The sequence below is a fragment of the Paenibacillus sp. FSL K6-1566 genome, assembly GCF_038050475.1.
GTDB lineage: Bacteria > Bacillota > Bacilli > Paenibacillales > Paenibacillaceae > Paenibacillus_AQ > Paenibacillus_AQ lactis.
Genome location: NZ_JBBOSR010000001.1, coordinates 1 through 461,373, shown reverse-complemented (window position 1 = coordinate 461,373; position 461,373 = coordinate 1). Strand labels below are relative to the sequence as shown.

The window sequence follows — 461,373 nt, the reverse complement described above, 5'->3', positions numbered from 1 at the left end:
CCCCAGCAGTTTCAGCAACAGAACGGCAGATGGCCAGCCAATCCACACTCCCGGAGGCTCTGGGGCGGTCGCTGCGGCGACATGTATCCTCAACACATGCGATTATGTCAAAACGCACTCACCATTCCCCTCCCCCAGCTCCCTCTTATGCAAGCAAACCAATCAAGCTCTCGGTCCCCTCATCCCTACGGCCTGTACTGCCGGCGATATTCCCTTGGCGACATGCCGACGATCCGCTTGAACACTTTCCCGAAATGCGAGAAATTGCCGAATCCGGCATGCAAGGCGACATCCGTTACGGAATCGCCGGATTCGCGCAGCAGACGCTGTGCTTCTTTGATCCGCAGCAGATTCACGTAATCGCTGAAGGTAAAGCCTGTCATCTGTTTAAACAACCGGCTGAGGTAATACGGGCTGATCCGGAAGTCTTCGGCGACACCGGTCAAGGTGACGGGGCTTTGGTAGTGCCGGTTCAAATACTGCACGATCGCCTGGGCTTTCGGATGAAGAGCCGGCTCGGTGTCCGCCGGGCGGACCTGGCCCAGATGCCGGCCCCGGTAAGCTTGGAGCAGCAGCTCCAAAGCGCGATGTCGCAGCAGCTGGCCGCTCCCCGCTTGAGGGCGGACCATCTCGCCCACCATCTCGTCCACGATGCGCCGGATCGCTTCTCCTTCGGCGGTTGGAAGCCGCAGCAAAGGAACCTCCCAGCGGAAGGGCTCCAGCAAGCTCTCCTCGAGCTCGGACGAAACCGATAAATCGCCGAATAAGCCTGGGCTTATATACAGGACGACCCGGTCGTGGTCGGGCCGGCCGCTGTCCAGCGTCTTATGCACCGCATTCCGGTCGACGAATACGAGGTCCCCCGCCATCACTCTGTACGAGCGGTCCTTAATAAAGTAAATACGCTCCCCGGACAAGAGATAATACAGCTCATAATGGTCATGAAGATGATCGGTCGCCATCGAGAAATACCCGATCCGGCGATCATATTCAATATCCAGGTATCCGCCCGGATCGCGGTACTCCGCTTTGAACGGTCTCACCATGCGCTCGCCCCCTCTTGTTCTGAATTATAGCAAAATATGCGGTGTTTGAAAGCGATTACGCATAAAATGCGGAGAAAGAAGTGTTCCCTTGTTATAGGCTTGAGCTATATTCAAGGAGGCGATTTAAGATGAGCAGCAAAAAACGCTATGTCCTGGTCGGAACCGGGGGCCGGGCCGAATTTTTCTACGGTGCGCTGGCGGAGCATTTCCGCGATCAATCCGAGCTTGCGGCCTTTTGCGATATCAACCATACCCGCATGAACTATGCCAACCGGCTGCTTCGCGAGAAATATAACCACCCCGAGGTGCCAACCTACGGCGCCGATCAATTCGACCGGATGATCGAAACGGAGAAGCCGGACTACGTCATCGTGACAAGCATTGACAGGACGCATCACAAGTACATTATCCGCGCCATGGAGCTCGGCTGCGACGTCGTAACGGAGAAGCCGATGACCGTCGACGAAGAGAAATGCCAAGCCATTCTGGATGCCGCCAAAAGGACGGGCCGAAACATCCGGGTCACCTTCAACTATCGCTATGCGCCCCATCATACCAAGGTGCGGGAGTTGATCATGAACGACACCATCGGACAAGTGACGTCGGTCCATTTCGAGTGGCTGCTCAATACGCGCCACGGCGCAGACTACTTCCGCCGCTGGCATCGGGATAAGCGCAATAGCGGCGGGCTTCTCGTTCATAAATCCACCCATCATTTTGATCTGGTCAATTTCTGGATCGGGTCTCAGCCGGAAACCGTGTTTGCTTTTGGCGATCTCATGTTTTATGGAAGGGAAAATGCGGAAGCCCGCGGAGTAACGCAGTTCTACAACCGGGCGACCGGAAATCCGGTCGCCAAGGACGATCCCTTCGCGCTCCATTTGGATTCCAATGACCATCTGAAGGCGATGTATTTGGATGCGGAGCAAGAGGACGGCTACCAGCGGGATCAGAGCGTGTTCGGGGACGGCATTAATATCGAGGATACGATGGGCGTCCTCGTCCGTTACCGCAACAAAGCCATCCTGACCTATTCCTTGGTCGCCTACCAGCCATGGGAGGGATACCGCCTTGCCATCAACGGGACCAAGGGCCGGATCGAGATGTCGGTCATCGAGCAGTCCTACGTCAACTCGGGAGGAGATAAGAAGCTGGAAGGCGCGTTGAAAGGAAAAAGCCTCCGCGTACTTCCGATGTTCGGGGCTCCGTATGAAGTTGAGGTTGAAGAAAAGGCAGGCGGCCACGGCGGCGGCGATCCGGTTCTGCTGAACGATCTGTTCGGAGAGGCCGCGGAGGATCCATTCCACCGCGCGGCCAATCATATCGATGGGGCCCGATCGATCCTCACGGGAATTGCAGCCAACCGCGCCATCGCAACCGGTATGCCGGTTCATATTCATAGCCTGGTCCGCTTCTAGGAGCGCATAGGACGGCTTCCCGCCGGCATACACACATCCATAAGGCTGCGTGCTTCACGCAGCCTTTTTTGCTGCTTGAACAACAAACAAGTGGCAAACACAAGGAGGGGTTTCATGTTTTTCTCACTAAAAAGCCGACTCATCGGATTGATCGTGGTGCTCTTCGTACTCTCGTTCGGCACGCTGTCCTTTCTGCTCTTCAGCGAGGCCCGCACCGTCATCCGTTCTTATATCGAGTCCTCCGCCTTGGAAAAGATGGAGGAGTATGGCTCGTATGTCGATATGGTGCAGATGCAGATTTACGATGCCGCTTCGCTTGTGTTCAACAGCGACACGACCAAGAACTGGGACAGCGCCTTGAATGACAAATCGATGACCGAAGGCGAGAAGATGCTGGCCAATCTGGCAATGAGCCGCTTCCTTACTCAGGCAACCAACAGCTATACCAGCATTTCCGATATTTCGGTATACCGCGAGGACGGCCTGCGAGTCGGTGGTGAGAATCAAGTCGCCTTCGAACCGGCATTCCTGCAGGAGAGGTGGTATCGCAGCTTCTTCGACTTGGGAGAGCGCTGGCTTCCTGCCCACATCGATGCTCACGAACGAGTTCGGGACCATGGAAATCCGGTCATCAGCCTGTTGATGCCGATCGGCACATTCCACCATCAAGCGGCTCAAACGGTCATGAAGGTAAATGTGAGCGAATCCTATTTTCTGGAGCCGCTGAACAGGATTCACTTGGCCAAGAACAGTACGATCTTCCTTTTGAATGAAAAGGGCGGGCCGATTCTTTCCCAACAAGCGCATGAGCTCGGCGCCGAGGCCGCGCACGAAATAGACCGCATCCGGAGCGGGCCGATGAAATCAGGGGTTGTTTATCTGGACAACGCCGAAGGAAAGCGCGACATCCTGGTCTACAAGAAGCTCGGGCGAACCGGATGGATGCTCGCCGGATTGGCGCCGGAGCAAGAGCTGTATGCCTCGCTTCATAGACTTCAGAGCACGATCATAGCCGTCACGGCCATCCTAGTCCTCGTCTCGCTGTTCGCGGCGGCCTGGCTCTCCTATGGCGTAACCAAGCCCCTTACCCGTCTCGTGCTGGCGATGAGGCAGGTGCAGCGCGGCGCTTTCGATCAGGCCGAGACGATGTTGCCTCCTGATAAAAACGTAAAAAGCGAAGTCAGCTACGTTATCTCCACCTTCCGTTATATGATCAGCCGTCTCCGGCAGCATATCCAGAACGAATTCGAGCTCAAGCTGCTTCGCCAGCAGGCGGAATACAAAGCATTGCTTATGCAGATCAATCCGCATTTCATGTTTAACACGCTTGAGCTCATCAGCAGTCTCGCAATGCAGCGCCGAACCGACGATACGGTTCAGGTCATCGAGGATCTCGGCAAAATGATGCGCTTTTCGATGAACACGAGCGATGACCGGGTTGCCCTAGCGGAAGAATTGGGTTATGTCCGGCACTATATTTCCATTCTTCAAACCCGCTTCGGCGATAAGCTTCGCATCGATATCGCCGAGGAAGGACGACTGGAAGCACTGATGGTCATTAAGTTTATCCTTCAGCCGCTCATCGAGAATGCGGTCAAGTACAGCTTCCGGCACCAGCCCATCGCCATCGTGGAAATCCGGGTTACCCGGGAGGCCGACCGGCTCCGCCTGCGCATTTCCGATAACGGACCCGGCATGCCGAAAGGCATCTTGCGGAAGCTGCGAGATCAGGATGCCACCCCGCAGCTGGACCCGATTCTGGACAGCCGGAGCTGGCATATCGGACTAGGGAACGTCATCGCCCGCTGCCACCTGCACTATGGTTCATTGTTCACGGTTAACATCCATGCCGAAGAAGGAACCGGCACTTGCATCGAGCTGATATTACCGGCACAGGAGGAACGTTATGTACAACGTATTGATTGCGGATGATGAAATTGAGGTACGCGAAGGGCTAAAGCTCAAAGTCGACTGGCAAGCCTCCGGGTTTCAGATCACCGGCGAAGCGGCCAACGGCTTGGAAGCGGAGTCCCTGCTGAAAGCCGGCCATTATGACCTGCTGATTACCGATATGAGCATGCCCGTTATGGACGGGGTGAAGCTGCTTGACGTGTGCCGGAGCTATATTCCCGACATTCGGATCATGATCATTACCGGCTACGAGGATTTTCAATACGCAAGAGCGGGCGTCCGCAGCCAAGCCGCAGACTATTTGCTTAAGCCCGTAACACGGGACGATCTGAAGTCGGCACTGGAGCGCATCAAGGCCAGCCTCGATAAGGAGCGGAAAGTGCGGGATGAGTCGGAGATGATGCAGTGGCGACTATCCCAATACTATCAGGAAATGAAAGGGCGATTCCTAATGGACTTGGTGAGGGGAGACCGGATTCCCCCCTCCTCGTTATCGGAACGCCTCCGCTTGTTTCATCTGGATGCTTGGCAGGAATCCGAAGTCTGCTTCATCACGGCGGGCATCAGATCAACGCGTTCACGGATGGAGGCTGGCGGCCGGGATCTGGAACAGCTCCGCCTTCCGTTTCATATGCTCTGCCATGAACTGGCACAGCTTCATTCGGAGAATATCCAGATGTTCCGTGATCATGCCAACGCGGCTACGGTGCATTGCGTTATCGCAAGGGGACTTCAACAGGAGTTCGCCCGCAGGCTGACGGAACAAGCCGATGCGCTACTGGACGTTGACGTTCTCATCGGAATAGGCCGGCCCGTAACGGGCTTGGCGCGTTGGAAGGAGGGCTATCTCCATTCCCTCCTCGCTTGGAACATGGCTTGGCGTCAGGGCGGACCTACCCCTGCCCCGGTAACGGATCACAGCCCGTTATTGCCTGAGGAAACGAGCAGGACGGGACATCATTCGGAAGGAACTCCGGGACGCTTTTGCTATTTCCTCTCCCCGGTTCTACCGCTGCATTTTTCAAATTTCGCTTCTCATGGAATCAATCTTGGCCGACGTACCGCGGGATCTTCCCGAACGCGAGCCGATCGGTCTCTCCCCGGATTGGGTCCTGCTGATGGAGTCGCCCGAGCAAGCCGAGCGCCTGCTGATGGAGTGGGCGCAGCAGTATGCCTTCGGAGAACGGGAAACACACGCCGAGCAGACGGTGATCGAATCGGCCAAGCGGTATATTGAGGAACATTACATGCAGGACCTTACACTGACAAATCTGGCCGAGCAATACAACTACCATCCTACGTATTTTTCGGAGATGTTCAAGGAAGCGGCAGGTGTCACCTTCATTCAGTACGTCACGGAGATGCGCATGAGGCAAGCGGTTCGCCTTCTGACGGAGACGGGACTCACCGTTTGGGACATCGCGGAGCTGGTCGGATTCTCCTCCCCCGGCTACTTCAGTTCCAAATTCAAAAAGATGTTTCACATGAGCCCGTCGGACTTCCGCTTGGCAGCCACCCGAAAAAAACAACAATCATGATCCGAAGAAATGAGATTCCGCCTTCCGGACTCCCCCGTTATGATGAATGCAACGGATCGTGCACCGCGCCATTTGTAAGCGGTCACAATGCGCTGATCGAACTACCGGTCAGGCTACCACTGCATCATACCCGAAGGGAGGCTCATGATGAGAAATTCGTCCAAACCCTTGTATGGACAGCAGAACAAAACGGCATACCTCTTTTTGCTTCCTTGGCTCATCGGTTTTTTCTGTCTGACGCTCGGGCCGATGATTGCTTCATTGTACTTATCCATGACCAAATTCAACCTGTTGTCATCGGCAACATGGACCGGACTGAGCAACTATGTCCAAATTTTTAGCGAAGATGATACCTTCCGGCGATCGCTATGGCTGACGTTCTATTACGTCTTCTTATCCGTGCCGCTCCGGCTCGCCTTCGCACTCTTGGTCGCCATGGCGCTGAACAAGGGCATCCGCGGTCTCGGCATCTATAGAACCGTGTATTACATTCCTTCGCTGTTAGGGGGGAGCGTGGCCATTGCGATCGTATGGCGCCAGATCTTTGATGGCAGCGGACTTGTCAACCAGTTCTTAAGCTGGTTCGGAATTACCGGACCTTCCTGGATCGCGCATCCAGATTATGTGATCTATACGATCGTGACCTTGTCCATCTGGCAGTTCGGATCGGCGATGGTCATCTTCCTTGCCGGCCTCAAACAGATCCCGGCAGACCTCTATGAAGCTTCGGGGGTCGATGGTGCCGGGAAACTGCGGCAATTTTTCAGTATTACGCTGCCGATGCTGTCACCCGTCATCTTTTTCAACCTGATCATGAGCATGATCAATTCCTTTCAAGCCTTCACGCCGGCTTATGTCATCGGCGACGGGCGTGGAGGACCGCTGGACGCCACCATGTTCTACACTCTGTACCTCTATCTCAAAGGGTTCTCGTACTTCGATATGGGATATGCGTCGGCGCTGGCATGGATCATGCTGGGGATTATCGGCATCTTTACGGCAGTCGTCTTTCTGACATCGAAGTTCTGGGTTTTCTATGGCGACAACCAGGAAGGGAGGTAACGATATGCCATTGGAGCGCCGCCTTATTCAAGCTGGAAGGCATGCGGTTATCATTCTGCTGGGCATCGCCATGCTATACCCGGTCTTATGGCTCGTCTTGAGCTCGTTCAAACCGAACCATCTAATATTCAACAGTTCCGGCCTCATTCCCGAGGTGTTTACTCTGGATCATTACGTAAACGGGTGGAAAGGCCTGCAGGGCGTGTCCTTCGGCCGGTTCTTCAGCAACTCGCTGGTCATCTCAATCCTCAGCGTCATCGGAAACGTCGTGTCCTGCTCGCTTGCAGCCTATGCATTCTCACGGTTGAAGTTCCGGCTCAAGGGCCTGTGGTTCAGCATCATGCTCGTGACCATCATGCTTCCGTACCACGTGACGCTGGTGCCCCAGTACATTATGTATAATGAGCTGCATTGGATCAATACGTACTTTCCGCTGATTCTCCCGAAATGGCTTGCCCATGACTCGTTCTTCATCCTGCTGATGGTGCAGTTCATACGCGGTATTCCGCGCGAGTTGGACGAGAGCGCAACGATCGACGGGTGTGGTCAGGCGCAGATCTTTTTCCGAATCGTGGTTCCGCTTCTCGTACCCGCCCTGATCACCACCTCGATCTTCACCTTCATCTGGAGCTGGGACGACTTCTTCAGTCAGATGATTTATTTAAGCAAAATCGACCTATTCACGGTTCAGCTCGGCATTCGATCCTTATTCGACCCTTCCGGACAATCCGATTGGGGCGCCTTGCTGGCCATGTCCACGCTGTCGCTGCTGCCCGTGACGATCATCTTTCTGTTATTTCAGCGGTATTTTCTCGAGGGCATCGCCACGACAGGCTTGAAGTAAAGTTCCCTGCAGAAAAGCATCGTAATTGATGGCTTGTATAGCACGAATCACGAATTTTTGGGAGGAATAACGATGTTAAAGCGAATCATGGTTGGCATGTTGGCTTCTCTTCTCTTGTTCATCACAGCCTGCTCCGGAACGGATCATACGGGTAAGAGCGGAAGCACTGGTTCAGCGGGCGAAGCCGAAGGCCAAATCGAGCTGCGGATGATGTGGTGGGGAGACCAGAAACGCGCGGATATTACGAACGAAGCTCTTAAGATATTTATGGAAAAACATCCAAACATCAAAATCGTAGGCGAGTTCTCGCCCTCGTCGGGATACTTCGACAAGCTGAACACGCAGCTTGCCTCCGGCACCGCTCCCGACATCTTCTTCCTGGGCGGGAACGTCGTCGACTATGCCAAGAAGGACGTCCTGTTGAACCTCGATCCTTACGTCGGCAACGAGCTGAAATTGGATGGCATGGATCCGGCAATGGTGGAATACGGGCGCATCGACGGCAAGCTGCAGCATATATCCGCCGGTGCGAATGCAAGAGGAATTGTCATCAACAAGGCGTTGTTCGAAAAGGCAGGAATGCCAATGCCTAACCAGGATTGGGACTGGGAAGAGTACGCTGCAGTCAGCCGGGAGCTGTCCGAGAAGCTTGGGAATGGCGTATACGGAACGTATAACTTCACCGTGGACGGTATGGACATCTACTTGAAGCAGCGCGGAAAGCAGCTGTACGACATGGAGAACGGTACGCTCGGCTTTGCCCAAGAGGATATTCTGGGATGGTTTGAATATTGGGAGAGGGCATCGAAAGCCGGCGGCGTGGTGACGCCGGAGCTCCAAGTCTCCAATCCGCATGACGACACGAGCAAATCGCTGTTAATTACCGGCAAGGCGGCTATGAGCCTCCTTCCTTCGAATCAGCTGGCCGCTTTTCAGAGCCTAACGGAAGACCCGCTCGTGCTGTATCCGGTCCCGCGAGGTCCTAAGGGAACCGGCGTCGTGTTCGAATCGAGCCAAGGATTGTCCGGTTATGCCAATACGAAGCATCCGAAAGAAGTCGCCTTATTAATGGATTTCTGGATTAATGATCCGGAAGCCGCCAAAATCCTCGGCAATGACCGCGGGGTGCCCGTCACGGAGGCGAACCGGGAGCTGCTGCAGAAGGAAGCCGGACCCGTCGAGGAGATCGTCTACGCTTATACGAGCCTGGTATCCGAGGCGACCAAAAAAGAGCCGTTCGACGTCAGCTATAACCCGCCGGGGTTCGCGGAATTCTCCAAGCTGGCCCAGACGACAACCCAGGAGATCGGCTTCGGGCGTAAAGACGTCAAACAGGCTGTGGCAGACTTTTATAACGGCACGGTCCGCATTTTCGAATCCAATCAATAACCTAACTTCTACCGTCATGTGACGCCGAGCACCGCGCTGGAAGCTTCGCGAGGAGCTCGGGGAAAAGGAGGTGGCTTTAGAGCATGAACGAAAATGCAATGGAGAAGCTGCGCCGGATGTCGATTGAGGATCGGGTGCGGCCGGTCAAGCAGGAGGATCCGCTGCTCTTAGCCGAGTGGCAGGAATCGGGCGTCCGGTTCGCCGCTTCCGGCGGTAATCTGGAAGATGCTTACTATGCCGCGCTGCAGAAGCTTCTTTGCTGCATCGTCCCCATAAGGGGCCGCAATCCCATTCTCCAGGAGGGCGGCATCTATCTCGGGTGCTGGCTGGAAAGCACGGGGACAATCAATGCCGAGCTGTTGTCCCGCTTTCTTCCCTCTGTGGCCGAGTCGACTTATTTGGCCTTTGCCGACTTCCAGCGGGACGACGGCTTAATTCCATACAAGCTGACCGAGAACGGGCCGGCCTTCCGCCAGATCCAGCTGGTCACTCCGCTTGCACGCTGCATTTGGAATCATTACCGTCTGCATGGCCGGGACCGGTCCTTCCTGGACATGATGTATCAGGCCATGGCCCGGTACGACGAGTGGATTGCGCTTAACCGCAACACCCGGGGCACAGGCTGCGTCGAAGCCTTCAGCACCTTCGATACCGGTCATGACTTATCACCAAGGTTCTGGCATGTACCCGATACACCTTACGGGAGCGATGCGGCGGCCTTCCACCCGGATTCGCCGATCCTCCCCTTCCTGGCACCGGATTTAACGGCCAACATCTACTGCCAGCGGCTGTATTTGTCCCGGATCGCCGAGGAGCTCGGGCAATCCGGAGAAGGCTGGAGGGCGAAGGCCGTGGCCAGCCTGGACAGTCTCTTCCGCTATTGCTACGACGAAGAGGATATGTTCTTCTATGACCTGGACCGAAACGGCCGTTTCGTACGGGTCCAGTCCGACGTTCTGCTGCGGGTCATGGCCTGCGAAGTCGGCGACCGGTCCTTGTTTGATACCATGCTGGAGCGTTATCTCCTTAATACGAGCAAATTTTTTGCCAAGTACCCTTTCACCTCCTTGGCCATGGACGATCCACGTTTTGATCCGTTCTCTACTTATAACAGCTGGGGCGGACCATCCAACTTCCTGAGCCTGATCCGCGCGCCGCATGCGTTCGAAGCGCATCACCGTTATGTCGAGCTGACTTGGGTCATGCAGCCGATCCTGTCCGCCCTCGCCAGAGCCGAACGCTTCCCGCAGGCTTTGAGTCCGTGGACCGGTCAGGAGGGTTTTACGGAGACTTACTCGCCCGCCATCCTCTGCCTAATGGATTACGTGGAGCGGCTATGCGGAATCCTGCCTAAAGACGGAGAACGTCTATGGTTCACCGGCCTTCTGCCGGCAGCCATGGATCATGGAGAGGAAATCGCAGGCAGTACAGCTTATACCCGGATAGTGAACGGCATGCGTTTCGAGCTGACGAATGGTTCGGATACCATGACGATCCTCCGAGACGGAGCGGTTCACATTCAGGCTCCGTCCGGGATCCGGCTTATCACCGACACCGCCGGAAAACTGGAAGGGATTGTAGGCATGAGTGTACGAACCGTAACGGGAATGTTGCATTACGACGGCCGGTCAATAGCCGTCGAGATCAAGGGTAATGAACAGCAGCGCTACCAGGATGGAATCCTGACGACCGAGCGGGATATCGGCATTATTTATCCGACGTACCGCTGATAGTTTCCGGTTATCTACCGAATGATAAGGAAGCATCACCTCCAATTTATCCGTTCTAAAATGTAATTAGGGGAGCCGTATGATACGGCTCCCCTCTCTTATGAACTTATTACAGCTTCACGATTTTGCCGGTAGCCTGGGATTCGAACGCGCCCAGAATTACGTTGAGCGAACGGAGACCTTCTTCGCCGGAAATCCGCGGAGGCGTATTGGTCAGGATGCACTCCACGAACTCGTCGATAACGCCGCTCGGCACCTGCTTCTCGTTCGTTGCCATCGCACCGACTTTATATGTCTCAACCGTGCCGTCGGTCAGCTCGACGATCACTTCGTCGCCATGAACCGTACCGATCTTCATGGCACCCTTCTCGCACCAGAGCACGGTGCCGTTGTCGCCGGCCCGGTAATGCGTCCAGCTCGCCATCAAGGTGCCTACGGCCCCGCTCTTCATGCGCACGATACAAGTCGCATTGTCGTCCACGTCGGTGCCTTCTTTATGAACTGTGCCGATGAAGCCGGCAACTTCCACGATTTCATCGTTCAGCAAGTAACGGATGAAGTCGGATTTGTGCACGCCGAGGTCGCCCATGGCGCCCATAACCGCTTCCTCCTTGCGGAAGAACCAGCTGTCGCGTCCGTCCAAGCTCCATCCCTCCGGACCGCCATGACCGAAGGATGTACGGAAGGTCAGCACTTTACCGAGCTTGCCGGAGTCCAGAATTTCCTTCGCCTTCACATGCGGAGGCATCAGGCGCTGGTTGTGTCCGACCATCAGATAAACGCCGTTCTTGCGGGCAGCCTCGATCATCTGCTCCCCTTCTTCGGCATTGGAAGCCATCGGCTTCTCGACCAGCACATGCAGGCCGGCATTAGCTGCCGCGATCGTCATTGGCGCATGCAGGTAGTTTGGTGTACATACGCTTACGGCATCCAGCTTTTCATTCTTCAGCAACTCCTGGTAGTCCGTGTACGCCGTACCGCCGTACTGGGCCGCCATTTCTTCGGCACGCTCCTTCACCGGATCGGCGAAGGCTACCAGCTCCACGTTCTCATTGTTGGCATACTCAGGAATATGTCTGCGCTGGGCGATCGCGCCGCAGCCGAATACAGCTACTCTAATTTTGCTCATGAACAATTCTCCTTTTCCTCGTTCTCAGGTACGAATTAATTAAAATTGGTTCAAATAGTTCTGCTTCAGCCAGTTCATGCTGTTCTCCACGCTTTGGAGCGGCGGATTCTGGCATACGTCCTGCTCAACGATCAGCCATTCCGTGCCTGCATCGGATGCAGCCTGAATGACGCCCGGCAGGTTTACGTCGCCCTGGCTAAGCTCCAGCGTCTTCATGTTCCCCTCGGCATCCTTGCTGAAGTCCTTCAGATGGAGAAGCGGCAGACGGCCAGCATATTTCGGAATATAGGCAAGCGGGTCCTGACCGGCAAATTGTACCCAGCATACGTCCATTTCCACTTGCACAGCTTCAGGTGAGGTTGCCGCATACATGGCATCAAATACGAACGCTCCATCCACTTTATCTTCAAATTCAAATGCATGGTTGTGATAACCGAAGATAAGACCCTGCTTGCGGGCTTCAGCCCCTACCTCTTCCAAGAACGCGAACAGCTTCTTCCAATCCTCGGCATTCTCGCGGTCCTCCGGAGCAACGTATGGACACATCATATATTTCGCGCCGATCGTCTTCAGGTAATCGATCTCCTTCTGCAGATCCTCGCGCAGCAGATGCAGACCGACGTGGCTGCCGATCGCTTTCAGTCCGAGCTCTTGAAGAAGCGTTTTCATTTCTTCGGCGGGAATGTCTCCGTAGCCTGCAAATTCAACACCCTCATAACCCAATTCCGCCACCTTGCGGAGCGTACCGCGGAAATCCTGTGCCGTCTCGTCGCGCAGCGTGTACATTTGCAAACCGATATTCATTCTTCTCATGTTTGGCGCACCTCGATTCAAAATTTGGGTTAATGCTCAATCTGCTACTATCATACAAGGAAATGGGCTAAAATGAACATAAACAATATGGCTGCAACATGAACTATCTGCTTATATTTTTCACTGGAGGTTTTGGCCATTATGGATGCAAGACTGCTGATCTGCGACTATTCGTACCACTTCCAGCAATTCAGCAACAGCCATCGGGGCGGCTTGACGAACTATTTGTTTCGTCTGCAGACGGAAGGATCCTGTGAGGTGTACTGCAACGGAATCGTGCACCATGTGCAGGGGGGAGATCTGCTGCTGCTGAAGCCCGGCGACGAGTACGAGCTGCGTGTCAAGGACGGCGGCGGGGAAGGCCGCGTGTCCAGCGGGGATTATTTCATATTTTGCGATGGGGCATGGATCGATGAATGGTGGGGCCGGATACAGCGCCCGGTCGTCAGCCGGATCGGGCTGGACGATCATCTGCTTGGACTATGGAGACATCTCCTCTTGGAGAAACGGCGCGGAATGGACGGGGAAAACGATGAAATGACAGGCTACCTGCTGCGCGGGCTGTGCCTCAGCCTGGATCGCGCCATTACCGAGACGAAGCCGGCCGACCGCCTCGCCTTTACAGCCCTCCGGCTGAAGCGGTTTGTGGAGGAGCATGCCACGGTTACCTTTAAGCTGGAGGATGCGGCAAAGCACGTCGGCCTGAGCCTGTCGCGGGCAGTCAAGCTGTTCAAGGAGTATTACGGCAAGACGATGATTCAATATGCTTTGGAAATCCGCCTCAACGCGGCCGTTGAGCGGATCAAATACAGCACGATGACGCTGGAGGAAATCGCGGAAACCTCGGGGTTCGCCAGCTATTCCTACTTCCACCGCGTCTTCCGCGCCAACTACGGCATGTCGCCGGTTAAATTCCGGGAAGCTGCCACCGTCCCGGCGAGTCCTGAGCGCCTCATTTGAGTGTATTCTTCAACGAATACGCGGCCTATGAGCATTCTTCAACCAATGGCGGCAGCCCATGAGTATTCTTCAACTTACTGACGGCAGCCCATGAGTATTCTTCAACCAACTGGCGGCGGCCTATGGGATTTCGCTTCTATGAAAAGAGGCATCATTATTCCTTCCATATATCCACCCCGAGCTGCCGGAGAACATTAACCGCCTCTTCTACCGGCAGCTTGGGGAGTTTGAATTCTTGATTGATGACTTCACGTAATTCTCCAAGATCCGACAATACCCGCTTCTCGACCGTTCCATCGATATACCGGATGCTCAAACCATTGTTGACCAAGGACAGCGAACGCTGCTGATCCAGCTGCCAAAGCTGGCAGCGCAAGGTCGAAGTAAACATATCATCCGGCTTGAAATATTGCCGTATCGCAGGCTGGAAATCATCAAATTGATAGGTTTTTCTCGTATCGAAGGTCCACAAGAGATCCGTTTGCAGCTTGCCGTCGACATACCGGTAATACGCATAGGTTCCCGGTTCGCCGGCTGGGCGTAATCTTACTTCAATACCGGCATACGCAGACACGTAATCGGGCTCGCTCATCAATCGAACCGGCTGAAAGAATGGTGCTGCATTCCCGCAATCCACATAGACCTCTTCCTCCTCATCAGGAAGCTGAACGAGCAATCCGACATGCCCGCCTCCAAGCAACGTGTAGCGGCTGCGGAAACCAAGCTGTGTCAACAACTGTTGAAGGCTGCTGTTGATCATGTAGCAGGTCCCCCCCATATTGAACTGCAGCAGCTGATCCACGAACCGCTTTGCATCTTCCTGGAGGCTTCCTGTTTGATGATACTCATGGAATCGAAGGAGTGTACTGATATTCTCAAACGGAATCCGGTTATGATGCGCCGTGCAGATTTCAGTTAAATACGCATAGGAAGGCTCCTTTAACGGAACTTGAATATAGTTCAGATAATTGGTGACCCATTGGGGTAATCGCTCTTGATCCATCACGATGATCAGTCTCCCTTCTCCGATAGTGGAAGCTATGCTCTTTATTTTAAAGACCTTCCATCTGAATACATCATACGAACGACTACTTAATCGATACAAAAAAAGTCCGGCCCGAGCTAAGACCATTCCCTACGACTTAAGTCTAATTATCAGCTCCGGCCCCCATCGCCCTCTCATGGTTTAACAGCCACTGCTTGCGCGACAATCCCCCGCCGTACCCGCCCAATTCACCATTCGCATTGATCACGCGATGACAGGGTATGACAATCGCGAGCTGATTCGCCCCATTCGCCTGAGCAACAGCACGGTACGCGGTTGGCTTTCCCATCGTTGCCGCGATTTCGCCATACGAAGACGTTTGACCGGTAGGAATCTGTAATAACCGACTCCAGACTTCGGTTTGAAACGGAGATCCCAACATGCGCAGAGGGGTTTGAAACACCGTTAATTTCCCGTCAAAATACTCGCCCAACTCACGCTCAATCGAACGGAGGGGGGCGGTGCAACCCGGAATGATTGCCGAACGGGTTCTCCGCCGAAGTCGTTCAACCTCGCGCTCCAGCCCTCTGCGATCAACGAATTCAAGCAAATATAACGCTTCCTCGTCCGCAATCGCGATCATCGGCCCGAGGCGCGTGTCCAGCCAGGAAGCTCTTAGAACACGGTGATGGCCTGACCGGGTAGGCGCTGCGCCCATAATCCGGGAAAAGGCATCCCGAAACCCGCTGCTGGACTCGTAACCGATCGTCAGCTGGGCATCGATGACGGCATGTCCCTCCCGAATCTGCTTCAAGGCAAGCCCCATCCGCCGTGCCCTTGCATATTCGACAAAGGTCATCCCGAACCGCTTTTTGAATTGGCGCCTCGCCGTTGAGGCATCCACCGACAGCTCCTGAAAGTCCTGGTTGGTCCATCTCTTCTCCGGGTTTGCCTCCACCGCGTCTACAAGCAGCCGAACCAGGTCGGACACCTGATTGGGATGCGAAAGCGGCCGGCATCGTTTGCAGGGCCTGTAGGAAGCAAGCAGCGCTTCTTCGGCCGTCCCAAAAAATTCGCAGTTCTCGATTTTCGGCTTCCTTGCCGGGCATGTCGGGCGGCAGAATACGCCGGTTGTCTTAACGCCTACATAAAAGACGCCCTCGTATTCCGACTTCTTCTCCAGCAGCGCCTGGTAATATTCCTGTTGATTCGAGGCTGATATCATGCAAAATTCCTCCCGTATCCTTTGTTGGCACGCCATGTGCGACCGTGGTTCATGTTGTGAGCTGCTTTGGGGTAATCCAGGCACCGCCATTTGTTCTCATTATATTTCTTCTGCAAGCATGACATCGCCGAAAATCGTGCATGAATTTTTTTAAAATTAACACGTTGAATCCACCGCCATCAACAAAAACCCTCTTCCGAATGAATCGGTAGAGGGTTTTCAAGATGCATATGAAGTGGAACTTCCTGAATCCATCGACTGTATTCCCGCTATACGGTACAGTTTGTTAATTTCCCTTGCAGCTGACTTAACCTTTAATCGAGCCGGCCACCATGCCCTTCATGATCTGCTCCTGCAGGATCAGGTAAGCGACAATGGTCGGAATGACCGCGATGGCCATAGCTCCCATCGTCAACGCATAATCCGTACCGAAGCCGTCCGAGAAGAGCGACAGACTGAGAGGCAGCGTCTTCAGCGCTTGGGTATTGATAAAGACGAGCGCGAAGGAGAAATCGTTCCAGAACCGCAGGAACGCCAGAATCGAAATGGTTGCCACGATCGGCATACAGAGCGGAAGAATCATTCTGCCGAAGATTCCCCACCAGCCGCTGCCGTCGATCATGGCCGCTTCCTCGATCTCCCTTGGAATCGATGACATATAAGCCATCGACAGGAAGATTGCGATCGGCAGCTCGAACGCCGTGTAGGGAAGAATGAGCGCCCCGTACGTATCGAGCAGGCCGATGTTCTTCATCATAATGAACAGCGGTACAAGCGTGCTGTGAATCGGGATCAGCAGGCCTGTCGTGAACAGAACCACGACGGCCTTTTTGAACGGGAACTGGAATCTGGACAGCACATAGGCAGCAAGAACGCTGAGCAGAATCGTCAGGGCGACGGATATAATGGTCACCACGGTCGAATTCAGCATCGCGCGGCCCATATTTCCAAGCTCCCACGCCCGGAATATGTTCTCTGACATCCATTCCTTCGGCAGGCCGTAAGGATTGGTAAAGAAATCCTGATTGGATTTAAACGCGCTCGTAAAAAGCCAGTACAGGGGGTAGAGCGTAAGAATGGCGTAACCAAGCAGCAGCAGTTTGACGAACCCGGATAATCCCTTCATGATCGTTCTTTTTCCCGAAGCGCTTCCGATACCGGTTGTCTGTAAATTCATGTCGCTCACTCCTTCCTGTTAACTTGACTTTCTGCGCGTTGCAAAATAGTTGATGGCGATCAGGATCGCGCTGACAATCATGATCATGGTGGATACGGCCGAGCCGTAACCGTAACGATAGACGCTGAACGTGCTGTTGTACATGTAGGTGGCAAGCAGCTCCGTCGATTGCGCCGGTCCGCCGCCCGTCATGACGATAACGTGGTCGAACGCCTTCAAGCTTCCCGAGATGCAGAGCACGATGGTAACGACGACCGTGCTCCAGATCATCGGCAGCGTAATGTTTCTCAGCTTGTTCCAGCCCGAGGATCCGTCGATTTTGGCTGCGTCATGAATCTCCGGGGAGATGTTTTGCAGCGCTGCGATAAAGATGACCAGATACGGGCCGACGTTGGCCCAGTTGATCGGAATCGAAATCGCCAGCATATTCACCTTCGGATCCGACAGCCAGGCCCGGGTCCACGATTCCAATCCGAGCATTTCCAGCACGTGGTTTGCAATTCCGAACTGCGGGTGGTAGATGTACCCCCAGATGAGGCCGACAACCACCGTGGAAAGAACCATCGGCATAAATACGGCCGAACGGATGAACCGGCTGAAGAGCGAATTTTTAAACAGGACGATCGCCAGAACCAACGCGATGGGCACCTGACCGATAATCGAGGACACGACCAGGATCAAGTTGTTGCGAAGAGCGCGCCAGAAGATCGGATCCTTGAACATCTCTTTATAATTATCAAGTCCGATAAACGTGGCTTCACCAAACCCTTTCCAGCTGAAAAATCCGTAATAGGCCGACCAGAACACCGGGATGATGACAAATATCAGAAACAACAGAAGCGCAGGAAGAAGCGCTATGGCTATAAATCCTTTGCTTCTCATCGCTGTAGGCATGGCAGCCTCCTCCTCCTATCCTTATCCTTAAGCATGTTCAGGGCTGACAATTTACGGAGTAGCGGATCTGGCTTGCGCATCCTGCAGCTTCTTAGCCACATCTTCAACGGAGCCGCCCATCATAATTTCTTGCAGACCGTTGTTGATGACTTCAGCTGCTTCTGCAGACAGATAAGCATCGTATACCGGCGTGATTCCCGTCGATTTCACAAGGTTGTACGCCTTGTAGTAAAGGGAAGTTACTTTGGATTGGTCGATCTCGGCATCGTACATAACCATGGAATTGCTCTCGGCAATGGATTTCTGGGCTTCCGGTCCGCTCACGGTGTAGATCAGCTCCAGTGCGAGCTCCTTCGCTTTGCCCTCGGTTCTGCTGCTGAGCGCAAGTCCGCCGCCGGCGCCGCCGGAAATGGTGTTCGCTTCGCCTTTGCCGCCTGAAATCGCCGGCAATGTGGTTACTTCAATGTCCTTCATTTGCTCTTCCGTAGAAGATGCCGCAAGATTCGTCAAGGTCCAAGCACCGCTGATCATCATCGCTGCATTGCCTTGAATGAAGTACTGCTCGGCTTGCGTGTTATCAATGCTGTTCGCGCCTTCTTGGAACGCCTTGTTATCCACGAGCTGCTTGAAATAGCCAAGCGCCTCGATGAATTCCGGATCGGTGAATTTCGCTCCCTGCTGGGCAGCGGCATTCTTGAACCATTCCGTACCCGTTACCCGGTCCGCAAGCGAGCCGAGAATCGTCGACTGGGCTACCCACGGCGCCTTGTTGCCAAGCGCAATCGGCGTGATTCCGTTGTCGTTGAACGTCTTGATCGCGGTCATCATTTCATCCCACGTCGTTGGCACCTTCACGTTGTGCTTCTCAAAGAGCGCCTTGTTGTAATACAGGATCGATGTCGCCGACATTCCGAGCGGAGCGGAATATATCTGGCCTTCTTCAAATTCGAATGGATCGAATGCGCCAGGGAGGAACTTCTCTTTCCATTCCGGATGCGCATCCAGCACTTCCGTAATCGGCTGGAGCAGCTTCGCTTGATGCAGCTCGGACGATTGGCTTCCGGCATAGACGAAGAATACGTCCGGCATTTCGTTGGCGGCAGCCACCGTGCTCAAGCGCTGGCGATAGCCGTCCGGCGGGATCGCCTGTGCGTCCAGCGTAACCTCCGGATGATCCTGTGCGAACTGATCGATATAGCTGCGAACGGCCTTCGCCCGCAGGTCGTCACCGGCAAAGTTGTGCCAGATCGTCAGCTTTACCTTCTCCGAGCCGTTCGTGCTCTCGCCGGCCTTCTCACTGCTCTTTCCGCCGCCGCAAGCGGCCAGGAGCAGAGACATGGCCAGCAGGACTAGACCTATTTTTCTTCCTGGTCTCATAGTTAAATCCCCCTTTTATAATCGTTCGGATGGGTTAATCTCTTGATGATCGTCTTTAGTATAAAAGAGGATATAGCGCTTACATAGGGGATATACTTCAGTCCATAGAGGGACAAAATTCAGGATTTGCCCGATATTCCGACGGGGTCTGTCCGGTCCATTTCTTAAACAGCCGGTTAAAGTACTTGATGTCCTCATAGCCGATTTCATTGGCAATTTCGCTGATTTTGGCCGGTGTCTCCCGAAGCAGCACCATGGCCTTCCGCAGCTTCGCCTGGGTGACGAATTCAATATAATTTTGACCGGTTTCCTTCTTGAACATCTCGCTGAAATAGTTCGGATTCATGTGCACATGGCGGGCAACCTGCTGGAGCGACAGGCTTTGGCCCAAATGCTCGTGAATATAGGCGATCGCCCGTTGAACCGGTGTCGTCGCCGATACCATTTCACCGTACTGCTTCATGATCAGCCCGAGATAACGGGTCAGCACGCTCTCCGGCGAAATCTTCAACTCCCCGAAATGGATCGGCTCCTCCGAAGCCAGCGGGCTGGAATACCCGATCGAGTCCGCCGCGCGTTCAAGCCAGCGCTGCGCATAGATGAGCAGGGAATGCAGATATGCCTGCACCGATCCCGGGGTTGCGTCCGGATCGCTTGAAATCCGCTCGAGCAAACGCCCGATCCAGGCATACAGAGCCGGCTCCTGGCCGGAACGAAGCAGCGAAGCGAGCTCCGCTTCCTCGTCCTGCGTGCATACGGTCCGGATCCCTTTACGGCCGGAGATGTCCTCAAAGCGGATGCTCCGCTCATGCCCCAGCAGCCATGCATAGGAGGCAGCCTCCTCCGCCGAAGCCACGGCAATATGCAGCTCCGAGGCCTCATGAACGGGCCGGCCGCTTGCGGCTAAGACCCGGCAGCCGTGCCGGGTCTCCCACGCTCGGACGGCGGCGTTCACCCGGTCCGGGAAGCCTGGCTCGGTTCTAGCAAGCACAAGCAGCGCGCCGTTCCATTCAATCCACGCGCAGGGCAGCTCTTCGGCGAGGACGGAGCCTAGGGATGCGTTGCATTCGGTTGGCCGGGATGCTTCGTCCCCTTGCTCCATCGCCTGAATGGACAGCAGCCAAATTTGAAGCGACTTGCCCGCTTCGATGCGAAGCTGGGGATATCGGTTCCACAACTCAGCTATGCTCGCTTCATCGGGCGAAGAGCCCGTTGCAAGCACCCTTCGCAGAAAGCTGCGGTTAACGGCGGCTTCCTGCTCCATGCCCTTGGCGTGATGCTGCCTGCGCGCTTCAATCCGTGCCCTCGCCTGATTGGCAGCCTCGATGATTTCGGTCGGCCTGCTCGTCTTGAGCAAATAATCGCTGACCCCCTCCCGCATCGCCTGCTGGGCATAAACGAACTCGTCATAGCCGGAGATGATAATGATCTCGATCTCGGGAAAATGCTGCCGTACCTCATGAGCCAGATCGAGCCCGCTTGCGCCCGTCATCCGAATGTCGGTAAATATAATATCCGGCATCTCGAGCGGAAGCCGCTGAAGGGCTTCCTCAGCCGAAGCCGCGGGGGGAAGCACAGTATAGCCATGCTCCGCCCATTGAATCACCGTGCTCAGGCCATTGCGAATGATCACTTCATCATCAACGATCAATACCTTCAAGGTTTGTCATCCCCTTTGTTATTTCCTTCATGGCCGGTGTCATCCATCGTATCCGGTATCGTAAACAGGACCCGGGTTCCGGCACCTTCGGTGCTTTCGATCTCCAAGCCGGCATCCCGCCCGTAATGGAGAAGAAGCCGTTTATGCACATTGCGCAGCCCGTAGCTCCCGCGCTCGGCTTTCTCCCGTTCTTGCTGCTGCGGATGCTCCGTCAATTGCTCCTGCAGCCATCTGAGGCGATCCGGGGACATCCCGATTCCGTCATCCTCCACGGTGAAGCGAATACCGCCCGGTACGCGCTCCCCGTAAATCGTAATCATCCCTAGGCCGTCCCGGCTCAAAATACCATGCAGCATGGAGTTTTCCACGAGGGGCTGCAGCAGCAGCTTCAGCATCGTCTGGTTATACAAGCTCTCCTCCACGCGGACGTCAAACTCGAACTTGTCCGGGTACCTGATCTTCTGAATATTCACATAATGGCGGACATGCATGATCTCTTGCTGAATCGTGCAGTATTCCTGGCCGTTGTTCAGGCTGAACCGCAAAAAGTCGCTGAGCGAGCCCACCATCTCGGCAATCTTTACATCCTGGTTCATCAGGGCCAGCCAGTGGATGGAGGATAGCGTATTGTAAAGGAAATGCGGATTGATCTGTACCTGCAGCGCGTGCATGTCCGCTTCCTTCTTCAGCGACTCGCTCAGCTTTACCTCATCGGTCAGCTTCACAATCCGCGAGCTCAGACGGTTATAACTGATGATCAGCTGGCCGACCTCGTCAACCGTTTTGACCGGGAGGGCCGGCAGCGGCTCCTCGGGACTGGAGTTTTTCAGGAACTTCGCGAGCACGGACAGCGGGTTCGTAATTTTCTGGATCAGAAACAAGACGAGCACGATCACGAACACGACGGCCACGGTGACCGCCACCGCCGTTAGCTTCAAGAAGTATTGGTTCTGCGAGCGGTATTCCTGCGACGGGATGATGCCGACGAGCTTCCAGTTCACGCTGGACATTTTTTTATATAGGATGGTCTTCTTGTCTTCATCCTTGCCGTAATCCATGCTGCCGCTGACGCCTTCAAATTCGCCGATGGAAGGGTAGTAATCCGAAAGCGTCAGATTGGTCTCCATATCCGGCGGGCCGACGATGATCCGGTTCTGCTCGTCCAGAAGCAGCACGAAGCCGCTCTTCTCCAGCACCGCCTGCCGGAATTGGTTCGCGATGACCGCTTGATCGAGGTTGATCTGCAAATTGCCGATCGGCTTGTACTTGTCCGTGCTGCGGATCGGCCTCGCCAGGGTGATCACCTTCCTGACTCCTTCAAAAGTCCACTGCCGGTGGACGAAAGACCACCATTTCGGATGCTGCGCGTAATAATCCGGAATCTCCTCCGTAATGTCCTTGAACTCGGATCGCACCAGCGATTTATGGGAGATCGGATCCTTATTGCCGAGCGGCTCCACGATAATGTTGGCGATGTAGTCTTTGGAAAACGCCAGATTGGTCAAAAAGTTGATGACGGTCGTCTGCTGAACGTAATTGCTCTCGGACGACTTCAGATAGGACTGCACTCCGTTATGGCCGATCAAAAACAGCGACATGTTCTCAACATCCTTCACCATCGTATCGAGATACGCTTCAAGCTGGCGCAAGGTGTTCATGCCCGTAATTTTGGCCTTCTCCTCCGTCAGGCTTTCCGCCATGTTAAAAGAGAAAAAGCCGAGAAACAGCAAAGGAACCATCGTCGTAATAATGATAAGCAGCGATAATTTATGCTTTAATGATTTCCCAAGCCATTGCTGCAATGCGTTCACCTCATTTATACCCTAGGGAATGGGTCCGTAAGGCTAGTTAGCTTTGTATGCGGTTACTACAAAATTGGACAACGGTCGACATCCACCAAGTTTATTACCTATCTTAGAGGATACTTAAGACTCAAGTAAATGGTATTAAAGGCTTAGGGAGGAAAATATACGTTCCCTTCATCCCGCTCACCAGAAATCCAGGAAGCAGCTTATGGGAAGCGCCTTTTGCAGCCTTACATATTACCTTCTGCAGCTTGTCTTAAAACCGGAAGATCTCTTGGCCCAATGGGCCTTGAAGCCATTAGTAAGCTTAGAAGACTCCAATTAAAAAAGCCTCTGCAAATGGTCAGCGGCAGCAGGCCGGGTGAGCTTTGCATGCCTGCGATACCAATGCTTTGAGCTGCATTCTATAATCTATCACAAGCCGTTTAGATTTGCAGAAATATGCAATACAGCTTTAAAGAGCACAGTATGTCCCGATATGAACCAAACTTTATGGGATAACTTGTGTTTTTATAATTAGATACTTAAAAAATCTTATTAGGAGGAGAAGCATGCAGGAAAAAAGCAAATTAACTATTATGATTGGAATCTTAATTTGTCTTATAATTATTGCTCTTAAGCCAGTCCCCCAAAATAATGCTCCTGATTTTCCATCATACGTCAGCGAGTCAGTTGTACAACTAGCTGAGAACAGAATAGCTATAGTTGAAACAGAAACTAATTCTGGACTGAGTGGAGAAGTAATTGTTTTGGAGTTCAATGAGGACAGGAAGACCTTTGATCCTATTGGAAGATATAACTATCTTGACTTTTTTAAAAACCCTGAAAAATACAATTTCTAAAACTCGATTTTTATTTTTAGCTTTATTTTGCTAAACGAAGACGGATAAAAATGTCCAAGGCAAAAAGGGCGCAAGATATAGCAAAGGATACATCCTCTTCTCCTAATTGATGTAAGATGTCCATTTTCTTTGCCTGAAATGGATTTCGTATGCTTTCGCTCTAAATCGGGGTGTTGATTCTGTGGGAGGAGGTGATGCACTGTGAGCATGGGTTTTTCCGCATTTGCATTCTTGCCGCTTATCGCATTAATCGTTCAGGGGCTATTCGCACTGCTTGGCCTTTATGCGCTGTTTCTTCTGATCAAGCTATTGATCCGGCTCATCACGGCGGTCGAGCTGTACATTGATGATAAGAAGAACCGTCGTCTATAAAAGGATGCCTGACGTCAAATAACATGCAGGTTTCTTTTGGAAGACTTGCCTAAAACCTAGGGGGCTCCCTACCGCTGCTTGTCACGCACATCTGCTGCTTGCTGAGGGTATGGAGCTCCCTTTGGCGCGTACGTCTCTCTTCTCCCCTTGGCTTCTAGCCCCCTTCTCTCTTTAGCCCCCTGTTTCATGCATGCTAGGGAATTTTTCCGCTGTTTCGGCCTCTTGGCCTTGTTTCGCCAATTCTGTGAATATGATAGATTAAATGGATACATGGATATAAATTCTCTTAGGAGACTATGCGAACATGAATTCATACTTGACCTTAGACGATATGCAGTGGCAGGAACTCATTCAGCGAACGACCCAGACCTTCAGCGACCTCACGATCAAGAGGGGCTTTCAATATTTCAAGCAAGGCCGCGTCCGCTCAAGCGAGCTGTCCGACCCTTCCTCCGGGGTGATCGATGCCCTCGTACAAGGCTCGGTTGCGGAACCCTATCAGGTCCGGCTTCGCGTCAATTCCCTGAGCGACAGCGAATGCTCATGCCCTGTTGAAGGGGCATGCAAGCATATGGCGGCCGTTCTGCTGGATTACGCCCAGCAGCAAGGGCGGTCCATTCACGCCCTCGTGAATGCACATTCGATGTCCTGGGCCAGCTCCCCCATTACTCCCAACTCTCTACGGCCCAGGACTGCAGCAGGGCAGGCTGCTCCGAGCCCCCCGAAATGGAGAGATAAAGCGGAGCAGCTGCCGACGCTGCCTATTACGGCATGGCATGAGCTGTTCGATATTTGCACGGCTTCGCTCGGAACGAACACCCAAAATTCGTTTTACGCCAAAAACGCCTTGGCCGCCCTTCATCATATCAAGCCGTCTCTGCCTGCCGATCTGGAACCGCTATACGGGCTGCATGCCCATCTCTTTGTACTGGAGAAGCTGGTAAAGCAGCCGGCGAGCGCCTGGAATTCCTCCGGCTCCTATATCGGCTACCATACCCAAGTGGCAGCTGACCACGTCCAAGACCAAATCGGGAGAATCTTAAAAGACGGACTTGAAGACATTGAACCGGGAGAGGCGTTTCGGGAACGCCTGGACGAAACCAAGGCGTATATCCGCAGGAGCATGCTGGTCGAGCCGAGGAACCGGAAGTTTTTTGCCAAGGTCTATATGCAGCTGTGGATCTACTGGATCAGCCCGGTTTACGGGGAGAATCAGCAGACATATGCGGATGAGCTTAAGGAGCTGCAAGCGGCCGAAGGCGATTTCGGCGCATCGCTCTCCCGTGCGGCATGGTTGACGTCACAGAGCCTGATGCACTTCTATATGAGGCAAGACGAGGCGGCCTGGGAGCTGCTCCGGGAAGCGGACAAGCTCAGCACCCTTTCGGCCGAATTCGTGTTGGGCTTCTTCCATATGCTGTATTCGGCTTCCGAGTGGGAACGACTCGCCCGCTGGCTTCCGGAGATCGGCCCGCTGCTTGGCAGCCATCGAAACGAACATCTCAGCCGTTACCAGGACTACTGGGATGCGGTGATCGAGCATGTTCCGGAGGCGGCCGAGCGCATGTGGAATTGCCTTGCCTCCCTGCTTCCATACTCCAAGCACATTTACCAAAATGCGCTCATGACCCACGGCCGCTGGCGGGAGTGGATCGATTATCAGCTGAGCACGGGCAGAGAACCGCTGGAGCTGAGGGTAAGCGAACTTGCGCCTGTTGAGAAGCATGCGCCGGAGCTTCTGCTGCCGTTTTACCACCAGGCGGTCGAACGCTACATTCTCCATAAGAACCGGGACGGCTACAAAGCTGCCGTCAAGCTGCTGAAGCGGTTGGCCAAGCTGTATAAGAAGCTCAAGCAGCAGGAACGCTGGGATTTGTTTATCACGTCCCTGTCCGTCCGCAACAGCAGGCTGCGCGCATTTCAAGAAGAGCTGCGGAGAGGAAAGCTGATATCATGAGCAAATACACGGAAACCATCACGATTCATATGGCTATAAGCGAATTCGGGGACGCGGTGATTTACGGCTCGACCCTGATGCAGGGCTATGCACCCGGAACGTATTTAAAGCATCGCTTATTTGCTTGGCATGAGGACTCCTTCTACGGCACGGAGCTCACGGTCCAATCCGTCTCCGATATCGAGGTCGTCATACTGCCGGCTGAACAGGCCATTCCGTTCTTCGCGGACCTGCAGCTGCTGGAACATATCGAATGGCTGTGGGACGAAGCCTGTATTCCCTTTATCGAATTGGCCCCTGCCCTCGCTGCATGCGCGAGGGACCGCCGCTTCGCCCCCGATTTCGGCGCCTACAAGGCCGGAAAGCTGCAGTGGGTGTGGGATGAGCAGGCTTTAACCCATGAGGGGCAGGAGAAGCTCGCCCTGCTGTGCGCGGACGAAACATGGAATGAGGGACTGCGCGCTTCCTTCTCGGCCTATGTTCACCGCCTATATTATGGAACGGAAGAAGCGGCAGCCGATCTGCGCAGAGAATATCCTTTGCTCTTCACGCCGCAACGGGCGGCGGCTGCCGCCATGGACGCGGCGGCTTGGCTCATCTCCATCGGATGGCGTCCAGATACCGCTCCCTTCCGTCCGCTGCTGCAGCTGCTGGAGCCCGATGAAGAAGAGACGAGTTGGCGTCTTGCGCTTGTGCTGCAGGACAAGCAGGACGCGGCGGCTCTTACCGACGTACGGCTGGCGGAAGACGGAACGGCGCAGGGTGCTTGGCCGGACACATGGGCTGCCCATATCGCCGAGCGCTCTCCCGGCTGGCTCCGAAGCTTGAGAGCGGCCCTGCCGGACCGCTTCTTTGACGGCCATGGTGAACATGTGCTCGGCAAGCCCCTCTCCGATGAGGCCGCCTGGCAGTTTCTGACGGCCGACAGCGCTCGGCTGCTGGAGGCCGGCTGGCAGGTGCTGCTTCCCGCCTGGTGGGAAGCGGCGCGCCGGAAGAAGCCGAAGCTGCGGGCCAAGGTGCGCGCTGGGGAAGGCGAAGCCGCCGGAGGAAGCAGCGGCGGCTCCTTGTTCGGCTTGGATTCGCTGGTCAACTTCGACTGGCGTATCGCGATCGGCGAATCCACGCTGACTGAGGCCGAATTCGCCGACCTTGTCGCCCGGAACGAACGGCTTGTCCGCTTCCGAGGGGAGTGGATTCCGCTCGATCCGGCTCTCGTCGCGCAGATCCGTCAGATGATGGCGGGCATGAACCGCGAAGAGGGGCTGTCCTTCCAAGACATTCTTCAGCTGCATTTACTGGGCAGCAGCGACGAAGCGGAGACGTCCGAAGCCGCCGGGGAATCTCCATCAGACGCAGATCGGGTGAAGCTGGAGGTAGAGCTTAACGAGCATTTCGTGAAGCTGATCGGGCGGCTCGGCCGGCAGGAAGAATGGCCGGAGCTTCCCGTGCCGCCAGACCTTAAGGCCGAGCTTCGAACCTATCAGCGGGACGGCTTTGCATGGCTTGCTTACCTGCGGCATTACGGCCTCGGAGCCTGCCTTGCCGACGACATGGGCCTTGGTAAAACCGTGCAGTTCATCGCATACCTCCTGCATGTGAAGGACACGGTGCGGCAGCGCGGCGAAGAGCCGCTTCCATCGCTGCTGATCTGCCCGACCTCGGTTCTGGGCAATTGGCAGAAGGAGCTGGAGCGCTTTGCACCGACGCTGCGGGTCATGCTTCATTACGGAGGCAAGCGAAGCGGCGGCGAAGCATTTTATCGGATGGCCTATGATGCCGACATCGTGCTGACCTCCTATGCGACCGCCACGCTCGACCAGGAGCTGTTAAGGGACGTCAAGTGGGAGTCCATCGGCATCGACGAGGCCCAGAACATCAAAAACGCAGATACCAAGCAATCCGCCGCTGTCCGCAGCTTTCCCGCAAGGCACCGCGTCGCCTTGACCGGTACGCCGATCGAGAACCGCCTCTCGGAGCTGTGGTCGATCTACGATTTCATCAATCCGGGATATCTCGGCAGTCTCCGCGGATTTACCGTGCGGTTCATTCAACCGATCGAGAAGGACAAGAACGAGCAGCGCACGGCGGAGCTGCAGAAGCTGATCAAGCCGTTCATGCTCCGGCGCAAGAAGAAGGATCCGGCCATTCAGCTCGACCTGCCGGAGAAGAACGAGATGAAGACCTATATTCATCTGACCGCCGAGCAGGGCGCCCTGTACGATCAGACGGTAAGCGGACTGCTGGAGCGGATGCAAAAGCTCGAAGGCATCGAGCGCAAAGGCGCGATCTTGGCCGCCTTGACGCAGTTCAAGCAGCTCTGCGACCATCCTGCCCTGCTGACGAAGGAGCCGCTTCCCGAATTGCCGGGAACGGGCGGGCTTCTCGACACCGAAGCGATCGTGAGCAGATCTGCGAAGCTGGAGCGGCTGCTGTCCATGGTGAAGGAGCTGCGGGAAGAAGACGAGCGCTGCCTGATCTTCACCCAATATATCGGCATGGGCGATATGATGCGCCAGGTGCTGGAGCAAGAGCTTGGCGAGCCGGTGCTCTACCTGAACGGAAGCACGACCAAGCGGGCCCGAGACAGCATGATCGAGCGGTTCCAATCCCGGTCGCTGCCCCCAAATGAACAGCCGAATGTGATGATCCTGTCAATTAAGGCGGGCGGCGTCGGTCTCAACCTGACCGCCGCCAACCACGTGTTCCATTTCGACCGCTGGTGGAACCCGGCCGTTGAGAATCAGGCAACGGACCGGGCCTACCGGATGGGCCAGACCAAGGATGTCCAGGTGTACAAGTTCATCTCTATGGGAACGCTCGAGGAACGGATCGATGAGATGCTGGAGAGCAAGCAGATGCTCAGCGATCAGGTCATCTCAAGCAGCGAAGGCTGGATTACCGAGCTCTCCACCGATGAATTGAAGGAGCTGTTCACGCTGCGGCGGGACTGGGTGTAGGCGAGCAGGAAGCCCTGTATCTAGGTATAGGAAAAGTGAATGGATAGCCGAGGCATCGCACCACGGAATCTGTACCGTTGGTTCCGTCGGAGCCAAACAAGCGAAAACCCACCGCATAGGTTGGAGGCCTTCGGTGGGTTTCCCTGCTAGATATCAAGTTTAACTGCGACGCCGTGGTGTTCACACAGCCTTTGGTTCTTGGAAACTGGACTACCAAACTTGTCTCTTTAACAAGAAAAGCATAAGGGTACAGGCGATCAGAAGATCGGATATATCATTGTAAGCAGCAGTGGGGTCAGGCAACGTCTGAACCGGCTGCTGCTCTTTGATTTGGGAAACATTGTTGCGAATTTTCTCTGCGGAGTAGTATCTTAATTGATTTTTTCAATGCTCTTAACGAATCTAATGGGTGGAAATGATTCTAGTTGGTCAAATCCAGAAGTGATTTTTACTTTTTGTCCTACTTCAATTGATTCGTAAGTCTCTTTTTCAACCAAATAGTACGAAGCTTCAGGTTGGTCTTGTGCTAATTTTACAAAATACTCAAGATTACCTTTTTTCAAATCTTCCTCACTAATATTTTGAAGAACAAAAAGTTTGTACAGGTCATTTTGATCTGTTTTATATACTACAGTACCTTCGTAAACTGGATACTCTTCTTTCTCATCCTTGTTTGAACAGCCAGCTAGTATAAAGATACTAATTAAAATAAACAGAATTATTTTTTTCATAATAAACCTCCTCACAGATGTGAAATAGAATTAGTGCCTTGTCTAAAACTATACCCCATTTTCAAATGAAAAAAGTACTTTATGCAGTTCTATCCGCTTTTAGTTTTGCTTTTTTTATGTTCTTTTATAACCAGCAAGTCTTTGCAGAAGTTGACTTAAAAGAATTAGAAAAAGAAGTATCACAAGAACAAATATCGTCAGAGATGGACGACATCATTGTAATGCAAAATGAAGTAGCTAGTATATTAGGTAGTTATGAAGAAATCCAGAATTATGGAACCGTTTATATTGATCGAGCTAATGGTTTTAAAATTGTTATCGGTTTTAAAAATGAGGACCTTATTACAAACAGAATTAAGAATGTACTGTCTGAGAAACTTGGTGAAAAGGTTGAATTTGCCGTTACAGACATTACTTATAATGAATTAAGCAAAATTAAGGACGATATCTTCGATAACCGCGAAAGTTTGGAGTCTAGTGGTGTTTACGCTGAAGCATAATGCCCGAAAGCTGACGGTGTTGCCTGTCCGGGGATTGACGAATATAATGTCCGTATCACAGAAAAGGAAAAGGATGCCTCCATATAGCGTGAGCCTGTTCGCGCAAGCTCACTGGAGACATCCCCTCACAAAACGTATGATCATTGTATCAAATTACGAGCTGGTTGAGAAGATCCCCGGCGTTTTTTGTTAGGTGTGCAGAAATTGTTCCTAGTCCTTGTTGCATTGCGAGTTTGACGGTGATCGGGAGCCGAAAACGGAAGCTTGTACATGCTACGGGAGAAAAGAGCGTCTTGGTCATCCGAAGACTACGTTGTACGGCTTGCCGGAAGATTCATCATGAGTTACCGGACTGCATTGTGCCTTACAAGCGTTACGAATCAGAATGTGTGGAGAATGTCATTGCGTCTGAACCCACGGAAGTAGATGTTGCCGCAGACAACTCCACACTGTACCGTTGGCGGACTTGGCTTTGCTCAATGGCTACCTACTGGTTAGGGTGCCTAGAGTCCATCGCCATTCGCTTTCATCTAGATGTTGTGAAGGAACCGTCCGCACCTTCACAAACTGCACACCATAGATTCGGACGTTATGTCGGAGATGCCGATGGATGGCTAGCAAGAGTTGTCCGACCTGTTGTGAATTCAAAATTGTGGGTACATACCCGTTCTGCATTCTTGTCCGAAGCCCTCTGAGATAGACTCGTAAACGAATCTACCAAAAGAGGTGTAAACGGATGAAAGATCAGAAGAAAGCGGAACAGATCGCTGCGGATCGTGTGCAGCTCCTTGCCCCGTTGCTTACGGAAGGGCTCGACCCGGCAAAGGCGAGGGAAATCAAGCAAAGAATTTGCGAGCAAATCGGAATATCGGAGAGAACGCTGCGGCGGTATTTAGCAGCCTACCGGCAAGATGGCTTTGGCGGATTAAAGCCGAAGAGCAAAGGAAAACAACCCACAGCCCCCGCCATTCCACCGGAGGTCTTGGAGCAAGCGATCTTGCTGCGGCGGGAAGTGCCAAGTCGCAGTGTTGCCCAGATCATTCAGATCTTGGAATGGGAAGGCCGCGTTAAGCCAGGTCAAATCAAACGGAGCACGCTTCAAGAGAAGCTCACTGAACGTGGTTATAGCACAAGGCATATGCGAATGTATGCAAACTCAGGTGTAGCGGCTCGACGATTCCAACAGCCACACCGCAATCGTCTATGGCACTCGGACATAAAGTACGGTCCGTATCTGCCCATTGGACCGGACGGAGCGATGAAACAAGTGTTTCTCGTTACCTTTATCGACGACGCGACGAGGTTTGTCCTGCACGGTGAGTTTTACCCGGTCATGGACAAGACGATCATTGAAGACAGCTTCCGAAAGGCCATTCAGAAGTACGGTGTTCCGGAAGCCGTGTACTTCGACAACGGGAAGCAGTATCGAACTAAGTGGATGACGCGAACGTGCTCCAAGCTCGGCATTCGCCTTCTGTTTGCTAGGCCATACTCGCCCGAATCAACCGGGAAAGTTGAACGCTTCAACCGGGTGGTAGATTCTTTCCTTAGCGAAGCAGCACTTGAAAAACCAAAGACGCTTGACCGCCTGAATGAATTGTTCGAAGTTTGGCTTTCGGAATGCTACCAGAACAAGCCGCATTCAGCACTTGACAAACGAAGCCCTGAAACCGCCTTTCGAAGTGACAAGAAGGCGCTTCGGTTTGTGGAACTAGAGATACTCGCCAATGCATTCCTTCATTGCGAAACCCGCAAAGTCGACAAAACCGGGTGCATCAGCTTCTTGGAGCGTAAATATGAAGTGGGGCTTCCGTTCATCGGATGTACCGTGGATGTCGTGTATGACCCGGCGGACATCACCGAGCTCGTGATCGAGTACGAAGGTCACGAACCATGGAAGGTAAAGGAACTCGTAATCGGGGAACGTGTCGGGAAACGTCCTCCACTGCCGGATCAACTTCAGCCGCTGCCGGCAGATTCATCGCGGCTGTTAAGCGTTGCTGAAGTACAAAGTCGCGGGCGCCGCGCTGAGCAAGTGCCGGCCATCAGCTTCCGTAAGAAAGGCAAGGTGAATGGCAATGTTTGAGGCATTCTATGAGCTTAGCCGTTCACCGTTCTCCAGGGACATTCTGCCTAGTGAGTTATATGAGTCGGAAATTTTGGAGGAGACGCTGGGGCGGCTAGAATATGCGGCAGAACGGCAATGGTTTGCGGTCGTGACCGGTGACTGCGGAACCGGAAAGACAACAACGATTCGGCGGTTTGCCGAAGAACTGGATCCTGCGAAGTTCAAGGTGCTCTATCTGTCGGATTCAAAACTGACACCGCGGCACTTCTACAAGGGGCTGCTGGAACAACTCGGTTGTGAATCGAAGTTTTATCGCGGGGATGCGAAACGTCAGCTGCATCGAGAGATCGAGCTCATGCGGGGAATTCATGGACTGCAGCCCGTCGTGGTCGTGGATGAAAGTCATCTTTTGGACCGAGAGATGCTGGAGGAAGTTCGCTTTCTACTAAATTTCAAGATGGATGCTCAAAGCCCAATGGCCCTCATCCTCGTCGGGCAAAGTGAATTGTGGGATCGCATTAACCTACAAGCCTACGCTGCGATTCGTCAACGCATCGATCTTCAATGCAAACTTCCGCATTATGACCGGGCCCAAACAGGAGCCTACATCGAGAGACACATGACTTATGCCGGTGCGGAACGAGACATCTTCACTGACGGAGCTATTGACGACATCTATCGTTACTCTGGCGGAGCAGCTAGGCTAATTAACAAAGTATGTACTCATTGCATGCTCTACGGCGCACAGAACAAACACCGCATTATCGACGATCATATGGTTAAGCGCGTCATTCAGGGAGAATTATCATAATTCTCCCTCTCGTATATCCGGATGCGGTCAGATTAACCGTCAATAGCAGGATAACTTACACCATCAATCTCCGGACATTATGCGTTAGCAATAACACTAGTGGTATTCACATTACTTCTGTTGGTGTAGATGAAGAAAACAACAAAGTCAATGTAATTGCTAATAAGGTAGATAATCTATCAATTGCCTCTCAATTATTCGAGGAAAAATACGGTGGGACAGATGATATTATAAATTTTGTTTTTGACCCTGAAGCAAAAAACTACATGGAATTTTCCAGAAGGGATAATCATAGTATTTTAGGTGGTGGAATCGGGTTACAGCTTCCCGATGGCGGTACTTGTTCAACAGCATTCACTGCTACGCAAGGGAATACTAAATTTTTGGCTACAGCTGGGCACTGTCTTAATGGTGATGGATCGATAATAAGACAGTGGAGTAATAATGTAGGTACTGACCATGTGAGTTACTTTCAGTCCCGCGGTTTCGACATAGGATTAATCAATGTAACTAATTCAGGTAGAAAGATATCGAATTATATATTTGCTAATGCTGTAACTTACTATGATGCGAAATATACCAACTCAGGTTCTTTCTTAATGAATCAATACGTGTGTAAGGCAGGAATTACGACTAATTATACTTGTGGACAGGTACAGGAAACGAGTACAAGTTATAAAGATGACGTAACAGGAGTTACAGTTAAGGACGTTGTAAAAATATATGCGACTGGTAATACTACAGAATTCTAGACCCGGTGACAGCGGCGCAACTACTTGGGCTGGAGAAGTATTATTAGGGGTTCATAGTGGTGGTGGAGATACTAGTACACTCTCTTGGGGATATGCTGCAAAAACAAGTAAGGTAGCAGAACATTTTGGATCAGACTTTACAATTTATAAGTCATCTAACCCACTTTAAAAGTAATTTAACGCTAATGAAAAACGAGGTGCGATAAATATATGCACCTCGTTATTATGCAAAAAAGTCTTGATAAGTTGGCCGCCTTCGGTGGGTTCTCCTGCTAGATATCAAGTTTAACTGCGACGCCGTGGTGTTCGCACAGCCTTTGTTCCTTAGAGCCTTCACCGTTCGCAGCGGTGAGGGTTCTTTTTTATTATAGTTTCATTATTACCCTGATTATGCGTTTCAAGCTATATACGCACTGTGTATACGACATGATCGCTACTCCTCCATCAGCTGCCGCAGCTTCGCTTCCGTATTCGTGTCCGGTGCAGGCGTGTAGATGCTGCAGCGCAGGTCGGCATTCCCGTACACCTTCAGCGAGGTGAGCTCGTACACCATTTTTCCGGCCTTCGCATGCCTGAATTCCAGATGCACCTCCGGCGCGTAGCTGACCTGGCTCTCCTCCCACATCCGGGTAAAATCCGGATTCTTCCGTTTCATTTCTTCCAGAAATCGGTCATACCATTCATCTCCGACATATTGTCCGTAGTAGGACCGGAACATCGCCAGATAACCGCTGGCGAACTGCTCCCAGTTCACGGCCAGCCGCCGGAATTCGCGGCGTGTGAACAGCAGGCGGATCATATTCCGTTCCTCCGGCGGAATCCGGTCGAAATCCAGGAATACGAAGGCTGCGGCCCGGTTCCACCCGACGATGTTGCACATCCGGTCGGAGATCACGACAGGGCACAGCTTGAGCTCTGTCATGATCTTCTGCAGCGAAGGACTGATCTGAACGGCTTCCTGCTGAACGGGGTACACTTCCCCGCCCCCCTCAAATGCCAAGGAGTACAAATACCGCCGCTCATCCGCATTCAGCTGCAGCGCATTCGCAACGCAATCCAGCACGGACGAGGACACCTGAATGTCCCGTCCCTGCTCCAGCCATGTATACCAGGTGGTGCTGACGCCGGCCAGCTGCGCCACTTCTTCCCGGCGCAATCCCGGCGTTCTTCTGCGCGTGCCTGGCGGCAAGCCGACGGATTCCGGCGATATTTTGGCCCGCTGGCCTTTCAGGAACGCCGACAGCGCCTGCAGCCTGATTTGAGAGTTCATACCAGTCCCCCCTCGCTATCCAGCTCAGGATAGCAGTAATTATACTAGGATAAACGCTATCTTGTAATAGGATATAACTAATGACATTATAGCCTTAAGCAAGACAAGATATAAAGTCTTAGAGGAGGCTGGAATCTTATGGAAAGAGTCGTAATTACGGGCATGGGCGTCATTTCGCCGCTCGGCAATGACACCGAAACCTTCTGGTCGAGATTGTCACGGGGAGAGTCCGGCATATCGCCTATTGATACATTTGATACCTTAAAGCATAAAGTGAAAATAGCAGGCACCGTCAAAGGATTTGATCCAAACGAACGATTCGGCGCGAAGGAAGCCCGCCGTATGGACCGCTTCTGCCAGTTCGCCTTGGCAGCGGCCGATCAGGCCGTGTCCAGCTCCGGGCTGGACCTGACCCAGGTCAACCGGGAGCGCATGGGCGTCTACGTCGGCTCCGGCATCGGCGGCATCCAGACGCTCATGAATCAAAGCGAAACATTGGCCACGCGGGGGCCGGAGCGAATAAGTCCTACGCTCGTGCCGATGATGATCCCCAACATGGCTGCCGCCATGATCAGCATTCGGTACGGGACGTTAGGGCCGACGCTCGCTCCGGTGACCGCCTGCTCGATCGGGAACACCGCCATCGGCGAGGCCTTTTATCACATCCAGGCTGGCCGCTCGGATGTCATCATTGCAGGTGGTACGGAAGCGGCTCTGACCGGCATATCCGTCGCCAGCTTCGCGAACGCAACCGCCCTCTCTACCCGGGAAGGCGATCCCGCCCGCGCCAGCCGTCCGTTCGACGCGGATCGCGACGGCTTCGTCATGGCGGAGGGCGCCGGCATCCTGATTCTGGAGTCGCTTACGCATGCCAAACGCAGAGGCGCTCCCATCCTTGGCGAAGTGATCGGCTACGGCGCCAGCTCGGACGCCTATCATATGGTCGCTACTCCTGCGGATGGTGAAGGAGCTGCCCGGGCGATGAGAGCTGCGCTCGCCGAAGCACGACTGTCGCCGGCCGATATCGATGTTATCAGCGCCCATGCTACGAGCACCGTCATTGGCGACCGTTCGGAAACGGCGGCCATCAAGCAGGTATTCGGGGAGCATGCGTACCGGATTCCGGTGACGGCCAACAAATCGATGACCGGCCATATGCTTGGCGCCTCGGGCGGCATCGAAGCGATCGCGCTCGTCAAATCACTGCAAGAGGGCGTCATTCCGCCCACCATCAATCTGGAAACGCCAGACCCCGAGTGCGATCTCGATTATGTACCGAACCGGGCCAGACGCTCCGATGGTCTGCGGATCGGCATCTCCAATTCGTTCGGCTTCGGCGGGCATAATTCCGCGATTATTATCCAAAAATATGAAGGTGAATAGAAGTTAGCGTCAGGACCCCGGTGAAGCTGGGGTCTTTTGCTTGTTGCGCGGCTTTCTCTGCCTGCTAAATCGTGGACGGTCGCAGCAGACCAAAATTTTTTTTAAGCTAATCAAACTTTTCAAACCACTCGCACGTCTTGCTTCCGTAAGGCAATTGCAATTGATGGTTACCCGCGCGGGCCCAAAGGAGTGTCTGATTACATGAGAGGCGGCCGGAAGCTGGAGAAGCTTCTAATCCAATGCATCACCGAAAACCAGGAAAGGGCATATCGACTGGCTTACAGCTATGTCCGCAACAAAGAGGATGCCCTCGACATCGTACAGGACGCCATCCACAAAGCGTTCATGTCCATGGAAAACCTAAAGCATACGGGTTCATTAAAAAGCTGGTTTTTCCGGATCGTTGTGACAACATCCCTGGATTTCATACGAAAACAGAAAAAAGTCCAAATCATGGACGATGAAAAACTGGAGGTCGTGCTGCCAAGCAGCCAAGACCATTATCCGAATCTGGACCTGGCAAGATCACTGGATGAACTGCCGGACAAATACCGGATCGTGATTATCCTCCGCTTTTTTGAAGATATGAAGATCGAAGAAATTGCCGAAGTGCTCCATGAGAATCTCAGTACCGTGAAAACAAGGCTCTATCAAGGACTGCAGAAGCTTCGGGTGAACATGAGCGAGGAAGACCAAGAGGAGGAGCGACGATAATGCATGACAAGCTGAATAGGATGAAGCAGGAGTATGAGTCCATTCCTATTCCCGATGAATTAAACGAGATGGTGAACAGAACGATCGCCTCCCGGCGAAAAAAAATAAAGGCCATGCCCTGGCTCGCCAGCGCCGCGGCTGCATGCATCCTGCTGTTTGCCGGCGTAAACGCCAGCCCGGCCTTCGCCCAGGCGCTGTCTGAAGTGCCGGTGCTCGGGAAGATCGTCAAGGTGATCACCATCCGGGAATATGCCGAGCAGAACGAAAACACCGATGTGCATCTTAAAACGCCCGGCATTGCCGGCACCGGCGATCCTGAGCTGGAGCAGTCCCTAAATACCAAGTATTTGGAGGAAAACAGGAGGCTGTACGAGGACTTTAAGGATGAAGTGGCTCAGCTGGAAAAAGGCGGGGGCGGACATCTCGGGCTGGAAAGCGGCTATGAAGTTGTCACCGATACGGATCGGCTGCTGACCCTCTCCCGTTATGTCGTCGAATCGGCCGGATCATCCGCCGAATCCCGCAAATACGATACGATCGATAAAATCAATCACATCGTCATCACGCTGCCGAGCCTCTTCAGCGACGACCGCTATATCCAAGCGATCAGCGACAATATTAAAGAGCAAATGCGTCAGCAGATGAAGGACGACCCTAACAAGGTCTACTGGGTTCAGCAGCCGGGCATCGAACCCGATATGCCGGAAGAGGAGATGTTCCGAAGCATCGCGAAGGATCAGAACTTCTACATTAATCAGGACGGCAAGCTGGTCATCAGCTTCGATGAATATGACGTAGCGCCGGGCTACATGGGCGTTGTGGAATTCACGATTCCGACGGAGGCGATCCAGGACTTGCTCGTCAGCAACGAGTATATCAAATAACTAATAAGAAGCCGTTTTGTACCGCGCAATAGCTCCACAGTGTACGGTGTGGCGTCACATGTCGGGAAATCAACCACATGAATGGCGCCGCGTAAGGGAGCAGGAAATCGCCTCGGGCGAGCCCCGGCTGGGCATGATTCCAATGTAACAACTAACAACTACTGTACGACTATATCCTTTTTTAACACCAGGAGGTAATTACGATGAAAACGATGCAGCATACAACAAAATGGACCAAAACCTTGGTTGCGGCCGGCTTGGCAGGCATTCTGATGGTTTCCGCTTCCGGGCTTCCTTCCGCTCATGTCCATGCACAGGCCAAGGCCGCTTCCGGCAACGGACGGATCACGGCTCCCGCGCTTGCCGCGCCGCTGGTTACCAGCAAGACGCTCCAATCCACCGAGAAATGGCTCGAGGCCGATATCACCATTCCCGTATTCCAAGGGCTCGCCGACACCAAATATCAGGATCAGCTGAACGATATCATTGAATCCCATGCCTTCAAGGATCTCGCAATATGGGAACAGGAGGCCGCGGCATCCGCAGCTCTGGCCCAAAAGAACGGCTACGCCATGCATCCCTACCAGCTGCTGATTCAATATGAGCTGACATCAGACGGCTCGGACAACGGTCTGTTCTCCCTGAAAATCACGACGGAGGGGGCCGGCATGAACAATCCGGATACCCGTATCGATACGTACAACTTCACGAATGAGGCCGAAGCGAAGCGCGTAACGCTTGCGGACCTGTTCGGCAGTAAGTACCCATCCATTCTGGATGCGCATATTAAATCCGCGATCGCTGCAGACCAAGAGCGCTATTTTGATGGGGAGGACGGCTTTCAGGGTGTAGATCCCGAGCAGAGCTTTTACGTGAAGGGCGGCAAAGCGTACATCGTGTTCCAAGAATACAGCATCGCCCCGGGATCGACCGGCACGCCCGAATTTGCCGTGAAGCTTCCGGACCGTAAGGAGGAAGTGCACGGAGCTGTCCAATCGATCATTCCTTCCGGCAAGCATTACATCGGCAAAGACGGCAAGATCATGGTGCCGTTGGCAAGCGCCCTGCGCCAGCTGCAGTTCGACGTTGCATGGAACGGCAAGCGCAAAGCCGCCGACATTTCCAAAGGAGCCCTCCGGAGCTCCATCAGCTTGAACAAGGACAGCTACTTTCTTGGAAAAAAAGCTCCCCGCAAGCTCGGTGCAGCACCGGAGATGAGAAACGGACACGTATACGTGCCGCTTGAGTTCCTGTCCGACATTCTGAACTTGAAGGTCATCCAAGACAAGCACGGTCAGATCACGATCTCCCTCGCAGGAAAATAAAAAAACGCGCTTCAGTCCTTCTACACGCCCTCATATTACAGTACATTAAGAGACCGCCCGCATTCATTTGCGCGAGCGGTCTCTTTTTCACGGCCAAAACGCCTATTCTCTCGTCGAAGCGACGATGTTTAAGGCACCTTCCGAACCGTCATCATTATAAACATACAGATGGTATTCGCCCCATGACTGCTTCCCCTACGCCCTTTTCAAATACTCCCGATAACCCCACAGGGCTTCATCCAGCTGGCCTTCGCCTTCCAGCAGCACCATGACCGCATAAGAGATCATGTCAATCCATTCCTCGATTGTTTCCTCTTGGTCGGCCGTCAAGAGCCCATTCCTCCGCAGCATCCCCTCCGGATACACCGCCCAGGCCGTTGCCAGTTGGCAGATGCTCCAGAAGCAAGCGATGATCTCCCGATCCAGCGCCGGTTGGCCAAGGTCATCAGCCAGCACCTCGATGATCTGCATCAACTCGTGAAAGTTCTCCTCCACCAGCTCGCCGTTGAACGGGCGCAGCATGCCGAGAAACCCGCGCTGCATCTTCGGATGCTCGAGGTCTTCATGCACGAAAGCGTGACATTTCAGAAGGAATACGGCATGCTCTCGATCCATTTTGTTTCACCCCATGTTGTTTATGTATAAAGGAGAGCCTTTTATCCGCTGAACCATTTAAGCCTCTATTCCTCAAATACGAGCTTGCCGAACCGGGACGGAATATGGTAATTCACCTCTCCCGTCGGGCTCCACGCCTGAAATTCCTGCAAGCCCTGGGGATCCTCGTCTATACGGTAAAAGTTGACGTTCCAGCTCCCGCCCGCACGAGGCGGATTCCCGAAATTGACGGCCGGGATCGCGATGTCGTATATTCTTTGCCCTTCATCATCCTGCGTTACGGTAGTTTCAAGTCCGGCCAAATCCCACGCCACATCACTGGCGGTAATCGACTTCATGCCGTCGTTTTGGATCCGGGCGTCAAAAACAACATTATGCGGGCTGACCTCGAGCTCGATATATTCGCGCCCCGCTCCCGTCTCATCAATGAACAGCTCGACCACATCCTGCTCGTACAGCGGATCATCCTTGTGCCGATATCGGGATACAACATGAGAGTCTTTGCAGATAAACCGGACATGAAACCATTCCGGGCTCCAACAGGCCTGGACGCTTGTCTGTTCCTTCACAGGCTTTCCCGTCACGGTATCGGTCAGCTCCACCGCTTCACAGCGCTCCCAATCGATTGCGGCGCCGTCCTCTCCTGCCCCCCTGTAAACCGCGCGCTTGCAAGGATAAATCGGTACTGATGCCATCCTTCATCTCTCCTGTCCATATGAGCATTTAGCTTTATGATAATCGATCCAGATTCTGTTAACCATTCCTTGGTTAGAATAATGATGAGAAAAATTCGAAAATCCCAGCTTTTACTCTGCGTCCTCATAGTGAAAAAAGGCGCATGCTGTGCTACAATAATGAAATTGTAAACTTCTAGGGAGGGTTATGGATTCGCCATGCTCATTATAGGTATCGCCGGCGGCACGGGGTCGGGCAAAACAACGGTTGCCCGCTCAGTCATCGACCGACTCGGCTCAGATAAAGTGACGTTCATTTCTCAAGATAATTATTACAAGGATCACCCGGAGCTCAGCTTCGAGGAGCGCGAAGCGATCAATTACGATCATCCGTTTGCCTTCGATAACGACCTGCTCATCGAGCATCTGGGCATCCTCAAGCAGGGCTTGCCGGCACAGGCGCCCGTGTATGACTTTACCAAGCATGCCCGCTTCAAGGATCAGACCGTAGAGCTTAAGCCCAACAACATTGTCATCATCGAGGGACTGCATGTGCTGTCCGATGAGAACCTTCGCAAGCTGCTGCACATTAAAGTATTCGTGGACACCGATCCCGATGTGCGTCTCCTCCGCCGGGTCGTCCGGGATATCGAGGACCGCGGCCGGACGATTCAGTCCATCCATAATCAATACCTGTCGACCGTAAAACCGATGCACGAAGCGTTTATCGAGCCTTCGAAAAAATACGCCGACCTGATTATTCCGGAAGGCGGACAGAATGAAGTCGGCATCCAGCTGCTATCCACCCTGACGGAAAAATATTTGACCGGCGACCGCTCGCTGTCCGGCGAGTAGAAGCCTATACAAATTAAAATTCGCAATTAAAGCCGGCTACGCCGGTACCACTAGAAGCGCCCGCGTCCTCTAATCAGGATGCGGGCGTTTTTTTTCACAAATCCATACTGCCGTGCATCAGATCAGGGACGGCGTCGAATCCATCTCGATATCATGGCGGCACGATTTCTTATGCTTTAAGGCTATGATTGTCCTCGTCCCCGTTCGACATCGTCGGCGGGTTTTCACTTCCCAATCACTTGAACATATTCCTCAGCACCATCATCAGATTGGCAGGCTTCTCTGCAATGCGGCGGGTAAAATACGGGTACCACATCGTGCCGTACGGCATGTAGCATCGAATTCGGTAACCGTCCTGCGCAAGCCGGGCTTGGTCCTTCATACGCAGCCCGTACAGCATTTGAAACTCGAACGCTTCCTTCTTGATCCGGTTCTGCTCTGCAAATACCTTCACCCAATCGATGATGTTGTTATCATGGGTCGCGACAGCGGTATAGGCTCCTTGGTCCAGTTGAAGCTTGATTAAATTTTTATAATTGCCGATGATCTCCTGCTTCTTCTGATACGCAATCGTTCCCGGCTCCTTATAAGCTCCCTTGACTAGGCGAAGTTTCACCCCTTCCTTCATTAGCATCCGGACGTCCTCCTCCGACCGGTACAAATAGGCCTGGATGACCGTTCCCACATTGGTTAGCCCCTCCTTATGAAGCCGCAGCGTCATATCGATCGTGGCCTGCGTGAACGGCGAGTCCTCCATATCCAGCCGAACGAAGTTGCCATGCTTTTGGGCTGCCTGGACCACCGCTCTAATGTTCTCGTATGCCGCCTGCGGATCGAGCGCCAAGCCCATCTGCGTCGGCTTCAGGGATACGTTCGATTGTACTCCCCGGTTGGCGATGCCCTCCACAAGCCGAATATATTCCTCCCGGTAGGCCGAAGCCTCCGTCAGCGAAGTAATGCCCTCTCCCAGATGGTCCAGCGTTACCAGGATTCCCTTCTCGTTCAGCCTTTCGATCTCATCGAGTGCCTCTTCCAGCGTATCTCCCGCAATGAATCTGCCTGCTAATTTTTTGCCGTAACGTATCGAAAGCCATTTTACCAGCCGGTTCACCGACACCGTCAACATGACTTTCCGGTAAAGCTCGGTCCCGTCCATGCATGCCTCACCCTCTTCTCGGAGTAAAATGCGCTCTACCTTAACTCATATGCAAAAAAGGTCGCATCATGCGAAGAGGACATTCCTTCGGCTTGGTGGGAAATTACCGTTAAATAACAAGCGAGTTCAAAGAGGGAGTTGAAGATTAGTGATATAGTGTCGCCAAGTTGGTAATTAGTGGTATATTGGACCCGAAGGTGATCGTATGAGCGGAAAAAGAATTGTGCGAACGATCTTACTTATTTGTGTGCTGGGCATCGTAGGCTATTTTGCATTTATGTATTTGTTTGTATGGATCATGTTTAATTTGTAATCGTACATACCGCCTTCATCGAGTGTTCGTTAAGCTCGATTCATTATAGTACACAGAATAACCCGACCTATAGTAGTTATGTTTTCTGTAGTTAGGTAAAGAAGAAGGACGTCAGTAAGGTCAAATGAGAATAAAGAGTGTATATATGATGTATGGCACTAAATTAATTCCTGTGGTGTCAAGGAATCCTACAACTTTTATGAAATAAGTGCTTTAAAGTGTTTTAATAGAACTCCATCATGTTATTGTCAGAGAACAAGAACTTGTACCCTTTTCCGTAACTTGTCCTTTTTGCCTTTTAGATTTTTTCCGTAATCATTTTAACAAAAATAATAACCCGTTGGACTTAGCCACTTATAGGTTGGATATTCTCATCATTTGGTTTGGTGCATGACGTCATTGCAATTTACTTAGGTGTAAACAAAAAAGATTGGATTGCTTTTTTTGCTTAGTTCATCTTAATACCGAAAATTGCATTGAATAACTGAATATTCTAAAGCTAAATGATAAAAATTCAATAGAATTTGATGAGCTATTCCTTCTGGACGTAGTCAATAGCTATTTTCGGAAAACACAAATCAGTCATTTTTTCGATTCGTCTCAGCAAGGAACACTAGTCTCTTGACTTCTCTTTTCCTACTTACTCAACCATGCACTAATGATATGCCTATGTTCTTTCAACAAAAGGAACGCAGGGTATCTTTCATTGCGTTCTTTAATTTTGTTGTAATCAAATCAAATTGGTATTAATTAAGTTTATAGTGTAATTTTCCTGTGGTTACATCCTGAGAATTTTTCGATGTAATTTCATAATAGATCACAAAGGACTCATTCGCCTTGACTAATAAATACGAAGGGAAGGCAATATTCTCTTTAGGATTCAACTCATCAAAACGATACTCCAATACTAATCCATCTGCTTCATTGTGAATTTCAAAATTAAGCAACGTCTGCAAATACCACTTAAAATCTGAATAATCACGTTTAATACGGTCTTCTATATCATAAAAATTTCGATGCAGCGTATACGGAATGAAAGATTTATTTATATTATCCTCTACCTTGCTGTCCTTCTGATGACGTAAGCATAGGTCCAATATGCTGTTGTATCCTGTGAACTGTTCTAGCACAATATATTCAGGTAGCTGATATTTTTCTGGAGTCAGAACCTCAACATTCTTAGGTAGTTTAATTAAGACCTTTATTTTTTCATCATATTGCTTTCCCTCGTTCTTTAAAACGAGAGGTATAGCTAAAAAGCCTTCAAGAAACTCAAATTGCTGTACATATGAATTCAGTTTTTCAAGTTCATAATCAAATTCCTCTAGCTTTTCAAACTTTTGTCTTTCAAACTCATCACCAATTCGTTGTACAGGACTTGAAGAGAATAGTGTATGAAGTCGTACCTTTTGCTCCTTCAAGTTACCCACGTAAAAGAAATCATCATTTAATAGAATACCCAAAAGCCGTTGTGTTTTGTCACGGACTTCTTGCTGTTTCTTTGTTGAGTATTCCGATGAAATAAGAAGTTCTAATGCAAACTGCTTTATACCTACTTCTGCTTTCTTTTCCATTTCTTTTTCTATTTGTGGGATATGAATACTTTTGATTTCTTCAATTACCATCTTCAATTGTTCCTTACGTTCTTCAATGCACTTCGTATTAAGCAATTGAAGATTAAACGACTGCATTGTATTTGAGAAAGGCACTTTCGTTGAATGATAAAACTCAACAATCAGCTTATTTGACGGCAAATCACCCTTAATCTCTGGATAATTGAAATATACCCACTCCAACAGTTGCTTTTCAAAATCTACTTTTGAAACCCTGCTTCCATTAGTCGAAAATTTTATAAATTGATAAACGATTGCGCCAGTCATCATTTCTAACAAATGATGACCAACCGTAAGCCCCTTATACGACAAAAATTTATTTAGTGACGTATAAATTTTTGATTCCATTGAATCCAAATTAAAATTTTCTAACTGTACGGTCAATTTATCAAGATATGGGCTGATTGTGGTTAATCCTTTCAGCTCGTCAACGTCAAAATTATTTTTGTTCAATTTATTTATAAATTTGGTCGTTGGATCACTACAAGTACCAATTAGAATTAACTTAAACGCTTTTGCATTTGGCACATCCTTAAACAGCGTTTCAAACCAACTAATGATGTTTGGCTTCGTAAAGTTATTTATTGAAGACTTGACTTGCGTGACTTCTTGCTCATCATTTTCGTAAAGCCACGAAATATCAACCTTATCGTTTGCTGTATCAGGTTCGATTTGAACAAACAGCCAATCCTCTGCAACCAATGAATTAAGAACCGACACAACAGACTGATACAGATACCCTCTTGCCCCTTCTTTACCACCCATTTTCTTCACCCGTTCTATATAAATAGCAAGAAAAATTGTTCATTTTTCCCATCTTTTTATTATAACATATCAAAGTTTTAAGAGTCTGATATATTAGGACTTTATTGTTAATGTATTACGGGCTAGGCGTTTTCAAATCACAACGACCGGTAATTAATAATGATGGAATAATGGGGGAGCTATGCCAGATTGCAGAGTCTGGCAACATAATAAAACATGATAAAAGGCTGAGTTTCCTGAATACTGTAACGACTAAGGATAGCCTTCCCGTAAACTTCAAACTTTTCGAGAAAAGGTTAGTAAATTATGAATTTTCCATTTTCTCTTACCATACATGGAGCATTCCAACTACGAAGATTTAGAGCACCCTCTTGCCTAGTATTTGGTCATATATCAATAGAATTTGTGTTAATTTAGAATTAAAGAGCTTGGTTGGTATGAGTTTAAAATCAGAGAAGGGGATTTGTATTTTTCACTAGAATTACTACTAGAGGTATGAATATTTGAGAGTACATACTATATTATAGATATGGTTGATGAAAATTCAATTAAAGGGAGATTCAGACAATGGAAAAAGCATTCTATGCTTATTCAAGCCAGAAGCCAGACTTATTAGAAGATATCAGAACTGCTGTAAAAGAAATAAACAAAACCACTCCTGAAATTTCTATAAGCACCTGGGAAGATTACTCCATAAGCGGCAGATACATAATTGAGGGAATTTTAAAGGGTATTGAATCATGCGATCTATTTATGTGTGATCTTACTTATCTTAATTATAACGTTCTGTACGAATTAGGATATGCTATCGGTTTGGGTAAAAAAGTATGGATTACCTTAAATAGTACCCATGTAAGAGCTGCTGTTAATTACAAAAGTTTATCTTTACTTTCAACCATAGGTTATACGGGGTACCAAAATTCCAAAGAACTACAAAATAAATTTTTTAGTGAGTTACCCTATTTAAATACCGAACCCAACATTCCCATTCCAGATGGAAATTTGGAAAGACACCTCCTTTATTTAAAGTGTGAGGCTGCTACTAGTGCATCTGCGGAATTAAATGAACGGATTAGTAAAACTCAGATACCCACAAAAATCGATGATACTTCTGAAGAGAGACGACCATTAAGTTGGTATTTGGAAGTTTTACCAAATGCATTTGGTGTGATCATACACTTTCACACTTTGGGAAGCGAAAAAGAAACCCCTCATGATGTAGCAAGAAAAGCTTTGATAGCTGGACTAGCAAAAGGGATGGGAAAAAAAACATTGCTTCTCTGCCATTCACCATTTGAGCGGCCCCTGGATTACCACGATGAATTAAGAGAACATAAAAACAGCAACATTTGTGCAAAAATAGCAAGAGAATGGTTGGAGCCTGTTATAGCCGAATACCGTGATATGCTTGAAAAGCATAGGGAATATAAAACAGAGCGTAAAGCCGCTAACAAACTGTCGAGTTTTATGCTTGGTGATTATGTTGCCGAAAATGAAAATCAAGATTTAATTGACTATTTTATTGAAACTGCGGAATTTCGAGAAGCATTGATCGCCCAGCAAATACTTTTTGTTGGACGAAAAGGAACAGGGAAAACAGCAAATTTAATAAACCTGAGAAGCAAAATGTTGGAAGATAAGAGGAATTTCGTGGTTGTTATTCAACCACAAGGTCATGAGTTTGAAGGCGTACTATCAATCATGGATCAAATGTCATATAGTTCAGAACAAGGACACTTTATTGAAAGTATATGGAAGTTCCTCATCTATACTGAAATAGCTCGTCAATATTATGATTATCTGAATAAACAACCTCTCCATATTGAGAAGACCGAGGACGAAAAGCAATTAATACAATTTGTTATTAATCATCAACGGGTTATTGACGCTGATTTCACCTTGAGATTAGAAAATATCGTAAGTGATCTCAAAGCTATAGATACTTATGATAGTGTAGAACAACAACGAACAAAAATTAGTGAATACTTACATAAAAGTATGCTCGGAAATTTAAGGACCCATTTAGGGAAAGTTCTTCGCAAAAGACAAAATGTGAAGATACTGATTGACAATTTAGATAAAGGCTGGAATGATAGCGCCAATTTAAGTAGTTTAGGCGATCTTCTATTTGGTTTGTTGAGCGTTGTCCATAAAATCACCGGTGAATTTCAACGAAATGATTACAGACATGTCGGCGTCAATTTGACTCTAGTTGTTTTCCTAAGGAGCGATATCTTCTCTAGAATTATGAGTCACGCACCTGAAAGAGATAAGATAGCTACAAAACATCTAAATTGGTCAGATCCAACATTATTATTTCAGGTTATTGAAAAAAGAATAAGTTTCAGTAGTAATGGAATCACAAGTCCTAGCACTTTTTGGCGAGACTATTTCACCGAAACTGTAGACGGTCTTCCTCTTAAGGCATATGTAAAAAACTTGATTATTCCTCGACCACGCGATATTATACTTTTGTTTAAGCTCGCTCTTGAAGAAGCAGTGAATAACGGTCATGGAATTGTAGAGGAAAGTGATTTCAAGAAAGCAGAATATAAATACTCAGAATATGCTCTACAGTCCCTTTTCCCTGAGAATGGAAAAAGGGTGCCTGACTTAGAAGCAATATTATATGAATTTGTTGGTAGAAACGCTATTCTAAGTAAACCTGAGGTTGAAGAGTGTATTAAACTTAATACATCAGAGGACACTGATTTCGTTATCCAAGTTTTATGTGAAATGACATTTCTTGGACTAGAAATTAGTAATGATACCTTTGAATACTACAACGAAAGACGCCCTGAAAAAATAACTAATAAGTTGGCTATTAGACACTCAGAACGCACGGGTCAACCTATTAGGTATAAAATAAATCCTGCTTTCTATAAATACCTGGATATAATTCAAACGGACTAATAATATCAACAAGGTCGCTTGCCCCCGGCAAGTGCCTTTCTTTTTATAAGCCATGATGTTGCCATGCAAATTTTCCAGCGTAAAGTGTCTGCCTTTCTCATATCCGACAAAGAACTTTTAGAGTCATATTAGCATCTCTCGTACCTCAACCAAGAATTAGTTATCGATTTTTCAACGGTGTTTACTTAATTATGTGATAATAAAAGAAAAGCTAGGCGGATTAATTATGTTATGTTCAATCTTAAATTTATTTAAAACTGATATGTGACCGTGACCGGTATTAAACAATTTAGCATTTCCTGTGAAGCAAGACTTCCCTCACCGTTCTAACCCAAGAGTATACGACAAAAGACGCCCGGAAATTTTCCCGAGCGTCTTTTATCTGCTAAACGAACTACTGTTCAAGCTATTATTGGTCCTTGATGGTTCATGCGCGCATCCGACCGTTTGCACAAGGTCTTGCCCTATTGCTGCCCATTACTGCTATTAATCCCCTAATTACCGCTCTATTATTGCTCTCTCATTACTGCCCTTCCCTTGCCTGACCCGTAATCGGCTTCAGCCTCGGGTCTCCAAAGGATACGTTGACCGATTGGGCCAAATGAAGCCCGTCTTCTGTAAAGTCAGCCTCCACGGTCAGGCAGAACGGCGTCTCGACCGCTCGAAGCGTGATCACGAGATTGCCGTTGTCATTCCATGTCATGGAGGAGCATACCTTGCCCTCCTCCATCCGGAACAGTCTCGTCGTGCCTTCCGCCCATGCGTTCCGGCCAAGCGTGAGCGATTCGAGGCCGTAGTGCGCTTCGATCTCCAGCAAGGCTTCTTCCTCCGAGAAACGAACGCAGAAGGTACGAAGCTTCTGCTCATTCTCCTCGAGCTCGAACACGATTCCGGAAACATCCTGCTCCCGCGTGGAAGAGGCCGCGAGTTTCGGCGGCTGCACGTTCAGCGCTCCAAGCGTTTCGGTGAGCGAGACCGCCGCCCCTTCATTCTCCGGTAAAGCCTCCGGCTCAAAGGCCGGCAACAGATGCTCCCATACGCTGTTCAGGACGGCCTGCATATCATTCAAGCCCGAGGTGATGGCGATAACCGCCTCCAGCTCGGGGTGAACGATGCAGTATTGGCCGAATGCGCCATCGCCGCGATAGGCACCGTGCCGGCATCTCCAGAACTGGTAGCCGTATCCTTCCGTCCAATCGGAGGAGCCGTCTGCCGGCCCGTTCGAAATCTGCTTCGACGTCGCTTCGAGGACCCACGCCTCCGGAATGAGGCGCTTGTCTCCCCAAACGCCCTTCTGCAGATACAGCTGACCGAATTTCGCAATATCCTCCGTCTTCAGCTTGAGTCCCCAGCCGCCGGCATTGATGCCCCGCGGACAACTCTCCCATGTGGCTCCGTGAATGGCGAGCGGTTCGAAGAGCCGGGGCTCCAAATACTCCAGCAGCGTCTTGCCGGTAATCTTCTGCAGGATCGCCGAGAGCATATACGTCGCCGCGCTGTTGTACACGAAGTGGGTTCCCGGCTCATGCTCTACGGGCTGCTTGAAGAAGTCGGCTACCCAGTCCTCGGATTCCAGCGCCGGTTCCGCCGCATGGCCGGTCCCCATCACGAGCAAATCCCGCACAGTCATCGCCGCCAGATTTTCAGATGGAGCCTCCGGCGCATATTCCGGAAAGAAGCCGATCACTGGATCCGTCAAGGCGATGCGGCCTTCCTCTGCGAGGAGTCCGATCGCAGTCGAGGTAAAGCTCTTGCTTAACGAGAACAGCATGTGCGGAAGCTCGGGCCCGTACGGATCCCACCAGCCTTCCGCAATGACATGGCCGCGGCGAAGCAGCATAAAGCTGTGCAGCTCTAGCCCTTGATCCTGGACCGAACCGATAAAGCGCTCGATCGCCCGCGAGGAAATGCCTTGGCGTTCGGGGGTGCTTCTTGACAATGATTGAACCGTGTCCATACTCATAAGAATCCGCCTCTCCCTGTATATTGCAAGTAATCGATCATCCTGTCAGAACCATTATACACCAGATCCTGAAACCGCTTCATCATATCGAACCGGTCGAAAGCCATGGCGCTCGCTGATCTCGATCAAGTTCTCCTGCATCAGAAAGGCAGCCTCGGCATTACGCCCGCGCGCAAGCTCTTCGCCGTCGACCCGGGCGTTGCCGCATTGCGTCATCTCCTCCGAATAAAGTGCCGGATGGGACAGAAAGAAATATTGCTCGTCTGTGAGCCTGCTGAGCACAGCCTCGAATTGCGGGATGGAAGATGGAACGCCGTCAGGGAAAAAGTTATAGTAATACCGGTGATTGATCAGTCCTTTGCTTGCGATCCAGCGGTCCAGCTCTTCCTGAAGCCCGGGGACGAAGCGCTCCGGCATCATATGCGAATCCGCATACGTTATGCGAAAGCCTAGCGCCGTCAGCTTATCCAGCTGCGCGCTGCACTCGGCCACAATCTCCTCCAAGGCCGGAGGAGATTGCTGGAACATCGACGGATCCTGATAGAAATATCCGCTTGGGTCCACAAGCGAAGGAACCTGTTCCTTCGCCGAAACAGGTCCCCATCTGATGCGGTCCCACTCCGCATTCAGCGTCATGTGGAATCCGAAGCATATGTCATCGCGGCGGGCCAGCAGCTCGGCAGCTTCCGCCACATACGGCCCCGGCGCCATAACGGATACGTTTTTGATAAATCCGGCGTTTACGGTTCTTGCAATCGCCAGATTGGCCGAACGGCTCGAGCCCAGATCATCCGCTCTGGTAATGATCCGCCTCATTTTACCGCACCTGCAGCAATCCCTTTGATGATATACTTTTGCGCAAAAATATAGAAGATGACCACCGGGATAATCGTTAAGGTCAGGCCGGCCATCGCCTGGTTCCATACGATCGTGAATTCCCCGAAGAAGTAGAACGTCGAAAGCGGAATCGTCCGCAGCCCTTTATCCGACAGCGTCAGGGACGGCAGCAGATAGTCATTCCACAGGGAGATCACGTTCAAAATCGCTACCGTTACGGTGATGTTCTTCAGCAGCGGAAATACGATTCTCCAGAATACGCCCAGCTTGGAGCAGCCGTCCAGCGTCGCGGCCTCTTCCAGAGCGACCGGTACCGACTTGATAAAGCCATGGTATAGGAAGACCGCCATGCTCGAGGTAAAACCGACATTCATATAGATCAAGCCCTCATGCGTGTTCAGCATCGGAATATGCAGATTGCTGCGAATCCAGTCCATGACCTGCATGAGCGGCATCATCAGCGTCTGGAACGGAATGAGCATCGTCGCCACGAACGTGAAGAAAATGATTTTGCTCAGCTTGTTATCCGTCCGCACCAGCATCCATGCCGTCATGGAAGCCAGCACGATGACAAGAATCACTGAGACGACCGTCACGTAGAGCGAGTTGCCAAGCGCCGTAAAGAAATTCATCTTCTCCATCGCCGACTTGTAATACTCGAAGCTGAAGGATGACGGAAACGCAAGCGCGTTCTCATACAGCTCCGCACGGTCCTTGAACGAGTTGATCAGCATGATGAAGACAGGAGACAGGAAGACGATCGCGAAGAGAAGCAGCACAATATCGAGCAGCCATTTGCCTGTTTTCCTCATCACATCTGCACCTCTCTTCTCTTCGTAATGATCACTTGGGTCAAGGTAAGTCCGGCTACGATCAGGAAGAAGATGATCGCTTTCGCCTGGCCTATGCCGTAATTGCCGTAAGCGAATATTTCATTGAAAATATTCATCGCAAACATCTCGGTCGCGTTATTCGGACCGCCCTTGGTCAGGGACAGGTTCACGTCGTAGATTTTGAATGCGCCCGACAGGGTCAGGAACAGACAGATCGTGAACGATGGCATCAGGAGCGGGAAGACGATGTTCTTCAGCCGCTGCCACAGGCTCGCGCCGTCGACTTTGGCCGCTTCCATCAATTCATCCGGGATCCCCTGGATGCCGGCAATGTAGATGATCATGGTATAGCCGGCCAGCTGCCAGGTAAATACGACAACGATCGCATACAGCGAGAACTGCGGATGCAGGAGCCAGTTGAAGAAGATGCTGCCGAGCCCGGTTTTCTCCCCAAGGAAGCTAAAGGCATCGGTGAAAATGAACTGCCAAATATAACCGAGAATAAGGCCGCCGATCAGGTTCGGCATAAAGAACATCGTCCGTGCGGCATTACGCGAGCGAAGCTTGGTCGTCACTAGCAGCGCGAATCCCAGGCCCAGGATATTGACGCATACCAGCGCCAGCAGCGTAAACTGCACGGTGTGCCAAGCCGATGACAGGAAGCGTTCGTCCTGGAAGATCTGGACATAATTGTCCATGCCCACAAATACTTTCGGATTGGCCGGAATTCCGTCCCACTGGACGAAGGAGTAATAAATCCCGATGATGAACGGGATGATGACCACGGTCGTGAAAATAAACAAAAGCGGTACCGTGAACAGGGCAAACCAGGCTTTGTCCTTTCCTTTGCTCATAATCCATACCTTCTTTCTGTCCCGGATGATCCCCGTGGTAAGGCATCACCTTGATACTTGCAATTGCTGTGTTTTTCGTTTAAACGAGCCCGGTCGGGGACGTTTCTGGCCCCCTCCGATGCCGCTATGCTAAGAATGCTGGTGGGATTAGATGATGTTCGTTACCCGCTACTTCGATCTTGAAAAAACAAAAGCCTAACGCTCAGAGTCAATTCGGAACGTCAGAGGCTAGGCTTTCGTTATGATGAAATTGTTTAGATCACCGCTCGTTCACGAGCGCTTGCTGTATCCCTTATTTCGAGGCTTTCGCCCACACCTCATCCAGCTTCTGCAGGAATTGCTCGCCTGTCATATCCTTGTTCATGAAGAATTCCTGAGTAGCCGGCGCCAAGTCGTTCGTAATGATGCCGGACGGGAAGTAGTTCAGCGCCCAAGGGATCGTCTGGCCGCTGTTCGTCGCTTCATGCACGGCCTGGGACAACGGGTCCAGGTTGCCTGCCTCGATGTTGGTCAGCGCCGGAATGAACTTGAAGTCGTCGACGATCGCTTTTTTACCGGTATCGCTGGTGAAGAGCCAGTTCAAGAATGCGTTGGCTGCTTTCACTTCGTCCGCATCGGCCTGGTTGTTGATCACCCAGTAGCTCGCAACCCCGACCGCAAGTTTGTCGTTGCCTGCCAGCGGGAACGGCATCATGCCGATCTTCGAATCCATATCCCCGAAATCGGCGAGCATGGAATAGCTCCAGTTGCCTTGGTGAACCATCGCCGTTTTGCCTGTTGCAAAGTCACCCATTTGGCTGTCGTACTTCACTTCCATCGGGTTTTTGGCATTGGCTTTGATCGCGTCCATGAATTTCGCCCATTCCTGGAATTCCTTCGTATCCGCCATCTTCACTTCGCCTTTGTTCAGCTGGTCGATAAAGGCCAGCGGATCGGACTGAAGCGCGAACGGCGTATTCAGGATATGCCCGATCAGAAAGTAAGCTTCCTGCGACAGGCTCAGCCCGTTCTTGCCTTCTGCCTTCATCTGCTCCAGCAGCTTCGTGAACGAATCCAGGTCCTTCACGTTTGCCGGATCGACGAGATCCTTGTTGTACACGAGGCCGAAGCCTTCAACGCCGTAAGGAACGCCAACCGTCTTGTCTTCCACCTTCAGCTCCATGTCAGGCGCGATATTTTTGACGTATTCCTCACCGCTCAAGTCCGTAAAGTAAGATTTCAATTTCTCCGATTCAGGTCCCGGCGCTACGCTGAAAATCGTAGGGCCTTGATTGCTGCCAAGCTTCGCTACCAGCTGCTGCGAATAAGCATCGCCGGCTGCTCCCCATACTTCAACCTCATTGCCGGTTTCTTCTTTATAGGTCTTAACCAGTGCTTCAAGAGGCTCCGTAATTTCAACCTTCGATTGGAAGAGTGTAATTTTCTTTAGTTTGTCTCCTCCGGATGCTGCTCCCGAATCTTTGTCGGCTGTACCGGAAGTGCCGCCGCAGGCCGCCAATGAGGCCACCAAAGCCGTTGCAGTCAGTACGCTTAATACTTTTTTTACTTTTTTCAAGTGACACGCCTCCCCCGTAAGGACTCAATAAAGTAAAACGTTTACAACCCAATCATAGGCCTGTTATGCGCTCATGTCAATAAAAAATGTACACGTTTTCATAAAATATTAAGTAAAATATTTAGTAAAATATATCACTTTTTACTAGAATAGTTCGTAAAACTTTATTTAACGGTCTTTCTCCACTGAATGGTGGCACTTAATTTAAAAGGCTCCTTGCCAGTCGTCCCCTTAATCATGCCGAGCAGCTCCTTGGCGGCCAAATAACCGCTCTCATAACGCGGGATCGCAATCGTCGTCAGGCCTGCCATGGCCGCCGCGTCCGAGTTGTCAAAGCCGGTAACGGAAATATCCTCCGGCACGCGGAGCCCGTTCTCCTCGAAAGCCTTGATCGCCCCAAGCGCCATATTATCATTCGCGCATACCAGCACTTCCGGAAGCGAGTTCCCGAGAATCAGAATTTTGGCTGCCTGATATCCGCTCTCTTCGCTGTAGTCCCCATGGAAGTAGTTGCGGCGGTCAAAGAGGATCCCATTCTTCTCCAGCGTATCGACGAATCCGGCGTACCTCTCTTTATGGTCAAGCGTAAACTCGAGACCGCCCATAAACCCGAAGCTGCGGAACCCCTTATCCACCAACGCCTGCACCATATCGCACATCACCGGATAATTGTCGACAAGGACGCTTTTGGTATTGGCAAATGCATTATCGATAATCCGGTCCATGAGCACGACAGGGAATTGAGGGGTCGCCACGGAGATTAAATAATCGTCCGTCATATGCCGATCCAGGCTTATGGTACCGCTTGCAAATTTGCTGCGCATGAAGTTCGCGCTCGATTTGCTGGTGCAGATGATCAGATCATAGCCGTTCTCCGTCAGGCAGTGGCTTATGCCCTTAATAATTTTCAAATAATAGTCGCGGTCGAAATCGCTGAATACAAAGATGATCGTGTTGCTGTGATCGGATTTGGCCGCCTTGTTCGGAAAATAACCTTGCTCCGAGCAGATCCGAAGCACCCGTTCCCGGGTGTCCTTGCCAACGTTCTTCCGTCCGTTGAGCACATTGGATACCGTCGAAACCGAGACCTCCGCGAGCTTGGCAATTTCCTTTAAACTACTCATGATTCCAGTCCCCCTCCAAACGCTATGTAATTTTAATATAACATGGTTTTATTTTTAATAAAATTTACTTGTTTTGGGTGGACGAATTTTTTTGCTGAAACCTTCCCCCCAGTCATAATATTTTCCCAGACCGAAAACCCCTTTTCATCAAGTAAAAAGGAGGCCGCCCATGATGGAGCTAGGAAGCTGTTTTTTTAGAAGCTCGAATGAAGATTTCAATCGGAAACTACATCAAAAAACCGCGGCCTGTAAGCCACGGTTCTTTTAAACGACAAGCCCTTTATCTCGATATGTGGTCCGCCGAAGGCTGCAGATAACCCACGATCTCGGAAGCCAGCACGTCCGGTGCCATGACCACAGCCGAATGGTCTTGTCCCGGAAGCATGCGATGCTCGCATTGCGGGAGCAAGTCGGCCAAAGCGCTGGCAGCATTATGGAATAAAGCCCCGCTGTTCTCGCCCGTCATCACCATAACCGGTGCATTGACCTCCCACCGATCCTTCGGCAGCGGTTGACCGGATTGCGTATTTCCCATAATCATACCGTCATAGGCCAGCGTATGCGCCAAACCTTCCATCGCCTTCCAGGATGGATCTGCTTTCATAAATTCCAGGTATTCCCCGGGAATCCCCAGCGCTGCAGTCATGTAATATTCTACCGCTTCGCTACGCTGGTTGCCGGCCATCAATGTATTTAGATGCTGCACGTATTCCGTCGGTACGGGTACGCGGCTGTCGTCAACGATAAAAGGCGGCTCGTATAGAAACAGCTTGCTAACTTTACCGCTGCCGAGGCTGCTGGCTGCATCCAGAGCCAGAACGGCCCCCGATGAGCTCCCGAATAAATAGGCGCTGCCGCCCGCCTCCTGAATAAGGGCTTCCAGGTCTTCGATCTCGCGTTCAACTGCATATGGAGCCGTATCCGCGCTGTCGCCGCGCCCTCTCCGGTCATAATTATAGACGGTGAAATGCTCGGACAACAGCTCACCAAGGCGCGATCCATCGTTGTGATCCGCAGCGGCGGAGGACACAAGCACGATTGCCGGTCCCGTACCCTTTTTCTCATAATAAATCCGTGTTCCGTCTTTCGAAATCACATGGCTCATCCCAATTCCTCCTTGTTATGGTTGATTCAATATGTACTGCATTTGATGCTCGAATCTTTCCAGCGTCTCCTGGTATCCTTCCACCATGCCCATGGGCTCTGCCTGATCCAGGTCCTCTGCGCTTGCAAACTGAGTGATAATGCTCAGCCTTGTCCCACCCCTTGCCTCGTCGAATGTGACGGACGTCAGCATATCGCTTCCCTCGACGGATTTCCACTGCGAGTCTGTAAATGTATCATTGTAAACAAGCCTCGACCATTCCACCACTTCGGTATAAATCGCCTTGCAGAATGCCGTATCTCCCTCACCGGCCGTATCGGGCGCAATCCGGTAGCGCCAAGCGCCGCCCGGTCTTACATCCATTTCGTACACCGTGGCGGTCCAGTTCCTCGGCCCCCACCAGCGTTCGATGTGCTCAGGCTTGGTCCAGCCTTCCCAGGACAGCTTCAGGGGGATGGAAACGATGCGTTCCACCGTCAGCTTTCGCTGTTCTCTGTCTTTCGTAATGGTTGTCTTCCTGCCCATGTGAATCCCTCCCGTCTATTCGGCTCTGCCCCGGCAGAGTCTTTCCTGTAGATCTAGCAAAAAAATCAATTAACTCTCCTTTCCGTTCAAGTCGCTCATATAGTCTTCGAAATTGTCGAGTCTCTCTTCCCACAGGCGGCTGAAGGAGTTGAGCCACTCGTCCAGTTCCTGGAACGGACGGGCTTCAAGACTATAGATGCGCTGCTGCGCGTTCTTGCGGACCTTCACCAATCCCGCTTCGTTCAGGATCCGCAAATGCCGGGATACTTGCGGCTGACCGATGTTAAGCAGCTCTACGAGGTCACTTACCGAACGCGGTCCTTGCTTTAATAGCTCGATAATGTTAAAACGGTTCGGTTCCGAGATCGTAGACAGGGTTAATTGCATTGCTGAAGTGTTCATGATTGAAATATACACCAATGTGTATATACGTGTCAACAAATATATTGGCGTAAACATTATTTTTCTTTCAAATGCTCCCGTCAGCCTCTTCTTCTCAGCATCGTTAACCGGGCGGATCTTCCCTGGTGAGTGCTCAGTGCTCTATCCTATATCAAAGAGAGAAAGACAGCCCGATCGGGCTGCCTCCCCCTAAAATGAACTGCTTACGAGAAATTGAAATCCCGTCGCGCCATTACCCTTTTATGCCTGCACATTAGGGCTGAATGGACACATCGTGCAGCTGCATTATGCCATTCGGGTGTCTCCAGAATCCTTGCACCTTGCTGCTAACGCCGTTCAAATACTCCTGGTGGTGAATGTAGAGCATCGGTGCGAGCTCGACCAGCTTCTCCTGGGCCTGCTTATAGATCGCCTTGCGTTTCTCCGGATCGTTCTCCTTGCGTCCGGCATCGAGCAGCTGATCCAATTCAGGGTCATTGGTAAAGGTTCGGTTGCCCGGCTCTCCGGCGTTCTTCGAGTGGAACAGCTCATACATTCCGTAGTCGGCATCGGCCGTGACCGTGGACCAACCGAGCACGAACATATCATGCTTGCCCTCTGCCGTTTGGGCGAGGTAAGACCCCCACTCCACCACTTCGATTTTGACGTCGATGTTCAATTCCTTCAGCTTGGACTGGACGTACTCCGCGATCTTGATCCGTTCCGGATTGTCGTTCGTCCAGATGGACGTCGAGAAGCCTTGTTCATAGCCGGCCTCCTTCAGGAGCTCCTTCGCTTTATCCATATTGTATTCAATCGGCTTCACGCTCGGATCATAGCCGTTCACGTCCGGGGCCAGCGGGCCGACGGCCGGAATTCCCGTTCCTTCGTAAATGCCCTGCATAATTTCGTCTTTATTGATGGCCATCGTCAAGGCTTGCCGCACGCGAATATCGTTAAACGGCTTCTTATTGTTGTTGAACCCGATATAAGACAAGCTTAACGACGATTGCCGATTCAGCGACATTCCGTCATTGCTCTCAATCCGGCTGATGCTGCTTGGCGATACCGGATCGATGATATGGGCATATCCGGTCTCCAGCTCCGCAATCCGCGTCCCCTCTTCGCTGACGACCTTGAACGTCACCCGGTCCACCTTCGCCTTGGTTCCCCAGTGGTCCGGGTTGGCCGCAAGCTTCACCTCTGAGCCCGGATTCCAGCTCTCCAGCTTAAAGGTCCCCGTGCCGACCGGATTTTGGGCGAGATAAGCACCGGCCTTTTCGCCGGCATTGACCTTCTCATAATCCAGCTTGATCGCCTCCGCGCTGATCATGCCGACCGCCGGATGGGCGAGATGGGCGAGCAGCGGCGAGTAAGGATACTCGGTTATAAGCTGAACCGTGTGTTCATCCACGACCTTGACCTCTTTAATCATAGCGACGAGCGAAGCCCGCGGCGATGCGACCTTCGGATCCTGCATACGATCCAGATTGGCCTTCACCACTTCGGCATTAAAAGGCGATCCGTCCGTAAATTTCACGCCTTGTCTCAGCTTGAACTCCCACGTTAATTCATCGACAGCCTCCCAGCTCTCGGCAAGCCCCGGCTGGAAGTTCAGGTCTTTATCATGCACCAGCAGCGTGTTATAGATATGCGATGTCACGATGCTGCTTTGCTGGTCTGTGGACATGTGGGGATCCATCGATGCCGGATCCGAAAGCCAGGCTATCACAAGCTCATTAGCTGCAGCCTCCCCGGTATCCTTGCCGGTGTCCGTGCCGGGGTCCTTGTTGTCCGTCCCGGATGGCGTTGTCGTTCCGCCGCTTGGCGGCGTCTCCGGGTTAGCGCTCTTGCCGCCGCCTGCGCAGGCCGACAGCAGCAACGTAAAGATGACCAGCATGCAGATCAGCCACCATTTTGTCCTCTTGTTACCTGTCATAGTAAACATCCTCCCCCTTCTTGCGATAAATAGGAAAATATTTCATGCACAGTTAACATATATTTTACTATTTGATATTTATACGAGGATTTTGCAAAAATCCAAAGATCGACTTTCCATCAGCTATATTGCATATTCCTGTTACCAGCTAGATATTAATCCAACATCCGCATGCGCATGTTAGCAGCAATTCTCAAATTCATATTTTGGAGAAAGGATGATTCCCCATGGATAACCTGACCGCTGATGCTAGAACAACACAGCAACCCGGCCTGCATGAGGCTCACAGGACTAGATGGAAATCTTTCTATTATCGGTTGAGGAAGAATAAAGCGGCATTATTCGGAGGCTACTTTCTCCTATTCGTCATCCTCGTTGCGATTATCGGTCCGCTATTGACCCAATACGACCCGAGCAAAATCGACTATACCGCCAAATTCCTGAAGCCGTCGGCCGATCATTGGTTCGGCACGGACCATAATGGACGAGATATCTTCACCCGCATCATTCACGGCATGCGTCTGACGCTGTCGGTCGGCTTCGTCTCCGTCATCATCGGCGCCGCGTTCGGAATCGTGCTCGGGATTGTTTCGGGGTATTACGGGGGCAAATGGGATACGTTCATCATGCGGATCACCGACGTGATGCTCGCATTCCCCGGCATACTGCTGGCCCTGGCGATCGTAAGCGTTCTTGGCAAAAATCTGTTCAATGTCATCATCGCCGTCAGCATTTTCTCCATCCCCATGTTCGCCAGGGTGGTGCGCGGCTCCACCCTGGCCGTACGCCGGCTGGAGTACATTGATGCCATGCGCTCGCTCGGCGCCAGCGACCGGCGGATTATTTTCGGCCACATACTGCCGAATATCCTGTCGCCGATCATCGTACAGGCTACGCTCCGGATTGCCGTTGCTATTCTGACGGCTAGCGGGCTCTCCTTCCTCGGGCTCGGGGCCCAGCCGCCCACGCCGGAATGGGGGGCCATGCTGAACGACGGCCGCAACTATATTACCGACCATCCGCATGTCGCTTTGTTCCCCGGCTTGTCGATCGTGCTTGTCGTCATTGCCTTCAATCTGCTGGGCGACGGACTGCGGGACGTCCTTGACCCGAAATTAAAAAAATTATGAAGGGAGCTGCCGGGCCATGCTCAAGTATTCCGTTCGGAGACTGATTCAGACGATTCCCGTGATCATCGGCGTCACGATTGTCGTCTTCCTGCTCATGCATCTCATTCCCGGGGACGCGGCACAGGTCATCATCGGGGAAGGCGCGCCGAGAGAGCAAGTCGAACAGATCCGGGAAAATCTCGGACTCAACGATCCGCTGCCGCTTCAGTATTGGAACTATGTCAGCGGGCTGCTTCAGGGGGATCTGGGCGACTCGATCCGCAGCAGCCGGCCGATTGCCGATGAGATTTTCACCAGCCGGTTCTGGATTACGTTAGAGCTCGCCGTGTATAGTACGATTCTGGCCGTGTTTCTCGGCATCCTCGCCGGCATCATCTCCGCCGTCAAGAAAAGCTCCCCCGCCGACATCGGGGTCATGTTCATCGCCCTGTTCGGGCTGTCGATGCCGAATTTCTGGCTCGGTCTGATGCTGATCCAATATTTTGCAGTGGATCTCGGCTGGTTCCGTCCCTCCGGCTGGGGCACCTGGTCGCAGACCGTCCTGCCCGTCATTACCCTTGGGACCGGCGGTGCCGCGATCATTGCGCGGATGACCCGCTCCAGCATGCTGGAGGTGATCAGCCAGGACTATATCCGCACAGCGCGGGCGAAGGGCGTTCGGGAACGCGTCATCATCTACCGGCACGCGCTGAAAAATGCAATGATTCCGGTCATCACCGTCATCGGGCTCGAATTCGGCGGACTGCTTGGCGGCGCCGTGCTAACCGAATCCGTATTCGCGGTCAATGGCATGGGCCGTTATGTGGTCGATTCCATCAGGGGCAGGGATTTCCCGGTCGTGCAGGCTACGGTGCTGGTGCTCTCGGTCATGTTCGTGCTCGTCAACCTGCTCGTGGACATCTCCTATCGGTATTTCAACAAACGCATTGATTTCGATTGATCGACGAATTCGAAGAGAAGGGAGCGAGGGTAGATGAAGTCAGCATCAACGCTGCTGGACATTAAGGATTTGCGGACTTCTTTTTTCACGGAGCAGGGGGAGGGCAAGGCCGTGGACGGGGTCAGCCTGCATGTCCGCAAAGGAGCGACGCTTGGGATCGTAGGCGAATCAGGCTCGGGGAAGAGCATTCTGTCCTTGTCGATTCTCCGTCTCATCTTGAGTCCGGGCCGGATTGTAGGCGGTCAAATTCTATATAACGGCGAGAATCTGCTGGATAAAACGGACCGGCAGATGCGCAAGCTGCGGGGCAATCAAATTTCGATGATCTTTCAGGAGCCGATGACATCGCTGAACCCGGTCTTTACGATCGGTGATCAAATCGCCGAGGTTTATCGCATTCACGAGCAGCTGGGCAACAAACAAGCGCTGGAGAAAGCCGTGCACATGCTGCGGCTTGTCGGCATCCCCTCCCCGGAGAAGCGGATTTCGCAGTACCCGTTCCAGCTGTCCGGCGGGATGCGGCAGCGCGTCATGATTGCGATGGCGCTCGCCTGCAATCCCGACCTCCTGATCGCGGATGAGCCCACGACCGCGCTCGACGTGACGATTCAGGCGCAAATTCTGGAGCTGATGAAAGAGCTGCAGCAGAAGCTGCATATGTCGATTATTTTCATCACGCATGATTTGGGGATTGTCGCCGAAACCTGTGATGATGTGGCGGTGATGTACTGCGGCAAGGTCGTGGAATATGCCGATGTCCGGTCCCTATTCAAGCATCCGAAGCATCCCTACACCATCGGATTGATGAATTCGCTGCCGCGCCATGACGTCGACCAAGAAGCGCTGGAGCCGATCCGGGGCTCGGTGCCGAGCCCATTCGACCTGCAGAAAGGCTGCCGGTTTGCCCCGCGCTGCCCGGATGCCCGGAAGCTCTGCTATGATCAGCAGCCGGAGCTGTCGGCGCTGACGAACCGCCAGCAGGTCAGCTGCTGGAAGTATACCGATCAATGGGATGCCGTAAGCGAGGTGAATGATAACGATGAGCGATAATAGAACCGCAAAGGAATTATTGTCCGTTAAGCATCTGAAGCAGTATTTTCCGATCAAGGGCGGCATCTTTGGACGTACCGTCAATGTCGTGAAGGCCGTAGACGACATTTCCTTCTCCGTTAACGAGGGGGAGACCGTCAGCCTCGTCGGCGAATCGGGATGCGGCAAATCGACGACCGGACGGGCAATTCTGCGCCTGGATGAGCCCACCTCCGGTGAAGTCATGTTCGAGGGCACGAATCTTCTTGCCCTAAGCAAATCGCAGATGAATCGGAAGCGCAAGGACCTGCAGATGATTTTCCAGGACCCGTACGCTTCGTTGAACCCTCGCAAAACCGCGGTTCAAGTGCTGGAGGAAGCGATGGAAATCCAGAACATCGTCCCGAAAAAGGAACGCCGGTCAAGGGCCATCGAGCTGCTCGAAACCGTTGGCCTCTCCGCCTATCAGGCCGATCGCTATCCCCACGAGTTCAGCGGCGGACAGCGGCAGCGGATCGGCATCGCCCGCGCGCTGTCGGTCAATCCCAAGCTCATTATCAGCGACGAGGCCGTGTCTGCCCTTGACGTCTCGATCCAGGCTCAAGTGCTGAACCTGATGAAATCGCTCCAGAAGGAATTCAAGCTGACGTATCTGTTCATCTCCCATGATCTTGGCGTCGTCCGCCACATCTCCGACCGGATCATCGTCATGTACCTTGGCACGATCGTTGAGATTGCGGACAAACAATCGCTGTTCCGGCGGCCGCAGCATCCCTACACCCGAGCGCTGCTGTCTGCGATCCCCACCCTCGATCCCGACCGCAAGAAGGAGCGGATTCTGCTGAAAGGGGACGTCCCTTCCCCGCTCAACCCGCCGTCCGGCTGCCGCTTCCATACCCGCTGTATGTACGCCACGGACCGCTGCAAATCCGAAGCCCCAGTCCTTCGGGAAGCAGGCATGGGCGGCGGCCATCAGGCAGCGTGCCATTACATCGAGGAAATTGCGGAAGGTGCGCTTTATTCTAGGCGGGAGTAATATACCGCAGGCCGGTAATACATCGCTATGCGGAGGAAAGAACCGGGTGCGAAATTATACGGGTGTGAGTGGACGCAGGTGCGGATAGAAACAGGTGCGTAAGAAACAGGTGTGATAGAAATGGTGCGGGTAGAAATGGTGCGGGTAGAAATGGTGCGGATAGAAATGGTGCGGATAGAAGTGATGCAATAGAAAGACCGAGCGGCTGTGCCGCTCGGTCTTAATCATGGGCTAGAGCAGAATCAACCGCTACGTGGTAGCTTGTTTTCGCTCACTTCACTCTAACCGCTTCGATTCCTCCGAGGTCGCTCGGAATCATATTTTTCCGCCGGTAAATCGACAGGATCAGGCCGACGACAGCCAAATCTATGAGCTGGTTCGTTCCGCCGTAGGAGATGAAGGGCGGGTCCAGAGAGACGAGCGGGGCAATCCCTATTCCCATAAGTAACGGCCATAACAGCCGGATTCCAAAGACGACCATGATCATCGCTGCCATATGTCTGGCATAAAGATCCCGATGCGTTTTGGAAACTTTCCAGATTCTAATCAGGAATAATATCGTCAAGACTACAACGGCAATACCAAAAATCCAACCGAAGCAATATACGAGATAAGGAAATACGCTATCATTCAAGATATAAGGCAATTTGGGGGATTCTGCTCCGAATCCTTGCCCAAACCACCCGGCATTCTTAATCGCACTTATGCTGTTGCCAACATGCCAGTTATAGCCGGAAAGCGGGTTTAACATATCCCTCCACCGAATAAGCAAAAGTTCCATATGCGTAAAAAGAGAAATCGTTAAGCTCGCAAGTGGAAGCGTCATGATTAGGACAAATTGCCGCGGTTTTTTCTTCGTTCTCCAGGTCAAGACAAGGAATCCGGCCGCGTAAATAAGAGAATACATAACCGAGTTGCTCATGCTGTAAAGCACGATTGGCAGAACGCCCCGATACAGCAGATTCAGCACCATCTCCCATCGCCCCCACTCGAATGCAGGTTTCATTCCAGCCTGTGCAACAAGGAGCGGGAGCAAGGAAAAGGTAATCATATTGACCCCAATAAAGCCCATACCCAAATATCCTGTATTGTATCCATGCAGCTTACCGTAGACTAAAACATATCCAAGTAAGAATAAGACAGAGAAAAATACGATTCCCGCGAATCTTCTTAATTTTCGATAATCCGTAAAATAAAGAACGATAAGCAGGAAAATCCCTATTCCAAAAAACAGTATCTTCCTATCAGGGATTTGCATAAAACGAATAACATCGGAATAGTAAACGCTCATTGTCCCAAACATTCCGATTACCGAGAACAATCCTACAATGACAAGCAGCTTCCAATCCAGCTGCGGCCGATGGGCCATATGCAGACTTCGCCCGATCTCCTCCGGCTCGCCCATCTGCCGAACCGCCTCCAGCACGGCCGGCTCCTCGGCATTCCCCTCCAGCATCAGCAGCTCTGCCCGCTCCTCGATATGGCTTAGCAGCTCTTCCCGGATCTCCGCATGCATGGGCTTTGCCCGAACCTGCTTGCATACGCGGTCCAGAAAATCCTGTACCGTCCTGTACTCTTCAATATACCGCACGGTTAGCTTCCCTCCCCGATGACGGTATCTACAGCGGTGCGGAACGTGATCCACTCTTTGGTCTTCTCATGTAGCTGATCCTTCCCCCGCTCCGTGATCCGATAATACTTCCGCTTGCGTCCATCAACCTGACTCCAATAGGATTCAAGCCACCCTTCCGCCTCAAGCGTATGCAGGATCGGATACAGCGTGCCTTCCTTCATAACGAATACGCCGTCCGAGCTTTGCTCGATCTCCTTGATCAGCTCATACCCGTACATCTCCCGCTTGTTCAAAACGGTCAGCAGTAAAATGACGGTGCTGCCCTTCAGCAGCTCTTTGTTGATGCCCATCTTGCCCTCACCCCTATACCTAGTAAATCTATGTATCGTAATCCTAGGTATGGGTATAAATCATCCTTCCCTGATTCGCAATCCTAAACAGGCTAAATTATCGCATGAAAACAACGCTAATTATGCGTGTATGAAGCGGCCGCGGTCCACGATATGATAGAGTTGATTTCAATTCGGCTGCAACGATGGGAATTGCTCGGCTGTTACTGACAGCGTTTCCATTTCACAATCATGCTAAGAAATGAGGTTATATTATGAATTATCCATTCCAAAATCCCGATCTTCCCTTGGAAGAACGGGTTAACGACCTGGTCTCAAGATTCACGCTGGAGGAGAAAATCGAGCTCATGTGCCAATACCAGGCAGAGATTCCCCGTCTTGGCGTGCAAAAATACAAACACGGCACCGAAGGTGCCCACGGCGTTGCATGGCTTGGCGAAGCGACGGTCTTTCCCCAAAATACCGGGCTTGCCTGCACCTGGAATCCCGAACTGATGCGTCAGATCGGATCGGTTATCGCCGATGAGGCCCGCGTCTACTACCAGCGCGACAAGGCCGTCAACGGCCTGACAATCTGGGCGCCGACCGTCGATATGGAGCGCGATCCCCGCTGGGGACGCACCGAGGAAGCCTACGGCGAGGACCCCCATCTGACCGGCGAGCTGTCCACCGGACTCGTTCAAGGCATGCAAGGCGACCATCCTTTCTACTACAAAACGGTCGCGACCCTTAAGCATTTCTACGGCAACAACAACGAGGTTGACCGCGGCTGCGCTTCGGTAAGCATCGACCCGCGCAACAAGCGGGAGTACTATTTGAAGGCCTTCGAGCCGGCTTTCCGTAAAGGCGGCGCCAAGTCGATGATGACCGCTTATAACGGCATTAACGGTACGCCGTGCAATCTGAACGATGAGGTAAACCGGATCGTCAAACAGGAATGGGGCATGGACGGATTTGTCGTCGGCGATGCCGGGGACGTGCTCGGCACCGTCATGGACCATCATTACGTCGATTCCTACGCCGAGGCTGTAGCCCGTTCCGTAAAGGCCGGAATCGACAGCATTACCGATGACCAGGAGATCTCCTTCCGCGCCCTCCGCGATGCGCTGGAGCAGGGCCTGCTTACAGAGCAGGATCTCGATCACGCGCTCCGCAACACGTTTCGCGTGCGCTTCCGCCTCGGCGAATTCGATCCGGAGGACCGCAATCCATACAGCCATGTCCCGGAATCGAAGCTGTGCGCACCCGAGCATGCCGAGCTGTCCTTACGGGCAGCTCGTGAATCCGTAGTCCTGTTGAAGAACGACGGCCTGCTGCCGCTGAACAACAATATGCCGTCGGCAGCGGTGATCGGCCCGCTTGCGGATGAAGCCTTTACCGACTGGTACAGCGGCACGCCGCCATACCGGATCACGCCGCTCCAAGGCATTACGGAGAAAATGAACGGCCTCAAGGTGAACTTCCATACCGGGCTGGATCAAGTGCGCCTGCGCAGCGCGGCCAGCGGTCAGTACGTGACGTTGGCGGATGATAACAGGCTTCTCTTCGGAACGAACGAGTCTTCGGAGGCTGCCCTCTTTGAACGCAACGATTGGGGTTGGGGATCCGTTACGCTCCGCCTTGTGAGCAGCGGCAAATTCGTGACGGAGACCGAGAACGGTCTTCAGGCGATCGCTGACGAAGCCCGCGGCTGGTTCGTGAAGGAAGCCTTTGGTCTCGAGACGCTTCCGGACGGTACAACGGTCATGACTTCATGGGAAGGCAAGCCGGTCATTCTGGATGAACAAGGCCGGTTAACCATCGGTGCTGACGGTGCAGAGGCCGCACCGTTTATGGTGGAGACCGTTCAGGATGGCATCGAAGCAGCGGCTGCCGCGGCGAAAGCGGCCGAAACGGCCATCGTTTTTGTGGGCAACAGCCCGTTCATTAACGGCAAGGAAACCATCGACCGTCCTGACATCGTGCTCCCGCCATCCCAGCAGCAGCTGATTCAAGCAGTACATGCAGCGAATCCAAACACGGTTGTTGTCATTGTGGGCAGCTATCCATTCACCGTGAACTGGGAGCAGGAGCACGTGCCTTCCATCGTCTTCACGTCGCATGCCGGCCAGGAGCTCGGCCGTGCCGTAGCGGATGTCCTATACGGAGACTACAATCCGGGCGGCCGATTGAACATGACCTGGTATAAATCCGTTGATCAGCTTCCGGACCTGATGGACTACGATATCATTAAAGGGAAGCGTACGTATCAATATTTTGACGGGGATGTGCTTTACCCGTTCGGACATGGTCTTAGCTATACCCGCTTCGCTTACGGCCGGCTGTCCATCAGCGAACCCGTTATGAAAGCGGACGGTCAGGTTACGGTCTCCGTTCAGGTGCGCAATGAAGGCGATCGCGCCGGCGACGAGGTCGTCCAGTTGTACGTCAGCGCGAACAACTCCCGCGTCGTGCGTCCGCTCAAAACGTTAAAGGGCTTCCGCCGGATTCACCTGGACCCGGGCGCCTCGGAAACGGTAAGCTTCGAGCTAGCCGCGGAGGAGCTGGCGTTCTGGGACGTCACGCGCGAGCGTTACTGCATCGAGAGCGGTGAATACTGCGTTATGGTCGGACCTTCCTCTTCACAGGCTGCCGAAACGGCTATCCTGCAAGTGGAAGGAGAAGTCATTCCGCCGCGTTCCTTATCCGGGCGTGTCCGTGCCGTCAATTACGACGATTACAGCGGGGTGTTCATCGACGAATGCCGCGAAGGCGGCGAAAGCATCCGTGTCGCCACGGAAAGCGGATGGATCGCCTTCCATGACGTTGAGTTCAGCGAACCTGTCTCTACGTTCGAGGCCAGAGTGTCCGGCCATATCCGGGGCGGCGAGTTAGTTCTCGCAACAGGCAGCCCAGATGGCCCGATCATCGGAAGCTGCAAGGTGATCCCGACCGGCGGACGCCAAGCCTGGACGACCGTCAAGGCGTCCGTAGAGGCCATATGCGGACGGCATGATGTGTTCCTTATCTTAAAAGGCGAAGTTCAAGTAAGCTGGCTGCGGATGGTTTAATCGGCGAAACTGCTTATATTTTCGGCAATGCCTTCTCCCTATCAATTCCGAGAACATCTGCCCCTCTTTTTTAGAGCGGGACAGATGTTCTTTTGCTATCTTAGAGTCATAGCTTTAACGGATTGTTCTACCATACTTGGGGCTGTTTCGGAAAATGAACCTTTTCCAAGGGTCATTTGTTTATATAGCATAACGCGAAGAAAGGAGTGCCGTAATTGACCGAACGTGAGCTGTTTGATTCGTACAACAAGGAAGTGTACCGGACTTGTTATTACATGCTCCGAAACGCGCAGGATGCGGAGGATGTATGCCATGACGTATTCGTCACCGTATTTCGGCAGGACTGGAAGCGTATCGAGAATATCCGGGCATGGATTATGCGCATCACGATGAATCACTGCCTGAATCTGCTTAGGAAAAACCAGACGAAACGCGAGAAGCAGCCCCAGGTTCAGTGGCTCCATGAACACAAGGCCGCATCGATCAAATCGGTCGACGCTGTCGTGCTCGAGAGAGAGACCTCGGCCGAATGGGAGAAACTGCTGAAGCAGCTTCCCGATAAGCTGCTTGCGGTGGTAACCCTCCGCTTTATCGGCGAGCTGTCGGTGGCGGAAATCGCCGATACCTTGCATATTCCGCAAGGAACCGTGAAGTCAAGGCTCCATAAAGCATTGAAGCTGATGCGCAAGAAGCTGGAACAAAATCATTCCGTATGGTTGAAGGGAGAGGAACGACTTGGAACGTCTTGAGAATCAAATGAAAGACCAAATGAAACACTCGAACACGGTGCCTTATCCGGATTTCGACCGGATGTGGAGCAGCATCCAGCAGGGCGAGCTGCGGACAGCCGCCGGAGGAGAATTAGCAGCCCCCCGTTCGCGCAGCCGAAAGCGGACCGCAATTGCAGTCTCGTTGTCTGTCGCCCTTATGGCAACGCCCGTATACGCAGCAGTGACCTATGATTGGTCCAATCTTCTGTCCTTCAGAGCCGGTATTGAGACTGCCCTGGAGCAGGGGCTCGGCCAAACGATCGAGCAATCGGTCACCCGGGACGGCATCACGTTGACGCTGCATACCGCCTTTACGGATGAGAACCGGACCTTTCTTTTATACAGTCTCGATCCTGGAGCGTCCGCGAAAGGGAAATCTGTCAGCTTCGAAAACATCGGGCTTAAAGATGCCAACGGCAAGCTGATTAAAGGCCGCTACTATCACCAATGGAATGAGGAGCTTCAGGTCTTCCAGGGATATTTCGAAACCGATTGGGTGCTGAATGAGCGCCAAGCCGAGATGGAGTTTGTCGTGGAAAACATCCGCTTTATCGGAGACGGCAGCCAAACGATCGCTTTCCGCCCCGACCATCCGGAGACGCAAACATTCGAGATCCAGAAGGACGGGATCGGCACGGTTACGCTGCAATCCTTCGATCAGCCCGGAGACAAGGTTCTGCTGAATTCCGTCATTACCTTTACCGATCCGGCCGTTCAGTCTAACAGCTGGGTTCGGATCGAAGCAACGGATAAGGAAGGGGCAGGCATAAAGGAGACGGAAACTCCGGTATTCGGCGCACCAGGTGCATCCGGCAACTATACGAGCCAACAGGTGTTTTCCGCAGCCTCCTTAAGCGCCGAAGGAACGACGTTCCAGCTCAAATATGATCGCACGATCGGAAGGGCCGATGGAACTTGGAGCCTGGGCACCTCCCTTTCGAAGAAGCAGCTGGAGGACAGCTCGTTTAAGGAAGAGTTGAATATTCCATTCACCGAGGTACCAGGGGGAACGAAAATCACAGAAATGATCGTCACGCCAACTCAGGTTCGGCTCGTCTTGACCCATGAAGAGAAATTTACAAGGGCCCACTATATGAACTACAAGCTGGATGTGGGCGGCAAACTTCTCAATGGCAACGTGTGGACTGTGCCGAATCAATCAAACAAAACGGAGCTTCGGTTCGAAATGGCCGGCCTTACGCCTGAAAGCTTGGCCCAACAACCATTAACGCTGATTGCTAACCATCGGGTCGATGAGCACAAGGGCGATGATAATCCGGTGGTCCGGCTAACCGGGATCTCCACAGAGCGGCAAACGGTAAGCTCCAGCATTGGGGGTTATCCGGTCACCTGGACCTACTACATGAAGGACGGCAATCTGTACGTAGAATCCAGCAGCACGGATTCTGCGTTCGGCGGAGTGAATCAAACCTATTATCTGGACGGCAAGGATCGGGAATACGGAAGACCTGCCATCCTCGGGGTATTCGGAGACGGAAATAATCAGCATATGGACGTTTATGAGAACTATACCGGAACCGAGCAAGAGCTGTATATCTATAACTATACGACCACCCAGCCTGATGACGAGCTTCGCGTTCCAATTAGACAGGGAAAATAAGTCATGATGACACCACCGGTGCGTTGCTTAGCGTCCACGCTGGTACGACAAGCCATTAACGCACGTCGCAGCCAATTCGTGTGCAGCCAACCATTTAGCAGCTGAGCGAAGCCCACAATCCGGCCGCTCCCTCATTTTTCACGGCTGACAGCCTAAGCGGGCTCTCTCGCCCACAAAAACAGCAGCCCTTCCGGCAGAATCTCTGCCCAGGAGGGGCTGCTGTTTTTTCACTGCCGATAATCCGGTTCTGTCGGAGGGGTTCTCCGAGCTGGCACAGTCATGCCGCTGATAATTATCCCTTAAACTGCCTTAGATAGGGTATCGTCAGCCAAGGCCCACAGCTCTAAGATCCACTGGAAATTACTAGAGTTGCTTGGTCCAAACTTTTTTCGGATGGACGTCACAATTCCATGGACCCGGTTGTCATAAGGGTGAACACAAAATAAAACAACCGCAAAGGAGACCCTCCCATGACCCTTAGAATGAATCACAGATCCGTCAATCCAAATGCCTTTAAGTCGCTGCTCGCCTTAGAGCAGTCCGCCAAAAACAGCGGCCTTGACCACAAGCTGTACGAACTGATCAAGCTTCGGGCATCCCAAGTCAACGGCTGCTCGTATTGCGTCGATATGCACGCCAAGGACTTGCTGTCCATGGGGGAAAGCACCGATCGGCTGCTTCTCCTCCCAATGTGGCGGGAAGTACCGATCTATTCCGAGGCTGAGCGCGCCGTTCTGGAGCTGACCGAATGCGTGACGAAGCTCCATGAGGCCGGCGTTCCCGATGACGTCTATGCGCGCGTGCGGGAGCATTTCGACGAGAAGGAATACGTCGATCTTATCCTGGCCATCAGCACGATCAATGCCTGGAACCGGATCGGCGTGTCTACAGGTATGTTCCCCGGCTGCTTTGATTAAATCGGAGCAGTTTATCGGGATTTACCATAAGAAAGATCCGTTTGATGCGGGAGCCGTCAGGCTCCCACTCTACGGTCAGCACCAGCGTAACCCGGCCGTTCTGTTTCAGCTGAAGCCCGGGCTCCCCATTCACCGCAACCGGCTCAAAGCCTTCACGAAATCTACCCTTTGCCGAAAGCCCCTCGAAAAAGGCGCGTACCCGATCGACCCCCAGAATGGGCTTAAGCGCAGCTCTTGCCTTGCCCCCTCCATCCGAGATGAGCGTTACCTCATCCGTCAAAAATGCCAGCAGAGGTTTAAAATTGCCCTCATCGGAAGCTTTCAAGAATGCCTCGACAAAACGCTCCTGCGCTTCTATCCGGTGCTGCCGCGTGTCCGTATTCCATGAGATTCGGCCAATCTTCTGCTTGGCCCTGCTGAAGATTTTCCGGCAGCCGGGCTCCGTCTTGCCAAGCATCTCCGCCAGATCCTTGTATTCCAGCCCTAGCGTTTCCTTGCATACGTACACTGCACGTTCCAGCGGCGTCAGCTGCTGAAGGAGCACCAGGTAAGCATAGCCTATATTTTCACGGCGCTCGGCGGGATCAGCCGGCATCACCGGCCCGTCAATCGGCAGCGGCTCCGGGAGCCAGGGCCCTGTATAAGTCTCGCGCTGACGGCGGGACGAGCGCAGGAGATTGATGCAGCGGTTCGTGGTCATTTTCGCCAAGTACGCCTTTACATTCGATACCTCACCTTGGTCCATCGCAACAAATTGGGAAAAGACGTCCTGTACAATATCCTCCGCATCGGCGGCACTTCCCAGCATTCGGTATGCGAGGCTGAACAGAAGCGGTCGATAGGCGGTATAAATTTGTTCCAGCAGCATAAGCTCCCTCCTCGTCACTTCTGCATTTCTCTATCCTTACCTCATAATGAAGACAATTCAGCTGCCGCATTTGTGACGTCACCTGCTGGACTGTCATGATTAGGGTGTCCCGAAACTGCGAAAATTGCGAAGCTGTGACCAGCTATCACAACTTTGGGGCCTCCCCGTCTTCAGGGGCGGCTATAAAATCTGTGCCCTTCTTCCGTGCAAGCCAACCCGTGTGACGCTTTCTCCAAAACGCCGCAACGGCGACGACGGCAAGCGGATAGACGGCCGGCCATCCCAGGAATGGATAAAGAGCCACCGTCACGACAAGCGATACCCCGGAAGCCAGCCTTCCTATGCGATCGTCCCGCAGCAGCTTGAATCCGGCAAGGCAGCCGCCGACATACGTTGCTATAAATGTCGCATTGGGCAGCGCAATCAATTCGTTTAACGTTACCGCACCGCTCCCCAAGACGCACAAAGCGAGAATTCCGCCGGCTGCGATAAAACCAAGTCCGCCGACAGGCGTCCCGTATTTGCCGTTCAACGTACCCATCCACCGCGGTGCGGCCCCTTCCCGAGCCAGCGTTAACGCAATGCGGGAGGCTGCGCTTGAATACGCATTATGTGCAGCGAAGCAAATAAAGAGCGCGGCCGCGGCAACAATCCACCCGCCTGCCGGGCCAAGCGTCAGCTGCACCATGGCGCTCAGGGAAGTTGCCGAGCCCTCCTCTTGGCCGTAGCTTCGGGTTGCCACGTTCATGAATGCCACGGCAAAATATATGATCGCTACGATGCCGGCGCTCCATATCACACCGCGAAGAGCATTCCGCTTCGGGTCAACGAACTCGGCCGACAGGTGGGTCACCGCCTCCCAGCCGATAAAGCACCAGAACATTAAAGCAGCTGCCTGAAACACGCTCAGCCCGCCGTGCGGAAGAAAAGGCGTGAAATGAGCGGCGTCATAATGCGGAACCGACGTGCAGATTGCCAGCAGCAGGATGCCGAGGATTAAGGCTACGACGATCATTTGCACCCTCCCGGCTAATTTTAGCCCAAACCCGTTCATAACCAAAGGCAGGATGAATATGAGCAGGGCAAGGATATACGTCTCCATACTGCCCCACCCAAGCAAAACAGCCACGTACTGTGCTCCGGTTACCGCAAGGACCGGTCCCCCGATCGGCACCGACAATAGGAACAGCCAACCGACCAGATTGCCGTAATGGCGGCCAAAGGCCAGCCTGACAAAATGGGATACGCCGCCGGAACTCGGGTGCCTTGACGCCAACAGCCCCATTGTTACGGCCATCGGAACAACCAGGATGGACATGGCCAGCCAGGCTATGAGCGATGCAGGACCTGCCAGCTCTGCCGTTAAGCCGGGGATGAGCAGAATGCCGGACCCGATCACCGAACCGACGTATAACGCAATAATATGCGGAAGCCGAAGCACCTGGCGCAGCTCTTTTCTATCCATTTTGCACCTTCCTTTCGTTCAGTGTGTTTTGTCTCCCCAAATTATCTCCTACTCTAGCTGAGGGCTCATCGCTTTTAAAGGGTCAGTTTTCAATGATTTTTAGCGGATAGTCTTGTAGGGCAATGGCCTGCTTGAAGACTTTAGCCGCTCCAAAACCAATAAATCTATCGACAATCAGGCAAATATTCAATAAGATATGGGTTGGCAGGCATGGAACAGGCGACGCACATAGTACAAAACAAAGCTGTTTCGGGTAACGCGGAGTTGTGACGAAACTCCCAATTTAGCGGCCGTGGCCTGCGCACTCGGACGTATTAGGAAAATTTACTTATGCCTTATAAGCAAACTTGAAATATAATAGAGAAACTTAAATAAAAATTCTACTGGGGGAACATCTATGAAAAAACAGCTAAACGACCCAGCTGCATCCGGAAAACAGGATCGTTTTTCTTCAGCGGGTTTCATACTGGCGGCCATCGGAAGCTCCGTCGGACTCGGCAACATGTGGAAGTTTCCGTATATTACGGGTGAGCATGGCGGCGCCGCCTTCTTCTTGCTCTTTATCATCTGTCTCATCCTGATCGGTTTGCCGGTCCTGCTCGCTGAACTCGCCATTGGACGAGCCGGCCGCGGCAGTGCGGCCACTTCCTTCGTGAAAGCTGGAGGAGCCAAAATATTCGGCCATCTCGGATTGCTGCAGGTCATCGCTCCATTCCTGATTCTGACGTTCTATGTCATTGTGGCGGGCTGGACGCTCCATTATGCGGTCATGTCCTTTAGCGGTGCACTGTATGAGAGCACCGATTTTACCGGACAGTTCGGCTCCTTCACGGCAGGCTATATGCCGATTGTATGGCAGGTCGTTGCGATTGCACTCACCGGATGGGTTGTCGCCAAAGGCGTCTCCGGCGGAATTGAGAAATTCAATAAAATTCTGATTCCGGGTCTCGTCATCCTGCTGATCGTATTGATGATACGGGCGGTCACGCTTCCTGGATCCGGCGCGGGGGTATCCTTCTTCCTGAACCCGGACTTCTCGAAGCTGAGTGCAGAGGCTGCACTGGTCGCTCTCGGCCATGCCTTTTTCTCCTTGTCGCTTGGAATGGGGATATTGCTGACTTATGGGGCCTATGTGGACAAGCGGCAGTCGCTTGGACAAGCTACCCTTGCCATTGGCGCCGGGGACCTGATCTATGCGTTTATCGCCGGCCTGATTATTTTTCCAACGACCGCGTCCTTCGGAATCGCACCGGATGCCGGTCCGTCGCTCGTATTTATCGCACTGCCGGCTGCCTTCTCGGCAATGCCGCTCGGCGCATTCTTCGGCGGATTGTTCTTCATCCTTCTTGCTATCGCCGCATTGACCTCGGCCGTCTCCTTGCTCGAGGTGCCCGTGTCGTATGTCATGGACCGCTGGCATTGGGGGCGGACGAAAGCCGTTGCTATCGTAGGCTCGCTGGTGCTGCTGCTGGGCCTTCCATCCGCATTGTCCTTCGGGATCGTACCCGGCCTTGAAGACATCGGCGGCAAAAATTTCTTTGACTGGCTTGATTTCATTACGTCCAATATCCTGCTTCCGGTAGGCGGCTTGATTACAACCTTGTTTGCAGGCTACTTCTGGAAAAAAGCAGCCGATGCCGCCGGCCTCAAAGCAAGATGGTTCCGCGTGTGGCTGTTCATGCTCAGATACATTGCACCGATTCTGGTTGTCCTCGTTCTGCTGCATACGACAGGCGTAATTAAAGTCTAATAAGAAGACTTAAAGCAAGACAACTTAAGGCAACCTGACCCGTCACCGGGGTTAGGTTGCCTTTTTCATGGATTGGGACTAAGCAAGAATTTCCGCGCTATTGCTACGCTCGACAAGCTGAGCATACGAAACCAAGCGCCTTGCCACTCAAAACATGCATGATCGATGATTTTAATGCTCATATATAAGGCCGAAACGGTTGCGGAGTTCCAGCAGTTATTCGATGGGCCGATATCGCCTATTTTGTATGACGAATAGAAACGGACACCCCAAAGGGTGCCCGTTGTTCGTTATTCGCCAGTCTTATTATTACGTCCCCGTGGTCATCGCCAACGCTCCCCTGCATGAGCAGGATTGCTTGAATTCCCCAATTCCAATTCTGCTTATTGCCGTTTGCTCAGCAGGTTCAAGATCGCCTGAGCGCTCTCCGCCCGGGTCGTTGCATCCTTCGGTGCGAAGCTGCCGTCCGTGCGGCCCTTCATCAGGCCGTGCGCCAGCGCCTCTTCCACCATCTCTGCTGCCCACGCCGAGATTTGCTCCTGATCCTTAGGAGCCGGCGCTTTAGGAGCTGTTCCGTTCGCTTCGTAAGCACGCAGGAGCATGGCCGCCATTTCTTGACGGGTCACCGCCGCGTGAGGCGCAAACATCCCGCTGCCCTTGCCATTCACCAGTCCATGCTGGCTCGCGGCGGCGACGGCGGAAGCATACCACGCCGAGCTGTCGACGTCACGGAAGACAGCCTCGGTTTGATCGGCTTCCAAATGCAATGCACGTACGAGCATAGCCGCGAATTCCGCCCGTGTCAGCTGCTGCTGCGGGCTGAATGTCGATTCGCTGGTGCCGTTCACGATATGCTTGGCCGCCAGCTCCTTAACCGCCTGCTCCGCCCAGTGGCCGGCAAGGTCGGCAAACGACTTATCGTACTCCCAAGCGGCAAATATGCCAGGTTGATTAAGCTGCGCGGTCAAATAGCCATCACCCGACTTGCCGCCGATATACGTCAAACCTCCATCGGTTGCAATACGGTAGATTCCTGCCCACTTGGCATTGATCCCCGCTTCCAGGGCCGACCCGAACGTAATCGGCGAAGCGAACGCTTCCGGCTTGTATTCCGTGCCGTCGGACAGCTTAACGGCAAGCTGAACGTCGTACATCTTGCCGCCGCGCTTGATCTTGGCCTTCACGGACGATGCCGCCTTAGTCGTCATTGCATCCGCGTTCTGCTGCGCGATCTCCTCCAGCGTGAAGGAGATCACGGCATTCTTCCCCTGGCCTGCCGGTACCAGCTTCTGCAGCGAACTTAGCAGTGAGGCAGGAAGTCGTACCACCAAGCCTTCCCGTTTGAGCTCCAGTGCCTTCGTGCCCAGCAAATCGCCTGCCTGAAGCGGCAGCAGGATCTCCTTGTCCCCTGCTTGCAGTCCGATCGTTACGCTGCCCTGTCCGCTCTTCAGCATGTCCTCGGTAAGGATTCGCTGACCGGTCTCCGGTTGCTGCGGCTTCGCCGGATTCGTCGGCGGAGCAATGCCACCGGCACCTCCATCTCCGTTGCCTGAACCGCCGCCGGAGCCTGCGCCAGGGCTGCCGCCGTCGTTGCCTCCTGGGTTCGTGCCAGGGTTCATCTTAATAACGACCGCGGTCAACGGCTCCAGCGCAATGGAGCCGGATGTCAGCGTGAAGCCCGACTTCGTTGTGACCCCGCTCGTGCCGGCTTCATCGTCGTCCACGAGCACTTGCCCGGAGGTCAAGTCCTCGCTCAGCGTCAGCGAACGCTCCCGATTGTCGGCATTCACGAACACATAATAGGATCCGGTGCCGTCCGTTGCCTTATTTTTGTACGCGATCACCAAGTCCTGCGCCTTTACTTCCGGAATCTGCAGCAGCGTCACATTGGAATCCACCAAGCCGCGATCGCCGAGCCGGAATGCGTCGGTTGATTTCCGAAGCTCAATCAGGCCTGTGGTATACTCCCGCGTCTTGTTGTTCTCCGGAAACTGGACTTCATCCGTCGCCTTCGCCCAGTCGAACATATTGATCGCATCCGAGGAATCGTAGGAGTCATGAATAAAATAGCCGAAGCTCTTGCCGTTCTCATCAAACAATTCGTGATATTTCTGCTCCGGAACCCCCTGCCCCTTCCATTGCTTGGTGCGGCCGTATTCCTGCCCGGCATGGAGGAACGCCGTTCCCTGGGATGTTAACGTGATCAGGTTGCCAAGCCGGATCCGCTTATGGATCTCCAGATCATTCGACGGATCGGAAGGATCCTTCCTGATAGACTGCGCGATGATGTCATATAACGGCAGATTATCATGAGCTTCGATATACTGCACGATATCGCCCGGATCGTCTTCTTTCGTATTGCTTGGCTGTGCCTTGATATTTTTAAAAATCGTCTGAATGTCGCGTGCCCCGCCGGTAATGAATCTAGGCTCCCCTTCATGGCCGAAGCCCGATTTCAGCTCATTGCGGAACTCATCGGAAAATACGCCGACATCATCCGTTTTATCCATCCAGTTCTGGTCTGCGCCTTTGCCTGCCAGAGATGGATCGGATAAATGCCCGCCGAATGTCACCCAGCCTTCGCCGATGAACAGCGCGTTCGGATTGATTGCAGCTGCAGCGTCATACGCATTCTGGACAGCCTCATATGTGGCATCACCCATCATGTCCCAGCGCATGCCGTCGATTTTGTATTCCTTAAACCAGTATTTCACCGAATCCACCATCAGCTTCTCGGCCATTTTGCGGTTGGTGGCCAGGTTATTGCCGAACCCGCCGATGAAATTGCCGTTGGCATCCTGGAAGGCATAATAATTCGGCACGATATCGTTCAGGAAATCGGCCTTGGCCATATGCGTGTACACGACGTCGAGAACGACGCCCATGTCCGCTTCATGGATCGCATGAATCATCGCTTTCAGCTCTTTGATCCGAAGCTCCGGATCGGCCGGATTCTCCGAGTAAGCGCCGTCCGGCGAGAAATAGCTGTGCGGGTCATAGCCCCAGTTGTATTCGTTGTCCTTCGCGGAGTATTCCAGCTCCCGGTTCTTCATGGCGGCCTCGTCGCCGTAATACCATGCCATGACGGGCAGAAGCTGAACATGCGTCACGCCGAGGGATTTAATGTACTCAAGCTTCTCTTTGAAGGCATCATAGGATCCCCATGTCGCATGGTTCAGATCGTGCTCGATCGAAGGATCGGACGTGAAATCCCGGACATGGATTTCCCAAATAATCGCATCTTCGCGCTGCTGATACCCCGGGATATTCGCGAAGTCGAAGCCGGCCGGGTCTGTCCCGCTCAAGTCCACTATCGCAGCCTTGCCGACGGTGTCGCCGTCCGGTCCTGCTTCGCCCTTCGTGTTGACCCGAAACTCCGCCATCGATTTGGCGTAAGGATCCAGCACCTTCTTCGTAACGCTTTGGTTGGTCACTTCATACTGGTAGTAATAGCCTCTAAAGTCGGCAATCCCGAGGTCTCCCGGCTTCAGCTCCACCGACCATACGCCGCGATCGCCCTTATGCAGCGGGACGTTTCCAATCAACTTTGTCGCGTCGCCTTTATCGTACACATTCACCGTCACATTGTCTGCCGTCGGCGCCCACAGCTTCAGTACAGCACCTCCGCCTTGATAGGTCGCGCCGAGATCATCGCCGTCGTAGGCGTACATCTCGTCCAGCATGCGCCAGCCGGTGGAGGCCGATACGGTCTTCCCGGCATAGGTGACCTGAAGCGGGACCTGGTCCAGCGTAAAATCAGCCTCTACTTCCACCGTCGTGCCATCAAGGATGCTCACCTTGCCGACATTGACCGTGCTGCCGTCTTTGTCGCGGATCTGCAGCTCGGTTTGGACAGCGCCGGCTTCCAGCCCGTCCGTCATTGTAAAGCCAAGACGCAGCTTGCCTGGAGCCAGCACTTCGGCCGAGACCAGCCCGGTTGCAACCTCTCCGTAAGGAGATACATACACCGTATTGTCTCCCTCTTTCAAGAACAGATGCTGGTAACGGTCGACTAAAGCAAAGCCGCGATCGCCTCCGTCCTTGCCTGCATCCCCCTTCGACGGATCCAGCACGATCAAGTTAATCTTCTGCGCATCGGCCTTCATCGGAATGTCGACGTAAGCCCCGTAACGGTCTGTCTGACCCGCAGGGAACATGGTTGCGCCGGTAGGCCAGTTCTCCGAAGGCGCGGCCACATCTCCCCACAGCCATAGGCCGTATGAAGAATAGTTACCGTCCTGTCTTTGATAATGAACCCGTACGGTGTCCGCCGGCAGATCCACCGGTCCGAAGAGGTATACCGTATCGGAGCCTTCCTTGAGCCATACCTCGTTCATCTCCGGAGACGTAACGGCGAAGTTTTTGTCGCCGCCGTCCTTGTTGCCGCTGACCCGGTCAACGACCACGATGCCGGCCTTCTTGGCGTCCGCTTTCAGCGGAATGTCCACGAAGGCGCCGTATTCGTCGACTTGCCCGTCAGGAAATGGTGTCGCACCTGCCGGCCAATTTGCAGACGGTGACGCGACATCGCCAAAAATCCACAGCCCCATATTGCGGTAATTGCCGTCCATCCGTTGGTAATGAACCCGAACATGATCGACCGGGATCGGATCCGCCGGGTTGGCCGGCTGCTGCGGAATTTGATAGGTTGCGGATACACTGTGATCCAGCGCGTTGTAAGCAAAGGTGACCGCAGCGTCCTCTGGCAGCTTGAGCGTTTCTTTGCTTGCCGGATAGACCTCGGCGGCTGAATCCGCCCCGAGCGCGATCTGGTATTCATGATCGCCGCCGTAAACGTCTGCCGTCACGGTATAAACATCGTCATAATCCGTATCCTGCAGCAAGAGCCGCGCATCTGAAGCAGACCAATCGGCGGCTTCACCAATGCCGGTCTGGAAGCTGCCAATGACCCGCGGAAGCTTGTCCGCGGCAAGCGGCTTGTAATATGTAGAATCGGCAATCCGATGTGTACCGTGATGATAGTAGAAGGTTACCTCGGTCTCCTTATCGAGTGTAATCTCAATGTTATCGTCCTTCTTGACACCATTGCGGTTCGAGTAATTGTCGAATCCGTAGCTTTCGTTCCAATCGCCATTAATCGCGATTTTGTACTCATACGTTCCTGCCGGCAGTACCCCTGTCAGACGGTATTCGCCGTCAGCGGTAGCGGTCATTTCGGTAACCGTTGCCGCAGGGTCCCAATCCTTGTCATGGCCCAGCTTGGTTTGCAGGCTGCCGACGAGGACAACCTTGCTTGGCGCCTGGTTCGCATGTACCGTTGCAGGAGAGATGCCTAGCATGGACAGCACCAAGGATAGAATCACCAGGATGGACCATGCTCGCTTCATTGCCGGATTCATTACGGCCCTACTCATCATCAAAAGCCTCCTTTTTTCGTTAAATGTACAATACTGATTGAGTGCTATCGTTTGCGCAAACGCTTGCATAAATGGGTAAGGGCTTTCAATTCTTCGAAACTGACGACATTCCCCGACAAAGTCTGGTGAAAGATGCTGAACCTTCAGATGCGTTGTCATAGGCTAATTAACCGAAAGCGATTACAATGTAAACGTTTGCATTCTCTATTGTAGTATCGCTCCAAGTTAACGTCAACCACCCTTTTTCCTTCATTTCTCCCTTCTCTTGACTTCATCAACAAAATGTGAGGAGTGCTGGTTTCGTTGGCAGCCTATAACACTTCATAAAAAAGGGAGATCCCGCGACGATAGCGGACCTCTCCCTTCAATTTCCCGTTCCATTCCAGTGTTTAGCCGCTACACCATTTCTGCCGTATTCCAGCGTTTCATGATTTCTCGGTTACCTTATGTCCGAAATCCTACTTTCCGCTTCACCGTCCAGAGCGTACTCTCTTGGAAAATCGCCAAAAATCGCTACAAGCCCTCACCGGCATATCGAATCATCAGCTCATAGTCCCCCGACAGAAGCTCCAATTCCAGCCGCGTTCCGTAAAGCCGGCACCCCGCGATCCCCGGAACGTCCCGAAGGACGGCCCCATCCTCCCAGACCGGCTCATCCCGGTCCGCTATGCTTGCTATGGGACGATCAGGCCGCGAATCAAGGACAACAAGCCCCTTCATCGTGCAGGGCAGTGTAACTCGCAGCCGAATCCCGCCGCGCAGAACCCGCTCCCAGCGCACATTGATGCTTCCCCTCACAGTTGGCACCGCAGCCTCGGCGAACTCAAGCTCATCCGGGAAAAAGGGACGGATTCGAGCCTCCGCAAATCCCGGCTTGCCGCTCTGGATACCGCATATATATTCTTGCAGCAGTCTGGCGGGATACCCGTTCCACGCATGGCAGTGGGACTCGATGTCGTCCCAGCCCTCCCACAGCGTCTCTGCGCCTTGGGCAATCATATACCCCCAACCTGGGTAATCGGATTTACTAAGCAGCTGATAAGCCAATTCAGACCGTCCTTCCTCAAACAACAAGCGCACCAGCGGCAGCGAAAGCACGGTTCTGCTCTCCCATGGCATACCCGCAACGGCTTCCACCGCAGCTTCCCGGTCCTCCTCCGGCAGCAGTCCGGCATAGATCGCCAACGCATTCACGCCTTGGTGGAAGGCCTGCGAGCCGGAGCTGTCGCGAAGCAGCTTTCGGAACGGATCGTATAGGAAAGTCAGGATACCTGAGCGCAATGCCGCAGCCTGTCGTTCATACATTTCCTGGTCCTCCGCCTTGCCCAGCACATCCGCCGCTTCCGCCGCAATCCGGAGCGCCTGCCAAGCTTTAATCTGCTGCACCGTCAGGAACTCGCCCTCATGCTCAACCGTTGGATATGGCCAATCGCTGATATGCCAGCCATCTCCGACCGGTATTAAGCGGGTCTCCGGCGACGCCCCGGAGATGTAGGCGTCAATCATTTGCCGCATCGGCCCGTAATGGCGGAGAAGCAGCTGCCGATCCCCGGTAAAACGGTACAGCTTCCAGAGCAGCGTCGCATAATGCAAATCCCACTCCGGAATACGAAGATTGAAGTCCGGATGCAAGTAGTTCGACGGGAACACGAACGGAAAGGTGCCATCCGGAAGCTGCCCGTCCGCGAAATCCCCCAGCGTTTTGTCCAGCACCGGAACCGCTTCGAAATTATACAGCAAGGCCTCGGCCTGCAGATCGGTATCGGCCAAATACTGCGCCTGCTCGCGATGCGGGCAGTCCACGACCTGGCCCAGCACGTTGTTGCGCTGGGTTTGCATGCAAACGTCATACAGCTTGTTGATGAAAGCGGAGGAACAGCGGAAATGTCCCGTTCGCTCCATGTCTGTTCCCGCTGCGCAGATGGTCAGCTGCCCCTTCTCCAGAGGAGCTGGATATCCGCTCACCTCGACATAGCGAAAGGCCTTGTAGCTGAAATCCGGCTGCCAGCACTCGGGACCTCCCCGGCCGTGCATCGTATAACGGTCGAAATAGCTATGCGAGATTTCATTGCAGACCTGATGCGGCACCCGGCCGTCCGGGTCCAGCGATTCGGCGTAACGCAGCTGCACCGTCACCCCGGCCTTGCCGGGAAGCGTGATCCGCGGCCAACCGGAGACGATTTTCCCCGCATCGAACACCTGAACCCAGCCTTCTGCCCCCTTCCTCGGCTGCCCCGCGGTGGTCGGCTGGATTAGCTCCAGCTCCGCGCCTTCCGGAAGCCGCTGCCACATCAGCGGCCACGCTCGGCAATCCGGGCTGGCCGCCACGGCAGGATCGCATAATGAATCGTCGTAAGCCGGAGTAAGCCACCTCGGATCCAGCTGGCCCCCGTCGTAATCCTCCACGGCGGACAGACGGCGGTTCTGTTGATAAGAAGTCCCGATCCGATGCGGGATGCGCCGAAGCGTCCGCCAGCTCCGATCGGAGGCGACGAGCGACTCGCTGCCGTCCGCATGCTCCGCATGAAGCTGCAGCAGAAGTCCCGGGGAGCCGTCGACATAGTTCTGGCCGCTGCCCCCCAGATAATGGACGCATGCCCCGATACAATTGGCGCCATGGGACAACAAGGAGGTGACGTCATACGCCAGGTAAAACTTGCGGCGGGGAACTCCCGTCGGCGCAGGCGACCCGAAGCCGCTTACCCGCTGCCCATTTACATACAACTGCACAATATGATGAGCCGAGACGAATAATTTTGCGCGAACGACCGGTGCGCCAAGCTCGAAGGTTTTGCGGAAATAGACGAAATCATTGATCACAATGTCGCCTGCTCGCCAGATCCACTCCGCCTGCCAGTCGCCAGAGAATAGTCCCGTCTCCCACCAGGCAGGTTCCATGGCATAACGGCTCCCGTCGCAGTCCCACACCTCGGCCTGCCACCAATAGCGCCGGTTTCCGCGAAGCGCAGGTCCTTCATAAGACAGGGACAGCTCATGACCGCAGCGCTTCCCGCTATCCCATAAGACTTCCCCATCCTCGCTGCGAAGACCCGCCTTCGTTGAGGCTACCTTCACCCGGCAGGCAGTCGGCTCCTCTCCCCGCCTAGTGCCGGTCAACTGCCAGGAGAATACAGGAACCCGCTCATCCAGCCCTGGCGGCGCATTGAGCCCGTTGACCCTTGGATTTTGTATCCTAAGCATGTCGTCCATCCCCTATTCATTCGACCTCTGCCAAACCACTCTCTTTCATCTCTGACCCGTCATGCGGTACCTGTACTTCAGCCGTAACAACCGTCTCATTGCCTGCCTGATCGGTAACGGTATACGTTATCGTGTAGATTCGGCCGGAGCCCTGGCCTGACCTTGCTGCCCGCAGCAGGAAGGCGGTATCGGGCGTGCCGTAGTCCGCATCCTGAATATCCTCAGGCTGCAGTTCTTCATTGCTCGTAATCGACGTGAGAACGACCGAGTCGATATCCGAAGCTTCGTCGCTTGCTTCCACGACCGCATTCACCTGCACGAGCTTCTGATTCGGCGGCCACAACACCGCTTGATCAAGCGTAACATTCACGCTCGGCGCAGTCCGGTCGATCGGAATGGCCAGCGATGTGGACTTTCCAGTTTCACCCGATGTATGGACGGCGCGGTATTCGACCGTATTGACACCGTCCGTATCGATCGTAAATGCGGCGTCGTAAGCCTGCCACTCTCCGCCGTTGACGCGATATTGAATGCTCCAGCCTTCAGGTACGCCGCCTTCCGCCTCGATGGACACGTTCACCGGCTGAAGGTACCAATCCCCGCGTCCATCCGGCTGCTCGGGCGATACAGCTGCGGCAAGCTTCACCCGTTCGATGCTGTCCGCAAGACCGATGCCGTCGACATGGAAGGAACCGCCAGACCAAGGAATCCGGTTCTCCGGGGCAATCCAGATTTTAATTTTCGTTATGCGGTCCTTATGCGCCCATTCTCCAAGATCGACTGCCACTTGGGTCCACTGCTTCGCCGGGACATTCTCTTCCGCTTCAAGTATATGCTGATCGCTGTAGATCTTCACCCGTACAGTATAAGCTTCGGCCGACGCCGGACCCTGCGAAGGATAAATGCCGAAGAACAGGTACCGCTTGCCTTCGGCGCTCCATGGCTGATCGAACGTCTTGGCAATCCCTTTGCTGTCGCCCAGCTGTGCTCTCCCCATCACGGATGCCTTCAGTGACCGGCTGCCGCTGGCGGCGATGGAATCATCCATTCCGACCTGGGAGACGTATTCCGCTTTGGTCCAGCCTTGATCGTCTTGTTCGAAATCAAACCTGACCTCGGCCCCTTCCAGCTGGCCGGCCTGAATCGCCTCGGCCTGGGCTGCATCCGGCATTTCCCGCCGCGCGAGCTTGCTGGCATCAAAAGCCGGCGCGATCTCCGTCCAATCGCCGATGCCGATGATCGGTTTTGCGAATTCCGTCACCTCGAGCGAGCGCTCGGTATCGATATATTTGAACACATCGTATACGAGCTTGTGCTCGTCAGGGATGTTTAAGCCTTTGCTCGTGTCTGGATCATGCGTCCACAGACCGAGGTTCAAGCCGTATTCTCCGGCATGATCCACATGCCTGTGCAAGATGAAGGAGTCAATCCCGTCCAGAAAATCGGTAATGTAATAGGCATACGCATAAGCGGCCGCCTGCACCCGCTGGCTCTCCGGCGAATTGTCGCCGCTATGAAAGCCCTGTTCCGAAAGGATGATCCGGCGCGCCTTATCACCGTAGAGGAACTTCGGCTGGTTCATGTATTCTACAAGGATGTGCAGGTTCTTGAACGTGATTTTTGGCGTATCGAATCGCTCCAGCGACTGTGGTGCAATCCATGCCCGCGGATCGAACAGGTTCTCCGGGTATGGGTGATAAGCGATATGCCATGGAATATCGCCTTCCGCAGCAATCTCCGCCTGCAGCGTGTCGATAATCGAGCGGCCGTCAAACGAGCCGATCTGTGTCGGCGGCAGCTGCTGGTCCCAGTTATGCGTGAGCGAGATGTATACTCTGGCGTTGCTGTAGTAGCTTTTTACGATCGTATTCGTCAGACGCACCGTCCGGGCATAGTCCGATACGAACTCTCGCACCGTCTTATCATTGCCCATGTTGTACCATGTCTCCCCGGCGTCCACCTCGTTGCCGACGATGTAGTTCACGGCCCTTCCGTATTTCTCGTCCTCGCGCGTGTAGCGTTCCGCCAGGAAGGCGGTAATCGCTTTATAGTACTTCATGCCGAGCTCATCCGTTGTATTGAAGGCATACACAATGCCGTCGGTCGCATCCGGATGGAGGAGATACCGGTTTGGCGTTGTGGCGTCCATCCCGGTCTTATACATCAACAGGATCAGGGATACCGTCACCCCGTTATCCGACAAGCTCTTAATGGAATTATCCCTCTCTTCGATCCAATCCTTCTTGAAGTAAAAGGTCTCTCCCTCATGCACGTATTCGAACGTATTGGCCGGGTTAACCGTGCCATCGATATATAAGGCGTTATTGTAGTCCACGTTCAGCGCCGCGTGACTGATGCCCAAATCCTCCGCATCGCCCACCATTTGCACCTGGAGCCCCTTTTTGCTCTTCGCAACCGGGAACGGATAAGTTCCGAGCGCGAGCGCATCCGGATTGCTCACATACTTGGCTCGGTCTACAAGGTCGATTGTCCCGTCCTGCCGGACGATGGCAACGGCGAATTTGGAATATATCCGGGTATGGCCCACGTCGTCCGCCAAGCCGATGTCGAACGTGAATCTTTCGGACAAATCCTGCTCGGCTAACGGCGCCCGATTCTGCAGGTCTCGATCCGATTCGTAAGGCTGGAGCTCAAACAATTGAAGCTTTGCGCTCTCATAGGAATCGACCGTTTCCGGGTCGAGCACTCCTTCGATGATGATCCGGTCGAGAGAGGAGGCGATTTCATGCCTGGTCAGCTCTCCCGGGAAACGCTCGATCGGCGCCAGCTGCTTGAACCGGATCTGATCGATGCCGATCTGTCCTCCGCTTGCTCCGTCCTCGCTTAAGAACGACAGCCTGAACTGTTTTAAGGTACCGGTCCAGTCGGGACTCAGCGACAGATTGAACTCATACTCGGCGGACGAGGCGTGATTAGCCGCAATATCGAATTCCTCCGATTTGGCGGTGTCCCAGGCCGGGCTCTCCTCCGTCACCCATTCGACCCTTACTTTATGGAACGAAGCATCATTCCGAAGCTTTACGCTGAGCGTATTGTAATGCTCGATGTCCTGAATGATCATGGGAGACTGCAGCACCGGAGCAGCATCCGACACATCCAGCAGCAGCTCGCCGCCGGCCGCGCTCACGGCCGCCCCCTGCGCGGTAAATCCTTCCGTTTCACCGTCGATGTTGAAGTCCATGCCGATCGCGTTCGACCCGCTGAGATAATCGATTTGATAATTGCCTCCCCAATATTCATAGCCGGGATCTCCTGGCTTCAAGCCGCCGTGGTCAAAATTGAGCATGAACGCGAATTCGATCTTCGTGATCGCATCCCGATGCGCCCAATCCTCGATGGATACCGCGATTTTGTTCCAGCTGTTCGGGTTGATCTTGGCAATGCTCTCGTAGGCTTCGTCTCCGTTAAACAACGTCGCCTTAATGAGATAATCCTCCGTCTGCCAGCCATAGCTGTTTGCCGCAAACGTTAAATAGTTTACTCCCGATAAGTCAATGGGCTGATCAAACTCCTTGGATACGGTTCTCCATTCATAGGCTTTGACTTGGTCCGACCAAATCTCCAGCGTATGGCTTCCCTCATAAGGCGTATTCGGGCCGTTCGCATACCGGTCGGCATAGGTAACATTCTCCGCACCGGCTCCCGCGCTCCATTTCCCCGGCTGGTTCACCTCGTCAGGCTGATTAAAATCATCGATGATGATGGACGGCGTGTAACCCGAGACGCTTCTGACATGGGCAGATGCTGTCAGGTCAGGGTCATACGTACCTGCAAGGGCAATCCCCGCAGGGAATGATTGCAGGGCAATCGCCGCCATGGCGGCAACGAGCAGCGGTTTCATGAACCTCTTCAGCTTATTCACGTTCAATCCTCCTCGCATGGCTATGAATATGTTCACACACGGATATTACTGCTGCTTCACCATTCACCCCCTTTCCGCTCTCCTCCGCATTGTTCCGGATCCGTTACACAATCATCCCTTCTCGTGTGCTCACAACAAGCTCCGTTCCTTGCTCAGCCTTCACCGTCAGGCATTGCGGAATCGTCAGCTCATAGCGCAAACCTCCCCCTTCCTTTCGATTCCAGCGGGCTTCAATCAGCCCGTAACGGGTTGGCACTGCTCCTTCCGCCTCGGACAAATCACCCGGATCGAATTCAATTCGCACCTCCCGATCGCCAAGCCGTCTCAAATCCAATCCCAGCACATATTGGGTCAAAATATAGCTGGGCGACGCCCCCCAACCATGGCTGAAGCTCACAGGGATATGATCGATCAGATAGGTCGGCGTGTGTCCCTGATACGGACTCGGCACCGTGCTGAACGGCAGGGCTGGATCGAACGTCTCCCACCAGGTCGTCGCTCCGCGGTCCAGCATTCCGCCCCAGTATTCGCGAATAAGGTCCAGCGCGCGCCGGGTTCTCCCTTTGCCGATTAGCGTTTCAAGGACCACATGATAGAAGAAAGCGCCCTTTAAAGGAGGAAGCTTCCCGGCCTCATACCATTCATCCAGAAACCGATCGGCTTCCTGCGGATCCATAACGCCCGACCAGACGGCAGCAAAATTGGTCTGAGCCGTGATCTGAGCCGACAACCCTTCCGGACCGATGCAATCAGCGAATACGATATCGCCGGGCTTCCGCATCTGCCCCCGGATCGCCGTCCTCAGCCGGGCCGCATGCTCCCGCCACTGCCTTGCCAAATCGTGGAGATCCATCTCGGCAGCCAGATCCGCCGCCAATCCCAGCGCCTTGTAATAGAAGCAGGAAACGGCCGTCACCCGGTCCCGCCGATCGATGTAATCGGCCCAGTCGATAAAGCACCACCAGCCTGGCCTGTCGGCCCGTGCAAACAAGCCGCTGGAATCCTCCTGGTCCCGGAACCACGCCATGAGCCGCTCGACCGCTGGCCAGATTTCGCCGAGAAACCCGCGGTCCTTCGTGTAGAGCCAATGGGCGTGCACGCCGAACAGCCAGTGCGCGCAGAAATCCGGCAGCAGGAACGAATTTCGCTCCGGCCCCGTACCCGGAATGGAGCCGTCCGGATTCTGAATGCGCGCTCCTTGCAGCAAGCATTTACGAAGCAGCCGTTCGTCGCCGAAAGCATGGTAAATCACTTTGCCCATTACCACGGCATCCGCTACCCATAGCGCCTCCTCCCGAAGCGGGCAATCCTCCAGATGATCCTGGCTGTTGACGAGGGTCGTGTAGACGCCGACCTCCCAGATCCGGTTGAGCCGCTCATCACTGCTTCGGAAATAACCGGACCGGTCAAACGGATAATGCACGGATTCGACGGCAAAATGCGCCACCTTCAACGGAACCGGCGTCGCCTGGCACGACACCTGCAGAAACCGGAATGCCCGCCGACCGAACGGCTTAAGCCGGTTCATCCCTGGACGCAGAATAAACGTATCGTACAGCTGCAGCTCCAGCGATTCCCCATACGACAGCTGGATGACGCCGCCTTCCGGTGCATGAACCTCCAGCTCGGGGTACCCTACCGTTTCCTTGCCGAAGTCGAACACCACCCCGGGGAGCGATCCGGGGGCGCTTGCATCCAGCGTCCAGCTATCCCAGCCGCTGCCGCCGGCTCCGGCCGATGCTTGCGCTGCTTCGGCCAGCATTCGGCATTCTCCGGCGCTGACCCCGAAATTGGAGTCCGTCCGGACGATCGCAGCCGGCTTCGCCAATACCCGTTCCAGCGGCGGAATCTCCCGGGGAAGCAGCCGCGGCCAAGGGGAGTCCGGATCCAGCGCAGCTGCGACTACGGATGCTCCGGCCCATGAAGCATCGTCATAATCGGGCTCCTCCCAGCCATCCTCTTTCTCCGCCAAGTAAATTTCGCGGAAACCGTTCCACAAATGCTGCCTGGAGACCTGGGCCATCCACCTTGGCGAACGGCGGACCTTCCAGTCGGTATCCGTTGCAATAACAGCCAGTGTCCCGTCGCCCATCTCTATTTCCAGCTCAGCGATGAGGCCGCCCGGACCCTGCATCTGTCCTGTCACGATATCGGAGGTTCCGAAGTTGTAAGCGACGATCGCGAGCGCATTCCTTCCTGAGCGGATCAGGCCAGTTACGTCGATTTCGTCGTAATATTTCCACTGAAGGTCAGCGGGAGACGGGCCTCCTCCCGCAAAGCTTCCGTTGAGGTACACCTGATATTTTTGATTCGCCGACACGAACAGCCGGGCTCGGGAAGCTGGTTTTTCAAGATCAAAGCTCTTTCGAGCCTCCAGGTAAACATTCGGCGTATTGGGGGGAATGTCTCCCCAGATCCAGCTCGCCTGCCATGACGCCTTCTTTTTGTGCAATTCAGCTTTCATCCCAGCCTCCCTGCCAGCTCCGCCCCTCGGATGCGGGCCGATTTGATCATACGACCGTCCTCCTCCAATCTCCACTCCACCGAAATGGGTCCCCGCGGGCTCGGGATCACGCCGCTTGCCGCCGTCAGCCCTCCGATGGCATGAGGTTCAAACGCAATGCGTTCATATCCGGGAGAAAGCGCCCGAATGCCGAGCACATACTTGGCGATCCACACGACCGGCGTACTGGACCAGCTATGGCACAGACTCATCCTGTAGGAGCTGTACGCGGTATATGTGGTCAGCGCGTGGTGAATATCGCTGCTCGGCGTCAGCCTCACGCCTTCCCAAAAGGTCGTTGCTCCCGCATCCAGCATCGTCCCCCACACGGTGGCAATCACTTCCCACGCCCGCTCATGCATGCCATGCTCCGAATAGCACTCGGCCAGCCAATAAGCCGAAAGCGGGGTGAGCGGGTCCCTCAGCCGATAGCCAAGCAGAAACCGGCGTGCATGCTCTTCACCGACATACCCGCTCTTAATGCCGATGACCGAAGTCAGCAACGCGTAGGAGGAGCCGATGAATCGGCTCTCGTCAAGCTCCGCGCGCGGCTCACCCCACTGAATGCCAAGCTCCGGTATATCCCCTGCCAACTGCTGCATTTGGCTCTTCGTCATGCTATAAATCGCATTTAAGCACGCCCAGGACTCGGACTCGGCCATCGGCGACCATTCGATGAAGGAGTAAGTCCCCTCGGCCTCCGGCATGAATACCCCGGTGCCGGCATCCGCATTCGCCCTTACCCAGGCGATATGCCGCAGCAGCTCCTCCCGGAGCTCCAGCACAAACGCACGGTCGCCCGTCTCAAAGTAGTAATCCCAAATGCTGCTGAGCCACCACAGCGTATAGGAGGGCAGATTGTTCATCCAATAGCCGTAAGGCGTCCGGCCCAGCTCGCGAAGCGACCGTTTCAGGACGGAGTAATCGTCCCACAGCGAATATTCGGTTTTGGCTGCCAAATAAATATCGTACGCCCAATTCAGACGGTCCCGCTTGATGCCATCCCACAGCCCGATTTGGTGGCATACCCGGCTTGTATGGACCGATACATCATAGATTCGCCGCATCAACGGCTGATCGACCTGCAATTGCCCGACCTGGTTCAGTGCAACGCCGGCAGCCTCCAGCCGAATCTCGGCTTGGAAGGGCGCTCCGCAATCCCCGCTCACGTACATCCTGACGTAGCGCATGCCTTGGGGATTGGTTGCGACGGCGCTCCCCGCAGGCACGGTCAGCCATTCGGTCATACATCCGTCGTAATGCAGCAGCTCTTGCAAAGATTCCGCGCCGTTCCACAACAGACCGATCTCCGTATCCCCCCTGTTCTCGACCCAGAACCGCACGTTCAGCTCCTGAGGCAGTTCAAGCAGCAGCTGCGGCACCCGGCTTAAATCCAGCTGGCGCTGCTGCGTCCGGCGTTCCTTCCACTCGCCCTGCTTCAGGAGGTGGTAGAAAATATGCCGCTCGTTCCGGGCCTTTACCTCCCCCAGGAGGATCGGTCCGGTTGTAGTCCCTTGTAGAAGAAAGGCGCCATCCTGATCAGAGTCCGCCACCATGCCGTTAACCGACATAACGTTCACGCCATGGATCGGCTCGGTAGCGATATCGCCGTAACCGCCGGCAATGAACCAGCCGGGAGCCCCGTCCAGATCACCGAAGGGCTCCTCGCCCCATACGCACACCACTTCGGCGGGGGAATCGCCAGCGCTCCAGGTCTCGTCCGTGGCCAGCCACAATCCTTCACTTCCGCTTATATACGCGATACAGCCGACCGAGCGGTCGTGCAGATGCATGTTGATCGGATGCATGGGCATCGATACCGTGTTGCGGATTTCCAAACGAATCGTGTACGCCCCCGGCTCCAGCCGGTCCGGCAATCCTTCTACCTTGAAGAATGCCGACGTATGCCTGGCGTGCTCCGCAACGCGACCAACGGGCGCTCCGTTCAGCATGATTTCCACTTCTCCCGTGCAGGCAAGCTTCATCTCTATCCGCTCCGCCTCTTGCAGAACAAAGGATCTCTCCAGCACGATCCGTCGTCTGCCTTCCCGTTCCGGGTGCCAGATCCAGCTGGGAATCTTCTCCGCTTGTCTGTGTATATTCATCCATCTCTCTCCATTTGGTCCGTCGTTTATATTTTCAAGGCACCCTGCGTAACCCCTTGAATGTAGTACTTCATCCCGAAGCTGAACAGCAGCACGAGCGGAATCGCCGAAATGATATAAGCTGCGAATTCCACGCCCATGTTGGATATGCCGAACTGGTTCGTAAACTGCGTAAGACCGACGCCAATCATCTGAATGCTGTTCGATTTGATCGTGAGCAGCGGCCAAATATAGTCGTTGTAAATACCGACCGATTGCATGATCATCAGGGTCATGAGAACCGGAACCGACAACGGCAGCACCATTCTCGTAAAAACGACGAATTCGCCTGCGCCGTCGATTTTGGCCGCATCAAACAGCTCATTGGAAATCCCCGCCATGAAGCTTCTGCACAGAAACGTGCCGAAGATTTGTCCTCCAGCCGCGGCGCTGATAATAATAACCCAGGGCGTATTGACCAGGCCCAGGTTCGCATACAGCACGTACGACGGGATAAGGGTCATCACGCCCGGGATCATCATGATCGCGAGCATCATCATGAAGAGCAACTCCTTGCCGAGGAATTCCTTCTTGGCAAAGGTGTAGCCCGCCACAGCGGACAAGGCCACCACGAGCGTGCCTCCCACCGCCGCATACAGCACGGTGTTCAAGGTGTAGCGCCAAATGGCCGCGAACGCTTCCGCATAATTGCCGATTTGCGCCGGGACGGGCAGCGTCCAGATGCCTCCTAGAATCTGGGCGTTATTTTTGAAGGATGAGATCAGCGTAAAGACGATCGGGGCGAGGGTTAATCCTACAAAAACCGTAAGCAGCACATAAAGCGCCGACTGCTGAACAAGCCTTGCCTTGGTATTCATGCCGCTCCCCTCCTAGTCCGTATTCGTTTTGATAAATTTCATATTGATGACCGTAATGATCATTATGATGGCAAACATGCTGACGCCGAGCGCCGAGGCATACCCCAGATCATTGAATTTCGTAGCGGCAAAATACATCTGCAGCGCCGGTACGTAGGTTGAATCCGCCGGCCCGCCCCCCGTTACGATCAGAATCGAGCCGAAGTCCTGGATGATGCCGATCAGCCCGAGCACGATCAGCAGCTTGAATTGCCCGGCCAGCAGCGGCAGATGGATGGTGCGGATAATCCGGAAGGATTTGGCCCCGTCGATCCTGGCCGCTTCAATGACCTCGTCCGGAATGGCGATCAGCCCCGAGTAGAGCACCAGCAGCTGAAGAATGCCGACGAACGGGAAGCCCATCATGATGATAGCCCACAGCGCGGTATTCGGGTCTCCCAGCCATGCATGGCTAAGCGATCCGAGCCCGATCATCCGCAGAACCTGATTCACGAGACCGATGTTCGGATCATACATATCCTGCCAGACCAGCAGCATGCCGACGGATGGAATGACCATGGAAATAACAAAGAACGTACGGAATACGTATTGTGATCTCTTGCTTCTCAGATGGTAGATCAGCTCCGCTACAATCAGCGGAGGGATGAGAGCCTTAATCAGCCCGGTCACGATCAGGATCAGAAGATTGCCCACGCCTTTAGTGACGTACGGATCATTCAGCATGCGCCTGAAATTGTCCAGGCCGATGAATTCGCTCCTGGCCCCCGGATTCCAGTCATATAAGGAATGAATCAAGCCGGAGAAAGCCGGGATATACAGGAATATGATCAGAAGCGTGAAGCTCGGCAGAAGCATGGCATAGGCCAGCTTGCTCCTCCACAATCGCTGAAGGATGTGGGGCTTCTTGCGCCAAAGCCACAGGAACAACAGTGCGATCAGCACGATGGAGACCACGACCGCCCCGATTTGAAGCATCTTCTGAGTCATCGCCGCTTGTTTGCCTTGCGCAAGCACGGCTCCGACTTCATATTGGAAAACGGCTCCTTGATCCGATCCTGCAAAGAGCCTCGTGCCGTCAGCGCTGAATCGGATTTGCTGGCCGGCACCAACCTCCTTCGTGCTCCACAGCAGAGAGCCGCCCTCGTCCGCCACGTAATAATTGCCGGAATAATCAGCGACCGCAACAAATGCTCCGTCATTGGTGATATGGACAGATGTGACCTTGTCCTTGGTCACCAGTTCGCCAAGGCTGTCGCCTTCGGACGAGTAGATGACCGCCTTGTTGTTGGACGATCCTACGACCAGCGTGCCATTGTCGCCGACGGCCACATGCTGGATATCACCGTCTAGGGGGATCTGAAATAGCTGCTCTCCGGAAGGGCCGAACATATAAGCATACTGATTGGCCGCACCCGCTGCCAGCCATTGCCCATTCGGCGATAAGGCTGCTGTCTTCACGGCGATGCCCACAGGGATCTCTTGCAGCACCTCTCCCTGTTCGTCCAGCAAACGAATCACGCTTTCGTTGTGGAGCGTTATGATCACTCGTTTGCCGTCCGGTGTTGCCGATAAATTCTTGATCATTTTTCGGAAATCCCGGCTCCAGATCTCCTCGCCCTTCGCATCAAGCTTATACAGATGCCGGTCGTCGGAGGAGACCAGCATCTGTCCGTCATTCAGAAGCGCGACACCGGTAACGACGTTTTTTGCCGCAAATTCGAACTGCTGCGTGCCATCTTGCTGAAGCAATATTGCGGTTGCATTCTGCGTGCCGACCGCCACCTGCTCGCCGTCTTCGGAGATGGACATCGCTTTGATCGTCAGCCCCTGCTCCATGGTCCAGATCGGCACGGAGGCATAAATCGGCGGGATCCACAGACATAGCAGCAGCAGTACTAATAGGATGGATTTGATTGCCCGCATAACCTTATGTTCACACTCCCTTCCATGCCAAGTGGAAACGCAGGACCGTTCGATACGAGTACCCCTTTTTGTTTAAAACGGTACCCTGCGCTTCACGATTTCGCATGCTACTGCCTAACCGGCGGCTGCCGCTCCGGATGCTCAAGGTCGGAGAGCTCCTTCTTGCGTTCCTTCAGCATAGCCTCAAACTTGGCATCAATGTCGGCCTGGTACTGCTTCAGCAATTGGTCCACATCGATTTCATCGTTGAAATATTTGGAGATGAGGCCGATGTAGCTCTGCACGGACGGCTGATAGTCGTGGAGACCGCGCGCCAGCACATTGCCCGGGCTGTTCAGTCCTTCCGTGTTTCCGATCGCGTCGAACGACTCGAATGTCTTCTTCATTTCCTCCGGCAGCTCGATATCGTTTAACAGCGGAGCGCCGCTTAAGGAAGCATCCTTGGAGTTTTGAACAGCCTCAAGGTATACCTTGTATCCTTCCGGACTGGTCAGATACATCATGAAATCAATGTTCAGTGCGGTCTGCTCCGCATTCTTTTTGACAAAGCCGTAAAAACCGGTATAGATATGGATCGTTCTAGCAGGCGCCTGCACCAGCTCCCCTTCCATGGAAGGCATGTTGAAGAATCCGAAATCGAATGATTTTACGCCTCCGCTCTCGCCCGTCTTCTCCGCATCGGCAAAATCCTTCGGAAGCTGCCAATAAGAGGACGGCAGCGCAACCATGGTTGCGGCCTTGCCGGTTAGGAACAGCTTGTAGGCCTGCTCCTCCGACATGCCCATGAATCCCTCGGGTGCGTAGCTGAACAAGGTCTTCAGATTGGTCAACACCTCGCGCCAAGCAGGATTGCCCTCGACTTTGTATGGACCGACCTTGTCTTTGATTGCCTTATACATCCGCAGCTCATTCGTCGACACATTGGAACGGGAATCGTTGTACGGATCGTTTAGATCGAACTTCCAGTTATCGTCGATGCTCGGCATATAGGTATAATCTTCCGGCTTGGACCGGATCAGCTCCACATAGTCGCGGAAATACTGGTCCGGATAAATGCGCATCAGCCAACCTGCCTGACCGCTCCATAAGGAGAGCGCATTGCCGCCGATCGTAAACGGGATGTACCCTGCTGCCTTCAGCTTGTCAAAAGCCGCGGTCAGCTCGTTAAAGGTTTTCGGGGTGTCTGTGATGCCGGCCTTCTCAAACATCTCTTTGTTGTACATCCACAAAATTTGCACCGATTCGAAGTTCAGCGCTTGCAGCGTTTGCAGGTTAGGATCATCCAAATTGACGCCCATGCCGTCAAGATTGAAGCTTTCCTTCCAGAGCTTCCCCGTATAGGGGTTCTCCGTCTCCAGCCAAGGCTTGAAATCGACGAATTTCTGGTCTTCATTCAGATCGCTGTTCTCATTCGTGTTCACAAAATCGGCCTCCGGTTCCCCGGCGGCAAACTGGGCCTGCAACCAATCCCGGTACCCCTCGGCCGGCTTGATATCCACGACGACTTTAACGTCAGGATGCTTCGCCATATAGGCTTCGGCTACCTTGCCCCATACTTCAGCGGAGGCTCCGCGCAAGGAGATCTGGATGGTGCCGCTTTTTGATGGTGCTGCCGGCTGGCCGGTAGCAGGTTCTGCGGGTGTCGTATTGTCGTTATTGTCGTTACTAACGGGAGTCGGTGCCGGTTCGGCACGGTTGGCGCTGCCGCCGGAACAAGCGGCGAGCAGCGTAATGAGCGAGGTGATCAGGATGAGGCTAACGAATCTTCGAAATGGAAACATGACTTTCACTCCCCCTAAGCGTTCAATGTATTCGCTTACATTTATGTGAAGTCTAAGCTGATCAAGTTGACCTGCATCACTCCCTTCAATGACGATGGGGTACAAAAACGTTTTTGTATGGCTTAAAAAAAGAACCGTCCAACGAAATCTATTCGTTATCAGGTCGATTCTCTTTCGCACACGGTGCAAGGCAGTACAATGGTCTGGATATCATCAAAGCCGATCTCGCCGTCGATCAGCTTCATCAGCAGCTTCGCCGCTTCGAGTCCCATCTGTCGCATCGGCAGCTCGATCGAGGTGATGGACGGACGGGCCAGCTGGGATACGACGGTATTGTCGAAGCCGATGACCGCTACGTCGTCCGGCACTGCATAGCCGAGCTCCTGCGCCCGCTCCACAACGCGGGAGGCAATGACGTCCCGGCCTGCGATAATAGCGGTTGGGCGGTCCTTCAGGCTCAGCAGCTTCTCGGTTTCCGCATATCCGCTGTCCTGCTCGAACGAACCGATGGCAACCAGCTGCTCGTCGAACCGGCCCACGAATTCCTCCATCGCCAGACGATACCCGTTATACCGGTCAAGCGAGGCATCCACCTCCAGCGTGCATGGCGTAATAAGCGCAATGCGGCGGTGGCCCTTGCCGACTAAATACTTCACCGCTTCGTATGCCCCTTGTTCGTTATCCGCGTTAACGCTGTGGCATAGACCCGGGATGGCGGGCCTTCCAAGCAGCACGAACGGGAAGCGGTTCTTGATCAATTCATCGAATGGCTGATTGATGGCTGCCCCCATCAAAATCAGGCCGTCGGCCGACTGCTTCCGGTACACGTCGAGCAGATGATCCGCAAGCTTGCTTGTGCTGGGCTTCTGGAAGGAGAGCAGCAGATCGTAATTATTATCTCCCGTCGCCTGCCCGAGACCCTTGATCACGTCAAGAAGAATGCTGTTCTCCAGCCCGTCTACGGTGTCCTCGACGACCAAGCCGATGTTGTTCGTCTTCTTGGTCACTAATCCGCGCGCCGATTGATTCGGCCGGTAATTCAGCTTCTCGATTGCTTCAAAAATGCGTTTCTTCGTCGCTTCGGCCACATGGGCCGATCCATTCATCGCGAAGGATACGGTACATACTGCCACTCCCGCTTCGCGGGCGACGTCTCTAATGGTTGCTGCCATGGTTATCTCCTTATCTCGAATGAAATCATATGTAATCCGTGTAAGCGATATCATAATAACATAAACGATCGATTGGGGTAGTAGCTTGGTATGCAAAACGTTTTTGCAAAAACGATTTGTATCTAAAATACACCCGTAATTTACCAGTGTCAACAGAATTTTTTCCTCGATTCGATACCGCGGATTTGGAATGAGTTACAGATTGCTGTTAAGAAACCGGTTCAGCCCGGCTTGATAAAATCCTTATTGCTTTCCGCCCACGATTGCAATACCATTAAACATTATAATGATATAATGTTGTGACGTAAAAATCGTGAAACAGGGGGATTATCTCGATGAAATTACGTTTCGAGGGCCTAACCGCGGATATTGAATCCGGTGCCCGGATATTGTTGCATGAGCTTGGCGTGGAGATGAGTGAGGACGGATTTCCTGTCCGCATCGGACAGTCGGAGGGCGAACTCGTGGTCGGCCGCGAAGCGGACCATGCCTACATCCGCTATGGGGCGAAGCATCAATTCTTCCGTGGATTGGGCCTGCTCGTTCAGCACAGCCGCCAGCGCGAAGCCTTCCATATTCGGGAACAACAACAATTCGACCAGATCGGGCCTATGCTCGACCTGTCCCGCAATGCAGTGCTCACGGTAGAGAGCTTCAAGCTGATGCTGAATAAACTCGCCTTAATGGGCATGAATACCGTCATGCTGTATATGGAGGATACGTACGAGATCGATGATGAGCCCTATTTTGGATATATGCGGGGCCGCTATACGCAGGAGGAGCTGCGGGAAATCGACGACTATGCCGATCAATTCGGCATTGAGGCGTTCCCGAGCATCCAGACCTTGGCACATCTGGAGGAATTCCTGAAGTGGGAGCCGATCAAGCATTACCGCGATACGAAGGGAGCGCTGCTCGTTGGCAGCGAGCGAACCGATTCCCTTATTGAACGGATGATCGAAGCAGCCACCGCCCCGTTCCGCAGCAAGAAAATCCACATCGGCATGGACGAGGCGGAGGAGCTCGGCCGCGGCAAATATTTGGACCTGAACGGATATGAGAGCCGCTTCGACATCATGCTCGCGCACCTGGACAAAGTGCTGGCTGCCGTCCGCAAGCGCGGACTCAAGCCGATGATGTGGAGCGACATGTTCCTCAAGCTCGCTTCAGGCGGAGGCGGCGATGCGGCATATTACGCTAAGGACACCTCGATCCCGGAAGAGATGGCCCGCCGCATCCCGAAGGACGTGGACATGGTGTACTGGGACTATACCCACATGGAGCCGGGGGACTATGAGAAGTTGATCGCAAATCACCGTCCTCTCGGCTGCAACCTCGTCTTTGCCGGCGCGGTTTGGATTTTCAATACGTTCGGCGTCAATTACGGGCTCTCCCTTAACGCATCCGATGTCGCATTGCAGATGTGTAAGCAGGAGGGCATCCGCGAGGTATACGCAACCATGTGGGGAGACGACGGAAATGAGGGCAATCCGTTCGCGGCCCTGCTGGGCCTTCAGTTATACGCAGAGCATGCCTACTCGGAGCAAAAACCCTCCTGGGCCCACTTGGCCGAACGGGTAAAATTCTGCACGGGCATCGAGATGGACACCTTTCTGCTGCTCAAAGATCTGGACGAAATTCCGGGCCAGGAGCCGAACAATGCGAAGCAAAGTAATCCATCTAAATTTCTGCTGTACCAGGATGTGCTTCTCGGTTTATTCGACAAGCAGATTGAGGGCTTGGACCTCGCGAACCATTACGCGGAGCTGGAGCAGCGCATTCGCGACAAGCGCTGCCCGGATGCCGGGCTGGATTATCTGTTCGACATGCCGGAAAAGCTGAGCGCCGTATTGAAGCGCAAAAGCGAAATCGGCATTACGTTGAAGCATGCCTATGATGCCAAGGATCACGAGTCGCTGCGGCAAATCGCCAAAAGCGTGCTTCCTGCCATCGCGGATGCCGTCCGTGACCTGCGCGCCTCGCACCGCATCCAGTGGCACCGGATGTTCAAGCCTTTCGGCTGGGAGGTCATCGATATCCGCTACGGCGGCGTCCTCACCCGCCTGGACACCGCATCGCTCCGCATTCTTGATTATGTGGACGGACGAATCCCGCGGCTCGAGGAGCTGGAGCAGGAGCGGCTCGTGTTCAGCACCACCAACCGCTTCAACCACAAAGGCGTCGGCTGGTGCAGCCACTATTACCGGATGGCGTCGCCAAACGTATTCTATCATGTGCTGAATCCGTTCTGATCCGGCAAACTCCGAATGGACCCGAAGGCCGAAGGCCCTCGGGTTACCAGGTCGTACCTCTCGTCCATGTCGCAGCAATGAGCCAACATCATCGAACAAACAATGGGCCAACCACCAAGCCAACATGGAATCGACATTGGATCAACATTGAACCAACATTGGACCAACATTGGACCAACATGGAATCACCTCGAATCAAAGTTAAACCGGCTTCATCCGTTGAACCCAGCGTCTCATCCGCGGTAACTCAACCCATTTGCATCAGCTCGGCTGGCTCATCCAACGAGTGACCCAAAAAAAGAGCGGCCCCAAGGGTCGCTCTTTTTTCATAAAGTCAACGTTTCCTATAATCAAAGGCACTCCATTTATGCTACTCCATGCGATCCCATAGCGCGCCGAAGGCCTCGGCATCCATTTCGAAAAACACCTGCGCATGGCTGTATTTTGCATAAGGCCCGCTTTTGAACAGCCGCAGCTCTACCTTGGTTCCATCCTCCAGATTCAGATATAAGAATTTCTGTTCACCCGAACCGGCATCGTATATTCCGGCTTCCATCAGCTGGTTCTCCGCAACCGGCTTTGCCTCATATAACGCCTTGATGAAAGCGTCCAGTGAAGCATCCGCGGGCAGCTCCTCGAGACGGGTCTCCCCCATATTCCAGCTGTCAAAGTCCTGCCACTGCGCTGAGGCGATCCGGCCGTCAAGCTTAAGCTTGCCCGCGATATCCTCACCCCGCATAACGGTAATGCCATTCAAATGCTCATATAACTCGGCAAAGACCTGACCGTCGTGCTCTTCATAGGACATGATCCGAAACGTCTCATCGTACCCCTGTACCGCGTAAATATCCGCCTCGCCGATGGTGGAGGCAAGCTCCGTATAATCCGCCTGCGTGCTCCATTCCGTAATGCCCGCCGTCGTCCTGCCGAGCTTCTCTCCGCGCAGCTCCTTGGCCGTCTCGGCCGTGATCTGCGTCCCTGTCTGGGTGTAAATGTTGCCTTTATAGACGACCAGGCCGATCATATCCATCATGACGCCGTCGTCTTTCGGAAGCTCGATCGCAGGAAGCTCCACCTTCTCGTGCCCGGCTTCGGCCGGATCCCGAGGACCCTCCATCCCGGGCAGTGCGTCCTGGCCATCGCTCACGGTCGGCGTCACAGCAGGCGCTTCCGCTATAGGCGTATTCTCTGTCTGCCAGATGATCGATATCACCAGCACCACGCCTAGCATAACGGCAGCGCCAACGCCAGCCATGCCGATCCGGCTTCTCCTTATCGGCGGATGTTTCTCTTGCTCTTTTTCTCGGATTCCATTCATGAGACGTTCCTCCAATCCTTGATCAGGTTCTATACGATTTATCAATTTCTTGTAATCATTCCGGTTCATGGGCGCTCCTCCCCTTCCAGGTCCATTCGCAGCAGCTTTCTGCCGCGCTGAAGACGCATCTTGACGGCAGATTCGCTGATCTGGAGAATGCCGGCGATTTGCCGCACCGAATAATCCTCGTAATAAAACAGATGAATAACCGACTTGTATTTAAAAGGCAGGCCCATCACATGATCCATAAGCAGACGTTCCGACGGCTCCTCGAAGTAATCGTCCATATGCTCCATTCGGGTCACCCGTTTGCGCCACAAACTGGACAGCATGTTTTTGCACTGGTTTGTAATCACCCGGATCAGCCAGGCTTTCTCGTGCTCCCTGTCTGTGAACACAGGTGCTTTGTTCATCAGCTTGATGAACGTTTCCTGCATGGCTTCCTCGGCATCCTGCTTGTTTCCAAGGTATACCATCGCAATTTTGAACAGCATGCCGCCGTAAAGTTCATAGGCTTCCGCAATATCCCCGCCCGGCCGGAGCGAATATGTCTGCATGGTGTTTCAGACCTCCTTTTACCCTTAACACAGTTATGGACGCAGATGGGTCACATTTGGGTACAAAAAAAAAAGAGCCGTTCCCACAGGGAACAGCTCTTTTGCGGTCAATCCTCACAGCAGCGCGACACGCTGCCGTACATTTCGCACGATGATGTGCGCCCATGTTACTTCGCAAAGGTCAGCTTGCCCAGCATCCGGTTCAGCACCGCGGCGCTCTCGCCTCGCGTTGCATGGGACTTCGGCGCAAACCGCTGTCGGTTATCGCCGTTCAGAATATCAAGCTCGCCTAAAACTTGCACCGCTTCCTCGGCCCAAGCACCGATATGAGCCTCATCAGCGAAGCGGATTGGCACATCGCCGCCTTGCTCGTACCCGGCGTATTCCAGCGCCTTATGCGCCATAGCCGCCATCTCTTCGCGCGTAATCGTCCGGTCCGGCCGGAATGTGCCGTCCGAATAACCATTGACGATGCCCGCTTCCACAGCCGCCCGGATCGAACCGGCATGCCAATCGTATACCGATATATCCTCGAAGGAACCCGGTCCCGCAGCAGCACTCAGACCGAGTGCCCTTACAATCAGCGCTGCAAACTCCGCCCGCGTGATCGGAGCATCCGGCACGAAGGCTTGCTCCGAACGTCCGGTTACGATCATCTTGGCAGCGAGTGATTCAACGTCCCCCTTCGACCAGTGGGAACCGATGTCTGGGAACGTGGCCGTATTCCGGAGAACAAGATAAGTCCCGCTCTCCCGGCTGTAGATATCGACCTGCTGCCCATTCACTTTGAACGGCACCGGTGTGTAGCGTCCCTCGTTCAGACGCACCACCGCCAGCGAATTGGCCGGCCCGGTCTGATCCACCGCGACCGAGCGTTTCACGTAAGAGGCATACTCATTCAACTGCGCGGTTTTGCCGCTGGAAGCATGCGCCTCTACAGCGTAGTTCACCGCTTGCAGCGGGCGATAGCCCTGGGCTGCAGCTGCCTTCAGCGCGTCGGTATCCTTGGCCACCCGGACAACCAGGCGAATCCCGGCGGTATCCGTCCCAATCTGCTTCGCCAATTCCTGAAGGTTAATCTCCTTCTTCGGCAGTTCGAAGCTTCCGTAAGGCGTTACGACGCTCAGCACCTGGACGCCTGCTTGGGCAAGCCAAGCCTGCAACGCTTCGTTATCCACCGTAATCGAAGTGGATTGGAAAGGCTGCGCGCTAACGGCCTCGACCGTTACTTTTCCGCCAGCCGGCTGCTTCAACGCATCCTTCAAGGCAGACCCGGTCACCGTGCCGGAAGCTTCTCCATCCTTCACTTGAACCTGCACCTTGACTTTGCCCGGCTCTGCAGGCGATGGCGTGCCGGTACCCGGCGGGTTCACCGGAGGGGTTGCCGGTCCAGGGGAACCCGGTGTGCCTGGATTTCCCGGCTGGCCAGGCTGCCCTGGCTGTCCTGGCTGCCCTGGATCCGGTCCTCCAGGAAGCGGTGCTCCCTTCAAGTCAACGATCCGGCCTTCGACTGCCGAGGTTTTGTCCGTAATCGTGCCTACCTTTTTCACGTAACCCGAGAAAACCTCATAGTCCGGAAGATAAAGCAGCTTTACGCGCCCTTCCTGATAGGCCTTCTCTAGCGATGCGTAGAAATCGCCGCCCTTGGCGGTAAACGCGTTCGTAGCAACCTCGTACGATTGCTTCGGATCGATCAGCTCATAGCCGTTCTTGCCCTTCACTTCCATGCGGAGCACACGCTCACCGGCCGGTTTCGTGGAATCATAGTAGAACCTCATGCCGGCAATATGCGGGAACCGTCCGTCCTGGGCAGGGATTTTGGACACTCCGTTTTCCAGCGCCTCTTTAATTTCCTGACCGGTCAGGGTGATGGTAACCAGATCGTTGTTGAACGGCAGGACCGTCATGATGTCGCCCATCGTAACCTTGCCGGCTTCGATCGACTCCCGGATGCCTCCGCCGTTCTGCAGCGCGATCACCGCATTCGTTCCCGCTGCCCGCGCCGCATCCAGCATGCCGTCGGCAATCAGGTTTCCAAGATTGGTCTCCTTCGTCCGCACATCGGCCCGGACACCGTTTAATTTAACCTCCGTATAGCCGACCTCCGTCTGCTTCAGTTCCTCTACGCCCGGCTTATATTTCGTATTCAGAAGGTTGAGCGCCTCGGCATCCGGCTGGATCACGTACTGGCCGCTGCTATCTTTTTCATCAACCGAGATCAAGCGGCTGTTCCAATCCTGCAGAGCACCCTCGTCGTCGAACACGACTTCCAGCCTGCCTAGGAATTGACCCTTCTCGCCGGTCTGTACGATCAGCTTCGGCTCGCTGTCCGTACGATCCACGACGGCTTGATCCAGCTTGGTGTGGCTGTGCCCGCCCACGATAATATCGATGCCTTCCACGGCCTTGGCCAGGTTTACGTCGACGTCGTAGCCCAAGTGCGACAGCACGACGATTTTGTTAATGCCTTCCTGCTGAAGCATCGCGACGGTATCCTTAGCCTTCTGTACGGCATCGTCAAACGTGACCGGCCCCGGAGAGGCAATGTTCGCCGTGTCTTCGGTGGTCAGGCCGATCAGGCCGACCTCCTGGCCGTCCACTTCCATGATGACCGCCGGATAAATGTTGGCGGCTTTGGCATCCCGCGTGACGCCATCGTTGAATTTCTCCCGAAGCACAGGATCTGCCGAGAAGTTCACATTCGAAGACACAAACGGGAATTTTGCGTTCTCGATGAATGCGTTCAACACCTCGGATCCTTTGTCGAATTCATGGTTTCCGAAGGTCATCGCATCGTATTGAACCAGATTCATGAACGCCAGATCGGCTTGTCCTTCATATTGATTAAAATAGAGCGTCCCGGAGAATACATCCCCCGCATCCACAAGCAGCGGATTCACCGCTGAAGCCTTCGCTTCTTTAATGGCCGTCACCCGGCGCGCGATGTTGTCGGGCGAGCTGACGGTATCCAGATTCGCGTGCGTATCGTTCGTATGCAGAATCGTCAGCGGGAAGCCCGAAGCGGCCTCGCCCGTCAGGTCCAGCTGCGCGACCACCGGATCATGGTCGGACACGCGGCCTTTGGAGGCCGGGAAATCGGCGTTAAGATGGACAACGTCAACCTCAGCCGACTTCGTCAGATTCTTGCTGACCAGAATATGGTCAAGCACCTGCGAGTTGCCATCGTACGTATACGTATACCGCTCTCCCGGCGGCAGAATGTCGATCAGATTGTCGAGCTCATTGCCTTTCAGAATCGTTCCGGTCTGCGTGAACTGGAAATCATTCAAATCGCCCAGAACGATGATATTCGCGTCAGGATTGCCCTGCAGCACATCCTTGACGAAGCCGTTCACGACAGCCGCAATCTGATGGCGCTGAGCCTCACTGGATAGCAGTGGCGGCTGCGTGCTGCCGAAAGGCCCTTGGTCTCCGGATTTCGAATTGAAGTGATTCGCTACGACGATCACTTTTTCGCCGCGGAATTCGAACTGGGCGGCCAGCGGCTTGCGGGATGCATGGAACGCGCTGTTCTCCGGTTCGATCCGGCCCGGATTGTAGGTAAGCTGATCCGTGGCCGCATCATAGGCAACCGCATCCGTCGAGGAGCCTTTCTTGCCGTTCACGCTCTCCGACAGCTTGACGCGGTCGGCGTTATAGAGGAAGCCAACCCGGATATTCGCACCCGGTGCACCGCCATCTTTGTTGTTGACCGGATCGATGTCCGTGAAGTTGTACTCCGGTCCGCCGGCCGCTTTGATCGCTTCGATCAGCGCCCGATAGCTTTGATCCGCCGCGGTCGTGCCGTCATTCTTCTCCCCGTTGTTGTCCTGAACTTCGACCAGTCCAATGATGTCCGGGGATTTCAAATGACTCACGATGGAATCCGCAAGCTTGTTGATCTTGGCGGAGCCCACGCCAGGGTAAAAGTTCTCGATATTATAGGTCGCCACGCGCAGCTGGTCATCCTTCACGTCGATCGTGGATACCTCTTGTTCAAAGGAACCGCCTTCGATCGCAGGCAGCCCGTCTTTTGGAGGAATGACCTTGAAATTGCCGCTGTTGTATCCGATCACGCCGATGACATCCTCGGCAAACGTATCGCCCGTGCTCACTTCCTGCCCCGGATTCCCGTAAGCGATGATCAGGCGCTGCGGGTTGAAGTTGCCTTGCTCCTTCAGCACCAGACCGCCTGCCGGCGTAATGACGTCCGGAACGTTATTTTCGACACGGGTCGGAATGTTGTAGGTGCCGCTGCTCGTCCAATACGGACTAATAATCGTCGGCTCCGGCAGTCTGACCCGCATCCCTTCAAGCGATTCGTAGAAATCGATAGCGTCTTCTTCCGGATCGAACACCTGGAATCCGTCATTATCGATGATCGATGCCGGGATCGGCCGCCCGCCCTTGCCCAGCGTAACCGGCTCCGGCAGCGGCTGATTTTCCGAGATTACGGTGAGCGATTGCAGCTCGATCTGGGTTGAGGTCAGATTGGACGAGCTTCCTTCGTTATATTCCGCCACTTTGCCGGTAACGGACACAAGGTCGCCTACATCCGGCAGGTTAGTACTGCCCGTCCCAAACACGAAAATCGCATCGGAGGTGTTCGGATTATTATCCGGCTCTGCATCCTGGATATAGAAGCCCTTGATGCTGCCATTGGAGAAGGTATAGCCGTATTGCGTAACGATACCCTCAATGCCCTTTACGGTTTGCCCATTATACGGCGAGGCGTGTCCTTCGCCTTGAATGTCCGCAATGCGCGGCTGCTGTGTCGCCTTGTAAGCAAACTCATACACTTTGCTCACATTCGTGCCAGAGACCACGATGGCCTTGATGGTCATGTCGCGGTCCACTTGAATCGGCTTGGTGTACAGCGTGCTTGCCGTCGTCGGAGTCGTTCCGTCCACCGTATAATAGATGCTGGCTCCAGTCGTCGGACTCGACAGCTCTACCGTGCTTCCGATCATGATCGGGCCTGGCCCCGGGCTTGCGATCACGGAGAACAAGTCTTCAATCAAGGCATCATTGCTTAGCGGGATCAGCTCGTAGATATTGTCGTACTGCTTCACCACGCCCGTTACCCGGCTGAAGGTTTTACCCGGAGCAAGCTTCGACAGACCGGAATAAATGATGAATTCGTGCCCGCCTTGCTCGGCCGTAAACTCGCCCGCCCGATTCTCGGACTTAATGGACACATCCTCCAAATAAACCAGCCTTGCCTCGTAAGCTTCCCCTTTGTCTGCAGCAAGATCCGCTCCGCTAATCCGTACCGCCTGCGGCGGTCCGACGTTGCTGTCCGTCACGTTATACGGCAGCAGCGCATGCGGCTTGATCTCTTGCAAATTGTTGTAGATTTCCATCACGCCGGCCACGCTGACCCGATCACCCACTCCTGCGCCAATCGGATAATCGTAGAGCACGATGCCGGCCGTATCGTCCTGGATATAAGTTTCTCTGCCTTCGATATGCGTGATGATGCCTTCCGTCCAGACGTGTTCGCCTTTAGACTTGGTTCTCGCTTCCGCAACCGATGTTTGCTTCAAAATATCATATTGGAACGACGTTACCGGCCCATCCGGAACGCCTTCCATAGCGGCAAACGCATCGATTCGGGTCGGCTCATTGATGACGATCGGACCGTCTACGAGCTCAAACCCTCTGCCGGCGTTACCCGAAACGTACACATCCGCATAGACCGAGGCGCCTACCGTAGGCGGGGCCAGCTTAATCTCTGTCCCTGCCGGCCAGGCATTCGGTTCCGGGGAGGCCGTTACCCTGCCTAAGCCGCTGCCGGGATTTCCGGGCGTAGCCTGATATGATTTGTTTCGAGGGTCCGGTGAACCAACGTAGAAATCTTCTGCATTGTTGTCCGTATCCAAACCGCGATTCCCTGGCTGACCTGCGGTCAATTCTTTCCGAATCGCCGCCGTGCCGGCGGATAACGCAGCCGTCGGCTTGGTTTCCGAATCGCTTGCGGAGCCGTAGCCGATCAGATCGACGCGCTCCCCTGCTGCGTTCACCAGGTCTACCTTGCCGTTACTGGCGGCTAGGGCCAAGTTCCCTGTCAGATCGGGTGTTGGAAGAGGCAGACCTGTGTTGCCCCCGCTTTGCTGAATTAATAGATATTGGTAAGGCTCGATGCTACCTGTTAAAGAGGTTGTGTTATTAAAATCACCTGCTGCACTTGCATAACGTACCTTCCAGCCTGTAAGGTCCACGGCCTGTCCCGTAGGGTTGAACAACTCGATGAAATCGTTGGCATAGACCGCCCCGTTGCCCCCGCCGCCCCCATAAACCTGGCTGATGACCACTTGATCATTCCGAGGCGAAGCTTCCGCTACCTGCACGGATCCGAAAGGAACAAGAATACTTACCAGCATTGCAATAGCAAGAAGTACACTGAGCTGTTGTCGGCCCTTCTGGAATCGAATGCGCATTCAGGTATTCACTCCTCAACTCTATTAGATTTTCAGCCTTATTTACTATATATACCAGAATTGTTTTGGCCGATCTAATAGAAAGTGAATCCTATGTAAAAAAACCTCCGTTAGACCCAGCCTTCCAGGCGGAGGTCCTATCGGAGGTTTCTTTTTTCGTCAAAATCCTATCTCTTGCCTGAGTCGAACGGCTCCCCAACGGCCTTAGGCGCATTGGAGGACTTCGAGAAGATGACCAGCGCGATCAAGGTGACCACGTATGGGAAAATCTTTAGAATCACCGGCGGGATTACGGCCAGCTGCGGAATAACCTGCGAGACGTTCGCCACGGTGCTCGCGAATCCGAAGAAGAACGTTGCCGCCAGGATGCCGAACGGCTTCCATTGGCCAAAGATGAGCGAGGCCAGGGCGAGGAAGCCCAAACCTGCGACGTTTCCGGTAAACTCGCCTGAATAGGTCATCAGGATAACGGCACCGCCAAGCCCGGCGAAAGCGCCGGAAATCATGACGCCGACATACCGCATGGCGCGTACCCGAATTCCGGCCGCCTCCGCCGCATGCGGATGCTCGCCGCAAGCTCTTAGGCGCAGACCGAACGGCGTCTTGTACAGGATAAACGCGCTCACCAATAGCAGGATCAGCACGAGCCACGTCGTGATGTAAGTGTTCGTAAAGAACAGATCTCCGATGATCGGAATATCCGACAAAATCGGAAAATCAAACGGTCTAAAGCCGCTCGTGATGCGGATGTTGCCGCTCCCCGTAATGTTCCGGGCCAGGAAGATCGTCAGCGCGCCCGCAATCATATTGATTGCCGTACCGCTGATGATCTGGTTGGCGCTAAGATTAATGCTCGCAAAGGCGTGAAGGAGCGAGAACAGGGCGCTCGCCGCCGCTGCGGCCAGAAGTCCGACCCACAGCACCCACCAGCTTCCCCCGAACTGCGCCTGCATTTTGGATACGACAAAGGCTCCAATAAAGGAACCGACGATCATCAGTCCATCGAGGCCGATATTCACGACCCCGCTTCGTTCACTGAACAGCGCGCCCAAGGCGGTTATCAACAGCGGGATGGTGAAGACGATGGCATACGGAAAAATCTGTTCAAGCGTTGTCCACATGTTCTCGTTCCCCCTGCTTTTTATTTGCCGCGCTGTGCGGTGCTCGTGACTTGCGCACTTTCCACTTGCGGAACAGGCGCTCGATCAGAATGCTTGTCGCCGCAAAGTAGATGATGATGGCAATAATCGAATCGGCGATCTCCGGCGGAATTTCCGTCATCGCATTCATGAATCCCCGGCCCGAGTACAGCACGCCGAAGAAGAGCGCGGAGACCATCACGCCAAGCGGCGCGTTCGCCCCGAGCAGCGCAACGGCAATGCCGTCAAAGCCCTGGCTCGGCAAGACGCCGATCTGAAGGCTCGACGCATTCCCGGCGTACTGCGCCACGCCCGCAAGGCCGGCAATGCCGCCGGCGATGAACATCGACAGCACGATGCTGCGCTTCACCGCAATCCCTGCGTATTCGGCCGAGTGGCGGTTGAATCCGACCGCCTTCAGCTCATAGCCGAGCGTCGTTTTATTGATCAGGAAGGCGACGACCAGAACGGCCACCACCCCGATAAAAAAGCCCAGATTGATGTACGAGCCCTGGAACATATCGCTCAGCCAGGACGCGTGAAGCATCGCCTCCGGCGGGAGCTGACGGGATTCCGTCTCCAGGCTTTCCCCTTTAAAATATCCCGGAATGACGTAATACACGGTCCAATACGATGTCCAGTTCATCATGATGGTCGATACGACCTCATGCACGTTGTAACGGGCCTTCAAAATGCCGGGGATCAGCGCCCACAAAGCGCCGCCGATGAATCCGGCCAGCACCATCAGCGCCAGCAGCAAGGCCCGCGGCAGATCCACCGACAGGCCGACTGCCGTCGCGCAGAAGCCGCCGAACAGCATCTGGCCTGCGGCCCCGATGTTGAACAGCCCCGTCCGGAAGGCAAAAGCAACCGACAAGCCCGTCAAGATGAGCGGGGTTGCCGTCGCCAGCGTGTTGCCGATCCGCTCCGGGCTCTTCAGCCCGCCCTGGATCAGGAATTTGTAGCCTTCCACCGGATTGTGGCCGGTCACCGCCATCAGCAGCGCCCCTGCCAGGAGGCCGAAGAGGACGGCCAGCAGTGATTTTATGCTGTTATTCATGCGCTGCCCTCCTCTTTATGATACCCGGCCATCATAAGGCCCAGCTCTTGTTCGTTCGTTTCGGAAGCGTTGACCACGCCGACCAGCTCGCCGTTGTTGATGACCGCGATGCGGTCGGACAGGTTCAGCACCTCATCGAGCTCCAAGGATACGAGCAACACCGCTTTTCCTTTGTCCCGCTGCTCCACAAGACGTCTGTGAATATATTCGATCGAGCCGACATCCAAACCGCGCGTCGGCTGAACTGCGATCAGCAGATCCGGATCCCGCTCGACCTCGCGGCCGATGATCGCCTTCTGCTGGTTCCCCCCGGACATGGAGCGGACGATGGAGCGGCCGGCCTCCCCGGAACGGACATCGAAGCTCTGAATGATATGCTCCGCATGCTTGCGGATGGCCGCTCGCTGCAATAGCCCGTTCTTGGAGTACGGGGGCCGCTTGTAGACTTCCAGAATCAAATTCTCTTCCAGCGTATAGTCCAGTACAAGCCCGCGCTTCTGACGGTCCTCGGGGATATGCCCGATGCCGCTCTCATTGCGCTGGCGCACGGACAGCCCGGTAATATCCTTTCCATTCAGGATCACGCTGCCGCTCTCTGCCTGCCGCAGACCCGTGATAGCCTCTATCAGCTCGGTTTGCCCGTTACCGTCCACCCCGGCAATGCCGACGATCTCGCCGGCACGCAGCTCAAGCGAGAAGGCTTTAAGCGCATCGACCTTCTTGCTGTTCTTCACGGTCAGCGAGCGAATATCGAGCACCGTCTCTCCCGGTCGACTCTCCTGCTTGTCGACCTTAAAGGAAACGCTGCGGCCGACCATCATCTCGGCCATCGTCTCCCGGCTCGTATCAGCCACGTCGACGGTGCCGATCGTCCGGCCGCGCCGGATGACGGTGCAGCGGTCAGCCACCGCCTTGATCTCCTTCAGCTTATGGGTGATCAGGATGATCGATTTGCCCTCTTGAACCAAATTTTTCATAATGCCCTGCAAATCCTCGATTTCCTGCGGCGTCAGCACCGCGGTCGGTTCGTCGAAGATCAGCACCTCCGCATCGCGGTACAGCATTTTGAGAATTTCCACGCGCTGCTGCATGCCAACCGAGATGTCCTCGATTTTGGCGTGCGGGTCCACGTTCAGACCGTACTGCTTGGACAACGCCTCCACTCGGTTGGCAGCGGTCCTGATATCTAGCATCCCCACTCGACGCGTCTCGCTGCCCAGTATAATGTTCTCCGTCACGGTGAACGCCTCAACAAGCTTAAAGTGCTGGTGCACCATCCCGATGCCGAGCCTGTTCGCCACGTTCGGATTCGAAATCCGCACTTCCCGGCCGTTGACCTTAATGACTCCGCGGTCGGGCTGGTACATGCCGAACAGAATGCTCATCAGGGTTGATTTCCCCGCGCCGTTCTCGCCGAGCAGCGCATGGATCTCCCCTCTCTTCAACTGAAGCGTGATGTCGTCATTGGCCACGATGCCCGGAAATTCCTTGCGGATGCCCACCATCTCGACAACATAGTCCATGGTTTAGCGTCCTCTCCTTCATATTTGGTAGATGCCGTCTGTTGTTCCAATCCTATTCCCACTTACCTTAAAAAAAGACGGAGGGAAGTCCGTCTTTTTCTAACGCATTGCGGTTATCCATTCAAATGTGCCCGGTAACCCCGAGCAGGGCGCTCCCTTGACTATTCGATCAGGTCGCCTTGCTCTGCCGCCACCGTAATTTCGCCGGCTTTGATCTTATTGAACACTTCATCCACTTGCTTGAGAATGTCCTCGCTCAAGTTTGGATTTTCAGCCGGAAGGCCGACGCCGTCATTCTTCGCATCCAGCGTGATCGTCTGACCTCCAGGGAACTTGCCTTCGGTTTCGGCTTTGATCATGTCGTAAGCCGCTTGGTCGATCTTCTTCACTGCGGAAGTCAGGATCACGGATTTGTCGCCTTCATACACGCCGTCTTGATACTGGTCGACGTCTACGCCGACAACCCATACGTCATTGCCGTTCTGCACACGCGTCTTGGCTTCGTTGATCGCCCCAACGCCAACGCCGCCTGCGGCAGCGAAGATGACATTCACGCCGCGGTCGTACATTTGGGCGGCCAGCTGGCTGCCTGCGGCAACATCATCAAAGGTACCCTGATACACGACATTTTCCTTGTTGATCGTCACTTTCGTCCCCAGGCTCTCATTCGCGTATTTCACGCCCTGCTGGAAGCCCCAGTTGAATTTCTGCACCGGAGGAATTTTCATGCCGCCGATAAAGCCGGCCTGTCCGTCCTTCACGTGAAGGGCTGTTGCAACGCCCGCCAGGAAGCCGGACTCCTGCTCGGCGAAGTAGATGGCTACGGTGTTCTCTTTAAGTTCTGGATCCGCATCCGGATTAGGACGAGGAGATCCGTCGATCAGGACGAATTTTGCGTCCTTATATTTCTCTTGTGCCTTATGCACAGCCGTCTCGAACTTGAAGCCCGGCGTTACGATGAATTTGAATCCGGCATCGTACAGGTTGACGATCTCATTGGTATATTGGGCCTCCGTTGTTCCGGCCGGCTTCAGGTATTTATACTCGATTTTAAAGTCCTTGTTCGCCTTGAGAATACCTTCATACGTCCCTTGGTTGAACGACTTGTCGTCAATGGTGCCTGCGTCGGTAACCATTCCGACCTTGAAGTTTGCCTTCGGTGCGTCCGAGCCTGCACCTCCGGTTGGCTCAGATGCTGGCTTGCCGCCGCAGCCCGCGAGCATGGTGACCGATAACGCCAAACTGATTAATGATAAGACCCCTTTTTTCATTAAGGTTGACCCTCCTAGGTTTATATGCCCGAATGGTAGATTCGCGCTATTTACAATATATTAATAATATAGACCGTTTTCAACAAAAATTTGGGTGTTTTTGCCAAAGTACATCTGTAAAGCGGTGAATGGCTTAAGCCTTGGTATATAGCCATTTCATGCGCATTTTAGAGCACCTGAACAGAAAGAAGGCAATAGATCCGCATTTATAGATAACATAGGGTTTACAGGAGGTGTGATGCAGTGGTTGAAGCAACGAATTTTATAGAGAAAGAAAAAAATAGAGTTGATCCTCTCATTCCAGTAGCATGCGCCTATTCCGTTCATTTGAAAGCATAAAAGAGCACCCCTCCCGAGGTGCTCATTCAGTATATATAATGATGCATTCTGTATATGTACGTTTACGGCTCACAGCTGAACCTTCTTACTTCCTACGCTGATGCTTCATCATTCGGCTGTATGTGATGAACGCGGCAGCGATCATCGCGATGAACCCCAAATTGCTCGCCGACTCCGGCGTCATGCCAAACAAAACGCATAAATTGGTTACCAAGCTTCTAGTCAGCAGCGCCGCCGCAATCAAGATCAACGGCCGCCACACATTATATCCTCTCATTCCCGCAACACTCCTGCCCCCAAGGTCTATTGACGCATCCTGCTCCCAGCATTATCATCTTTCATAAAAACATTATACCATGAATAAGTATGCGCATACATTTTATAAAATGGTTAGAAAGCAGCTCCAATGTAGAATCTACAATGAGATTCAAGCAACTATATTAGATAGCGGTATCCTGATAAAAACAGCCATAAGTTGGCCGCTTATCAAAAGCCCCCAGCTTATGGCTGTACTTTACGCCAGGCTCTGCCTGAATCTATCCCAGCTTATGTCCGCAGTTCGGACAAAAGTTGGAGCCCTCGTTCTTCGCGCCGCAATTCGGGCAGAAGTTCGGTTTGCCCTTGCCTTCCGAGGAAGAAGACGCCGGCGACGATGACTGGGATTCTCCGCCTGCATGCTGCTTGTCGTTCCGGGCTTGGTCTTGGCCCTCCGCCCCCTCGGGGCCACGCTGGCCCGGATTTGAGCTCGCATTCATGTTTCGCATCATCTCATTGGCCATATTCATCCCCATCATCATGCCGGCCATATCCGAAGCAGCGCCTCCGCCCTTTATTTTACCTGAAGCGATGCCGTCCGTTATGCTGACCTGCTGGTATTTCTGCAGGTTGCCGATCATTTCATGGGATGCCGTCTTCGTGATCATCTCTTGGATTTCCGCCGGATAATTGAAGCTCATGACCTGAAAGCCGGTGATAGAGATTCCGTTGTCCATCACTTCCATATCCAGGTCCTCCCGGATGCCTTTGGCGATCTCGGAGGCATTCGCCTGTAGATTGAACATGTTCTTGCTTTCACGACTGATCCATTTCATCAGGAGCTGATCCAAAACGGACGTAATGCGAATTTTGACATCCTCCACCAGGTAGCTCTCCCGCATGCCCGCAATCTTGTCGATCAACGTCACATAATCGGTGACTTTGAAATTGAAGGTGCCGTTAGCCCGGATCGGCATGCCGCCCGGAAGCTGGGGCGTCGGAATCAGAATCGGATTTTGCGTTCCCCACCGGACGGTAAACTCCTTCGTGTTGACGAATAGAACCTCTACCCGCATACCGCTGTTGAACCCGAACCGAAAGCCCTTCAGCGTGGACAGAAACGGAATGATATCCGAATCGATACTGTACTCGCCCTCATCTTCAAAGATCCCTTCAATCTTGCCGTTGTTCACAAATACGGCGTCTTGGCCGGCGCGAATGATCAGTCTGCTGCCTTTCTTGATCTCCCGGTTGCTCCACTTCCAAAAAATCATATCATCTCTAAATTCTTCCCATTCCACCACGTTGGAGAATTGATTTCTGAAAAATCCCATGCTACGATTCCATCCCTTCCTTTAGAATTTCCCACGGCTGCTGCTATGCGAATGGCCGCCGCTCGTTACGCCTCCGCCGGAGCTGCCTCCATCATTTTTGGGTATCTCCCGTCTTGTTGTCGTCGTTCGAATGTACCGATCTTCCTGATCAATAATGCCCGAGGTGCTCGCATCCTCATAAGTCCGGCGATTGACCGTCACCCGGCCGCCGGCGCGGTACGTCATCAGGCCGACGGCCAGCCCGCCGATCAGGACAGCACCGCCGAGCTGAACCCATATATTGAACAGCGGATTATCGGGATTGAATCCCGGCTCATAGCCCATATATTCATGCGCGGATATAATGTAGGCTTCGAATGCCTTCTTATACTCCCCATCCGATAAGTCGCCCGTGATCTTGCGGTGGATTTTATCCAGCCGGTTATCGTCGAGGTATTCCTCGGCTTTGTAATATCCTTGCAATTCCACATCGCGGTTGCGCATATCCAGCGCCAAAATTACGGCGTTGCCGTGAGGTCTGTCATACCCGGGCGCATACGTATCATAAAAATCCTCAATCAATATCTCGATATCCACATTGTCCGGATTGTCTGTAGTAATAATGATAAAGTCCGTCTCCCGTTCGGCTCCGTACTCGCGGGCCAAGGCGCTGAGCTCCTCATACTCCTGCGAACTCAAAAGCCCGGCGTCATCAAAGATGAGCGGCTTGGCCTCGGCAGCAGCGGCTGCCGTTCGAAGCGGCATCATAAGGAATACCGCCAGCATCATAATCCATCCTAACCTTAGCAACGACCGTCGTCTTCTCACCAGAACCCACCTCCCATCATCCAGGCGATCAGCTTCAAGGACAAGAACGACACGCCGGATATCCCGGCGAACCACGCGGCGATCTTCGCCTTGCTGAGCGGCGGCCTGCCCACCACCTTGCCCGTTTGACCGTTCATGGCGAACGTGTACACGGTTTTGTTGTAGTCGTAATGCACCATCCATACCGGAAGAAGGACGTAATCCGCTTTTTTCATCATTGTATCAATCTGTTTATTAGTGTAATTAACCGTTGTATATCCGGCGACTGCAGACGAAATAGCCGCATCGATGTAGCTGCGAACCTTCTCTTTCGCCCGAGGGAGAAGCTCCTGGTCGTTGTAGCTGTATTTTTCCGCCAAATATCCGGCAAGATACGGGGTTTTGAATTCCTTCAGCTGCTCGTAAGGAAAAGGCTCCAGCTTATCCATCAGCTCATCGTCCATTTTCGCCGATGCATCAAGCGGAAGCTTCGTGTAATTCAAGCGCATCTTACGGTAGATCTCGTAGTGCTGCGTTTCGGTATATTCGTAGTCACCTTGCGTGTATGTTCTTACCTTCGTTGCGTGACCGTGTACCTCCACCCGGTTATGCAGCTCATATAACCAGAACGGCACATACATGCCGGTTAAGCTCTTGATCCGGTTGGCGTTCATGAACCCCCGCGGCGTGAGAAGGCCGTTTCTGCACCATTTTCGAAAAGCCTTGATCGCTTCCTCCTTGCTAATGGAAAAAGGAATGACCATCGCCGGAGCAAGCTCTCCGGTCAGCCGATCAGCGAGCACTACCGCGGAACCGCAATAACTGCAGCTCGTTGCGCTGGTCTCCGCATCCGTCATGATCACGGCCCCGCAGCTGCCGCAGTGGTATTCCTTGACTTCACCCTCCGTAAACACCTGCTGCTTCATCGGATCGGGGAGCTGATCAATATGTTCTTGGTTTCCGCAGCCCGGGCAAGACAGCGTTCCCGTCGCCGCATCAAAGCTCATCCCGCTGCCGCAGTACGGACATTTGTATTCAATTACCGGCATCGGATCACCTCAATTCCCATCAGACCATTACTCCTTCTGTTTCGATTCGCCGCTGCGATCATCCGGGACTGCTTCCGGACTTGCTGCCGGATGGCTATCATCGCTGCGTTGCTTCATCTGTTCCTCAAGCTCCGCCATCAGCACGTCCAAATCGTCTTCCTTCGATCCGGCCCGTAGCTCCGCGAGCGCCAGCGCTTCGTCCAGGGTCCGGTTCGCCTTCTCCTCCATCGATTGGAACGCCCCAGCAACGTCGCCACGGGAGGAGCCGCTCTCATTTAAGCGCTGCTGATGCCTCGCCTCGGCCATTTTCCCTTTGAGCTCCAACCGTCTTGCTTCGAGCCGCTCCATATCCGCGACTAGCTTATCCTGCATCTGCTTCATGCTCGCCGCATCGGAAGCGGCCTGCTCATATGCCTGCTGCAAGTCATCGAGCTTCACGGCCGTCTCCGCCTTACGCTCCAGGAATTTGCGGGCATCGACTTCATTTCCTGCTTCCGCCGCCTTCTCGGCATACCGCTGCAGCTTGGCGACCTCCGTAATGCACTCATCCAGCGTCCGTTTGGCCCGCCGCTCCTCCGCAAGCAGTGAGGCCGTCTCCGCCTTCACCTGGCCCAAGTCGCTGTGCAGGCTGCGCATATATTCATCAATCGTCTTCTCCGGATCATCCGACCGATCCAGCAAAGCGTTCACATTCGCTCGCATTATATCGGTAAATCTCGACAGCATTCCCATGGACATGTTCCTCCTTGGCAACTTTGTTTATCTAATAATACCGGAATTCATCCGGAGGGGTTTCATTTCTCGATATTTCATGGCATGTTTTCCTAAAATTTACATTGGGTAGCGAGAGGTAGTTAGGCGGGGCTTCATTAGTGGTTGATCGTAACGGGGAAACCATTGTCTATCCTGGTCGAATGTTGAGTATTTCTGGGAAATATGACGAGGAATTGTTGTTAAGGCAAATTGGACAAAAGGTTATCAAAGCGTCTAGCTTTAAGGATTTTTACTGGTTGAAGGAGGAGTTTTAGGCCTTGTGCGTAGATTCTTCATTCAGGTTTCCCCATTAAAAATAAGTCTATATTGAATTCGTTCGCTCCTCATCCCTTGATATTCTTCACTGCCTATTCGACTTATTTCTTTGAACCCTAAGTTCTCAAGCATTTTTCTTGAACGAGCGTTGGCCTCGTGAGTTTCAGCGTTAAAAATTGAAATTCCTAACTTCTTCGATGCATATTCCATCATACACTTTGCCGAAGCAGATCCGATCCCCTGCCCCCACAGCCTGCTCTCACCAATTGCAATGCCCAGTTCAGCCGTATTACCTTTCATGCAGGCCATATCTGCATATCCAATTAATTTCCCGTTCAACGTAATTCCCATTCGAATAAAATCTTCGGCAGGATGATTTACGCAATTGCGCCACCATTTATATAATTCTTCAGAGCTTCTGTTGATTTCCCATCCATTCGCTTCACAGAAGGAGTCATCCTTGCTCCATGCCAAGACATTTTCAAAATCATCCAGGGTAATCGGCCGTATGTGAATCCACTGTGAAAGGTTGCTTTGGCCATCCATTCACTTTCCCCCTCTGCATATAAAGATTGAACATTGGCCGATAAACAACGGCCATCGTTAGTACAAATGATAATAGGAATTCGGGTGAGCGCCAACACCGCAAACTAAAAACAAAAAAACAGCCGCCCCTCAACGAGGGACGGCTGTTGAACACTGTTTACATCTGGGCGCCTGTTTGGTAACTGAGAAGCTGCCGGAAGGTGCCCTTCTGATCCTGAGACAGCTGCTGATAGCCTCCTTGCTGGATAATCCGCCCTTGCTCCATCACGATGACCTGATCGGCATGGCGGATCGTGGACAGCCGATGGGCGATCACGATAATGGTCATGCTTCCCTTCAGCTGCTCCAGCGCCTCCTGGATCTGCCGCTCATTCTCGCTGTCCAGCGCGCTTGTCGCTTCATCCAGCACAAGAATCGAGGGCCGCTTCAAGATGGCTCTTGCCAGGACGATCCGCTGTCGCTCACCGCCGGACAAGCGCACGCCGCGGTCGCCAATGACCGTGTCAAGACCCTGCGGCAAGCTTCGCACGAATTCGTCCGACGCCGAAAACCTCAACGCTTCCCACAGCTCATCATCCGATGTCTCGGGAGCGGCCAGCTTCAGGTTATCCCGGATGCTCTCATTGAAGAGAAAAGGGTCCTGCGCCACATAACCGATGCTCCCCCGGAGCGACAGAAGCTGACGTTCATCCTGGATAGACACGCCGTCCGCCAGAACCTGCCCGCTCTCCGGCTGGATCAGTCCCATGAGCAGATCGATCAGGGTGCTCTTGCCCGCGCCGGATTTGCCGACGATGGCCGTCATGCGGCGGGCCGGAATATGTAAGTTAATGCCCCGCAAAGCGTAGGTCGGAGAAGAAGCGTCATATCGGTAGTCCACATCACTGCAAGTAATACCCTGCTGCAGATGCAGTCGCTCGCCATCCGGGACTCCAGCCGTTCCGGCAAGCTCCCGGTCTGCCTCGTATTCCGCTTGCAGCTCGCGTATTGCCCGAAACGCCGGGAAATTCGAAGCAAGCTGCTCGGTACTGGTTTGAATACTGATAAATCTTGGCCATAACCGTGAGAAAATAAGCACAATCATCAGCAGCTGCTCAGCCGGGGTGCGAAGCACCTCAAGAGCAAGGTATACGAACCCGGCAACGAGGATGACGGACGAGAGCCGGTAAATGAGCTGGGACAGGGAGTTCACTTTATTGAATTGGATGAAGTTCCGCTCCATTTTTCGCGACAGCCTGTCAAACCAATCCATATGGGACGGCTCCAGCCGGTTGCTCTTGATGTCCTTGATGCCGCTGAAATGCTCGCTGATGCCGGCAAAATAATATTTTGAAAGCTCGGTCGTCTGCTCGCCGATCCGCTTCGAGCTGCGGATGAACTTGCGCCCGAACAAGGCGAGGACCCCTCCGCTGACCAGCACGATGAGGGTTAACAACGGAGCCAGCCATAAGGCAAGGCCAATCTGAATGATCGTGAACAACAACGACGAGATCATTTGGAAGAACAGAAAGGTGCCTTGGTTCACGCGCCCAAGCTCATTGGTCATGACATGATTGAAATCCGATTTGCGGTGGCGGAGAAAAAACTCCCATTTCGCATGCAGTAATCCCTGGTACGTCTCCATGCGCAGCTTGCGGATAAATCGCTGCAGGATCTTGGCGTTTAGCAAGGTCTGGCTTCGCTGCAGCAGGGCCTGCCCGCCCACAATCACGACATAGATGGCCAGCACCACCGGCAAATTGAGCTGCAGGGACCACGAATCCGCAAGATCCATCAAGGTCGAGACGAGCGGGACTCCGCTCAGATCGGTCTGAAATACGCCGATCACGCCGAGAAGCGGGACGATCAGGTAGATGCCGATACCGTCCAGGATGCTGATGACCAGGATCATGCACATATTAAGGTAGAGCTTGAACCCGGCCATCCCGTGCATTTTTCGGATAAAATAAATGAGATCCTTCAACGTAAAAACTCCTTACCGGATGACCGATTAAAGTTCAGCTCCTCCGCCCGCATATCCTTGCCGAATATTCCGACGATCGCATATTTCTCATGCCCTTCCTTGCCCGTAACAATGTAAGAACCGCTGCGGAGCCAGGCGTGAGCCACCATTTGTCCTTGGTCATCCCGCCCGCTTCCTAAATACAGTGTATAGGGAATGCTTCTTCGCTCCAGCATTTTCTTGGCGGCAACGGCTTTGACCAGGCACTGGCTTTCCCACCAGGTAACTCGGCTCATCGCATGTACGGCTCTGGAGATTTGGCGAAGCTGCTTCAGCTCCTCCTCCGAGCAGGTATACGGCGTTTCCTTCATAAAATCGCCCAAGGAGGGCGCCACCTTCGCGAAAGGCAGCTGCTTGAACACTCTCCCCCAAGCCAAGTAAACATAAGCTTCGATGAACATCAGCTTCATCGCAACGGGAAAAGACATATACGTCCTTGCTTTCCGGTATAGACTCATTAGGCCTTCTTCACCTGCACAAGCCCTTCATCGGCAAGCTGCCGCAGGAACCGCTGTACCTGCTGCTCGCACGCATCCGGTTCGATATCGTATTCCTCAACGAGCCTCTCCACCATACCGCCGACCGTAATCGGCGTAGACGCCAGCTCCCAGATCCGGCCGCCAATCCGGCCCAGATTGTAATACTTTCCATTATCGATACTCAGCATAACCTTCTCGCCGTCCATATCACTGACCAGAAAGCCTTCGGACTGCATGATCAGTACCTCATCCGTAATGAATTCCGTGCTCATGGGCTCATCCTCCGTTCGTTTTACATCGTAACCGTTACTCCCGTCACACCGACGGCTGCTTCATCCGCCTCCAAAACCAAAGGAAGGGCCGAAGCGGAACATATAAAAAATAAAGCGGTTTAGGCAAAGGCAGCTGAAGGGCATCCCGCGAGCTTGGAAGCAGCTTATTAAACACGTAGGCGATTCTCTGTTTGCCGGACATCAGCGAAAAAAGATAACGGTTATAATGACGGGCTACGCTTTTTTCCGGTACCGGATTCAGCTGCACGATTCTTTGGATGTAATAAAGAGACTTCTCCGCCAGTCGGTACGATTTAGCGCCAACTGTTGCCGCCTCCAAGTCATGAGGAACCTTAGCCGAAAGGAGCAGCGACGATAAAATAAAGGCCTGCCCTGCATACATCTCGCCTCCGTACCGCTCCAGATGCTGGTTTAATCGGCTGTTGTCAAGCAGAGGCAGCAAACGGACAATATCCGCTAACCAACGTAATCGGAACCAGCCATGCCTGGCTCCATGGTCCGTCAGGTAACACAGCAGATCCTCGTTACCAAGGCAGAAATAGGTCTGGCTGGACAGCCTGACCTCTCTTCGCCGCTGCCACAGCTGCTCAAACGAGAAGGACCTGCTATAATGGGGATTTAATCGCCAATGAATCTCCACCTGAGCGAAATGCTCCCGATGCTCGAACGAGCGATGATGGCTTTTCTTCTTCCAATTGCCCAGCACGATCTCTTCCTCGGCCTCATATCCGAGCTGTGTCAGCACTTGCTCCGCCTTCTCCACATCTTCTGCATCGACTAGGATATCCAGATCCTTCGACGTTCGGTGAGCCACGTCCCCGTATAGGTGCAGGGCCAGAAGCGGCCCCTTCAGCCAAAGACTCCTAATCCTAGCCTCTGCGAATACGTCGCATATTCGGCTCATCTCTCTGCTTAAGTGAAGCATCTTGATCGTGTTGTTATGATAATGCCGCTGCAGCGACTGCATGACATAAGCCGGGATCAGCGAGGTATCGCTCCCTTTCAAAGCCAAGTAAACCAGCGGATAGACTCGGTGATGCACAGCCAGCTTCATGAACAGATTCCAATCCATGTCGGCGGCCTCCTGCGGAAGAATGGCCTGATCCTGATCCCGATTCCGTAAAATCGACAGCAGGAACGACAGCTCCTTCGGCGCATCGCGCATTTCAAGCGTCAAGGCGTCCTCCATAATCAATCCAACCACCCCAAATGTTTGCTTTGTCATAGCAAAATATACGGTGCAGGTTCCTTCACACCCCGATTCATCCCCGGACGGCCTACGGAATAGTACACTAGCTGCGTATTGGCCAGCTGCTCTTCCTTATAGATATTGCGGCCATCGATCAAATACGGGGACTTCAGCCAACTCTCGATCTCGGAAAGCGGAATGTGCTGAAACTCCTTCCATTCCGTGAGGACACATAGCGCATCCGCCTGCCAAGCGGCTTCGCGGGCAGTGTCGCAGTAGATTAGACTGTCGACATCACAATTTCTTCTGAAGTTCTCGGCAGCAATTGGGTCGTAAGCCTTCACCTTGGCCCCCATCTCGGTTAAAGCTGCAATGATTTCGAAAGCAGGGGAATCGCGCACGTCGTCCGTCTCCGGCTTAAACGCCAGACCCCATATGCCAATCGTCTTCCCGGCGAGATGGCCCATCAAGAATTCCAGCTTGCGGATCACATTAAACCGCTGCTCCCGGTTCACCTCGACGACCGATTTCAACAGCTTGAAATCATAATCCATCTGTCCGGCGATTTGGATCAGGGCTTGGGTATCCTTTGGAAAGCAGGAGCCGCCGTATCCAATGCCGGCCTTTAAGAACGATGCGCCGATGCGCTGGTCAAATCCCATTCCATAGGCGACCTTCGTTACATCCGCTCCTACCTTCTCGCAAATATTCGCAATCTCGTTGATAAATGAAATTTTGGTTGCCAGGAATGCATTGGAGGCATATTTGATCATCTCGGCGCTGCGGATATCCGTAACGATAATGTTGGAGGTCAGGCTCCGATGGAGTTCGGTTAGCCGCTCCCGCGCCACTTCGCTGTCCGTACCGATAATGATACGGTCAGGGTTCATCGTGTCCGAAACCGCCGTTCCCTCTCGCAGAAACTCCGGCACAGAAGCAATATCGAAAGGCTCCTTCGAATGCTGCGCGATAATGTCCCGGATACGCTCGTTCGTCCCTACCGGCACGGTGCTCTTGGTGACAATGATTTTATAGCCGTTCATGGCCTGACTGATCTCGCTCGCCGCTTGTTCAATGAAGCTCAGATTAGCCTGACCGTTCGGCAGCGAGGGCGTCCCTACCGCAATGATGATGACCTCGGCATGCTTTACGGACGCTCTCAAGTCGGTCGAAAAGCGCAGCCGCCCCCTCTCACGGTTGTTTGCGATCAACGTTTGCAGTCCCGGTTCATAAATCGGTACCTCTCCCCGATTCAGCATTTCAATCTTGGCCTCGATCTGATCAACGCATATAACCTCATTGCCAAGCTCGGAAAAGCACACGCCGGATACCAGCCCGACGTAACCTGTACCGATCACCGTAATTTTCATGGTTCTCACCTCACCTTTATAATGGTTCTTGCACAACGGTCAGCCCTATTAATTCAAAACGCTAATCTTGATTTCATCCCAGTCCATGGCCAACCGGACAATGTCGTCCTCAATCAGCTCGCTGCCCGTCTGAACCTCTATAATTTCAATATCCGTAATGGCCCGCAGGCTGTGCTTGGCTTCCGCCGAAATGATGACGACATCGCCCTTGCCGATCATGCGAACGGCGCCTTCCAATATCATTTCGCCTTGCCCGGATACGACGGTCCACACTTCGCTGCGCAGCAAGTGGTATTGATAGCTCAAATTTTTGCCTTGAAGGACGCAAATGCGCTTCGTCAACACCTCATGACCGTTCGGATACTTGATATAATCCAGCACGCGATAACGTCCCCATCGACGCTCTTCATACATTGGTCGTTGGTCTCCGAATTGGAGCACCTCCTTGATCCGCATGCTGGCATTCTTCTCGGATACCAGAATCCCGTCCGGGCTGGCGGCCACGATCAAATTCGGCGCACCGATTACCGTAATCGGGATATCCAATTCATTGATGACATGCGTATTAACGGAGTCGTCGGTCAGTGTCCCCTTTCCGACTAGTGGTGTATGAATCTCCTCCGTGAGCGCATCCCAAGTCCCGAGGTCCTTCCATAGCCCCTGATAAGGCAGTGCAACGATATTCTTCGCCTGCTCGACAACCGCGTAATCAAAGCTGGTTTTCTCGACTTGCCCGTATTGCCGAAGCAGCTCATCGTACTGGATTGGAAGGGAGCGCTCCAACAAGTGCTCAAGAACATATTCCAGCCGGAACGCGAAGACGCCGCAGTTCCACAGAGCCTTATGCTCGATTAAGCTGCGTGCGGCCTCTTCTTCCGGCTTCTCGACGAAGTGGCTTACGTTCAAATATTCCGTGCCGTTCTCGAGTCTCGATACTGACTCCGGGACGATATAACCGAACTTCGAGGAAGGATGATCCGGCGAGACGCCGATCAACCCGATATCTGCCCCGGTTTCCTGCATCAGCGTCTCCAGCTCCTGCACCTTTCGAAAGAAATGCGTGTCCACATACGGATCCACCGGGAGAACGATCACGATATCCCGGGGACTGACGCCTTTAACGGAGTACAGGTAGCAGACCGATAAGGCGATGGCCGGGAAGGTATCCCGGCGCTCCGGCTCGACGACCAGCTCCACTTCATAGCCCAGCTGATTCTGCAGCAACTCCACCTGTGACTTTCCGGTAGCGATTACGGCGGATGGCTGGAGATTCATCAGCCCCAGCTGGCTCCACACCCGCTGCACCATGGACTCCCGCTTTCCGGAAGCGCTATTTAATATTTTCAGAAACTGTTTGGATCTGGTTTCATTCGATAGCGGCCATAACCGGTTACCGCTTCCTCCAGATAACAGTATGATTTGCATAGTTAATAGCTCCCTTCCACTTGCGCGATCTTGGCGCCTCTTTCCCTGGCGCCCATCAGTCCGTCAATACTCGATTGCAGAAGTTCGATGAATACATGCTCGCCGAAAGCCTCTGCATGCTCCCGAATCCGGGCCGGGTCCCATTCATATTGGTCGAAACGCTCGATCGTCTCCGCCAAGGATTCCACCGATTGCTCTTCAAAGAACAGACCTGTCCGCTCGGCTACAACCGTGTCCAATGCTCCGCCTCCGCGAAATGCGACAATCGGTCTGCCGCAAGCATTCACCTCGAGCGGCGTTATCCCGAAATCCTCGATTCCCGGAAAGATCAGTGCCTTGCAGCGCTGCATATGACTGACCACTTCCTCGTCGCTTCTTCTCCCAAGGAACGTAACCGTATTACCTGCAAGCTGCTCCAGCCGAGGCCGATCGGGCCCATCCCCAATCACGATGAGCTTTCGGCCAAGCCGGGAACAGGCTTCAACCGCAAGATCGATCCTTTTGTACGACACAAGTCTGGAGACAACCAGGAAGTAATCCTCCGGATCGCCTTCTCCAACACTGAACCGGCTGATGTCTACCGGAGGAAAAATAATCGTTGCGTTCATTCCGTACGTATGTCCGATCCTCTCTTTAACAATGGTCGAGTTGGCAATCAAACGATCCACCCGCTTGGAGTTGCGGCAATCCCATGCCTGAAGCGGATATGTCAGCCATTTTGCAATCCGTTTTACGTTCTTTGGCACCGGAACACCTTCCATATAGGCCTCGAAATTCCAGGCGAATCGCATCGGCGTATGGCAGTAGCAGATATGTACACTGTCACGGCCCTTCCTTGCCCCTTTCGCATAAGCGCTGCTGGAGCTCAGGATGAGGTCATAGCCTTTCAACTTCATGGATGATACGGCGAAGGGATAGAGCCAGAAGAACAGCTTGAATCTGCGCAAAATCCCCGGTATCCCCTGCATCCAGGTTGTATGGATGTCCGCATCCTTCAATTCCGGAAGCAGTTTGTCCCGGTCGACAATCGTCGTATAAATCGGCGCCTCCGGGAACATTTTGTGGAATACGGCCACCACCCGTTCCGCGCCGCCCATTTGGTTGAGATAATCATGGACAATGGCAACCTTCACTTTTCGCATTTACATGAACTCCTTTGCCTGTTGGCGTCGGGACCGTTCCCGGCCGGATTTCGTCAGCAGCTGCTGATAGATCAGCTCCACGCGGTGCGATGTCTGCATGATGGAGAACCGTTCCTCCGCCCGCTCCTGTCCGCCACGGCTCAGCATAGCCCGGATTTGCGGATCATCCAGAAGGAGACGGATGCAATGATTCAACTCGTCAATGTTTCCAGTCTCGTACATCAATCCGCTCTTGCCGTGCTCAATAATTTCGGGGACGCCTCCGCCCCGGGTTCCCACGACTGGGGTGCCTTGAGACATCGCTTCGATCACGACCCGGCCGAAGGGCTCGCGATCCGAGCATAATAAAAGGAGATCTGCTCCGCAGCAGATCTCCAGTACATCTTCTCTAAATCCCGTAAATATGACGTGTTGTTCAAGCCCTAACGATCGTACCTTTTCCCTCAAGCTAGTGAGGTAATCCTCATTCTCCTGGCGGAACTTCGCTTCACCAACGATCCACAGATACGCCTGCCTTCCCTCGCGGAATAAACGGGAAAGCGCCTCAATGGCGTCCTCTTGTCTCTTCCAAGGGGCGATCTGGCCTATGATTGCCATGACCTCCGCATCCTGCGGCGTTCCCAGCTCCCTCCGGGTCCGTTCACGTATCGATTGCCGCTCTTCAGCTCGGAATGGCTTAATCTCGACTCCATTATGTACAAGATGGCATTTCCCGGTTAGGGACCGATGGTCCATCGCTTGAATGACTGGCTCGGAAATGCCGATCAGCGCCCCGGCGGTGCTGCCTGCAAACCTCCGGATCAAGCGGCCTATTATTCCTTCCGGAGGCATATCCCTCACATGCCAGATGACCGGTATCCGATGGTACCACCGGAACAGCCCTGCCATGATGCCGGCGCGTATGGAGTTGGCATGGATGAGATCCACCCCGCTTTTCTTCATTAGAAGCGCCAGCCTCCAGCCTGCCAAGAGCATCCCCATAACATATATCAGCAGGAGAAACGGATTGCGGGTCATTCTCGCACGGTAGCTAGGGAGGGCTACTACCTCAAGCCCTTGATCGCGAGCCTTCTGCAGCAGCTCCCCCTCGGGAGCGAATAGAATCGGCTCGGCTCTCGTCAGATGCTTGGCGGTCAGCAGAAGGCTGATCTCCGCGCCGCTGATCGCGCTCGTATGGTTATAAAAGGCGATCTTCATTTCCGAAACACCCTTCTCTTATCGATTTCCTCCGCGAACACCTCGGTCACGGCTTCTGCAACCCGGTTCCATGTGTATCGATTCAATACATGTTCTCTGCATGCTTCACGTGACGGGAGAAACGATTGCCCATTGAGCACGTCAATGATCTTGCGGCTCATCGCCTCAGACGTCCCGTCCTCAAACATCAAGTCGTCGGAGATGCGATGCAAAATTTCCTTCGTTCCTCCATACGGGGTGCCGAGCACAGGTGTTCCGCAAGCTAGCGATTCCACGGTGATCAGGCCAAAGCCTTCGAGCGTCAATGTCGGAACGATGCTGATATCGGCAGCCTGATAGTATTGCACAAGCTCCTCGTTCGTAATCCGGCCGAGCAGTCGAACATTGGCAGTAAGCCCGAGCTCCCGAATAAGCGCTTCATACGGTTCGCGCATCGGCCCGTCTCCCCCGATATAGAGGCGGACATCCGGGTGCTCGCGAACGACAGCCACCATGGCATGAATGAGGCGATCGATTCCCATCCGGCGTACCAGCCTCCGAATACAGAACAACACAGGCTGGTCCGGAAGGATCCCCATTTGCAATCGGAGCCCTTCCCGATCCGGGTTAGGCAGGAACAGATGATGGTCAACCGCACCCGGTATAATATGGATTTTTCGTTCATCTACGCCGTAGGTGTTCCTTAAAATGTCCCGGAAATACTCACTAAGCACGATGAAGCTATCCGACCGGCGATAGGTCAGCAGCTCCACTTGTTTTTTGAGCCAAAACTTCGCGCCTTGGATCATGCCGATATTGCCCTTCTCCTCTACCCTGGACTCCATCGCCCACGGTCCGTGAAAATGGGTAACGATCGGGATATGGGGAGGGATATGGCTTCTTGTAACCATCGTCGCATAAAAAGCAAAATGCGGATTAAAGACATCCGGCCGAAAGCTTCGGACCGCATGGACCGCATGCTTCTGCACCGATTTCATGCGCGGCAGGAAATGGTTGAGACGAAGCTCTTTGGTTGCATTGCTGATGTTCCGGTCGGGAGGCAGCTCCGCTCCTTGCGGGGCTACCACAACACCCAGCCCGGTATGCCCGTAATCCTTCATAGCCTTGGTGTAGTCCGCAAAATAGCGGTTCAGTCCTCCATGCTGGATATCAATCCATCCCATTCCCGTCGAAAGCACATTCATGGCCATCTCTCTTTTCTTAATTCTGATATGAGAATATTGAATAAATCAAACATTTAATCTCAGGATACTCCTAGCACCAACAAGAATTACGATTCCTGCGCATAACCCCTCTTCATCTCACGGATTGCCTGCTCATAACATGCCAATCGATTTTTTGCCGCATTGTCCCAAGTGAACTTCTGAGCCGTGCGATAAGCGTTGAAACGAAGCTGCTTCAGCAAGCTCGGATCGTGTATCAGCTTCTCTATCGCGACAACCATTTGATCAATGTTTCGCTTGGGTATGACAAGAGCATCGACCCCATCCGTTACAATATCGGCCGGTCCTGCCGTATCTGTCGTAATTGGCGCCAAGCCGCATGCCATACACTCGATTAGCGTTTTACCGAATCCTTCGGATAATGTCGGGAATAGTTTAATATGATAGCCTCTTAGCAGGTGCGGCAGCTCACTGTGTTTATACGTTGGAATGGTCGTGACCCTATCCCTGACCTCGGGATCGAAGTCGGCCAATACCTTCTCATCTTCACAGCCCGTACCCATAAAGGCAACTTCCACATGGGCATATTTTGCAAGGATGGTATTCAGGGCCTGTGCACTATAAGATATCCCCTTCCTGTGGATGTAGCTCCCAACCTGGGCTATCTGGATGACTTCATTGTTCGCTGTTTCCATATCATTTACCGGAAGATTCAAGAAATAACTTGGGATCCCATTAAAAATGGCGCTAATTTTATACGAATCTTTGCCAATCTGATCCTGTACGAAGTGTTTGTCCTCGGAGTTGAGGACTATTGAGAAGTCGGCTCGCTTAAAGGATTTGGATACCTCCCAAATCCGATAACCTCCCCAGTAAATAAAGTACTTCTTGCTGAGAGGCAGATTGCCTAAACGATGTTCCTCCAAAATTTCCCTATGGGCCAGATGTTCAAGTCCATGACTGCTTGATACAATTACTGGACGTTTTCTGAAGTATGACAAAACCCAGCTATCTCCAGAAGCAATATCCAACAAATCATATTCCTTCCATTTCGACAGTCTTGAGGCCAGCTTCCATGGAAAAATAATTTTGTCCATGATCCCGCCATCGAATACTTTAAAGTCGTCCATGAAATATGTATCGACTTGTACGCCAAGCTGTCGTAACGATTCAGCAATCGCGATCCTTGTTCCTGACACGCCTGAGTTCACATTATGATTAGAGTTTGCTATCATGGCTACTTTCAAGGAAACTCACTCCAATTATTCATATCTTCATCTCCTGCCCTGCTGCAGTATGCATAAATAGCGCACTCCCAGTTCTAACTAATCAGAATCTCCTCATAAATTCGTAATGTTTCTTTCGCGACGCGTTCCACCTTATAGAAGTCCAGACCTTGCTGAGCGGAGTGTTTGTACTCCTGGCGAAGCTTCTGATCGCACAGCATGTTGAGCATCGCTGCAGCCAACTTCTCCGGTGCCTTTGGCGGAACCAGCATGCCTGATCGCCCGAAATCCAGCGCCTCCGGTATACCGTCCACCTCGGTAGCGATGATCGCGCATCCCGACTCCCGCGCCTCAAGAAGAACGAGCGGGAATGGATCTTTATGTGATGCTAGAACAAATACATCGCACGAGCACATGTATCGTCTTGGATCTGTCTGAAAGCCTTCAAAATGAATTTTATGAGAATGAGCCGATTGGGAAGCCATCTCTTTAAATCGTTCCCTCTCCGGTCCGTCTCCAACGATATACAATTCCGAATCAGGGCATTGCTCAGAGACGATACTAAACGCCATAATGAGATCTGCAATGCCCTTCCGTTCATTAAGCCCTGCAACGGTAACGATGGAACGTCCTTTGAGCTGTACTTCTTCCATGCCCGTATTCCTTCTGCTGCCTATCGTTCCGTTAAGGACAACGCGGAGTTTCTCTTCATGAACTCCGCGTTTGGCCATCGATTGGGCTACAGCATGGCTGACGGCGATTACCGTGTCACCAACCTTCATGTAATCGGCACTCTTCTGGAATTCGTTATGGACATGCGTGACGATCTTGTATTTGCTTAAACCTTTCAAATAACGAGACAGTAACGCACCTGTCATCATATGTGCATGGATGATGTCCGGCTGGAATCGTTTGACGATGCTTCTAAAATCAAAAAAAGCCTGAAGCATCTGCATCGGCTTTCTCGTTTGGTCCAACTTGTAATGATCGATATGATGTTGTTTCAGCAGTTCCAGGTACTCCCCTCCTTGGGAAGCTACCGCCACTCTATGTCCCAGAATCGCTTGTTCACAAGCCAAGTCAACCATGACATTAACAATACCGTTTCCCGACTGTTTTACATGGTTTGCTATGTGCAAAATATTCAAGGGATCACCCCGTCTTATTGTTCTTCTGTGCCTTTGACCTTCCTCACATGGCTTCAGTATTGCTCCGTCCCTTTTGCCTGCGTATACGCTCAAGAAGCCATACGATATCGCTTTTTGAAATCATCCAATGACGCACTGCAACTCGATGCTTCAACGTATAAACCAGAAAAATGACCGACAATTCTATCAAAGCCGTAGCCAACAAGGAGATAGCTGCCCCTTTGATACCCAGCAGCGGTATGAACAAATTCATAAACACGACGTTCAGTCCAAGCGTGGTCATCCGAATAATGGTCACTGCTCCGGGCTTGCCGATGGACATAAAACCTTGTGCCAAAATCCACGAAATACTGGTAATCGCGGTTTGGAAGATCAAAATCCGAAATACAGAGACCGCTTCCGCAAACGAGGGGCCGTATAAAAGAATCAGAAAATAGGGCGCAATTACAAATACCGCTGCCCCCACCATGAAGGTTATAACCGAACTGATGCGCGTTACTTTAAACGTTAGTCGCAAAGCTTCATCCTGCTGAAGGCCCGAAGCCTTGGGAAACAATACCGAGGTTATGGACCCCTGAATTGTGTTCAACATTTTGGCTAAGTTAAGTGACACCACATAAAGACCCAGGCTGCTTGGAGATAGCAGCCCTACCACTAAAATCTGGTCGATGTACCCGGAGAAGGTTCCGGCCACGTCCGTTCCGTAGGAACGGATGCCGTAGCCTAGCAGCTTTTTCCCGGACTTCGCCTTGTTTTTTTGCTTCAACCTGTAACGGGAGACGAGTTTAAATGTCGTCCAGACGGCGATCGGAATAGCCGGAAAGAGATATGCGACGGACGTAAGGAAAGGCGTAACGTGCCCGGTTGCAACAAGCGCACATAATAATATCAACGTTCCGAGCACCGGAATATATCGCATAAAATTATAAAGACCGTACTCTCCCCTGGACTGTAAAGCTGCCGTATTGATGGTTCCGATCATGGCTACTGGAGACATGATCAAGGCCCACACGGCAAAATCAACGACTTCGCCGGAGTACCCCTTCATCCAGACAGGGATGATCACGGCTCCAACCGCCATGGCCACAAAACCAAGCAGCACACTCATGTACAATGCCGTTACATAGAGGGAGCCCTGATCCTCATTTTTTTTCTTCATGTAATAAACAAGCGCCGCTGGAATCCCTAATGTCAAGGAATACGCCAGAAATCTAGGCCACATAATCATGGCCGCTTGCTCGCCTCGTCCCTCTGGCCCCAAGAACCTTGCAATTATTATGCCTGTCAGCACATTTAATCCAAGAATAAAGACATTGGATGCAAAGATTTGGACAACATTCCCAAGACTGCCTCTTTGTTTTACTGAATTCGTAAGTGCCATTTATACGTATCCCTTCAGGCCTGATTAACGGTCTCAAATTTAGGATGCATCGCATAATGAAACAATCGTAAATATTTGCCGGACATATGCTCCCAAGAATGGCTCTCCGCATCCTCCCTCGCCTTGACCGCCATCATTTCCAAACGCTCTTTATTAGAGGACAGTTCCCGAAGCGCCCGTACCAACGCAGAAGTATCGTCCGGATCTTCAATTACAACGGCGGATTGATCGGACAGCAGTTCCACAACTCCACAACGGTTGCTTGTGATCACGGGCAGTCCAGAAGCCATCGCCTCCAGGATAACAAGAGAGAAGGGCTCGTACCTGGAAGGAAAAATAAATAAATCGGCGAGCGACATCATGTCTGCGATATCCCGCCGGTACCCCAGGAAGTGAACACGGTCGCTAATTCCAAGCTGCTCGGCTAACTGGGGATACGGGCTTCTCTCGGTATATCCGAGTACAATAAGCTCAATATCCTTGACCTCGGCCAGCGCTGCCAGGACTGTATCTAGGTTTTTTCTCCTCGATCTCAAATCACCGGCGAACAGCGCATAGGTTCGATCATCGGCCAAATAATAATCGGCCCGGTTTACAGTTCGGGGATAAAATTCATTCAGGTCAACTCCATTGGGAATGACCGCAATCCGTTGAGCCTCTACCCGTGCATCCTGTACCAGCTCTTGCTTGACCTGCTGCGACACCGCTATAATTTGCCTCGTCCTTCTTAGGGCATACCGTTCCAGGAATGCATTCAATCCGTTATAAATCAATTGATAGAAGCTTCTAGCATTTTTATGTTCCCGGAATGGATGATACCAGGACTTTATCCATGCGCTATGAACGAAGTGAATACAGTTAATGTCGGAGCGGGCATACGTGATGAAACCGTTCACCACGACAAGATCTATCTTGCTTCGGTTCATCCAAATCCAAATTGCTGAAATCAAGGCGAACCACTGGTATTGAAGCAGAAGCGTCGGGATCCTTCTCGTTCCTCTCTTAAGCCAAGTCACTTGGGGATGTCCTTGGAGCTCCTCTGCCAATTCGGAGCATATAATGCTTACTTCGTGCCCCTCCGTTATTGCTTTCACGATGACCTCGTAGTTGACTCTTCCTTGACCGTCTCCCTTCTTCACCTTGTGCGTAACGAAACAGATCTTCATCCGCTTACCTCTCTCATTACATGCATACGTTCATCATCTATTAGCGAGTACTTCACGATTGTGTCCATGAGAGCCTCGGCAATTTTGTTATGCCCTCCCTCATTCGGGTGGAAGCGATCCTCGAAATAATCATCCCATCGATGTAACTTGGTTGACGAATCGCACATGAACACCCGGTTTGTCGATTTGCTGTTTTCATAAATGTCCCGAAGTGCATCGCGGTACTTCTGCATGGAAGCCGGAGATCCGGGGAAATACCTTTCTTCGATATCGCCTGGGGTAAGAAGGATTATTTTCGTTTTTTGATTATGACCCAGCACGTTAAGAATGAAGTCCGTGGTGTGTTGCTTAAATTCATCGACACTCATCCATGGCCTGCCTCCCAAGGTTTTAATGAGGATTACCTTCACCCTCCACCGGAGACTCGACTCCAATTTCTCTAGCCACACTTTAGGCTTTCGTCTTGAGAAATAAGGCCTTGGATCCATCCAGCCCGGCTTCCTCCATCGTTTCGGTAAAAATCTAAGATGCTTTTTCTGTTCCCTGACTACAGACTCCGTAATTCCATGCGCGAATATAATAATCTCGGGCTGCATTTCCATCAGTTTTTTTTCATATTTCATTCTGGATTCATGAACCTGCATGGCACTCCCTGCAAGATTCATGAGTTGAACGGATTGGGCATATAGCGATTGGAGCTTACTTTGCAATAAATTCCCGTAAGACCTGCCATATTTACTAACACCTAGCCCTTGTGTAACGGAATCGCCCAAACAAACGATTAACACGCTATATTCCCTCCTCTCCTGGCCTTGGCAAGTAGACAAGCGAAATAACCAACAAAAGAATAAATCCGCTAAAACCACTTAAAACGTTGCTCCCCATAAGCAGCAACAATGTAGCTGTAATAGCTGCGAAGGATATCGGAGAATACATCCTTTCAGTCCGACTCGATTTATATAGATAAATTAGAAGGTAAATGAGTACGCTAACGACCCCTAACCCCAAAGGCAAACCAAAGGTATAAAATACATTCAAATAGCCGTTATCGAATACCGTCAGCGTATCCGAATTCTGGGTTAATTTCGCCCCTAACCCGGAGCTGCCAAGCCCCATGCCAACCGGATTTGCTAGAACTGCTGAGAAGATGTGCGTAGAAAAATGAAGCCGCTCATTGAAGGAATGGTCCTCTTCAAGGGACCCGAACGTATCGATGCGAGAAGCCACCTGGCTTGCCCCCGGCAGAACAGGCAGCAGGAATTGATAGGCGAGCACGATGACAATCCCGAGCATAAGCAGCTGCAATTTGCTCTTTAACTGAGAACGAAGAAAGTAGGCTAATATCATCAAAACATAAGCAATCCAACCAATGCGGACAAGGGTTAGCAGTAGAGCGAAGGCTACGAGCAAGAGCCCGACTACTCCGAACGCCCTCCACCTCTTTTGAACCGTCATAATGGCCAGTGCCAGGGCAAGAAATACCCCGGTAGGCCCTGGGGAATTTAGCAACGAAAATACCCTGAATTTTTGAGGCTCCGCAGGACCGATGGATTTCATCTCGGAACTGGTCATCCAGAAGTGATCCCATGGAGGAAGGACCATGTACTGATAGATTCCGTATGCTGCAACGATTACGGCAAGATATCCGAAGCTGCGAAGCCATTGATCTCGTACATCCCGGCCAAAGCGGCTTACGCTTACATAAGCCAGGACAAGAAACGGCACAACGTAATTCAATAGGTCAAATACGGATGAAAATCCGTATTTTAGAAAGCCGACGCCAAAACCATAAATCAAGGCAGCCCCTAAAATTTTTAAGAGGATGCCCACTTTACGGTCCAATTGTTTCATGTTTTTGATAATTGGAATTAACATGGTCAAGCTCACGCAATAAGGAATGAGCGAGATTAATGATGTATCGGTATATGAGCGAAAGGACCAATCGAGCAGTCGCCTCAGTTCCGGGCTTACGACCCACATCAACAACGCATATGGAACTAACGCATGAGGGCGTTTAAAGTGTATGCGCAGGGCCGCCATCATACTGAGGATGAGAAGCGTAAATTCCAAGAGCCTCATATGAAGCGAGCCCGTCGCCCCAGCAACGCCGACCATCCCCCCAAGAGCGATTACACACGCCAGTAGGATCAAGCGCCTAAGGCCCGCTGGCAGTGCCGATGCGCTTATTCCAAAGATCCTCTCCATGTTCTCCAACCATCCCATCTGCCTTTATAGGCCAGCCATACTTTTTTTAACGCTGCCGTTCGTTCTCGGGGAAGCAACCGCAGGAACTGAATGATTCCTGGCGAAGCCTTACTCCCGACTATAAGCACCCACAAGACGTACAGCGCTCGATGGCACGTGCCGAAATGCTTCAATACGGCATACGTTTCGTTATGCACCGCATTCAAAAAGGCGGTCTCGTTAAAGCTGTTCCGTTGATCCTCGTCGAAACGTTCGGCCGGAAAATGATCCACGCATACCGTAGGGTCGTAAATCAGCTTCCACCCCTTCTTTTTCACAGCCAGGCTAAATTCCAGCTCGTTATGTACCTGTGCGCCCGTCCCCTTCATCCGCTCGTCAAAGGCTAAGCCACAGATGGCCTCTCTTCGGAAGCTCATATTCGCACCTTTCAGAATATCCACTTCCCGGGCGCTGCCAATGCCTACATGATGATTGCCGATGATTCTGCCATAGGGTTTGATGATACCAACCTGCTGTTTTCCCGCTGGAATCTCATGTCCGCGTAAAAACACGATATCTCTGCCCCCTACGCCTCCGATTTCCGAGTTCGACGCATAATGCCGCTCAAGTTGTTCAAGCCAATTCGTATGAGGAACGGTATCATCATCGGTTAGTACGATAATCGAGCCCGTACTCTGCCTGATCCCGGCATTCAGTGCGGCAATCACGCCGCTTCCCTCAATCAGCGCAATTTTTGTGTTTCGGATGTTCAAGGATCGAAGGTAATTCAATGTCCGTTCATCTGTATTTCTAACGACCAGCATAATCTCGTCCGGATATCTCGTTTGCCTTTGAATCCCTTCGAGGCAGTGTTGAAGAGCTTCCACACGCTTGTACGTTGGAATGATGACGCTAATTGTCATGTTCATTCTATATCCCCCCGCGATCTAATAGGCGGAATTCGGAAAAACCATAATCTTGACCGTTCGAAGCATGACCTTCACATCCAGCCATATTCCTCGGCGTTCGATATATTCCAAATCTAATGCCAGCATTTCCTGAAAACTTAAATTGTTGCGTCCGCTCACCTGCCATAGACCCGTACAGCCGGGACTTACTCTCAATCGCAGTTTGTCATAGCTGCTGTACTGCATCACTTCTCTTGGCAAGGCCGGGCGAGGTCCTACCAACGACATCTCTCCACGAACGACATTCCACAGCTGCGGCAATTCGTCAATGCTGGTCTTCCGAATGAATTTACCGATTTTCGTAATTCGGGGATCTTCTTTCATCTTAAACATGGCGCCGCTGATTTCATTCTGTTCCAGCAGCTTATCGAGCAGTTCCTCGGCATTGGATACCATTGAGCGGAACTTGTACATCCGAAACGGCTTTTCGTCCTTACCGACACGGGTTTGATAAAAAAAAACGGACCCCTTCGGGTCCTCAAGCTTAATGAGTATCGATACGATCAGGAAGAGCGGAGAAAGCAGAACAAGCCCAATAAGCGCGAACACGAAGTCCATCCCTCGCTTAATCAGCAAATACAGGACCTTGGATTTCTGGTCATCAAATGCGTAGTTCGCATAGTCCGAAGCTCCTTCAAAAACTGCGTCTGCTTCGTTCCGTTGCGGATTGGGGTACATCTGTCGTTCACCTCATTAGCGATTTATTTTGATGAGCTTCTCTCTCGAGAATCGTCTCCATCCCCTGCAGCAGAGGTGTTCGGAGCTCCTCGTTTTTCAACGCAAAATCAAGCGTCGTCATAATGAAGCCTAGCTTCTCTCCTACGTCATATCGGGTTCCTTCGAAATCATAAGCGTACACGCCTTGGGTTTCGTTCAGCTTTTGAATAGCATCTGTCAGTTGAATTTCGCCGCCGGCGCCTTCTTCCTGATGCTCCAAAAACTCGAAAATTTCCGGTGTCAATATGTATCTGCCCATGATGGCCAGTCGTGATGGTGCCTGCCCAACAGGCGGCTTCTCGACAAAATAATCCACTTGGTACAATCGATCGATTCGCTCTAGCGGTGCGACGATGCCGTAACGATGCGTCTGATCCTGGGAAACCGTCTGAACTCCGATCATGGATTTCTGCGTCACTTCGAATTGCTGTGCAAGCTGCTGGATGCAAGGCGTCTGAGATTGTACAATATCATCGCCGAGCAGCACGGCAAACGGCTCGTCGCCGATGAAATTGCGGGCGCACCACACAGCGTGCCCAAGTCCACGGGCTTCCTTCTGACGTATGTAGTGAATTTCAACATTCGAAGATCGGCGGACTTCGTCAAGCAAGTCGAATTTCCCCTTGCTGAACAAATTATGTTCAAGTTCGAACGCATGGTCAAAATGATCTTCGATAGCACGCTTGCCTTTGCCGGTCACAATGATAATGTCTTCAATCCCGGATGCCACCGCTTCTTCAACGATATATTGAATGGTCGGCTTATCCACGATTGGGAGCATCTCTTTCGGCATCGCCTTCGTGGCAGGCAAGAACCTTGTTCCCAGCCCAGCTGCGGGAATAATGGCTTTCTTTACTTTCTTCATCCTTCATTCACTCTCCAACTCTTTATATGGTATTTGTGCGATAATCCCATAACCCATGATCAGTGCTTCTATAGCAGAAGGGCTTAGCTATGTACTCTTCGAGTGAAAAGGACATAGCTAATACTTCTTGAAAAGGGCATTGAACCCACCCTCACATCACACCCTCGACAATCATGTCTAAGGTCCTTTAGGACCCACAGTGTGACCGAGTGCCTACAGTGATAAAGGTGCAGTAGACATTACCTGTATTGTTGTAAGGGTTACAGCCTTTCTCTTTGATGAGCTAGTGCCCATTTGTGGAAGAGGAGTTTAAACCACCCGATTGAGGACAATACCGAGCATGCGGGCATTCACATGGTCCAGTTGTTCCTTCGCCTTCTTGAGATGATCTTTCTTTACCTTGCCGGCCGCGGCGACCATAATGACGCCGTCACATAAAGCACTGACGATGACGCTATCCGACACGGATAAGACAGATGGCGTATCGACGAGAATGACGTCGTATTGATCTTTTATCTGATGAAGCAGCTCGCGCATTCCCGAAGAATCGATTAATTCCGAGGGATTGGCAGGAACCGGGCCTGAAGGAAGGAGCCAAAGGTTGTCGATCGATGTCTTTTGAACGGATTCCTGAATGCTCGAATGACCAGTCAGTAGCGAACTTAAGCCCTGATGATTTATCTGGGAAAACACGCGATGCAGTGAGGGCTTGCGCAAATCCGCGTCGATTAGAAGCACCTTTTTGCCTTCCTGAGCGTAGGTAACGGCCAGATTACTTATGGTTGTGGTTTTTCCTTCCCCTGGCTGAGAAGAAGTTACCATTACCGTCTTAAGTTCCTGGTCCTTGGAGAAAAACGGGATTTTGGTACGAAGAAGACGATATACCTCTGAAATGGATGATTTAGGGTTGTGTGATACGATCAAGCTGCCCTCACTGATTGAGCGTCGCATATTGGCTCTCACCTGCCTTTTGTTTTTGGACGGCTTTCCCTCTGGCTGATTTTTTCAGATCGCCTTTGCCGATTTTGCCTACGACGGCTAGAACAGGAACATCCATAATTTCAATAATTTCGGCTTCCGTCTTGAGCGTATCGTCCAGATAATCCAGAAGGAATACGAACCCTATGGCCAGTACGAGGGAAACAACGAAGCTGATTAGCAAATTCATAAAAGGATTGAAGTTAATCGGGGCAGGAGCAGCTGACGTGTCGGCCTCGCTAAGTATTGTGATATTATCGATGTTCATAATGTTCGGAATTTCCTCTTTGAATACGGTGGAGACAGCATTGACGACCTTGGCGGCCTTGGCGTAGGACGTGTCCTGGTAAACCAAATTCATGACCTGCGAATTACTTGCTGAAGTAACGGATATTTTAGCGGCCAGCACCCCAGGACTCTCGCCAAGGCCCGGATATTGCTGGACAACTTTATTCATGACAGCTGACGACTTAATAATCTCCTTATAGGAATTAATGAGAAAAATGCTGGTTTGGATCGTACTTGCATTGAGTGGTCCATCACCCGATGATTGGTTGACGATCAGCTTTGCGTTTGCCGCATAGATCGGTGTCGTAAAGTAGAAGCTTTTGACACTTGCCGCGGCCATCGCTACGAGGACGATTACAGCGATCAACCACCATTTTTTCTGGATAATTCGAAAATACTGCTTGAGTTCCATCTCCTTAGCAGCCCCCCGTTGAAATCTGAATTGGATATTACGCTGGCCTTGAGGCCTTTCGACGCATAACCGGGATGAGGACTAAGCCTGCAGCCCCTCTTTTGCTACATTTCGTATACATTTATATCCCATAATTTACGATACACTTTGTATCATGTCAAGGCTAATTTTCATGAATTTTCATTTACAGGAGACAAAATGTATCGCTGTTAGCGCTTTCGATTTCTGAGGAGTTCGGAGATGATTCCTTTTCTTACAAGCCTTTCGAAAGCAACAAAATAAGCCCCGCCGATGCAGGGATCGACGGGACTGACTGTATAAAATGATTTTTTATTCATCAGGCCTGCGTAATTTGCAAGCTGCCATTGGCCATCGAAAGGCGATACCTTTTATTCGTTACGGAATCCGTAAGAATCAATCCGTTGCCTGGTCCGCCGATTTCAAGCGAATCGGCCATATAGCTATGGGGGTAGGGGGAATATGATCCGATATGGTCCCACGTGACCATAACGCCCGCAATGTAGGTGTCACCGGTCTTCGGAATAAACCCGATGTTGAATTCATGCAACAATCCGGACTTGCTTGCAAGCTCTCTGCCTCGCAGATGCTTCCATCCCTTCGTTTTCCACGTGACGGCGTCGTTAAAAATAAACTCTGCGTTTTGGGCCGAGATCCGTCCAATCGACTTGTAGGAAGTTCCGCTTTCGTATTCCGTTTCCAGAATAAAGTACTGCATGGCCAAGTTTCTCCCCGCATCTCCCTGAAACGGCAGCGGCTGTGCATTGAATTTGATTCGGAGGCTGGGCGAAAACACCCCATTCGGTGTTACCTTTAAAATAACCGGCCGGCTGCCGATAACCTGTTTCATCTCGTTCGTGATGGGAACGGGTACTTCATCCACTGTGACAAGACTGATCATTCCGCCATTAGTCACGGTCCAATTGGATAAAACCTCCGGATTGGAGAGTAGATTAGGAGCTGACACCGGCATAAGAGTTCGATGTTCCCGTTCCTTCATCCGCTCCTGCAAGTCAACCGTTTTATACAAGGGGGTAACCTTTCTCCTGATGACCGTATCATCGATGCCAAGTCCAGACAGATCGGATTCCTTGTCTCCTGTTAAAATATCAATATAGGCCGAACCAGCTGCTCCGGGAGCGGTAGACTTTCTTAAAACCCCCAAGTCATCGTTGAATGTGACGGGAGCCGTTACCGTTCCGAACCAAGCTGCATACTGCTGTTTCTCTTCGAGCGGTTTCAGTTCATCCGGCAGAGGAAACTCCCAGACCCCTGAGTTTCCGGAATAGGCTGGTACCGACCAGGAAAAGCCGAAGCCGAACATCCGTAAATTTGAAGTGGCGGATTTCTCCAGGAGCCGGATGGCCGCTTCTCCACATTGCTCAAACTGGGCACCTGTGAACATCCCGCTTAATCCTCTGACGGAGGAAGACCTGTTATATTCATCCAGCGAACTGTCAATGCATTGGTAGATGCCGTATGGCGAGAATCCTAAATGTACCCGATGCAAATGGCCGTCAAATCCTCCCCGATGGCCTGCATTCAATATAGTTCCAAGCAATAACCCACAGAATGCTCCCGATATGCCACCACCCTGATAAAAATAATCGCCGGAGTTCACCCGGCAATAAACACCAACCAGTCCGTTCCAGCTGCAATCATATGAATATACGTGACCGTTGGTGCTGTTTAGCAGCTGACCCACCTTAACGCCGGACGTCCTAATATTCCTGAAGATCGGAGTCGATTTGGCTGCAATTTCAATGGCAACGGCTCCAACCGAAAACATGTCATATCGATTTTGCTGGAATAGATTCCTATCGATCCAAGCTGCTAGATTTCTAGAGTTATATTCGGAAATTCCCGTAATGGAAAAGTTCTCGAACACGGCTTTATCCCCCGAGCTTCGAATTCGTAGACAAGGAAGCAAATCAGTGGCGATATCAACTGGATCCCAGATGATTCGCGAGCCCATTTGACCGCTGTCCACATAGGGGGCAATTCCAAAAATCCCGCGGCTGTTATTCTCAATAGTTTGCCTGACCCGATAGTTTCCAGCAGGAATAAACAATCTATACCGCTTGTCGCACACGGCCATAGCAGCCTGAAACGCAGCCGTATCATCAGTCCGGCCGTCTCCCTTAGCTCCGAACCACTTGACGTTGATCCCGCGTTCCATCAATTCCTCATCGAGCATATTGAAATTGGAGCTTAAATCCTCTGGATTGATCGGGTCTGTGGATGACCATGTATCCATCTTCATGAAATCCGTTTCCTTGGCCATGCTGATCCCCTCCTTGCTACCATAGTAGTGGTTCCTTTGCGGATGTGCTTGATGAAGATGCCTATTTGGGACGCATGCCTCTCACCCAATTTATGACTTGCAATGGCCCCGATCCTCCTATAATATACATATCTAAAGATACATTTTGTATCATCATACTTAAGGCTAACAACATACATTTTTATAATAGAAGCGTTTTCATTAAAGGAGCTTTCTCATGCGCACCATTCTAACCGTCCTATGGGGCTTGATTCTCTTCATCTTCACCTGCTCACTGAACTTTCAGCTTCTTATCCGGTATCACATCATCAATTTTCAACTAAACCCCTCCCCGGATTGGTCGGAGCTCTTTAAAATGGATTTTCAATGGTACAGCACGGATTGGGTCATGCGAAAAATAGGTCATTTCCTAGGCTTCTTTATTCTTGCCCAGCTTGCCTCCGGCTTCGGCAAAAGCAAGATGGCCTTCTATGTATGCGTGGGATATGCGGCATTAACCGAGATCTTGCAATTGTTTTTCTTCAGGGGCGGGCGGATCTATGATGTAATCAACGACGCCTTCGGAATCGGTCTCGCTTACCTGATTTGTCTCATATTCCGTAGGAATGAACACAGAGCAATACATCTAAAAAAATGATTGGGATTAAGTTATTGCATAATACGGGTGAAAATGTATTGATACAAAACGTATACATGATATATAATGTCAATGATACGAAATGTATCCAAATATAATCGTGAAGATAAAGCCGGGATAGGCCATAACGGAGGAATATATAAATGGGCGCAATTGCCGGTATTTATCGTTTTTATGGGCAACCGGTTCACTTGGGGGACGGCGAGCTCATCATGTCAGCGATGGACGCTTATCCTGCAGATCGAAGAGCTCTATGGCACAAAAGCCACGTTATAATGGGTTGTCTTGCCCAATGGATTACGGAGGAAGCAGTCGACGAGACGCTGCCTTATTACGATCCGCAGCGCGGGCTTGCCATTACGGCTGACGCCATCCTAGACAACCGGGACGATCTCATGGATCAGCTGCAGGTTCCGCATCCGGTAAGAGCAATCATGACGGATAGCGAAGTGATGCTGTTGGCTTACGAGAAATGGTCAGAGGCGATGGCGGAGCGTTTGACCGGAGATTTTGCCTTTGTCATTTGGGATGAACGCAAGCAGCTGTTATATGGGGCAAGGGATTTTTCCGGGGCTCGTACCCTGTATTATCACCAGAATGAACAGCAGTTTTCCTTCTGCACGCTTATGAATCCGTTGCTCTCCTTGCCTTATGTACATAAAAAGCTTAATGAACGGTGGCTGGCCGAATTTCTGGCGATCCGCGGCGTATTCGAACCACCTGATGCTTCAACCACCGTGTATCACCAAATTCATCAGATCCCACCTTCCCACTTCTTTGTCATCCAGCGCGACCGGCTGCGCATCAGCCGATACGACTGCCTGGGACATGAAGAGCCGCTGCGACTGAACTCGTCTGAAGAGTATGAAGAAGCCTTCCAGAACGTATTCCAGCAGGCCGTCACATCCAGACTTCGCCGAACCCGGCGTCATGTCGGCGCCCATCTGAGCGGCGGTTTGGACTCAGGCTCAGTAGTCAGCTTCGCTGCCAGGGCACTTCAACAAGAGCAGCGTCCTCTCCATACATTCAGCTACGTCCCTGAGAGCGACTTCGTTGATTGGACACCGAAGCACAGGCTCGCGGACGAGAGGCCTCTTATCAAGCAGACGGTGCAATTCGCAGGTAATATCGAAGATCATTATTTGGATTTCCAGGGGCGCAGTCCCTTTACCGAAATTGACGATTGGCTCGACATCCTGGAAGCTCCTTATAAATTTTTCGATAACTCCTTCTGGCTCCGAGGCATCTATGAACAGGCCCAGCAGCGCGGTATCGGTATTCTGCTTAATGGCGCCCGAGGGAATTACAGCATCTCTTGGGGCCCGGCGATCGAGCACTATGCCCAGCTTATGAAGAGGTTTCACTGGATTCGGCTAACACGGGAGGTCAATCAGTACAGTCGGAATGTCGGTGTCGGTCGTAAGCGGCTATACTCCATCCTGGGCCGCAAAGCCTTTCCTTCCCTACAGAAGCTGGCACCGCTCGGATCCTCCACCGATGATCTCCCGCAGCTTGTACATTCCGATTTTGCCAGACGGACTGGAATTTACGATAAGCTGGAGGACCGCGCATTTATCGGGATCGGATCGACGGACGATCTGCCGAGTGATCCTCTGGAGGCAAGAGTGCAGCATTTCAAACGAATCTATATGTGGACCACCACGGGAACGAGCGGATGCAAAATGTCTCTTCGATATGCTGTCTGGAGCCACGATCCGACCAACGATCTGCGGGTCATCCGTTTCTGCCTGGCGACACCCATGGAACAATTCGTTCACAACGGGATGGACCGTGCCTTAATCAGACGCTCAACCAAGGGCTGGCTTCCCGACGCGATCCGGCTCAATCAGCGAACCAAAGGCATTCAGGCTGCAGACTCCATCCATCGGATGCAGAGAGACTGGCCTCAATTTATCGATGAGTTGGATCGGCTCACCCGTGATTCCAGAATGCAGGACATCATGAATATGCCCGTTCTCCAAGATGCGCTTGCAACGGCGCGTCACGGAATGGACACGAATCAAGCCTACGGCCCTTCCATTAAGCTGCTCATGCGGAGCTTGATTCTATATCGATTTCTTCAGAAAAACTTATGAAAGGAGGTGAACCAAATGAAAAAGCAATGGAGTGAGCCTGCTTTGGAGGTACTGGACATGAAGATGACGATGGCTGGTCCTGGTAACGCAATTCCGGACGGTGTACAACCGGATCCCGATGAATTGGTCCATACTAGCTAATAGCAAGCTGGAATTTTTCCGAGTGAGCCCCTATACGCCTGAACGGGTATAAGGGCTTATCTTCTTTTATTGGAATATGAATCTTTGGAGTGAGGACCTTGCTTCACACAATAAAATCAACTGCTTATAAGGCCTTCGGGCTCACCATACATAGTGACATTCCCCTTCCGGAGCTGCAGTCCGCCCCCAACCTCGGAGCTTCCGCTGATATTAACGTGGGCTATGCCGATTTGGCTGAGGCATGGCTGGGAGAATCGAGCGCGGCAGGAGCCACATTCGTATGTACGCAGAACAGGGTGATGTTCAGGGTACCAGAGCTCGCCATCTTTGCCATTGAAAATGGTACTCGCATTTCGGTTTCTCCTGAAAAGAATGGGGAGGAGGATCGGATTCGGCTGTACGTGCTCGGATCCTGCATGGGGGCGATCTTGCTGCAGCGCAGAATCCTCCCGCTTCACGGCAGCGCGATTGTCGTCAACCATAAGGCATACGCCTTCGTCGGTCACTCCGGACATGGCAAATCAACATTGGCATCAGCCCTGCTGCAGCGTGGCTATCGGCTATTGACCGATGACGTGATCGCCGTCACGCTGGATGAGCAGAACACGCCCTTTGTTACACCGGCTTACCCGCAGCAGAAGCTGTGGCAGGAAAGCCTGGACGTCTTCCGAATGAATTCGGTTGAGTATCGCCCCCTGGCTGACCGCGAAACCAAATATGCCATTCCTGTAGTAGAGCAATTCTCCAATGCCAAGGTACCGCTGGCTGGTGTTTTTGAACTGGTGAAATCCGATTGTGACAAGGTTCGGATTCAACCGATCGACAGATTGGGGCGGCTTCCGCTTCTATATCTTCATACATATCGCAATCTGCTGCTCTCGGGCAGCGGATTAACCCAGTGGCATTTTGACTTTACCGCACGGTTATCCGGATGTATAGACATGTACCGTTTGGAACGACCGCTGTATGAATCGACGGTTCATGAGCTGGCTGAGCTGGTTCTTTCGACGATCGGTGCAGACGACAATAGGTGAGACTAGGCATGGTTATGGATGGCTCCAACGCAGCAAAAGCTGCCCCCTGGTGATATCACCCTGGAGGCAGCCCTTTATATAAACGCGGCTTAAGGCCGCGTAATTGGATTACATGTCATCCCGGATTTGGATCCGTTTAGCACGAGTGTCCGGCTGTTTCGGGATTTCCAGCTTCAGCACCCCGTTCTTCAACGATGCGGTGATGCCGTCTTCGTCAATATGCTGAACATGGAAGCGGCGTACGTATTCGCCGTAGCTGCGTTCTCTCCGGATGATATTTTGATCGGAATCCTCCACGCTGCTAGCTTCCTTGCGCACGGCTTTAATCGTCAGGTAAGGCTCCTCGTAGCGAATTTCAATGTCGTCTTTATGAAAACCGGGCAATTCCGCTTCAACCAGATAAGCGTTCTCCGTCTCACGGATGTCGGTCTTAAAGGACATCGCCGCCGAACCCTTGAACGGTGCAAAAAAGTCGTTGCTAAACACATCATTGAATGACTTCATCAGCTGGCTGATGGAGTCCTCTCTGCGTTTTCCAAAAGGAATCATATCAAACATGATGCATTCCCCTTTCTTTGACCTTGTTTGACCTTACATGTTCATTATATGCCCGTCGAAGGGTTATGACAAAGCCGAATAAACCCGATATGGCCCTGAATCCGCTTGTTTTGGCCGGAAATGGCCATGTTTTAGCATTCGATTTTTGATTTTGACTATCTTTGACCTTTTTCGTTCTGTTGAGACTAAGCACTCGCGGAAGATATACATCAACCATTCATCATCGAAAATAGACTTCGACGAAATTGTACCCGTTGATCGACGATTACGTTACTTACGAAATAGCTTGTCATCATTCTAAGATATGTGTACTATGAGAGTGAATATTGGAAATTGAAGCGGGCAGAGAATATGAGAAGCCCTTTGCATCATCAGAGCCTTTATCGATTAAAGGTTTATTGGTGCAAAGGGCTTTTTCTTATTACCCCTCGCAGATCTGCTGTACTTTTACGAAATTCATACCGGTCTTGAAAAAAACGTCCACAGGAGTGAGTCCATGAACGTCATTGCCATGAATGAAGCTTTGTTTCACGGTGCCGTCAGTGTCGAGATCACGGAGGCTGGGGCCCGGCCCTGGCGCATTCCCTATCTTGAAGCCGCATTATTTCCGCCGGACGGAATCGGCGGGGAAGCCGAGGTCCCCGCAGGCGTGCGCATATCCTTTTGGAGTGATTCGACCTCTGTTCAAGTAGGCTTTTCAGAAACCGAGAATACGCTAAGCTTCGATTGCTTGATAGACGGGCAGTTCCATTCGACCTGTACCGCCGAGCCGGGGGATTCCGTTGTTACGTGGAACGCATTGCCCGGCACGAACAAGCTTATCGAAATCTATTTATCTCCGAAGCACCCAGTCTGTGTTCAGCGCATCCTGCTCGATCAGGACTCCAGCTTCACCTATTACCAAGATACCCGGCCCCGCTGGATCGCTTACGGGAGCTCGATCACGCAGTGCAAGGCGGCTGCCAGCCCATCGCAAACCTGGCCGGCGCTTGTCGCGCAAAGCTCGGAGCTTCAGCTGACCTGTCTCGGCTATTCGGCCAATTGCCACCTCGAGCCTATGGTCGCAAAGATGATCCGGAACCTCCCGGCCGATTTCATTTCCTTATGCCTTGGTATTAACGTGATGGGACAATCCAGCCTGAATGCGAGAACCTTTAAATCCAGCGTCATCGGGCTCATTCAGATTATCCGGGAACGGCATCATCGTGTCCCCATCCTGCTCATGTCGCCGATCTTCGCGCCGGAGCGTGAAACCGCGGATAACCCGGTCGGTCTGAATCTGGTGAAAATCCGGCAGGAGCTGCGCGAGGCTTACGAGATATTGCGGGAGCATGGCGATCGCCACCTGTTCTATGTTGAAGGTCTCGACATATTCGGGGAATCGGATCAAGAACGCTTGTCCGACAAGCTTCACCCGGATGCGGAAGGCTATAAATTGATCGCCCGGCGCATGCACCGCCTTTTCCATGATGAGCTCAAGCTCCACAGCCTAATAAGCGAAGGGAACGATCGGATATGAGATCAAGGCTGCCCCATCTGTTGTTCAATAGACTGCTCGCGCTGGCGCTTGTTATACTTCTGGTCCTGGCTGGATGCTCTCCCGTCAAAGAGACCGGAGCTTCACATCCCTCGAACCTGCAGAACGGCAGTGCTTCAGCCGATGCATCTGCTAAGCCGCGGTCCGAATCTGCGATTGTCCACCGGACTGGTGACGTATTCTATACGAAGTCATACCAGGATCAGCTCACGGTACGTTATTTTTTCCTGGACTCGGAGGAGAAATCCGGCGACTCTATTTTTCTGCAAACGCCCGACGGGCTCAACATCATGATCGACGCAGGCATTCCCGCAACAAGCTCCCAATTGGAGGAGTATATGGAACGGCTGGGTGTAACCCGAATCGATTACGCCATAAATACACATCCTCATTATGACCATATGGGCGGATATACATCGCTGCTAAGGACGAAAGAAATTGGCGGATTTTATATGCCGAATATTGAACACACGACTGGCACATACCGCACGGTGATGGATTTGATTGAGCAGCATGATATCCCGCTGCATTATTTGGAGGACGGCGACCGCCTTCAGATCGGCGAGCATGTGGAGGTTGAGCTGCTAAATCCGGAAAAAGGCACATCCCCGGATATATTTGAGGATTGGTCGACAGAGAATATCAATAATCAGTCGCTCGTTATGAAGCTGCACTATGGGGACAACACCTTCTTATTTGCCGGTGACTTGTACAAGTCTGGAGAATATGATCTTGCAGAACGGCATGCTGATCAGCTTAAAGCCGATATGGTGCATGCTCCCCACCACGGAGACAAAACATCCTCCTCTCCGCAATTCGTTAAAGCGGCTTCGCCTGATATCGCGGTTCTAAGTGCCAATATTTTTCAAAATCTCGACATCAAGCAGCGTTATGAAAAAAATGGAGCCCTTGTAGCGTCCACTGCCCTTCACGGCAATATTATGCTCGTATCGGATGGCAAAACCATTGAGCTCATTACGGAGAAGGAAGTTAGATAACAGTCCTTATGAAACACTCATACAAAGCCCCGGAAAAACCGGGGTTTTGTCATGTTAGGGACTTCGTTTTTTTTAGCCGTTTCAACCCTACGGAGCGTCGAACACGGAATTTTGCTTTCCCTTCAGCTATTCGAATCAATCCGGAGCATCCTAACAGCATGGCACAGCCAATATGCTTGAATACCCGCTTTGCTTCCCGCACATAATAAATATCACAATCGATTCCAGCATAAGGAGGGCCATACATTTGAGTACGAACCAACCGGATAAGAACCTGATCAATACGGTCGAGAGACTGGATGAGACGCCCGTGAACAGCTTGGACGCCCAACAGCAGCAGCAAGCCCGGAATGATCGCCGGAAGCAAGCACTGCATGACAGCGATGGCAAATACAAGGAAAACGAGTCGAAGAACTATCATTAAGGGGTGCCCCCTACTCCCTTCTAGCTGTTTTTCACTACCCTGTTCTAAACCAAACGCCATAAGAAGCGGCCGAGCACCGGTCGCTTTTCATATGGTCAAATGTATACATATTTATGGGTACGATCGGTCGGGACGTCCTCCGCATGAACATACCTTTTTATACCCCCCTTAAGTCAGCCGCTCCTCCACTTTCTTCTGCTTCTAACCAACAAATGTATGTAAAAATCTAAGTATCTCCTTTAATTTGCAAAAAGACACTGGATCTAACCGGATGTTACAATTTCTGGAGAAAGGAGGCTGCTTGTAAAGTAATGAAAGCGCTTAATATTCTTTAGGGTAGGGGGAGTACAGTGAATGAGTAAATGGATCAAACAAGGCATCTCGATTCTGATCGCGGCAGCTTTACTTCTTCCGACGGGCTGGAGAGCCTCGGATGTTCGGGCTGACGCACAGGAACCGGAAGCCACCGAAACCGTTTATCATGAAACCTTTGAGACAGGCGTAGGAAAAGCCGTGCAATCCGGCAGTGCCAGCATATCGCATGTATCCAATAAAGCGTTTGCCGGCAATGAGGACGGAGGCGCTCTGTATGTAAGCAACCGAGCCAATAACTGGGACGCGGCCGATTTCAAATATGTCGACTTGGGCTTGGAGAACGGCATAACGTATACGGTGACCGTCTCTGTATATGTAGACGCCAATGAGCCTGTGCCAACAGGCGCTCAGGCTTTTCTTCAAACGGTAGACAGCTATGGTTGGCTGGCCGGTGCGGATTTTGCCGCAGGCACGCCTGTACAGCTAAGTAAAGAATTCACCGTTAATACCGAAGTCGATTCGGCCCTCCGGGTTCAATCCAACGAGGACGGGAAGACGGTTCCCTTCTACATCGGGGATATACGGATCACCAAGAAGGCGGCTTCCGGCGGTGATGGTGAGGAAGAGCCTCCTAGGGAACCCGCTTTACCCTTCACTCCCATCGATTTTGAAGACCAAACGGCTGGCGGATTTGAAGGCAGATCCGGTAATGAAACGTTGACCGTCACCCAGGAAGCCAACCATACCCCCGGCGGCTCTTACGCTTTGAAGGTAGAAGGCCGTACAGCCACATGGCACGGGCCATCATTGCGAATCGAGAAATACGTTGATCAAGGCAGCGAATATAAAGTAACGGCATGGATCAAATTGATCGAGCCCGCAAGCTCGCAGCTCCAGCTGTCCTCCCAAATCGGCTCCGGAAGCAGCGCGAATTATGTGGCCCTTTCCCCCAAAACGATCAGCACCAGCGACGGATGGGTCCAGTTCGAGGGAACCTATCGGTACAACAGTGTGGGGAATGAATACTTAACCATCTATGTAGAAAGCTCGAATAACGCGACGGCATCCTTTTATATCGATGACATCAGCTTCGAGAAAACAAGCGCCGGCCCCGTCGAAATCGAGAAAGACTTGATTCCGGTCAAACAAGCGTATCAAAATGATTTCCTCATCGGCAACGCCATTACAGCGGAGGATCTTGAAGGCGTGCGGCTTGAGCTGCTATCGATGCATCATAATGCCGCCACCGCCGGAAACGCGATGAAGCCGGATGCGCTGCAGCCGACAAAGGGTAATTTTACATTCACGGCCGCGGATGCCATGGTGTATAAAGTTCTGGCTGAGGGCATGCAGATGCACGGGCATGTGCTGGTATGGCACCAGCAGTCCCCGGCATGGATGAACACGGTACAGGATGGGCAAGGGAATACGGTCCCTTTAAGCCGGGAGGAAGCCCTTGAGAATCTGCGCACGCATATCCGCACCGTAATGGAGCACTTCGGCGACAAAGTTATCTCCTGGGATGTCGTCAATGAGGCGATGAGCGATAATCCGCCGAATCCGTCCGATTGGGAAGCCTCGCTGCGTCAGTCCCCTTGGTATCAGGCCATCGGTCCGGATTATGTCGAGCAGGCATTTCTCGCGGCAAGGGAAGTACTTGACGATCATCCGGAATGGGATATCAAGCTTCATTACAATGACTATAACGAAGACAATCAGAATAAGGCCCAGGCCATTTACAATATGGTGAAAGCAATCAATGACAAGTATGCGCTGGACCATCCGGGCAAGCTGCTCATCGACGGCATCGGCATGCAGGGACATTACAATATCAACACGAATCCGGAAAACGTGAAGCGCTCCCTGGAGAAATTTATCTCCTTGGGCGTGGAAATCACCATCAGCGAGCTTGACATCCAGGCCGGAAGCAACCACCAGCTCTCCGAGCAGTTAGCCAATGCACAAGGCTATTTGTATGCCCAGCTCATGAAAATTTTCAAGGAGCATGCGGCTCATATCAGCCGCGTTACCTTCTGGGGCCTTGAAGACAGCTCAAGCTGGCGGGCCGCCTCCAACCCGCTGCTGTTTGATAAGAACTTGCGGGCCAAACCGGCCTATTACGGTGTCATTGATCCTGATACATTTATTCAGGAGCACCAGCCTGATTCGAAGGATGCCAACCAGTCCACTGCCATGTATGGCACACCTGGCGTAGACGGCACAGTCGACCCGATCTGGTGCCAAGCTCCCGAGATGTCGATCCATCAATACCAGACGGCATGGCAGGGTGCGACCGGTGTGGCCAGAACGCTCTGGGATGACCACAATCTATATGTATTGATCCAGGTTAGCGACGCCCAGCTTGATAAAGCGAGCGTGAATGTGTGGGAGCAGGACTCCGTTGAAATTTTCCTGGACGAAAACAATGCCAAAACAACGTTCTATCAAGCGGATGACGGGCAGTACAGAATCAACTTTGATAATGAAACCTCATTTAATCCTCCAGCGATCGCAGAAGGCTTTGTGTCCGCAACCAAAATTTCCGGAACGAACTACACGGTGGAAGCAAAGATCCCTTTCAAATCCATCAAACCTGCAAATCAGGTTAAAATAGGCTTCGACGCCCAGATCAATGACGCGAAAGACGGCGCTCGCCAAAGCGTTGCCGCGTGGAATGATACGACCGGCAACGGCTATCAGGATCCTTCCGTGTTCGGCGTCGTTACCTTAGACGGCAAACCCGCAAGCCCTGGGAACGGCGGCGGCTCTGACAATGGCAGCGGCGGCGGTGGAGGTAACAACAATGGAAGCAGCCCAAGCAGCAGCAATGGCAGCAATCCCGGCTCCGGCAATGGAAGCACCCCGCAAGCCGGAAGCATTAGGAACGAAAACGGCGTGATTACCATCAAGCCCGCAGTGAAGGTCGCTAATCGACATGCAGTAGGCGCCATTGCTAGCGATGATCTCGCAAAAGCGCTTGGGCTAGCCACTCCTAACCCCAACGGCAAGAAACAAATCGTAATTGAAGTGGCCCCTCAAAATGCCGTAGATGCATATGAAGTACAGCTGCCGGGCCATAGCCTGAACGCCCAACCAGCCTTTGAGTTTGTGTTGAAAACGGACAACGCGACCCTTCATATCCCAAGCAGCGGGTTGTCGCAAGCGGCAAAAGCCGCAAAACAGGTGTCGATCCGCGTAGGCACAGCTTCAACGGCTCATCTGGCTGCAGCGGACCTCGAACGGATCAGCGGCCGACCAGCCATCGATCTGAGTCTTTCGGCAGACGGGAAAGCCATAGACTGGGATCATCCTGAGGTTCCTGTAACGGTCAAAATTCCATATACCCCAACCGCCAAAGAACTGCTTAATCCGGAGCGCCTGGTGGTTTGGTACATGGACGGCAAAGGAAAGGTTGCGGTCATTCCAAATGGCCGACATGATGCTTCGGCGGGCGCGGTTGTTTTTCAAACGACCCGTTTCGGTACCTACGCTATAGCTTACGAGGCCAAGTCCTTCGAAGATTTGCAAAAGGTTCCTTGGGCTGAGCAAGCCATTCACCATATGGCTGCGCGGGATGTCATCAAAGGGACGTCCGAGGGCAGCTTCTCTCCCGAAGCATTTATGACGAGAGGCGACTTCGTCGCACTTCTTGTCAGAGTGCTCGAGTTGAAGGGATCCGGCGGCCAAGGGACAGCGACTCTGCAAGCAGGCTTCAGCGATGCCGAGTCTGCCGGTTACGATCACAGCGAGCTGGACATCGCCTATGCACTCGGAATCGTAAAAGGTTTTCAAGATCAGACCTTCCAGCCGAATGAGCCGATCTCAAGACAAGACATGATGGCGCTGACCGTGCGGGCATTATCGGCAGCCGGCAAATCCCTCGAGGGTACCGGAAGCTTGGACGGTTACCGCGATGCGGCAAGCGTCTCCGGTTATGCATTGGAAAGTGCGGCCCGACTGGTCAAGTCCGGGATTGTAAACGGCAAGAACGGCCGCATTGCACCGCACGATCCCCTCACCCGCGCCGAAGCAGCGGTGATTCTGTACCGTATTTGGAAGCTGTAGTACAGCAATAGAACAGGATGAAAAAACAGACGCCGGTTAAAAATCGGCGTCTGCTTTTGATGATGGGGGATATTGGCCAAAGAAGCGGCTTACTACGATCAAAATTCTTCGTAAGTGCTCGGATCCTGTCCCCACAACCGTCCATCCTCGCGGCTGAAGGATGAAATGACATCCATCTCCTCCGCAGTCAGCTCGAAATCGAAAATATCGAGATTTTCCGTCTGATGCTGAAGGGAGCCCGACTTAGGAATCGGAATGGCCCCAAGCTGGGTGTGCCAGCGCAAAATCACCTGCGCTCCCGTTTTTCCATGAGCCTCGGCTATTCGGACGATTTGTTCATCCTGCACGATATCATTGCCGCGCCCAAGTGGGCTCCACGATTCCGTAACGATGCCATGCTCCGCATCCTTCTTCCGCTGATATGCCTGGTCAAAGAAAGGATGAAGCTCCACCTGATTCAAACTAGGCGCTGCCCCGGTCTCTTTAATTAGACGGTCAATATGTTCGGGAAGGAAATTGCTAACCCCGATGGACCGGATGTATCCGCGTTTTTTGGCTTCAATCATCGCCTGCCAGGCTTCCACGTACACATCCTGCTTGGGATTCGGCCAGTGGATCAGATAAAGATCATAATAATCAAGATCCGCTCGGTACAGCGACTCTTCGATGGTTACGAGCGCCTCTTTGTAGGCATGGCGGCGGCCCGGCAGCTTGGAGCAAATCAACAGCTCTTCCCTGGCAACGGAGCTCCGCTTGATGGCTTTGCCGACGGCACCTTCATTTTCATAGTTAAAAGCCGTATCGATCAACCGATACCCTGCATCCATCGCGGCAGCCATGGCTTTAACGCCTTCTTCGCCTTTCAGGCTATAAGTACCGAGTCCGATTGCGGGCACCTTCAAGCCGTCATTTAGCGTAAGCTCCGGAACATTCTGATTCATTGGAAAGCCTCCTTACATAAATTTGAGTCCTCGCTAGTCCTATTATAAACCTCATTCAGGGGACATGACCCATTCATGATTCAGCTAGCTCGCATCTTTTATTTACTCTTTATAACACGAAAAAAATCCACAACCAGTAAGGCTGTGGATTTTGCAGAAAGGCGAGGGGATCTGAGCCTATGTTACAGACCCTTGCACCCTATTTCCATGAAAACTCGAACTCTCGTGATCGAAGGATGGCTAATTATATTATTTTTTATGGATCACAGGCCGAACTACCCGTGTCGTTAATACATTCAGCGTATCCCGGGTATCTCTTGCGAAGTCGAGCGGTTGATCCAGCCTTTCAAAGTGAATATACCAGAGATTCGGATTCGTAAATAACCAATGGTTATGAAGCGCGGTTACCTTGATTCCATGCTTGCGCAGCCGGGAAATAAAGGGGGTGATTTCCTTTGTCAGAATAACCGTCTCTCCCAAACATAGAGCTCAACCGTCTGGCCCAAGGCGGATTATTTTGAATTAAGAAATCCAAATTACCCCGCTTTGTAAGGAATCGGGAGATGAAATTAAAAAAAAGCGACCAGGTCCGGTCGCCTTCTAATGAATATTTTCTATCCCTGCCTCAATATCCCCGCGAAAATTCCGGGCTTTGCTTGAGTTGGACGATATCATGGCCGCTTGGATTTTGGAAGGCACGAAGCCCGAATGTCGGCGCGACTGCGAAAATATGGTCAAAAATATCCGCTTGAATCGATTCATACACTGCCCAGGTGGTATCATTGCTGAATGCATAGATTTCTAATGGCAGCCCGTTATCTCCCGGCTCTAACTGCCTGACGATCAGCGTCATTTCTTGATGAATTCTCGGATGATGCCTCAGATATTGTTGGATATATGCCCGGAACACGCCGATATTCGTAAGTTGTCTGCCGTTCACTTTGCTTTCCGTATTAATCTGGTGTTCAAGGTTGTACGCGTTGATCTCGCTTAATTTTGTCGTGATATAGTCGGTAAGGTAGTGAATTTTCTGAAACTCCTCAATCATTTCCTTGGTACAAAAGCAGATGCTGGTCGTATCGACATAGAAGCTGCGCTTGATCCTTCTGCCGCCGGATACCTGCATGCCCCTCCAATTCTTGAACGAGTCGGAGATGAGTGCATAGCTTGGAATCATGGTGATCGTCTTATCGAAATTCATCACCTTCACCGTGTTTAAGGTAATGTCGATGACGTCGCCGTTCGCATCGTATTTCGGCATTTCAATCCAGTCGCCGACACGCACCATATCATTTGACGATAACTGTACGCCTGCCACCAGGCCTAAGATGGAGTCCTTGAAGATTAGCATCAGCACAGCCGATAAGGCACCCAGCCCGCTGAGGATAATCAAGGGATTCTGACCGATGAGGTTCGAGATGACCACAATGCCGCCGACGATGTAAAGAACGATCTTCGCTACCTGAATGTATCCCTTAATCGGCCGGATCTTGGAAACCTCGAACGAACGATAAATGGCATCAAACGCATTGAGCAGCGCATTAAATACCATGATCGTTACGATAATCATATAAGTCATGGCTGCCTTTTCAATCAAAGTTTGATAGGACGGAAAGATCGACGCCGAATAATAGATGATGATTGCCGGCACCAGGTGCGAGAGCTTATGAAACACTTTTTTCTCCACAATGATATTGTCCCACGTATATCGATTGTTATTGACAATGTGAATGATGATCTTCAGCACAATCTTTTTGGTTATAAAATTGGCCAGTATGGAGACCACAGCTATAAACACGATCATGATCAGATTCGAAAGATACCCTACCGTTAGTTCGCTCATGCCATATCCGTCTAGTTGATTTCTGATAAAATCCATTGTTGCCTCCTAAAGCCTTGTTTACTATATGAGTATGAACTTGATGCACTGCCTAGTACGTAAAATATTCGTGCTGTCCACACCTCATTTCGTTCAACTTATATAGCCTACTATTATAAAGTAGATTGAGACCCGAGGTAAAGGACACGGATTTGATGGTTATATGTACCATATCTCTTTTAGCTATCGCCTTCTTATGGCATAGATGGAACAAGACGATCACGAATTTCTAGCTGACCCCGATGCCCCGTCACCGCTTCTCCATGGTCAACCTGATTGTCTTCTTCAGTTAGCTTCAGGCGAAGACTAGCCAGCGTATTCCACTAAAGTTGAATCCTCATTACAGCTCTTAAACGATGGAGAGTGAGAGAACGTAGTTAGTTGAAATTCAAATTCATAATTGTATAATTGTTATAACGATTGAATATGCTGATAAGGAGAGAATCTTTATGAATAGGATGGTTGTGATGGAACGAAAAGTGACCAAATTCGGCAACAGTTTAGGTATAACCATGACTGACGCTTTGAAGCAAATCGGATTGGATCAAGGTGATACAGTCAGCATTGATGTTAGCCCGGAAACAGGAGAAATTATAATCAAGAAGTCAACAAGAGTCTCATTACCTGAAGGAATTAGCGCAGACTTCATGGATACTTTAACAAATGTTATTGAGGAATACGATCAAACACTGCAAGGACTCAAAGATAGATGACTTCAACTCGTTATTTATCCGTCCAAGAAGTCATTGCTATTAATGTATCGATGATTCAACGCTACAGTCCTGGTGAACAAATCGGGGTAAAGGAACCCGGGTTGCTCGAATCCGCTGTACTACGCCCTCAGTCCTCCGCTTTTGGGGAGGAGGCTTATCAGATCGTGTTCGAAAAGGCTGCGGCTTTGTTTGAGTCATTAGGGCAAAATCATCCTTTCTACAATGCTAATAAACGCACCGCTTTTACAGCACTTGTCATATTCCTGCGTTATAATGGCTGGTATTTTAGGATGAACCCAAAGAAAGCCGAGGATTTTACGGTAGATATGGTTAATCATAAGCATCAGTTTCCCGACTTAGCAGCTACCATTCGGAAGCATTGTGTCCCAGTAGCCAAACCAACAGGGGAAGTATAAAAGCGACCGAACCACGGTCGCTTTTATATTCGTAAGAGGAGGCGAGGGGAGCCTAACCCTGTCTGAAGACAACACCACATAAGCTTCCACGGATGGGGTCGCCCTTTAATGTCACCCGAAAGCATTGCAGTTGAGGTAGTCATGCCCCGTGCATCCCTTTTTTGACCGACGTCCGCTCTACTCCAACTCCATATAAAAGAGATTCGCCGTGTTATCTTTTGTAATCGTATGCGCTCCTGGGGGAAGTGACACCCTGACAACACCATTCGTCATTGGATAACTCATTCCATCAATCTTGATCTTGGTTCCGTCTGCCGAATTAAACACTAATGTTAATGTGGCCGTTTCCGTAGAGGTAAAAGTAACACGGGTGGAACTCTCGATTTTCAAACATTGGGTTAGCGTCAAGCCTTTATACACCACGGTTCCCTTCGTTGTGGAAAGATTCCCTACAATATCAAAGAAATCACTTTCCAATCCGGACGTTGTAAAGTTATGAGCCCGTTCCCCTGTGGATGGCTCGGGCTCTGGCTGGGGCTCGGGATCCGGATCTACCCCGCTTGAATTCCCGCCTACGGATACGAGCCCGCTGGTGTAGCTGCGTATTTTAGCCATAAGAGCGGTGTTAAGGGCATACGACGTGTCGTCAACGGAATCATCGAATTGCCACGTGAAGTCTCCGTTATTCAGGCGTCCGGCTTGTGCGGTAACAATTTTCTCCACATCGCTGACGTTATCAATATCGGCGTTATTCACTCCCGTATCGACGGTTGTATCAAAGTTATTATAAGCCGTTCCTCCCACTAACGCTCTGTAAGAGCTTGGTACGGTTTCATTTCTTGACGAAGCCAAGTATGCATCGAATGAGGTTGCATGTGCCGGAGCTGTCCCTGTATTGGAGTTTGCATAAATCAGACTGTCCGCATCTACGATCCTATTGTTATAGGCCTTAATCACGCCTCCGTCTTCGCCCGAAAATGTCCCTTCCCCTAAAGCATCCGTACCTTGCAAGGAGCTCAGCATCGGGTATTTGGCATGTCTAAAGTAATTGGATTCCACAAAGGCCGAAGCTCCCGTTGTCACACCGACCCCATATTTTGATACTCCGTCATAGAAGTTATTATAGATGTGAACCGATGCCAATCGAATTCGTGGATGGCGGGAGTCCGAGTGATCAAACCAATTATGATGGAAGGTGACAAAGAATTCCTCCGATTCACTCAACCCGACAAGAGCCGCTTTTCCCGAATCCCAGTAGTGATTGTAAGAGATGGTAATATAGGTCGATCCTTTCTTCAGATCCGTTGAACCATCGCCCTTGGCCTGGTCGGCATCTCCTCCAGCAGTTCCATAAAATAGATCATTATTATGAACCCACACGTTGACATTTCCAGTATCCATGGAAATCCCGTCATCAGGGAACAACATGAGTCCGAGGTTTCTTACTTCCACATTCCCTACATATCTAAGGAGCAATCCCCACCCATAAGCATAAGCGTCGTCTCCGATCCCTTCGATCGTCGTATTCATTTCCGAGTAATTGTTTTTGCCTTTTACCTGAAGGTAGCCGCTGCTATTCAGCTGTCCGCTCATGTCGTCATCGGTAACCTTTCCAATAACCCGGATAGCAAGAGGGGTTGTATCATAGCCTTTTTGTCTTAGCGTCAAAATCTCGCCGATCCCCACGCCCGTTTGAACCCCGCCTGAGCTATTGATTTTCACATCAAGAGTCACGGTTCGTGCCGTCTCGGAGGTCACATAAATAACTTGTGCACCGTCTTTAAGCGTACCGTCATCATTGTAGGCACCCGAGCCTGTCCCGTATGGCGAGTCTGAGGAAAAAGCAAATCCGGATCGATCATGCGGCGCTACGGATAGGTTATTCGAAACGACACTTACCGTTGAACCGTCCGACAGCCTGGCTTCAACCTTCATCACATAATTTCCTGCTGCGAGTCCAACGGCATCTGCTCTCCAATAGGAAGGGTATTGCCGGATCAGCTCATTATCGATTTGTTGATAGCTGGAATCCGGCGCGACTGCGTTTTTAACATATACATTGTATCCCTCCGCATTACTTAGGGGTGACCATTCGATATACGCCGTTTCATTCCAGCCCCCACCGCCGATGATCGAAAGACCGGCTGCATGGACCGTTGTCTTATTCGTCCACCCTCCCGCTATGAGAGACAGTGCCAGAGAAAACAACAACACCATGCCGGTTGCCTTTGCAACGCTGTTCTTCATTTTATCTCCTCCTTTTTTACTCATCCGATGTTTGTAACCGCTTGCAATAAATTGAGCTTTCTTATCGACCTCCTCGCTTATGGACCAGGTTTTTCAAGGTCCTTATTGGAAATCAACAAATTTTGGAATTTCACCCACAGCATATCAGCTGCGAAAGCAGTTCCGAAATAATCATTTTCTCATACTTTTCACTTTCCGCGATATTCTGAGTTAATGATTACTCGTCTGGGAAATGACACTTACGCTTGAAGAACATCCTTGCCGGTAAGTCGTGAACTGCAGAAAGCAACAAATTCAAGGTGCAGATTAGGATAGTTCAGGCTTAACCGGGCGCAAACGAAAAAGCGACCGGTTAAGGTCGCTTTAGGGAGAGCTTTTAAAGCTCTCTATAGGCTGGCTGCATCATCCCTTGAGCGGGCTGATCCTCCAGGTACTCATCATATTGCGGCTGAAAAGGCTCATGGCTTGGGGGTTCCATGGACACGGACGGACGTTGATAGGGTTCATCCACGTACATGATTCTGCGCTGAATTTGCATGAGCCCATTCACGACGCGCAGCGCGACCCAGAACAGGACAAGACCAACGCCTACGTACAGCAGGTATTGCTGATTATAAGTCCAATCGATATGGAAATAACTGAACAAGCTATTCTCCAAAATATCAAGCTTCAATTCATTCATCAAAATGATATGCACGACGGGAAGAGCAATCAATCCGAGTCCCAGTGAAATCACCGTTACCATAATAACAAAGAATACGATGCCAGTAACAAACCTTAGGAATACGAGCAGCAGATTTCGAATAAATAGCGCTCCGTCAAAACCGCTCACCATTCGTTTCAACCAGTTCTGCCCAGCTACAGGCTGTTGATGGTAGGAATATGAAACGGATGGGGCAGGAAGGCCCAAAATTTGCCTAATCATGCTTTGTTCAAAGAGCACAATCCCGTTCAACAGCTTCGCTACGCCAAAGAACAGCGGTATTCCGATAAATATGGGAGTTAGACCGATTGATAATACTAGTCCTGTTATCGCTACTGTAAAATAAATAATCCCTAACGGGAGGGATAGCAATAAATAGAGGATCGTCGCGTAGGTTTTTGGTAAAAAGCACCCATTTCACCTTACCTGCCCGCGCCGTGTTCGTCGCTTCGATTGCTTTCAAATTCAAACACCCCTTTTGGCTTCATATATCACGTATCAGCGAGTTATATAAATTCATTATAACCGCCTCATTTACCTGAAATAACCGTCTTAAGGGGTATCTGAACCTAGACCTTAGACTAGGAATGGACCTGGCTCTGGTGAACTTATTTTACGGCTATTCTCAATCGGAGCTTCTGTAAAGGGTCCAATTCGAATCGTTGCTCTTTGATATATATGTAGGCGAAGGGATTGTACACCCATTCACTGAACTATCCGGGGGACCTTCATTAATGCTGATCCTTGAGGACTAAAACCGGGTATGATAAGATAAGAATAGAAATAAGGACGGATGGCAGTCCGTCCTCAGCACAACCTCTTGAGTGGGGATTCCCTCCAGGGTAATGCTTGTCCAGAGAAGTAACCCACGGTTTGCCAACCTTAAGAGTGGGTTACTTCTTTTTTCGGTCGATATAGGTCAGTAACGCAACGATAAACCCTGCGAATACGATCACATCGGAAAAAGAGAAGTTCATATGGACTCACCTCCTTTCCGGAGGAAGCCCCACCCACTCAAGGTGTGTTGTACATTCCAAATTATAGCATACAAGCTCCGTTGTTCGGGGCTTTTTTCTTTCGCCTTTACATCAGTAAAATCCTATTAAAATTGACCCGCTTTTTCAGAATTTCTCGGAGTTCTCCTCAATCCAACCATCCCTTGCTACGTGCGATATCGATTGCCTCGATCCGTGTATTCGCCCCGAGCTTCCCAATCGCCTCTGACATATAGTTCCGTACCGTTCCATAGGATAGAAACAGCTGTGCTCCAATATCTTGAAGAACTAAGCCTTGGGCAGCCAACTTCATGACTTCACGCTCCCTGGGTGATAATGGACATGGATCATCCCATACCGCGAGCGACAATTCTGAATTGATGACGCGTTTCCCATCATAGACCCGACGAATCGCATCAGCCAGTTCATCGCTGCCTGTATCTTTAAGAAGATAACCATAAACTCCTGCCTGCATGGCCCGCTGGAAATATCCGGGACGCGCGAACGTCGTCAAGATGATGACACGACAACCCAACTTATTTTTTTGAACCCATTCCGCAATATCTAACCCCGTTTTCAGTGGCATCTCAATATCCAGAACGGCTACATCGGGTTCATTCTCCTGAATCATGGACATCACTTCTTCCCCATTTTCAGCTTGACCGACGACTTCGATATCATCTTCTAACGAGAGTAACGTTGCCAATGCTCCCCTTAATAACTTTTGATCTTCTGCCAAAACAATACGAATCATCTAAGCGCTACCTACCTTTTCATTTCGTAATACCCTAGGTATATGTAAGGTGACCTCCGTCCCCTTGCCTGGGGACGAAGACAGCGACATACGACCATCGATCATAACCAACCGCTGCCGTAAACCGGCGAGGCCATTACTGCTAGTATAGAATTGATCCATATCTGCCCCAATACCGTCATCACTTACGGATACACGAACTTCCCCTTCCTGAATGTCGAGAAGAACGCTGCAACTTGTTGCTCGGCTATGACGAACCACATTTGTAATCGTCTCGCGAAAACACAGCGCCAAAATCGTCTCCTGCAAGGGTGTTAACGGAAGCGGATTGTTCACTAAGGCGTCTTGCGTCCCTCCATTAGAAGGTCTGGGATCTGAAATCGATTGATATTGGAAAAAAAGCTGTATGCCCGCTGCTGAACATAACGATATAGCATGCTTATATTCGTCAGCGAGATATGTAACTTTCATCTCCGTAACCAATTCTCGCATTTGTTTCAAGGCTGCGCGTGCCGTTTCTCGTATTTCACGAGCCTCTGTTATCGCTCTCTCGGGTTGACGATGGACCAATTTCTCAACGACCTCACCTTTTAGTGCGATTAATGACAGCGTATGTCCCAATGTATCATGTAATTCACGTGCGATCCGCTGGCGCTCCTCCTGCTGTGCCATTCGTTCAGCCGTTTCTGCCCGCAGCCGCGCAGACTTCTGTTGAAATCGGGTCGAAGTTCGAATAATATACGGCAGAATACAGATGCCAAACATAGGCACCAGCCCTATCCATACTAGGCTGCCCATCAGGTCCAAGTAAGGAACAGCGATAAATCCCATAGCTACAGTGAAAACGATCGTTATAGAGAGTAACATCGGCAGCTTTTGTTTGCTCAGCGGAGCAGCGATCATAAAACCCATAAACGTATACATAGGGTGAAATACAGCTGCTAAAATCAAAAGTATACCCACCTGAACGATCAATATTGGCGTGGCCCACTTTAAATAAAAGTAGGATTGTCGAAACAATAGAACGAATATGCCTAACAGAACAAAGCCAAGCCACTGTATACTTGACGGCTCATAGAGTAGAAAGTACATGGGTATCATTAAATTTGTTAACAAAATATAAGGAGCGACTCCTTCCGATTTTGGAAAGAGACGCCACTTTTCTCTATTCAATTAGACCGCATCCCGTCGATTATAGATATAGATTGATAGTAGCATAAAGAGGAGACCGCATCCTGTCAAAATTATGAAATCGATGCTTGCTGGATTTTTTCCAGCGATCATATTCCACGCCCCATTGGCGTAACGGTGAGATGGAAGCCATTCCCCGACCGATCCCATCCAGCTCGGCAAAGTACTAAGCGGCATCCAAAGCCCCCCCACAATGGCAAGTCCCATCTGTAATACATTTCCTATGGCAACGGAGGTATTCGCATTTTTAAGCGTTCCTAACAAGGCACCAAGCGCCAGAAAAGATATGCTCCCAATCCATAACCATAATCCGCATAAGATCCATTGCCCTGCTGTCAATTGTATATCATGAACAAGGCCGGCAGATAAAAAGATAACTACGATGACGATCAAGTGAACAACCATTTGCGATACAATTTTGCTGCCAATCCAGACTGCAGGGGATAGGGGAGTCAGCTTCAACAAGCGTACCCACCCGTCTTGATGCTCGAACGATAGACGGATACCGAATTGAGATACGGCTGTACCGATCAAACTGAATGCCGTCATCGACATCAATGAAAAGACACCCCAAGTTGTTGATTGAATCGATTGATCTACCCCATTCATACTCGCAAATAAAAAGTAGAAAGCAAGCGGCATCGCAATGGAGAAGAGTAAGAAAAATGGACTGCGGATAATTCGTATACTTTCTGCTTTCGTCTGAGCAACAAACATATGGAACATGGCTATTTTCCTCCTAAAAATGTTTATTATCGTATAATCGTTTATTTATTTGAGCCTGTAAGACTTCGGAATGTATCTTCTAAACTGGCGGATTGTATATCAATATCGGAAATTCCCCATTCAGACTGCATCAGTGTAAATAACAATACATCGGTCTCTTGGGCATGCAGACGAATTCGCTCGCCGTTGCACTCTGCCTTTTCTACACCAGGCAATGTGAGCCACTCCTGCTCAGCTGGCGCGTTCACCGCTCGAAATGAAACGGTTCTAAGCGCTGTTTGAGCCTTTAAACGTTCTGGAGTCCCTTCCGCAACAACCTGTCCTCTAGCGATGACTGCGATGTGATCTGCGACAGCATCCGCTTCCTCCAAATGATGTGTAGTTAAGAGCACCGTACGTCCGTCATTTGCCAGCGCTTGGATGGTGTCCCAAAAGCGGCCACGAGCCTCGATATCCATTCCGACGGTTGGTTCATCCAGCAGGAGAAGCTCCGGATTTCCCGCCAAACTCTGGGCGAAAGCTAATCTACGGCGTTGTCCTCCAGAGAGGGAGGATGCGCGCCGTTTCTGATCCGCATGGAGACCCGAAATGTCTAACAATCGCTCCAGCGACATCGGATTACGATAATAACTGCGGAACAATTGAAGCACTTCTTTCACCGTAAGTCCATCTGCTGCTTTCACATCCTGCAAAAGAGCTCCGACGCGCTGCCGCAATTCTTTTGTGCCGGACGGGACCCCCAAGACCCTGACTTCTCCTGATGTCGGCTTGATCATTCCGAGGATCATGGAAATGGTTGTTGTCTTGCCTGCACCGTTCGGTCCGAGCAATGCTGATATTTGACCTTTCTCAAAAGATAGATTCATATGATCAACGGCACAGTAATCGCCGAATTTCTTCACTAGATTGATACATTCAATCGCCTTTGTCATTTTTCCTAACCTCCGCTAATTTCTTCTTTCGTTCCTTGATGTCCTTATTATATTGAAAAAGCGCGAGAACCAATTAGTGTGGGTTGTCACAAGCCGGTTATGACAAATGTCAGAAAAAGGGGGGGCAAAAAAAGAAGGACCTCTAAAGGCCCTTCTTCAGCATTACGTGCATATGACACTCTTTGAGTGAGGTGTCTTGCTTTGCAAACTTATAGCTAAGGATTTTACACTTTTAATCGAACACAGCAAGATTATTTCGGGAAGTGCCTTAGGGCTGTTGATTATTCCTAGGACTTACGTTTTCTCCTGAAAGCTGCGCAGCTTCAATGTTTGATGATACCGTGTTTTTTTGATCGACTTCGAAAATATCGAGCAGGAACATAAAGATCGGAATCCCGAGAATTAACCCCCAGATCCCCATGAAGTGCTGGGAGAAAATAAGAACAATAAAGGTGTAGAACATCGGCAGCTTCGTTTTATGAGCATACAGCTTCGGATTTAAGAAGTATGTCTCAACTGCATGGATGATCAAAATCATGACAATCGCCCAAATGACGGTTGAGATACCGCCAATCTGGTAACCGATAATACTGATCGGAATGAAGGAAAGAACAACACCGGCTACCGGCACAAGACTTAGTAGAAAAACCATAATCGCTAGAGCGAACAAGTAAGGATAGCCCAAAATCGACAACCCGATCGTCGTTAGAATCGTGTTCAACAAGGCGATCATTAATTGAACCTCGATCACTTTACCAAAGGAGGAGGTGAATTTTTGGCCAAAATATTTAAACTCATTGTAAGCCCAGCTTATTTTGCTTTTGCTCAACTTATCTGTAAAGTCATTGACGGTTTTCTTCTGGATTAAGTAGAAGTAGCTCAATACAATAACAAAAATGATAACCTCCGCCCACTTGCCTAGCTTCAGAATATAATTTAGTGCCTGGCTTCCGTATTGCTCTAATTCCAGCTTACTAAGTGCGGAGGAGACAAGCGCAGCAATTTCATCTGACTGAGGTGTATTTAGAAATCGGATAATGGAAAAATACAAATCAGAAATTTGACTAATGAGCTTCGGAACATAATGGAGAATTCCGTAGACAAGCCCAAATATTAAAGCCGCATACAATACCGTATTAACGACAATAGGCGATATAGGAAACAGCTTAGATATTTTCTTCGTAATATATTGCTCGAGGCGTCCCATGACGAAGGTAACAAGAAACAGCAATAACAGCAAATTGAGCATATCTCTCAAGCTATACAGCAATAAAACGACTAGTAGGAGGAATAGAATTCTTCTTACTATATTGTTAGCAAAAAACTCCCGCAAAAAATTCATTCGCTTCCCTCATTTAACTATATTTTAGTTATCTAATCATTTACGGAGTTCAACTTAGACAGTTCAATTATATATGAAGATTGTTACATTATGAAATGTCGGCACTTAAGCAATAAAACACATGCCATTTCTACTGCCCAAGACACATACAATGACGGCAAATGAATAGGTGGATTTGCATTTGGGTAGAGGTGGCTGCCCCCTCCCCAAGTAATAAGAAAGCAAACCCTTCTACAAAGAACATGTTGAATTCAGACTGAAGCTACAGTAAAAAAGCGACCAATTAGGGTCGCTTTTTTACTGTATGTATGGAGGCGAGGGAGGTCGAACCTCTGTCCGAAGATAACGACAACACAAGTTTCTACAGATGTAGTCACAGTTTTAATGTCGGCAAAATTAAGGAGCGTGTCACGATTCCTGCAAAGACTTCGGTCGGTCGAAACAACAATTCTAGACCTTTACTCAAGTGTCCCCTTTTTTCATGGGGCGATGTCTGTAATTAGCGATAAAGATACGCCAGCACAGCTTTATAAGATTCGGAACAGCGCGTGCGTTTTCTTTGAGATAGGACCATGCCGGACGGTTTCCACGTTTCGTATTGCATTCGCTGCATGAAGCGATCAGGTTGTGGGGAAGATCCGAGCCGCCTTTGCTTGAGGGGATAATATGGTCTACTGTCGTAGCGTGCCCCCCGCACCACAAACAAGTGTGATGATCTCGTTTCAGTGCAGCTTTTCGATAGCCCCGGAATAAGAAAGGATTATAAAGCAATTGGATGGTCTGCTCATCAATCCAGACAGCTCGCGATCGCTCAACTTCCCGCCAAGCCCGATGGAGCAAACACGGGGTTAGCTGTTGACCATCCATATTGAGCACCGTTATCAATCGATCCTCTCCTTCATGACTATGATTCATCGATTTCACTCCATCTGTAAGACATGCTCTAGCCTATAGTATTAATATAAAACAAAAACACCATCCTCATGCGGATGGTGTGTTTCATGATGGAGGCGAGGGGAGTCGAACCCCTGTCCGAAGATAACGACAACACAAGTTTCTTCGGGTGTAGTTACGGTTTTGATGTCACCCTAGAGACTCCATTCGAAGTTTGATTCGATAATGCTGCTAATACATCCAGCTCATTCTATGAAGTTACGTGCAAGTTAAATCACTGATACCCCCCAAGTTCTGAATGCCCCAAAACAAAGTATCTGCAGCACTAATCCCATTACTTCCTTCCCAATGGGGAAGCCATATGCAAGTTACGTGCAAGTTACCGTCAAGTAAGCTCCTAAGCCCAATAAGGCACATACTTCATATGTTTTGGAGCAGTATCAGGATCTTTTGCCTTAACTTTTGATGTTTCTACTGCATCTTTAATTATCCTGGAGGCAATAGAGATTTGCCTACTATCCATTCCAAAACGCTGACGCAAAGTTGCATTTGTCATAAAGTCTCTAGTTACATATTTCAAACAGGCATGCATGTAACACGCCCTGACCCGTTCTTCTCGATCCATTTCTGCAAATGGCTTATGCGAAAATAAAATTACTCGAGTGTGTTCTTCAGTAACCTCAATTATTGGAGCTGGTAACTGATAAAACTCTGTTTGCGACACAACTTTATCAAAGCCACTACCTCGTTCTTCACAGACTCCAACACGACGTAGGAATGAGGCGATCGCTTCATTTCGTGACCTAGGAGGACTGTCGATAAATCGTTCCACTTGGACGAGCGGTATTCCTGGATTCGTTATTTCCATACGATCCGAGAAAATTTCAATCATTGGCCCTGTACCACGTAATGAAAAGTCCTGATGTATTATAGCATTAGCGACCAATTCCCTAACGGCTAACTCGGGGTACATTGAAACATCTTTTCTTAAGGCTTTTCCGATTATCTCGTTCCTCGGTAAAAGATTGTCTATGAATCCAATAAGTCCTTCGAATCCAGCAGCATAACCTTTAACGCCCTCTTGTTCCCGCTCAGTTTGAGTGCGGTCTTTGCCGCTATATATAATAACTCGTACTGATTTTCTTTTTAGATGATTAAAGCTTGACAACCTCTTGGCAAATAAGATTGCACCTAGATTTGTAATATTCCACCCACCGGCATCACACTTCTTTATCATGTTGTCGTTTGATAAACGTTCCAAAATCCGTTTTCTATCCTCTGGCAGTTCTAGATCCAATAGCTCAAAGTAAGTTGGATAATCAAGAAGCTTAAGCACCTCAGAGTCTTTTACATTTTCAGCAGCAATCATTTCTTCAAAAGGTGTTTTATCAAAAGCTCTCCATAGAGCACGTTCTTTATCAGGGTAATCCTTTAGATTCTTTTTGTAAGACCCTATACGTATATACTCTATTCCTTTAAATTGTACAGGTTTATCTGTAGCCCTTTCGATCTCTAATATGATGATTTTCCCAGAATCCGTAACTAATTCATAGAATTTAAAATAAATACGAGGTGATAATTGCCTTAATAACCAACTCTCCAATTCTTCATTTCCGACTTTGCTTAAGTGAGGGCTAAAGTTTGTGCCAAGTATGTCATGCGTCTCATCTTTGACTCCCCAAATCATAAAAGCATGACTTTTTCCGTCCAAAGTAGCAGAATTACTCAAGGCAGATATATACTCTCCAATACTCTCAAAATCCTTATTATTATGTTTAAATTCTACCCAACCAGTTTCGCTCGGCAAACTACATAATTCTTTCAGTAAACTTCTCAAGTATTCTTCTGTCCGACTCAAGGCTATCACCTCACTCTGCACTTAAATTATTATCATTATACAATATTCTTCCCTAAAAATATCCAAAGTACACAAAGTAAGGAGCGATCATCCATAGGAACGTTTGTTCTAGTTATTAAGATCGATTTCTGATACTATAATAATAAATTTATATCTAAAAATAAGGGAGGAAGAACATTGGCAAAATTCTACTACTATAATAAGAATATTGATAGCAAGGGTAATCATGAGGTTCATACAGAAAACTGCTCTTACAAACCTGATGTATTAAATAGTGTATTGATCGGTTACGAAAACAATTGTCAATCTGCTATTCAACGGGTCAAAAAGGAAACGGGCAAAAATAATTTTGACGGCTGCTATTTCTGCTGTAATGATTGTCATAGCGGGTAAACTTTCTTCCACTCAATTTAAAGAAATCTACTTAAAAAGCGACCTACTAAGGTCGCTTTTTAAGCATATGTATGGAGGCAAGGGGTAGGGGATCGAACCCCTGTCCGAAGATAATGACAACATAAGTTTCTACGGTCTAGTTACAGTTTTAATGTCGGCAAAGCAAACGCCTCAGCCTGATTGTCTTCTTCAGCACACCCCAGGTGGAGATGTGACAGCGTATCCCACTAAAGTTGAGCCCTCATCCCGGTACATGGGCGATACAGAGCGAGAGCACGCGTGCAGGTTATTAAGCAGTAATATCTCCCCTAGAATACCTCATCAACTATGGTCCCTAGTAACAATAGCAGACCAAACAGGTATATGATCTATGCAATATATCAGCTTGCTTTCTGCGATTTCAGCAACAATCATGGTTTTTTTGCACATCTTGAAGTCCAATATAGTACATGACGATGTCATAACCGCTTTCTTTAGCAACTTGCATATGCTTTAAAACAAATGTACCTGATAGGGTAGTTTCAATGGCAAAATGCTCCTGTCTTTTTATAACGATCTGATTCTTTTGACCGCTTCTCTTCCCGCCGAAAGATCGACACTTCTTGGATCATCTGGTTTTAGTTCACGCGCAATCTGATCAGGATCAACCAACTCGCCTAACCATGCCCTCATCTGCATACTGAGCGTGCTTTTTCCGGCCCCATTTGTTCCGGCAAAAACCGTCATAACTGGTTTTTGCTTATTCATGATATTCGAACTCATGTCGTTTTCCGGTTGCATCATAAATGATTTCGAACTTATTTCCGTTAGCATCCTCACGAACTCGTTTATTATCCTTGATATAGTAAATGGATGCCCCTGACTCCTTGGCTTGCTTGCATGCATGTTGATTTGCTTTTTTCAGAATTTCTTGGAGCTGCTCTCGATTGGCAACCATCCTGAGTCCCCTCCAGTTTTCTAATTACTTATCATAAACAGAAGAGCCACCAACCAGATCACTGGCTGATGGCTCTATCATTGTTATGTATGGAGGCGAGGGGAGTCGAACCCCTGTCCGAAGATAACGACAACACAAGTTTCTACGGGTGTAGTTACAGTTTTAATGTCGGCAAAGCAAACGCCCCGTAACCGGCTTTCGCTATGCCCAGCCTGATTGTCTTCTTCAGCACACCCCAGGCGGAGATGTGACAGCGTATCCCACTAAAGTTGAGCCCTCATCCCGGTACATGGGCGATACAGAGCGAGAGCACGCGTGCAGGTTATTAAGCTGCTACAGCGTAAGAAGTTTGTTGTTTGCCAGTTATTATGGCTTTAGCGTTGATGAAGTGGACGCGTCCCCACTACCCGCTACTCATGCCCGAACTATCCCCGTCGAATCCAAAGAACGCCCCCTTATGTGGAGAAATGCCGATGCGCGAAGCACCTGACGTTTCCGCCAAAAAGGGTACCTGGATTAGATCTAAAGATGATTCAGCCACAGTAGTCAATCAAACGTTCGCATTCCTTCCCTCCAAAGAAAGAATGCCGTCTACTGCATGCTGTTGTCAAAGAATCGATCTTGCCTTACATCAAATAGTATATCACAAACTGCATCAAAATGATATATATAATGCAGGCAACACAGCTAAAACATGCCACTCAAAAGCCGATATGCTCATCAACGCACAATCTTCTGCTTCTCCCGCAGTGCCCGCTGGATATCGCGCTGCGCGTCCTTCTTGGCAGCATCCGCACGTTTGTCATACTGCTTCTTACCTTTACCGAGGCCCAGCAGCAGCTTGGCATAACCGTTGCGGATATAGATTTTAAGCGGAACGATCGTATATCCCTCCTGCTTGGATTGCCCTAGCAGCTTGCGGATCTGTTCCTTGTGCAGCAGCAGCTTCCGCGCACGCGTCGGGTCGGACGGATTGCTCCGGTTCCCTTGCTCGAACGGGCTGATGTGCATGTTGTGAATGTGGATCTCGCCATTGCGAATTGTCGCAAACGCGTCGCCAATATTGGCACGGCCGTTACGGATCGACTTGATCTCGGTCCCGGTCAGAACCATCCCCGCTTCGTACGTATCTTCTATGAAGTAATCATGGGAAGCTTTCTTGTTCTGGGCCAGAACCTTCCCGTCACTCTTCTTACCCATGGTCTCACTCCTTGTCATGAGCAGTAAATGGAAAAAGGACTCCCGGCAGACCGCCGAAAAAATGCAATCTCACCAGAAGTCCATTGTATCAAACGTTGGCCTGCTTACGCAAGGCGGGGCAAGCGTTCCGCTCTGAATATCGAATGGCAAAATCGGCAGCCATGATTCTAAGGCCATGAGCACCGAAGAGGGAATTCAAGATTAAACGAGTATCCCCTTCCCCTTCATAACTGTGTTCACAGTTCTGGTCCTAGGGATGCCAAAGCGCTTGCCGTCCGCCCCAGCCCTACTTTTTCTTCTTCCTCACAAAAGCGGCTGTGCCGTTCCCGCCTTTGCTCTTCCGCTTGCGCCGTCCGCCGCCGCCTGCGGCATCGCCATCAGGGCCGGCTGGCCCACTGCCCGGCGTCGGTCCTTCGCCGATGAAGATGCCGCTGCGCGACGTCTTCTTCCGGCGGCCCTTGCCGCCTCCGCCGCCCGAGCGGGCGTTGCGGTCAAAGCCAAGGGCCCCGCCGCCGGCGGAGCTGTAGCCGCCCTTGCCGGAGCCGAACGCGAAGCTGCGCGTCTCCGTGCCTTCGGCGGCCTCTCCGCCGCCGCGCTTCCCGCCGGCACGGCCGCCCTGGCCGCCGGCGCTGTCCTCGCGGCGCCCTGCCGGCGCGCCGCCTTCTGCCGCGGCGCTGCGCTTGCCGCGGCCCTTGCCCCCGCGGGCTGCGCCATCGCGGGCGCCAAACCCGCGGCCACCGGCTCCGCCGCGGTCGCCGCCGCCAGCACCGCCGCCGCGGCCTTGCCGGCGCGGCTTCATGTCCACCATCTCAAAATCGATGGTGTGCTCATCCATATTCACCTTCGCCACGCGCACCTTGACGTCATCGCCGATGCGGAACACCTTCGATGTCCGCTCCCCGATCAGCGCCATGTGGCCTTCGTCGAAGTGGTAATAATCGTCGGTCAGCGCGCTGAGCCGAATCAGGCCTTCTACCGTGTTCTCCAGCTCGATGAACATACCGAAGCTGGTCACGCTGCTGATAATGCCCTCGAATTCCTCGCCGACCTTATCCAGCATGAACTCGGCCTTCTTCAGGGCCTCGGTGTCACGTTCGGCATCAACGGCGACGCGCTCGCGCTCCGAGGATTGCTGAGCAATGTCCGCCATGCGGGCCGCGAGCTGCTCATGCCGCTGCTCGCTCAGCGTTCCGCCGCTCTCCAGCACCTCCCGGATCACCCGGTGAATGACCAGGTCCGGGTAACGGCGAATCGGTGACGTGAAGTGGGAATAGTACTCGGCCGCCAGACCAAAATGACCTGTGCTCTCCGCATCGTACTTCGCCTGCTTCATCGAACGGAGCATCATCGTGCTGAGCACCGTCTGCTCTTTCGTGCCGTGGATGTCGTCCAGCAGGCTTTGCAGGGCACGCGGATGAATCTGATTGCCGCGCCCTTTCACATGGTGGCCGAAATTCGCGGCAAACGCCATGAAGTTCTGCAGCTTCTCCGGATCCGGATCCTCGTGGATTCGGTAGATGAATGGCACCTTCAGCCAGTGGAAATGCTCAGCCACCGTTTCGTTGGCGGCCAGCATGAATTCCTCGATGATCTGCTCCGCGATGGAACGCTCCCGTTTGACGATATCGATCGGCTTGCCGTTTTCATCGACAATGACCTTCGACTCCACAAAATCAAAATCGACCGCGCCCCGCCGCATCCGGCGGTTCCGCAGCTTCAGTGCCAGCTCCTGCATCAGGCGGAAATCCTCCACCAGATCGCTGTAACGCTCGATCAGCTCCGGATCCTCGTCGACCAGAATTTTGCGCACATTGTTGTACGTCATCCGTTCCTTCGTCCGAATCACGCTTGTGAAAATATCGTGCTTCACGACCTTCATCTGCTCATTGAATTCCATGACGCAGGACATCGTGAGACGGTCCACCTGCGGATTCAAGCTGCAAATGCCGTTGGATAAGCGGTGCGGCAGCATTGGAATAACGCGGTCTACCAGGTAGACACTGCACCCGCGGTTGTACGCTTCCTTATCCAGCTCGGAATGCTCGCGCACGTAATAGCTCACGTCGGCAATATGCACGCCCAGACGGTAATGGCCATTCGGCAGGCGCTCCACGTTGACCGCGTCGTCCAAGTCCTTGGCATCCTCACCGTCAATCGTGACGATATTTAAGCCGCGAAGATCCCGCCGGCCCTGCTGGACGATCTCTTCTTCCGTAATGGAATCCGGCGCAGCATCCGCCTCGGCCAGCACCTCTTCCGGAAAGCCTTCCGGCAGCTGATGCTTCCGGATAATCGACAGGATGTCGACGCCCGGATCGTCCTTGTGGCCCAAAATCTCCACAACCTCGCCCTCGGCCGCCGCCCGTCCCTCCGGATAGCTCACCAGCTTGACGACGACCTTCACGCCGTCCACGGCGCCGTTCATCGCATGCTTCGGTATAAAAATATCCCGGTTAATCCGCTTATCATCCGGCAGTACGAAGCCGTACGCCTCGTGATTTTGGAAGACGCCCACCACTTGGGTGACGGCGCGGGTGACGATGCGGACAACCTCGCCTTCCATTTTGCCGCCCTCGCTATGCTGCGAGCTAATGCGAACCAGCACCGTATCGCCGTTCATGGCGCTCTTCAGGTCGTTCGCATGAATGTACACATCGGGATGCTCCCGGTCATCCGGAATCAGAAAAGCAAAACCCTTCGGATGCGCCTGGAGGCGCCCGCGCAGCAAAGACATCCGCTCCGGCACGCCGTAACGCTGGGTGCTGGTCAGAATGATTTTTCCGGACTGCTCCAGATCGTTCAACAGCTTTAAAAACTCCCTGAAATCATGAGCATCCTCAATCGCAAAATGCTGCTCCAATTCCTGGTACGTCATCGGTTTGTATGCAGTTTCCCGCATAAAATCGAGTAAAATTTGTTCCGTTATCATGATTATCACCTCGGGGAACCTGCGAATTCATTCGTTCCTCTATCCATTCTTTACCTACATATACACATACCCTAGTATACACGAATTTAATCCGCGGTATCCTTCGAAATCCCCCCAAAGATCACCATTCGCCCAAGGCATATAAAAAGCCCCCGCTCTTCCAGAGTGAAAAGCGAGGGCCGTATTATTATTTCAACATCGCAACAACAATCGCCAAGATCATGAATCCTGCCGCCAAACCAACGGTAATGCGCTGCAGCACGAGATCCATACCGCGAGCCTTCGTTTTGCCAAACAGATGTTCCGCACCGCCGGAGATGGCACCGGCAAGACCTGCACTTTTCCCTTTCTGGAGAAGAACAACCGTAATCAACCCGATGGAGAAAATGACGAGCAGCACTTCGAACAATACAACCATGACTTCCACCTCCTACGCGTATGTAAACATCAGATTTATAATCAAATATAATGTTCAAATTCTGATGAAAAACAGCATTATTATTGTACCATAGCTTATTCTGACTGACAAGGCATTACCAACCGTCTCTGGTGATCTGATCTAATGTTCGACAGACACAAGATTCATAGGATTCCCTGATTCGAAGTTTGTGAGCGATAATACGTGAATACGAGAAATTCAACGTTGAGAAACGTTTATCTAACTGTGTATCGCAACAAAGCCCATAGAGCTTACCTGGTTTCAACAAAAAAACGGCCTGCCCTCTCCACCCTTAGGAGACGACAGACCGCTTTTTATTCCGTCTTGCTTCATTTCACCCGGAATGATCCGGTGCTTATGGCAACCAGTTCTCCCTTTGCATCCGTAATTTTACATTCCGTCGTGACCGACCGGCGCGTCTGATGAACGATGCTTGCCGTCACCGTGAGAACCCCCTCCCTGGCCGGCATGACAAAATGCACGTTCAGGTTGCTGGTCACGGTCGACTCGCCGGGACGCTCCAGCATGACGGCGATGCCCATAGCATTATCCATCAGCGAGGAGAGGACACCGCCATGCACGATCCCCATCATATTCATATGATGAGGCTGCACATCCAGGGTGACGACAACCGCTTCCGGGGTAGCGGAAGCCAGCTTACAGCCAAGATATCCCCAGAAGGTGGGCTCGGCCGCCTTGGCCATCGCCTCCATGTAGGCCTCCCGGTCAAATGTCGGCTGTTCGGCCTTCGGATCCTGGCTCGTATCGGCTTTATGCATAAGGCCTCCTCCTTGTATCGAATTTATGACACGGCATACTTACAATATTCAACGTTTAAGGTACCCCATCTTCCGATTTTCAACGTTACCTAATCCTAGTTATTGATGATAACTTCTTAAAAATCGGCGGAAAATCGCCGACGACATGCTGGGAGTGACCTCAGTGGGTCATCCAAAGGGCATGGCTGGTCGCCCGAGCGTCGACGCTAAGCATCGTGCAGCAGTCATCCTTACACCGCGCCGGGAGAGGCACGCGGTAGAGGAGAAGCTACGTCTTGTCGACCGATGCATGCCCGCAGCGCCTGCACCTAACTTCTCCATCCTATGCATCAGCCCGTCGGTCTGCCTTCCTCCTCTTCTTCCAGCAGCTTGCGGCGAAGCACCTTTCCGACCATCGTCTTCGGTAAAGCGTCACGGAATACGAACTGCCGCGGCACCTTATAAGCGGCAAGCTGGCTTCGGCAAAACTTTTCCAATCCCGCAGGATCCGGAGCCGCTCCATCTTTGAGCACGATGTAGGCTTTGACCGTCTCGCCGCGGTAATCGTCCTTGGTGCCGACCACAACGGCTTCCTTGACGGAAGGATGCTCATACAGCACTTCCTCGATCTCCCTCGGGTATATATTGTAACCGCTTGCAATTATCATATCCTTCTTCCGGTCGATGATCGTAAAATATCCTTCCTCGTCCATCGTGGCCATATCGCCGGTAAACAGCCAGCCATTGCGGATCGTATCAAAGGTCTCCTCCGGCCGGTTCCAATAGCCTTTCATGACCTGAGGGCCCTTCACAATAAGCTCGCCTGGCTCGCCGACCGGCATCTCCTCGCCTGTCTCCGGGTTGACCACTTTCGCCTCCGTATCAGGAACCGGGATACCGATCGTCCCGATCTTGCGTCTTCCCCAGATCGGATTCGCGTGGGTCACCGGCGAGGCTTCCGTCAATCCGTAGCCCTCGATCAGCCGTCCCTTCGTCAGCTCCTCGAACTTATCCTGCACCTCGACCGGGAGCGCGGCGGAGCCGCTGATGCAGGCATTAATGGAAGACAAGTCGTATTCCTGAATCCGCGGGTGATTGATGAGAGCAATATACATGGTCGGCGCCCCGGGGAAGAGCGTCGGCTTTACCTTTTTGATCAAATCCAGGATCATCGCCACTTCGAATTTAGGGACCAGAATCAGCATACCGGCACGGTACACCGCCTGGTTCAGCAGCACCGTCAGCCCGAATACGTGAAAGCACGGCAGCGCGGCCATATACCGCTCCTTCCCGTCCTCAACCTGGTAACACCAGTTCGCGGACTGGACCGTATTGGCCACCAAATTCAGATGCGTCAGCATGACGCCCTTGGGCGTCCCCGTCGTGCCGCCGGTATACTGCAGCAGTGCCAAATCCCTTTCCGCATCCACGCTTTCGCAGATTGGATCGTTAGGCGATGCGGCCAGCAGCTGTTTAAATGCATGCACCCGGCTGCCATAATGGACGACCGGGAGAGGGCCTGCCTGCTTCGCTTTGATCGGATAGAGCAGATTCTTCGGGAACGGTAGATAGTCCTTCACCGACGTTACGATGATATGCTCAAGCTTCGTCTCCTCTATTACCTTCTCCACCCGGGAGACGAACATATCCATCGTTATGATGATTTTGGCACCGGAGTCCTTCATCTGATACGCGATTTCCCGCTCCATATAGAGCGGATTGGTCATGACGCACACCGCTCCAGCGAGCAGCGCGCCATAATACGAGATGACGACCTGCGGACAATTGGGCAGCATGATCGCCACCCGGTCTCCCTTCTTCACGCCCTTGCTGCGGAGCGCATTTGCCATGCGGTAGGCGGAGTCCAGCAAGCTTTGGTAGGTGATCGTTTTCCCCATAAAATACATCGCCGGCTTTCGAGGATATTTCTGTGCCGACGTCACGAGAAACAACGCCAAATTCTGTTTCGGATAATCAAAAGCGGGGGCTACTTCCGGCGGATAAAACTGCAGCCAAGGCTTTGTATCCATACAAAACCAACCCTTTCCTAAGGAATGCTTCTTCCTTTCCTACTCCAAGAAAAAACCTGTCTCTTTTGATAAGCTCCAAAAAAATCCGGTATAGATCACCCCCGCACATCCCGGGAGGAACGGTTTAGATCGTGCGCTTGCTTGGAGTTGCCCGCTGTCTTAGAATGTCCGCGTGCTCTGAATGTCTGGACATCGGTTTGCCCGGATTTATCGAACCGCTTTGGTCCGGTCTCCGAGTCGTGCGCTCCTTTGGCTGTTCGCACGACTTGACTCCTCCCTGCGTTTATACGAGGCGGGAACCCTATGAACTCGTTCACAGGGTTCTCCGTTATCCGCAAACTGCGCAATGAGCTTCAGGGCGATCCGCCGGAAGGTTTGGATACCTTGTTAATATGCCGGCAGCAGTATGGGCGCAACGTTACTTACACCGTATACCGCTCGTTTTTGACGACGCGGGCTGCAATGCTGCGCTTCAGCGCTACCGTATCGACCGGGCTGGTGCGGGTCAGCTTTTTCAATACCGACAGCTGCATGCGCAGCATATCGCCGGTTTCCACGGAGGCCAGGATTTCTTTCGCGAGCGCCTCGATGCGTTGGAACGCTTCATACGCAAATACCTGCGTCATCTCGATCATGCCGGCCGCTTTCTCTTCCGATGTACGAGCGATATGCTTCTTGGTGCGCAGCAGGGCGCTTTCGAGCGCAAAAATATCAATCATCATGTCCGCCAGATTGGACAATAGCTCCTGTTCCTTCTCGAGCTTGGTCCCGAATTTTTGAACCGCAAGGCCGCCGGCGAGCAGGAAAATCTTTTTACTCATATCCAGGAAATGAGCTTCCTGCTCCAGCGTACCCTCGAACGTTTGGCCTGGAACGATCTGCAGCAGTTCATTTTGCAGGCCTTGCGCTTTTTGCAGCAGCGCGATTTCACCCTTCATGGCTTTTTTCACGAGGGTTCCCGGGATGAGCAGGCGGTTAATCTCGTTCGTGCCCTCGAAAATTCGGTTGATGCGGGAATCGCGGTAGATCCGCTCCACCTTGTATTCCTGAATGTACCCGTATCCTCCGTGGATTTGAACCCCCTCATCCGCTACAAAATCCAGCCCTTCCGAGCAAAACACCTTGTTGATCGAGCACTCGATGGCATAGTCCGAGATCGCAGCGGCCGACAAGGCGCCCGCGTCCTCGCTGGAATAATCGATGTCCTGCAGCGCCTCGTCGAGCAGACCGGCTGTGCGGTATACCATGCTCTCCATCACGAAGGCGGCAATGTTCATCTCGGCCAGCTTTTTGCGCATGAGCGGGAACTGGGAGATCGGGGTGTCGAACTGTTTGCGGGTATTTGCATATTTCGCGCTCAGCTCGATCGTTTCCTTCGCCGCGCCGACCGTACCGGCTGCCAATTTATACCGGCCGATATTCAGGATGTTGAAAGCGATGCGATGGCCTTTGCCGATTTCGCCCAGCAAATTCTCCTTCGGCACCTTCACATCCTCGAAGAAAAGCGGACGCGTCGAGGAGCCCTTGATGCCCATCTTCTTCTCTTCCGGTCCGAGCGTGAAGCCCTCCATCTCCTTTTCCACGATGAACGCGGTGAAATGCTCGCCGTCGATCTTGGCGTACACGATAAAGATATCCGCAAATCCGGCATTGGTAATATATAACTTCGATCCGTTCAAAATATAATATTCGCCGTCATCGGATAAACGTGCCGTCGTTTTGGCGCCGAGCGCGTCGGAGCCCGACGTCGGCTCGGTCAGGCAGTAGGCCGCGATTTTGGCCCCGGTGGCCAGGTCCGGCAGGTACTTCTTCTTCTGCTCCGCCGTGCCGAAGAACACGATCGGCAGCGTCCCGATGCCGACGTGCGCCCCGAAGGACAGGGCGAAGGACGAGCCCTTGGCCAGCGCTTCGCTGATGATCGTGGAGCTCACTTTATCCAGCCCGACGCCGCCGAACGGCTCAGGCACGTCAGCGCCCAGCAGTCCGAGCTCCCCGGACTTGCGCAGCAAATCCACGGTCAGCTCGTAATTGAGCTTCTCCAGCTCCTCGTCATGCGGCACCACTTCACCGTCGATGAAGTCCCGGACCGTGTCGCCGATCATTTTATGCTCCTCGGTGAAATCCTCCGGGGTCAGGATGCGCTGCACGTCCAGGTTATCGATAATATAGCTGCCGCCTTTGATTTTCGGTTCTTTCGTTTGGTTGTCGCTCATGGTTATGGCTCCTTTCTGGAATGGGATTAGTAATTGTGGTGGTGCATCTGCTGCGATGTTTAAGTCTGCTTGTTTAGATAGCGTCGCTTCGATGACTACTGTGAATGCTGCTTCGGTGTCCGCTACGATGGCGGATTGTACTTCCGATCGCTGTTAATTTCAGATTTCCTGAATGATCCTTAACAGAGGCGAAATCTGAAATTAAAGGCGAACACTCTGTTTCTCCAGTCCAATTCCGCCCTCTCCGCTGGGTAGGGCCGCCTCCCCCCCACAATCACTGTTGGTGGGGGGAAGGGCGCGTGTGCCCGGTCCGTGTTCGGAGCGGGCACAGCGCTTGTTGGCTGTGAAGGTGCCTGCTCCGATGTAGTAAATAGCTACCTCACGCCCCGGCTGCATGCACCTCGAACACCCCCGCAGCGCCCATACCGCCGCCGATGCACATGCTCACGACGCCGTAGCCGCCGCCTCGCCGGGCCAGCTCGGACACAAGGCTGACCGTCAGCTTCGCTCCGGTGCAGCCAAGCGGGTGGCCGAGGGCGATGGCCCCGCCATTGACATTGACTTTGCTCTCGTCAATGTCCAAGGCGCGGATGATGTGGAGACATTGCGAAGCGAACGCTTCGTTAATCTCGAACACATCCACCTGATCCAGCCCGATGCCCGCCATCCGGAGGGCCTTCGGAATAGCCTCCACCGGGCCCACGCCCATAATTTCGGGCTCCACGCCCGCCAACGCGAAGGACCTGAAGGTCGCGAGCGGCTTAAGGCCGAGCGCTTCCGCCTTCTCGCGGCTCATGACCGCGACCGCCGCCGCGCCGTCGCTGGTCTGCGAGGCGTTCCCGGCGGTTACAGTCCCGCCGAGAGCAAAGGCAGGCCGCAATTTCGCCAGTACCTCCGGCGATGTGTCGGGACGTACGCCTTCATCCATATCGAAGGTGAAGGACTTACTGCGCACCTTGCCCGACTCGTCTGCGGCAGCCAAGGACACGTTCACCGGCACGATCTCGTCCCGGAACTTCCCTTCCGCAATGGCAGCCGCTGCCTTGCGGTGACTGCTGGCCGCGAAGGCATCCTGCGCTTCGCGGGTAATGCCGAACCGGCGGGCGACCTCTTCCGCCGTATGCCCCATGCCGATGTACACCTCCGGCATCTCATCAACGATCGTCGGATGCGGAGCCGGCTTGAAGCCGGTCATCGGCACATGGCTCATGCTCTCGACGCCGCCGGCGATAATCACGTCGGCGTAACCGAGCATAATCCGTTCCGCTGCAAAGGCGATTGCCTGCAGGCCGGAGGAGCAGAACCGGTTCACCGTCAGGGCGGGAACCGTGACCGGATATCCTGCATACAACGAGATGATCCGGGCGACGTTCAATCCCTGCTCGCCTTCCGGCATCGCACACCCGAGGATGATGTCTTCAACATCCTCCTTCTTAAGGCCCGGCGCACGAGCTATGACGGCTTCCAGCACCGCCTTCCCCAGGTCCTCCACGCGCGTCTGGGCCAAACTCCCTTTCTTCGCTTTCCCCACCGGGGTTCGGGCAAGCGATACGATGACTGCTTCTCTCATGCCATCTTCACCTCGTCACCTTGAATTGGTTGGATATAATAGGACAACTTCTAACTTCATTAGCTAATCGGATTTGCCGACTATAATTCAATCAGGACCTAAGGCACTGCTGGAAATCGAAAGGTTCGATGAACGTATAAGACCTATTTGCAAGCAGCAACAGCATTTGATGAATGGTGAATCACAGAGGAATTGTCAAAGTAAAATCTAATCCCCAACGGAATACCACCAACTCCCCTAATTCCGCAGTGACTTGCTTTTGACCAACATCTGTCCCTAGTTGCGCAGCGGCTTGCCCTTGGCGAGCATATGCTGCATGCGCTGCTGCGTCTTCACCTCGCCGAGCAGGCTGAGGAACGCCTCGCGTTCCAGATCGAGCAGATGCTCCTCGCTGACGATGGTTCCGGCCGGCACGTCGCCGCCGGTCAAAATATGCGCCAGCTTCTTCGCAATCAGCAGATCGTGGTCGCTGATATAACCGCCTCGCCTCATGTCGATGGCGCCCATCTGGAGCACGGCGCGGCCGTCGCGGCCGACGACCCGGGCCTTGCCCGGCTGCGGCGGGACATAGCCTGCGCGATCAAGCTCGAGCACGGCCTGCTTGGCCTCATAGATCCGGTAGTCCTGATTCATGACCACCGTATCCGCCCCGCGGCCGTACATTTGAACCGCTTCGTGACCGCTGGTGGACGTCTTCGCCATGGCCACCATCTCGAACATGCGGTTAATCTCCGGCTGCGGATCGCTGCCCGGATCCGGGTAGCGGCTGCTAGCCATCAGGGCGAGCTCCTTGCAGCCCCCGCCTGCTGGAATCAGGCCGACACCGGTCTCTACCAGGCCGAAGTAGGTCTCGGCCGAGAAAACAATCCGGTCCGCCGGCAGGCACGCCTCCACGCCGCCGCCGAGCGTCATCCGATGCGGCGCCGCGACGACCGGCTTCTCCAGCCGTTTGAGCTTCATCATGCTGCCCTGGAACAGACGGATGATGTCATCCACCTCATCCCAATCGCCGCTCTGGGCCTCCATCAGCATGAGCATCAGATTCGCCCCGACACAGAAATTGCGTCCTTCGTTAGCGAGAACCAACCCGCGGTAATTCGCCCGGACTTCCTCCACGCTCTGCTGGATCATGACCAGAATGTCCGCACCGATCGCATTGTTCGGTGACGTGAACTCCAGCAGTGCGACATCGTCCCCGATATCGATCAGATTCGCCCCCGTGTTGGATCGGATCACCCGATTCTGCGCTTTGAGCGCCGATAGCGAGATCCGCTCCGGCTCTGCATCTACGGCTTTGTATTCGCCCTTCAAGTAATGGAACACCTGACCGTCCTTCTCTTGATAGAAGGATTTATTCCCTGCGGCGATCCAGTCCTTGACCCAGGCCGGCACCGTCAGCCCCTCGGCCTCCATCCGCTGCACCGATTCCGGCAGGCCGATCAGATCCCAGGTTTCAAACGGCCCCAGCTCCCAGTTGAAGCCCCATTTCATGGCATTGTCGATCTCCTGGATGGAATCTGCAATTTCGCCCAGCTTCTCGGCGGAGTACACGAGTACCTGCTTCAGCACATTCCAGGCGAGCTCCGAGTAGCGGTCCTTCGTGCCGAGAAAAGCCTTGATCTTCCGCTTAGCCCCCTTCACCGCCTTAGCCGCCTCAATGGATGCGGAGCTGATTTTAGCGCTCGGGTTATATTCCATCGTGGACAGATTCAGGGACAGAATGGTGCTGCCCTGATCTCCTTTTATTTTCTTATAAAAGCCCTGGCCGCCCTTCTCCCCGATCCATCCGCGGGATACGAGCTCATTCAGCACGTCGGGCACTGTAAATACGTCCTTCTCGTGCCCGTCCTGCACGTTGTCGTACACATTCTTCGCCACATGGACGAACGTATCGATCCCGACCAGATCGAGCGTACGGAAGGTGGCGCTTTTCGGCCGTCCCAGCACGGGGCCGGTCGCCGCATCCACTTCCTCGACGGAGTAGCTGTTCCTTACCATTTCCTGCAGCGTGACGAGCAGGCCATAGGTGCCGATGCGGTTCGAAATAAAATTCGGCGTATCCTTCGCCAGCACAACGCCTTTGCCAAGACGCTTCGTGCAGAAATCCACCATGAACTGCGTAATATCGGGATCGGTATCGAAGCCCGGAATGATCTCCAGCAGCTTCATATGGCGAGGGGGGTTGAAAAAATGCGTCCCCAGGAAATGTCTGCGGAATTCCTCGCCGCATTCCTCCGCCATCGCATTGACCGAGATCCCGGATGTATTGGTGCTGACGATCGCTCCTTCCTTGCGAACGCCTTCGATCGTCTTCAGAATGCTCTTCTTGATCTCCAGCCGTTCGGTGACGACCTCAATGATCCAGTCGGCCTCCTTCAGCTGGCTCAGGTGATCCTCCATATTCCCAGGCGTAATGCGGCTGACAAAATCGGCACGGTACAGCGGAGCGGTGCTTGATTTCGGCAGCGCGGCAACAGCCTTGGCCGCCAACCGGTTACGCACCTTCGGATGGTCCAGCGTGAGACCGGCCTTCTCCTCCTCCGGCGTCAGATCCTTAGGAACAATATCGAGCAGCAGGCAAGGGATGCCTGCATTGGCGAGATGGGCGGCAATGCCGGATCCCATCACGCCGGAGCCGATGACAGCGGCTTTGGTAATGTTTCGGCTAGCGACGCCGGAGCCTCTGACGGCTTCCTTGGTAGTGGTTTGATTCATTGCACAACGACCTCCTGTTCATGGATTTCGGATAGACCAAATACGGATAATTCCAAGATTTCCGCGATATCCCGCGTTCTTACGCTGTCCTCCACTTCCTTCAGCTTCGTGCCGTCCTCCAGCATTGTCAGGCAATACGGGCAGGCCGAGCTGATCATCGTCGGCGAGATCGCGAGCGCCTGCTCGGTTCGCGCCAGATTGACTCGCTTGCCGGCATCCTCCTCCATCCACATCTGGCCGCCGCCGGCACCGCAGCACATCCCGTTCTCGCGGGTGCGCTCCATTTCGAGGAGCTCCACGCCCGGAATGGCGCGAAGCACGTTTCGCGGCTGGTCATAGACGTCGTTATACCGGCCGAGGTAGCAGGAATCGTGGTAGGTGATTTTTTCCTGGATCGGATACTTCGGCGTAAGCCGGCCTTCCTTCACCAGCTGATCCAGCAGCTCCGTGTGGTGGAGGACTTCAGCCGTAAGTCCGAATTCCGGATATTCGTTTTTGAAAATATTAAAGGTATGCGGACAAGCTGTGACGATTCGCTTCACATCGTACTTCTGGAACGTCTCGATGTTCTCCATGCACAGCTGCTGGAACAAAAATTCATTGCCCATCCGGCGCGGGGTATCCCCTGAATTCTTCTCCTCGTTGCCGAGAATGGCGAAGTTCACGCCCGCTTCATTCATGAGCCGGACGAAGGCGCGGGTGATTTTGCGGCTCCGGTTGTCATAGGACCCCATGGAACCGACGAAGAACAGGATGTCGAAATCCGGATTTTCCTTCACAGTCGGAATTTTTAAATCCAGCGTTCCTTCCGGATCGATCTCCTTCACCCATTTGCTGCGATCAGCACGGCTGATGCCCCACGGATTGCCCTGGCGCTCGATGTTTTGCATGGCACGCTGCCCCTCCTGCGGCACACTGCCCTCCATCAGGACCAGATGCCGCCTTAGGTCAACGATTTTGTCGACGTGCTCGTTCGCGACCGGGCATTGATCCTCGCAGTTCCGGCAGGTGGTGCAGGCCCATATCTCTTCCTCCGTCATGACTCCGCCGATCAGCTGGACATCCTTCGGATCGACGCCCTCAACCTGGTGCCAGGAGCGCTTCTGGACCTCCATCGTCGGCCCGATATCGGTAATGCCCTCGCCCTTCCAGCCGACCAGCGCCAGATCGGTCGCGGCCATCGTATGCACACCTGGGGATCCAAACACCGAAGCCGGCATCCACGGCGACTTGGAGGTAAGCGCCGCCCCTTTCTCCGTCAAGTGGTCACGCAGCTTCACGATCATGTGCATCGGCGACAGCAGCTTGCCGGTATTCGAGGCCGGACACACATTCGTGCACCGTCCGCACTCGACGCAGGCGTAGAAATCGAGCATTTGCTTCTGGGTGAAGTCCTCGATTTTGCCGACGCCAAACGACTCCGCCTCTTCGTCCTCAAGATCCAGCTTGCTGAGCTTGCCGGGAGGATCGGTACGTCGGACCAGAATGTTGATCGGCGCCGTAATAAGGTGAAAGTGCTTCGACTGGGGCACGTAGACTAAGAACGATAACAGAATGAGCAGATGAATCCACCAGAATGCGAAATAACATACCGTGACCGCCGTGGAAGGCATCCAATCAAACGCAGCGGCAATGCTTGAGGAGATCGGCGCAAATGCCGACCAGGAAAGACCTTCCCAAAGCCGCTCGAATGCCATCGTCAGCAGCACGGAAGCCATCAGCGAGGTAATGAAGAAGATCACGATGCTCGGCTTCCATCCGCGCTTCAACCGCTTCAACTTTTCCCCGTATCGCCGGTATGCCGCATAGCCGATTGCGAGCAGAATAAGGGCCACCGTAATCTCCTGCATCAGGATGAAGCCCTCATACCCCGGAATCGGGAGTCCATGCCCCGACAGGCCCTTCCATATGATGTCGATCGCGCCAAACTGCAAGATGATAAATCCATAAAAAACGATGAAGTGCATGATCCCGCTCTTGCGGTCCTTGAACAGCTTGCTCTGGCCGAACACTTGAATCGCAAATTGGCTCAAGCGCTCCTTCAAATCCTTTTTCAAATTCGCCGGCTTTCCCAAACGGATGTACAGGTATCGGCGATACACCACGCTCGCGAACATGTAAACCGCCCAGCCTGTGATTCCAACAAAGAGCACGGCGTTGATCAGATCAAGAATCATCCCTCTCAGCTCCTTGCGTTATTTTTTCTTCCCCATGCTTGCCGCCCGGGCGAATGTGGTCGGACTCTGACCCGCCTCCTAAGCCGGAAATCTGCAACAACGGGAGGTTGGTGTTGATCCAACTGCACTCTGCACCGTGAAACCAGGCTGCCGTCACTCCTTCCGCTAATCCGCCCGTCCATGCGTTACTCGGACAACATATGAAGCGCTTACATTCGAGGACTAAAAATAGACCTTCATACCTGTGCCCTGCCGACTTCTTCAAACCGAACTTGCTTGCGTTAGCTGCGTATCTAGATCCTTTAAACCTGTAATGGCTTTGCCGATCCTTAAAGCTGCCTTTCGCTCTTACGGTTAAACTGCCGTCTGTTGCCCTAGTGATATGAACGTCTATAATTTGAAGTCCGAATACGCCCGCTTCATAAATTTCCCGGCCCCATCAACCGGTCGTTGACAATGACATGAACGTATTTTATGATGGATACAAGAACTGAATGAGTATTCATTCATAATTTTAACTGTATTCTAACATCGGGGTGAGCATATGACAAGTAAAAAAAATGAGAAGTACCATCTGATCCTTCAAGGCGCCCTGAAAGTATTCGCCGAGAACGGCTACCACCGCTCCCAGGTGTCCAAGATCGCCAAGGCGGCCGGCGTAGCCGACGGTACCATCTATCTATACTTCAAGCGAAAGGAGGATATCTTGATCCGTCTGTTCCAGGAGAAGCTCGGCGAGCTCGTCGGAAAATTCCACGAAAGCGTGAAAGGAACGACAGACGCAGTGGAAGCCCTGCGGACCGTATGCAGCATTCATTTTTCCGAGCTGGAGAGCAATCCGGAATTGGCTTATGTCACGCAGATTGAGCTCCGGCAGAGCGATCTCGAGCTTCGCAAGGAAATCGGCAATGCGCTTAAGCCCTATATCGTATTGATCGAGAATATCCTGGAGCAGGGTATCCAAGAGAAGAAGTTCCGCCCCGATCTTAACGTTAAGCTTGTGCGCAGCCTGATATTCGGAGCGATGGACGAAGCGGTAACCTCCTGGCTCATCTCGGGCCGCAAGTATTCCCTGTCCGATCAGGTGGAGGAGACGCTTGGATTTTTTCTGAACGGTGTGTCCAGCGGGCAATAAAACAAGTCCCGCTCATCATATTTTATGAAGGCAACCATTCGAAAGGAGAGCTGAGGCCGATGAAGATTGTAGTATTGCTGAAGCAAACATTTGACACCGAGGAGAAGATTGAGATTGAGAACGGGTCGATTGCCGAGGATGGCGTCAAATTCGTGATTAATCCGTATGACGAATATGCTGTGGAGGAAGCCGTAAAGCACCGCGACGAGCATGGCGGCAGCGTCACGCTTCTCTCGGTCGGTCCGGACCGCACGTCGGAGGCTTTGCGGACCGCGCTTGCGATGGGTGCGGACGATGCGGTGCTTATCTCGGATGAACGGATACCGGATGACGAATATGCCGTATCGAAAGTGCTCCATGCGTATTTGGCTAAAGAAACGCCGGATCTGGTTCTAGGCGGCAACTTCTCGGTCGACCGGGGTTCGGGCCAAGTCGCGATACGCCTTGCGGGATTGCTCGGCATAGCCCATGCCGGATCGATTACCAAGCTTACGATCAGCGGCAATAAGGCTGAAGTGCACCGGGACGCCGAGGGCGATCTCGAAGTGCTGGAGGTTCAGCTGCCAGCGATTTTCACCGCCCAGCAGGGTTTGAACGAGCCGCGTTACCCGTCGCTGCCGGGCATTATGAAGGCGAAGAAGAAGCCGTTTCAAACGCTGTCGCTGGATGATCTCGGTCTCTCCGAGGACGATATCCGCCCGGCGACGAAGCAAAGCGATCTGTCCTTGCCGCCGGAGCGCAGCGCCGGACGCATTCTGAAGGGTGAGCCTGCCGAGGTGGCGCATGAGCTTGTTACGCTGCTGCGAACCGAGTCCAAGGTGATCTAGTTTTTTACGGAATACGGGGAGATTCTTCGCTCCTTACTTTTATACGATTCGTTGAATGCGGTTACACAGGGGCTGATCGAGCACTTCCCCTTTCACTACGTATTCTGATTGTATGGTTCATGGGATGTCCGTCATGCACGCATTTCGATGGCCGGGCCCTAGGTTCGGGTGGGCGAATTATAGCCCTCTGATCAATCTAAGCTTGAACCGTGATTTGTTTGATTAGCTCTTAACTTATTGATTTATCATCTCTTCATCCATCTCGATAGGGACCTAAGGAGGTTATGTTATGAGCAAAACGATACTGGTATACGCGGAAACCCGCGACGGGAAGCTGCGTCAGGTCGCCCTGGAAACGCTGGGGGCAGCCCGTCTAATCGCAGGTGACGGGGACAGCATCCGCATTCTCGTGGCTGGCTCGAACATTACGGAGGCCGTATCCGCGCTTAAGCCTTACGGCGGCGAAATCATCTATACCGTTGAGCATGACGACCTGGAGCACTATAATCCCGACGCTTATATGGCGGCGATCGAAGCGGTGCTAGGCGTTGCGAAGCCGGATGCGGTTCTATTCGGACATACAGCGATCGGACGCGATCTCGCTCCGCTGGTGGCGGCTTCCATGGATGCCGGTCAAATCTCCGACGTAACCGCGATTGAGAATAACAGCGGCGAAGCGGTATTCACCCGTCCGCTCTATGCCGGCAAAGCATTCGAGAAGCGGGTGTTCGTAAACGGACCATGGGTGGTGACCGTGCGGCCCAACAACATCCCGGCAGCCGAAGCTGTTGAGGGTGTGGACACGAGCATCGAGGATGTCGCCTTCCCCGCGCCTTCCCTCCGCTCCGTCGTTAAGGATGTCGTCCGCAAAACGACGGGAAAAATCGACCTCTCCGAGGCCAAAATCGTCGTCTCCGGCGGGCGCGGCGTGAAGAGCGCGGAGGGCTTCAAGCCGCTCGAGGAGCTGGCCGAGCTGCTCGGCGGCGCCGTCGGCGCTTCCCGGGGCGCATGCGATGCCGGATACTGCGATTATGCGCTCCAGATCGGGCAGACCGGCAAGGTGGTTACGCCGGAGATCTATATCGCTTGCGGCATCAGCGGCGCCATTCAGCACCTGGCGGGCATGAGCCAATCGCGGGTCATTATCGCGATCAATAAGGACCCGGAAGCGCCGATCTTCAAGGTAGCCGATTACGGCATCGTCGGCGACCTGTTCGACATCGTGCCGCTGCTCACCCAGGAATTCCGCAAGGTGCTGGTGTCTTAACCGGCCAAAGCAGTAGCGGCCTGTGCTCATAAAGCCTACCCGGCTTCTCCAGCTCAAAGAAGGTCGAGTTCCCATCCGGCATATCGGATGACAGGACTCGACCTTTCTTTTTTTCATACATTAATGTTCTATGTCAATCCGTCACTGCACTCAGGAGCTGAACCGTTTCAGCAGCTTCTGCTGATGTACCCGAAATGCCTCCTCCAGAGAGATATCATAGAGATCGGCCAGCAATGATATATTGCCAAGAACGTCGCCGATTTCTTCCACCAAATCCTGCTTCAGCCGCTCTCGGGACGACACTTCCTCGTCCGGCCGGTCTCTCCCGATTTCGTAAGCCCGAACGGCCCGCGCGGCTTCCCCCGCCTCCTCCATCAGAAAACCGATGCGGATAAAAGGGCCATAATCCGCCCATCCCCGCTCTCCGTAAAATTGCTTGATCCACTGCTGCGCTTCATTCATGTCCACTGTCCAAATACCTCCGTGTTCTGGGCTGTACCCTAGGTCTTGAGCCGCTAAAAAGATACGCCTTGCCCAAAGCCGATTCATTTCATGGTTGAAACCGCGAGTGTTGTCGGCTTATTCATAAATTTTTACATATAAGGGGAATCTTCTAACATGCGGTTTAACATAAGGAAGTACGATATAAACATGCTCTAACTTGAAGAACACGAAGACATCGCTTTTCGTTCCATGACACCAATCACTATATATAGTATAATTACTCGGAATGATTATCAACATCTGGTTAGGAGTGGCTGAATTGAAATCAATATGCGTATTTGCAGGCTCGAACATGGGTGAGCATCCGGATTATAAGACCCAAGCGGCAGCGCTCGGCGAACTGATTGCCCGAAAACAATACCGGCTGGTATACGGCGGTTCGCGTGTCGGACTGATGGGCGAGGTGGCCAATACAGTGCTTGAGCTTGGCGGCGAGGTCATTGGGGTCATGCCCCGGGGGTTATTTAAGGGCGAAATTGTACATACCGGACTAACGCAGCTGATTGAAGTTGCGGATATGCATGAGCGTAAGGCAACGATGGGAAAATACGCCGACGGCTTTATCGCTTTGCCTGGGGGCTTCGGAACCTTTGAGGAATTGTTCGAGGTGTTGTGCTGGTCTCAAATCGGGATTCACCAGAAGCCGATCGGGCTGCTGAATATCCGAAATTACTACGACCCGCTGATGAGCCTGGTCCAATCCAGCATTACCGCGGGCTTTGCGAATTCGTCCCATTTGAATCTGATCAATATTTCCGATGATCCGATCAAGCTTCTGGAGCTGATGGAGAGCTATACGCCGCCTACGCTGGATATGAAGTGGAAGGATCTCGATTAAGGCACGGGAGGTCCGTTGTTACATAAGAGGCTGACTCAAAGTTGCCTTAATTTGACACCATTCACGATCAAGTGTTTACACCCTATCCTTTTGGAGGCTGTTCCCGGTTGCTGTCTTAGATCAGCTAAGCCCATAGAAAGCCAAATTGCGGCCAATAAGACGAGCCCCCAAATAAAAAAATCCCGCGGATTTACTCCGTGGGATTTTCGCTTAGTCGGCTGCCTTGATTGTGTATTTACTAATGGCTTTATCTTTCAGTTTGTTGTAATGCTCCGTATTTTCACCAAGGTATTCAACATCTCCTAATTGTTGTGGAGAAATTGAATTACTCGTGAAGTTCGAAACTTTACCCGGTTTATCAACATTAAATTTGCCCTGGTAAGATCCATTAACAGCATATGTGTTACCACCGGTTTTGCGCAAAAACAGTAAATATTGATTGGAATCGTTCATTTTGACGTATCCTTCCAGGTTGTGGTATACACCATCTTCAATACGCCCATCCTCCATTACGGTGATTGTAGATTGTTTAAAGATGTTACCCTTAAATACTTTGTCAATCTGAAAAGGCGTTTTATCAAGCTTGTCAATTATCGCTCCAGTATCTGTTTTAACTTGATAGGTGCCTTGATGCCCTACTGCATGTCCAATTACGATTATTTCCGAGTAGTTCTCTAAAGTGCTAAACTCTTCAAAGAAAGGTATTTTAGCGTGGGTCGTAGCTATTTGATAGGTGCCTTCCTTCAGTTGTTTTGTGCCTGCAACCTGACTGGTATCTCCACCAGTTTGTATCATTCCAAATCCGATCGATGAGACGATTGCCAAAGAGGCAATGATATAAATAGCTTTTTTCACGTGATTCCCCCTTAGTATTTGTAAAAGATATTTACGTAGTCGATGACGAAATCCACTATTAAATGTTGCGTATTTGCATTAATCCAATTTTTAACAAATATATATCTCCAGGAACTTCCGGCGGCTCCCTCATTCAGAATGTATATTTAGCGTATAACTATCCATTGTGCGGCCATCAACGCCCAATGCTTCAATCGATATATGATCATGCAGTGCTTGATTTCCTACCTTCCATTCCAATGACCAGCCATCGGAACCATCGGCATCATAACCTATTATTTTACGTTCCTTCCCTGTCTCGGTACCTGTAGGAGCAATCCAGAACAGAACCGTATTCGTATGCTCCGCTTCCACCTTAAATGTCACGGTTTCCGTGTTTTCCGGGACGACGAACCAGTTGTCCCGTTCCTCTAGGGTTGTAGATACATTTGTAATTTTGGCTTGGGGCAGCTGTCCAGGCTGTTCTTCTTGATCTTCAGGTAGAGGATTCTCCGCCTGCTGTGGAGAACACGACCCTAAAACAAAGGTGCAGCAAAGAAGTACAGCAGCAGTCATCCATTTGATCACTTTCAAGAACCATTCACCTCACAGTCTTACGAAAATCTTACTCCCACGCTTATAAGATCACCACAAAGAAAGGGAGCCGAATGTTGATCGGCCCCCTAGTTTCTTCATCTTGTTTTTCGAATCTGCAGCATGGAGTTGCCATTGATCATAAATTCATAGGACACCTGTTTCTCGGTCACTTCGAGACCTTCAGCTTCCAGATCTTGAATCAGTCGCTCCAGTTGCTCATATCGGTTCCCCGACAAATCGGTTAGCGGAAAAATACGTACTTCCTCCGAAGCAACCCGAAGCAGCTCTCGAATCGTGTTCAGGTGAAAGTCATAGTCCAAACGGTCGCTGTACATAAACAGAAAATGAGCGGATAACACCAAATCGAACTTTTCATCGCAAAATGGCAGCTCCGGCAGCACTGCAGCCACATACCGCTCCGGATAAGCTCTCATATCCGCAACACAGTCCTGGAGAGCTTGATGGCGATGACGGCTAACGCCCGCAACATCCCCGTAAAAGTCCCATACAAAGTTTCGCTTCGTCTGCTCCATGGATTCCATTGCGTGCGCAGTATCCTCTAGGCCTTTCCGCTCCAGATCCTCGATCCGATGATCGTACGCGATATCGCTTGCGGTGACATCCAATCCGGCCGCTGCGGCATGCGCCGTAAAAGAGCACGCTCCGGCGGGGCAATCTAATATTTTCTTGCCTGCCAGCTCCCCTGCCTGCAGATCAAACATCCGCATGTACTCCTCATAGGTCCGGCCGATAAACACCACCCGGTTCAATTCCAGCTTCGTCTTCCCTTGCCTCTTCTCGTCTCTTCTCATCTCATCTCACCTCAGCTATGATCTTGGTGCGGATTCCGGCCATCCAAGCGCCATCTCCGCAAACCTATATTACCATATGATGGAATGCATGGATAATAGTCATTTTCCGATCCGTGCAGGTGCCCGTGTACTTGCCTCTTCTCTATCATCCCTTCTCCATTCGTTTTCGGCCCTCCCCTGTTTAAGCTATACTCTTTTTATGTACGTATTTAATTTGAAAAAAGCCATATAAGGAGGATCACACGTATGCTGCCTTACCCTGCTCCCACGACAAGAGAGGAAAAAATGAAATTGGTTGCCCAAATCAAGGATCGGCTGCTTCAGCTTCACGGCGATGCCATTCTGGCGATCGGCCTGTACGGCTCGCTTGCCCAAGGGATCGACGGGCCCTACTCCGATATCGAGCTTCGGGTGATTACGAAGGATGGCATCTCTCTTCCCGGGCATGAATTTATCTATCCTCCATTCAAAATCGAAATCGGAATGAAGCAAAAACACGAAGCCATGCGCTCCGCTGCGACCGTTGACGATTCCTGGGCCATTAAGGCAGGCGCATATGCTCATTTGCAAGCAATCTATGATCCGGACCGGCTGCTCGATGAGATTCGCACACGGCCGATGCAAATTTCCGACGAAGCAATTCGGGACGTAATGAGAGAATTTATGATTTGGGAGCCTTACGAAACGATGGGCAAAATCCGCAACAATAAACAGGCAGGCAATTACGGCTACCTGCCCCTCGGTGCCAAGGATCTGGCGTGGCAGAGCGCAAAGCTGATCGGACTCGCCAACAAAACATTCTATACTACCCGAGCCAGAACCTATGAGGAATCGCTTCAAATGCCATCTCGCCCATCGGGCTATGATGAGCTTATCGAATTGGTGACACGGGGACAGCTTCATGATTCGGAGCTTATATATGAGCGCTGCGAGCATTTGTGGACCGGACTAAACGAATGGTATGCGGAGATGGGCATCGAGTATAAGTTGGACAAGCTTCCTTTTTGATAATCGCTCCAAGCATGAATTTCTCACAGGCAGCTATTTGTACACCGTGCGCATTGCTCTCTATGCGTACGGTGCAAAAAAGCATAGGCTAAAAAAACAGCTGCCCCTCAAGTTTTTGTACTTGGGGGGCAGCTTGTTACTTTGGTAAGTTGTTCTTTTAAAGGAATACGATTATAAGCTATGATAGGAAGCAGCATACTCTCTTCCCAGAATCACCGCTCGTTCGATGTACGGCAGCTCAGCGCGACGTACACCACAATGACCATAGAGAGGTAATCAATCATATTGAACAAAGGATTGTCGTCATGTTAGCAGCAATTACGGCACTAGTGCTTTTTATAATCGTGATGGTCGCAGTCAGCTTTTATTTTTATCACGTCGCCATCGCCCGCGCAGATAAGGAATTTCTAGCAGAGAATCCGGACCTGGCAGCCAATGCGGATGTCGAGAACCCTTTTGCGGACAGCAAAGACTGGTGGAGCGCGCAAAGCTTCGAGAATTGGAGTCTTATCGCGGACGATGGCCTGAAGCTTCATGCCTATTATTTGCCGGCAAAAAAGGCCACTAACCAAACGGTTCTCCTTGCGCACGGCTATGCCGGACGCTCCGAGCAAATGAGCAGCTTCGCTCACATGTACTATGAGGATTTAGGCTTTAATGTCCTTCTGCCTGATGCCCGGGGCCATGGCTTGAGCGAAGGTGATTATATCGGCTTCGGATGGCCGGAGCGCAAGGATGTGGTGAAGTGGATTCATATGATCGTTGAACATACGGGAGAAGAAGCGCAGCTCGTCCTGCACGGCGTATCCATGGGCGCCGCAACCGTCATGATGGCCAGCGGCGAGGAGCTGCCTCCCCAGGTGAAGGCCATCGTAGCGGATTGCGGGTATACCTCGGTGGCGGATGAGCTGGCGTATCAGCTGAAGCGCATGTATAAGCTCCCCTCGTTCCCGATCCTTCCATCCACAAGTCTGCTCACTAAGCTGCGCGCAGGCTATTCGTTCAAAGAGGCTTCGGCTTTGGAGCAGGTGAAGAAATCCAAAACCCCCATTCTGTTCATCCACGGCGGCGGCGATTTGTTTGTCCCGACAGAAATGGTCTACAGGCTGTACGAGAACGGGCCTGCGGAAAAACGACTGTTTGTCGTTCCCGGTGCCGGCCATGGCCTGGCTCGTCAGTTCGATCCCGAAGGCTATGACGGGGAAGTGACGGAGTTTATCGGGGCGTATGTCCGTGAGGAGAATAAAAGAGCGGCCATGGTACGCTAAAAATCCTAGTTTAACCAAGCAGCAAGAAGCCGCGCCCAAGGCGCGGTTTCTTCTCGTATCATGCTATTCATAATGATGACCCGGTCTTTTCCCCTCGCTCAGCAAACCGTCGATCCGCTCGATCAATGCCGGAAGATCGCGCATCGTATCGATCGTAAAATCCGCCCCGTGCCGAATAAACGTCTGCCGTGTGCTCATGATGGCTTCCGCCCGCTCCGATTCGGACAAGGATTCGAATTCCTCAGGGGACAGTCCCATTTCCGAGCTGCCCACAGCAACGCCTACCGACCACACCCCGGCATTTACGCCTTCTTTAATATCAGACGCGGTATCCCCGACCTTCACGACCTTCCAGGCAGCCGACAGCTTCAGATGCTCCATGTTCCGGTAGATCATATACGGATAGGGGCGTCCACATGAATGCGTATCATCCGGCGTAAAGAACACATCGGGGCGATACCCCTTGCGCTCGGCATACGATACGACCACCTCCATCATCCCGGCCGTATAGCCGGTTGTAGAGCCAATCCTCAGCCCCCGGCCGCGAAGCTCTTTCACCGTCTCGATAACTCCAGGAATAGGGTCTGTGTATGTGGACAACGATGCCATGAGCGCAGGCTCGAATTCGCCGTACAGCCGCTCCACATCTTCTTCATTGAAGGCCCTTCCGTACTTCTCCTCCCACAGTCCCGACACACGCGGCATAGACAGCATTGCGCGGATGTGATCGATTTTCAGCATGCCCATCGGCGCTCTGGCTTCCTCCATCGTTACATCGATGCCTGCATTCCGGAATATATCCACGAACACATTCACCGGTGCGAAGCAGCCGAAGTCCACAGCCGTCCCGGCCCAGTCGAGAATTACGCCTTCGATCTTGTTCATTGTGCCATCACTCCCATATATTCTTCGATAATTTCGCATAACCGCACGATATCCTGCTCATAGATCTCTCCGATGTTCCCGATGCGGAACGTGTCCACCTCCGTCAGCTTGCCCGGGTAGATGACATAGCCCCTGTCCTTGATGTACGCGTAAAATTGCTCGAAGCTGAACCGGTCGCTTGGAAAAACAAATGTAGTAATAATGGGAGATTGAACAGGCTCGGCGATATAAGCGCGGATTCCGATTCTCGCCATTCGCTCTCGCAGCAGCCGGTTATTGTTCCGGTAGCGCTCGAATCTTGCAGATACTCCGCCTTCCTCCATGAGTTCATCCAGCGCCTTGGAAAAAGCGGCTACGACATGGGTGGGCGACGTATAACGCCATTTGCCGTCCTTGTCCATTCCCCTCCACTGATCATACAGATCCAGGGACAAGCTGCGCGCAATGCCTTGGCAAGCCGCCAGCCGCTCGATGTTCGCAATGACAAACCCGAAGCCCGGAACGCCCTGGATGCACTTGTTCGCACTGCTGATCAAATAGTCGATGCCAAGCCCTGCCACGTCGATCTCGATGCCGCCAAAGCTGCTCATCGCATCGATGATCAGGGTTTTTCCGTATTCCCGGGACAGCCCCGAGATCATGTCCAGCGGATTAAGAATCCCGGTTGTCGTCTCGCAATGCACCATCGCGATATGGGTGATGCGCTGATCCTCATTCAGGATAGTGCGAAGCTCCTCCTCCTTCGGGTGCACATCATAACCGGTTCTGTAAGCGGCGTACTGGAGTCCAATGTACTCGGCCATTTGGATAATTCGTTCACCGTATGCGCCGTTGGACACGATCAGCACTTTATCCTTATCGGAAATGGCGGAGGTCATGACCGATTCGACCGCAAACGTGCCGCTGCCCTGCATCAGCACGGCCGTATATCGATTTGATCCGCTGCTTGATCGACTCCTTAATGACGCCGTCCAAGGCGCTGAGCGGCTCATCCAGCAAAAGAATCTTCGGCTTCGTCACCAGCGTTCTTGCGAGTGCCACCCTCTGCTTCTGCCCGCCGGACAGCTCGCCGATCCGCTTCTTCAAATGCGGCTGGAGTTCGAGAAAATCAATATACTCATGAACCTCCTGCGGGCTGGCGGCCCCCTTCTTATTGCGCAAGCCATAGACGATGTTCTCGTAGGCATTCAGATTCGGAAACAACGCATAATCTTGAAAAACAATGTTGAATCCCCGCTTCTTCATCGGCACGCGGCTCAGGTCCTGATCGTGGAATAAAATCTTGCCCTGGTCGACTTTCGTCAGACCGAGGATCATATTCAGCAGCGTCGTCTTCCCGCTTCCGCTCGGACCGAGCAGGGAGACGATCTCTCCCGTGCCGATCTCCACGCTGATATCGTCCAAAACCGCTTTATTGTCGAAATGTTTGCTTACATGTTGGAGTTTCAGCAAACCGGTCACCTCCCTTAAACACACCCCCAGTATAGAAATCCTATGTAAACAGGAATCATGCCAACTGTTAAATCCACGTAAATTATGCATAAATTATTACTAAATCTATACCATGTTATGGTCATATTGATCCTTAATGGATGCCTAACTTATGAATAATATGGGATGCTCTATTGAATAAGCAGGAGAAAATCGGTAAACTGGACATGAAAAAACGAGGCTTCGGCTAATGCTGATGGGATGGGTGAGGGCATGTTTCCGCTGGAGAGGCAACAGAAAATCATTGAACTGCTGACAATTCGAAAAGTCATGAAGATCACGGAGTTGACCGATGAGCTGAAGATTTCTGTAGATACGCTGCGCCGGGACCTGAATATTCTGACCGACCAAGGGCGGATCGAGAAAATATACGGCGGCGTGAAGCTTGCGGAGTCCCGGTTCGGCGAATCCTCCATGGATGAGCGCATGGTTAGCCATCTGGAAGAGAAGGACCGGATCGCCCGCAAATGCAGCGAATTTGTCGCAGAAGGCGACTGCATCTATATCGACAGCGGCTCGACGACCTACCAGATCGCCAAGTACGTGAAACACCGGAAGAAGCTGACGGTCGTAACGAATTCGCTTCCGGTTGCGATGGAGCTGATGGACAGCGACGTGGAGCTGATTATGATTGGAGGAAAAATACGGCGGGAGGAGCAGTCGGTCGTTGCGTATGAGTATATCTTTAATTTTCACGAGCTGAATGTGCAGAAAGCCTTCATATGCTGCAGCGGCATTACGATCGAGCGGGGCATCTCCGATTACAATCTGGAGGAAGCCATTACCCGCAAAAAGATGATCGAGCTGTCCAAGGAGGTCTACGTGATGGCCGACAGCACCAAATTCGGCAAGGACGTGACCGTGTCGATTGCTTCGCTCGACAAAATCGATTGTATCGTGACCGATTCCAACGTGAATCGAAGCTTTATTCCGAAGTTCAAGAAGACGGGCACCGAGCTTGTTATCGCTGAGATGTAATCATAGCAAAAGGACATTTCTACTTCGGGATCTTGAGGGATCCATCCGGAGGAAATGTCCTTTTTTAGTACGGCAGGGGCATGGAGCAGAATCGTCGGTGCTGGAGCAAAATAAGTGATTGATCGATCAATGGTACTGTAGTTGTACTACCAAATGGAAGTCAATATAATGGTAAGAAGATCAGGATGTTTTTTCTAAGTGAATACAACACTATGCAGATAGGGGAGGAAATCGGGTTATGAACGTTGGATCAGCTCGGGCGGCCGCGGCCGATTGGGTGCTGCAGCATGCCGGCGGCGAGCCCGGATTTATGGGTGCCTACTTCAGCGGCTCCACCGTAGGAAAGCCGGACGATGCCGAGATCGCGCCATCCTCCGATATCGACGTTGTGGTCGTTACCGATCGCGCAGAGCCTCCGATGAAGCCTGGAAAGTTTCGTTACCAGGACGCCTTGATTGAGGTCACTTATTTGTCGTGGCAAGACCTTGCTTCGCCCGAGCAGGTGCTATCCTCTCATCATTTGGCCGGCAGCTTTCGCGTGGACACACTGATTGCCGATCCATCCGGACAGCTTCGCAAGCTGCAGGCTGCCGTTGCCCGTCAATTCGCTGACCGGGCCTGGGTCATGCGCCGCTGCGAAGGCGTCCGGGAGCGCATCATAACAGGTCTTCGCTCCATCCAGAAGGACGCACCTTGGCACCAGCAGGTAACTTCCTGGCTGTTTCCCACCGGGATTACGACGCATTTGCTGCTGGTTGCCGACCTTCGTAATCCAACTGTTCGGCTCAGGTATTTGGCGGCCCGCGATGTGCTGAGAGCATATGGTTACGATGAGGTGTACAGCGAGCTGCTGGAGCTGCTGGGCTGTCAGCTGATGACACAGAATCAAGCTTTAGGTCATCTTGAAGGTCTTGCCCGCACCTTTGATGCAGCCAGCGCTGTTGCCAAGACGCCCTTCTTCTTCAGCAGCGATATTACGCCGGAGGCCAGGCCGATTGCCATCGACGGCAGCCGGGAGCTGATCGCCCAGGGGAACCACCGGGAGGCCGTCTTCTGGATGGTCGCCACGTACGCCCGCTGCCATGCTATCCTGGCTGCCGATGCATCACCCGAGCTGCAGCAGGAGTACCAGCCGGCCTTTGATTCGCTCCTTGCCGACCTCGGCATCACCGGCAGGGATGACCTGTTGAGCCGAGCGGATTTAGCCTTGCAATACTTGCCGAAGCTGTGGAAGGTTACGGAGGATATTCTTGCTGCTAACCCGGATGTGAAAGATGGAGACAGCCCTGCTCCGGCTTAACGTCATATCTAACAAGGGGGAGAAAGTTGTTTACTTTAATCGGCGCCGCGATTCCGTCGCTGCTCGTGTCGTTGGTGGCCGTATATGCGCTGACGGTCGTCTTCAGACGAAAACCGCTGCATCTGTTATTGCTCGGCATCCAGAGCACATTGTTCGGGATCGGACTATTCCTGCTGTACCATATCACGCAGATGGGGGCCGACAGCATTGTGCTGCTCGGAGCGTTTCTCATGATCTTCGGCTTCGTTCTTAGCATCGCGGCCGTTTTTCGACGGGAATCATAAAATTAAGGAGAATCGCAGCCGAAACGGCAGCGTTTCTCCTTTTTGCCATGCCCTTCCTCACGGGATCGGCAGATAGAATCGATGCTCTTCCCCGGCTTGGGCGAATCCGACCGATTGATAGAGCGACAAGGCCGAGGCATTCGCCGCTTTCACTACCAGCTCCGCCGTTTCCGAGCCGTGTTCCCGCAAATAATCCATCGCCCGGCTTAACAAGTATTTTGCAAGCCCTTGCCGGCGCCAAGGCTCGCGGACGAACACGTCCTCAATGACGCCCTCGCCTTCCTCCTCCCGCCATGCCATGACACTGGCTGCAATCTGCTCTCCCTCAGCGACGATGATCGCCGTCCAATTCGGTTTCGCCTTGTACTCCCGAAGCCGGTTCAAACCAAGCGGTGCATCCGGCCATACCTCGGCCTCCAGCTTCAGATACCTCGCTTCCTCCCGCTCGGTCTGCATGTCCCATAACTGACAGCTAAAGTTCTCATCAATCGCAAATGAAGGGATCGGCTCGTTCAAGGAGCGGACCATGGAGTACAGGTTCTCCAGCGGCCTAAATCCTTTTTCCTCTGTGAAAAAAGCCGTATTCCTCTCCTCATGGGCAAAATTACCGACACACAAATAAGTGCCGTGATGACTGGGCAGCGTCTCGTTCAGCTCGAGCGCCCGGGCGTAGAGACGTTGGTACAATTCCTCCAGCAGCTCAGCATCCCTCTCCCGTTCGGGGATGGTTTTCAAATTTACGTAAATATGGTGCTTGCAGTTTTCCGGGCAATCCTCCGGAAGCACATTGATGACAGCCACCTGGCCTTTGGCAACCATCTTCCCCTCTTCAAATGCGCAGAAGACGTTCGTCCAGTTGTCTTCATCGCCCACCCACCAGAACAGTCCGTCCCCTTGGCGCACGGCCTCGTATAACGCTCCGAGCAAAGGCATGTCGTCCTGCCGGAAGTTTCGTGTGATTCGTATATTCAAGCTTCGCTTCCCCCCTTTTGCCTTCATTCTACGATGGTCCTGCGGCCTGAACCTATATAAAAAATGGCTAAAGTCAAACAAGGCTTTCCAAATGCTGGACTCCTTCGTTTTAAGCCTATGGTCTCGTTGCAATCAGCTAAAAAACCTATACCCACCATTTCCGGGTTTCCGGTATACTGGCATCAAAGAACCATGATGTAATCGAGGTGAGCTTGAAATGCTGGAGCGTTCGATGGAGAATGTGATGGAATATTTCGCGAAAGGAGTTGATGCTTATCGAATATAAACGAAAAGAGGACGATGAACATGAACAGAAACGGCACGATCATGAGCGGTGAATTTGCATTGAACTATACGGTCCGCGGGCAAGGTCAACCCATTCTTGCCGTAGGAAGCAGTGTGTATTACCCGCGCTTGTTTTCGGAGCATTTTTATACAGCATTCCAATTGATTGCCCTTGACCACAGGGGGTTTGTGAAGCCGCCGCGGCCTCTTCAGCCGGAAGATTATACGCTGGATCGCATCGTGGAGGATATCGAGGCCGCGAGACAAGCACTTGGCTTGAAGGATCTTGTGCTCATGGGCCATTCCGGGCATGCGTTCATGGCAGCGGCCTACGCCCGCCGTTATCCTGAAGCTGTCCGCAAGCTTGTTCTGCTGAACACCGCGCCGACCAACAGTCCGCAGCGGCAGCAGCAGAGCCTGGCCTTCTTCCAGGATACCGCCAGTCCGGAGCGCAAGCGCCAATTCGAACAGGACATTGCCCTTCTTGAGGAAGATCTTGCAAAGGAGCCTGAGAGACGGTTTGTGCATATGTGTATCCGCATGGGCGCGCATAGCTTTCATGATTATACCTTTGACGCCTCGCCAATGTGGGACGGAGTCTACACCAATATGCCCGTCATCGATGATTTATGGGGCAGATCCTTCGCTGAGCACAATCTGATTCCGCTGCTGGCGGAGCTGCGTCCCCCCGTGTTCCTCGGGCTCGGACGGTATGACTACCTTGTCGGTCCGGTATCGCTGTGGGATCCCGTAGATGAACGGTATGGACATGTGCACAAGGTTGTATTTGAAGCCAGCGGCCATAATCCGATGCTGGAGGAGCCTGAAGCATTCGTCTCGGCGCTTTCCGATTGGATCCGCGAGTGAACGGATGTATTGAATGAAGAAGGCCTGTGCTGTCCGAAGCCTCCTTCGCTGGGGTAAATTTTAAAACAGCAGGGCACCCCGCGGTCAAATGATCGATAGGGTGCCCTGCTATATTTTAATCAAAGGTTCAGCTGATGCATGGGTTTCTTCAATAGCGAGCCTAAGCTCCGAGTTCAGTACACTAGAGGGCTCAGCACGCTTTTTCAACGCTCGGGCGTTGTTTAAACGGCTTTTCGCGAAGCGGTTAGAAAATACAACGCATACAAGGCGCAGATGACGGCAATGAAGCCATATCCGCCGAACACATCGAATTTCGACGAGAAGTATCCGAAGCCTAAGCCGATTGCAATTAGTACCGCCTTCTCCCCCAACGACTGGAATGACCCCGTCGTCGCCCGCATCCGGGAGTCTGCCCGGTGTTGGAGATATCCTGCGGCCAATGGCTCGACGAGCCCGGCGAACAGGGATATGACAAACAATGCCGCTATCGAGCGGCTATCCCGCATGGCGGCAAGCCAGAAGAAGCAGGCTGCCAGCACGCCGGTAACCAGGGTTAAGAGCAGCCTGTAGCTGAACCGCTCCTTCAGCGCGAATGCCAGTAAGTTTCCCGGAAGCCTGAGCAGAAAGATGCCTGCGGAGAACAGGCCGAAATACAGCACGGGAATCTCCACACGCTCTAAATATGTCTGCCAGAACTCATCGATGAAATTGACGGCTGCCCCTGTGACCATGCCGGACAGCATTACCAATAGCAGCCCCCGGTTCTCCCTGAACAGTCTCCATGATGCGGTAAGGTACACGCGGATTGGAATCGGACTTTCCTCCCCGTCCCCGGACGACCCCGCTTCCGTCAGCGTCAAGGTCAAGCCGAGGCAGACCAGCATGCTGATTAGCGACAGCGCGTAGTTGAATTCGTAAGGCAGACGGCTTGCCAGCAGACTGCCGCACAGCGCCGCCAGCACCGTTGATGCTATATCCACCGCGTTCAAGCGGCCGAGCCACTTCTCGAAGGAGCGCTCCCGCCCTCGTTCTCGCAGCGACTCATACAGCAGCGCCTGCTCGGCCCCGCTGCTGGCCGCGCCGCCAATTGCCGCCACAACGACAACGAGCGCAAAATGCCAAAATGCCTCGGCGAACAGGAGCAGCAGAAACTCCGCGCAGCCCATGAGCGCGGAGACCAGCATCATGGTCTTCCGCCCCCAGCGGTCGGCCATCATGCCGCTAGGCACTTCCAGCAGCACGATTGTAACGGCATAAATAATCTCCGCATACACGACCATCGGAATCGTCATGCCTCGATCTTCCCAGTACAATCGTTCGATGACGTACGCGGGAATGAGACTGTAGAAGAAGCGGATCGCCAGCAGCTTCCACACATTTATATTTATCGAATGGTTCATTATCGGCTCCCTCTCTTATCGGACTGTCTTATTTCAAATCCGGATACAGAGGGGGGACCTCGTGCACGAAGTACGGCGAGGGATTAGCAGGGCGGTCGGGCTTGATTCATTCAGCGGCCTCCTCTTCGCTTGATAAACTTGCTTATATTATGCTCGCTTGCCTCTTTCGTTAACGCTATTATAACGGATATTGTCCGTCCCCGGGAATCCTTCTTTCCGGGCGCTGACTCTTGCGGGCAGTCATCGACCGACCCGCTTGGGTAGCTCTCTCCTTCTTCAACATTTCGGTAAACTACCGGATGTTCTTGGCCCGGATTTCCGGCTTTTGGACGCAGCCGACCCGATCAACATCATACAGCAACCAAGACCCCTTATCCCTAAAAAGGGTCATTGCAGATCAGCCCCACCCAAGCGGCTCATCTCCTCCTCGATCCGGCTCGGATCAATGCGCTCAAACAGCTTCGCCAACTGGCATACCGTCCGATTTACGGGTACATGGCACCGAGACCAGCCCGGCTCATCCAACGCAAGAAAGTCCCGTATCCGATCACAGGCGAACGGAATAAAAGGCTGCAGAAGATTCGCAAGGTTAGCGATGATTTGCACACAGGTATGCAGTGTGTGACCGCAAGCCTCCGGGTCATTCTTGATTTGAAGCCATGGCTTCCGCTCATCATAAAATTTGTTAGCCTGGCGCACGATCCGAAAGACGGAGGCTAAGGCTTCCTTCAAACGACCTTGTTCGATGAGCGTTCCGGTATCGACATACGATTGCTCGATGATCCTCCGCCAATCCTCTTCTAAATTCCCTTCAGGAATCTTGCCGCCAAACGATTTTTCGATAAAAACCAGCGTCCGATTCACCAAATTCCCGAAAGCCCCGAGCAGCTCACCATTATGCCTGTTAATAAAATCGAGCCAAGAGAAATCCGTATCCCGATGCTCAGGTCCGTTGGCGATCAGGAAGTAGCGGATCGAATCCGGCTGATAGCGGCTAAGAAGGTCCGGCACCCAGATCGCCCAGTTTCGGCTTGTCGAAAATTTTCTCCCTTCCAAGGTCATATATTCGCAGGACAAGATCCGATCCGGCAGATGCAGTCCGCCTACCCCTTTAAGAATCGCCGGCCAAATCAACGTATGGAACGGAATATTATCCTTACCGTGAACGTAGTAGGTGGTAATGTCGCCATCTTCCTGCCAAAAGGACTCCCAATCTCCGCCCGTTTCCGCGGCCCATTGCCTGCTTGCCGATAAATATCCGCTAACCGCCTCGATCCAGACATAGATTTTCTTCCCTTCAAGCCCCGGAACCGGGACGTCGATCCCCCAGTCCAAATCCCTTGTAGCCGCCCGGTCCCGCAAGCCCTCCTCCAGATATCGCCGGCTCTGCAGCACCGCATTCTCCCGCCAGCCCTCAGCTTCCTTCACGTATTGCGCGAGATCTTCCTGAAACTTGGACAACGGTACATAAAAATGCTCCGTGGGGCGTTCTACCGGAGGGTTGCCGCAAATTTTGCAGGCTACGTTCGTCAGGTCCGAAGGGTCCAAAATAGCGGAGCATACGTCACATTGGTCGCCGCGAGCCCGGCTTCCGCATATCGGGCAGTCCCCTTCCACATAACGGTCCGGCAAAAACCGGTGGTCGGTCTCGCAATACGCTTGCCGGATCGTTTTCCGGTATAAATGCCCGTTCTCCTGAAGCTTTAAAAACAGCTCCTGTACAATACGGTGATGGAAGGGTTGGTCTGTACGGGTGTACAGATCGTAGGTAAACCCAAGCCGCCGGAAGCATTCCGAAAATTCTTGATGGTACCGGTCCGCAATATCCCGCGGAGCAATCCCCTCGGCAGTGGCCTGAACCTCCACCGGCGTTCCGTGGCAATCGCTGCCGGATACATACAGCACCCGCTCGCCTTTAGCCCGAAAATAACGAGCCAATACATCGCCAGGGAGCAGACTCGCCAGCCTCCCCAAATGGAGCGATCCATTCGCGTAAGGCCACGCGCCCCCGATAAAAATGTTGGTCATCATATAATCCCTCCTTTTTTTCACAAACAAAAAAAGCCCTCATCCCAAAGGGACGAGAGCTTGTGCTCACGTGGTACCACCCAATTTCACGAATGCCTCACAGCATTCACCTCTTCGGGTACGGCGCATTCCATGCACGTATACCCTAGCACAGTAACGGGTGCAGGTTCCGGCGCAGCCTACGGCTTGGATCAGCTTCGGTGCGCAGCTCAGAGGCCATATTCCCTTAGGCTCATTCCTTACCCCTTCTCACCTGCCGGGGCTCTCTGGTCAAGGACCTTACCTAGGTACTCTTCTCATCATCGCTTGTCATTGGCATATTCAAGTTATTGGAAATCATACCTGATCATAACTCCCGAAGTCAAGGGGCGACCTGTTACGTAAGAAAAAATGCAAAGCCGCTTAGCATCTAATCTCACATAAGCGCCAAAGATTTTTGTAAAGCGAGTGTCGCTTCTCCATATGATTTACAGCTGCATAAAGCCTAGATCCATCGGGATCGAAATACGATTCAAGCAGTCCTGCCCATCCAATGGTCAGCCATCGCTCTCTTCATGAAAAAAACAGCCCCTTCTGCCATCCGGCAAGAAAGGACTGCATATTGGTTGATACTCACAGTCTGATCGGTTAAGCCTTCGGCGCCAGCTCGGCCCCTTGGCGGATCGCTTCCATCAAGCTCTTCTCATCCGCGATGCCCGTTCCGGCAATATCGAATGCCGTGCCGTGGTCAACACTTGTGCGGATGATCGGCAGCCCGACCGTAATGTTGACGCCCGCATCCAGGCCCAGCACTTTGACTGGTCCGTGTCCCTGATCGTGATACATGGCCACGACGATATCGAAGTCGCCGCGAACCGTCCGGAAGAAGAGCGTATCCGCCGGGAGCGGTCCCACAACCTCAATGCCTTCCGCCTGAGCTTTCTCAACAGCCGGAATGACTTTCTCCTCTTCTTCCCCGTACCCGAAGAGGCCGTTCTCCCCGGCATGAGGGTTAATCCCGCACACGGCAATCTTCGGCGCATCGATCCCCGCCTTCCGCAGCGTCTCATGCGCCAGCTTGATCACATGATATACCCGCTCCGGCGTGATCATCTTCACGGCATCGATCAGTCCGACATGGGTCGTCACATGGATGACCTTCAGGTTCGGCGCGGACAGCATCATGGAGAAGTCCTGCGTTCCCGTCAAGTCTGCCAAAATCTCCGTATGACCCGGATATTTGTGCCCGCCCTTGTGAAGAGCCTCCTTATTCAGCGGAGCCGTGCAAATTGCTTGAATGCGATTTTCCTTCGCCAGCTCAATGGCTCTTTCCAAATATTTAAACGCGGCATGTCCAGCCTCGGCCGACACTTGACCGACCGGCAGATCGCCCGGCAGCAAGTCCAGATCCAGCACGTATACCGTGCCCAGACGGTAATCGGCCTGCTCCAGCTCGTCCGCAGCAATGCTCTCGATGGCCAAATCGCTGTTTACGAACGTCTTCGCGCGCTCCAGGATCTTACGGTCCCCGATGACGAACGGTCTGCTGATCTCATACATCTCCCCTTGCTTGAGGCTCTTCAGAATAATCTCCGGTCCGACGCCAGCGGCATCGCCCATCGTGATGCCGATTATCGGTTTGCGCTCACTCATACTCTCACCCTTTTCTTTGTGGTCATATACTGCAACGCATCAACGAGCGACTCGTCACGGCCAAAGCCTCCGGCTTTCGTAATCGCCCAATAACTGCGACCCTTGCCTTGGAGCTTACCGAACGGCAGTCCGGGCTCCGCCTCCGAATGGAGCTGCATTTCGCCGATCCCCAGCTCCTGGCAGACCGCCTTCGCCGTATCTCCGCCCGTCAGCACCAGCCCCTCAATATCCTCAAATGCCTGCAAAATCTCCCGTGTAATATGCCCGAGTCCCCGAGAGATCGCTTCGCTTACTTCCGTCAAGGACAGCCCAAGCTGATCTCCCGCTGCTTTCGCAGCGATGCGATTATGCTCGGAACCGTCCACATACAATACAGCATAAGGCTTGTCCGAGCTCTTTTCCAATGCTCGAACGTAACGATCGGCATCTGTATCGCCTCGGACCAAGTCGACCGGATCCACTTCCAGCATGCAGGCCTCCGCCATCTCGCCGACCTTTGTCAGCTGCTGCCGCGTGGTTCTGGACAAGCTGCCGGAGACAACCAGCGTTTTGCCCGCCAGCGCCTCAGCCTCCTCCCCGCTACCTGACGGCTTCAAAGCCAAAGCCTCTGGCAGGTATTCGATCAGCCCGGCCGAACCGGCCCAGACGATCGATCGATCCCAGCTCGAGAAGAAGGCGGCGATGGTCCGAAGATCCTGCTCGGACTCACTGTCGCAGACCAGCCAGGTCTGCCCATGCGATATCGCTTGGTTCACATATGCCGCAAGCTCATCCGCGGGCCCCCGCAGCAGGCTCGTATCGATCAGCCCTACCTCACGGCCGGCCCCTGCCTGGAGAAGCCCAGGAATAAAGCTTTCCGTAACAGGCGTCTTAGGGTCCTTGGCAAATTCCGTATCCGTGATGAGCGAGCCGTTCACATAGTGATGCCCGCCGACGGTTACCCGGTTCATCTTGGGAAAAGCCGGAGCAATCAACATCAGATCCGGGCGGAACACCTGCTCCACCGCCCTCAGCTCCTCCGCCATGTTGCCCCGAAGCGTCGAGTCCACCTTTTTATAAATATGCCCGTAACCATGCCGTTTCAAATAATGGGCCGCTCCATATGCCGCTTCATAAGCTTCGGCACCTTGCTTCGCCCGGCTGTCTGTATCCACGATCAGCACATCGGCAGGCGCAGCGTCACCGCTCTGACGATAGTCGAGTATAACGGTCGAGGAGAGGCCTTTCTTCGCCAATTGTACGCCTGAATCGTTCGCCCCCGTCAGATCGTCAGCGATAATTCCCATTTGATTGATCACATTTATCACACCTTTAAACTTCGGTTTCCGCTTCCCGCTCAAATGAATATCCCTTCTTCTCCATCCGTTTGACCAGGAAGCCGACATAGATCGGAAGCAGGATGGCCGTCGTTACTACAGAGGCCGCCACCTGCACGGTTGCAATATCGGTAAAGGCCGCGAAGGATGCATTGGCGGCAGCAATGGCAGCAGGCGTCGCCACCGCGTTGCCTGCAGTCGAGCCTTCAGCCGCTCCGACAATCGGATTCCATTTCATCGCTTTAAATACAAAGTAACCTGCAGTACCTGTAACAAACACCGTCAAGAGTCCAAGAATGATGCCGGACAGTCCGCCTTCCACGATCGCGCCGAAATCGATGCCCATACCGAGCGAGAATGCAAAGAACGGAATCAGCATAGAGCTTCCTTTATCCAGAAACTTGCGCATGTCTTCGTCCAGGTTGCCCAGCACCATACCGACGAGAATCGGCAGCAGCACCGAGATGAACGAGACGAACGAGAACATGCCGTCGACGAATCCCATCGCACCGAAGATCGACAAGGCCACCATGGTCAGGAACGGACCGTCATTCAATGCCAGCAAAGAATAGGCCGCGCGGTCCTCTTTGCTGCCATACTGGCCGACCAACGCCACGAACAAGCCCCCGTTACTATTGGTCATCGCCGCGATGACCGCAATCGGCGCCAGGCCGAGCCACAATCCGTTCTCGCCGGCAAACGCATAAGCGATCAAGCCGAATGCCGCCCCTACTACCCACTTGGTTACGAGCAGCGTCGCGCCTTTACCGACCGATACGCCGAACGATTTGACGTTGATCTGCGCCCCCGTACAGAGCAGGAACAGCGCGATCAATGTGCTTGAACCGTTTACGAACAAGGCCTCAGTAAAATTACCGATGCGAAGCAAATCCGGAGCGAAGGTATTGATAACTGCTGCAATAAGCAGCGGAACTACCATCATGCCTCCGGGAATTCGATCTAAAGCTGCTTTGATCTTCATTATTGTAGCACCCCTTCAATAATTGTTTCAATATTAAACAGTGATTCATGATTGAAATCGCTTGCAGGGATTATTGTAAATGCTTACTTTAAAATTTGCAACACATTGTTCAAAAATTGTTGCAATTTTAAACATTCTATCGAAAGGGCCATATTTCCTTCTCCAAGATGCCACACTAAAGATACATTGCCGCTTGGGAACCAGACCCTGAGCCTTCCCTTAGTCTGACCACTCCGCCTCAACCGATCCCTCGCCCGCTTTATGAAATGCAGTAACATCCGCCGCATAACAAAAAAGCTGAAACTATTGTTTCAGCTTTCGCCACAGCGTCGAGCGGTTGATCCCCAGCCGTTCCGCAACGCGCGTTTGATTATCATGTTCTTCTTTCATGACGGCATGAATAATCCGCTTTTCAATCTCATCCAAAGTTCCTTGAAGAAAATCCGCCGGCAAACCGGCGTTTACAGAATGCTGTATCTGCTTCCTGCCAAGATGCCGGGAAATTTGCGCCCTCCCGATCACATAGCCTTTTTCCTCCGTCACCGCATCCTTCAGCAAGGTCCTTAATTCGGCCACATTGCCTGGCCAGCTGTACCCTTCCAGCATCATCGCGGCTTCGTCCTTCAGCTTGACCGGCGATGTGCCCAGCGTTCCGTGATAGGCAGCGATATAGTAGGTTGCCAGCGCCTTAATATCTTCCTTGCGCTCCCGCAGTGCCGGCACATTCACGCGAACGGACTGCTCATCGAACAGGAGCGATTGATAGACCGGATCCTCCTTCTCGAAGGCCAGTATCACCGTTCGCCCCCTGCTGCGTTCAGCCCTCACCAGAGCTTGAAGGTTCGAAATCTCGTTCGGACTAAGCATGTCGATTCCGTTAATATAGACCGTTTTGATATCGTCGTCGAAGCCTTCGCCTTCGATCTCGGTCAAGGCCTGCTTCGCCGTCAATGCCGCGTACAGCCCCTTGCGGTCGTGTTTCTTGAAGTGAATGTAGCGTGACAGCAGCTGCTTGCCGGTACCCGTTTCCCCAATCAGGATGAAGGAGTCGCTCTCGAGATGATGCTCCATTGCTGCGAGGCATCCGGCCATCGATTCGCTGCGGGCAATGATCATCGGCAGCTGGGATACGGCCTCAACAGGGAAGGCCACTTGTCCGGTACTCTCCTTCATTTCGGAGAAATCGAACAGATAGTACGGCTTCCCCTGGATGTATTTCAATATCCGCTTCTGCTTCAGCTTGCGCTGCCCGCGCTCCTGAACCGTCAGAACACGGGTCTGATCCGGATTTTCCCGAATGCCTGCGCTTAATTCATCGACCGAAACCGGGCAGGAATCGTAGTCGGCCCAGTTTTGATAGACCACTTCGCCTTGGCGATCCAGCACGATGAGGTTGTTGGCCGTCTCGGCAAGCAGGGAATGGAGGAACGAAATCTCCCACTCCTTTCGCCGATAAAGGCGATGAACCGACTTCGCCCTTTGGAACGCTTCAAAAATCGCTTCCCGCCCGGACTGGATAAGAATGCCCTCCAGACGGTACTTGGCGGCAGCCTCTATCGTTACGACATCCCCCATAATCAGCTCATAGCCCTTATCTTTGAGTTCCTCCAGAATCGAGTCGACCTCCCCTGCCTTCTCGACCGTGCACACCTCGATCTCGATATCCAGCACATCGGTAATGGCCTTGGCCCCAAGGGTAATGTTGGAGAAACCGACAATCGCTTTTTTTCCGGGAAAATCATTCGCCAGCGTCAGCACCCGCAGCATGTCATAGCCCGAAACATGAACGTCAATGACCGGAATCGCCACCTCGGGCTCGATCAGCTTGGCCGTGCCGCCCCTGCTGATGATCACGTCATAGCCCTGAGACTCTCCTGCCTGCGCAAGCGGAATCGCCTCCTGGAGGTTCGCCACCTCGATATGAATATCCAGATCGGGATCCTCTTGCCGGCATTCGTCGATGAGCGGGGTCATGGCCGGGTAAGGAGCGATAAACAATGTTTTTATCTTCATCATGTTCCACCTATAAGTTCTTTGGTTAACCCTATGCTCATTATTCTAAACGTTCCGGTTCAAATAACCAACTTTTTATGGGATCACAGGGCAGGGACCTGGCCGGGAGCCAGACTATTAAACGGGATCCGATCAGGATGCGCTAGCGGTAAGAAGATTTCCCATCGGCACAAAATGAACAGCGAACACCCCCAAGGCCGTCTTCCATGCCAGGGGGTGCCTCTATCATATTCAGTTATGCTTCAATCCGTACCGTTACGGCACTCTTGGCTTCCATGCGGAAGCTTAACGCCTCTATACCCTTCAGCGCAAGCGATACATTGGCAGCCTGCTCCCCGTCGTTGAACATCACGGCGGCCACCGAGCCGTCCGTATTTTTGAATGCAACGTTGGATACCAGCGCATGGCTGGATTCGGACGCGATTCGGACCGCTTTGGGACGAATGCATTTGCTGAAGTGGGCGAGCGCGTAGTAATCCAGCGTATAGGTCAGCTCCTTGGTTCCTTGATCGATCTTGACGATGCCGCGGCAGGTGCTCTTGCCGAATCCCGGTACCGTAGGCCCGTTCTTCTCATCGAGCGCCATATTCCATAGCACGAACGACTTGCTGCAATTCCGGAGAATGTCGATGCCCGTCCGCATCACATTAGAGAAAGCCGGTTCGAACGGCGGAATCCACTCCCCGCCCGATCCTTCCGTGAAATGGACCTCTTTGCCAGGAAAAGCTTCAAACACCTCGGTCTGCGCCGATGGCCGCCCTCCATACCAATGCCAAGCGACGCCATCCACCTCGTCATGCGCCTGCTCGAGCACTGCCTTTGGATACTCCGGCTTGTCCCAGTTGTGGTCATAACACAGTATTTTCGTGTTGATGCCGTGCTGCACGAATTTCGGCTTGAGATGGTTTTTAATAAAATCGCTCTGCGCTTCCGGCAGCATGATCATGCCCGGATAGTGCACGGGCGAATACAATGCCTCGTTCTGCGGGGTTACGGCATAAATCGGCAGGCCATGCTTCGCATAAGCCTGGATGTACCGCACGAAATAATCTGCATACACCCCGTAATATGCCGGCTTCAATTCCCCTCCGATCATCGAGCCGCTCGTCTTCATCCAGCCGGGAGGGCTCCAAGGCGAGCCCATCAGCTTAACATCCGGATTCAGCCGCAGCGCCTCCTGCAGTAAGGGAATGATGTCCTCCTCATCGTGCGCGATCGAGAACCCCTTAAGCTCCTCGTCCGTTTCACCTTCCGGCATATCGTCATAGCTGTAGAAATCGCGGGCATAGTCGGAAGCGCCCATCGGATTGCGAAGCACCGACAAGCCGATCCCTTCCTCCGCATCGAACAGCCTCCTCATCAGCACCGAACGCTGCTCCGGCTCCAGCACTTGATGGATCAAATACGCGGCCGAATCCGTAAACGATGCCCCGAATCCGTCCATCTCCTGATAGGTAAGCTCATCGTTAATGGTAATCGTGCTATGCTCCTCGTCCGGTGGTACCGGAGATAGCTGTTCCTTCGATTTCGGGACGAATAGCTCGTCTTCCCCTCTCGACTCATAAATGGTGATGTTTCGCATGCTGTTTCCCTCCAGGTTCGCTAAGTTTCCTATCCATCGGATCGGCCCATGCCAGGGGCTTGTCTGCCGAAGCTCTCCCCTTCTTGGAAAAATCTCCGCAGCCCCTGCATGGACCTTCGTCTATTTAAAGACCAAGCTTCTCCTTATTCGCTTTCATCTTCTCGTTGCGGATGTCCACGATTTTGTCCCAGCTGTTGGCCTCAAGGAACGATTTGTATTCATTCAAAATGCTCTCGAATTGCCCATCGTCCTTGGCACGGATCATGCTGACGAGCGTCGTGTTCCACTTCGTATTAATGGCGCTCAATGCGCGAGCCTCCGGGGTCCCTTGATCCGGATTGATATTCTCCAGAATAAAGTGCGGCACCAGCTTGCCCCGGCCCCATTCCTGCATCTGCTTGATCGCATCCGGGAAGGCGTCCTGGCTTAGCGCCTTATGGCGGTCATGGCCGAAGAACATGAATTCACCCATACGATAATCCTTCTTGAAGGTGTCCGGATTGTTCAATTGCAGCTCCTTCACGGCCGGCAGGAATGCTACGGTGCCGTCGGCGTTGACCTGATAGGTTTCGCCTTCGATTCCGTAGTTCATCAGCATTTGGCCCTCTTCGCTCAGCAGGTACGTGAACAGCTGAATCGATTTGGCCGGATCGGCGTTGCTCTTCGTAATGAAGCTGATCATCCAGCCGGTGATGCCGGATTGGTTCAAGGTCGGAGCATGTCCCGCCGTGCTTTGCGGCCCGTCAATCGCGATGTATTCCTTGCCCGGGTTAGCGCTGGCGAAGCTTTGGAGATTGCCGCCCTGCTGCGGGGTTCCGTCGAGCAGAATCGTTGCGTATTTGCCCGCTTTTACCTTCTCTTCAAAAGCCGTCCCGTCGTCCGCAAAGCTGTCGTCGCTGATTGCGCCGTCACGATAAACGGTGTTCAGCGTCTTCACCCACGTCAGGTAGTCCTCGTCCAGATTGCGGTTGTAGAACCCGCCGTTCTCGTCCTCCAGCGGCACGCCGATGAAGTCCTGCAGCACGTCGCCCAGCGACCCGGTTCCCTCGCCGATCGAGTTGAATCCGAATGGAATCAGCTGCGGGAATTTTTGCTTGATGTCAGCCAATACCGCGCGGAACTCATCCGGCGTTCCCATGCTCGGCTTGCCCAGCGCCTCATACACGTCCTTGCGGATGATGAACGCCGTCTTCGCCGGAATGTTACCGCTGTCATAATCCGCCTGGGTGTTGGAGTAGTTCGGGTAGCCGTAGGTTTTGCCGTCCTTCAGCTGGAACCAGTTCAGCGTATCCTGCGCTGCCACCTTGTTGAAGTGAGGGTCGTACTTCTCGGCCAGATCATTGAGCGGCAATGCCCAAGTCGCAGCCTTCTGCACTACCGGCGAGTTGGAGTCGAAGGTCGTGATCAAATCCGGCATATCGCCGCCGGCAAAGAACGTATTCAGCTTCGTATCGTCCCCCGTGATGAACTTGATGTTGATATTAAGGTCTTCCTTGATTTTCTTCGTGACGACGTCCTTGCCGAAATCGGTGTTCCACCAATCAGCGTTCACATACCAGGTCAGCTCCGTCGCCTCTTCCTTCTTATCGAGCTTCCACGCCGGCGTTTCCGGATCCGGGGTGTACCGGTCCTCGATTGAGATCCAGTTTTCCTTCTTGGAGCCGGAGTCGCCGCCCGAGCCGCAGCCGGCAACTACCAGCATAATCGCCAGCATGAGCGAAGCCCATGCAAATCTTGTTTTGCCCTTTGATTTATCCATCTTCAACATCCAGTAACCCTCCCTTTTAATAAAAGCGCTTTCTTTCAGACCCGACCTACTGCTGCTTTCTTATTCTTTCACCGCTCCCAGCATCATTCCGGAAATAAAGTACCTTTGAAGTATTGGATAGATCGCAACAATCGGCAGCGTAGTAACAACGATCGTGGCAAGCTGAACGCCCTTCGTTGTCGTCTCGATCACGACCGAGCCGGCGTTCTGCATCGATTGCGTCTGCGACTGCACGATAATTTCGTAGAGCATCATTTGCAATGGGTACAGCGACTGATCCGTGATATAGAGCTTGGTCGTCATAAAGTCGTTCCATTGTCCGACGCCGTTGAACAGCGCAATGGTCGCCATTGCCGGCATGGACAGCGGAATGAAGATGCTCAGGAAGATCCGCCAATCCCCGCCGCCGTCAATCTTCGCGGATTCCTCCAGCGAATCCGGCACGTTGCGGAAGAAATTCATCAAAATAATGACATCGTAGAAGCTGAGCAGCGCCGGAATAATATACACCCAGAAGCTGTTCAGCATGCCCAGGTCCTTGATGAGCAGGTACGTCGGAATCATCCCGCCCGAGAAAAACATCGTGATGACGCCCATCGTGACATAAAATTTGCGGCCGCGCACGTACCGCTTGCTGAGGCCGTAGCCGACCATCGCACAGAAAAAGACGTGGGTGATGACCCCGATCAAGGTTTTGGCGACCGAGATGAAGAAGGCCTGCCAGATGCCGTCATCCCGGAATACGGCCTGGTAATTTTCAAGGGAAAATTCGGTCGGCCAGAAAATAAACCCGCCCTCCGCCAGAGCTCTGCCCGAGCTGAAGGAAGAGACCAGAACATTCCAAAGCGGAACCACGATGATAAGCGTAAACACTACCAGCAATGCGATATTGACGGCATCGAAGATCCGGCTATCCCAGTCCCCTTTCGCTGCTTTCGAATTCAAGGTAAAGCCTCCCTCCCGTTACACTTCTACCGCCCGCCCTTAACCCTTAGCGTCCGATTCGGCGCTTTGGATGCAGCGGGCACTTTTGGGTGAACAACCGTTACAGAACCGACTGGTTGTCGTTTAATTTGCTGGTGACTTTGTTGGCGGTCACGAGCAGAATGACCGAAACGATCGAGACGCCAAGGCCCACGGCCGTTGCGTAGGAGAAGTCACCCTGCGTCATCCCCATCCGGTATACGTAAGAGTTGATAACCTCCGCCTTTTCCCGGTTTTGCGAGTTCATAAGCACCAGCGTCTGATCCAGGTTCGAGCCTAATAAACCGCTTACAGTTAGGATCAAGTTCAAGCTGATGATCATTTTCATGTTCGGAATGGTAATATTCCAGATTTGTCTGAGACGGCTGGCGCCGTCGATTTTCGCGGCTTCGTAATAGGTCGGATCGATCTTGGCCATAATCGCCAGATACAGAATCGTCCCCCAGCCCGCTTCCTTCCAGATGTCGGACAAGGTGGCGATCCACCAATACTTGTTCGGATCCAGCATAATGTTCTGCGGCTGCGAGATCAGACCCAGGCTGAGCAGCAGCTGGTTGAACAAGCCCGTCGTCGAGAACCAGGTAATAAGCATCCCGCCGAGCACGATCCAGGACAGGAAGTGCGGCAGGTACGACACCGTCTGCACAAATTTCTTGAACCGCCCGAAGCTGACCTCGTAAATCATGATGGCAAGAATAATCGGAATGACGAACCCGATCGCTAATTTCAGAAAGCTGATGCCCAGCGTGTTTACGACGGAATCCCAGAAGTACTTGTCCGACATGATGATTTTGAAATTGTCCAAGCCGACCCACGGCGCGGAATCGATCGTGTCGATGACCGTGTAGCTCTTGAATGCGATCGTCAGACCGTAAATCGGAATGTAGCAGAAAATAAACATGAACACGACGCCCGGAAGAATCATGGACTGCAGCTCCCATTGCCGTCCGAAATCCACGACAAACTCCTTCACTCTCCGCCCCATCGGCTTTTTGCCGGATGGAAGCACGGCTCCCGTTCCTGCGGGCGTCGCGGACGGAGCCTCGGCTGTCTTTGCCACCTCGTTCGCCTCCTCCTTTAATAACATGGTTGTTTCCAGACCCCTCGATTGCACTACACCTTGTTACCCATCCATAAGAACGCAATCATTCATCATTCAATAAAAACGTTTTTATTTTTGGTAATAAAAACCCCCTATGCTTGGATGAATTTAAAAAAACAGATCCGAAATGATGCCTTCTGCCTAGTCTACTGGCTCCGGCTCATTCCGATCGGACCTTCACTTGACTGGAGCCGCGGACGATCAGTTCTCCCGCCAGCTTCTGCACCTTGCCCTGCTCCTTCTTCTGGATCATGCGCACCAGATGGTCAACGACCAGGATGCCTTGCCGCGCAATCTGGTTGCGCACCGTTGATAACGGCGGCGTAAAATACTGTGCGATATCGATGTCGTCAAAGCCGACGACGCTGATATCCTTCGGAACCTCGTAGCCGAGCGATTTCAGTGCCCGGATGCAGCCGATGGCGCTGAGGTCGTTCCCTGCCAGGAACGCGTCCGGCACCTTGCCTGGATGCATGTGGATGAACGATTTTACGGCGTTATAGGAGCCTTCCTCCTCGAAATAACCTTGGAGGATCAAGTCCTCATCGATCGGAAACTGCACTTCGCGTAAGGCCGCGAGATAGCCCTCCTTCCGCTGCACGCTGTCGAACATGGTGTCCACGCCCGATATGTAAGCAATATTGCGGTGTCCGAGACTGATCAAGTATTTCGTCGCCTCATATCCAGCTTCATATGAGTCGAAAATAATGCTCCCCATCGTCTCGTTCTGAACGACGCGATCGAGAAATACCGCCTTGATTTTGTCCTTCTCCATGACGGCAATGTCTTTATCATCAATTCTCAGCTCTTCGAAAATGATGACGCCGTCTACGCGCCCGCCCAAAATGTTGCTCATAATGACCTGCTTGTCCTTCGTCACGAACACGTTCAGCCCGTAGCCGAGACGGTCGCACTCGCGGGACATGGATTCCACAAGCGTATAGAAATAGGGCCCCGATACGCTGGTGGTGAAGAAGCCAAGCATCTTCGTCTTGCCCGATTTCAGCAGCTTGCCGTTCAGGTTCGGCACGTAGTTGAGCCGTTCCGCCACCTTCAACACATGCGACTTGGTCTCGGGATTCAGCACGTCCACGTCATTGAGCGCGTTCGATACCGTCGAAATCGATACGCCGGCCTCTCTTGCGACATCTTTGATGGTTACCTTGCCCATTCACTGATCTTCCTTTGCAATAAAAACGTTTTTATGTACATAAGTTACCATACGATGGCGTTGAGCACAATGCTTATTTTTTCGGGTAGGCGGATTTTTATGCGAGGCTTGTCATTCGCACCAATCCTCGGGGCCGATGGAAGCCGATGGAAGACGACGGAAGTGGATCGGGTGATCCCATCTGCGTGCGAGTGATGGAAGAACCTTTTGAGGGAGGGCAGTACGGTTCCAAAAGGAACAGAACCTTTGGTGAATGACATCACCAAGGCTCATTTTGGGGATAACCTAGATTACATGCGATGATTAAGCCGATTCAGACGGCTCTTTAAATTAAGAAAATAAAGGAAGGGATCATTTCTTGAAGAGATGTCCGCAGGGTTTCAGTCAAAGGCTGGAATTCAATTAAATGTAGAGCAGAAATGTAGAGCAGAACTCCAGCCACTAAAAGACTTCGCAATTTTTAATTTTGGCATTTTATCCATTCACTTTTTCTTTTTTTCGAAGAAATCGAACTTGATCACGTAATCAAAAAGAGATGTAATAATAACAGCTCCAAGCGGAATCATGGCGGGTGCCCATGGCGGATTAACCGGAGCCTCACCAGGGGGTGCATCAATTAAAATCGCATAAAGGACAAAACAATAAATTAGGGCCACAACAATACCTGTCTTGTTTCTATTTTTCACAGCTGTTTTCACCTCTAGTTCACAGAAATTCAAAGTATTGTATTTTCTAGCTAAGAATATTGTAACACAGATCGACAAAGCTGGAATAATTTATCTCTCTAGTTATAGATCCTAAGCTGAAATCCTGCGACGAGTCCCGGCCGATTCAGCGATGAAACGAAGTGGATCCGAGAAAACGAGAAACGTTTTAATGACCTGAAATCCTGTGTGCTATCAAAAAGTGAAGAGTAAAAAATCAGCCATGGAGTCGGGCATGTCCCGTTCTTCCATGGCTGTTTTCGATTGCATGTTTACTTCGCGACTATGTTTGCGCTTATGAACGCTGGCTAAAACCCCCGCAAGGCGCTTATCACGACCGCAACAACTCAGCCAGGCCCTGCACATCCAGCCCGTCGGCGGCAAACGCCGTGCGGACGAGCTTAGGCGGCACAAACTCGTCGTATTTGCCGAGGTAAGGCGCCTCGTCCGGGTCCAGCAGCGAACTGGCGTCGCTGCATTCCGCCAGCTCGCGGCGGATCTCCTCCAGCAGCGTCCCGGCATCCGCCTTGCCGGCAACGATCATGTAATAGGGCTCCATCGGCACGATCGAGCGCAAGGAGAGCGGCTCGGACAGATTATGCTTAAGCAGCCGCTCGAGCGTGCGGAACTGCTTGCTGCCCGCCCAAGGCAGTATAAACAGCGAATCCCCGCCCGCCGGGATAACGACCTGCTTCAGAAGCCCGCTCTCCCGGGCAAGCCGGCGCGCCCGCTCCAGGCGGTTCACGGCACCGGGCGCGAGATACGGGTAGATGGTGCTGTCCGCCAGCACCTCCCGCATCTTCTGCACGACCCGGGTGTGGACATCGCCGCCGGCGCCCAGCCATAGCGTATCGACCTTGCCTTTGGCAGCCTTCACGTACAATGCTTTGTGCTTGGTGTCCACTTCCTCTACCTTCCACAGCTTGCCGGCCAGTGAGAAGCAGTAGCCCGGAGGCGGCACGGTCGTAATCGATCCGATCTCCTCGGATCCGTTGTAGACGACATGCTCCTCATCGTCCTTAAATACCGCATAGAAGCGGTAGTTATTTACGATCTTCTCCCCGCCAAGACCGATGATGAGGCTGCCTTCCTCTGTGCGCTGGATATGATCGGTCTGCAGCAAATACTGCAGGAACTCCTTATACTCCTCCGGCTCGATGCCGCGAAATGCCGGGAGCGTAAGCACAGCCCGCGCCAGATCCTGCGGCTCGGCTTCTCCCATGCTCTTCAGCGTGCTCATCGTCTGATGGTACAGCACGCCCACCGGCTTCTTCCGCAAGGTGAGCGGCTCAACCCATTTCTCCCGGATGTACAGCTCGATGACGGCGATCGCCCGCAGCAGCATCCAGGGCATGCGCGCCGGCAGCAGCGCCTCTTCATCCTCGTCCTCCGGGCAAAGAAACATCATCTCAGAGGCCTGGTCCCCCCTGCGGCCGGAACGGCCGAGCCGCTGCACGAAGCTGGAGCAGCTGTACGGCGCACCAAGCTGGATGACCCGCTCCAGCTCGCCGAGGTCGATGCCGAGCTCCAGGGTCAGGGTTGCCGCGGCCACAGCCGGACCCGGACCCGACCGCAGCGCGGCCTCCGCTTCCTCGCGCAGCATAGCGGAGATGCTTCCATGATGGACATGGAAGACGTCCGGCTGCTGCCGCTTCGCGGCGATTCGCCGCAGCTCCAGCGTCGTGAGCTCTGCGTCCGAGCGGCTGTTTGTGAAGACGAGCGCTTTTTTCATATGCGTGTGATCGTACACGAAATCATAGTAGGCTTTGCGCGCGAGCTCCAGCTGCTCGGCCTGCTTCTCGTCCCGCGCATCGGGAAAGGAGAAGTGCTCCACCGACAGCCGCAGCTTCCGCCCGCCTTGCGGAGCAATGACTTCGACCGCATGCTGCGTTCCCGCACCCAGCCACCCGGCCGCGGTCTCGTAGTCGCTCAGCGTAGCCGACAGGCCGATCCGGCGAGGCTCGCACGAAGCCATCCGCTCGATGCGGGTGAGCTGGCTCAGCACCTGAATGCCGCGATCAGCTCCCATGAACGCATGGACCTCGTCGATAATGACGTACCGGAGATCCTGAAACAGGGCCGGTATCGCATTCGGCCGGTTCATCAGCAGCCCCTCAAGCGACTCGGGGGTAATCTGAAGCACGCCGGAAGGCTTCCGCATCAGCTTCGTCTTCTCTGCCTGGGACACGTCGCCGTGCCAGTGCCATACCGGAACCTGGCCCTCCTTCAGCAGATCGCTGATGCGCTCGAACTGGTCGTTGATCAGCGCCTTAAGCGGCCCGATATACAAAATGCCTACCGAGCTTGATGGCCTGTTATGCAGCTCCGTCAGGGCCGGAAAGAACGCCGCCTCCGTCTTCCCCGAAGCCGTACCGGATGCGATCAGCAAATGGTTCGGCGTATCGAACAGGACGCGGCAGGCTTCAACCTGTGCCTCGCGAAGGGTATCCCATCTTTTTTTGTAGATAAATTCCTGAATGAATGGCGCCAACCGGGAAAAAGGATTCGCTGCGCTCATAGCTCAAACTCCGCCAGCAGATCATCCAGGTCGTCCCCCGGCCCATCCGCTCCTTTGCCGATTGGCTGCGCGTCCGCACGCTCGCCCATAAGCTGCTCGAAGCTGGCTTCCGGATGCTGATGCAGCGTGTGCAGCAGGTCCATGAAATCCCGCACAACCTCCCGGGTCGTCAGCAGCTCTTCCGCGCCCAGCCGATTCACGGCGGCCTGCATAAACGCCACCAGCTGCTCGTCCTTCAGCTGCGGCTCATACTTGAAGTGCAGCGCATGGATATCCCTCAATTTCTGCAGAAGGATGAGAATTTCTTCGTACGAGAGCATGTCCAGCTTCAGAATGGGAGACGTATACGTCCGAAGCGTGCTGCTGCCGTAACGTCCATCGATCAGACGGGAACGGAGGGCGTCATAGCTAAACAGCCCCCGGCGCTCGTCTTCGACGAACTGGGGCGTGCCGCCCATGTAGATCCCCAGGTGCTGGGCTTTGCCCTGCATCGTGTCGTTGAACATGGTGAGCAGCTTCTCGTAGTTGCTCTGACGGGAGATGCTGTTCGTGATTTTGTACAGGTTAACCCCTTCGTCAATGAACAGCAGCAGTCCCTTGTATCCAATCGCAGCCGTGAATTCGGACCACAGCTTCATATAGTCGTACCAGTTGTCATCGTCGATGATGACCCCTACGCCGAGCTCCTTGCGGGCTTCCGTCTTAGTCGGCACCTCCCCGCGCAGCCATCGCAGCGCCGCCGCTTTCCGGTCATCGTCGCCAAGCTTGTAGCCGTTCCAATAAGCAGCCAGCACCTTTGCAAAATCAAACCCGTGCACCAGATTCTGCATCTCATTCGTCACCGCGAAAATGTCCAGCTCCACGCGTTCGTTCAGGGCGGGATCATCCGGCCGAAGGCCCGCCTCACCCATGATCCGCTGCTGAATCGCCGCAATCCACTTCTGCAGAATAGCCTCCAGCGCTCCGCCGTCAGGCCGCGTCTTCGTTGATAGATGGGTCATGAGCTCCCGGTACGTCGCCAGCCCCTGTCCCTTCGTGCCTACCAGCCGGCGCTCCGGCGACAAATCCGCATCCGCCACGACGAAATTGCGGTCCATTGCATAGTTTCGTATCATCTGGAGGAGGAAGCTCTTACCGCTGCCGTAACGTCCCGTGATAAGGCGGAAAGCCGCCCCCCCTTCGGCGATATTGTCCATATCCCGCAGGATCGACTCCACCTCCGGTTTACGCCCGACGGCAATATATTCAAGCCCAACGCGCGGCACGACGCCTGCCGTCATGGAGTTCACAAGGGCAGTGGTGAGCCGCTTCGGGATTTTCAACTCGTTCATGATCGATATTCACCTTCTTTCAAAAGCATTAGAGGCCGGTTGTACCGCCCTTGCTTTTATATCCTCTTCAAAGCATCCATCTTGTCGATATATTCTTCCGCAATGGATTCTCCGTCAATCAGCAGATCCCCGATGGTGTCCATCGCAGCCTCGTTAATCTCATCCAGCAGCAGGGCAGGCATCGAGCCTGTGCGCTCTGCAATGGGCTGCAGCGCAGCCGAATTCGGTCCCGCCTTCAAGGCGTGCAGAATCTCCATATGCACGGGCGTCAGACGCTCCGCAAGCTGCTGCCAATCGTCATCCTCAACATCCCATTGCCATGCCTGTCCGTGTGAATGGGATGCTTCCTCTGCTTTACTCGCTTCAGCCTCCGATCCCCGTTCAATATGAGGGATTTCTTTAGCGCCAAGCGTTACTTCAGCGTTTTTTTCGGTAGCTTCTTTGGTAGCTTCTTCGAAAGGTTCTTCGATTGGTTCTTCGATAGTTTTTATGTTAGTATCCAGGGTAGTTTCTACAGTAGTAAGCGCGATAGATTGTTCAGCAGCCTGTTTATAGATTTGCTCAGCGGTTTCCGCAGAAGATCCCCCCGTAGTTTGTCCAGTCGGTACGTTTGCCGCTTCGACGGTCGTTGGTTTAGCCGCTTTTACGGTCGTTGCGTTAGCCGTCCCTTCGATCCGCGGTTCCATTCCGGAAGAATCTTCGCTAGGGAGCCCCGCATCAAAATCCATCACGGCCTGAACGACATCCACACTCTTCGGTTTGCGCTTTCCAGATGAGACGGCTTTCGGGGACTGATCTGAACCTGCATGGACTAATGAAGACTTCTCATCCAAGGCCTCCTCCGATCCGGCCCCCTCGACAAGCAGCATGTCGCGGACCTCGTCCGACTCCCGCTGCAGTCGCCGCAGCTTCCTTGTATCGATCTGCACCTCCGGGATGCTCTTCTTCCGCTCGGCTTCAAGCTGCTGCTCTATTTCTTTGGTCAAATACCGTTCAACCAGCTGCGCCACATCCGGTCCGATGGCCTCCGTCCCGCGAAGCCGTCCCTTGAAGCCCCTAAGCTCCCTCAGCTTGTTCTCCGTCAGCCGGATCAACCCGGTCATGTAAGCCCGCAATGGGGCATACTCGCTTAAGGAGAGGATTGTCAGGACAACCGTTCGCCCATGCAGACCATGGTCATACACCGCGCTGCGAAACAGATATCGCTTGACCTGTCTTGGCCGGGGTTGGAAGCGGTCGATGAAGCGCTGCCCCGTCTTTTTGACCAGATAGCTGTCGACCAGCGCCACAACCTTCGGGGCATACCGCTGCATGTCCTTGCGTCCGGATTCCTGATAGAAACGGCTCTTCTCGGCGTCATAATCCAGCAGGCCGCACAGCAGCTCCCAGGTCAGCTCGGCAGGCTGAAGGGAGAAGCGCCGCATGTACTCCCGCTCCTTCAATTCTGGCGAAATGGCCCGCGGCAGGCGATCATACGTCTCGGGAATCGGCATATCCAGGTGATGCACGATCATAAAATCATATAGCCATTCCCGCAAATACATATCGAGCTTGGCATAACGCTCTCGGTAAGCGTTCCACGCTTGCAGCATCAAATCGTATCCTTGCCGCGGGTCGCTCCAGCCTACGCCGTGAATCAGCTCGTAAAAGTACAAGAACAAATAGGATAAATCCGTATCCGGGTACCGGCCGGACCGTACCTCCTCCCGCCAGTAAAAATACCAGCGAAACTGTTCAGGCCTCATCTGCTCGTACGTCGGCCAGTATGTTTTGAACGGAGCGAATGGAGCCGCCTCCTCCGTATGCCAGGCCAGCTCCCGTGCTTTCAGCGCAAATTGCTGCTCCTTGGTCACATAACGGAAGCTGTCGTCCAAATTCAGATCGGGGGGCTCCTGCGGCTTTACAACCAACGAGCTTCTCCCCACCGGTGCTTGAGGTGCCTCCGTTTGCCGATCCTGCTCTTGATCCGGATTCAGCCCCTCCCCGGTCCGGGTGGCAAGCGGCATGTCCCGCTCCTCCCCGCCGAACTCGATTTCAGCAAAACGAATCCCCTGATCATTGACCAGTGTGGTATGTCTTATGTGCTCTATGTGATTGTTTTTGTTATTATTGAAATCCGGCTTCTCATTTTTCATCGGTCATGAACCTCCGTCATGACTTCAATTATACCATTTTGCGTGGCTAGTCTAATGGATTTTCATATGAAACTCATCTATATTATAAGGGATGAAAGCGAACGATGCTCCAGATCAAAGACTGAAGCCGGAAAGGACTTCCTGATGAATAAATGGATCAAGGCACTATTATTTCTGGTAGGGGCGGCCATTCTGACCCGGCTGATCCCCTTCTCTTCCTGGTTCCGCATCCTCGATACGATGATTCACGAACTGGGACACGCACTCATGACCCTCCTCATGTCCGGCCGAGTGCTCAGCATTGAGCTGAACCCGGATCACAGCGGCGTCACGTATTCCATGCTGTCCTCGGGGGGCTGGAGTCCTGTCGTTGTCTCGTTGGCAGGGTATGTATCGGCCTCCGTGTTCGCCATTCTCATGTTCCTGGGATATGCCCGCAAACGGCAGGGCGAAGGCTTAATGACCATTACCGCGCTGGCGGTTATTATGATTATTTTCTTCGTACACAAGGGGTACGGGCTGTGGTGGCTCATTATTTTCATCATCGTCAATCTTATCTTTTATATGCTGGGACCGAAAATCCGCAACTTCTATTACCTGCTCCTGGCCTTTCTCGTGCTGGAGGAGTCCGTCATGGGGCCGTTGACCTTGGCCATACGGGCGCTGAGCCAGCCATCGCAAGCAGGAGACGCAAGCAATCTGGCCAATATGACTGTGGTTCCCGCGATTATCTGGGCACTGCTGTTCTTCGTCTTTTCCTTGTGGTGCGCCAAGGTGGCGCTGCAGCTGTTCTGGAAGAAGCGATGATGGGCCGTCCCGCTTACCTGATTTTGAAAGGAGCTGCTTAGCATGGCCCGGAAGCAATGGATCAGAGCGCTTGTGGTGTTAGTTGCCTCGAGTCTCATCACTTTAGGCATCCTCTGGTCTAAAGCAATACCTGATAACGAAACTGCAGATACTAAGACTGCGGATCATACGGAATTATATACACTAGAAGGGAATGGAGCCGCCTGGCGGGTGGAGGACTATACCGTCATTCGAACAAAGGACTCCATTTGGCGCGGCAATGCCAAGCTGGTCTATCTGGGGGACTCTAACGAAATCAGGCACTCCGACTACCTGAGCTATACCGTTTATGAGACGCTCGGCAGCGAGAATGAAGCCGTTCCCGTGCTTAGTGGAAGCCAGACAGCCGTAGGCGGGGCGATCAATCTCCTCCAGAATCTGGAGGATCTAGGCTCGGTGGAAAGCCCGATTACGGCTGCCGAACGGAATATGATCAAATTCCAGCCTTCCGGCGTTTATGTCGTCGTCGAGTGGAGGAACAGCCATGGGCAATCCATCCGGGACCGCATTCCGCTTGAAGTGCTGTAAATGGAATAAGCCGTCGTTTCCTCGGTGAGAGGGACGGCGGCTTCTTTATTAGCTGAAGTGGGTAGTAGCGCTTTTTAAAAAATATTGAGGTCCAGTTAATCTGTTCCGACAAGCTCAACCTCTACGAGTTCATCTATGTACTCGGCTTTCAAGTAATATTTGGACCCTTTTTGATAAATGATCACTTCCGGCCAAGAGGGATTATAATAAAATACATACCCCACTTGCTTCCACGTTTGCCCGTTTGCTAATTCATAAATATTCCCGTAATCAAATCCGGTAAATTCATTTTCGATATGGGACTTTGTGACATACGTATAACCTGGAATGGTTGGAGCAGGCGATGGCGGGCCATTCCTTTTCTTGTTAATTGTTGTATAGTCTACTTTAGCATCCACAAATCCCTCGGAGTGAGGCCCAACTTCACCTGGATTGAAGCGGATGACGATGCCCTGATCATAATAGTAAAATGAGTGATTGGACTGAGTAAGGTAAAATTCAATATGATCCGTGAAGATCGGATCCCCTTTGGACTCCCTCTTTACAAGCTGCGATGTAACAGCCTCAATCAGATTGAGCTTTTGACTTTCAGTCTTGATCACATCATCAAGCTCCAAGCGCTCGCCTGTCCTTAGATCAAAATTAAATGTACTGGCTGAGATGGTTTGGCCGCCTTCAGAATTTAAGTAGATGGTATTAACAATCGATAACTTTCCGTTTTTATTGTATTTGGTATTGGCTTTGGAACGAAAAGAGGTATGTTCACCGCTCTTTTTGTATTCCATATTCGCCCAGGCTAAAAGCTGGGCGTCTGCTTTAAGAATCCTATTGATATCACTGACCACTTTTTTGTTTTCCCCGCTAATTTGCACATATTGTTGGCCGAGGAAGTAATGTACGCTTGTCTTAACCTTGGTTGAAGCCGCATCAACCTCTGATGCGAATGAGATCAGGCTGATGAGGCACACGATCAACCATCCAGAAACAACTTTACTCATTACGTTTTCGTTCCCCCTACGATTGGATGAAACCCCAATTTCTTTTCCATCAGTATTTCAAAGCAACTCCAATCACTACCTGACAATATGAATGATAAATCCAAAAATAACGGCGATCACGATCAATACACCAGCCGCTAATAAAGTCATCGCCATATCGCTCAGCAACCCCCGCTGCTGATGACCTGCAAGCTTCTCCTTGACCTTTCTTTCTGAAACTTCCTGTTGTACTTGATCCAATGGCTCCGGGCCCATGACCATATGAATGCACCTCCACTATGCCGCATACCCAATTTTACCATAGTTTGCGGAATGAGGAATTCAAATCTGCTCACTATTCGATATACGCACCGCCCCACGGCACGCTAACAGGTGTGCAGCCACAGCCCCTCCCCCACTCCCAAAAAAAGCGCAAAATAAAAAGCCCAGCCCCCGCAAGAGCAGGAGCCTGGTGCAAAGCAATCGGTTGTTTTCACCATACGGTCGAACGAAGAGCGCGTGTAATGGTATAATTGTAAATAGTTTAATAAAATCCCATGATAAGGGGGTGTTGATATGGGTTCGGCATTTGGTTTTGGAGGCCTGATCGCCAATCTAGTCATAATCTTTGTTGTTTTATTAGTCCTATATCGAATCGTAAAACTTGCGGTTAACCGATCTGAAATTAAAGAGGACATCACAAAATTAAGGGCAGAGGTAAAAAACTTACATACAAAAATTAATAACCTTGAAAAGTCAGACTTATGAGCGACCGGAGACGATTTACGCACCGCCCCACGGCTCGCTAAGGAGTGCAGCCACAGCCCCCCTTCTCCATAAAAAGCCCGGCTCCTGCCTTTGCAGCCAAGCCGGGCTTTGCCTTTGCGTTTCCATGGGACACCCACAAGGGCTTTGCTGCACACTTCTTCCCCTGCCACAGGTGCGAATATCGGCGGAGGAGCAGCGCGCTCGCCTTTAAAATCGGGAAGCATCCTCTACCTATTCCAGTCTAGCTTCCCGATTTTAACAGCGACCGAAGCCGATATACGCACCGCCCCACGGCTCGCTAAGGAGTGCAGCCACAGCCCCCCTTCTCCATAAAAAGCCCGGCTCCTGCCTTTGCAGCCAAGCCGGGCTTTGCCTTTGCGCTTCCATGGAACACCCACAAGGGCTTTGCTGCACGCTTCATTCCCTGCCACAGGTGCGTATATCGGCGGAGGAGCAGCGCGTTCGCCTTTAAAATCGGGAAGCATCCTCTACCTATTCCATTCTAGCTTCCCGATTTTAACAGTGACCGAAGCCGATATACGCACCGCTCCACGGCTCGCTAACGAGTGCAGCCACAGCCCCCCTCCTCCATAAAAAGCCCGGCTCCTGCCTTTGCAGCCAAGGCGGGTTTTGCCTTTGCGCTTCCAGGTCACCCACGTGGCTGGCTGCACGCTTCCTTCCCTGCCAAAGGTGCGTATTTCGGCGGAGGAGCAGCGCGTTCGCCTTTAAAATCGGGAAGCATCCTCTGCCGACTCCATTCTAGCTTCCCGATTTTAACAGCGACCGGAGACTATTTACGCACCGCCCCACGGCTCGCTAACGGGTGCAGCCACAGCCCCCCTTCTCCATAAAAAGCCCGGCTCCTGCCTTTGCAGCTAAACCCGGGCTTTGCTTTTGCGCTTCCATGGGACACCTACGTGGCTGGGCTGCACGCATCCTCCCCTGCCACAGGTGCGTATATCGGCGGAGGAGCAGCGCGTTCGCCTTTAAAATCGGGAAGCATCCTCTACCTATTCCATTCCAGCTTCCCGATTTTAACAGCGACCGGAGTCGATATACGCACCGCCCCACGGCTCGCTAAGGAGTGCAGCCACAGCCCCCCTCCTCCATAAAAAGCCCGGCTCCTGCCTTTGCAGCCAAGCCGGGCTTTGCCTTTGCGCTTCCATGGGACACCCGCAAGGGCTTTGCTGCACACTTCTTCCCCTGCCACAGGTGCGTATATCGGCGGAGGAGCAACGCGCTCGCCTTTAAAATCGGGAAGCATCCTCTACCTATTCCATTCTAGCTTCCCGATTTTAACAGCGACCGGAGACGTACACGCACCGCCCCACGGCTCGCTAACGGGTGCAGCCACAGCCCCCCCTCCTCCATAAAAAGCCCGGCTCCTGCCTTTGCAGCCAAGCCGGGCTTTGCCTTTGCGCTTCCATGGAACACCCACAAGGGCTTTGCTGCACGCTTCATTCCCTGCCACAGGTGCGTATATCGGCGGAGGAGCAGCGCGTTCGCCTTTAAAATCGGGAAGCATCCTCTACCTATTGCATTCCAGCTTCCCGATTTTAACAGCGACCGAAGCCGATATACCACCGCTCCACGGCTCGCTAACGGGTGCAGCAAAGCCCTCCTCCCACTTCCAAAAAAAGCGCAAATTAAAAAGCCCAGCCCCCGCAACAGCAGGAGCCGGGCTTTACCCTAAATTATTGTTGCTTCAAGTTATAGAACGACTTCAAGCCGTTGTATTGAGCAAGCTCGCCCAATTGGTCTTCGATGCGAAGCAATTGGTTGTACTTCGCTACGCGGTCCGTACGGGAAGGTGCACCCGTCTTGATCTGACCTGCGTTGGTAGCAACAGCGATGTCAGCGATCGTGCTGTCCTCGGACTCACCGGAACGGTGGGAGACAACAGCGGTGTAGCCTGCGCGTTTTGCCATTTCGATTGCATCGAATGTTTCAGTCAATGTACCGATTTGGTTAACCTTGATCAGGATGGAGTTACCGATACCTTCCTTGATACCTCTCTCCAGACGCTCAGTATTCGTAACGAACAGGTCGTCACCAACCAGCTGAATTTTGTTGCCCAGCTTCTCAGTGAGCAGCTTCCAACCTTCCCAATCGTCCTCGGAGCATCCGTCTTCGATGGTGATGATTGGGTATTTGTCTACCCAAGAAGCGAGCAGGTCAACGAATTCCGCAGGCGTGAAGGATTTGCCTTCGCCTTCCAGAACGTATTTGCCGTCCTTGAAGAATTCCGTGGAAGCAACGTCCATACCCAGGAATACGTCTTTGCCTGGCGTGTAGCCGGCTTTTTCGATCGCTTCGATGATGGAGGACAGTGCATCTTCGTTGGACGTGAAGTTTGGAGCAAAACCGCCTTCGTCGCCAACTGCCGTGTTCAGGCCTTTGCCTTTCAGAACGGACTTCAGGTTGTGGAAGATTTCAGCGCCCATGCGAAGCGCTTCTTTGAAGCTAGGTGCGCCCACAGGCAGTACCATGAACTCTTGAACGTCTACGTTGTTGTCGGCATGTGCACCGCCGTTCACGATGTTCATCATTGGCACTGGAAGCTGTTTGGCGTTGAATCCGCCGAGGTATACGTACAGCGGGAGATCCAATGCGTCAGCAGCAGCGCGTGCTACAGCCATGGATACAGCCAGGATCGCGTTTGCGCCGAGCTTGCCTTTGTTAGGCGTTCCGTCCAAAGCGATCATCAGCTTGTCGATACCGAGCTGGTCAAGCGCGTCCATACCGATTACTTCAGGGGCGATGATTTCGTTCACGTTCTCAACAGCTTTCAGAACGCCTTTGCCCAGGTAACGGGATTTGTCGTCGTCGCGAAGCTCAACCGCCTCGTGAACGCCAGTGGAAGCGCCGGATGGAACGATCGCGCGTCCGATCGCGCCGGATTCCAGGTATACTTCAACCTCTACAGTCGGGTTGCCGCGGGAGTCAAGGACTTCGCGAGCATATACGTCAGAAATAATAGTCATGGGTATAGTCTCCTTTTTCTTTGGTATCGTCTATGGTAAAGATTTTGTCCGTCTTTATTTACGCGCCGCAATCATGGAAGTTCCGGTCATTTCAGCCGGCTTCGGCAGATCCATCAGGTCGAGGATCGTCGGAGCAATATCGGCCAGAATGCCGCCTTCGCGCAGCGTCACGTTCTCATCGGTAACGATGAACGGTACCGGGTTGGTGGTATGAGCCGTGAATGGGCGTCCATTCTCGTCGAATACCATGTCCGCATTGCCGTGGTCAGCCGTAATGATGGCGACCCCGCCTTTAGCCAGAACGGCCTCAACCACTTTGCCGACGCACTCATCCGTCACTTCAACCGCCTTCTTGGTTGGCTCGAGCATGCCCGAGTGGCCAACCATGTCCGGGTTCGCAAAGTTCAGGATAATCGCATCATGCTTCTCGGCTTCGATTTCCTTCACGCACGCATCTGCGACTTCATAAGCGCTCATTTCCGGCTTGAGGTCATAGGTTGCTACCTTCGGCGAGTTGATGAGGATGCGCGTTTCGCCTGGAAGCTCCACATCGCGTCCGCCGCTGAAGAAGAACGTCACATGCGGATATTTCTCGGTTTCCGCAATGCGCAGCTGCTTCTTGTTATGCTGCACCAGCACTTCGCCAAGCGTGTTGTCCAGATCCTTCGGCTTGTAGGCAACGAAGCCCTCCACCGTCTCGCTGAACAGGGTCAAGCACACGAAATGCAGGTTCTGCGGGAATCCCGGACCGCGGTCGAATCCGCGGAAATCCTTATTCGTGAACACCTGGGACAATTGAATCGCGCGGTCAGGGCGGAAGTTCAGGAAGACGACCGAATCGCCGCTTTCCACAAGGCTTATCGGCTGGCCTTGGTCATCAACGATCACCGTAGGCTCGACGAATTCGTCATATACGGATTTCTCATACGATTCGGTAATCGCTTTGAGCGGATCGGTGTACTTCGGTCCTTCTCCGTATACCATGGCGCGGTAAGCCTTCTCCACGCGATCCCAACGCTTGTCGCGGTCCATCGCGTAATAGCGTCCAGACAATGTAGCGATCTGTCCAACGCCCACTTCCTGGATCTTGGCAATGAGATCTTTCACGAACTGCTTGCCGCTGTCAGGCGCTACATCCCGTCCGTCCATGAAGCCATGGATGTAAACGTCCTGCATGCCTTCCTTTTTAGCCAGGTCCAGCATCGCAAACATATGCTCGATGTGGCTATGTACCCCGCCATCCGACACAAGCCCGTACAGATGAAGCTTCTTGCCGCTGTTTTTTGCCGCGCGAACCGCCTCCACCAGCGTATCGTTCTCGAAGAACTCGCCTTCACGAATCGACTTCGAGATCCGGGTCAGGTCCTGATACACGATCCGGCCTGCGCCGATGTTCAGGTGGCCTACCTCAGAGTTCCCCATCTGGCCTTCCGGCAAACCGACCGCTTCGCCGCAAGCGGTAAGCGTTGTGTTCGGATACTGCTTCAAGTACCGGTCATAATTCGGCTTGTTCGCTTGAGCGACTGCATTGCCTACTTCGGTGTTGCGAAGCCCGAAACCGTCCATGATGATCAGGGCTACTGGTCTTGGAGCTGTCATCTTACTTCGCCCCCTCAACGAGTGCGATGTAGGAAGCCGGCTGAAGACTTGCACCGCCGACGAGCGCGCCGTCGATGTCGCTTTGTCCCATATACTCCGCTACATTTTCAGGCTTCACGCTGCCGCCGTACTGAATCCGTACTTGAGCTGCAACACTTTCACCGTACAAGCCCTTCACCAGCTCGCGGATATAGGCGATCACTTCGTTAGCATCCTCAGCCGTGGAAGATTTGCCTGTCCCGATAGCCCAGATTGGCTCGTAAGCAATGACAACATGAACCGCTTGGTCTGCAGGGAGACCTGCAAATGCGGCTTCGGTCTGCACCTTGCACACATCTTTCGTCTGGCCGGCTTCACGCTCTTCCAGCTTCTCGCCTACGCATACGATCGGCAGCAAGCCGTGACGGAATGCCGCATGAACCTTCTTGTTCACGATCTCATCGGTTTCTGCAAAGTATTGACGGCGCTCGGAATGTCCGATAATGACATAATCAACGCCCAGGTCCTTCAGCATCAAACCGCTGATTTCGCCTGTAAATGCGCCGTTATCTTCAAAATGGAGGTTTTGCGCGCCGATCTTGATGTTCGTTCCTTTGGCTGCTTCCACCAAAGCCGGAAGATTCGTAAACGGTGCGCAGATCACGCTTTCCACGCCTTCTACTTCCGCTTTGCCTTTAATCTCTTCGAAAAAAGCCTTTGCTTCCGGAACCGTCTTAAACATTTTCCAGTTGCCAGCTATGATAGGTGTTCTCACACAGTTCACTCCTTTATTCCCCCCGGTGAGCCGGGGTTCAAGCTTCTTCCACATTAGCTATCCAAAATCATTGATCTATATCTTTATTTATCGTTCAGTGCCACAACACCAGGAAGTGCTTTGCCTTCCATGAACTCAAGAGACGCACCGCCGCCGGTGGAAATATGGTCCATCTTGTCAGCGAGTCCGAATTTCTCAGCAGCTGCTGCGGAATCCCCGCCGCCGATCACCGTGTAGGCTTCCGTTTCTGCACATGCCTGTGCCACTGCACGGGTACCATGGCTGAATGGTTCGATTTCGAATACGCCCATAGGTCCGTTCCATACAACCAGCTTGGAGTTTTTAATGACTTCAGCATATTTGGCACGAGTCTTCGGTCCGATGTCAATGCCTTCCCAATCAGCCGGAATACCATCGATATTGACAATCTTGGTGTTGGCATTTGCGCTGAATTCGTCGGTAACGACGATATCTTCAGGCAGGTAGAAATTCTTGCCGAGCTGCTTCGCTTTCTCGATGAATCCGAGCGCGGCATCCAGCTTCTCTTTATCAAGCAGAGATTGGCCGATTTCATGCCCTTGCGCCTTGAGGAAGGTATACGTCAATCCGCCGCCGATGATCACGTTGTCGGCAATGTTCAGCAGGTTGTCGATGACATCGATTTTGTCCTTAACCTTCGAGCCGCCGATAATCGCCGTGAACGGACGATCCGGATTCGAGAGGGCTTTGCCGAGAACGGACAGCTCCTTCTCCATCAAGAGGCCGGATACGGCTGGAAGATGATGAGCAATACCTTCAGTAGATGCATGCGCACGGTGTGCTGCGCCAAACGCGTCGTTCACGAACAGATCGGCAAGCTCTGCGAACTGCTTCGCCAGCTCCGGATCATTCTTCTCTTCACCTGGATAAAAACGAACATTTTCAAGCACCAGCACGTCGCCGTTTTGCAGCTTTTCGACCTGCGCTTTTACTGCTTCCCCTACAGCTTCGTCCGCTTTTGCTACCGGCTTGCCCAGCAGCTCGGACAGACGCTCGCTTGCAGGATTCAGACGCAGCGATTCGACAACCTCGCCTTTCGGACGGCCCAAATGGCTCGCCAGGATGACCTTGGCGCCCCGCTCCACCAAATATTGAATCGTCGGCAAAGTTTCGCGAATCCGAGTGTCGTCTGTAATTTTACCATCTTCGAGCGGTACATTGAAATCGACGCGGACAAACACCCGTTTGCCGCTTACTTCTACGTCACGCACACTTTTCTTGTTCATCTCCACGTTCCTCCTAACAAAATGTTCTCCCTCGCCGGGCAGCATGCCGCTGCTCTCGTTTCTCTCTCTAATCGCCCGCCAGAGCCGGCTTCTCTCGCTACTTCCCAGTACTCTGGCATGAAAACAGGTTAAAACCATGAACCAAAGAGGAGGCCCGTAAACGGAACTCCTCTTCGATTGGTTGGCTGGATCAATTACAGACCTTTGCTTGCGATGTAAGCAGCGAGGTCAACGACACGGTTGGAATAGCCCCACTCGTTGTCATACCAGGAAACAACTTTAACCATGTTGTCGCCAACAACCATTGTGGAGAGCGCGTCGATCGTGGAAGAAGCAGGATCGCCATTGTAGTCGCTCGATACGAGCGGCTCGTCGGAGTAGTTCAGGATGCCTTTCAATGGACCCTCAGCGGCTGCTTTCAGCGCTGCGTTAACTTCTTCTTGCGTAACGTTCTTGGACAGCTCAACAACGAGGTCCGTTACGGAAACGTTCTTCGTAGGTACGCGCATTGCCATACCGTTCAGCTTGCCTTTCAATTGCGGCAGAACCAGGCTAACCGCTTTAGCAGCACCTGTTGTGGAAGGAATGATGTTCTCAGCAGCTGCACGAGCACGACGCAGGTCTTTGTGCGGAAGGTCAAGCACTTGCTGGTCGTTCGTGTAGGAGTGAACGGTAGTCATCATACCTTTCACGATGCCGAACTTCTCGTCGAGAACTTTAGCGAATGGAGCCAAGCAGTTGGTTGTGCAAGAAGCGTTGGAAATGATGGTGTGGTTAGCAGCATCGTATTTCTCTTCGTTAACGCCCATAACGATAGTGATATCCTCGTCCGTAGCTGGAGCGGAGATAATAACTTTCTTAGCGCCGCCTTTGAGGTGAGCGGAAGCTTTCTCTTTCGCTGTAAAGATACCCGTGGACTCAACAACGATTTCTACGCCGTACTCAGCCCAAGGCAATGCTTCAGGGTTGCGCTCAGCAAATACTTTGATCTCACGGCCGTTTACAACCAGTGCGCCTTCTTTAGCTTCAACGGTTGCATTCAGTCTTCCGTGAGTCGTGTCATATTTCAAAAGGTGAGCCAGCGTGCTTACGTCCGTCAAATCGTTGATTGCAACGATTTCTACTTCGCTGTTGTTCAGCGCAGCACGGAACACGTTGCGTCCAATACGTCCAAAACCGTTAATACCTACTTTAACCATGAGTAGTTCCCTCCATATTTGTAAAATTAATATATTCAAGACCGGCCGTTAAGCCGATCAAGACAACGGGATAAAGAATAACGAGGCCTTGCACCTGTATGCTTGCTGGACCGTAAGGTTACGATGCCGCTGCATCGATCTCCTTCTCTACCTCCAGCGCAGCCGCCTCATCCGTAACGAGGATATCCTCGTGCCCGAATTTCAGCACGGCATGAATCGCTTTGCCTTTGCTTCGGCCGCCGGCAATGCCAATGATCGTCTCCGTCTGCATGATGTCCTCCAGCCGGAGCCCGAGAGTCAGCATCTTGTGGACAACCGCGCCTTCCTCGCTGAAGTAGTATCCGAAGGATTCGGCAATCGCCCCATCCTGCTGGAGGCTGCGGATCGAGTCCTCGTCCAGCTTGCGTCTTCTGGCCATTTCCATCGCGTCGCCGATCCCGTGGATAATGATCCGGGAACGTCGGATGACATCCACAATCTCCTGGATGTGCTGATCCTGCACTAGGGATTGATAGGCATCCTCGCTAAGGAGATCAGGCACGTGCAGCAGACGATATTCGGCACCCACGCGCTTCGCCATCTTGGAAGCAATCGTGTTAGCCTGAATTTCCATGCTCTCTCCGAGACCGCCGCGTGCGGGCACAAACCATGTGCCTTTCAGAGGCCCTGCCGCAAGCGGTGACATCTGCTCCGCGACTTCGGCGAGCGTGGATCCACCCGTGACGGCGATCGTATCGCCGTTCTCGACGAAGCTTAGCAGTGTTCTTGCTCCGGCACGTCCGAGCTCGCGCTTCACTTCCGGAGAGGATTCACTGTCACCGGGAATGACGACAACCTTGCGGAGTCCGTAGGCCTTCTTGATCTTCTCCTCAAGCTCGACCAGCCCGAACAAATCCTTCATGAGCGGCTCCAGTTCTTCGAGCAGACACAGTCCTGCATGGCTGATCCGCATACCGAGCGTCTCAATCTCGATCAGTCCCTGCGCTTTCAGAAGATCGGTTTCAGCCCGCAGAACCCGTTCCGTCATCGATAAGGATGACGCCAGCGTTCGTCGGCCGACCAGCCCGGACAGCTTGATCTGATGGAGGATCGTGTACCTTCGTTTAAAGGTGTACATCAAATCGGGCAGAAGCTGCTCTTGTATTTCTAATAGGTTACGCATGCATTCCACTCCTGCAAACTTTCGTCTCGGCTCTTCTATCGGTTGGACGTAAAATGTCCCGGGATAACCTTTTAAGTCCCACCCCTATTCTAACCAATAATGATGCAGGTTGCAAGTGTCCGAACGTATATTTCTCTGCAACCATCATTCTTATACATTATGGCCAAATCGAAACCTCTCTATATATCAAAACAATGTTTTATCCGCTCTTGTGTTTTTCTATTAGATAGGGTATAATCATCTTCGTTGCTGATTTTTTATATGCGCCCGTGGTCCAATGGATATGACGTAGGCCTCCGGAGCCTGAGATCGAGGTTCGATTCCTCGCGGGCGCGCCATCTTTAAATTTTCTCATATATGAATTACCCGAAAGTGCCCATGACGGCTCTTTTTTTTGCCCAATAGTTTGACTATCTTTGACTTTTTGATTAAAATTGTTTATCATGTGGGTAATACGGTAACAGTATTTATTAGTGATGCACTTAATGAGGAGGTTTTTCACGTGAGTTTTATACCTATGGTCGTTGAACAAAGCAACCGCGGCGAGCGGGCATACGACATCTATTCCAGATTGCTGAAAGACCGCATAATCTTCCTCGGCTCCGACGTCAATGACGTGGTCGCCAATTCCATCATTGCCCAAATGCTGTTCTTGTCGGCAGAGGATCCGGAGAAGGATATTCACCTTTACATCAATAGCCCTGGCGGTTCGATCACCGCGGGGATGGCAATATTCGATACGATGCAATTCATCAAGCCGGACGTCTCGACCATCTGTGTCGGTATGGCCGCCTCCATGGGTGCATTCCTGCTGAATGCAGGCGCTAAGGGCAAGCGCTACGCGCTGCCGAACAGCGAAATCATGATTCACCAGCCGCTTGGCGGCGCACAAGGTCAAGCAACGGATATCGAAATCCGGGCACGCCGCATTCTGAAGATGCGCGACAAGCTGAACCGTATTCTTGCCGAGCGCACCGGCCAACCGCTGGAGCGGATCGAGAAGGATACCGACCGCGACTACTTCATGACGGCTGAAGAAGCCAAAGAATACGGTCTCGTCGACCAAGTGTTGGAGAAGACGCCTTCGCAAGGACTATAAGAAGCAATACATGCAAAAGGCATGCACACGTAAAGGTGCATGCCTTTTTTCTTATGTCTGTATAGAACAACCCCAATGGTTATTTCTGGTATAATTGCATTGTTGATTCCTAATATACAGGGAGGTCCTTATGATCGGCTCTAAAATATCCTTTGTTTTCATGCTCGTGCTCGTCCATCTTCCGTTTCTGATCATGAACCTGGAGCGTGCCGTTTCCGGCGCCGATCCGCATGCAATTCATGGAGTTGCCTCCATTGTTCTTGTCCTTCTGCTTCTGTTCTCCGGTTTTGTGATGGGGTATACCAATCAGACATTCTACCCCCGCTGGTTCTCGGCTTATTGGCTCGTCGGCGTGTTCTTCATGGTCGTCGGCTACTTGCTGAAGCTCTACGTCGTTCTCATTCCATTCGTCCTTCTCTACGCCGTCCCCCTTTACGGGCTCGTCCACTACACCGGTCACTCGGAGGAGACGGTTTATCCTCTTGTCCATGCGGCCGTTGGTTGGGGAGCCGGTATAATTGGTTACGGAATTGGACATTCCCGCTTCAGACGGAGGGATCCTCAACAAGCAACATGAGATTCCATCGGATCCCTTCAGGATGGATTCGTAATTGGTTCATGAGCTTGTGAATGCCCATATCCGTCTGATTAGCTATACCCAACTGTGATGCAGACCCCTCCGCCATGCCCTACGCATACAAAAATCCCTTGGCCGCTAGGCCTGAAGTTAACCTCAGGCTGCGATCCAAGGGATTTCTTTTTGTATTCCGGCACATTGTTGCATCTTTACATCACAGTGTATCAAACGGTCACAGGCCTCGCGCCCCCTAGGATTCAGTTATCCCATGGTTCAGAACCTGCGGTTCCCATCCTTATTTCCATTCCTTCAGCTTCAATTCAAATTCAGGGAAGCCGTAGGCATAAGCCGTGTATTCATACAGCTGGAAGTACAGGACCACGGCGTTATCCTTCAGATAGAATTCCGCATCTTCCGGAACTCCTTCGAATCCGCCAAGGTAGCCCCCGCCCTTCTTCAACTCGCTCAAGACGCGGTTGTCGAGCTTCTTCTTCTTGCCCTTCAGGTCGATGAAATCGCCAAGCTTCAGCAGCTTTCCATCCTTCAGGGAGAACGTGAAGCTGTTCTTGAAGGTCATGCCGTGCGCGCCGCCGAGATAGGAATAATCATGCGCCGTAACACTCAGCAAGCCGTCCTTGTTGTAGTGGACCACAAAATTGCCTTCGAAGGCATAAGGGAAGCTGTCTTCACCCGGAGGAAGCTCCTTGATGCTTTCCTCTGCGCGGGCGATCACGCTTTCCGCATGCTTTTTCAATACGCTGTTGATTTGAGTTTGGGCCTCGCCATTGCTTAGGCCGCTGACAACCGGATAACTCGCAGCAGCTTCCACGCCCTGGATCGTCTTCTTCAACGTTTCCGATTTGATCGTTAGATCGCTCTGCTTCTTCGTCAAGCTGAGCGTCTTCGAGGACGGACTCCATTGTCCCTGGATCCCTAAGTATTCGCTGACCGTCTTGAACGGCAGATAGAGCCGTCCGTTGAGGATTTGACCCCCAGGCTCTCCGGCATAGAGGCCGTTGACCAACAAGCCGATTTCCTTCGAATCATACACAACGGCAATTAGTTGATGATAGCCGGCGTTCAGGGTATACGTACGGTTTTTCGAATCATATTTCAGGGGCATTCCCGCCGCATCCCGGAGTACGGTTGCAGGGATATAAGTAACTCCGTGCAGAAGGACTCCCTTCTGGGATAGGGTCTTGCCATTCCATTTCAATGTCACTTCATTCTTCTTCGCTACGTTGTGGCTGGCGGAAACAGAGGGCTTCGAGGGGCTTGCATCGATGACCTGTCCGTTCAAGCCAAGACTTCCGAGCAGGACGCCAGTTGCAATAATTGTTGCGCATACGCGAAATTTGGAATTCATATTAGTTCCACCTTTTCCAATTTAAGTTGCCATAGTTGTTTATTACCCTCATTCATTATAAAAAATCCGGACCACCGTTTGGTAACAAGTGAATGACAATTTTGATTCCATGCTATAGGAACTACATGAAAAATATGAGCTTATAGTCTTATTTCCCCATGTTTCTCCAATTCCCATAAACAGGCTGCTTCCTTCACCTGATCGATCTGCGAACCGTATCTCTTTATAGTGTCTTACCACTTCAGCTGGTTCTATAACATTCAAAATCTTTGGCATATCTCATAGACCGCTGCTCCTCCGTCATGATCCCCATTCCAATAAAAAAAGCCCTGCCCCTATGGGCAAGGCTTATAAAAAAGGTGCTAAAGCACCAATTCTCTATCGTCCGCTCTTCAGCTCGGTCCACAAGCGATCATAGATCTGGAGAGCTTCTCCGACGTTATCGAGCCATTCCGTGCGGCCCAGCTCCTCGTCGGTCAAGTTGATCATGGTGTTGCTGCGATAGTCCTCGCTGTGGAATTCCATCGCTTTCGTATTCGGATTGCTGTATCCGATATATTCGTAGTTCTTCGCGCTGACTTCAGGCTCCAGCATGAAATTGATAAATTTCTCCGCCAGCTCCTTGTTCTTCGCGCCCTTCGGAATTGCATAGTTATCCGAGAAGATCGTTGCGCCCTCCTCCGGCACCACATACGCCACATCCGGATTTTCTTCCGCGATGAATGCAGCGTCACCGGACCATACCGTTGCAATCCAGCCTTCCTCTTGAATCATCTTCTGCTTGATGTTATCCGTGTCGAAGGCAAGGACGTTCGGCAGCAGCGTCTTAAGGTCCAGGGCCGCAGCGTTAATCTCGGCTTCATCCGTCGTGCTGTTGGATTTCCCTTGCTTCTTCAGCGCCATGCCGATCATTTCACGGTTGTCGTCCAGAAGCAGCACTTTGCCCTTGTATTCCGGATTCCACAAATCTTCCCAGCTGTTGATCTCATCCTTCACGTACTTCTTGTTGTAAGCAATCCCCGTCACACCGGACGTGTAGACGATGGAGTACTTGTTCCCCGGGTCAAAAGAAGGGTTCTTAAACGTCTCCGAAATATTGACGAAGTTCGGGATATTGTTCATGTCGAGCGGCTCCAGCAGGTCTCCTTCAATCATGGTCTTGACCATGTAATCGGACGGCTGAATCAGGTCGTAGCCGCTGCCGCCGGCCTTAATCTTCGCCAGCAGATCTTCATTGTTCGCGTAGTTGTCATACGTGACCTTTACGTTAAACTTCTTCTCGAAATCCTCCAGTACCTCAGGATCGAAGTTGTCAGCCCAGCTGTAAATGTGAAGTGTCTCCTTGCTTGATCCGCACGCAACCAGAAGGCTTGCGGACAATACGGCGACCAGCCCTGCAGCAAGCAGGCGGGTCCATCTTGATCTTTTCAATTCCCTATCTCCTCTCTTTCGTATCCATGATGGATATATCGGATCCTTCCCAAAAAGAAATGGAACATTTGCTTTAAATCGGCAGCGTTTTGTGTTTCTTATCCCCGCTGCCGCGGTTAAGAATATATTGAGCCAGCAGGATGAGCGTGATGCTCACCAGAATCAGTATCGTACATAACGCATTAATCTCAGGCGAAATTCCGCGCTTCACCTGGGCATAGATGTAGATTGGCAGCGTAGTCGAGCTTGGTCCGGCGACGAAGAAGCTGACCATGAAATCGTCAAGCGACAGCGTAAACGCGATCAAGGCCCCGGAGATAATACCCGGTGCGATCTGCGGCAGCGTCACATGCCGGAAGGCCTGCCAAGGCGTAGCGCCCAGATCCTGGGCCGCCTCGTCCAATTGCTTGCCCATTCCCGACAACCGGGCGCTCACCACTACATAGACATAGGATATGCTGAAGGTGATGTGGGCGATCATCACCGTCATCTTGCCGAGCGGAATATTTAATTGACTGAACAGCACGAGCAGCGACAGGCCCATGATAATATCCGGAATGATAACCGGTAAGTACAGGAGACCGTTCATGCCGCTGCGGCCTCTGCGTCCCAAATTTCGGAGCCCGAGGGCCGCCGCCGTTCCCAGCATTGTCGAGATGATCGTGGACACCACCGCCACGGTCAGACTGTTCATCAAGGCTTCCATCACGTTTCGGTTGTCGAAGAGCGAGATATACCAGTCGAAGGTGAAGCCTTCCCAGTTCCCGCTCAACCGCGTATCGTTGAAGGAATAAATGATGATAATCAGGATCGGCACATAGATAAACGCCATCATCAGGAAGGCGTGAATCGAAAGCAAAGGCTGGCGCTTCTTCTTCACTTATCTCCCCTCCCCTACACGTTGATGGCGGGCCTGCATCGCCCGGTTAAACAGCAGAATGAGCACCAGGGACGTGGCCACGAAAATGACCGACAACGCGGCGCCGAACGGCCAGTTGCGGGCTCCAAGGAACTGCGACTGGATGATGTTGCTGATCATGGAGGACTTGGCTCCGCCCAGGATGTCCGTGACGACGAACATCCCCGAGGTCGATACATAGACCAGCACCGATCCGGTCATGATGCCGGATTTGCTCTGCGGCAGCGTAATATGCCGAAATGCCTTCCATTTGGACGCGCCGAGATCGCTGGCTGCATCCAGGAGGCGCTTGTCCATCTGCTCCAGCGCTACATAGATCGGCAGCACCATGAACGGAATGAAGTTATACACCATGCCGAGCAGCACGGCGCCGTAGGTGTACAGCATCTGAATCGGCTCATCGATCCAGCCGAGCCACATCAGCAGGCTGTTGACAACGCCCTGTGTCCGAAGCAGCAGCACCCAGGCGTAGGTTCGAATCAAGAAATTAATCCAGAACGGAATCGTAATGAGAATCAGACCCCAAGTCTGGATTCGCGGGGATGCGCCCGCAATATAATAGGCAAGCGGATAACTGACCAGCAGACAGATGATGGTTGTTAGCAGCGACAGCACCAAGGTATCCCAATAGATCCCAAGATATAACGGATCGAAAAAGGTCTTGTAGCCTTCCATGCTGAGCTCGAACACCAAATTGCCTTGGGCATCCCGCGACAGGAATGAAATGCCGATCACAATCAGCATCGGGATGATCAGGAACAGGGACATCCAAAGCAGCACCGGGGTCAGCAGGAATTTCGATTTCCTCATGGCCCGATCATCACCTCATCCTTGTCGTTCCAATTCACCCCGACCCTCTCGCCGATCTTCCAAGGATGCTCCTCCGTAATATCGAGCGCGATCGTCACCTTCATCGGCTCGTCGTCCAGCTGGACAAGCAGCTTATGCACGCTGCCAAGGAACTGGACGTCTTCGATGACGCCTGTCTTCCTGCCGGCCACGCCGCGCTGCGGAACCAGCTTCTCGGGACGGACAGAGAACAGGCCCTCCGGCGAAGAGAAAACATTGTTCTCCCCAATGAATGTGGCAGCGAAGAGCGTTTGCGGCTTCGCATACACGTCGCGCGGCGTCCCGATCTGCTCGACCTTCCCTTGGTTCATGATGACGATCCGATCCGAGAGCATCATCGCTTCTTCCTGGTCATGCGTTACATAGACGAAGGTAATGCCGAGCGTCCGCTGCAGATGCTTCAGCTCCGACTGCAGGCTTTTGCGCAGCTGCAGATCCAGCGCGCCGAGCGGCTCATCGAGCAGCAGCACTTTAGGCTTGTTCGCAATCGCGCGGGCGATCGCCACGCGCTGCTGCTGTCCGCCGGAGAGCTGGTGCGGGAACCGTTCCCGCAGAGCGGTGAGCTGCGTCATCGCAGCCGCCTCCTCCACGCGTTCCTTGATGAGCTGGCGCGGCAGCTTTTTCATTTTCAACCCGAAGGCGATATTATCCTCCACCGTCATATGCGGGAACAGGGCGTAATGCTGGAATACGAGATTGAGATCCCGCTTATTCGCAGGCATCTCTGTCACGTTCTGACCCGCCAGCCATACCTGGCCCCCTGTCGGCTGTTCAAATCCTGCTATCATCCGGAGAATCGTCGTTTTGCCGCAGCCGCTGGGGCCCAGCAAAGTCAGGAATTCCCCTTCTTTAATAGAGAGCGACAGCGGATGCACGACCGCTTGTCCTTGGAAATGCTTCTCGATCTGGACAAGTTCAATCACATGCACCAACTCCTTGTTCAAAATGCGGCCTATCGGCACAGGGCCTCTTGATTTGACCGAACCTACAATTCCATTTCCATTAAGAAGAAACGGTAATTCCGCCCGTGTTCCAGCCTGTGCCGAAGGGGGATCCGTTTCTTGAGGGACGATGCTTTAAAGTCTCTTTAAGAAAAAAAAGCCATATCCATGGGTATGGCTTTACCGTTTGCTTCATATTTCGTTCGATGTTCACGCCGCGTACTGGCGGCTTTACGTTTTTCGCATATTCACTATACCTTGTTTTCCCTTTGTACACAACACTTTTCTTAGTAATTCGACAGGGGAAGCCCCGGATATTTCGCCGGATTCTGGATCCCATGGTGGATCGAACCGTCCAAGGCTTAGGGTTGCCAAATAGAAAAAACCGCCCCCCGCATTGCTAAGCGGTGACGGTCTCTTCTCTTGCCGGTTCCTCATAAAGGAGATTATTTCAGCTCATACTGCACGTACAGCTGGGTCGTGATTTTGATCTCGCCCGGCTTCACGGATGTCGCAGCGCCGCCGTCGGCCATCGAAGCCGTTTCCATCGACATCTTGTCATACATGCCGTACACAACGTTGTTGTTCACGGAGCCTTCGGTTACGTTTACGACAACCCCAAGCTGACGTTTGGAAGCCTTGGCGATCGCCTGGGCCTTGAGATCGGCATTCGCCATTGCCTTATCGATCACTTGAGCCTCGAATGTATCAGGATTCTCCACGGAGAAGCGGGCATTGCCGATCGAATTGGCCCCGGCTTCAGCCGCTGCATCCAGCACTTCGCCCACCTTGTTCAGATCGCGCAGCGTTACTTCAAGGGAATGATAAGCCGAGTAGTTTTGCACCTTGCGGCCTTCTTTTTCCGTATAAGAGTAATTTGGCTGCACATAGAACTGTTCGGTTTTAATATCTTTGTCGTCGATCTTCCAGGTCTCTTTCAGCACCTTGATAACCTTATCCATTTTTTGCGCGTTGGCCTTCTGCGCCGATTTAGCCGTCTCCGCATACGACTCTGCCCCAATGGACAAATATACGATATCCGGCTTCACGGATATCTCGCCCTTGCCGAGCACCGTCACGACATTTTGCTGCACCGCCTCGGCCGCATAGGCTTCCGTGGCGCCGCCGAATCCGGCCCAAGCCGTGCCGCCTGTCAGCAGAGCGCCTGCAATCATAATGGAACCTACCTGTTTGACCCATCTTTTCATGTGTGGTCAACCTCCTTTAATATTGGCCCGCTTCTGATGCTTGCCTTACCTCTCTAACGCAAACCGATTGGTAAATGTTGCATCACGTTTAAGCGGTTTCACAACTTTTTTTCCTTCATCGCCCCCTCTATTTCGCCATCCAGGAAATGCCAGTGGTTGCAGGCCGCTATGACAAATAAAATAGAAATAGAGGACGAAATAGGCAGCAGGATGTTAATGTAAGATGGTAAGTGGGTAACTAACTTAATATGTTGTTTTTAACATGAGGAGGTCATTATGAGATTAATACGGGGTGTAGTACTTGCCTTGGTCCTGCTGCTCGCTGCAACGACGGGCGTACCGGTGTTGGCGCAAAGCCAGGCGGATCAGCCGGGATCGGGCAAAACCTATCTGATCGGTACGGACGTCACGTTCGCTCCGTTTGAATTCCAGGATCCGAGCGGCGAATTCGTCGGCATCGACATGGATTTAATGAAAGCAATCGCCAAGGATCAGAACTTCAAATACGAGATCAGGCCGCTCGGTTTCAACGCAGCCGTTCAGGCATTGGAATCCGGCCAGGTGGACGGCGTGATCGCCGGCATGAGCATCACGGAGGAACGGAAACAGAAATTCGATTTCTCGGATCCTTATTTCGATTCCGGTGTCGTGATGGCCGTCCGTAAGGACCAAGAGGGTATTCAAAGCTACGAGGATTTGCGAGGCAAGAAGGTGGCGGTCAAAACCGGCACGGAGGGCTACAGCTTCGCCGAATCCATCGCATCGAAATACGGCTTCACGATCGTGCCGTTCGACGATTCGGCCCAGATGTACGATGATGTCAAAACCGGCAATTCCGTGGCCTGCTTTGACGATTATCCGGTGCTGGCTTACGGCGTCAAGCAAAATAACGGGCTGAAGCTCGTTACCGAGAAAGAACCCGGGGCATCCTACGGATTTGCCGTTCAGAAGGGGCAGAATCAGGAGCTTATGGAGAAATTCAACGCCGGGCTGGCTAATCTGAAAGCAAACGGCGAGTATAACCGCATTCTCGAAACATACGTTGGCGAGAACGCGGCCGGACCGGCTAACCAAAGCCGTCTCGGATTGATTGCCGAGTCGATGCCGATACTGCTCGCAGGCCTCGGCAAAACGCTTCTGCTCACATTCGTGTCGCTGTTTTTTGCCTTCTTCATCGGCCTGATCTTCGGCTTCATGAAGGTGGGCCGCAACAAATGGCTTCGGGGCATTGCGACCGTCTTTGTCGACATCTTCCGTGGCATTCCGCTGCTGGTGCTTGCCTTCTTCATCTATTTCGGTATTCCGCAGGCTCTCGGATTCACGATGTCGCCGCTGGTGGCTGCCATTCTGACTTTGAGCCTCAATGCCGGGGCTTACGTGACGGAGATTATCCGCGGCGGCATCCAGTCCATCGATCCCGGCCAGCTGGAGGCAGCACGCTCCCTTGGCTTGCCGTATCGCAAAGCCATGATGAAGATCATCATCCCGCAGGCTGTCAAAATCATGATTCCGACATTAATCAACCAGCTCGTCATTACGCTGAAGGATACGTCCATTCTGTCGGTCATCGGTTTGGTCGAATTGACCCAATCGGGTAAAATCGTCATTGCAAGAACGTTCGCATCGTTTGATATCTGGCTGACCATAGCGATCATGTATCTGATTGTTATCACCATTCTGACGAAGATTGCGAACCGTCTGGAAAGGAGGGTTCGAGTTGGGTAAAATCCGTGTAGAAGGACTGAAGAAGAGCTACGGCTCGAACGAGGTGCTGAAGGGCATCGACATGCAGGTACAGGAAGGCGAGGTCGTCTGCGTGATCGGCCCGTCGGGCTCGGGGAAGAGCACCTTCCTCCGGTGCATTAACCGACTGGAGGATATCACGGCCGGCAGAGTCATCGTGGACGAGCGGGACATCAACGATCCGAAGACCGACATCAACAAGGTACGGGAAAATATCGGCATGGTGTTCCAGCACTTCAACCTGTTCCCTCATTTCAACGTGCTGAAGAATATTATGTTTGCTCCGGTCGAGCTCGGCAAGCAATCGAAGGAGGAAGCGCGGGCCACGGCCCTGCGGCTGCTGGAACGGGTAGGGCTGTCCGATAAGGCGGAGGCCTTTCCTAGCCAGCTCTCGGGCGGACAGAAGCAGCGGGTCGCGATTGCACGGGCGCTCGCCATGAACCCTGACATCATGCTGTTCGATGAGCCAACGTCGGCGCTTGATCCGGAGATGGTCGGCGAGGTGCTCGGCGTCATGAAGGATCTGGCGCGCGAAGGGATGACGATGATGATCGTCACGCATGAAATGGGCTTTGCCCGCGAGGTATCCGACCGGGTCATCTTTATGGACGGCGGCTATATCGTGGAGGAAGGACCGCCCGCAGAGGTATTCGGCAATCCGAAGAACGAGCGGACGATCAGCTTCCTGGAGAAAGTGCTATGACGCTGAACGGCTGTAACCCAAGTGACAGCCGCAGCGTCTTGGCGTAAGGTTCCCCACTTACCAACGCAACAAACAAAGACAAGGCTCACCGGACATCTCGCGATGGCAGGTGAGCCTTGTTGCGTCCGCCCCTCATTCGGGAGGAGGCGCAAGCGGCACCCTCACGGTAAAGACGGAGCCTTCTCCGGGCCTGGACAGCACGGTCACAGTCCCTTGATGGATGTCGACGATCCGCTTCACGATCGACAGCCCGAGTCCGCTCCCCCCGGCCTCACGATTTCGCGATTTATCCGCCTTGTAGAAGCGTTCGAAGATGCGCAGCTGATCCGCTTCCGACATCCCGATTCCCGTATCGGCAATCGTAGCAACGGCCTCTTCCCGGTCTGCCTTCAGCTCAATCGTAATCACGCCGCCCTCCGGGGTGAATTTGATGCTGTTGTGCAGCAGATTCATCCACACTTGACTCATTAAATCCTCCGACGCCCGGACTTCCACCTGCGCCAGCTCGAGATCCACTTGTATCCGCTTCGCCAGCCATTGCGGCTCACTTGCAAGCACCACGGCGCGAAGCTGCCCATCTAACCGGTAGGGCTGCATATCGAACGCGGTCCGGTCCCCTTCGAGCGAGGACAGCTTCAGCAGATTATCGCTAAGCTGGGACAAGCGTCTGCTCTCTCCCTCAATGATCTCCAGGTAATGATTCCTTCGCTCCTCCGTCAGCCGGGGATTGCGAAGCGCCCTTGCAAAGCCGCGAATGGACGTCAGCGGCGACTGGATTTCATGCGATACGTTCGAGATGAAATCCTGGCGCATCGTCTCCATCCGCCCAAGCCCTTCGGCCATGTCGTTAATGCCGGTCGCAATCATTTTAAATTCACCGGGCAGCTTATGCTCCTCCATCTTGACGTTGAAATCACCTTGAGAGATGCGGCGCATCGCATCAATCATCGCATTCAAAACGGCCATCTGCTTGTGTTTGAACATCAGTCCGATCAGCATAATGCATAAGAAGAATATCACGACGCCAAGAAACAAGTCGATGATCTGCGCGAAATAAGCCGATGACGGCGCACCCGTCTTCGTGTACACGACCTTGGTCAGATAAGTCGCGGCCGTCCAGGAGACGGCCAGCACGGCGAAGAGGACAATGATCTGCAGGATCTCCCTCAGGATTCTCCATGCCCATTTGCCGGTTTTGCGCACTAGTCCTCACACCCCTCCAGCCGGTAGCCGAGCCCGCGCACGGTGCGTATGCGAAACCGGTATTTCGCCTCAGGGAACCGCTCCCGCAGCCGGTTCACATGGACGTCGAGCGTCCGTTCATTCCCCTCAAAATCATAGCCCCAAATATCCTCGATCAGCCGGTCCCGGGGCAGCGTGCTGCCCGGATAACTGGCCAGCTTGAATAGCAGCTCGAATTCCTTCAGCGGCAGCGTGAATGTCTCCTCATCCGTCTTCGCTTCATAGGTGCGGCGGTTCATCTGCAGCTTACCGGCAGTGACCGTTTGCGAGGCTGCCACCTGATACCGCTTCAGTAGCGCCTTCACCCGAACCACCAGCTCGGCCGGCTCAAAGGGCTTCACCAGATAATCATCGGTACCGAGCTCGAAGCCCTTCACAATCTGCCTGGTTTCCCCTTTGGCAGTCAGCATCAGCACCGGAACGCCGTCATGCCGGCGAATCTCCCGGCACAGCTCCCAGCCGTCCATATTCGGCATCATTATATCCATCACGACCAGATCAACGGGGCTCTGTTCCATCACGCTCAGCGCCGCCAGTCCATCCGGAGCTTCCAGGACGTCCATGCCGGCCTCCTCCAGAAACACCTTCACCAGCTCCCGAATATTCGGATCATCATCGACGACCAATATGTTTGCCATATCCATCCCTTTCTTTCCGAAGCATTATCCCCTGCCCCGGCCTGCTTCCTAGGCCTCCGGACTTTCGTTCATCTGTAACTGCTGAGCTGCAAATTCCCTGTACATCGCATGCTCCCGTACCAATTCCTCATGGGTGCCCCTTCCGGTAACGGCCCCCTTCTCGATGAAAATGATCTGGTCCGCGCCCACCACCGTCGACAGCCGGTGAGCGATAATAATCGTCGTCCTTCCGGCCATCAGGTTCTTCAGCGCCTTCTGGACTTCAATCTCGGAGCGGCTGTCCAGGCTCGAGGTCGCCTCGTCCAGCATCAATATTTTCGGATCCCGGAGCAGTGCCCTCGCAATCGCAATCCGCTGCCGTTGTCCGCCCGAAAGCTTGATCCCTCGCTCACCTACATCGGTATCGAAGCCGTTAGGCAGCTCATCGATAAATCCGTCCGCATAAGCCATTTCAGCCGCTCTCCGGATTTCCGCGTCGCTGATGTCCCGCTCCGTCCCATAACACAGATTCTCGCGGATCGTACCGGCAATCATCGGGCTTTCCTGCGAGACATAACCGATCAATCCGCGCCAGGACCGTAGAGCAAATGTATGAATCGGATCCTGGCCAAGCTTAATCTGTCCCTCCTGCGGCAGGTAGAAACGTTCCAGCATGGAGAACAGCGTCGTTTTCCCGCCTCCGCTCGGCCCGACAACGGCCGTAACCGTCCCCGGCTCCATCCGGAAGCTAACATTCTTCAGCACCGGCTCACCCGGCTTGTAGCCGAAAGTCAGATGCTCAATCGATACCGGCTGGTTCGCATCAAGTACATCCATCCCGTCCTCGAACGCCTCTTCCTCGGCATCGAGCGCCTCCAAGATCCGCTCGGTAGCCCCCTTTGCCTTCTGAAGCTGGGTGAAGAACGTTGTCAGCTGCGTCATCGGCATGACGATCTGAATCAGGTATAGAATAAACGCCACGAGCTCGCCTGCCGTCAGCGCCCCGGTCGACACCTGCAATCCGCCGTAGCCGATGACGACGACGAGCAGCATCATCAGCACAAAGGACATCAGCGGCGCGATCCAGGCGGATACGATGCCTTCCTTAATGCCGAATCTCAACAGATTCCTTATACCTCTGCTGCCGTTAGCGTACTCCCGATTCTCCGCATTGGAGGCCTTGACCAGGCGGATCTCGGACAGCACCTGGCTGATATTCGCCGTAAACGATGCGGTCTCATCCTGCATGCCCAGCGATATTTTATACATTTTGCGTCCCAGTGGAACGAGGATTAGCGCAGCAATCGGTATCACAACGAACATGGTCAGCGTCATTTTCCAGTTCAGATACAACAGCACCCCGATGGATCCGACGATCGACACGATCCCGCTGGCGAAGCCGGCTGCATGATCGGAGATCAGGCCCTTAATGACGCTTGTATCATTCGTCATTCGGCTGACCGTTTCCCCTGACCGGTTATGATCGTAATAGCTTACCGGCAGCACCAGCAGCTTCTTCCACAGCCGGTCCCGCAGGGCGGCCACCATCTTCTGTCCCGTATAGCTCAGCAAATAGATCGAGAAGCCTGCGGCGATCGTCTGCACGATAAATGCGATGCCAAGCCCTATGATATGGCTCCGGTTCATATCCGTTAAGGAAAAGCCATCCACCAGGTTTTTCGTAAACATCGGAATGACCAGCCCGACCAGCGTCGAGACGACATTGAGCAGAATGGCGCCCACGAGCAGGGCCATCGGCGGCTTGGTCTCTTTCAACAGGCGGAAGAACGCCTGCGAGCCTGCCTTTCGATTCTCGTCTTGTGACGCCTGAAGATCGTCTGCCGTATTTTCCAGTACACTCATTGTTTCTCTTCCCTTCCCCGTCCGATTATTTATGGTGTAAGGTCAGAATAAAACAACAAGTTAAACTGAAGTTAAACAACAGCTTTCCGGCGCAGAAACAAAAAAAGGCGGAATCGCTTCCCCTTTTCTGTAAAGTCATATGTAGATCTAACATGCTCCGCGCGATGCATACTTGAGTACGGGGAACGTCGCCCGCCCATATATTAAAAAAAGCCTTGCAAACACAAGACTTTTCTTAAACATGGATGGCTTATTGGTTCTCGAGTTCCTCTTTGCTCACAAGATTAACCAGAGAAGTAACCGCTTGCTCGGCATCGGCTCCTTCAGCGCTAATATGCACTTCCGTACCCGAGCTGATTGCAAGGCTCATAATTCCCATGATACTTTTGGCATTTACTTTTTTATCATCTTTCTCAACAAAAATTTCAGATGAGTATTTATTCGCTTCCTGAACGAACAGCGCGGCCGGTCTAGCATGGAGCCCCGTCTTCAACCGAACGACTACCGGGTGCTTTGTCATGAAAATTACCCCCTATCTTATAAATCTGCGGTATTGAAAGCGTCTTGACATTTTATAATATTATACCATTTTAGCATACAGGACACTAGAAGAAAAAATGTCAGGTATTGCGGATCTTTTCGGCCATTTCATCGATCTTGCGCAGACGGTGGTTGACGCCCGACTTGCTGACGGTCCCCTTGAGGAGTTCCCCGACCTCTTTGAGGTTCATATCGGGATGAGCCAGCCGGATTTCGGCGACCTCCCGCAGTTTGTCCGGCAAATTCTCAAGTCCTACTTCCTTCTGAAGCAGCTTGATGTTCTCGATTTGACGAACAGCGGCACCGATCGTTTTGTTGAGATTGGCGGTCTCGCAGTTCACGATCCGATTCACCGAGTTGCGCATGTCGCGCATAATGCGGACATCCTCGAATTTAAACAGCGCTTGATGAGCGCCGATCAGATTGAGGAACTCAATGATCTTCTCGCCTTCCTTAATGTAGAAGATAAAGCCCTTCTTGCGTTCGATGCAGCGCGCATTCAGGCGAAACTGGTTAGCAAGCTCAACGAGGGACTGACAGTGCTCCTCATACATCGAAGCAATCTCGAGATGATACGAAGAACCCTCCGGATTGTTCACCGATCCGCCCGCCATGAAGGCACCGCGGAGATACGCCCGTTTACAGCAATTTTTCCGGATGATCTTCTCATCGATCCGGGACTGAAACAGAAATCCCTCGGACACGATGCGAAGCTCCTTCAAAATTTCCTGAACCTGGGCCGGAATCCGGACGATATATACGTTATTCTTCTTCAAACGCATTTTTTTACGCACCAAAAGCTCGGTATGCGCCTGGAAATGCTTCTTAATTAAGGAATAAATACGCCTTGCAATCGCGGCATTTTCCGTCGAAATATCCAAAATCACCTTTTTGTTGGACAGCTGAACAGAACCGTTCATCCGGATCAACGCGGACAGCTCGGCTTTCTCGCAGCAGTTTTGGCTTTCGACCATCGTTAGTTCCTTCTTCGTTTGTGCCGCAAAGGACAAGGTACTCACCCCTTTCGTGAAATCCAGTCTTGCACCAGCTGGAAAATATGGTTGCTCAGCTTGTCGGCATCATGCCGCAAGTATGTTCGAAATAGCACAAGCTTATCCGCAATGAGCTTATATCCACGGCTGGTCACCTCATCACGGTCCAAATAGACGGGCTTGGCACCCTTCTGGGCATACTTATCCTGAACCTGAGGCGGAATCTCTCCATCATTAACAATAACATAATCGAACAGGTGAAGACCAATATGGTCATACACCGCCTGGAGATGATCGCTCACCGTATAATTATCTGTCTCGCCGGGCTGCGTCATAACATTGCAGACGAAAATTTTAATCGCCTCCGAGGCGACGATCGCCTCAGACAGCTTCGGAACGAGCAGATTTGGCAAAATACTTGTATATAAGCTCCCTGGACCGATCAATATCGCATCCGCCTGCTGAATCGCTTCCAGCGCCTCCGGCAGCGGCTCGACATGCTCCGGCTCCAGAAATATCCGCTTGATGCGGCCTCCGGCCTCCGGGATTTTGGATTCACCGGTGACAATGGTGCCATCCTCCATCTCCGCGTGCAGGATGACGGCTTCACCGGCTGCGGGCAGCACCTGTCCGCGAACAACAAAAACCCGGCTCATCTCCTTGACTGCCGTGACAAAATCTCCGTGCAAATCCGTCATGGCAGCCAGGATCAGATTGCCGAGGCTGTGGCCGGCCAGTCCCGACCCTGACTTGAAACGGTATTTCAGTATATCCGATAGCAGCGGCTCCACGTCGGCTAGCGCCGTAAGCACATTGCGGATGTCTCCGGGGGGAGGCATCTGCAGCTCGCTTCGCAATATGCCGGAGCTTCCTCCGTCATCTGCGACCGTGACAATGGCCGTTATATCGAGCGGTTTTTCCTTAAGGCCCCGAAGCATAACGGACAGCCCGGTGCCTCCGCCCATTACGACAATGCGGGGGCGCTTTCTAGCTTGCACAGCCACATCTATCACTTCCCTTAATTAATGCCGATCCCGCTCGGAATCCCGGTGGCTCACCGATACGGACTCCGTCTCGCTTACGCCCAGCATCTTGCCGAGGTACTCCGCAATCGCTACCGAACGATGCTTGCCGCCGGTGCAGCCGATGCCGATGATGACCTGGCTCTTGCCTTCCTTGCGATACTGAGGGATCAAGAAATGCAGCATATCCAGCAGTTTTGTCAGAAAAGCCTGGGTTTCCGGCCATTTCATTACGTAGTCGTACACGTCGCTGTCCTGGCCCGTGTTCGGGCGGAGCTGCTCGACGTAATGAGGGTTCGGCAGGAACCGGACGTCAAAAACCAGGTCTGCGTCAATCGGAATGCCGTATTTAAACCCGAACGACGTAATGTTGACCGACAGAATGCTGCTTTCAAGATGCGTGAAACGCGAGATGATTTTCTCCTTTAATTTGAGCGGCTTCATATTGCTCGTATCGATCACTTGGGTTGCCGAGTTTTTCAGCTCTTCGAGCATTTTCCGTTCCAGTCGGATCCCGTCAAGCGGCATGCCTTCCGGAGCGAGCGGATGGCGGCGACGGGTCTCCTTATAACGCTGAACGAGTACGGAATCGGTCGCATCGAGGAACAGAATTTCACAGTGAATCGTGAAGTGATCCTTAATATAATTTAGCGATTCCGACAAGGCGGTGAAGAATTCACGTCCGCGCAGGTCGATGACCAGCGCAACCTTGCCGATCTTGCCCTTGGACTGATCGATCAGTTCCGCGAATTTCGGGATGAGCACCGGGGGCAGGTTATCCACGCAGAAGAACCCAAGATCCTCCAGACTTTGCACGGCCAATGTTTTACCTGCTCCCGACATCCCGGTAATGATGATCAGGGTGGCCATCGATGATGTGTTGCTGCCTCGTTCGGCTGCTTCCAGCATCAGCTTTCCCTCCCTTATAAGTTAAAATCGAATGATGAATTAACTACGAGCGCAGGTGAAGTCCGGCAGCGCCGACGACGCCGGCATCATTGCCAAGCTCGGCCGGCACAATACGCACGCCGCGCTGCAGCGGCTCCGGTGTCAGCTTCGCGAATACCGCCTTCACCTCATCGAACAGAATGTCGCCGGCTTTGGACACGCCGCCGCCGATAATATAAGCTTCCGGGTTCAGGACGGCCGATACGGCAGCCATCGATTTGCCCAGGTAATACGCTGCGCGATTTACGATGCGGATCGCCACTTCGTCGCCCGCCTTCGCCGCGTCGAACACTTCCTTGGCCGCGATGTTCTGCACGAGCGACAGGGAGGTGCGGTCTCCGCGCTCCACGGCGTCCTTCGCCATGCGAATGATGCCGGTAGCGGAGGATACGGTCTCCAGGCAGCCCATTTTCCCGCAGCCGCATTGGATGGCTTCCAGATCAGGGACAACCGAAATATGTCCGAGCTCGCCGGCCATTCCCCCGAAGCCTTGATAAATTTTGCCGTTAATGATGATGCCGCCGCCTACGCCGGTTCCCAGGGTATAGCATACGCAGTTATCAACTCCGCGGCCCGCGCCGCTCCATGCTTCTCCAAGCGCCGCTACATTCGCATCGTTGTCTATTTTGATCGGCTTGCCAAGACGCTCCTCCAAAATGGCGCGAATCGGTACATCCTTGAATCCTACATTCGGTGCCAGAATAATGATGCCTTCACGAATGTTCGTGAAGCCTGCGAATCCGGCTCCCACTCCGGCCAGCTGATCCCAGGTGTATGGCGATTCCTCCACAATGTGACGCACATATTTTTCAATGTTGTCAATTACCGTGTCAACGCCCTTTGCTGTTTCCGTAGGCCCCTCAAACTTATGCAGAAGATGCCCTTCCTCGTCGCAAATTCCGACTTTGATTGCCGTTCCGCCCAGGTCGACACCGACGTAGATCTTCTCAGACATGTTACAAGCCACCTTTTTCCTTCTATAATTTATAGATTGCTCCTACTGTACCCACTATAATTGAAGGCACCCCTGCGGTCAAGAGAAGACAAGGGGATAGAAATCCCTTATAGGCCGCAGAAAGTCGGGATGTCCAAGGTGCTCATGACCCCCTTAACAAAAACAGGCACCGTTTCATTTTTTATACCTATTGCCAGCGTCACTAACGAATTGATCGCGCCAACCCTCAAATCATCCGGTACTGGGCATGTGGGCTAAAGGCTGCAGAAATGTTGGATAGCGAAAAAAGAACACCGAATCTAACTCCGGTATTCTTACTCGCAATCAATACAGGTCGTATTTCCATTGCGCCATATGTTCCCGATCCTCAAAATCCTTAATCGGGGAACCGATAACGATCACGTCCGCGGCTTGATCGAGTTCCTCGATCGTATCGAATGCGATATATTTGGCATCCATATTAACTGTTCCTGTTATTGGACGATCTTTATCCGGATTCCCTGCACTCGTTGCAAAGTATAAAGATGATGCAGCAAGAATAGATACAGCTACTAAAAATATCGTGCTTTTTTTGATGAGAACTTCCCCCTTCCATCTATTCTCCCCATTGGCCTTATTGCATTTCTATTGTCCGTTCTTGGTAAGAATGTCAGCCGATTGATATATAGTAGACGCTCTAAGAATGGTAAAAGTTATATGGGAAAATGTTTGGCATGAATTCCATCACTAAACCAATCGTCCAGCTGTCTCCCTGCAACATGACAAAAGTCATTTCAAACCGGTGACATCCTTTACTAACGTGCCTTTCCCGCTCCCGATATCATGGAATCATAAGATCACGATAACGAAAACGGGGGTGCGTAACCTATGATTCAACAGCTAAGCGGCGAACCAATCGTCGAGCTGAAGCAGGTGACCAAAACGTTCGGAAGCAAGAAAGCCGTGAACCGAGTATCCTTTACGATTGAGCGTGGATCCATTACGGCCATTCTCGGGCCTAACGGGGCGGGCAAATCGACCGCGATCTCCATGATGCTGGGGCTCAAGGACACAAGCGAAGGCGAGGTCCTTCTCTTCGGCCAGAGCCCGAAAGATCTCAAGGTTCGGGAAAAGATCGGGGCGATGCTCCAAGAGGTGAGCGTCATGGACGGCCTGCGAACGCGGGAGATCATCAACCTGATCCGCAGCTATTATCCGAATCCGATGACGCTCGAGGAAATCGCAGCGCTCAGCGGGCTCACTCCCGAGGAACTCGGCAAATGGGCGGTGAAAATGTCCGGCGGCCAGAAACGCAAGCTCAGCTTCGCGCTGGCTATCGCCGGCAACCCCGAGCTGCTGTTCTTCGACGAGCCGACGGTGGGTCTCGACACGTCCGCCCGCCGGCTGTTCTGGCAGACGGTCCGAGGTCTCAAGGCCCAAGGCAAGACCATTTTGTTCACCACGCATTACTTGCAGGAGGCTGACGATATAGCCGAACGCATCGTGCTCTTTCACCAAGGCCAAGTGGCGGCCGACGGTACGCCTGAAGCCATCAAATCCAAGCTTACCCGGCGAACGGTTTCCTTCATCGCGGATGCGGACGGCCAGCAGGTGATACGGCTGCTTCATGAGGTGCCGGGCGTAACGGATGTCTACGAGCAGGACGGGCGGCTCATCGCCGTCACGAGTGATACGGACACAGCGCTGGCGGCACTGTTCCGTGCCGGACTCACCGTTCGCGATATCCGGATCGATCAGGGCAGTCTGGATGAAGCATTCGATCAGTTAACGATGAGTCAAGGGGAGGCGGGTTAACATGAAAAACCTGAAGTTGATTACGATTCAATGCCGGATGGAGCTGCTGCGGATGATTCGCAATCCGTACTATATATTCTGGTCTTTGGCCATGCCGATCTTGTTCTATTTCATCTTCACCCGCATCGTGGATACCGGCGCAGCCGAGGCTGGCCAGTGGCAGGCGCATTACCTCATGTCGATGACCTCCTTCAGCGTCATGGGCACGGCCATTATGTCGCTTGGCATCCGGCTCGTTCAGGAGCGGGTGCAGGGGTGGTCGATCTATATGCGGGTAACGCCGCTTCCGGGCAGCGTCTATTTCTTCGGCAAAATGTTCGTGCAGGCGATCATGCACCTGCTCTGCATCGTTGTTATTTTCACTGCCGGCTATCTCATCAACGGCGTCTCGCTCTCCTTCTGGCAGTGGCTGTTCAGCGGATTGTGGATCCTTATCGCCTCCATTCCTTTCCTCGCGCTCGGTACGCTGATTGGAGCCATGAGGCGCGTCGATACGGCCAGCGGCGTCAGCAACGGCATTTATCTGGCGCTGGCCGTGACCGGCGGCATGTGGTTCCCGATCGAGGCCATGCCAGGCTTCATGCAAGCGATCGGCAAGTGGATGCCTTCCTACCATTTCGGCGGCGGGGCATGGGCCATTACGCGCGGCGAGGCACCAGGCTGGGATCACATCCTGATTTTGACGGGATATTTGCTCGTATTTATGATACTATCCACCTATATTCGGAAAAAACAACAAGCCGATTAAGGGGATGAGTGTGATGGATATATGAGAGGACAAAGATTCGAGGTGTTTCCGCGCCACATGGGATTCTTCCCCTATCTGTGGCTGGTGTATGTAATATTGCCGATCTACAACATGTTCAAATTCGATTCGTGGAAAATGGGCATCGGCTTCTTCCTGCTAGCGGTATTTCTTTTTACGTACCGTCAGCTGTATTTTGAAGTAGAGAAGCGATCGTTTATGTATTGGCTGTTAGTCCAGCTTGCCGTCATCTTCATCTTGTCCACCTGGTATCACCCTACCTTTATGTATATGGGCTTCTTCTCCGCCAACTTCATCGGCTGGTACATTGATGACCGCCGATTCAAAACGGCTATGCTGATCTTCTTCCTTGTCGAAGCGATCCCGCTGGCGCTCTATGCACCAACGCTCGAAACCGCCGATCTCTTGGTGCTCATTCCATTCTTCTTGATCATGCTGCTGTCGCCGCTCGGCTTCCGTTCTCTGAGCAGGCGGCAGAAGCTGGAACAGGAGCTTGCGAAAGCCAATGAGCAAATCCGCAATTTGATTAAAGGCGAAGAACGGATGCGCATCGCCCGCGACCTTCATGACACGCTTGGCCATACGCTGTCGCTCATCACGCTAAAGAGCCAGCTCGTGGAGAAGCTGGTGACGAAGGACCCGATGAAGGCCCAGGCGGAAGCGCGCGAAATCCAGAATACGTCCCGTGCGGCCTTGCGCCAGGTGCGCGAGCTTGTCGCTGAAATGCGGACAGCCACGCTCCCCGAAGAAATCCGGGATGCCCGCATGATTCTGGACAGCGCCGGGATTGAGCTGGTTTGTGAAGGAAATGAGCGGCTGGAAGGAATTCCGGATCTGGCTCATAATATTCTCAGCCTCTGCCTGCGCGAGTCCGTAACGAATGTGGTGAAGCATAGCAAGGCCAGCCAATGCCGGATTCGGATGGAAACGCTGGAGAATGAGTGGCGGATGATCGTCGCCGATAATGGGGTTGGTCTCCCGAACGACAGTCCGCTTCCCGCTGAGGGGAGCAACGGCCTGAAAGGAATGGCGGAACGGCTGTCGTTGATCGGAGGGACGATCGAAGCCCGCTCTAACCAAGGAACGATCATTACCATTCGCGTACCGATCGTCATCAAAAACGAGAACCGGAAGGAGGAGGATACACATGAGCATCCGAGTGGTGATCGCCGAGGATCAGCGCATGCTTCGGGGCGCACTGGCTTCTTTGCTAGATTTTGAGGAGGATATCGATGTGATTGGGCAAGCAGGCAATGGAGATGAGGCTCTGTCTCTGATTGCAGCCCACCGTCCCGATATTTGCCTGCTGGATATCGAGATGCCGGTTCGCAGCGGCCTGGAGGTGGCTGAGGAGATCAAGCGTCTTGGCTATGAATGCCGGGTCATCATCCTGACCACCTTCGCAAGGCCGGGCTATTTCGAGAGGGCGGTCCAAGCAGGCGTTCAAGGATACTTGCTGAAGGATGAGCCGAGCGAGCGGCTGGCGGAAGCGATCCGCCGCGTCATGGACGGCCGCCGGGAGGTTTCGCCCGAGCTTGTCTTCGGGACGATGCGAGATGCGAACCCGCTTACGGAACGTGAACGGGAGGTGCTCCGTCTGGCTGCCGGCGGAAGCAGCTCGAGCGAGATTGCCGCCAAGCTGCATCTATCCTACGGCACGGTCCGCAACTACATGTCTGAAATCTTGAGCAAGCTGGGGGCGAAGAATCGAATCGAGGCGATTACGACTGCGGAGGAAAAGGGATGGATTTGAAGGAATTCTGCCGGGCCGCGTTGGGTCCTGAGTCTGAACGTTGCTCTTCGCCAAAAGACCTCTGGCGTGGAACTTTCGTCCTCCCCGGCTCCCCGCCAATTCTCCACCGGTTGTCCTGTGTTCTGTCCCTTCGAAGCGGCAGCGGTCAGCGCCTTTGACGCCTGCACGTCCTCTCCTATCCTACGAGTGGAAGGCTTGGCTAGGCCCCTATTTTAGATTTAGTGAATACTATCACATTCATATCAATGATTGGGAAGGAGCACCATTGACGCAAGTTCAATTCGGGGGCATGGAGCCCCCAGTAATGTATACTGTTTATAACTTGCATCGAGTGCTGCACCTACGATTTATTTTTAAAATGGAGGACGATATTGCCTATCCCGCCTAGCGCGAACAGCAGCGACACGAGGCCGAATCCCCACTTCCATGAGCTGCGGTCGGTGATAATCACCACGACCAAAAAGGCTATCGCCGCTAAAAAATTCAACATGGCTACGATCAAAAACTCTTTTTTCTTCATCCTTCAACCTCTACAATCTGACGGGATTTTTCCATGGCTTCAAACCGGATCATACCATATTCCATAAGAAAAATGTCTCTCGACGTACTCACAGAATACAGACCGCGTTAAACGGTTAGTTTTTCTTACGGTATCGGGCAGCAGATCCTCCGAAGTAATTATTGTCTGATATCTTCAAAAATACGTATAGCCCTGCACACTTCCGGCTACGGAACGAAGAGAACCTTCTGCTCGGTCCATGGAGCATGCTCAAATGCCTTCGCGATGCCTTCTTGTTTAATCTGCGCTTTCCGCACATGCTTATTCTTAAGCACAACCGGCCACTCCCGCTCGAACAGAAACGGGCTCAGCCTGATCTCTTCGCCGCCCAGCCATTCAGCCGCAACCCGCTGTCCATCCACGGACATATCAAAGCCATCCCTGAACCACGGGTGCTCCTCTTCCTTGGTCGCGCCGGGAGCGTTCATGCATACATAAAGCGAGAGGTCATCGCACAGCTGAAGCAGCGCAAACTGCCGCTGGATTGTCTCCTCATCCGGAAAAGGATGCTGACTCTTCAGCCTCTCCTGGCGCTCCAGCTCCGCATGATAAAACTCCACGAAGGGCGCTTCGGTCGCATTTTTCATAAACGACGCATAATGAAGGCTGCATAAGTACCCTGCATAGGGGTTCATCGCTTCCGTTTCGTCAACCCCCTTGGCATACATCAGCAATTTCGGCAATGTCGGATAATCAACAAAAGTAAAGGGTACCCCGACCGCATCATTCCAGATGGGCGTATCATCCATTGGCAGCCAGGCCCGATCATGCTCGGCGATTGCGAGCAGCACTTCTTCCACTACCGTTTCATCCAGGAACAGCTCTTTCCGGAAGCCCCGGGCAACGTCCCCGGAGAACCGGCCATGATCGTCCTGAGTTGTCATCACAAACGCATCTTCCGTCTCCCGAATGATCACTGGATCCACTCCCTCTTTCCTTTGGTCACTACTCGAGATATGCTTTCCGCTTCAGAACAGCAATAATATCATTGGACTGGCCCTGATACATGCTTGTATCGAAGCACGACACCAATTCCCAACCGTCGATCCCGTAGCTGTTCAGTAAATCCTCGAATTCCTCCTCATCAACCTTGCCCCCGAGAAATCCCCGTGTCTTAAATTTCAAAGTTTTATACTCCCATTTATCCATGAAACGTCACTCCTGTATGTTGTTCTTCAAGGCTTCCATCAAATCCGCTTTGACATGTGTGGTTCGCGAGTACGGATCTCTCGCTTGTATGCGAGAATTCACCGTGGTGCTATTCACCTTATGTTATCATACAATAGATCGTTTTTGATGAATTTTCCAAGAGGAGATGAGGCTTTGAAGATATTCCGCTTTGACATGGACGCCGGACGCCCGATTTCCGTATACGGCAGCCAGCATCTGATTATGTCGAAAATACTCATGAGTCAAGCAGCCATCCCCATTCACCACATCGGCTGCATGCACATCGGCGCCGGGGGCGTGGTCGGAGAGCATCCGGCATCGTCGGACCAATTGTTTATCGTTGTTGAAGGAGAAGGCTGGGTTACCGCCAATCATGGACCGAGAACGAAGGTGATTGCTGGACAGGCCGTGCTGTGGAAAAAAGGGGAGTGGCATGAATCCGGCTCCGAGCTAGGCATGACCGTCATCGTTGTTGAAGGGCCCTTGATTGAGCCCGATATGCCCGAAGCTGACGTTTATATAGGTTGAATGATTTATTTCCATACTTTCGACCGCTATTGATATAGCATCCGGCTGCCCCTGCTGAACCTACCGGTTGGCCGACATAAATATAAAAGCCGGTGTCTTGGGCTTAACCTTATACACCGGCCGTACTTCTTGATCTGTCCTTCATGGACGATTTCATTGGATTTGTTTGCTTCTTCCGCCGACCTGAATCTCCATCCCCGGCTCCTGCCGCATGCCATGGTATGAATCGAGTGCAGGCACAACGGCCAATATCGATAATATCCTTGGCTTTATCGAGCTTCTTCTTGAAAGAAGTAACGATCAGACAGTATTCCCTTCGCTTCGCCCCGCCGCAGGCTGTCTTTTCTCCGCGATCACCTGTCTGGTTCCGCTCTTCGCCTCATGCAGCAGCGTCCGTTCATGGTTGAAGAGGCACCGCAGCAGATGGACCATGACAACCCCGTCGATCAGCAGCATTCCCATGACATACAAGGCATACAGAAAGCCAGAGCCCGGGAAGCTCAGCGTTATCAGCAGGGCATGAATGCCGCCCCACACGACGTACAGCAGCCCATTCCGGATAATGATCTCCTTCAGCTTCAGATGTTCGCCCTGCCCTTGGATGCGAATCCGTACGATCCATTTGCCTACCGTCTGCCCCTCCAGCATATACGGAATTACGATATAGTACAGAATGACAACGATGAAATACGCGGCCTTCACGTTCAGCACCACGGACATAATCCCGATGACCGGCAACGTAATCATCGCATCGATGCCAAAAGCGATTGCTCTTCTTGTATAGCTGACCCGCTTCTTGGACAGATCCACCTTCTCATCCAACCGATCCATCCGTGGCAGATGGTTCTTCATCCAATCGGCCAGCACGAAGCCGACCATCCCGCCGAGCGTGTTGGTCAGCAGGTCATCTACATCAAACAGCCGATAAGGGTGGTCATAGAAGCCGTAGATTCCGGTAACCTGGGTTACCTCAAAGAACAGCGACAGACCGAATGAAGCGACCAGGCACGTAAGCCAATTCACCCGGGCATAATAACGGAGGAACATGCCGAACGGCACGACCAGCAGGATGTTGAACACCACCTGCAGAAAAGCCCGTTCCTTGATCAAGTGGATATACGTCCCCGGCTCCGACAGAACCACCTGGGTTTCCTTCACAATATCGTGAATAAAATTGAGCGGAATCCACTGGATCACCGAGGACACGTCCATCGGTGCATTATGTCGAGATGCCGGCAGCGGGAGCAGCACGAGGTACACCGCATTGAGCAGATAGAGCAGGAACAGATACAGAAGAAACCCGCGAAATTTATTGAAATAGCCATACTTGCGGTATTGCACGATCAGAAACGGGACCGCACACAGCAAGGCTGCTATGGGAAAAGTTAAAAATGCATACGATATCGGGAACAAATACGCCTCCAGCACGCCCCGTTCACTCCCTTCATGAGGTTTCTATTTATAGTTTACAAGGTCCAGGTTAAATCGGGGGAGCGCCTTCGTTTAAAAAAGGGTTAAAATCCACCAGCTCCGTCCCTTCTTCTTGGAGATGGGCGGTTCTTGGACAGGTATAGACCTCACCGTTTACGGGGAAGTCTGCCGAAGCCGATTGAGGGTGGAAGGGTCAGCAGAAACTGTTCGCGTCCACTCTCCCAGTCTATGGTGAGGATCAGTTCCTTATCAGGATCCATCATATCGAGCAAAGAACTGTAGTCCAGGGTGGAGAGGGTTTCTTTCATGCCGGCATCGTCCGTCCCCGCAATGATCTCACCTTCCGAGAAGCGTCCTTTTCGATCCTCCAGCCGGTAGGTAATTCTACCGCTGCCTAGCGGCGCCTTCCCGACATACTGAAGCTTTAATTTCCCGCCAAGCTCGTCCTGAAATACGGTCTGCTTCGCATTAACCTTATCCTTATGCGTAACGATATAGTCCGCTTTCCACGCCGCACCTTTGCCGGCAAACTGCATCGTTTTCGTTCGATTCATGCCCGCACCTTCTTTAACCTTGTGATCAGTACGTAGCTATAACGCAGTTTCGGGGTAAAAGGTTTGGGGTTACCGTAACCGAATTCTCCAAACCTGCTTCCTATCCGAGCCGGACTCCTTTAGCCGAAAAAACAAGCGTCTTCGGTTAGCCCGGGACGCTTGTTCTAGCTTGTTCTAGCTTGTTCTAGCTTGTTCTAACTTGTCATGGCTTGTTAAAGCTTTCTCGTTCAGAAGCCGCTGGATTTTAGCGAACACTGTCCATATATGGCATTTTCGCTGCCTCACGCCCTTGCCTCTTCCTTATGATGGCCATGCAGCAACTTCCGAGCCTCATCCAAGGTTGTGCCAACGTAATCGGGCTCGATCCCATCCGCCTGCGGTTTGCCCAGCCGATTGAGCCACATCGCCGCAATGTCCAGGCTCTGCGCACCCCGGATGTCGCTGGTTAAAGAATCGCCGATATGGATCACTCTCATTTTTATACGACGTCCGCTACCATTGTAATGGATGTGCCAAATACGCCAACCTCTTGAAACCCAAAGCGCCTATATAATTTCACTGCTGCCGTATTCTCCGGCGCTACACTTAGGGATAACCGGGAGATGCCTCTGGATTTCGCTCCTTGAAGCAACGCCCTCATCAGCGCCGTTCCAATCCCTTGTCCCCTGCTCTCCGGCAGCAGGGCCATGCCAAGCTCCGGAATTTCGTCACTGACGTAGCCGAATCCTTTGTTCGCCTCGTCAAAATACCGCAGGGTAATCGAGCCCATCGGCTTTCCTTCCCCGTTGGTCGCGATATAGCCCAGATCGCTCTCTCGGCCCCAGCCCTCCACATATTTCCTCATGAAGGGTTCGTTGAGGATATCCCTGCTAAAGGGCTCCGCCCCATCAGGCACATACAGGGATTCGTACAGCATATCCCATAGAAAGGGCTCGTCCTGTGCCGTCGCCACTCGAATGTTATACGAATTTAATGAAGTCATGAAAAATCCACCTCTCTTGCTATCCCGCACCTTAGTCTCTGGATCTATAAAAAACGGTCGAAATATCACCGGATACACTTCCTACTTATCGTCGGTTGAGAACGAAAGGCTTAGGTAATATGGAAATCCGACACAGGCCTGCCCCATAGCTGGTGCTGCCATGAGAACAAACGAAGCCGGATCTGTCGTTTATAAAAGGCGTCTACGATAGACGCCTTCCGGATCCATGTATACATATTGGCGGTTTATACCGCCCGATCCTGCCTGCAACAGCGGTAAAATTCAATTATAGCCAAACTAAGATGACGTAAGGCCCCTGCTAATAGGGAACCCCTTCAAAGTACACCACCTGTGCCAACCGAATATGCAGCGCCTTGTTATCCCCGACGGTCAGCTGGATATGATCTGCGGTGACCCCGGAGAGGATGCCCTCTACTTTTCCCGCTGTCGTTACGACGGTAATTTTCGCCCCCTTATGCTTGAGCAGATGGTCCATAAACATTGGCTCTACAAGGGTTACGTAATTGACATGCAGCGGAACAGCCGATGCTCGCGGTGCAAGGTGCCCAGGAGTCGTAGGGGGTGCAGAATAGAAGCTGCTCGGCGAATATCCGGTCGGCGGCGGGTATCCGTAAAATCCATAGTTGTTCAAGCGCAAGTCCTCCCTTGTCATAAATCATCTTACACCTTATGTATGAGCGAATTCGGATCGCTATGTTTATCCTGGTGTATTTTTTCGAGGGAATCCGCTCCGATACAAGAGTTAGCGCCTTTCCCGATTTCCATTTGCAGCCGAGTGTGGAGGCGCTAATTGGGATTTCTTACCGCGTGCCTCTCCCGCGCGTGATGTAATGATCACTGCTGGTACGATGATCAGCGTCGACGCTCGGACGACAAGCCATGCGCTTGTTCCACTCGCACAAGGAACCACGGGGCGGGCCGCTGCTTCCATGAGAAGCGTGAGCGAGCCCTTTTTTGTGATAAAATAGCAAATATAATGCTTCGATTTCGAGATTGGAAGTGGAAGATGAAAGGAGACGACGCTATGAACATCCGACGGCTTATTCCTGGTGAACCGCCTCCCATGGATCTGCTGCTGCTCGCGGACCCTTCAAAGCGCCTGGTGGAGGACTATATCCATCGGGGACATTGCTACATCGGCGAAGTCGATTCCGCAGTTATCGGCGTATATGTTCTGCTGCCTACGCGGCCCGATACCGTCGAACTCGTCAATGTCGCCGTAGCGGAAGAGCGGCACGGCCAAGGCTTCGGCAAGCAGCTGGTCAACCATGCGGTCCGTCAGGCTAAAGAGCTCGGATTCGCCACCATTGAGGTCGGTACAGGAAGCACCGGTGTCGCCCAGCTCGCATTGTACCAAAAATGCGGCTTCCGCATGACGGCGATCGACCGGGATTTTTTCGTCCGGCATTATGAAGAGGAGATTTACGAGAACGGGATGCGGCTGCGGGATATGGTACGGCTATCCCAGGATCTATAAACTCCTAAGAACTCCGGCAGGATAGGCACCTTCCCCCGCGTGATTGAATAGGCTATCACATATTTCATCACATGGAGGAGACAAGAGAGGATATGAAGCATAATCCCAAGCATCTGGCGTGGCATGAGACGCTCGAGATGCACGAATTAACGGCCTTCCAAGCTAACAACCTGATGGGGTTCAAGATGGCGCTCGGCGATATTCAAGACCCGCAGCTGCACAGCCTGTACATCGAAGCGATCCAAGGCGTGGAAAACAACCTGAAAGAGCTGCTTCAATATTTCCCGGAAGCCCCTGTCGGCACCCGCAAGCTGTCCGAGGCTGATTTGACCGCCTATTATGCCGGCCATCTGCTCGGCTTCGCCAAAACGTCGGTCCGCAATTACGCGATCGCCATTACCGAAACCGCGACCCCAAGCCTTCGCGAGACGCTGCAGAAGCAGCTGAACAAGGCGATTGAGCTGCACGGGAAAGTGTACTACTTCATGTATGAACGGGGCTTGTACCCTTCCTACAATCTGAAGCAGCTGCTTTCGAACGACGTCAAGAACGCCAATAAAGCGATCAGCTTGTAATTGGAGTTCCGGCGGGCTCGGCTTTACTCTACCCTGCCTGGCCCGGACCCCTTCTCCACGGCTTTCATCGGACATTGGAAATGCGACGGTTTACGGGTTAAGTTAAGGTCCAACTGCAAGTTTGCTCAGGCAATGACTTACAGATGGATCCACAAGTTTGAGATCTGCATCTTGTACAATAAAGCCCCCGGCTTCAGCCCCCCGGACATGACGGTTTATCGTCGTCATCCGTAAGGCGCTGTAAGCTCGGGGGCTTCTTCGCACTTCCTACTGTTTGAACAACCTCTATTATGGGTTGAGCGTTTCGCTCCAGTCATGCACCATATGGCCTTCGAGGAATTTCTCGCAGTCCATCGCAGCCATGCAGCCAGTGCCTGCTGCAGTGATTGCTTGACGATAACGCGTATCCTGCACGTCGCCGCAGGCAAATACGCCTGGAATATTCGTCTCGGTCGTACCTGGCTTAACCAGGATATAGCCGGTAGGATCCGTTGTAATCTGACCGCCGAGGAAGCCGGTATTCGGGGTATGGCCGATCGCCACGAACACGCCTTCGGCTTCGATCAGCTCTTCTTCGCCGGTCTCATTGTTTCTTACCTTCAGGCCTTTCACGCCCGTTTCGCTGGTCACGACTTCAAGCGGCGTACGATCGAGCGCCCATTCGATCTTCTGGTTCTCTCGTGCGCGATCCTGCATAATCTTCGAAGCTCGCAGCTCCGTACGGCGATGAACCACCGTAACGCTGGAAGCGAAGCGCGTCAGGAAGCTCGCTTCCTCCATCGCGGAGTCGCCGCCGCCGATGACGATGATCTTTTTGCCGCGGAAGAAGAAGCCGTCGCAAGTCGCGCAGGTGCTTACCCCGCGGCCCACATTCTCCTGTTCGCCCGGAATGCCCAGATATTTGGCGGATGCGCCGGTGGATATAATTACAGACTCTGCCAGAAGCTGACCCATTCCTTCAACGTTCACCTTGAACGGCCGCTCGGAGAAATCAACGGACTCCACCCAAGCGCTCTTGAATTCGGCTCCGAAGCGCTCCGCCTGCTGGCGCATATTGTCCATAAGTTCCGGGCCCATGATACCTTGCGGGAACCCTGGGAAGTTCTCAACTTCGGTCGTGGTTGTCAGCTGCCCGCCGGGCTGCATGCCCTCGATGACGAGCGGCTTCAGGTTTGCGCGTGCCAAGTAGATGGCTGCCGTCAATCCGGCAGGCCCGGTTCCGATTACGATGGATTTATACATAGATACAGCCTCCTAGTATATAGGGTGATTGAATGCTTCTACATCCTATTCATGACTTAACCGCGATTCCATGATGCAACAGGGAACGCTTTCCTGTCCTCTGATCCACTGATTCGCTAACCCATACTTAAATATTCTCTGTAAATGGGCGGAAATTATGATCCGATTGCGCCTCGTCCCCGCAAACACTGTTAATTTGACGTGCATACCGGCTGACCGTCGAAGGCGAAATCCCGTAACGGACGGCAACCTCCTCGTACGTCAGGTTGCGTCCACGCTTCTTCGCGGTCCAATATTCCAGCGCCGCTGCCCAGCCCTCTACGTTTCGGATGTTCGGGATGTCCGGATACAGACGGCTGAGAAAGTCGGTCCAGAGATTCTCCATCTCTTTCTTCAAGAAGGCATCGGATCGCATGTCCATCGCCTGCTCCGCTCTCTCCAGAACGGCCTTCCAGGAAAGCAGCCAGTCGGGCAGCACTTCTCGGGTTTTGACCGGAGCGGCGTCGCGGTCTTCCCTGCGGTCCGCAATCCGGTTGCTTGCCGACTCCATATGCTGCAGCACAAGGCGGGCAGCCGTCTTCAGCTCCGCGTTCTCTCCGGGCTCCTGAAGGAAGGATTGCAGCGCATGCTGCACCTCTTCATCGGCAATCAGCTCGAGCGTACGGATAACCTGCAGCTTCGTCTGCGGATCACCATGCCGAAGCGCCCAGAAGAATGAAGAACGGATCAGCGGATTCTGCTTCGCCTCCTCGGTCAATTGATCCCCATCCTGCTCCCACCGTCTGAACTGCTCCTCAAACGGCAAGTGATAGTGATAGCTGACCTTCATTTGATCGGTTCCCGTCTCCTTGCGTTTCTGGAGCTGAGCCAGGTAGAAATCGGGAATGACCGACTCGGGATCAAGCTTCGCGGCATGGCGCCAATATTGCTCCGCCTTCTCGTAGCGGCCGATATTGCAGGCAGCCACAGCGGTATAATGATACAAGCTCGGATCGGAACTAAATTCTTCATGCTTCAGCAGCCGCCGGAAATGTCCGTACGCCACCTCATGCTGCCCAAGAATGCCCATCGTCGTTGCCAGCTTGAATACATGCTCCAGGTGAAACGGCACCGTGATGCGAAGCATGTCCATCAGACGGTCGCGCTGCTCCACGTCTCCTTCATGCTGATAGAAGATCGCCAGGTTGCACAAGCCGTGCAGATTCCCCGGCTCCTGATCCAGCACCTCGCCGATCGTCCGTTTCGCCGAATCGAATCGTCCCATATAATAATAGGCAAGCGCCAGGTTGTTGCGCGCGGCAAGGAAATCCGGATGCTCCTTCACAATCTCCTCCAGCTGCTTCACCGCCTGCGCGAATTTGCCCTCTTCCAGCAAAGCGCGGGCATGCTCATGCTCAACGACGCCTTCCCGACTCTTGATGCGGTTCAGCTTGGCAGGACGATTGAGCTCATACTGCAGCAGCTCCATCATCTCCTCCGCCTCATCCAGAAACTGCCCGTTCGGGTCTTCTTCCAGATAAGTGACCAGCGCTTCCTCCGCTTTCTCAAACTGCTCCATATTGGCATAGTTGTTGGCCATATAGAAATAGCATTCGGTCATCGACGGATCGACCTGCTCCAAAATGTGGGCAAGCACCTCGTTCGAAGCTTTATAATCTCCCGTCTCTGATAATATACCCGCCATATTGCAATGATTCACCGGATTATCCGGTTCATATTCAACAGCTTTGCGAAAATATTTAAGCGCCTTTTCATATTGGTAACGATCCAGCGAGCGAACCGCCCGATCGAAGAAAAAGTTCGCGTTCATTTCGATAGATATAATGTTGTGAGGGTCACTCGACCCGTATGGATTTCCATTCACGAAAAGCAAGGCACCTCCTTTTAACTTGCTCCTCTATCCAGAACAGTATAACACAAGTTACAACATCATTTGCAGAAAAAAGACACCAGCTTACACACCGGCGTCTTTGAATAAAGTGGCGATGGATCCGCCCTCAAGTATAATTTGGGTAGCCTGCGCCAGCATCGGCGCAACCGACAGTACTTTCAGCCGCATCCGGCAGTGATGCTCCGGCAGCACGATCGAATCCGTTACGACAATTTCTGCAATATGGCCATGATCCAGCCGGTCCAGCGCTTCGCCGGAGAATAGGCCGTGCGTCGCGCAGACGATCGCATCCTTCGCCCCGCGCTCCTTAAGTCCCTCCACGACCTGGACGATGGTGGTGCCGGTATCGATCAGATCCTCGATGATGATAGGCGTGCGGCCGGCCACATCTCCGATCACGTGCGTAATGACCGACTCGTTATGGGCCGGCCGCTGTTTGATCATGATCGCGAATGGGGATCCCAGCCTGCTGGCCAGCTTCTCCGCCGTTTTCGCCCGGCCTGCGTCCGGGGACACGATAACCGGCTGCTCGATGTTCTTCGTCTTCAAATACTCCGTAATGAGATCCAGCGCTGTCAGATGATCCACCGGAATATTGAAGAAGCCCTGGATGGCCGGGGCATGCAGATCGATCGTAATCACCCGGTTTGCCCCGGCTGTCGTCAGCACATCAGCCACCATCTTAGCGGAGATCGGCTCACGCGGAGCCGACTTGCGCTCCTGTCTCGCATACCCGTAGTAGGGTACGATAATATTGATGGTTCTTGCCGAAGCCCGCTTGGCCGCATCGATCATGACCAGCAGCTCAACGAACATTTCATTGATAGGCTGGGAAAAAGACTGCAGGAGAAACACATCGCAATTGCGGATGCTCTCCTCGTAGTGAACGTAGATTTCGCCGCTCTGGAAGCGGGAAATTTTAATCTTGCCCAGCTCCACGCCCAGCTGCCGGCTGATGCTTTCGGCTAGCTGCGGATTGGACGTTCCGGCGAACAATCGAAGGGTACGATACATGGAGACCTCCTGACACAATAAATGGTTTAGGCGCATGCTGCACACCCGTCGATTAGGAAAGCGCTGTCGCGAAATCAGGCTGCCCCCTCCCTGCAAGGCCCGCACCTCGCGAGCATCGGGGAGGAGAACAGCCGTCCGTACGAGCATGTCCCGATCAATATCTATATATCTTATTATACATCGTTTTCTTCATCACTCAAAAAATGACCATCCAAAGGCACCATCTCCCGCTTTCGCCCGCGGAAGGTCGCAATGTGCCGTACCCCCAGGTCAGCCAGCAGCGCCCGTGCCTTATCCAGATGCTCCCCGAGCTTCCCGGGCTGATGCGCATCCGAGCCCAGCGTCAGGGGAATGCCAAGCGCAATCGCTTCCTCCAGCATACGGCTGCTCGGAAACATCTCCTCGCAGGCCTTGGATAGGCCGGAAGCATTCAGCTCCATCGCCTTGCCGCTTTTGGCGACGGCTGCAAGCGCAGCGTTTTCCAAAGCGATCACTTCGTCCGCCTGCTCCTTGCCCGGTCCGTAGCCGAACCGTTTGATCACATCCAGGTGGCCCATAATATCATAGAATCCGGTCGCTGCGGCCTTCTGCACCGCATCGTAATATTGGCGGTACACCTCGAGCGGGTCCTTCCCTTCCCAGCCTTGGGTCTGGCGATAATCCGTGATGTCCCACTCGCCCAGGAAGTGAACCGAACCAATGACATAATCCCAAGGATACTCGGCGATGATCCGTTCGATCTGCTCCTCATAGCCTTCGATATAGTCCCCTTCCAGCCCGACCCGGATATCGATCTGCCCTTGGTAACGGTCCTTTAGAAGGAGGCACTCCTCTACGTATCGGGGGAGCTCCTCCATGGGCATCGCCATTTCGGGATAATAGGAAGCAGGGTCAACGTGAATGAGCGGCATATGATCCGATAAGCCAAGCTGATCGTAGCCAAGCTCAATCGCACGCTGCACATATTCTTCGAGTCGTCCCTCTGCATGTCCGCAGCGGACATGGTGCGTATGATAATCGATATGCATCGATACTCCCCCCTAATCGCGGCGCGGACGTTCGTGACGGCGGCTCAGCTCGGCCATGATCTCATCAAGCGGAAGCTTCCGCTCCTGCAGAAGAACCAACAGGTGATAGATGAGATCGCTGACCTCCAGCTTCAGCTCGGCGTTATCCTTATTTTTAGCAGCGATAATCGTCTCGGAGGCTTCCTCGCCGACCTTCTTCAAGATTTTGTCCACGCCTTTATCGAACAGATAGGTCGTATATGCACCCTCCGGCCGTTCCACCTCACGCTGCGCGATGACTTCTTCCAGCTCGGCCAGCACGGCGAACCGATCACCTGCGGCTTCCTGTCTATTAACCTGGCCGCGGATCGAATCTCCGGCCTTTATCTCCCGATAAAAGCAGCTCGTTTCCCCGGTATGACAGGCAGGCCCTTTCGGTTCCACCTGCACCAGCAGCGTATCCCCGTCACAATCATAGGCTATCGAGACCACCGTTTGAGTATTGCCCGAAGTGGCGCCCTTATGCCATAGTTCCCCGCGGGAACGGCTCCAGAACCAGGTCTCGCCGCTCTCCAGCGTCCGCTTGAGCGATTCCCGGTTCATATAAGCCATCATCAGCACCTGCTTGCTGCTTGCATCCTGCACGATCGCCGGCACCAAGCCGGCCGCATCCCAGCGAATATATTCGCTTGCCTGCTCCAGGATCAGATCCTTTCCTATATCCTCGCTCACCGTACATTCACTCCTTTTACTCTAAGCTGCCCCTTCAAATCGGGAATGGAAATTTCCTTATAGTGAAAAATGGTTGCCGCCAGTCCGGCATCGGCTTTGCCCTTCGTAAACACATCGTAGAAGTGCTCCTCATCTCCGGCACCGCCGGAGGCGATCACCGGAATCCGAACGGCCGATGATACGGCTGAGGTTAAGGCCAGATCGAAGCCGTCCTTCGTTCCGTCCGCGTCCATGCTCGTCAGCAATATTTCGCCTGCGCCTAAGGATTCCGCCTGCTTCACCCAATCCAGCGCCTTGATGCCGGTTGGCGTTCGGCCGCCGTGCGTGTAGACCTCCCATTCGTCCCAGTCTTCGTTGTATTTGGCGTCGACTGCCACCACGATACACTGGGAGCCGAATTTGCGTGCCCCGGCCGAGATCAGCTCCGGCTGCTTGACCGCCGCCGTGTTAATCCCGATTTTGTCCGCACCTGCGCGAAGGATCCGCTTCATATCATCAACGGAGGAGATGCCGCCGCCAACCGTAAACGGAATCGCGATTTCCCCGGCCGTCCGCCGCACGACCTCTTCCATCGTCGCCCGTCCTTCCACCGAGGCCGAAATGTCCAGGAACACCAGCTCATCTGCACCTTCGCGATCATACAGCGCTGCGAGCTCCACAGGATCTCCCGCATCGCGGAGATTTACAAAGTTAACGCCTTTTACAACCCGCCCGTCCTTTACGTCCAGGCAAGGGATAATCCGTTTTGCCAGCATGGTTTCGTCTCCTCCCCCTGTTAACCAACATATGATCGATACCATGGCGTTCGAATCCCTATGAACCGATCACCCATCAGAATCACTTGGCTTTTAATTTTGGGCAAAATCCACCGAATCCCTCCATCGCCCTGCAGCGCGAGCCTTACCCGATTCGCTGAACCGCCCCGGCCAGGTCAATATGGCCCGTATACAGCGCTTTGCCGACAATGGCACCGCCAACGCCATCTTCGCGGTGTGCGCTCAGCGCCAGCAAATCCTCAAGCCGGGTTACGCCTCCCGAGGCAATGACCGAGCGGCCGCTGGCCTTAGCGAGCGATACAATGGCCTCTACGTTCGGGCCCTGCATCATGCCGTCGCGGGAAATATCCGTGAAGATGAATGTCTCCGCGCCTTTGGCTGCAAGCTCCTTCGCCAATACTTCCGCCTGCACCTCGGATGTTTCAAGCCACCCCCGTGTTGCGACATACCCGTTCCGAGCGTCGATACCAATGGCCACCTTGTCGCCGTACCGGCCGAGCACCTCCTCTGTGAAAGCGCGGTCCTCAATCGCTGCCGTACCGATGATCACCCGGCTGACGCCGAGTCCCAGCAGCCGCTCCACATCCGCCAAGGTTCTAAGACCGCCGCCGACCTGGACCGGCACATTGACGCTCGACGCAATGCTTCCGATGATTTCATCATTGACCGGATGGCCGGCTTTGGCTCCGTCCAAATCGACCAGGTGGATGAATGCTCCGCCCTGCGACTCCCAAGACTTCGCCACTTCCAGCGGATTGTCGTTGTACACCGTTTCCTGGTTGTAATCGCCCTGTACAAGCCTAACGCATTTTCCGCCGCGAATATCGATGGCCGGATATATGATAAAAGAGGACATCCCCATACCCACTTTCCATTCGTTTTAGGTTAAAGCTAAGAAATTACGGAGCAGGCTCATGCCGAGCTCCCCGCTCTTCTCCGGATGAAACTGCATGCCGTATACGGAGCCCCGGCCGACAATCGCCGTTACCGGTTGCCCGTAATCGGTTACCGCCAGCAGATCCTCCTGCGCCTCAGGGAGGACATGGTAAGAGTGAACAAAATACACATGCCCTTCCTCAAGCCCGGCCAGCAGCGGGTGCTCCGGCTTCTGAAACTGCAGGGCATTCCATCCCATATGCGGCACTTTATAATCGCCTCCGGCAAACCGGACAACCGAGCCGGGCAGCATATCAAGCCCTTCATGGTTCCCATGCTCCTCGCTCCGGCTGAACAGAAGCTGCATGCCGAGACAAATGCCAAGCAGCGGCTTGCCAACAGCGGCAGCTTCCTTCATGACCGCATCCAGCCTGGTCTGCCGCAGCTGCTCCATCGCATCTCCGAACGCGCCGACCCCCGGGAGAATTACGCCATCTGCAGACAGAAGCTCCTCACGATCCCCCGTGACAAGCGGCTCGAAGCCGAGCCGCTCCACTGCCTTGCTGACGCTGTGCAGATTGCCCATGCCATAATCGACGATTGCAATTGCCATAGAGGTTAGAGCACTCCCTTCGTGGATGGCACGCCCGTCACCCGCGGGTCGATGCTGGTCGCTTCGTCCAAGGCACGGGCGAGCGCTTTAAACACCGCTTCGATCATATGGTGGGTATTCTGTCCGTAATGAACGATGACATGCAGCGTAATCCGCGCCTCAAGCGCCAGCTTCCAGAGAAACTCGTGCACCAGCTCGGTATCGAACGACCCTACCTGCCCGGATGGGTATTCGGCCCGGTATTCGAAGTGCGGACGGTTGCTGATATCAACGACCACCTGTGCCAGCGCCTCATCCATCGGCACGAATACGCTCGCGTATCGTTTAATGCCCCGCTTGTCCCCGAGCGCTTCCCGCAAGGTCTGTCCAAGGCAGATGCCGATATCCTCAACCGTGTGGTGATCATCAATTTCGATGTCGCCCTTGGCCTTCACGCTGAGATCGAAATGGCCATGCTTCGTAAACAAATCCAGCATATGGTTAAGGAAGGGAACATCCGTCTCCAGCTCGGAAACTCCGGTTCCGTCTACGTTCAGCTTTAAGGTAATGTCCGTTTCATTCGTTGTTCGGCTCACACTGGCGGTGCGGCCTGCCGCTTCAAAACTGCTCACAATGATACCCCCTATATGGTCTTGTGCCATGATCGTTATTCGGTATAATTAGCATCCCTGCTATAACCTGTATAATTAGCGTTCCTGCTCGAGCCGGATGGCGATTGCCCTGGCATGGCCCTCCAGCCCCTCTCGCCGTGCCAGCTCCATAATCTGCTCGCCGTTAGCAAGCAGCGCCTCCCGGCTGTAATAAATCAGGCTCGACTTCTTAATGAAGTCGTCCAAATCGACCGGAGACGCGAATCTTGCCGTGCCGTTGGTCGGAATGATATGGTTCGGTCCTGCAAAATAATCCCCCACCGGCTCCGAGCTGTACGGGCCGAGGAATATGGCGCCGGCATTCTCGATCCGCCCGGCCAGCGACATCGGCTCCTCGGTGACGATCTCCAAATGCTCCGGCGCCAGGCGATTGATAAGCTCGATCCCCTCACTCAGGGACTCCGTCACCACGACCGCGCCATATTGGTCGATGGATGCTCTAGCGATATCGCGCCGCGGCAGAAGCTCCAGCTGCTTCTCCACCTCAGCGGCGACCGCCTCGCCAAGCTTGCGAGACGGCGTCACCAGAATAGCCGAGGCCATTTCGTCGTGCTCGGCCTGAGAGAGCAGATCAGCCGCGATGTAAGCAGGCTCCGCCGTGTCATCCGCCAGAATGGCAATCTCGCTCGGTCCGGCAAGACTGTCAATGTTGACGGCGCCATACACTTCGCGTTTCGCCAGCGCCACAAATATGTTGCCAGGTCCGCAAATTTTGTCAACCGGAGCGAGCGTTTCGGTGCCATAGGCCAATGCAGCAATCGCCTGAGCACCGCCTACGCGGTACAATTCCGTTACGCCGGCCTCAGCGGCAGCTACCAGAATATAAGGGTTGATCCCTTCCTCTCCCCCGGTGGAAGGCGGAGTTACCATGACGATCTCGGGAACGCCGGCCACCTGAGCGGGAATGACGTTCATCAGCACCGATGAAGGATATGCCGCCTTGCCTCCGGGTACATATACTCCGACCCGCTTCAAGGGACGGATAATTTGCCCGAGTATGCTTCCGTCCGGCTGAACGTCCATCCATGAATTCCGCTTCTGCTTCATATGGAAGGCGCGAATATTGTCCGCCGCCGCCCGGATCGCTTCCACGAACGATGACTCTACCTTCTGATAAGCGGCCTGCAGCTCTTCGTCCGTAACGCGGAGCTGCCCGGCCGTCAACCGGATCCGGTCCAGCTGCTCGGTATACCGCAGCAGCGCGGCATCGCCTTCGGTCCGCACCGCCTGCACGATCGTTTTGACGGTTTCATTCTGCTCCGGCGTGCCATAGTCATTTTCCCGATTCAATTGAAAGTCGGATGCTGATACTACCTTCATCATGATCTCCCCCTATCCCGCTCGCTTCCTCACGTAACGCTGATCACCGATATCTTACGTGGTGTTTCTTCTTTATCGATTCGTATACCCTGCTGCCTATACGCCAAGCCATTTTAGCGGTTAACTTGCCCTTCCGTTATAACCTGCTGCAGCCGGTCGCACAATGCCTGAATTTCATTATTCTTCATTCGGTAGCTGACGCGGTTCGCAATGAGACGGCTCGTAATTTCGAACAGGCTCGTCATTTCAACCAATCCGTTCTCCTTAAGCGTCTGTCCGGTCTCCACCATATCCACGATGCGGTCAGCAAGACCGATCAGAGGCGCGAGCTCAATCGAGCCATTCAGCTTGACAACCTCAACCTGTTGTCCTTGCTCGCGGAAATACTGGGAGGCCACATTCGGATACTTGGTTGCGACCCTCTGGTGAATGCCGGGCTTCCAGTCCGGCAGCCCGATGATGGACATCCGGCATCTTGCAATGCCTAGGTCAAGAAGCTCGTAGACATCCTTGTTCTCCTCCAGAAGCACATCCTTGCCGACAATACCGATATCGGCTACGCCATACTCGACATAGGTCGGCACATCGACCGGCTTGGCCAGAATGAATTCCATGCCGGCTTCCGGCAATGGAATGACCAGCTTCCGCGTCTCATCCACATCGAGGGGAATCGGCAGTCCGGCTGAACGGAACAGCGCAGAGGCTTTTTTATATATACGCCCTTTGGGCATCGCTACTTTCAACGTTTCCGCCACGTCAAATCCTCCTGACTTAACCTTGATTGAAAGCTCGTAAATCTCATATATTCTTACCTGCCGGGACTACTTAAGCGTAATGACTTCCTGGTAGCCTTTGTGCAGCAAGCTGCCTGCTACACCGGATGCGACCCCAACCAGATCGGTCTGGTCGTTCTCCCGAATCAATGAGGTTACTACCGTGAGGCCTTCTGCCCGCAGCTTCGCCGCTTTGGCCAAGCCTTCCTGCCGGTACTCTGCCGTATAGCGGACCAGAATCGGGAGCGGCTCTTCCATTGCTGTACCTTGAACGCCATCCAAAATCCGATTGGTCTTCAGCGCAAATCCGGTAGCCGGAACATCCCGGCCAAACTGCTTCAGCAGCTTGTCATAACGACCGCCGTTCGCCACAGGCGATCCCAGCTCGGCGGCATACCCTTCAAACGTGATCCCTGTGTAATAGGAGAAGTCTCCGAGCAGTGTCAAATCGATCATAACATGTCCCGATACCCCGTAAGCTTCCAGCACTTCCCACACATGACCCATGTGCTCAATGGAGGAGCGCGCTAGCGGATTGCTGCTAATCTCCAATGCCTGCTCGGCGATCTCTTTGCCTCCGCGAAGCCGGAGAATGCCCTGCAGCTGCTCCTGCTGCTGTGCCTCCAGCTTCAACCCGGCGATGGTTCCCATGTAGCCGACATAATCGCGATTAAGCAAGTCCTGCTTCAGACTTTCCTGATCCTCCGTCCGTTCAGGGAGTACCTCCTGCAGCAGTCCGTTCAGGAATCCCATATGTCCCATGGCGATTTTGAACCGTTCTACCCCGGCGGCCCGCAATGACTCGATCGCCAGCGCGATGACCTCGGCATCCGCTTCCGGTGAGTCGTCGCCGACAAGCTCTACACCGGTCTGAAAAAATTCCGCCTCTCTCCCGGCCTCCTCCTCGATTGCCCGAAACACATTTGCATGGTAGGACAGTCGAACCGGAAGCGGCTCATCCTTCAGCAGCGAAGACATAACCCGGGCAATTGGAGCAGTTAGGTCCGACCGCAGCACCATTGTCGTGCCACGTTTGTTGAGCAGCTTGAACAGCTTTTGGTCCGACGTGGAGCTAGCCACGCCTACCGTATCGTAATATTCCATCGTCGGCGTCATAATTTGCCGGTATCCCCAGCGATCCATGCAAGCCAGCACCTCACGCTCGATCCGGCGCAGCTTGGCGACCGCATGCGGGAGATAATCCCGGACGCCTGCCGGTTTCTCGAAGCCTTTCGGTTTAGACATGATCCCACCTCAAATTCTGTCCGTTTTGCGATTTACTTCAATATGGTAAAGTGTTAACTTGCTAATAAGATAAAGAATAATATTGGCTATATTACCATGAATGTAACCTTATCGTCAATGGAATGCAAACACATTACTCGGGCGCATGATTTTTTTACCCCATATACTCGCAAAAAAACCGTCCGGTTTCCCGGACGGCTCGCATCTTGCCTGCGGTATTCGCTTTACTTCGCAGTTCAGTATTCGTTTTAGAGATCAACCGATTTTCGGCTGTCACCGGTAACGGTGTCCTTCGGATGGGACGGCGTCGGCGCTTTAGGAGCCCGCTTGAGCGAACGTGGAATGCTTCCAAGCAGCACCCAAGCTCCAGGAATCCACCGCATGAAGGCTTGTACGGCCAGCCCGCTTACGATCAGCGCGGTTACCATTCCGCCATAGACCCAGATCAAATAATCGTCGGTTACCGGGTTCAGCTTCGGATCAAGCTCCCGATAAAGGAACAGCCACAACGGGTGAACCAGGTAGATGGCGAAAGACAGCTCGCCGATTCGTGTTAAGAGCTTCACGAGCCACTTCCAGCCGCCGTGGTACAGCCAGTTGGCCAGCTGCATCAGGACGAGTGCGGAGAAGACTGTATGCAGGTTCCAGAGCAGCTCGTACAGCAGGGAATCGTATTTGGCTCCGTGCAAGCGTTGGTTGTACCAGATCTGCACATGCGTCAGTGCCATGAACAGCCAGCCTCCCCAGAGCACAACCGTTCCGGCTTTCTGCCTTGCACTCTGCTTCCACCAGGACAAGGTAAGCCAGTCCTTAAACTTGTCATAATGCATAGCAAGAAATGCACCCAGCATATAATAAGCCAAATAGGAAATGGCCAAGCTTCCTTTAAACTCGTACCGCAGCTCATATTTATTCCAGATGATAAATGCCCACTGCAGCAGGAATCCGATCGGCACGGCCCACCGGACCAGAAAACGGGAAGACTTGAACAGTGCCAGGAAGATCGGAAACAGAATGTAGAACTGCAAGCTGATAAACACAAAATATAAGTGCGTGTAGTTCTGACCGCGAATCAATCGCTCGAAAAAGACCGGCAGCTGCGCAGACAAATCAAATGATGGGCCCAAATAGCCGTTTTGATACATCCGGACAAAGAAATACAGGATCGAGAACAGCAAATACGGGAGCAGAATGTACAACAAACGCCGCTTATAGAAGTTCCCGATTAATTCTTTAGTCAACGGTCGGTCCGCGTAGTTATAGAACAGAACGAAGCTGCTCAGAAATATAAACGAGGGCGTTCCATATTTAAAGAAGATATTGATAAAGTTAATAATGTAGTAGAATCTCGAATCAAGTGCTTCGACCGTGGCAAAGGATGTCGCATGCACGTGCAGCACGCCCAGAATCGCCAACGCGCGGTAAATATCCAACTGCGGCAGCCGCTCCTTCTTGATCAGCGTAGCAGACATGTCGAGCGTCGCCTCCTTGTATCCATTTTTTCATATCTTTTTAGGTGTATCACGCTTCGGAACCGACAAAAAAGTCCCTCAAGGCGCATCATACCCAAGGGACTATCGTTCGCTTCTTGACGATCCTCTATCATTCTACAATAAATCCTATCGAATGGGAACCATTCCTGTCGCATTGCCTCATATTGACTCGTTTTCCGCTGCTGCCCTTCCCAGCTCTCGCAGCGGGTTTCCCCCTACGAACGCCCCGGGAGCAACGTCTTTATGTACAACGGAGCCGGCGGCAACAACCGCGCCGTCCCCGATCGTAACGCCCGGCAGGATCGTCGTGTTGGCACCGACCAGCACATTCTCTCCAATACGCACCTCGCCAAGACGGTACTCCTTGATCAGGTATTCGTGCGCGAGGATCGTCGTGTTGTACCCGATCACCGAATTCTCGCCGACCGTGATTTTCTCGGGAAAGAACACGTCCACCATAACCATCAATCCGAAAGCGGTATGCTTGCCGACCGTCATGCCCAGCATACGGCGATAGATCCAGTTCTTCATCGGAAGAATCGGGCAATAACGGGCAAGCTGAATGAAAATGAAATTCTTGACGCCTTTAAACGGACTGACCGTGCGATAGATCTGCCACAGCGCATTCGGTCCCTCGACCGGGTAACGGGTTAACTTTCTGGCCATGCTGCCCCAAACTCCTATTCTTTAGGAAGTCCTACGATGTCATATAGGTCTCTCATATCCCGAATGATGTAATCCGGTTCGTATGCTTGAAGCTGCTGCTCCCCCTTAAGCGACCAGGCCACGGCTGCGGCCTTCACGCCTGCCGCTTTGGCGGACTGGATGTCCACCGGGCTGTCGCCGATCATGAGGGTCGTCTCCGGGTTTGCTCCCAGCCGCTCCACCGCAGTCAACACGGGCTCGGGATGCGGCTTCGGATGCTCCACGTCGTTTACTGTCACAATCGCAGACATAAACCGTTCCAGATCATATTTCTCCAGCGTCATCATGGTCGATGGCCGGATTTTCGTGGTAACGACGCCCAGTGCAAGTCCATGTTCATAGAGACGCTCCACCACCTCATTTACGTGAGGGAACGTTCGCACCATCTCATCATGATGAAGCGCGTTGTAGGAGCGGTACGCTTGAACGAAGGAACTCACATCCTCCGCGCCGGAGAACGCCTGAAGCTGCTGCTCCAGCGTCGTCCCCATATGGGGAATGATTTGTTCCCGCGTCAGTGGACCCGTCTGCCGGGATTCGAAGATATGGAGAAAAGACGAAATAATCAATTCATTGGTATCGATAATGGTGCCATCCAAATCAAACAGTACGGTTTCAATCATGCTGCTACTCCTTTTTATCCTCCATGTCCGGCTTCAAGGCCGGATCCTCTGTATACGAATCAGACTCCCCGTTGCCCGAATCGTGCGGGGTTGCGGGGCGATCCTCCTGGATTTTTACGTTAGCGTCTTCCTGCACCTTATCGGTTCGGTTTGCGGACACCGGCTCGGAAGCCTTGGCAGCCGAAACCGGACTCTTTCCGGCTTGCTGGTCGGCTTCTGGCGCTTCCGAGACTGCCTTTGTCGAGACAATCGGGTCCAGGTACCGTTCGTTGGCTTTTCCCGTCACCCGCCGTACGATAATGAGAACAATGCCCCCGATCACGAGCAGGATCGACAAGAGCTGCGAAATCCGGATGTTGCCATAGGCTGGATCAAGATATCCGAGCTCGAAGCCCATCCATCTCATTGGAGCCCATAGCGTGTTGTTGATAAAGTCAGCCACGGGTTGTGCCCCTTGGAACGCCAAACTGTCGGTCCGCACAGCTTCAATAAAGAACCGTCCGATGGAATACCAGATGAAATAACCGATAAACAGCTCGCCTGCACGCAGAAAACGAAGTCTCCGTATAATCAGGACCAGGATGATGCCGACAACATTCCATAACGACTCATACAGGAAGGTCGGGTGATGGAACACACCCTGCACATTCATTTGATTGACGATGAAGTCCGGCAAATTCAGTGTATTGCGCAAAAAGGACTCCTCCACCGGGCCGCCATACGCTTCCTGGTTCACAAAATTTCCCCAGCGTCCGATAATTTGCCCGGCAAGCAAGGACGGCGCACAGATATCGGCGATCCGCCAGAACGAATAGCCTTTCCTGCGCACGTAGATGACAGCGCAAATAACGGCGCCGATCAGCGCACCGTAAATGGCGATCCCGCCATTCCATATTTTAAACACGTCAAGGAAGTTATCCTTGTAGTCTTCCCACTTGAAAGCCACATAATAAATACGTGCAGCAATGATTGCGGATGGAACGCCAAGCAACAGCAGATCCATGAAAAATTCCTGCGGAATACCGAACCGTTTCCCTTCCCGAATGGCCAAGAGCAGCCCGACCAGTGCGCCTAAGCCCAGAATCAGGCCATACCAATGAACACTCAGCGATCCAATGGAGAACGCCACCGGATCGATAAGCAACGTTTGCATCATAATTTAACCTCCCCTAGTCCTAATCCAAGTCATCCATATCTTCGTTAATCGTTGCTGTTAATTTGTTCGTAAACTGAAGCGCCGCATTGAGCCCCATTTGCTTCAATCGGTAATTCATTGCCGCAACTTCAATAATAACCGCAAGGTTACGCCCAGGACGAACCGGAATGGTTACCAGAGGAATGTCGGTATCGATTATGCGTGTTGTCTCTTCATCCAATCCCAAACGGTCATACTGCTTATCCTGCTGCCAGGCCTCCAAACGAACGACCAGCGTGATTCGTTTGTTGTTCCGGACGGCGCCGGCTCCGAACAATGTCATGACATTGATAATGCCGACTCCGCGGATTTCCAGCAGGTGACGGATTAACTCCGGCGCGGTGCCATGGAGCTGAAAATCGGAGGTTTGGCGAATCTCCACCGCGTCGTCCGCAATTAAGCGGTGTCCCCGTTTCACCAGTTCCAAGGCGGTCTCGCTCTTCCCGATCCCGCTTGAACCGGTGATAAGCATCCCTACGCCATACACATCGCATAATACGCCGTGGATCGTAGTCGTCGGAGCCAGTCGACGCTCTAGGAAGCTCGTAAATCGGCTTGTTAAAATGGTAGTGGCCATACTGCTCCGCAGCACCGGCAAGCCCTTCTCTTTGCTGACTTCAACTAACTCTTCCGGCACTTCCAGGGAACGGGTTACGACAATGCATGGTGTTTCATCCGTGCACAGGCTGCGCATACGCTCCTTTCGCTCCTCAGGCTTGAGCATGCCGAAAAATGCCAGCTCTGTCCGTCCCAAAAGCTGTACGCGCTCACGCGGATGGTATTCGAAATAACCGGCCATCTCTAGACCCGGGCGGTTAAGATCATCCGTTGTAATCTGACGTTTCAAGCCCTCCTCGCCCGAAATGACCTCCAGCTGGAATTGTTGGACCAGCTCGGACACTTTTACTTTCTTGGCCATGGTCTTACCCCTCTTCATCCAGTATGTAAACATCGTAACGAAGCCTGCCTTCATAGGCTGAAAGACCCGTTATCCATGATTTGTTTCATCGGTTGTCGCCGGTTTTACGGCGATGCCAAACTTCATCATGCCATCATGCGGCCGTTGTACGCACGCTGTCTCAATCCTATTCAAGCATTCGTGATGTAGGCCCTGCTTTGTGCTTATCTTATCGAAAAAAACCAAGGATTGCAATTCAGGTTATCGCTCATGCTGCTGATTTCATATCACGGTCACCCTCATCGAATACCTAAAAAAACCGCCCTTGAGGGGCGGTTTTTCAAGAGTTAGCCGTTTCTGCCTTGGGGATTAGTCCTCCACCAATACGTTCAATTCGGACTCTTTATCAAAGATATGAACTTTGTTCATGTCGATAGCCAATTTCACATTGTCGCCTTCACGCGTAGTGGAACGTCCATCAACGCGGCCGATTACGGTATCCGTACCAAGTCCGCTCAGGTACAAGAGCATCTCGTGACCGAGGTTCTCTGTTACGTCAACTTTAGCCGTGAAGATTGTGTTCGGGGAAGCTTCCAGGAATACTGGCTCCTCATGGATATCTTCTGGACGAACACCCATAATAACTTCCTTGCCGATCATCGATTTATTCTTCAGAAGCTGTGCCTTACCGCCTGGAACCTGTACATTCAGTCCATCGGCAGTAAAGTATACGCCGCCGTTCTGCTCGGACAGCTTACCGTTAATAAAGTTCATGGTTGGGGAACCGATGAAGCCTGCAACGAACAGGTTTCTTGGGTTGTTGTACAGCTGCTCCGGAGAGTCGGCTTGCTGAATGATACCATCCTGCATAACGACGATACGGTCACCCATCGTCATGGCCTCTGTCTGGTCGTGCGTTACGTAGATACAAGTGGTTTCAAGGCGCTTAACCAGCTTTGTGATTTCGGCACGCATCTGACCGCGGAGCTTCGCATCCAAGTTGGAAAGCGGTTCGTCCATCAGGAAGACTTGCGGATCGCGGACGATTGCACGGCCCAAGGCAACGCGCTGACGCTGACCACCGGAGAGAGCCTTCGGCTTACGGTCCAGCAAGTGCTCGATATCCAGAATTTTTGCTGCTTCACGTACACGCTTGTCGATTTCGTCTTTTTTCACTTTACGGAGTTTCAGGCCGAATGCCATGTTCTGATATACGTTCATATGCGGATACAACGCGTAGGACTGGAACACCATCGCGATGTCACGATCTTTAGGAGCTACATCGTTAACAACGCGGTCGCCAATGTAGAGTTTACCTTCGGAAATTTCCTCAAGACCTGCGATCATACGCAGCGTTGTGGACTTACCGCAACCGGACGGACCTACCAATACCAAGAATTCTTTATCTTTAATATCAAGATTCACGTCGATTACCGTTGCTTTATCCGCACCTGGATACTTTTTGTAAATATGCTCTAAGCGTACACCTGCCATGTGCATTTGCCCCCTCTTAGGAAAGTTATGAAATCGAATACAATTTATAATATTATATTACCTGATGGGCACCTGACTTGCTATACACAATCTGCACAAAAAACCTATTTCCTTTTCGTCACTTTATACAATAGCAGTGTTATTTTCACTAATACCGCATCGCTGAAGCTTCGAACGTCCAGCCCCGTTTCCTGCTTGATCTTATCCAGGCGGTACAGCAGCGTGTTTCGGTGGATATACAGATGCTTGGCCGTCTCACTGACGTTGCAGTCCAGCTCGAAGAAGGATTCCAGCGTCGATAACGTCTCGCTATCCTCGAACAGATCGGTATGACCGGCGGCATACTCTCGTAAAAATAAATTGCGCTGGTATTCGGGAATACTGTACACCAAACGTTCTAAATGAAGCCCGGTCGACAGGTGTATATGTTCCTTAACCTGAAACGTACGCCCGATGGTCATCGTTTCCCTCAGCATGTTCACCGCCTGCGGAAGGGCGTGTAAGGCATTTACGGCCGGTATGGCCGATATATGAAAGTCCCCGACCCATTCCGTAGAGATCAACTCGTATAGCCCCATACAGAATAAGGCCAGCGAGTCCTGCTCACCTTCAGCAGTAAGCTCTTCTTTATCATCCACAATGCCCACCAGCAGCTGCTGCTCTGCCAGAATGAGCCATTCCTTCTCATGCAGCGGTACAAGTACAATGTCTCCGTCAAAATAGCTCCGTAATAGTCGCTGCAGTGCCTTATAGCTCGGGGCAGGGGCATGCTCGCTTTCATTCAGGAGCAGAAACGGCACCATATCCGCCGACAGGCTTGAATGGATCGGCAGCTCTTCAGGCAGCTCGGCAACCTGCTCACCTGCTTCCAAGCGCTCCTTCAGCCAAGCGCCCAGCTGCTGTGCAGAACGCTCCTCCTCGGCTTTAGAACCGCTCTTGGCATTTAAAGATGAGGCTCCTCGCAGTGTGGAGAGCCATAGCTCAATGAGCCGGATTTCCGAAACGGTTAAATCCCCTCGGGCCGCAGCAATCACGATACCAGGTTTCTGCATTTGGATCGGGATCCAAATCTCACCGAGTGCTTCGTTGTCATAGGCACCGGCTGCCGTTAGCGTCATGGTCCGGGCTTGTCCGGGCTGAATTGGAGGAGTCTTATCCTTGGTTCGAGTCGACCGCTTGCCTTCCCCAGGTGATCCGTTTCCAACCGCGTCCGCTTGGGAAGCAGCCAGCGCCTTAGCGAGTTCTCCATATTCTTGTTCATTCAATGTTTTCAATCTTAGGGATATGCCCAGCGTCTGCTCCAGCTGCTGAACGATGTGCTCCATCTCCACCATTGATGTCCCCACCACTTTATCGTTTTTTCTTATTTTAGCACACGAACCGCCGGGAACGACAATTTCATGCCGGAAGCCTCCACAAATCACGGGAAAGCTTACCCTTCCCGTCCAAGCATCGCTAGCCTCATTTTCTAAACAAAATAGGAGAATATAACAAAAAAGCCGCCAACAATGTTGACGACTTTTGAGATGAGCCATGAAGGACTCGAACCTTCGACACCCTGATTAAAAGTCAGGTGCTCTACCAACTGAGCTAATGGCTCGTAATACTGATGGAGGATGATGGATTCGAACCACCGAACTCGTACGAGAACAGATTTACAGTCTGCTGCGTTTGGCCACTTCGCTAATCCTCCAAAATATAAAGGTGGCTCGGGACGGAATCGAACCGCCGACACGAGGATTTTCAGTCCTCTGCTCTACCGACTGAGCTACCGAGCCATATGTAATTGGCATAAAAATAAAATGCGGAGTGTAACACTTCCCACTTTAATCTGTGGAAACCGATTCACTTTTATGCTGGTAATTAAAATGGCGGAACTGACGGGATTCGAACCCGCGATCTCCTGCGTGACAGGCAGGCATGTTAGGCCTCTACACCACAGTTCCGCATTTTAGATGGTGCCGGCGAGAGGACTTGAACCCCCAACCTACTGATTACAAGTCAGTTGCTCTACCAATTGAGCTACACCGGCGCATATAAGGACGCACAAAATATTCATGGTGGAGGCTGAGGGGATCGAACCCCCGACCCTCTGCTTGTAAGGCAGATGCTCTCCCAGCTGAGCTAAGCCTCCGAATATGTATGGTAGCGGCGGAGGGGATCGAACCCCCGACCTCACGGGTATGAACCGTACGCTCTAGCCAGCTGAGCTACGCCGCCATAACAAATTGTTATGCATTCAAGTTATATCAATGGCGGAGAGAGAGGGATTCGAACCCTCGCACCGCTTACGCAGTCTAACCCCTTAGCAGAGGGTCCCCTTATAGCCACTTGGGTATCTCTCCATCATAACTTATTATGCAGTTTCAGAGATTGAACCCTGAAAACTAGATACGAAACGTCTTTGCGTTGTTTAGAATCCGTAGCATTGTCCCAAAGTACTCCTCCGATGCAAAGCGTAACGCTTCCGAAGTGAGTTTTCCTTTGGAAAACTTAGCATTTGCTTACGAAGTAGCTTTACTTCGTAAAGCTTGTAGGATAAGCCCTCGACCGATTAGTATTGGTCAGCTCCATGCATTACTGCACTTCCACCTCCAACCTATCTACCTCGTCGTCTTCAAGGGGTCTTACATACTGGGAAATCTCATCTTGAGGGGGGCTTCACGCTTAGATGCTTTCAGCGCTTATCCCGTCCGTACGTAGCTACCCAGCCATGCTCCTGGCGGAACAACTGGTGCACCAGCGGTACGTCCATCCCGGTCCTCTCGTACTAAGGACAGCTCCTCTCAAATTTCCTACGCCCACGACAGATAGGGACCGAACTGTCTCACGACGTTCTGAACCCAGCTCGCGTACCGCTTTAATGGGCGAACAGCCCAACCCTTGGGACCTACTTCAGCCCCAGGATGCGATGAGCCGACATCGAGGTGCCAAACCTCCCCGTCGATGTGGACTCTTGGGGGAGATAAGCCTGTTATCCCCAGGGTAGCTTTTATCCGTTGAGCGATGGCCCTTCCATGCGGTACCACCGGATCACTAAGCCCGACTTTCGTCCCTGCTCGACTTGTAGGTCTCGCAGTCAAGCTCCCTTATGCCTTTGCACTCTTCGAATGATTTCCAACCATTCTGAGGGAACCTTGGGGCGCCTCCGTTACTCTTTAGGAGGCGACCGCCCCAGTCAAACTGCCCGCCTGACACTGTCCCCGTACCGGATCACGGTACCAGGTTAGAACCTAGATACGATCAGGGTGGTATCCCAACGTCGCCTCCACACAAGCTGGCGCTCATGCTTCTTAGGCTCCCACCTATCCTGTACAGATCGTACCCAAATCCAATATCAAGCTGCAGTAAAGCTCCATGGGGTCTTTCCGTCTTGTCGCGGGTAACCTGCATCTTCACAGGTATTAAAATTTCACCGGATCTCTCGTTGAGACAGCGCCCAAGTCGTTACGCCATTCGTGCGGGTCAGAATTTACCTGACAAGGAATTTCGCTACCTTAGGACCGTTATAGTTACGGCCGCCGTTTACTGGGGCTTCGGTTCACAGCTTCGGGACTAATCCCTAACCGCTCCCCTTAACCTTCCAGCACCGGGCAGGCGTCAGCCCGTATACTTCGCCTTGCGGCTTCGCACAGACCTGTGTTTTTGCTAAACAGTCGCTTGGGCCTTTTCACTGCGGCCCCCTCGGGCTATTCACCCTACCGAGGCACCCCTTCTCCCGAAGTTACGGGGTCATTTTGCCGAGTTCCTTAACGAGAGTTCTTCCGCGCGCCTTAGAATTCTCTTCTCGCCTACCTGTGTCGGTTTGCGGTACGGGCACCTTCACCTGACTAGAGGCTTTTCTTGGCAGTGTGAGATCATGACCTTCGCTACTGTAATTTTCACTCCCCATCACAGCCCAGCCTTAACGATGTGCGGATTTGCCTACACATCAGCCTCACTGCTTGGACGGACATCCATCAGTCCGCGTCACTACCCTCCTGCGTCACCCCATCGTTCATAACGGTTTACGGTGGTACAGGAATTTCAACCTGTTGTCCTTCGACTACGCCTTTCGGCCTCGCCTTAGGTCCCGACTTACCCTGAGCGGACGAGCCTTCCTCAGGAAACCTTGGGCTTTCGGCGGATCAGATTCTCACTGATCTTTTCGTTACTCATACCGGCATTCTCACTTGTATGCTGTCCAGCGCTCCTTACGGTACACCTTCAACCTACATACAACGCTCCCCTACCCCTGAATCGACTTCACTCCGCCTTCGAAGTGTGTTTAACCCCTGAGAGCATTTGGTCATCCTTGATTTCATCTCAAGTCTGACAAAAATGTTCAACTCAGGCTCACTACCTCAAAGAAGCAGTGAAGTCGATTCAAGCCATAGCTTCGGTGGTGTGTTTAGCCCCGTTACATTTTCGGCGCAGAGTCACTCGACCAGTGAGCTATTACGCACTCTTTAAATGGTGGCTGCTTCTAAGCCAACATCCTGGTTGTCTGTGCAACTCCACATCCTTTCCCACTTAACACACACTTGGGGACCTTAGCTGATGGTCTGGGCTGTTTCCCTTTTGACAATGGATCTTAGCACTCACTGTCTGACTCCCGGATATAAGTCTATGGCATTCGGAGTTTGACTGAGCTTGGTAACCCTTGCGGGCCCCGCACCCAATCAGTGCTCTACCTCCACGACTCTAATTTCCGAGGCTAGCCCTAAAGCTATTTCGGGGAGAACCAGCTATCTCCGAGTTCGATTGGAATTTCTCCGCTACCCCCACCTCATCCCCGCACTTTTCAACGTACGTGGGTTCGGGCCTCCAGTGCGTGTTACCGCACCTTCACCCTGGACAGGGGTAGATCACACGGTTTCGGGTCTACGTCCACATACTAAAGCGCCCTATTCAGACTCGCTTTCGCTGCGGCTACGGCTTCTCGCCTTAACCTTGCATGGGAACGTAACTCGCCGGTTCATTCTACAAAAGGCACGCCATCACCCATCGATCGGGCTCTGACTTCTTGTAAGCACACGGTTTCAGGTTCTATTTCACTCCCCTTCCGGGGTGCTTTTCACCTTTCCCTCACGGTACTGCTTCACTATCGGTCGCTAGGGAGTATTTAGCCTTAGCAGATGGTCCTGCTGGATTCATACGGGGTTTCACGTGCCCCGCACTACTCGGGATCCGTCTCGGAGGGTTCACATTTTCGATTACAGGGCTTTTACCTTCTATGGCCGGCCTTTCCAGACCTGTTCGTCTAATCTAAACCTTTGTAACTCCATGTGAGACGTCCCACAACCCCAGAGAGCAAGCTCTCTGGTTTAGGCTGTTCCGCGTTCGCTCGCCGCTACTGACGGAATCACTCTTGTTTTCTCTTCCTCCAGGTACTTAGATGTTTCAGTTCCCTGGGTATGCCTCTAGCTGCCCTATGTATTCAGGCAGAAGTGACTGGCTATTACACCAGCCGGGTTTCCCCATTCGGACATCCCCGGATCGAAGCTTGCTTACAGCTCCCCGAGGCAGTATCGTTGTTCGCCACGTCCTTCATCGGCTCCTAGCGCCTAGGCATCCTCCGTGTGCTCTTAGTAGCTTAACCTCATGCTACTTTTATTGAAACTTGTTTTGACACAAGTTCAGCTAAAAGGATATTTCTAAAACGCAAATTCGTTTCGTTATCTAGTTTTCAAGGATCAAATTCATTCGGTCATTTAACGACCGGAAGATTATCTTACCACAACCTCCATCACAGTACAACCTGCAATTTATGGAAGCGTTAAGAATAAATATGGTGGAGCCAAGGGGGATCGAACCCCTGACCTCCTGCGTGCAAGGCAGGCGCTCTCCCAGCTGAGCTATAGCCCCATATTAGGAAGTATATAAAGTTGTTATGGTGGGCCCTAGTGGACTCGAACCACCGACCTCACCCTTATCAGGGGTGCGCTCTAACCAGCTGAGCTAAGGGCCCATATCATACGCTTGGCAACGTCCTACTCTCCCGGGACCCTTCGGTCCAAGTACCATCGGCGCTGGAAGGCTTAACGGTCGTGTTCGGTATGGGAACGCGTGGAACCCTTCCGCCATCATCACCAAACGTATGTATGAAAGGATTGACCTCTCAAAACTGACCAACGAGTGAGTTGGTTGACTTTACTTCGTAAAGTCTATTCCGGCAGCTTACGCTGACCGTATTTGTACCGCTTCGCTACGGAAGCGAGGTACTCCATAGAAAGGAGGTGATCCAGCCGCACCTTCCGATACGGCTACCTTGTTACGACTTCACCCCAATCATCTACCCCACCTTCGGCGGCTGGCTCCCGTAAGGGTTACCCCACCGACTTCGGGTGTTGTAAACTCTCGTGGTGTGACGGGCGGTGTGTACAAGACCCGGGAACGTATTCACCGCGGCATGCTGATCCGCGATTACTAGCAATTCCGACTTCATGCAGGCGAGTTGCAGCCTGCAATCCGAACTGAGACTGGCTTTTTAGGATTGGCTCCGCCTCGCGGCTTCGCTTCCCGTTGTACCAGCCATTGTAGTACGTGTGTAGCCCAAGTCATAAGGGGCATGATGATTTGACGTCATCCCCACCTTCCTCCGGTTTGTCACCGGCAGTCACCTTAGAGTGCCCACCCAAAGTGCTGGCAACTAAGATCAAGGGTTGCGCTCGTTGCGGGACTTAACCCAACATCTCACGACACGAGCTGACGACAACCATGCACCACCTGTCTCCTCTGTCCCGAAGGCCGCCTCTATCTCTAGAGGATTCAGAGGGATGTCAAGACTTGGTAAGGTTCTTCGCGTTGCTTCGAATTAAACCACATACTCCACTGCTTGTGCGGGTCCCCGTCAATTCCTTTGAGTTTCAGTCTTGCGACCGTACTCCCCAGGCGGAATGCTTAATGTGTTAACTTCGGCACCAAGGGTATCGAAACCCCTAACACCTAGCATTCATCGTTTACGGCGTGGACTACCAGGGTATCTAATCCTGTTCGCTCCCCACGCTTTCGCGCCTCAGCGTCAGTTACAGCCCAGAGAGTCGCCTTCGCCACTGGTGTTCCTCCACATATCTACGCATTTCACCGCTACACGTGGAATTCCACTCTCCTCTTCTGCACTCAAGTTCCCCAGTTTCCAGTGCGTCCCGAAGTTGAGCCTCGGGTTTAAACACCAGACTTAAAGAACCGCCTGCGCGCGCTTTACGCCCAATAATTCCGGACAACGCTTGCCCCCTACGTATTACCGCGGCTGCTGGCACGTAGTTAGCCGGGGCTTTCTTCTCAGGTACCGTCACTCTCATAGCAGTTACTCTATGAGACGTTCTTCCCTGGCAACAGAGCTTTACGATCCGAAAACCTTCATCACTCACGCGGCGTTGCTCCGTCAGGCTTTCGCCCATTGCGGAAGATTCCCTACTGCTGCCTCCCGTAGGAGTCTGGGCCGTGTCTCAGTCCCAGTGTGGCCGTTCACCCTCTCAGGTCGGCTACGCATCGTCGCCTTGGTGAGCCGTTACCTCACCAACTAGCTAATGCGCCGCAGGCCCATCCTCAAGTGACAGATTGCTCCGCCTTTCATAAATCCGCCATGCAGCGAATTTAATTATCCGGTATTAGCTACCGTTTCCGGTAGTTATCCCAGTCTTGAGGGCAGGTTGCCTACGTGTTACTCACCCGTCCGCCGCTAAGCATCAGGAGTGCAAGCACCCCATCAACTCCGCTCGACTTGCATGTATTAGGCACGCCGCCAGCGTTCGTCCTGAGCCAGGATCAAACTCTCCAATAAGGATCATCCGAGGATGATCGATTGAAAGAGCGATTAAGCTCATTTAGAAAAACTGACGAGAATTTGTTCAATCCTCATTTATGCTTCACCATCCGACAAACCGAAGCCTGTCCAATAATGCCGCAATGGATTTTACAAGTAAAATCCTCACTCACTCGTTGTTCAGTTTTCAAAGATCAATCAGTGCTTCTTATGGTCATCCGCATCTCAGCGGCGACTTTTATAATATATCATACTAGCTTGCTATTGGTCAAGACTTTTTTTGAATTATTTCATAACCAATCTTTGTCTTGCCATCCACCCTGCTAGCAACCCGAATCAAACGGGCGAACATTAATGTATCATAGATTCGAGCGTCGCGTCAACTACCCAAATATCGTTAATTTTAATCCGATCAGCAGAGCAACTCCCGGCAGCCCCAATATCATAACCGTACCAATGGTCATCGGATTCAGCGGTATATAGACTTCCGTAAAGATCCCTGAGAAATTCACGACGTAGATCCCTAGTGCAGACAAGGCCAGATGCGCACCGAATACCGTCATCCAACCAAAACCGAGCTTCCTCCGAAAGATGATATAAACGAGCAGCAGTAATGATATGCACAGCACAGCTAGAACGATCAGCTTCATCTAAGTCCAACTCCTTTCCTCTTAATTGATCCTCGGGTTGCGCCTACATTTACCCGTTCCCCCGCTGCTGTTCAAGCTTCTGCATAAATACAGAGTTAATATTCAACTGCTTGGCCTGTTTTAAATTCATCTGATACTTCCGTTCTGCCGCTTCCAGCATATAGATGGCGTAATCAATCTGATCCTGTCCTGTCGCCTCCTGGAACATCATATGTGCCCGCTCCCATTCCATCTGGGACTTGCGGACGTCCATAAACACATGCCACATCCGCTCCTGCTCCTCAGCCGTTATATATACTTCCTGTTCATCTTTCTTCGCTGGTCTCCACCATACTCTCATCTGGCTCACCCCTTCGTTATTGGTCACAGCTTGATCAGACCGTCTGTAACATTCATATAAAGGGGAGGACAAACTTAGAACATAAACCTGCGAGCACTTGAACAAGCCATCTTCGGTAACCAGCCTAATTACATAAAAAAAGCGAGCATCCGGTTTAAACCGGATACCCGCCTGTATTAAAATCGCAACAATCCAACGGGAGAGACCCCTTAGGGACCCCTCCCGTTAATTTGGCATGTGTAACTAACGCTCTGCAGCTTCCGCCTATTTAAGGCTAAATGGCACCATGACATTTTGGATGAACCTGCAGGCTGACAGCCATAATAATAATGTATGAGGTCAATTCAACTCGCGCCGTCCCTCAAGTGCCTTGGATAGCGTCACTTCATCCGCATACTCCAAGTCACCGCCGACAGGCAGCCCATGCGCGATCCGGGTTACTTTAATATCAAAAGGACGAACCAGTCGCGATATATACATCGCCGTGGCTTCCCCCTCGATATTCGGGTTCGTTGCCAGAATCAGCTCCTTCACCCTTTCATCGCTAAGCCGGGTGAGAAGTTCTTTCAAGCGGATTTCATCCGGCCCGATCCCCTCCATTGGCGATATCGCTCCATGCAGCACATGATAGTAACCGTCAAACTCCTTCGTGCGCTCCATAGCCACTAGATCCTTCGCATCCTGCACGACGCAAATCACGGATGCGTCCCTCGTCTTGTCCTGGCATACCCGGCACGGATCCGTATCCGTAATGTTGCAGCATACCGAGCAGTAATGCAAATTCCGCTTGACGCTCACCAGCGCTTTGGCAAAATCAATGACATCGTCTTCCTTCATATTCAAAACGTGAAAAGCCAGGCGGGCAGCCGTCTTCGGCCCCACACCCGGCAGTCGCGTAAAGGCGTCGATGAGCTTCGCGATCGGTTCGGGATAGTACAAATGTAACTACTCCTTCTAGGTTAGATTAGAACAAGCCCGGGATTTTCATGCCGCCTGTGAATTTGCCCATGTCTGCATTAGCCAGCTCTTCCGCTTTCGCAAGCGCATCGTTCACCGCGGTCAATACCAAGTCCTGAAGCATTTCCACATCATCAGGATCAACGGCCTCCGGCTTGATGTTAATGGACAGAATTTGCTTATGTCCGTTAGCCTCTACCGTAACAACGCCGCCGCCGGAAGTGCCTTCCACCTTTTTCGTGGCGAGTTCTTCCTGTGCCTTCAGCATTTGCTCCTGCATTTTCTTAACCTGCTTCATCATTTGGTTCATATTATTCATGAGTCATCTCTCCTTCATATAGGGTGCACGCGATTAAGCGTACTAGTCTTTTATGACAACGAGGTCTTCACCAAAAAGCTGGATCGCCTCATCAATCCAAGGTTTTTCTCCGTTCTCTCCGGCCTCTTCATGCTCCAGCTTCAGCTCTTCGGCCTGGGGCTTTCCTACGCCCTCCACCGCTTCACTCCAGTCCCGGAGCATCATCGTAACGAGCCTGTACGGCTTGCCGAGGCAAGACTCCAGCACACTCTCGATCACCTGCTTGTTGGCCGGCTTCTCGGTCGTTTCGCGGTGGATGTTGTTTTTAAACCCGACAAGCACATTGTCTTCCCATACGGAGACCGGCTCCCCATCCATCAGCCAAGCATGGACCGTAACCTTCGTTTCCTTAACATTCTGCAAAATCTGCGGCCACTGCCGCTGCACGGCAGTAAAGGCCTCACTGCTTCGGGAAGCGACATACTGATCCATATGCTGCGGTATTTTGGCGGTGGACGCTACCTTCGGCGCTGGCGTTCTTGCCGGCTTGGCAGCTTCACGTCCGGCACCAGCAGGCACTCCGTTCTGCATGACACGCTCCAGCTTCTTCTCCAGCGCGGCAACCTGCTGCTTCAGCTTGGCCACCTCGCCCGCGTCAGCAGCACTGCCGGCTTGCGCGGAGCTCTGAGCCGAAGCTCCTGCCGATTGAGCGATGCCCGATAACTTCAACAGAGCGACTTCAAACAGCGTCTGCGGCTGCGAAGCGTACTTCATCTCCCCCTGATAGCGGTTCAGCGTATCGATCATCTGAAACAGCTCTTCACGGCTAAAGGCGCCTGCCATCTCTTGAAACTCCGCCGGATTCAGCACACGATCCGTCAGCTTGTCGGCATCCGGAACCATCTTGATCATCAGCAGGTCGCGGAAATAGTACAGAAGGTTCTCCATGCACTTGTCAGCGCTCTTCCCTTCCTGCATGAACTGCTCCACGATCTGCAGCACGAGTCCCGCATCGCCCTGCTTCAGGGCTGCGGCCAATCGGCCGAACTGTTCGGAGGCGATGCCACCCGTCATGTCCAGCACCTGCTGATAGGATACCGTGCCGCCGGTAAAGGAAGCGATCTGGTCCAGGATGCTCAGCGCATCGCGCATCCCGCCGTCGGAAAGTCTGGCAATATACGAGAGCGCCTCGGGCTCAGCCGTAATCCCTTCTTCCGTACAGATCCGCTCCAGCCGACCCGTCTGCTCATCAAGCGAAACTCTCCGGAAATCAAACCGCTGACAACGCGAAATAATGGTGGCAGGAAGCCGATGCGGCTCCGTGGTGGCCAGTATAAACATCACATGTGCCGGCGGCTCCTCGAGCGTCTTCAAGAGCGCATTGAACGCTTCTGTTGTCAGCATGTGTACTTCGTCGATAATATAAACCTTGCGCCGCACCTCAGTTGGTGCATATTTGACCTTCTCCCGCAAATCCCGGATTTCTTCAACGCCGCGGTTGGAAGCCGCGTCGATCTCTTGGACATCCATGACAGCTCCTGCGGTTATTCGCCGGCAGGCTTCACATGTATTGCAGGGTTCCTCAGCCGGACCATGCTCACAGTTCACGGCTTTGGCCAAAATTTTAGCGGCACTGGTCTTACCTGTGCCCCGCGGACCGCTGAACAGGTAGGCATGGGACACCCGCTGCTCGCGAATAGCATTCTGCAGGGTTTGGATGATATGCTGCTGGCCCACCATGTCGCTGAACGACTGCGGCCGCCATGCACGATATAGCGCGATATGTTCCACTGTGCTTTACCCTCTTTCAACTTCCACTTCACGTTGTTTTTCGAACGGACGGATCCATCATCCGGACTAACCCGTATCGAAAACATACGCGCATCGTTGTTTGCTACTTCGATTCATCAGACCAACGCATCAACAGCCATCAGCTGACGGATATTATTATACTACATTCTATACTACTTTCCCCTGCCTTAGCAAAACGTTTAATTGGAAATCTTTATCCAAATTAATCGACATGGATCGACGCACAGAACATGTTCTAGAATTGCACGCCGTACCTGGAAAAATACCATTTCTTCCACTGGATATCCTTACAGAGCTTCATCGTCTATTCATCCACTAACCAAAAACACCCTTGCCTTAGGCAAGGGTGTTAGAGTAGATGCTATGTAATACCGTGCACCTGTTATTGATAATTGCGATCCGAGCGGCAATCCTGAACAGCAACTCGGGCTAGGCACTCCTCCGGCACAAGAGCGGGCTTGCTTATGGCTGCTTCCTTCCGGACCTGACCAGGTTCACAAGTGCTCATTGCGGAGGACCCAACCGTCAACATTGTGCGCAGGGACCAGCCTCACATCGACAATACCTCTAACAGGAATTCAACCTCGCTACAGCGGATTGCGAGTTACAGGGCACCGCTACCTCCCCATCTAGCACGGCGAACTTTAGTATAGCGCATGGGCACCAAAAATGCAACCGACGGAAGAAGTTGTTAACCCCCGCCCTGCCATAATAAAACAAAAACCCTTCGGCCAGTAAAGGCGAAGGGCTTGTTATTAGATACCGTATTTCTTTTTGAATCTATCAACACGACCGCCAGCATCCAGGAATTTCTGCTTACCTGTGAAGAACGGGTGACAGTTAGAGCAAATCTCGACACGAAGATCCGGCTTTACAGAACCTGTTTCGAACGTGTTACCGCATGCGCAGGTTACTGTAGTAACGTGATATTTCGGTTGAATCTCTTGTTTCATTATACCTTTCACCTCTTTCCGCCCTGAGCCTCATGCGGACCCAGAGTTATATGGACACATAAAATCAGTATATCACGGCATTTTTCATTGCGCAATAGCCCGCACACAAATACTCAGCCGAGCCCAAAACTGGATCCAGGACCTGATTTTAGGAGATCCTCGCAAACATGCTTGCTCAAGCATCGTTTTTAAGCAGCGTTTACGAATGGCTTACCATCCTTCATCTACGAACAAGATGGACAAATCTCTACCGACAGCTACATTAATTAGCTCATTAAAGGCTTTTTCTTAGGCCGCGCCTGACCGGCGGGCGGAACATGCGTGTAGGAACCGATCACAACATCAGGCAGCTCGGCCTGCATAATTTCAATGGCTTGCTTCATCCCAAGAATCTCTCCCCGTGCCGGAGGAATCAGCTCAAGATAGCTCTCCGGATCAATGTTCAGATTCCGAAGCTGAATGAGACGAAGTCCGGTACGGCGGGCAAACTCGATCATCGCTTCAAGCTCTTCCTCGCGATCCGTTACGCCAGGGAAGATCAAGTAGTTGATCGACGTATACACGCCTTGATCGGATGCGTAGCGCAAAGATTTTTCCACATTAGCCAATGTGTAGGCCCGCGGCTTGTAGTATGCGTTATAGTGATCATCCAGCGCACTGATCGTACTTACCCGCATAAGATCAAGTCCTGCATCGACAATGCCGCGGATAAAGTCGGTCAGACCCGCATTTGTATTGATATTGATATAACCCATGTCGGTCCGGGAACGAACCTCTCTCATTGCCTCGATAATGATCTTGGCCTGCGTGGAAGGCTCACCTTCACATCCTTGGCCGAAGCTGATAATTGAATCCGGCGTCTTGAGATGCTCCATCATAACCTGCACCAGCTCATCCACCCGTGGTCGGAAGTTCATCCGCGTCTGAGGCGCAACGAAGCCGCTGTCATCCGGTTGTTCCGATATGCAGCCAAAACAGCCCGCATTGCAGGAATAGGATACCGGCACAGCGCCCTCCCAGCGATTCAGGAAGGTGTTGGAGGCGGTAAGGCATTCATACCCGAGCGCACAATTCGAGAGATGCTCGTACAACCGGTTATCAGGATACTTCTCGGTCAGCCGCTTTACTCCAAGCTCAAGCTCATTCAGATCGCAATTAACCGGATTCCACTTCTCCGGATCATCGGACAGCCGGGCCGTTGTATAGAAGGCTCCGTCTTTCCACACGACGGCGGAATATCCGAAGAGCGGGAGCTTGTATTCCTTGTCGGTCTTTACATACCCAGGCAGGCACAGGCGGGTAAAGCCCTGCGGAAGCAGAGCACCTACCGCGGTATAGCCCTCCTCCAGCGGCAGCATCTCACCGCTCTCGGGATCCATTCCGATGGCGCGGGTGTTCGGCAGTCCGACCAGCGTTGCCCCTTCCGGCAATGGAATTAATTCATCCTCCAATATTTCAACGATCATATCTGCGCTGCGGGCTAACCCGAACAGCTCGGGATGATCATAGACGTTTCCTTGTTCATCTGCGTAAACCAAATACATGTTGATCTCCTATTCTCCGGCTTTCGTACTCGGGATTAGCTTTGAGGGGCAGCCGTCTGCGATGCACGGGACGGACGTCTGGCCGGATTGCCCGAGCTGCCCGATCCGCTGCTGTTCGCACTGACATCAAATGCTGCCAAAAATTCCGCGTTGTTTTTGCTGTCACGCATTTTTTTCAAGAAGCCCTCCACGAAATCGGCCGAATCGTTCATGTTCTTACGAATGGCCCAGATCGTATCCAGCTCCTCCTTGTTCAAGAGCACTTCTTCACGCCGTGTGCCCGAGCGGCGAATGTCGATTGCCGGGAAAATACGGCGCTCCGCAAATCGGCGGTCCAAATGAAGCTCCATGTTTCCTGTACCCTTAAATTCCTCGTAAATGATATCATCCATGCGCGAGCCGGTATCGACCAGCGCAGTTGCCAGAATCGTCAGGCTTCCGCCTTCCTCCACGTTCCGTGCCGAACCGAAGAAACGCTTCGGACGATGGAACGCCGCAGGATCAATACCACCGCTAAGCGTTCTGCCCGATGGCGGGATGACCAGGTTGTAGGCACGGGCAAGACGGGTGATGCTGTCAAGCAGGATCACGACATCCTTCTTATGTTCCACCAAGCGCAATGCACGCTCGAGCACCAGTTCAGCCACTTTAATATGGTTCTCCGGCAGCTCGTCGAACGTGGAAGCAACCACCTCTCCCTTGACTGAGCGCTGCATGTCCGTTACTTCCTCCGGACGTTCGTCGATAAGCAAAACAAACAGTTCGATATCTGGATAATTGGTTGAGATGCTGTTGGCAATTTCTTTTAAGAGGAGCGTTTTCCCTGCTTTGGGCGGTGCCACAATCAAACCGCGTTGTCCTAGACCTACCGGTGCGAGCAAATCCATGATTCGGGTGGACAACTGATTAGGGGATGTTTCGAGAACAAGCTTTTCTTGCGGGTATAGAGGAGTCAAGGCTGGAAAGTGCAGTCGTTCTGCCGCTACCGCAGGATTCTCGCCGTTGACGGCATTCACCTGAAGCAGACCGAAGTATCGTTCATTCTCTTTAGGCGCCCGGCATTTGCCTGAAACCAGATCACCGGTACGCAGATCGAATTTGCGGATCTGGGATGCCGAAATATAAATGTCTTCCGTGCTCGGCAAGTAATTGATCGGTCTGAGAAATCCGTAGCCCTCCGGCAAGATTTCAAGCACGCCCTCCATGAACATTAAACCGCTCTGTTCAGCCTGGGCCCGAAGAATGGCAAAAATCAGTTCCTTCTTCTTCAACTGCCCGTAGTACGGAATCTGGTATTTCTTGGCCAGCTTATATAGATCCGTTAGCTTCATGCCTTCCAAATCGGATATTTGTAAATCCATTTAATAACCACCTATTCAATTTTTTCGTGTCTTTTCACGTTCAAGCCTTCAATATGATTGTAAAAAAAGTCTATCATTCTATGAGTTACTTTACACTTTACTAGATAAGCATTACCCAAATTAGAGGGAGATATGCAGTAAAGACGGCATATTTCCCTCATCCTGGGTGAAAATTATTCTTCTTCGGTCTCGCGCCATACGTCGGCCCCGAGCATGCGGAGGTTCTCGACCAAATGGTCGTAGCCGCGGTCAATAAATTGTACGCCGCTGACCTCGGTTACGCCCTCCGGCACCGTAAGCCCGGCAATGACCAACGCCGCGCCGGCACGGAGGTCAGTCGCTTTGACCTTCGCTGCATTCAGCGGGCCTCCTTCGATAATCGCGGAGCGTCCCTCCACACGAATCTTGGCGCCCATCCGAATCAGTTCCGGCACATGCTTGAACCGGTTGCTATATACAAAATCACTAAGAACGCTGACTCCCTCGGCTTGCGTAAGCAGACTGGTCATCGGCGACTGCAGATCTGTTGCGAATCCGGGATAAATCAGGGCTTTAACATCCACGTGATTGTATCGGTCTTTGCCGATTACGCGGATGCTCTCATCCAGCTCCTCGATGCCGACGCCCATCTCGATCAGCTTCGCGGTTAACGCTTCCAGATGCTTCGGAATAACATTGTCGATGAGAACATCGCCGCGAGTGGCGGCAGCGGCAATCATGTAGGTGCCGGCTTGAATCCGATCCGGGATAATCGAGTGACGGCAGCCGTGCATTTCCGTAACGCCTTCAATCCGGATTGTCTCCGTTCCGGCGCCTTTAATGACGGCTCCCATTGAGTTTAGAAGGGTAGCAACATCTATGATTTCAGGCTCTTTGGCCGCATTTTCGATAATTGTGGAGCCTTTGGCTTTGGCAGCCGCCAGCATGATATTAATCGTCGCGCCGACACTGCTTACATCCAGGTAGATCTTAGCGCCCCGCAGCTCCTTGGCATGCAGATGAATGGAACCGTGCTCATTCGTCACGGTTGCGCCAAGCGCTTCAAACCCCTTGATGTGCTGGTCGATCGGGCGAGGTTCAAAATTACAGCCGCCCGGCAGGCCGATCACGGCTTCTTTAAATCTTCCAAGCATAGCACCCATCATATAATAGGAGGCGCGCAGTTTCTTCACGGGTCCGTTGGGCATCGGAATAGACTTGATATCAGAAGGGTCGATTCTCATCTGATTGCCTTCCCATGATACCTCTCCGCCGATATCTCTCAGCATTTCGGCGTACACCGCCACGTCGCTGAGCAGCGGCAAGTTATCGAGTATGACTTCTGAATCCGCCAGGATTGCGGCAGGAATTAACGCTATAGCACTGTTCTTGGCACCGCTGATGGTGACTGTGCCTCGCAGTGGGCGTCCACCGCTGATCATCAATTTTTCCATAAGCTTTCGGGTCCCCCTACATCACTTCGCAGCCGGAAATGGTTCTGATGGCAGTCGTTCGTAAGTAAATGAAAAGGAAAGTGCACCGCAAGAAAACCGGTGCCTTTCCAATTCAAGGTGCAGCATAAGACAGCCTAAACATATATCTTAGATGATTCCAAATCTCCTGTTATAGCCGCCAAGGGCAATAAGGGATTCGGAATAGGTATGGAATTTAAGCTTTATTGTTGGAGCCGAACTCGCGGATTTTGCCGACAACCGTTTCTTTGATCGCTTCACGGCCTGGCTTCAAGAACGTACGAGGATCGTAAGCTTCTGGTTTAGCGGCGAGCACTTCGCGAACCACTTTCGTGAACGAAATTTGGTTCTCGGTGTTGACGTTGATTTTGGAAGTACCGAGCGAGATCGCTTTTTTGATATCATGCGTCGGGATACCTGTTCCGCCATGAAGAACGAGCGGAAGCTTCACGGCATCGCGAATTTCCTCCATCTCTTTGAAACCGAGGTTTGGTTCGCCTTTGTATGGTCCGTGTACGGAGCCAAGCGCAGGTGCCAGCGTGTCGATGCCCGTCTCGTTCACGATGCGCACGCAGTCATCAAGCTTCGCGTACATAACATCGCCGATTACGTCATCTTCTTGGCCGCCTACCATGCCCACTTCTGCCTCAACGGATACTCCCTTGGCATGAGCATACTCGACAACTTGCTTCGTTGTTGCAATATTTGTGTCGATCGGGCTGTGGGAATCATCGATCATGACCGAAGTGAAGCCCGCGTCGATCGCTTCTTTACATTTCTCGACACTGGATCCATGGTCCAGATGAATCGCTACTGGAACCGTGATTTTCAGGTCTTCCATCAGACCTTTAACCATGTGCACAACGGTGCTGAAGCCGCCCATGTAACGTGCTGCGCCTTCAGAAACACCGAGAATAACCGGGGATTTCTCTTGCTCAGCCGCTTCCAGAATCGCGTAAGTCCACTCAAGGTTGTTGATGTTATACTGACCAACAGCATACTTGCCTTCGAGCGCTTTGTTCAGCATATCTGTCATTGATACTAATGGCATGGTTTCATCCTCCTAAAGATGCTTAGTTTGTCTATGGTTTATAGCCGACATAACATACGCATATATTATACCACATCGCGTCGTAAATACTAAACAAGCATTTCCCGAATCCCCTGCATCACATATTGGCAAAAAAAAGAACTCCGCCATTGAAGCAGAATTCATAGCTTAACCTATCTTGTTCGCCGCGCCTTTCAGCTGCATATTGACGGCCTGCCGCATCTCGTCGATATCAAAGGGCTTCGTAAAGTGCATCAGCGCGCCGAGATCCGTCGCTTCCTTAATCATATCCAGCTCGCCGTAGGCCGTCATCATGATGACCTTGATATCCGGATTCATCTGTTTAATATGCTTTAGAATCTCAAGCCCGTCCATCCCCGGAATTTTCATATCGAGCAGTACCAAATCCGGCGCATGCAGCTTCACGATCTCCAAAGCCGCCTTGCCGTTGGCGGCCTGGAACGTTTCATATCCCTCGCTGCTGAACACTTCCACTAGCAGAATCCGAATTCCGTTCTGGTCATCCACGATCAACACTTTGTGTTTGCTTGGTTCGTTCATTCTTCAAAGCCTCCCGATCCTTAAATGGCATTGATGATACGCAAATCTAAGAGCCCTTAACGCCCCATAAACCGACCATTATCTGTATTCGCCCGCTGTAGTCGAAATCCTTCCTTACTTTCGAAAAATTTCTGGAAAATAATGCCCTGCCAAAACACAGAAATACCCATTGCTGTTAAAAGGTATGATGCCTGCTCAGCATAAAAAATCCCCTTTAAGCAAACCGTCTCAAGGTCTGCTTAAAGGGGACTATTATGCGTTGGAATGGGCGCAGTCTGCTATAGCTCGCCGATTACACCTGATGCTGAATCGAAGCTTTCACGAATTCGCGGAACAGCGGCTGAGGGCGGTTCGGACGCGATGTGAATTCCGGATGGAATTGCACGGCAAGGAACCAAGGATGGCCCGGCATCTCCACGATTTCGACCAGACGTCCGTCCGGCGACGTCCCGGAAATGCGCAATCCTGCCTTTTCAATGTCCTCGCGGTATTGGTTGTTGAACTCATACCGGTGACGATGTCTCTCATACACCAGCTCGTCCTTGTAGCAGGCTTCCGCCAGCGAGCCCGGAGCCAGCTTGCACGGATACAAGCCGAGGCGCATCGTTCCGCCCAAGTCCTCGACATCCTTCTGCTCCGGCAGAAGATCGATGACCGGATATTCGGTGGCCGGATCGATTTCGGAGCTGTTCGCCCCCTGCAATCCCAAGACGGAACGGGCGTACTCGATTACCGATACCTGCATGCCAAGGCAGATGCCGAAGAACGGAATGTTGCGCTCACGGGCATACCGGATCGCGCTGATCTTGCCTTCGATACCCCGATCGCCGAATCCGCCCGGTACGAGGATGCCCCCGACTCCGTTCAAAGCTTCTTCCACGTTCTCGTCCGTAATCTCCTCGGCATTCACCCAGCGGATCTTCACTTCGGCATTGGCATCGAATCCGGCATGCGACAAAGATTCGACCACGCTGAGGTAAGCATCATGAAGCGCCACGTATTTACCCACGATGGCAATCTCAACCGTCTTCTCCAGCTTGGATACGCGCTCAACCAGAGCCTCCCATTCACTCATGTCAGGCGCCGGCGTAGTCAGCTTCAAGTGGTTGACGACAATCTCGTCAAGACCCTCGTCACGCAAGTTCAGCGGCACCTCGTACAGAGAGGACGCATCGCGGCATTCCACAACTGCGTTCGGATCGATGTCGCAGAAGAGCGCGATTTTGGCTTTCATCTCCGTCGAAAGCTCATGCTCCGTACGGCATACGATGACATTCGGCTGAATGCCGATGCTGCGGAGCTCTTTCACGCTATGCTGGGTCGGCTTCGTTTTCACTTCGCCGGCAGCTTTAATAAATGGAATGAGGGTTACATGGATATACATCACGTTCTCGCGGCCGACATCACTCTTGATCTGACGGATCGCTTCTAGGAACGGAAGGCTCTCGATATCGCCGACCGTACCGCCGATTTCGGTAATGACCACATCCGAGCCGGCTTCACGTCCTGCACGGAATACGCGCTCCTTGATTTCATTCGTAATATGCGGAATGACCTGTACCGTACCGCCCAAATATTCGCCGCGGCGCTCCTTGCTGATTACCGAGGAATATACTTTCCCTGTCGTAACATTGCTGTTCTTCGACAGATTGATATCGATGAATCGCTCATAGTGCCCGAGGTCCAGGTCGGTTTCCGCACCGTCGTCCGTTACGAATACTTCGCCATGCTGATAGGGACTCATCGTGCCCGGATCTATATTAATGTACGGATCGAACTTCTGAATCGTTACCTTGAGTCCTCTGTTCTTCAGCAATCGGCCGAGCGAAGCGGCGGTAATTCCCTTCCCGAGAGATGATACAACCCCGCCTGTTACAAAAATATACTTTGTCACTGTTAAAAACCCTCCTATATAATCTCCATAACTTCAGGCGACATATGATGTTTATCCTAACCCGTTTTCCCCAGATTCATCAGAGGGGACCAACAAAAAGCACGGCCCGCTTCCCTAAGGGTGAGCGAGCTGACCTCCGACCTATTACAAACCGTCCCCGCCTCTTCGCGTGGGCAATCCATCCAGGCGGCCCACGATAAGCGCACAGATCTTCCGATCATGCGTATTCGGGCAGGAACAGGTTCTGATACCTTCATCCTTGTCTTCTGCAAAGACTACATCCAGATCGATCATGAGGTCTTGTAGAAGACATCCCTATGAGCAAGGATGCGTCCTCCTTCCGAAGACACCCCTACACCTGCTCATAAAAACAAAAAAAGTGACCCCGAGTAGTAACGGGGCACTTTTATATTAAACATATTTTAATCCACAATCATAAGCCCAAGCAATAGTTTACTCTGTGCCTTGTCTGCTTGTCAAGGGAAGAAACAGGCTTAAAATCCCCCTATTTCCCAATCCCGTTCACGACCTGCTGAAACTGGCCGCGGCAAGTCATATTCCAAGGTATTCGATCACGGATTAATCCAGATCTTCCTCTTCGAATTCCTCGCCATCCAGATTCTCTTCTTCCTCCGCTTCGGCATCCTCATCGTCCAAATCGTCGTCATCGATCACGACATCGTCGTCAACGTCAGCGTCAGCATCGTCGTCCTCGGCGAAGAGATCGTCATCTTCGTCATCCAGGCTGTCGTAATCGTCTTCGACGTCATCCACGCTGTACGTATCCTCTTCATCGGTGAAGTCATCGTCATCATCGTCTTCATCATTGATGATGCGAGGGCGCTTGGCGTTCGCAATCGGATCCTCGGAGCGCTCCAGAGGATACCAGCGCTTCAATCCCCACAGATTCGTTCCAACGCAAGCGAAACGTCCGTCTATATTGATCTCGGTATATAACTGGGCAATCGTTTCGTTAATCTCTTCTTCCGTAAAGCCGCGAAGCTTGGCCACCTCATTCATCAGGTCACGGTAATAATACGGCGTATTGGCCGCCTTCAGAACCATAAAAGCCAGGTCAACCATCGGGATTTCCTGGATCTTCTCCGGATCGATCTTTAAATTGAGCGGATTACTCACTAACGCACACTTCCTCTCACACAATCTTCACGTTATACCCTCAACATATCCATTATCAAAACTAAGTAAAACCTATTTAAACATAAAAATCAAGTTTTTATGCGGCTGGCATCTTATGCATGGAAAAAGGCGGAGACTCATCGTCTCCGCCTTCCGACTGTATCCGCCCCTAGGATCGACTCCTTACGGGATAGATGAAAGAACCTCTGCAGGCTCCCTCCATGTATCTTATGTTCGCCCTATCGCTTTGACACGCGAAACAGGGCCTATTTCCCGGAAAAAGGGCTGCGTCCCATTCGGGCTCCCTCCCCGGCTCATACAATACTGAAGCAACGGTTCATCGAGAAGGGAGATTGCCACACATGGACTACACCCGGATCATGCAATCACTACTTGCGGAGACGAACCCTATGCGGAACGTCCGGGGAGAGAACCGGCGGCTCCTGACGTTTCATGACCCTAAGCTGTACCATGCGTGCATCAGCGAATGGAAGCGACTCACCGGAAAAAGCCGCCTCGACGGTTCAGTCAGCTTCTCGCCGCTTGTCCGGACCATCATCGCTCCGGCGTCCCAAACTGCAAAGCTTGAGGCGGAATTCCGGAACGAGCTGATGATCGAGGAGGATCACCAGGTTCATATCCAAGCGATACAGGGAAGCATTGGAACGCTAACCGGGATCCCATGGGGGATCAAACAGATCAAAGCCCCGCAAACCTGGTCAATCTCAACAGGTCATCGGATCAAGATTGCCGTTATTGATACGGGTGTGGATTTCGCCCACCCGGATTTGAGATACTCCCTGACCAAGGGGGTCAATCTCGTTAACCGGAACATCCCGCCATATGATGACAACGGGCACGGCACGCATATATCAGGCACGATTGCTGCAGCGAACAGCACGCAAGGCATGATTGGCGTTGCGCCCAGATCGGTGGTCTACCCGGTGAAAGCCTTTGATCACAATGGGTCGGCCTTTGTATCGGACATCATAACGGCGATTGACTGGTGTGTCCGGGCCGAGGTCAATATCATCAATATGAGCTTCGGCATGCAGACCCGGAGCAGAACCTTGCTTGATATCGTCAGCAAGGCCAATCAGGCAGGCCTTATTATCGTTGCATCCTCCGGAAATGACGGCAAGCGCCGCACGGCCGATTACCCGGCCCGCTACCCCCATACCATTTCCGTTGGAGCAACCGACCGGAACCGCAAAATCCCCGCGTTCAGCAACCGTGGGCAATTTGTCGATATCTACGCCCCCGGCGACAAAATCGTATCCACGTGGCTGCAAGGCAAATATCATGAGATGAGCGGCACCTCCATGGCCACATCGCATATCAGCGGAACAATCGCACTGCTCCTCGCCCAAAAGCCTGACCTTAAACAGGCGACGGTCAAGTCCCTGCTGCGCCGCACCTCCACCCCTCTTAAACTGAAGAAGGGCTTCAGCGCTTCCGACGGAGAGGTAAATGCCCTGAAGTTTTTGCGCGAGGGCATGAAATTATAGAACGCTTCGGCATGCCCGAATCGAATAGCTCCCGTACGCCGCTGCCTATAGAAACAGCCGCTTTCCATCATGGATAAGCGGCTGTCGATGATTATGCGTATGGTCGAATCCTACATCCGTTCCGGCGCCGATACGCCGACCAGGCGCAGCACGTTCGCGATAACCGTGCGCACGGCTCCCAGCAGCGCAAGGCGTGCCTGCGTCTGCTCCGCATCCTCGGTAATTACGCGCTGGGCTTTATAATAGCTGTGGAACAGCGAAGCCAGCTCGTATACATAACGGATGATCCGGTGCGGCGCGTAGTTTTCGGCAGCAACCGACACCTCTTGCGGAAGCTCGCCGATTTTGCGCAAAATGTCATATTCATGCTCCGCCGTGAGCACGCCGAGGTTAACCTCGGAAAGCGGAAGGAGCGCAATCCCTTGCTCCTCCGCTTGGCGGAATACGCTGCAAATGCGGGCATGCGCATATTGAACGTAGAACACCGGATTTTCATTGGAGGTGGAAACCGCCAGGTCCATGTCGAAATCGAGATGGGAGTCCATGCTCCGCATCGTGAAGAAGTAGCGGATCGCATCCACGCCTACTTCATCCATCAGATCCTCCATCGTGACGGCTTTTCCGGTACGCTTGGACATCTTCACCTTCTCGCCGTTCTGGAACAGGCTGACCATCTGTGCGATCAACACCGTCAGCTTCTCCGGATCGTTGCCGAGCGCCTCCATGGCCGCCTTCATGCGGGGAATATAGCCGTGGTGGTCCGCGCCCCAAATGTTGATGATCCGGTCATAGCCGCGCTCGTACTTGTTGCGGTGGTAGGCGATGTCCGGCGTCAGATAGGTGTACGTCCCGTCATTCTTAACCAGGACCCGGTCCTTGTCATCCCCGTAGTCGGTTGTGCGCAGCCAGACCGCTCCATCCTTCTCATAAGCTTCGCCCTTGGCCTTCAGCTCCTCGAGCGACTTTTCCACGAGCCCGTCCTCGTACAGCGAGGTTTCGCTGAACCATTCGTCAAAATGCACGCGGAACCGATTCAAATCGCGCTTGATCTTGCCAAGCTCCTTCTCAAGCCCGAATTGACGGAAAAATGCGGTCCGTTCGCCCGGATTCATCGCCAGGAGAGAGTCGCCCTTCTCTGCGACAAGCTCTTTGGCAAAGCCCTTGATATCCTCACCGTGGTAGCCGTCCTCCGGCATTTCAGCCTCTTGGCCAAGCTCCTGCAAATACCGTGCTTCTAGCGATTTGCACAAATTGACAACCTGGTTGCCTGCATCATTGATGTAGTACTCCCGCGTTACTTCATAACCCGCATAGTCCAGCACGTTGCACAGCGCGTCACCGACTGCCGCTCCGCGGGCATGTCCAAGATGGAGGCTGCCCGTCGGGTTGGCGCTGACAAACTCCACCTGAACCTTCCGGCCTTGGCCGATATCGACACGTCCGTAACGCTCCCCTTGCTCGTGAACCAGGGCAACGACCGGGTAAAGATAGCTTTTGTTCAAGGTAAAGTTAATAAAACCGGGCCCGGCAATCTCGGCCTTCTCAATCGAGGCTTTCGCCGTGTCCAAATGCTCCAGGATCGCCTCGGCAATCTGGCGCGGGTTCTTCTTGGCGATTCGAGTCAGCTGCATCGCAGCGTTCGTAGCCAAGTCCCCATGCGATTTATCTTTAGGGACCTCCAGCGTGATCGCCGGAAGCTCCTCGCGGGATACCAGTCCGGCAGCGACGGCGGCATCGGCCACCGCTTCCGCGACCAGCCCGTTAATATGGTCTAGTGGATTCAATGTCATGATTCATGAGCCTCCTGAATAGTCAAACTTATGGAAAAGTGCCCCGAAAACTCATCGAGCACGTATAGATCATACACCCATGCGGCGCGTCCGGACATGCCTTCCACGGCAAGCTCCAGGCGCTGAGTGTGCGTAGACAGATTAAACGAGGTGAACGGAGAACGGTAAAATCCCGGCAGCCTCTGTCCTAATCTGAACGTCTGTTCAGATTCCACTTCCCCGTGGCGGATAAGCTTCAGCTCATCTTCGGTCAGCTTCAGCATCGCCCGGGTTTCTCCCTGATGCGGTCCCATCTTCGGTTCGATATACCGGACATACAAGGCCTTCCCTTTGGAGATCACCTCAGCCGGAAGCTCCTGAACCGTATTCTCGCCTTCGTGAAGACTTTGAAGACGGATGGTCGCTTGTTTTCGGTCGTTCATGATACGCTCCTCTTTTTTCTACCTATTGTATTAATATATCCAGTATGGGCCGGCAATTCAAATGAGGATGGTACAATACTTCAGAAATTATACTTCTTCATGCAGGGTTTGCGCCATACTTTGCGACAAAAAGCCTGCTTATTTTCCATACCGCCCCTCACGGCATCAGGCTACCGGCAGACCTTCTGTTCTAAAGCAGGGATAAGAAAAAGCTTGGTTCCCCAGGGAACCAAGCTTCCATAAATTACAGGGGCAGCAGCGCTACCTTCTCCCGCTGTTTGAGCTTTGCCACCATATCAAGCCATGCCTTCGGCTTTTCCGGCAGGACGGCGTAGTAGCGCGTCAGGAAATTCACGATCAGCTCGGCAGGCAGCTCCGACATGCTGTCATCGCTCGGCATGAAGCAGAAGTCCAGGCCGGTTACCGCCTCTCCGTCGTTGTTCCAGGACGGGTGCACATATTCGATATCGGTACGTTTGTAGCCAAGATGCGAGAGCACCTCGCGCCGTACAAACGGATCCATCGGCTTAATCCCGCCGAATTCGTAGTCGCTGACCCGATATGGATCATAGATTTCGGCGAACATGCCCAGCAGCTCTTTCCCGTTGGCGGCCGCAAGGGCATGCAGGTCCTTCAAACGATGCTGCGCGAGGAACCGGCCGATGCCGAGTCCTTCCCGGCCGATGATCGTAAAGTCGGTCATCGCCACGTTCCAATCCTCGTAATACCGGTACTCGGTCGTCCCGACCACTTCCCCTTCATGCAGCGCTACAAACACGCGGATGCCGGGATCCTCAAGCGGTTCCTTCCACAGCTCGTATTCCAGCACCTCCTCAGGCGGGAACACCTCTTTCATCAGATCGTGCATGCTGCGAAACAACGGGTCCTCGATACTAGTAATCCGAATATATTCCATGACTGCAAAGCCCCCTTCATTAATGGTCGTAGATTATGCCTCTTCATCCTTGCATAATGCATAGCTATGGAAGCTTTAATTAAGCCCGCCCCGTACCGCTTTAAACGGATTGCGCCATTCCATCAAAGCCCCGTAATTGCATGACTCCTCGTCCTCCAGATAATCGGCCGCGACGCCGATCGGCGTGCGCCCGCAGCGAAGCAGGAACGTAATCACCGGGTCATGCAGCTTACCCTGGACGACCGCCTCCAGATAGGATTCGGCACTCATCCTGTCCGCGTACTTGTGATAGCCCGGCATCCGGCCGCCGCCCAACAGGCGGTCCAGCCCGCGCTGCACGGTCAAATGGTACAGCGACTGGATCAGCCATTTGCCCAGCCCCAGTTTACGAAACCGGGGTCTCACGCATATATCCGCGATATAAAGCGTATTGCCGTCCGGTGTATGGGTCCGGATATACCCGTTGTCCGTTGTATCCGCCCAGGAATGAGCCGGCTCCGAAGGATCATAATCCACGATCAGCGAGGTAATCGATCCGGCCAGCACCCCGTCTGCCTCCACGCATAACGCGCCCTCGGGAAACCGGGTTACATGCTGGGTCAGCTGTTCCTTGTTCCACCACTGTTCGGATGGATACGGCGGCGGGAAGGTTTCGGATTGAATCACGATCAGCTCGTCGAAATCGTCCGCCGTATAGCCGCGAATGACAACCGGTACCGGCCGGTCGCCGTCAAATACGTAAAACCGCTGAAAATAGCTGCTCATGCCGCCCCCTGCCTTTCCGTGTTTTGTAGCGATCCGTTTACTCCCAATCCGGATAAAGATCCGTGCGGCGGTCGCGCCACGTCGTAACGGAACCTTTCTCCCGGACCTGATATAACAGGTCTAAATCCAGATCGGCCGTAATAATCATATCGTGGTTCAGCTCGCCTTCCGCCAGCAGTCCCTTCGGAGGAAACGGAATGTCATTCGGCGTAATAATGGCCGCCTGGCCGAAATTGGCCCGCATCAAATCGACCGTCGGCAGCGAGCCGACCGTGCCGGTTAATACGACATAGACCTGGTTCTCGATCGCACGGGCGTGGCTCGTATAACGGACGCGGTGGAAGCCGTGCCGGTCATCCGTGCAGGACGGACAGAAAATGACGTCGGCGCCCTTGGCCTTCGCCATCCGCACAATTTCAGGGAATTCGATATCATAGCAGGTCAGCATGGCAATCGTGCCATACTCGGTCTCGAACACCTCGAGCCCCTCGCCTGCCCCCATATTCCATCCGGTAACCTCCGACGGGGTGATATGGATCTTGGCCTGCTCGGCCACGCGGCCGTCCGGGTAAAACAGATGCGCCACGTTATACAGCTTCCCTGCCCGGCGAATCACATGCGTGCCGCCGATAATATGCATGTCATATTGCTTCGCAAGCCGGATGAACAGCTCCAGATAGCGGTCCGTGAAATCCGGCAAATCATTGATCGATAATGCCTTGCCTTGGTCGTCTCCAATGGACATCAGCTGGGTTGTGAAGAACTCGGGAAACAGCACGAAATTAGCTTCAAACTCCTCGGCTGTCCGTATGTAATGCTCCGATTGCTGAGCGAAATCATCAAACGATTGGATCGTGTGCAGATGGTACTGCACGGCGGAAACGCGAAACTTCATGCTACTCCTCCTTAGGCCTGTGCTGGTTTCATTATATAAGATTATAGAGAACTTCGCTTGCGGAATCCATGATGATCTGATTGGGCGGAATGCCCGTATCATGGGCAAACCGGCGGAGACCAGAATGCGAAACAGGCTTTTGCGAAAGTAGAGCAGTAAAATTGGTGAAGGGCTCGGGAGCAGCCTTTGCCCGGCTTGTTAAATGGGCGGAATTAAGGATATGGGTATTTCCGCACTCCTGCTTCTCATACGTTGGCATCATTTTTGCACGGCCGCTCGGGAAGTTTCCTTATATTGGTTCACACGAATCCGGGAATGTGTAAAAATATTGAAAAAAGAATCATCCGAACCCGCGCCGATTCTCGCGCAAAAGCTTGGTCATTCACGGGAGGGGAGCATGGTAACGATGTCCATCACGATGGTCCGAACCCGCATTCGGGATGCGGTGGAGAGTGTATACGGAGCGGCGCGCGCCTGGCTCGCGAAGCACCCTTTGGTCGTAAAGGTTTACTACGCATTTTCCTGGCTTTCCTTGATCTTTCTCCTAATCAGCCTCATCTTTATTAGGGATTCCCGTCTCATGATGGTCCAGTACCTCTGGTCATTCTACGTGCTGCTGCAGTTCTGGCTGCTCTGCCGAAGCAAAACGCTGCCGTGGAAGCATGTCAGTCTGTTGGTGCTGTCCGGGGTAATTCTGGTCGTGCCGCTTACGAATCTTACGATTCAGCTGCTGCACCTGATCTTTGGCGGCCGCACCTCGGATGCCTGGTCCATGGCGGTGGCCACCCCGATCGTGGAAGAAGCCCTGAAGCTGCTGCCGCTCGCGGCATTCCTGTTCTTCTCCCGCAGGGCGTCTGCGCTAAGCCTTAGCGATTACGTGCTCCTGGGCGCAGCCCCGGGCGTCGGCTTCCAACTTATCGAGGAGCTTTCCAGGCGCTGGGTCAATGACGGCTATCTTGCCCGGCAGTACGACTACAGCGTAACGTTGTTGGGCGGCAAAACGATCCATTGGGACCTGTTTACCCTATTTCCGGGATACTTCGAGGAAAGCATTGTTCCGTTAATGATGAGTGAAGGCCATCCCTTACATACCGCAGTGATTTCCCTTGGCGTCGGATTCGCCGTCCGTTTCCGCCATAAGCTGACTCCGTGGGTCTACCTGTTTCCGGTTATCCTGCTGCTCTGGGCCATTTTGAATCATGTGGCATGGAACGGGCAAAATCGGCTCCCGGACTGGATCATGACCGTCCATGAATGGACCGGGGAAGGCTACCGGGTCAAAGACGTGTTCCTGATTATGCTGGCGGGCGGTTTGGTCATGGACTACGTCGACTTGAATAAAGTCAGGCAGCGCCTGCCTAGGTACGGTCAGGAATCCATTCTTAATCCGTTCTCCGAGTTGTTTCACACCATAACTGCGCTGTTCAGCAGCAGAAAAAGGTTCGGAAACCTCCTTGCCTTTTACAGAGCAAGGCGTGAGCTCGGCTTCTCCTTTCTATATGGGAATGAAGAGGCTAAGAGCCGGGAACTTGCCGTTCATGAGCATTTGCAAAAATACGGGGTGCTGCTCGGAGCCCTGGCCGTTCTTCTGCTTCTGGCAGGCGTCTTCTCGGGATTTCAGATGATGCAGACCCCGGATTCCGCCTGCTTCGCCTGCCTGTTCGATTCGCTTCAGAACTGGTGGGACCGCCTAAGCGGGTGGGAGCAGGCAGCCATCGTTCTCGGCGCCTTCGCCCTGGGCTTTATGTTCGTCGGGTTCTGGCCGGCTCTTGGGCTTGCCTTGACCGGACTTGATATCGCATCGAGCGGGCACAGCATCGCCAGCTACATCCGCGATCCGAAGAAGCTGCTTTCCCCTCAGCATGTACTGGCAGGGCTCACGGCCTTCCTTCTCGACCGGATTCCGGTAGGAAGAGGGCTGAGATGGCTGTCTGACCGGCTTGGACCGAGGGCAAAGGGCTTGCTGGACGCCATTCAATCGAAGCTCGGCCTCAAACCAAAGCCGGACGGCGACACGCCGGGCATGCCTGACCGGCATGAAGAAACTCCGAACGGAAAGCCGGAGCCCGAGAACCGGCAGCCGGACGATAAGCCGGAAGACACTAAACCCGGCGAAAACAAGCCTAACGATAAACCGGAAGATAACAGACCTGACGAGAATAAGCCCGATGAAAATAAACCCGACGAAAATAAATCCGGGGAAAATCATCCGCCGGAGAACAAGCCGGAGGAGTCCGGCTTGACCGAGCCTACTACGTCCGGCGGCGAGCCGCGAGGCAACTATGAAACGCCTGATCCCAATGATCCTCGGCCGATCATGCGGCAAAATGAAACCGCCGACCTGCTGGCCTCGCAAGGATACGATGTTGAAATGCTGCCCGGCACGAAGGGCGGCAACGGACACGGCATTCTGCCCGAGTCCAACCCCGATTTCCTGATCAACGGCAAAGCCTTTGACTGTTATTCGCCTGATACGGGCAACGTCCGGAATATCTGGTCCACGGTTGTTGGCAAAACCGAGCGGCAGGCCGGCGGCATCGTTCTGAATCTGGACGACTACACGGGCTCGATGGATAAGCTGATGAAGCAGTTCGATGATTGGCCGATCGAGGGCCTTGACGAGCTGTTCGTTGTTAAAGACGGGACCATCACGAGATGGTTTCCAAAATAGATAGGAGTGGATCTCGGTGTTTTACAATTTATATTTGGGAACAGGCTCATCGTTCGAGGAACTGAGCGCAACGCTTGTAACGCTGCATGCCGGTGAAGGGGACGTCATTCGAAATACGGCGGAGGAGCTTGTCATTTCATTCGACTGGGCAACCATGACGGCCAAAGAAGGCGGACAGGGACTGATATTCAAAAGCGAGGATTACGGCATGCCGCTCCGGTTCAGCCTGTGGTTCGACATCCTGCCGAATCAGCCGGACTGGGCGGAGAAGTTCATGGCGTTCACAGGGCGCCTGCTCAGCCGGATTGGAGGTGATTGCATTCTGGAGTCCAACGGGGACACCCCGATTCTGACAAGAACGGGGAGCCGCATCGTGGTCGACGATAAGAAGCTGAAGGGAACCGCCAAGTTTCCGTTTCACGCGCTGAAGCTCTCTTTTGTCGAGGGCGATTTGGAGAAGGTTTGAAATTTTTTTCGAAAAACATTGAACCATTCGGGCTGGTAAAACGTACTAAGTGATACATCAACCATAAGGAGGTTTATCATTGAAGAAACGACTTTCACGAATGTTGGCAGGTTTGCTCACGTTTACCCTGTTGGTCCCATCAGGCGTCATGGCTGCAAGCGGTGACCCGGCGGCCTCGGCCAAAGGACTTAAGGAGATCGCTGCGGAGAAAGCGGCGCTTCTTACCGAGCAGTACGGTACGATCAGCGTCCAATATGCCCTAATCGACAACGGAGAGATTAAAGCATCGGGCCAATCGGGCATGAACGATATAGAAGGAAAGATTCCGCTCACGAAGGATACGATGTACGGCATCGGGTCCACGAGCAAAGTGTTTACGACCGCAGCGGTGATGAAGCTGGTGGAGGCCGGAAAGATTAATCTAGATACGCCTTTGGTCCAGTACATACCCGAATTCAAAATGAAAGACGAGCGCTACAAGAAGATCACCCCGCGCATGCTGCTTAACCATTCCTCGGGCCTGCAAGGCTCCAGCCTTGGGAACGCCTTTTTGTTCGAGGATAACGACACCTACGCACACGACACGCTGCTTGAGCAGCTGTCCACCCAGACGTTAAAAGCAGATCCGGGCGCATTCTCCGTATATTGCAACGACGGCTTTACCTTGGCTGAAATTTTGGTGGAGCGCGTCAGCGGCAAAGATTTTACCGCATTCATTCATGAGCATTTTACGCAGCCGCTGGGGATGAACCATACCAAGACGTCGCAGGACGATTTGGATCTCGACCAAATGGCAGGCCTGTACTATCCGACATATCCGGAGCAGCTGCCGAATGAGACGGTCAACGTGATCGGAACCGGGGGCATCTACTCCACGGCGGAAGACCTCGTCAAGTTCGGCACCATCTTCACCGGCGAAGCCAAGGGTATTCTATCGGAAGCCTCCTTACGCGCTATGGAGCAGGAAGAGTACAAACGCGGCTTGTGGCCGGAGGATGCGGACAACTCGTTCGATTTCGGCCTCGGCTGGGACAGCGTGCGGCTGTATCCGTTTAACGACTACGGCATGAAGGCTCTGGTAAAGGGCGGCGATACGATCCTGTACCATGCTTCCCTCATCGTGCTTCCGGAGCAGGATATGGCTGCGGCTGTATTGTCATCCGGCGGCTCCAGCTCGACGAATCAGCTGCTGGCAACCCAGCTGCTGCTGCATGCTTTGAAGGAGAAGGGTACGATTAAAGAGTTCAAGCCCGACAAATCCTTCGGCAAGCCGGTGCAGGCCGAGCTGCCAAGCGACCTGCTGAAGTATGACGGCTATTACGGTGCTTCCAAGCAGCAAATCCGGGTGAAGCTGGATCCAAAAGGCGTCCTCAGCCTCTCGGTCCCGCAAGTGCCCAATTATCCTGAAGAAAAGTATATCTATACCAAGGATGGTGCCTTCGTCGATGAGGCCGGCACGATTAAAGCCAGCTTCGTCACGGAAGACAACGGCCGAACCTATCTCTGGGTAAGACAATATGCCACCGTTCCGGAGCTCGGACAGGTAGCGATTTCCCAATATCTTGCCGAAAAGCTGGATGAGAACAAGCTGACCCCTGACGTCGAGGCGGCCTGGAGCAAGCGGGAGGGCAAAACCTATTATCCGCTGAACGAAAAATACACGTCCATCGCCTACTTCATGACGAAGCCGACCATGCAAATTGCCCGCAATCCTGAGCTTAAAGGTTATGTGCTCGACATGGCAATCACCGATCGGGACCGGGCAACGACCAAGCACAACGTTCCGGGCACGGGCAGCCGGGATACGCTGGACATCGAGTTCACCAAAGAAAAGGGTGTCGAGTATTTCAACGCTTCCGGAACGCTGTATATGAGCGAGGACGGCATCAAATCCCTGTATAAGGGCAAGCGATCCACGGTGACCATTCAATCCGACGGATACGCCAAATGGTATACCGTTCCTAAAGGAGCGGCCGGCAAGACCCTTACCGTCACATTGCCTGCCGAAGGCGCATTTGCCGTCTATGACGAACTGGGAACGGTCCTGAACTACTCCCTTGTCAGCGGCTCAAACGAAGTTAAGCTGCCGGAGAACGGCACGATCGTGTTTGCCGGTGCCCCGGGCTCGGTATTCGGCGTTCAGTTGAAGTAAGCTTCCGATTGACAGCGTCTTGAATTTCCTGAACTTATCCGATTCTTTATTTCATGCATGAACGATAAGAGAGAGGTCTGTCGACGTACGCTCAAAGAAGACTGACCGCGTTTAGCGGAAGTTTTCCCTGCGATATCAGGCATTCGATCCTTCAAAGTTTATACTTGCTGGTATCTCAAAAAAGGCACCTTCGAACATTGGCCCAAGGCCGGGGTTCGAAAGGTGCCTTTCTTCGTTTACTGGTTATGCGGGGCAGGCGAAACCGGTCGGTTCGCCGAACCGGCGCTTCTTAGGGAGCCCGAGGCTCCCGCTTTACCGATCGGGACGGCACCGGAACGTGAGCCGAGCTCCAGGCCTCAGCCGTACGGCGAAGCAGCGGCGGCCCTGCTCCGACGGCTGAACATCCCCTTCTCCGGAGAATGAGCATGCCCCGGCCCATTCCGGCAAGGAAACGACGGTATCGGTCTGGCGCTCGGCGTGAAGCTCGGCCTGCAGCCATCCGGTATCGGCATCCCACTCGGCGGCTATCTGCCCCGTATGGAATCTCCAACCGGCGTACCGGCCCCTGCGCCAGCGCTGAGGAAGGGCTGGAAGCAGTCGAACCATACGCGATGATACCTGCAGCAGCATTTCCTGCACCGCATGAACCCATCCCATATTCGCATCGAGCTGAACAGGGGCAGCAGGCATATCCATGCAAATCCCCATGCCTCTCCAATCGTTATGGAGCGTAAACAGATTTGGCAGCAAACAGGAGCGCGCCAGCATATCCAGACATTCCAGCGCATGATCCCCATCGCCAAGCCGGGCGTAGATGGAAGCCATATGGGCCAGCGACCAGCCGCTTTGCGCCTCGATGCGGCGCAGCCGCACCGCGTTCTCGCAGGCGCTGAACAGCTCCGGTGACGATTCCCGGGTAATTTTATGACCGGGAAACAGCGGGTAGATATGCGAAAGATGCCGATGCTCATAGCGATCGTCGAAGGCGGGATCCAGCCACTCCGCCAAGGCGCCGTCACGGTTCGTCCGATAGGGAGGAATTTTTGCCAGCATCCGTTCGTATTCGGCTTGTTCCATTTCCGGAACGCCGATCGCTCTGCCCGCTTCGATGAGATGGGTAAGCAATTCCTTCAGAATGGCTATGTCCATCGTTGCATTCACCGTCGTCGGCATGGGGTGAGCCAGCTGTCTGCCGTCTTCGGGCATAAAATTGCGCGGCGTATTCTCCGGTGAAACCGAAGGATACAGCTTGAGGAAACCGTCCTCGCCTTCCGTCGCAAAATCGGCATGGAATTGCCAGGCCTCCTGCATAAACGGCAGCGCCTCCTCCTGAAGAAACCGGGTATCCCCCGTGTACAGAAAGTGCTCGTAGAAATGCCGGGACAGCCATCCAGCAGCCCCGGTCCAGTTCAAGATAACGGGCACGATCTGACTGGGCAAGCCGATCCCGGGCGTGGTACCTGCCGGAATGTAAATCCCTCTGCAGCCGTACAGCTTGCGGGCATTCTCGCGGAAATCCTCCATCAGGCCGCCGTAATAACGGAATAAAGGCTTGACCAGTTCAGACAATCCGCCGACATTGGCATGCCAGTGCATCATCTGGATGTTTTCGTTTGCCATATGATGGCACCAGACCAGACGGTAGTCACCGCCCCATAGGCCGTATAACCCGAACGGACCCGATTCCGCCCCCGTCCCGCTGATGAACAGATACCGGCCATACGCCCACATTTTGCGGGCCAGCGCGGCAGGGGCTTCGCCCTCATAGGCTTCCAGCAGCAGCTCTTCGTTCGAGCGACCGTCATCGGAGGCTCCGTCCAGCTCCAAGGCCGCGGAATGGAACAACGGCCCATGCAGCTCGGCATGCCGCTGAAGGAGCCGTTCATATTCGCATGCATCCAGAAGAGCGGCAAGCTCCTGCTCGAGCCGCTTCCACTGGTCTTCACGCCGCCCTCCGACAAATACCTTTACAAGAACCAGCGCCTTTCGCATCGCTTCAAACCTGATCGTCGTCCCTTCCTTGCCGGTATGGACGCGCCCGTCCTCGCAGATGATCCGCAGCACGGCCCCGAAGTCTTCCCCGTCATCGTTGCGGGCGGCATATCGGATATAGCAGCCTTCGGCTTGAATGGTTACCGAATCGGCCAGCTCCTTAAATTCGGGGGAATCCCCCCAGCGGTCGCTCGGATAGAGTATCAGTCCAATCTCGCCGGATACGGTGCGGAGCTTCCCTCCTCCATCCCCGGGATCGCCTTCTCGCTCGGCTCGTGCACCGGAAGGGGAGCTATCTTCCCATACAGGCTCACCGGGGCGGATGTCGTAAACGACGACCGAATCCGCGCGGGAAACGAACAGCCGCCGGGCATATCGGGCCGCACCATCGGACCACCGGACGGATACTTCCCCTGTCTCCATGTCGAGCGTACGCCGGTATTCCCGGAATGCCCGGCTTCCGGGCATCCGCAGCTGGATCGCCGCCAGCGGAAACCGGGAGGCAAGCTTGGTGCCGTATCCCCGCTCCCGCAATGCATTCGCCAGCTTCCAGCTGGCTTCGTCATAATGTCCTTCATCCATAAGCCTTCGCGTTTCCGGCAGTGCAGAACTGACATCCGGCAGCGGGTCCTTCCGTCCCCAATGCCATAATCCTTCATGGTTCAGCAGCACCGTCTCCTCCTGAACCCCGCCGAAGACGGAGGCCCCGATGGTGCCGTTCCCGGATGGCAGCGCCTCGCGCCACATATTTCGCCACCAGGATGCCGGATATCGCAAAGTCAGCAGATTCCCGGCACTCATTGAGGATGACCGCCTTCCCCTTCCGCCTGCAGTCTCTCCATTTCCATACTGGCAAGCAGGAGCGGAGCGACGCCCATTAACGAGTCGCTGACAACCTGCTCGCTTATATAGTACGCATACGAGCCGTCACGGTATTTGCGCCCGCCAAGTCCTGCGCCGTGGCAAATGCCGTGAAGATGGACGCCCTCCCCGTCCACGGTAACGAAATGCTTCTTAATGCCTTCATAGGCGCGTTCCACGACCTCCCGGTCGATTTCGGCCAAATACTTGAGGCGAATGCCCTTCGCCAAAGCGTAGGTCAGCATGCAGGAACCGGAAGCTTCCAGATAGTTGCCCTGCCGGCCGTTGCAGTCCATGACCTGATACCACAAACCGCTTGCCTGATCCTGAACCCGTACAATGGCATTGGCCATCCGCTCGAAAATGCCCATCAGCTGCCCGCGCTGCGGATGCCGGACCGGGAAGAACTCCAGGGCATCCACAAGCGCCATGGCATACCACCCCATGGCGCGTCCCCAGACGTGCCGCGAGCGCCCGGTCTCCTTATCGCACCAGCGCTGCTCCCGGCTCTCGTCATAGGCATGATGCAGCAGCCCCGTCTCCGGATTGCGCGTCCGCCGCTCGATAAGCAGCAGCTGCCGGGCAGCCTCGTCGAACCAATCCGGCTCCCCGAACGCAGCCGCATACTCCGCCATGAACGGCGAGGACATATAAAGACCGTCCAGCCACATCTGAAACGGATAAATCTTTTTGTGCCAAAAACCGCCCTCATCCGTCCGCGGCTGCCCGATCAGCTGGGACACAAGCAGCTCGGCCGCTTGGCGGTACCTGGCTTCTCCCGTGGTCCGCCACAGGCGAAGCAGATTTTTGCCTTTGTTGATATGATCCAGATTGTATTCCTCAAGCGTATATCCCGCGATTGAGCCATCATCCCGGATAAAGACATCCATATGGCGCTTGACCGCCTCATGAAACCGCTGCTCTCCTGTCCAATCGCCGAGCCTTCCAAGCGCGGTTAGAGCCATCCCGGCCACATATCCCCACTTGTTGGCGATGCCCGGGTGATACCCGTCCACGCAGGCGGACAGGATCGTGTCGCCGATGCGGATCGGCATCCGTTCCACAACCGTTGCTTCTGCCAAGGTAAAATCACTCCTCCCTCTTCATTTCAGACCGAGAACGGGGGCAGCATATCGAACTGCTCGGGCATATCAACCAAATACAGGTTGGCGTAGCCGTTTTTGTCGCTTGTGAACAGCAGCCGTCTGCCCTCCGGATCAAAGCGCGGATGCGCATGCACCTTCTGGGAGTGAAAGCTGCACCGCAGCTCGCACAGCATGCTCGGCCCCTGATATATCCCGCTGGCGTCCTTGCGCCACACCGAGAGCGTGCGGACCGCCCCCTTGCCGTCGACGACGGCCTGCCCGAGGCCATCGGCATACGCATGCCACGTATCAAAGCCGAATTCCGTCTCCTCCATCGCCGTATTGCCATACCGGATGCTGCCGAAAAAATTCGTGCCGTCTACGCGAAAGCCGTGATACCCGATCGTTACGCCGTCCGGATAAAAGAACTCATGGCCTACTTTCTCTCCCGGCTCGAGGCGCTCCCGGATTTTCCAAACCTCTCTGCTTCGCAGATCCAGCCCCCATATGCGATGGTCCACCTCATGCCAGGGGCCTTCGTGGCAGAACGTCATCAGCCACGGCTCCACCGGCGAAGCGTTGATATGGGTGATGAAGTTATGCTCTTCATACAGCGTCTCCGGCTGCGTCCTCCCTTTCGCATCCAGCCGGATGATCCGGCTGTGGGGCTGAGCCTGCATCAACTCGCGGTGGCCGACGTAGCCATTGCCCAGATCTAGCTGCATCCGGTCCGACAGATCTTCCTGGATGCACGTAACCACCGACCGGCCGTCAGCCGGGCAGCTTAAATTGCCGATCGTGTAGCCCTGAGGCGCCTCATATAGCTCCACTTCCTCCAGCGTTGCAAGATCGAGCCGGCGTACGCTTCGGCCCATTCGGACGAATGCCGCGGTCCCGTCCGGCAGCAGACAAGCATCGAGCTCATCATTGTCCGGATAATCGGTCAACTGCAGCATCTCGCCGCTCTCCACCTCCATGCTGTACAGGTTGGCGCTGTTTCCGCGGTCCGATACGAACAGCAGCCGCCGTCCCCCGTCATACCATCCGTTTTCCGTAAAATACAAATGGTGGCTGTGTGCCTTGTAGTCGGTCAGCTGTGCGACCTCAACTCCCGTCAACCGGTCCCGGTATTGCCTCCGTTCCGGTTTCCATACCGTTCCTTTTGCCATAATGCCTCCCTCCAGTCCAGCGTTTTCCCCATCCTTCGAACCAGGGTTCATCCAATGCTACACAATGCTACAACCACGGCTTCAATCCTTCCCACTGTACATTCCAGCCGCTGGACGGAAATCCGGGTGCGCCCGGGTCCTCCTGCCCCTCCCAGCCGCAGGCCATCATGGCAACCGCCGCAAGCAGCCCGCCATTGCCAGGCAGGTATGCGGACAAGCCGGGACGCTGATAATTGTGCCCATTCGGCAAATACGTGTTCTTCACTTCGTCCATCAAGAGAAAATCGACGGCCAGATCGCGCTCCCCAAGCCTGGCCGCCGTCATGGCACATACCGGAAAGTCCCATCCCCATGCCGTCTCCCACTGCCACACGTCCTTCACCTTCTTCAGCGTACGGCGCATCGTTTCCCGGTCGATCAGTCTGCCCGGAAGCACGCCCAGCGCACACAGCATGGACGGATGATCATGATTCTTCGCCGTAAACGTGTCTGGGGCCAGCGCATGAGCCAAATAGACGCCATCCTTCTGCGGCGGCGATGCCATCCTGCCTGCTACCTCCGCCCAGCGCGGATTCGGCCGGATCCCCATGCGGCTGGCCCACTTCACGGCAATATGAAGGCCATATCTCCAATATTCCAGCTCATACGGCGGGTTGACGCTGCCGTCCATAGGGTGGCATTCCTGCGCAGGAATGAGCGGCGGACCGAGATCGAAAGCGCCGGTCTCCTCATTCCAATGGGCATAGGACACCATAAAGTCAGCCGATTCGAACACGATGTCGCGGAGTGTTCGCAGTGTCGCCGTTGTCGGCTCCGCCTTATAGCACAGCTCCGCCATCGCGATCGGATGCGGCTGCTGCCAGATCAGGCCGGGAGCGACGGGCGACGGACAGGGATAGCCGTCAAAGCCCACCATCTTCGGCCAGCGGGCTCCCTCATAGCCTTGCATCCTGGCCAGCTCGCGGGCGATCGGCAGGATGCGGTCGTACCAGTCCATGCTGCGCCGCAGAATCGAAGCCCGGCCCCATAACGCAAAATGTGCCGCATGCCACCAGTGCATCTCCAGATGCGCTTTGCCGAACCAGCTGTTGTACATAAGGCCGGTTTCCTGCGGCGGCATGGAGCCGCCGCTGTGAACGGCGCACAGCCATTGCGACAAGACCACCCGCCGCTCCAGCTCAAAGGCGCGCGGATCGGAGCTGCCCTCAAAGCTGATTGCCCCCCCGCTCTGCCAGAAGGCTTCCCAGTGACGGGCGCTGGCTGCCGTTATGTCTTCCACCTCGGCGGCAGCGGGCGTACCCGGAGCAAATCCGACGGAGAACGCCAGCTCATCGACATGCGTTTCGCCCGTTCCTTCCGGATGCAGCGTAAACTCATGCTGCCCCGTCTGCTCGAGCCGCCCCCCGCTCCACTGCCACCGGACGGCATAACGGTCCTCATCCATCGTTCGTTCGATCCAGGCCGCCCCATCCTCCTGCCGGAGCAGAACCGTTTCATGGCGATGGTCATTCGCCCAGTCGAGCTTCACGGACTTGGACCAGGAGGCGTTCGTCATATCCGGTGCGGGAAAGCGGATAAATACCTGCAGCTGCCCTTTGCCAACAAGCGGCGAGACGACTTTCACGCCCAGCATATCCGCATCAGGATGGCAAACCGTAGTCACGTCGACAGGCACCCCGCGAACGGTAAAGCGGCTAGACAGGACCCCGGTCCAGAGGTCGAGCTTTTGCCGAAATCCGCCCGCATGACCGTAATCAAGCTCCTCTCCCGACTCATCCAAAAATCGGAAGGCCAGGCGGCCGAGATGAAGGCGATGGGGATTTTGCCTCAGCCATTGATATGCCCCCTCCCGATCCCCGGGCTTCATCGGGTAACCGACCTGGCGGCCATGTGTGTCAAACGGTTGTAGCGCGGCATCCTTCCAATCGAATCGGCGGCGTCCCCCCGTAAAGTGCCAGCCCCAGTTCGATTGGGTCCCGAGCGGCACCTCGTATTGCTCGGGAAACGTCTGCAGCCCGGTAAGGTCGGCGGTAAACGCGAATTCCCCATTGCCGACCGACAGCGGCGATAATGGATTCAGCCTGTCGAACTCCGGATGATGTCGCTGTACAATCTGCTTTCTCTCCATCTCCATGCTCTCCTTCCATGCTGTGGACATGCCCTGTTATTCGTATAAGGCGTCCATTCGGGTTCTCATCATATCCCGGTACTTTCCCGGGGTGATATCCTTGAATTTGCGGAAGCTCCGGATGAAGCTGTTCTCGTGCTGATAACCGACCATCAGGGCGATATCGGATATTTTCCGGTCGGTCTTGACCAGCAGCTCCCCGGCGCGTTCCATCCGCAGCCGGGTTAAGTAGTTGTAAATCGTTTCATTGGTCTCCTGCTTGAACAGCTGGCTGGCCAAGCTGCTGCTGATGCCGATGGAGTCGGCGATTTCCGGAATGCCGATCGGCTCTCCGAGATGCTGCTCCATGTATTCCATCATCCGCTGGCACAGGATAAAATCCTTGCTTCCGATCAAGCGTCGGTAGCGTTCGGACAATGCGTTGATCAAGCCCGTCAGCTCCGCTTCGATGTCCTCGATATACATCGTGGCGAGCCGACCGGCCGATTCTGCCTCGGCTCCTTCCCCGCCCGGGCAGAGTCCCTGCAAGCGTTCCAATAAAGACTGCAGCGCGGCAAGCGCTTCCGTCGGATACCAATATCGACTGCGGATATTGCCGGCAATACGCTCCAGCAGGGCCACCGCTTTTTCCCCTTCCCCGCTCTCCACGGCGGCCAGCAATTCCCGTATTCCGTCTTCCGGCGCTTGCGTGTCGGTTACCTCATGGGCGGATACGTCCTGGAACGGCACGAGCTGGCCATAGCCTCTGTATAAGCGGTAGGTTAACGCATTCTCCGCCTCCAGCATGGCCTGCTTCAATTTGCAGACATCGCTTTGCGGCATGCTCATGCCCGCAGATACGCTGAACTTCAGCAGCCGGGACACCGTTTCGATCGCCTCAGCCAGTGGCGGACGTCCTTCGGCCATCTGAGGCTGAAGGAGAATCGCCATTCGGTCTGCCCCGAAATCGGCGCAGGCGACCCGCCATTTCGGCTCATGCAGCTCGGCTATGATATTGGCCAAGGCGAACTTGAGCAAGGAATGATCGCTTGCCGGGAACCGGCGCGACCACGAGTCGTAACGGTCAATCGACAGCACGGCTACCGTCACCGGAGCATCGGTCCATTCGGCAAAATAACGGGACCACTTCTCCCTGATTTCACGCCGTCCGCTCATATGCCCCGAGTGGATATCGTGTAAAAACTTGGACGCCGCATCCGGGATCGTCTCCCGAACCAATTGGGACAGATGGGCATGGTTGCTCAGCAGCTCGCCCGCAAGCTTCTCCAGATCGATGCGGTCCGGGCTGGACGTCTTCCCTTCGTAGGCGCTAAACAACTGCTTCAGCCGCCGCACCGGCCGGAATGCAGCCGAGTTCACGTACAGGATCGTCAGCGCTCCCAGTGCCAGGGCAGCTACAGAGACGGACAGCACGGTGTCGCGCACCTTCTTGGACTGGGCCAGCAAACTGTCCTGCGACACGATGGAGACATATTTCCAGCCGGTGAGCGGTGATTCGATCTGGTTCACCAGCAGCTTCTGCCCTTCATGAACAAAGTCGCCGAAGCGGTCCTCCTTCAGCTCGTTCAGCGCCTGGGTCACGGCATCCGGCTTAAACTCCGAGTTGGAGACCGAGTACAGCACACGACCCTGCTGATCCACGATATACCGCATGCTGTCCACTTGCGAAAGCGCGGGCGGGTTAAGCTTGGCAAACAGCTCCGTTTCCCGCAAATTCACCGCTACGATGCCTCGAAATTTGCCCTGAATCATGATCTTTCGGAACAGCGTCAGCTCAGAGCCCTTGTTCCCCGCCCCCTCGGGAACATGCCGCTTGCGGATCGTCATCATATCGTCACCGAATTCATCCGCGATGCTGGTCCACTCGGAGTCCACGAAGGTCAGCCTGCTGGAGCTGTAGCCTTGAGGCAGCGAAACGAAGCTGCCCCGCTCGATGTCATAAACGTATATGCTGTTGATGTATTCCGAATTGTTGATCCAGGTGGACAGGAGCCGGTACAAGGTGGAAATATTGGAGACCGAATTCTGGTTCTCGCTCGTCAGGAAATGGTAGACATGCTCGTTCACGGCGACCTGGACCGCGATTTTGTCGCTCTCCCGGATCGAGTCGTCGATGAATTTCATGCTGATCTGCAGCATTTGATGCTGCGGCTCGCTCAGCTCCTCCTGCAGCACCGATTTGGAGGTGTAATAGGAGGTCAGGCTGACGGCCAAAATGATCAAGAATACGGATACGGTCAAAATGAGCACCAGTCGGGCCTGCGTCTGGGCCAGCGAATATTTGAGCCACTTACCGATCGTTTGGAACATATCCATCCCCGCTTTACTACCAGTTTGGTTCCATTATAGCTTACGCTCCGCTCCTGCCGTCATTAGGGATTAAGCGTTTTCATTTCCTCTTGTTTCCGCTCCCCTTTTTAAACTTATAGTGGACCTGCGTCCCCCCCGGACTACCACCGGTCTCGCCGGGCACCGTTGATGCCTTCAGCTGTGGGTCGTCTTCCGGTTCCCGTGCTGTATGACGCATCAGCTGAAGAAGTTCGACGCCGGCGAGAAGCACAATGCCGATGCCGTGCGTGTCGTTCACATTCCACGACAGGTCGTGTTTGTAATACGAGTGGGAGTTGGACCAGCTGCTCCCCTTGCATACGCCGAATACATTGCCTTGGCCGTCAATCGCCCGGGCGGTCAGGCCCTTCCACCCCGAGACGGCCGCCTGCGCGTAAAGCTGTGTCGACCGAAGCCAGCCTCGCCGAACACCCCGGGCCATGCCAAAGATGAACATTGCGGTGCACGACGCTTCCTCATAGGATTCGGGATCGGTAAGCACTTGGTGCCACAGCCCGTTTGCGCCCTGAACCCGTCGGTACCCTTCCGCCAGCTCACGGTAGAACTGCAGAAGAGGCTCGTAGTCGGGATGGCCGGTCGGAAGCACGGCGAGCAGCTCGGCCAGCGAGAAGAATACCCATCCGTTTCCCCTCCCCCATACCGTACGGGAAGGCTGGCCCTGCCGTACGTCATAGACATGCGACATCAGCTGCAAATCCGGCATATACAAGTAAGACTTATATAGCAGCAGCTGCTTTGCCGCTTCGTCCAAATAGCGGGAGTCGCCGGCCAGCTCCGCATACCGGCATAGAAACGGCACGCTCATGTACATATCGTCGCACCACATCGTCAGGTCCATGCTGCGGGAAACGCCGACCTCCCGGTAGAGGGCGCCGTCCGGCAGCCGGGATTGAACGGTCATGATATACCGGGCGATATCGTCAGCGGCCCGGCAAGCCCCTTTCAGCGGCCGAAGGCGGTCGGCGAGGATGGCGAGCGCGCCGAAGGAGCCGCAATCGTCCAGACTGTCGATATCGGACAGCTGATTGTTCAGCCCGGCTGCGCCGAACCGTTCCCGGTCCCATAACGAGTACTCGTAATGGGAGGTAGCGAACTCGACATGCCGCAGAACGTAATGCTCAAGATCAGAGCGATGCAGCGTTTTGCTCGTTTCAAGCAGGCCGTACAGCGTGACGCCCAGCGGATAATTCCATCGGCCAAACAGCTCGTTCTCCAGAAACGGCCGGATGCATGCGCCCGGCTCGCCTCCCGTCCAGAACAGCTTCTCCCCGCCCGGCTGAGCGAGGGTATCCATGCCAAAATACTCGGATATCTCAAGCTCCGCATCCGCACGGAATGGGCCGAGATACAGCCATTCTCCCTTGAGGCCGTGCACCTTGCGGGGCGCGCACAGCATCCCGGCTGGGGAGACCTCATCGATTCGAAATCCCCATCCGTCCGGACCGCATTCGCACCGGGCCGTCAGCTCTCCGCGTCCTGCGAGGGCATCGAGCATGAAGCAGAAGCTTCCGGCCTCGGGATAGAAGCCGGCTTCCCGGCCGTTCCATTCAAACCGCACCGGTCCGTAGGCGGTTCCGGACACCAGGACCTTCGCCGGGGCCAAGCTGCGGTTAACGACAGCCGCCCAGGCATATGCGGCATATCCCGGCTTGTCGCCATACATGACGGACATGGGGCCTTTCGGGCTGCCAGCGTCGGCTCTCTCATCATGCTCCGCTCGAGCAGGAAGCCAGTCCGTTCCCGTGAACGACTCACTCTCCACGACACCGGGGATGACCGGAAGCGGACCGGAGAGCGGCCGCGTCACAATCCAGCCTTCCTCTCCATCCCTCTCCGTTGACGGGGCCAGAAAGCAATACGGTTTGTTTTTGCGGTTGCTCGTGCCGAATACACCTCCGGCTCCCCCGGGTCCAGGGCGGAATTCCAGGACGAAGTGGTTCCACCCTTCGGTGAGCTGGATCCCGATTCTGACTGGCGTGTCCGGATCCGCCGCCTCGCCCTGCGCGGAGCCGAACCGCTTTCTGCCGTTATGATACAGCCGTACCGGTCCGTCGCTCTGGATCAGGAAGGGAAAGGTGTGCCCTTCCCGGACCCACAGCTTCCCCCAGGCATAAACCACCTGATCTTCCGTCATCTCCGGAAACATGTCCCCGATCGGAAATACGTAAGCGTGATCCCCCCGCTTGCGAATCGGCCCGCTGCGGCTAACCCGGTACACCGGAGGGTGAGGAGGATGATCCCCTACATATCGCTGGGCGATGACCGTAAGAGCATGCTCAATCGAGCTTCCCTCCGTCTGGTAGGCCAAGCCCTCCGCCGGATCGAAATATTCGCTGCTATCCTGTTTGCTCATGCTTTTGTCAGCTCTCCTTTCCAACCTGCAAGCACGTCCTGGATCGCCACCGGCTTCCCTTCCTTGGCCGAGCGCCACACCGCTTCCCCTGTTGCAACCGAATACGCACCGTCCGCTGCCCCCGATAAGACGGAATAGGGCCTGGATCGATCCTCACCCAGGAACAGATCGTTCAAAAGCAGCGGATCGCCTCCTCCATGCCCGCCTTCCCGATGCACCACATGGATCGTTTCTTTGGATCCGAACAACGGGAAATAATCGATGGTCTGGACCGGCGTAGGGAACGGGGTCCTGGACGGAGCATGGTATTCGGTCGTCTCCAGGCGGCCCTTCGTGCCGTTTATCGCCAGGCGGTAGCCTTCGTACGGCAGCGAGAAGTTGACGGAATAACTGAGCAACGCGCCCCCGTTGTATCGGATAGCGGCCGCATACGTATCCTCGATGTCAATCTCGGAGTCGAAGATGCACTGGTCCGGGCGGTAACCCGTGTAAGGAAATTGCCGCCCTTCCGCCGCAAGGAGACCGAGGTGATCATCCTTCACATGGCGCGCATTCCAGCGCGTGTAGTAGGCACAGCGGCTTGCTGCCGTGCAGGTGCCGCAATGGCGGCCGTCCACCCGCTCCGGGTTAAGCTCGCCTTCGGAGCCGTAATAATGAAGCGCCCCGTAAGCGAAAGCTTCAATCGGCCGCTGATTGATCCACCAGCCGACGAGGTCGAAATGATGGGTGCTCTTGTGGATGGAGAGGCCGCCGGAAAGCTCGCGCCGGCGGTTCCATCTTTTGAAATAGCTTGCTCCATGATACGTATCCAGGTACCAGTTCAAATCCACGGAAGTAATGCGGCCAAGCCGGCCCTCCCATACCATTTCCTTGATCTTGTCGTGAACGGGAGCATAACGATAATTGAACGTGACGGTTACGTTGCCTTTGCTTGCCCTTTCCGCTTCCAGCACCCGCCGGGCGTCCGCCCCGGTCGTGACCATCGGTTTCTCCGTGATGACATCCCGATCGTGCTCCAGCGCGGCGACGATATAACGCGCATGCGTATCATCCCGACCCGCTACGATCACGACGTCCGGCTTCGTCTCCTCGATCATGCGGTCGAACTCCTCTTCGCCGTAAACAGCAGTGGCGGAATGCTCCGGAAAACGTGTGCGGAACAGCTCAAAACGCTCCGGGTCTGTGTCGAGCAGCGCCACCAGCTCGCACCGCGGGGCATACGTCGTCAAGATCGGCTTCGCAAACATCCCAAGCGCCCGTCCGCTTACCCCACATATCGCATATTTCTTCTTCATTAGCATCACATCCTCGAATACCATTCCTCAACCCGCTTGGTGACTTCTTCCCCTCCGGACGTATACCAACGATCCACGAATTCATCGAACTTCTCCAGCGGCCACTCGCCGATGACAATCTTGGTCAAGTATTCCTGGAACAGCTTATGGGATTGAATATCGGGATATCCCTCGTACACGGTGCTCGGCAGCCCGTCGCCGGCTATCCGCTTCGCGTCGGCGGTGCTTACCTCGAAAATGTCCTTTACCATCTGCTGCATGTCTTCCGGGATCGTCTCCTGAATCCGGATGTTCATGTCCTCCTCGGTCGTCAGGTTGCGCATGCCGAGGGCGAGCGGCCGGCTGTCCTCTGGCGGGAGCAGCACTTTTTTGCCGTCCACGACCTCATGCTGCATTCCTTCGATCCCGAACCGGATAAACTCGTCGTTGGAACGGTCATAGAAGAAATCCAGCAGCTTCAGCGCTGCAGGGGCGTTGGCTTCGGCTTTAGTCGGAATAATCCATTCCGGCTCGCCCATGCTTTTTTGCGTGACATATCCCTCATAGCCCTCCGCTTTCGGAAGCGGCATGCCGACGACATACGCATCCGGGGCTTTCTGCTGAATCGCCGTAAAGCGGTCGCGCAGGTTCGCCGGAAGATGGTACCAGCTGCCGACCAGGTTATTGTTGATTTTGGCGGTCCATACATCGCCCTTGTTCAGGAACGTCTCGTTATCGAGCAGCTTCTCGGCATACAGCTCGCGGATGAACCCGATCGCCGCCTTCATGTTGTCCGTGACGCCGGCATATTGGATCTTCCCGTCATACACGTCCCATTCCGGACTGCCCTCCCACATGGCTACGCCATACATCGCGAACAAATGGTCCATCCATTTGCCGAATTCCCGGCCAGACGTCGGCAGCTCATCCCTTACGCCGTTGCCGTTCGGATCCTGCTCCAGGAACGCGGCCAGCACCTGCTTGTATTCCTCCGTGGTGGTTGGCATCGGCATGCCGACCTTGTCGAGCCAATCCTGGCGGATCATCGGCGCACGCTCAGGCACGAGGAACACCTTCGGCACATAGTAGATTTTTCCGTCCGGCGAAGCCGATCGCACGACATCCCACGCTTCCTGCGGAATGTTCTTCCACACGTTCGGCGCATACTGCGGCAGCAAATCGTCCAGCGCAAGCGCGCCCCCTTGCCGGATCAACGTCTGCTCGATGCCGCCGATCGGCCGCAAAATATCCGGAAGATCATCGGAGGCGATCATCAGATTCAAAAATTCCGTCGGCTCCGAGCCCGGCGGGGTCGTAACCAGCTCATATTGGACCCCGGTGCGCTCGGCCACGTACTGGACATGCGGATTGTCCGGGCCCGGAATCGTGCCGACCCCCATGTGGCTTTTGAACACCTTGACCTTCGTTACCTCATTTCCCCCTTCGCTGTCCGGGCCGCCTGCATCGGTTCCGGAGCCTCCCGGGCTGCCGCAGCCCGCCAGCAGTCCTGCCGCCAGCACAACCGCGAGCGCAGGCTTCCCGAACCATTTGCGGAAATACCATTTCGCCATGTGTAAATCCTCCCCTTTTGAATGGTTGTTATATCAAATCGGTCCTAGAACCGATTTCATATCGAAGATCTGCCCGGCCTATTATCTGCCCGGCCTATTCCTTTAGTGAGCCAAGCATTGAGCCTTTGACGAAATATTTTTGCAGATACGGATACACCAGAATGATCGGAATCGTCGCAAATAAGATTGTAGCCGCTTTCAAAGTTGTCGTGTTAAAATCGAAGTCGCCCAAAAACATATTGACGGCGGCCAGCTCCTCCGGGGATTGCAGATACGCCCGAAGCTTCATCTGAAGCGGCCATTTCTCCGGATCGCGGATGAACAGCACGGCCCGGGAGAAGGTATTCCAGTAACCGACTGCATAAAACAGGCTCACCGTCGCCACGACCGGTTTGGATAAGGGCAGGTAGATGCGGAACAGAATGCCGAAATCGCTGCACCCGTCCATTCTCGCTGAATCGTCCAATTCACCGGGAATGCCCATGAAAAAGGTTCGAATGATGATCATATTGAATGTGCCGATCAGGCCCGGCAGGATCAGGGCCCACAACGAGTTCATCATGCCGAGCTCGCGAACGGTCAGGAAGAACGGGATCATCGGCGCGTTGAAAATCATCGTCAGCACGATGCCGAGCATAACCGGCTTGCGCAGCAGAAACTCGCGGCGGGACAGCGGATAGGCCGTCATGACCGAGAACAGCATGCTGAGGAGCGTCCCGACGACCGTAATATATACGGTGATGCCGAAGGATGTCCATAGACCTTGGTTTTTCAAGATATGCTCCCATGAAGCGGTCGTAAATTCCACAGGCAGCAGAAACACTTCCTTGGAATCGGCGGCAACCGGTGAGCTGAACGATACGGCCAGCAGCTGCACCAGCGGGAACAGCATCGTCGCCGCGGCGGCGATCAGAAATACATAATTCAACGTCTGAAACACTTTTTCTCCGAATGTCGCTTTCATCACCACAACCCCTGATCCGTTTTTCTGGCCAACCGGTTAAAAATCCACAACAAGATAAACCCGATGACGGACTGGAACAAGCCGATTGCCGTCGTCATGCTGTACTGACCTTGAAGCACGCCTGCGCGGTAGACATACGTTTCGATGATATCCCCGACCGAATAGGTCATCGGCGTCAGCAAATTGAAGATCTGGTCAAAGCCGAGCTCGAGGAAATTGCCGATCTGCAGCAGGAACAGCACCAGTATCGTCGGGAACATCGTGGGCAGCGTAATATGGATCGTTTGCTTCCATCGGCCCGCTCCGTCCATGACGGCCGCTTCATATAAATTCGGATTGATGCCGGCGATAGCCGCCAAATAAATGATCGTGCCCCAGCCGACCTCTTTCCAGATCGACGACAGGACGACGATGGTCCGGAAATAACCTGCCTCCTGCATGAACAGGATCGGCTCGTAACCGAGCCAGCCGCGAACCGCGTTCACCACGCCTTGACTGGATAGCAGCTCGAATACGATTCCGCCCACAACGACCCATGACAGGAAGTGAGGGAGATAGAACAGACTCTGTACCACCCGTTTGGCCACCATAAGCCGGATTTCATTAAACAGCAGGGCCAGCAGGATCGGCGCCGGAAATCCGAACAGCAGCTGATATAAAGCGATGACGGCTGTATTGCGCAGCACATTGTAGAAATCCTGATAAGTAAAAATAAATCCGAAATTATCCAGCCCTACCCAAGGGCTTCCCCAAATGCCCTTAAAAATCTGATAGTCCTGAAAGGCGATGACGCTCCCCGCCAGCGGCACATACTTGAATACGACGTAGAACAAGATGCCGGGGAGAATCATGAGATACAGCATCCAGTGCTTGCGCATGTTCGCAATGTACCGGTTGCGGGATATTCCGCTCGCCTTGAGAGGCAGCGGCGCGCCATCCTGTTTCAGTTCGGTTGACCGGGTTGCCATCGTGATTAAACCTCCCTTCGCTTTGAGCATGTCAATGTATCGCCAATCATAACGTCCACCGCGCAAACCGAACAACGGTTCAATCCGACACGCAATGAGCAGATCGAGGAAACCCCGCCGGAGATCCGCATAGACTGCGGCAGTTCCAGGTTCATAAAATTGATCCGGCGAACAAATGAAGGAAGTACCGGAAAAAGAGGATTTGTTGATGCGCTGGAGGATCGGTTGGTTGGCGATTCTCCCCTTTCAAAACCGGTTGGCCGTGACCGTACATATGCAATGAACCAGCAAGCCTCCTCCGCCAGCCGATAGGCTGAGATGGAGGAGGCTTGCTGGTTCAAAAAAACGCTGCCGTGTTGGAACACGGCAGCATTACGGGCACGGGCGATCCTCTGACCTACTATTAATATGTGGTGATGTTATCTATCTGAGCCTAAATTTCGAAAGCAAACATTTGAACTGCTTGGCGAGCATCCAATCGTCTAGCTTGATTCGACAAGGGTTTTGGTGGCGAAGACTTCTACAGCCTGCTCGAGAGCCGGAAGATCGGCTATGCCGGCAAAATGAAATGGACAAAGCGGCTGGAGCAGGAAGTTCAGAAATGTCGCTACTGGAAGCGCTACGATGATTGGATCATCGAAGGCATCACGCTGATCTACAAAGCAACGTCCTGGAAGAAAACGCGCCGGGTGGCAATCATCAGCAAGGTCCAAGTATTCGATGACGGGCAAAGCCGACTGGTCTTCGACAGCGACTGGCAATACGAAGCAATCGTCACGAATTCGGAATGGGAGCCGATTGATTTGTGACGCTTTTACAATCAGCGCTGCTACTTTGAAAACTACATCAAAGAAGCCAAGAACGGATTCTCGCCGAGTCGCTCAGTTGAAATGATCCTTTCACAATCTTACATGGAAATCGCAATGCCCCTTCATTGGGATGGGGAAGGGCTCCTTCATGATTGTAATCGTAACGATATCACTGGGGAATCTACTGTGATTTTACATTAAGAAGGCCCTTTGATTCCTACGCTAACCTTGCTGCTATGGGCTTTCGAAATTCAGGATGATATTTTTATTTTTCCAAAAATTTATTTTTTAGAAAAAATCCAAATATTAGGTAACTAGTGTACAAAAACTGGCGTTTATACATATAACACACCAAGATAACAATCAAAAGAGAATTATAGAAAGGGAGGGTAGGAAGGTATTTACGCTGTTTTATAATTAAAAGTAAAAGGAGAATTTCTGGATGAAAAAAATATTCTTACCAATTATTCTAACTGTGGGTCTCATCTTCCAATCTGCTGTAGTATTTGCAGAGGGCGGGGAAACAGTGTCCTATGATGAATATCAAGCCGAAACAGTCTTACCATTGGATGCACAACAAGAACTTCAACTTGAGTTTGAAAAGAAATATCTAGACTCCGTCTTTGACATCATTGCTAAACACTTTGGAGATCCCGAAAATTTTAATCCTTACGGAGAGATATATATTGAAAATGATAAGTTCCCACATTTCGTTATTGCTGTTGCTAAGGATAGTGTAAAGGTTAGTAGTTTTATTGAAGAGATTAAAAAAATATTACCGGGTGATTTACTTGAAGTGCAACGTGTCAGTTATTCAAAGGAAGACCTCATAAATATACAAGGAGATATTTTACAGCGAGTTCAATCGGGCAGTATAGCAATTCCTCGAGGAATATCAACCGATGTAAGTACAAAGAAACAGAAGGTCATTATCAGTGTCCCCGAGGGTGTGAATCTAGAAAAGAGTTATATGGTTAATCTGAATGAGGAGTATAACGGTCTTATTGAATTTGATGAAAGACCAGAAAACATACCTTATAAACTAAGAACTGATGCATTTACGGAAATGGGCGGGGGGATATCAATTAAGGGTACTTGCAGCACTGCAGGAATAGCGACCAAAGATACGAGAGAGTTCATTGTCACGGCGGGACATTGCATAAGAGATATAGGTTCTACTGTGTATCAAGGCGGAACATCTATAGGAACTCAACACTTATCTGGTTATAAGGATAACGGTACAGATGTCGGTCTTGTGCTGCTTACAAATAAGAATAAAAAATACGGAAATAAGTATTATTATAATCCCGTCGCGAATGCTGAATACGACAAAAGCTATACTCAAACAAGTACAGCGTTAGTCGGACAACTTATCTGTAAATCAGGAATGTCTACAAATGTTACTTGTGCAAATGTACAATCTACAAGTGGAAGTGTGGATTACAAAGAAGGTACAACTTATTTTACATTTACCAATATGATTACAATATATAAACAAGGTGGAGGGTACAGTAAGGGCGGTGATAGCGGAGCTATTGTTTTTAGCGCACAAAACAGCAATCATATTATAGGTGTTCATTCTGGAGGAAATATAGAAACCGATACAATGCCAAGCGGAACCTGGGGATATACATCCAAAATAATACCATCTCTGGTTAATGTCGGAGCGGTTACAATGTATACTAGCAGTACAGTCAAAACGGTAGACCCCAATAATTAGAAGATGTTAGTGATCTATCTTTAGACATAAAAAATCTGACGCCTGGATCGAGATGGTCATACCCCTAAAAAATTAAGTAGCCAGCGCGTGCCGAAACCCAAACAGCACGCGCTGTTTGAGTTTCGCCTGAAAACGAATACAGACGTTATCCATGCAGGTTGCTTTGCGAGAGTGGCTGCCTTTGACGCTGGCTTCTCATCGTGTGTTGTATGCCTGAGACGCGTATTGAAAGCCTTGGTTCGAATGGAGCACGGCCTCAAACACGTCTCTTTTTGGTGTCCATTGCTCACCCGTATACAGCACCAACTTTACATCATTGCGCTTGGACACTTGCCATACCACAATTCCGTTGTAAATAAGATACCGGATAAAGGACAAGTAGTAAACCGATAAATACGTAACTTCGGTCACAGGCTTCATGCTGGGGGCTGTCGCATGAAACTGAAGATGTTATCTATTTGAGTATTCCTTTTCTAATCGATCTATCAACTGATTTAAAGTTTGTGTTTTAGTGGTGGGGTCGAGCATATAAGTATGCCGTGTTGTTGTATCTTTAAAATAGATTCCATTTCCGCCAAATAACAATATCTGGGTATCTGTATTGTTCATATGAATAATTAATTTACGGTATAAGTCATCTGTAACGTTTCCAACATTAGTAGAACTATCATTTAAGATTTGGGTTAATTCTTTTATGTCATCCTTCTTTTGAAATTCACCCGACACATGGTTCCTCTCAAAATTAAAAATGCTAACACTTGAAATGTCCTCAGCATTCAATTGGAAAATTAACGGTTTAGTCGGTGTGTTATCAGGTAGTTCTTGTTCTGTTTTTTTTGAAGTGTTGCTATTACATGAAATAAGAAGAGATGCACTCAGCAGTAACAGAATAAGGAGTGCGTTTTTTTTGTTTTTCATAATTAACAGCTCCTTTTACAATAAAAAATTGCAATTATATATAACAACGTTAATAATCCTTCAGAGTTGCATAATATTGAGAATTTTTTCCGTTCGAGTTTCTTACCCAAAATCTTCTCTGCTTTCTTCATGACAATCATAAACCAATGCAGCAGGCAACCTAGAGCTGAAAGCCTGCTTGGAATATTTTGAATAAGTCTGTCCACTTCTTCATTAGGCTCAACGCTAGCATCGACAAGATCCTCTAACGCAAGCAAGCCTCCTCCGCCAGCCAATCGGCTGAGATGGAGGGGGCTTGCTTGTTCAAAAAAACGCTGCCGCGTTGGAACACGGCAGCATTACGGGCACGGGCGGCACGCAGGCGCTGCCACGGACGCGTCCTGCCGGGCGGCCCGACGCGGAGCCCGGAACGCCTTCTAGGCCAGGCGCTCGAGGCGCTCCCGTCAGGGATGCTCCGAGAGTGGCGGGCCGCCTCTCCTAGCGTCCGACGCCGACAGCCGAAGGCTAAGGCAGCGGAGGTCGCTTGGAGCCACTCCCGGCCGGGTTGCAAAGCCCCGGCAGCTCCTCGGCCCCCCGAGGCTACCCCGACAGGGGTGCTGACACGAGGGGGCCTCTCGCACGCGAACAAGCAAGCCTCCTCCGCCAGCCGATAGGCTGAGATGGAGGAGGCTTGCTTGTTCAAAAAAACGCTGCCGTGATGGCGGAGCCCAGGCAGCCTCACAACCATCCAGAAGGCCCTGAGGGCGGTCCGCAAGGGAGCCCGAGAAGGGCCGTGCACACGCACCAGCCCCGCTCCAATCCTGCACCCTACCTAACTCGGCGCCAACAAGTTTCGGGTGTCCAGAGGGCAGCGCCCTCGGGGCCCTCCCTAGTAGGGAGGGTTTGGGAGGGTCAAACGAACCCTAGCAGCATTTCGCGAATCAGCTTCGCCGCCACGATCTGCGTCTGTTCCGTCGGATCATAAATCGGCGCCACTTCCACCAGATCGCAGCCGACGACGTTGACGTCGGATCTTGCGATCAAGTGCACGGCTTCCAGCAGCTCCTTGGAGGTAATGCCGCCGGCTTCCGCGGTACCGGTGCCCGGTGCGGCTGAAGGGTCAAGCACGTCGATGTCGATCGTCACATAGACCGGACGGTTGCCCATAGACGGCAAGGCCTCCTTCAATGGAGCCGCCACGTCGAACGGATAGAAATTAATGTTCTCGCGTCCGTATTGGAACTCCTCGCGCGAGCCGGAACGAATGCCGAATTGGTAAATGTTGCTGCCGCCCATCAGCTCGGCCGCTTTGCGGACCGGCGTCGAGTGGGATAGCGGCTCGCCCTCGTACTGCTCGCGCAGATCGGCATGCGCATCGATATGAATCAGGATCAGATCCGGATACTTCGCGTAGACCTTCTGAATGATCGGCCAGGACACAAGATGCTCCCCGCCGAGACCGATCGGGAATTTCCCGTCATCCAGCAGCTTGCCGACATAGTCGCCGATCACGTCAAGGCTGCGGGCAGCATTGCCGAACGGCAGCATCAGGTCGCCGGCATCGAAATAGGTCATGTCCTCAATGCTTTTATCCAAATACGGGCTGTACTCCTCCAAGCCCACCGAAGCCTGACGGATACGGGCCGGGCCGAAGCGGGAGCCGGGACGGTAGCTGACCGTAAAATCCATCGGCATGCCGTAAATGACCGCCTTGGATCCAGCGTAATCCTCGGAGCTCAAAATAAACACGTTGCCGGAGTAACCTTGATCAAGTTTCATCAGTTGCCGCGGCCTCCTTATTTCACCAGATCTTCGACGAACTTAGGCAGCACGAACGCTGCCTTGTGAAGGCGTGGCGAATAGTATTTCGTATCCATCTCCGCGATTTGGGACTCGTCCACTTCAAGCGGATCATACGTCTTGCTGCCCATCGTGAAGGTCCATAAGCCGCTTGGATACGTAGGAATGTTCGCGCCGTAGACACGGACAATCGGGAAGATTTCTTTTACGTCCTTGCTGACCTTTTGGATCAGATCGGCTTTAAACCAAGGGTTGTCCGTCTGTGCCACAAAAATACCGTCATCCTTGAGCGCCTCATAGATGCCTTGGTAGAAGCCGCGCTCAAACAATGGAGCAGCCGGGCCTACAGGCTCGGTGGAGTCCACCATAATAACGTCGTATTCGTTCTTGTGCTCCAAAATATGCATATATCCATCATTCACCAGCACTTCTACCTTCGGATCGTCGAGCTTGCCGGCAATCTCAGGCAGGTACTGCTTCGAATATTCGATAACTTTGCCGTCGATTTCAACCAGAACGGCCTTCTCAACGCCAGGGTGCTTGATCACTTCGCGAATGACACCGCCGTCTCCGCCGCCGACGACCAGAACCTTCTTCGGATTTGGGTGGGTGTTTAGCGCAGGGTGAGCGACCATCTCATGATAGACGAATTCGTCCTTAATCGTAGTCATGACCATGCCGTCCAGGACGAGCATACGTCCAAATTCCTCGGTATCGATCATATCCAGCTGTTGAAACTCCGTCTTCTCATGCACAAACGTTTCCCGGATTTTCGCCGTGATGCCGAAAGTCGGGGTTTGCTTCTCCGTAAACCATAATTCCATCGTCTCTACCTTCTTTCCGCTAGAATAATGTTCAGCCGTCCAGATCCAAGCCGTAAAACTTTATTCGGGGCAGATGCCTTGAGCTTACAGTTTCACACTTTTTCTATTGTACCAAACAAATTGTATTATATTAAATCAAGCCCAAAATGCAACCAAAACTTAGGACGCGCAAGCACAAGGAAGGTTCTGCCGCCCCGCCCATGAATATCCTGCCCTTCCCCGCCCCATACTGTATAGAAAAGGTAATCATCAAGCGGCTTTTGTCCGGTAGGTCCGCCCTTGATGGAGAACACCGACTTACACCTGGAGAAGGAAGGAGCTTCACGCATGCCGGGATCCAAAAAACAACCGCAAAAGCGCAAACGTCGTTTCGTCCGGCTATCTGCATTTCTGTTCGCACTCCTTGGCTTATCGGTCATCGCCGGCGGCATTCTGCTCGCCTATCTATTTATAACGCCGCTGCCCATAGCGGAAACGGACAGGTACTCAAGGCTGCTCGACAGCCAAGGCGAGCTGCTCGCCACATTCTCGACAACGGGGCATACCTCGGAGCAGGTGGCCTTAAGCGAAATCTCTCCTCTTCTGATCCAGGCCACCATGGCGGTGGAGGACCGGAAATTCTATGATCACCTCGGCTTTGACGTGAAGGGCATGGCACGGGCGCTTCTCGTCAACCTGCGTCACATGGACCGCAAGCAGGGAGCCAGCACGCTAACCCAGCAGCTTGCGCGAAACCTGTACCTGTCCCATGAGAAGACATGGACCCGCAAGCTCAAGGAGGCCAAGTTTACGGCCCAGCTTGAGATGAAATATACGAAAGACCAAATTCTTGAAATGTATTTAAATGAAATTTATTACGGTCACGGTGCTTACGGCATCGAATCGGCATCGCTGCTGTATTTCGGAAAATCCGCCAAAGACCTGAGCTTGGCCGAGAGCGCCATGCTGGCCGGCATTCCGAAAGGGCCGACCTATTATTCGCCCTATAACCATATGGATAATGCACTCAAAAGACAGCGGATCGTCCTGAACGCTATGGCGGAGACCGGCTTCATCACTCAGACTGAAGCGGACCGGGCCGCCTCGTCCAAGCTGGCTATACTGCCCCAGGACCGCCAAGAGAACAAGGTGATCGCCTCATACTTCCGGGATTATGTGCGAAGCCTGGTCACCTCGCAGCTTAACATAACGGAGGAACAACTGGAGCAAGGCGGTCTGAACATCTACACGACGCTTGATCCAAGAGTCCAACAGGCAGCCGAAGAAGCGGTTGCCAGCGGCATGGACAGCAAAAGCGAGCTGGAGACCGCATTGGTGTCCATCGACCCCCGAAACGGGCATATCAAAGCGATGGTCGGCGGCAAAAATTACCGTGAAAACCAATACAATCACGCCTTGGCCAAGACGAGACAGCCCGGCTCGTCCTTCAAGCCGATCATGTACTTAACGGCAATCAACTCCAAAGAAATGACGAGCACAACGGTATTCAACAGCCAGCCGACCCTGTTTCATTATGATAACAACCGCAAGACCTACCAGCCCAGCAATTTCGGGGGCAAATATTTGGGCGAAATTCCGATGCGCGAGGCCATCGCGGCGTCGGACAATATTTATGCCGTCAATACCATCATGCAGCTCGGTCCGGACAAGGTCGTCGACATGGCCAAAAAAATGGGCATCACGAGCCCGCTCGAGCCTGTCCCTTCGCTCGCGCTCGGGACCTCCCCCGTCAGCCCGCTGGAAATGGCATCCGCTTATGCCGTTATGGCCAACAACGGCAAGCGAGTCGCTCCGGTGGCGGTGCTGCGCATTACAGATGCTGCCGGCCGGAGTGTCTACGAAGCTCCGGAGGATCCGGGCGAACAGGTCGTGGAGCCGGCCGCCGCATATGTGATGACCCGCATGATGGAAGGCGTGTTCGAGAACGGCGGAACCGGCAACCGCGTGTCCTCCATGATGAAGCGTCCGGTTGCCGGCAAAACCGGGACGACCGATACCGATGCTTGGCTCGTCGGATACACCCCGGAGCTGGCCACCGCCGTGTGGGTCGGCTATGATAAGGGCCGGGAGATCAGCAAGGTGGACGGCCACCGGGCAGCGCCCATCTTTGCCAATTTTACGGAGAAGGCGCTCGAGAACGTGCCGCCGAAAATTTTCCCCATTCCGGATCAGGTGGTCAGCGCCTACGTCGATCCGAAAAACGGCATGCTGGCCGGCCCCGATTGCCCGGATAAGGTATTGGAAGTATTCGTGAAGGGAACGGAGCCGAAGGAATACTGTGTCGAGCACGGCGACGGCGAGAAGCAGCCAAAGGGAGCGGATCAGACCAAAGCGGCCAAAAAGCAAGAGGAACGCTCCTGGTGGAAGGACTTCAAGCGCTGGTGGGTGGAGTAAACGAACAACCTATCGAGCGGATTACCTTTGATGTGGCCCCAAGCAACGTACGCCACGAACCCTGCAAAGTGCCCCATTTTAGCGTATTTCCAAGCCTTCCGTAGCTCCGTGTGCTCTAGCAGCATCCATCACAATCAGACACATCGATATATAAGAAAAGCAGCAGGCATCGCCTGCTGCTTTTCTGTGTTCCTATGTAATTGAGTTAGATCCCTCTATATACCTTCATCCCTTCTAAAGGCTTGTGATCAAGTAGCGGGTGAAGATATCCCAGATCAAAGCAAGCACCAGCAGGCTTGCGGCATAGACCAACAGGATCGCGTACAACGGATCCAAGCCGCCGGTTTTTTTGCGCTTGTAGCTGTTCATGACGAGCACCGGGATCGTGATCACCGTACTGACAAACGACAGAATCAGGATGACCGTTGTAATGTCGCTGTTTATAAATAGAAATAGCGGGCTGATGACGAGCAGGGCCAGAAACGGGATCAGAAATGTCCCGAACCTTGCCATCGCTTCCTTCAGCTTGACTCCCGGGTAATTGGATAGCTTCACGGCGGTAAAAGTAAATACATTGAGCAAAAATAAGAACAGCGCCAGCCAGCCCATCGGCTTCAGGACCAGATGAACAAAAGCTCCCTTCTGCAGGATTGCTCCGTCAAAGCTCAGGGTAACATAACCCAAGAGCGGAAGAAACAGAACATACAGCAGCATGGACACCGTCGCGTTAAGCAGCTGGCTGCCATCCGTGGCGGAAGCGGATGCGATCGGATGCTTCAATCCCTTGACCACATAGTCTCCGTAGATTTGCCCGTATAACTTAATGCTTTCCCAATAAGGGTTGGATACGGCTTCCTCTTCTACGTGCTGCCGTCCCGCGGTATGAAACGGAATGTCAGGCGGTATGTACACAGGCATCTCCTTCTCACCTTGGGAGCTGCCTCTATATCTTGTGCTTCCCTGGTGAACACCATATACCTCCGAGGCAGCCGCCTGCTCTTTGAACGCTGTAAATACGGCCTTATCCTCGATGATCAGACGGGCTCCGCACTGCTCGCAGTACTTCCCTTCTTCCGTCTCGTATCGGCATATTGGACACATCATACGCATGCCTCCCTGTTATTTACGATTCTGCAATTGAAGGATCAGGTACAGATGATGCTGATATAACGGTTGTGATGAGCCGCTGGCCCAATTCTTGCACCGGGGGCACGGGGAACGCTCACCGGCAAGCTTCGCTCACTTCATAGGGACTTCGCTTTTTGCTATTAAGTATAAATTTGCCGCCAAGGAAATGGAAGGATTTTCTGACCTATATGCCCTGCTCCTAACGGCACAGATTTTCAAAAATCAGGCTTGCGCTTTTCCCTGGCCGAACGCGAAATCCCAGGAACAATCAAACATTCATTTGAATATAATAATAAAAAGAGGTATATTAGGTTTAAACAATCAAACGACGGTTTGAATATAAAGAATAAGAGCCCTAATCATTTTCTTCAAGGAGGCGATTGGATATGGAAACCCGAACCGTACCGGCAGACAATTCCGCCGAGCTATGTGAAATCACGTGCCCTTCACCGTACAGGGTCGCTGCCGTATTAAGCGAGCAGGTGTCCGACAATGATGTGCAGGGGATGGCGGAAATCTTCAAAGCTCTAGCGGACCCTACTCGGGTGAAGGTCGCCTATATGCTGGACCGCGGAGGCGAGCTGTGCGTCTGCGATATTGCCGAGCTGCTCGGCTGCTCCACGGCAACGGCTTCTCATCATCTAAGAACGCTGAAGAACAAGGATATCGCCAAATCGCGAAAATCCGGAAAGAATGTGTATTACTCGCTTGTGGATGATCACATCCGTACCCTGCTTCATATGACGCTGGAGCATCAGAAGGAGAAGAGGTAAATGGGTATACAAAAATCACAAACGAAGCCATCTCCAGAGACGGATGGTCCTAGCTTTGTTGAATATCGCGTACAGGGCCTCTCCTGCCCGAACTGCACGCGTGAGATGCAGGAGGAGATCCAGAAGCTTAAACATGGCGACAATGCCCGGCTGAGCTATAACAGCGGGAAGCTGACTGTCTCCCCTCATGTGGATCTCAGCCGCGTAGAAAGCATCTTGAAGAGCGATGGAGCACGAATCGTTCAAGCCCCGTCATCTTCCTCCCAAGCAGCCGCATCGCCCGGCGGCCATTCCGACCACGGGGCGGCCGGTCATGAACACCGCAGCCATGATCACGGCCATGCCCACGATCACGCACAGGACAGCACGCGGAAGATGAAATGGCTGCTCGGCATCTCGGCTGCGCTGTACCTGCTCACCTTCCTATTGGAAGGAAGAACCATGCAGCCCGTGTTGATCGCACTGTATGCGGGCGCCATGCTGCTTAGCGGCTACACAACATTTCTTCGGGGCCTTAGAAACCTGACCCGCTTCAAATTTAATATGGACACGTTGATGACCGTAGCGCTCGTCGGTGCGGTCATCATAGGCGAATGGCGGGAGGCTACGCTGGTCGCGATCCTGTTCGGGCTCAATGAGCTGCTGGAGGGCTACGGCATGAACCGCGCCCGCCAGTCCATGGAAGCTCTGCTGGCGGCCGCGCCGAAGGAAGCGGAACTGCTGCGGGACGGCGAGCCTGTCCTCGTGCCGATCGGAACCCTTAAACCCGGCGACGTAGTTCGGGTCCGGCCCGGCGAGAAAATTCCGTCTGACGGTACGATTGCCAGCGGAGCCGGGGCCGTCAATGAAGCTGCGATTACGGGCGAATCGGTGCCCGTCACCAAGCGGGTGGGCGATACGGTCTTTGGCGGCAGCGTAAGCACGGACGGCGTGCTCCATATCGCTATTTCGAAGGCATATGAGGATTCTTCCCTCGCCAAGATTATGCACTTGGTACAGGAAGCGCAGGACAGCAAGACGCCGACCGAGCTGTTTATCGATAAGTTCGCCAAATACTATACGCCCGCCATTATGATCATCGCGCTCGGCGTTGCACTGATACCTCCGCTGCTGTTGAATCAGCCCTGGATGACGTGGATCTACCAGGGACTATCCATCCTTATTGTCGGATGTCCTTGTTCGCTTGTGCTGTCCTCGCCGATTGCGCTCGTCAGCGGCATGACCCGGGCAGCCCGAAACGGCATTCTGATCAAGGGCGGCATCCATCTGGAGCAGCTCGGCCGCTTGGAGGCCATTGCTTTCGATAAGACCGGCACGCTCACCAAGGGCGAGCCCGCCGTGTATGCCGAGACGGTCTACGACCAAGACCGCTTTTACGCAGTGGTTGGGGCTATCGAGCAAGCATCGCTCCACCCGCTGGCCAAAGCGGTAATGAAGCATCTTGAAATCAAGCAGCCGCAGTGTACGTTCCGTGATCCGCAGGATATTACGGTTCTCCCGGGTGAAGGTGTCCGGGCCCGGATCAACGGACAGTTGTATTGGGTCGGCAGTGAGGATGTTCTGACCCATATTCGTGACAGTGCCCGGAATGATCTGGCCGCCGTCAAAGCAGATATTGCCCACTTAAAGGCACAGGGATATACGATTGTTGCGGCTGTAAGCGAAGACGGCGTATTGGGCCATTTCGGTCTGGCGGACGAGATCCGGGCGGAAACGGCGGACGTCGTCCGTAAGCTTCACGAAGCCGGCATTACCGAAACGATTATGCTTACCGGCGATCATGAGCAATCCGCGCAGTCCATCGCGAAGCAATCCGGCGTCACCCGCGTCTTTGCAAGCCTGCTCCCTGAACAGAAGGTATCCAAAATCAAGGAACTGGCCTCCCGCCGGAAGACCGGCATGGTCGGTGACGGCATCAACGATGCCCCGGCATTGGCTGCGGCGGATCTCGGGATTGCCATGGGCAAGGGGACCGATAGCGCCATCGAAACGGCGGACGTCGTCTTAATGCAGGATCACCTCGGCAAGCTTCCCGGAGCGATCCGAACGGCCCGCCGGGTAAACCGCATCATCCAATGGAATATTGGGATCTCACTGTCCTTGAAGGCGATTGCTCTCCTGCTCACCATCCCCGGATGGCTGACGCTGTGGATCGCAATCATTTCGGATATGGGGGCAACCATTATCGTTACCCTGCTCGGCCTGTCCATCCTGCTTGGCAAGGATCGGGAATCCGTAACCGAGGGCTTATCCCAGCCGATAGCCCGGTCGTGACAGCGAACACTCTTCGAAGCTTCATCCAGCAGGATGAAGCTTCTTTTTTTATGGGCTTAGAAGCAGGGCAATTCGGCTGGCTATATATTTTTTTTCATATCATTTCGCTCTTCAATGAAACATTTTCCATGCCCGACTCGTTTATGCATATGGGAGAAAGATTACCCAACGATTTAAAGGAGGAGACCTATCATGAACACAAGAAAATGGATGAAAGCAGCCGGAACCGCCTCCCTAGCCGCGACGCTGTTATTAACAGCATCCGCCGCGACAGTACCCTCGCATGCCGCAGCAGCCGCCTCGGAGGCCAAAGCCGCATGGAGCACGATTGATCTTAAAAATCAGCCATTTACGAAGAATAAAGTCCTATATGTACCGTTGAAGGAAATTTCCGAATCGCTCCAGCTGCAGCTGACGGTTGTTGGCAAGAACCAGATGTACATTAACAGTCCGAAGGAATCCGTCCGGATCAAGGTCGGGCAGGCTCGTGCCGTGAATGCGAAAGGCAGCGTGCTGAAGCTCGAGGCCGCGCCGGTCATCAAGAAAGGGGTGACCTACGTCCCTGCCAGCCTGATTACCAAAGCGTTTGCCATCCCGCTCCGTTATGATGCCAAATCCGGATTGGCAACAACCTTTAACCCGGGAACCGGATATGCCTACACGGCAAAAGGCAGCATGCTGTTTTGGGTGAACCGGGAGAACGGAACGCTCTATATGGGGAAAGCAGGAACGGTTCCTGTAAAAGCAGGCAAGGTGTCTATTGAAAATATCGACATTCTTGAGATCGATGCGCATAAGGTAAATGGCAATACGTACGTGGCCGACATCTATAACACGTACGGAGAGCCGCATATCCATGAAGCTAGATACCGTGTACTCATTCGGGATCAGAAGATCATCAAAACAGCCGCAACCCAGAATGCCAACTTCGCGGGCATTAACTACGAGCCGAACGTTACCGGCTATAAAGGAAATATCGCCATGATGAACGGCAGCAAGCTGGAGCTCGTTCATCCGACCGGCAAGACGGTCAAAACCTATGATCTCGCCGCCCTTACAGGCGTAAAGGATGATTTCACGGTGGAGGCGATCGAACAGGACTTCCTGCTCGTCCGGCCATATACGAAGGCAACCCTGTACATCGTTAACCCGACTGGCACGAAAGCAGAGCTGATTTATCCTGAGATTCTGGATGAGGAAAGCATCAAGGCCATCGGGGAAATGCCGCCGAATGAGGTGGGCTTCATCGGTGATGGTCTGACGTTTGTCGGTTATAAGAGCGGCAAGCTGACGCTGCAATATGAAAATCCGTTTCTCGATATCAAGAAGAATCTGACATATGCTCTGCCCTTCTAATGAATCCGATAACTAAACACGCCAGCACAAAAAGACCGGTTAAGATTCCTCCCTCGAATCTTGACCGGTCTTTCTTCGCGTTCTAATCCTAAAACTTTCTTTTCAAGGCAATATAATTATTCCTCAGTCCGAAGCGCTTCCTTGAATTCATCCGGGGATGCGTTCCACCATTCCTCATTGCGGGAAATCAGCAGCTCGCGCAGCGCCTTCTTCTCTACATCGCCAAGTCCGTCCAGAATAATCCGGCGCTTTAGCGCAGCGTCCATCTTGTTCACATGATCGGCGAGGATTTTCCAGCCCTTGCGCGCTTCCTGATCGATCCACATTTCGCAAGCGGTCGCACCGGCGTAATGCTGCCCTTCAGCCGTGCGGTCCACCGCTACCCATACGATCCACACCTGACGGCCATTAGGCACCTCGTCCCGGTCCGTCGTAAACCGGATGCCCCGCTCCACCTTGCTCTTTGCATGCATGGCCCCGATATCCACCTTGGCCTCGCCATTATCGATAATGACTGGCGAAAGGCTGTTCAAATCAATCGATCCTGCACCGAACCCTTTATGCTTGCTCTTGCTGTTAATAATGTTCAGCGCGATTTGTTTCTTGGCGCCCTGTTCCTGACTCCCGTTCTCCATTGCCGCAAAACCTCCTATATCAGAGCCGACAAAGCATGTCGGCTGCATCGTAACTACCTTTGTCCCAATAATTTTATTTTAACTAATAATCCTCCAAAAGCAAACATATACATGCTGTAGATGCTTGTCAACGGGAGGTTATTCGATATGGTCCCACCACGTGCCAAAGTCTTTCTATCATCCCTGCTCGCCTTGGGTTTGCTTGCAGGATCGATGCCAATATTTCTTTCTAATCAAGGGTCCTCCTTGTCGGCGCTTGCTCCGAATGGGGGCAAGCCCTCCGTCTCTGCCGTGGAGAAGGCCCCGCTTTCACCTCCAAAGGTTCAGCCTGATGCACCGGCCCCTGCGCTTAGCGACCGGCTGGTCGAATACCACATGGATGTAAGGTACGAGCCTGAACAAAACAAGCTGAAAGGCAAGCAGACCGTCACCTGGACCCATCCTGGCAAAAGAAGCGTGAATGAGCTCTACTTCCATTTATACCCGAACGCCTTTGCATCCGATGAAACGACGTTCATGAAGGAGTCCGGAGGCAGGCTTCGATCCGATCCGATGCCCGAGAACGGCTATGGGTCGATGAAGATTACGAACGTGAAAACGACCGAGGGCCTGGGCCTGACGCAACGACTGCAGTTTGTTCAGCCGGATGACGGGAACATCAAAGATCAAAGTCTTGCCAAACTCCGGTTGCCCAAGCCTGTAAAAGGCGGAGAGAGTATAACCCTGCATTTGGAGTTTGAGGTAGAGCTGCCGAAGATTTTCGCGCGCATGGGCCGGACCGAGGATTTTGTCATGGCTGGCCAGTGGTTTCCCAAGATATCGGTATACGAGCCTGCCGGCACGCGGGGAAGAACCCAGGAAGGCTGGAACTTACATCAGTATCACGGTAATTCGGAGTTTTACTCGAACTTCGGCATCTATAGCGTTCGGATTCGTGTACCCGAGGACTATATCGTAGCCGCTACCGGGTTCCCGACCAAGCCTGCGCAGAAAGCAAACGGAGAGAAAATTTACCAATTCTATGCGGATGACGTGCATGACTTCGCCTGGGCCGCCTCGCCGAACTTCGTGACGGCGGAAGAGGCTTACTCCGCTCCGGGTATCCCTGGCGTCCGGATCAAGCTGTACCTTGATCCGGCTCATAAGGATTTGAAGGAGCGTTATTTTGATACAGCCAAAACGGCGCTGTCCTCTTTCGGCAAATGGTACGGCTCCTATCCGTACTCCACATTATCCATCGTTGTCCCGCCTTATTCCGGCAACGGCGCAGGCGGCATGGAATACCCGACGCTGGTCACCGCCTTCGGAGCCAATAACGACTCGCCCGGATATGAGCTGGAGCGGACCGTCATCCATGAAATCGCCCACCAATATTTCTACGGCATCGTAGCCAATAACGAATTCGAAGAGGCATGGCTGGACGAGGCTTTTGCTTCCTATGCCGAGGAGAAGGTCATGGAGAAGCAGTACGGAATTACATCCAATACCGCGGCGCAAGGCGCATCCATTACGTCGCCTGAACCGCTTAAGATGGAGTCCTGGAAATACAGCTCGCATGAAAATTACGCACTCAACGTCTATACACGCGGCAAGCTGGTGCTCCAGGGCATCGAGCGACAAGTCGGATCCAAGACGATGGATAAAATCATGATGACCTACGCCAAAAAATTCCGCTTCAAGCATCCGACAACGACGGACTTCCAGAAGGTTGTTGAACAGGTTACCCAGTCCTCATGGCAGTCGTATTTCGATCAGTACGTTTACGGCAGCCAAATGGCTGACATCGCGATCGACCAGATCAAAACTAAAAATAAAGGCTCACAAGCGCACCCACGGTTTGTTTCGACCGTAAACATCACGAGCAAGGGCGGCGATGTTACCGATGTGCCGATTGTGTTCGCTTTTGAGGATGGCAAGCTTGTTGAGCGAACATGGAGCGGTAAGAACGGCAAAGTGACCTATACGCTGGAATACCATACACCGCTCGCCTGGGCCATGGTGGATCCGAAATATACCATCATGCTGGAGAATAAACACATGAATAACTATATGAAGGCTGGCATGGATCCGAAAGTCGTTACACGCTGGAATCTCGGCATTACCAAGCTCGTGGAGACGCTGTTCGGCAGCATGTCGTGGTGAGGGGGGAGCACATGAAAAGCTATGCAGGCCAAGGCTGGATCAGTGTTAAAGATCAATTATACGTCTCCATTCTACTGTTCTTGTACCGTCTTCTCTGGGGCTACTGTCTGTACAGACTCGTGAAATCCGCCGTCGTCCCGCTTTTGATGCGGTACCCGGATCCGGCTCCTAACGAGCTGAGCCGCCTCCTGTTCTTCTATGAGGGCGAAATGAGCTTGTCACTCAGCAATACGGTTCATACCTACGGCTGGATCCTTGCCGCTCTGCTCCTCGTCCGCATGGTGCTTACCCCGCTGATTCGCTCCGGCATCTTCTACAACCTCCATCAGGAGGCCCGTGGCGAACGCGGTCTGTTCTTCTTCATCGGCATGCGGAAGCATTGGAAATCGGTAACGGTGTTCTATCTCATCGAGCTTGTTCTTACGGTTGCGCCGGGTTACTGGATCATTCCCAAGGCTCTTCCGGCACTGCTCGGCTCCATTCAGGAGCCTTCCCAGCTGCTCCGGGTGCTGCCTTACGCGGCGGCCTGGTTCCTCTATACCTATGTTATTCGCCTTGTGCTGCTGTATATGCAGTTCGGGCATACCGGAGAGCTCGGTATGATCGCATCCGTCACGGCGCTCATACGCAAGCTGGGAACGGCTGTACTGCTGTCCATTTCTGTTGGTGGAGCCGCATTTGTCATTCTCCTGCTGTTCAGCTCGGCGTCCCTGTTCTGGGCGGGATTAATCGGACTCATCATTCAGCAAGCCTCCTATTTCCTGAACGGGCTCTTCCAAATATGGGGAATTTCTTCCCAATATCATTTATGGAGAGCGTCCGTAGCTTCAAATCCATAACGGTTACAAAAGTTACATTTCATTAACAACCATTCATCGTTTAAATGTGGTAAAAAGGTTGTAACCGGAAGCTAAAGCAGCCTCCGAAAAGGATAGATTTCGAACGATAACTTTCCCATCCAACCGGAATCCTCAACGTTCCCCTCCCATATTTATACAAAATCCCTGTCCCACTTCAATGTGGACAGGGATTTTTGTTAAAAAAACAACTTTCCTCGTTTGCCAAATTGTTAATACTCTGCTAAAATAACGAATATGTTAGTAACAACTTTGTCATTTTTATTGTAACTATTGTCATCATGTTAACATGTTGGAACGTCATATTGGGTACATCGACATCTTTTAAAAGCCGAATTCCCGTCTTCATACGGGAAGCGGGGGATCCGTTTTGGGTGAATTGATCTCGCTAGAGAGGGATCATAGGGGACCTTCAACCGAACCCTTAAGCTAACCTCGCAGGCAATGGAAGGAGCTTTTTGTTTTGAAGAAGAAGTTAACAGCCATCTCTTTAGGCTTGGCCCTTGCGCTCACGATTGGAACCGGTAGCGCTTTCGCGGATTCCAAGTTGAATACCGTTATCAAACCAACCATCGGTGTCTCTTATAAAACCGGCGGAACCACTACAAAGGGTTTTGATTGCTCCGGATTCACCAGCTATATTTACAAGAAGCTGGGCCTCACCCTGCCGCGCACTTCTGCAGCACAATACAAGGTAGGTACCGCGGTATCGAAGAGCAACCTGAAGGCCGGGGATCTCGTATTCTTTAATACTTCCGGCAGAGGCGTTTCCCATGTTGGCATTTATGTCGGTGGCGGGAAGTTCGCCCATTCTTCCTCCTCGCGCGGCGTCATCGTTAGCCCGCTCAGCCAGAGCTACTACGCGAAGCGTTATGTAGGCGCGAAGAGAATCATGAGCCAAAGCACGTACAAGTCCCTTGCCGTGAACTACAATTAATTGACTGTACCGTAATTTTTCTGAATGTCCATAAGCCCTGGAGCATGAGATGTGCCGATCTCACCCAGCGGCTTTTTTTCTATAATTTTTCGTCTATACCTCTATAACGTTTCAGGCCATGGAAAAGTTCTATGTTTTTCGGAAAATCCAAAAATATTTTTTCATTCTGTATGCTCAAAGCCACCAACAAGATTCGGCCAATCCGAGCGCTTACATTTTATTTACCCTTCCAGAATTAACCTAAACAGCAATACGAATAAACAATCGAAAATTTTTTAGCTTCAGTTTCGTTTCCCCCTGCGCTATTATCTTTGCAATCCCGCTCAGCAGCATGTATTCTCTCTCTAACGGAATTGTTTTGAATGAGAGGAGTATTTACATGGAGGCGAATTTACCCTCGTTTCATACCGTGGTCATGCAGGAAGCCCATGCCGCTGAAATTTGCACCTGGTCCTATCCCCCGCCCTATAATATATATGGCTTTCTTCCTTGGGAGCAGATGAAGGGACTAGGGGTGGAATTCGGGGATCCCGGCATCCGCCTGCAGCAATACCTGTCCGTGCTGGATGAGCAGGATCAGCTCTGGGGGTTTGCCCAGCTATTCCCTATGGCAGGCGTTACGCGTCTAGGCCTGGGCATGCGGCCTGATTGGTGCGGCCGGGGAATGGGTAAACGGTTCGTGCAGGCAATTGTGGATGAGGCGAAGCGGCGCCGTCCTTCGGACGAGATTGATCTTGAGGTGCTTACCTGGAATGAACGGGCTATCCGGACTTACCGGAAGGCTGGCTTTTACATTGCCGATACGTACGAACGCCTTACGCCGACGGGCATGGCGCCTTTTTATTGCATGGTGTATGACCCGATGGCCAATGAGGAATAGTAGTCTTGTCTATATGAAAAAGTACAATTTTGTGTACTTTTTATGAAGGCAGGCTTGAACATTGCTTTTTTTGTCACAACTGGCTATGATGTGTAAGGATGTTGGTTTATAATGAAGACAAGTGCAAAAGTGCAGTATACATAGAAAGGACGATATGACGATGCAAAAATGGATCATGAGCGGACTGTTCTTCGTCGCATGTGCGTTGGCTATTGCGCTGATGTTTACGCTTCCAGGCAAGGAGCAGGTGGCGCAGGAAGAGAAGCCAACCATGCCGGAGGTTACTTTGGATGCCGCTGCGGCTGAAGCTACATTGAAAGCCAGCTGTATCTCCTGCCATGGCGATCAGCTCCAGGGCGGTGCAGGTCCGGCTCTGAATCAAGTAGGCGGACATATGGATGCGAACGCAATCTTTAACGTAGTTACCAAGGGACGTAAAGGAATGCCTTCCTTTAAGGATCAGCTGAAGCCTGAGGAAATTGCAAACATCGCGCTCTACCTTGCTGAGAAAAAATAATCCATCAGCTCTTATTACGCAAAACACGCTTGGATCCCCAGACTGCTGTTTGGATCCAAGCGTGTTTTTTAATTCTCGGGCCTAACGCTTCTGCAGCTGCCCGAATCTACATTGCCTATTCCGGATCCTTCAGATCCTTGGATCGGCTCTTCTCATAAACTTCGTTAAATTGCTGGGCCTCCTTGATGTCGACGGCCGTTATTCCGCCGTCATCCCATGACGTCAGGCGCAGCGTCACCGTTTTATAATCAATGGTGATGTAGGGGTGATGTCCGAAAGCTTCCGAAATCGCTGCCACCTCATCAACAAAGGCGATTCCCTTCATGAAGGAGGAAAAGGTGTACTTGCGTACAATCCATCTCCCCTGTTCAAATTCCCAGCCTTCAAGCTTCTCTAGATGAGCCTCCACTTCCTGCTGCGTATAAAGCATCATTATATTCCTCCCCGAAAAAAACCTTTCATAAGCCGATTGTTACGTCCTTAGGGCTTCTTCCATCTATTTTATTCCATGCTTCATTCCTTGATAACCAACCCTGGCTTACACGAGCGCTACGAATGCCAGCTCTTCCTCACCGATCAAAATATGTATCCGATGATTCGTCCGATCATGCATGACAACCCCGCTGCCGACCGTAATGACCGGCTCTGTGCCCAAGGCATAGAACAGATCCTCCGCCAGCGCCTCATGAACCTCGGCCTGCTCGGCATCCTCCAGCCTGCCCCAATCCTCCGGATCCATTTCAAAGAAGACATAGCTGTCAGGAATACGCCCAACGGCTTCCGTTAATTCGGTCAGAATTTCGCCGTAATCCCTTCCGTGCTTTACGCCCATCTCCATCACTCCTTCCTGCCATGCTAAGCTTCGATTACTCTTCCTTCTATTATACCGGAAATTACAACTAAAAAAAAAAGCCCGATCTGACGATAAATAGGATAACGCCCCGTAAAGGCGCGCGGTTCGCCGCAAGAGCCGCTAAAAACGAATGGATTCGTTATTTATTTCTCACGGATGAGGTGTAGCATGGAAATTTCAACACTTATAGGTTTGATTCTCGGGCTTATCGCGGTGCTGGTGGGCATGATCCTCAAGGGTGCCTCCATCGCGTCTTTGATTAATCCGGCAGCTTACTTAATCATTCTTGGCGGAACTGCCGCAACTTTATTCATCGGTTTCCCTCTTTCGGAACTGAAGAAAATTCCCAAGCTGATCAAAATGACCTTTGTGAAGCAGCAGCTGATGGACAAGACGGATATGATCAAGCTGTTTATGGAATGGGCTTCCATCACTCGCCGTGAAGGATTGCTTGCCCTGGAAACCAAAGTCGAAGAAATTGATGACGGCTTCCTGCGCAATGGCATGCGGATGATCATCGACGGCAACGATCAGGAATTCGTTCGCGACGTGCTGATGGAAGACATCAATGCCACCGAAGAGCGCCATCGTTCCGGGGCTTTGATCTTCTCCCAGGCCGGTATGTACGCTCCGTCGCTCGGGGTTCTCGGCGCTGTTATCGGTCTGATCGCAGCCCTTAGCCACATGGAAGACATGGGCGAGCTGGCCCACGCGATCGGTGCTGCGTTCATTGCCACCCTGCTTGGTATTTTTACAGGTTATGTTATCTGCCATCCGATTGCAAATAAACTGAAGCGTCTGTCGAAACGCGAGGTGGAAATCCGCCTTATGATGGTCGAGGGCCTGCTGTCCATTCAGTCGGGTGTGTCCACGATCGCCATTAACCAGAAGCTGTCCGTGTTCCTGACACCGTCCGAGCGTGCTCAGCTTGATGAGAGGGAGGCTGGTTCTAGTGAGCAAGAAGACTAGACACGAGCCGCACGAAGAGCATGCTGATGAATCCTGGCTTCTCCCTTATGCCGACTTGCTGACGCTCCTGCTTGCGTTATTCCTTGTGCTCTACGCCATGAGCGCGACCGATGCGCGCAAATTCCAGGAGATGAGCGAGGCCTTCAGCATTGCCCTGACGGGCGGTACCGGCGTGCTGGATTACAGCAAGACCCAGCCAAGCGACGATCCCCCTGATGTTAAGGATCATAAAGCGACAGCACCCACCATTCCCGCACCGACTGCCGACCAACGACGGGCTGAGCTGATGCGTCAGGAGCAAGAGGAGCTGGAGCAGCTCAAGAAGCAGATCGATAATTATATTAAAAATAACGGGCTAACCTCCGAGCTAAGCACCAAGCTCAACCATTCCCAGCTCGTGCTGACGATTCGCGACAACGCGCTGTTCCCGTCAGGGGAAGCTGTCGTGAAGCCGGAGGCCCGCAAGCTGGCTGAGGCCATCTCGCAAATGCTTCAAAAGTTCCCGGATTATGAAATTATCGTATCCGGTCATACCGACAATGTTCCGATCTCCAATAGCAAATACCCGTCAAACTGGGATCTGAGCTCGGACCGCGCGCTGCAATTCATGAAGATATTGCTGGCGAACTCGTCGCTGGATCCGAAACGCTTCATGCCGATCGGCTACGGCGAATACCATCCGATCGCGGACAATGCAACGGCTGCAGGCCGGGCGAAGAACCGCCGGGTTGAAGTGTCCATTATCCGGAAATATCAGGACAGCGCAACCTTTACGAGTGTCGACGAAGCTGGCAATTAGCCGCCGCAAGTCCCTATAAATGAAACAACCGATTCGCTTCTGCCAAACAGACGAATCGGTTGTTTTTTTGTATCTCCGGTACTTCCATCGTAAGGTATTTCCTCTACTCCAGCTTGTAATTCAGCAGCTTGCCAAGCTCCTGCTTCTCCGCAGGGGTCAAATCTCGCCAAGTGCCTACCTTCTGCTCCCCGAGAAGGATGTTCATAATCCGGATCCGTTTGAGCCTCCGAACCTCGTAGCCAAACGCGCTGCACATTCTCCGAATCTGCCGGTTCTTCCCTTCGGTTAGAATAATGCGGAATACCCGCTCCGAAATCCGGGTGACCTGGCAGGGCAGCGTCATCTCGCCTAAAATTTTGACGCCGCTGGACATCCCCTTCAGGAAGGCCGGGGTAACAGGGCGGTTGACCGTCACGATATATTCCTTCTCGTGCTTGCCCTCGGATCTCAATATTTTATTGACGATATCCCCGTCGTTGGTTAGCAGGATTAAACCCTCGGAATCCTTGTCGAGCCGCCCGATTGGAAAGATGCGCTCCTTATGGCCTACGAAATCGACGATATTGCCTTTGATATGCGATTCCGTCGTGCTTGTAATGCCTACCGGCTTGTTAAGCGCAATATAGACGTGCTGCTGCTTCTTCTCCTGCAGCGGACGCCCGTTAATACGGACATCATCGCCCTCCTCGGCTTGGCTTCCTAATACGGCAATCTCGCCGTTAATCGTTACCTTCCCGCTCTCCACAAGCTTGTCCGCTTCCCGCCGGGAGCAATATCCCGTTTCGCTAATAAATTTATTGATTCTCAAGCTGCCATCCCCTTATTATGTCACTCATCGTTTGATGATGCTTCCATGTCTGATTGTCTTGCCGCAGGAAGAACGATGCTGATCTTCGTTCCCACCCCGGACTTGCTCTCGATTTCAAGCGTGCCTTGATGACCCTGAATGATCCGCTGGCTCACCATAAGCCCAAGTCCGGTTCCTGTCTCCTTATTGGTAATGAACGGCTCACCCAGGTGAGGCATCAGCTCCTCCGGTATGCCATGGCCTTCATCCTGTATGGTGATAAGCACGTGATCTCCTTCCGGGCGTTTAAGTGTAATCGTTACTGTTCCGCCGTCCGGCATGGCTTCGAACGCATTTTTAAGCAAATTGATAAATACCTGCTTCAGCTGGTTCTCCTCGCAATGGACAAGCGCAGGTTCGGAGGAGAAGTCGAGCTTGACCTCGACCCCGTATAGATGCGCCTGGCTGTCCAAGAACGATATAACGTCCCGGAGAATGCCCCTGACATCCCGCTCCTGGAAATGAATCGCCTGCGGCTTTGCCAAAATCAAAAACTCGCTCACAATCAAATTAATACGGTCCAGCTCCGACAGCATCAGGTCAATATGATCCGGATTTACGGAACGGGTCTGCTGCTGCAGCTGCAGGAATCCCCGCAGCGTCGTTAGCGGATTGCGGATTTCATGAGCCACGCCGGCAGCCAGCTGACCGACCGTATTCAGCTTCTCGGAGCGCCGCAGCAGTTCCTCAATCCGGTTGCGCTCGGTTACATCCCTGGACACGCTGATCATCGAGGTTACTTGCCCCTGCTCGTCCCGAACGAGCGAGGTGCTGATGCTGACCTCAATCATGCTTCCGTCCTTCCGCATGCGGACCGTTTCGACCGGAGGCAGACGCTCTCCTTGCCGCAGCCGCCTAATCCGGTCGCGCTCTTCATCCAGCTTGGACGGGGGAACGAGCTCCAGCTTTTGCCCGATCACCTCATGCGCCTTCCAGCCGTACAGCTGTTCGAAGGCGTTGTTCACGCTGATCACCCGCTCATGCGTATCGGTTGTATGAATAGCATCCGCCGTTTGGTTAATGATGGATTCAAGATATTCTTTGACGGATTGATTTTCCTCGACCATCTGCTTCAATTGGCTTGTATAGTGGCCGAGATTGCGGGTCATCGCATTAATCCTTCCGGCCAGCTGGCCCAGCTCATCACGGCTCGTTACCTCCAGGCGCCGGTCAAAGTGTCCGTCCGCTACGTCATTGACCGTCCTCAGGATGGACTGAATCGGCTTGGTAAAATAGCCGGCTACAATGTAGCTCCCGAAAATAACGATCTCTAGCAGAACCAAGGAAATCGCGACGAGACTGATCATCTGCTCCCTCATGACCGATGAAATGGCTTCATAATCCATGACCACGCTGATCACATTTGTGGGCTTGTCCTCGTAATCAATCGGGATAAAGCTCTTAAGCACCTTTTTCCCTTGGATCGTATCCACAAGCACGACGTTCTCGCCGGTTGACACGGCCTTCCGAACCGCCTCCACATCCTGGTCAAGCGTGCCGTAATGATAGCTGCCGAACGTAATGGGGCGGTTGTAGAGCTTATAATGAACGTCGTCCGAGCCGTCCTCTCTCATATATTGATTGCCAAACGTTTCAGGGTTAATGCCCGTTACTTCCAATATATGTGGGTTGGCTTTTAGCGTCTCTTGAACGACCGTATTCGGGCTCGTAACCTTTACATAATCCTTAAACGTAGAGTTCTGGATATAGGGGTCGATAATATAATTGCGCTTCCCGTCATAATAATACCCCCATTTATAAATCATGTCGGGATTTGAAGTGGAGAACTCGAATGGACCGGACCAGAAATTGTCCGATCGTTGGCCCTTCGTAACCGAGCGCACCTCGCCGTGTTCGAATAGCTCGAGAAACGCCGTATGCCAATAACCCCAGTTTTTAGTGGACAATCCGATCTCTTCATTCGCGGAGGAACGGGCAACGACGACGTCATCCTTCGTCTTGACCAGCAGCGAAATATGAGCCACGCCTAACTTCTTGCTTAGCTCGACTAACTGGCCGTTCGTAATATTATTGATATCCGGATCCAACACCTGAGCCGCTTCAATCGAAATATCTTTAAGCATATCTCCGAACAGATCATCCACATAAGAGGAGCTGAACTCCGTCTGCTGAACGGTTATCGCGATCTGGGTTGCGGCCATAACCATTTTGACTTCGCTATCCCGCTGCAAATTTTCCTGCGTTGTATAGTAGTTGAGCGTGATGTTAAGCAGAAGTATAAATAATACCGATATGGACATGATCATCGATAATTTGGTCTTAATCGACAAATGGCATCTTCACCTTTCTGCTATCACAGTGACGGCTTGCAACCTCTGATATCCTCATGATACCTTGATCGTAAACGTTTGAAAAGACAGGCCCCCTTAAGGGGACCTGGATTTCCGTTTTCATTGCCAAAAAATGAGGGAATCCTTACAATATAGAAGTTAATCCTTACAGACAAGATAGATGTCCACAGATTGCTAACAAATACACAGCTTTATTGGGGATAATGTGAATAACTTTGTGTATAAAAATAAAGTTATCCACAAATATGTCCACATCATGTTAACAAACGAATGAGTGTTCGTTGAACACTGGGTATAACCCACGTGTTTTGGGCTGTATTGAAGGGAGATCATAAAATGGAATCAAATATAGCGTCTACCACGCTTGTGGATAATGAGCAGCATGAATACTGGATGCAGGCAGCGATTCACGAGGCTCGGAAAGCCGAGGAGCTCGGAGAAGTGCCTATTGGCGCCGTCGTTGTCCACAACGGCAAAATCATCGGCCGAGGTTACAATCTGCGCGAAACGACATACGATGCGACGGCCCACGCGGAGATGGTTGCGATCCGCGAGGCCAGCAGACATCTCGGCGCTTGGCGATTGCTGGACTGCCGCCTGTATGTAACGCTTGAGCCGTGTCCGATGTGCGCCGGAGCAATCGTTCAATCGCGGGTGCCGCACCTCGTTTATGGGACTCGAGATCCGAAGGCCGGCTGCGCAGGCACCTTGATGAACCTGCTTCAAGAGCCGCGGTTTAATCACCGGGCCCAGGTCACGGAAGGCGTTATGCAGGAAGAATGCGCCGCGCTTCTGACCCAGTTTTTTCGCCGCTTGCGGGGAAAGTAATCCCTCTTGTCAGGAACAATACAAAAACCCGGCCATGACGGCCGGGTTTTTTCTGTTCATGGATAATGTGATTAATAAGCGCCCAATTCGCTCATGGATTCCTCAAATTGCTCCATCGTGATGACATCAGCGTCTTTTGGAATACCGATCTTGAATTCTTGCTTCTTATTGATGTTGAGGTATTGCGTGCTGCCCTTGATAGCGACTTTTACGCTTTCGCTTGTTTCAGGCTCATTGAATTCAACATTCAATGCTACGTCCTGATACGCAGGGAAGTCATTCTTATCGATTGCGGTGTTGATGCTAAATGTGTTGATCTTCAGGTATTTCTTCATTTCTTCCAGGCCTGCTTTGAAATCTTCCTGGTTCAATGCGGACAGCTCAGTCTTAGCGGAGTCGATATCTTCTTGAGTAAGTCCCAGCATTTCGCGGTATTCTTCTTTACCTGCGATGTCGACAACTTTCGGAGCAACCTTGTTTACCAAGATTTCCAGTGCTTCATTTACGTTGTCATTCGTTACGAAGAATTGCACCACTTGCTTCGCGTCTACGCCTTCAGGAAGACCTGCGTCCTTGGCGTTGATTTCTTTGAAGTACTTCGCTTGATCATATTCGCTTAGCAATGCTTCAAGCACTTCGTTCGCGAACTTCTGAGTCTTCTCCGTATCCATTGTTTCTGGGCTGAACGTTTCGCCGGATTGCTCGGCAAGTTCTTTCAGGTCCATCTTCAGGTATTTGCCGACAACATCTTCAGGCAGTGGAAGCATCGGGATGCTTGGTACTTTGATGTAGATGGTGTCTTGGGTCATAACCATGTCAATGTTGAAAGACATCGCCATGTCACCCTTCAGGTTGATGCCCATCTTCATTTCCATTTGCTGCGGATCCGCTTGATACATGCCGTCCATCGTGATTTCGGCATTTTTCAACATGGTCATCGCTTGCGTTACGCTTGGATCCCCTGCAACTTCCGGTATGTTGATTTGCAGATCTTCAAGGACAACTTTGCTTTTCATCTCGTACGACGTCATCTGCATAGCGTTCTTGGCAGCTGCCGTCATAGCGGCTTTAGGCTCTTCCTTCTTCGCGCAGCCAGACATAACCACTGTCACTGTGAGCAGCAGTGTCAGCAAAATGGCTACCAACTTCTTGTTCATTAAACTTTCTCTCCCCTCTAATGCTTAAAAAAAAAATAAAAAATAACAGACCTTTTAATCATATACCATTTCGACGAAATGAGAAACACTTTATGGAATATTTGCTGAAATTTTATTTCCTTTCTTTTTCCAGGAATCTTTAATTTAAACTTCTTAACTTTCCTGTAATGTTCGGGGCCCCGTAATATTACACTTGCCTTCTAATACGAGACGATGACTGAAATAGTTTCAACAAAAAAAGAACCTCCTGTCGAAATTATACAGGAAGTTCTAATCTCTTCATGTTTATAACGCCTAGAGAGAAGGCTGGCAGCAGGTCAGCCCTCCGGGTTAAAGTGCCCGTCCTGCTTGCGGATCTTGGCTTTGTGCGAGCCCGACAGGGGCTCTTGACCGCCTCTGTCACGGTCATCGCGTCGTTGCGGTGTCTCCTGGGCTTCCGGTACAGGAATCGCTTTCGGCTTGCTCATTGTGCAGTCCTCCGTTTCTTGGAATCGGAACCATACCAAAGGCATTACTTCATGTCCCTATTGATGCGTAATCTGCTGCAGCGCTTGCGCGCATTCATGGATATGCCGGGTGTAATCGCCGATCATGCCCTGGACATTCTCATTGCGTTCATCGGTCGTTGCGCCATCCCGCTCCACATCGATCAGGTCCACCTTTACTTCTCTTGTGTCCACGTACGTGCATTGGAAATCGAACGAATACTCCTGGCGTCCAGCCGCACCGATATGAATGCGGATGGCATTGGGATCTCCCTCGTCGGGAGCCACCTCCGCACGGTCACCGGGCTTGAGGATCGTCGGCAGCCTCTCCTGCCATGCGTTAACAAGCGTACCCTGATCTACATTCAGTTCTGAGTTCATCATCACACCTCCCCTTCTCTATAAATTGCGAAAGTGGGTGAACTTTTATGCACCCTCTAAAGCCCTGTGAAGACACACCAACCAGCCCATGCATGCTGGCTTCGTTTATTCAATCGGTAACCCTTAGATTAAAAAGGAGACCTATTGTGCAGCAACCGTTTATTATAGAAGGAAATAAATGAGCACCCGAACGCCCGCCCCTGGAAAGAATCGATTTCCGCTTTAGAAAAAATGCTATGCAAAAAGCCCGTTTCCAATAAGGAAACGGGCCTGTCATTATTATGTATGGCGGAGAGGATGGGATTCGAACCCATGTGGAGTTGCCCCCTAACGGTTTTCAAGACCGCCCCGTTATGACCGCTTCGGTACCTCTCCATGTGGTATAACAATTGCACCAAAATGAATCACGTGCACCATTCATTATACCACAACTCAAATGATTTAATCAAGCTAATTATTTCGGTGCAATCACGCTGATATTGCCCATGTATGGACGAAGCACATCCGGGATGACAACCGAGCCGTCAGCCTGTTGATAATTCTCCAGGATTGCCGCAACGGTACGTCCCACCGCAAGTCCCGACCCATTCAGGGTGTGGACAAATTCCGGCTTCGCTTTCGGCTCCGGACGGAAACGGATATTCGCCCGGCGTGCCTGGAAATCACCGATATTCGAGCATGAGGAGATTTCACGGTATACGCCGCTCTCCGGCAGCCATACCTCAAGATCATAGGTTTTCATCGAGCCAAAGCCCATATCGCCGGTGCATAACTCCATCACGCGGTAAGGAAGATTAAGGAGCTGCAGAACACGCTCGGCATCCGCCGTCATCTTCTCGAGCTCGTCAAAGGATGTGTCGGGATGCACAATCTTCACCATTTCAACCTTGTTGAACTGATGCTGGCGAATCAGCCCGCGCGTATCCCGCCCGGCTGCGCCGGCCTCGGAACGGAAGCAAGAGCTGTAGGCTACATAATATTTCGGCAAATCTTCAGCATTCAAGATTTCCTCACGATGGTAGTTCGTGACTGGAACCTCGGCCGTCGGAATCAGATAATAGTCCGTATCGCTGATCTTGAACAGATCCTCTTCGAATTTCGGAAGCTGACCGGTTCCGTACAGGCTGTCCCGGTTGACGATATAAGGAGGCAGCATTTCCTCATAGCCGTGTTTGTCGCTGTGCAGATCCATCATGAAGCTGATCAAGGCGCGTTCAAGGCGCGCACCAAGCCCTTTGTAGAAGGTAAATCTGGAGCCCGTAACTTTGGCACCTGCTTCAAAGTCAAGGATATTCAAGTTTTGGGCAAGCTCCCAATGCGCTTTCGGCTCAAAATCAAATGCAGCAGGCTCCGACCAACGGCGAACCTCCACATTGTCTTCTTCCGAGGCGCCTACCGGCACACTCTCATGCGGAATATTCGGAATCGCAAGCGTAAGCTCCGCTATGTTTGCTTCAACTTCGCGCACCTCTTCGTCCATCGCCTTGATCTTATCCGAGACTTCGCGCATCTCCAGGATCAGCTCATCTGCATTCTCACGGTTCTTCTTCAGACGAGCGACTTCAGCCGACACGGTGTTGCGGCGATTCTTCAAGCTCTCGCTTTCCTGCAGCAACTCCCGGCGGCGGGCGTCAAGCTTCGGAAAATCCGCAATCAAATCAAGCGACTTGCCGCGATTCTTAAGCGATTGTTCTACACGACTAAACTCGCTGCGCAATATTTTTACGTCTAACACGGGAAACCCTCCTAAAGTAAAACATCCATCGGTGTATCGTAACAGCTCTAGGCCCGGTACTCCAGGCTGGCAAGCTGCAAACTCTCATATACGTTACAATCTTAGTTTATTTCAGCGAAAAAGACAAACTTGACCCTTAGCAATGCCTAAAGAGTCAAGATGTCTTCTGTCTGATCCTATGCCTATGTTTGGTTTAGCCTTGACGGTCTGCCTGTTCCCGGACCATTTCAATAAAATATGCATGGAGCCGGTAATCATCGGTCAGCTCCGGATGATAGGAAGCTGCCAGCAGATGACCTTGTCTTGCCGTCACGATCTCATCGTTGTACGTAGAGAGAACTTCAACCCCTTCTCCTACTTCCAGGATGAGCGGCGCCCGGATAAACACGGCACGCACCGGTTCATCGATTCCCACGACCTTCAGGTCTGTCTCGAAGCTTTCTCGCTGACGGCCGAATGCATTGCGCGCCACCGTGATATCCATGAGCTTCAGATGCGCTTCCTCATCGCCCTGGATCCGCTCTGCCAGCACAATCAGGCCGGCGCATGTACCGAAGATCGGCTTCCCCTGCGAGGAGAAGCTGCGGATCGCATCCATGAAATCATATTTACGCATAAGCTTGCCGATGGTGGTGCTCTCGCCGCCAGGAATAATCAAGCCGTCGATATCACCAAGCTGCTCCACTCGTTTAACCGGAATCGCTTCGGCACCTGCCCGTTCAATACTCCGAATATGTTCTGCAACGGCACCCTGAAGTGCCAGTACGCCAATCTTCAATATTACCCCTTCTCTCTTACCAGCCGCGATCCTGCATACGTTCAGCAGCCGTAAGCTTGGAAATCTCGATGCCTTTCATCGGTGTACCAAGGTTCTTCGAAACTTCGGCAATCAGCTTGTAATCATCGTAGTGCGTTGTCGCTTCAACGATTGCACGGGCGAACTTCTCTGGATTCTCGGATTTGAAAATACCGGAGCCTACAAATACGCCGTCTGCACCGAGATGCATCATAAGCGCAGCATCTGCAGGTGTTGCAACACCGCCAGCCGCGAAGTTCACGACAGGAAGCTTGCCAGTCTCATGAACACCCTTCAAGAGATCATAAGAGACGCCCAGGTTCTTCGCTTCGGCATACAACTCGTCCTTCGACATATTCTGTACCTTACGGATTTGGCTGTTGATCAGGCGCATATGACGTACCGCCTCAACGATGTTGCCGGTTCCCGGCTCACCCTTCGTACGGATCATCGAAGCGCCCTCTCCGATTCGGCGCAGCGCTTCACCGATATCCTTCGCGCCGCATACGAACGGAACCGTAAAGTCCCATTTATCGATGTGGTATACCTCATCAGCCGGCGTCAGCACTTCACTCTCATCAAGATAATCGACGCCCAGCGATTCAAGCACTTTCGCTTCCACATAGTGACCGATACGGGCTTTCGCCATAACGGGAATGGAAACAACCTTCATCACTTCTTCAATAATGGTCGGGTCTGCCATACGAGCCACGCCTCCGGCAGCACGAATGTCGGAAGGTACGCGCTCCAGCGCCATGACTGCCGTTGCGCCGGCAGCTTCAGCGATTTTCGCCTGCTCCGCGTTCATGACGTCCATGATGACGCCGCCCTTTTGCATTTCTGCCATACCTCTTTTTACAGTAGATGTTCCTGTTTCCATATCCCCTAGCCTCCCGAATATATGTTTAGATCTTACCACCTGAAATGAAGATCTCAGGTGGTATCGTACATGTGAATCTTGTAGAAATTTGTAATGAATCTAACTTGATATTTTAACGCAAGGTTATGAAATACACAACCCATTTACTCGGAATTTATAAGGCTTTTGCGGATTAGAACAAATTTTTGATCGAATCGAACAAATCCGCGAAGAATTCGCCAATCGCACGCAGGAACAGCTTGAACCAGCCCGCCTTTTCCGTTTCTTCGGCTGTAACCAGATTCAGCGTATCGCTCTGGGTGCTGGCCATGCCCTCGATCTTGTAATTATACGTAACCGTCCCGACCTTCGTATTCTTTGCTACAGGAGCATTTACAGAAGTGGAATCGAGCTTCGCTTCGAATTGAATATTGTTGCCATTGGAGCCTTTAGGCACCACGAACGTCAGGGCACGATCGGTCACGAGCTTTGCTTCTTTACCTTTGCCCTTCTTCACCTGCACCTTGTCAAAACCTTCAACAGTCGCCCCCGCAGGCTGAACCTCTTTCACTTCAAAGTTGTTGAAGCCATAGTCCAGAACCTTACGAGTCTCTACAAAACGGGCAGGCTCGGACTTCGTCCCCATTACGACACTAATGAGGCGCATACCATTCCGTTCGGCCGTACCGGCAAAGCAATAGCCAGCAGCACTGGTATGCCCTGTCTTTAACCCATCTAATCCTTCGTATGCATACGACTTGAAGTTCGTAATGTTCTTGTTCGCTTCCAGCATCCAGTTATAGTTAATGATTGGTTTATCATCGCGTTTGCGGAATTTGTAATTTTGGAGCGCCGTAAACTCAGCAAAATCCGGATGGTCCTCCACGATGTACTTCGCCAGTATGGCAACGTCCATGGCCGACATTACGGTTTCTTTATCTTCTTTGGGACGGAACTTCTCCGGCATATCTGCTCGGCTCAGACCGGTAGAATTAATAAAGAAGGCCGTCTTAAGCCCCATCTTCTTGGCCGTGTCGTTCATCATCTTCACAAAAGCTTCTTCCGAACCGGCTACACGCTCGGCCAAAGCAACGGTTGCATCGTTCGCAGAGCCAACAGCCATCGCTATGTAAAGTTCTTTAACCGTATGTTGATCGCCTTCGGCAAGAAATATACGTGAACCTTCGGTCTTGGCGGCATTCTCCCCAACGGTGACTACTTCGTCCCAAGAGAGCTTTCCTTGCTTCACTTGCTCAGCTACGATATACTCGGTCATCATCTTTGTCATGCTGGCCGGCGGCAATGCCTCGTCCGCATTAATCGATAACAACACCTGACCGGTAGACGGTTCAATGAGTACCGCTGATTCCACTTCAAGTCCGAGCTGATTAGCTGAAGGAACTCGATCAACCTTGGAATTCTTCGTGTCCGCGGTCGCTTCCCCTGTTTTCGCTTTATCGGTGGTCTCCGCCGTAGCAAGTGTGGTTGGCGCAGCCAGCGAGACGGCCGGTGCAGCCGAGAAGCACAGTATATTAAACAGCATCAAGGATGCCAGCGTACGTTGTATGCGGTACCGTTTGTTTCTTTTAATCGACTTCTCTATCAATGGAAATACTCCCCTCTACTACTCAATAAGTCATAAGTTTAAGTCATTAACTTGTTCTATTCTATCACAGGAGAGATATCAAAAAAAGACAAGCCGGAGCGATTCCGCCCGGCTTGTCCAGGAAATAAATAACATTGTGTGCATATGCTGATTATATTGATCAGATTTGATTACAAGGAGTAGTTCGGTGCTTCCTTCGTAATCTGAATATCATGCGGATGGCTTTCCCGAAGTCCGGCACCCGTAATGCGGATAAACTGCGTATCATTGCGCAGCTCCTCAAGGTTTTGCGTACCGCAGTAGCCCATCCCTGAGCGCAATCCGCCGATCAGCTGATGAATCGTATCCGCCAGTGGCCCTTTATAAGCCACGCGGCCTTCAATGCCTTCCGGCACCAATTTCTTGTCGTCATCCTGGAAGTAACGGTCTTTACTTCCTTGCTTCATTGCAGCCAGAGATCCCATGCCGCGGTAAGCCTTAAATCGGCGGCCTTGGTAAATTTCCGATTCGCCCGGGCTTTCTTCCGTACCGGCAAACATGCTGCCCAGCATGACTGCATGCGCTCCAGCAGCGATCGCCTTCGTAATTTCGCCGGAATATTTAATGCCGCCGTCCGCGATAATTGGAATGCCATATTCCTTAGCAACCGTAGCACAGTCGTAGATCGCCGTAATCTGCGGTACGCCAATACCTGCAATGACACGGGTCGTGCAGATCGAGCCTGGTCCGATCCCGACTTTGACGACTGAGGCTCCGGCTTCGATCAAATCTCTCGTGCCTTCACCAGTCGCAACGTTACCTGCAATGATGGTAAGATCCGGATACAGCTCGCGCAGCTTCCGTACCGAGTCGACGATGTTGATATGGTGTCCATGCGCGGAATCGACGGTGATGACGTCTACGCCTGCTTTTACAAGCGCTTCCGCTCGCTCAAAGGTATCCTTGGAGATCCCTATGGCCGCGCCCACCAACAAGCGTCCTTGAGCGTCTTTCGCAGCGTTAGGGAACTGGATGGCCTTCTCGATATCTTTAATCGTAATTAGCCCTTTTAGCACGTTATTTTCGTCCACCAAAGGCAGCTTCTCGATCTTATGCTTCTGCAAAATCGTTTCTGCATCCTGAAGCGTCGTTCCAACAGGTGCAGTCACAAGGTTCTCGCTGGTCATCACGTCACGAATGACCGTGTTATAGTCATGCACAAAACGAAGATCCCGGTTCGTCAAAATCCCGATCAGTTTATTATCCTTATCCACGATCGGAACGCCGGAAATGCGGAATTTCCCCATCAGCTTCTCGGCATCGGCTACAAGATTATCTGCATGCAGGGAGAATGGGTTCGTAATAACGCCGCTTTCGGAGCGCTTGACCCGATCCACTTCCTCGGCTTGCTGTTCAACGGACATATTTTTATGAATAATGCCGATTCCGCCTTCTCTCGCGATAGCAATCGCCAGAGGAGCCTCCGTTACGGTATCCATTCCCGCACTGATCAGGGGAATGTTCAGCTTCACATGCTCGCTCAATCGAGTGGTAACATCCACTTCCTTTGGAAGCACCTCGGATTTTCTAGGAACCAACAATACATCGTCAAAAGTGAAGCCTTCCTTGCTAAACTTATCTTCCCACACCTGGGTAATTCCTCCTTTTTGTCGTCATCCTGCGGACTTTTAATGACTGTCAGTGCTGGACCGGACGGCATTTTCAAGTATTTTCAGAAAATATATTATTGCCATCTTAGCAAAGGGCCCATGGGCTGTCAAGGATTGAATTGCCCCATATCTAAAAGACGATTGGCATCCACCCACGGCGTCAGATTGTCTTTACACAGTGGACAAATCATCAATAATCTTCTATTACATGGTTTCCTTACCCTGATCTTCCCCTTCCCTTTTGAATAGCCAAAAGTGTAAGATGTAACATTCCTTGATGGGCTTCATGCTGACATAGTATCACCTAAGATCATACAGACTAAACAGCTGATCATTTCTGCGATCTTCATAGTACCTGCTTGAAGGCAGCCTTTATGACTGATCGGTTAACGGACCCTGCTCCTCGGCGTATCAAATCACGATATATTTAAGCTTTTTGCATACACGTAAGCCTTTATTATGCCATTGTGTATTAGCCATCGCTGTTGTGCATGAGTCATTAACCCATATCCCTTCAATCCTTACGCTACTTGAGCGTATAATATATACCCAAGAATATATACAAAAAAAGCCGTCATCGATTGTTCGATAACGGCCTTTATGGTTGTTCGCTTGGCGGCGTCCTACTCTCCCGGGACCCTTCGGTCCAAGTACCATCGGCGCTGGAAGGCTTAACGGTCGTGTTCGGTATGGGAACGCGTGGAACCCTTCCGCCATCGCCACCAAACGTGATTTTTGCGCTGCACTTTGCTTCAATGATTGCTCATCAGCAAAATATCAAACCTTAGAAAAGGCATGCAGCTTCAAAATCGTTTCAAGATTTTTTGAACCTTGAAAACTAGATACGAAACGTCTTTGCGTTGTTTAGAATCCGTAGCATTTCCCCAATGTTGGATCGGGGTCCCCGAAAAGTATTCGGCATCCGCTTCAAAGCTTCGCTTCACTTTTTGGGGTGTTGTTTAGGATAAGCCCTCGACCGATTAGTATTGGTCAGCTCCATGCATTGCTGCACTTCCACCTCCAACCTATCTACCTCGTCGTCTTCAAGGGGTCTTACGAATTGGGAAATCTCATCTTGAGGGGGGCTTCACGCTTAGATGCTTTCAGCGCTTATCCCGTCCGTACGTAGCTACCCAGCCATGCTCCTGGCGGAACAACTGGTGCACCAGCGGTACGTCCATCCCGGTCCTCTCGTACTAAGGACAGCTCCTCTCAAATTTCCTACGCCCACGACAGATAGGGACCGAACTGTCTCACGACGTTCTGAACCCAGCTCGCGTACCGCTTTAATGGGCGAACAGCCCAACCCTTGGGACCTACTTCAGCCCCAGGATGCGATGAGCCGACATCGAGGTGCCAAACCTCCCCGTCGATGTGGACTCTTGGGGGAGATAAGCCTGTTATCCCCAGGGTAGCTTTTATCCGTTGAGCGATGGCCCTTCCATGCGGTACCACCGGATCACTAAGCCCGACTTTCGTCCCTGCTCGACTTGTAGGTCTCGCAGTCAAGCTCCCTTATGCCTTTGCACTCTTCGAATGATTTCCAACCATTCTGAGGGAACCTTGGGGCGCCTCCGTTACTCTTTAGGAGGCGACCGCCCCAGTCAAACTGCCCGCCTGACACTGTCCCCGTACCGGATCACGGTACCAGGTTAGAACCTAGATACGATCAGGGTGGTATCCCAACGTCGCCTCCACACAAGCTGGCGCTCATGCTTCTTAGGCTCCCACCTATCCTGTACAGATCGTACCCAAATCCAATATCAAGCTGCAGTAAAGCTCCATGGGGTCTTTCCGTCTTGTCGCGGGTAACCTGCATCTTCACAGGTATTAAAATTTCACCGGATCTCTCGTTGAGACAGCGCCCAAGTCGTTACGCCATTCGTGCGGGTCAGAATTTACCTGACAAGGAATTTCGCTACCTTAGGACCGTTATAGTTACGGCCGCCGTTTACTGGGGCTTCGGTTCACAGCTTCGGATTGCTCCTAACCGCTCCCCTTAACCTTCCAGCACCGGGCAGGCGTCAGCCCGTATACTTCGCCTTGCGGCTTCGCACAGACCTGTGTTTTTGCTAAACAGTCGCTTGGGCCTTTTCACTGCGGCCCCCTCGGGCTATTCACCCTACCGAGGCACCCCTTCTCCCGAAGTTACGGGGTCATTTTGCCGAGTTCCTTAACGAGAGTTCTTCCGCGCGCCTTAGAATTCTCTTCTCGCCTACCTGTGTCGGTTTGCGGTACGGGCACCTTCACCTGACTAGAGGCTTTTCTTGGCAGTGTGAGATCATGACCTTCGCTACTGTAATTTTCACTCCCCATCACAGCCCAGCCTTACGATGTGCGGATTTGCCTACACATCAGCCTCACTGCTTGGACGGACATCCATCAGTCCGCGTCACTACCCTCCTGCGTCACCCCATCGTTCATAACGGTTTACGGTGGTACAGGAATTTCAACCTGTTGTCCTTCGACTACGCCTTTCGGCCTCGCCTTAGGTCCCGACTTACCCTGAGCGGACGAGCCTTCCTCAGGAAACCTTGGGCTTTCGGCGGATCAGATTCTCACTGATCTTTTCGTTACTCATACCGGCATTCTCACTTGTGTACTCTCCAGCGCTCCTTACGGTACACCTTCAACGCATACACAACGCTCCCCTACCCCTGATGCAAGCATCAAGCCATAGCTTCGGTGGTGTGTTTAGCCCCGTTACATTTTCGGCGCAGAGTCACTCGACCAGTGAGCTATTACGCACTCTTTAAATGGTGGCTGCTTCTAAGCCAACATCCTGGTTGTCTGTGCAACTCCACATCCTTTCCCACTTAACACACACTTGGGGACCTTAGCTGATGGTCTGGGCTGTTTCCCTTTTGACAATGGATCTTAGCACTCACTGTCTGACTCCCGGATATAAGTCTATGGCATTCGGAGTTTGACTGAGCTTGGTAACCCTTGCGGGCCCCGCACCCAATCAGTGCTCTACCTCCACGACTCTAATTTCCGAGGCTAGCCCTAAAGCTATTTCGGGGAGAACCAGCTATCTCCGAGTTCGATTGGAATTTCTCCGCTACCCCCACCTCATCCCCGCACTTTTCAACGTACGTGGGTTCGGGCCTCCAGTGCGTGTTACCGCACCTTCACCCTGGACAGGGGTAGATCACACGGTTTCGGGTCTACGTCCACATACTCAGTCGCCCTATTCAGACTCGCTTTCGCTGCGGCTACGGCTTCTCGCCTTAACCTTGCATGGGAACGTAACTCGCCGGTTCATTCTACAAAAGGCACGCCATCACCCCTATAATGGGCTCTGACTTCTTGTAAGCACACGGTTTCAGGTTCTATTTCACTCCCCTTCCGGGGTGCTTTTCACCTTTCCCTCACGGTACTGCTTCACTATCGGTCGCTAGGGAGTATTTAGCCTTAGCAGATGGTCCTGCTGGATTCATACGGGGTTTCACGTGCCCCGCACTACTCGGGATCCGTCTCGGAGGGTTCACATTTTCGATTACAGGGCTTTTACCTTCTATGGCCGGCCTTTCCAGACCTGTTCGTCTAATCTAAACCTTTGTAACTCCATGTGAGACGTCCCACAACCCCAGAGAGCAAGCTCTCTGGTTTAGGCTGTTCCGCGTTCGCTCGCCGCTACTGACGGAATCACTCTTGTTTTCTCTTCCTCCAGGTACTTAGATGTTTCAGTTCCCTGGGTATGCCTCTAGCTGCCCTATGTATTCAGGCAGAAGTGACTGGCTATTACACCAGCCGGGTTTCCCCATTCGGACATCCCCGGATCGAAGCTTGCTTACAGCTCCCCGAGGCAGTATCGTTGTTCGCCACGTCCTTCATCGGCTCCTAGCGCCTAGGCATCCTCCGTGTGCTCTTAGTAGCTTAACCATGTCGCTCCAGCTTCGTGCCATGTGCTCTGTTGTTCGCTTGTTTCCTGATTGGATAAAACCACTCAATGGTGAAACAAGCTTCCAAAGGATCACCTGTCACGAATCTTTCGCTCTAACGCTACTCTTTCACTTCTTGGTCAATCACTTGACACAAGTCGTTAGAGAAGGATATTTCTAAAACGCAAATTCGTTTCGTTATCTAGTTTTCAAGGATCAAATGAGAGGTTGAACTCTCAAAACTGACCAACGAGTGAGCAACAGGCCTAAACCTGATTTGGTTCTTTGCTTTCGCAAAGGAATCGGCGACTTTACAGTCAGCCTTATTTGTACCGCTTCGCTACGGAAGCGAGGTACTCCATAGAAAGGAGGTGATCCAGCCGCACCTTCCGATACGGCTACCTTGTTACGACTTCACCCCAATCATCTACCCCACCTTCGGCGGCTGGCTCCCTTGCGGGTTACCCCACCGACTTCGGGTGTTGTAAACTCTCGTGGTGTGACGGGCGGTGTGTACAAGACCCGGGAACGTATTCACCGCGGCATGCTGATCCGCGATTACTAGCAATTCCGACTTCATGCAGGCGAGTTGCAGCCTGCAATCCGAACTGAGACTGGCTTTTTAGGATTGGCTCCACCTCGCGGCTTCGCTTCCCGTTGTACCAGCCATTGTAGTACGTGTGTAGCCCAAGTCATAAGGGGCATGATGATTTGACGTCATCCCCACCTTCCTCCGGTTTGTCACCGGCAGTCACCTTAGAGTGCCCACCCGAAGTGCTGGCAACTAAGATCAAGGGTTGCGCTCGTTGCGGGACTTAACCCAACATCTCACGACACGAGCTGACGACAACCATGCACCACCTGTCTCCTCTGTCCCGAAGGCCGCCTCTATCTCTAGAGGATTCAGAGGGATGTCAAGACTTGGTAAGGTTCTTCGCGTTGCTTCGAATTAAACCACATACTCCACTGCTTGTGCGGGTCCCCGTCAATTCCTTTGAGTTTCAGTCTTGCGACCGTACTCCCCAGGCGGAATGCTTAATGTGTTAACTTCGGCACCAAGGGTATCGAAACCCCTAACACCTAGCATTCATCGTTTACGGCGTGGACTACCAGGGTATCTAATCCTGTTCGCTCCCCACGCTTTCGCGCCTCAGCGTCAGTTACAGCCCAGAGAGTCGCCTTCGCCACTGGTGTTCCTCCACATATCTACGCATTTCACCGCTACACGTGGAATTCCACTCTCCTCTTCTGCACTCAAGTTCCCCAGTTTCCAGTGCGTCCCGAAGTTGAGCCTCGGGTTTAAACACCAGACTTAAAGAACCGCCTGCGCGCGCTTTACGCCCAATAATTCCGGACAACGCTTGCCCCCTACGTATTACCGCGGCTGCTGGCACGTAGTTAGCCGGGGCTTTCTTCTCAGGTACCGTCACTCTCATAGCAGTTACTCTATGAGACGTTCTTCCCTGGCAACAGAGCTTTACGATCCGAAAACCTTCATCACTCACGCGGCGTTGCTCCGTCAGGCTTTCGCCCATTGCGGAAGATTCCCTACTGCTGCCTCCCGTAGGAGTCTGGGCCGTGTCTCAGTCCCAGTGTGGCCGTTCACCCTCTCAGGTCGGCTACGCATCGTCGCCTTGGTGAGCCGTTACCTCACCAACTAGCTAATGCGCCGCAGGCCCATCCTCAAGTGACAGATTGCTCCGCCTTTCATAACTCTGCCATGCAGCAGATTTAATTATCCGGTATTAACTACCGTTTCCGGTAGTTATCCCAGTCTTGAGGGCAGGTTGCCTACGTGTTACTCACCCGTCCGCCGCTAAGCATCAGGAGTGCAAGCACTCCATCAGCTCCGCTCGACTTGCATGTATTAGGCACGCCGCCAGCGTTCGTCCTGAGCCAGGATCAAACTCTCCAATAAGGATTTTTCGAGTGAATACCTTCCTGGATTACTCCAAGAAAATATCCAACCGATGAGTTTGTAGCTCATTACAAAAACTGACGAGAATTTGTTCAATTCTCTATTGTAACTCCCCGCCGAAGCGGTTCGTTTTTACTCACTCGTTGTTCAGTTTTCAAAGATCAACCTTTTCGTTCGTTACCAGCAGCCTCTCTCGCTAGCAACTTTTATATCTTATCATACTCTTTCGATTAATGCAAGCTTTTTTTGAATTTCTTTTTTCAATCCATTCTCTTTAGCTTGTTCAATCCGGTGTGCTTACCGGCTGTTTTCTTGGCCGGAAATATAATATACCATGGGATTTAGAATTGTGCAACCCTTAATTACAATATTGCCTTGTGGTAAAATCATCCTCGTCATTTGTAATGAATGATCATTAAATCATCCATAGGCCGCCGCCGTATATCCGTCCCTAACCGATTAACGATTGCAGGTTCCTCTCCGTACGAGCTTCACGCCTCTCCTATTGCTCGATCCATTTTGCGGAAAGATTCTACTTAAATGCATGAAGGAGACTACCTTCGTTTAATGATACAGCCACATAAACAAGGAACAATGGAAAGAAGTCATAAAAAAAGCAGCCAGCTACCAAGCCGACTGCCTTTGAAATCTCATCGTAAGAACATCTTCAACTACTCACGATTACGCATATGCGGGAAGAGCAGTACATCGCGGATGGACGGTGAATCGGTCAGCAGCATGATCAAACGATCGATACCGATGCCGAGTCCGCCTGTCGGCGGCATGCCATACTCCAGTGCACGCAGGAAATCCTCATCCATCTCGTGCGCTTCATCGTTCCCCTGCTCCTTCTCTTTCAGCTGCGCTTCAAAGCGCTGGCGCTGATCGATCGGATCATTCAGCTCGGAGAATGCATTGGCATGCTCGCGGGCTACGATAAACAGCTCGAAGCGGTCCGTAAAGCGCGGATCGGCGTCATTCTTTTTCGCCAGCGGCGAAATCTCAACCGGATGACCGGTAACGAAAGTCGGTTGAATCAACGTCTCCTCGACGAACTGCTCGAAGAACGCATTCAGAATATGGCCAAAGGTCATATGCGGCTCAACCGGCACTTTATGTTCTTTTGCCAGGCGGTGGGCTTCCTCATTCGTCATCTGAACGCCGAAATCAACCCCGACAACTTCCTTAACCGCATCCACCATGGATACGCGGCGCCATTGCGGCTTCAAGTTGACTTCATGCCCTTGATAATTGATGACCTGCGTGCCCAGTACTTCCTGGGCAATGTGAGCGATCATGTTTTCGGTCAGGGCCATAATATCCTTGTAATCGGCATATGCTTCATACAGCTCAATCATGGTGAACTCCGGATTATGACGGGTCGAGATCCCTTCATTCCGGTACACGCGGCCGATCTCGTATACTTTCTCCAATCCGCCCACGATCAGACGCTTAAGATGAAGCTCAATCGCAATACGCATGTACAGCTCCATATCGAGCGCATTATGATGCGTAATAAACGGACGGGCGGCAGCTCCCCCCGCGATCGAATGCAGGGTCGGCGTTTCCACCTCAAGATATCCTAACGAATCGAGGTAACGGCGCATCGACTGAATTATGCGGGAACGGGTAATGAAGGTCTTCTGAACGTCCGGATTGATGATCAGGTCGACGTAACGCTGACGGTAACGAAGTTCCACATCCTTCAAACCATGGAACTTCTCAGGGAGCGGATACAGTGATTTTGAAAGAACCTCAATCTCCATCACTTTCACGGTTAACTCACCGGTCTTCGTCTTAAAGAGAACACCCTTCACGCCGATGATGTCCCCAAGATCGAGAATGCTGAACGCTTCGTACTGTGCCTCGGCAACCGTATCCTGACGAACATAAATCTGAATTCGACCGCTCAAATCCTGGATATGGGCGAAAGAAGCCTTACCCATGCCGCGCTTGGCCATAATCCGGCCGGCCAGATTCACTTCCACCTGCTTCTCATCGAGCTCTTCCTTGGAAAGTGCGTCATACGCCTTCACGATATCGCCGGCATGATGCTCTCTTTCGTATTTTCCCCCGAACGGGTCGATGCCAAGCTTCCGAAGCTCGTCCAATTTATTGCGTCGAATCTGCAGAAGCTCACTTAGCTCCTGCTCCTGTTCCTGGTTATTGATTTCTTCCGTCATTGTCGCTCATCTCCTTCATTTCACTTCCATACATAGTCCCGTCACCAACAAATAACAGCATCACACAGCGCCGTCCGAGCTCTTCGTTCGTGACTACATCTTCCTGCAGGGGTGCATATTCGCCAAGGACTTAAAGGTATGGCTTGCCCATTTCGCAGCATCACACGATTAAGTCCTATACACAGCTATCTAATTTAAAAAAGCCCCCCGAAGGAAGCTTTCGCAATCACATTCCGACTTACTTCTTAATATCTACAATTTTATATTGAATAACGCCCGCTGGAACGTTAACATCAACAACCGAGCCTTTGGCCTTGCCGATGATCGCTTTGCCGACAGGGCTTTCGTTGGAAATCTTATTGTTAAGCGGATCGGATTCTGCCGTACCCACTATCGTGTATTCCATCTTGTCGCCAAACTCCAGATCTTCAACGATAACGGTATTGCCGACACTGACGATATCGGTGTTAATGTCATCGTGGTTGATGATACGCGCATTGCGGAGCATCTTCTCCAGCGTAATGATTCGTCCTTCGATAAAGGCCTGCTCGTTCTTGGCGTCTTCATATTCGGAGTTTTCACTAATATCGCCATAGCCGATGGCAACCTTGATCCGCTCTGCCACTTCGCGGCGTTTCACAGATTTTAGATTTTCAAGTTCGTCCTCCAGCTTCTTCAGACCGTCCTGTGTAAGAATGACTTCTTTATCGCTCATTAACCGATTCTCCTGTCATGTAAATAATTTATACCACGGTATCACCATACTATATGCGAATTCTTGGGGATCAGAACCTCCCCGTGATGCAAGCTTCTTTCTTGGAATTTATACTGAAAGATTATATGGTAACCATTTCAAAAAGTCAATGTGCGCCAAGGCTGTCAGCGGTGATATATACGGCACACCGTTAACAGCCTTTTTAGCGTATCATTATCCAACCGCTGCAACTGTTTGAGGATACGCACTAGCGGTCGTCTCCCCTTGATCCTCGAGTGAATCCACGAAGCTGTTCAGGATGTTGACCATTTCATCCCGTTTCGTTTCTTCCATAATGGTATCCTTGATCCGGGCAGATCCCTTGAGACCCTTGAGGTACCAAGCAAGATGCTTCCGCATCTCTTTGACCGCTACCTGCTCACCCCGAAGGGCAATCAACCGGTCCATATGCAAAATAGCAATGCGAATCTTCTCCTGCGGCGTCGGATCCGGAAGAAGCTCGCCTGTCTTCAGATATTCCACGGTGCGGTACAGCATCCAAGGATTACCCAGCGCACCGCGGCCGATCATGACCCCGTCGCAGCCGGTCGTATCCAGCATCCGCTTGGCGTCCTCGGGCGTGACAACGTCTCCGTTGCCGATGACCGGAATCGACACAGCTTCCTTCACCTGCCGAATAATGTTCCAATCGGCATGTCCGGTATACAGCTGCTCCCGCGTACGTCCGTGGACGCTGACGGCCTGGCCGCCCGCGCGCTCTACCGCCTGCGCATTTTCAACCGCAAAGATATGCTCGCTGTCCCAGCCGGTACGCATTTTCACCGTAACCGGTTTGTTCACGGCATCCACCACGGCGGCCACCATTTCGTAAATTTTATTCGAATCCAGCAGCCAGCGGGCGCCGGCATCCATTTTCGTCACTTTAGGTGCCGGACAGCCCATATTGATATCAATGATATCGGCATTGGTCTGCTGGTCGACAACTTTTGCAGCCTCGACGAGAGAATCGCGGTCGCCGCCGAAAATCTGAAGGCTGAGCGGCTTCTCCCGTTCGTCGACAAACAGCATCTCCTGCGTGCGTTTATTCCCATGCACAATTGCTTTGCCGCTAACCATCTCCGCACAGACCAAGCCTGTGCCGAATTCCTTGGCGATCAGCCGGAATGCCGGGTTGCACACGCCCGCCATCGGGGCGAGAACAACCTGGTTCTTCATCTCGATGTCTCCGATTTTCAACATGTTATGTCCCTCCTTTTTACTTCAAATATATATCGCTGAATGATCCCCTCTCTGACTAGAAAGTGAATCCGTAATTCTCAAACTCATTCATCATACCCATTTCCGTCACGCCCGTCCAGTTCATGAAAGGATGGCAGGATGTCCAATGCGCCTTGCTCCCTAGGTTACGGTATAGTGATTAGCAAGCTGCACGCAGTTCATACCCTGACGACATGCAGTAGACTTAGAAATTCCCGAAAGAGATTTCGAAATCGAGGTTGTTCGGTTTGCAGGTGATCCATGGATCTCCATTTTCCGGAGCCACGGCTTCGACATAACATGCATGGCGAGCGGGGCATCAGCCTCTTGCCTTCAGCTCCTGCAGCGAAATTCCAAGTACCTCGGCAATCCTCGCAAGGATCTGCTCCTCGGCCTTGCGATTACCCCGCTCAACGGCCCCCAGCACGGCCAGCGAAATGCCCGTGCGCTCGGCCAGTTCCTGCTGCGTCAAACCCTTTAATTTTCGGAAAGCGCGGATACGCTGCGCCAGCTGCTTGTTTTCCAAAGCTGTATTCCTTCCTTTCCTTCCAGTTTCGCAAGAGCTGTCTGCACCACCCGGTACAAGCCGGAAGGCTCATCCTCAAATACGATATCGGAAAGCGGCCTAAGAACAAACGAACGCTCCTGCATGCGGGGATGCGGGAGCATCAGCTCCGGCGTATCCAGGCGGCGTCCCTCCATCCACAGCAAATCCAGATCAACCGTCCGCGGTCCCCAATGAATATGACGGACACGGCCGAGTTCCTTCTCTATCCGCTGCATTTCGGCAAGAAGCGCGTGCGGACTCAAGGATGTCGACACAACCGCCGCCATGTTGAGGAACATTGGCTGATCAATATAACCTACAGGCTCGGTCTCGTATAGATTGGAGACTCGCAGCACCTGAATGCCGGGCGTGTCATCCAAACGTTCGAGGGCCTCCATCAGGTTCCCTTCACGGTCCCCCAAATTGGCCCCTAAAGCAATATAAGCCTCTGAGCACTCAGAGGTGGCGTGTGAATTCATGATCGTCTCACTTTCTGGTCCGATGGAGCTCGATGGTAACACCTTCGAAATGAATATCAAAAGGAGGGTGCGGCTTCGTTAATCGGACCGTTAAAGCATCGATAATAGTATAAGTGTCCAGTACTTTAGTTGCAATATGCTCCGCTAAAGCTTCAATTAATTGAAAGGACTCCTGCCGCATGATGCCTTGAAGGAGCTCATGAATCTCGGCATAATTTACCGTTAATGTCAGATCGTCGGCAGCCGCAGCCTTGCTGAGATCCAGCTCAAGCTCCAGATCGACGTAAAAACGCTGGCCAAGCTTGCGCTCTTCCTCAAACACACCATGATAACCGTAGTATTCCATCCGGCTCAATATCATTTTATCCATTCTCTAGCTCCGCCCTTCCATCCAATCTGATAAAAAAATCACATCCGGCGCAGTTCCGGCGAGGCATATACCATCGCATCACACATCTTCGCCGTGCGTTTCATATGCAGCACGTCATGCACCCGAACGATCTGGCAGCCTTGCGCGATGCCGTAAGCCAGCGTAGCCGCTGTTCCTTCCAGCACATCTTGGGCAGGCGCATTGAGCGTCGTCTGAATGAACCGTTTGCGCGATGTTGCCAGGAGCACCGGAAACCCAAGCTCAACCAGCTTGTCCAGCGATGCCATCACCTGCAGGTTCTCCATATAATCCTTCGCAAACCCGATTCCCGGGTCCAGCAAAATATGTTCATCCTTCACCCCGGCCGCTCGAGCAATTTCGACACTTTCCATCAAATCCCGTTTCACGTCTTCCACGAGGTCGGTATAATCCCGGTTCCGGCGGTTATGCATCAGGATAACCGGGCAGCCGAGCTCCGCCGCTGTTCTCGCCATGTCCGGATCCTCTTTGAACCCCCATATATCGTTGATAATATGAGCGCCGGCTTGGATCGCCTGGCGGGCTACCTCGGCCTTATACGTATCGACCGACAACGGAATATGGGGGGCATGCCGGTGGATCGCTTCCACAACCGGAATAACCCGGGCGAGCTCCTCATCTACTCCGACCGGCTCATGACCCGGGCGGGTCGATTCCCCCCCGATATCAATCAGATCGGCTCCGTCCTCGATCAGCTGCATCGCATGCGCGAGCGCCCGCTCCGTATCATTATACCGGCCGCCGTCAGAGAACGAATCCGGCGTTACATTCAATATCCCCATGATCAGCGTCGATTGTCCCAGCTTTAGGACTGCTTCTTCGCTAAGTCGGTATTCCCGTTCATATATCGTGGTTTTCATTGGTGCAACCCTGCTTTCTCTCGATAGGCTCCGAGCAAAGTCCGGGTGATCGGACCGGCTGTTCCTGCTCCAACGACCTGACGATCATCGTCTATGCCAATCAATGTCGTTACCGGTACAATCTCCTGAACGGAGCCAGTCGTAAATATTTCGTCCGCTTCCAGCAGATCACGCCAGCGGTAGCGCCCCTCCTCGGTTCGAATCCCGGCTTCCGCTGCCAGCTCCAGCACAACTGCCCGCGTAATGCCGGGGAGAATGCCTGTCCCGAGGTCAGGCGTATACAGCCGTCCCTGCTTCACGAAAAACACGTTGCTGACGATTCCCTCCGCCAGCTCGCCGGCAGCTGTTAGCAGCAAGCCTTCAGCCGGTCCTTCCGAATGGGTCGGGTAACGGTCGAGCTCCCGCTTCGCGAGTATATTATTCATATAATGCAAGGATTTCATCCGGACCGGCGACTCCGGCGTATTTCGGGGAAGAGAAAGGAGCCGCAGCGCCCGTCCCTTCTCGTATAAAGATCCATTCGTCCCAGGCAGTGCTTTGGCAAACAAGATTTGCGCCGGTTTGACATAATTGCCGGACGGCAGCCCCAGAGGAGCCTCGCCGGCCGTTATCGTATAACGGATATAGGCATCCGCCAGCCCGTTCGCGTTCATTAGGTCCGTGATCCAGGCACGGATGGACTCCAGATCCGCCTGATATTCGATGCCCATCCATGCACAGCTCTCAGCGAGACGGTTCAGATGCCGCTCCAGCAGGAACGGCTGGCCGTTATAGGTGCGAAACGTCTCAAACGCGCCCATCCCGTATAACAATCCGTGGTCCAACACAGACACTTCAGCCCGGGCAGCTTCGACAATGCCGCCGTTCAAGCCGACAAATTTCATGCCTTGGCACCTGCGGTCCGCTTCAGGAAATTCCGGAGCATTTGATGGCCATGATCCGTAATGATCGATTCCGGATGGAACTGCACGCCTTCCACCGGGTACTGTTTATGGGCAAGCCCCATAATTTCGCCTTCTTCGGTCCAAGCGGTAATCTCCAGCTCGTCCGGGAGGCTTTCCTTCTCAACGATCAGCGAATGATAACGCGTCGCCGTGAACGGATTTGGCAGCCCCTCAAAGACGGAACGGCCCTCATGATGGATCGGCGAGGTCTTGCCGTGCATGAGCCGCTCGGCCCGGACGACCTTGCCGCCGAAGGCCTGGCCGATGGCCTGATGCCCCAGGCAAACGCCGAAGATCGGGATAACGCCTTTGAAATGGGATATGACTTCCAAGCTGACGCCTGCTTCGTTAGGTGTGCACGGACCCGGGGAGATCAGAATATGATCCGGCGCCAGCGCTTCAATGCCGGCAATATCGATCTCATCGTTCCGGAATACCTTAACTTCCTCACCGAGCTCACCCAAATACTGAACCAGGTTGTACGTAAATGAATCATAATTGTCGATCACAAGTATCATACGTTTATCCCCCTATATCCGCAGCTACGGCTGCAGCTTCTTCTTCACTGCACATCAAGGCTGCAATCAAAGCCTTTGCCTTGTTATGGCACTCCCTGTACTCCCGATAAGGATCCGAATCGATCACGATGCCGGCCCCCGTCTGAATGTAGCCGATCCCACCCTTCACCGCAAGGGTTCGGATAATAATATTCAGCTCCATATCCCCGTTATAGTCAATCCAGCCCATCGAACCGGTGTAGGGCCCTCTCGTAACCGGCTCCAGCTCCTCAATGATTTCCATCGTCCGGATTTTGGGTGCGCCCGTTATCGTGCCTCCAGGAAATACGGCGGCAATGACGTCATACGCCTTGCTGCCCTCCGCTAGCCGTCCCTCGACCTGCGATACGAGATGCATGACATGCGAATACCGCTCCACCGTCATCAGCTCCGGGACATGAACGGTGCCGTAAGCTGCAATCCGGCCAATATCATTGCGCTCCAGATCAACAAGCATGATATGCTCCGCGCGTTCCTTCTCGCTGCCGAGAAGCTCAGCCTCCATCGCCGCATCCTCTTCTGGATTGCCCCCGCGGCGCCGGGTTCCTGCAATCGGACGGGCCGATACGATATCGCCGTCCACCTTCACCAGCAGCTCCGGCGATCCGCTGGCCAGACTGAATCCCGGCGACGTCAGGTAACCCATGTAAGGGGACGGATTCAAGATCCGCATCCATTCATAGACCTCTGCCGGATCCCCGTGGAGCTTCAGATGCCGCCTGAGGGACAGATTAACCTGAAACACGTCCCCTTGCCTTATATACTCCTGGATGGCCAGCACTGCCTGCTGAAACGCATCCTGCGAGAAATCAATCTCGAGCCGGTCCCAGCCTTCCACATGAGGTCCTGACAGCTGCCCGGCCCTTTCCACACGCTTGCGTCGCTGCCTTGAATCCTCGGACTCGCCCTCGCCTCCGGCTTCCAAAGGTTGGCCGAACAAGTCGTTCCATGCAGCCAGCATACGCTCTGCCTTTGCCTCGGCTTCGGCGTACCGCTGTCGTAGCGAAAGCTCCTGCTCCGGTGATAGACCGGAAGCCTGATTCTTCCCCGAAGCGGACTTATCGCTTAAACCAGATTGATCCTCTTGCCGTTTGTGGCCATCCCACGGAACATGGATCGAGCAGTAGATCGAATCATCCTTATGGTCGTAGATCCAAATCTCATTCATCTGCATCCATAAATAATCGGGGAAGCCGGGCTCGTCCTTGGCCAAGGCCGGCAGCTGTTCGATGGAGCGGATGACGTCATAGCTGAGAAAGCCCGCGCAGCCTCCGCGAAAATCCGGCCACCCCTGAATCCGCGGCGCACGAAAGGAATGCATCCAATTCTCCAGCAGATGCAGCGGTTTACCCGCAACCTTTTGCCGTTCTCCGGTAGACAGCGTAAGGATCTCTCCCTCATCTCCCTTGCCCTGCAGGATGGACGCCGGTTGCAGGCCAAGATACGTATAACGTCCGCCCTTGCCGCTCTCGAATACGAAAGCATAGGGAGAAGCCGATCTCCAAGCCTGCTTCCATGATGGAGGAAGTCCTCTGGAACTTCCTTTATATTGAACCAGATAGGGAAGTACGGACCAGCCCTCCGCAGCCCACGCAAGCCAATGGGCCAAATCCAATCTTCTCTTCATGCCGATCCTCCCTTATAGTATTGAACGCATAAACCCTTACTGTTGCCTGTCAGTATACTGTATCCCGCCTCGCTTGAAAACCCTAAAAACATGCTTGGCCAACAATATTTTTTTACGTTCAGAAGCAGCCGAATATGGTTGTAGTATACACAAAAAGCCCTCAATGCTATGAACACATTGAGGGCAACGCTGTATGAACGATTTATGCCTCGAAGTTATAGAGCGGCGTGCTAAGGTAGCGCTCCCCGTTGCTCGGGATAACGGCAACCACGCGCTTGCCTTTGCCGAGCTCCTTGGCAACCTTCAATGCGGCGTAAACAGCTGCACCGGAAGAAATTCCGCCAAGAACGCCCTCTTCTTTCGCTACGCGGCGGGAGGTTTCGAAGGCTTCCTCATTCTCGACATGAATGATTTCATCATAGATTTCCTGATTCAGAATTTCCGGAACGAAGTTCGCCCCGATGCCTTGAATTTTATGCGGGCCAGGCTTGCCGCCAGCCAAAATCGGGGAAGCTGCAGGCTCAACCGCATAGATTTTAATGTCAGGGTAGTGGCTCTTCAGCACTTCGCCGGCACCCGTAATCGTACCGCCTGTGCCGATCCCGGCTACGAATGCATCCAGCGTGCCGCCGATCGACTCGATCGCTTCTACAATTTCAGGACCGGTCGTTTCACGGTGAATCTTTACGTTCGCTTGGTTCTTGAACTGCTCCGCCATGAAAAATCCGGAGTTCTCCTTCAAAATCTCCTCCGCCTTCTTCACCGCTCCGTTCATTCCCTCGGAGCCTGGCGTCAGAACAAGCTCGGCGCCGTATGCGCGCAGCAGGTTGCGGCGTTCCAAGCTCATCGTTTCAGGCATAACGATGACCGCTTTGTAGCCTTTGGCCGCAGCCACCATCGCCAGCCCGATTCCCGTGTTGCCGCTCGTTGCTTCAATGATCGTATCGCCCGGCTTCAAACGGCCTTCCTTCTCGGCTTCCTCTACGATGCTGACCGCAATCCGGTCTTTAACGCTGGCTCCCGGGTTCTGGTACTCCAGCTTCAGATAGATCTCCGCACTGTCCTCCGGCACGATCCGGTTCAAGCGCACAAGGGGTGTATCGCCGATGAGTTCTGTCACATTGTTTACGACTTTTGCCATGAATGAAGCCCTCCTCATAAATATGGGTGTGTTTCCATGAATACATAACATTGTTAGGCAAGCCATGTCATCGTGTATATGCATAGCCCATCCGTGATGTCGAAATCATTAGAGCCGCTAAACGCACTGACGATAACTCATGCCTGCGGCCTTTACTTAATCCGAGTAAATAGGTAGGTTTTTGTACTTTCATCTTATCAACGATAAAGGCCATTGTCAATAACACTTTGCGTTGAAAATAAGCTTTTCTAGGTATTCTTCCCTGCATCTTTCGGACGAGTCTGCCAGAGAAAGAATGCTCCTGGAAATGCTTTATGAAAGCCGTTTAGCAAAAAAAGCTCCCGAAGCAAGGATGATCCTTCCCTCAGGAGCTATTCTGCTCGGATTGATGTATCAGTATAAGTCATAAGGTCACTGTGCTTGCAACGATGCGCGCTTCGTATTTCTCCCGAAGCCGCTCTTCAAGCTCCGTCAACGATATCGACTGCTCCAGCGCCAGCTGTTTTCGGACCGATTCGCGGATGCTTTCCTCGCTCGGGGCCTTCGGCTCCACGATTTCTTCCACATACACGATGGCATAATTGTCCTCCAGCCGGATCGGTCCTGCGATATCTCCGGCCTCCAGCGTCAGGGCAGCTTCCATCAGCTCAGAGGGTACAAAAGGATCATCTTCCTCCACCAAGCCGATCTTCCCGCCGTCGCCCCGGGTATACTCATCCAAGGAAACCTCGGCGGCAAGATCCGCAAAGTCTTCTCCGGCCTCCAGCCGGTCCATGACCTGATTCGCTTCAGCCTCCGACGCGACCTCAATCATCGATAAGTTCAGCTGTTTCTTGGGGCGAAATTGATCCGGATACTGCTTAAGATAGGAATCAATCTGCTGCTCATCGATATGCACATCGGCCGTAGCAATTTTTTCAAGGAGCAACCGATAGGTCGTCTCTATTCTCAACTCTTCCTCTGAGATGCCAAGCTGACTTTCCATCTCCGCAAAAAAACGTTCTTTCGAGCCGTAAGCTCGGCTCATCATGTCGATCTCCGCTTCCAGCTCTGGTTTCGTAACGTCGATGCCCCTCGCTTCGGCCTCTAATGCTACGGCCTTCCGGTTAAGGATGGTCATCAGCATGTCATGCCCGTATCGCTTCTTCAGCTCGCGAACCCACTCATCTTCTGTGATCGCCTTGTCCTGAATGGTGGCAACAGCCGGAGACGGCCCATTCCCTGATGGAGAACTTGCCCGCGGACCTTCCCCGGAGAACAGCATGTAGCTGCCCATGACCAGTACGCCTGCTGTCAAGACAATGACGGTCGCCCACAATCCCTTCTCTTGTCTCGTCATCACGGTCGCTCAATCCTTAACGTTTAAGATTTGGCCCGCTCTAGCACGGATTTTAGCTGTTCTACATCAAAGGTATACGTTTCGTTGCAGAAATGGCAGGATACTTCCGCCTTACCGTCCTCATCAATCATTTGTTGAATTTCATCGTGTCCCAAGCTGATCAAGGCTCGCTCGACCCGCTCCTGCGTGCAGTCGCAGCTGAACTTTACGTCCATCTCATCCAGAATGTTCACATCCGGTACAACCCGCTTCAGGATGTCCTCCAGGCTGAGCCCCTCTTCCAGCATCTTCGTCACCGGCGGAATGGCGCCAAGCGCACGCTCAAGCTCCGTGATCTCCTCATCCGTGATTCCCGGAAGAAGCTGAATGATGAATCCCCCAGCATTGGCGACCGTATAGTCAGGCGATACGAGCACCCCAAGGCTGACTGCGGAGTTCGTCTGTTCGGATACGGCAAAATAATACGTAAAATCCTCGGCCAGCTCGCCTGAAATAATCGGCACGCTGCCGCGGTAGGGCTCCTTCAACCCCAAATCCTTGATGACGTGAATATAACCGGTGCGTCCGACGGCAGCAGCCACATCCATCTTGCCCGGGCGGATATTCGTCAGCTCGACATGCGGATTGTGAACATACCCGCGCACCTCGCCGTTGGCGTTGCTCTCTGCGGCGATCAAGCCGATCGGCCCGTCCCCGCGTACTTGAATGCTGAGGCGCTCGTCGCCTTTCAGCATCGCTCCCATCATCGCTGCTGCCGACACGGTACGGCCTAAAGCGGCTGTAACGACCGGGAACGTGTCATGCCTGCTGCGCAGCTCCTCGACCAGATCCGTGGTCCGGACGGCGAAGGCCCGCACTTTCCCGCCTAATGCAGTTCCCCGCAGTATGCGGTCTTTTTGTTGGTCCATCCTAAGGCCCTCCTTGTCTTCTAGTTGTTATGTTTTACCCCGAATCCCGGGCTTAGTTGCGTTCGTAAATGATGCGCAGTCCATCAAGCGTAAGCAGAGGCGCAATCTCTTCGATGGATTCCGTTTCGCTCGCGATCAGCTCTGCCAATCCCCCAGTTGCGATAACCTTAACATTGTCCGTCCCCATCTCGGCTTTTATACGTTTAACCAGCCCGTCGACCTGTCCGGCATATCCGTATACGATTCCGGCTTGCATGGCGTGGACCGTATTGCGTCCGATCACCTTCTTCGGCTTCTCGAGCTCTACGCGGGGGAGCTTCGATGCACGCTGCACCAAGGCTTCGGTAGCGATCCCGATTCCTGGAACGATAACCCCGCCCAGATAATTTCGATCTTTATCGATGCAATCAAAGGTCGTTGCCGTCCCAAAATCCACGACAATGACCGGGCTTCCGTACTGCTCGATCGCAGCAACGGCGTTGACGATCCGGTCGGCACCGACCTCCCGCGGGTTCTCATACCGCAGATTAAGGCCGGTTTTAATGCCAGGGCCGACGATCAACGGAGTCTTGCCAATATACTTGCTGCACATCTCCTCGACCACTCGGATAAGCGGCGGAACAACGGAAGAGACGATAACTCCTTCAATTTGGCTTACCGTTATATTCGACATTTGAAACAAATTATGGATCAGCACGCCGTATTCATCCACCGTGGATTGGCGTGACGTGCTGATTCGGAAATCGTGCAGCAGCTGCTTGCCCTGATACACGCCAAGCACGATGTTCGTGTTGCCTACGTCTACGACCAGAATCAAACCCCTGCTCCTCCCTTCTTGGTGTTTAGATCTAAACTGATGTCCAGGTTGTGGAACGAATAGGTGAGCCGACCGACCGAAATGACGTCCACCCCGGTCTCCGCTATGCCGCGCACCGTCTGAAGTGATACATTGCCGGAAGCCTCGACCCGAACATGCGGCGATCTCGCCTTGATTCTTCGAACCGCCTCGGTCATCAGCTCATGATTCATGTTGTCGAGCATGATAATATCTGCACCGGCATCCAGCGCTTCCTCTACCTGTTCAAGGCTTTCCGTCTCAACCTCGATGGTCATCGTATGCGGTATATTCGCTCTTGCGCGGTCTACCGCCTGGCGGATGCCGCCGGCGCCTTTAATATGATTATCCTTGATCATGACGGCATCATACAAGCCGAACCGGTGGTTCGACCCGCCGCCTACGCGGACAGCGTACTTCTCAAGCATCCGGTGGCCCGGCGTCGTCTTCCGCGTGTCCACAAGCCGGGTCGGCAGCCCTTCCAGCGCCTCGACATAAGCGCGCGTCGTGGTTGCAATTCCGGACAAACGCTGCAGCAGATTAAGGGCCAGTCTCTCCCCTGTCAATATACGGTGCGTAGACCCTTCCACTTCAGCAAGAACGGTTCCCTTCTCCACCCGCTCGCCGTCCCGAACCAGCGACCTAAACACCAGTGTCGGGTCAACCGTCTCGAAGACCAGCTCCGCAACCGGCATGCCGGCCACGATCCCGGATTCCTTGGCGTGAATCACGGCCTTGGATTCATGTCCGGGCTCAATCGTCGTAAGGGTCGTAATATCTCCAGAGCCTACATCCTCTTGTAGCCAGGTTCGAATACTCTGGAGCAGGCCGTCATGGTAACCGTTAAACATCATCGCTTATTTCCTCCGTCCTATCTTGATCCCGGGTGTGCACGATATGCTTCTTCCATGCATCATCATTTCGTTCCGGAAAATCCTCGCGGTAATGGGCCCCCCGGCTCTCTTCACGGCACAGCGCGCCTTGAACGACCAGCAGTGAGGCCGTAAGCATATTGGCAAATTCGTACTCCTCGCGTTTGGTCAATACCGCTTGAAACAAGGGAAGCTGCCGGCCAAGCTCTTCGGCCGCCCGTAATAGGGTGTCCCGGTTACGGCGAAGACCGGCATACCGGACCATCACTTTCTGAAGCTTCAGCCGCTTTTCGACCATAGCCTGGGAAGGCGCATCCTTGCGCCCAAGCCCGAAGGATACATGAAGGGATCGCTCCGTCCGTTTCGGAAGCTGCCGGATCCGTTCTACAATGCGGCTTCCGTATACAACCGCTTCGGACAGCGAGTTGCTGGCCAAGCGATTCGCGCCATGAACGCCGGTCGAGGACACTTCTCCGCAGGCGAATAGACGCTTCACGCTGCTCTCCCCGTACAGATTCGTCTTGATGCCCCCCATCATATAATGCGCAGCGGGGGAGACCGGGATCCAATCGGAGGTCAGATCAAGCCCATAACGCATGCAGGTTTCGTAAATCGTTGGGAACCGGTGTTTGACCATCTCCGGAGATTCATGGGTAATGTCCAGGTAGACGAACGTGGAGCCCGTCTCCTCCATCTCGCTCACAATCGCCCGGGCGACAATATCCCGGGGCGCCAGCTCCAGCAGCTCATGGTATTTGTGCATGAAGCGCTCGCCTTTAATATTCCGGAGCACGGCGCCTTCTCCGCGCACCGCTTCCGATACCAGAAACCGCGGTGCTCCCGGATAACTCAGCGCCGTTGGGTGGAACTGAATAAACTCCATGTCCCGAATCTGGGCGCCCGCCCGATAGGCCATCGCGACTCCATCGGCGGTCGCAACTTCGGGATTGGTCGTGTACCGGTACAGCTGACCGGCACCGCCGGAGCACATAATCGTTGCTTGGCCCCGCACGAAGATCCGCTTCCCGTCCGGCAACTGGACAATCGCTCCATGGCATTCGCCTTGATCGGTAACCAGATCGATGACAAAATGATCATCCCACACCTCTATATTGTGAAGCATTTCGACTTGAATGGAAAGGGCGCGTACGATTTCATAGCCGGTAGCATCCCCATTCGCATGGAGAATTCGGCGGTGGCTATGGGCTCCTTCCTTCGTTAGAGCGAGCTCCCCGTTCTCGACGTCAAACATCGTCCCGAGACGGATTAATTCCTGGACACCGGCCGGTCCTTCGTTAACCAGCACATCCACCGCCGCCGAGGAGCATAACCCGGCCCCTGCAAGCAGCGTATCCTGCCGATGATAGGCCGGTGAATCGTCCTCCGCCGTCACGGCTGCGATGCCGCCTTGCGCATAGCGCGTATTGCTCTCGAGCAGCGATTTCTTCGTAATCAACAGCACCTTATGATGCTCACTTGCCAGAATGGCGGTATATAATCCGGCGATGCCGGAGCCGATGACGATCACATCCGTCTTCTTTACCGGCAGGTCCTTTAGGTCAAAATCGATCAAATACTGCGGTATCACGCTCGTCTCACCTGTCTTCTCGCGAAAGAGTAGCGCATGCTACTTAACTTGTAACATGCGCTCTAGGGAAGTTCTGGCTTTCTCTGCAACGACAGGCGGCACGTAAATCTGCGGCTTCATCGTCTCAAGAGCTTTGACCAGCTTTTTGAGATTATTCACTTTCATATTCGGACATACGAGGAATTTGGTCGCAAAATGGAATGATTTATTCGGACTGTCCAAACGGAGCTGATAGCCGGTTCCGTCTTCGGTTCCTACGATAAATTCCTGGGCCGGCGAGTTTTTGCAGTATTCCAGAATGGCGGTGGTGCTGCCTACGAAGTCGCCCATAGCGACAACCTCCGGGCGGCATTCCGGATGCACGACGAACTCGGCGTTCGGATATTTCGCCTTCATCTCCACTACATCTTTCACGGTTAACATATCATGCGTATTGCAGTACCCTTCCCAGATGATCAGCTTCTTGTCGGTATGCTGCTGGACGTAATGCCCCAGGTTTTTGTCAGGGACCCAAATGATTTCATCGGAATCGACCGACTGAATGACCTTGACCGCATTCGAGGATGTACAGCAAATATCGGTCTCCGCCTTGATCTCGGCCGATGAATTGATATAAGTGACCACTTTGGCATTCGGATGCTGGGCCTTCAGCTTGCGCAGCCCGTCAACGTTTACCATATCGGCCATCGGACAGCCTGCTCGCTCGTCAGGAATAAGCACCGTTTTGTTCGGCGCCAATATCTTTGCGCTTTCTCCCATAAAATGCACGCCGCAAAAGACGATCGTCTCGGCATCCGTCTGGGCCGCCTTCTGAGCCAGCAAAAAGGAATCTCCCCGGAAATCGGCGACTTCCTGAATTTCATCCCGTTGATAATAGTGCGCCAAAATGATGGCGTTGCGTTCCTTCTTCAACTCCATTAACCGTTCACGCAGCACGCGGTTCTGCTCTGCCTTGCGCTCCAGTGCCAAAGCTTCCATGATCGACCCTCTCCCCTTATGTTATCCGGCATTAGCCGCTTGATGACCATGTTTGAAGGACATTCGCAACCTTTGTGAAAGGATGCGCATCCTTATTTAACAACTAATGTACACGGACCTCTAATCCCTGTCAATGTGATAAGAAGCACAAAAAGAACCGGAAAACGAATGATCGTTCTCCGGTTCTTCATTTTTATTCCAAATACGAGTATTTCAGCGAATTTACGTTAGACTGCTATCATTATCCGATCCGCCAGGAGGATCTTTACGCTCTGAATCCTTACGATCCAGATTCGAATCCATCGGGTTGTTCGGAATCTCTTCCGTAGAAGTCGGCTGCTGGCCTTCTTCCTTCCCTTGAATACGGACGCGGACATCACCGATGTTGTCGATCGTTGGCTCGCCATTCTCGGAAGAGCCGGATCCTTCGCCACCGCCGTTGCCTTCGACTGTTCCAGTCTCAATGAGATTCTTAATCTGCTCAAGCTCCAGCGTTTCTTTCTCCAGGAGCGTATTCGCAATCAAATGAACCTCTTTGGCATGCTTGGACAGAAGCTCTTTACACTTCTCGTAGCATTCGGTGATAAACCGCTGCATTTCCTGATCGATCTCGTAAGCGATTTGGTCACTGTAGTTCTGCTCGTGCCCGATATCCCGGCCAAGGAACACTTGTCCTTGGGATGTGCCGAACTGCATCGGACCGAGTTTCTCGCTCATACCGTATTCCACAATCATGCTGCGGATAATGCTGGTTGCCTGCTGGAAGTCGCTGTATGCCCCGGTTCCGATTTCTCCGATGAACAGCTCTTCCGCCACGCGTCCGCCGAGCAACCCGGTTACGCGGTCAAGCAATTCCTGCTTCGTCACGAGCATGCGGTCTTCCTTCGGCATCATGATGACGTATCCGCCGGCACGGCCGCGAGGAATAATCGTTACCTTATGCACGGTATCCGCATGCTCCAAGAAGTAACCGACAATCGTATGACCGGCTTCATGATAAGCAACGATGCGCTTCTCGCGGTCGCTGATCACGCGGCTGCGCTTCTCGGTACCGACAATCACGCGGTCAATCGCCTCGTCGACTTCCGTCATCGATATATCTTTTCGGTTACGACGTGCGGCAAGCAAAGCCGCCTCGTTCAGAAGGTTCTCCAGGTCCGCGCCTGTAAAACCAGTCGTACGCTTCGCGATAATGTCGAGTTTGACATCCTTCGTCAGCGGTTTGTTGCGTGCATGCACCTTCAGTACAGCTTCACGTCCCTTAACATCCGGACGATCCACGGTAATCTGACGGTCAAAACGTCCCGGACGCAGCAGCGCCGGGTCCAGAATATCCGGGCGGTTCGTTGCAGCGACGATAATGATGCCTTCGTTCGCTCCGAAACCGTCCATCTCTACGAGCAATTGGTTGAGCGTTTGCTCTCGCTCGTCATGTCCGCCACCAAGGCCGGCGCCGCGTTGACGGCCCACAGCATCAATCTCGTCAATGAAGATAATACATGGCGCATTCTTCTTCGCGTTCTCGAACAAATCGCGTACACGCGAAGCACCGACACCGACGAACATTTCCACGAAGTCGGAACCGGAAATACTGAAGAACGGAACGCCTGCTTCACCGGCAACCGCACGAGCCAGGAGCGTCTTACCGGTTCCCGGAGGACCGACGAGCAGCACACCCTTCGGAATGCGGGCGCCGACGGTGTTGAATTTGCGCGGATCCTTCAGGAAGTCGACAACCTCAACGAGCTCCTGCTTCTCCTCGTCAGCACCGGCTACGTCTTCAAACGTAACGCGTTTCTTCTCTTCATTATATAAGCGGGCTTTGCTCTTGCCAAAGTTCATCACTTTGCCGCCGCCGCCCTGAGCTTGATTGAACAGGAAGAAGAACAGAACGAACATGATCACGAGCGGAATAAAGGATGAAAGCAGTGTCAGCCAAATGCTTTGGCCTTCCATCGGCACCACGGTCAGCTTTACATCGTTGCTCTCGCTGGCTGCGGTCAATTCCTGCATCGCCGCATCAGTAGCCGGAATGTAGGTCGAGAAATTCTCCGACTTCTTCTCGTCGGTGACTTCCCTATACTTACCGGTCACCAGATACGCGTAGCCGTCGAATTGAACCGTCATTTCCTTTATCTTGTTATCTTTAACTTCCTGCCGCAGCTGATTATAACTAGGGGCTTCGGCCTGTTCGCCACCGTTAGTGACGAATTGTACTATGCCCACCACGACCAAAAATAGAATCAAATAAAAACCAGAATTCCGGATGAACCGACTCATCCCCTACCTCCTCTCAAGACACATAAGATATTTTACCACAGCCTGTCTGGCCTTCTCAACAAAGGGCCAAGATCCGTGGCAGCAGCCCATATGGCGCGGTTTAACTGCTGTAGATTTCCGGCTTCAGAATCCCGATGTAGGGGAGGTTCCGGTAATGCTCGGCATAATCAAGCCCGTAGCCGACGACGAATGCGTCAGGCAGTACGAACCCGGTGTAATCGGCCTGCAAATCCACCGTGCGGCGGGCAGGCTTGTCGAACAAAGTAACGACGCGAACCGAGTTGGCCTTGCGGCTCTTGAGCAGCTCGATCAAATGGCTCAGCGTAAGACCGCTGTCAATAATATCCTCCACGATCAGAACATCCCTGCCTTCAACGGATGCATCGAGATCTTTAATGATCTTGACCACACCCGATGACTTGGTGGATGCCCCGTAACTGGAAACCGCCATGAAATCCAGCTCCAGAGGTACTGTAATGGATTTAACCAAGTCTGCCATAAAAATAAACGCACCTTTAAGAACGCAAATAACGAGCGGATTGCGTCCTTCGTATTCGGCGCTGAGTTTTGAACCGAGTTCCTTAATTTTCGCATGGATTTCTTCTTCTGTGATCAGTATTTCCTGAATGTCGTTCTGCAACTTCAATGGACCTCCTAGTTTATACATATGAAAGCGTGAAACGGGCCATGCTTAGGGTCTATGCTTGCCTGAAACCTTAAAGCTCCGTAAACTCCATACGGAGAATCCGCACGGTATGCCGCCCTGGAGCAGCATGAGAGGAACGTCGTACATCCGGAATCCATACAATGTTGCCGGCACTGTCGCAAACGATCGGAATCCGGGAACGGACAGACGGTGGAATTTTCTCATCAATGAGAATATCTTTCACCTTTTTGCTTCCGTTTAATCCCATAACCTTCATCTTGTCTCCCGGCTGTCTGTTACGCACGGTTAAAGGAAATCGAAGCTCGTCGGCATCGAACTCCACCGCGCTGGCAGAGCGGGCTGCCCCAGACCGTGCACTGCCGTCTGTCCTGATCGACAGCGTCAGCAGCTTTCCGATTTCCGGAATAGGCACACGCCGGTCCTCGGGAGAATCGAGCGTATATATGTACTGTCCCTGTTCGGACGGAGGCTCCGGCCAAAATGTTATTCGACCGTACTCGCGGATACAGGTAATGCCGCCCCCCAGTGAAAGACGCCAACTGCTCCGCTGATTGTTCAAGATGCCTTGGCGTACCGATTCGATCTTGACAAAATCGGTGATTTCCTGTTCAGAGGGCAGATAAGTTAATATTAGTTTAATCAAACGCCGTTGTAAAGCGACATGTAAGGCCAAAAAGGAAGGCGCGTCGATGGCGAGCCTCCCATTGTTCTCCTGCACCAACTGACGATACGCCCGCTCCGCTTCCTGATCCATGTAGTCATCCTCATACTGCACAATTTCCGCTAATTGATTCAGGGAGGATGAAAGCTGCCCATTGTATTGTTCCAGAAACGGCAATACCTCCAGGCGAATCGCGTTGCGGCGGTATTTCGTCTGCAGGTTGGTGTAGTCAATGGCATATGAAAAGCCGCAGCGGCGGCACAGCTCCAAAATGTCCGCCTTGTTTATACGAAGGAAGGGGCGGATGAGTTCCACATTTTTTTCGGTGCGCTTCCATCGCATACCGGACAAGCCCGACAAGCCGCTGCCGCGCAGAAGCTTCATCATGACCGTCTCGGCCTGATCGTCGGCATGATGCGCAAGAGCCACCGATCGGGCATCGTATGTCCGAGCCGTTTGGAGGAGAAATTCATAGCGCTTCTCCCTGGCTGCCTCCTGCCCGCCCTTTCCGCTCTCTTCCATATATGAGGGAATATCAGCGAACGCAATTTCCAGCGGAAGACCGAGGGATTCCGCCAATTCGCGCACGAACTCCGCTTCCGCATCCGATTCTGCGCGAAAGCCATGATGGACATGGGCACATACCAGCTTAAGCGGCGTATGCTTGGTCGAAATTTCGTGCAGCACATGCAGGAGAGCAACGGAATCGGGTCCGCCGGATACGGCGACCACGATGCAGTCCCCTTCCGACCACAGCCCAAATTCAGCGGCAGCGCGCCGCACGTCCGAAACGATCCAGTGCAGATAATCCTGTTTCACTTCTAAGTCCCCTTTATGAATCCGTGACACGGCAACGGGCATTAAGAGCGGAGGAAGAGATAGATGGCGCAGGCCAAAACAGCTGCCGATATGCCGAATGCATTCTTCAGCCACCTCGGCGTGCGGACCGGGATTTGCCGGACATGACGCTCCGAGGCTTCATAGATCCGGCGCTTCCATTCGTTCAGCGCTTCCCGTGAATCCGCGAAATCACCTGCGAGCGCCTTGTTTAGCCAGGCGGCATAAGGCTTAAATACAGGATTTCTTCGCATCAGCTGCTGCAGATCCGAAACGCTCCGTGTCTGGGGAAGCTGGCAGGACGCTTCACGCAGAGCCTTTTCATCCAGCAGCCCTATACACATCACGGCAAACGAGAACAGATCGTAGGAGCCGTCGCCGGTCCGGCTTCCGGCATTCCAATATCCCCGGTCATACCATTCCGTGAACTGCTTCACGCTCCGGCCAAACCGACTGACGCCTCCGTAATCGATCAGCTCTACCCTTCCGTAGGCCGACACCATCACGTTATCCGGCTTCAAATCACCGAATGCATAGCCGGAAGCATGCAGGACCGAGAGCTTCTCGAGCAGCTTCAGCCCGATCAAGGCGAGCCACTCCGTGCCGCGGGCGCGGATAAAGCGATGCAGGGGGCTGCCCTCGATATAGCGCATGACGTAGAATGTCACTTCCCGGCTGCCTTCCAGATGGTCATCCGCCTCTACCAAATACGGATCCGGCATCTGCTCCTTCAGCGCGTTCAGCACGTTAATTTCGGATTGCAAATCCAAGGCGTCGTATCCCACCTTTAGGGCATACCGGCCCCGCCCGCCAGACGGGCGGACAAGATACACCTTGCCGTTGGCCCCTTTGCCAAGGAGCCGCTCAACGATGTACCGGCTCCTCCCCCATTTTCCCGTTATGACGGTCCCTGGCGGGTACGCCGGACTAGACGACGTAGTCACCGAGCATCCCTTCCTCTTGGCTGGAATGTCCCTGCCATGATTGATTACCCTCTAGTGTACCATATCGGTAAAATTCAATCACCTTTAACAGTGCCGGTCCCGTCGGGGTGGCTCCTCTCATCTGAAGCCGGCCGAACATGCTCCTGACTCCGTCCAAATCCGAGGTCCAGTTTACGTCCATCACCGCATCCTCGCCGCTGTGCTTGCCGGGGAAGTGAAACACGGATAACTTGCTCGAGCCCGCCCGGGCTTTCAGGCTGAGCATCAGATCCCGTATCGCTTCCTCGACGGCAGCCAGCTTTGGCTTCATGCTGGCACTCGCGTCAATCAACAGAGCTACCTGAAGCGGCGACGTCTCCGCCAGCTCATCCACCACCTCAACGACCTGTGAGCGCTTGGCAGGCGGCAGATCCTCCAGCGACCCATCCCCCAGAATATGCTGTATCTCCTTATTTACCGCCTGCTGGATCGTTTGAACCACGGTTTTCCGCGTCATCATCTGTATCGTCTGAGCCAGCTGCGGCGTTCCCACGATCCGGTGTATCCCCCCTCCGGCCTTGGCAATTTCTTGGATTTCCAATCCTCCGAGCTCGCCGATCGTTCCATAATCAAGCACGCCCACCACATTCACAACGATCCCGTCCTGCAGCGCATGAGCCGCAGCGAGCACCGGGCTCGTGCCTACATTCGAGCATCCGTCGGTTATCAGCAAGATTTGTTTCATATGAAGAATCGCCTCCCGTTCCATCGGTTTCGGTCTGTTTGAGTTCTATCTCTATCATTTCCACTTTCGAGAGAGTTCAAACAAAACCGCTCCAATTGCAGGGATAATCCGATTCTAGCAGCCAGGCACCTCCATTTCCCGGGCAATCGGAAGGATCGTAGTATTTTTCTGTTCAACTGGTCACGTTCAACTGTGCTGTTCAGCCAGTCCGTATGGATAGTACCGCGGATGATCCCCTAGCTTACTGTACGCGGCCGCTCCATTCTGGAGAATCCAGGGATATGCACATTGGACCATTCCGGTTGATAGTGGTCCACACGTCCGACAACGACCGTCATATCATCATGAATTTGATTCTGCTGGTAGCGTATCACCTTTTCCAGCAGGCAATCGGCAATTTCCTGCGGATCGGAGCTCGTCACCTCTTGGATCATCCGTTTCATCCACAGCTCCTTGTTCACGGCATAACCCGGCGCATCGTAAATTCCGTCCGTCATCATAATGAGCACATCTCCCGCCTGCAGCTGAATCGATACCAGATCAACTTCAATATCCTGAATGATGCCGATCGGCAGATTGCTGGCGGTAACGGGTATCACTTCATTCCCCCTCTTAATAAAGCTCGGCGTCGAACCGATCTTCATAAACGTCGTTTGAGCCGTATATTGATCGATTAACGCCATATCGACCGTCGCATAAATCTCATCGGGCGATCGCAGCATTAATATCGAATTCACCGACTTGATCGCCAGCTTCTCATCCATGCCGGATTGAAGCAGCTGCTCGAGAATGCTCAGCGCGGAGCTGCTCTCCAGCCGCGCCCTCTCCCCGTTGCCCATACCGTCGCTCAGAGCCACGGCGAATGTGCCGTTTCCCAGCTCCACCGTGCTGAAGCTGTCGCCGGACAAAATATCTCCGCCCTTGGCAGCCCCGGCCACACCCGTGATGACTTCAAAGGTCTTCGCCGACCCGAAACGCACCGTGGCCAGCCCGTCCCGCGGATGGGTAAGCGTCTCCTCTACCACAGCGATATGCTCGCCGAGAATATCGGACAGCAGCGGGGCGATAATCTTCCTGCATTCATCATATCCCCGCGTATACGCATGAATAATTTCAATCTCCACATGGCCGGAGTCCAGGCTGATGATATCTATGCCTTGGATCGACAGCCCCAAATGCTGCAAGGCCTCCCGGATCTGCTCCTCCTGGATATGCATCGTTTGGCTCTCCCGCTTGATCTCCCGGGCAAGATCCTCCATTACCTGCGAGACGCCGGACAATTGCTCGGCCACCAGGTGACGGCTATCGTATATTTGGCGTTTCCACTGCATATCATGTTGGTATAGATGGTATTGCTGCTTGAGGATCGCCAGCACCTCCTCCTTCTTGGAGCAGATTCGGCTCCACTCCGCTGGCAGATCCTTCACCTCCAGCTCCGGATTTTCTTCAATCGAAGTCATCATATCCGTCATATATTTATAAGTCTGATAGAATTTCATATCCCAGCATTGATTACGTTTATAGCATGTCGCACAGCTGCCCTCAGCAACCGCATTCATAAAATGATTCATCTCTTCGGTCTGTTTGCCTGGCGGCTGCACCGTTCCCGTCGTCTGCCCGAAGCTTTGCGACAGCTGGCGGAACACCCGGGAGAATTGGGTCACCCGATCTGCCGTCAGATCCCGAACACGCTTCGCATACTCATGCTGGGAACGCGTGTGATCCTGCGTGCCCGGAACATATTTGCCAATCGCCTGCATTACGCTCTTCGGCGTCAGCAGGAAGAATACGATGGCTGCACAGGTTTCCAATGTTGAGACAAGCACCTCATTCGGGTTGCTGAAATAAATGGAGAGAATGGTTGCGCCGAGCAGCATGCCAAGCGATACGCCGGGCTTCTTCCCTTCCTTCAGCATTCCGGCAAGCATGCCGGAGAACGCGAGCAGACTCATTTGAGAGAATGCCGATATGTTCGCAAGGCTCAGGATGAGTCCTGTCACCACCCCTACCGAAGCTCCGAGAGGAGCTCCCCCGACCAGCGCAAAGAGAAGGATCAAATAACGGGAGAGGACATGCTCGATCGACAGGGATTGAATTGTCCAGCCGACGGCACCTGTCATTACCGACGCCAGCAGGATAATCAAGCATAGAATTTCCTCATTGCGAAGCACATATGATTTTTTACGGAGCGTCATGACCGGAATCGCTTGAATGAACACCAGGGTCAGCACAAAGCTGAGCACCGCATTCAAGGTCAGCATCATCATCGAATACCAGGTAATGCTCGGTCCGACCAGCACGGCGAACAGGTTCACGAAGAATGTGGAGACGAAGACCATCATCGGGGCATACGACAATTCCGCCCGGTCATACGTTTCCAGTCCCCGCATCATAAAATAAAAGATGAGAATCTCTGCCGGCACCATCCAAGCGACCGGAAAGGGGGTAAGCAGGCTTCCTGCCACAATGGCAATCCCTACCGGCAGCAGGACGTCGCGGCGCATAAAAGCGATAACGGCGAAGTAGGCCGCAGCAAACGGCGAGAGCTCCCCCAAAATCATGGCTCGTCCAAGCAAAAATCCCATAAAGGTCAATAATATCATCCACTTCTTCGTGGCCAGGAAGTGGATGGGACGCTGCAGGAAGGACAGCTGCCCTAATCGATCCGTCAAACGGGCACGCAGCGAGCCCGCTCCTCCCTTGACTGCCTCAGTACCCGGAAACATCACCAGATTTCTTTTATCCATTACGCTGGCACCCCATTCTTCACGAATTTGTTGGTCCCATTATAAAACCCCGGTACAGGAAAGTTTGTCAGAACACCGGACAAGCCCAAAAGAAATTTCCGACAAAAAAGCCGCCCTCCGCGAACGAACGGACAAACGCGGTTCATCCCCGTGCCCTAGCGGCATTAGCAGGTGTCCGCTTCAAGCCGGATCTGCGGTTCATTTCCCGAATTGCGGCGTCTCGTCTCCCCCCATCCCGGTCAATTCCACCGTAAATCGCGTAGGAACCTGTCGTACGCTTGTCTGCGGCGACAAAAAAACCGCAGAAGGCTTATATCCCTCTGCGGTCAGTTTATATTTTATCGAATTACATACGTTTGGCTCCGCGTCCGCCGCGTTTGCCCTCGGTATTCTTCTTGAGCGAAGAAATTCGTTCTTCACTATCTTTCAGGAAGCGTGACATTTTATCCTCAAAAGAAGTCTTATTGGCTGCAGGCTTAAACGGGCGTCCGCCGCGTTCACGGTTGAAACCACCGCCGCCGCCACCACCAAATCGTTCTCCGCCGCTGCTGCGCTCCGGTCTTGGTCCCCGGGGTGGTCGACTTTCAGAAGCCGGTTTGTCGACAGCTTGCTTGATCGAAAGACCGATCTTGCCGTCCTTATCGACATTAATTACCTTGACGGTCACGACATCGTTAATCTTTAAATGGTCGTTGACGTCCTTCACGTAATTATCGGCGATTTCTGAGATGTGAACGAGACCCGTGACACCTCCTGACAGATCCACAAATGCTCCAAAATGCGTTATGCCTGTCACCTTGCCCTCTAACTTGGTGCCCACTTCAATTGCCATAGAATAAAATGATCCTCCCTTAAAAATATACGGCCCAGATCTTCTGGAATCCAAGCTACGGTGATTTGATTATACATAATGACCTGATCAAGGTCAACAGACGTCTGTCATGCCTAATTACGGCTATTCGCCCGAATTTTGGGGCTGAATAATCGGCGTTTCGTTCGGCAAGTAGAGCCCGAATTTCTTGCGGGCAATCTGCCCGATATATTCAGGATCATTCAGTCGCTCCACCTCATGTTGAAGCTGGTTCATCGACTGCTCGATCACCTTGTATTGCTGCTGCTTCTCCTCAAGCGCTTCATTCTGTTTGCGGATGCGGTCATTTTGGGACCAGAGCGAAGAACCGGCCCAGATCAAAAACAGCGCCATGATCGTAAAAAATATTCGTTTACGCCGGCGGGCGCCCTGCGTGTTGGCTTGGGTCTGCCCGGAAGCCTGCTTCTTCGAATTCGGCGGTTCAGCATATCGCCCCATGACCATACCTCCTAGAACCAGCGTTGCCACGCCTTAATGACCTTGTTCGCCGCCTGCTTGCACCAAGCCGGCAGCTTGAGCCGGGATGTGATCGGCTTCAGCATCCATTTCAAGAGCCGCCAAAAAGGCATCAGGCATTTCAGCACCAGACGCAGAAGCGACAACAGAAACTTCCACAGGAAGCGAAGCAGTCCCAGCAATATCATGAAAATCCCTCTTACCGGATTCCATATCAACATTCGGAATAACTTGTACAAAATAGACAAGAGCCCTTTCGCTGCCTGAATTAACATTACCACAAAACGCTGGGTTATGACACTCCATAATAAAAAATAGATCCAAACCCCTATAAAGAGTCCCACAAAGACATAGAAGCGGAGCTGGCCGTCATTCGTCACATACAGCATGCGGAAGATGAAGAGGGCTGCCGCAACCCAGTACAGAAAATCAAGGGCATGCTTGGACCACCTCGGGAAGTGGAGCTGGCCAGCCAGCACCCGGTAGCTGTCGAAGGCCATACCCATTGCTGCCCCGGAGAAGAGCATCCAGAGCAGCGTGATCCATTGAACGCTCGGGTTCATTTAAACAGCTTGCCCAGAAGACTCTTGTTCTTGGCCTGGGACCCGGGATTCAAATAAATAAGTGAATGCACCAGACCTTCAATCGACAAAAGCCCCTCTTCCAGGCTGAGGTTTTTAATATGTAAATTTTGCCCCCGAATCGTGAGATGCCCAAGCTCGGTCTGAAGCAGAAACTCTTCACTGTCGAAGCTCTCCACATTCTGGACGCCGGTAATGTCCAGCAGCTTCCGGTTCTGCATGCGCAGGTCGTGAAATTTGCCCTTCCCTTGGTCGATCATGGCATGTACCCCTCCTTTTAACAATAGCTTATGGGGAGGCGGCTGCCTTTAGAACAGGTAAAGGAAGACACTTCAAAACAATGAATCTGCCGCCACTTACGCGGATCGGGATTAAAAAAGCGCCCCTGCTCCATTGGAGAGGGACGCTTCTTGCAACGGCTGGGACATCTACCAGTCCAGTCCGTTATCTTTAACGATCGGTTCTTCCTTGACCAAGGTATAGAGGCTGTTCGCCTCATCTTTACGGGTAGACTCCGCGAGACGCTCGACCCGGACCGTCACGAGCTTCTGGCCAAACTGGACAGTGATCTCGTCGCCCAGCTTCACCGAGCTGCTCGGCTTAGCCTCACGGCCGTTGATCAGTACCCGGCCTTGATCCGATACATCTTTCGCTACGGTACGCCGCTTGATTAACCTCGATACTTTCAGGAATTTATCGACGCGCATTATTTTACAGCTTCTTTAAGCTTGTTGCCTGCTTTGAATGCAGGAACGTTCGATTCCGGAATTTCGATCGTGTTGCCTGTTTGCGGGTTACGGCCCGTACGGCCTGCGCGCTTGCGGGTTTCGAATGTGCCGAAGCCGATCAATTGAACTTTATCTCCATTAGCCAAGGCGTCTGTGATTTCGCCAAGGAACCCGTTAAGAACGTTCTCTACGTCCTTCTTAGTCAAACCGCTTTTGTTGGAAATGTTGTTGATCAAATCTGTTTTGTTCATGAATTAAATCCTCCCAATTATCAGAAAAATATAAGATTTACGGTAGTCGGTTAAACCGCCTTGCGAAAGTAGCAAGATTTCACCATAAAAGATTATTCTGGATGATTTACGGAATTCCTGCCGGACTACCGTATTTTTTTATTTTTTTGCGGAAAAAATGCCCGCATTACCGGCCGTCGGTGCTTTCTGCCCGAGTCTTCGCTTCCTGCCAAAGGGTCTCCATCTCATCCAGCGTGCTGTCTGAAAGAGCTTTTCCCTGGGCGGCGAGCTGCTCTTCTATGTAGCGGAAGCGACGATAGAATTTGCGGTTCGTTCTCGAGAGCGCTTCTTCCGGGTCCGCCCCGATAAATCTGGCCGCATTCGAGACCGCGAACAGCAGATCTCCCAGCTCCAAGGCCGCATCATCCGCGCTCTGGCCATCCGCTACCGCCTGGCGCAGCTCCCGGAGCTCTTCCTCAATCTTCTCGAATACGCCTTCGATGCTGTCCCAATCAAAGCCAACCTTGGACGCCTTCTTCTGAAGCTTATAGGCCTTCATCAGCGCCGGCAGATCCCGTGGAATTCCATCAAGCGCCGAAGCCTGATCCGGCCGCTGCCCCTTGCGGCGCTTCTCCTCCGCCTTCATCTGCTCCCAGTTTCGAAGCGCGGATTCCGCATCGTTGGCGCTGCTCTCGCCGAACACATGCGGATGGCGGAAAATGAGCTTGTCGTTCAAGCCTTGAATGACATCGTACACGGTAAAGGTGCCGAGCTCCTCCTCCATCTGGGAATGCAGCATAATCTGCAGCAGCAGATCGCCCAGCTCCTCCTGCATATGCTCCGGATCGTCCTCGTCAATCGTCTCGAGCACCTCGTAGGTTTCCTCGATCAGATTTTTGCGTATGGACTCGTGGGTCTGCTCCCTGTCCCACGGACAGCCTTCGGGACTCCGAAGGATGCCGACAATTTCATGCAGGCGGGAGAACGTGCGCTGACGAAGCGACGGATCATCGCTTCGCGGAACATAGACCAGCGACAGATTTCCGTATCCGTCGATCCGATCCAGCTCATACAGCGGAACGTGACGAATTTCCTCTTCTCCCTCGACGCCGAGCGCGTGTCCCACGACGACCGGGTAATCATCAGGGTACAGCTCCATCAGCGCGAGCTTGACCTCGGAAGCCGTAAACATATCATACACCTGGCCGATCAAGGTGTGAAGCTGGGGCTGAATGACGTCGCTTCGAAGCTCAGCCGCATCCAGCAGCTGAAAGCCTTCGATCGGATCGAACCCGAGCCGCACGAACGCCTCGTCCAGGAAGCTCTCCCCCCCGAGCACGGAAAGGCTCACCTGCTGCTCCGGGCAGCGTTCCCGCAGCAGCCGGACCGTCGCCTCCGCCACCATGGGGTGTCCGGGAACGGCGTACACGATCCCGCGGTCATCCTCCGCGGCTTTCGCCAAATTCATCAGCGCGGATGCAATGGACTCGTACACCTCCGGGAAGGAGTCATGGGCTTCATAGACATGGTCAAACGACTCCGCTTGGATGCCCAGCCCGCCCAGCGCCTCGATCACGGGATGGGACATCGTGCGCACATAAACCTTGGACGCCTGCTGCATGGTTTTCAGGATGCCGACGGTTAACCGGTCCGGATTCCCGGAGCCGAGGCCGACCACCGTAATAGCTGCACTCATAGGGTAACTTCCTTTCGCTCTTCGCCCGGGGCGTTCCCAGACTTCGTTATATCGTACACTACTATATCACACCAGATCAAACATCTCACGCGGGGCCCCTGCATGCATTCATTCGTTTAGCGCAGCAGGCGCAGCGCCTTTAAGAGGGCTGCCAGCGGCCCGCCGACCTTCGGCAGCATCCGAAGCTCCGACGCTGTGAGGAGCTTCGTCCAAGCGGCGGCGGCAAGGAACGCGCCGCCTCCCGCAAGCACGCCGCCAAGCGCTGCGGCGGCGTCGGTGAGGCGGCCCGGCGCCACGCCGGCCGCCCCGAGCATGGCGCCGGCCGCCGCTTGCGCGCACCAGGCGGCCAGCGCCACGGCGGCGAGGACCGCAAGCGTCCTCGCCATGGCCGCGCCCGCACCCGCGGTGAAGCGGGCGCTTCGCGAGAGCAGCGCGAGGTTCAGCGCTGCTGCAGCCAAGTGCGCCGCCACGCCCGCGATGGCGGCGCCCGCTATGCCAAGCTGCGGCACCAGCAGCAGGTTGAGCAGGAGCTTCAACGCCGCAGCGGCAAGCAGGTGCAGGGCCGGCGCCTTAACGATGCCGACGCCCTGCAGCAGAGCTGCCGTGATCGTGCTCATCGTGCCGCCGGCTGCCGTAAACGCAATGACCTGCATCGTTAAGGTGCCTGCGGCGTCTTCGTACAGCATGACGTTAATCGGCTTGGCCAGCACCGCGAGCCCGATGGACGCGCTCATCCCGATCAGCCAGAACCAGCGGAGCGCCATCCCGGTCTGGCTGGCCACCCGTTCCCGTTCGCCGCGGAACTTGGCTTCGGCCAGCGCCGGTATAAACAGCACGGACAAGGACGTGGCCAGCATGGTTACCAGCTGCACCAGCGGCAGCCCCCGGTTGTAAATCCCGAATTCCGCCATCGCTGCCTCATCCGGCAGCCCGGTCATACTAAGCAGCCGCGGCACAGTAAATGTATCGACCAATCCAATTAGCGGGACGGCCAGCAGGCTGAGGCAAACCGGGATGCCGTATGCGAGCAGACGGCGGAGAAGAACGCCCGCTCCCTCCTTGTTTACATCGGCATGCAAGCCGGAATCCTTCACATCTTGCTGCTTGACGGGGGGCATAAGCGGCTTTTCTATACGTCCGCCGCAGCTGCTTCGGTGCCTCCGCCAATACCAGCCCATGACCAGGAGACCTGCTGCCCCTCCGGCCGCCGATCCCAGAAGCGCTCCCGCCGCGATTCGATCCGGCGATGCTCCGGCTTCGATAAGATACAGCAGCAGCACGATCATGACGGCTACCCGGACCGACTGCTCCACGATCTGGGATGCGGCCGTCGGCACCATATTGTGCAGGCCCTGAAAATACCCGCGCAGCACCGACATCCAAGGCACGAAGGCCAGCGCCAAGGCGCCTGCCCGGATTGCCGGCACCACCTGCCCGCTGCCAATCGCTTGTCCGAGCCAGGGAGCTGCGGCGTACATGACAAGACCGAGCACCAGCCCGAACAGCACGAGCGTCACCGAAGAGATGCGCAGCAGCCGGCGGCTGTCCCCGCTTCGGCCCTCGGCTTCGTATTCAGCCACAAACTTGGAGACGGCCGCCGGAAAGCCGAGAACCGCCAGCGTAATCATCATCATGTAGAAGGGGTAGACCGTGTTATAGATGCCGAACACGGCATCCCCGCCCATATTCTGCAGGGGTATTTTTTGCAAAGTGCCGATCAGCTTCGACAGCATCGCTGCGGCACTAAGGATGAAGGCTCCCTTCATCAGCCTGGAGCCTGTCTCTTCTGGTTTCATATCCGTATTCCAATCCCACGCTTATCTTAGGGTTCTTCGCACCGTGGCGACATGCCCGATGTTTGAACGTGTATCCCCATTATAACCGCGGAACCAGGCTGGGCACAAAATTTTACGGGTTACATCCTTCGTAAGGCCTCGCTGGCTTGACAGCAAAAAACTCCCGGCTTCCCTATAGACCGCAAGGATCCAAGTTCAGCGGGAGTCAAATCCAGCCCTAAGGCTGTCCATCTGTTGTCTTACTGCTCCATTTGCTTTCCGAGGAAGCCTGCGGCCGTCTCAGCCATTTTTACTTCCATCTCGCCCATGTTGACGGATTCGTCCTTATTCAGCAGCACGACGCTCCCGATCGGGTCACCGCCTGCAATGATCGGCGCGGCTACGAAAGCCGACAACGTCTCCGGATTATCCTTGCTGATCTCATACGTTCCGCTGTTGCTTTCGAGAACGGTCTTGCGGTTTTCCATGCAATTTTCCAGCAAATTGCCGATCGGCTTGTCCAAATATTCCTTCTTGGAGCCGCCGGCTACGGCGATAAAGGAGTCACGATCCGAAATAATCGTAATGTGGCCCGTGCTTTCGTATAGGGATTCCGCGTATTCCTTCGCAAAATCGCCAAGCTCGCCGATTGGCGAATATTTCTTCAGAATGACTTCTCCATCCCGATCTACGAAAATTTCCAGCGGATCACCTTCGCGAATCCGTAATGTGCGTCGAATTTCTTTCGGGATGACCACGCGCCCGAGGTCATCGATACGGCGGACGATACCAGTAGCTTTCATGTCACTTGTTGCCCCACTTTCATAAGAAGATTTTTCAACTACTGTTTCCTTACGGGAAGAGGATGTCCCCAGGTGTATAAGAGTTAATTGTCTGACCATAGTATTCATCCATTCCCAAATCCTTATACATCATGAACCCTGCATTGGTTGCGAAATCCATAATAAAAATAAAGTGAAGATTATCGTTTTTCGGGGAAAAAAATCCATAACGTGTCATTTCACACGTTATGGATTCAAATTCAGCCCGGTTTTCACTTTGCGAACGCGATAGCCCGCGCTCCTGCCTGCATGGTCATGATGAAATCGACCTTGGAAAGCCAGGCCCCCCGTACCAGCAGCGGAGGCTGGCATTATAAAGACGCTGGCGCAGGCCAAAGCTTCAGACTACTTCCCGCTGTCTCCAGTACCGGCAGCCGGTGCCTTCTCGCCATCAGCCGGCGCATCGCTGCCGTCGGCAGGCTTCGTTGCATCGCCGCCCTCCGCAGGCTTCTCTTCAGCAGGCTTGTCCCCGGCGTTCTCGCTCTTCGGCAGGTTCATGCTCTCGATCAAACCACTGAGCTCATTCTGCATAAAGTTATCGATTTTGCCTGAAGCCAGCTTGTTCTGAATGCCTTCCTTCTCCTCGGCGGTTAGCTTGTCATACGTTACTTCTTCCCGCTTCTCGACCTTCATGATGTGGTAGCCATAGCTGGTCTCGACGGGATCGCTGATTTTGTTCAGCTCAAGGGACAAGGCCTTCTCCTTGAATTCGGGAACCCATCGGCCAGCCGGCTCATTCTCATACAAGCCGCCCTTGTCCTTGGAGCCCGGATCCTCGGAGTATTCCTTCGCGATTGCGGCGAAATCCTCGCCTTTATTCAGCTTGGACTGCACCTCCTTCGCAATCTTGAGCGCCTCGCCCTCCGGTCTTTCCTTGCCCTCTGGATCCTGGAAGCCGACGAGGACGTGACGAACGCTGACTTTTGTATAATCCTGCTTGGTCGCCTCGAAATCCTTTTTCATATCGTCCTCGGTTACTTGGCTCTTCTCGTATTCCACGACCGTCATAATGCGAAGCATGTAATTTCTTACATCCTCCTCAGTCAGCTTCTGGGCTTCCAGCGCTTTCTTGTAATTCTCTTCTCCCATTCTGCTCTTGTTGCTATTCAGCAGCTCATCCGCCTGCTTCCCGGCAGCTTCCTTGGCTTTGTCATCCGCTTTGGCATACAGGTACTCATAAGCGACTCCCTGCTTCGCCAAATACTCCTTGAATTCGTCCATCTGCAGGAATTGTGCGTATTCCGGCGACATGAACTGAATCATGCGCTGCTCCAGATCGAATTCTTTGGCGGTCAACTCTCCGCCTTTATATTTGACAATAACTTTGCTGTCATCCACTTCATTCCCCTTGCTGTCATCCTTTCCGCAAGCGGCGATCATCGACATGGACAGCACGGCTGTTAATGATACGATAAAGGTTTTCCATGCCCTTTTATTTCTTGACGGCATTGTGTAGTTCTCCCTTCAGGTTAAATGGCTCCTTGGCAGCCTCCAGAAACTTCTCCAGCAACTCGAGCAATTGTTGATCGTCAAGACCCTTGCCTTTGATCCGGATAACCATGGCTGGCCCTTGTTCAAATTGTACACGTCTTTCGAACAGATTTCCAATTTGCGCAAGCGCTGCCGTGTTGACTGCCTTATCCTGCCCTTCGTAGAACTGGAGCAGCACATCGTCTCCCCGCTGTGTAATGGAGTCGATGCCGTACGTACGACCATACACTTTCAATCGGGAAACCGCAAGCAAGTTGTTTACCGCTTGCGGCAGCTCGCCGAAGCGATCAAGCAGCTCGTCCTCAAGCTCTGCCGATTCATCGATGGTGGTGACGGAAGCCACTTTTTTATAAATTTCAATCTTCTGAATACTGTCGTAAATGTAATCCGACGGCAGATACGCGTCGATCCCCAGGTCGATGGAGGTGTTCCAATCCTTGGTCGGCGCAGCTGTCTCGCCAAGCATGCTGACTTTACGCTTCTGGATTTCCTCTGCCAGCATCTGGGAGTACAGATCGAAACCGACCGAAGCGATAAAACCGTGCTGCTCCGCGCCGAGCAGATTGCCCGCGCCCCGGATCGACAAGTCGCGCATCGCGATTTTGAAGCCGGATCCCAGCTCGGTAAATTCTTTAATCGACTGAAGCCGCTTTTCCGCAACCTCGGTAAGCACTTTATCCCGCTGGTATGTGAAGTAGGCGTAGGCGATTCGATTGGATCGTCCTACCCGCCCGCGCAGCTGATAAAGCTGAGATAATCCCATTTTATCCGCGTCATGGACGATGAGGGTATTCACGTTCGGGATGTCGACGCCCGTCTCAATGATGCTGGTGCTGACGAGCACATCGTACTCCCCGTCCAGGAAGTCCAGGATCGTCTTCTCCAGCTCGGTCTCAGACATCTGCCCATGGCCCACGCCGACTCTCGCTTCAGGAACAAGCATCGAAATTTGCGCGGCCATCTCATGAATGCCCTGCACCCGGTTATACAGGTAGTAGACCTGCCCGCCTCTGGCCAGCTCGCGCTCTATCGCTTCACGGACCAGGGTCTGGCTGTGCTCCACCACATACGTCTGCACCGGGAAGCGGTTCTCCGGCGGTGTCTCAATAACCGACAGGTCTCTTACCCCAAGCATCGACATATGCAGCGTCCGCGGGATCGGCGTTGCCGTTAAGGTCAGCACATCGACATTGGTTTTCAGCTTCTTCAGCTTCTCCTTATGCGTTACGCCGAACCGCTGCTCTTCATCCACGATCAAAAGGCCGAGATCCTTAAAGACGATGTCCTGCGAAAGCAGCCGGTGCGTGCCGATCAGGATGTCAACACCGCCCTGCTTTACCTTCTTGATCGTCTCATTCTGTTCCTTGCGGCTCCGGAAGCGGCTCAACACCTGAATATTGATCGGGTAGTTCGCGAACCGTTCGCGGAACGTTTCATAGTGCTGCTGGGCCAGAATGGTCGTCGGAACCAGCACGGCCACCTGTTTGCCTTCAATCGCCGCCTTAAACGCCGCTCGAACAGCCACCTCGGTTTTGCCGTAGCCGACGTCTCCGCACAGCAGCCGGTCCATCGGACGGTTCTGCTCCATATCCTTCTTGATTTCCGCAATGGCGCGAAGCTGGTCCGGCGTTTCGTCGTAAGGGAACATGTCCTCAAACTCCTGCTGCTCCGGCGTATCTTTGTCGAATCCGTATCCCGGAGCCGACTGGCGCTCAGCGTACAGCTTGATCAAGTCGTCGGCGATATCCTGCACGGAAGAACGGACCTTGTTCTTTACGCGGGTCCATTCGTTGCCGCCCAGCTTGTATATCTTCGGCTCCTTGTCCTCGGAGCCGACATATTTCTGAATGAGATCGATCTGCTCGATCGGAACGGACAGCTTATCGCCGCCCGCATACATGATATGCATGTAGTCCTTATGAATCCCGTTGATCTCGAGCGTGCCGATCCCCATATATTTCCCGATTCCGTGGTTTTGATGCACGACATAGTCGCCGACCTTAAGCTCCGTATAACTCTTGATGCGTTCGGCGTTGTCCATGCTTTTCGTCGTTTTGCGGGTTTTGCGCTGCTTCGAAGAGAACATCTCGCTCTCCGTAATGACAGCCGCATGAACGGACGGCATCTCGAAGCCGTTCTGAAGATGGCCCTCGAACATCAGAGGCTCGTCAATGCCATAGTCGTTCAGCACCCGGCGCATACGCTCCATGCGCTCTGCATCGCCGGCGAGCATCATGACCTGGACGCCGGATTTCTTCCAGCGGTCCATCTCCGATTTCAATACATTCATCTGCCCGTGGAAATCCTGCATGCCGCGCGTAATGAAGTTAACGATATTCTGCGGCTGCATTCTCGGAACCTGGCGCAGGAAGATCGATATGAGCAGACATTGGTACGGATGCTGATAGATCAGCTCCTCGGTATCCAGCGATAATGGAAGATCCGGCAGCGATTTACCGTGCTGAAGCAGATGCAGGTTCCATTCCGCCTCGTCCCGTTCCAGCTGCTTGGCCGTTTCCAGCAGTCTTGCAGGCTCATCCAGCACCAAAATCGTATCCTTCGGCATGTAGTCATAGAGATGCGTCTTCTCCGGATAGAGCAGTGAAATATATTTATAGATTTCAGGGAAATAGATTCGCTCGCGAAGCATCTCCACTTCCCGGTGAATTTCTTCCCGCAGCCGAAGCTTGGCCTGCCGGTCGGTCATTCGCTCAAGCTGCGCCTCCAGCATCCGGGTCACCGCCTCGGCCGTGCGGTTCAGCCGTTCCGAATCGGCTATGATCTCCTTGCACGGTGTAATGACGACCTCCCGAACCTTATCAATCGATCGCTGATCGGCCGGATCAAAGGTTCGGATCGAATCGATGTCCTCATCGAACAGCTCGACTCGGTACGCCATCGCCGCCGTCATCGGATAGAAGTCGATGATTCCGCCGCGAACACTCATCTCGCCGCGGCTTTCGACGCGCTCCACCCGTTCATAGCCCATCTCGATCATCCGATTCAGGAACGCCTCCAGCTCGAGTGTTCCTCCGTCCTGAAGCGTAATCCGGGCATCCGCCATGACTTCCGGTGCCGGAAGCAGACGGCGCACACCGGAAAACGGCGCAACGACAATACCCCGGAAGCCTCTGGCGCAGCGGACAAGGACATCAATCCGCTGTGCTAGAGTCTCGGGGCTCGATACGGCCGATTCCGCCGCAACCAGTTCATTTGCCGGATAGAGCAGCACCTGATCCGGTGAAAGCGCCTCCTGTAAATCATCAGCGATTTTCTGGGCTGAGAACATATTATGCGTAACGACGAGCAGCGGGCGCTGCTGGTCCTGATGCAGCGCGGCCATGAGGATTTGCCTGGAGGATCCGGATAGACCGGATATCAGCTGCTCCCTCATTCCGGTTCCTACGCCGGCCGCAATGGATTTGAAATCCGAATCCTTCGAAAATACATCAATAAGTGCTTGTAACAAAGGGGGCACCTCTCTTATGCAAAAGAAATGGATTATTCAATTTCGTTCTCACTTGCGTGCTAAGACGACAGTTGTAAAATTAAAACCGAAAAGAAGCCTTGGGCAACGCTGCCAAGGCTAACACACGGCGGCTGCCGAACAAAGCAAGCCGCCTGATGTCTTCTACCATATTTTATCTTGTACCCCATTATACGCTCATTGAAGGGGATTTGCCAAAAGACTCAGCTCCGGATGGGCCTCAAGCGCCTCCCTGCAGTGGTCGCAGGTGACCTTAACCATCACGTCGCCGTTCAAATCATACGCTATTATATCCTTGCGCTCCTCAGGGGTCAAGGAATCGAATCCGAGCTTTTCTTCCGTTATGACGCTCGAATCGATCCGGCCCTGAAAGGCTCGACAATGTCTGCAAACGTAGGTTATCGCCATCATATGCCTCCTGAAGGTCGTATATACCCTTCAGTATGCCCGGAAATCTCCCGTTTCAGACTATGATTCTGCGTGGCTATGCGTTATTGAATTTCGCCATGGTCTGCTCAAAGGTGTGATCCAGGCTGAACTCCAGTGCATCGCAGGTCATGTCCACCATGCTCTGCAGCTGCTCCCGTTCGCCCTTTGGAAATGCCCCAAGCACATAATCCACGATGGCGTAACCCGGCTCCGGTCTCGAGATGCCCATCCGGATGCGGTTAAAGGTTTGGGTCCCGGTATGCTGAATGATGGACTTGATGCCGTTATGCCCGCCCGCGCTCCCTTGATACCGGAGACGGATCCTCCCAACGGCTGTATCGAGATCATCGTAGACAACAATCATATCTTCGAGCGGCGCCTTATAATAATCCATATAGGCCCGCACCGCTTCGCCTGACAGATTCATAAAGGTCATCGGCTTGATCAGCACCGTTTTGGTACCGCCGATCATGCCCTCGGCAATGACCGATTTGCATTTGCTTTGGTTGAATTTCATGCCATGGCGCTCTGCCAGAGCATCCAATGCCATAAACCCAACGTTATGGCGTGTTTTCTCATAAGCTGGACCGGGATTTCCCAATCCGACAATCCATTTCATCGCAGTTAATTCCTTTCACGATTAGTACTTTCTTCTTAACCTGTATTTCGAGTACAATATGAACAAAACCTATTGGTATTTATGCCCTCATAAGAAGGTGAATCGGTTTTGAGAGATTATGAACAGAAATTGACGCATCACAGCCATTTTCAATACCATATGAAGCATGGCATCCCCGTTCAAGTCTACGAGCTCGGGTGTCATGTCGACGTAGGCCTGATCACGGCCGTCGACGCTTATTTTGTCGAGCTGGAGGGAACGGTGTACAACCGCAATACATTTACCTTTATTTCAAGACCTGGATATTGATGACACCTGCCATGAACTTGGGGGTAAATCATTTAGAATATCGCATTTTTGAAAACGGTTACTTTCCCGCTATGCGTAATATCCATGAGGTCAGGATAGCAGGCAAGGGCTACATTTCCTGCAAGCAGAAGATGTAACCCTTACGGCCAGGTTTGTTATTCTATTTCAAACAATTTACTGATGGATAATTCCTCGTGTACCCGGATAATCGCTTCTCCCATGAGCGGAGCAACAGACAGCACGGTCAGCTTGCTGCTCGGATTCGGATGTGTGATTGGAATGGTGTCCGTCACAACAACTTCCTTCAGCGGCGAGTTTTCCAAGCGTTCATGGGCAGGACCGGACAGCACCGGATGCGTACAGCAAGCATACACTTCCTTCACGCCGCCTTCCATCAGCGCGTTGGCGCCGAGTACGATCGTGCCGGCAGTATCGATGATATCGTCGATCAGAATCGCGGTCTTGCCTTCGATATGTCCGATGATGTTCATCACTTCGCTGACGTTCGGCTCCGGCCGCCGCTTATCGATAATAGCCAGCGGGGCGTTCAGGAAATCAGCAAGCTTCCTTGCGCGCACGACGCCGCCATGGTCCGGGGACACGACGACAGGATTCTCGATTTGCTTCGAACGGAAATATTGGGCAAGGATCGGAACACCGAGCAAATGATCCACCGGAATATCGAAAAATCCCTGGATCTGCATCGCATGCAGGTCCATCGTAATGACGCGGTGAGCGCCGGCTTTCTCAATCAGGTTCGCCACCAACTTGGCGGTGATCGGATCACGCGAACGAGCCTTGCGGTCTTGACGGGCATATCCGTAATACGGGATGACCACGTTGATGCTCTTTGCCGATGCCCGCTTGAGCGCATCCACCATAACCAGCAGCTCCATCAAGTTGTCATTCACCGGAAGGCATGTGGACTGCACAACGTAGACATGGCAGCCGCGTACGCTCTCGGAGAGCTTCACTTGAATTTCGCCATCGCTAAAGCTGGTCGTAAGCGATTCTCCCATCGGAATACCGATATAGTCGGCAATTTGATGGGCGAGCTTTGGATTGGAATTACACGTAAATATTTTTAATTTAGAATCAAGATAAGTCATAGAATAAAAACCCTCCGTGCTGGTTCGTTGAATTAGGCTATCCGATCACCGCTTCACGTCAATTCAGGAAGCCGGCGTATTACGATTCCCTGTTCTTCTTGGCTTTAGCGCGCGCCCGGATCTTCTCCGCATAACCCGGCTTGTTCTCCTGACGCTGTCTTGCGATGGCCAGATCATTCTCATCAACCGACTGGGTAATGGTCGAGCCGGCAACCACAAACGCGCCTTTGCCGACTTTGACCGGCGCAATCAAATTGACATTGCTGCCGATAAATGCGTCGTCCTCGATTTCGGTAACGGACTTATTATAACCATCATAGTTGACCGTAATCGCACCGCAGCCGATATTGACGTTTTTCCCGACCTTGGCGTCGCCGACATAGCTAAGATGCGACACTTTCGAGCCATTGTCGATCGTTGCATTCTTCACCTCGACAAAGTCGCCAACCTTCACGTCCTCACCGAGCTTGGCGCCCGGACGAAGATAAGCAAACGGGCCTACCGATGTGCGGGCTCCGACTTCTGCCTTGCTCAGCACCGATTGCTTGACGCTGGCACCGTCCGCGATGGCAGAATCCTCAATATCCGAATTCGGTCCGATTACGCAGTTCTCCCCAATGACGGTATTGCCCTTCAGCACCGTTCCCGGATACAGCACCGTATCGGCTCCGATGGTCACATCGGCACCGATATACGTCGACGCCGGATCGATGATCGTAACCCCGTTCAGCATATGCATACGGTTAATGCGCTCCCGCATGAAGCCTTCGGCTTCGGAGAGGGCCAGGCGGTCATTGACGCCGATCGACTCCGCGTAATCATCGGTCTGATAAGCAAGCACGGTTTCGCCGGCTTCCTTCAGGATGCCGATGCAATCGGTCAGATAATATTCCTGCTGCGCGTTCTGGTTCGTCACTTTTTCCAGTGCAGCAAATAGCTTTTTATTATCAAAACAATAGGTACCGGTATTAATCTCAGTGACCGCATCCTCTGCAGGGCTGCAGTCCTTCTGCTCCACGATCCGCTGCACGCTGTCATCTCCGCCGCGGATGACCCGGCCGTAGCCCTTCGGGTTATCCATATGTGCCGTCAATACCGTTGCTGCCGCGTTATTACTTTCATGCAGTTTCAGCAAATTTTCCAGGGTGCTTGACGTCACAAGCGGAGTGTCCCCGCATATCACGATCGTCGAGCCTTCTTCCCCGCCAAGAAGATCCTTGGCTTGCTTCACAGCGTGGCCCGTTCCGAGCTGCTGCTCCTGTAAAACATATTCCGCTGCGTCCTGCAGGTACGTGCGAACGGCTTCAGCGCCATGTCCAACCACCACAACGCTGCGCTCACAGTTCACCTGCTGTACCGTCTGCAGTACATGTCCTACCATCGGCTTGCCACAAACAGGATGCAGCACTTTATATAGTTTGGATTTCATACGTTTGCCCTGCCCAGCGGCGAGCACAATAGCAAATCTTTTCAAGGGCCATGCCTCCTCCTCTTGAACTCACTACTGAATATATCTCATTCTACAAAAAAAGAAAAGAGAGCCACAAATATGGCTCTCTTTTCCTTGAACCCCAATTGTAAATCTTAAGCGCCTTCTTCAATCACTTCTTCTTCTGTAGCCGCACGCTCATACTCGGCCAGGACAGCCGATTGAATCTTCTCGCGGGTACCCGAAGAAATGGGATGGGCAATATCGCGGAATTCTCCGTCCGGAGTGCGTTTGCTCGGCATTGCGACAAACATTCCATTGTTTCCGTCGATAACGCGAATGTCGTGAACGACAAATTCATTATCGATGGTAATGGATGCGATTGCCTTCATTCTCCCCTCAGAGTTAACACGGCGGAGTCTGACATCCGTAATTTGCATATGTGTTCACCACCTTTTTCCATCAGAGACTTGGGTAGTATAATTCCACACAGCAAACACGAAATCCTTCTTTTTTGTCCTATAAAATGTCCTAAAATCAGGAATTTTTTTTAGAATGTGATATTTTCGACAGACTTCGTGTCCATTCGGATGGAAACGCTATTATATCGACAAAAAATGCAATGTTATTTCTCGAAATAATTTCCAGGATTCACGGTAATCATTTTGGTTTTGGCATCCACGTCGCTCAATCGGGCTAGCGATATATAGTCCTGAAGAAGCCTCTCCTCGTTCTCTACTGCCCCTGACTCCACCAATACGCCCACACCTGCGACTTCGGCATTAAATTCTCCAAGCAAGTCGACCATTCCCTGAATGGTGCCTCCGGCCTTCATGAAATCATCCACGATAAGGACGCGGGAGCGCTCCTTGAGTGCCCGGCGGGACAGCGACATCGTATGGATGCTTTTATGGGAGCCGGAAACATAGTTGATGCTTACGGCCGATCCTTCCGTTACTTGATGGTCCCGGCGGACTAGTACGACCGGCAGGTTAAGCTGTGCCGCGGTCGCATAAGCGAGCGGAATGCCCTTCGTTTCCACGGTCATCACCACGTCGATCTCCCGGTCGGAGAACGCGGTGGCAATAATTTTGCCCGCTTCGTTCATAAGCGATGGCTGACCGAGCAGATCGGACATGTAGAGATAGCCTCCCGGCAGAATCCGGTCGGACTGCTGCAGCTGCCTGCACAGCTCCTCGGCAAAAGCGAGGGCGTGGTCTCTGCGCAGCTTCGGAATGTATCGTACGCCTCCTGCGGCGCCGGCGAGCGTCTGGAGCTCTCCAAGCCCCTCGTTCTCAAATACGTCCTTAATGATCGCCAAGTCCTCGCTAATGGACGACTTGGCCGCACTATAACGCTCGGCGAACGTCGTCAAGGGAATCAACGTATGCGGTTCAGATAGTAAATATTGGGTCATATCGACCAATCGTTCGCTTCGTTTTAATTTTTTCACTGGGATTCCTCGCTAAATCCGAATATTATATGTTAAATATAACATCTTTGTACGTATTTATACAACTCAGATTGAAATTCTTCCCCGAAGCCGTGTCCATTTTATGCATTTCCGGTTAGCAGACGGACCGCATAAACCTCTTTGCAGAATCCCCGAAGGCCGTTATAAATGCGGGCGACTTTAGACTCCCTGGATACCAGACCGAAGACCGTCGGGCCGCTGCCGGACATTAGCGCGCCATCCGCGCCCAGCTTCAGCATGCCTTCCTTCAGCTGCTGAACCTCCGGATGCATCTTCAAGGTAACCTCCTCCAGCACGTTTCCGAGCTCTTTGCACATCTGGTGGAAGCTGCCCTGCTCGAGCGCTCCGATCATCCGCTCCGCCGACGGGTGCGCCTGGATTTGATCACTGCGCAGTCGTCCGTATACCTCTGCCGTCGATACGTTGATCGGCGGCTTCGCCACGATTACCCAGCACTGAGGCGGACTCGGGATCGGCTTCAGCACCTCGCCTCGCCCGGTAGCCAGGGCGGTTCCGCCGCTCACGCAGAAGGGCACATCGGAGCCGAGCTCAGCTCCAAGCTTAAGCAGCTCCTCTTTCGGGATATTCAACCCCCAGAGGCGGTTTAGTCCCCGCAAGGTCGCCGCCGCATCGCTGCTGCCTCCTGCCAGTCCCGCTGCTACCGGAATTTTTTTGTCGAGGTGGATATGTACACCTTTCCGCACGTCGTAGCGCTCTTTAATGAGTCTTGCTGCCTGAAAGGCCAAATTCTTCTCGTCCAGAGGGATGTAACCCGCCTGGGACGTTATGATGATGGTGTCCCGCTTCTGCTCCGACATTTCGAGCCGGTCGGCAAGGTCAATCATGGTCATGACCATTTCCACCTCATGGAACCCATCCGGGCGCTTATGGAGCACATCCAGCATCAGGTTGATTTTGGCCGGTGCTTTTTCGTATATTTTCAAGAACGTTCACCTATCCTTAGCTTTTCCCTATGCATGAACTTACCATATCCAGAGAAAAACTTCTATTGCCTCTATCTTAACAAACTCGGGCTTCGAAGTCATGGACCCGGTTTACGCCTTCCGATCTGAACAGAGAGCCCTCCGTCACCGGAGGGCTGCTTGCCGCATTCACTTACGAACAGATTAGAGATCGGATTTCTTGGCAGCCCGCTCCGCAAGCTCAATCGCGCGTTTTACCATATTGCCGGCGTCCTTCGCGCGAATGCCGCCCCAGCCTTCCTTCTCCACCGTATCGTAGAATCCAAGCTCTTTTGCCAATTCAGTCTTGAGCTGCTCTGACATGATACTGCGTCTTCTCCGGCCCATCCTAAACGCCTCCTTGGATGATTTCGTGATCATAACGGCAGTTACGAGCGCATCCTCAGCGAGCAAGCCTCGGTCCACCGGACATCTTCGAATCAGCTCGCATCATCCCTCTGCCCTGGCACCGGAAGTTTGTTCGCTGCAGAAGATCCGCTCCCGGTTAGTATGCGTACCCGGATCTCCTCTCATTCCAGGCTGTAGATGGCATCCTCTCCTGATTATGCGAAAGCCGGGAGGCAAAAGGGCCTGTCTCGACCCCCCTGCTCTATAAGGCAGATATACGCCCCATGATCCCTGCATGACCCGGAACCCTCCAGGGAAAATCAGAACCACCCGTCAAACGGGTGGTTTGCTCTTGGGGTATAACCCCTTGTTGCCAAACTGCGCCTAAAGACGCTAGCCTGACAATAAAATTGTTCAGGCTCAGTGTAATTTGTCACTTTCACTTACCAGTTAAACTGGTTTACTTCTTCTTGTTACTGTTTTTGCTGAATGGGTCTTCATACTCTTTCACACTCAGTTTATCAATTGCTTGGTCATGTGCTTCTTGCTCACGGATATATTTTGCCACGGTGGCTTCATTCAAGCCCACTGTGCTGACGTAGTATCCCTCCGCCCAGAATTTTCGATTACCATATTTATACTTCAAGCTAGCATGCTTCTCGAATATCATGAGTGAGCTTTTCCCCTTCAGGTATCCCATAAATGATGATACTGAGATTTTTGGGGGAATTGCTACCAACATATGTACATGATCGGGCATCATGTGACCTTCGATTATCTCCACTCCCTTGTATTTACATAATCGTTTGAATATTTCGATTAAGTCTTTCCTCACTTGATTATAAATCTCTTTCCGTCTATACTTCGGGGTGAACACAATGTGGTACTTGCACATCCACTTCGTGTGAGCTAAACTATAGCTCTTGTTTGCCATCTAAGACCATTCCTTTCATTATTGAGCCTGAACATCTCAATTTTATCGGAATGGTCTTGTTGGTCAAACCTCGATCCCTCCACCCGCATAGCGGGTGGTTTTTTGTTTCGCACGCTTCGCGAGCTCAACTGGCTAAAGCCGCAACAAAAACAGCCTCCGCTAACGAAGGCTGTTCTCTCGTGACATATCGTCATGTCGTTATGACTTGATATAGGTGATTCGCATCTGGTTGTCATCGCCGGTCACCATGATTTCCACGGTTTCGGTCAGAATATCGGCATAACTGTAAGACACGCGTTTAAAGGTCTGCTGGTCTTGATCCAGCTTAACAATGAAAACAGAAGGGTACGTTTCTTCCAAAACACCAGTACGCTCGACGGTCTTACGGCGGCCACCGTTAGCCCGAAGCGTAATTTTTTGCCCTAAATGGGCATCGAGACTGCGTTTGATTTCCAACAGCGCATTTTTAGCCATTGTCGACGACCACCTCTTTCCTTGTCCATTATACCGAACTTCCAGCATTTTGTCAAATCAAAAACATTAATTATATCAGCATCAAAAATACGTTGTCAATGTATTTTTTTTAGCCCGGCAAATCTCATTTCCATTTGCATTAATATGCGCTAAATCGACAAGCTTTATGTATGATATTTGACAATTTTCTTCACCGTATAGAACAAAGTAAAAAAACCCCGGTGCCCGGGGTTTTCTCAGCCTATATTCGGTTCTTCATCATCCTTGCGTCTTCGCATTCGAATGCCTCGCCGAACAAAGCACCGCTTAGCTGACGGAAGGCGTTACTTTCAATGTCGACAGATCCTGGAGGCTCGGCAGGCCGATCCTGTAGCTGCCCCTGGTCTCAATTCCGCCTACGCCTTGACTGCCGCTGATTGTATGGTGGATTACATCGTTGAGGTTGACCGTTTCCCGAACCGACGTATAGGCGGTCTTGGCGGCCACATAGACCGGGTCTAGGGCATGGATGAGAATTCTGCCCGGCGAGCTCGCAAAATTGGCTCCTGCCTGCAGCAGCGCTTCAAAATGCGACTGGCACGCTCCAGCCACGATAACCAAGGTATCCAGGTTCCGCTCATATTGCCGGGCCACCTGGATCGCCGATACGAAGTTATGCGAATTTTTGTAGCTGTCCAGACTGTATAAATCATACGGCTGTCTTCGCTTAAGAACCCCGTCATGACCTGTAATCACGACGATATCGGGTCGAACCCGCGGAAGGAGCCGATACAACGTATCGGCCATCGCCGATTCATTCACATAATGGCCTTCCGCAGGGACCCGAAGCTGGTTATAAAGCGCCATGCTCTTCTTCAGATACTGGGGATCCCCGTCCAGATGCAGGACCTTGCCCGGAACGTCGAAATATCCTTTAGCAGCCTGCGGGCCGCCGTTATTCCTAAGGCTCTTCAGCTGCCGCTCACTTTCTTCCTGTCGGCGCTTCTGCAGGCTCTCCAGCGTCTCATTCGCCTTAATCTGTGCCTGCTTCGTTCGCTCGCTTACGGCGGGATGCGGTACCTGGATCAGGTCATCGGCGGGAGCGTCGGCCAGCAGCCGGAATTCCGTGCCTTTGATGACGATAAGATTATGCCGCAATCCTTCTACCCGGAACGTTACATCGCCGCCGTAGGATTTACGAACGACCAAGTCTCCCAAGTTCATCACAACATCACCCCTACCCTATGGTATGGGCTAATGGAGCCATTGGTTCGTCATGGCGGCAATTTTCCCTCAGGCGGCTTGCCTTGACCTGATTGAATATCCTAAAGCCACGACCAGACCACACTTCGTTCCGTTTCTAACGAATCCCCGCCTCATACAGGACATTGCTCAGCCGTGCGTACTCCTCGATGCTCAGCGTCTCTCCCCTGCGCTTCGGATCGAGCCCCGCTTCCTCCAGCAGCTGCTCCAGCCGCTCGCGTCCTTCATCGGCGAAGAACCGGCTCTTCAGGTTGTTGGCAATCGTCTTTCGCCGCTGGGCGAATGAGGCTTGAACCACCTCGAAGAAAAAGGACTCATCCTCAACCGAAACCGGAGGCTCCTCCCTTACCGCGAGCCGAATGACGGCCGATTCCACATTGGGCTGCGGGATGAACACGGTATGCGGAACGATGCAGACGAGCTTCGGCTCGCTGTAATATTGAACTGCAATGCTGAGGCTTCCGTAATCCTTGCTTCCCGGCGCTGCGGCCATCCGCTCGGCGACCTCTTTCTGAATCATGACCACAATATTCTCCAGCGGCAGCTTCTCTTCCAGCAGCTTCATCAGAATAGGGGTCGTCACGTAATACGGCAGATTGGCGACAACGCTTACCTTCCCCACCTCCGCGAAATCCTGGCGGAACAGCTCGTGCAGATCCACCTTAAGGACATCTCCATGATGAACTTTAACGTTATCGTAAGGCTCCAGCACTTCCTTAAGAATCGGAATCAGGCGCTGATCGATCTCTACTGCGGTAACGGCTCCGGCCATCTGAGCCAGCTTCTCTGTTAACGCCCCGATGCCGGGACCGATCTCAAGCGCACCTTTCTCTTTATCAAGGCCGGCCGCCTCCACAATCTTGCCCAAAATATTCTGGTCGATCAGAAAATTCTGTCCCAGGCTCTTCTTAAAGGAAAAGCCATGGCGGGCAATGATCTCCTTCGTGCGTCTAGGTGTCGATATATCTTCCATCCGGTTCATATCAGCTTTGGCCTCCCTCTTCCAGCTGCGCAAGCGCCGCCAGAAACTCTTCACGCGATATTTGAAACATCGCCATACGTTTATGGAACTGCTTGGAGTTGCAATACCCGATACCCAGGACATTTCCCATGAACATTCTCCGGGCTGCAGCCTCCGGATGAGCCGTCAGCCCCGCATCGATCATATCCTCCAGGCTGATCTGACTCTCCGCCCCCTCAAATGAGGTGTGGACGCGATCCAGGGCATGCCGTATAGCCTCCGGAGATGCGTTCTCGACTCCGATATCGCCCTTGCGCGTCGCATCCGCCTCCGGTATGAAGGCGTGCTTGCAGCCGGGGACATGACGGTCGATGATCTTGCGAATCCGTTCCCCTGCATGATCGGGGTCTGTCAGGATAATAACCCCCCTGCGCTCCTTCGCGAGGGCAATACGGCGCAGCGTATGCTTATTAATAGCAGAGCCGCCGGTCTCGATCGTGTCGGCATCCACCGCACGCTTGATCGCTACCGTATCGTCCCTGCCTTCAACCACAATTACTTCTCGGATCATAACGTTCTCTCTTCCTTCCCAAAAGGACACATACCGCCTGTCCGACCGTTCTCCTTGAATCGGCATCGGCTGAAACCATACGGCGTATTTTTTACATGATGGCCCCAAAATGCGACCAATACGCCGCAAAATAACAAAAGAAGAGGAGTTTCTCCTCTTCTTCATTATGATCTATTATAAGCTAAATTCGTTAGCATTAGAATGGCAATGTCATTAGAAAATGGGATTCATTAGTTCAAATCAGGCTTTACGGGACCGATCACATAAACGGTGCGCCCCGATTTCCGGCCAAAGTTCATGGCCGCTTTCAGCGAATCGTAATACACATCAATTTTATGTCCCTTAATCGCTCCGCCGGTATCCTCTGCACGGCGGAAGCCAATGCCTTCGATGTACACCCACCAGCCGATCGGAATGATGCTCGGATCAACCGCAATCGTCCGGCCCTCGGTAACCCGTGTTCCGGAAGCCGTGCGGGTTCCGATTCCCTCCTGCTCAGCGGAATATGCGGTCATTGAAACATTATTCAGCACTTTCTGGTATTTGAAATCGACACCCGCTCTGGAGATGACGTTATTCTCCGTCGCTTTGGCGGTGGATACCTTTCTAGTGCCCGTAAGCTTCGCTGGGGCAGACTTCACATTTGGAGTCGCTGCCGCTTGAAGCACGACAGGCTTCTCTACCTTCTTCGTGCCTACGGCAATAATTTTGTCCTTCGTCTTACGCTCGACCTCTTGCGAGACCTTCGTCTTGGATACGAGCTTGCCGTTATGGTACACCTTCTCGTAGTGATGAACGAGAACGCCCGGCTCGCCCCGCTGAATGACACGGTTATCACCGCGCTCCAGCGACGGATCCGCAGTCTTGATGACGCGGAACTCACGGTTCTCCTTCTCCGATACGGTCTGCTTCGTAACCCGAACGATTTGAATGTCCATATCACTGGTAAGCTTGGTGTCCTGTGACGGCTTTACTATATCTTCACCCTTGATCGTAATGCCAGCTTCTTTGAGTACACTATCGACCGTGTCCTGGGTCGTGAATATGGTTTTGGTGGTGCCCCCTACTGTTACTTTAACTGGGATTGCACGGTCAATGATAATCCGGTCCCCATCCTGGATCGTCCCGTTTAAAGGCATCGAGACCTGATCCTGCGGATTCAGCGTGATCGCTTGCTCATCCAGCAATTCCTGAAGCAACGATCCTCTGGTTTCTACCGTGGTTACGCGGCCATCGACCACAATTTGAACTTGCTTGCCCGATTGATCATGGATAACCAGCGATACGAGAAGTGATACCGTAACAGCCCCCATGGCGCCGAGCATCATCAATTGACGCAAATTCTCATGCTTCCATCGCAATGCGTAAGACATGCTGGATGATTGTGATTCATGGGTTTCTTCAGGTTGAAAAATGCCCACTATTCCATCCTCCTTCATAGTCCCGCCGTCTTAGGTAACGCATGAATGCCTTTGACGTGACTATAGCAGTTATTCTCGCAAGGCGTGCTGCTATCTATCTAACGCCCTGCGTCAATCCCCGTCTTCCCGTTCACCACTAGGAATCACCTCCTGTTTACCAACAGTATGACGACACCTTCTCCAATATTCAAAAATAAAAGAAGCCAGCGTGAAAGAGTACTAGAGGCTCTAACGTGGCTTCCTGATGATTGAAATCATGGAAATGGTATGCACGAGAATTCCCCTCTTACTTCGCTTACGGAGTTAGCTGTCGGGTTCGGACGTAAGAGAGACGCCCTAGATTCGGTCGCCCGCTCATGGCGAGGACCTTCACATTCACCCCAAAGACCCGATAAAGAAATCATATACGGCTCGTGCACGACAGTTTACCATGCACGGCAGTATCGGTTCCCCCGTTCCCCAAACTTCGGAGATTAAGCGAGACGGTTCATGAAATATGATCGCTGAAGTTTCAGCTTTGCAAACTTGCAGCTTCTTATCACTGAAAAGATGATATCCTGTTTCCATGCAGGTTGTAAAGGAACAATCAAGCACATTTTTTGATGTAAATGGTTAAAAAATTGTAAAACAATCGTCTTTTCAGGTTAAAAAACTTTAATTAATCGCAATTCCTCACTATTTCATCGCTTTTGCTCCCGTTTTCATGAAATACCAAATCGTTCCAGAGCATTTTTAGTGGTAATTTGGACCAGTTCATCGAAGGACATGCCCCGAATTTCGGCTGCCGTCTCGGCCACCAATTTCACATAAGCGGACTCATTTCGCTTCCCTCGGAAGGGGTGTGGAGTCAGGTAAGGCGAGTCCGTTTCAATGAGCAGACGATCGAGCGGAACCTTGGCCAGAACCTCCTTCGGCTGCTTGGCATTTTTGAACGTAATCGGCCCGCCGAACGAAATATGAAAGCCCATATCCAGGCATAACTTGGCCGTTTCCCAGCTGCCCGAGAACGAATGCATCACGCCGCCAACCTCATGAGCCTTCTCTTCCTTCAAAATCTTCACGATATCCTCATGCGCATCACGGTTATGAATTACAATCGGCATATGGAGCTCCCGGGCCAGTCCGATTTGGCTGCGAAGCACCCGGTGCTGCACCTCCTTCGGAGACGTATCCCAATGATAATCGAGGCCGATCTCTCCGATCGCAACGACTTTCTCATGACTGCAGAGCGAAGCGATCCATTCCAGGTCGCCCTCCTCCATCGTGATCGCATCCACGGGATGCCAGCCTACCGCCGCATATATAAAATCATATGTCTCCGCCAATTCCATCGTGGTCGGAATCGTCTCGCGATTAAATCCGATATTGATCATCCGGCTAACACCGGCTTCAAGCGCCCGGGCAATCGTCTCGTCCCGGTCCTCGTCGAATTGGGGAGCATCCAGATGGGTGTGTGTGTCGAACAGCATGTTCTCTCCCACTCCTTTCTTGTCGATCCTTGATCGTATCTTATCCGGCACAATCTTTATCATTCCGTTCTATGGTTGTCCATTATCAATGCCTCGTGCGTCCGGCCTTGAACCAGGTCCATCCATGATCCAAGCCCATGGTCCATCGAATATAACGGACTCATCCCTACCTGCGAAATAAATCCGCAACTTCGGCCGGCATCCGGTCAAGCAGCGGCTCTAACCTCTCCTCCGGGTAATATAGATAATTCCGGCCCTTATGGATCCCGCTAATGGAGCGCACGATATCGGACACCTCGGAAATTTCCCGAAGCTGGTCATGCCGGTCCAGCAGCAGAATTTGCTTCTCGTTCAGCGGCATGCCCGAATGAAACTTATCATAAGGAAGATCGGTCGGAAAATCAATCTCCACATCATATGCGGGATCAAGACCCGCCTCCCGAAACGCCTGGCGGATGGCGTCGATTGTCTCCGGGTTGCCGGTGTCGATTTCTATATATTTATAGAGCTTCCGATGGATGAATCGGCCGCATAATTCGCTAAGGAGCTGGTCTTGCTCGGCCGTCCATTGCAGAAACGCCGTTTGAATGAGCGCCTCATCCAGCCGCAGATACTGCTGAACGGTCAAGCGGCCTTCGAACAGAGCCGGCAGCGGTTCGATCATGAACTGAAACGCATACCCTGCTTCATAGAGCTCCTTCGCCCGGCGGAAAATCTGGCGCAGTATGATTTCCGAGCTTCTTGTTACCGGGTGGAAATACACCTGCCAGTACATTTGATATCTGGACATGAGATAATCCTCTACGGCATGCATCCCCGATTCCTTCACAACGATCCGGTCCCGGTGCGGCCGCAGCATCCGCAGAATCCGGTCGATGTCGATCGTCCCGTAATTGACGCCGGTGTAATAGGCATCGCGCAGCAAATAATCCATTCGGTCCGCATCCAGCGGACTCGTCACCAGATTCATCACGATCGGTTTGTCATACGTCTTGCGGATGACGGAAGCGACCCGCTCCGGGAAGTCTTCCCCCAGCTCCAGGAGCACCTTGTTCACGCACGTATCGCCGAGCAAGATCCGGCATGTCCAATCCTCGTGGTTCATCTGAAACGCCTCTTCTATAGAATGGGAAAATGGTCCGTGCCCGAGATCATGCAAGAGCGCTGCACATAGGGCCACTTGTCTCTCTTCCGCAGGCCAATCGGAGTATCCTTTTCGCTCGAATTGCGAGATGATTCTTCTTGTAATTTCATAGACACCCAAGGAATGGGAGAATCGGCTGTGCTCTGCGCCATGAAACGTCAGATAGGACGTGCCCAGTTGCCTGACCCGGCGAAGCCGCTGAAATTCCGGCGTGTCGATTAACCGCCAGATAATATCATCCTGTACATGAATATAATTATGAACCGGATCTTTAAACACTTTTTCCTCTGAGATTGGCAGGCGCATCATAAATCACTCCTTAAGTCATAAATTTAGGACTTGGACTATTTTCACTTCTTTTGACATCTAATGTCGAACAATGTCGAATTAGGTAATTTGGCGCTTTCCAAATCGACATATTGAAAAGTGAAGCGTTTTTTGGTTCAAAAATGGTAACTTCGTTGTAGGACAGCGGTTTATTTCACTATATTTTCGTAAATAGGTTCCGAAATCTCAAAAATATAGGTTGACTGTTTTGGGAATCGTTGGTACTATAAATAACATAAAAAATAGAACTATGTCGAATTATGACTTTTTTAAATTATGGCGAGAGGGGCATTAATAAGTTATGATGAAATCAACAGGAATTGTAAGGAAAGTCGATGAGCTTGGACGGGTCGTTATTCCAATCGAACTGCGCCGTACACTCGGCATTGGCGAGAAGGACGCTCTTGAAATTTATGTGGACGGTGAACGCATCATGCTGAAGAAGTATGAGCCTGCGTGCATCTTCTGCGGCAATGCTGAGAACGTTACGTACTTCAAAGGTAAAATCGTTTGCCATGAATGTATCTCGGAAATCCCTACACCTGTGACAAATTAAAGATATTAGTATATAATAGGTACACAATCACATTTTGTTAATTCTAACCTTTTTCATATCTCCTTGGTGCCTTCCTCGGCTATGAACCCGGCCGCAGGAAGGTCTTTTTTTATGCGCAATTTCCCGCGGTCGGCATAACGCTATGTAAATCCTCACCGCGATCATGAGGAAAATGATATTGTTCGTCAGAGACGGCCTAGTTCGGATTAAATGTGCCCCGGGCCAGTTGTTGACTTCGGCAGGCTGCGGGGACCACCTCTTCGTCACTTGCGCAGCAGGCTACTATAATTAATCCTCCAGCAGCGCATTATAGATATCCCGCTTCGATACGCCGCGGTCTGCCGCTGTTTTCTTCATGGCCTCCTTACGGCTCAATCCCTCCTGCTCATATCTGCCGACATGCTCCTCTAAGGAAAGCTCCTGCCACCAGGCATTCAGCTCCATCCGCTCATCCTCGGGGTTTCTGCCCTCCACCACAACGCAGTACTCGCCAAGAGGCGGATGCTCCTCAAGCCAGGATAGGCATGCTTCCACGGTTCCACGGGCAAATTCCTCATAGCGCTTGGTGAGCTCCCGGGCCAGCGTAATCTTTCGATCCCCCAGAACCTCCTTCATTAGCTCTAAGGTCTTCTTGATGCGATGCGGAGATTCATAGAAGATCAGCGTTCCCTGGGCCGATTGCAGCGCGTTTAACTGTGCCACAATGTCTTTGCGTTCCCTGGGCAAAAATCCGATAAACGTAAACCGTTCGGTTGGCAGGCCCGATGCGATTAACGCCGATAACGCGGCATTTGCTCCGGGAACGGGAATGACCGATATTCCGGCTTCAATCGCCAGTGCCACGAGGTCGGCGCCAGGGTCGGAAATCGCCGGCAGACCGGCATCGCTCACGAGTGCTACATTTTTTCCTTCTATTATATATCGTATAATTTCAGGGCCGCTTGCCGCCTTATTATGCTCATGATAACTAAACAATGGCTTGGATGGAATTTCAAAATGCGTAAGCAGTTTCCTGCTCTGTCTTGTATCCTCCGCCGCAATGATATCGCATTCCTTAAGAACGCGTACCGCCCGGTAGGTCATATCCTCCAAATTGCCGATCGGGGTTGCAACCAAAAATAACGATCCGGTGCTCCCTGCACCTGGCGATTCAAAGCTTCGCTGCAATGATATCCTCATGCTTGATCATCCTCATTCGTTCCATAATATATGTCCATAAATTCGGCGCAGTATTTCCCCTGCTCGTCATAAACGATGAGCGGCGGCCGTAGGCGAACCTCGGGCTTCCCGTCCCGTATGCCCTCGATCAGCACCATATTGGCTTCCAGATGGGCACGGGGGTGGACAAAACGGATCACCTTCGGCTCAATCCGGTATTTACTCATAAGCGTTATAATCTCGGCCAGTCGCAGCGGCTTGTGCACCATGCTCATTTTCCCGCCTTGACGAAGCAGCCTGGAGCAGGAAGCAATCACTTCCTCCAGCGTACAATGAATCTCATGTCTGGCAATGGCTTGATGCGGATTCAGCTTGATGTCGCTGCCGTTCATCGGCATATATGGAGGATTCACCGTGATCACGTCGTATGCGCCATATCCCGTCTCCTTGTATAGCTCTCTCAAGTCGCCTTCCCGGATCGTGATTTGGTGCTCAAGATCATTCATATAGACGCTTCGTCTTGCCATATCGGCCAGTCTCGGCTGTATTTCGATCCCTTCGATCGGTGCGCCTGTCCGTGTGGACAAGAGAATAGGAATCACTCCATTCCCGGTGCACATATCAAGAATCTTCCCTCTCCGCGGGATGCTGGCAAACCGTGCGAGCAGCACCGCATCCATAGAGAAGCTGAACACCTCCTCACTTTGGATGATTCCGAGCTCATGCGTCAGCAGATCATCAATCCGCTCGGATGGATGTAAATGTACGTCCTTCAATTTCATAGTTTCAACCCTTTGGCTTGATAGTTAGGGGCACGTGTCGGGATTGAGACTCCGATCCCTTCGTGCTCATAATTTTATTTCGCTGTGTTCACCAAATGCAAGGAGCCTGAAGATCCCTTACAGTATAACCTTCAAATGCTAGAAAAAAACCGTAGGCAATATCCCTACGGCTTCTTATTTATTCAAAAATGACAAGCAGAACAGGCAATCCCCTTCCGTACGCAAATGTCCATAGTACACATTGCAGATGTGAAAGCCTTCGTGATAGAGACGGGCCAGGTTGTCGTATCCTTCCCCGACCACATCTTCCTCCTGATCCTCCTGCTCGGCACGAGGCTGAGGCATCGAGGCTACCGGGTGTTCCAATTCCGCCGGATTGACTTCCCTTTTTAATATTTTCCGGAGCTGTTCATTTTCAAGACTGAGGCGATGGTTCTCTTCCAGCAGTTCCTTGATGACCAGCTTGAGTCCACCCAGTTCACTGTGTATATGTCCCATCTGTGTTTCCAACTCTTGAATGAGCACAAAAATGTTTTTCTTCTCCAAGTCTACACCCCGAAAATAAACATTCTATTGGACTATTTAATGACCACGTCGTCCATCGGCAGTTCCTTGACCTTCCCGATTTCAAACAGCTGAACATGCACCGTCCGCTTATCCGCATTGATACCGACAACCTTGCCTTCTCCAAGCGAGGTCACGACCAGCTTCCCAACGGATGGAAGCTCCTCTTTCACGCTTTCATAATTATCATGCTCAAATTTCAGGCAGCACATCAATCTTCCGCATAGCCCGGAAATCTTGGTCGGATTGAGCGATAAGCTCTGATCCTTCGCCATCTTAATGGATACCGGCTCAAAATCACCAAGCCATGAGGAACAGCACAGTACGCGACCGCAAGGTCCAAGGCCGCCCAGCATTTTGGCTTCGTCCCGGACTCCGATCTGACGAAGCTCGATTCGGGTCCGGAAGATGCTGGCCAGGTCCTTCACCAGCTCTCGGAAATCCACGCGGCCTTCGGCCGTGAAGTAGAAAATGATTTTGTTCCGGTCGAAAGTAAATTCTACATCGACCAGCTTCATTTTCAGTCCGTGGTCCCGAATTTTATTTAAACAGGTGGTGAATGCATCCTTCGCAGCCTGCTTGTTCTCCTCAACCACACGGGCATCCGAGTCGCCGGCGATGCGAATGACTTTCTTCAGTGGAAGAACAACGTCAGCTTCACCTACCTCCTTCTTTCCTATCACAACTTGACCATACTCAATCCCCCGGGCCGTCTCCACAATGACGGATTGCTCCTTCTCTACGGGTAGATCCAGCGGATCGAAGTAATATATTTTGCCCGCTTTCTTAAAGCGGACACCCACTACACTGTACAAAAATAAACCCCCTTGTGCCTGTACATATTGGCCATCCTTCGGGCCTGGGGGTGTGCTCACGCCGGAGTGTTACCGCCCAAACCCATCAATAGCTGCTCTACACAGAGCTGTCCATTGACATTATAGCGTAACTTCTTCTGACACTCTGCGGCCAAATCCATATAGGACACCCACTGTGCTGTGCTGCGGGCTGACGCATGACCAGAGATATACTCCGCCTGATCTATGAAAACGAGAGACTCTTTCCTTCCGTACAGAACATGAATCATGTCCTTAAACCATAAATGAAACAAACTGAACAGAACGTCCAGATGATCGGAGAGTTCGGTTTTGAACACTTTCTGGCTCGCGGTAATCATCGCGGGGCCGGTTCGGTTCAAAGACTCCTTCCCTAATTGTAACACTACGTTTCTAATTTCTGCAAACCAATTCTCATTCAATATTTTCCTGCATCCGTCAAGTCCTGAAGCCAGGTGAACGGCACAGCGCACGAGGGCTGCCGGATATCCTTCCCCTACCAGCGCCTGCTCCATCATCTGCGGAGAAAGCGAGCGGAACGGCACCGTCTGGACCCTCGATTGAATGGTCGGCAGCAGCGCTTGTCCATTCTCCGCAATAAGGATGGCTACCGCCGGCGATTGCGGCTCCTCCAGAAATTTGAGAAGGCTGTTGGCCGCCTGGGTCGTCATTTTCTCCGCATGGTCGATAATGTACACCTTCGGATTGCGGTTCTCGGAGCGGTATGAGAAGATGCGCTGCAATTCGCGGATCTGATCGATCTTGATGCTGGCGCCATCCGGCTCAATCATCGTCAAATCCGGGTGGTTGCCGTGCTCGACCTTCCGGCATTCCAGACATTGTCCGCAGGCATCATCCTCAAGCTCCGTACAAAACAATGCCTTGGCAAACACAAGCGCCGTCTGCAGCTGTCCGGCGCCAGCCGGCCCGCTGAACAGATAGGCATGGCTGACCGCGTGCTTGCGCAGAGCGTTTTGCAGCAGCTGCTTGGCCGCCTCCTGGCCTATAATATGATTAAAAGACATAAGTCCTCTCTTTCCTGCTTCATTCACTTCGTTCTCTATCATCTTATGAACCTGCTGCATAAATAAAATCTAATAACAAAGCCATAATGCCATAATGCTAAATAACCATTAAACCTATGAACCCAAAAGATCATCAAGCTTACGAACTTAAAAAGTTGGCCCAGGGGCTTCCCAATCCCATGCGGACAAATGCTCCTTAAGCTGTTAAAATACGAGATTAATCAGCATACCGCGGATTTCCCCGACCTTATTCAGCAGATCGATCCTTCCCTGCTCGGTATCCAGCAGTTCATCGGCCATCTCAAGCAGCGCCGAATCGATCTCATCGATCACATTATATCGCTTGCCGCGTCCCCGCCGGTCCCAGCCTCGGGTTTCCTTCATTTTCACCCCGCGCCGGACCGTCTCCTCCAGGAAACGCCGAACCATCAATTTATACGCTTTAAGCTCCCGAACGGTCATCGATTTGGCTAATCGGTCACCCTGGAGCGCAATCTCACGCATTTGGCGGCTCAGCTCCTCATGCGTAGCCCGTTCCCCTTGCTGCTGCATCATATCCGAGAACGATCGCTGCTGGACCGGTCTGCTGCTGTTATCGGGGGCAGGAATTCCACTATTCAAGGGCCGAAAGCCCGGATTGATCTTCATCCGAATACACCGCCTTTAGATTTGAAGCCCCCGTTGCAAACGGAGGCGCCGTAGGAAACTCTATTCATGCATGCTTGCCCCGGCATGCATTTTAATCGTAAATGAGACGCTTCGGGTCGGCCATTCCCATGCTTCGCCATAAGAACCAACCTGCCCCCTGCAGCCCCGCTTGCTTCATGCCTTGCTTCATTTCAAGCAGGATCAGCGCCAGCACCTGACGTGAACGTACCTTGAATCGGTCAACTTGTCAAGCCATTTACCTTGATTTAACAGGTATCGAGACGCTGACCGCTTCTATCACAATGAACCCGCCTATAACAGGCGTCCCTATTCCATTATTCTGCGATTTACGGTAACTATTTTTATTATGATACAGAAGGAATTCAGACTGGCAGCATGGCTGTGCTTCTCCATTTTGTCGGAGACGTTCCCATATCCCAATAAAAACATCCGTTACTTGCAATCCGCAAAATGTCGTGGATCTATTCTTAGAAATGCTCGAATCTTTCTACTGGAAGCACAAACACGGTAGCGCCGCCCACCTGAACCTCGACCGGAAGCGGCAGATACGAGTCGGTCGTGCCACTCATAGGGGTTACCGGTGTGACCAGCTGCTCGCGAACCTTGCAGCTTGTGCGGATGACGCTAAGCACGCTTTCGACCTGTGAATCGTCTACCCCGATCATAAAGGTGGTATTCCCCGCCTTCAAGAAACCGCCCGTGCTCGCAAGCTTCGTGGCCCGGAAATTGGCTTTGACCAATGCGGCGGAAAGACGGTTGCTATCCTTATCCTGCACAATCGCAACAATCAATTTCATGGTAAACCCTCCTTATTAATTTTGGGCATTTTCGCCCTAACACTATTATTTGACAAACAACCTCAAAAATCCTTTAATATCGCGTCTTCTACGTATTTGATCATCTCGCGCTCCACCTGATCCGGCGTTTTGGAAGCATCTACAATTCGGATTCTTTCCTTGTTGTTTTCCGCCACAAGCATATAGCCTTCCCTAACCTTGCCGTGAAATGCCATGCTTTCCATGTCAAGACGGTTCTTTTCCCGCTCGGCATTGGCCTCGATTCTGGACATCCCGATCTCCGGTTCGATATCGAACAGCAGCGTGAGGTCAGGCATTCGGCCTTCAACCGCAAATCGGTTAATGCTCCATACCTCCCCCATGCCGAGGCCGCGGGCATACCCTTGGTAAACCAGGCTGCTGTCGACAAACCGGTCGCACAGTACGGTCACTCCTTCCCTCAGTGCCGGTTCTACCTTCTCCACCAGATGCTGTCGGCGGGCAGCCGCATACAGCAGTGCCTCCGTCCGGGCATCCATGGAAGTATGCTGCGGGTCGAGAATAATGGAGCGGATCTTCTCCGCGATCTCGATCCCCCCGGGCTCCCTGGTAATCAGATAGGGAATCGAGCGGCCCTGCATATAAGCGGCCAGCCTGCCCATCATCGTTGTTTTGCCGGACCCATCCCCTCCTTCAAGTGTGATAAATAGTGGTCTGCGATTATTCATAATGATCCTGCTTTCATAAAAATATGTTAAGTGGTACATGGGTTGCTTTTCGCGAGGCGGAGGTTCAATCTACTGGGAGAGCCGCCCCCTCCCGTCTAAATACGACGATTGTAGCCAGGGATGAATCTGCGATGCCTTGGCATTTCGCTCCCGCATCTCTTAAATCGGCCAATCTCCGCGCCATCCCCTCTGTGATGACCTCACCGGGATAGAGGATCGGAATCCCTGGGGGATACGGAATCACCATCTCGGCCGCCGTCCTCCCTGCGCAAAGCTCTACTGGCATCGGCTCGATACGCCCCTCATCCATAGGCTTCAACGAGAAGCGGATCGGATGGGAATACGGAGCTTCCATGTCCCAATTGTTCCACGTGGAAACATTGGATTGGGAGCATACTTCTTGTAACAACAGGTTGTCACTCGTGCCGAGGGCGGCATCGGTCCGGGCGCCCGGCTCATAATGCTTCATGAAATCTCCCCGCCCCTTCAGCATCCGAATCAGCTCTTCCTTGGACTGCGCCGGCTTCCCTTTTGGGGCTTCCCCAGCTATGTGCGGTTTCTTCGAGGACGTCTCCTCTTGCTCTACAATATGCACAAGTGCCCATAAGACGTGATTGCTATCTTCGAGCGTCGAGCCGAGCGTGAACAGTAAGACGACGCGCTGCTCGTCGCTCATCTCCGGCACACAGCCGCGCTCCTCCAGCGCGCGCTGCAGTGCGTAGCCGCTCAGGGCCCCGGTGCGGTCATAAATGACCGCCTTGAACGGGTCCTGGCGGGTATAGGCCGCCGCTTCAGCCTGCGGCGGCGCTTGTCCGCCGGCCGCGGCCGTGCCGGCGGCGGGGCTCCCGGGCTGCGGCGGCTGCAGCAGCCCGAAGCGCGGCAGCTTCGCGAGGCCGCGCCGGAAGGCGTCCAAGGCGGCGAGCCCCGCCGTGAAGGCGCCTGCGCCCTGCGTATGCAGCAGGCGCCGCGCCAGGTCAAGCGATGCCATAATGGGGTAAGAAGGGCTGGAGCTCTGCACCATTGCCAGCCGCTGGCGTAATAGACGCCGGTTGATCCGCTCACCCTGCACATGCAGCATCGCCCCCATCGTCATGGCAGCCAGCATTTTGTGCGTGGATTGAACTACGCCGTCCGCCCCACAGGAGAGCGCACTGGCTGGCAGCTGCGGATGCTGCCCATAGTGAGCGCCATGCGCTTCGTCCACCAGCAGCGGAATCCCATGATCATGGCATAAGTCCGCTAGCGGCGTAATATCGCTTCCCATCCCGTAGTAATTCGGCATCGTGATCAAGGCTGCCTTAGCCCCGGGATAAGCCGCCAGCGCCTTCCTCAGCGTTTCTGGCGAAGGGGCGACGGCAAGCCCGCTAGGCTCGTCCATTCCCGGCTGAAGAAAAACCGCCCGCGCTCCGGCCAGCATCAGACCATGGAGCACCGATTTATGTACGTTCCGCTGCACCAGAATGATATCGCCGGGCTCCTGGCATACCGTCAGAATAAGCGCAATATTTCCGCTCGTGCTGCCTCCGACAAGAAAATAACTCTCCTCCGCACCAAAGCAGTCTGCCGCCAGCTCCTGCGCTTCCCGAATCACCCCATCCGGGTGAAATAAATCGTCTGTCCCGGTAATTTCCGTCACATCGATCTGCATCGCTGCCTGCAGCATCTCAGCATATTTCGAGTCCAAACCATAGGCTCTGCCGTTCTTATGACCGGGCACATGAAACGATGAGGCTCCACGAAGCCGATATTGTGTTAATGCCTCCATGAGCGGAGCACGATCTTTATGTGTAGTCATCGACATATCCCTTCAGATTCCATTCTCTAACCTATTTTAACGTATATTGAAACCTTCGCCTACGGTTAATGCCCACATTCCCTTATTCCCTTATTCCCTTGCCCAACAAAAAAAGGCCTATCGCTAAGGCCCTATACGCGTTCCTTCTATGCATTCTTAGGCATCGCAATCTGCTTTAACTGCCGGATAAAAAAATGATATTTGGCATCCTCCGCACTGGTATGCACGATTTCCGATTCGCATTCCTCGCAAACGAATTGCGATAAAATCGTAATGCCTTCCGTCTTCGACTGGTTGCATATAATACAGACGCGTTCGGTCAGCTCTTCCATTGCCATCCCACCTTGATCCTTTTACTATTAGTATGACACAGTTTCTATTATTTTAAACCTTTTCATAGGATATCTTTGTACGCTTTATGATATGTGTCCCACGAATGCCCGGTGTCTGTACCGCATTTTTTTCGCTTAATAAAAATATGAATTTGTCCGATAAATATCATAAACGCCGATTTTCGGCCGATCTATCGAATGTTGATCTATGAAAAGGGGGACGGCATCGCGCCATGGCAGAACCACACGGTCAAGCCACCTTTTATCAATACCGGCTTATTAAAAAAATCCAAGTATCCAAACCACTGCTCATTCCTTACTTGATTCTGCCCTTAATCGCTGCAGCAGCCGGGATATGGACGTTGTCCCCGTACATCCTGTTGTATTTCTTGATCGCCTTCCCTGTCATCCTATGGATTCAGTATGTCATCGGGCATACCACGCTCCTGCTGCTCGGCCCTGATTACCGAAAACGATGGCGTTTCCGGGTTAAGCTTCCTTGGCTGGGATACACGCCGGAACAGCACATCAGCCGCCGTATATTTAGCAAAGTGCATATATACACGGGATTCGTCGGACTTTCCCTATGTGTCATCATGGCCCTGTGGTTGCCGATTCCGTTTACGGCCTCGCTTGTTTTTTGGCATGTGTGGCTTCTTCTGCCCCGATTCACCATTCTAATGCGGTTCGCTTCCCTGCCGAAGGATGGCATGATCAAGCTGAATGATCAGGACATCGCCTACTACAGGCAATGAACGGACCCGTATATCTTGAAGGGATCGGATCCGCTCGTCCATTCTGTGATTGTTTGAATAGGCTTCTACGAGAAATATAAGAGCTGCTCTCAGCCCTAAACATTTAAGAAATCGCGCATACATAAATAAAGACCTCATTCCGAAGCCGAATGAGGTCTTTATTTATTCGTTTTATTACCTTCCAAGCCTTGAATCACTTGTTTCTTCATTTGAGTGGGAACCGTAATGATCAAATAACCGTCATGAACCGTAAGATGGACGATGTTCTTTCCTTTTTCAAAAACCAAGGAAGAGCCGTTTTCCTCCACTTCCTTCTGCGTCCAGCCCCAGGACTCGATTTCTTTCAAATAGGGCTCCGGAATATTTTCGTCTTCTTTCAAACCAGGAAGAGCATAGCGTACATAGTCCAAGTCGCTATTGCCCGTTGTTTGTTCCGTTTTATTGGCTTCTTTCGGGACGGGGAACGACTTTACATTGGCCGCACCGTCAAAGGACTTCCAGCTTGGTTCTGCGGATGCCCCGCAACCCGATCCGATTAATAAAATCGTACCCGCGCATATGATTTCTGCAACATGCAGGCCTTTTCTACGCAACATGATTGTCCTCCTTTCCTCCACAATAACCGTCTCCAGTTGAGTATTCAAGGTTGCTTGGTTAATGGAGAACCTCCCCAATCAGGCCTTACTACCTATGGCCTGCATAAATCGGTAATGAACTACCCACGAATGACTAATTCTATTATACTGATTTTCTGTAGTGTAACGGTAACAAAATCTTCATCTGTTTATGTCAAAGTAATCGTCATGTTATATAACAGCTTTAAGGGCGTTGACAGCTGGAAGGGGCTGAACAACCGCACGCAGTCTAATGTACTGTTATCACTAACACGCTGGCCAGGATACAGGAATAGGTTCGGTAACAAAAATAAAAACCACCATCGATTACATCGACAGTGGTTTTTCGCTTGGCGACGTCCTACTCTCCCGGGACCCTTCGGTCCAAGTACCATCGGCGCTGGAAGGCTTAACGGTCGTGTTCGGTATGGGAACGCGTGGAACCCTTCCGCCATCGCCACCAAACGTGATTTTTGCGCTGCGCTTTGCTTCAATGATTGCTCACCAGCAAAATATCAAGCCTTAGAAAAGGCATGCAGCTTCAAAATCGTTTCAAGATTTTTTGAACCTTGAAAACTAGATACGAAACGTCTTTGCGTTGATTAGAATCCGTAGCATTGTCCCTTCAGATCCTCAGATCTTTCTGGGCCCTGCCAAAGTAATCGGAATCAGCTGCGAAGCTCTTCTTCACTTTGGTGGGTTTGTTTAGGATAAGCCCTCGACCGATTAGTATTGGTCAGCTCCATGCATTGCTGCACTTCCACCTCCAACCTATCTACCTCGTCGTCTTCAAGGGGTCTTACTAATTGGGAAATCTCATCTTGAGGGGGGCTTCACGCTTAGATGCTTTCAGCGCTTATCCCGTCCGTACGTAGCTACCCAGCCGTGCTCCTGGCGGAACAACTGGTGCACCAGCGGTACGTCCATCCCGGTCCTCTCGTACTAAGGACAGCTCCTCTCAAATTTCCTACGCCCACGACAGATAGGGACCGAACTGTCTCACGACGTTCTGAACCCAGCTCGCGTACCGCTTTAATGGGCGAACAGCCCAACCCTTGGGACCTACTTCAGCCCCAGGATGCGATGAGCCGACATCGAGGTGCCAAACCTCCCCGTCGATGTGGACTCTTGGGGGAGATAAGCCTGTTATCCCCAGGGTAGCTTTTATCCGTTGAGCGATGGCCCTTCCATGCGGTACCACCGGATCACTAAGCCCGACTTTCGTCCCTGCTCGACTTGTAGGTCTCGCAGTCAAGCTCCCTTATGCCTTTGCACTCTTCGAATGATTTCCAACCATTCTGAGGGAACCTTGGGGCGCCTCCGTTACTCTTTAGGAGGCGACCGCCCCAGTCAAACTGCCCGCCTGACACTGTCCCCGTACCGGATCACGGTACCAGGTTAGAACCTAGATACGATCAGGGTGGTATCCCAACGTCGCCTCCACACAAGCTGGCGCTCATGCTTCTTAGGCTCCCACCTATCCTGTACAGATCGTACCCAAATCCAATATCAAGCTGCAGTAAAGCTCCATGGGGTCTTTCCGTCTTGTCGCGGGTAACCTGCATCTTCACAGGTATTAAAATTTCACCGGATCTCTCGTTGAGACAGCGCCCAAGTCGTTACGCCATTCGTGCGGGTCAGAATTTACCTGACAAGGAATTTCGCTACCTTAGGACCGTTATAGTTACGGCCGCCGTTTACTGGGGCTTCGGTTCACAGCTTCGGATTGCTCCTAACCGCTCCCCTTAACCTTCCAGCACCGGGCAGGCGTCAGCCCGTATACTTCGCCTTGCGGCTTCGCACAGACCTGTGTTTTTGCTAAACAGTCGCTTGGGCCTTTTCACTGCGGCCCCCTCGGGCTATTCACCCTACCGAGGCACCCCTTCTCCCGAAGTTACGGGGTCATTTTGCCGAGTTCCTTAACGAGAGTTCTTCCGCGCGCCTTAGAATTCTCTTCTCGCCTACCTGTGTCGGTTTGCGGTACGGGCACCTTCACCTGACTAGAGGCTTTTCTTGGCAGTGTGAGATCATGACCTTCGCTACTGTAATTTTCACTCCCCATCACAGCCCAGCCTTACGATGTGCGGATTTGCCTACACATCAGCCTCACTGCTTGGACGGACATCCATCAGTCCGCGTCACTACCCTCCTGCGTCACCCCATCGTTCATAACGGTTTACGGTGGTACAGGAATTTCAACCTGTTGTCCTTCGACTACGCCTTTCGGCCTCGCCTTAGGTCCCGACTTACCCTGAGCGGACGAGCCTTCCTCAGGAAACCTTGGGCTTTCGGCGGATCAGATTCTCACTGATCTTTTCGTTACTCATACCGGCATTCTCACTTGTATGCTGTCCAGCGCTCCTTACGGTACACCTTCAACCTACATACAACGCTCCCCTACCCCTGAATCGACTTCACTCCGCCTTCGAAGTGTGTTTAACCCCTGAGAGCATTTGGTCATCCTTGATTTCATCTCAAGTCTGACAAAAATGTTCAACTCAGGCTCACTACCTCAAAGAAGCAGTGAAGTCGATTCAAGCCATAGCTTCGGTGGTGTGTTTAGCCCCGTTACATTTTCGGCGCAGAGTCACTCGACCAGTGAGCTATTACGCACTCTTTAAATGGTGGCTGCTTCTAAGCCAACATCCTGGTTGTCTGTGCAACTCCACATCCTTTCCCACTTAACACACACTTGGGGACCTTAGCTGATGGTCTGGGCTGTTTCCCTTTTGACAATGGATCTTAGCACTCACTGTCTGACTCCCGGATATAAGTCTATGGCATTCGGAGTTTGACTGAGCTTGGTAACCCTTGCGGGCCCCGCACCCAATCAGTGCTCTACCTCCACGACTCTAATTTCCGAGGCTAGCCCTAAAGCTATTTCGGGGAGAACCAGCTATCTCCGAGTTCGATTGGAATTTCTCCGCTACCCCCACCTCATCCCCGCACTTTTCAACGTACGTGGGTTCGGGCCTCCAGTGCGTGTTACCGCACCTTCACCCTGGACAGGGGTAGATCACACGGTTTCGGGTCTACGTCCACATACTAAGTCGCCCTATTCAGACTCGCTTTCGCTGCGGCTACGGCTTCTCGCCTTAACCTTGCATGGGAACGTAACTCGCCGGTTCATTCTACAAAAGGCACGCCATCACCCATAGATCGGGCTCTGACTTCTTGTAAGCACACGGTTTCAGGTTCTATTTCACTCCCCTTCCGGGGTGCTTTTCACCTTTCCCTCACGGTACTGCTTCACTATCGGTCGCTAGGGAGTATTTAGCCTTAGCAGATGGTCCTGCTGGATTCATACGGGGTTTCACGTGCCCCGCACTACTCGGGATCCGTCTCGGAGGGTTCACATTTTCGATTACAGGGCTTTTACCTTCTATGGCCGGCCTTTCCAGACCTGTTCGTCTAATCTAAACCTTTGTAACTCCATGTGAGACGTCCCACAACCCCAGAGAGCAAGCTCTCTGGTTTAGGCTGTTCCGCGTTCGCTCGCCGCTACTGACGGAATCACTCTTGTTTTCTCTTCCTCCAGGTACTTAGATGTTTCAGTTCCCTGGGTATGCCTCCTCGCATCCTATGTATTCAGATACGGGTAACTGGCTATTACACCAGCCGGGTTTCCCCATTCGGACATCCCCGGATCGAAGCTTGCTTACAGCTCCCCGAGGCAGTATCGTTGTTCGCCACGTCCTTCATCGGCTCCTAGCGCCTAGGCATCCTCCGTGTGCTCTTAGTAGCTTAACCATGTCGCTCCAGCTTCGTGCCATGTGCTCTGTTGTTCGCTTGTTTCCTGATTGGATAAAACCACTCAATGGTGAAACAAGCTTCCAAAGGATCACCTGTCACGAATCTTTCGCTCTAACGCTACTCTTTCACTTCTTGGTCAATCACTTGACACAAGTCGTTAGAGAAGGATATTTCTAAAACGCAAATTCGTTTCGTTATCTAGTTTTCAAGGATCAAATGAGAGGTTGAACTCTCAAAACTGACCAACGAGTGAGTGATCGGCGACCTTGCGGTCAGCCTAATTGTTGGCGACTTGAAGTCAGCCATATTCGAATGTCTTCGTTGCAGAAGACGATTCTCCATAGAAAGGAGGTGATCCAGCCGCACCTTCCGATACGGCTACCTTGTTACGACTTCACCCCAATCATCTACCCCACCTTCGGCGGCTGGCTCCCTTGCGGGTTACCCCACCGACTTCGGGTGTTGTAAACTCTCGTGGTGTGACGGGCGGTGTGTACAAGACCCGGGAACGTATTCACCGCGGCATGCTGATCCGCGATTACTAGCAATTCCGACTTCATGCAGGCGAGTTGCAGCCTGCAATCCGAACTGAGACTGGCTTTTTAGGATTGGCTCCGCCTCGCGGCTTCGCTTCCCGTTGTACCAGCCATTGTAGTACGTGTGTAGCCCAAGTCATAAGGGGCATGATGATTTGACGTCATCCCCACCTTCCTCCGGTTTGTCACCGGCAGTCACCTTAGAGTGCCCACCCGAAGTGCTGGCAACTAAGATCAAGGGTTGCGCTCGTTGCGGGACTTAACCCAACATCTCACGACACGAGCTGACGACAACCATGCACCACCTGTCTCCTCTGTCCCGAAGGCCGCCTCTATCTCTAGAGGATTCAGAGGGATGTCAAGACTTGGTAAGGTTCTTCGCGTTGCTTCGAATTAAACCACATACTCCACTGCTTGTGCGGGTCCCCGTCAATTCCTTTGAGTTTCAGTCTTGCGACCGTACTCCCCAGGCGGAATGCTTAATGTGTTAACTTCGGCACCAAGGGTATCGAAACCCCTAACACCTAGCATTCATCGTTTACGGCGTGGACTACCAGGGTATCTAATCCTGTTCGCTCCCCACGCTTTCGCGCCTCAGCGTCAGTTACAGCCCAGAGAGTCGCCTTCGCCACTGGTGTTCCTCCACATATCTACGCATTTCACCGCTACACGTGGAATTCCACTCTCCTCTTCTGCACTCAAGTTCCCCAGTTTCCAGTGCGTCCCGAAGTTGAGCCTCGGGTTTAAACACCAGACTTAAAGAACCGCCTGCGCGCGCTTTACGCCCAATAATTCCGGACAACGCTTGCCCCCTACGTATTACCGCGGCTGCTGGCACGTAGTTAGCCGGGGCTTTCTTCTCAGGTACCGTCACTCTCATAGCAGTTACTCTATGAGACGTTCTTCCCTGGCAACAGAGCTTTACGATCCGAAAACCTTCATCACTCACGCGGCGTTGCTCCGTCAGGCTTTCGCCCATTGCGGAAGATTCCCTACTGCTGCCTCCCGTAGGAGTCTGGGCCGTGTCTCAGTCCCAGTGTGGCCGTTCACCCTCTCAGGTCGGCTACGCATCGTCGCCTTGGTGAGCCGTTACCTCACCAACTAGCTAATGCGCCGCAGGCCCATCCTCAAGTGACAGATTGCTCCGCCTTTCATAAACCCGCCATGCAGCGAATTTAATTATCCGGTATTAGCTACCGTTTCCGGTAGTTATCCCAGTCTTGAGGGCAGGTTGCCTACGTGTTACTCACCCGTCCGCCGCTAACTCTCAGAGAAGCAAGCTCCTCTTCAAGTCCGCTCGACTTGCATGTATTAGGCACGCCGCCAGCGTTCGTCCTGAGCCAGGATCAAACTCTCCAATAAAGATCGTCCGAAGGACGATCGACCTCGCCGGATTTGGGTTCCACTCGGATGAGTGAATCAAATCTGGTGAGTCTTGAAAGAGCGATTAAGCTCATTTAGAAAAACTGACGAGAATTTGTTCAATTCTCTATTGTAACTCCCCGCCGAAGCGGTTCGTTTTACTCACTCGTTGTTCAGTTTTCAAAGATCAACCTTTTCGTTACCGGCGAATCTCGTTCGCATCAGCAACTCTTATAATATATCATGTTTTCGAGAAGTTAGCAAGCTTTTTTTTCAAAAAACTTTTTTATCGAAAAAGCCGTGATATACATCCGCTTCGAAAGCGGCAAGGAATAATATATCACAGCTTTTATCATTAGGTCAACCTTTATTGCCTAGGAAATAACTTCCTCAATGTAGATCTGCCTCTGCTGCATTAAATTCATGATGTTGCCTTGGACGGCTACCATTGGCCTGGTCGGATGCTGACTATCGGTAAACACGATTTCCCCTGTGCTTCCATTGCTTAACCGGACTTTCGTTCCGGAATGGAGAGCCGTTACTTTACGGATAAAAGTCTGGACGATTTTCGGATCCAGCTTGCCGAACGCCTCTAATTGAATTTGTTCCAGCACTAAGTAAGGAGACTGTGCATTCCGATAAAACTTGTCCAATGTCATGGCATGGAAGATATCCGTAACAGCCACAATCTTGGCGTAAATATGGATTTTGCTGCCCTCCAGACCCAGAGGGTAGCCGGACCCGTCCACTTTTTCATGATGCTGCAGTGCCGCTAGGCGAACCCCTTCGTTAACTGCGGCAACATTTTTAAGGATTTGATAACCGTAAGTGGTATGACGACGTACTTCCTCGTTCTCCTCATCGGTTAATTTGGACGGCTTATTTAATAGTATTGGATCAATCTTGGCATTTCCAATGTCATGGAGCAGCCCCGCAAAGGCCACCTGCATCCAGTCTTTCTGAGGAAGATCGAGCCACTGCGCCAGCTTATAGGAAGAAAGAGCACACAAGACCGAGCTGTGATACCGGTAATCATGGCGATTCGTCATGCGTGGAATAAACTTAAGAATCTGATAATCCTTATGATGCTTAAGCAGGTTCTCCATCTGATTCCGGATCTCGTACATGCGGAGCTCGCCGGTAATCGCCGACTGATAACAGCTTTTGACCAGAGTCAGAGTCTTGTCATACTCTTCATGCAATGGAAGGTCTTTGCGACTCGGTGCCTCCTCGTCCCCGCTTCCTTGCGAACTCTCCGCAAAAATCAACGCGGGCTTCTGCCCTGCAGATTTCACCGTTGGAATTCGAGTGCTCTCTCCATCGACGGACTCAATATCCACCTGCTCGACCATAAATGCTTTCAGCACTTCCAGATCGCGTGGCAGCAGTACCTTCCCCTTATGAAGTAAAAGCCCCCCTAAAGGTGTATGCACATCCTTAGCCAGCTTTACGCCGGCCACCACTTCATTCACGGCTTTGATCGTCATGATCAACCTCTCCATCTATTCCACTGCGCTCATCGCAGCGAAACTTCACCTTTATATTATACATTATTATAGTTCGACTTACTCAGCCTGTACAATACTGACTTCCTTATTTTGTAATCTGGATCACTGAAAAAAAAAGAGCATGGATGCTTCATGTGCATCCATGCTCTCCATTTCTTTATTCCTCGGTTGGTTCAGAAGGGTCCATGCCTTCTTCGAACTCGCCCTCTTCACCATCGTTCTCTGGTTCATCACTCTTGTCTGCACGGCATACCGTACCGACAGAATCATCCTCGCGGATGTTAATCAGCTTCACGCCCTGCGCATAGCGGCCCATCGTTGAGATGCCCTCCATGCTTGTGCGGATCAAGGTGCCGCTGGCCGTAATGATCATCAGATCCTCTTCCGACTTCACGACCTTCAGCGCAACAACCGGTCCGTTCTTCTCGGTAATATTGATCGTTTTGATCCCTTTACCGCCACGGGTCTGAACTCGGTAATCGCCGGCCGGTGTCCGTTTGCCGTATCCGCGGGTCGTTACGATCAAAATATCAAGCTCCGGATCCACAACGTCCATGCCGATGACTTCGTCACCCTCATCGAGCGTTATGCCCTTAACCCCGGTTGCGCTTCTTCCCATTGAACGCACATCGCTCTCCTCGAACCGGATGGACATGCCCTGTGCCGTTCCCATAATGATCTCTTGCTGACCGTCTGTCAGCTTCACATCGATCAGGGAGTCGTCCTCGCGCAGGTTAACGGCGATCAGGCCGCCCTTGCGGATATTGACATAGTCCTCAAGCGGCGTCTTCTTCACAACCCCATGACGGGTAGCAAAGAACAGGAACTTATCGGTATCGAAGCTCTCGACCGGAATAACCGCATTGACCGTTTCGCCTTGCTCAATCTGAATCAGATTGATGATTGGCGTTCCGCGGGCGGTACGGCTAAGCTCCGGTATTTCATAAGCTTTGAGACGGTAAGCCTTCCCTTTGTCCGTAAAGAACATCAGGTAGTGATGGGAATTCGTTACGAAGAGGTGCTCGACAAAGTCCTCGCTCTTCGTTTCCATCCCAACGACGCCGCGTCCGCCCCGCTTCTGACTGCGGTACGTATTGGCAGGCAGACGCTTGATGTAACCGGTATGGGTAATGGTGATAACCACTTCCTCACGCGGAATGAGATCCTCGTCCAGGATGCTGTCTTCACCTACTGTAATTTCGGTACGGCGCTCATCTGCAAAACGCTCCTTAATATCCTGAAGCTCATCATTGATGATTTGCAGCACAAGATGTTCGTTCGCCAAAATCTCGCGCAGCTCGGCAATCCGGGCCAGCAGTTCTTGGTACTCGTTCTCGATCTTCTCGCGTTCGAGTCCGGTCAGACGCTGCAGACGCATATCGAGGATCGCCTGAGCCTGCTCCTGGCTAAGCCCGAAGCGCTCCATCAGACCTTCGCGCGCGGCCTCGGTTGTCTGCGAGGCGCGGATCAGCGCGATAACCTCATCCAGATGATCCAGCGCAATCCGCAAGCCCTCCAGAATATGGGCCCGGGCCTCGGCCTTCTTCAGCTCGAATTCGGTACGACGGCGAATCACCGTTACCTGATGCTCCAGGTAATAATGCAGCACATCACGCAGATTCAATATTTTCGGCTCATTGTTGACGATCGCCAGCATGTTGATACCGAAATTCGACTGCATTGCCGTATGCTTATACAAGTTATTCAAGACGACGTTCGGGTTGACGTCACGGCGCAGCTCGATCACGATCCGCATGCCGTTACGGTCCGACTCATCACGGAGATCCGTAATACCGTCAATTCGCTTATCGCGAACGAGCTCGGCAATTTTCTCCACGAGGCGTGCTTTGTTCACCTGATACGGAATCTCATGAACGACAATGCGCGCCTTATTATTGTTTTCCTCAATCGTCGCCTTCGCGCGCATCGTTACCGAGCCGCGTCCCGTACGATATGCCTGGCGGATGCCTTCGCGTCCCAAAATGTAGCCCGCTGTTGGGAAGTCCGGTCCCTGTATATACTCCATCAGCTCCATTGGAGTGATGTCGGGATTCCGAATCATCGCCTGCACGCCATCGATGACTTCGCCAAGATTATGAGGCGGTATATTCGTCGCCATACCGACCGCAATCCCGGATACCCCGTTTACGAGAAGGTTCGGGTAACGTGCCGGCAGAACGACCGGCTCCTGCTCCTCGCCATCGTAGTTGGGCGCAAAGTCAATCGTCTCTTTATTAATATCACGCAGCATTTCCATGGCAATCTTGGATAAACGGGCTTCCGTATATCGCATTGCCGCTGCCATATCTCCGTCAATGGAACCGAAGTTACCATGCCCGTCGACGAGCATGTATCGCATGGAGAAGTCCTGCGCCATCCGGACCATGGATTCATACACTGCGGAATCACCATGCGGATGGTACTTACCGATAACCTCGCCAACGATCCTTGCCGATTTCTTGTACGGTTTGTCCGGGGCCATGCCAAGCTCCGACATCGCATATAGTATGCGACGGTGAACCGGCTTCATTCCGTCCCGCACATCTGGCAAGGCCCGGCTGACAATGATGCTCATCGCGTAATCCATAAAGGATTCGCGCATCTCGGTACCTATGTCCCGATCTTTAATTTGGGAGAAATTTTCTTCCGCCATGCTGGACCTCCTTCATTTTCTATCAACCATGCCTTGCTCTATGTGAAAAAAGCAGAATAATGATCAGGAAGCTATAAATGCACCAACCTTTATTATATTACTTTCACAAACCATGCACAATTAAACACGGGATAGAAAGCGTGAAAGTATGATTTTTGCCCGGAAACCGTGACATACGCCCTGTCCTCCGTGCCGCTTTTCACATACAATGCATTGAAAAAGATTTCGCATCGATCACATCTTTATATTATACCACTGTTTGTCATACTTGTCCTATGTTTTCCCGTTTGGCAGCTTTATGTGCCGGATGTATCGCCCGGTGCTTCGATCGATCATGAATAGCGTTCGACCTTCCCCTAACGGGCTATGGCTAAGGCAAACTATAGGCGTATCCCTGCGCTCGTGCTCTTTTTTTTTCCGTGACAGGTACATCTGCTCTTCACTCAAAAAAACGGCCGGAAAGGATGAAGTTGGTTGGCTATACAACGCGTTGCAAGCAAATGGGCGAAAACAAAAATCTTGTTGAAAAATAAAGGTCTTGCCTCCTACATTCCCGCAACCCGCCAGTACTCGTTCGAAGCGCTGGAAGAGTTGCTGAATACCCACACGCTGGTTTACATTAAGCCGGATCGGGGGACGTACGGCAACGGCGTTATGTCCGTGGAGCAAATCGAATCGCAGAATGAGGAGGAATCGGCCGCCTCCAAGACCTACAAGCTCCGGTATGAACAAAAGACCGAGACGTTCCAATCACTGGACAGTCTTCATAGAACGCTGAATTCACTGCTCCAAGGCAAGGAATATTTGATTCAGCAGGGCATCCATCTGCTCCGGTACCAAGGCCGTCCCTTTGACCTGCGTGTTCTTACACAGAGAAGCCCTTCCGGACAGTGGGTAAGCACCGGCATTATCGGGCGGGTAGCGGCCAAGAACAAAATCATTACAAATCATCACAGCGGCGGCACCGTCCAGCATTACAAGCCGCTTATGCTTGAGCATATGACGGCCGAAGAGGCGGAGAACATCCGCCGGGAACTGCATGAGCTCGGTGTGAATGTCGCCGGCCAACTGCAGAAGTCCTACCCCAATCTGAAGGAAATCGGGCTGGATATTGCAATTGATGGACGATGGAACATCTGGATTTTGGAGGTCAATACAAAGCCTGCGCTCTTTCCGTTTAAGAAATTCTTCAAGGATCCAAGCATCTATAACAAGGTCAAGAAGTACGCCAGCGCCTACGGACGGAATTTGTCCAGCAGTACAAAGAAGGTCCGCTAGCCTAACCTATGTTGCTGCACTTACCCTAAGCTTGGTTCGATGGGTCACTTCAACATGACTGGCGCGTGAAATTCATGTTGCATTGCAAAGCCCCGCTTTAAGACTGAACGCGCAACCACTCTACTTGCTCATTACGCGCTCCGGACTTGCCTCGATGGTTGTTTGCTCCTATCATCGCAGACAGTAGGGAATATGAGCATAGCGCCCTTCTAAGTGATCACCCAGCCGCTCACAGCAAAAGAGAGCATCCGCAGGTCCCTGACCTGCCCGGATGCTCCCTCCTGGCTAGTGCTCTATGCTAAATGTCCAAATTGCGGACGCTCTTCGCGTGCTCTTGAATGAAATCACGACGCGGCTCAACGTTGTCACCCATGAGGGTGTCAAACAGCGTATCTGCCAGCATGGCATCCTCGATCGTTACCTGCAGCATCGTGCGGCTCTCCGGATCCATCGTCGTCTCCCACAGCTGGGTTGCATTCATCTCGCCGAGACCTTTATACCGCTGGATGTTAAACTTGGCGTTCTCGCCGAATTCCTTAATGATCTCGTCGCGCTCCTTCTCGCTGCCCGCATAACGGACAACCTTGTTGCGCTCGATCTTAAAGAGCGGCGGCTGCGCGATATAAATATATCCCGCTTCTACCAGCTTACGCATATAGCGATAGAAGAACGTCAGCAGCAGTGTGCGGATATGCGCGCCGTCGACGTCAGCATCGGTCATGATGATGATTTTGTGATAACGGGCCTTTGACAGATCGAAGTCATCGGCAATCCCGGTACCGAGCGCCGTAATGATCGCACGGATCTCCGCATTAGAGAGAATGCGGTCCAGACGGGCTTTCTCGACGTTAAGGATTTTCCCCCGCAGCGGCAGAATCGCCTGGAAGTGCCGGTCACGGCCTTGCTTAGCCGATCCGCCGGCGGAGTCGCCTTCGACGATATACAGCTCACTGATCGACGCATCCTTGGAGGAGCAGTCGGCGAGCTTGCCCGGCAGGGCGCTTACTTCAAGCGCGCTCTTCCGGCGGGTCATTTCCCGAGCCTTACGCGCTGCTTCACGTGCACGGGAAGCCTGCAGCGCCTTCTCCAGGATGCGGCGGGACACCGAAGGATTCTCCTGCAAGAATTCCTGCAGCTTCTCCGCAAACAGGGACTCCACGATGCCGCGGACTTCACTGTTGCCGAGCTTCGTCTTCGTCTGCCCTTCAAACTGCGGCTCCGGCACTTTGACCGAAATGATCGCCGTCAAGCCTTCCCGCACGTCGTCTCCGGACAAGTTATTGCTGTTGTCCTTGATCATGCCGGTTTTACGGGCATAATCGTTAATGATGCGCGTCAATGCGCTTTTAAAGCCGGATTCATGTGTTCCGCCCTCATGCGTATTGATATTGTTCGCAAACGAGTAAATATTCTCGGTATAGCTGTCGTTGTACTGGAGCGAGATCTCCACTTGAATGTTGTCCCGGGAGCCTTCCACGTAGATCGGTTCTTCGTGGAGCGCCTCCTTCTTCTCATTCAAGAATTTAACGTACTCGATAATACCGCCTTCGTATTTGAAATAATCGGAAGCTCCCGTACGCTCATCCGTCAGTGTGAGCGCGATGCCTTTGTTCAAGAAGGCCAGCTCGCGAACCCGCGTCAGGAGCGTATTATAGTCAAACTCCGTTGTCTCCGTGAAAATTTCCGGATCCGGCAGGAAGGTAACCGTCGTACCGGTCTCTTCGGTATCCCCGATGACTTTGATGTCATACTGAGGCACGCCGCGCCGGTATTCCTGCTGATAAATATGCCCATCCCGCTTCACTTGGACGACAACCTTGGTGGACAATGCGTTAACGACCGATACGCCCACGCCGTGCAGGCCGCCGGATACCTTATATCCCCCGCCGCCGAACTTACCGCCGGCATGCAGGACGGTCATAACGACTTCGAGGGTGGATTTCTTCAGCTTGGCGTTCTCGCCGACCGGAATTCCGCGTCCGTTATCGATAACCGTAACGCTGTTATCCTCATGGACAATAATCTCGATATGGTCGCATATTCCCGCCATCGCTTCGTCAATACTGTTGTCCACTACCTCCCATACCAAATGATGCAGACCCTTGACGCTGGTCGAGCCGATGTACATCCCTGGACGTTTGCGGACAGCCTCGAGCCCTTCCAGTACCTGAATCTGATTCTCATCATATGTCGGTTGATTCATAGACATGCCTTCACCTACTTCTACAGATTCTGTTATGCCTGAGCTACAAAATGATTTGCCCGCTTCTTCAGCGTTGCGGAAGAAATCGGGGAATAGTAGACGATGGACTTCGTCACCACGATGGATTTCGGATCCTCTTCACCGATTAATTCCACGACCTTATGCTGCTGGGCATGCGTGACGAACTGCTTGGAGATCTTTGACGATTTCTCGATCGAGATATCGAAGATGCCAACCAGCTCGGACGAACGGATAATCTTTTCTCCGCCTAAATGAATATACAATGGAATCACTCCTTAAGAGCCCACCTGTCCGTCATGGACATGAAAAATGCTGGCACCCTTCAATTTGTCGGTATTCAATGTCTCGATGCCCGTCGCCGTGATGAATGTCTGCACTTTGCTCTGGAATGTCTCTATCAGTTGCGTCTGCCGGTATGGATCCAGTTCGGAAAGCACATCATCCAGAAGCAATACCGGATATTCACCGATTTCTTCCTGAATCAGCTCGATTTCGGCCAGCTTCAAAGAGAGCGCCGTCGTTCGCTGCTGACCTTGAGATCCGTACGTTTGGACTTCCTTGCCGTTAATATAAAAAGCCAGATCATCTCGATGAGGACCTGCCAATGTCATACCACGCCTTATTTCTTGCTCTTTCATTTGTGATAATTTTATCATAAAACGCTCAAATAAGACAGCTTCATCTTCTTCCTCCGCGTCAGCAAAGGACGGAACATAGTGCAGGGACAGCTCTTCCAGGCCGTTTGTGATGCCTTGATGAATGCCCTCAGCCCACTTTTGAAGCTTTTTTATAAATTGTTTCCTCTTCTTGACGATTTTAACACCATGTTCTGCCAACTGGCTGTTCCAAATGTCCAGCATCGCCTGCTGGGACGCTTCCTTCCCCCACAGCTGCTTGAGCAGATTGTTCCGCTGAACGAGCACCTTCTGGTACTGCTGCAGATGGTAGAGATAGCTCGGCGCGACCTGCCCGATTTCCATGTCAAGAAACCGGCGGCGAACCCCCGGCGTGCCTTTGACGATTTCCAAATCCTCGGGTGCGAACATAACCACGTTCAGGGAGCCGATAAAATCACTCAGCTTCCGCTGCTCCAAACCGTTGACCTTCGCCTTCTTCCCCTGCTGGGACAAGCTCAGCTCAAGCTTCAGCATCCCGTACTTCTTCTCAACCTCAGCTGCAATATGCGCGCTCGGCTGCTCGAAGGCGATCAGCTCACGATCCTTGGAGGTGCGGTGGCTCTTCGTCAAAGCGAGCACGAAGAGCGCCTCCATCAAGTTGGTCTTCCCCTGGGCGTTGCGCCCGATAATTAGATTGACATCACCGAACGCATTCAGCTGCAGCTGATCATAGTTCCGGTAATGCTGAAGACTGATATTGTTAACAAACAAGTTGATCCTCTCCCTCGTCATCCGCGCCTAGCGCCTAACGGGAGGCTGTCTATTGCGCCGCCACCTGAAAGGTTCCGCAGTCCTCCACCTTGACGATGTCGCCGGGAACCAGCTTGCGTCCGCGCCGCTCTTCCTTCTCATCGTTGACCAGCACGGCCCCCTCCGCCAGCAGCGCCTTCGCCATGCCGCCTGTGGATACGCAATCCGCCAGCTTCAGAAATTGGTCCAGCTTAATATACTCGCTGTGGATAAAGATTTGCTTCATTTGCATGTCCTTTCCCCCTTATCAACATGGGGATAACTTTTATAGCCGGTTCAAACAAGTCGGATTCGTGACCAAAAGACGATTTTTTGAACATCCTCTTTAGTTCGCCGTACGGTACGGCAGAATAATATACTGACTCTTGCTGTCATCGAGCGGCTTCAGAATGATCGGGCTCATGACTCCCATGAAGGCAATCATCAGCTGCTCGCTCTCGACGACCTTCAGCACGTCCAGCATATATTTCGAGTTGAAGGAAATGCGCAGCGGATCCCCTTTGAATTCAATCAGATCCAATTCTTCACGCACTTTACCGAGCTCGGAGGAACTCGAGGAGATTTCAATGCCCCCGTTCTCCATCGTTTGCAGCAGCACGATATTCGTTTTTTCCTCTCTCGACAGCAGGTACGCACGGTCGATCGACTCGCTTAATTTTTTTGTATCCAAAACGAGTTCTGTTTTATGCGTCGTCGGAATAATTCTAGAAGTATCGGGATAAATGCCGTCTAATATACGCGAATAGAACAGCACACGGTCAATTTTAAATAATACCTGATTATCGGCCACAACGATATCGACCAGCGTATTTTGATCCGGAATGATCTTGCTCAGCTCGTTCAAGGTTTTGCCGGCAATAACGACGTTGTTGAACGAAATATCATCCACACCTTCAATATTCGTGGACCGAGTCGCCAGACGATGACGGTCGGTTGCGGTAAATTTCAGCTCATTGTTGTTCAGGCTCCACAGAACCCCTGTCAGAATCGGCGTCGTCTCGTGCGTCGAGATGGAGAATACCGTCTGCTTGATCATGTTTTTCAGCAGATCTCCCGGAAGCGAGATCGTCTGGCTGCCTTCGATGTTCGGCAATACCGGGAATTCATCCGGATCAAGGCCGACCATTTGGATTTCGGTTGCGCCTGCGGAAATAAAGGTCTGGAATTGATCTTTAACCTCCATATGGATTTCCTGGGAAGGCAGCTTCTTGATGATTTCAACGAAAAATTTAGCCGGAAGCACGACACTACCCGGTCTTTCAACCTGAACAATCGTGTGCTTTTCATCTTCCGAAGGAATAAACGATTGGATGGAAATATCCGTATCGCTGGCTGTCAGCGTCACGCCGGAATAAGTGACATCGAGTTTAATGCCGCTCAGGATCGGAATGGTGGTCCGGCTGGAAATCGCTTTGGACACGTGTTGGATGGATTCGTTCAATACATTTTTCAATATGCTGATTTTCATCAATTTCACTCCTTGCGGAAAAATGAGAGGGGTATTGTTTCATTCGGCGGAAGGCCGATGATTCCCCTCTTTATGGATAATTATTTTATTAATTATTTATAGTACAAGTAGTAGGCGCACTGAATATGTGGATAAGCCCGTGAAAAGGCATAAAATTAAGCCTATCCACATGTGTATAGATTGTGCATAGGCTTTGAACTTGTTCAGGTTGGATTTTTGATTTTCTCCGTAATATTGTTGACCACTTTGAATAGCTCTTGGTCGGTCTTCAGCGATTGGGTGATCTTCTCATGCGCATGAATAACGGTGGTATGATCCCGTCCTCCGAAAGCTTCTCCGATCTTCGGAAGCGAATAATCGGTCAATTCACGGGACAAGTACATGGCGATCTGCCGCGGAAAGGCGACGGCTTTGGTCCGTTTGCGGGCTTTAAAGTCCTCCAGCCGCAGATTGTAATACTCGCCCACCTTCTGCTGAATATCCTGGATCGTAATCATTCTCGGCCGGCTGGACGGGATGATATCCTTCAGCGCTTCCGCTGCAAGATGCGTGGTCACATCCTGGTTCGTCAGAGAGGAATAAGCAACAACACGGATAAGGGCGCCTTCAAGCTCCCGGATGTTGGTATCAATCTGGTTGGCTATATACATCATTGCTTCGTTCGGAATGTCCAAATTCTCAGCCTTCGCCTTCTTGCGCAAGATCGCGATCCGGGTTTCCAGGTCCGGCGGCTGAATATCGGTGATCAGTCCCCATTCGAACCGTGAACGGAGTCTTTCCTCCAGCGTCGGAATTTCCTTGGGCGGTCGGTCACTTGAAATGATGATTTGCTTCCGTTCCTCATGCAGCGCGTTAAACGTATGGAAAAATTCCTCCTGCGTCGATTCCTTCCCGGCCAAAAACTGAATATCGTCAATCAGCAGAATATCGACGTTGCGGTACTTGTTGCGGAAGCTTTCGGCGCGGTTGTCACGGATGGAGTTGATAAACTCGTTGGTGAACTTCTCTGAGGAAATGTACACGACCTTGCTGCTCGGATTATGCTCCAAAATATAATGGCCGATGGCGTGCATCAAGTGTGTCTTGCCAAGTCCTACCCCTCCGTAGAGGAACAACGGGTTGTACGCTTTGGCCGGCGCTTCGGCGACGGCGAGCGAGGCGGCATGCGCAAACCGGTTGCCCGAGCCGATGACGAACGTGTCAAAGGTGTACTTCGGGTTCAGCATATGGGATTGAATTTCGTCTCCGCTAACTTCTAACGGGGGGGACGGCTGCTGAGGAGCCGGCTCCTGTGACTTTGCCTCTTCAATCACAAACCTCACATCGACCTGTTTGCCGATCACCTCATAGACCGTTGAGCTTACCAGCTTCGTATATCGGCTCTCCAGCCATTCCACGGCAAACGTTGTCGGCGCGGAAATGACGACGGAGTGATCGTTAATGGTCAATGCCTTGGTCGCTTTAAACCAAGTGTCAAAGCTCGGTTTGCTGAGCTTGGTCTGTATTATCGATAATATTTCCTGCCATAATTCGGAAGTATGGCTTTCCAA

At 52.7% G+C, this 461,373-nt stretch carries 375 protein-coding genes, 12 tRNA genes, 9 rRNA genes, 2 other RNA genes, 4 pseudogenes and 2 riboswitches; of the genes and pseudogenes, 92 read left to right on the top strand and 310 right to left on the bottom strand.

The annotated features are described in order from the left end of the window. Positions 1–185: 185 nt before the first annotated feature. A complete protein-coding gene (locus NST08_RS02010) occupies positions 186–1,046 on the bottom strand; it encodes an AraC family transcriptional regulator (RefSeq protein WP_341034541.1) in 861 nt (286 codons plus the stop codon). 128 nt (positions 1,047–1,174) lie between these two features. Between NST08_RS02010 and NST08_RS02005 the strand changes: the two genes are divergently transcribed. From NST08_RS02005 to NST08_RS01970, 8 genes are all read left to right on the top strand, one after another. Beyond that, on the top strand, positions 1,175–2,464 hold the full coding sequence (locus NST08_RS02005; protein ID WP_007130644.1) for a Gfo/Idh/MocA family oxidoreductase: 1,290 nt from the start codon (positions 1,175–1,177) through the stop codon (positions 2,462–2,464). Positions 2,465–2,578: 114 nt separating this feature from the next. After that, positions 2,579–4,396, top strand: a complete 1,818-nt coding sequence (locus NST08_RS02000; protein ID WP_007130645.1) for a cache domain-containing sensor histidine kinase — start codon at positions 2,579–2,581, stop codon at positions 4,394–4,396. Continuing rightward, the gene (locus NST08_RS01995) at positions 4,371–5,612 is read left to right on the top strand and encodes a response regulator (RefSeq protein ID WP_341341399.1); all 1,242 of its coding nucleotides are present in this window, start codon (positions 4,371–4,373) and stop codon (positions 5,610–5,612) included. Before NST08_RS02000 ends, NST08_RS01995 begins: the two co-directional genes overlap by 26 nt. Before the next feature lie 10 nt (positions 5,613–5,622). Then, entirely contained in the window at positions 5,623–5,913 is a 291-nt protein-coding gene (locus tag NST08_RS01990) for a helix-turn-helix transcriptional regulator (protein WP_341341398.1), read from the top strand. 147 nt (positions 5,914–6,060) lie between these two features. Beyond that, a complete protein-coding gene (locus NST08_RS01985) occupies positions 6,061–6,975 on the top strand; it encodes a carbohydrate ABC transporter permease (protein WP_007130647.1) in 915 nt (304 codons plus the stop codon). Positions 6,976–6,979: 4 nt separating this feature from the next. Beyond that, on the top strand, positions 6,980–7,819 hold the full coding sequence (locus NST08_RS01980) for a carbohydrate ABC transporter permease (RefSeq protein ID WP_007130648.1): 840 nt from the start codon (positions 6,980–6,982) through the stop codon (positions 7,817–7,819). A 72-nt stretch (positions 7,820–7,891) separates the two neighbouring features. Beyond that, positions 7,892–9,208, top strand: coding sequence for an ABC transporter substrate-binding protein (locus NST08_RS01975; RefSeq protein WP_007130649.1), 1,317 nt, complete (start codon positions 7,892–7,894; stop codon positions 9,206–9,208). A gap of 83 nt (positions 9,209–9,291) precedes the next feature. Then, on the top strand, positions 9,292–10,938 hold the full coding sequence (locus NST08_RS01970; protein ID WP_007130650.1) for an MGH1-like glycoside hydrolase domain-containing protein: 1,647 nt from the start codon (positions 9,292–9,294) through the stop codon (positions 10,936–10,938). A gap of 109 nt (positions 10,939–11,047) precedes the next feature. On the opposite strand, the gene NST08_RS01965 is transcribed toward NST08_RS01970, so the two are convergent. Together NST08_RS01965 and NST08_RS01960 are read right to left on the bottom strand one after the other, a co-directional pair. Beyond that, a complete protein-coding gene (locus NST08_RS01965) occupies positions 11,048–12,067 on the bottom strand; it encodes a Gfo/Idh/MocA family protein (RefSeq protein ID WP_007130651.1) in 1,020 nt (339 codons plus the stop codon). Positions 12,068–12,106: 39 nt separating this feature from the next. Next, positions 12,107–12,880 carry a sugar phosphate isomerase/epimerase family protein gene (locus tag NST08_RS01960; protein ID WP_007130652.1) on the bottom strand — a complete coding sequence of 258 codons (774 nt, stop codon included), beginning with the start codon at positions 12,878–12,880 and terminating at the stop codon, positions 12,107–12,109. A 141-nt stretch (positions 12,881–13,021) separates the two neighbouring features. Between NST08_RS01960 and NST08_RS01955 the strand changes: the two genes are divergently transcribed. Next, positions 13,022–13,840 carry a helix-turn-helix domain-containing protein gene (locus tag NST08_RS01955; RefSeq protein ID WP_007130653.1) on the top strand — a complete coding sequence of 273 codons (819 nt, stop codon included), beginning with the start codon at positions 13,022–13,024 and terminating at the stop codon, positions 13,838–13,840. Between the two features lie 154 nt (positions 13,841–13,994). Here NST08_RS01955 and NST08_RS01950 read toward each other — a convergent pair whose 3' ends face one another. The 7 genes from NST08_RS01950 to NST08_RS01920 form a co-directional block, all read right to left on the bottom strand. After that, positions 13,995–14,843 carry an arylamine N-acetyltransferase gene (locus NST08_RS01950; RefSeq protein ID WP_040738813.1) on the bottom strand — a complete coding sequence of 283 codons (849 nt, stop codon included), beginning with the start codon at positions 14,841–14,843 and terminating at the stop codon, positions 13,995–13,997. A 145-nt stretch (positions 14,844–14,988) separates the two neighbouring features. Continuing rightward, positions 14,989–16,050 (bottom strand): bifunctional transcriptional activator/DNA repair enzyme AdaA, encoded by a 1,062-nt coding sequence (locus tag NST08_RS01945; protein ID WP_007130655.1) that lies wholly within the window; start codon positions 16,048–16,050, stop codon positions 14,989–14,991. Between the two features lie 307 nt (positions 16,051–16,357). Then, positions 16,358–17,227, bottom strand: a complete 870-nt coding sequence (locus NST08_RS01940) for a carbohydrate ABC transporter permease (RefSeq protein ID WP_210094238.1) — start codon at positions 17,225–17,227, stop codon at positions 16,358–16,360. A gap of 18 nt (positions 17,228–17,245) precedes the next feature. After that, positions 17,246–18,121: a carbohydrate ABC transporter permease gene (locus tag NST08_RS01935; protein ID WP_007130657.1), complete on the bottom strand. Its 876-nt coding sequence runs from the start codon at positions 18,119–18,121 to the stop codon at positions 17,246–17,248. 51 nt (positions 18,122–18,172) lie between these two features. Further along, positions 18,173–19,498 (bottom strand): extracellular solute-binding protein, encoded by a 1,326-nt coding sequence (locus tag NST08_RS01930; protein WP_341341397.1) that lies wholly within the window; start codon positions 19,496–19,498, stop codon positions 18,173–18,175. Positions 19,499–19,595: 97 nt separating this feature from the next. Continuing rightward, positions 19,596–21,158, bottom strand: coding sequence for a response regulator transcription factor (locus NST08_RS01925; protein WP_210094239.1), 1,563 nt, complete (start codon positions 21,156–21,158; stop codon positions 19,596–19,598). Beyond that, complete coding sequence (locus NST08_RS01920) at positions 21,155–22,969, bottom strand: sensor histidine kinase (RefSeq protein WP_341341396.1); 1,815 nt, start codon at positions 22,967–22,969, stop codon at positions 21,155–21,157. The genes NST08_RS01925 and NST08_RS01920 overlap by 4 nt, the downstream gene beginning before the upstream one ends. 545 nt (positions 22,970–23,514) lie before the next feature. Here NST08_RS01920 and NST08_RS01915 point away from each other — a divergent pair. From NST08_RS01915 to NST08_RS01900, 4 genes are all read left to right on the top strand, one after another. Further along, entirely contained in the window at positions 23,515–23,805 is a 291-nt protein-coding gene (locus NST08_RS01915; protein WP_341341395.1) for a hypothetical protein, read from the top strand. A gap of 201 nt (positions 23,806–24,006) precedes the next feature. After that, positions 24,007–24,177, top strand: coding sequence for a hypothetical protein (locus NST08_RS01910; protein ID WP_007130661.1), 171 nt, complete (start codon positions 24,007–24,009; stop codon positions 24,175–24,177). Between the two features lie 304 nt (positions 24,178–24,481). Then, positions 24,482–26,134, top strand: coding sequence for an SWIM zinc finger family protein (locus NST08_RS01905; protein ID WP_341341394.1), 1,653 nt, complete (start codon positions 24,482–24,484; stop codon positions 26,132–26,134). After that, positions 26,131–29,091, top strand: coding sequence for a DEAD/DEAH box helicase (locus NST08_RS01900; protein WP_341341393.1), 2,961 nt, complete (start codon positions 26,131–26,133; stop codon positions 29,089–29,091). Before NST08_RS01905 ends, NST08_RS01900 begins: the two co-directional genes overlap by 4 nt. A gap of 371 nt (positions 29,092–29,462) precedes the next feature. On the opposite strand, the gene NST08_RS01895 is transcribed toward NST08_RS01900, so the two are convergent. Then, positions 29,463–29,822 (bottom strand): DUF3221 domain-containing protein, encoded by a 360-nt coding sequence (locus tag NST08_RS01895; protein WP_007130664.1) that lies wholly within the window; start codon positions 29,820–29,822, stop codon positions 29,463–29,465. A gap of 38 nt (positions 29,823–29,860) precedes the next feature. Between NST08_RS01895 and NST08_RS01890 the strand changes: the two genes are divergently transcribed. The 5 genes from NST08_RS01890 (at position 29,861) to NST08_RS01870 (ending at position 33,953) form a co-directional block, all read left to right on the top strand. Further along, positions 29,861–30,322, top strand: coding sequence for a hypothetical protein (locus NST08_RS01890; protein WP_341341392.1), 462 nt, complete (start codon positions 29,861–29,863; stop codon positions 30,320–30,322). Positions 30,323–30,465: 143 nt separating this feature from the next. Continuing rightward, positions 30,466–31,017, top strand: a complete 552-nt coding sequence (locus tag NST08_RS01885; RefSeq protein WP_341341391.1) for a DUF6431 domain-containing protein — start codon at positions 30,466–30,468, stop codon at positions 31,015–31,017. Positions 31,018–31,058: 41 nt separating this feature from the next. Beyond that, the gene (locus NST08_RS01880; RefSeq protein ID WP_251537694.1) at positions 31,059–32,408 is read left to right on the top strand and encodes a DDE-type integrase/transposase/recombinase; all 1,350 of its coding nucleotides are present in this window, start codon (positions 31,059–31,061) and stop codon (positions 32,406–32,408) included. Next, a complete protein-coding gene (locus NST08_RS01875) occupies positions 32,401–33,201 on the top strand; it encodes an ExeA family protein (RefSeq protein ID WP_251537695.1) in 801 nt (266 codons plus the stop codon). The genes NST08_RS01880 and NST08_RS01875 overlap by 8 nt, the downstream gene beginning before the upstream one ends. A 266-nt stretch (positions 33,202–33,467) precedes the next feature. After that, a complete protein-coding gene (locus NST08_RS01870) occupies positions 33,468–33,953 on the top strand; it encodes a hypothetical protein (RefSeq protein WP_341341390.1) in 486 nt (161 codons plus the stop codon). Positions 33,954–34,386: 433 nt separating this feature from the next. Here NST08_RS01870 and NST08_RS01865 read toward each other — a convergent pair whose 3' ends face one another. Further along, positions 34,387–35,223 (bottom strand): helix-turn-helix transcriptional regulator, encoded by an 837-nt coding sequence (locus NST08_RS01865; protein ID WP_007130666.1) that lies wholly within the window; start codon positions 35,221–35,223, stop codon positions 34,387–34,389. Positions 35,224–35,361: 138 nt separating this feature from the next. On the opposite strand from NST08_RS01865, the gene fabF reads away from it, so the two are divergent. The 4 genes from fabF to NST08_RS01845 all read left to right on the top strand — a co-directional run bounded on the left by fabF (position 35,362) and on the right by NST08_RS01845 (position 39,529). Beyond that, positions 35,362–36,606 carry a beta-ketoacyl-ACP synthase II gene (fabF, locus tag NST08_RS01860; protein WP_251536120.1) on the top strand — a complete coding sequence of 415 codons (1,245 nt, stop codon included), beginning with the start codon at positions 35,362–35,364 and terminating at the stop codon, positions 36,604–36,606. A 201-nt stretch (positions 36,607–36,807) separates the two neighbouring features. After that, entirely contained in the window at positions 36,808–37,320 is a 513-nt protein-coding gene (locus tag NST08_RS01855) for an RNA polymerase sigma factor (RefSeq protein ID WP_007130668.1), read from the top strand. Beyond that, complete coding sequence (locus NST08_RS01850) at positions 37,320–38,204, top strand: DUF3298 domain-containing protein (RefSeq protein WP_144869606.1); 885 nt, start codon at positions 37,320–37,322, stop codon at positions 38,202–38,204. The genes NST08_RS01855 and NST08_RS01850 overlap by 1 nt, the downstream gene beginning before the upstream one ends. A gap of 203 nt (positions 38,205–38,407) precedes the next feature. Further along, a complete protein-coding gene (locus NST08_RS01845) occupies positions 38,408–39,529 on the top strand; it encodes a stalk domain-containing protein (protein WP_144869608.1) in 1,122 nt (373 codons plus the stop codon). Positions 39,530–39,724: 195 nt separating this feature from the next. Here NST08_RS01845 and NST08_RS01840 read toward each other — a convergent pair whose 3' ends face one another. Both NST08_RS01840 and NST08_RS01835 read right to left on the bottom strand, forming a co-directional pair. After that, a complete protein-coding gene (locus NST08_RS01840; protein WP_144869610.1) occupies positions 39,725–40,144 on the bottom strand; it encodes a hypothetical protein in 420 nt (139 codons plus the stop codon). A 65-nt stretch (positions 40,145–40,209) separates the two neighbouring features. Beyond that, the gene (locus NST08_RS01835) at positions 40,210–40,839 is read right to left on the bottom strand and encodes a carbohydrate-binding family 9-like protein (protein ID WP_341341389.1); all 630 of its coding nucleotides are present in this window, start codon (positions 40,837–40,839) and stop codon (positions 40,210–40,212) included. 198 nt (positions 40,840–41,037) lie between these two features. Here NST08_RS01835 and udk point away from each other — a divergent pair, with 198 nt between their 5' ends. Further along, a complete protein-coding gene (udk, locus tag NST08_RS01830) occupies positions 41,038–41,673 on the top strand; it encodes a uridine kinase (RefSeq protein ID WP_007130673.1) in 636 nt (211 codons plus the stop codon). Positions 41,674–41,908: 235 nt separating this feature from the next. On the opposite strand, the gene NST08_RS01825 is transcribed toward udk, so the two are convergent. Continuing rightward, the gene (locus NST08_RS01825; protein ID WP_341341388.1) at positions 41,909–42,829 is read right to left on the bottom strand and encodes a proline dehydrogenase family protein; all 921 of its coding nucleotides are present in this window, start codon (positions 42,827–42,829) and stop codon (positions 41,909–41,911) included. A gap of 1,059 nt (positions 42,830–43,888) precedes the next feature. Continuing rightward, positions 43,889–45,520 carry a hypothetical protein gene (locus tag NST08_RS01820; protein WP_341341387.1) on the bottom strand — a complete coding sequence of 544 codons (1,632 nt, stop codon included), beginning with the start codon at positions 45,518–45,520 and terminating at the stop codon, positions 43,889–43,891. Positions 45,521–46,087: 567 nt separating this feature from the next. On the opposite strand from NST08_RS01820, the gene NST08_RS01815 reads away from it, so the two are divergent. Beyond that, positions 46,088–48,433, top strand: a complete 2,346-nt coding sequence (locus NST08_RS01815; RefSeq protein WP_341341386.1) for a P-loop ATPase, Sll1717 family — start codon at positions 46,088–46,090, stop codon at positions 48,431–48,433. A gap of 523 nt (positions 48,434–48,956) precedes the next feature. Here the strand turns inward: NST08_RS01815 and NST08_RS01810 are convergent. The 10 genes from NST08_RS01810 to NST08_RS01765 all read right to left on the bottom strand — a co-directional run bounded on the left by NST08_RS01810 (position 48,957) and on the right by NST08_RS01765 (position 59,549). Continuing rightward, complete coding sequence (locus tag NST08_RS01810) at positions 48,957–50,396, bottom strand: serine hydrolase domain-containing protein (RefSeq protein ID WP_341341385.1); 1,440 nt, start codon at positions 50,394–50,396, stop codon at positions 48,957–48,959. Between the two features lie 54 nt (positions 50,397–50,450). Beyond that, positions 50,451–51,212 carry a ChbG/HpnK family deacetylase gene (locus NST08_RS01805; protein WP_341341384.1) on the bottom strand — a complete coding sequence of 254 codons (762 nt, stop codon included), beginning with the start codon at positions 51,210–51,212 and terminating at the stop codon, positions 50,451–50,453. Next, positions 51,209–52,045, bottom strand: coding sequence for a carbohydrate ABC transporter permease (locus NST08_RS01800; RefSeq protein WP_341342601.1), 837 nt, complete (start codon positions 52,043–52,045; stop codon positions 51,209–51,211). Before NST08_RS01800 ends, NST08_RS01805 begins: the two co-directional genes overlap by 4 nt. Continuing rightward, positions 52,045–52,920: a carbohydrate ABC transporter permease gene (locus NST08_RS01795; protein ID WP_341034553.1), complete on the bottom strand. Its 876-nt coding sequence runs from the start codon at positions 52,918–52,920 to the stop codon at positions 52,045–52,047. Before NST08_RS01795 ends, NST08_RS01800 begins: the two co-directional genes overlap by 1 nt. Positions 52,921–53,212: 292 nt before the next feature. Next, positions 53,213–54,475 carry an ABC transporter substrate-binding protein gene (locus tag NST08_RS01790; protein ID WP_341341383.1) on the bottom strand — a complete coding sequence of 421 codons (1,263 nt, stop codon included), beginning with the start codon at positions 54,473–54,475 and terminating at the stop codon, positions 53,213–53,215. 164 nt (positions 54,476–54,639) lie between these two features. Beyond that, positions 54,640–55,599, bottom strand: a complete 960-nt coding sequence (locus tag NST08_RS01785) for a LacI family DNA-binding transcriptional regulator (protein WP_007130687.1) — start codon at positions 55,597–55,599, stop codon at positions 54,640–54,642. Positions 55,600–55,879: 280 nt separating this feature from the next. Further along, positions 55,880–56,704, bottom strand: coding sequence for an alpha/beta fold hydrolase (locus tag NST08_RS01780; RefSeq protein ID WP_341341382.1), 825 nt, complete (start codon positions 56,702–56,704; stop codon positions 55,880–55,882). Positions 56,705–56,719: 15 nt separating this feature from the next. Next, a complete protein-coding gene (locus tag NST08_RS01775) occupies positions 56,720–57,229 on the bottom strand; it encodes an SRPBCC family protein (protein ID WP_341341381.1) in 510 nt (169 codons plus the stop codon). Between the two features lie 69 nt (positions 57,230–57,298). Then, entirely contained in the window at positions 57,299–57,631 is a 333-nt protein-coding gene (locus NST08_RS01770) for an ArsR/SmtB family transcription factor (protein ID WP_341341380.1), read from the bottom strand. 253 nt (positions 57,632–57,884) lie between these two features. Then, positions 57,885–59,549, bottom strand: a complete 1,665-nt coding sequence (locus NST08_RS01765) for a glutathione ABC transporter substrate-binding protein (protein WP_341341379.1) — start codon at positions 59,547–59,549, stop codon at positions 57,885–57,887. Positions 59,550–59,776: 227 nt separating this feature from the next. On the opposite strand from NST08_RS01765, the gene nikC reads away from it, so the two are divergent. From nikC to NST08_RS01745, 4 genes are read left to right on the top strand one after another with little or no spacing between them, the layout of a single operon-like run. After that, a complete protein-coding gene (gene nikC / locus NST08_RS01760; protein WP_007130692.1) occupies positions 59,777–60,679 on the top strand; it encodes a nickel transporter permease in 903 nt (300 codons plus the stop codon). 16 nt (positions 60,680–60,695) lie between these two features. Then, complete coding sequence (locus tag NST08_RS01755; RefSeq protein WP_028404120.1) at positions 60,696–61,619, top strand: ABC transporter permease; 924 nt, start codon at positions 60,696–60,698, stop codon at positions 61,617–61,619. Positions 61,620–61,652: 33 nt separating this feature from the next. After that, positions 61,653–62,669 carry an ABC transporter ATP-binding protein gene (locus NST08_RS01750; RefSeq protein ID WP_210094255.1) on the top strand — a complete coding sequence of 339 codons (1,017 nt, stop codon included), beginning with the start codon at positions 61,653–61,655 and terminating at the stop codon, positions 62,667–62,669. After that, positions 62,659–63,684, top strand: coding sequence for an ABC transporter ATP-binding protein (locus NST08_RS01745; protein ID WP_007130695.1), 1,026 nt, complete (start codon positions 62,659–62,661; stop codon positions 63,682–63,684). The genes NST08_RS01750 and NST08_RS01745 overlap by 11 nt, the downstream gene beginning before the upstream one ends. Before the next feature lie 271 nt (positions 63,685–63,955). Here NST08_RS01745 and NST08_RS01740 read toward each other — a convergent pair whose 3' ends face one another. Together NST08_RS01740 and NST08_RS01735 are read right to left on the bottom strand one after the other, a co-directional pair. Next, on the bottom strand, positions 63,956–65,275 hold the full coding sequence (locus NST08_RS01740; RefSeq protein ID WP_341341378.1) for an FtsW/RodA/SpoVE family cell cycle protein: 1,320 nt from the start codon (positions 65,273–65,275) through the stop codon (positions 63,956–63,958). Between the two features lie 2 nt (positions 65,276–65,277). Next, complete coding sequence (locus NST08_RS01735) at positions 65,278–65,607, bottom strand: PadR family transcriptional regulator (RefSeq protein WP_007130697.1); 330 nt, start codon at positions 65,605–65,607, stop codon at positions 65,278–65,280. A gap of 254 nt (positions 65,608–65,861) precedes the next feature. Between NST08_RS01735 and NST08_RS01730 the strand changes: the two genes are divergently transcribed. The 4 genes from NST08_RS01730 (at position 65,862) to NST08_RS01715 (ending at position 71,965) form a co-directional block, all read left to right on the top strand. Further along, on the top strand, positions 65,862–68,657 hold the full coding sequence (locus NST08_RS01730) for a glycoside hydrolase family 3 protein (protein WP_341034560.1): 2,796 nt from the start codon (positions 65,862–65,864) through the stop codon (positions 68,655–68,657). Between the two features lie 215 nt (positions 68,658–68,872). Beyond that, positions 68,873–69,406: an RNA polymerase sigma factor gene (locus NST08_RS01725; protein ID WP_210094259.1), complete on the top strand. Its 534-nt coding sequence runs from the start codon at positions 68,873–68,875 to the stop codon at positions 69,404–69,406. Next, on the top strand, positions 69,393–71,048 hold the full coding sequence (locus tag NST08_RS01720; RefSeq protein WP_341034561.1) for a DUF4179 domain-containing protein: 1,656 nt from the start codon (positions 69,393–69,395) through the stop codon (positions 71,046–71,048). The genes NST08_RS01725 and NST08_RS01720 overlap by 14 nt, the downstream gene beginning before the upstream one ends. Positions 71,049–71,518: 470 nt before the next feature. Next, positions 71,519–71,965 (top strand): carboxymuconolactone decarboxylase family protein, encoded by a 447-nt coding sequence (locus NST08_RS01715; RefSeq protein ID WP_210094261.1) that lies wholly within the window; start codon positions 71,519–71,521, stop codon positions 71,963–71,965. Here NST08_RS01715 and NST08_RS01710 read toward each other — a convergent pair. Further along, the gene (locus tag NST08_RS01710) at positions 71,934–72,833 is read right to left on the bottom strand and encodes a sigma-70 family RNA polymerase sigma factor (protein WP_213613275.1); all 900 of its coding nucleotides are present in this window, start codon (positions 72,831–72,833) and stop codon (positions 71,934–71,936) included. The two genes, NST08_RS01715 and NST08_RS01710, sit on opposite strands and share 32 nt — an antisense overlap. 145 nt (positions 72,834–72,978) lie before the next feature. Then, a complete protein-coding gene (locus NST08_RS01705; RefSeq protein ID WP_007130703.1) occupies positions 72,979–74,298 on the bottom strand; it encodes an APC family permease in 1,320 nt (439 codons plus the stop codon). A 397-nt stretch (positions 74,299–74,695) separates the two neighbouring features. Between NST08_RS01705 and NST08_RS01700 the strand changes: the two genes are divergently transcribed. Then, positions 74,696–76,048 (top strand): sodium-dependent transporter, encoded by a 1,353-nt coding sequence (locus NST08_RS01700; protein ID WP_210094264.1) that lies wholly within the window; start codon positions 74,696–74,698, stop codon positions 76,046–76,048. A 383-nt stretch (positions 76,049–76,431) separates the two neighbouring features. Here NST08_RS01700 and NST08_RS01695 read toward each other — a convergent pair whose 3' ends face one another. The 9 genes from NST08_RS01695 to NST08_RS01655 form a co-directional block, all read right to left on the bottom strand. Beyond that, positions 76,432–81,426: a pullulanase gene (locus tag NST08_RS01695; RefSeq protein WP_341034562.1), complete on the bottom strand. Its 4,995-nt coding sequence runs from the start codon at positions 81,424–81,426 to the stop codon at positions 76,432–76,434. A 513-nt stretch (positions 81,427–81,939) separates the two neighbouring features. Then, positions 81,940–84,627, bottom strand: a complete 2,688-nt coding sequence (locus NST08_RS01690) for a family 78 glycoside hydrolase catalytic domain (protein ID WP_341034563.1) — start codon at positions 84,625–84,627, stop codon at positions 81,940–81,942. 16 nt (positions 84,628–84,643) lie between these two features. Further along, a complete protein-coding gene (locus NST08_RS01685) occupies positions 84,644–88,510 on the bottom strand; it encodes a DUF5722 domain-containing protein (protein ID WP_341341377.1) in 3,867 nt (1,288 codons plus the stop codon). 103 nt (positions 88,511–88,613) lie between these two features. Then, a complete protein-coding gene (locus NST08_RS01680; protein WP_341341376.1) occupies positions 88,614–90,974 on the bottom strand; it encodes a family 78 glycoside hydrolase catalytic domain in 2,361 nt (786 codons plus the stop codon). Beyond that, on the bottom strand, positions 90,971–93,118 hold the full coding sequence (locus tag NST08_RS01675; protein ID WP_341341375.1) for an alpha-L-rhamnosidase C-terminal domain-containing protein: 2,148 nt from the start codon (positions 93,116–93,118) through the stop codon (positions 90,971–90,973). The genes NST08_RS01680 and NST08_RS01675 overlap by 4 nt, the downstream gene beginning before the upstream one ends. 26 nt (positions 93,119–93,144) lie before the next feature. Then, on the bottom strand, positions 93,145–93,975 hold the full coding sequence (locus tag NST08_RS01670) for a carbohydrate ABC transporter permease (RefSeq protein WP_007132630.1): 831 nt from the start codon (positions 93,973–93,975) through the stop codon (positions 93,145–93,147). Positions 93,976–93,987: 12 nt separating this feature from the next. After that, positions 93,988–95,898: an ABC transporter permease subunit gene (locus NST08_RS01665; RefSeq protein ID WP_028404136.1), complete on the bottom strand. Its 1,911-nt coding sequence runs from the start codon at positions 95,896–95,898 to the stop codon at positions 93,988–93,990. A 107-nt stretch (positions 95,899–96,005) separates the two neighbouring features. Beyond that, the gene (locus NST08_RS01660; RefSeq protein WP_028404137.1) at positions 96,006–97,679 is read right to left on the bottom strand and encodes an ABC transporter substrate-binding protein; all 1,674 of its coding nucleotides are present in this window, start codon (positions 97,677–97,679) and stop codon (positions 96,006–96,008) included. Between the two features lie 158 nt (positions 97,680–97,837). Next, positions 97,838–98,851 carry a LacI family DNA-binding transcriptional regulator gene (locus NST08_RS01655; protein ID WP_007132633.1) on the bottom strand — a complete coding sequence of 338 codons (1,014 nt, stop codon included), beginning with the start codon at positions 98,849–98,851 and terminating at the stop codon, positions 97,838–97,840. Positions 98,852–99,186: 335 nt separating this feature from the next. Between NST08_RS01655 and NST08_RS01650 the strand changes: the two genes are divergently transcribed. Further along, the gene (locus NST08_RS01650) at positions 99,187–101,103 is read left to right on the top strand and encodes a beta-N-acetylhexosaminidase (RefSeq protein WP_210094269.1); all 1,917 of its coding nucleotides are present in this window, start codon (positions 99,187–99,189) and stop codon (positions 101,101–101,103) included. A 370-nt stretch (positions 101,104–101,473) separates the two neighbouring features. Here NST08_RS01650 and NST08_RS01645 read toward each other — a convergent pair whose 3' ends face one another. The 34 genes from NST08_RS01645 to NST08_RS01480 form a co-directional block, all read right to left on the bottom strand. Next, positions 101,474–102,421: a hypothetical protein gene (locus tag NST08_RS01645; protein ID WP_244869055.1), complete on the bottom strand. Its 948-nt coding sequence runs from the start codon at positions 102,419–102,421 to the stop codon at positions 101,474–101,476. A gap of 65 nt (positions 102,422–102,486) precedes the next feature. After that, on the bottom strand, positions 102,487–102,978 hold the full coding sequence (locus NST08_RS01640) for an RNA polymerase sigma factor (RefSeq protein WP_210094271.1): 492 nt from the start codon (positions 102,976–102,978) through the stop codon (positions 102,487–102,489). Positions 102,979–103,145: 167 nt separating this feature from the next. After that, entirely contained in the window at positions 103,146–109,418 is a 6,273-nt protein-coding gene (locus NST08_RS01635) for a 5'-nucleotidase C-terminal domain-containing protein (protein WP_341341374.1), read from the bottom strand. Between the two features lie 167 nt (positions 109,419–109,585). Continuing rightward, positions 109,586–110,539: an ABC transporter permease gene (locus NST08_RS01630; RefSeq protein WP_007132638.1), complete on the bottom strand. Its 954-nt coding sequence runs from the start codon at positions 110,537–110,539 to the stop codon at positions 109,586–109,588. Beyond that, on the bottom strand, positions 110,523–111,617 hold the full coding sequence (locus NST08_RS01625) for an ABC transporter permease (protein ID WP_341341373.1): 1,095 nt from the start codon (positions 111,615–111,617) through the stop codon (positions 110,523–110,525). The genes NST08_RS01630 and NST08_RS01625 overlap by 17 nt, the downstream gene beginning before the upstream one ends. Then, entirely contained in the window at positions 111,614–113,140 is a 1,527-nt protein-coding gene (locus tag NST08_RS01620; RefSeq protein ID WP_007132640.1) for an ABC transporter ATP-binding protein, read from the bottom strand. Before NST08_RS01620 ends, NST08_RS01625 begins: the two co-directional genes overlap by 4 nt. A 161-nt stretch (positions 113,141–113,301) precedes the next feature. Further along, positions 113,302–114,411 carry a BMP family lipoprotein gene (locus NST08_RS01615; RefSeq protein WP_007132641.1) on the bottom strand — a complete coding sequence of 370 codons (1,110 nt, stop codon included), beginning with the start codon at positions 114,409–114,411 and terminating at the stop codon, positions 113,302–113,304. A 424-nt stretch (positions 114,412–114,835) separates the two neighbouring features. Continuing rightward, complete coding sequence (locus NST08_RS01610; RefSeq protein ID WP_077570320.1) at positions 114,836–115,027, bottom strand: hypothetical protein; 192 nt, start codon at positions 115,025–115,027, stop codon at positions 114,836–114,838. Positions 115,028–115,286: 259 nt separating this feature from the next. Beyond that, positions 115,287–116,339 carry an SPFH domain-containing protein gene (locus NST08_RS01605; RefSeq protein WP_341341372.1) on the bottom strand — a complete coding sequence of 351 codons (1,053 nt, stop codon included), beginning with the start codon at positions 116,337–116,339 and terminating at the stop codon, positions 115,287–115,289. 21 nt (positions 116,340–116,360) lie between these two features. Continuing rightward, positions 116,361–117,146, bottom strand: coding sequence for a TPM domain-containing protein (locus NST08_RS01600; protein ID WP_341341371.1), 786 nt, complete (start codon positions 117,144–117,146; stop codon positions 116,361–116,363). Further along, positions 117,143–118,174, bottom strand: coding sequence for a TFIIB-type zinc ribbon-containing protein (locus NST08_RS01595; RefSeq protein WP_007132645.1), 1,032 nt, complete (start codon positions 118,172–118,174; stop codon positions 117,143–117,145). Before NST08_RS01595 ends, NST08_RS01600 begins: the two co-directional genes overlap by 4 nt. A 27-nt stretch (positions 118,175–118,201) precedes the next feature. Then, positions 118,202–118,906: a PspA/IM30 family protein gene (locus NST08_RS01590; protein WP_341341370.1), complete on the bottom strand. Its 705-nt coding sequence runs from the start codon at positions 118,904–118,906 to the stop codon at positions 118,202–118,204. Between the two features lie 318 nt (positions 118,907–119,224). After that, positions 119,225–119,749, bottom strand: a complete 525-nt coding sequence (locus tag NST08_RS01585) for a GNAT family N-acetyltransferase (RefSeq protein WP_251536174.1) — start codon at positions 119,747–119,749, stop codon at positions 119,225–119,227. A 157-nt stretch (positions 119,750–119,906) separates the two neighbouring features. After that, positions 119,907–121,712, bottom strand: coding sequence for an ABC transporter ATP-binding protein (locus tag NST08_RS01580; RefSeq protein ID WP_251536176.1), 1,806 nt, complete (start codon positions 121,710–121,712; stop codon positions 119,907–119,909). Next, complete coding sequence (locus NST08_RS01575) at positions 121,709–122,209, bottom strand: lasso peptide biosynthesis B2 protein (protein ID WP_210094280.1); 501 nt, start codon at positions 122,207–122,209, stop codon at positions 121,709–121,711. Before NST08_RS01575 ends, NST08_RS01580 begins: the two co-directional genes overlap by 4 nt. After that, the gene (locus tag NST08_RS01570; RefSeq protein WP_007132651.1) at positions 122,209–122,502 is read right to left on the bottom strand and encodes a lasso peptide biosynthesis PqqD family chaperone; all 294 of its coding nucleotides are present in this window, start codon (positions 122,500–122,502) and stop codon (positions 122,209–122,211) included. Before NST08_RS01570 ends, NST08_RS01575 begins: the two co-directional genes overlap by 1 nt. A gap of 43 nt (positions 122,503–122,545) precedes the next feature. Then, positions 122,546–123,712 (bottom strand): nucleotidyltransferase domain-containing protein, encoded by a 1,167-nt coding sequence (locus NST08_RS01565; protein ID WP_245255871.1) that lies wholly within the window; start codon positions 123,710–123,712, stop codon positions 122,546–122,548. A gap of 32 nt (positions 123,713–123,744) precedes the next feature. After that, on the bottom strand, positions 123,745–125,082 hold the full coding sequence (locus tag NST08_RS01560; RefSeq protein ID WP_251536179.1) for a UDP-glucose dehydrogenase family protein: 1,338 nt from the start codon (positions 125,080–125,082) through the stop codon (positions 123,745–123,747). A 48-nt stretch (positions 125,083–125,130) separates the two neighbouring features. After that, on the bottom strand, positions 125,131–126,507 hold the full coding sequence (locus NST08_RS01555; RefSeq protein WP_341341369.1) for a sugar phosphate nucleotidyltransferase: 1,377 nt from the start codon (positions 126,505–126,507) through the stop codon (positions 125,131–125,133). Between the two features lie 2 nt (positions 126,508–126,509). Then, a complete protein-coding gene (locus NST08_RS01550) occupies positions 126,510–127,649 on the bottom strand; it encodes a glycosyltransferase (protein WP_341341368.1) in 1,140 nt (379 codons plus the stop codon). Continuing rightward, a complete protein-coding gene (locus NST08_RS01545; RefSeq protein ID WP_210094285.1) occupies positions 127,650–128,846 on the bottom strand; it encodes a glycosyltransferase family 4 protein in 1,197 nt (398 codons plus the stop codon). It abuts the gene before it with no gap. Beyond that, positions 128,843–130,030, bottom strand: coding sequence for a glycosyltransferase family 4 protein (locus NST08_RS01540; protein WP_210094286.1), 1,188 nt, complete (start codon positions 130,028–130,030; stop codon positions 128,843–128,845). Before NST08_RS01540 ends, NST08_RS01545 begins: the two co-directional genes overlap by 4 nt. A gap of 86 nt (positions 130,031–130,116) precedes the next feature. Continuing rightward, positions 130,117–131,256, bottom strand: coding sequence for a glycosyltransferase family 4 protein (locus NST08_RS01535; protein WP_210094287.1), 1,140 nt, complete (start codon positions 131,254–131,256; stop codon positions 130,117–130,119). Positions 131,257–131,330: 74 nt separating this feature from the next. Further along, complete coding sequence (locus tag NST08_RS01530; RefSeq protein WP_210094288.1) at positions 131,331–132,383, bottom strand: glycosyltransferase family 4 protein; 1,053 nt, start codon at positions 132,381–132,383, stop codon at positions 131,331–131,333. A gap of 43 nt (positions 132,384–132,426) precedes the next feature. Next, a complete protein-coding gene (locus NST08_RS01525) occupies positions 132,427–133,764 on the bottom strand; it encodes a lipopolysaccharide biosynthesis protein (RefSeq protein ID WP_210094289.1) in 1,338 nt (445 codons plus the stop codon). A gap of 14 nt (positions 133,765–133,778) precedes the next feature. Next, positions 133,779–134,930 (bottom strand): glycosyltransferase family 4 protein, encoded by a 1,152-nt coding sequence (locus NST08_RS01520; protein ID WP_210094290.1) that lies wholly within the window; start codon positions 134,928–134,930, stop codon positions 133,779–133,781. Next, on the bottom strand, positions 134,927–135,553 hold the full coding sequence (locus NST08_RS01515) for an SGNH/GDSL hydrolase family protein (RefSeq protein WP_373872005.1): 627 nt from the start codon (positions 135,551–135,553) through the stop codon (positions 134,927–134,929). The genes NST08_RS01520 and NST08_RS01515 overlap by 4 nt, the downstream gene beginning before the upstream one ends. A gap of 166 nt (positions 135,554–135,719) precedes the next feature. Further along, the gene (locus NST08_RS01510) at positions 135,720–137,135 is read right to left on the bottom strand and encodes an O-antigen ligase family protein (RefSeq protein ID WP_245255872.1); all 1,416 of its coding nucleotides are present in this window, start codon (positions 137,133–137,135) and stop codon (positions 135,720–135,722) included. Beyond that, positions 137,114–138,043: a glycosyltransferase family 2 protein gene (locus tag NST08_RS01505; RefSeq protein ID WP_244869059.1), complete on the bottom strand. Its 930-nt coding sequence runs from the start codon at positions 138,041–138,043 to the stop codon at positions 137,114–137,116. Before NST08_RS01505 ends, NST08_RS01510 begins: the two co-directional genes overlap by 22 nt. 18 nt (positions 138,044–138,061) lie before the next feature. Continuing rightward, complete coding sequence (locus tag NST08_RS01500; protein WP_210094293.1) at positions 138,062–138,760, bottom strand: sugar transferase; 699 nt, start codon at positions 138,758–138,760, stop codon at positions 138,062–138,064. A 7-nt stretch (positions 138,761–138,767) separates the two neighbouring features. Continuing rightward, positions 138,768–139,664, bottom strand: coding sequence for a UTP--glucose-1-phosphate uridylyltransferase GalU (gene galU / locus NST08_RS01495; RefSeq protein ID WP_341341367.1), 897 nt, complete (start codon positions 139,662–139,664; stop codon positions 138,768–138,770). A 309-nt stretch (positions 139,665–139,973) separates the two neighbouring features. Further along, on the bottom strand, positions 139,974–140,615 hold the full coding sequence (locus NST08_RS01490) for a CpsD/CapB family tyrosine-protein kinase (protein ID WP_210094295.1): 642 nt from the start codon (positions 140,613–140,615) through the stop codon (positions 139,974–139,976). Next, positions 140,596–141,342: a YveK family protein gene (locus tag NST08_RS01485; RefSeq protein WP_210094296.1), complete on the bottom strand. Its 747-nt coding sequence runs from the start codon at positions 141,340–141,342 to the stop codon at positions 140,596–140,598. The genes NST08_RS01490 and NST08_RS01485 overlap by 20 nt, the downstream gene beginning before the upstream one ends. 337 nt (positions 141,343–141,679) lie before the next feature. Further along, a complete protein-coding gene (locus NST08_RS01480) occupies positions 141,680–143,644 on the bottom strand; it encodes a glycosyl hydrolase family 28-related protein (RefSeq protein ID WP_210094297.1) in 1,965 nt (654 codons plus the stop codon). Between the two features lie 217 nt (positions 143,645–143,861). On the opposite strand from NST08_RS01480, the gene NST08_RS01475 reads away from it, so the two are divergent. From NST08_RS01475 to NST08_RS01460, 4 genes are all read left to right on the top strand, one after another. Beyond that, the gene (locus tag NST08_RS01475) at positions 143,862–144,281 is read left to right on the top strand and encodes a VanZ family protein (protein ID WP_210094298.1); all 420 of its coding nucleotides are present in this window, start codon (positions 143,862–143,864) and stop codon (positions 144,279–144,281) included. Between the two features lie 143 nt (positions 144,282–144,424). Further along, positions 144,425–146,377, top strand: a complete 1,953-nt coding sequence (locus NST08_RS01470; protein ID WP_341341366.1) for an asparagine synthase-related protein — start codon at positions 144,425–144,427, stop codon at positions 146,375–146,377. Positions 146,378–146,392: 15 nt separating this feature from the next. Next, on the top strand, positions 146,393–146,518 hold the full coding sequence (locus NST08_RS01465) for a paeninodin family lasso peptide (RefSeq protein WP_028404171.1): 126 nt from the start codon (positions 146,393–146,395) through the stop codon (positions 146,516–146,518). A gap of 98 nt (positions 146,519–146,616) precedes the next feature. Further along, positions 146,617–147,552 (top strand): aldolase, encoded by a 936-nt coding sequence (locus tag NST08_RS01460; RefSeq protein WP_251536185.1) that lies wholly within the window; start codon positions 146,617–146,619, stop codon positions 147,550–147,552. A 108-nt stretch (positions 147,553–147,660) separates the two neighbouring features. Here the strand turns inward: NST08_RS01460 and NST08_RS01455 are convergent, their stop codons facing one another. Beyond that, entirely contained in the window at positions 147,661–148,110 is a 450-nt protein-coding gene (locus tag NST08_RS01455; RefSeq protein WP_007132667.1) for an Hsp20/alpha crystallin family protein, read from the bottom strand. A gap of 496 nt (positions 148,111–148,606) precedes the next feature. Here NST08_RS01455 and NST08_RS01450 point away from each other — a divergent pair, with 496 nt between their 5' ends. The 4 genes from NST08_RS01450 to NST08_RS01435 all read left to right on the top strand — a co-directional run bounded on the left by NST08_RS01450 (position 148,607) and on the right by NST08_RS01435 (position 155,449). Next, positions 148,607–149,629, top strand: coding sequence for an SGNH/GDSL hydrolase family protein (locus tag NST08_RS01450; protein ID WP_251536187.1), 1,023 nt, complete (start codon positions 148,607–148,609; stop codon positions 149,627–149,629). Then, positions 149,626–150,645 (top strand): ComEC/Rec2 family competence protein, encoded by a 1,020-nt coding sequence (locus NST08_RS01445; protein WP_251536189.1) that lies wholly within the window; start codon positions 149,626–149,628, stop codon positions 150,643–150,645. Before NST08_RS01450 ends, NST08_RS01445 begins: the two co-directional genes overlap by 4 nt. A 247-nt stretch (positions 150,646–150,892) precedes the next feature. Continuing rightward, complete coding sequence (locus NST08_RS01440) at positions 150,893–151,069, top strand: hypothetical protein (protein WP_167392974.1); 177 nt, start codon at positions 150,893–150,895, stop codon at positions 151,067–151,069. Positions 151,070–151,423: 354 nt separating this feature from the next. Then, positions 151,424–155,449, top strand: a complete 4,026-nt coding sequence (locus NST08_RS01435; protein WP_210094311.1) for an endo-1,4-beta-xylanase — start codon at positions 151,424–151,426, stop codon at positions 155,447–155,449. Positions 155,450–155,547: 98 nt separating this feature from the next. Here NST08_RS01435 and NST08_RS01430 read toward each other — a convergent pair whose 3' ends face one another. From NST08_RS01430 to NST08_RS01420, 3 genes are all read right to left on the bottom strand, one after another. Then, complete coding sequence (locus NST08_RS01430) at positions 155,548–156,390, bottom strand: aldo/keto reductase (RefSeq protein ID WP_213613336.1); 843 nt, start codon at positions 156,388–156,390, stop codon at positions 155,548–155,550. 249 nt (positions 156,391–156,639) lie between these two features. Next, positions 156,640–156,870 (bottom strand): DUF1259 domain-containing protein, encoded by a 231-nt coding sequence (locus NST08_RS01425; RefSeq protein WP_341341365.1) that lies wholly within the window; start codon positions 156,868–156,870, stop codon positions 156,640–156,642. A 145-nt stretch (positions 156,871–157,015) separates the two neighbouring features. After that, a complete protein-coding gene (locus tag NST08_RS01420) occupies positions 157,016–158,269 on the bottom strand; it encodes a mechanosensitive ion channel family protein (RefSeq protein ID WP_341341364.1) in 1,254 nt (417 codons plus the stop codon). 449 nt (positions 158,270–158,718) lie between these two features. Here NST08_RS01420 and NST08_RS01415 point away from each other — a divergent pair, with 449 nt between their 5' ends. Next, complete coding sequence (locus tag NST08_RS01415) at positions 158,719–158,982, top strand: AbrB/MazE/SpoVT family DNA-binding domain-containing protein (RefSeq protein WP_007132682.1); 264 nt, start codon at positions 158,719–158,721, stop codon at positions 158,980–158,982. Beyond that, complete coding sequence (locus NST08_RS01410) at positions 158,979–159,398, top strand: type II toxin-antitoxin system death-on-curing family toxin (RefSeq protein ID WP_213613338.1); 420 nt, start codon at positions 158,979–158,981, stop codon at positions 159,396–159,398. Before NST08_RS01415 ends, NST08_RS01410 begins: the two co-directional genes overlap by 4 nt. A gap of 177 nt (positions 159,399–159,575) precedes the next feature. Here the strand turns inward: NST08_RS01410 and NST08_RS01405 are convergent, their stop codons facing one another. The 22 genes and pseudogenes from NST08_RS01405 to NST08_RS01300 all read right to left on the bottom strand — a co-directional run bounded on the left by NST08_RS01405 (position 159,576) and on the right by NST08_RS01300 (position 188,401). Beyond that, a complete protein-coding gene (locus NST08_RS01405) occupies positions 159,576–161,645 on the bottom strand; it encodes a pectate lyase family protein (protein WP_213613339.1) in 2,070 nt (689 codons plus the stop codon). 376 nt (positions 161,646–162,021) lie between these two features. Continuing rightward, positions 162,022–162,811 (bottom strand): annotated as a pseudogene (locus NST08_RS01400) (sensor domain-containing protein). A 680-nt stretch (positions 162,812–163,491) separates the two neighbouring features. Continuing rightward, positions 163,492–164,097: a response regulator transcription factor gene (locus NST08_RS01395; RefSeq protein ID WP_007132686.1), complete on the bottom strand. Its 606-nt coding sequence runs from the start codon at positions 164,095–164,097 to the stop codon at positions 163,492–163,494. Continuing rightward, the gene (locus NST08_RS01390) at positions 164,098–165,270 is read right to left on the bottom strand and encodes a sensor histidine kinase (RefSeq protein ID WP_341341363.1); all 1,173 of its coding nucleotides are present in this window, start codon (positions 165,268–165,270) and stop codon (positions 164,098–164,100) included. Then, on the bottom strand, positions 165,271–166,014 hold the full coding sequence (locus tag NST08_RS01385; RefSeq protein ID WP_007132688.1) for an ABC transporter permease: 744 nt from the start codon (positions 166,012–166,014) through the stop codon (positions 165,271–165,273). Between the two features lie 41 nt (positions 166,015–166,055). Continuing rightward, on the bottom strand, positions 166,056–166,946 hold the full coding sequence (locus NST08_RS01380; RefSeq protein ID WP_007132689.1) for an ABC transporter ATP-binding protein: 891 nt from the start codon (positions 166,944–166,946) through the stop codon (positions 166,056–166,058). Between the two features lie 268 nt (positions 166,947–167,214). After that, complete coding sequence (locus tag NST08_RS01375; RefSeq protein WP_341341362.1) at positions 167,215–168,288, bottom strand: AI-2E family transporter; 1,074 nt, start codon at positions 168,286–168,288, stop codon at positions 167,215–167,217. 462 nt (positions 168,289–168,750) lie between these two features. Further along, positions 168,751–169,203 (bottom strand): HNH endonuclease, encoded by a 453-nt coding sequence (locus tag NST08_RS01370; RefSeq protein ID WP_007132691.1) that lies wholly within the window; start codon positions 169,201–169,203, stop codon positions 168,751–168,753. Between the two features lie 376 nt (positions 169,204–169,579). Then, positions 169,580–171,049, bottom strand: a complete 1,470-nt coding sequence (locus tag NST08_RS01365; protein ID WP_445933641.1) for an ATP-binding protein — start codon at positions 171,047–171,049, stop codon at positions 169,580–169,582. Between the two features lie 930 nt (positions 171,050–171,979). Continuing rightward, a complete protein-coding gene (locus tag NST08_RS01360) occupies positions 171,980–172,180 on the bottom strand; it encodes a dephospho-CoA kinase (protein ID WP_050954097.1) in 201 nt (66 codons plus the stop codon). Continuing rightward, entirely contained in the window at positions 172,173–172,370 is a 198-nt protein-coding gene (locus NST08_RS01355; RefSeq protein ID WP_007132694.1) for a hypothetical protein, read from the bottom strand. The genes NST08_RS01360 and NST08_RS01355 overlap by 8 nt, the downstream gene beginning before the upstream one ends. Positions 172,371–172,457: 87 nt before the next feature. Then, positions 172,458–172,825, bottom strand: a transfer-messenger RNA (tmRNA) gene (gene ssrA, locus NST08_RS01350). 265 nt (positions 172,826–173,090) lie between these two features. After that, complete coding sequence (gene smpB / locus NST08_RS01345; protein ID WP_007132695.1) at positions 173,091–173,570, bottom strand: SsrA-binding protein SmpB; 480 nt, start codon at positions 173,568–173,570, stop codon at positions 173,091–173,093. Positions 173,571–173,856: 286 nt separating this feature from the next. Beyond that, entirely contained in the window at positions 173,857–176,499 is a 2,643-nt protein-coding gene (gene rnr, locus NST08_RS01340; protein ID WP_341341361.1) for a ribonuclease R, read from the bottom strand. Between the two features lie 187 nt (positions 176,500–176,686). Then, the gene (gene secG / locus NST08_RS01335) at positions 176,687–176,917 is read right to left on the bottom strand and encodes a preprotein translocase subunit SecG (protein ID WP_007132909.1); all 231 of its coding nucleotides are present in this window, start codon (positions 176,915–176,917) and stop codon (positions 176,687–176,689) included. Positions 176,918–177,267: 350 nt separating this feature from the next. Next, the gene (locus NST08_RS01330) at positions 177,268–177,717 is read right to left on the bottom strand and encodes a PaaI family thioesterase (RefSeq protein WP_007132910.1); all 450 of its coding nucleotides are present in this window, start codon (positions 177,715–177,717) and stop codon (positions 177,268–177,270) included. 329 nt (positions 177,718–178,046) lie between these two features. After that, positions 178,047–179,726, bottom strand: a complete 1,680-nt coding sequence (locus NST08_RS01325) for a long-chain-fatty-acid--CoA ligase (protein ID WP_341341360.1) — start codon at positions 179,724–179,726, stop codon at positions 178,047–178,049. A gap of 95 nt (positions 179,727–179,821) precedes the next feature. Next, entirely contained in the window at positions 179,822–179,989 is a 168-nt protein-coding gene (locus NST08_RS01320) for a hypothetical protein (protein WP_167324142.1), read from the bottom strand. A 159-nt stretch (positions 179,990–180,148) separates the two neighbouring features. Continuing rightward, on the bottom strand, positions 180,149–181,939 hold the full coding sequence (locus NST08_RS01315; protein ID WP_341341359.1) for an acyl-CoA dehydrogenase family protein: 1,791 nt from the start codon (positions 181,937–181,939) through the stop codon (positions 180,149–180,151). 379 nt (positions 181,940–182,318) lie between these two features. After that, positions 182,319–183,509 carry an acetyl-CoA C-acyltransferase gene (locus NST08_RS01310; RefSeq protein ID WP_341034606.1) on the bottom strand — a complete coding sequence of 397 codons (1,191 nt, stop codon included), beginning with the start codon at positions 183,507–183,509 and terminating at the stop codon, positions 182,319–182,321. 276 nt (positions 183,510–183,785) lie between these two features. After that, positions 183,786–186,224 carry a 3-hydroxyacyl-CoA dehydrogenase/enoyl-CoA hydratase family protein gene (locus NST08_RS01305; RefSeq protein WP_341341358.1) on the bottom strand — a complete coding sequence of 813 codons (2,439 nt, stop codon included), beginning with the start codon at positions 186,222–186,224 and terminating at the stop codon, positions 183,786–183,788. Beyond that, the gene (locus NST08_RS01300; RefSeq protein ID WP_341341357.1) at positions 186,221–188,401 is read right to left on the bottom strand and encodes a (Fe-S)-binding protein; all 2,181 of its coding nucleotides are present in this window, start codon (positions 188,399–188,401) and stop codon (positions 186,221–186,223) included. Before NST08_RS01300 ends, NST08_RS01305 begins: the two co-directional genes overlap by 4 nt. Positions 188,402–188,945: 544 nt before the next feature. On the opposite strand from NST08_RS01300, the gene NST08_RS01295 reads away from it, so the two are divergent. From NST08_RS01295 to NST08_RS01285, 3 genes are all read left to right on the top strand, one after another. Then, positions 188,946–189,536: a TetR/AcrR family transcriptional regulator gene (locus NST08_RS01295; RefSeq protein ID WP_007132916.1), complete on the top strand. Its 591-nt coding sequence runs from the start codon at positions 188,946–188,948 to the stop codon at positions 189,534–189,536. Between the two features lie 59 nt (positions 189,537–189,595). Continuing rightward, a complete protein-coding gene (locus NST08_RS01290; RefSeq protein ID WP_341341356.1) occupies positions 189,596–190,363 on the top strand; it encodes an electron transfer flavoprotein subunit beta/FixA family protein in 768 nt (255 codons plus the stop codon). A 289-nt stretch (positions 190,364–190,652) separates the two neighbouring features. Beyond that, entirely contained in the window at positions 190,653–191,630 is a 978-nt protein-coding gene (locus NST08_RS01285) for an electron transfer flavoprotein subunit alpha/FixB family protein (protein ID WP_251536213.1), read from the top strand. A 150-nt stretch (positions 191,631–191,780) separates the two neighbouring features. Here NST08_RS01285 and NST08_RS01280 read toward each other — a convergent pair whose 3' ends face one another. After that, the gene (locus tag NST08_RS01280; RefSeq protein ID WP_445933640.1) at positions 191,781–192,092 is read right to left on the bottom strand and encodes a MazG nucleotide pyrophosphohydrolase domain-containing protein; all 312 of its coding nucleotides are present in this window, start codon (positions 192,090–192,092) and stop codon (positions 191,781–191,783) included. 301 nt (positions 192,093–192,393) lie between these two features. On the opposite strand from NST08_RS01280, the gene NST08_RS01275 reads away from it, so the two are divergent. Continuing rightward, positions 192,394–192,972 (top strand): LOG family protein, encoded by a 579-nt coding sequence (locus tag NST08_RS01275; RefSeq protein WP_077570445.1) that lies wholly within the window; start codon positions 192,394–192,396, stop codon positions 192,970–192,972. A 210-nt stretch (positions 192,973–193,182) separates the two neighbouring features. On the opposite strand, the gene NST08_RS01270 is transcribed toward NST08_RS01275, so the two are convergent. From NST08_RS01270 to NST08_RS01260, 3 genes are all read right to left on the bottom strand, one after another. Beyond that, positions 193,183–193,827 (bottom strand): hypothetical protein, encoded by a 645-nt coding sequence (locus NST08_RS01270; RefSeq protein WP_341341354.1) that lies wholly within the window; start codon positions 193,825–193,827, stop codon positions 193,183–193,185. A 129-nt stretch (positions 193,828–193,956) separates the two neighbouring features. Continuing rightward, positions 193,957–194,394 carry a hypothetical protein gene (locus NST08_RS01265; protein WP_251536250.1) on the bottom strand — a complete coding sequence of 146 codons (438 nt, stop codon included), beginning with the start codon at positions 194,392–194,394 and terminating at the stop codon, positions 193,957–193,959. 104 nt (positions 194,395–194,498) lie between these two features. Continuing rightward, positions 194,499–195,215, bottom strand: coding sequence for an SAM-dependent methyltransferase (locus NST08_RS01260; RefSeq protein WP_341341353.1), 717 nt, complete (start codon positions 195,213–195,215; stop codon positions 194,499–194,501). Between the two features lie 285 nt (positions 195,216–195,500). Between NST08_RS01260 and NST08_RS01255 the strand changes: the two genes are divergently transcribed. Continuing rightward, positions 195,501–196,223 (top strand): kanamycin nucleotidyltransferase C-terminal domain-containing protein, encoded by a 723-nt coding sequence (locus NST08_RS01255; RefSeq protein WP_245255850.1) that lies wholly within the window; start codon positions 195,501–195,503, stop codon positions 196,221–196,223. A 305-nt stretch (positions 196,224–196,528) separates the two neighbouring features. After that, a complete protein-coding gene (locus NST08_RS01250; RefSeq protein WP_210094331.1) occupies positions 196,529–197,491 on the top strand; it encodes an alpha/beta hydrolase in 963 nt (320 codons plus the stop codon). 63 nt (positions 197,492–197,554) lie between these two features. Here NST08_RS01250 and phnX read toward each other — a convergent pair whose 3' ends face one another. The 3 genes and pseudogenes from phnX to NST08_RS01235 form a co-directional block, all read right to left on the bottom strand. After that, entirely contained in the window at positions 197,555–198,376 is an 822-nt protein-coding gene (gene phnX / locus NST08_RS01245) for a phosphonoacetaldehyde hydrolase (protein WP_210094332.1), read from the bottom strand. Then, a pseudogene (gene phnW, locus NST08_RS01240) lies at positions 198,373–199,305 on the bottom strand (2-aminoethylphosphonate--pyruvate transaminase); the annotation flags it as partial. The pseudogene phnW and the gene phnX, both read right to left, overlap by 4 nt. Beyond that, a pseudogene (locus NST08_RS01235) lies at positions 199,304–199,828 on the bottom strand (ABC transporter ATP-binding protein); the annotation flags it as partial. The pseudogenes phnW and NST08_RS01235, both read right to left, overlap by 2 nt. 252 nt (positions 199,829–200,080) lie before the next feature. Here NST08_RS01235 and NST08_RS01230 point away from each other — a divergent pair. From NST08_RS01230 to NST08_RS01220, 3 genes are all read left to right on the top strand, one after another. Continuing rightward, complete coding sequence (locus tag NST08_RS01230) at positions 200,081–200,845, top strand: DeoR/GlpR family DNA-binding transcription regulator (protein ID WP_144870736.1); 765 nt, start codon at positions 200,081–200,083, stop codon at positions 200,843–200,845. Between the two features lie 238 nt (positions 200,846–201,083). After that, positions 201,084–202,145 carry a hypothetical protein gene (locus NST08_RS01225; RefSeq protein ID WP_144870738.1) on the top strand — a complete coding sequence of 354 codons (1,062 nt, stop codon included), beginning with the start codon at positions 201,084–201,086 and terminating at the stop codon, positions 202,143–202,145. Positions 202,146–202,171: 26 nt separating this feature from the next. Further along, entirely contained in the window at positions 202,172–202,429 is a 258-nt protein-coding gene (locus NST08_RS01220) for a hypothetical protein (RefSeq protein WP_210094334.1), read from the top strand. Between the two features lie 57 nt (positions 202,430–202,486). On the opposite strand, the gene NST08_RS01215 is transcribed toward NST08_RS01220, so the two are convergent. Beyond that, the gene (locus tag NST08_RS01215; RefSeq protein WP_245255852.1) at positions 202,487–203,401 is read right to left on the bottom strand and encodes a GNAT family N-acetyltransferase; all 915 of its coding nucleotides are present in this window, start codon (positions 203,399–203,401) and stop codon (positions 202,487–202,489) included. 306 nt (positions 203,402–203,707) lie between these two features. Between NST08_RS01215 and NST08_RS01210 the strand changes: the two genes are divergently transcribed. Beyond that, positions 203,708–204,553, top strand: coding sequence for an alpha/beta fold hydrolase (locus tag NST08_RS01210; protein WP_210094335.1), 846 nt, complete (start codon positions 203,708–203,710; stop codon positions 204,551–204,553). A gap of 221 nt (positions 204,554–204,774) precedes the next feature. On the opposite strand, the gene NST08_RS01205 is transcribed toward NST08_RS01210, so the two are convergent. The 15 genes from NST08_RS01205 to NST08_RS01135 all read right to left on the bottom strand — a co-directional run bounded on the left by NST08_RS01205 (position 204,775) and on the right by NST08_RS01135 (position 227,219). Beyond that, positions 204,775–205,953 carry an MFS transporter gene (locus NST08_RS01205; protein WP_210094336.1) on the bottom strand — a complete coding sequence of 393 codons (1,179 nt, stop codon included), beginning with the start codon at positions 205,951–205,953 and terminating at the stop codon, positions 204,775–204,777. 387 nt (positions 205,954–206,340) lie between these two features. After that, entirely contained in the window at positions 206,341–207,981 is a 1,641-nt protein-coding gene (metG, locus tag NST08_RS01200) for a methionine--tRNA ligase (RefSeq protein ID WP_210094361.1), read from the bottom strand. 627 nt (positions 207,982–208,608) lie between these two features. Continuing rightward, positions 208,609–209,613, bottom strand: a complete 1,005-nt coding sequence (gene pdxA / locus NST08_RS01195) for a 4-hydroxythreonine-4-phosphate dehydrogenase PdxA (protein ID WP_210094337.1) — start codon at positions 209,611–209,613, stop codon at positions 208,609–208,611. Further along, positions 209,610–210,911: a four-carbon acid sugar kinase family protein gene (locus NST08_RS01190; RefSeq protein ID WP_276824934.1), complete on the bottom strand. Its 1,302-nt coding sequence runs from the start codon at positions 210,909–210,911 to the stop codon at positions 209,610–209,612. The genes pdxA and NST08_RS01190 overlap by 4 nt, the downstream gene beginning before the upstream one ends. Positions 210,912–210,924: 13 nt before the next feature. Continuing rightward, positions 210,925–211,911, bottom strand: coding sequence for a 2-keto-3-deoxygluconate permease (locus tag NST08_RS01185; RefSeq protein WP_040740343.1), 987 nt, complete (start codon positions 211,909–211,911; stop codon positions 210,925–210,927). A 303-nt stretch (positions 211,912–212,214) separates the two neighbouring features. Beyond that, a complete protein-coding gene (locus NST08_RS01180) occupies positions 212,215–213,927 on the bottom strand; it encodes a sigma-54-dependent Fis family transcriptional regulator (RefSeq protein WP_245255854.1) in 1,713 nt (570 codons plus the stop codon). Between the two features lie 232 nt (positions 213,928–214,159). Continuing rightward, positions 214,160–215,506, bottom strand: a complete 1,347-nt coding sequence (locus NST08_RS01175) for a glycoside hydrolase family 30 protein (protein WP_210094339.1) — start codon at positions 215,504–215,506, stop codon at positions 214,160–214,162. 124 nt (positions 215,507–215,630) lie between these two features. Then, the gene (locus NST08_RS01170; RefSeq protein ID WP_186332972.1) at positions 215,631–217,274 is read right to left on the bottom strand and encodes a sugar ABC transporter substrate-binding protein; all 1,644 of its coding nucleotides are present in this window, start codon (positions 217,272–217,274) and stop codon (positions 215,631–215,633) included. Positions 217,275–217,334: 60 nt separating this feature from the next. Continuing rightward, positions 217,335–218,219, bottom strand: coding sequence for a carbohydrate ABC transporter permease (locus tag NST08_RS01165; RefSeq protein WP_210094340.1), 885 nt, complete (start codon positions 218,217–218,219; stop codon positions 217,335–217,337). A 100-nt stretch (positions 218,220–218,319) separates the two neighbouring features. Then, positions 218,320–219,318 carry an ABC transporter permease gene (locus NST08_RS01160; protein WP_007132949.1) on the bottom strand — a complete coding sequence of 333 codons (999 nt, stop codon included), beginning with the start codon at positions 219,316–219,318 and terminating at the stop codon, positions 218,320–218,322. 202 nt (positions 219,319–219,520) lie between these two features. Next, positions 219,521–220,531, bottom strand: coding sequence for a LacI family DNA-binding transcriptional regulator (locus NST08_RS01155; protein ID WP_007132950.1), 1,011 nt, complete (start codon positions 220,529–220,531; stop codon positions 219,521–219,523). 482 nt (positions 220,532–221,013) lie between these two features. After that, positions 221,014–221,217 (bottom strand): hypothetical protein, encoded by a 204-nt coding sequence (locus NST08_RS01150; RefSeq protein WP_028406738.1) that lies wholly within the window; start codon positions 221,215–221,217, stop codon positions 221,014–221,016. A 349-nt stretch (positions 221,218–221,566) separates the two neighbouring features. Further along, positions 221,567–223,753, bottom strand: coding sequence for a DEAD/DEAH box helicase (locus tag NST08_RS01145; protein WP_251537848.1), 2,187 nt, complete (start codon positions 223,751–223,753; stop codon positions 221,567–221,569). Beyond that, positions 223,750–225,084, bottom strand: a complete 1,335-nt coding sequence (locus NST08_RS01140) for an ATP-binding protein (protein ID WP_251537846.1) — start codon at positions 225,082–225,084, stop codon at positions 223,750–223,752. The genes NST08_RS01145 and NST08_RS01140 overlap by 4 nt, the downstream gene beginning before the upstream one ends. A 56-nt stretch (positions 225,085–225,140) precedes the next feature. Beyond that, on the bottom strand, positions 225,141–227,219 hold the full coding sequence (locus NST08_RS01135; RefSeq protein ID WP_251537842.1) for a TerB N-terminal domain-containing protein: 2,079 nt from the start codon (positions 227,217–227,219) through the stop codon (positions 225,141–225,143). Positions 227,220–227,363: 144 nt separating this feature from the next. Between NST08_RS01135 and NST08_RS01130 the strand changes: the two genes are divergently transcribed. Together NST08_RS01130 and NST08_RS01125 are read left to right on the top strand one after the other, a co-directional pair. Further along, positions 227,364–228,026: a M50 family metallopeptidase gene (locus tag NST08_RS01130; protein WP_028406734.1), complete on the top strand. Its 663-nt coding sequence runs from the start codon at positions 227,364–227,366 to the stop codon at positions 228,024–228,026. 42 nt (positions 228,027–228,068) lie between these two features. Beyond that, entirely contained in the window at positions 228,069–228,593 is a 525-nt protein-coding gene (locus NST08_RS01125) for a hypothetical protein (RefSeq protein WP_210094344.1), read from the top strand. 95 nt (positions 228,594–228,688) lie between these two features. Here the strand turns inward: NST08_RS01125 and NST08_RS01120 are convergent, their stop codons facing one another. Both NST08_RS01120 and NST08_RS01115 read right to left on the bottom strand, forming a co-directional pair. Next, the gene (locus NST08_RS01120; protein ID WP_341341352.1) at positions 228,689–229,591 is read right to left on the bottom strand and encodes an RsiV family protein; all 903 of its coding nucleotides are present in this window, start codon (positions 229,589–229,591) and stop codon (positions 228,689–228,691) included. 75 nt (positions 229,592–229,666) lie between these two features. Beyond that, positions 229,667–229,852, bottom strand: a complete 186-nt coding sequence (locus tag NST08_RS01115) for a hypothetical protein (protein ID WP_028406731.1) — start codon at positions 229,850–229,852, stop codon at positions 229,667–229,669. Positions 229,853–230,146: 294 nt separating this feature from the next. Between NST08_RS01115 and NST08_RS01110 the strand changes: the two genes are divergently transcribed. Beyond that, entirely contained in the window at positions 230,147–230,338 is a 192-nt protein-coding gene (locus NST08_RS01110; protein ID WP_028406730.1) for a hypothetical protein, read from the top strand. A gap of 1,281 nt (positions 230,339–231,619) precedes the next feature. On the opposite strand, the gene NST08_RS01105 is transcribed toward NST08_RS01110, so the two are convergent. From NST08_RS01105 to NST08_RS01075, 7 genes are all read right to left on the bottom strand, one after another. Further along, positions 231,620–231,952, bottom strand: coding sequence for a hypothetical protein (locus tag NST08_RS01105; protein ID WP_341341351.1), 333 nt, complete (start codon positions 231,950–231,952; stop codon positions 231,620–231,622). A gap of 80 nt (positions 231,953–232,032) precedes the next feature. Continuing rightward, the gene (gene eno, locus NST08_RS01100) at positions 232,033–233,322 is read right to left on the bottom strand and encodes a phosphopyruvate hydratase (protein ID WP_007133019.1); all 1,290 of its coding nucleotides are present in this window, start codon (positions 233,320–233,322) and stop codon (positions 232,033–232,035) included. A gap of 54 nt (positions 233,323–233,376) precedes the next feature. Then, on the bottom strand, positions 233,377–234,921 hold the full coding sequence (gene gpmI, locus NST08_RS01095; RefSeq protein ID WP_028406078.1) for a 2,3-bisphosphoglycerate-independent phosphoglycerate mutase: 1,545 nt from the start codon (positions 234,919–234,921) through the stop codon (positions 233,377–233,379). A gap of 1 nt (position 234,922) precedes the next feature. Then, positions 234,923–235,675 (bottom strand): triose-phosphate isomerase, encoded by a 753-nt coding sequence (gene tpiA / locus NST08_RS01090; protein WP_028406079.1) that lies wholly within the window; start codon positions 235,673–235,675, stop codon positions 234,923–234,925. Between the two features lie 83 nt (positions 235,676–235,758). Then, entirely contained in the window at positions 235,759–236,940 is a 1,182-nt protein-coding gene (locus NST08_RS01085) for a phosphoglycerate kinase (RefSeq protein WP_007133016.1), read from the bottom strand. Between the two features lie 194 nt (positions 236,941–237,134). Further along, positions 237,135–238,139, bottom strand: a complete 1,005-nt coding sequence (gene gap / locus NST08_RS01080) for a type I glyceraldehyde-3-phosphate dehydrogenase (RefSeq protein ID WP_007133015.1) — start codon at positions 238,137–238,139, stop codon at positions 237,135–237,137. Between the two features lie 118 nt (positions 238,140–238,257). Beyond that, complete coding sequence (locus NST08_RS01075) at positions 238,258–239,301, bottom strand: sugar-binding transcriptional regulator (RefSeq protein WP_213613385.1); 1,044 nt, start codon at positions 239,299–239,301, stop codon at positions 238,258–238,260. A gap of 263 nt (positions 239,302–239,564) precedes the next feature. Between NST08_RS01075 and NST08_RS01070 the strand changes: the two genes are divergently transcribed. The 3 genes from NST08_RS01070 (at position 239,565) to NST08_RS01060 (ending at position 240,977) form a co-directional block, all read left to right on the top strand. Beyond that, positions 239,565–239,639: transfer RNA gene (locus NST08_RS01070), tRNA-Arg, on the top strand. A gap of 164 nt (positions 239,640–239,803) precedes the next feature. Further along, positions 239,804–240,400: an ATP-dependent Clp endopeptidase proteolytic subunit ClpP gene (gene clpP, locus NST08_RS01065; RefSeq protein ID WP_007133013.1), complete on the top strand. Its 597-nt coding sequence runs from the start codon at positions 239,804–239,806 to the stop codon at positions 240,398–240,400. Between the two features lie 130 nt (positions 240,401–240,530). Continuing rightward, complete coding sequence (locus NST08_RS01060) at positions 240,531–240,977, top strand: hypothetical protein (RefSeq protein ID WP_210094347.1); 447 nt, start codon at positions 240,531–240,533, stop codon at positions 240,975–240,977. Between the two features lie 295 nt (positions 240,978–241,272). On the opposite strand, the gene NST08_RS01055 is transcribed toward NST08_RS01060, so the two are convergent. The 6 genes from NST08_RS01055 to NST08_RS01030 form a co-directional block, all read right to left on the bottom strand. After that, entirely contained in the window at positions 241,273–242,343 is a 1,071-nt protein-coding gene (locus NST08_RS01055; RefSeq protein WP_341341350.1) for a PdaC/SigV domain-containing protein, read from the bottom strand. A gap of 378 nt (positions 242,344–242,721) precedes the next feature. After that, complete coding sequence (locus NST08_RS01050; RefSeq protein WP_144870176.1) at positions 242,722–243,774, bottom strand: ABC transporter substrate-binding protein; 1,053 nt, start codon at positions 243,772–243,774, stop codon at positions 242,722–242,724. Positions 243,775–243,847: 73 nt separating this feature from the next. Next, positions 243,848–244,654 (bottom strand): ABC transporter permease, encoded by an 807-nt coding sequence (locus tag NST08_RS01045; RefSeq protein ID WP_007133009.1) that lies wholly within the window; start codon positions 244,652–244,654, stop codon positions 243,848–243,850. Then, positions 244,655–245,503 carry an ABC transporter permease gene (locus NST08_RS01040; protein ID WP_007133008.1) on the bottom strand — a complete coding sequence of 283 codons (849 nt, stop codon included), beginning with the start codon at positions 245,501–245,503 and terminating at the stop codon, positions 244,655–244,657. Further along, positions 245,500–246,471: an ABC transporter ATP-binding protein gene (locus tag NST08_RS01035; protein ID WP_028406083.1), complete on the bottom strand. Its 972-nt coding sequence runs from the start codon at positions 246,469–246,471 to the stop codon at positions 245,500–245,502. Before NST08_RS01035 ends, NST08_RS01040 begins: the two co-directional genes overlap by 4 nt. Before the next feature lie 458 nt (positions 246,472–246,929). Further along, positions 246,930–247,691 (bottom strand): SIMPL domain-containing protein, encoded by a 762-nt coding sequence (locus NST08_RS01030; protein WP_028406084.1) that lies wholly within the window; start codon positions 247,689–247,691, stop codon positions 246,930–246,932. A gap of 276 nt (positions 247,692–247,967) precedes the next feature. Between NST08_RS01030 and NST08_RS01025 the strand changes: the two genes are divergently transcribed. Beyond that, the gene (locus NST08_RS01025) at positions 247,968–249,416 is read left to right on the top strand and encodes an amino acid ABC transporter substrate-binding protein/permease (protein ID WP_028406085.1); all 1,449 of its coding nucleotides are present in this window, start codon (positions 247,968–247,970) and stop codon (positions 249,414–249,416) included. After that, a complete protein-coding gene (locus NST08_RS01020; protein WP_007133004.1) occupies positions 249,409–250,137 on the top strand; it encodes an amino acid ABC transporter ATP-binding protein in 729 nt (242 codons plus the stop codon). The genes NST08_RS01025 and NST08_RS01020 overlap by 8 nt, the downstream gene beginning before the upstream one ends. 132 nt (positions 250,138–250,269) lie before the next feature. Here the strand turns inward: NST08_RS01020 and NST08_RS01015 are convergent, their stop codons facing one another. From NST08_RS01015 to NST08_RS00975, 9 genes are all read right to left on the bottom strand, one after another. Further along, a complete protein-coding gene (locus tag NST08_RS01015; RefSeq protein WP_251537837.1) occupies positions 250,270–251,340 on the bottom strand; it encodes a sensor histidine kinase in 1,071 nt (356 codons plus the stop codon). After that, positions 251,340–252,017, bottom strand: coding sequence for a response regulator transcription factor (locus tag NST08_RS01010; protein WP_210095693.1), 678 nt, complete (start codon positions 252,015–252,017; stop codon positions 251,340–251,342). The genes NST08_RS01015 and NST08_RS01010 overlap by 1 nt, the downstream gene beginning before the upstream one ends. A 48-nt stretch (positions 252,018–252,065) precedes the next feature. Beyond that, a complete protein-coding gene (locus tag NST08_RS01005; RefSeq protein WP_341341349.1) occupies positions 252,066–253,859 on the bottom strand; it encodes an ABC transporter ATP-binding protein in 1,794 nt (597 codons plus the stop codon). Between the two features lie 250 nt (positions 253,860–254,109). Beyond that, entirely contained in the window at positions 254,110–254,379 is a 270-nt protein-coding gene (locus tag NST08_RS01000; RefSeq protein WP_007133000.1) for an HPr family phosphocarrier protein, read from the bottom strand. 100 nt (positions 254,380–254,479) lie between these two features. Further along, positions 254,480–255,409 carry a DNA-binding protein WhiA gene (whiA, locus tag NST08_RS00995; RefSeq protein WP_028406089.1) on the bottom strand — a complete coding sequence of 310 codons (930 nt, stop codon included), beginning with the start codon at positions 255,407–255,409 and terminating at the stop codon, positions 254,480–254,482. A gap of 5 nt (positions 255,410–255,414) precedes the next feature. Next, a complete protein-coding gene (locus NST08_RS00990; RefSeq protein ID WP_186311136.1) occupies positions 255,415–256,356 on the bottom strand; it encodes a gluconeogenesis factor YvcK family protein in 942 nt (313 codons plus the stop codon). Between the two features lie 57 nt (positions 256,357–256,413). Beyond that, on the bottom strand, positions 256,414–257,322 hold the full coding sequence (gene rapZ / locus NST08_RS00985) for an RNase adapter RapZ (protein WP_007132997.1): 909 nt from the start codon (positions 257,320–257,322) through the stop codon (positions 256,414–256,416). 43 nt (positions 257,323–257,365) lie between these two features. Next, entirely contained in the window at positions 257,366–258,316 is a 951-nt protein-coding gene (locus tag NST08_RS00980; protein WP_007132996.1) for an ROK family glucokinase, read from the bottom strand. Positions 258,317–258,640: 324 nt separating this feature from the next. Continuing rightward, complete coding sequence (locus NST08_RS00975) at positions 258,641–258,775, bottom strand: hypothetical protein (RefSeq protein ID WP_341341348.1); 135 nt, start codon at positions 258,773–258,775, stop codon at positions 258,641–258,643. Between the two features lie 408 nt (positions 258,776–259,183). On the opposite strand from NST08_RS00975, the gene NST08_RS00970 reads away from it, so the two are divergent. Genes NST08_RS00970 through NST08_RS00955 form a run of 4 tightly spaced genes read left to right on the top strand, consistent with a single transcriptional unit; the run spans position 259,184 to position 262,629 of the window. Continuing rightward, positions 259,184–260,110, top strand: coding sequence for an ABC transporter ATP-binding protein (locus NST08_RS00970; protein ID WP_007132994.1), 927 nt, complete (start codon positions 259,184–259,186; stop codon positions 260,108–260,110). Between the two features lies 1 nt (position 260,111). Next, the gene (locus tag NST08_RS00965; protein ID WP_007132993.1) at positions 260,112–260,858 is read left to right on the top strand and encodes an ABC transporter permease; all 747 of its coding nucleotides are present in this window, start codon (positions 260,112–260,114) and stop codon (positions 260,856–260,858) included. 21 nt (positions 260,859–260,879) lie between these two features. Next, positions 260,880–262,097 (top strand): sensor histidine kinase, encoded by a 1,218-nt coding sequence (locus NST08_RS00960; protein ID WP_007132992.1) that lies wholly within the window; start codon positions 260,880–260,882, stop codon positions 262,095–262,097. Further along, positions 262,024–262,629, top strand: coding sequence for a response regulator transcription factor (locus NST08_RS00955; protein ID WP_050954105.1), 606 nt, complete (start codon positions 262,024–262,026; stop codon positions 262,627–262,629). The genes NST08_RS00960 and NST08_RS00955 overlap by 74 nt, the downstream gene beginning before the upstream one ends. Positions 262,630–262,969: 340 nt before the next feature. Here the strand turns inward: NST08_RS00955 and NST08_RS00950 are convergent, their stop codons facing one another. The 3 genes from NST08_RS00950 to NST08_RS00940 all read right to left on the bottom strand — a co-directional run bounded on the left by NST08_RS00950 (position 262,970) and on the right by NST08_RS00940 (position 264,337). After that, complete coding sequence (locus NST08_RS00950) at positions 262,970–263,149, bottom strand: hypothetical protein (protein WP_007132989.1); 180 nt, start codon at positions 263,147–263,149, stop codon at positions 262,970–262,972. Positions 263,150–263,355: 206 nt separating this feature from the next. After that, positions 263,356–264,114, bottom strand: coding sequence for a DUF3891 family protein (locus tag NST08_RS00945; RefSeq protein ID WP_244152806.1), 759 nt, complete (start codon positions 264,112–264,114; stop codon positions 263,356–263,358). 19 nt (positions 264,115–264,133) lie between these two features. Continuing rightward, on the bottom strand, positions 264,134–264,337 hold the full coding sequence (locus tag NST08_RS00940; RefSeq protein WP_007132987.1) for a DUF4177 domain-containing protein: 204 nt from the start codon (positions 264,335–264,337) through the stop codon (positions 264,134–264,136). A 174-nt stretch (positions 264,338–264,511) separates the two neighbouring features. On the opposite strand from NST08_RS00940, the gene NST08_RS00935 reads away from it, so the two are divergent. Then, on the top strand, positions 264,512–264,886 hold the full coding sequence (locus NST08_RS00935; RefSeq protein WP_007132986.1) for a cupin domain-containing protein: 375 nt from the start codon (positions 264,512–264,514) through the stop codon (positions 264,884–264,886). Positions 264,887–265,186: 300 nt separating this feature from the next. Here the strand turns inward: NST08_RS00935 and NST08_RS00930 are convergent, their stop codons facing one another. From NST08_RS00930 to NST08_RS00910, 5 genes are all read right to left on the bottom strand, one after another. Beyond that, positions 265,187–266,314, bottom strand: coding sequence for a VanZ family protein (locus NST08_RS00930; protein WP_210095691.1), 1,128 nt, complete (start codon positions 266,312–266,314; stop codon positions 265,187–265,189). Positions 266,315–266,463: 149 nt separating this feature from the next. Beyond that, entirely contained in the window at positions 266,464–266,871 is a 408-nt protein-coding gene (locus tag NST08_RS00925) for a hypothetical protein (RefSeq protein ID WP_341341347.1), read from the bottom strand. A 281-nt stretch (positions 266,872–267,152) separates the two neighbouring features. Then, the gene (locus NST08_RS00920; RefSeq protein WP_341341346.1) at positions 267,153–267,347 is read right to left on the bottom strand and encodes a hypothetical protein; all 195 of its coding nucleotides are present in this window, start codon (positions 267,345–267,347) and stop codon (positions 267,153–267,155) included. Between the two features lie 2 nt (positions 267,348–267,349). Further along, the gene (locus NST08_RS00915) at positions 267,350–267,853 is read right to left on the bottom strand and encodes a GNAT family N-acetyltransferase (protein ID WP_007132982.1); all 504 of its coding nucleotides are present in this window, start codon (positions 267,851–267,853) and stop codon (positions 267,350–267,352) included. Between the two features lie 319 nt (positions 267,854–268,172). After that, positions 268,173–268,505, bottom strand: a complete 333-nt coding sequence (locus tag NST08_RS00910; RefSeq protein ID WP_007132981.1) for a DUF2642 domain-containing protein — start codon at positions 268,503–268,505, stop codon at positions 268,173–268,175. 393 nt (positions 268,506–268,898) lie between these two features. On the opposite strand from NST08_RS00910, the gene NST08_RS00905 reads away from it, so the two are divergent. Together NST08_RS00905 and NST08_RS00900 are read left to right on the top strand one after the other, a co-directional pair. Next, entirely contained in the window at positions 268,899–269,351 is a 453-nt protein-coding gene (locus NST08_RS00905; protein ID WP_007132979.1) for a GNAT family N-acetyltransferase, read from the top strand. A gap of 92 nt (positions 269,352–269,443) precedes the next feature. Beyond that, complete coding sequence (locus tag NST08_RS00900; RefSeq protein WP_007132978.1) at positions 269,444–269,926, top strand: spore coat protein; 483 nt, start codon at positions 269,444–269,446, stop codon at positions 269,924–269,926. Positions 269,927–270,214: 288 nt separating this feature from the next. Here NST08_RS00900 and trxB read toward each other — a convergent pair whose 3' ends face one another. From trxB to rpoE, 46 genes are all read right to left on the bottom strand, one after another. Beyond that, positions 270,215–271,168 carry a thioredoxin-disulfide reductase gene (gene trxB, locus NST08_RS00895; protein WP_007132977.1) on the bottom strand — a complete coding sequence of 318 codons (954 nt, stop codon included), beginning with the start codon at positions 271,166–271,168 and terminating at the stop codon, positions 270,215–270,217. Positions 271,169–271,295: 127 nt separating this feature from the next. Next, complete coding sequence (locus NST08_RS00890; protein ID WP_425262133.1) at positions 271,296–273,032, bottom strand: tetratricopeptide repeat protein; 1,737 nt, start codon at positions 273,030–273,032, stop codon at positions 271,296–271,298. 90 nt (positions 273,033–273,122) lie between these two features. After that, the gene (locus NST08_RS00885) at positions 273,123–274,073 is read right to left on the bottom strand and encodes a ribose-phosphate diphosphokinase (protein ID WP_007132975.1); all 951 of its coding nucleotides are present in this window, start codon (positions 274,071–274,073) and stop codon (positions 273,123–273,125) included. Between the two features lie 173 nt (positions 274,074–274,246). After that, complete coding sequence (hisJ, locus tag NST08_RS00880; RefSeq protein WP_007132974.1) at positions 274,247–275,101, bottom strand: histidinol-phosphatase HisJ; 855 nt, start codon at positions 275,099–275,101, stop codon at positions 274,247–274,249. A gap of 12 nt (positions 275,102–275,113) precedes the next feature. Further along, entirely contained in the window at positions 275,114–275,812 is a 699-nt protein-coding gene (gene hisIE, locus NST08_RS00875; RefSeq protein WP_007132973.1) for a bifunctional phosphoribosyl-AMP cyclohydrolase/phosphoribosyl-ATP diphosphatase HisIE, read from the bottom strand. After that, positions 275,809–276,567, bottom strand: coding sequence for an imidazole glycerol phosphate synthase subunit HisF (gene hisF, locus NST08_RS00870; protein WP_007132972.1), 759 nt, complete (start codon positions 276,565–276,567; stop codon positions 275,809–275,811). The genes hisIE and hisF overlap by 4 nt, the downstream gene beginning before the upstream one ends. Before the next feature lie 145 nt (positions 276,568–276,712). Beyond that, entirely contained in the window at positions 276,713–277,444 is a 732-nt protein-coding gene (gene hisA, locus NST08_RS00865) for a 1-(5-phosphoribosyl)-5-[(5-phosphoribosylamino)methylideneamino]imidazole-4-carboxamide isomerase (protein WP_028406105.1), read from the bottom strand. Positions 277,445–277,468: 24 nt separating this feature from the next. After that, complete coding sequence (gene hisH / locus NST08_RS00860; RefSeq protein WP_007132970.1) at positions 277,469–278,077, bottom strand: imidazole glycerol phosphate synthase subunit HisH; 609 nt, start codon at positions 278,075–278,077, stop codon at positions 277,469–277,471. A 5-nt stretch (positions 278,078–278,082) separates the two neighbouring features. Further along, the gene (gene hisB / locus NST08_RS00855) at positions 278,083–278,718 is read right to left on the bottom strand and encodes an imidazoleglycerol-phosphate dehydratase HisB (RefSeq protein ID WP_213613423.1); all 636 of its coding nucleotides are present in this window, start codon (positions 278,716–278,718) and stop codon (positions 278,083–278,085) included. A gap of 45 nt (positions 278,719–278,763) precedes the next feature. Next, positions 278,764–280,047: a histidinol dehydrogenase gene (gene hisD, locus NST08_RS00850; RefSeq protein ID WP_028406108.1), complete on the bottom strand. Its 1,284-nt coding sequence runs from the start codon at positions 280,045–280,047 to the stop codon at positions 278,764–278,766. 113 nt (positions 280,048–280,160) lie between these two features. Next, positions 280,161–280,802, bottom strand: a complete 642-nt coding sequence (hisG, locus tag NST08_RS00845) for an ATP phosphoribosyltransferase (RefSeq protein WP_028406109.1) — start codon at positions 280,800–280,802, stop codon at positions 280,161–280,163. Between the two features lie 66 nt (positions 280,803–280,868). Then, on the bottom strand, positions 280,869–282,065 hold the full coding sequence (locus NST08_RS00840) for an ATP phosphoribosyltransferase regulatory subunit (RefSeq protein ID WP_028406110.1): 1,197 nt from the start codon (positions 282,063–282,065) through the stop codon (positions 280,869–280,871). A gap of 248 nt (positions 282,066–282,313) precedes the next feature. Continuing rightward, complete coding sequence (locus NST08_RS00835; RefSeq protein WP_028406111.1) at positions 282,314–283,537, bottom strand: acyltransferase; 1,224 nt, start codon at positions 283,535–283,537, stop codon at positions 282,314–282,316. A 180-nt stretch (positions 283,538–283,717) separates the two neighbouring features. Further along, positions 283,718–284,224 carry an acyltransferase gene (locus NST08_RS00830; protein WP_007132964.1) on the bottom strand — a complete coding sequence of 169 codons (507 nt, stop codon included), beginning with the start codon at positions 284,222–284,224 and terminating at the stop codon, positions 283,718–283,720. A gap of 14 nt (positions 284,225–284,238) precedes the next feature. Beyond that, a complete protein-coding gene (gene ppaX, locus NST08_RS00825; RefSeq protein WP_341034619.1) occupies positions 284,239–284,886 on the bottom strand; it encodes a pyrophosphatase PpaX in 648 nt (215 codons plus the stop codon). Positions 284,887–284,890: 4 nt separating this feature from the next. Then, a complete protein-coding gene (gene lgt / locus NST08_RS00820) occupies positions 284,891–286,039 on the bottom strand; it encodes a prolipoprotein diacylglyceryl transferase (RefSeq protein ID WP_028406114.1) in 1,149 nt (382 codons plus the stop codon). A 22-nt stretch (positions 286,040–286,061) separates the two neighbouring features. Next, positions 286,062–287,000, bottom strand: a complete 939-nt coding sequence (gene hprK, locus NST08_RS00815) for an HPr(Ser) kinase/phosphatase (protein WP_007132961.1) — start codon at positions 286,998–287,000, stop codon at positions 286,062–286,064. Positions 287,001–287,348: 348 nt separating this feature from the next. Further along, the gene (locus NST08_RS00810; protein WP_007132960.1) at positions 287,349–288,473 is read right to left on the bottom strand and encodes an ABC transporter ATP-binding protein; all 1,125 of its coding nucleotides are present in this window, start codon (positions 288,471–288,473) and stop codon (positions 287,349–287,351) included. A gap of 104 nt (positions 288,474–288,577) precedes the next feature. Beyond that, positions 288,578–289,807, bottom strand: a complete 1,230-nt coding sequence (locus NST08_RS00805) for a PucR family transcriptional regulator (RefSeq protein ID WP_341341345.1) — start codon at positions 289,805–289,807, stop codon at positions 288,578–288,580. Positions 289,808–290,000: 193 nt separating this feature from the next. Continuing rightward, positions 290,001–290,073: transfer RNA gene (locus NST08_RS00800), tRNA-Lys, on the bottom strand. 10 nt (positions 290,074–290,083) lie between these two features. After that, positions 290,084–290,166 (bottom strand) — tRNA-Tyr (locus tag NST08_RS00795). A 12-nt stretch (positions 290,167–290,178) separates the two neighbouring features. After that, a tRNA-Phe gene (locus tag NST08_RS00790) sits at positions 290,179–290,251 on the bottom strand. A gap of 91 nt (positions 290,252–290,342) precedes the next feature. Beyond that, a tRNA-Asp gene (locus NST08_RS00785) sits at positions 290,343–290,419 on the bottom strand. Positions 290,420–290,429: 10 nt separating this feature from the next. Further along, positions 290,430–290,505 (bottom strand) — tRNA-Thr (locus NST08_RS00780). Positions 290,506–290,531: 26 nt separating this feature from the next. After that, positions 290,532–290,607 (bottom strand) — tRNA-Val (locus tag NST08_RS00775). 9 nt (positions 290,608–290,616) lie between these two features. Further along, a tRNA-Met gene (locus tag NST08_RS00770) sits at positions 290,617–290,693 on the bottom strand. Between the two features lie 33 nt (positions 290,694–290,726). Then, a tRNA-Ser gene (locus tag NST08_RS00765) sits at positions 290,727–290,818 on the bottom strand. A 189-nt stretch (positions 290,819–291,007) separates the two neighbouring features. Next, positions 291,008–294,054 (bottom strand): 23S ribosomal RNA (locus NST08_RS00760). Positions 294,055–294,244: 190 nt separating this feature from the next. Further along, a tRNA-Ala gene (locus NST08_RS00755) sits at positions 294,245–294,320 on the bottom strand. Positions 294,321–294,346: 26 nt separating this feature from the next. Continuing rightward, a tRNA-Ile gene (locus tag NST08_RS00750) sits at positions 294,347–294,423 on the bottom strand. Positions 294,424–294,432: 9 nt separating this feature from the next. Further along, positions 294,433–294,549, bottom strand: a 5S ribosomal RNA gene (gene rrf, locus NST08_RS00745). Positions 294,550–294,684: 135 nt separating this feature from the next. Beyond that, positions 294,685–296,238, bottom strand: a 16S ribosomal RNA gene (locus NST08_RS00740). Together the 16S, 23S and 5S rRNA genes with 10 tRNA genes alongside form the textbook arrangement of a ribosomal RNA operon. Before the next feature lie 365 nt (positions 296,239–296,603). Then, positions 296,604–296,870, bottom strand: coding sequence for a pro-sigmaK processing inhibitor BofA family protein (locus NST08_RS00735; RefSeq protein ID WP_007133123.1), 267 nt, complete (start codon positions 296,868–296,870; stop codon positions 296,604–296,606). A 49-nt stretch (positions 296,871–296,919) separates the two neighbouring features. Next, on the bottom strand, positions 296,920–297,210 hold the full coding sequence (locus NST08_RS00730; RefSeq protein ID WP_028407137.1) for a DUF2508 family protein: 291 nt from the start codon (positions 297,208–297,210) through the stop codon (positions 296,920–296,922). Positions 297,211–297,549: 339 nt separating this feature from the next. Next, positions 297,550–298,149, bottom strand: coding sequence for a recombination mediator RecR (gene recR / locus NST08_RS00725; protein ID WP_007133125.1), 600 nt, complete (start codon positions 298,147–298,149; stop codon positions 297,550–297,552). 25 nt (positions 298,150–298,174) lie between these two features. Next, entirely contained in the window at positions 298,175–298,486 is a 312-nt protein-coding gene (locus NST08_RS00720) for a YbaB/EbfC family nucleoid-associated protein (protein WP_007133126.1), read from the bottom strand. Between the two features lie 42 nt (positions 298,487–298,528). Continuing rightward, positions 298,529–300,256 (bottom strand): DNA polymerase III subunit gamma/tau, encoded by a 1,728-nt coding sequence (gene dnaX, locus NST08_RS00715; RefSeq protein WP_007133127.1) that lies wholly within the window; start codon positions 300,254–300,256, stop codon positions 298,529–298,531. Positions 300,257–300,648: 392 nt separating this feature from the next. Then, positions 300,649–300,915: signal recognition particle sRNA large type (gene ffs / locus NST08_RS00710), an RNA gene on the bottom strand. A 117-nt stretch (positions 300,916–301,032) separates the two neighbouring features. Beyond that, a complete protein-coding gene (rpmE, locus tag NST08_RS00705; protein ID WP_028406562.1) occupies positions 301,033–301,230 on the bottom strand; it encodes a 50S ribosomal protein L31 in 198 nt (65 codons plus the stop codon). A gap of 266 nt (positions 301,231–301,496) precedes the next feature. Beyond that, entirely contained in the window at positions 301,497–302,774 is a 1,278-nt protein-coding gene (locus tag NST08_RS00700) for a radical SAM protein (RefSeq protein WP_007133128.1), read from the bottom strand. A 35-nt stretch (positions 302,775–302,809) separates the two neighbouring features. Further along, the gene (rho, locus tag NST08_RS00695) at positions 302,810–304,135 is read right to left on the bottom strand and encodes a transcription termination factor Rho (protein WP_007133129.1); all 1,326 of its coding nucleotides are present in this window, start codon (positions 304,133–304,135) and stop codon (positions 302,810–302,812) included. Between the two features lie 173 nt (positions 304,136–304,308). Next, positions 304,309–305,568, bottom strand: a complete 1,260-nt coding sequence (locus NST08_RS00690; RefSeq protein ID WP_007133130.1) for a UDP-N-acetylglucosamine 1-carboxyvinyltransferase — start codon at positions 305,566–305,568, stop codon at positions 304,309–304,311. A 214-nt stretch (positions 305,569–305,782) separates the two neighbouring features. After that, positions 305,783–306,637 (bottom strand): class II fructose-1,6-bisphosphate aldolase, encoded by an 855-nt coding sequence (gene fba / locus NST08_RS00685; RefSeq protein WP_007133131.1) that lies wholly within the window; start codon positions 306,635–306,637, stop codon positions 305,783–305,785. A gap of 168 nt (positions 306,638–306,805) precedes the next feature. Further along, positions 306,806–307,198: a response regulator gene (locus tag NST08_RS00680; protein WP_007133132.1), complete on the bottom strand. Its 393-nt coding sequence runs from the start codon at positions 307,196–307,198 to the stop codon at positions 306,806–306,808. 292 nt (positions 307,199–307,490) lie between these two features. After that, positions 307,491–309,092, bottom strand: coding sequence for a CTP synthase (locus NST08_RS00675; protein ID WP_007133133.1), 1,602 nt, complete (start codon positions 309,090–309,092; stop codon positions 307,491–307,493). A gap of 579 nt (positions 309,093–309,671) precedes the next feature. Beyond that, a complete protein-coding gene (gene rpoE, locus NST08_RS00670; protein WP_007133134.1) occupies positions 309,672–310,229 on the bottom strand; it encodes a DNA-directed RNA polymerase subunit delta in 558 nt (185 codons plus the stop codon). A 362-nt stretch (positions 310,230–310,591) separates the two neighbouring features. Between rpoE and NST08_RS00665 the strand changes: the two genes are divergently transcribed. After that, positions 310,592–311,737 carry a S8 family peptidase gene (locus NST08_RS00665; protein WP_007133135.1) on the top strand — a complete coding sequence of 382 codons (1,146 nt, stop codon included), beginning with the start codon at positions 310,592–310,594 and terminating at the stop codon, positions 311,735–311,737. A gap of 110 nt (positions 311,738–311,847) precedes the next feature. On the opposite strand, the gene argS is transcribed toward NST08_RS00665, so the two are convergent. The 5 genes from argS to NST08_RS00640 form a co-directional block, all read right to left on the bottom strand. Beyond that, positions 311,848–313,527 carry an arginine--tRNA ligase gene (gene argS, locus NST08_RS00660; protein WP_341341343.1) on the bottom strand — a complete coding sequence of 560 codons (1,680 nt, stop codon included), beginning with the start codon at positions 313,525–313,527 and terminating at the stop codon, positions 311,848–311,850. Continuing rightward, on the bottom strand, positions 313,524–313,949 hold the full coding sequence (locus NST08_RS00655; RefSeq protein ID WP_007133137.1) for a DUF1934 domain-containing protein: 426 nt from the start codon (positions 313,947–313,949) through the stop codon (positions 313,524–313,526). The genes argS and NST08_RS00655 overlap by 4 nt, the downstream gene beginning before the upstream one ends. Before the next feature lie 244 nt (positions 313,950–314,193). Beyond that, a complete protein-coding gene (locus NST08_RS00650; protein ID WP_341341342.1) occupies positions 314,194–314,865 on the bottom strand; it encodes a GNAT family N-acetyltransferase in 672 nt (223 codons plus the stop codon). A 75-nt stretch (positions 314,866–314,940) separates the two neighbouring features. Further along, positions 314,941–315,630 (bottom strand): GNAT family N-acetyltransferase, encoded by a 690-nt coding sequence (locus NST08_RS00645; RefSeq protein ID WP_341341341.1) that lies wholly within the window; start codon positions 315,628–315,630, stop codon positions 314,941–314,943. 37 nt (positions 315,631–315,667) lie between these two features. After that, positions 315,668–316,525, bottom strand: coding sequence for a carbon-nitrogen hydrolase family protein (locus NST08_RS00640; protein ID WP_007133140.1), 858 nt, complete (start codon positions 316,523–316,525; stop codon positions 315,668–315,670). A gap of 397 nt (positions 316,526–316,922) precedes the next feature. Between NST08_RS00640 and NST08_RS00635 the strand changes: the two genes are divergently transcribed. From NST08_RS00635 to NST08_RS00625, 3 genes are all read left to right on the top strand, one after another. Further along, positions 316,923–319,196 carry a CdiA C-terminal domain-containing protein gene (locus NST08_RS00635; RefSeq protein WP_341341340.1) on the top strand — a complete coding sequence of 758 codons (2,274 nt, stop codon included), beginning with the start codon at positions 316,923–316,925 and terminating at the stop codon, positions 319,194–319,196. Positions 319,197–319,212: 16 nt separating this feature from the next. Then, positions 319,213–319,662: a SitI3 family protein gene (locus tag NST08_RS00630; protein ID WP_210095569.1), complete on the top strand. Its 450-nt coding sequence runs from the start codon at positions 319,213–319,215 to the stop codon at positions 319,660–319,662. A 79-nt stretch (positions 319,663–319,741) separates the two neighbouring features. Beyond that, on the top strand, positions 319,742–321,814 hold the full coding sequence (locus NST08_RS00625) for a serine hydrolase domain-containing protein (RefSeq protein ID WP_210095570.1): 2,073 nt from the start codon (positions 319,742–319,744) through the stop codon (positions 321,812–321,814). A gap of 312 nt (positions 321,815–322,126) precedes the next feature. On the opposite strand, the gene NST08_RS00620 is transcribed toward NST08_RS00625, so the two are convergent. From NST08_RS00620 to NST08_RS00575, 10 genes are all read right to left on the bottom strand, one after another. Then, positions 322,127–324,607: a glycosyl hydrolase family 95 catalytic domain-containing protein gene (locus NST08_RS00620; RefSeq protein WP_210095571.1), complete on the bottom strand. Its 2,481-nt coding sequence runs from the start codon at positions 324,605–324,607 to the stop codon at positions 322,127–322,129. Continuing rightward, entirely contained in the window at positions 324,604–325,749 is a 1,146-nt protein-coding gene (locus tag NST08_RS00615) for a glycoside hydrolase family 88/105 protein (protein ID WP_007133145.1), read from the bottom strand. The genes NST08_RS00620 and NST08_RS00615 overlap by 4 nt, the downstream gene beginning before the upstream one ends. Positions 325,750–325,775: 26 nt before the next feature. Beyond that, positions 325,776–326,921: an oligogalacturonate lyase family protein gene (locus NST08_RS00610; protein WP_007133146.1), complete on the bottom strand. Its 1,146-nt coding sequence runs from the start codon at positions 326,919–326,921 to the stop codon at positions 325,776–325,778. Between the two features lie 67 nt (positions 326,922–326,988). Next, positions 326,989–329,055 carry a glycoside hydrolase family 65 gene (locus NST08_RS00605; RefSeq protein WP_210095578.1) on the bottom strand — a complete coding sequence of 689 codons (2,067 nt, stop codon included), beginning with the start codon at positions 329,053–329,055 and terminating at the stop codon, positions 326,989–326,991. A gap of 30 nt (positions 329,056–329,085) precedes the next feature. Continuing rightward, positions 329,086–331,359, bottom strand: a complete 2,274-nt coding sequence (locus NST08_RS00600) for an AraC family transcriptional regulator (protein ID WP_341341338.1) — start codon at positions 331,357–331,359, stop codon at positions 329,086–329,088. A 79-nt stretch (positions 331,360–331,438) separates the two neighbouring features. Then, positions 331,439–333,751 carry a glycoside hydrolase family 88/105 protein gene (locus NST08_RS00595; RefSeq protein ID WP_245256212.1) on the bottom strand — a complete coding sequence of 771 codons (2,313 nt, stop codon included), beginning with the start codon at positions 333,749–333,751 and terminating at the stop codon, positions 331,439–331,441. Beyond that, positions 333,748–335,046 (bottom strand): Gfo/Idh/MocA family protein, encoded by a 1,299-nt coding sequence (locus tag NST08_RS00590; protein WP_210095573.1) that lies wholly within the window; start codon positions 335,044–335,046, stop codon positions 333,748–333,750. The genes NST08_RS00595 and NST08_RS00590 overlap by 4 nt, the downstream gene beginning before the upstream one ends. A gap of 5 nt (positions 335,047–335,051) precedes the next feature. Continuing rightward, entirely contained in the window at positions 335,052–336,596 is a 1,545-nt protein-coding gene (locus tag NST08_RS00585) for an extracellular solute-binding protein (RefSeq protein WP_210095574.1), read from the bottom strand. Positions 336,597–336,690: 94 nt separating this feature from the next. Further along, positions 336,691–337,560, bottom strand: coding sequence for a carbohydrate ABC transporter permease (locus NST08_RS00580; protein ID WP_028406577.1), 870 nt, complete (start codon positions 337,558–337,560; stop codon positions 336,691–336,693). Further along, the gene (locus NST08_RS00575) at positions 337,560–338,528 is read right to left on the bottom strand and encodes an ABC transporter permease (RefSeq protein ID WP_210095575.1); all 969 of its coding nucleotides are present in this window, start codon (positions 338,526–338,528) and stop codon (positions 337,560–337,562) included. Before NST08_RS00575 ends, NST08_RS00580 begins: the two co-directional genes overlap by 1 nt. A 491-nt stretch (positions 338,529–339,019) precedes the next feature. Between NST08_RS00575 and NST08_RS00570 the strand changes: the two are divergent. After that, positions 339,020–339,409 (top strand): annotated as a pseudogene (locus NST08_RS00570) (transposase); the annotation flags it as partial. Between the two features lie 370 nt (positions 339,410–339,779). After that, complete coding sequence (locus NST08_RS00565; RefSeq protein WP_007133155.1) at positions 339,780–341,057, top strand: S1 family peptidase; 1,278 nt, start codon at positions 339,780–339,782, stop codon at positions 341,055–341,057. A gap of 195 nt (positions 341,058–341,252) precedes the next feature. On the opposite strand, the gene NST08_RS00560 is transcribed toward NST08_RS00565, so the two are convergent. Both NST08_RS00560 and NST08_RS00555 read right to left on the bottom strand, forming a co-directional pair. Further along, entirely contained in the window at positions 341,253–341,477 is a 225-nt protein-coding gene (locus NST08_RS00560; protein ID WP_007133156.1) for a hypothetical protein, read from the bottom strand. 30 nt (positions 341,478–341,507) lie between these two features. Further along, on the bottom strand, positions 341,508–341,975 hold the full coding sequence (locus tag NST08_RS00555) for a hypothetical protein (protein WP_007133157.1): 468 nt from the start codon (positions 341,973–341,975) through the stop codon (positions 341,508–341,510). A gap of 295 nt (positions 341,976–342,270) precedes the next feature. Here NST08_RS00555 and NST08_RS00550 point away from each other — a divergent pair, with 295 nt between their 5' ends. Beyond that, a complete protein-coding gene (locus NST08_RS00550) occupies positions 342,271–342,456 on the top strand; it encodes a hypothetical protein (RefSeq protein ID WP_144872835.1) in 186 nt (61 codons plus the stop codon). A gap of 410 nt (positions 342,457–342,866) precedes the next feature. On the opposite strand, the gene speB is transcribed toward NST08_RS00550, so the two are convergent. Both speB and speE read right to left on the bottom strand, forming a co-directional pair. Continuing rightward, on the bottom strand, positions 342,867–343,733 hold the full coding sequence (gene speB, locus NST08_RS00545) for an agmatinase (RefSeq protein WP_028406699.1): 867 nt from the start codon (positions 343,731–343,733) through the stop codon (positions 342,867–342,869). A 17-nt stretch (positions 343,734–343,750) separates the two neighbouring features. After that, positions 343,751–344,578, bottom strand: a complete 828-nt coding sequence (speE, locus tag NST08_RS00540; protein WP_077571076.1) for a polyamine aminopropyltransferase — start codon at positions 344,576–344,578, stop codon at positions 343,751–343,753. 327 nt (positions 344,579–344,905) lie between these two features. Between speE and NST08_RS00535 the strand changes: the two genes are divergently transcribed. Beyond that, on the top strand, positions 344,906–346,972 hold the full coding sequence (locus tag NST08_RS00535; RefSeq protein ID WP_007133251.1) for a transglycosylase domain-containing protein: 2,067 nt from the start codon (positions 344,906–344,908) through the stop codon (positions 346,970–346,972). A 234-nt stretch (positions 346,973–347,206) separates the two neighbouring features. Here the strand turns inward: NST08_RS00535 and NST08_RS00530 are convergent, their stop codons facing one another. Further along, positions 347,207–348,076, bottom strand: a complete 870-nt coding sequence (locus tag NST08_RS00530; protein WP_341341337.1) for a hypothetical protein — start codon at positions 348,074–348,076, stop codon at positions 347,207–347,209. A gap of 410 nt (positions 348,077–348,486) precedes the next feature. Between NST08_RS00530 and NST08_RS00525 the strand changes: the two genes are divergently transcribed. The 3 genes from NST08_RS00525 to NST08_RS00515 all read left to right on the top strand — a co-directional run bounded on the left by NST08_RS00525 (position 348,487) and on the right by NST08_RS00515 (position 352,503). Continuing rightward, entirely contained in the window at positions 348,487–348,873 is a 387-nt protein-coding gene (locus NST08_RS00525; protein ID WP_341341336.1) for an ArsR/SmtB family transcription factor, read from the top strand. Next, positions 348,874–351,147 carry a heavy metal translocating P-type ATPase gene (locus NST08_RS00520; protein ID WP_341341335.1) on the top strand — a complete coding sequence of 758 codons (2,274 nt, stop codon included), beginning with the start codon at positions 348,874–348,876 and terminating at the stop codon, positions 351,145–351,147. Positions 351,148–351,339: 192 nt separating this feature from the next. After that, positions 351,340–352,503, top strand: a complete 1,164-nt coding sequence (locus NST08_RS00515; RefSeq protein ID WP_007133247.1) for a copper amine oxidase N-terminal domain-containing protein — start codon at positions 351,340–351,342, stop codon at positions 352,501–352,503. A gap of 116 nt (positions 352,504–352,619) precedes the next feature. Here the strand turns inward: NST08_RS00515 and NST08_RS00510 are convergent, their stop codons facing one another. Further along, complete coding sequence (locus NST08_RS00510; protein WP_007133246.1) at positions 352,620–353,138, bottom strand: YwhD family protein; 519 nt, start codon at positions 353,136–353,138, stop codon at positions 352,620–352,622. Between the two features lie 147 nt (positions 353,139–353,285). On the opposite strand from NST08_RS00510, the gene NST08_RS00505 reads away from it, so the two are divergent. From NST08_RS00505 to NST08_RS00485, 5 genes are all read left to right on the top strand, one after another. Further along, on the top strand, positions 353,286–355,280 hold the full coding sequence (locus tag NST08_RS00505; RefSeq protein WP_213617061.1) for a M1 family metallopeptidase: 1,995 nt from the start codon (positions 353,286–353,288) through the stop codon (positions 355,278–355,280). 11 nt (positions 355,281–355,291) lie between these two features. Further along, on the top strand, positions 355,292–356,119 hold the full coding sequence (locus NST08_RS00500; protein WP_007133244.1) for a hypothetical protein: 828 nt from the start codon (positions 355,292–355,294) through the stop codon (positions 356,117–356,119). A 337-nt stretch (positions 356,120–356,456) separates the two neighbouring features. Further along, a riboswitch (cyclic di-AMP (ydaO/yuaA leader) is annotated at positions 356,457–356,596 on the top strand. A gap of 4 nt (positions 356,597–356,600) precedes the next feature. Beyond that, on the top strand, positions 356,601–357,074 hold the full coding sequence (locus tag NST08_RS00495; RefSeq protein WP_007133243.1) for a C40 family peptidase: 474 nt from the start codon (positions 356,601–356,603) through the stop codon (positions 357,072–357,074). A gap of 379 nt (positions 357,075–357,453) precedes the next feature. Then, positions 357,454–357,954: a GNAT family N-acetyltransferase gene (locus tag NST08_RS00490; protein ID WP_007133242.1), complete on the top strand. Its 501-nt coding sequence runs from the start codon at positions 357,454–357,456 to the stop codon at positions 357,952–357,954. 160 nt (positions 357,955–358,114) lie between these two features. Then, positions 358,115–358,471, top strand: a complete 357-nt coding sequence (locus tag NST08_RS00485; RefSeq protein ID WP_007133241.1) for a c-type cytochrome — start codon at positions 358,115–358,117, stop codon at positions 358,469–358,471. A gap of 115 nt (positions 358,472–358,586) precedes the next feature. Here the strand turns inward: NST08_RS00485 and NST08_RS00480 are convergent, their stop codons facing one another. After that, complete coding sequence (locus tag NST08_RS00480; protein ID WP_007133240.1) at positions 358,587–358,901, bottom strand: 4a-hydroxytetrahydrobiopterin dehydratase; 315 nt, start codon at positions 358,899–358,901, stop codon at positions 358,587–358,589. 108 nt (positions 358,902–359,009) lie between these two features. Next, positions 359,010–359,303, bottom strand: a complete 294-nt coding sequence (locus NST08_RS00475) for a hypothetical protein (protein ID WP_077571099.1) — start codon at positions 359,301–359,303, stop codon at positions 359,010–359,012. Positions 359,304–359,492: 189 nt separating this feature from the next. Here NST08_RS00475 and motA point away from each other — a divergent pair, with 189 nt between their 5' ends. Beyond that, positions 359,493–360,293, top strand: coding sequence for a flagellar motor stator protein MotA (gene motA, locus NST08_RS00470; RefSeq protein ID WP_007133238.1), 801 nt, complete (start codon positions 359,493–359,495; stop codon positions 360,291–360,293). Next, positions 360,277–361,092, top strand: coding sequence for a flagellar motor protein MotB (gene motB / locus NST08_RS00465; protein ID WP_007133237.1), 816 nt, complete (start codon positions 360,277–360,279; stop codon positions 361,090–361,092). Before motA ends, motB begins: the two co-directional genes overlap by 17 nt. Positions 361,093–361,195: 103 nt before the next feature. Here motB and rluF read toward each other — a convergent pair whose 3' ends face one another. Both rluF and NST08_RS00455 read right to left on the bottom strand, forming a co-directional pair. After that, the gene (gene rluF / locus NST08_RS00460; RefSeq protein ID WP_007133236.1) at positions 361,196–361,900 is read right to left on the bottom strand and encodes a 23S rRNA pseudouridine(2604) synthase RluF; all 705 of its coding nucleotides are present in this window, start codon (positions 361,898–361,900) and stop codon (positions 361,196–361,198) included. Between the two features lie 20 nt (positions 361,901–361,920). Then, positions 361,921–364,230 carry an ATP-binding protein gene (locus NST08_RS00455; RefSeq protein ID WP_341341334.1) on the bottom strand — a complete coding sequence of 770 codons (2,310 nt, stop codon included), beginning with the start codon at positions 364,228–364,230 and terminating at the stop codon, positions 361,921–361,923. Between the two features lie 357 nt (positions 364,231–364,587). Here NST08_RS00455 and tadA point away from each other — a divergent pair, with 357 nt between their 5' ends. Next, entirely contained in the window at positions 364,588–365,079 is a 492-nt protein-coding gene (tadA, locus tag NST08_RS00450; protein WP_341341333.1) for a tRNA adenosine(34) deaminase TadA, read from the top strand. Positions 365,080–365,150: 71 nt separating this feature from the next. Here the strand turns inward: tadA and NST08_RS00445 are convergent, their stop codons facing one another. The 48 genes from NST08_RS00445 to pth form a co-directional block, all read right to left on the bottom strand. Then, positions 365,151–366,236, bottom strand: a complete 1,086-nt coding sequence (locus NST08_RS00445) for a hypothetical protein (protein ID WP_007133233.1) — start codon at positions 366,234–366,236, stop codon at positions 365,151–365,153. Positions 366,237–366,553: 317 nt separating this feature from the next. Then, positions 366,554–366,703, bottom strand: coding sequence for a hypothetical protein (locus tag NST08_RS00440; RefSeq protein WP_007133232.1), 150 nt, complete (start codon positions 366,701–366,703; stop codon positions 366,554–366,556). Between the two features lie 57 nt (positions 366,704–366,760). After that, positions 366,761–367,102, bottom strand: a complete 342-nt coding sequence (locus NST08_RS00435) for a hypothetical protein (RefSeq protein ID WP_341342600.1) — start codon at positions 367,100–367,102, stop codon at positions 366,761–366,763. Between the two features lie 286 nt (positions 367,103–367,388). Then, a tRNA-Ser gene (locus NST08_RS00430) sits at positions 367,389–367,477 on the bottom strand. Between the two features lie 79 nt (positions 367,478–367,556). After that, the gene (gene serS / locus NST08_RS00425) at positions 367,557–368,837 is read right to left on the bottom strand and encodes a serine--tRNA ligase (RefSeq protein ID WP_007133230.1); all 1,281 of its coding nucleotides are present in this window, start codon (positions 368,835–368,837) and stop codon (positions 367,557–367,559) included. A 193-nt stretch (positions 368,838–369,030) separates the two neighbouring features. Beyond that, positions 369,031–369,615 (bottom strand): pyridoxal 5'-phosphate synthase glutaminase subunit PdxT, encoded by a 585-nt coding sequence (gene pdxT, locus NST08_RS00420; protein ID WP_007133229.1) that lies wholly within the window; start codon positions 369,613–369,615, stop codon positions 369,031–369,033. 16 nt (positions 369,616–369,631) lie between these two features. Then, the gene (gene pdxS / locus NST08_RS00415) at positions 369,632–370,513 is read right to left on the bottom strand and encodes a pyridoxal 5'-phosphate synthase lyase subunit PdxS (protein WP_007133228.1); all 882 of its coding nucleotides are present in this window, start codon (positions 370,511–370,513) and stop codon (positions 369,632–369,634) included. Between the two features lie 172 nt (positions 370,514–370,685). Further along, positions 370,686–372,098, bottom strand: a complete 1,413-nt coding sequence (locus tag NST08_RS00410; protein ID WP_341034641.1) for a D-alanyl-D-alanine carboxypeptidase family protein — start codon at positions 372,096–372,098, stop codon at positions 370,686–370,688. Between the two features lie 170 nt (positions 372,099–372,268). Continuing rightward, positions 372,269–373,726, bottom strand: a complete 1,458-nt coding sequence (guaB, locus tag NST08_RS00405; protein WP_341034642.1) for an IMP dehydrogenase — start codon at positions 373,724–373,726, stop codon at positions 372,269–372,271. Positions 373,727–374,357: 631 nt separating this feature from the next. After that, positions 374,358–374,474, bottom strand: a 5S ribosomal RNA gene (gene rrf, locus NST08_RS00400). A gap of 233 nt (positions 374,475–374,707) precedes the next feature. Beyond that, positions 374,708–377,632: ribosomal RNA gene (locus NST08_RS00395) — 23S ribosomal RNA — on the bottom strand. Positions 377,633–377,995: 363 nt separating this feature from the next. Beyond that, a 16S ribosomal RNA gene (locus tag NST08_RS00390) occupies positions 377,996–379,549 on the bottom strand. A 671-nt stretch (positions 379,550–380,220) separates the two neighbouring features. Beyond that, the gene (lysS, locus tag NST08_RS00385; RefSeq protein WP_144871511.1) at positions 380,221–381,732 is read right to left on the bottom strand and encodes a lysine--tRNA ligase; all 1,512 of its coding nucleotides are present in this window, start codon (positions 381,730–381,732) and stop codon (positions 380,221–380,223) included. Between the two features lie 238 nt (positions 381,733–381,970). Then, positions 381,971–382,447 carry a transcription elongation factor GreA gene (greA, locus tag NST08_RS00380; RefSeq protein ID WP_007132906.1) on the bottom strand — a complete coding sequence of 159 codons (477 nt, stop codon included), beginning with the start codon at positions 382,445–382,447 and terminating at the stop codon, positions 381,971–381,973. 213 nt (positions 382,448–382,660) lie between these two features. Beyond that, entirely contained in the window at positions 382,661–383,686 is a 1,026-nt protein-coding gene (dusB, locus tag NST08_RS00375) for a tRNA dihydrouridine synthase DusB (RefSeq protein ID WP_007132905.1), read from the bottom strand. Positions 383,687–384,023: 337 nt separating this feature from the next. Then, a complete protein-coding gene (locus NST08_RS00370; protein WP_251537895.1) occupies positions 384,024–384,230 on the bottom strand; it encodes a helix-turn-helix domain-containing protein in 207 nt (68 codons plus the stop codon). Further along, a complete protein-coding gene (gene folK / locus NST08_RS00365) occupies positions 384,182–384,730 on the bottom strand; it encodes a 2-amino-4-hydroxy-6-hydroxymethyldihydropteridine diphosphokinase (protein ID WP_251537904.1) in 549 nt (182 codons plus the stop codon). The genes NST08_RS00370 and folK overlap by 49 nt, the downstream gene beginning before the upstream one ends. A gap of 7 nt (positions 384,731–384,737) precedes the next feature. Next, positions 384,738–385,100 (bottom strand): dihydroneopterin aldolase, encoded by a 363-nt coding sequence (gene folB / locus NST08_RS00360; protein ID WP_007132902.1) that lies wholly within the window; start codon positions 385,098–385,100, stop codon positions 384,738–384,740. Between the two features lie 38 nt (positions 385,101–385,138). Continuing rightward, entirely contained in the window at positions 385,139–385,999 is an 861-nt protein-coding gene (gene folP, locus NST08_RS00355; protein ID WP_007132901.1) for a dihydropteroate synthase, read from the bottom strand. Beyond that, positions 385,996–386,883 (bottom strand): aminotransferase class IV, encoded by an 888-nt coding sequence (locus tag NST08_RS00350; protein ID WP_144879015.1) that lies wholly within the window; start codon positions 386,881–386,883, stop codon positions 385,996–385,998. The genes folP and NST08_RS00350 overlap by 4 nt, the downstream gene beginning before the upstream one ends. Beyond that, positions 386,880–387,461, bottom strand: a complete 582-nt coding sequence (pabA, locus tag NST08_RS00345) for an aminodeoxychorismate/anthranilate synthase component II (RefSeq protein WP_007132899.1) — start codon at positions 387,459–387,461, stop codon at positions 386,880–386,882. The genes NST08_RS00350 and pabA overlap by 4 nt, the downstream gene beginning before the upstream one ends. Positions 387,462–387,465: 4 nt before the next feature. Continuing rightward, the gene (locus NST08_RS00340; protein WP_251537906.1) at positions 387,466–389,127 is read right to left on the bottom strand and encodes an anthranilate synthase component I family protein; all 1,662 of its coding nucleotides are present in this window, start codon (positions 389,125–389,127) and stop codon (positions 387,466–387,468) included. Positions 389,128–389,329: 202 nt separating this feature from the next. After that, positions 389,330–390,268: a cysteine synthase A gene (cysK, locus tag NST08_RS00335; protein WP_007132897.1), complete on the bottom strand. Its 939-nt coding sequence runs from the start codon at positions 390,266–390,268 to the stop codon at positions 389,330–389,332. Between the two features lie 403 nt (positions 390,269–390,671). Then, on the bottom strand, positions 390,672–391,607 hold the full coding sequence (locus NST08_RS00330) for a peptidyl-prolyl cis-trans isomerase (RefSeq protein WP_028406003.1): 936 nt from the start codon (positions 391,605–391,607) through the stop codon (positions 390,672–390,674). Between the two features lie 23 nt (positions 391,608–391,630). Continuing rightward, a complete protein-coding gene (hslO, locus tag NST08_RS00325) occupies positions 391,631–392,515 on the bottom strand; it encodes an Hsp33 family molecular chaperone HslO (RefSeq protein ID WP_251537909.1) in 885 nt (294 codons plus the stop codon). A gap of 52 nt (positions 392,516–392,567) precedes the next feature. Next, entirely contained in the window at positions 392,568–393,332 is a 765-nt protein-coding gene (locus NST08_RS00320) for a type III pantothenate kinase (protein WP_251537911.1), read from the bottom strand. Continuing rightward, on the bottom strand, positions 393,329–394,204 hold the full coding sequence (gene nadC / locus NST08_RS00315; protein WP_251537912.1) for a carboxylating nicotinate-nucleotide diphosphorylase: 876 nt from the start codon (positions 394,202–394,204) through the stop codon (positions 393,329–393,331). The genes NST08_RS00320 and nadC overlap by 4 nt, the downstream gene beginning before the upstream one ends. Next, the gene (nadB, locus tag NST08_RS00310) at positions 394,194–395,810 is read right to left on the bottom strand and encodes an L-aspartate oxidase (protein ID WP_251537913.1); all 1,617 of its coding nucleotides are present in this window, start codon (positions 395,808–395,810) and stop codon (positions 394,194–394,196) included. Before nadB ends, nadC begins: the two co-directional genes overlap by 11 nt. 39 nt (positions 395,811–395,849) lie before the next feature. Then, a complete protein-coding gene (gene nadA, locus NST08_RS00305) occupies positions 395,850–396,788 on the bottom strand; it encodes a quinolinate synthase NadA (protein ID WP_028406008.1) in 939 nt (312 codons plus the stop codon). Between the two features lie 222 nt (positions 396,789–397,010). Continuing rightward, the gene (ftsH, locus tag NST08_RS00300; RefSeq protein ID WP_007132890.1) at positions 397,011–399,068 is read right to left on the bottom strand and encodes an ATP-dependent zinc metalloprotease FtsH; all 2,058 of its coding nucleotides are present in this window, start codon (positions 399,066–399,068) and stop codon (positions 397,011–397,013) included. A gap of 100 nt (positions 399,069–399,168) precedes the next feature. Further along, positions 399,169–399,708, bottom strand: coding sequence for a hypoxanthine phosphoribosyltransferase (gene hpt, locus NST08_RS00295; RefSeq protein ID WP_007132889.1), 540 nt, complete (start codon positions 399,706–399,708; stop codon positions 399,169–399,171). Between the two features lie 76 nt (positions 399,709–399,784). Beyond that, the gene (tilS, locus tag NST08_RS00290; protein WP_007132888.1) at positions 399,785–401,215 is read right to left on the bottom strand and encodes a tRNA lysidine(34) synthetase TilS; all 1,431 of its coding nucleotides are present in this window, start codon (positions 401,213–401,215) and stop codon (positions 399,785–399,787) included. 41 nt (positions 401,216–401,256) lie between these two features. Next, complete coding sequence (locus tag NST08_RS00285) at positions 401,257–402,177, bottom strand: protein kinase domain-containing protein (RefSeq protein ID WP_007132887.1); 921 nt, start codon at positions 402,175–402,177, stop codon at positions 401,257–401,259. Then, positions 402,161–402,901, bottom strand: coding sequence for a vWA domain-containing protein (locus NST08_RS00280; RefSeq protein WP_007132886.1), 741 nt, complete (start codon positions 402,899–402,901; stop codon positions 402,161–402,163). Before NST08_RS00280 ends, NST08_RS00285 begins: the two co-directional genes overlap by 17 nt. 236 nt (positions 402,902–403,137) lie before the next feature. Next, positions 403,138–405,648, bottom strand: coding sequence for a stage II sporulation protein E (gene spoIIE, locus NST08_RS00275; RefSeq protein WP_251537914.1), 2,511 nt, complete (start codon positions 405,646–405,648; stop codon positions 403,138–403,140). A 346-nt stretch (positions 405,649–405,994) separates the two neighbouring features. Further along, complete coding sequence (locus tag NST08_RS00270; protein WP_007132884.1) at positions 405,995–406,480, bottom strand: S1 domain-containing RNA-binding protein; 486 nt, start codon at positions 406,478–406,480, stop codon at positions 405,995–405,997. A 123-nt stretch (positions 406,481–406,603) separates the two neighbouring features. After that, positions 406,604–406,957 (bottom strand): FtsB family cell division protein, encoded by a 354-nt coding sequence (locus NST08_RS00265; RefSeq protein ID WP_007132883.1) that lies wholly within the window; start codon positions 406,955–406,957, stop codon positions 406,604–406,606. 11 nt (positions 406,958–406,968) lie between these two features. Then, on the bottom strand, positions 406,969–407,538 hold the full coding sequence (yabQ, locus tag NST08_RS00260) for a spore cortex biosynthesis protein YabQ (protein WP_007132882.1): 570 nt from the start codon (positions 407,536–407,538) through the stop codon (positions 406,969–406,971). After that, positions 407,535–407,816, bottom strand: coding sequence for a sporulation protein YabP (yabP, locus tag NST08_RS00255; RefSeq protein ID WP_007132881.1), 282 nt, complete (start codon positions 407,814–407,816; stop codon positions 407,535–407,537). Before yabP ends, yabQ begins: the two co-directional genes overlap by 4 nt. A gap of 168 nt (positions 407,817–407,984) precedes the next feature. Next, complete coding sequence (locus NST08_RS00250) at positions 407,985–408,263, bottom strand: RNA-binding S4 domain-containing protein (protein WP_007132880.1); 279 nt, start codon at positions 408,261–408,263, stop codon at positions 407,985–407,987. Then, positions 408,263–408,535: an HU family DNA-binding protein gene (locus tag NST08_RS00245; protein WP_007132879.1), complete on the bottom strand. Its 273-nt coding sequence runs from the start codon at positions 408,533–408,535 to the stop codon at positions 408,263–408,265. The genes NST08_RS00250 and NST08_RS00245 overlap by 1 nt, the downstream gene beginning before the upstream one ends. A gap of 166 nt (positions 408,536–408,701) precedes the next feature. After that, positions 408,702–410,210: a nucleoside triphosphate pyrophosphohydrolase gene (mazG, locus tag NST08_RS00240; protein WP_210095657.1), complete on the bottom strand. Its 1,509-nt coding sequence runs from the start codon at positions 410,208–410,210 to the stop codon at positions 408,702–408,704. A gap of 116 nt (positions 410,211–410,326) precedes the next feature. Then, the gene (locus tag NST08_RS00235; RefSeq protein WP_341341332.1) at positions 410,327–412,006 is read right to left on the bottom strand and encodes a polysaccharide biosynthesis protein; all 1,680 of its coding nucleotides are present in this window, start codon (positions 412,004–412,006) and stop codon (positions 410,327–410,329) included. Between the two features lie 239 nt (positions 412,007–412,245). Then, positions 412,246–412,788: a stage V sporulation protein T gene (gene spoVT / locus NST08_RS00230; RefSeq protein ID WP_028406014.1), complete on the bottom strand. Its 543-nt coding sequence runs from the start codon at positions 412,786–412,788 to the stop codon at positions 412,246–412,248. A 384-nt stretch (positions 412,789–413,172) separates the two neighbouring features. Then, positions 413,173–414,276, bottom strand: a complete 1,104-nt coding sequence (locus NST08_RS00225; protein WP_028406015.1) for a peptidylprolyl isomerase — start codon at positions 414,274–414,276, stop codon at positions 413,173–413,175. Next, positions 414,260–417,787, bottom strand: coding sequence for a transcription-repair coupling factor (gene mfd / locus NST08_RS00220; protein ID WP_028406016.1), 3,528 nt, complete (start codon positions 417,785–417,787; stop codon positions 414,260–414,262). The genes NST08_RS00225 and mfd overlap by 17 nt, the downstream gene beginning before the upstream one ends. 195 nt (positions 417,788–417,982) lie before the next feature. After that, a complete protein-coding gene (locus NST08_RS00215) occupies positions 417,983–418,213 on the bottom strand; it encodes an anti-sigma-F factor Fin family protein (RefSeq protein WP_007132873.1) in 231 nt (76 codons plus the stop codon). 76 nt (positions 418,214–418,289) lie between these two features. After that, positions 418,290–418,853, bottom strand: coding sequence for an aminoacyl-tRNA hydrolase (gene pth / locus NST08_RS00210; protein ID WP_028406017.1), 564 nt, complete (start codon positions 418,851–418,853; stop codon positions 418,290–418,292). Between the two features lie 108 nt (positions 418,854–418,961). Here pth and NST08_RS00205 point away from each other — a divergent pair, with 108 nt between their 5' ends. Next, the gene (locus tag NST08_RS00205) at positions 418,962–419,162 is read left to right on the top strand and encodes a hypothetical protein (protein ID WP_007132871.1); all 201 of its coding nucleotides are present in this window, start codon (positions 418,962–418,964) and stop codon (positions 419,160–419,162) included. Positions 419,163–419,317: 155 nt separating this feature from the next. On the opposite strand, the gene NST08_RS00200 is transcribed toward NST08_RS00205, so the two are convergent. The 14 genes from NST08_RS00200 to NST08_RS00135 all read right to left on the bottom strand — a co-directional run bounded on the left by NST08_RS00200 (position 419,318) and on the right by NST08_RS00135 (position 433,006). Then, positions 419,318–420,271, bottom strand: coding sequence for a ribose-phosphate diphosphokinase (locus NST08_RS00200; protein ID WP_007132870.1), 954 nt, complete (start codon positions 420,269–420,271; stop codon positions 419,318–419,320). 79 nt (positions 420,272–420,350) lie between these two features. Further along, complete coding sequence (glmU, locus tag NST08_RS00195) at positions 420,351–421,745, bottom strand: bifunctional UDP-N-acetylglucosamine diphosphorylase/glucosamine-1-phosphate N-acetyltransferase GlmU (protein ID WP_028406018.1); 1,395 nt, start codon at positions 421,743–421,745, stop codon at positions 420,351–420,353. A gap of 110 nt (positions 421,746–421,855) precedes the next feature. Continuing rightward, entirely contained in the window at positions 421,856–422,140 is a 285-nt protein-coding gene (gene spoVG, locus NST08_RS00190; RefSeq protein WP_006207419.1) for a septation regulator SpoVG, read from the bottom strand. 185 nt (positions 422,141–422,325) lie between these two features. Then, positions 422,326–423,153 (bottom strand): pur operon repressor, encoded by an 828-nt coding sequence (gene purR, locus NST08_RS00185; protein WP_007132868.1) that lies wholly within the window; start codon positions 423,151–423,153, stop codon positions 422,326–422,328. A gap of 101 nt (positions 423,154–423,254) precedes the next feature. Continuing rightward, complete coding sequence (ispE, locus tag NST08_RS00180; protein ID WP_007132867.1) at positions 423,255–424,118, bottom strand: 4-(cytidine 5'-diphospho)-2-C-methyl-D-erythritol kinase; 864 nt, start codon at positions 424,116–424,118, stop codon at positions 423,255–423,257. A 183-nt stretch (positions 424,119–424,301) separates the two neighbouring features. Next, a complete protein-coding gene (locus NST08_RS00175; RefSeq protein ID WP_028406020.1) occupies positions 424,302–424,484 on the bottom strand; it encodes a small, acid-soluble spore protein, alpha/beta type in 183 nt (60 codons plus the stop codon). Between the two features lie 460 nt (positions 424,485–424,944). Then, positions 424,945–425,418 carry an IS200/IS605 family transposase gene (tnpA, locus tag NST08_RS00170; RefSeq protein ID WP_007127619.1) on the bottom strand — a complete coding sequence of 158 codons (474 nt, stop codon included), beginning with the start codon at positions 425,416–425,418 and terminating at the stop codon, positions 424,945–424,947. A 198-nt stretch (positions 425,419–425,616) separates the two neighbouring features. Next, positions 425,617–425,892 (bottom strand): biofilm formation stimulator Veg, encoded by a 276-nt coding sequence (gene veg, locus NST08_RS00165; RefSeq protein ID WP_007132865.1) that lies wholly within the window; start codon positions 425,890–425,892, stop codon positions 425,617–425,619. Positions 425,893–426,198: 306 nt separating this feature from the next. Beyond that, entirely contained in the window at positions 426,199–427,095 is an 897-nt protein-coding gene (yabG, locus tag NST08_RS00160; protein WP_251537916.1) for a sporulation peptidase YabG, read from the bottom strand. A gap of 136 nt (positions 427,096–427,231) precedes the next feature. Continuing rightward, positions 427,232–428,116, bottom strand: coding sequence for a 16S rRNA (adenine(1518)-N(6)/adenine(1519)-N(6))-dimethyltransferase RsmA (gene rsmA, locus NST08_RS00155; RefSeq protein WP_028406022.1), 885 nt, complete (start codon positions 428,114–428,116; stop codon positions 427,232–427,234). A gap of 1 nt (position 428,117) precedes the next feature. Continuing rightward, entirely contained in the window at positions 428,118–428,666 is a 549-nt protein-coding gene (rnmV, locus tag NST08_RS00150; RefSeq protein WP_028406023.1) for a ribonuclease M5, read from the bottom strand. 230 nt (positions 428,667–428,896) lie between these two features. Further along, complete coding sequence (locus NST08_RS00145) at positions 428,897–430,087, bottom strand: 3D domain-containing protein (RefSeq protein WP_007132861.1); 1,191 nt, start codon at positions 430,085–430,087, stop codon at positions 428,897–428,899. 276 nt (positions 430,088–430,363) lie between these two features. Further along, positions 430,364–430,577, bottom strand: a riboswitch (cyclic di-AMP (ydaO/yuaA leader). A 211-nt stretch (positions 430,578–430,788) separates the two neighbouring features. After that, complete coding sequence (locus tag NST08_RS00140; RefSeq protein WP_028406025.1) at positions 430,789–431,556, bottom strand: TatD family hydrolase; 768 nt, start codon at positions 431,554–431,556, stop codon at positions 430,789–430,791. A 166-nt stretch (positions 431,557–431,722) separates the two neighbouring features. After that, entirely contained in the window at positions 431,723–433,006 is a 1,284-nt protein-coding gene (locus NST08_RS00135) for an HD domain-containing protein (RefSeq protein WP_341035071.1), read from the bottom strand. A 322-nt stretch (positions 433,007–433,328) separates the two neighbouring features. On the opposite strand from NST08_RS00135, the gene NST08_RS00130 reads away from it, so the two are divergent. Further along, entirely contained in the window at positions 433,329–433,583 is a 255-nt protein-coding gene (locus NST08_RS00130) for an AbrB/MazE/SpoVT family DNA-binding domain-containing protein (RefSeq protein ID WP_006207408.1), read from the top strand. A gap of 288 nt (positions 433,584–433,871) precedes the next feature. Here the strand turns inward: NST08_RS00130 and rsmI are convergent, their stop codons facing one another. The 11 genes from rsmI to NST08_RS00075 all read right to left on the bottom strand — a co-directional run bounded on the left by rsmI (position 433,872) and on the right by NST08_RS00075 (position 442,245). After that, the gene (rsmI, locus tag NST08_RS00125; protein ID WP_251537918.1) at positions 433,872–434,762 is read right to left on the bottom strand and encodes a 16S rRNA (cytidine(1402)-2'-O)-methyltransferase; all 891 of its coding nucleotides are present in this window, start codon (positions 434,760–434,762) and stop codon (positions 433,872–433,874) included. Continuing rightward, positions 434,759–435,523, bottom strand: a complete 765-nt coding sequence (locus tag NST08_RS00120; protein WP_007132857.1) for a tRNA1(Val) (adenine(37)-N6)-methyltransferase — start codon at positions 435,521–435,523, stop codon at positions 434,759–434,761. Before NST08_RS00120 ends, rsmI begins: the two co-directional genes overlap by 4 nt. A gap of 174 nt (positions 435,524–435,697) precedes the next feature. Beyond that, a complete protein-coding gene (gene yabA / locus NST08_RS00115) occupies positions 435,698–436,069 on the bottom strand; it encodes a DNA replication initiation control protein YabA (RefSeq protein WP_040740328.1) in 372 nt (123 codons plus the stop codon). A gap of 32 nt (positions 436,070–436,101) precedes the next feature. Further along, entirely contained in the window at positions 436,102–436,902 is an 801-nt protein-coding gene (locus NST08_RS00110; RefSeq protein ID WP_007132855.1) for a PSP1 domain-containing protein, read from the bottom strand. Between the two features lie 56 nt (positions 436,903–436,958). Then, positions 436,959–437,945, bottom strand: coding sequence for a DNA polymerase III subunit delta' (gene holB / locus NST08_RS00105; protein ID WP_040740326.1), 987 nt, complete (start codon positions 437,943–437,945; stop codon positions 436,959–436,961). A gap of 204 nt (positions 437,946–438,149) precedes the next feature. Continuing rightward, the gene (locus NST08_RS00100) at positions 438,150–438,593 is read right to left on the bottom strand and encodes a YaaR family protein (protein ID WP_007132853.1); all 444 of its coding nucleotides are present in this window, start codon (positions 438,591–438,593) and stop codon (positions 438,150–438,152) included. A 91-nt stretch (positions 438,594–438,684) separates the two neighbouring features. Further along, the gene (locus tag NST08_RS00095; RefSeq protein WP_285852664.1) at positions 438,685–438,807 is read right to left on the bottom strand and encodes a hypothetical protein; all 123 of its coding nucleotides are present in this window, start codon (positions 438,805–438,807) and stop codon (positions 438,685–438,687) included. A gap of 274 nt (positions 438,808–439,081) precedes the next feature. Beyond that, entirely contained in the window at positions 439,082–439,411 is a 330-nt protein-coding gene (locus NST08_RS00090) for a cyclic-di-AMP receptor (protein WP_006207400.1), read from the bottom strand. A 62-nt stretch (positions 439,412–439,473) separates the two neighbouring features. Continuing rightward, positions 439,474–440,118 (bottom strand): dTMP kinase, encoded by a 645-nt coding sequence (gene tmk, locus NST08_RS00085; RefSeq protein ID WP_341034651.1) that lies wholly within the window; start codon positions 440,116–440,118, stop codon positions 439,474–439,476. A gap of 64 nt (positions 440,119–440,182) precedes the next feature. Then, positions 440,183–441,913: an aminotransferase class I/II-fold pyridoxal phosphate-dependent enzyme gene (locus NST08_RS00080; protein ID WP_341341331.1), complete on the bottom strand. Its 1,731-nt coding sequence runs from the start codon at positions 441,911–441,913 to the stop codon at positions 440,183–440,185. Positions 441,914–442,059: 146 nt separating this feature from the next. Then, positions 442,060–442,245 (bottom strand): sigma factor G inhibitor Gin, encoded by a 186-nt coding sequence (locus tag NST08_RS00075; protein ID WP_007132850.1) that lies wholly within the window; start codon positions 442,243–442,245, stop codon positions 442,060–442,062. 233 nt (positions 442,246–442,478) lie between these two features. Here NST08_RS00075 and NST08_RS00070 point away from each other — a divergent pair, with 233 nt between their 5' ends. After that, entirely contained in the window at positions 442,479–443,000 is a 522-nt protein-coding gene (locus tag NST08_RS00070) for a hypothetical protein (RefSeq protein WP_007132849.1), read from the top strand. Positions 443,001–443,158: 158 nt separating this feature from the next. Here NST08_RS00070 and NST08_RS00065 read toward each other — a convergent pair whose 3' ends face one another. The 6 genes from NST08_RS00065 to gyrA all read right to left on the bottom strand — a co-directional run bounded on the left by NST08_RS00065 (position 443,159) and on the right by gyrA (position 453,426). Then, positions 443,159–443,596 (bottom strand): hypothetical protein, encoded by a 438-nt coding sequence (locus tag NST08_RS00065; protein WP_007132848.1) that lies wholly within the window; start codon positions 443,594–443,596, stop codon positions 443,159–443,161. A 366-nt stretch (positions 443,597–443,962) separates the two neighbouring features. Beyond that, a 5S ribosomal RNA gene (gene rrf / locus NST08_RS00060) occupies positions 443,963–444,079 on the bottom strand. Positions 444,080–444,320: 241 nt separating this feature from the next. Continuing rightward, positions 444,321–447,364, bottom strand: a 23S ribosomal RNA gene (locus NST08_RS00055). Positions 447,365–447,711: 347 nt separating this feature from the next. Then, positions 447,712–449,265, bottom strand: a 16S ribosomal RNA gene (locus tag NST08_RS00050). 374 nt (positions 449,266–449,639) lie between these two features. Next, complete coding sequence (locus NST08_RS00045) at positions 449,640–450,752, bottom strand: HD-GYP domain-containing protein (protein ID WP_007129245.1); 1,113 nt, start codon at positions 450,750–450,752, stop codon at positions 449,640–449,642. Positions 450,753–450,930: 178 nt separating this feature from the next. Beyond that, complete coding sequence (gene gyrA / locus NST08_RS00040; protein WP_007129244.1) at positions 450,931–453,426, bottom strand: DNA gyrase subunit A; 2,496 nt, start codon at positions 453,424–453,426, stop codon at positions 450,931–450,933. A 474-nt stretch (positions 453,427–453,900) separates the two neighbouring features. Here gyrA and NST08_RS00035 point away from each other — a divergent pair, with 474 nt between their 5' ends. Then, a complete protein-coding gene (locus NST08_RS00035) occupies positions 453,901–454,704 on the top strand; it encodes a YheC/YheD family protein (protein ID WP_341341330.1) in 804 nt (267 codons plus the stop codon). Positions 454,705–455,002: 298 nt separating this feature from the next. On the opposite strand, the gene gyrB is transcribed toward NST08_RS00035, so the two are convergent. The 6 genes from gyrB to dnaA form a co-directional block, all read right to left on the bottom strand. Beyond that, entirely contained in the window at positions 455,003–456,913 is a 1,911-nt protein-coding gene (gene gyrB / locus NST08_RS00030) for a DNA topoisomerase (ATP-hydrolyzing) subunit B (protein ID WP_007129242.1), read from the bottom strand. Positions 456,914–456,939: 26 nt separating this feature from the next. Further along, positions 456,940–457,191 carry an extracellular matrix regulator RemB gene (remB, locus tag NST08_RS00025; RefSeq protein ID WP_007129241.1) on the bottom strand — a complete coding sequence of 84 codons (252 nt, stop codon included), beginning with the start codon at positions 457,189–457,191 and terminating at the stop codon, positions 456,940–456,942. A 12-nt stretch (positions 457,192–457,203) separates the two neighbouring features. Next, positions 457,204–458,316, bottom strand: a complete 1,113-nt coding sequence (gene recF / locus NST08_RS00020) for a DNA replication/repair protein RecF (protein ID WP_144871920.1) — start codon at positions 458,314–458,316, stop codon at positions 457,204–457,206. A 49-nt stretch (positions 458,317–458,365) separates the two neighbouring features. Continuing rightward, positions 458,366–458,581, bottom strand: a complete 216-nt coding sequence (gene yaaA / locus NST08_RS00015) for a S4 domain-containing protein YaaA (protein ID WP_028406533.1) — start codon at positions 458,579–458,581, stop codon at positions 458,366–458,368. 99 nt (positions 458,582–458,680) lie between these two features. Further along, complete coding sequence (dnaN, locus tag NST08_RS00010) at positions 458,681–459,823, bottom strand: DNA polymerase III subunit beta (RefSeq protein ID WP_341341329.1); 1,143 nt, start codon at positions 459,821–459,823, stop codon at positions 458,681–458,683. Between the two features lie 203 nt (positions 459,824–460,026). Continuing rightward, positions 460,027–461,373, bottom strand: a complete 1,347-nt coding sequence (dnaA, locus tag NST08_RS00005) for a chromosomal replication initiator protein DnaA (RefSeq protein ID WP_007129237.1) — start codon at positions 461,371–461,373, stop codon at positions 460,027–460,029.

What these genes read in the sequence shown, in the direction of transcription:
- NST08_RS00075 (WP_007132850.1), bottom strand. Translation starts at nt 442,245, where the DNA reads ATGGAAGAGCTGACCGAACGCGTCTGTATTATATGCAACCAGTCGAAG.
- NST08_RS00245 (WP_007132879.1), bottom strand. Translation starts at nt 408,535, where the DNA reads ATGAACAAAACAGATTTGATCAACAACATTTCCAACAAAAGCGGTTTG.
- NST08_RS01620 (WP_007132640.1), bottom strand. Translation starts at nt 113,140, where the DNA reads ATGGACTATGTTGTCGAGATGGTGGGCATCCGCAAGGAATTTCCGGGC.
- NST08_RS00905 (WP_007132979.1), top strand. Translation starts at nt 268,899, where the DNA reads ATGAACATCCGACGGCTTATTCCTGGTGAACCGCCTCCCATGGATCTG.
- NST08_RS01310 (WP_341034606.1), bottom strand. Translation starts at nt 183,509, where the DNA reads ATGAGAGAAGCAGTCATCGTATCGCTTGCCCGAACCCCGGTGGGGAAA.
- NST08_RS00580 (WP_028406577.1), bottom strand. Translation starts at nt 337,560, where the DNA reads ATGAAAGCGACATTCGGAGAAAAAGTGTTTCAGACGTTGAATTATGTA.
- NST08_RS00130 (WP_006207408.1), top strand. Translation starts at nt 433,329, where the DNA reads ATGATGAAATCAACAGGAATTGTAAGGAAAGTCGATGAGCTTGGACGG.
- NST08_RS01545 (WP_210094285.1), bottom strand. Translation starts at nt 128,846, where the DNA reads ATGAAGATCGCCTTTTATAACCATACGAGCGCGATCAGCGGCGCGGAG.
- NST08_RS01695 (WP_341034562.1), bottom strand. Translation starts at nt 81,426, where the DNA reads ATGATGAGTAGGGCCGTAATGAATCCGGCAATGAAGCGAGCATGGTCC.
- NST08_RS01010 (WP_210095693.1), bottom strand. Translation starts at nt 252,017, where the DNA reads ATGGCAAACATATTGGTCGTCGATGATGATCCGAATATTCGGGAGCTG.
- nikC (WP_007130692.1), top strand. Translation starts at nt 59,777, where the DNA reads ATGGATAACCTGACCGCTGATGCTAGAACAACACAGCAACCCGGCCTG.
- NST08_RS01395 (WP_007132686.1), bottom strand. Translation starts at nt 164,097, where the DNA reads ATGATTCGTATTGTTTTGGCAGAAGATCAAAAGTTATTAAGGGGAGCA.
- NST08_RS01690 (WP_341034563.1), bottom strand. Translation starts at nt 84,627, where the DNA reads ATGCTTAGGATACAAAATCCAAGGGTCAACGGGCTCAATGCGCCGCCA.
- NST08_RS01325 (WP_341341360.1), bottom strand. Translation starts at nt 179,726, where the DNA reads ATGGATACAAAGCCTTGGCTGCAGTTTTATCCGCCGGAAGTAGCCCCC.
- NST08_RS01930 (WP_341341397.1), bottom strand. Translation starts at nt 19,498, where the DNA reads ATGAGACCAGGAAGAAAAATAGGTCTAGTCCTGCTGGCCATGTCTCTG.
- NST08_RS00435 (WP_341342600.1), bottom strand. Translation starts at nt 367,102, where the DNA reads ATGAACTCAGAACTGAATGTAGATCAGGGTACGCTTGTTAACGCATGG.
- NST08_RS01075 (WP_213613385.1), bottom strand. Translation starts at nt 239,301, where the DNA reads ATGCGTAACCTATTAGAAATACAAGAGCAGCTTCTGCCCGATTTGATG.
- NST08_RS01835 (WP_341341389.1), bottom strand. Translation starts at nt 40,839, where the DNA reads ATGGCATCAGTACCGATTTATCCTTGCAAGCGCGCGGTTTACAGGGGG.
- NST08_RS00510 (WP_007133246.1), bottom strand. Translation starts at nt 353,138, where the DNA reads ATGGAGAACGGGAGTCAGGAACAGGGCGCCAAGAAACAAATCGCGCTG.
- holB (WP_040740326.1), bottom strand. Translation starts at nt 437,945, where the DNA reads ATGTCTTTTAATCATATTATAGGCCAGGAGGCGGCCAAGCAGCTGCTG.
- yabP (WP_007132881.1), bottom strand. Translation starts at nt 407,816, where the DNA reads ATGATCGACCAAGGGAAGGGCAAATTTCACGACCTGCGCATGCAGAAC.
- NST08_RS00700 (WP_007133128.1), bottom strand. Translation starts at nt 302,774, where the DNA reads ATGTATTTGGTTTACGCAGATGAACAAGGAAACGTCTATGATCATCCC.
- NST08_RS01420 (WP_341341364.1), bottom strand. Translation starts at nt 158,269, where the DNA reads ATGGATTTTATCAGAAATCAACTAGACGGATATGGCATGAGCGAACTA.
- NST08_RS01795 (WP_341034553.1), bottom strand. Translation starts at nt 52,920, where the DNA reads ATGAGCAAAGGAAAGGACAAAGCCTGGTTTGCCCTGTTCACGGTACCG.
- NST08_RS00215 (WP_007132873.1), bottom strand. Translation starts at nt 418,213, where the DNA reads ATGGCGATAACCTACGTTTGCAGACATTGTCGAGCCTTTCAGGGCCGG.
- NST08_RS01430 (WP_213613336.1), bottom strand. Translation starts at nt 156,390, where the DNA reads ATGAATCAGAATGTTCCGGAGCTTACGCTAAATGACGGCTTGAAGGTG.
- NST08_RS01005 (WP_341341349.1), bottom strand. Translation starts at nt 253,859, where the DNA reads ATGAGTGTACTGGAAAATACGGCAGACGATCTTCAGGCGTCACAAGAC.
- rsmA (WP_028406022.1), bottom strand. Translation starts at nt 428,116, where the DNA reads ATGAACCGGATGGAAGATATATCGACACCTAGACGCACGAAGGAGATC.
- NST08_RS00885 (WP_007132975.1), bottom strand. Translation starts at nt 274,073, where the DNA reads ATGTATCGTACCCTTCGATTGTTCGCCGGAACGTCCAATCCGCAGCTA.
- NST08_RS01040 (WP_007133008.1), bottom strand. Translation starts at nt 245,503, where the DNA reads ATGAGGAAATCGAAATTCCTGCTGACCCCGGTGCTGCTTTGGATGTCC.
- ppaX (WP_341034619.1), bottom strand. Translation starts at nt 284,886, where the DNA reads ATGATTGAAACCGTACTGTTTGATTTGGATGGCACCATTATCGATACC.
- NST08_RS00720 (WP_007133126.1), bottom strand. Translation starts at nt 298,486, where the DNA reads ATGAATAATATGAACCAAATGATGAAGCAGGTTAAGAAAATGCAGGAG.
- NST08_RS01745 (WP_007130695.1), top strand. Translation starts at nt 62,659, where the DNA reads ATGAGCGATAATAGAACCGCAAAGGAATTATTGTCCGTTAAGCATCTG.
- NST08_RS01140 (WP_251537846.1), bottom strand. Translation starts at nt 225,084, where the DNA reads ATGAACGAGTTGAAAATCCCGAAGCGGCTCACCACTGCCCTTGTGAAC.
- NST08_RS01485 (WP_210094296.1), bottom strand. Translation starts at nt 141,342, where the DNA reads ATGGAACTCAAGCAGTATTTTCGAATTATCCAGAAAAAATGGTGGTTG.
- NST08_RS01645 (WP_244869055.1), bottom strand. Translation starts at nt 102,421, where the DNA reads ATGAATGGAATCCGAGAAAAAGAGCAAGAGAAACATCCGCCGATAAGG.
- NST08_RS01670 (WP_007132630.1), bottom strand. Translation starts at nt 93,975, where the DNA reads ATGAATACCAAGGCAAGGCTTGTTCAGCAGTCGGCGCTTTATGTGCTG.
- NST08_RS01225 (WP_144870738.1), top strand. Translation starts at nt 201,084, where the DNA reads ATGAACGTTGGATCAGCTCGGGCGGCCGCGGCCGATTGGGTGCTGCAG.
- NST08_RS01765 (WP_341341379.1), bottom strand. Translation starts at nt 59,549, where the DNA reads ATGACAGGTAACAAGAGGACAAAATGGTGGCTGATCTGCATGCTGGTC.
- NST08_RS00265 (WP_007132883.1), bottom strand. Translation starts at nt 406,957, where the DNA reads ATGGGGCGATATGCTGAACCGCCGAATTCGAAGAAGCAGGCTTCCGGG.
- NST08_RS01125 (WP_210094344.1), top strand. Translation starts at nt 228,069, where the DNA reads ATGGCCCGGAAGCAATGGATCAGAGCGCTTGTGGTGTTAGTTGCCTCG.
- NST08_RS00605 (WP_210095578.1), bottom strand. Translation starts at nt 329,055, where the DNA reads ATGGAGATGGAGAGAAAGCAGATTGTACAGCGACATCATCCGGAGTTC.
- NST08_RS00565 (WP_007133155.1), top strand. Translation starts at nt 339,780, where the DNA reads ATGAAAAAAATATTCTTACCAATTATTCTAACTGTGGGTCTCATCTTC.
- NST08_RS00810 (WP_007132960.1), bottom strand. Translation starts at nt 288,473, where the DNA reads ATGGCAGGTGTACGCTTAGAGCATATTTACAAAAAGTATCCAGGTGCG.
- NST08_RS00440 (WP_007133232.1), bottom strand. Translation starts at nt 366,703, where the DNA reads ATGAGCAAGCCGAAAGCGATTCCTGTACCGGAAGCCCAGGAGACACCG.
- gpmI (WP_028406078.1), bottom strand. Translation starts at nt 234,921, where the DNA reads ATGACAGCTCCAAGACCAGTAGCCCTGATCATCATGGACGGTTTCGGG.
- NST08_RS01655 (WP_007132633.1), bottom strand. Translation starts at nt 98,851, where the DNA reads ATGGCAGCAACCATTAGAGACGTCGCCCGCGAAGCGGGAGTGGCAGTA.
- yaaA (WP_028406533.1), bottom strand. Translation starts at nt 458,581, where the DNA reads ATGAAGCAAATCTTTATCCACAGCGAGTATATTAAGCTGGACCAATTT.
- NST08_RS01975 (WP_007130649.1), top strand. Translation starts at nt 7,892, where the DNA reads ATGTTAAAGCGAATCATGGTTGGCATGTTGGCTTCTCTTCTCTTGTTC.
- tadA (WP_341341333.1), top strand. Translation starts at nt 364,588, where the DNA reads ATGGAATCAAATATAGCGTCTACCACGCTTGTGGATAATGAGCAGCAT.
- folK (WP_251537904.1), bottom strand. Translation starts at nt 384,730, where the DNA reads ATGAATTCACACGCCACCTCTGAGTGCTCAGAGGCTTATATTGCTTTA.
- NST08_RS01285 (WP_251536213.1), top strand. Translation starts at nt 190,653, where the DNA reads ATGAGCAAAACGATACTGGTATACGCGGAAACCCGCGACGGGAAGCTG.
- NST08_RS01950 (WP_040738813.1), bottom strand. Translation starts at nt 14,843, where the DNA reads ATGGATCAAGAGCGATTACCCCAATGGGTCACCAATTATCTGAACTAT.
- NST08_RS01260 (WP_341341353.1), bottom strand. Translation starts at nt 195,215, where the DNA reads ATGAGAAGAGACGAGAAGAGGCAAGGGAAGACGAAGCTGGAATTGAAC.
- pdxA (WP_210094337.1), bottom strand. Translation starts at nt 209,613, where the DNA reads ATGAGTGAGCGCAAACCGATAATCGGCATCACGATGGGCGATGCCGCT.
- NST08_RS00635 (WP_341341340.1), top strand. Translation starts at nt 316,923, where the DNA reads ATGGTAACGATGTCCATCACGATGGTCCGAACCCGCATTCGGGATGCG.
- NST08_RS00120 (WP_007132857.1), bottom strand. Translation starts at nt 435,523, where the DNA reads ATGAAATTGAAGGACGTACATTTACATCCATCCGAGCGGATTGATGAT.
- NST08_RS01850 (WP_144869606.1), top strand. Translation starts at nt 37,320, where the DNA reads ATGCATGACAAGCTGAATAGGATGAAGCAGGAGTATGAGTCCATTCCT.
- phnX (WP_210094332.1), bottom strand. Translation starts at nt 198,376, where the DNA reads ATGAACAAGATCGAAGGCGTAATTCTCGACTGGGCCGGGACGGCTGTG.
- cysK (WP_007132897.1), bottom strand. Translation starts at nt 390,268, where the DNA reads ATGGCAAAAGTCGTAAACAATGTGACAGAACTCATCGGCGATACACCC.
- NST08_RS01410 (WP_213613338.1), top strand. Translation starts at nt 158,979, where the DNA reads ATGACTTCAACTCGTTATTTATCCGTCCAAGAAGTCATTGCTATTAAT.
- NST08_RS01185 (WP_040740343.1), bottom strand. Translation starts at nt 211,911, where the DNA reads ATGAAGATCAAAGCAGCTTTAGATCGAATTCCCGGAGGCATGATGGTA.
- NST08_RS01290 (WP_341341356.1), top strand. Translation starts at nt 189,596, where the DNA reads ATGAAGATTGTAGTATTGCTGAAGCAAACATTTGACACCGAGGAGAAG.
- NST08_RS01700 (WP_210094264.1), top strand. Translation starts at nt 74,696, where the DNA reads ATGAAAAAACAGCTAAACGACCCAGCTGCATCCGGAAAACAGGATCGT.
- NST08_RS00080 (WP_341341331.1), bottom strand. Translation starts at nt 441,913, where the DNA reads ATGACTACACATAAAGATCGTGCTCCGCTCATGGAGGCATTAACACAA.
- NST08_RS01085 (WP_007133016.1), bottom strand. Translation starts at nt 236,940, where the DNA reads ATGAACAAGAAAAGTGTGCGTGACGTAGAAGTAAGCGGCAAACGGGTG.
- NST08_RS01135 (WP_251537842.1), bottom strand. Translation starts at nt 227,219, where the DNA reads ATGAAAAATGAGAAGCCGGATTTCAATAATAACAAAAACAATCACATA.
- hisF (WP_007132972.1), bottom strand. Translation starts at nt 276,567, where the DNA reads ATGCTGGCAAAACGGATTATCCCTTGCCTGGACGTAAAGGACGGGCGG.
- NST08_RS01205 (WP_210094336.1), bottom strand. Translation starts at nt 205,953, where the DNA reads ATGAACCATTCGATAAATATAAATGTGTGGAAGCTGCTGGCGATCCGC.
- spoIIE (WP_251537914.1), bottom strand. Translation starts at nt 405,648, where the DNA reads ATGGATAAAAGAAATCTGGTGATGTTTCCGGGTACTGAGGCAGTCAAG.
- lysS (WP_144871511.1), bottom strand. Translation starts at nt 381,732, where the DNA reads ATGACGGAAGAAATCAATAACCAGGAACAGGAGCAGGAGCTAAGTGAG.
- NST08_RS01750 (WP_210094255.1), top strand. Translation starts at nt 61,653, where the DNA reads ATGAAGTCAGCATCAACGCTGCTGGACATTAAGGATTTGCGGACTTCT.
- NST08_RS01500 (WP_210094293.1), bottom strand. Translation starts at nt 138,760, where the DNA reads ATGTACCCCAATCCGCAACGGAACGAAGCAGACGCAGTTTTTGAAGGA.
- NST08_RS01175 (WP_210094339.1), bottom strand. Translation starts at nt 215,506, where the DNA reads ATGCGAAACATCACCATTTATGAGTCGAGAGGGGAAGACGAGCTATTC.
- spoVT (WP_028406014.1), bottom strand. Translation starts at nt 412,788, where the DNA reads ATGAAAGCTACTGGTATCGTCCGCCGTATCGATGACCTCGGGCGCGTG.
- hprK (WP_007132961.1), bottom strand. Translation starts at nt 287,000, where the DNA reads ATGGCCAAGAAAGTAAAAGTGTCCGAGCTGGTCCAACAATTCCAGCTG.
- NST08_RS00990 (WP_186311136.1), bottom strand. Translation starts at nt 256,356, where the DNA reads ATGGGCGGAGGCACCGGGCTGTCCGTTATGCTTCGGGGCCTTAAGGAA.
- NST08_RS01680 (WP_341341376.1), bottom strand. Translation starts at nt 90,974, where the DNA reads ATGAAAGCTGAATTGCACAAAAAGAAGGCGTCATGGCAGGCGAGCTGG.
- NST08_RS01555 (WP_341341369.1), bottom strand. Translation starts at nt 126,507, where the DNA reads ATGCAAATCATACTGTTATCTGGAGGAAGCGGTAACCGGTTATGGCCG.
- NST08_RS00590 (WP_210095573.1), bottom strand. Translation starts at nt 335,046, where the DNA reads ATGAAGAAGAAATATGCGATATGTGGGGTAAGCGGACGGGCGCTTGGG.
- NST08_RS00525 (WP_341341336.1), top strand. Translation starts at nt 348,487, where the DNA reads ATGGAAACCCGAACCGTACCGGCAGACAATTCCGCCGAGCTATGTGAA.
- NST08_RS00925 (WP_341341347.1), bottom strand. Translation starts at nt 266,871, where the DNA reads ATGAATCGAACGAAAACGATGCAGTTTGCCGGCAAAGGTGCGGCGTGG.
- NST08_RS01315 (WP_341341359.1), bottom strand. Translation starts at nt 181,939, where the DNA reads ATGAGCGACAACCAAACGAAAGAACCGAAAATCAAAGGCGGCAGCTAT.
- NST08_RS01895 (WP_007130664.1), bottom strand. Translation starts at nt 29,822, where the DNA reads ATGAAAAAAATAATTCTGTTTATTTTAATTAGTATCTTTATACTAGCT.
- pabA (WP_007132899.1), bottom strand. Translation starts at nt 387,461, where the DNA reads ATGATACTTGTGATCGACAATTATGATTCATTTACGTACAACCTGGTT.
- NST08_RS00485 (WP_007133241.1), top strand. Translation starts at nt 358,115, where the DNA reads ATGCAAAAATGGATCATGAGCGGACTGTTCTTCGTCGCATGTGCGTTG.
- NST08_RS00595 (WP_245256212.1), bottom strand. Translation starts at nt 333,751, where the DNA reads ATGAGCAAACAGGATAGCAGCGAATATTTCGATCCGGCGGAGGGCTTG.
- NST08_RS00100 (WP_007132853.1), bottom strand. Translation starts at nt 438,593, where the DNA reads ATGAAGATCAATCCGGGCTTTCGGCCCTTGAATAGTGGAATTCCTGCC.
- fabF (WP_251536120.1), top strand. Translation starts at nt 35,362, where the DNA reads ATGGAAAGAGTCGTAATTACGGGCATGGGCGTCATTTCGCCGCTCGGC.
- rnr (WP_341341361.1), bottom strand. Translation starts at nt 176,499, where the DNA reads ATGATAACGGAACAAATTTTACTCGATTTTATGCGGGAAACTGCATAC.
- NST08_RS00835 (WP_028406111.1), bottom strand. Translation starts at nt 283,537, where the DNA reads ATGTCTGCTACGCTGATCAAGAAGGAGCGGCTGCCGCAGTTGGATATT.
- NST08_RS00915 (WP_007132982.1), bottom strand. Translation starts at nt 267,853, where the DNA reads ATGACTTCATTAAATTCGTATAACATTCGAGTGGCGACGGCACAGGAC.
- NST08_RS01510 (WP_245255872.1), bottom strand. Translation starts at nt 137,135, where the DNA reads ATGGAGAGGATCTTTGGAATAAGCGCATCGGCACTGCCAGCGGGCCTT.
- rpmE (WP_028406562.1), bottom strand. Translation starts at nt 301,230, where the DNA reads ATGAAACAAGAGATTCAACCGAAATATCACGTTACTACAGTAACCTGC.
- NST08_RS01515 (WP_373872005.1), bottom strand. Translation starts at nt 135,553, where the DNA reads ATGAAATATGAAAAAAAACTGATGGAAATGCAGCCCGAGATTATTATA.
- NST08_RS01735 (WP_007130697.1), bottom strand. Translation starts at nt 65,607, where the DNA reads ATGGGCATCAACAAAGAGCTGCTGAAGGGCAGCACCGTCATTTTACTG.
- NST08_RS01935 (WP_007130657.1), bottom strand. Translation starts at nt 18,121, where the DNA reads ATGCCTACAGCGATGAGAAGCAAAGGATTTATAGCCATAGCGCTTCTT.
- NST08_RS01055 (WP_341341350.1), bottom strand. Translation starts at nt 242,343, where the DNA reads ATGAATTCCAAATTTCGCGTATGCGCAACAATTATTGCAACTGGCGTC.
- NST08_RS01385 (WP_007132688.1), bottom strand. Translation starts at nt 166,014, where the DNA reads ATGTTCCATATGTTTGTTGCTCAGACGAAAGCAGAAAGTATACGAATT.
- NST08_RS00500 (WP_007133244.1), top strand. Translation starts at nt 355,292, where the DNA reads ATGAAAAGCTATGCAGGCCAAGGCTGGATCAGTGTTAAAGATCAATTA.
- NST08_RS01355 (WP_007132694.1), bottom strand. Translation starts at nt 172,370, where the DNA reads ATGGTTGCCAATCGAGAGCAGCTCCAAGAAATTCTGAAAAAAGCAAAT.
- gyrB (WP_007129242.1), bottom strand. Translation starts at nt 456,913, where the DNA reads ATGTCTATGAATCAACCGACATATGATGAGAATCAGATTCAGGTACTG.
- NST08_RS01455 (WP_007132667.1), bottom strand. Translation starts at nt 148,110, where the DNA reads ATGTTTGATATGATTCCTTTTGGAAAACGCAGAGAGGACTCCATCAGC.
- NST08_RS01525 (WP_210094289.1), bottom strand. Translation starts at nt 133,764, where the DNA reads ATGGCACTTACGAATTCAGTAAAACAAAGAGGCAGTCTTGGGAATGTT.
- NST08_RS00560 (WP_007133156.1), bottom strand. Translation starts at nt 341,477, where the DNA reads ATGAAGCCTGTGACCGAAGTTACGTATTTATCGGTTTACTACTTGTCC.
- NST08_RS00805 (WP_341341345.1), bottom strand. Translation starts at nt 289,807, where the DNA reads ATGGTGGAGATGGAGCACATCGTTCAGCAGCTGGAGCAGACGCTGGGC.
- NST08_RS01775 (WP_341341381.1), bottom strand. Translation starts at nt 57,229, where the DNA reads ATGGGCAGGAAGACAACCATTACGAAAGACAGAGAACAGCGAAAGCTG.
- NST08_RS00135 (WP_341035071.1), bottom strand. Translation starts at nt 433,006, where the DNA reads ATGCGCCTGCCAATCTCAGAGGAAAAAGTGTTTAAAGATCCGGTTCAT.
- NST08_RS01820 (WP_341341387.1), bottom strand. Translation starts at nt 45,520, where the DNA reads ATGGGTGGTAAAGAAGGGGCAAGAGGGTATCTGTATCAGTCTGTTGTG.
- NST08_RS01330 (WP_007132910.1), bottom strand. Translation starts at nt 177,717, where the DNA reads ATGCATAAAGCCGATACGAGCCAGGATCCGAAGGCCGAACAGCCGACA.
- greA (WP_007132906.1), bottom strand. Translation starts at nt 382,447, where the DNA reads ATGAGCGATAAAGAAGTCATTCTTACACAGGACGGTCTGAAGAAGCTG.
- NST08_RS01025 (WP_028406085.1), top strand. Translation starts at nt 247,968, where the DNA reads ATGAGATTAATACGGGGTGTAGTACTTGCCTTGGTCCTGCTGCTCGCT.
- NST08_RS00555 (WP_007133157.1), bottom strand. Translation starts at nt 341,975, where the DNA reads ATGAAAAACAAAAAAAACGCACTCCTTATTCTGTTACTGCTGAGTGCA.
- NST08_RS01985 (WP_007130647.1), top strand. Translation starts at nt 6,061, where the DNA reads ATGAGAAATTCGTCCAAACCCTTGTATGGACAGCAGAACAAAACGGCA.
- NST08_RS01940 (WP_210094238.1), bottom strand. Translation starts at nt 17,227, where the DNA reads ATGAATTTACAGACAACCGGTATCGGAAGCGCTTCGGGAAAAAGAACG.
- NST08_RS01380 (WP_007132689.1), bottom strand. Translation starts at nt 166,946, where the DNA reads ATGACAAAGGCGATTGAATGTATCAATCTAGTGAAGAAATTCGGCGAT.
- NST08_RS00950 (WP_007132989.1), bottom strand. Translation starts at nt 263,149, where the DNA reads ATGAAGAAAAAAGAGTTTTTGATCGTAGCCATGTTGAATTTTTTAGCG.
- veg (WP_007132865.1), bottom strand. Translation starts at nt 425,892, where the DNA reads ATGGCTAAAAATGCGCTGTTGGAAATCAAACGCAGTCTCGATGCCCAT.
- speB (WP_028406699.1), bottom strand. Translation starts at nt 343,733, where the DNA reads ATGAAACTTGATCAAGGTTACTCCGGCAACGTGTTTATTTTGAGCTCC.
- NST08_RS00535 (WP_007133251.1), top strand. Translation starts at nt 344,906, where the DNA reads ATGCCGGGATCCAAAAAACAACCGCAAAAGCGCAAACGTCGTTTCGTC.
- NST08_RS00490 (WP_007133242.1), top strand. Translation starts at nt 357,454, where the DNA reads ATGGAGGCGAATTTACCCTCGTTTCATACCGTGGTCATGCAGGAAGCC.
- NST08_RS00270 (WP_007132884.1), bottom strand. Translation starts at nt 406,480, where the DNA reads ATGGCAATTGAAGTGGGCACCAAGTTAGAGGGCAAGGTGACAGGCATA.
- NST08_RS00830 (WP_007132964.1), bottom strand. Translation starts at nt 284,224, where the DNA reads ATGGCCAGAAAGTTAACCCGTTACCCGGTCGAGGGACCGAATGCGCTG.
- NST08_RS00730 (WP_028407137.1), bottom strand. Translation starts at nt 297,210, where the DNA reads ATGAGAGTATGGTGGAGACCAGCGAAGAAAGATGAACAGGAAGTATAT.
- NST08_RS00680 (WP_007133132.1), bottom strand. Translation starts at nt 307,198, where the DNA reads ATGAACGAACCAAGCAAACACAAAGTGTTGATCGTGGATGACCAGAAC.
- hisA (WP_028406105.1), bottom strand. Translation starts at nt 277,444, where the DNA reads ATGTCCTCTTTTATCATATATCCGGCCATCGATATTCGCGGCGGAAAA.
- NST08_RS01870 (WP_341341390.1), top strand. Translation starts at nt 33,468, where the DNA reads ATGGAATTTTCCAGAAGGGATAATCATAGTATTTTAGGTGGTGGAATC.
- NST08_RS01825 (WP_341341388.1), bottom strand. Translation starts at nt 42,829, where the DNA reads ATGGACGGGACCGAGCTTTACCGGAAAGTCATGTTGACGGTGTCGGTG.
- NST08_RS00955 (WP_050954105.1), top strand. Translation starts at nt 262,024, where the DNA reads ATGAGCATCCGAGTGGTGATCGCCGAGGATCAGCGCATGCTTCGGGGC.
- NST08_RS01855 (WP_007130668.1), top strand. Translation starts at nt 36,808, where the DNA reads ATGAGAGGCGGCCGGAAGCTGGAGAAGCTTCTAATCCAATGCATCACC.
- NST08_RS01815 (WP_341341386.1), top strand. Translation starts at nt 46,088, where the DNA reads ATGGAAAAAGCATTCTATGCTTATTCAAGCCAGAAGCCAGACTTATTA.
- NST08_RS00045 (WP_007129245.1), bottom strand. Translation starts at nt 450,752, where the DNA reads ATGACGATCAAAGCCGTGAATGAAGTGGTGGCCGGCGTAAAGCTGGCT.
- dusB (WP_007132905.1), bottom strand. Translation starts at nt 383,686, where the DNA reads ATGTTGAAAATCGGAGACATCGAGATGAAGAACCAGGTTGTTCTCGCC.
- NST08_RS01505 (WP_244869059.1), bottom strand. Translation starts at nt 138,043, where the DNA reads ATGAACATGACAATTAGCGTCATCATTCCAACGTACAAGCGTGTGGAA.
- NST08_RS01980 (WP_007130648.1), top strand. Translation starts at nt 6,980, where the DNA reads ATGCCATTGGAGCGCCGCCTTATTCAAGCTGGAAGGCATGCGGTTATC.
- NST08_RS00735 (WP_007133123.1), bottom strand. Translation starts at nt 296,870, where the DNA reads ATGAAGCTGATCGTTCTAGCTGTGCTGTGCATATCATTACTGCTGCTC.
- NST08_RS00970 (WP_007132994.1), top strand. Translation starts at nt 259,184, where the DNA reads ATGATTCAACAGCTAAGCGGCGAACCAATCGTCGAGCTGAAGCAGGTG.
- udk (WP_007130673.1), top strand. Translation starts at nt 41,038, where the DNA reads ATGCTCATTATAGGTATCGCCGGCGGCACGGGGTCGGGCAAAACAACG.
- NST08_RS00090 (WP_006207400.1), bottom strand. Translation starts at nt 439,411, where the DNA reads ATGAAATTGATTGTTGCGATTGTGCAGGATAAGGATAGCAACCGTCTT.
- NST08_RS00475 (WP_077571099.1), bottom strand. Translation starts at nt 359,303, where the DNA reads ATGGGCGTAAAGCACGGAAGGGATTACGGCGAAATTCTGACCGAATTA.
- NST08_RS00480 (WP_007133240.1), bottom strand. Translation starts at nt 358,901, where the DNA reads ATGCTTTATACGCAGCAGGAAGTGGAGGCTCATCTAGAGAAGCTTGAA.
- NST08_RS00585 (WP_210095574.1), bottom strand. Translation starts at nt 336,596, where the DNA reads ATGGCGAAATGGTATTTCCGCAAATGGTTCGGGAAGCCTGCGCTCGCG.
- NST08_RS01000 (WP_007133000.1), bottom strand. Translation starts at nt 254,379, where the DNA reads ATGACAAAGCACCCGGTAGTCGTTCGGTTGAAGACGGGGCTCCATGCT.
- NST08_RS01865 (WP_007130666.1), bottom strand. Translation starts at nt 35,223, where the DNA reads ATGAACTCTCAAATCAGGCTGCAGGCGCTGTCGGCGTTCCTGAAAGGC.
- NST08_RS00965 (WP_007132993.1), top strand. Translation starts at nt 260,112, where the DNA reads ATGAAAAACCTGAAGTTGATTACGATTCAATGCCGGATGGAGCTGCTG.
- galU (WP_341341367.1), bottom strand. Translation starts at nt 139,664, where the DNA reads ATGAAGAAAGTAAAGAAAGCCATTATTCCCGCAGCTGGGCTGGGAACA.
- NST08_RS00640 (WP_007133140.1), bottom strand. Translation starts at nt 316,525, where the DNA reads ATGAAGTTTCGCGTTTCCGCCGTGCAGTACCATCTGCACACGATCCAA.
- NST08_RS00520 (WP_341341335.1), top strand. Translation starts at nt 348,874, where the DNA reads ATGGGTATACAAAAATCACAAACGAAGCCATCTCCAGAGACGGATGGT.
- NST08_RS00960 (WP_007132992.1), top strand. Translation starts at nt 260,880, where the DNA reads ATGAGAGGACAAAGATTCGAGGTGTTTCCGCGCCACATGGGATTCTTC.
- NST08_RS02005 (WP_007130644.1), top strand. Translation starts at nt 1,175, where the DNA reads ATGAGCAGCAAAAAACGCTATGTCCTGGTCGGAACCGGGGGCCGGGCC.
- NST08_RS00530 (WP_341341337.1), bottom strand. Translation starts at nt 348,076, where the DNA reads ATGATGTGTCCAATATGCCGATACGAGACGGAAGAAGGGAAGTACTGC.
- hisB (WP_213613423.1), bottom strand. Translation starts at nt 278,718, where the DNA reads ATGGCACAAGACCATATAGGGGGTATCATTGTGAGCAGTTTTGAAGCG.
- NST08_RS01170 (WP_186332972.1), bottom strand. Translation starts at nt 217,274, where the DNA reads ATGTTGAAGATGGATAAATCAAAGGGCAAAACAAGATTTGCATGGGCT.
- NST08_RS01435 (WP_210094311.1), top strand. Translation starts at nt 151,424, where the DNA reads ATGAGTAAATGGATCAAACAAGGCATCTCGATTCTGATCGCGGCAGCT.
- nadC (WP_251537912.1), bottom strand. Translation starts at nt 394,204, where the DNA reads ATGATGTTTAACGGTTACCATGACGGCCTGCTCCAGAGTATTCGAACC.
- dnaN (WP_341341329.1), bottom strand. Translation starts at nt 459,823, where the DNA reads ATGAAAATCAGCATATTGAAAAATGTATTGAACGAATCCATCCAACAC.
- NST08_RS00250 (WP_007132880.1), bottom strand. Translation starts at nt 408,263, where the DNA reads ATGCGCGTCGATAAATTCCTGAAAGTATCGAGGTTAATCAAGCGGCGT.
- NST08_RS00235 (WP_341341332.1), bottom strand. Translation starts at nt 412,006, where the DNA reads ATGAAACCAGAAGAGACAGGCTCCAGGCTGATGAAGGGAGCCTTCATC.
- NST08_RS01120 (WP_341341352.1), bottom strand. Translation starts at nt 229,591, where the DNA reads ATGAGTAAAGTTGTTTCTGGATGGTTGATCGTGTGCCTCATCAGCCTG.
- NST08_RS01405 (WP_213613339.1), bottom strand. Translation starts at nt 161,645, where the DNA reads ATGAAGAACAGCGTTGCAAAGGCAACCGGCATGGTGTTGTTGTTTTCT.
- NST08_RS01615 (WP_007132641.1), bottom strand. Translation starts at nt 114,411, where the DNA reads ATGAAAAAAGGGGTCTTATCATTAATCAGTTTGGCGTTATCGGTCACC.
- gap (WP_007133015.1), bottom strand. Translation starts at nt 238,139, where the DNA reads ATGGTTAAAGTAGGTATTAACGGTTTTGGACGTATTGGACGCAACGTG.
- NST08_RS01640 (WP_210094271.1), bottom strand. Translation starts at nt 102,978, where the DNA reads ATGCAGACATATTCGCTCCGGCCGGGCGGGGATATTGCGGAAGCCTAT.
- NST08_RS01675 (WP_341341375.1), bottom strand. Translation starts at nt 93,118, where the DNA reads ATGAATATACACAGACAAGCGGAGAAGATTCCCAGCTGGATCTGGCAC.
- NST08_RS01625 (WP_341341373.1), bottom strand. Translation starts at nt 111,617, where the DNA reads ATGAATAACAGCATAAAATCACTGCTGGCCGTCCTCTTCGGCCTCCTG.
- NST08_RS01490 (WP_210094295.1), bottom strand. Translation starts at nt 140,615, where the DNA reads ATGCGACGCTCAATCAGTGAGGGCAGCTTGATCGTATCACACAACCCT.
- NST08_RS01915 (WP_341341395.1), top strand. Translation starts at nt 23,515, where the DNA reads ATGCAGGAAAAAAGCAAATTAACTATTATGATTGGAATCTTAATTTGT.
- NST08_RS00175 (WP_028406020.1), bottom strand. Translation starts at nt 424,484, where the DNA reads ATGGGCCGGAGAAGACGCAGTATCATGTCAGAGCAGCTCAAGACTGAA.
- NST08_RS01900 (WP_341341393.1), top strand. Translation starts at nt 26,131, where the DNA reads ATGAGCAAATACACGGAAACCATCACGATTCATATGGCTATAAGCGAA.
- NST08_RS01030 (WP_028406084.1), bottom strand. Translation starts at nt 247,691, where the DNA reads ATGAAAAGATGGGTCAAACAGGTAGGTTCCATTATGATTGCAGGCGCT.
- hslO (WP_251537909.1), bottom strand. Translation starts at nt 392,515, where the DNA reads ATGGACCAACAAAAAGACCGCATACTGCGGGGAACTGCATTAGGCGGG.
- NST08_RS00280 (WP_007132886.1), bottom strand. Translation starts at nt 402,901, where the DNA reads ATGAAACAAATCTTGCTGATAACCGACGGATGCTCGAATGTAGGCACG.
- NST08_RS01800 (WP_341342601.1), bottom strand. Translation starts at nt 52,045, where the DNA reads ATGAGGAAAACAGGCAAATGGCTGCTCGATATTGTGCTGCTTCTCTTC.
- NST08_RS00690 (WP_007133130.1), bottom strand. Translation starts at nt 305,568, where the DNA reads ATGGAAAAATTGATGATCAGCGGTGGACGCCCACTGCGAGGCACAGTC.
- NST08_RS01730 (WP_341034560.1), top strand. Translation starts at nt 65,862, where the DNA reads ATGAATTATCCATTCCAAAATCCCGATCTTCCCTTGGAAGAACGGGTT.
- NST08_RS01480 (WP_210094297.1), bottom strand. Translation starts at nt 143,644, where the DNA reads ATGGCCAAGGAAACGGATTTCATGAAGATGGATACATGGTCATCCACA.
- motA (WP_007133238.1), top strand. Translation starts at nt 359,493, where the DNA reads ATGGAAATTTCAACACTTATAGGTTTGATTCTCGGGCTTATCGCGGTG.
- NST08_RS00350 (WP_144879015.1), bottom strand. Translation starts at nt 386,883, where the DNA reads ATGAAATTTGTCGGCTTGAACGGCGGCATTGTCGAAGCTGCCCGGGCT.
- NST08_RS01955 (WP_007130653.1), top strand. Translation starts at nt 13,022, where the DNA reads ATGGATGCAAGACTGCTGATCTGCGACTATTCGTACCACTTCCAGCAA.
- pth (WP_028406017.1), bottom strand. Translation starts at nt 418,853, where the DNA reads ATGAAATGGATTGTCGGATTGGGAAATCCCGGTCCAGCTTATGAGAAA.
- secG (WP_007132909.1), bottom strand. Translation starts at nt 176,917, where the DNA reads ATGGTTGTATTGTTCGAAGTGCTGCTCGTCATTTTCTCCATCGGGTTG.
- NST08_RS01610 (WP_077570320.1), bottom strand. Translation starts at nt 115,027, where the DNA reads ATGAGAGGATATAATGTGTGGCGGCCGTTGATCTTGATTGCGGCGGCG.
- NST08_RS01770 (WP_341341380.1), bottom strand. Translation starts at nt 57,631, where the DNA reads ATGAACACTTCAGCAATGCAATTAACCCTGTCTACGATCTCGGAACCG.
- folP (WP_007132901.1), bottom strand. Translation starts at nt 385,999, where the DNA reads ATGAAAACCACGATATATGAACGGGAATACCGACTTAGCGAAGAAGCA.
- NST08_RS01705 (WP_007130703.1), bottom strand. Translation starts at nt 74,298, where the DNA reads ATGGATAGAAAAGAGCTGCGCCAGGTGCTTCGGCTTCCGCATATTATT.
- ftsH (WP_007132890.1), bottom strand. Translation starts at nt 399,068, where the DNA reads ATGAGTCGGTTCATCCGGAATTCTGGTTTTTATTTGATTCTATTTTTG.
- NST08_RS01360 (WP_050954097.1), bottom strand. Translation starts at nt 172,180, where the DNA reads ATGAATAAGCAAAAACCAGTTATGACGGTTTTTGCCGGAACAAATGGG.
- rapZ (WP_007132997.1), bottom strand. Translation starts at nt 257,322, where the DNA reads ATGCTGGAAGCAGCCGAACGAGGCAGCAACACATCATCGATGGCCACC.
- rsmI (WP_251537918.1), bottom strand. Translation starts at nt 434,762, where the DNA reads ATGAGGATATCATTGCAGCGAAGCTTTGAATCGCCAGGTGCAGGGAGC.
- NST08_RS01710 (WP_213613275.1), bottom strand. Translation starts at nt 72,833, where the DNA reads ATGCTGCTGGAACAAATTTATACCGCCTATCGACCGCTTCTGTTCAGC.
- NST08_RS00140 (WP_028406025.1), bottom strand. Translation starts at nt 431,556, where the DNA reads ATGCTGTTCGACACACACACCCATCTGGATGCTCCCCAATTCGACGAG.
- NST08_RS01300 (WP_341341357.1), bottom strand. Translation starts at nt 188,401, where the DNA reads ATGATTCTTGATCTGATCAACGCCGTGCTCTTTGTTGGAATCACAGGC.
- NST08_RS01905 (WP_341341394.1), top strand. Translation starts at nt 24,482, where the DNA reads ATGAATTCATACTTGACCTTAGACGATATGCAGTGGCAGGAACTCATT.
- NST08_RS01250 (WP_210094331.1), top strand. Translation starts at nt 196,529, where the DNA reads ATGTTAGCAGCAATTACGGCACTAGTGCTTTTTATAATCGTGATGGTC.
- NST08_RS01375 (WP_341341362.1), bottom strand. Translation starts at nt 168,288, where the DNA reads ATGAATTTTTTGCGGGAGTTTTTTGCTAACAATATAGTAAGAAGAATT.
- tmk (WP_341034651.1), bottom strand. Translation starts at nt 440,118, where the DNA reads ATGAATAATCGCAGACCACTATTTATCACACTTGAAGGAGGGGATGGG.
- NST08_RS00070 (WP_007132849.1), top strand. Translation starts at nt 442,479, where the DNA reads ATGGCAGAACCACACGGTCAAGCCACCTTTTATCAATACCGGCTTATT.
- yabQ (WP_007132882.1), bottom strand. Translation starts at nt 407,538, where the DNA reads ATGAACCCGAGCGTTCAATGGATCACGCTGCTCTGGATGCTCTTCTCC.
- NST08_RS01755 (WP_028404120.1), top strand. Translation starts at nt 60,696, where the DNA reads ATGCTCAAGTATTCCGTTCGGAGACTGATTCAGACGATTCCCGTGATC.
- NST08_RS01875 (WP_251537695.1), top strand. Translation starts at nt 32,401, where the DNA reads ATGTTTGAGGCATTCTATGAGCTTAGCCGTTCACCGTTCTCCAGGGAC.
- NST08_RS01605 (WP_341341372.1), bottom strand. Translation starts at nt 116,339, where the DNA reads ATGGGATTTTTCAGAAATCAATTCTCCAACGTGGTGGAATGGGAAGAA.
- NST08_RS00655 (WP_007133137.1), bottom strand. Translation starts at nt 313,949, where the DNA reads ATGAACGACCGAAAACAAGCGACCATCCGTCTTCAAAGTCTTCACGAA.
- NST08_RS01180 (WP_245255854.1), bottom strand. Translation starts at nt 213,927, where the DNA reads ATGATGAAGATAAAAACATTGTTTATCGCTCCTTACCCGGCCATGACC.
- rnmV (WP_028406023.1), bottom strand. Translation starts at nt 428,666, where the DNA reads ATGATCCGAGAAGTAATTGTGGTTGAAGGCAGGGACGATACGGTAGCG.
- NST08_RS01305 (WP_341341358.1), bottom strand. Translation starts at nt 186,224, where the DNA reads ATGAATCAAACCACTACCAAGGAAGCCGTCAGAGGCTCCGGCGTCGCT.
- lgt (WP_028406114.1), bottom strand. Translation starts at nt 286,039, where the DNA reads ATGCAAACGTTGCTTATCGATCCGGTGGCGTTCTCCATTGGATCGCTG.
- NST08_RS01840 (WP_144869610.1), bottom strand. Translation starts at nt 40,144, where the DNA reads ATGGATCGAGAGCATGCCGTATTCCTTCTGAAATGTCACGCTTTCGTG.
- NST08_RS00445 (WP_007133233.1), bottom strand. Translation starts at nt 366,236, where the DNA reads ATGAACAAGAAGTTGGTAGCCATTTTGCTGACACTGCTGCTCACAGTG.
- NST08_RS00975 (WP_341341348.1), bottom strand. Translation starts at nt 258,775, where the DNA reads ATGGATGCCAAATATATCGCATTCGATACGATCGAGGAACTCGATCAA.
- hisH (WP_007132970.1), bottom strand. Translation starts at nt 278,077, where the DNA reads ATGGCAATTGCAATCGTCGATTATGGCATGGGCAATCTGCACAGCGTC.
- NST08_RS01370 (WP_007132691.1), bottom strand. Translation starts at nt 169,203, where the DNA reads ATGAATCATAGTCATGAAGGAGAGGATCGATTGATAACGGTGCTCAAT.
- NST08_RS00665 (WP_007133135.1), top strand. Translation starts at nt 310,592, where the DNA reads ATGGACTACACCCGGATCATGCAATCACTACTTGCGGAGACGAACCCT.
- NST08_RS00575 (WP_210095575.1), bottom strand. Translation starts at nt 338,528, where the DNA reads ATGGCAACCCGGTCAACCGAACTGAAACAGGATGGCGCGCCGCTGCCT.
- NST08_RS01130 (WP_028406734.1), top strand. Translation starts at nt 227,364, where the DNA reads ATGAATAAATGGATCAAGGCACTATTATTTCTGGTAGGGGCGGCCATT.
- NST08_RS01230 (WP_144870736.1), top strand. Translation starts at nt 200,081, where the DNA reads ATGTTTCCGCTGGAGAGGCAACAGAAAATCATTGAACTGCTGACAATT.
- mazG (WP_210095657.1), bottom strand. Translation starts at nt 410,210, where the DNA reads ATGAGTGCAGCTATTACGGTGGTCGGCCTCGGCTCCGGGAATCCGGAC.
- NST08_RS01995 (WP_341341399.1), top strand. Translation starts at nt 4,371, where the DNA reads ATGTACAACGTATTGATTGCGGATGATGAAATTGAGGTACGCGAAGGG.
- hisD (WP_028406108.1), bottom strand. Translation starts at nt 280,047, where the DNA reads ATGAAGGTAGTATCAGCATCCGACTTTCAATTGAATCGGGAAAATGAC.
- NST08_RS01470 (WP_341341366.1), top strand. Translation starts at nt 144,425, where the DNA reads ATGGGCGCAATTGCCGGTATTTATCGTTTTTATGGGCAACCGGTTCAC.
- argS (WP_341341343.1), bottom strand. Translation starts at nt 313,527, where the DNA reads ATGACATTGAATCCACTAGACCATATTAACGGGCTGGTCGCGGAAGCG.
- NST08_RS01280 (WP_445933640.1), bottom strand. Translation starts at nt 192,092, where the DNA reads ATGAATGAAGCGCAGCAGTGGATCAAGCAATTTTACGGAGAGCGGGGA.
- NST08_RS01145 (WP_251537848.1), bottom strand. Translation starts at nt 223,753, where the DNA reads ATGAGCGCAGCGAATCCTTTTTCCCGGTTGGCGCCATTCATTCAGGAA.
- NST08_RS01255 (WP_245255850.1), top strand. Translation starts at nt 195,501, where the DNA reads ATGAAATTGGTTGCCCAAATCAAGGATCGGCTGCTTCAGCTTCACGGC.
- NST08_RS01560 (WP_251536179.1), bottom strand. Translation starts at nt 125,082, where the DNA reads ATGAAAATTACGGTGATCGGTACAGGTTACGTCGGGCTGGTATCCGGC.
- smpB (WP_007132695.1), bottom strand. Translation starts at nt 173,570, where the DNA reads ATGGGTAAGAAGAGTGACGGGAAGGTTCTGGCCCAGAACAAGAAAGCT.
- speE (WP_077571076.1), bottom strand. Translation starts at nt 344,578, where the DNA reads ATGGAATTATGGTTTACGGAGAAGCAAACCCCGACTTTCGGCATCACG.
- metG (WP_210094361.1), bottom strand. Translation starts at nt 207,981, where the DNA reads ATGACCAACATTTTTATCGGGGGCGCGTGGCCTTACGCGAATGGATCG.
- NST08_RS01210 (WP_210094335.1), top strand. Translation starts at nt 203,708, where the DNA reads ATGAACAGAAACGGCACGATCATGAGCGGTGAATTTGCATTGAACTAT.
- NST08_RS00610 (WP_007133146.1), bottom strand. Translation starts at nt 326,921, where the DNA reads ATGGCAAAAGGAACGGTATGGAAACCGGAACGGAGGCAATACCGGGAC.
- NST08_RS00515 (WP_007133247.1), top strand. Translation starts at nt 351,340, where the DNA reads ATGAACACAAGAAAATGGATGAAAGCAGCCGGAACCGCCTCCCTAGCC.
- rho (WP_007133129.1), bottom strand. Translation starts at nt 304,135, where the DNA reads ATGGATTTACAAATATCCGATTTGGAAGGCATGAAGCTAACGGATCTA.
- NST08_RS01635 (WP_341341374.1), bottom strand. Translation starts at nt 109,418, where the DNA reads ATGCGCATTCGATTCCAGAAGGGCCGACAACAGCTCAGTGTACTTCTT.
- NST08_RS01715 (WP_210094261.1), top strand. Translation starts at nt 71,519, where the DNA reads ATGACCCTTAGAATGAATCACAGATCCGTCAATCCAAATGCCTTTAAG.
- NST08_RS00920 (WP_341341346.1), bottom strand. Translation starts at nt 267,347, where the DNA reads ATGAGAGTGATCCATATCGGCGATTCTTTAACCAGCGACATCCGGGGT.
- NST08_RS01570 (WP_007132651.1), bottom strand. Translation starts at nt 122,502, where the DNA reads ATGAGCACGGAATTCATTACGGATGAGGTACTGATCATGCAGTCCGAA.
- NST08_RS00645 (WP_341341341.1), bottom strand. Translation starts at nt 315,630, where the DNA reads ATGAGCAGCTATTTTCAGCGGTTTTACGTATTTGACGGCGACCGGCCG.
- gyrA (WP_007129244.1), bottom strand. Translation starts at nt 453,426, where the DNA reads ATGGCGGAAGAAAATTTCTCCCAAATTAAAGATCGGGACATAGGTACC.
- NST08_RS01540 (WP_210094286.1), bottom strand. Translation starts at nt 130,030, where the DNA reads ATGAATGTGCTTTCGACGGGAATGGGATGGATTGATATCCAGCATGGA.
- tnpA (WP_007127619.1), bottom strand. Translation starts at nt 425,418, where the DNA reads ATGGCAAACAAGAGCTATAGTTTAGCTCACACGAAGTGGATGTGCAAG.
- NST08_RS01845 (WP_144869608.1), top strand. Translation starts at nt 38,408, where the DNA reads ATGAAAACGATGCAGCATACAACAAAATGGACCAAAACCTTGGTTGCG.
- pdxS (WP_007133228.1), bottom strand. Translation starts at nt 370,513, where the DNA reads ATGGAAACAGGAACATCTACTGTAAAAAGAGGTATGGCAGAAATGCAA.
- NST08_RS01990 (WP_341341398.1), top strand. Translation starts at nt 5,623, where the DNA reads ATGCAGGACCTTACACTGACAAATCTGGCCGAGCAATACAACTACCAT.
- NST08_RS01110 (WP_028406730.1), top strand. Translation starts at nt 230,147, where the DNA reads ATGGGTTCGGCATTTGGTTTTGGAGGCCTGATCGCCAATCTAGTCATA.
- NST08_RS00330 (WP_028406003.1), bottom strand. Translation starts at nt 391,607, where the DNA reads ATGACGAGACAAGAGAAGGGATTGTGGGCGACCGTCATTGTCTTGACA.
- NST08_RS01565 (WP_245255871.1), bottom strand. Translation starts at nt 123,712, where the DNA reads ATGGAGGACGCCTTGACGCTTGAAATGCGCGATGCGCCGAAGGAGCTG.
- NST08_RS01575 (WP_210094280.1), bottom strand. Translation starts at nt 122,209, where the DNA reads ATGAGTCTATACCGGAAAGCAAGGACGTATATGTCTTTTCCCGTTGCG.
- NST08_RS01965 (WP_007130651.1), bottom strand. Translation starts at nt 12,067, where the DNA reads ATGAGCAAAATTAGAGTAGCTGTATTCGGCTGCGGCGCGATCGCCCAG.
- NST08_RS01960 (WP_007130652.1), bottom strand. Translation starts at nt 12,880, where the DNA reads ATGAGAAGAATGAATATCGGTTTGCAAATGTACACGCTGCGCGACGAG.
- NST08_RS01785 (WP_007130687.1), bottom strand. Translation starts at nt 55,599, where the DNA reads ATGAGTAGTTTAAAGGAAATTGCCAAGCTCGCGGAGGTCTCGGTTTCG.
- yabG (WP_251537916.1), bottom strand. Translation starts at nt 427,095, where the DNA reads ATGAACTTGGGAGACTTGGTCGTTCGTAAATCCTACGGCGGCGATGTA.
- NST08_RS00200 (WP_007132870.1), bottom strand. Translation starts at nt 420,271, where the DNA reads ATGACTTATCTTGATTCTAAATTAAAAATATTTACGTGTAATTCCAAT.
- NST08_RS00980 (WP_007132996.1), bottom strand. Translation starts at nt 258,316, where the DNA reads ATGTCTGAGAAGATCTACGTCGGTGTCGACCTGGGCGGAACGGCAATC.
- NST08_RS01780 (WP_341341382.1), bottom strand. Translation starts at nt 56,704, where the DNA reads ATGAGCCATGTGATTTCGAAAGACGGAACACGGATTTATTATGAGAAA.
- NST08_RS00505 (WP_213617061.1), top strand. Translation starts at nt 353,286, where the DNA reads ATGGTCCCACCACGTGCCAAAGTCTTTCTATCATCCCTGCTCGCCTTG.
- hisJ (WP_007132974.1), bottom strand. Translation starts at nt 275,101, where the DNA reads ATGCATATCGATTATCATACGCACCATGTCCGCTGCGGACATGCAGAG.
- NST08_RS01810 (WP_341341385.1), bottom strand. Translation starts at nt 50,396, where the DNA reads ATGAGTATGGACACGGTTCAATCATTGTCAAGAAGCACCCCCGAACGC.
- NST08_RS00340 (WP_251537906.1), bottom strand. Translation starts at nt 389,127, where the DNA reads ATGAAGAGAAGATTGGATTTGGCCCATTGGCTTGCGTGGGCTGCGGAG.
- NST08_RS01060 (WP_210094347.1), top strand. Translation starts at nt 240,531, where the DNA reads ATGATCGGCTCTAAAATATCCTTTGTTTTCATGCTCGTGCTCGTCCAT.
- NST08_RS01630 (WP_007132638.1), bottom strand. Translation starts at nt 110,539, where the DNA reads ATGTGGACAACGCTTGAACAGATTTTTCCGTATGCCATCGTCTTCACC.
- NST08_RS01590 (WP_341341370.1), bottom strand. Translation starts at nt 118,906, where the DNA reads ATGGGAATGCTGTCGAGATTTACCGATATAATGCGAGCGAATGTGAAC.
- NST08_RS01520 (WP_210094290.1), bottom strand. Translation starts at nt 134,930, where the DNA reads ATGAAGATCTGTTTCGTTACGCACAAGGTGAAGAAGGGAGACGGTCAA.
- NST08_RS00940 (WP_007132987.1), bottom strand. Translation starts at nt 264,337, where the DNA reads ATGGATAAATGGGAGTATAAAACTTTGAAATTTAAGACACGGGGATTT.
- nadA (WP_028406008.1), bottom strand. Translation starts at nt 396,788, where the DNA reads ATGGAAGCTTTGGCACTGGAGCGCAAGGCAGAGCAGAACCGCGTGCTG.
- spoVG (WP_006207419.1), bottom strand. Translation starts at nt 422,140, where the DNA reads ATGCAAATTACGGATGTCAGACTCCGCCGTGTTAACTCTGAGGGGAGA.
- NST08_RS01880 (WP_251537694.1), top strand. Translation starts at nt 31,059, where the DNA reads ATGAAAGATCAGAAGAAAGCGGAACAGATCGCTGCGGATCGTGTGCAG.
- NST08_RS01805 (WP_341341384.1), bottom strand. Translation starts at nt 51,212, where the DNA reads ATGAGGCGGATCATTACCAGAGCGGATGATCTGGGCTCGAGCCGTTCG.
- NST08_RS01650 (WP_210094269.1), top strand. Translation starts at nt 99,187, where the DNA reads ATGAAATTACGTTTCGAGGGCCTAACCGCGGATATTGAATCCGGTGCC.
- NST08_RS02010 (WP_341034541.1), bottom strand. Translation starts at nt 1,046, where the DNA reads ATGGTGAGACCGTTCAAAGCGGAGTACCGCGATCCGGGCGGATACCTG.
- NST08_RS01445 (WP_251536189.1), top strand. Translation starts at nt 149,626, where the DNA reads ATGAGATCAAGGCTGCCCCATCTGTTGTTCAATAGACTGCTCGCGCTG.
- fba (WP_007133131.1), bottom strand. Translation starts at nt 306,637, where the DNA reads ATGCCATTAGTATCAATGACAGATATGCTGAACAAAGCGCTCGAAGGC.
- NST08_RS00650 (WP_341341342.1), bottom strand. Translation starts at nt 314,865, where the DNA reads ATGGAATATATTCGGATTACTAGTATCGAGGACCCGTTGTTTCGCAGC.
- NST08_RS00065 (WP_007132848.1), bottom strand. Translation starts at nt 443,596, where the DNA reads ATGTTGCGTAGAAAAGGCCTGCATGTTGCAGAAATCATATGCGCGGGT.
- NST08_RS01945 (WP_007130655.1), bottom strand. Translation starts at nt 16,050, where the DNA reads ATGATATCAGCCTCGAATCAACAGGAATATTACCAGGCGCTGCTGGAG.
- NST08_RS01415 (WP_007132682.1), top strand. Translation starts at nt 158,719, where the DNA reads ATGAATAGGATGGTTGTGATGGAACGAAAAGTGACCAAATTCGGCAAC.
- NST08_RS01550 (WP_341341368.1), bottom strand. Translation starts at nt 127,649, where the DNA reads ATGCGAAAAGTGAAGGTTGCCATTGTCCATGATTATCTCAACCAAATG.
- trxB (WP_007132977.1), bottom strand. Translation starts at nt 271,168, where the DNA reads ATGTATAAATCCATCGTAATCGGAACCGGGCCTGCCGGATTGACGGCA.
- NST08_RS01155 (WP_007132950.1), bottom strand. Translation starts at nt 220,531, where the DNA reads ATGGGCAAGGTAACCATCAAAGATGTCGCAAGAGAGGCCGGCGTATCG.
- eno (WP_007133019.1), bottom strand. Translation starts at nt 233,322, where the DNA reads ATGACTATTATTTCTGACGTATATGCTCGCGAAGTCCTTGACTCCCGC.
- NST08_RS01660 (WP_028404137.1), bottom strand. Translation starts at nt 97,679, where the DNA reads ATGTTTCCATTTCGAAGATTCGTTAGCCTCATCCTGATCACCTCGCTC.
- NST08_RS01585 (WP_251536174.1), bottom strand. Translation starts at nt 119,749, where the DNA reads ATGGATGGCCAAAGCAACCTTTCACAGTGGATTCACATACGGCCGATT.
- NST08_RS01450 (WP_251536187.1), top strand. Translation starts at nt 148,607, where the DNA reads ATGAACGTCATTGCCATGAATGAAGCTTTGTTTCACGGTGCCGTCAGT.
- NST08_RS01595 (WP_007132645.1), bottom strand. Translation starts at nt 118,174, where the DNA reads ATGCCGGTAATTGAATACAAATGTCCGTACTGCGGCAGCGGGATGAGC.
- NST08_RS00840 (WP_028406110.1), bottom strand. Translation starts at nt 282,065, where the DNA reads ATGTCTAAACCGAAAGGCTTCGAGAAACCGGCAGGCGTCCGGGATTAT.
- NST08_RS02000 (WP_007130645.1), top strand. Translation starts at nt 2,579, where the DNA reads ATGTTTTTCTCACTAAAAAGCCGACTCATCGGATTGATCGTGGTGCTC.
- NST08_RS01665 (WP_028404136.1), bottom strand. Translation starts at nt 95,898, where the DNA reads ATGCGGGCAATCAAATCCATCCTATTAGTACTGCTGCTGCTATGTCTG.
- NST08_RS00900 (WP_007132978.1), top strand. Translation starts at nt 269,444, where the DNA reads ATGAAGCATAATCCCAAGCATCTGGCGTGGCATGAGACGCTCGAGATG.
- NST08_RS00225 (WP_028406015.1), bottom strand. Translation starts at nt 414,276, where the DNA reads ATGCCGTCAAGAAATAAAAGGGCATGGAAAACCTTTATCGTATCATTA.
- NST08_RS00620 (WP_210095571.1), bottom strand. Translation starts at nt 324,607, where the DNA reads ATGAGTGCCGGGAATCTGCTGACTTTGCGATATCCGGCATCCTGGTGG.
- NST08_RS01115 (WP_028406731.1), bottom strand. Translation starts at nt 229,852, where the DNA reads ATGGTCATGGGCCCGGAGCCATTGGATCAAGTACAACAGGAAGTTTCA.
- NST08_RS00600 (WP_341341338.1), bottom strand. Translation starts at nt 331,359, where the DNA reads ATGTTCCAAACGATCGGTAAGTGGCTCAAATATTCGCTGGCCCAGACG.
- NST08_RS01475 (WP_210094298.1), top strand. Translation starts at nt 143,862, where the DNA reads ATGCGCACCATTCTAACCGTCCTATGGGGCTTGATTCTCTTCATCTTC.
- NST08_RS01970 (WP_007130650.1), top strand. Translation starts at nt 9,292, where the DNA reads ATGAACGAAAATGCAATGGAGAAGCTGCGCCGGATGTCGATTGAGGAT.
- folB (WP_007132902.1), bottom strand. Translation starts at nt 385,100, where the DNA reads ATGGATAAAATGATATTGAGCCGGATGGAATACTACGGTTATCATGGT.
- NST08_RS01295 (WP_007132916.1), top strand. Translation starts at nt 188,946, where the DNA reads ATGACAAGTAAAAAAAATGAGAAGTACCATCTGATCCTTCAAGGCGCC.
- NST08_RS01465 (WP_028404171.1), top strand. Translation starts at nt 146,393, where the DNA reads ATGAAAAAGCAATGGAGTGAGCCTGCTTTGGAGGTACTGGACATGAAG.